Origin of the sequence: Pseudoflavitalea rhizosphaerae (genome assembly GCF_003991355.1) — a bacterium.
GTDB classification, from domain to species: Bacteria; Bacteroidota; Bacteroidia; order Chitinophagales; family Chitinophagaceae; genus Pseudobacter; species Pseudobacter rhizosphaerae.
In genome coordinates this window covers 1-461,373 of record NZ_RCSU01000003.1, presented here as the reverse complement: position 1 = coordinate 461,373, position 461,373 = coordinate 1, and the positions used below count along the sequence as shown (strand labels likewise).

Here is a 461,373-nt window from a genome sequence, read left to right as displayed (position 1 = left end):
AGCGTCTTTGCGTGGGGGATTATCTCATCGATGATCATACGAAGAACCTGGTGCATTTTACCGGCAAGCCTTATCTTTTCGATGCTGCACATAACAAAGATGTGGAGGATTATGAAAGGCTGCATAATTGGGAAGAAGTGGCCAACGCTCTCCTGTAAGAGATTATACACTTTATAAAAAAACAAATGGCCGGCAATTGCTCATCGCCGGCCACTGAGGATACTGGAAGAACCAGAAGAAATTTGTTTGCTTTTACCAGTAAGCAAGAGCAGGGAGTGATCAATAAAATCTTTTTTGACTTGGGTACTGAAAATATAGGGAACGGACCAGGTTTGACTCAACCGGATTATTGGATTTTACTAATTTCCCCGCTGCTTACTGGCTATTAGTTATGGAAAAGCAAAGAACTATCTTATAGTACTATCACCTGCCCGTTTTCGATCCGCTCATCATCACTGAACACTTCAAACAGGTAATTACCTTTTTCTAAGTTGCGAACAATAGTGGTCTGATTGTTTTTGATATTCGCCTGCTTAACGAGTTTTCCTTCCACGTTGAACAGGTAGAACTGGTATACTCTGCCTTCTACGCCTTCAGCATTGAAGAACAATGCTTCGTGCTTAGCGTTTGGAAAGAGTTTTACCTTATGTTTTTTACTGGTCACTTTCTTCTGAACAACAATGGAGTCGCGGGTGGCAGCCTGCGGTGAAGCCGGCTGTGCTGCGGCAGAGGAGGAGGTTGTTGCCAGCGTTATTGAAAGCGCCAGGACGGATACAATATGAAACGATCGATGTTTTCTGTAGGGTACAAATAATTGCATAGGCTTATATTAATTGAACAGTGCAATTATTAAAGGGTACGGATCAACTAAAAATTTTATTTGGACTAGAACCTGATCGGACAACGGGTTGAATTGTTATAACCATCACCACTGCCTAACCTGATGCCCAGCTTGATACCAAAAGTATAGTAAGCATCATTCTGAGAGGGGTTCCCTCTTTGTTTTCCCGGAGCGTGGTATGGACTACCATCCACATTCTTATTGGCCATTCTTGTAGCCAGTTGGGCTTTCGCAACGGGGAAGTATTTATAGAACAATGCAGGATCGATATAATCTGTGCTTACACCGTCGATTTGGTCAGTGAAAGTAGTTCTGTGAATTACTTCGGCGCTGAGGCTAACCTTTTCATTGAGGAAATATTTCACACCAACGCCCAGTGGTAAGTTCATCTGCGTCAGTTTTGCAATCTTTCTGTCTGGATACTCTGCAAAGCCCTGACCTTCCAGGCTCAGTGGATTGAGGTCAACATATCTGCCGGTAAGCGGATCTTTTCCCTGTGGATTGAATTTGAAAATACCAACACCTCCAACTGCGTATGGACGCAATTTGCGGAATACATCAGAGGGATCATACTCCAAAAACACTGTTGGATATATTTCTGCCAGCAGAAGGCCTTCAGTGAATCTGGAACGGAAATCCTGGTTACGTGATTTACGGGCTTCTTCATATCCGCCCTTGCCTTTGATGATGGCATCATCACCTTCAAGTTTTCCGAAATTCCCTGCCAGCCTGAATCCGAGCCATTCGGTGGGTTGATAGGTTACATACAGGCCATAAGTAAGGTTGGTCATCGGGAAGTTATTATCCTTGAGGAAGGTGGTTCCCTTTCCTGCGTTACCACCAAGGTCTCCCAAAAAGTTGGAAGGGCCCAGGGTTGCTCCAATTTCCCAGGAAGAAGACTTCTCTCCATACTGGCTGAATGCGGGCAGGCTACCACAGAGAACCGCAAGCGATAATACCCAGCGCTTCCCTACAGAAAAGCGTAGATGCTGTTTCATGAGATATTAGATTTTTAGTTTTCAGACGGTCAATGGATCATGTGTTATATCATCAATAACACCACTATGCGATAGTATAAACGCAGAATTGTGCTTTTTTGTGTGTTGCGCACAAAAAAAATTATTGTTGTGAAATAATTGTGGAAAAGCTTGCTCAGCGCGAGTTATAACGTATCATCTCTATGTGTTCAATATTGTCTTCCAAATAAATTGGACTGGTTTGTTCAAACCCAAGTGAGCTGTAGAATTGTTTCAGGTATAGTTGTGCTCCTATTTTGATATCGTATGATCCCCATCGTAATTTTACCTCATCGATACTTCTTTGCATCAATTCTCTTCCTATTCCGGTACCGCGAACTAACGGAGATGATACCACGCGACCAATAGATGGAAGCTCATAGGAAATCCCCGGTGGCACCAGCCTGGTGGATGCAGCCAATAATTCACCCTGCCATCCCATGAGGTGGGAACATTGCTGGTCTTTATTATCCATATCCAGGAAAACACATTGCTGCTCCACAACAAAAACTTCGCTGCGGAGGCGAAGGATGGCATAGAGTTCAGCAGGTGTGAGCGCTGCAAATGGTTTAACTGACCAGGTGGTAGAAGGCATGATGGCTGTTTAAGTTGGATTAATAACCGTATTTGTCTTTCCAGAGATTTTTCAGATAACGGCGAAGTTCATCTTCCCTGGCATTTTTCCCGGGAGTATAGAATGCGCGGCCCGCCAGTGTATCCGGCAGGTATTCCTGTTGGGCGAAATTATTATCGTAATTATGGGAATACTGGTAGCCCTTGCCATAGTTGAGGTTCTTCATCAGTTTGGTAGGGGCATTACGGATATGCAGGGGCACCGGCAGATCGCCGTGCTGATGCACAGCGGCAATGGCTTCGTTGATGGCCATATAGGATGCATTGCTCTTGGGAGATGAGGCAAGGTACACGGCACACTGGCTGAGAATGATCCTCGATTCAGGATAACCGATCTTATTCACGGCATCGAAAGTGGTATTGGCCATCACCAGCGCGGTGGGATTGGCATTGCCGATATCCTCACTGGCCAGTATCACCAGTCTCCTGGCGATGAATTTCACATCTTCCCCTCCTTCGATCATACGCGCAAGCCAGTATACGGCAGCGTTAGGATCACTGCCCCGGATGGATTTGATGAAGGCGGAAATGATATCGTAATGCTGTTCTCCGCCTTTGTCGTACATGGCAATGCGTTGTTGCGCAATTTCCATTACGTCATTATCAGTGACTACGATGGGATGATCTGCATCTCCAGCATTTCCGGTACTGAGCGTATCGATCACCAGTTCAAAGAGGTTGAGCAGTTTCCGGGCATCGCCACCTGAGATATTGATGAGTGCGGAAGTTTCTTTCAGCTCAATGTTCTTCTGACTGAGCAGCTCATCATCCTGCATGGCATGTTGCAACAGTTTCACCAGGTCTGATTCTTCAAGGGGCTTAAGCACATAAACCTGGCTCCTGCTGAGGAGGGCGCTGTTCACTTCAAAGCTGGGGTTCTCGGTAGTGGCGCCGATCAGGGTGATGGTGCCTTTTTCAACTGCTCCGAGCAGCGCATCCTGTTGTCCTTTGTTGAATCGATGGATCTCATCGATGAAGAGGATCGCTTTATCTGTCCGCTTTGCAATATCGATCACTTCACGAACATCTTTCACGCCTGCACTGATGGCGCTGAGGGTGAAGAAAGGAAGCTGCAGGGTATGTGCGATGATATTGGCAATAGTGGTTTTACCGGTGCCGGGTGGGCCCCAGAGGATCATGGAGGGTACTTTGCCCTGCTCGATGGAAGTGCGCAGGATACTGCCCTTGCCGGCGAGATGTTGTTGTCCCACCAGTTCATCGAGGCTCTCGGGCCTTAGTCGCTCCGCCAAAGGAATGGATGTAGCTGCCATAGGAAGGGCGAAGTTACTAAAAATATTAGCTAATGAAAAGCAAAGTGCAGAGTGTGGCGGGGCTGACTAAAAAGGTTATTACATTTCATTTCGCTGTGCCCACTCGCTCGCCTCCCGGCGAGTGAGTTTTAATTAGTCGCCTCTGGCGACGCGGTGTTCGCCGGAGGCGAACAAATAGAAGTCACTCGCCGGGAGGCGAGCGACTGCCGGCTCTCGGCTTTCTTAGTCAGCCCACCACAGGCTGATTATTCAGCATCATTACCTGGCTGTTCGAAAACCCCTTTGAACAACTTCAGATAATAGTAAGTGATAAAAATATGCGTGAGCAGCACGATGCCGTAGATCAGGAAGAAACGTTCTATGAATCGCAGCGTTTTGAGTATTTCTTCCTTTCCGAAATTGGCTTCGGGTGGCATATTGTCCAGGGCCTGGGTGGCTGCATCATCGGCCAGATGTGGATTCCCCAGCAATGTGATGGATTGCATGATGAAGAGTACTGCGATGCCAACAGTGAAGTAGCTGTTCACTTTCATCAGGTCGCGCAGTTGCGGTTTGCAGTACATCCTGCGGTCGATGCCGCGTTGCAGGAAACGGAAACTGGTATAGCTGTAAATGATCACGCAGGCGATCAGGAACACGAACAGTAGCAGCACAGGATTGGCCAGGGCAGCTGGTATCACGGCCAGGAGCATCAGGGCAAGAAAGCCGGCTACCAGGAGCAACGCATAGCTGAGGATCCGATACAGGAGCAATGATTTCATCAGTTCGTGTTTTTCACATCCAGTTTGATGGACAGTTCATCCAATTGCTTTTCGTCGATGGAGGCAGGTGCATCCAGCATCACATCGCGGCCGCTGTTGTTCTTGGGGAAAGCGATGAAGTCGCGGATACTTTCGCTGCCACCGAGGATGGCGCAGGTGCGGTCGAAGCCGAATGCGATGCCACCGTGCGGGGGGGCGCCGTATTCGAAGGCTCCGAGAAGGAACCCGAATTTGTGTAAGGCTTCTTCCTTGCTCATGCCCAGTGCCGCGAACATCTTCTCCTGCAACTCGCGCTGGAAGATGCGGATGGAACCACCGCCGATCTCGTTCCCATTCAATACCATATCATAGGCATTCGCTTTGATATGATTGTAAGGATGTTCCAGGTATCTGGCTGCATCATGGATTATGGGATCGTTATCGATCATGGTCTGGATATGCGAAGGCTTGGGCGCTGTGAACGGGTGGTGGCGGGCAACCCAGCGGTTATCGTCTTCAGCATATTCGAAAAGCGGGAAGTCCATTACCCAGAGTAATTTGAATTCATCTTTTTTCCGGAAGCCGAGGCGTTCACCCATTTCGAGGCGAAGCTCGCTGGCTGCTTTGCGGGTGCGTTCTTCACGGCCCGCCAGGATCAGCACCAGGTCACCGGCTTTAGCGCCTGCAGCTGTGGCAATAGCGCTCAGTTGTTGCTCATTGAAAAATTTATCTACGCTGCTCTTATAGCTGATGGTTCCATTTTCACCGGCTGTACATTTAATATATACAAGTCCCTGCATACCGATCTGTGGTCGCTTAACCCAATCCGTTAGTTCATCGGTTTGTTTGCGTGTATATTCAGCGCAGCCGGGAACAGCAATGGCGATCACAGTTTCTGCATCGTTGAACACTTTGAAGTCCGTGCCTTCCAGCAGTTGTCCTTTTGCAGGCAGTTCATTATTGAGGGTAAAAGCGGATTTGATATTCAGCAGTTGCATGCCGAAGCGGATATCCGGCTTATCGTTCCCATATTGCCACATGGCGTCTTCCCAGGTCATGCGGGCTACCGGTTCTGTATAGTCGATATTCTTTACTGTTTTGAAGATATGTTTCACCATGCCTTCGAACATGTTGAGGATATCTTCCTGCTCCACGAAACTCATTTCACAGTCGATCTGCGTGAACTCGGGCTGGCGGTCTGCGCGGAGGTCCTCATCGCGGAAGCATTTAGTGATCTGGTAATAACGATCGTATCCGCTCACCATCAGCAATTGCTTGAAGGTTTGCGGGCTTTGGGGAAGAGCATAGAATTGTCCTGCATTCATTCGTGAAGGCACCACAAAATCGCGTGCTCCTTCGGGAGTAGATTTAATGAGGAAGGGGGTTTCGATATCCATGAACTGGTTATTGTTCAGGTATTCGCGGGCGGCTTTGGCCACGGCGAAACGCAGCTCAAGGTTCTTCTTCACGATATTCCTGCGAAGGTCGAGGTAACGGTATTTCATGCGCAGGTCATCCCCACCGTCGGTTTCATCCTGGATGGTGAAGGGAGGTACTGCTGATTTATTGAGAATAGTAAAAGAAGTGATATTGATCTCGATATCGCCAGTTGGGATATTGGGATTCTTATTGGTCCTTTCTGTAACAATACCTTTGGCCTGTACCACAAACTCACGTCCGAGTGGTTGCTGGTCCAGTTGCTGGTTAAGTTCTTCTCCAAAAAGCAGTTGTGTAATGCCATATCTGTCCCGCAGGTCGGCGAATGTGATACTTCCGAATTTTCTAACGCTCTGTATCCATCCGGCCAGCGTAACCTCCTGGCCCTGTTGTGCGATGCGCAGTTCGCCACAGGTATGAGTTCTGTACATGCTTATGTTGATTTTTTATAATATCAATAGTAAACCAATGCTTTGGGAGCAGTGGGGGAGGCAAAGGTAATGCTTTCATAATTTTGTGTGGGGGTACTTCCATTTTCAAATTATTCTTTCTATTTTGTTCCCGATTCAGTTACTAAAAACTCTCCTTCCACCTCCCCTGAAACGCCACCGTAACGAATCCATTCTTTGTGAAAGCCACCGTTGACGCAACGTACCTCTCTATTCACGAAAAGAAAAATGAGCCTTATGGAAATTTTGGTCATTTCCCTGGTGGTGATTGCTATTATCCTGCTTCATGGACCGGTGACCGAGTGTTTTAACCGGTTTTATGTAAAGCGGCAACACAAATCGTTCCTTACCCAGGAGCCTTTCTACCATTCTATTGTTTCCCAACACCTGAAATTTTACACTCGTCTAACGCTGGAGGACCAGCGAAAATTCCTCTTCCGCACCTTCCTGTTCCGCAAAGCGAAGCGTTTTCATTATATAGAAGTACAGGAGAGCAGCGAAATGCCTATCCTGATCAGCGCCGTTTCTGTGCAGCTGACTTTCGGGCTGGATAAATTCCTGCTCAATTATTTCCGCGATATCTATGTATTGAAAGATGATTACCATTATGGGTTCTACTCGCGTCCTTTCCAGGGGCATGTGGACCATAGCGGTATTTATCTCAGCTGGGACAATTTCATGAAAGGTGTGAATGGTGAAATGCCCAACTGCAATGTGGGCCTGCATGAAATGGGACATGCCCTCACGTATGTGAACTTCATCACCCAAACGGAAGAAGACAAGCATTTCAAAAAGGAGTTCAAGAATTTCTCCAAAGTAGCGCGTCCGATTTTTGAAGGCATGCAACGGGGAGAAAAGAATATACTCGGAGATTATGCCGGCACCAATTATCACGAATTCTGGGCCGTGAGTGTGGAAGTGTTCTTCGAGAACCCGCTCCGGATGCGTGAAGAACTGCCAGCACTCTTTACTGCCATGAGCAAACTGCTGAAGCAGGACCCGCTGGTAATATTGAACATGCATAAAATTGCCGCCTAGCGATAATATCTACTTTTCTACATTTTATTGTAATAACAGTATCGCCGGGGAGCAGTCGCTCGCCTCCCGGCGAGTGACTTTTGTTTAGTTGCCTCCGGCGACGCGGTGTTCGCCGGAGGCGAACAAATACCCGTCACTCGCCGGAGGCAAGCGACTGCTCCCTGAATTGGCAAGTTTCTTCTGAACTTTACGTAACTTTTGCGTCTTATTTATCATGGAGTACCAGGCGCAATACATCACACCGGATATCAAGCTCAGTTGTTATGAAGACAAATTCTTCAAATCGGAGATTGCTTTCGAGCATCATATGCTGATCTGGTTCATTTCAGGAGAAACGAAAATTGTGCAAACTGATGGCACGCGCGTTTTCAGAACAGGTGATATTTTTCTCATCCCCAGGAATCAGCTGGCCACCATCATCAATTATCCAAAGGATGGGCAGCCGCATAAAACAGTGGTGATGCACCTTACCACTGAGAGATTGAAAAAATTCTATGATAATATTCATTTCAAACCAATAGCTGCGCCACAGCCCAGGATCATGAGCTTTGATGAACATCCTTTATTGAAAAGTTGCCTCGCTTCGTTGATCCCTTATTTTGAAATGAAAGAAGCTTTCCCGGAAGATATTGCTTCGTTGAAGATCACGGAAGCCATTACTATCCTGCGTTCTATCGATAAAAAGATCGATACAGTGCTGGGTAATTTTGAAGAGCCGGGGAAAATAGACCTGCTGGGATTCATGGAGAAGAACTACATGTTCAATATGCCGATGGAAAAATTTGGATATCTCACAGGCAGAAGCCTTACCACTTTTAAAAGGGATTTCAAGAAAATTTTTCAAACCACTCCACAAAAATGGCTGACACAAAAGCGGCTGGAGCTGGCGCATTTCCATCTCTCACAAAAAAAAGCGAAACCAATGGATGTATGCCATGAAGTAGGATTTGAAAACCTGTCACATTTCTCTTTCGCTTTCAAGAAGCAATTTGGTTATGCTCCTACGGCTTTATTGGAACAGCGGTAGCGGATCATAACTCCAGTTCTTTATCGGGGAATTCTTTCACACCTTCAGGGCCTGTGATCCGGGGCCAGGCTTCGCCACTGTTACATTATTGCCTTTTGAATTTGCTTACCTGGAAAGGGTCCTTTTGAATCTTTGAACATCCGCCTCCGGCGTAATGCCAGTACCATAACGCAGATACCTGGCCAATTGTTGAGCAAAGAAGGGACCCAGTGAGCACCCTTTGGTTCCCATTCCATTGAAAATCCCCACTTGTTGATGAATTGGATGAAAACCTACGAATGGCCTGCGTTCAAGCGTTGCGGGACGGACAGCGGCTTTATGGTCTAAAAATTTATAAGGAAGTTTTACTGTTTGTTTCAACCAGGTTTCTGCAAACTGGCGGAAGCCGGGTGTTGGATTGATATTGTCAAATTCCCAGAGATAAGTGGAGCCAAGCCAGAAAATATCCCTGCTCCAGGGTATCAGGCTGAAGCCGCGCTTGAACACATGCGTGCCAGGAAGGCCGGGGATCTCCAGCCAGAGCGCTTCGCCTTTGTTGGGAGCGAAGGGCAAAGCGCTGAAATAAGGTGATGTTGAAGAATTCATTCCATCAGCAAAAAGTATGTACGTTGCCGTTAGGTCCTTGTATTGGATATTGTGGTTGCTCACCTGCAGTTGTTCGTGATCGAACCATTCTTCGCGGAGCTGATTGTTTTTAATCAGGCGTTGCCGGTAAGCGGGCAGGATGCCCGGGAGATTCACGAGATAGGCAGGTTGTATTTCCCCGTAACCAAAATCATAATTGAACCATGGGCGGAAATTGTTCTCGTCCGCCGGCTTTGCGAGATATTGCTGGTCTTCTTCAAATCTTTTATCGAAACTCACTTTCATTTGAGGAGTTGGGAAAAAGTCGATCACATTTTTTTGTTCGATGGCGGTTACGCCGATTGATTCCCCGAGCTCCCGGTAAGCATTCAATGCGAAGGGCAGTACTTCATCGATCATCCAGGTTTTGACGATGCGCCGTCCGGTAACGGGATTGATCACGCCAGCCGCCACTTTGGAGGCTGTATTGGATTGTGGTTGGTCGATCACCAAAAAAGAGAAACCTTCCTGTTGGAGATACCAACTGAGGAAGGTTCCTGAAATGCCCTGGCCTATAATGAGGATGTCGATTTGCATGAGGGCAAAAATATGTAGCCCTGTCTATTTTTCCACCACAACTTTTACTCCTTCGGAGTGTGAAGTGAATTCAGGCGCATACATGCACTGGATGGTGGTAATGCCATTGCTGAAATTACCGGTATGGGTCACAAACATGGGATACTCGAACACCCAGGTTCCCTTGCGGAGATATCCGAAGAAGAAATTGGTGCTGGCATCTTTGGTGCTTTCGTAGTAACCGAGGCCGCCCTGGTACCTGTAGCCGCTCAGCACGTTCACGGGTTCCATGCAACTTGCGCGCATGTCTTTCATGTGAACATATTCCATATCACGGTCAACGCGCAGTTCTATGCGAACTTTTATTTTGTCGCCTACTTTTAAGATATCTCCTTCGTTCATGGGCTGGAGAACGGGACCGCGGTCTGAATGCTTTTCAACGAACAGTTTTTTCTGCAGGTTGAGCGGCGTGGATGCATGAGTGATCTTGTCCATATCCTCGAAATACTGCCAGTACACGGAGCCCCAGCTGGGAGCGGCGCTGTTGGCTGCATTGTTAACTGTTACTTTGATCTTGCCCATTTCGGGTTTCACCTTACTGCCTTCTATTACATCTTTGAAATATCCAGTGCCCGCTTCCTGGTTCTTTTCATTGCTGCGGAGGATTTCTTTGCCAAGCTTAACCTGCACTTCCGGCGTGGAAGCGAGCCAGTTATTGCCTTGCAGCAGCAAAGCGTATACGGCGTCTGCAGTGGCCTTGGTGGTGCGCCAGTTCTGTGTTTGCTTTTGTTTCAGCAACCATGTCTTTGCATCTTCCACCGCTTTGGTATCGTTGCTTACTTCCTTGAATGCTTCGATGAGCAGGGCCTGTTTTTCTATCGGGGCCTGGTGCCAGTAATATCCGTAACCTGTATTGGTTTCTTTCCAGTACATGCCCATCTCTTCGTTCCTGATCGCATTTTCTTTCAGGGAAGCCATGATGGCTTTGGGCATGGTCTTGTCGCCTGTTCGGTTCAGTGCAATAGCGATCATACCCTGCATATAACGGTTCTGCTTCAGCCAGAACTGCTGTGATTGCTTGCGATAATAATCGTAAGCTGTTTTGCTGGCGGCAGGGACCTTGATCTCGGGGAAGAAGCTGCGCATATAGAGGTACTGGATCTGCGTATAGCCGAGATTGTTATCTGTGAGCTTTATTTTATGCTTCACGAGATAATCATAATCCTCTTTAATTTTCTTATCGAGATAGGGAACGATGGTTTCGATGAGCCCGGTCATTCCTTCTGCATCTTTCGGTAAAGCTTTGAGCTGTCTTAAGCGGCCGATGCCTGTTGCGATGTACTGGCTGATGTAACGGTCGTCAGGGCCGCCTTTGAACCAAACGAATCCGCCATTGCTGCTTTGCAGGTCCAGCAGTTTGTTGAGTGATGATTGCAGCTCGGTGCTCATGCGTACCATATCGAAGAGCAGGCCGATCTGTTTTTTCTGTTTGGTTTCGTCCTGTGCCTGCAATACCCAGGGCGTTTCCTGCAGCAGCACTGATTTCAGTTCTTCATTTTTCATCAGGTTACTGAGCAAAGCACTGGTATCGGCATTCTTCCAACGCTCGAAGGTGGCTTTCAGTGTTGGGGTTGAATTGGCGATATTGGTAGCAAGTGCATTGGCATAGTAACGATTGAACAGTTGTTCTGCACATTCGTAGGGATATTCCATCAGGTAGGGCAGTGATTGTACTGCATACCAGGCGGGGTTGGTAGTGAATTCAACAGTGAGCGATTGATGGCCCAGGGTTTCGCTGCTTCCACTCTGCAGCAATTTGGTAAAGCTGAAATCCTTGCTGCCGTTGCCGCGCATGGGGAGGGGCAGGCTTTCGGTCACCAACATACGATTACTCACAACCGGCAGGATGGCTTGCTCTCCATCGGAAAGCGTTTGTTCTCCGCCTTTGGCCTCGGCCACTACGCGGTAGGTGAGTGGACGGTTATATTGATAGGGGATCAGCATGGAAAAGCTTACAGGTGTGCTTTGTCCGGCTGCCACAGTGAAATATTGATTGGGCATTACATTGTTGAACCAGCCATCCACAGATTGATTGGTGGATGGATCGATGAGCAGCAGCTGTACTTGTCCTGTGAGTTCTTTGCCGCTCAGGTTCACGATCTTGGTGCTGAAATCGATACGGTCGCCTTCGCGGAGGAAGCGCGGCGCATTGGGTTGCACCATTAGTTCCTTCTGTGTGATAATGTTCTTAGTGCTGTAACCGAAGGCCAGTTCTTTGGTATGCGCCATGATCATCCATTTCCAGGTTGTGAGCGCTTCGGGCATGGTGAAAGCGAATTCAACATTGCCATCGGCATCTGTCTGGAGCCCGGGAAGGAAGAAGGCAGTTTCATTGAGATTGGTGCGAACGGATGGTGATGCGGCCGGGGCAGTTGTCCTGCTTGTTGTTGCAGAATCAGTAACTACGGCAAAAGCCTCATCATTACTGTTGCCTGCTTCTGCTCTGGACTCTGCCACAACTGGAGCGCCTGCTACCATCATTTCACCCTGATCAACTTTCTTGCGCATGTACATTGTCTTCGGGGCCGCACCAGGAATGCCATAGTAATAACCCTGTTCCCCGATCTCCAGCTCATCATACTCCTTTCGGAAACTCTGATAATCCGTATTGATATTTTTCCTGTCGGCCTGCACAGATGCAAAGTTTGTTCTGCCATTCCAGTATTTGTTCATATAAACCTGTGGATAGAGCGAAGGCGTATTCCAGCTATGATCCACAAACTGATCAAGGGATGCATCATACATTGCAGTGAGCATTTCTGCCGCTACTTTCTCATTCTTCGATCCACTGATTTTCACTTTCCATTTTTCCTGGCTGCCGGGCAATGTTTTATCGCGGAAGGTCTCGTATGTTATTTTCAATTCCTTGTTGCTGTATGGAACCGCGAACATTTCACTGGCGGTATAGATCCTGTTGTTCTTCACAAATGCCATCGTTACGCCAGTATTTCCGAGGTCTTCTTCGGTAACGGGAATGGTGAAGGATTGTTGGCCCTGTGTAAGGTTGATAAAATCCTTTACATATTTTTCATCTTTCCTCACCAGGTCGCGGATGATAAAAGCCTTGCCCAGGTTTGTTTTGATGGTGTATTGAATTGTCTGGCCCGGTTCATAGGGTTGCTTCTTCGAATCGATGGCGAAGTAGGCTTCGGGATGAAGATCAGCGGCGGCGGAAAGCAGCAGGTATTTGAGCGCCTTCACTTCTTCTCCGAATTTATCTTTCGTGGTCACTTCTATCACATACCAGCCTGCGGGCAGTTTCAGTTTGCCTGTTGCGAATTTCCCATCGGCACTGGTGGTGTCAGTAATGTTCAGCACACTGGCGCCGCGCTGCCATTTGGATGGCTGGTTCTCATCTTTATAAATATCATTGGGGAAGAGGCGGTGGTATTCTTCTTCCGTCAATACAAATTCATCGGGTTGTTCCCAGTAACGGCTGCGGAACTGCCGTTGGGGCACTTGCAACGGATAAGCATTCAAGGTAACGGTTGCTTTCTCGAATGCGCCGTTGAGATTGCTGCTGCTGATCCGGATGGTAGAAAGACTGTCAACGGGTAATTCATTTCCTGCATCAACACTGAGTACCAGGGCCTGGAAACCCACGCTCACACTGGTATTGCCGCTGCGGGTCTCTCCATTGATATCTGTTACATCTGCACTCACTTGATAGATGAACCTGACCATCGATTTCTTATCGGCATTGCTCTCGGGTAATGCCGTGAAGCTTACTTTGAATTTGCCATTGGCATCTGTAGTGGTAGTACCATTGGTGATCTCCACTTCGTCCATCCTGCCGGGAGGCCAGATCTTAGGCATATAAAAATCGTAGAAAGGATAGATATTGCGGCGCACCACGCGATAGCTTACGCTGGCTCCGTCGATATTATTGCCGGCATAGGCTTTGGCAGTTCCCTCCACGGTGATGGTCTCATTGAGCCTGTAAGTGCCTGTTGGCTGATCAACTGTGACCTCAAATTTCGGTCGCTTGTATTCTTCCACATTGAAGTTCACATCTGATTTGGTGAATGTGTCCACAATCCTGAAGTTACCATTGAGCAAACCGGTGGGCAATGTGAAGCGGGCGGAATAGGAGCCGTAGGCATTGGTGGTTACAGGTATGCTGGTCACTTTCTGTCCGTTTGCATCCATCAGGTCCAGCGCAGTAGCGCGATTGGTGATGATGGATGATTGTTTACGCTCATTGTTCCTGTTCACCATTATCCCTTTCACATACACGATCTGACCGGGACGGTAGATAGCGCGGTCTGTGAAGAGGAAAGTGCTGTTGGTCTCTTTTTGAATATGATCATTCGGATTGTAGGAGCCATTGTATTGATAGTCATGTATGGCCAGGCGATCATCGCCTGCGCTGATCTCGATCCGGTACTGGTTGTCATCCCTTGTTTTTGAGCGGGACACGGTGAAACCTCCGTACTGATCGGTTACAAATTGCTCGCCTCTCCTGTCCTGGTACTTGCTGGCCTTATAATCATAATACCTGTTCCAGATCTGAACGGCAGCACGGGCGATGGGCTCACCGGTTGTTCTGTTCAGTACATGGTGATTGTGCTCACTTGAAATGTAAGCGATATTGGAAACATAGAAATGTTGTGCAGCCATCGGCCTGGTGAGGGAGAATTCATCCGGACTTACCAGGAGGATGTATTTGCCAACGGGAAGGCCGGCAACCGGGATTTCGGTTGTATGTTGCTGATAGTCTTTCGTGTCCGGAAGGCGTTGCACGAAGGTTTTGAATACAGGCTGTTTGATGAGTTTGCTCCAGTATTTATCGTCCCAGTGGTTATCATCGAGCTCATCAGCATTCACTTTGATGATGCGTGCCTGTAATTGGGTGATATTCCTGAAAGTGACCAGGGCCCTGAAGTTTTGAGCCGGCACATTCACTTTCTCTGCCTGTAGTCCGAGGAAGGGTTGTTTGATCTGTTGCAGGAGATTGTAACTATTGGCCCTTCCTTCGGAAGGGGTTTTGTCTTCCAGCACCTGGTTGAGGATGGACACTGCTTTCAGGTATTCATAGCGATGCGTTGTATCAGACTGTGCATTGTAACTGCCTGCAAGGCCGGAATAGTAACTGGCCAGCAGGTACCATGCCTGTGCGGCAAATGGCTGGCGGCCATATTTAGCCGTCAGCTTTTCCAATGCCTGTTTGTACAGTTCATCTTTATTGGGCATGGTGCCATAGGTGTTGGCGAATTCGATACGTTCGATATCTGCGTCCACCAATGCTTCAGGCTTTGCATCATTGAGGTGGAATTTCAGCAGGCGCTGGAAGAGCTGAAGCGCTTTGAACTGGTTTGACAGATCATCTTTGGTCTGGAATTTGGCCGACACAAAACTGTTCACCTCAGCCAGTGCTTCGGGCTGATTGATCTCGAAAAGATAAGCGGGACGTGTGATATTGCGGTCATCGGATTTGAAATAATCGAGCGCACGATGGGCCAGCAGGTCGAAAAGGGTGGGGCGCAGTTCGCGTACATTGCCTTTGCGGATGATGGCGTCATAACCGCTCAGTTTGGTCTGCTGCAGTTGCGCTTCATTGGAAAGAGATGCCTGGAAAAGCTCTGTGATCTTTTTATGGAAATCATCTGCCGACCAGGTATTCACATCTTCTTTTACGAAGTTGACGGTAGCCGTCCGGTTGCGCAGGCGCCAGCGTTGGTTATTGTAATACTGCCGGTAACTACCGGCGGCAATACTTTGCAGGATCGCTTTTGTGTTGCCGGTAGTGCCGGCAATCTCTTTATCGAAAGCGGCAAAAGCTGCTGTGGCGGCCTGTTCCGATTCCTGCTTTTCCCTGTCGAGTGCTATGCGCCAGGTAAGCGCTTTGATCTGCTGCGGTTCATTCTTCTCTTTTTTGGCCAGTGCATAGATATTGTTCACTTCTTTGAGTGCGGATTCAGTGAGCCCGCTCTTGTTGAGGAGGGAATCCACTTTTTTCCATAGTTTGTCGTAAGCATTCATTTTTTGTGCTGTAGTGGTTAGGACCAATAAAAAGGATAATGGAATAAGTAACAGGATTTTTTTCAGCAACATGCATTCAAATTTTAATCAAGGTAAATGATGCGGTATGAAAAAAGATTACATACCGTCAAAAAGTTAAAAAAAGCCTATGGCCCCATGTAAGATGCTGTTACAGTACAAACATGGGGCCATATGACTTGCCGACTGGTTAAGCTTCAGCGAATCATCGCTTCACGAAAACCTCTACTATGTTATCATTCTCATAGTCCAGGCTCAGAAAATACTGACCGGGACTGAGTTGTGCAGTGTTCAGCCTGTACTGGTTGAAGCCCTGTACAGTTGTTACCGTATTGGTTTGAAGGATCTTTCCTCCCAGGCTGCGGATAGACAACTGTGTTTTCACACTGCTGGTCCCCGTCCAGTCAACGATCAGCACATCGGTTACAGGATTGGGGTACAGGTTGTTCAGTGTTATGCCACTGTTTCCCGCGCGTACACTGATGGTCCTGGAATAGACGGAATTCCCCTGTCTGTCCACGATCCTTAACCGGTAATAAGTTCTCCGGAGTATAGGTCCCGGATCATTATAACTGTACCGGGTAAGCGATCCTGCTGCGCCTTGTGCCTTTACGGTGCCTGCATTGGCAAAATTGTAACCATCGATACTCCTGTTCACTTCAAAGTAAACAGCGTCCAGTTCCATGGCGGTGGTCCAGTTGAGCTGTACGCTGGGTTCAACGTAGTTGGCGGCGAACCCCGACAATGGATTTGAGGGCTGGTACAGTACCGGGGATGCACAACCGTTATTCACAAATCCATTGCTCACGCTTTTGCCATCTACCGGCTCGGGGAACCGGTAGAAGTCGCCATCCCTGGAGCTTTGCCTTTTCAACTGCTGCTTCCAGGTGAAATTGGCATAACAGGCCGCGAGATTGTTTACCGCGAGTGTGACAGTTTTAATGGTGTCAGCGTTGCTTTGGCTCAAAAAAGTTGGCAGGGACGGCTCAAGCAGGTTCCGGTACAGCAGGTATACGGAGCCGTATTGTTCGCAGAGCGAAGAGAAATCATACACTACATCCACCAGGTTAGACATGAAGATCACGAAAGGAATATTGGGTGGTATGATGGCCCCATCGTCTACCGTTGAGATACAACCGCCAGTGGGTACGGCACCTGTATTGGCGGCGAAGTCGTCGTCATTGGAAGCTGTAATGGCTCCGTTTTGAGGAAGGATGATATTGAGATCATTCACATTAAGCGGCTTGTTGCCGTTAATCAGAATGATAAATTCATTGCGGTTTTCCTGTATACCTGTGCCGCATCCGTTGGCCATAATACCTACTATCCGCGGACATTGCTGCGCTTGCAGGTTCAGGGGAGCATAACATGCTATAAATAGAAGCAGGTAAACATGTTTCATACACCATAAATTTAGTTGCGGGACCAGGGAGGAGGGGTACCTGTAATTTACGAAATTTCCTTTGCCGGAGGGGATAAGGCTTCGCGGTTGAGAAAATAAACCGGCGCAGGAGACCGCTCCGCCTTAACCCGCTCCTGCTGGCATTCTGTGTGGCAGAAAGTCTGTTGGTGCAGGCACATGAAAAAAGGATGAACAGTGCGTTCATCCTTTTTCAATATCGGGTTCAGCTTTCGCTTATTTTTTGATCACTTTTGCAATGGTAGCGCCGATATCTGCGGGGCTTTTCACTACGTTGATGCCGCATTCTGCAAGGATGGCCATCTTGGCTTCGGCAGTATCTTCTGCACCGCCAATGATAGCGCCTGCATGGCCCATCCTGCGGCCTGGAGGAGCGGTTTGACCAGCAATGAAACCAACAACAGGTTTCTTGTTGGGCTGATCTTTATACCAGCGTGCAGCTTCAGCTTCCATGCCGCCGCCGATCTCTCCGATCATTACGATCGCTTCAGTTTCTGCGTCATTCATGAAGAGTTCGAGCGCTTCTTTGGTAGTGGTCCCGATGATGGGATCACCGCCGATACCCACTGCAGTAGATACGCCCAGTCCGGCTTTCGCCACCTGGTCGGCAGCTTCATATGTGAGGGTACCTGATTTGGATACGATACCGATCTTGCCGGTTTTGAATACGAAGCCAGGCATGATACCTACTTTGCATTCGCCCGCTGTGATCACACCAGGACAGTTGGGCCCGATCAGCCTTGTTTTGGTTCCCTGCAGGTACAGTTTGGCTTTCACCATGTCCTGAACAGGAATGCCTTCCGTGATACAGATCACGAGGCCGATACCGGCTTCTGCTGCTTCCATGATAGCATCAGCTGCAAATGCAGGTGGAACGAAAATAATGGAAACATTCGCGCCGGTTTCTTTTACGGCATCAGCTACGGTGTTGAACACGGGCCTGTCCAGGTGGGTTGTACCACCTTTATTGGGGGTAACGCCGCCCACAACATTGGTTCCGTATTCGATCATCTGCACAGCGTGGAAAGTGCCTTCCGTACCGGTAAAGCCCTGCACCAGTATTTTGGATTGTTTATTCACTAAAATGCTCATAGCGGGTATTTAAAAGTTGGGCAAAAGTAAGGGAAATGGGTCAAGATGGAAAGGAAGGGGACGGGTTATTTGATCAGGTCGTCCATATTCCTGTTGTTATCGATCCTGCCTGTTTGTTCCAGCATCCGCATGTCCTTGGCGTCTTTCAGGAATTCGGAAGCAAAAATGAACTCATTCAGCAGTTCGTTTTTACTGAATATGATCTCTTTGTTACTTCCTTCCCATTCTTTCACGCCTTTGTGCATGTAGATGATATGGTTTCCGATCTCCATCACGGAGTTCATATCATGGGTGTTGATGATGGTGGTGATATTGTATTCTTGCGTGATCTCGTTGATGAGTTTATCGATCACCAGTGATGTCTGGGGATCGAGGCCGGAGTTGGGCTCATCGCAGAACAGGTATTTCGGGTTGAGAACTATGGCCCGTGCAATGCCCACCCTTTTTTTCATACCGCCGGAGAGTTCGGCGGGGAATTTCTTGTTCACGTCTTTCAGGTTCACCCTTTCCAGCACTTCGTTTACCCGTTTCAGTTTCTGTTGGAAACTTTCGTTGGTGAACATATTGAGGGGGAACATGATATTTTGTTCCACGGTCAGGCTGTCGAACAGAGCAGAGCCCTGGAAGAGCATACCAATTTGTTTGCGAACTTCTTTCCGGGCTTCATTATCCATATTGGTGAAGTTCTGACCATCATAAAGGATCTCACCACTGTCAGGAGTAAACAATCCCACCAGGCATTTCATAAAAACCGTTTTGCCGCTGCCACTGGCACCGATGATGAGGTTGCATTTACCTGCCTGCATCACTACGCTCACATCATTGATGACCGTTTTATCTCCGAAACCTTTCTTTAGATTTTTTACTTCAATCATGCAGGGGAAATTTATTGTAACAGCAATGCTGCCAGTACATAGTCTGCAAACAGGATAGTTACACAGCTTACCACAACAGACTTGGTGCTGCTCCGGCCGATCTCCAGCGCGCCACCTTGTACGTAGTAGCCGTAATAGGCGGGAATACTGGAAATGATGAACGAGAAGGTGTAAGCCTTGACCATCGCAAAGAACACATTGTAGGATTGATAATTGCTGAGTAGTCCTTTATCATATTGTGCAGGTGACAGGATGCCGCTGAGTACACCGGCCAGCCGGCCACCATAGATACCGAGTGCCATCGAGATCACTACCAGTAAAGGGATCATGATCAATGCGGCCAGGATCTTCGGCATCACCAGGTAGGCTTTGGTGTTGATGCCCATGATCTCCAATGCATCTATCTGTTCGCTCACGCGCATATTGCCGAGCTCACTGGCAATCTTACTGCCCACCACTCCGGCCAGTACAATACAAACCAGGGTGGGGGAGAATTCCAGGATCACGGTATCGCGCACGATCTGTGCAATGGTGCTCTTGGGAATTACCGGGCTCACCAGCTGGTAAGCGGTCTGCAGTGCGGATACCGCACCCATGAAGAAGGAGATGATCACCACAATGCCCAACGAACCAATGCCTATTTCAACACATTGGTGCATGAGTTCTTTCCAATACATCTTGCCATTTTCCGGTTTGGAAAACATGCCTTTGATCATCAGCAGGTAACGGCCAAATTCTGTAAATAACGTCATAGCTACAATTCTATACAGGTGTCAACAGCAATAACCGGCTAAAATTAGTGATTTATTGCCAAGCTTACTTTTTGTTCCGCTTCCACCAGGGAGATTTCCTGATGGCTTCCTGGCTGTGCTTTCCGCATTTCAACTGTGCGTCGATCACTGTTACCAGCGTCATATTATAAATACTTCTCACGCTGCTGCCCAGTTGCAGTACATGCACGGGCTTCTTCAGTCCAAGCAGGATCGGCCCGATAGCATCGGCGCCACCTACTTCCTTCAATAAATTATATGCCACGTTACCGGCTGCCAGGTTGGGGAAGATGAGGGTATTCACTTCCTGGCCTACCAGCTCGCTGAACGGATAGTTCTCACGGAGGATATCCTGATTGAATGCTACACTGGCTTGCATTTCACCGTCCACCATCAGGGTGGAGTCCTTTTGTTTGATGATCTCGCGGGCCTTGCTCATCAGCCTGGCTTCAGGACTGTCGCTGCTGCCGAAATTGGAATAGCTGAGCAATGCGATGCGCGGAGTGAGGTTGAAGTTGCGCACTTCCCTGGCGGCCATCAGCGTGATCTCTGCCAGCTCTTCCGCTGTAGGGTTGAAGTTCACGGTGGTATCCGCCATGAACAATGGCCCTTTCTTGGTCAGCAGCAGGTACATGCCAGCGATCTTTTTCACATTCTCTTCGGTGCCGATCACCTGCAGGGCAGGGCGGATAGTATCAGGATAATTACGGGTGAGCCCGGAGATCATACCATCGGCATCTCCGGTTTCCACCATCATGCAACCGTAGTAGTTTCGGTCTTTCATCATTTTGGCGGACTCATATTTATTGATACCGCGGCGCTGGCGCTTTTTGAAGAAGAGCTCGCCGTATTCTTTTCTTTTTTCTTCCTGGTCGTCGTTGCGCGGATCGATGATGGGCATTTCCTCTATATCGATCTTATTGCCGGCGGCGATGGTCCTGATCTTTTTCTCATCACCTAACAGGATGGGGTATGCGATACCTTCATCATAAGCGATCTGTGCGGCTTTCAGGATCTTCACATTGTCTGCTTCTGCAAATACGATACGTTTGGGGTCCTTGCGGGCTTTGCTGCCGAGTACGCGCATCACCTGGTTGTCTAGCCCCAGGCGTTTGTTCAGCTCTATCGCATAATCATCCCAGTTATCGATGGTTGCCTGCGCCACGCCGCTCTCGATCGCTGCTTTTGCCACGGCCGGAGAAACAGTTGCCAGCAGGCGTGGATCGAGTGGTTTGGGAATGATGTATTCAGGGCCGAAAACGATATTCTTTTCGTTGTAGGCGGTGTTCACGATATCGGGCACCGGCGTTCTGGCCAGTTCCGCCAAAGCACGTACTGCAGCCAGTTTCATGGCTTCATTGATCTGCGTGGCGCGAACGTCCAGCGCACCGCGGAAAATGAAGGGGAAACCGAGTACATTGTTCACCTGGTTGGGAAAATCACTGCGGCCGGTTGCCATAATAATGTCTTTACGTGCAGCAGTAGCCACATCATAAGCGATCTCCGGGTCCGGATTGGCCATCGCAAAAACGATGGGATTCTTCGCCATGCTCTTCACCATCTCTCCGGTTACCACGTTTCCAACGCTAAGCCCGATGAAAACATCGGCATCTTTCAGCGCGTCTGCAAGCGTGATCCCCACTTTATCAGTAGTGGCAAATTGTTTCTTGTCGCCTTCCAGGTCTGCGCGGTCTTTGTGCAGTACACCTTTACGGTCGAACATAAGGAAGTTTTCAGGACGGGCTCCCAGGCTTACATATAATTTAGCGCAGGCCATTGCTGCGGCGCCTGCGCCATTCACCACGAAGGATGCTTTTTCAATTTTCTTCTTTTGGATCTCGAGTGCATTGAGCAACGCTGCCGCGGAGATGATGGCGGTGCCGTGCTGGTCATCGTGCATCACGGGGATCTTCATCTCTTCGCGCAATTTCTGTTCAATGTAGAAACACTCGGGCGCTTTGATGTCCTCCAGATTGATACCCCCGAAAGTAGGCTCCAGCGCTTTCACGATCTGCACGAATTTCTCTGGGTCTTTCTCGTTGATCTCGATATCGAATACATCGATGTCTGCAAATATTTTGAACAGTACACCCTTTCCTTCCATCACGGGCTTGCCGGCTTCAGGACCGATATCGCCCAAACCAAGTACGGCGGTTCCGTTGCTGATCACAGCAACGAGATTGCCCTTGGCGGTATACTGATAAACTTTTTCGGGATTGGCGGCGATCTCTTTGCAGGGCTCTGCTACGCCTGGTGAATATGCCAGCGAAAGGTCGCGCTGGGTTTTTGCTTCTTTGGTTGGTATCACTTCTATTTTGCCCGGTCTTCCTTTGGAATGATATTCCAGAGCTTGCTCCCTGATGAGTTCTTTTTTCATAAAGTTCTTTTAATCAGGCAGTTAACGGAACGCTGGCGAGTTTAGTACATGACAAAGCGGTTTAATAAAAGATTTCCTCAACCAGTGGACCCTGCCAAAAACAGGTTTGCAATGTACATCATTCCGTTCATCCGGCTTTTTCTGCGTAAAAAATAAACCCGTGTTGGGCCGCCAATAAAATCTTCGAAAATAATTGCAGGAACCAAAAAACTATATTATGTTTGGGTGTACTATTGAAGTAGTACACTAAAACACAAACGATGATCAAGGTCCAAAATCTGCATTTCTCCTACCGGAAACGGAAAGTGTTTTCCGGTCTCGACCTGCAATTGCAGTCCGGTCATATTTACGGATTGCTGGGCAAGAACGGAACAGGCAAGAGCACTTTGCTTCGCAATATTGCCGGTCTGCTTTTCCCTGACCAGGGTTCCATCGATGTGCTGGGCTTTGCACCCGGCAAACGATTGCCCGCCTTCCTGCAGGAAGTATTCATGGTGCCGGAAGAGTTTTATATGAGCGATGTTCCGCTCAAACATTTGCTGAAATACCAGGCGCCATTTTATCCACGATTCAGTGTGGAGCAGTTCAATAAATATGTAGAGGAATTCGACATCCCAACAGACAGCAGTTTGCACAATATGAGCTATGGGCAAAAGAAGAAAGTGCTGATCAGTTTCGGACTGGCATCCAATGCATCTGTATTATTAATGGACGAGCCAACCAATGGTTTGGACATCATGAGCAAGAGCCAGTTCCGAAAGGTGATGGCAGGTGCGCTGGATGAGAACAAATGTATGGTGATCAGCACACACCAGGTGAAAGACCTGGAGAGCCTGATAGACCGTATCACTATCATCGATGAGGGCCGCATCCTGTTTGATCAGACTATCGAAGACATAAGCCGTAAGCTGCAGTTCTCCGTAAGCTTCGATCCCGAAGAAGTGAAACGGGCAATTTATGCCGAAGCCGCATTGCGCGGACATTCCGTGATCCTGAAGAATGATGGGGAACTCGAGAGCAAGCTGGATCTGGAACTATTGTATAAAGCAATTATTCTTAACCGTGAGCAGGTACAGCAGGCATTCGCAGCCTGATCAACATTGTTCAACCAAGAAAAAATTATTCATGAATCAGGTATTCGATTTTTCAAGATTCAGGTTGCTGGTGGGCAGGCACTGGGTGGAGAACAGGCAGCGGTATATACTTAGCCTGAGTGCTATTGGCGGCCTGGTGTTGTTATGGTTCATCTTTTTGTTCCTGATGCAGAAAAGGGAAACCGCCATTCCCGTTCAGATGCAGATCGGCACTTACTATTTTGTATTGTTTGCCAGTGGTTGTTTGTATGCCAGTACTATTTTCAGTTCCCTTGGCTCCAGGGGGAAGGGTATTAATTATCTCAGTGTGCCGGCATCGCACCTGGAGAAACTGCTGGTGGCCATTTTATATTCTGTGGTGCTTTTCTTCATCAGTTACACACTCGTGTTCTACCTGGTTGATATCATCACCCTGCAGGTATTCAACCCCATTGCCAAAAGTAATTTTGTGGCAACGGCATATGATAAGGAATATGACTGGGTGAAACTGGGTAATGTGTTCAGCTCGGACGAGTTCATGGGAGAGCCCGTACCATACACATTCCTATACTATGTAATGCTGGCCTATTTTGCTGTGCAATCTGTTTTCATGGCGGGTTCAATTTTCTTCAGCAAATTCAGTTTCATCAAAACATTCATCCTGTTGCTGGTTGTTGGTCTCCTGTACTGGCTCAGCATTTTCCTTACAGCTACCAACCTGGTGCCGAAGGGTGATTTCGCAGATGAGGGGCTGTTGGCTTACAAAGTTGTTGATGCTTCCGGTGAAGCGTTGATCACTTTACCAGCCTGGCTGATCTACACCGGCAAGTACCTGCTGCAATATGGTTTTCCGCCATTGTTATGGCTGGCATCTTTTCACAGGCTCAAAGAAAAAGAGATCTGAGGATTTAAAATATTCATCATGCAATTCCGAGAATCACAAGCTATATACCTCCAGATTGCGGACTACGTTTGCGAGCGTATCCTGCTGAAGGAATGGAAACCCGGGGAGCGGGTGCCATCCGTGCGTGAACTGGCCGTGCAACTGGAAGTGAATCCCAATACTGTCATGCGCAGTTACGATTTCCTGCAGCAGCAGGAGATCATCCAGAATCAGCGGGGCATCGGCTATTTTGTTGCGCCGGAAGCATTGCAACAGGCGCTGCATTACCGGAAAGACGCTTTCCTGGAAAAAGAACTGCCGCAGGTATTCCGCAATATGTACCTGTTGGGGATGGATGCGGAAGAACTGAAACCCCGTTTTGATCATTACAAGAAACAACACTTCGCATGAAAACGAGCAATAAAATAATCGCGCTGATCTTCGGCCTTCTCATTCTCATTCCTGCGCTGGTGGTGGCCACGATCATCTTCAAATACAAGTCAGGAAATTTCACCAGGCTGGATATGAAGGCGGGTATGATCACCAAAACATTTCCAGGCATTAAAAATATTACCATCAGGGACCTGCGATCTCTTTACATTATCCCATCGGATTCACTTTACGCAGAAGTGGCTACAGCAGAAAATGCAGAGCCTGTAAAATTCAGTATCGATGGAGATATGTTGCTGATCTATGCAGACAGTGTCCGGAACAATGGCAACGAACCCAGGAATAGAAAGGAACAGGTATACCTGCCCCGGCAAAATTCCGTATGGCTATACCTGCCTGCCGCTTACACCGCGATGATTGAGAATTGTGGCGCAACACTTAGTGCTGATAGTAAGCTGGCCAGGCCGGAAGGAATCAGTCTGCAACTCATCAATAGTTCCATCAATGACGACATCAGGGATAGTTCGGGTGTTCGTTTCCGTAAGATCACACTTACCGGCGACCGCTCCCACTTTGGATTCAGCCGTAACCTGAATGCCCTGGAAATGGAATTGGACCTGAAAAACAATTCGAGGCTGGATATCGGTAGCAGCAATATCGGCAACCTGGTTCTGAACGTGGATTCCAGCAGTTCCCTTCAACTCACAGGCCAGCAACTCAAAAGCGTTATCCAAAAGAAATAGCATGCAAAACATTCTTGTTGAAACCCAGCGACTGGACTATACGTTCCGGTCCGGGCAACCCATCCTTCGCCAGTTGAACCTGCAAGTACCTGCAGGCAGTATTTATGGCTTTCTCGGCCCTAACGGAGCGGGAAAGACCACTACGCTCAGGTTGATCCTGGGCTTACTGAAAAATCAAAAAGGCGATATAAAGATCTTCGGGGAAAGTATAGCCACACATCGCATCCCCATTATGAAGCGGATCGGAGCGTTGATAGAATCGCCCTCCATCTATCTTCATCTTACCGGGAAAGAGAACCTGGAAGTATTCCGGCTCAGTTCCGGATGCCCGCGGAACCGCATCGCTGAGGTCCTGCGCATAGTAGGCCTCACCGATGCCGCAGGCAAAAAGGCGGGCGCTTACTCACTCGGTATGAAACAGCGATTAGCCATTGCCGTTGCCCTGCTGAACGAACCCGAACTGCTGGTGCTGGACGAGCCCACAAACGGCCTCGATCCCAGCGGAATCATCGAAACCAGGGAACTGATCAAATCATTGAATAAAGAACAGGGAAAAACCATCCTGGTGAGTAGTCACCTTTTGACTGAAATGGAAAAGATGGCCACGCATATCGGCATCATTCACAAGGGAGCCTTGCTGTTCCAGGGATCCATGCAGGAACTGCAACGTCTCCAGGCCAACAAAGCACTGATCACAGTTGAAGTGAGCGATGCTAAGAAGGCTGCGGCGCTTCTGACTGAATTTCCCGTACAGCAGGTGAATGGTACGCAATTCTCCGTGAGTTTCGAGAGCAGGGAGCGCACTGCGCAACTCAATAAAGCGCTGGTGCAGCAAGGCATCGATGTGTACCAGGTTTCTGTAGCGCAGCACGATCTTGAAAACCTTTTCGTTCAAATCACCAACCAGTAATCATGGCCAATTTTCTGATCAATACAAAAGCAGAGTTCCTGAAAAGCAGGCGTACGCTCGCTTACAGGGTAGCATTCATTGCCGGCGTTGCCATGCCGGTGTTGTTCATGCTCGGTTATATCCTGAAACCGGGCGCTTTCAGCGAACTGAAAGCACAAGCCTGGGAAGCGCATATGAAAAATGTATGGCAGTTCGGCGCAGCTTTCTTCCCCATGTATGTGACCATTCTTGCCAGCCTTGTAGTGCAGACGGAATACCGGAACAATACCTGGAAGATGGTATACATGCAGCCGCGTAGCCATGCAGATATTTTCTTTTCAAAATTCATGGTGATACAGTTGTTATTGCTCGCTTCACTGCTGATCCATAACCTGGCTATTTTAACCACAGGTTACCTGGCCAATCTCTTTCATTCGGAATATGCTTTTTCCAGGAATGCGCCGCCATTGGAAATGATGTTGAGGATTACGGTGAGGATGTACATCGCATCGCTTTGTATCACGGCCATTCAATACTGGTTCAGTCTTCGTTTCAGGAATTTCATCACCAGTATGGGACTGGGTATCGGGCTAACCATAGTAGCTTTCATCATATTGCAATGGGACAAAGTGGTGTATTACCCTTATGCCTACCCGGCGCTGACCTATTTCAAAGCCGGACAAGTAAATGGCCTGGCCACGCATGAATGGAATTCACTGGCAGGTGCGGCAACGGCATTGTTGCTCGGTTTCTGGAATATTGCAAGAAGAAAGGAGCGCGGATAAATTAGAACGAACCGGTGGTCTGGCTTCCGAGCCAGGCCATCATTCCCATACCAGTTTCGATTGCACTCTCATCGATATTGAAAGTAGGCGTATGCACTCCGGAAGTGATGCCCTTTTCTACGTTCATCACACCCAGGCGATAAAAGCAGCCGGGGATATGCTGTGTATAGTAACCGAAATCTTCGGCTCCCATTCTCACTTCAGTGGTTTCCACTCTTTCTTTTCCAATATATTCTTCGGCCAGGTTGCGGGCCACAGCGTTGAGCGCTTCGTTGTTGTATACGGAAGGGTAGCCAACATCGATATGCAGGTCGATCTCACCGCCCATCGCATGTACGAGACCGGTAGCCTGTTGCCTGATCAGCTCATGCGCTTTGAATCGCCACTCTTCGTCCAGCGCGCGGAAAGTGCCCATCAGCTTCACTTCGCTGGGGATCACATTGGTAGTATGTCCACCCTGTATGGAGCAGATGCTGAGCACGGAAGGGTTCAGCGGATTCCTGTTGCGGCTGATGATCTGTTGCAGGCTAACGATGAGCTGTGATGCAATCAGGATGGTATCAGCAGTGAGGTGCGGGGCAGCAGCGTGGCCACCTTTACCTTTGATGGTAATATAGATCTCGTCGGCGCTGGCCATTACCTGTCCACCGCGGAAACTGAGTTGTCCGATAGCAAGTTGCGGATGCACATGCAGTCCATAAATGGCTTGAGGAACGGGCGCTTTGGTGAGCACGCCTTCTTTGATCAGCAGGCTGGCGCCGCCGGGGTTTCGTTCTTCACCGGGTTGGAAGATGAGTTTCACCGTTCCTTCCCACTCATTCTTCAGTTCGTTCAGGATCTTTGCCGCACCGAGCAGGCAGGTAGTATGTACATCGTGGCCGCAGGCGTGCATTACGCCGGAACGGGTAGACTTGTAGGGAATATCATTTTCTTCCTGGATGGGAAGGGCGTCGATATCTGCGCGGAGGGCAATCACTTTCTTTCCGGGATGCTGTCCTTCGATCACGCCAACCACACCGGTTTCCGCCATTACAGTGAATGGGATTCCGAAATCACGCAATTTTTGCTGGATGAATGCTGAAGTTTCAAACTCCTGGTAGCTGAGCTCAGGATTTGCATGGAGGTGATGCCGTATGGAAATAAAATCGGGTGCAAAAGCTTTTGCCAGGCTATGGATCTTTTCTTTCAGCGTTGTCATGGGTCAAAAATATAAAGAAACCGGTGATTATTCCAGTTCCAGGTTCTTCTCGGGGGTTACTTCAATTACGTCGCGCACAATATATACACCGGAAGGAAAGTATTGTTTGATGGAAGAGAGGTATTCTTCTGCATCTTCACGCTTGATGAAATTGCCCACTTTGAGTTTATAGAAAGGACTTTGATACAACAGGTATGCTTTCAGTTCCGGGAATTGCTGGTAAATGGTAGACTTGGCGGTGAAAGCCTTGTTACGGTCGTTGGTGCTCACTACCTGGATGCGGAATCCGGGGGCGGACCTGCGTGCATTACGTGTGGTGAATTCATTGATCTCGATCTGTTTCTTCACCAGTAATTCAATGCGCGGATCCTTATGCACTACCACGGTTCCGGTATCGGTCTGTGCAGTAGCGTTCAATGAAATGAACAGTATCAGTATGCCGCCAATCAGTTTCATATAGGAGATGATTTGTGCTGCTAAAGTACAACAATGTTTTAATAGCCTTCAGCGCCCTGCTGTTCTTTAACAATTGCCACGCTGGCGCTGCATCCCAGCCTGTCAGCCCCTGCGCCGATCAGCTGCCTGGCGAATTGCGCGTTGCGGATACCGCCTGATGCTTTGATTTTGATAGATGGCGGAAGGTTGACCCTCATCAGTTGCACGGCTTCCGGTGTGGCGCCTTTTTCCGCATAACCTGTGGAGGTCTTTAAGAAATCCACGCCCATGCCACCATATAATTTGCAGCATTCGATGATCTCTGCATCGGTGAGTACACCGGATTCGATGATCACTTTCAGGATGCGGTCATTCTTATGGGCAGCTTCTACAATATGTTTCACTTCCCCTTCCAGGTAGGTCCAGGCTTTGTTCTTCAGGGCAACGAGGTTGATCACCATGTCCAGTTCATCGGCCCCGTCTTCAATGGCCTGCTGTACTTCAAATATTTTTGCTTTCGCTGCGGAGTAACCGAAAGGAAACCCGATCACTGTTGCGGTCTTTACGGAGCTTCCGCCCAGGAAAGCCTTTGCGTTCCTCACCAGCGGCGGTGGCAGGCAAACGGCCGCAAAGCCATATTGAGTGGCTTCTGCGCACAAGTTGCGCGCATCCTCCAACGTCATAACAGGCTTCAGCATTGTGTGATCGATATACGGAGCTATATTCATGTATTATATTGACCGGTTAAGCAAATTTTTACCCGACTAAATTACTTCATTTGAGTAATTTGGTTCTTCATCTTTCATATCTAAAATTAACGTCATGAGAAAGTCCGGGTTTTACCCACCAGGGAAACCTTTATTCCTGGTGTGGCTGATATGTTTGGTCCATGTCAGTCTCACTGCACAAACCACTAATCCTGTAAACGGTGTGGCTGATCCGAGGACCAGCCATTATGCTTTCACCAATGCAACACTGGTGCGCGATGCACAAACTACCATTCCCAATGCCACACTGGTGATACGTGAGGGAAAGATCTTAGCGGCCGGGGCCAATGTGAGCATCCCTTCCGGCGCAACAGTGATCGATTGTAAAGGGAAATTCATTTATCCCTCTTTCATCGATATTTACAGTGATTATGGCATTGCCATTCCTCAACGTCCTGCAGGAGGCTTCAATTTTTTTGGTCCCCAGCAGCTCACCAGCAACCAGAAAGGAGCATTCGGCTGGAACCAGGCCATCCGCGCGGATGTGGAAGGCGATAAGCTCTTCAATACAGACGATGCAAAAGCCAGGCCACTCCGTGATCTGGGTTTTGGTACCGTGCTCACGCATTCGAAAGACGGCATTGCCCGCGGCACCGGTACAATAGTGACCCTTGCCAATGAGAAAGAGAACCTGGTAATGGTGAAGGAAAGAGCATCGGCGCACTATTCTTTCAGCAAGGGATCGAGCACACAAAGCTATCCCGGCAGCCTGATGGGCACTATCGCATTGCTGCGTCAAACCTACCTGGATGCACAATGGTACAAAACTGCTCCCGTGAAAGAAGGCGTGAATATCTCACTCAGATCATTCAACGAAATACAATCACTGCCACAGATTTTCGATGCTGGCGATAAATGGGCCGATCTCCGGGCAGACCGCATTGCAAAAGAGTTCGGCGTACAATACATCATCAAGGGCGGTAATAACGAATACCAGCGCGTCAGCGAGATCGCTGCTACCAAAGCGGCCTTCATCCTTCCACTGAACTGGCCTGCTCCCATGGACGCGGATGATCCAAATGATCTCCGCTTCACCGGCCTGGACGATCTCAAACACTGGGAACTGGCGCCTACCAATCCGGCGGCACTGGAAAAAGCAGGCGTTACTTTTGCTTTCACTGCTTCCGACCTTACCAATATTTCAGAATTCACTGCCAACCTTCGCAAGGCCATTGAATATGGTCTCAGCGAAACCAAAGCACTGGAAGCGCTCACCAAAACACCGGCCTCACTGTTGGGAGTATACGAAAAAGTTGGAAGCCTGGAAACTGGCAAGCTCGCCAACTTCATCATCACTTCCGGAAAATTGTTCGATGCCAAAACGGTGATCCTGCAGAACTGGGTGCAGGGCGCCAGGTACAATGTGAAAAATGAGCAATGGTTTGATGTGAAAGGAATGTACAATCTTCAGATTGCCGGAGCTGCTCCCAAATCATTCCAGCTTTTGCTGCAGGATAATGGCGTGGCTAAACTTTCTCCTGCCCGCGGTAATGATACACTCAGCGGAAAATATTCCTATGATGGCAAGCTGGTGAAGCTCAGCTATACGGAAGGACGCGGCGCCAATGCCAAAGAGGTGATCATGAGTGGTGTTGCCAGCCAGCAGGGCAACTGGAATGGAACAGGAACAGATGCGGCCGGTAACCGGTTCTCCTGGAATGCAGGGATAATAAGCTTTTCTGCCCCCAGGGCCGATACAGCCAAACCAAAGCCTGCACTGGATCTTGGAAAAGTAACCTATCCTTTCATCGGTTATGGATTTGAAACCATGCCCGCACAGGAAACCATCCTGATCAGGAATGCAACGGTATGGACCTCAGAAAAAGATGGAAAACTGGAAGGCACTGATGTACTGGTGAAGAATGGAAAGATCGCGGCCATCGGGAAAAACCTCTCCACTGCCGGCGCGCGCGTGATCGATGGGACCGGCAAACACCTGACAGCCGGTATCATCGATGAACACTCGCATATTGCCGCCATGAGCATCAATGAAGGCGGACAGAGTGTTACTTCAGAAGTGCGTATCGGAGATAATATCAATCCCGAGGATATCAATATCTATCGCCAGCTCAGCGGCGGCGTTACCACTTCGCATATCCTTCACGGTTCGGCCAATACCATTGGTGGACAAACACAGCTGATCAAACTGCGCTGGGGCGCCGATGCTGAAGGACTGAAGTTCCAGGGAGCCGATCCTTTCATCAAGTTTGCACTCGGAGAGAACGTAAAACGTTCTTCTTCCCAACAAAATGTACGATTCCCCGATTCACGCATGGGTGTAGAACAGGTGCTCACTGATGCATTCCAGCGTGCAGCCGATTACCAGGCTGCACTGAAAGCCGCTGCTCCTGCTGCAACCACCGCGAAAGGAAAGAAAGGGGCCGCTGCTCCCGCAGCCACTACCAATGCTGTCCGCCGCGACCTTGAGCTGGATGCACTGGTGGAGATCTTGAACAAAAAACGTTTCATCACCTGTCACTCTTACGTGCAAAGCGAGATCACCGCTACTATGCGGGTGGCTGAGAAATTCGGTTTCCCTGTAAACACGTTTACGCATATCCTTGAGGGTTATAAGGTGGCCGATAAGATGAAAGCACATGGCGCCAATGCCAGTACTTTCTCCGACTGGTGGCAATACAAAATGGAAGTGGTAGACGCCATTCCACAGAATGCAAGCATCATGAGCAAAGTGGGATTGAATGTGGCCATCAACTCAGACGATGCTGAAATGGCGCGCCGCCTCAACCAGGAAGCAGCCAAGAGTATCAAGTATGATGGAATGAGTGAGATCGATGCGCTGAACATGGTTACCATCAATCCTGCCAAAATGCTGCATGTGGATGATAAAGTGGGTTCCATCAAAGTGGGAAAAGATGCGGACCTCGTGCTCTGGAGCCATAACCCGCTCACCATTTATGCCGTGGCAGAAAAAACGATCGTAGACGGTACTGTTTATTTCGATCGTGAACGCGATGCGCAGTTGCGCAAACAGATCCAGGCTGAAAAAGCAAGACTGACAGCGAAGCTGCAGGCCGCGAAGAAAACTGCCGGACCTGCCGGCGCGGCTCAATTCCAGCGCGCAAGGCCAAGAATGGAACTGATCCATACCTGTATGGACCACTTTCACAGTCACGGTCTGCTGGCCATCGATGTAGACAATATCAACGAGTAACCAAACAGAAAACTGAAACAAATGAAACGCATCTTTTTATTCATAAGTGCTGTGTTAACGGTGGGAGTGCTCTCCGCACAGGAGACCGTATATCCTGCGCCGGCACAGACCATCACCTTTGCGCTTACCAATGCCACGGTGCATATCGGTAACGGGCAGGTGATCGAGAACGGAATGGTGGTAGTGAGCGGGGGAAAGATCGTGGATGTACGTCCGAATGCCGCCATCGCCGATGTAAAGATCTATGATTGCAAAGGCAGGCATATCTATCCCGGACTGATCCTGAGTTCATCCAATCTCGGGCTGGTGGAAGTGGGCAGCGTGCGCGCTACTGTAGATGCCAATGAACTGGGTGAGCTCAATCCAAATATCAGGAGTGTGGTGGCATATAACACCGATTCAAAAGTGATCAATACGCTTCGCACCAATGGAATTCTGCTGGCCAATATCGTTCCGCAGGGCGGACTGATCTCCGGCTCATCTTCCTTGGTGCAACTCGATGCATGGAACTGGGAAGACGCTGTTGTATCCGCAGACAATGGTATCCATTTCAGGATGCCTTCCCTGTTGAACAGAACAGGAGGTCGTGGATTTCGATTTGCATCACAGCAAACCGGTGATCCGGTAAAGCGCGGACTGGAGCAGATTGAATCAGTGAAAGCATTCTTCCGTGAAGCAAAGGCTTATTATGCAGAAAGCAAACATGAAGCAACCAACCTGAAGTTCGAAGCGGTAAAGGGATTGTTCGATAAATCCAAAAAGCTTTTCGTTCATTGTAATATTGTGAAGGAGATGCTGATCGCGATCGATTTTGCAAAGGAGTTTAGATTCAATGTTGTGCTGGTGGGCGCTGCCGATAGCTGGCAGATCGCTGACCTGCTGAAGCAGAACAATATTGCAGTTGTGCTGAACCAGTTGCATGATCTGCCGGTGATGGCCGATGATGATGTGGACCAGCCATTCAAAACACCTTCCATTTTGCAAAAGGCCGGTGTATTGTTTTCCATCAATGATGACGATGGCAATACGCGTCAGCGTAACCTGGCTTTCAATGCCGGAACTGCTGCTGCTTACGGGCTCACAAAGGAACAGGCTTTGTCTGCCATCACGCTGAATGCTGCTACCATCCTCGGTGTGGCTGATAAGACCGGATCGATAGAAAAAGGAAAAGAGGCAAATATTGTTGTTGCTGATGGTGATATCCTGGACATGAGTGGCAATGTGATCAGGCTGGCATTTATCCAGGGAAGGGAAATAAACCTTACAGACAAACACAAACAATTATCTGACCGTTACAAACACAAATACGGCATCAAATAATTCAACTTCAAAAAAGTGCAGAGGCATGCTTATACAGTATGCCTCTTTTTGTTTCGAAGTGGCCAGTCGCTCGCCTCTGGCGAGTGACTTCTATTTGTTCGCCTCCGGCGAACACCGCGTCGCCGGAGGCGACTAAACAAACGTCACTCGCCAGAGGCGAGCGACTGCTCCACGAGTAAACTCAATAGCCCCTTTTAGTCAGCCCCATGATCTCCTACTACCTCTTACTTCGCTTCCCCGCATATGCCGCATCCATCGCTTCTTTCAATACAGCTTTATCCACTTTCTTCAAATTCACATGCGTGCATCCTTTCAATCCCCATTTGCCGGGAACAGGTGCAAAAGCTTCCGGAGCGAATTTGCAATACACATATTGTTCTTCTGGCGTCAGTATGATCATGCCCAGATTTTTCTCTTCAGCAAGCGTGGCAAATATTTTCTTATTCACCCTGAAAGATGCTTTGTCGAAATGAGGCAGCTCCACTGTCTCCTTACACGCAAGCGCCAGTTGGCGGAATGTTCTTACACTAACCATTGAAATGTATTGCAGTCCAAGTTAAGGATTACCAACAGGCCTTAATTGTAAAATCGCGACAATTATTCCCGCTGCCATTAGTTTTTTCCCTAGTTTGCAAGACCTAAACTTAGCTTCCGTACTATTGTATCTGACCACATCATATCATGAAAAGGAGCTGCTGCTGCTGATCAGCCAGGGAGATGAACAGGCATTTGAGCAATTGTTCAATCAATTCGTCCCCCTGCTGCAACCTTACCTTTTGAACATGCTGAAATCAGAGCAGGCTGTTGAAGACGCCATTCAGAATACTTTCATCCGCATCTGGCTGCAGCGGGATAAACTGACCGATGTTGAATTTCCGCGCACATGGATCACCCGCATCGCCGTCAATGAATGTCTTAATATGCTCCGGCGCAAACAAACGGAAAAGAAAGTGCTGGACAAATGGCAGGAAATTTCCCCTACACAATCAGGCATCGAAACAGATACACAATTCCATCAGACGAAGCAACTGGTGCAACAGGCCATCGATAAATTATCCCCGCAAAGAAGAAAGATCTATGAAATGAGCCGCCTTCAGGGCAGGTCTGTTTCCGGGATCGCTGAAGAGTTGGGCTTGTCTGTTCAGACCGTCAAGAATACGCTGGGAGTCAGCCTGGAACTGATTCGCGAGCATCTGAAGAACAACGGCATCGTCATTCCTGCTGTAGTGTTCTGGACTTTTCTTGGATTTTTTTAAGTTACGATGGTACTATCCCTTTACCCGCGTTTCTATTATTACCCATATGGACGAAAACAGGATAAAACTATTATTGCAGGGCTACAAAGCCGGTACACTTTCAGAAGCAGAAATTGCTGAATGGGAGCAGGCAATGGAATTAGCGGAAACCAGGCAGATGCTGCAGCAATTGATGGAAGTGGAAATGCTGGCTGTGAAGGATGCAGGCGATTTCGATATGCAGCCCTGGAAGCCGGTGCTGGCGCGTATTCTGAGCCTTGATAAACCTGAAGCACATGCAACCGAAGAAATGCCCTCTGGCAGGACCTATCGCATGCGCAAATGGACCTGGGCCGCAGCTGCAATCCTGGTTTTGCTTACAGCAGGAACTATTTATCTTTTTACCAATAAAACAGCCACTGCACCGCCTGTTGTTGCAAAAAAACTCCAGGAGATCGGACCGGGTAAAGAGGGTGCTGTGCTTACTCTTTCCGATGGCAGACAGGTAGTGCTGGACAGTCTGGCCAATGGTATTGTGGCCATGGAAGATGGCGCACAGGTAACACTGAAAAATGGACAACTGCAATATGCACAGCTGGAATCTGCCAGTAAGGAAGTACAGTACAATACCATGACAACCCCGCGTGGAAGGCAATTCATGATCACGCTTCCTGATGGCACCGAAGTCTGGTTGAATGCTGCCAGTTCTATCCGTTTTCCCGTTGAGTTCAATTCAACGGAAAGAAGGGTAGAAGTAACAGGCGAGGCATTTTTCCATGTGAAGAGCCTCAAACTTCCCGCTTTCAATGGAAGCCGCGCCATCAAAGTTCCGTTTGTGGTGAACGTGAACAAACAAATGGAAGTGGAAGTACTGGGTACGCAGTTTAACGTGAATGCATACACGAATGAGAAAGCTATCAATACTACACTCACTGAAGGTGTAGTAAGGGTGAGTACGAATGAAACGAAAGATGAACCATCGCAAATGGCGATGCTGATACCTGGTCAGCAGGCGTCCCTGAAGAACGATGGCGGCAGAAAGATCACCGTACAGGAAGCAGACCTGGGTAAAGTGATGGCCTGGAAGAATGGCCTCTTTAATTTTGAAAATGTCAGTCTCGCTGATGCCATGATGCAACTCGAGCGTTGGTACGATATCGATGTGGCCTATGAAAACGGTATCCCCAACATCTGGTTCTCAGGCAAGATAAGCCGGGAAACCAATCTTACCGGATTATTGAAAATACTTGAAAAGACCGGAGTGCAGTTCCGACTGGAAGGAAGGAAGCTGATAGTGCTCCAGGGTAATTGACCATCCTTATCTGCGATCATTAACCTTACCTGTCATTATCAACCTTTCCTGGAGATCGGCTTAAAAAAGCCGGAAGTGGTTGCAACACCTCCGGCTGTGTTTTTGAGTTGATCGGAAGAATCGTGTTCATTTTTTCACAACTCCCGCCTGATTATGAGCAGGCGGTAAAACTGACGCAATTTATGTTAAAAACTGCATTCCGGCCGAAATCCGGTGTGGCGCTTCCTTATGGCGCTCACAAGGGTTACAGGCCCCTGACCAAACTGCTACTCGTGATGAAGCTGACAATCGTACTACTCACCACCATGCTGACTTGCGCCGCCGCCACCGGTCTTTCACAGTCAGTTACTTTTTCCGGAAAGGATGTTCCGTTGAAACAGGTATTCACAGCCATCGAAAAGCAAACTGGCTATGTGGTGTTCTCCAACAGGAACACACTCGATGATGCAAAACCCGTTAGCATCTCTGCCACCAAAATGCCATTGACTGAATTCCTCAGCGCGGTTTTGAAAGACCAGCCTTTTGAATTCCTGATCGAAGGCACTACCATTGTGCTTTCCCCAAAAAAAATTGTACCACCGCCCATTCAATTGTTTCCACCTGCCGGCAGGGACATAACAGGGTTCATATTCGATGAAAAGACCAGTGCCCCGCTGCGCGGCGTAACCATTGCCGTGAATGGCTCCAACAAAGCCACCCAGACCGATGAAAAGGGAGGATTCATCCTGAAAGGGATGGAGGGAGATTTCACCATTACACTTAGCAGCATCGGCTATGAAAAAAAAGTGGTGAAGATCTCCAAAAATGCCACCAGCATCGTGGAATCCATGAAAGTAGCCACCAACGAACTGGACCAGGCCGTGGTGCAGGCTTATGGCATTACCAGCAAACGACTGGCTACCGGAAATATCACCAGGGTAACCGGTGAAGAGATCCGCAGGCAACCCGTTATGAACCCAATGGCTGCACTGCAGGGAAAGGTACCCGGTATGGAACTTTCCTACATGACACCCAATGCCAGTTCTCCCATCAAGATCCAGATCAGGGGAAGGAACTCCATCAATCCAAATGCGATCACCGAACCATTATATGTAATAGATGGTATTCCGCAAACCGTACTGGAATCTGGCATCATTACAAGAAATGCTCATGGCGTTTCACAGGGGTTTGTACAAAATGGTATTTCTTATACGCAGGGACAAAGTCCTTTTTTCAATATCAATCCGAGGGATATTGAAAGTATCGAAGTGTTGAAAGATGCTGATGCAACTGCCATCTATGGTTCGCGTGCAGCCAATGGTGTGATCCTCATCACCACTAAAAAAGCGCAGCCAGGCAGAACGGCATTTGAAATGAATGTGCAGCAGGGGATCGTAATGTTGCCCCGCACACCGGAAATGCTGAGCCTCCGTGAATATCTGGATATGCGCTATGAAGCTTTGAAGAACGATGGCATTACTCCTACCGAACAAAATGCACCGGACCTGACGGTATGGGATACAACCCGCTCCACCAACTGGGTTAAGGAATTGCTGCGCACCGGGAAAAATACAGATGTTTCCGCTACGCTCAGTGGTGGTGATCAGCGCACCAGTTTCAGATTGGGTGCAGGTTATTCACAAATGGCGGAGCTCAATACCAGGTCCGGAGGTAACAAAAGAGGAACACTGCATCTGAACCTGCGGCATACGAGCCTGAATCAAAAGATGACCGTGAGCCTTACCACCTCTTATGCAGTGTCTAAAGTGGATGCTGTTAGTGACCCTACAGATGCCTATACGCTGCCCCCCAATGCCCCGGCTATTTACAATGAAGCGGGTAAGCTCAATTATGCAGCATATAATCCTGATCCAAGATCCGATAATTTCAAATTCGCCTACCTGCTTCAGCCGAATATTCAGAAAACCAATATCCTTAACAGCAACCTGACCATTAATTATACATTGCTCAAAGGACTGACGCTGACCGGTAGTTTCAGTTATCAGAACATGCATAATACCAACGATATCTTCAGGCCTACAGCAGCTTTGGACCCAAGATTATCTCCCTATTCTTCCGCCATCTTTGGGGACACAAGGAATAGTAACCTGGCATTCGAGCCGCAATTGAATTATACACGCCATATTGCAAAAGGCCGTTTGTCTGTATTGGTCGCCGGCACCATGCAGAAAACCAGGTCCACTTCCGAAATGGCTACAGGCCTGATGTTCCCCAGCGATGATCAGATGGAAAGCATTGGCCTCGCTCAGTTTAAAGATATAGCCAATACAGCCTTCGATTTCAAATACGCCGCCATATCCACCCGTATCAACTACAACTGGGACCAGAAATATATCCTGAACCTCCAGGCAAGAAGGGATGGCTCTTCCCGTTTTGCACCGGGAAGCCAGTACGGAAATTTTGGATCGATAGGCGCCTCCTGGATCGCTACAGAAGAAGAATGGTTGCAAAAGAACCTGCCTTCCTGGGTAAGCTTCATCAAACTCAGGGGAAGCTATGGCATTACGGGAAGCGACAATATCGGTAATTACGAATACCTGCCCAGGTACTCCACAAAACCGGCAGGCAGCTCCCAGAATATGTTTACCTACAATGATATTCAACCCTATGTAAGTATCATTCCCGTGAACCAGGAATACAGGTGGGAAGAGCAAACCACGCTGGAAGGCGGATTGAACCTCGGTTTCCTGGAAGACAGGATCAGTTTTGACCTGGCCATTTACCGCAAACGCTCCGGTAACCAGCTCACACAACTACCCACTCCCGCTTATTCAGGATTTACAACAGTAAGAGCCAACTGGGATGCCGTGGTGCGGAACCAGGGTATTGAAGCCGCCATAAGAATGGAACTCATCAGGAAAAAAGACCTGAGACTTTCGGTATACGCGAATATCACCAGGAACACCAATAAGCTGATCGATTATCCCGGACTGGAATTTTCTCCTTTCGTCAACCGCCTGAAGGTGGGTGAATCCCTCAACATGCGCTACATCAAAAAGATCACCGGCGTTAACCCGCTGACCGGCGAATACAGTTTCGAGGATTACAACAAAGACGGACGCATTACGGACAATAACAGTGTTTTCCCGGGAACCGCTGATGACGATAATTATCTCGCTTACGATCTCACCCCTAAATATTTCGGCGGGTTCGGAACAGAACTGAGCTGGAAGCAGTACAGCCTTTCATTACAGTTCGCTTATGCCAACCAGATAGGGCCACCTGCTCAGGTGGGCCTCAGCGCTGGCCGCATGGCAAATGTGATCTTGTTTGATGATTTGATGGCCAACCGCTGGCGTCAACCGGGCGATATTGCCAAATATCCAAAATTCACCACCCTTGGAGACAACAGGGGAGTGGAATATATCAACACCGGCTATATAAGATTGAATGCCGTTCAGTTCAGTTATGCCATGCCGGACAAACTCAGTAAGAAAGCAGGATTGCAGGCATGCAATTTCTCTCTCCGGGTGTCTAACCTTTTTACGATCACCAGGCATAAACTGGACCCTTCCATAGCGACGGGCTCCTTCAATCCCATTCCAAGGATCATTGTTGCTAACCTAAGCTTCACTTTATAAACCGAACGGATATGCGAAATACATCAAAATATATACTCCGGTTCCCGATATACCTGCTGCTGGCTGTATCAGTTATTTCCTGTAATAAACTGGTGGAAGTGGACGAGCCCATCGATTCCATCACCGCTGAAAAAATGTATAAGAACGAGCCGCAGGCTGAAGGCGCACTGGCAGGCGTTTACTATGAATTGATCAATGGGAATGCAAATCCGAACAATGCTTTCCTGGGGACCTTTGCAGGTGGGCTGTCTACTTATGCCGGCGGACTGTCGGCCGATGAATTCATGGTGGGCACCAGTGATCAGAATGCTTACGCACTGGCTACAAACAAGCTGACTTTGACAAACAGCAGCTATTCCGCCAGTATCTGGAATTCTGCCTACCATACTATTTACAACGCCAACTCCGTGATTGAAGGCATTGCCGGAGCAAAGAATTCGGCTATGCGTGATAGTGTGAAAATTCAGTATACGGCGGAAGCTAAATTCCTGCGTGCTTTTTGTTATTTCTACCTGGTGAATTCCTTTGGTGATCTGCCCCTGGCACTCACCGTCGATTTCAATCAGACAGTGCGCGTTTCAAGATCTCCTGTTCAGGTTGTGTATGAGCAAATACTGAAGGACCTCCGGGATGCAGAAAGGGATCTGCCTGAAAATTTCGATGCCGGAAAAAATGAAAGGGTACGCGCCAACAAATGGGCGGCCAAAGCATTGCTGGCCAAAGTACACCTGTACATGGGCGATTACCCGCAAGCGGCCGCTAAAGCATCGGAACTGATTGCCGCAACCCATCTTTTTAAACTGGAACCTCTCGGTAGCATCTTCCTGGCACAAAGTAAGGAAGCGATCTTTCAACTCAAGCAAACCAATAGGGCAAGTTTAGTCAGGAACGCAACTGCGCAAGGTTATTACTTCATCCCGACCGACCGTTATAAGGATCTTGCCGGGGTGTGGTTAACCACTCAAATGATCGATGCATTTGATGAAGGGGACCTTCGTTGGGATATGTGGACGGACAGTACCATGCAATCCAATACCGGGTTGAATGTGAAAGTCTGGTATCCTGTCAAATACAAAACAGGCAGGTACAATTCCGTGACTGGTGCTCCCTCACCTGAATATTCCATGGTGATGAGGCTCGCAGAAATGTACCTGATCAGGGCCGAGGCAAGGGCCAATGGCGCTGATGGCGGCCATACCAAAGCCATCGAAGACCTCAATGCTATCCGCCTCAGAACAGGATTGCCCAATCTTTCCATGAGCCTCGATGTGGATGCAGTGAAAGAAGCGGTTGCCCATGAACGTCAGATAGAGCTTTTTGCTGAATGGGGTAACCGTTGGTTCGATCTCAAACGTACTGGTAAAGCCAGTAACATCCTGAGTGCCATGCCTGCCAAGCAACCCTGGGAAGGTGATTACCAGTTGCTGTACCCGATACCCCCGGTGGAAATCCAGAACAACAGCAACATCATTCAAAATACCGGCTATATCAGGTAATAGCGCTGATCCATTCAATCACTCAATCGAATCACAATGAAACAAATCATAACTGTTACGATATGCTCCCTGCTCCTTATTGCCTGCTCCAAAGAGGAGCCCGTTCGACAGGGTTCAACATCGCTTCTGATCTTTCATGGAATTGCTGGCGGAAATATTATCAGAACAAATTTTTCAGCAACGCCTCCTGCTACTTTCTATAACCTCAATTTGGTGCAGTACGGCAATTTTTTTCCGAGTTCAAATCTGTACAGCCCTGTTGCTGGATCTGTGGACATCAACCTGTACCATGTTCCTGATACCTTGCCTAAAGACGAACCGCTGATCAGCCTGAAACCTGAGCTGCCCGAAGGATCGATGCATACCTTGTTCCTGGCAGGAACCACTGATGCGCCGGAATATACGCTGGTGAAGGATGAACCGCTGCCATTTAATGCCGGCGACAGCGCCATGGGGGTCCGTTTCGTGAATCTACTGCAGGACAATATACCCGTTAGTATCAATATCGCTACACATGAGGAAGGGTCTGAAGTAAATAGTCTGCCTTTCAAAGGTGTAACGGAATTCAAAAAATATGATGTGACAATGGACCTCGCAGATTATGTTTTTGAATTCCGCAATGCCAATACAGGAACTGTTATTGCCAGTTTCACCACAGAGCAGATCGCCAATGATGGCAAGCTGATGCCCAATGCATGGATCTATAAAAACTTTGCTTTTGCACTGGTGGGGAAAGAAGGAGAAACAGGAACAATGAAGCCCAAAATTGCAAAGATCAATTATGGACGTGTGTCTAATTGACCACAGAATCAAATATCATTTATGAGTATTTTAAAAATCGAAAATTTATCACACAGGTACAGCGCCACCTGGGCTATCAGGGATATCAACCTGGAAATAGACCAGACAGGTGTGATCGGATTGCTCGGCTCCAATGGAGCCGGCAAATCCACCACCATGAATATCGTTTGTGGTGTGCTGAACCAGTCGGAAGGTCATGTGTTCATCGATGGGCTAGACACAAGAGTGAAACCTGAAGAAGCCAAAACCAAAATAGGGTTCCTTCCTCAAAACCCTCCTGTGTACACAGATCTCACCGTTGATGAATACCTTACCTATTGTGCAGACCTTCGGTTGATGGAGAGTTCAAAAATCAAAGCTGCCGTTGAAGAAGCCAAGGAGAAATGCCAGATCGCGCATTTCAGCAGCAGGCTCATCAAGAATTTATCAGGCGGTTACCGGCAGCGTGTGGGCATTGCGCAGGCCATTATCCACAAACCCAAACTGGTGGTGATGGATGAGCCTACCAATGGCCTCGATCCCAATCAACTGATCGAAGTGAGGAAACTGATCAGGGAAATTGCGCAGGACAGCACTGTGTTGTTATCGTCCCATGTGATGAGCGAGATCCATTTGCTTTGCAGGGAAGTGGTGATGATCGAAGGCGGCCGCATCATCTTCTCCGATACCATGGATGCTTTCAACAATTACATGCAGGCAAACAGCGTGCTAATGAGTATGGAAAATCCGCCTTCACTCACAGATCTGCAAAGCATCAAAGGCGCTACCAAAGCGGAATTCCTGACAGAAAAGAAAGTACGGCTTTATTTCGACGGTGACCAGGAGATCACGGAAAGGATCATCGCCGTCAGCATGCAAAATGGATGGCGCCTGCGCGAGATCAACCTTGAAAAAGGTTTGCTTGAAGATGTGTTCAAGCAGCTATCTACACAATCCCACTAAAAGACTGATATATGAAACTGATCTATAAGATCGCCCGGACAGAGCTCCGTAATCTGTTCTATTCTCCTGTGGCCTGGTTTTTATTTGTGGCCTTCCTGGTGCAGTGTTCATTTTTTTACAGCCGGGTAATCCAGGAATTTGCCAAATGGCAATCGCTGATGCAGGAGAACAATCCAAAATTCGAGGGTTTCAACCGCTCGCTCACACAGATGGTGTTCCTGAATAACGATAGCATTTATGTGAATGCCATCAATAACCTTTATCTCTTCCTGCCCTTGCTTACCATGGGTATGATCAGCCGTGAGATGAACAATGGCACCATCAAATTATTGTATTCTTCGCCGGTGAAAACAAGGCATATCGTGTTGGGGAAATACCTGGCCCTGATGGTCTTCAACCTGCTGCTGATAGCAGTGATGGGTATTTTCATGATCGCGGGCTTACTCAATATCAAGGATGTGGATACGGGGATGGTGCTATCTGCCACGCTTGGATTCTATTTGCTGATCTGTGCATTCGGCGCCATCGGTTTGTTCATGAGCAGTCTCAGTACTTACCAGATCGTAAGCGCTATCGCCACTTTTCTCGTCATCTTCATCCTGAACAGGATCGGCGGGCTCTGGCAGCAATATGACCTGGTCCGTGATCTTACTTATTTTTTAGCGCTCGGCAGCAGGGCAGGCAAAATGATCAGCGGTCTCATTACAACCGCGGATGTGATCTATTTCCTGCTTATCATTTTCATGTTCCTTTCCTTTACCGCATTCAGGCTGAAAGGCAGCAGGGAGTTCCTGCCCTGGTACCGAAAAGCAATTCGTTATGTTGCAGTCACTGCTGTGGTATTATTGATCGGATATTTCAGTTCAAGGCCCGGTATGATCGGTTATTGGGATACCACGCGCGACAATCTCCTTACTATCCATCCCAATACGCAAAAAGTAATTGCCGGTTTCGAAAAGGGAGAACCGCTGGAGGTGACGTTGTACAGCAACCTGCTGGATGGCAGTTACAGTAAAACCGCACCCGCAGGACGAAATGAATATATGTGGGTCTTATGGGAACGATATCTTCGTTTCAAGCCCGATATCAAATTCAATTTCGTGTATTACTATGATTGGATGGACGGAGACAGTACTATCTATCGAAACTACCCGAAAAAAACGATGAAGGAAATTGCGGCCATCAATGCAGAAGGATATGAAACCGATCTTTCCAGGTTTGCGACGCCGGAAGAAGTCAGGAAGATGGTAGACCTGCACCCTGAAAAAATGAGGGCTGTAATGCAGTTGAAATACAAAGGCAAGACTACCTGGCTGAGGACCTTCCCTGATACAGATTTCTGGCCCCATGAGATTCAGGTATCTGCCGCTTTCAAAAGATTGCAGATGCCGGAAATGCCGAAAGTATTGTATACTACCGGTAACCTGGAAAGGGATATTTATAAGGTTGGTGAACGTGAATTCAATGCGCATGCTTTCAATAAAGGAAACAGGTCCTCGCTCATCAATCTTGGTTTTGATGCAGACACCATATCTCCTGATTTACGAGAAATACCCCAGGACATTTCCAGCCTGGTGGTAGCCGACCCAAAAACAGCGCTGAGCCCGCTGAAAGAAGAAAGGATAAAAAGATACCTTGACAATGGCGGCAATGCCTTCATTATGGGTGAGCCTGGTAAACAGGAAATTCTCAACCCTTTACTTTCGCATATTGGTACACGTTTGGAACCCGGACAACTGGTTCATGTAACCAGGCATGAAGTACCCAATATGCTGCAGACCTATTTTAAACCTGACCTGTATTTTATGTACGATGGCCAGGGTATGCAAAGACTGCGGAACAGGATGAACAATCCCAAATACAAGGATACAGTGCCGGATGTAGTGCCCGGGGCTGTGGAAGTGCAGGTCATAGGCGGAACTCCTTACCAGTTCAAACCTTTATTGGTCACAAAAGAAGGTGCATTCAACAAAGCCGGCAGGCTGGTGGTGGATTCAACAGCACCCGTTTTCACGCCCGCAGAGGGAGATGTGAAAAAAACGCCTTTTACTACCATAGCTATTGTTACCAGGAACCTGCCTGACAAGAAGCAACGGATCCTGGTGGCCGGAGATGCTGACTACATGAGCAATATCAGGAACGGAGGCAAACCAATAACTATCGGCTTCTTCAGTTGGTTAGACAATAACCGGTTCCCCGTGTACACCCCTATGCCTGAACCACTGGACCAATTATTTACCATTTCCAGCAAAGCCGCCAAAGCGCAATCCACTTTCTTTATCTGGATTTTGCCTGCACTGCTGCTGTTGCTGGGTATCGTGATATTGGTGCGTAGAAAAAGAAAATAAAAAAAGAGACACATGTTCTTACAAACAGACGATCAAACTATAGATGACCTGAGATTATTCAGCAAACGAGATACAGCAGGCATCTTTGATCTCTACAATAATACGCATACCCGTGGGGGTGAATTGCTGTTGCAGGAAATGTTCCGCATGCCGCTGGCAGATAAGCAGGCAATCAACCGTCGCAGCAGCATTATAGAGCATTTCTGTAAGCTGAATACATTGTTCCCGTTTGCAGGTTCCACCTTCGATATGGCGGAAAAATACCTGGCTAACAGGAATGAGCAGTCGAATAACGGCATGCAGCAGACATTGAGTGAAAAGGATATACAGAATGGTGTAACGGCCGTGATTGCTCTGATGCAGCAGGTAAAGCAGTTCATAGATGGGAACAACATAAGGAATATTGCTGCATATGAAGAAGAAAGAGGGTTGATGGAATCCCTGCTGGCTGATCCGGTATTTGCACCTGTACTCAGCGAGAAGAGCCAGGGAAAGATTTCGTATGCGGCAGTAACGGCATTTGATGTATTGCTGCGTGTACGCGAAAGACAAAAAGTGGAACGATTGTTATCTCATATTTATAAGCTGGATGTATATATCTCTGTTGCGAATGTAGCCCGTAAAAGGAACTTCATTTTCCCCCAAGCGCTCGAAAAGGGCAGTGGGGAGATGAGGATCGAAGGGCTTTACCATCCTGAATTGCAGCATCCCGTCCCTAATGATATAGCCATGAACAACAACAGGACAGTAGTGTTTCTTACCGGCGCCAACATGGCCGGTAAGAGCACCTTCCTGAGATCTGTGGGTACGGCGGTATACATTGCACATATGGGATTTCCTGTGGCAGCTACTTACATGGAGTTCTCTGTAATGGATGGTATGTATACCACTATCAACCTGCCGGATAATCTCGGTATCGGCGCCAGCCATTTTTATGCGGAGGTATTGCGCGTGAAGAAAGTTGCGGCGGAACTAAAAGCAGGCAAATCTATATTTGTGATTTTTGATGAGCTCTTCCGCGGTACTAATGTGAAAGATGCGCACGAAGCTACGGTGGCCATTACGCTGGCCTTTGCTGAGCGTAAGAACAGCCGGTTCATTATTTCTTCACACATCGTGGAGGCGGCGGACGAGCTGGGTCAAAATTCTTCCATCGGCTTCTGGTTCCTGCCAACAAAAATGAAAGGCAATGTTCCCGAATATACTTATACGTTAGAAGAGGGTGTAACCAATGACCGTCATGGTATGATCATTATCAGAAATGAGCGCATACTGGAGATACTTAAAAATGGCCGCAAGCGCGCCGTTTAGATATTACTCGGAGTGTGCCCAGTCGCTCGCCTCCCGGCGAGTGACTTCTATTCCGTCGCCTCCGGCGACACAGTGTTCGCCGGAGGCGAACCAATACAAGTCACTCGCCAGAGGCGAGCGACTGGGCAGCTGCGAAATAAAATATTACAACCATGAGTTTTAAAATAGACAGGCAAACGCTGGATGAACTGAATTTGCTGGGTAAGTTCCGCCAGGGATCCGTGTACCATTTGTTCAACCAGGTGAAAACGAGAGGAGGAGAGCAATTGCTGGATGAAATGTTCCGCAACCCGCTCACCAATGCAGAGCAGATCAACCAGCGCAGCAGTATTTTCCGTTTCTTCCAGCAGCAGGCATTGAGCTTTCCCTTCGATGTGCAGCAGATCAATCTCATGCGGGAATACATCGACACTTCCAGTGGGAATAGCGCTGGTATGGTGCTGCTTTCAGTATTCGTAAAGAAAACCTTATCCAGCCTTACAAGGGATGAGCGGTACAAAAAGAATATCCAGGGATTACAGGCTACCATCGTTACAATAAAAAGAACAGTTGGTATAGTAGAGCTGTTGCGTAATGCAGGCGGTCCTTTCACAGAAAAAGTAGATGAAGTAAAAAAGATACTGTCAAATCCACAACTGGAAAAACTTGCGAATACCGATATTTACCAGGCCCTGCCATTGAAGAAGCTGGCATTTTATGAACATCTCCTCAAGAACAAAATGCAAAAGGAGATGGAGGATATTTTGTCTTTCATCTATCTACTCGATCTCAATATAGCAGTGGGGAATGTTTCGGCTGCCAAAGGATTCAATTATGCAATTGCTTTACCTGCCGGGAAAAATATACTTGCAGTGCAGGAGCTCAGGCATCCCTGTATCGATAAAGCCATTGGCAACAACCTGGAATTGAAAGAAAACAGCAATGTGCTTTTCCTCACCGGCGCCAATATGGCTGGTAAATCAACTCTGATGAAATCGCTGGGCATTGGACTGTATCTCGCGCATATGGGTTTTCCCGTAGCGGCCGATCAGTTTGATTTTTCAGTACGGGAAGGATTGTATTCGAGTATCAATGTGGCGGATAATATCGGTTTGGGATATTCGCATTTCTATGCCGAAGTTGTCCGTGTGAAGCAGGCTGCGGAAGCCGCTGCCAGCGGGCAAAGGCTGATGCTGATGTTCGATGAATTGTTCAAGGGTACTAATGTGAAAGATGCTTATGATGGAACGCTTGCCGTTACCGAAGCATTTGCTGAATATGCCGATTGTTTATTTGTTGTGTCTACTCATATCATAGAAGTGGGAGAGGCTTTGAAAGCTACGCCCAATATACAGTTCAGGTTCCTGCCAACTATCATGGAAGGGGCGAGACCGAAGTATACTTACAGGCTGGAGCAGGGGATCACAGAAGATCGGCAGGGTATGATGATCATCCGGAATGAAGGCATTTTGGAGATGATCTGTAGCTAGCATTTATTGAGCGCCTTTTTGTAAATTACCCGCTCATCAATGCATGGCCACACATGAAAGGCGTTGTTCTGATTTTGATTTCTGTATTGTGTAATTCTGTACTGACGGCACAAAACAGTCCTACCTGGTTAAGATATCCTGCACTCTCACCAGATGGAAAAACGATCGTGTTTTCCTATCATGGCGACCTCTACACTGTTCCTGCATCCGGAGGATCAGCAAAGTTGTTGGTACAATTGGATGGGCAGGAGCTGATGCCGGTCTGGAGCCGCGATGCCAGGCAGATCGCCTTTGCCGGAAACCGTTCCGGTAATTTTGATCTGTATATTGTTCCTGCACAAGGTGGCGAAGCAAAACAACTCACATGGCATGCTGCCGATGAATTCCCCTCAGACTTTATGGCTAATGGAAATACCATTGTTTTTTCCGCAGCGAGAATGGATGCTCCTGCCTGCCGGCAATTCCCATCCGAATCATTACCTGAATTGTATACTGTACCTGCTGCGGGCGGCAGGGTAAAACAATTACTGACCACCCCTGCTGAAGACGCTAAACTCAGTGCAGATGGGAATCTTATCATTTATCACGATCGAAAGGCAAGAGAGAATCCCTGGCGTAAACACCAGGTTTCTTCCGCTGCAAGAAATATCTGGGTATATGATCAGCATGCTGATTCGCACCGTCAACTAAGTGAATTCATTGGAGAAGACAGAAGCCCTGTGTTCTCTGCCGATCAAGCAGCTATTTATTTTTTAAGCGAAAGATCAGGCAGCTTCAATGTTTTTCAATCTTCACTTTCGGGAAAAGATCAGCCCAGGCAACTGACTTTTTTTAAAGACCATCCTGTCCGGTTCCTCAGCATTGCAAAGAACAATACCATTTGTTTCGGGTACGATGGAGAGATCTGGATCAAAAAAAATAATGCTGCGCCGAAGAAAGTCCTGATCAGGATTCCGGTAACCCCACAGCAGGCGCTTAAACAGGTAGCCATCACAGAGGCAAGTGAGTTTGCCGTTTCACCTTCCGGAAAGGAAATGGCATTCATCGCAAGGGGTGAAGTTTTTGTCAGTAACATACATGGAAAAGAAATCAGACGCATTACAAACACACCCTCAGAGGAGGCTGGTTTGAGCTTTGCTCCCGATGGCCACTCACTGTTATATGCCAGCGAAAATACCGGGACCTGGAAGATCATGCAGGCCGAGGTTGCTCCCGGAAATAATTTTTTCGATGCTGCTCAAATAATAGAGAAGGAACTGATCGGCAATGACCAGGAAAATTACCAGCCTGCCTGGTCGCCCAACGGAAAGGAGATCGCTTATATTGCCAACAGGAATACACTCAGGGTGTACAATATCGCAACAGGAAACTCCCGCGAAATACTTACCGGTGAACAATTGGTGAGCAGGCGGGATCGGGACCAGTATTTTGAATGGAGCCCCGATAGCCGTTGGCTGCTGGTACAATTCACAGAACAGGGGGCCGGAAATGATGAAGTGGGCATCATCGAGGCTTCAGGTAATGACCGCCTCATCAACCTCACCAGGAGTGGCTTTAGTGAAACAAGACCAAAATGGATGATGAATGGGAAAGTGATCCTTTTTTCCAGTGATCGTTCTGGTTTGCATAGTTTCGATAATAGCGGTCCGGCTCAGACTGATATGTTCGCTTTTTTCACGGATGAGAATACCAGGTGGGATTTTGCAGAAAGACGGCAAAAAGATGTGCAAAGGCTCACTACCGTTTCCTCAATGATTGCAGATGCTGTATTGAGTAAAGATGGAAACACACTATACTATCTCGCAAAACTGGAAAATCAATATGACCTCTGGAAAACCGATCTCCAATCAAAAGAAACAAAAAGACTACTACAGCTGAAATTGCCAGCCGGGAGTTTGCAATGGGATAAAGAACAAAAATGGTTGTACCTGCTATCGGATGGGCAACTGATCCGCATTGATCCCGCAACTGCTGTCCAACAACCGGTAAACATCAAAACTGAAATAATCATCGATCCTGCAAAAGAAAGAGCAGCAATGTTCGATCATGTCTGGCGAAGAACAGGCCAGACATTTTATACAGCCGGGTATCACGATGCCAACTGGAAACAGCTCGGCAATGATTACCGCAAATACCTCAGCGGCATCGATAACAATTTCGACTTTGCCGAAATGCTCAACGAGTTATTGGGAGAGTTGAATGTAAGCCATACCGGTGCTGCATTCAACAGAAAGCGCAGGGATATTGAAATAACAGGATCACTGGGAGTTTTCTATGATCAGCAATATGAAGGAGCAGGTATGAAGATCGAAGAAATTATCTCTAATTCTCCGCTTGCCCGGGCATCCTTTGAGGTAAAGCCCGGAGATATCATCCTCAGCGTTGATGGATCAACGATAGCTGCTGATAAAGACATCGATTATTACCTGGCGGGAAAATCAGGGAAAAAGATAGAACTGGAATTGAAAAGCGCTGGGCAGGTCCGCAAAATTGAAATAACAGCACTTACTCCATCGGAAGAAGCCGATCTTCTTTATCAGCGTTGGGTAGAACGCAATCGTCTTGAAACCGAAAAAACCACCAATGGCGAATGGGGCTATGTTCATCTTTACAGGATGAATGATGCTGCCTACCGGAGTGTGTATGAAGAAATATTGGGAAGATACCATCACTGCAAAGGCATCATTGTTGATACCCGCTTCAACCGTGGCGGCGACCTGGCCCCTGAACTCATTAGTTTCCTGAGTGGCACCAGGACCAGGAGCAACACAAATGATCATTTTCTTGCCGGTATAGAACCGGGTTTCCGCTGGACCAAACCAAGCCTGGTGCTGGCCGGCGAATCAAATTACAGCGATGGTCACTGCTTTGTGTACGACTATCAATATCTTCATATGGGCAAACTGATCGGCATGCCGGTGCCCGGCAGTTGTACCTGGATGACAGGACAAACACTGCTGGATCCAACCCTCAGCTACAGCGTACCCACCGTGGGCGTGAAAACGAATGCCGGAAAGTATTTGGAAAACTATCAGACAGAACCGGATATTCGCGTTATGAACGAGTATGGCAAAGTGAGCCAGGGACAGGATCAGCAACTCGAAGAAGCCATCCGCCAAACGAAACAATCTGCGAATGACAGATGATGAACAGAACATAATTTACTGGGATGAGATCCGGAAAGGGAACAAGCAGGCTCTTTTCGATCTGTACAACAATACCTATTTCCACCTCGTGCGTTTCGGGCTGAAGATAACCGCCAATGATGAGCTGGTGAAGGACTGTGTTACCCAGTTGTTCTTTCAACTCTGGGACAAACATAACCGCCTCAATGAAGTGAAGCAGGTGCGGGCCTATCTTTTTACTTCTCTCCGAAGATCACTGATCGATAAGTTGGTCTATTTTTCCAAAACCGATGCTGCTATCCATAAGCTCACAGAGAAAGAAATGATCGAAGAACTGCCTTATGAAGAGATCATTATCCGCGTACAACATGATGAAGAGCTGAAGCAGAAACTGCACAAGGCAATTGAACAACTCACACCCAAACAAAGAGAACTGATCAGGCTCATGTTCTTTGAAGGATATACTTATGAACAGGTGGCTGCTATTACGGAACAAAGCATCAAAACAGCCTACAATACCATTTACAACGCCATTAAGATACTGCGTAAAGTATTGAAATAGCCTCCTTAATAAAGTTTCTAAAAAAATATTCCATTTTTTTCAGGGAAAAATCCGGGAATGCGCCCTCTGTATCTGAAAGGGCTCTTTCATGGATTATCAAAACTACACTGTTGAAGATCTCGTATGCGATGAATCCTTTCAGCGCTATTGCCTGGGCAATGACCCCACTGCTATTCAATTCTGGGAATCCTGGGTCCGGGAGAATCCACAGCAAAAAGAAATTGTTGAGGAGGCTGTCCGCCTCTTTGAAGTGATCAGCGCCAAACAAGGCAATCTCTCAATACAGCTGGAAAATCTAAAAGATGGTATCCGCCGTTTTGATATGCTCAAGATGGCTTTGGAAAAAGAAGAGGATACTTTACAGGGAACAGTTCCTCATCATTATCCAAACAGGTTCAGGTGGCGAATCGGTATTGCTGCGTCTGTGCTTGCTTTGGCAACAGCGGGTTATTTCTTCTTCAAGCTATCGTCCCCCAAATCTGATAGCTCTGCAACTTTCAAACACATAGCAACTGAAACAGGAATCGTATCTGGCAATGAGCCCCGGAAGACCGTGGTATTGCCAGACGGTTCTGTTGTAACACTGCGCAGCAACAGCAAACTGGTGCTGGCAAAAGATTTCAATACCTCTTCCCGTGAATTGCATCTTTCCGGCGAAGCATTTTTTGATGTGGCCCATCAGCAAAACAGGCCATTCGTTGTGCATACCGAAGAAGTGAATATCGAAGTATTGGGGACAGTGTTCAATGTGAGCGCTTACCCGGAAAATGACTCAACTGAAACTGCCTTGTTCAGGGGAAAAGTAGCTGTCACCAGGAACGGTCATCCTGAAGAAAAGGTGATCTTATCGCCCAGTCAAAAGATCGTGTACGCTCATAAAGAAAACAAAGTTGACAATGAAAGGAACAAACCTTTCCATGTTGTAACGATGCTTCCTGATCCTGTGAACCATAAGGCCAAAGAGATCGCCTGGGTGAGGAACAGGCTCAAGATTGAGGATGAACCCCTGGAAGTGATTGCAGCCAGACTGCAGCAATGGTATGGTATCCCGATCGGTTTTGCCAGTGAAGAAGTAAAATCGTACCGCTACTCAGGCACGTTCGAAAGTGAATCTGTGGTGAAAGCGCTTGAAGCATTGCAATTATCTTATCCTTTCAGTTTCGATATCCGGAAAGACAGCATCCTTATCAGCAAATAGCGGATGCCTGCATCGATATTTCGCCCCATTGATTTGATCATCATAAACCAAACTGTGTTATGAAGACTGCCCATACAACCGGCCCGGGTATCTCCTACAGGCCGTTATCACATTTTGTCAAGCTCACTGCATTCTTACTGGTGATGGTCTGTATGCAGGTACAGGCAAATGGATTCGCCCAGCAAAAGATCAATCTCAAACTGCACAAGGCCACGCTCAAACAGTTATTGAATGAGGTGGAGAAACAAACCCTGTACAGGTTCGTGTATCATACCGGTACACTGCCGGCAGATAAAAAACTCGATATCTCCGTTAAAGATGCAGACCTGGACCAGGTGCTGCAACAGGCTTTCAAAGGATTACCACTTAATTATTCTGTAAAAGAAGACAACCTGGTAGTAGTGTTTTCCACTGCTCAAAACCCTGCGCAGGATAAAACGGTTAAGGGAATTGTTACCGGTCCTGACGGCAAGCCATTGGCCGGTGTGTCTGTTCTGGTAACAGGCACTTCCGCAGGTACTACAACTGATGCCAACGGGAATTACAGTTTGCAGGTTCCTGACAAGGCAAAGACCCTGGAGTTTACTTTGGTGGGATATGTTGATGAGTTAGTATCGATCAACAAACCAGTGATCAATGTAACGATGCGACTGTCTGCCACCAATCTTAACGAAGTGGTAGTGACGGGTTATACCAGTTATTCAAGGAATAAATCAGTTTCCGCTGCCACCACTGTGGGAGGAGATAAAATAAATGATGTTCCTGCTGCTACTTTCGAGCAGGCATTGCAGGGACGTGTTCCCGGTTTGAATATTTCCGCTGTTTCCGGCCAGCCTGGAACCAGCGCCAGGGTACTGTTGCGCGGCGTGGGATCAATTGCCGGCAATAATGATGTTCTGTATGTGATGGATGGAGTGCCCATTGAATCAGGCGCTTTCATGGCATTGAACCCTGGTGATATCGAATCAGTAACTGTACTGAAAGATGCATCTGCCAAAGCGATCTATGGTTCACGCGGCTCCAATGGTGTGATCGTGATCACTACCAAAAGAGGAAAAGCAGGAAAGCTTGCTGTGGAATACAGATCACAATATGGTGTATCCGCTCTTACTTCCACGAAGTTCAGGATGATGAATTCCGCGGAAAGAAAACAGTTCGAAGAAGAGATCGGAGTGGAAACCGGATCAGAGGCCGGGCCATTCTGGACCTACTCCAAATTGAATCCTGATTATGCCGGTAAATCGCCTGCAGAAAAAGCGGAAGCAGATCATATGGTGGATAGTCTTCTCCACATGAATACCGATTGGCGCGATCTCTTCATGCGTAATGGTAAATTCATGGAACAACAGATCAGCGCCAGCGGCGGTAATCAGAATATCCGTTTCTATACTTCGCTCAATTATTTCGATCAGCAGGGTCTTGTAAAGGTTTCCGATCTGAAAAGATATACGCTGAAGAATAATCTCGATTTTACCTACGGAAAATTTTCCGCCAACCTCAACCTGAATATCGGTTACTCTAAATCAAATCTTATTCAGAACGAAAACGGCACCGGCGCCAACAACCCGTTGTCTGCCGTGTATTATGCACTACCTTACGAGTATCCTTATGCGCCAGACGGCAAACTGGTTACTACGGAAGATGGTGATGAGTATCCTGTTTTCGATCTCCGTGAAGGAAGTGATTCCTATGCACGTATGTTGAATACCACCAACAAGCAGGATCAACTGAAAACGGTGATGAGCCTTTCTCTGAGCTATTCCATCGCAAGGGGGCTTGTTGCTAAAACCAGACTGGGCGTTGATTACCGGGATATCACTTCAGAGCAATGGATCAATCCCGATTCCTATGCAGGCAGAAGGGTTTCCAATGGAAGGCTGGGTTCATTCGGGGAAGGTATCAACCGTCGTACCTCACTGGTATCCACTTCAGGTTTTACCTATAATAATGTGTTCAATGATGATCATGATATTGAAGTTTCCGCTCTGTATGAATTCCTGAGCAATAAGTACAGGAGATTCAGTTATACAGGATTTGGCCTGGATTCAAGACTGCCACATACGCCGGCAGGCATTGGCGATCCTTCTACTTACACCCCCACTCTGGGTGGCAGCAGAACGGAAAATGCCATGTCTTCCCTGATCGGCCTGGCCCGTTACACCTACAAGAATAAATATACATTGAACGCCAGTTACAGGTATGATGGATCTTCCACCTTGCCTGAACATAACCGTTGGCATGGCTTCTATTCCTTTGGTGTGAGCTGGGAAGCAAAGCGTGAAGATTTTTTATCTGAGGTGGATGCCATATCCAGTCTTCGTTTCAGGACCAGCTACGGTACCACAGCCAGCCCGTTTCCATTGGATTTTGCTTACCTGGCAACGTACGGACTTTCCACCTATGGTGGTGAAACTGGCATTATTCCCACATCCCCCGGTAATACGGGATATGATTGGGAATATGCAAAAGAGTTGAACGTTGGCTTTGATCTTGGCCTGATCAGGAACAGGATCAGGCTGACTGCTGAATACTATAACAGGATCACCAGTAATCTATTCATCGATCAACCCTTGCCCGCCACTTCAGGTTTTACCGAATTGTCTATCAGTTCCGGCAAAATGAGGAACCGCGGAGTTGAAATCGATCTGCAGGCAGATGTAGTTAAAACCAGGGACCTGCTGGTAACCGTAGGTGGAAATATGGGATACAACAAAAATGTGGTACTTGATCTCGGTGGCGAGGAAGAGTTTGAATTCCAGTATACCGGTATACTCAGACCAGGTCTCCCTTACGGTGCTCATTATGCGCCAAAATGGGCCGGTGTAAACCGGGATAACGGAGACCCTCAGTATTATACGAGAGACGGCCAGATCACAACAGATTATGACGCCAATACCCTTAGCGTTGCAGATTTTGGAACATATATTCCTGTGATCACCGGCGGCTTCAATGCGGCCGTTACCTGGAAGGATTTTTACTTCAATGCATTGTTCTCATTCAATGCAAAAGTGATGCGCTATAACAATGAAGACTATTTCAATGAGAATCCCAGCTTCACCACCAGTAATCAATCTGTAAGATTTCTGTATGACCGGTGGAAAAAGCCTGGTGACAATGCGGTCCTGCCCAGGATCGATGCGCCAAGGAACTATACTTCCAGGGATATTCAGGATGCATCCTATGTGCGTTTGAGAAATGTGAACATCGGGTATAACCTGCCCAAATCACTGATCAGTAAATGGAAATTCATTACCGGCGTTCAGATCAACCTGCAAGGACAGAACCTCCTCACCTGGACCAATTGGAGAGGCTTCGATCCTGAAAATGGTAATGAGTATGCCCGGTTCAGCTATCCTTCACCGAGAACTTATGTTGTAGGATTAAACGTTAACTTTTAATTGCCCTGATCATGAAAAATAAATATTTCTATAAAAACATCATACTGAGTTCAGTTGCTGCAATAATGGGGCTCAGTTCCTGTAATAAACAACTCGATCTGAAGCCTTCGGATGATATAGATCCTTCCAAGGCTTTCCGGAATGTAAAGGATGTGAACGCAGGAGTGCTGGGAGCTTACAGTGCATTGAACTATTACAGTAGCATCTTTTATACTACCCGTATCACCGATGAAGTGATGTTACCCTCCGAAAACAGTACCGGTAGTGGTGTTGCTACTTATCGCTGGCAGTACGATGGAACTTTTCAGCATGATGCATACTATGATAATTACAAAGCTATCGACAGATTGAACCGGGTACTGGCGGCAGTGGATGATATACCTGCGTTGGCTGGCGAAGAAACTGAATTGAAAGCCCAATACAAAGGAGAGTTGCTGGCGATGCGCGCTTACTGCCATTTTGAGCTGATCAGGAATTTCGCTTCCGGCTATGTGGCAGACTCGATGGGGGTTATTTACATGGAAAGATCTGAACTTTCCAGGCCCGCCCGTCTCAGTTTTGGAGCAACGATGGAAAAGATCAATGCTGATCTGATAGCAGCTAAAGATCTGATCCCGGCCAGCTTTGACGATAATACCAGGATCACAAAACTGGCCGTTTCGGCTATACAGGCCCGTGTTGCCCTATATGAAAAGAACTGGCCCAATGCCATCAAATACGCAACAGAAGTGATCAACGGAATGCCACTGGCTTCCAGGGCCAATTTCCCGAAGATATGGCATGAAGAAGCGCCCGCTGAAGTGATCTGGAAACTGAAAAGAGTGCCTTCCGATGATGAAACACCGCTGGGCAATGTATATACACAGGAAACATTCCTCACCAATCCGGCAGGCTCCAGGATCTATTACGCCGCCTCACATGAGCTCACGGATCTCTTTGATCAAACAAATGATATCCGCTTCTCTTCCTATATCGTGATCGATCCGCAAAGGCTGGCCGATGGAAAAATGCCCAATGCTGTTATCAAGTATACCAACAATGGCGCCACCAACCGCAACCTGGTTGATATTAAATTGTTCCGTACCGGCGAAATGTACCTGATCCGTTCTGAAGCCTATGCAGGCGACGGCCAGTTGGGGCTTGGTATTGATGACCTCAATGATCTGCGTGCCGCCAGAATCAGTGGTTATGTTGATCAGACTTTTGCTAACAAAGATGCCCTCCTGGCCGCGATCGAAAAGGAAAGGTTCAAGGAACTGGCATTTGAAGGCCATCGTCACCACGACTTGCGAAGATGGAACCTGCCTATCACCAGGCTGCCACAGGATGCAGTGAATGCACTGGGCGCGGTGAACCTACCGCCCACCAAAGCACAGTACAGGTGGCCAATCCCCAACTCCGAACTTCGGGTAAACCCTAATCTGAAACAAAATCCATTTTATTGATCATGATACGTACCAAATGGAATAAATACGTTTTACAGGCTGCAGCAGGTTTGCTGGCAGCCTGTAACGTTTATGCACAATCGAATCCTTCCCTGAAACTGACCGGAGATCCGGCTGATGTTACCACTCCCACAAAAGGCGGCGTGGTACTGATTGGTGGCGGAGGCAATGTGGATGGCGCTTTCAAATGGATGATCCACCGCAGCGGTGGCGGAGATGTAGTGGTGATCAGGGCTTCCGGCGATTATCTTTACAACGATGATATCGCCAAACTGGGAAAAGTGAACTCCGTGGAAACATTGCTGATCAATTCCCGGGAGGTGGCCAATGACGAAAAAGTAGCTAACACTATCCGCAATGCAGAAATGCTGTTCATCACCGGCGGCGATCAGAGCAATTACATGAACTTCTGGAGAAATACAAAAACTTCCGAAGCCATCAACTACCTGCTCAATCAAAAGAAAGTGCCGGTAGGAGGCACCAGCGCTGGTTGCGCCGTGCTCAGCGGATTTTATTACAGTGGTGAAACCGGCAGTGCTACTGCTGAGATCCTGAATGATCCATTCGATAAAAATGTAACGCTGTACAACAATGATTTCCTGCAACCTCCCTACCTGAAGAATGTACTCACGGATCAACACTATACACAGCGCAGGCGCCAGGGCAGACATGTTACCTTTCTGAGCCGTATCATCAACGACTGGAAAGTATTTCCCAAAGGCATCGCACCCGATGAAAGAACAGCGGTATGCATCGATGAGAACGGTAATGCAAAAGTGATCGGGGAAGGCAAAGCCTATTTCCTTATCACTGATGCGACCACTGCACCTGAACGGGTGAAAGCTGGAGACCCCCTGCAATGGAAAGCCGATAAGAAAGCGATCCGTGTATATGAGATCCAGGGCAGCGAAACAGGAGCCGGGTATTTTTCTGTGTCTGACTTCGATGCCGCCAAAGCCAAAGGCGGCACCTGGTACCGGTGGTGGGTGGATAAAGGCGAATGGCAACAGAGCCCTGAAGACAAATTTGTAATTGTTGTGCACGGCGGCGCAGGCACCATCCTCAAAAGTAAAATGACGCCTGAAAAAGAAGCGGCTTACAAAAAAGGGTTGCAGCAGGCGCTCGAAGCAGGCTATGCAAAATGGAAAACAGGAGCGCCCGCGCTGGATGCAGTGGAAGCCGCCATTCATGTGCTGGAGGATAACCCCTTGTTCAATGCAGGCAAAGGAGCGGTGTTCACGCATGATGGAAAGAATGAGCTGGACGCGAGTATCATGAATGGAAAAACTTTAGAAGCGGGATCTGTTGCGGGTGTAAGAACTTTGCGTCATCCTATCTCTGCTGCCCGCGCTGTGATGGAAAGATCGGAACATGTAATGATGGTGGGTGCAGCCGCAGAACAATTTGCCAAAGAAGCAGGAATGGAGATTGTGAAGCCGGAATACTTCCGCACTGAGGAACGCTGGAAGCAATTGCAACAGGCGATCAAGGAAGATGAACAGAAAGCAAAACTTGATCATAGCTATCACAAAGCAGGCGCCATCAACGTGGACAATAAATTCGGGACCGTTGGTTGCGTGGTGCTGGATAAGAGCGGCTTCATTGCTGCCGGCACTTCAACCGGTGGTATGACGAATAAAAAATATGGCCGTGTAGGCGATTCTCCCATCATCGGCGCCGGAACCTATGCCAATGGAACCGTAGGCGTGTCATGCACCGGTTGGGGTGAATTCTATATCCGCTCCGTTGTGGCTTATGATCTGGCCGCGCAAATGGAATACAAAGGTTTCACCGTGCAGGATGCCGGTAAATCAGTGATAAGTAAAGTGGGCAAGCTGGGTGGAGATGGCGGATTGATCGCACTGGATGCGAATGGAAACGTAGCAATGCCTTTCAATACGGAAGGGATGTACAGGGGAACAGTGACGGCTGACGGAAAGATAGATATCGAGATTTATAAAAACTAGTTCTGGTTGAGGTCGGTTAGAAGTTACATTTACTCGGAGTGCAGTCGCTCGCCTCCCGGCGAGTGACCTGTATTTCTTCGCCTCTGGCGAAGGATCGCCAGAGGCGATCAAATAAAAGTCGCTCGCCTCCGGCGAGTGACTGGCCACTGCGAAAACAAAAGGATGCACTTTACCGGGTGCATCCTTTTGTTATGTGATCTGGCAGACTTGCTTACGCATCCTTACCATGACAATTCTTGAACTTCTTACCGCTTCCACAAGGACAAGGATCATTCCTTCCGATCTTCGGTCCAACTTTCACAGGTTCCTGTTTTGAATCTGCTCCGGAGGGATCGAAATAATCGTTTTCATTCGCGGCATAATCTTCGCCCCTGGCATCGATCTCTTCCTTGTTGGCTTTCATGCGGCTCATGTCTGTCTTCTGCTCGCGGCCTTCGCGGATCTGCGCCTGTTGTTGCTGCGGATTGTCCTGCTCGATAGGAATAGTAGCGTGAGCGAGGAATCCAACGATGTCTTTATTCAGTTCGCTGCCCATTTGTTTGAACAGGTCGAAGGCGGTGAGTTTGTAGATCACCAGCGGATCTTTCTGTTCCAGGTAAGCGGTCTGTACGCTTTGTTTGAGATCATCCATGGCGCGGAGATGTTCTTTCCAGGCATCATCGATCACGGCCAGTGTGATCTGGCGCTCCAGGGCGCCTGTGAGCTCACGGCCTTCCGTTTGGATGGTTTTGTCGAGATTGGCGAGGACCTGCATTCCTTTCTTGCCATCGGTGAAAGGCACTACCACATTCTCGATATGGCTTCCCTGTGTTTGGCGGATATTGCGGAACACGGGCACAGCCTGTGTTTGCAGGTCTGTGATCTTGCGCTGGTAGCGTTCAGTAGCTTCGTTGTATAATTTATCAGACAGTTGCTGATCGTTTCCTTTTTCAAATTCTTCGGCAGTGATGGTGCTGTCGATACCGAAGCCCATGATGGACGCCATGCGGAATCCTTCATAGTCGTTCTGCTCTTTGAATCCACCTACGATGCTTTGTGAAACGCCGTAGAATGCTTCATCGAGGTCAACAGCGAGACGGTCGCCAAACAGGGCGTGGTTACGTTTTTCGTAGATCACGTTACGTTGTTTGTTCATCACATCGTCATATTCGAGGAGGCGTTTACGGATGCCGAAGTTGTTCTCTTCCACTTTCCTTTGTGCGCGCTCGATGCTGCGCGTTACCATGCTGTGCTGGATCACTTCACCTTCTTTGTATCCGAAGCGGTCCATGATCTTGGCGATACGCTCGCTACCGAAGAGGCGCATCAGCTCATCTTCGAGCGATACATAGAATTGTGTGGTCCCGGGATCGCCCTGACGACCTGCACGACCACGCAACTGGCGGTCTACACGGCGGCTCTCGTGACGCTCTGTACCGATGATGGCCAGACCGCCTGCTTCTTTCACACCAGGCCCGAGCTTGATATCCGTACCACGACCCGCCATATTGGTAGCGATGGTAACAGCTCCGGCCAGACCGGCTTCAGCCACCACCTGTGCTTCACGGGCGTGTTGTTTTGCGTTCAATACATTGTGCGGGATCTTCTTCACCTGCAGCATCTTGCCCAGCAGCTCACTCACTTCCACGTTGGTAGTACCCACCAGAACAGGACGGCCCTCAGCGCGCAGTCTCTCGATCTCATCGATCACCGCTTTATACTTTTCGCGTTTTGTTTTGTACACGAGGTCTTCCTGATCTTTACGCACCGCTTTCATATTCGTGGGAACGGTTACTACATCCAATTTGTAAATATCCCAGAACTCACCTGCTTCAGTAACCGCAGTACCGGTCATACCGGCAAGTTTGTGGTACATCCTGAAATAGTTCTGCAGGGTGATGGTGGCGTAAGTTTGGGTAGCCGCTTCGATCTTCACATTTTCCTTAGCCTCTATCGCCTGGTGCAGACCATCGGAATAACGGCGGCCATCCAGGATACGGCCTGTTTGTTCGTCAACGATCTTCACCTGACCATCCATTACCACGTACTCGATGTCTTTATCGAAGAGGGTATAGGCTTTCAGCAGTTGCTGAACGGTGTGGATACGGTCCGCTTTAACGGTGTATTCGTTGAGGATGGCTTCTTTTTGTGCGAGCTTCTCTTCTGCAGAGGCTTCGCTTCTGTCGATCTCTGCCAGGTTCACACTGATATCGGGCAGTACAAAGAACTCTGGATCTTCACCTGCTCTTGTGATGGCCTGGATACCTTTATCGGTGAGGTCGACCTGGTTGTTCTTCTCATCGATATGGAAGTACAGTTCCTGGTCAACAGTTGGCATTTGTTTTTGCTGGTCGGCGAGATAGTAGTTCTCTGATTTCTGGAGTTTCACTCTCACGCCTGGCTCGCTGAGGAATTTGATAAGGGCGCTGGCCTTGGGAAGACCGCGGAAAGCACGCATCAGCGCCAGGCCGCCGCTCTTGGGATCATCATCTCCGTCGGCAAATAATTTCTTGGCTTCGTTCAGGTATTTGTTGGTCACCTGTTTCTGTGCTTCCACCAGTTGCTGAACGCGGCTTTTGAGAATATGGTATTGCTGATCGTCTCCTTTGGGAACGGGACCAGAGATGATCAGCGGTGTACGGGCATCATCGATCAATACGGAGTCCACCTCATCCACCATCGCATAATGGTGTTTGCGTTGCACCATTTCTTCCGGTGTATGCACCATGTTATCGCGGAGATAATCGAAACCGAATTCGTTATTGGTACCGTAGGTAAGATCTGCCAGGTAAGCATTGCGGCGGGCAGTGCTGTTGGGCTGGTGTTTATCGATACAATCCACCGTGAGGCCGAGCCATTCGAAGATGGTGCCGTTCCATTCGGAGTCACGTTTGGCGAGATAATCGTTCACCGTTACGATGTGAACGCCTGCTCCTGCGAGCGCGTTGAGGTAGGCGGGGAGCGTACTCACCAGCGTTTTACCCTCACCGGTAGCCATCTCCGCGATCTTGCCCTGGTGCAGTGCGATACCACCCATGAGCTGTACATCGTAGTGCACCATGTTCCAGGTAACGGTGTTGCCACCGGCTGTCCAGGAATTATTGAAAATGGACTTATCGCCTTCGATGCGCACATAATCTTTCTTCACGCTGAGGTCGCGGTCCAATTCTGTTGCAGTGGATTCGATCTGTGTATTTTCTTTGAAGCGTCGCGCAGTTTCTTTCACTACGGCGAAAGCTTCGGGGAGGATCTCTTTGAGTACTTCCTCGATGGCTTTATTACGGTCTTTACGGAGCTTGTCCACTTCCTGGTAGAGGGCCTCTTTTCCATTGATATCGCTAAAGGGAAGGGCTTCTGCATCTGCATTCAGTTTGGTGATCTCTTCGTCGATGGAACGAAGATGGTCGCTGATCCGTGCTTTGAATTCCTGGGTTTTGTTCCTGAGCTGGTCATTGGAAAGTGACTGGTAAGAGCTAAAATGCTGATTGATCTTTTCTACCAGAGGAAGGAAGGATTTGATATCTTTTTCCGACTTACTGCCTCCGAAGATCTTGGAAATAAAACCTAACATGTTATAGCTAATTGTTTAATTTAAATGAAATCACCTTAACCTCACACGGGATCCATTTGCACAGAGGGAGGCAGAGGAGCCGGTGAAATCCGGATATGGTTGTCAAAAAAGATGCTAGGCTTTGATAACTAGCCAATTTGACAGGATGCCAAAGGTAAGAAAATAAAGTTTTGGGCGTATTGATAAAAAAGTTAGTATATTAGCGCTAAATTTATTAGTCTATGTCTCAAGCTGGTAAGAATCTCAAGTATCTCCGAAAGCTCCGGGGATGGACGCAGGAGGAATTTGCCACCAGGCTGGGAATCAAGAGATCCCTGCTGGGCGCGTATGAAGAGGAGAGGGCAGAGCCCCGCATCGAAGTGCTTGAACTGGTGGGTGATATTTTCAAGTTAACCCTGGATGATCTTTTGCTGAAAGACCTGGGAGATACCAGGGGGAATTACCTCAGTAAGCGTCGCGCACAGAAAATGGCAGCAGGTACTGCAGAGATCCAGTTCGTTCCGGTAAAAGCGGCAGCCGGTTACCTCGCGGGATATGCTGATCCTGAATTTATCGATGAGTTGAACACCTTTACACTTCCCATGCTTTCTCCCGGTTCTTACCGCGCCTTCGAGATCATCGGGGATTCGATGGCGCCCACAGCCAGCGGTTCGGTGATCGTTTGTGAAAAAGTAGATGAGATCGATGACCTGCGCAACAACAATACTTATATTGTGGTGACCCGCAATGAAGGCATCGTATATAAGAGGGTGATGAAAAGCAATCGTACAAAGAACAAGCTCACACTGATCAGTGATAACGCTTCCTATCAACCTTATACCATAAACTCCGAGGATGTGCTCGAGTTGTGGAAGGCCGCATACATCATGGGCAAAGCCAATCAGCAACAGCGTTGGGATGTGAATCAGCTTGCCAGTATGGTGAATACTTTGCAGGAGCAGGTAAGCACCATGAAGAAGAAAATGAACTAGGCAGCAGCAGTTTTTTGATCGCGTTTGTCTTGATAGCTTATTGGTCACCGTTACCAACGAAGAGAAAATCTGCTATTATCCGTATCCGGGGCATTTCGTATAAGTACGAATTGTGTCTTGGTTAATAAACGTTTCATGAATTGGGGATTTACGTGGATTTTTCCGATCGATCGGCTAACTTTGCACCCCCAAACGCCAACATGCGACGTGAACTAACTGCAATACTGGTCCTCTCCTGCATAGGTATGCAACTGCATGCGCAGAAGAAAATTGCGCAGGCAGTCAAGTCCACGGAATTCATTCATATCGACGGAACCCTCGATGAGCCTGAATGGGCGCAGGTTCCCGTTTCCACTGATTTTATCACCAATGGCCCTGTATTTGGGTTGCCTGCCAGTTCCAAAACGGAAGTGCGGGTGTTGTACGACAATACGGCCATCTATATAGGTGCTTACCTCTATGACGATCCGGCAGCAGTCCGTCGTCAGTTCACAGCGCGCGACAATGCGCAAACAGCCGATGTCGATTATTTCTCGGTCTTCTTCGATACCTATAATGATCAGCAGAATGCTTTCCAGTTCCAGGTCACTACACGCAATGTGCAAAGCGATGCAAGGGTCTCTCCCAATGCCAGCACTGGTTATGGTGTTTATGGTGATCTCACCTGGGACGCCGTATGGGATAGCAAAGTGAGTTTCGAAAAAGACCGTTGGGTGGTGGAGATGAAGATCCCTTTTTTCGCTATCCGCTTTCCCGGTAAGAATATTCAGGACTGGGGCGTACAGTTCCTTCGCTTCAGTCGCCGTAATAATGAAACCACTTTTTGGAATCCAGTGAATCCAAACATAAATGGATTTGTTTTGCAGTTTGGAAAACTGACCGGTCTGGAAGAGATCAAGCCGCCACTCCGGCTAAGCTTTTCACCTTATGTAAGCGGTGGTTATCGCTCTACGCCACAGCTGGGAGAAAAGGGGCAATACGAAACACTCAAGAGTGGAGGAATGGACGTAAAATACGGGATCAGTGAAAGCTTTACGCTGGACGCCACGCTGATACCGGATTTCGGACAGGTGATCTCGGATGATATCGTGAACAATATTTCCCCGTTTGAGATCGAATTCAGGGAGAACCGGCCTTTTTTCACAGAAGGCACAGAGCTATTCAATAAGGCCGGGATCTTTTATTCCCGTCGCATCGGCAAAGTGCCGGACAGGTATGAAGAGATCAAGTACAATGCACGTTATGGAGAGTATCCGGGATATATGCTGCAAAAGAATCCATCCGTTACGCGTTTATACAATGCCGTTAAATTTTCAGGAAGGACCGATGGTAACCTCGGGATCGGTATTTTCAATTCCATCACCGAGCCGGTGAAGGCGAAGCTGGGCAATCCACTCACCGGGAAAGATTCTACTATTCTGTCTGAGCCTTTTGCCAATTATAATATCATAGTTCTGGACCAGGCATTGAAGAACAGGTCCTATATCACTTTCACCAATACCAATGTGCTACGCGAAGGAAATGAACGTGATGCCAATGTGAGTGCGCTCGATATTGCGTTGTACGACAAGAAGAACCTTTACGGATTTGTTTTGAAACCAAGGTTCAGCGCCATCTTCGATTCCAGTGGCGGCTACAATGGAATCTCCAACTATGCGGAGTTCGGGAAAGTGAGTGGCAAGCTGCAATTCAGCGTCAGCAATGAATTGCAGACGGCTAAGTATGATCCCAATGATCTTGGTTTTCTTACTGCACCCAATCGTTTTGCCAACAAGGCTGAAGTGAGTTATAATATTTATGAGGCCAGTAAATGGTTCATCAATCAGAGTTATGGTTTGTCGTTTCAACAGCGTTACCTGTTCAAGCCATTCCTGTACGAGCGAACGCAAATGGAGGTATTTGGTTTCTGGCTCTTTAAAAATTTCTGGGACCTCCGGCTTTCGGTGGATATCGCGCCACATTGGTACAATGATTATTTTGAGATGCAGACGCCTTACGATCTGTTAGCCACCCCCCGTCAGCCTCTGAAGAAAGCACCCTATTATTCTTTCTTCACGGATGGCAGCACAGACAGCCGGAAGAGACTGTTCGTGGGATGGAGCCTGGGATTTGCAGAAGGACCACTGCCGAATGACCCTTATCATAAGATCGAATTGTCTGCCCGTTACCGTTTCAGCGACAGGTTCTCGCTTTCCGGCAGTTTCTCAAAACAGTACGATAATGGTCAATGGGGCTATGCGTTCTTTCGTGATGGAGCTGATAATAATCCTGTTCTGGCAAGAAGACAATACACGGATATCAGTACGCAGCTCAGCGGTATTTACAATTTCACACCGCGGATGAATATCACATTCCGTGCGCGACATTTCTGGAACAGGTTATTAAATACCAATCTCTATCATATCAGGCATGATGGTTACTGGGATGAGAGAACAGACCTGGTGCCGCAGGATTACAATATCAACTATAATGCATTCAACCTTGATGTATTCTATACCTGGGATTTCAGGTTGGGGAGCCGCATCATACTTGGCTGGAAGAATTGGCTGGGCAGGGATTATGAAGAATACATCAACGGCGCGCGTTATCATAGTTATACGGATAATGCAAAGCGTGTGTTTGCCACTCCGCATGGCAATGAATTCACTCTACGGTTCATCTACTTCCTCAATTATGAGCAATTGAGAAAAAGAAAATAGGAGAATTCCCTACTTTTGTTCCGCAAGGAACACTATTACAACTTCTTCTGCATTAACTCCACCATGCGTGCCCTGTTCAATTTATTCGATTTCAAGCAAAAGGTAAATTATAAGAACGAAGTACTGGCCGGCTTCACAGTGGCCATGACGATGATCCCTGAATCATTGTCCTTTGCGATCCTGGCAGGATTGAGCCCTCTGACAGGATTGTATGCCGCCTTCCTGATGGGATTGGTAACGGCAGTATTGGGTGGCAGACCAGGAATGGTTTCCGGCGGAGCGGGCGCAACGGTAGTAACATTGATAGCGCTGGTGCAGGGGCATGGAGTTGAATATGTATTTGCAGCAGTGGCGCTGGCGGGTTTATTGCAGATACTGGCAGGAGTATTCCGGCTGGGAAAATTTATCAGGCTGGTACCGCAGCCGGTGATGTATGGATTTGTAAATGGATTGGCCATCATCATTTTCATGGCGCAGATAGAACAATTTAAGACCGCTACACCTTCAGGCGCTGAATGGCTTACCGGGACTGCGTTGTGGACGATGATCGGACTTGTTTTGCTGACTGTTCTGATTGTTTTGCTCTTCCCTAAAATCACAAAAGCAGTGCCGGCGTCCCTGGTTGCCATTATGGTTGTGTTCCTGGTAGTATTGGGGTTTGGGATAGATACAAAGACTGTTGAAGATATCGCTTCTGTCAGTGGAGGATTTCCGCCTTTTCATATACCTGCTGTTCCATTCAGCTTTGAAACCCTACAAATCATTTTTCCTTATTCACTGGTGATGGGCGGTGTGGGTCTGGTTGAAAGCCTGCTCACACTGAATGTGGTGGATGAGATAACTGGCACCAGGGGCCGTGGTAATAAGGAATGTGTAGCGCAGGGGACGGCCAACGTGGTAAACGGCTTCTTCACTGGAATGGGTGGTTGTGCCATGATCGCTCAAACTTTTGTGAACCTTTCGGCAGGATCGAGGGCCAGGTTGTCTGGTATCATTGCTTCCCTGATGATCCTCATCATTATTCTGGTCGGCGCCCCTGTGATCGGGAAAGTACCGATGGCGGCATTGGTTGGCGTGATGATCATGGTTGCGATAGGAACTTTTGAATGGATCAGCCTGCGGATCATCAACAAAATGCCGCGACATGATATTTTTGTTGGCGTACTGGTAGCGGTTATTACTGTATGGTTGCACAACCTTGCTTTAGCTGTGTTGATTGGTGTGATCATATCAGCATTGGTGTTTGCCTGGGAAAGTGCTAAAAGGATTCGCGCAAGAAAATTCACTGATGAAAAGGGAGTGAAGCATTATGAGATATATGGACCCTTATTTTTCGGATCGGTGAATGCTTTCTCAGAAAAATTCGATGTACAGAATGATCCTTCCGAAGTGATCATCGATTTTAAGGAAAGCAGGATCACTGATATGAGTGCAATCGAAGCATTGAACAAACTCACAGACCGATATCATAAAGCAGGAAAGAAATTGCAGTTACGGCACCTGAGCCCTGATTGCCGCGCGTTATTGAAAAATGCAGCAGCCGTGATCGATGTAAATCTGATTGAAGACCCGGAATACAAGGTTGTAATGGATTAAGTGTTTCAGAGAAGGTTTAGTTCAATCCATAAATATCTTTCGCCAGCCTGAAAGTGTTGCAATGCGCTTCCATAATGGTCCTTACATCCGGCGAGTAACCGCCCCCCATCGCTACTGTGCAGGGGATGTTCCGTTGTTTCAATGCAGTGAAAACAATTTCATCTCTTTGTTTGCAACCCTGCATGGTCACTTTTAGTTTTCCGAATTTATCTGATTCGAGAATGTCAACTCCTGAGAGAAAGAAGACGAAATCAGGATTCACCTGGTGAAGTAGTGTATCGAGGTTTGATTGGAGCAACTCAAGGTAGAGCGCATCATTGGTGCCGTCTTTCAGGCCGATATCGAGATCGCTTTGTTCTTTGTGAAAGGGATAATTGTGTGCACCGTGCATGCTGAAAGTGAATACGCGTGGCTCGTTTTGAAAGATGCTGGCGGTGCCGTTTCCCTGGTGCACATCGAGGTCAATAATCAAGATCTGTTTGGCCAGTTGCTCATGAAGCAGGTAGTTGGCGGCTACGGCAAAATCATTCAACAGGCAGAAGCCCTCACCACGATCTGCAAACGCATGATGTGTGCCACCGGCTACATTCAAGGAAACGCCATATTGCAGCGCATAATGGCAACAATCGATGGTCCCCTGTGTGATCACGAGTTCGCGCAGGGTGAGTTCCGGAGATTGCAGGAACCCGATATGCCGTTGCTCTTTGGTGGAAAGGGTTTGCTGATGAAGTCGTTCCAAATAGCCGGCTTCATGCGTGCGTAAGACTATGGTATCCGTACAGGGCGCCGGCCTGAACAAATTCGAAGCAGTGATGGTGCCTTCATACAATAGTTGCTCCGGGATCAGTTCATATTTGAGCATCGGGAAGCGATGCCCTTCCGGAAGCGGATGTGCATAGATGGGATCGAAGGCGATATGGAGTGTTGGTGCAGCCATATGTATCAATGGAACTGCATTACTTTCTTATCAACGATAGCGAATACTCTTTCTCCTTTTACCGGGCTTACCATGGCCAGTCCTGTGAATTCGCTGAAGGCCGGCAGGATGCAATGGGTGGATGTAAAATAATAACAGGGAAAGGATAACGACTGTCTCCCTTGCCCGGATATCCGGATGCCCGGATGCAGGTGACCTGTAAAGAAGTAATGATCGCTGTAGGATTGCAGGTCTGTTTCCTCCGGGTCGTGTACAAATCCAAAAAGATTGTTGAGTGCAAGAATATTATCGGTGACAGTGATATTGCTTTGCTGGTACCATTTATCGTGGAGGATATCGTGGTTGCCGCGGATCAGTTTGATATGAATATCCGGAAGATCATGCCGCCATTTGCGAAACAGTTCCAGTTCCTTGTTTTCGCGGCTGTGGAAGAGATCACCAACAACAATGAGTTGCTGAGGCTGAAAGTATTGGATCTGCTGGACCAGCCTTTGGAGATCCTGTTTGTAAACAGCCTGGGGAACAGGTATCCCGGATTTTCTGAAATGACCGGTCTTTCCAAAATGCAGGTCTGCCAGGATCAGTGCTTTTTCTTCTTCCCAGAAAATGCACCGTTCGGATGAAAGCCAGAGGTTTTGCTGCTGGATGGAATATGGAACAGGGGGCTGCATGAGAGGGCAAAGTTAGGGAAAATGAAAGTGGCGTAAAAGAGAAGATGATCTTGATTTTCAGCAGCTGTTGGTAACGAAATTTTCTGAAATAACCATGGATTTTGAGCGGGAAAAAACCCGGAGCTTTTTAAAAACCTGAATTTGAAGTTGTTCGTATATGCATGCCTTATTTATAAAATAAACAACTTAGGTTATGCATGTGTGTGAGTTCATAGTCGACAAGATCACGAACAGTATTGAAGAAGTCAGCAGCGGAAAAATTTTTGAAACGGATGTAATGCCGGCGAGTTATAAAGAGTTGAGCAAGCTATATAAGAAAGATGGGTGGAAATTTGACTGGAAGAAAGAGTGTAAGCCGGAGGGAAGGCAGGTGTATAAATTAGTCCGGAGGGAGGGAGGTGGAGAGATCGAAGGGGTGATAAGTTTTGTATCTGTAACTGATGAGCTTTATTGCTTTATGAAGTTGATAGAAGTTGCGCCGCACAACTATGGCTCAAAAAAGAAATTCGCTGGCGTAGCGGGGAATTTGGTGGCCTTTGTATGCAAGATGAGTTTTGATAGTGGATTTGGAGGTCTGGTGAATTTTGACGCAAAAACAAGGCTAATTCAACATTATGTTGAAACCTTAAGAGCCCGTCATGAAGGAGGTGGACGCATGGTAATTTATCCGGAAGCATCCCTTTTTTTGGTAAATTCGTATTTCTAAATTTTCATGTATGAAAGTACCGGTAAATTCTTATGTGTTGGATAATCTGGATGAATTCATCGATCCGGACTTTTTCACTAAGGAAGAACAACTAGCAATAGTAAAGAGGGCCTGGAGTACTTTTCTTGCTGAAAAGAAAAGGCGGAAATTACCTCCGCCTTCACCGGAAGATGTTAGGGAAAGATTGAAAATGCTTGACGATATTGTCTTTATTCCTGTGAAAAAGGCCTTAAAACAGAAAGAATATGATCAAAAGTATTTGGGTGCATTGATCAGGCTGCATCATGCGTTTGCTAAAGCAGATGGAGAGATGACTAGCTTGGTATAACCTTCCCTCATCCCCCCAGCTCCTGCATCCGCTTAACCCTGTCCTCCAACTTTTCTGACGTTAAACTTTCTCTTAAACTATCCACTTTGATCGGGAAACAGAATGGCGTCAGCCGTTCCGGGAACCTGATAATGATATTGCTTTGCTGTATCCGTTCCAGCATATTGCGCAAACGGGCTTCTTCCATCTCCCTGTCGAACACTTCCTGGAAGGCCTGTCGGACCAGCAGATTATTCCGGTCATATTCAACGAACACATTGAACAATAAACTGGCAGAAGCCTGCAGGTGCCTTGCTTTCTTTTGCTCACCAGGGTAACCCTGGAAGATCAGTCCGCCGATCACGGCAATATCCCTGAATTTTCGCTTAGCCATCTCCGTTGAATTGGCGCTACGCTGGATATCGGTGAGCAGATTTTCAGGACTGAAAAGTTCATATACATTGGCATCATCCACAGGTATGGGCTGATCGCTGAGCAGCTCAAAACCATAATCGTTCATGGCGAATGAAAACGTGATCGGCATGATACGACTGATACGATATGCCAGCACAGCAGCCATCGCTTCATGCACAAGCCTGCCTTCGAAGGGGTATACAAAAAGATGGTAGCCATCCTTCGTTTCGATATGTTCTATCAGCAATTCATTGGCGCGTGGCACATGCGACAAATCTTCCTGCAATTTGAACAAGGGTTGCAATACACGCATCTCGATGTCTTTGGCGCGGGCCAATACCATCCTGCCATCGGGCAGCATCTTGAATACGCTGTTGAATTGTTCCCTAAGTTTTTTTCCGAGGTTGGCAGATAAAGGCATGCGGCCTCCCTGCCAGCTGGGAACGATGGATTTGGTGGAGTTGGATTTCTTCACCAGCACCGTCATGTCTTTAATCCCTACCAGTTCCAGGTTGCGGCCAGATAGTGTGAACACTTCGCCCGGTGTAAGCCTGGAGACGAACCATTCTTCGATCATACCGATCCAGCCACCATGTACGAATTTCACTTTGAGCATAGACTCACTCACGATGGTGCCGATATGCATCCGGTGACGCATCGCAATACGACGGCTCGTGATCCGGTAAACACCATCGATCACTTCTACTTTTTTGTATTCATCATATTGCTGAAGCGCTGAGCCACCGGTGGTCACAAATTCAAGAACAGAATGCCAGTCGTCTTCCGTCATATCGCGATAGCAGAAGGTGGAAACCACTTCTTTATACAACTCATCGGGCCTGAACCCATCGGAGATCGCCAGTGTGCAGAGGTATTGTATCAGCACATCATAGCATAATAACATGGGATCGCGGTTCTCGATATAATTCTCTGCAATGGCGGATTTCAGCGCCGCCACTTCCACCAGTTCCAATGAATGCGTGGGCAGAAAATAAATAGTGCTGACTTCCCCGGGACGGTGACCGCTTCTTCCCGCTCTTTGCAGAAAGCGGGCTACCCCCTTGGGAGAACCCACCTGGATCACGGTTTCAACCGGACGGAAGTCCACGCCGAGATCGAGGCTGGCGGTGCAGACCACTGCCTTGAGCCTTGCCGTATGCAGGGCTTCTTCCACCCAGATGCGCAACTCCTGTTCAATGCTGCCATGGTGCAATGCAATGGCGCCTGCCAGTTCCGGGGCAGCAGTGAGCAAGGTTTGGTACCATCGCTCTGCCATGCCGCGCGTATTGATAAAAATGAGGGTTGTTTTACTTTGATCCAGGATAGGCAATACTTTATCCACCAGCTTCAAACCAAGATGTCCTGCCCATGGATAATTTTCAATTTCATCAGGGAGAATGGATTCGATCCTAACTTCTTTTTTCAAATGTGCTTTCACCTGCACAGCCTGTTTGCCACTCAGCGTTTGCACAGGCGAGAGCAGTACATCCTGCGCTTCCTGCATATTGCCGATGGTAGCGCTGATGCCCCATACATTACAATATGTGCCGTAATGCTGATGCTGTACATGCACGATGCGCGAGATGGCAAGCTCCACCTGTACACCACGCTTGCTGCCGATCAGTTCATGCCATTCATCTACGGCAATGATGCGGAGATGCTTAAAAACTTCAGCATATCCTTTTTGCGCCAGTAACAAATGCAGGCTTTCAGGCGTGATCAGCAACACTTCAGGCATTTGTCTTTTTTGTCGCTGCCTTTCGTTAATGTCAGTATCTCCGTTGCGGATACCAACTTTCCAGTTCATACCCAGTTCTGCAATGGCTTCTTCCATTGCCCGGCCGATATCTTTTGCCAGTGCGCGCAATGGTGTTACCCACAACAACTGCAATCCGTTCTTCGATTTGGTAAGATAATTCTCCGGATGCCTGTTGATGAAATCGATCAGCGCACCAATAAAAACTGAATAAGTTTTTCCGAATCCTGTAGGGGCATTTACCAGGCCGCTGTTACCATTGGCAATATGTTGCCAGGCTTCCTCCTGGAAGGGGAAAGGCTCAAATCGTTTGGCGTCCAGCCAGCGGCGGACCACCTGGTATCCTATGGTGGAATGAAGCAACAGCCTATAATGTTTTCAGGTACTCGATCAAAGCCTTTCGTTCTTTGTCAGATAATTTATCGCCGAAATAATGCCCCTTGTTGCTATAACCGGGGAGATCGGTATTGTAGATATTTTTCTTTCCTGGTTTATCGTGGCGCTTGTAAGCCCATCCGGGATTATCCTGGTTATATTGTGGTTGGTCGAAATCGCGCGACCAGTACTGCGGCCTCAGTTTACTGTTCAACAATGATTCGAGGTCAGGAACCGAACCGTTATGAAGATAAGGCGCAGTGATCCAGATCCCATCGAGTGGCGGCGCGATATATCCCGCATAGGGCTCCAGTTTGGCAGGATGATCGCCCTTCGTGAACCAGCTGTTATTGAACCATTCCACAAATTGCGGATTGCTGTAATTGCTGGTGAACAACAATGAATCTGATTTGATGATATGCTGTGGCACCAGCAGGTTGGGATAAGAAACAGAATCGCCATAGGTGCCATGACATTTACTGCAATTACCATCGAACAAAACCTTTCCTTCAGCAGCCAGCCCTTCATCAATTACTCCGGGAAATTTCGGGGCCTGCAATGAATAGATATAAGCCAGAACATCGGGCATATGCGAATCCACTTCGCGCGATTCAGCAGTATCGTTCACCGTGAGTAAATTGGACGCCATCAGGAACTTGCCGAAATCACCTCTTCCAAATCCATTGTAGAACATCGCATTCTTCTTCTTCAGCAACCACCAGGCAGGCACATCCGTAGGGATCAGTTGCCCGGGGATTTCGAGAGCGGGCGTATCGATCCATTTAAAAGTGACAGGATCGCGATGAGCAGCCAGTAATGCAGCCAGCCGATCCGCAGCATTCACTCCCCGTACTTCCGTTGATAAATAGGGACCAATGGCTTTCGTGATCTCGATGAATGATTTCGACGCTTCGTATTTCTTAGGAGCAGTCAGTTTGAGCCAGGCTTCCACCTTCTTCAGGTTTTTGATATTGAGCTTCTCATTCTGCGTAAAATCGATCAGCGAATTACCAAGACCCATATACAACTGATCATCCATCACCTGCGCATGGCATTGCAAACAGTTAGGCGCCACCAGCACTTCCCCGTTACCTGCCGTGATAGCCGTATACTCGTGGGAGAGTTTTTCATTTTTACCATCCCGTTGGAGATAATTGTGATTGTCTTTTCCCATCCCCATCACAAAAACACTGAATGGGATACCGCCTTTTACGTAATCGCCGGTAGTGAGGTATTGGTAACCTTTGGCGGAATCGCCGCCAAGGCGTTGAGGACTGGGAGGAATATGTACCAGCTCGAACGGGATCAGGTCCAGCACTCTTGTAAAGGCTGCGCCACTGATCACAATGAATATGACTACTAACCACTTCTTCATGCGCAGAGATTCTATCCTTAAAGTTAATAGTTTCTCTGGGTTTAAAAATGCAGGCTGTGAAATGAACCGGCGCGGGAGAATATATATTGGGGCTAAGGTTGGCTGGATTGGGCTGTGGTGCTGAGCCAGGCTTTTTCGCTTACATTTCAAAGGCCTTCATTTTTTAACCCGTCGAAACATGGGGCCGCGGGTGCAACTTTACAGGTGAAGGTGCATCATTTTGAATTCAGGTGTGGCAGTGTGATAGTAGCTTATTGCTGGCTTCGGAATGCCGGTGTTGCTGATTGTTAAAGTTACTTAGAGTGTTGCCAGTCGCTCGCCTCCCGGCGAGTGACAACTATTTCTTCGCCTCCGGCGAAGGTTTTCATTCTTCTATTTATTTTCCATAGAGCTCCAGCATCTGCTTCAAATCCTCAAGGGTATTGATCTCTTCAGGTTTTTTGTCTTTACGCCATCGGCTGATTCGGGGGAAGCGCAGGGCTACTCCCGATTTGTGACGGTTGCTGGCGGCAATGCCCTCGAATGCGATCTCGAAGACCAGCTCAGGTTTGACGGTGCGCACAGGTCCGAATTTTTCGAGTGAATTGTTTTTAACGAAATGGTCAACCTGTGCAAACTCTTCATCGGTGAGTCCGGAATAAGCTTTGGTGAAAGTGACGAGCTGATCGCCGTCTTTGACCGCGAAGGTATAGTCGGTGTAGAGATTACTTCTTCTGCCATGGCCTTTCATGGCGTAGACCATCACGCAGTCGATAACAAGAGGATCGATCTTCCATTTCCACCAGTCGCCGCGTTTGCGGCCGGTTTGATAGAAAGAGGAAAGACGTTTCAGCATAAGGCCTTCAGAACCAAGATCGCGGGCATTGTTGCGGAGTGTGGCCAGTTCGTCCCAGTTGCTGAAAGTTATATTGGGCGAGAGTTGTAGAATGGGATGGTTGATTTGGTTGACGATGCTTTCAAGTTGTTGTCTGCGAAGGGAGAGGGGTTGTTCGCGGGAGTCTGCGCCATCCAGTTCCAGCAGATCATATACGAAGAAAGCGGCGGGCGCTTCCTGCAATTGTTTTTTGGTAACGTTCTTGCGGCCGATACGTGTTTGAAGGATGCTGAACGGTAAGGGGCGCTTGCCGTCGAAAGGAAGGATCTCACCATCGAGTGCGATGCCGTTGGGTAATAGTTGCTGAAGGATATTGTATTCCGGAAATTTCTCTGTGATCAATTCTTCGCCGCGGCTCCAGGTGAAGAGCTGGTTGTTGCGTTTGATGATCTGTCCACGTATGCCATCCCATTTCCATTCAGCCTGCCATTCATGAGGCTGGCCGAGACCGGCGGGAGGATCTTCCAGTGCATAGGCGAGATAGAATGGGTAGGGCTTGGAGATATCAGCAGCTGCTGCTTCCTCGCTGAGCAGCGAATCATAGGACGTGGTTGCCGGATCCCAGTTGCCACTGATGCGATGCGCGATCACGGAACCGGAAAGACCGGTACTACGGGCAAGGGCATTTACAATTGTTTTTTGAGATACGCCGATGCGGAAACCACCGGTGATGAATTTATTGAACACGAATCTTTCTTCCTGGCTCATGCTCATCCAGCTGTTTACGATGAAGGTTTTCTTTTCGTCTTCAGGGGCTTTCTCCAGGCTTACTAATTTTTCCAGGTATACATGAAGCGGGAGCGAGGCTGCCTCATCTGTGGCGGGAGGAAGCAGCAGGGCGATGGTTTCTGCGAGATCGCCAACCGTGTGATAGGATTCTTCGAATAACCATGCAGGTAAGTTGATGAGATCGATGCACCATTGGGATAATAAAGTGGAATTCACGGCGCGTTTGGGGCGACGGCCGCTGAAGAGTGCTATCGTCCAGACCTTGTCTTTATCGTTGGCGTCCGGGAAATATTCGCTCAGTGCATTGAGCTTGTCGTTGGTAGCAGTGGCGCTGCCCAGTTGTTGTATGAGTTGCGCAAAGGCTTTCAAGATGAAAGGTTATTTGATTCATTGTTGTCTGGTCCGGGACTGCTTGGCTGGCCGGACCCGGATTCGTTTTCAATTGTTGCCAGTCCTTCTTCTTCGTCCCCAAATTCTGTTTTCACTTCCGCAGCTTCGAGACCTTGTTCTGTTAAGTAGCGGCTGAGTGCTGCCTGGAAGCCGTGGGTCACAAATACTTTGGAAGCGCCTGTGGCGTGGATAGCCTGTAAAAGTCCCGGCCAGTCCGCATGGTCGCTCAATGGAAAAGCTGCATCCACATTGCGTCTGCGGACATTGCCGCGTATCTGCATCCATCCGCTGCAAACGCCAATTTCGTGTGCGCCAAACCGTTTGAGCCAGGGCGAACCGTCGGCGCTGCCTGGTGCCAGTACCACATTACCGGCGATCATGCTGCGGGGAGTGGCATCGCTCACCAGGTGCACATCGGGCAATGCCCATCCTGCCTGGGCCAGGGTATTTTGTGCATTGTAGATGGCGCCATGTACATAAATGTTCGGGCTCACTTCCGGAAGACATTGCAGCAATCGTTGTGCCTTGCCCAGGCTGTAAGCAAAGAGGATGGGGATTTTGTCAGACTCATGGCAATGACGCACCCAGTCCTGGATCTGCTGGAAGATCATATGCTGTGGTTGCCATTTGTAGATAGGTAAACCGAAAGTGGATTCGGTGATAAATGTATTACAGGGAACAGGCTCGAAACGGCCGCTGAGGCCATCGTCTTCCACCTTATAATCACCGCTCACTACCCAAACTTCGCCCTTGTATTCCAGCCTCACCTGTGAGGAACCGATCATATGGCCGGCAGGATGAAGGGAAACGGTAACACCATTGATGAAGATGGTCTGTTCCCATTCGAGCGTCTGGTAATCATTGTTGCCGAGGCGCAGTTGCAGCAAGGGCCTGCACTGAGTATGGCAGAGATAATGCTTCATTCCCCAGCGGGCGTGATCGCTGTGCGCATGGGTGATGATGGCATAGTCTACCGGTCTCCAGGGATCGATATAGAAATTGCCCTGTCGGCAAAACAAACCTTTATCTGAGAATTCAATGAGAGGCATTCCGGGTGTTTAGTACACCGCTTTCACTACGCCGTCTACCTTCTTGACGAAGTATAGTTTTTTGTTCTCAAAATAGTCGAGGGTCATGGTGGATTTGTCCAGCACCGGTTGAATATCGAAGTCTGTGAAGAGCTTGTAATTCTTATCGCCGAGGCTGGATCCGAGGTTGGTACCGTGCGTAAGCAGCAGGTGTGTGAAATGATATAATGTTTCGAACCCACGGAAAAGCATATCCGAAGGGCGTGAATAGAAAACTGTTTTGAAATTCTCGGTGGTATTGAGCACCAGTTTGTCTGTTGGGTTCAGGTAGAATGGTGTGCTGTAAATGATTTCGATGCCTTTGTAAATGGTCTTTTCAAAATCCAGTACATCCCAGGTGGGCATACCGATGAGGGTGGTGGTATAGCTGGTGCTGAGCCCTGAGAGCTGTTGCGCCAGGGTGAGGCCGAAAGCTGCATCCAGGCTGCCTGCCAATACCACGTTCGTTTTGTTGCTGTCGAGATACTGTTGCAGGTTAGCGGCAGTATAATTATCTGTGAGCGTAACGTATTTGAGTTTGAGCGGGATGGCGGCTGTTGATTTTTCTATTTCTTCAAAGTAGGTTTTGAGTCGGTCTTCGGTAGTGCCTTTTTTCCGGAAAACGATGATATTGGAAACAGAATAATTGCGTTGAAGGAATTTGTAAATGCCGGTACAATGGGTGAACAGCGTGGAGTTCAGCATTACATAATTGGGGTTGTTGCTCACGTTCGCTTCATTGGGCAGGTTGGCATTGATGAAGGGCACATTGAGTTGCCCGGCGAGATAAGCCAGTTGTGCTGCTTCATTCACATTCACGTGACCGATCAGGAGGTCGGCGTCGCGCACTTCATCGCTGGTTAGTAAATCGTTGAATTTTTTGGACGTGCTGCGGGTATCGTACACCATCACTTCAATTTTAACGCCTTCTTTGCGGAGGGAGTCGATGGCCAGTTGTGCGCCTTCCCAGAATTCAAGACCGGGATTGATGAATTTCGGGAAAGTTTTTGCGTACCTGTAATTGCCCATGGCATCGAAGGCTGAATCCAGATAGAGTGGTGTAAAGAAAGCGATACGTTTCCGTTCTTTTTCTTTGATCACAGTATCCTGTATTGGCTCGGGGTTGAATACGGTATCCACCTGGGCCAATGACACAATAGCCTGCAATAATGCACATACGGTAAGTAATGCAATGATGCCTGTTCTTTTCATCTGAGATCGGTTTGTATTTCCAGGATTCCAGGGCTCCTGTTACCATAGATGGGTTATTCCCATTCGATGGTTGCAGGTGGCTTGCTGCTGATATCATATACAACGCGATTGATGCCTCTCACATTGTTGATGATATCATTAGAAATGAATGCCATGAAATCGTAGGGAAGATGAGCCCAGTCTGCTGTCATACCGTCTACGGAGGTCACTGCGCGGAGGGCGACAGTGAATTCGTAGGTTCTTTCATCTCCCATCACTCCTACACTTTTCACGGGGAGGAGGATAGCTCCTGCCTGCCATACCTGATCGTACAGGTTGTGATCTTTCAATCCCTGTACATAACGGTAATCAGCATCCTGCAATAATTGTACCTTTTCGGGAGTGATCTCGCCCAGGATCCTGATGGCGAGGCCTGGCCCGGGGAAGGGGTGACGGTTGAGGAGGTCGGCGGGAATGCCGAGTTCTTTACCCACACGTCTTACCTCATCTTTGAAAAGAAAGCGGAGTGGTTCTACCAGCTCCAGGTGCATGATGTCCGGAAGACCGCCCACATTGTGGTGGCTCTTGATAGTAACAGAAGGTCCGTGAACAGATACGCTCTCGATCACATCAGGGTAGATAGTGCCCTGTCCGAGCAGTTCCACACCTTCGATCTTTTTCGCTTCATCCTGGAAAACATCGATGAAGAGTTTTCCGATGGTTTTGCGTTTTGCTTCAGGATCTGTTTTGCCGGCGAGCTGGCCATAGAAAAGTTCTTTGGCGTCTACACCTTTTACATTCAGACCGATCTGTTTATAGATATCGAGTACCTGTTGGAATTCATTTTTGCGCAGCACGCCGTTGTCTACGAAGATGCCGAAGAGCCTGTCGCCGATGGCGCGGTGGATCAGTGTAGCCGCCACAGTGGAATCAACGCCACCGCTGAGCGCCATGATCACTTTGCGATCACCGATCTGTGCTTTGAGGCTATTGATGGTATCTGTTACGAAATGTGCAGGCGTCCAGTCCTGGTGGCATCCGCAGATATTCACGAGGAAGTTCTTCAGGATTTTTTTGCCTTCGATGCTATGGTACACTTCCGGGTGGAACTGTACGCAGTAAAGCGGATTGTTGCCGCCATCTTTCTTGAAGGCAGCATAAGGAATGTCTTCCGTGGTGCCGAGAACAGAGAACCCTTCAGGCAGTTCAAGTACGGAATCGCTATGGCTCATCCATACCTGGGAAGCGTCCATAATATCTTTCAGGATAATATCGTCTGCATTTTTTTTGTGGAAAAGGGCACGACCGTATTCGCGTTTATCACTTTTTGCAACGCGGCCGCCGAATTTTTTGGCGGTGAGCTGTGCACCATAACATACTCCCAGTACGGGTACTTTTTCATTGAAGCCCTGGATGTCTACATCAGGCGCATTGGGATCGTTCACAGAAAAGGGGGATCCGGAGAGGATGATACCTTTTAATGAAGGGTCAAACTGGATCTTACTGTGAAAGGGAACAATTTCGCAATATACATTGGCCTCACGTACGGCCCTGGCTATCAACTGAGTGTACTGACTTCCGAAGTCTAAAATGAGTATCTTTTCCGTCATGGTGCTGCGAAGGTAAGAAAACGGCAGGAGCTTTCAAGCGCTGTAACTTTTTCAAAGGGCTTGCGTCAAATGGGTTGGAATGCCGGTAATTATTCACCAACTTTGAAAGGCTAAAACCAAACTGAACATGAAGAATCTACTTGTACTATTGTTACCTATTGTCCTTATTGCCAGTTCCTGCACTTATGTGGGAGGAAAGAAAGTTCGCGGGAAGGGTGATGTCCGCACTGAAAACCGCTCGGTTGGCCAATTCAGAGGCGTAAGCACCAGCGGATCATTTGATATTTATGTGTCTTCCGGCCCGCAGGAAGTAAAAGTGGAAGCGGAGGATAATCTCCTGGAATATATCGAGACCTATATCAATGACGGCGTATTGCGTATCCGTACAAAGGACGGCTTCAGTCTTCGTCCAACAAAAGATGTAAAAGTGTACGTCACCAATCCAACTTTCAACAAGATCCATTCTTCCGGATCGGGCAATATCATTGGTCAGAATAAGATCATTTCCAATGATAAGCTTGACCTGAGTGTTAGTGGCAGTGCTGATATCAACCTGGAAGTGGATGCGCCCGAAGTGGAATCTGAGATCAGCGGCAGCGGTAATACCGATCTGAAAGGCGCCACCAAAAAATTTGAAACAAAGATCAGCGGCAGCGGTAATGTACGTGCGCTGGACCTGATGAGCGAAGAAACTGAGGTGAGGATCGCCGGAAGCGGAGATGTGAGCGTGTTTGCCAGTGTGAAGCTAACGGTGAGGGTTACCGGAAGTGGTGATGTGAGATATAAAGGAAATGCAACTGTGGATAGCAAGATCACTGGTGGCGGTGGCGTAACGAAGCTGGAGTAATGAATTTTTTATGCTGGCTCTTATGATCGATCCTCTGCGAGAAAAGCATTTTCAAGAGCTTGCTGTTCTTTACGTTTGATCTTCTTTTGTACCCTGTAAGCACCAAATAATAAGAACAAGCCAATTATCAGGAGAAAGTGGGAGCCGATCAGGTAGCCCGTACCGCGGGCAATATCGGTTAACTGGCTTTTGATTTCATTGAGACGGCTCAGGGTGGTGATACAATTCAACGTGATCAAAAGTATCCCAAGGATGAGGTAAATATTTCTGCAAATTTTCACGGTAATTTGGTTTATTTGAAAGGTCACATAAGTTTCGAGCAGTTACAGAAAACTATGAAATCTGAAAGTTAAACTTTCAGATTTCAAGAAAATTGATCAAAAAACGTGAAAATTGAAAGTTTGACTTTCAAATTTCACAGTTTTTGCTTTCTCACAAATTCACATACTTCACCCTGATCCAGATATTCCGGTTCCTGCCTTTATCATCAGTACACGAGATCTTAACCGGCCCTTCATCAGGAACAAAGAATTGTTTGCTTTTGGCATCTGTTGATTTATAGAACTGATCATTGATATACCAGAAAACTTTTCCTACATCATTGCCCACATTGCAAGTAAGTTGTAATGGCTCGGGGTGTTTCTTACTGATAAGGTATTCCGCGTCATTCTTCGGGAAGGTGATCACCGGCGCGCCGCCGGCAAACAGCCTTTCGCAATCCGGGTTATGCGGAGGGATCTGTGCATACCTTATATGATGTTCTTCAAAATAATGTTGCATCTCCGCGCTCACGATCTTGTACCATTTCTTTTTATACCCGGCTTGCGGCTGGCAGGTTTTGCAATAGGAGATCTTTTCATCGGGCGACACTGCTAACTCTTCCTGGTTATTGCAAGCCTGCGTTCCGGAAATCAAGGGAATGAAATAATCGGTAACGGTACTGCTGCAATGATCGGCGGGGGGCAGGCCGGTTTCGGAACAGACCATTCTTATATCGCAATCTTCCGGTTGTTTGAACCATTCCTGGTCGCTGTCATAATCGATGGTATTGAAGATGCGGAACAGGAGTGGTGTTGCAACATTGGCGCCGCTGAGCTCGGGAATGCCGAGTGCGGAGAAGTTACCAACCCAAACACCTACTGTAAAGTTCTTATTATACCCGATACTCCAGGCATCGCGCCTGCCATAGCTGGTGCCGGTTTTCCAGGCGATCTTCGGCATGCGTTCAGTGCTTTGCCAGTTCAGGGGGAAGTCGGGACGATTCACCTTGCTCAATGTTTCATTGATCATGAAAGTGGAAGCAGGAGAGAGTATATTCCTGGTAAAAGCTGCTTGTGTGCTATCCCGTTTGGTATAATTGGGACGAATGTATTTGCCATTGTTCGCAAAGATGGTGTACAGCCCGGTAAGTTCTTCCAGGTTGGAGCCGCAACCACCAAGGATCAGCGATAATCCCAGTTTCTTCTGGTCTTTACGGATCTGCTGGAAATCGCAACGGGCAAGAGTTTGAACAAATTTGTCCTTTCCCAGCCATTCCAATCCTTTCACGGCGGGGATATTCAGCGAATGTTCCAGCGCGTATTCCATGGTTACGAATCCATTGAACTGCTTATTGTAGTTCTCGGGTGCATACCCCCCATAGTTCACGGCCACGTCTGTGATCACGGCCTTGGGGGTGAGCAGTCCTTCATCGATACACATCCCATACAATAAGGGTTTGAGGGTGCTTCCCGGCTGGCGGATAGCGCGTGCGCCATTCACCTGGCCGCCATCCGTGGTGTCATAAAAATTGGCACTACCCACATAGGTGATCACGTTATGCGTGTGATTGTCAATGATCACGACTGCCGCATTTCGGATATTCTTCAATGTTAGGGACCGGCTGTAATCCTCCACGATCTTCTCGATCTTCATCTGGGTATTGAGCTCGATATTGGTCCGGATGATATCATGTCCTGATTTCTGAAGCTGGTAAGACAGGTGGGGCGCCAGTTTGGGAGCTTCGCCGCGGGTAGCGGTGAGCGGCTCTTCCAGGGCATCCCGGATCTCTTTTTCCGTGAACACTTTATCGGCTGCAAATTTCCGCAGCCAGCGATTCCTTTCTTCCACGATCTTATCATTGTTCCTCCCCATAACCAGGGAGGAAGGACGATTGGGAATGATACTTAAAGCAGTGATCTCCGCCAGCGATAAATGATCGGGGCTCTTCTTGAAATACAGTGTGGAAGCGGATTTTACGCCTTGCAGGTTGCCGCCATAAGGTACCAGGTTCAGGTAGAGCTGAAGGATTTCGTCCTTACTGTATTTCCATTCCAGCTGGAAGGCACGGAACATTTCGATGAACTTGTTGAAGTAGGTCCTGCGTTTGGGCTCCAGCGCCCTCGCCACCTGCATGGTAATGGTAGATGCGCCGGACGTTCGTTTCAGCCTGAAAACATTCTTTGCCAATGCGCGCAGGATGGCTGCTCCGTTCACACCCGGATGATAATAGAAATACTTATCCTCTTTTTCAACAATGGTTTTCCGCAACAGCGGAGAGATCTCATCCAGCTCTGTTTTCATTCTCCATTGCTGGTCTTTTGTGAGGTAGGCATGGATCACTTCTCCTTTATTATCAGTGATGATGGTGGAGTAATCCACGTTGTCAGGAACAGGGAAGGTCCAGTTGAGCAGCAGGAATAGCAGGAACATGGCAATGCCAGTAATGACAAGCCTTTTAGACCATTTCACCAGCCAACTGCTCAACTTTTGTTTCATGAAAAAAGGTGGTTGTGATACAGATGCAAGTTATCATTGTTTCGCTGGTTTCTTTTCATGAATTAACAAATACTTATCTACGCAAATTTGCACCTGCCTGTAGCCGTTATGTAACTTAACATCACAAAATTTTTTATGGGCTACACCAGCCTCCACCCTTAGTTATTCACATTCGCTTTCCCATTACATTTAACCATCAACAAAAACATATTTTTGGCCCTTAATTCTTACCTATATGCGTAACCTCTTGTCAGTAGTTACAACCCTGCTGCTGGTAACCTTGCTGGCTGCCTGTAACAGAAGCGTCGTGAATCTTGATTATACCAATGCAAAAGATGAAGTGACGCCTCTCGGTAACCTCGTATTCCGTTTCGACAAATCACTGGTCCCTGATTCCCTGCTCAACCGCTGGGATTCCACTGAATACATTTCTTTCTCACCCAAAATACAGGGCCGCTTCCGTTGGGATGGCCCGGACCAACTGGTGTTCTCTCCGGCGCAACCATTGCCGCCGGCAACCAGTTTCACTGCATCCCTTCAAAACGATCTCCTGCAATATTCCAAACTCGGACGCATAGGTAAGGCCGATGTGAAGTTCTCCACGCCATCACTTAAACTGGATAATTCCAATGTTACCTGGGTAGTTGATGGTAATGCTTCCGCCACACCGCAGGTAGACCTCTATTTCAATTACCTGGTGAATCCCAATACCATAAAAGATAAACTGAAACTTACTCTTGGTGAAAACCCTGTGAGCTATTCCGTGATCACACTCAGCAACGACAGCCGCATTAGTCTGAAGTTGCAAAACCTGAAAATGGAAGACAAGGACCTGGAAATAAAACTGGCGCTTGACAAAGGCCTGGTTCCCGAAGGAGGTTCCAATGGCACGGCTGCCGTGATCGAGAACAATATCTTCGTTCCATCTCCCTACAACTTAACGGTGAACGATGTGTCGGCCGAGCATGATGGCTCCGGTGGTATCGTATATGTGCGCACCAGTCAGCAGATCCAGATGGCGAACCTCGCGGCTTCCATCAAATTCAATCCTGCCGTGAAATTCACGGTGGCGCAAACCGATGATGGTTTCTCCATCAGCAGCGATGAGTTCAATTCCGATAAATCTTACACCATCACCCTGCTCAAAGGCATGAAAGGCCGCATCGGAGGAACGCTCCGTGAGCAATTCGACGGCAACGTAGCTTTCGGTGAACTGGAACCCGGCGTCAGCTTCACCAATAAGAAAGGAATGTACCTTTCCTCCAAAGGCAATCAGAATATCGAAGTGCGCATCACCAACGTGCAGAAAGTAAAAGTGACCATCTCAAAAATTTATGAAAGCAATATCCTGGTAGCGCAACGTTATGGATATTATCCGCAGAACCGTGGCGGTTACAGTGAATATGATGATTATTATTATTCGGATTATTCCAATAATCTCACCATGGGTGATATCATCTATGAAAAGGAGATCGAAACAAGATCATTGCCGAAATATGGCAATAGCCGTCTTTTCAATTTCAATATCGAAGACAGGCTGCCGGAGCTCAAAGGCATCTACCATATCATGATCCGCTCCGGTACTGATTACTGGGTGAGCGATAGCAGGTTGATCTCGAAATCTGATCTCGGTCTGATTGCAAAAGAAGGCAATGGCAAGATCATCGTATTTGCCAATTCCATTCAAACCGCACAGGCTGTGAATGGCGTGAATGTGGTGGCTTACGGAAACAATAACCAGGTATTGGGTACTGCCGCTACCAATGCGGAGGGCGTGGCCGAGATCGCTTTGAGCAGGAAAGAGTTTGCTGGTTTCAGACCCGCGATGATCGTTGCGAAGACTGCAGAAGATTTCAACTTCCTTCCTTTCAATACCACAGCAGTGAATACCTCGCGCTTCGAAGTAGGCGGCAAACGCACCAACAGCACAGGACTGGATGCATTCATCTACCCTGAGCGCGATATCTACCGTCCGGGCGAAAAAGTGAATTTCTCCGTGATCATCCGCGACCGTCAGTGGAAATCTCCCGGTGAATTGCCGGTGAAGCTGAAATTCCTGATGCCCAATGGAAAAGAGATGAAGAGCTTCCGCAAGTCCCTGAACAACCAGGGATCGCTGGAAGGGGATATCGAAATGCCGGTTTCGGCCATCACAGGTAACTACGTGCTGGAAGTATATACCAGTAATGATGTGCTGCTTGGCAGCAAGGCTTTCAATATCGAAGAGTTTGTACCTGACAGGATCAGGGTGAATGCCACACTGGATAAATCACCGCTGGCGCCGGGTCAGACCGCAAACCTGGCCATCAATGCGCAGAACTTCTTCGGGCCTCCTGCAGCCAACAGGAAGTATGAAGCAGAAATACAGGTTAGATCGAAATATTTTAGTCCGAAGAAATACAGGAACTATGATTTCGGGATCCAGAATATCGGTGTGTCGCTGGATAAGGATGTGAAAGAAGGAAGTACCGATGGAGAAGGCAATGCTTCCGTTTCGTATTCCGTTCCTACCATGTTCCAGAATGCCGGTGTATTGCAGGCAACCTTCTACACCACTGTGTTTGATGAAACCGGCAGGCCTGTAAGCAAGATCACCAGCACGGATATCTTTACACAATCACAGTTCTTCGGGATCGGTGGGGATGGTTACTGGTACTATCCGCTGAACCAGGCCATCCGCTTTCCGCTGATTGCGCTGGATAAAAATGAGAACCTGCTAAGCGGCGCCAAAGCACAGGTGAAAGTGATCAAGAAAGAATACAGGACCGTGCTCACCAAAGACGGTAATTATTTCCGCTACACTTCACAGCGCGATGATAAAATTGTGGCCGATCAACAGATCTCTGTAACCGGCGATCAGGCTTTTTATAATTATACGCCCCGCTCACCGGGAAATTATGAACTGCGCATATCCATCCCCGGTGCATCGGCATATGTTAGCAAAAACTTTTACAGTTATGGTTTTTGGGGGGGCGATAATAATTCTTTTGAGGTGGACACAGAAGGTAATATCGATATTGCCGTAGACAAAACCAGCTATCAGACCGGCGAGAGCGCCAAAGTGCTTTTCAAAACACCGTTCAGCGGCCGTATGCTGGTGACCATGGAAACAGATCATGTGATCTCGCATCAATATGTAAATGTAGAAAACAGGACAGCTTCCGTTGATCTCAGGATCACCGCCGAGCACCTGCCCAACGTATATGTAACCGCCACCCTCATCAAGCCGCATGATATCAGCGAGATGCCGCTCACCGTGGCGCATGGCTTCCAGAGCCTGCGCGTGGAAGAAGCCAGCCGTAAGATCCCTGTGAAGATCGAAGCGCCGCAAGCCACCAGAAGCCGCACACACCAGGTGATCAAAGTGAAAGCTGCACCAGGCAGTATGGTTACACTCGCCGCCGTTGACAATGGTGTATTGCAGGTAAGCGATTTCAAAACGCCCGATCCTTACGGTCACTTCTATGCGAACCGCGCCCTGGAAGTGAATGCATATGATCTCTATCCATTACTCTTCCCTGAACTGCGTGCGCGCTTAAGCAGCACCGGTGGTGACGGAGAAATGGACATGAACAAACGCACCAACCCCATGCCGGCCAAACGCGTGAAGATCGTTTCTTACTGGAGCGGTATCAAACAGGCCGATGGAAGTGGTGAAGCCAGCTTTGAATTCGATATACCACAATTCAGTGGCGAAGTGAGACTGATGGCAGTAGCCTACAAGAATGAAAGTTTCGGTAGTGGTGAATCCAATATGAAAGTGGCTGATCCGATTGTACTCAGCACTGCATTGCCAAGATTCCTCACACCAAAAGATACAGTTATTGTACCTGTTGTTATTACTAATACCACTGCCAAATCCACAACTGCTTCTGCTACACTCACAGTGAGCGGGCCTTTACAGGTGGTGGGCGATAAGAGCCAGAGTGTTTCTCTCTCCGCCAACAGCGAGAACAGGGCTGTGTTCCAGGTAGTGGCTGCGCCCAGTGTGAATGTGGGTAAAGTGCGCGTAGATGTACAGGGACTGGGAGAGAAGTTCTCCGATGAAACGGAGATCAGTGTGCGTCCTGCTTCACCATTACAGGTACAGACGGGAAGCGGATCTATATTGAATAGTAATGTGCAGCGCCTAAATATTCCGCTGAATGATTTCATGCCGGGCAGTACGGATTATTCGCTTGTGATCAATCGTTCACCGGCGCTTGATCTAGGCAAACAATTCCGTTACCTGGTGCAGTACCCTTACGGATGTACGGAGCAAACTGTTTCTGCAGCCTTCCCGCAATTGTATTACAGTGATCTGGCCGAACAAATGCAGATGAAGAGCAGTGTTGCTAAATCCAACGCCAATTACAATGTGCTGGAAGCGATCCGTAAGATCAAGCTCCGTCAATTGTACTCCGGCGCCATTACACTCTGGGATGGAGAAGGGACCGAGAACTGGTGGACCAGCGTTTATGCTGCGCATTTCCTGGTGGAAGCGCAGAAAGCGGGATTCGATGTGAACAAGAATGTTCTGAGTGGCGCACTGGGCTATATCAACAACAAACTGAAGAACAGGGAAACCATCGAATACTATTATAACCAAAGTCAGAAGAAAAAGATCGCCCCTAAAGAAGTTGCTTACTCCTTATATGTACTGGCGCTGGCGGGCAAGCCCAATGTGCCGGTGATGAACTATTACAAATCCAATCCGCAACTGCTGAGCCTGGATTCCAAATACCTGCTTTCTGTAGCCTATGCCATTGCGGGGGATAAAGCCAAATTCAGGGAATTCCTGCCCGGATCATTCACTGGTGAGATCTCTGTAGCCCAGACTGGTGGCAGCTTCTACTCTGATATTCGCGACGAAGCCATTGCGCTCAGCGCATTGATAGATGCCGATCCCGGTAATGCGCAGGTAGGAGTGATGGCCGGTCATGTTGCCAACCTGATGAAAGCACGCAGCTGGTACAGCACGCAGGAATGTGCGTTCAGCTTTATTGCGTTGGGTAAGATGGCGAAGGCCGCCAACAAATCCACTGCAGTGGCGGAGGTGAAAGTGAACGGAAAAGTAGTGGGTAAAACGAATGAGAACGGCGCAATCAGGCTCAGTGCTGCGCAGCTCGGCGGAACCAATGTGGAGATCGTAACAAAGGGCGAAGGCAGATTGTATTACTTCTGGCAAAGTGAAGGTATCAGCGTAAGCGGTACTTATAAGGAAGAAGACAATTTCATCCGCGTGCGTCGCAGCTTCTATGATCGTTATGGCCGTGCAGTAAGCGGCAATACTTTCAAACAGAACGACCTGGTGATAGTGAAGATCACACTGGAGAAAGCATATTCCGGGTCCATCGAGAACATTGCAGTATCCGATCTCATCCCTGCAGGATTCGAGATCGAGAACCCACGCACGAAAGAGATCCCCGGAATGGACTGGATCAGGGATGCATCAACGCCAACGGCATTGGATGTACGGGACGACAGGATCAATCTTTTTGTTGATCTTTACAATCAAAGACAAACTTATTACTATGCGGTACGCGCCGTATCGCCGGGCGTATTCCATATGGGCCCTGTAAGTGCAGATGCCATGTACAACGGAGAATTTCACAGCTATCATGGCGCCGGCAGCATCAGGGTGACGCAATAAATTACAATTGACAGACGCGTTACGACCATTATTGACCACGTACGCCTACAATATCTTAGGCTCCCTGCACGATGCGAAAGACATCGTGCAGGATGCCTATCTTAAATTCATGCAAGCCAATACGGAGCAGATCGAAAACAAGAAAGCCTATCTTGTTCGCACCGTCATCAACCTGTCAATCAATCTAAAGAACCGCCAGCAGAAGCTGATCGACAGTTACCCGGGAGAATGGCTGCCGGAAATGGTAGCTACCGATACTGCAGATGCCAGCCTCAATACAAAAGAAGTGTTGAGTTATTCCCTGCTGGTGCTGCTGGAAAAACTCAATCCCAAAGAGCGGGCCGTCTTCATCCTCAAGGAAGCATTCGATTATGAGCATGAGGAGATCGCACAGGTGCTGGAACTAACAGTGGAGAATAGCCGGAAACTGCTCAGCCGCGCCAAATCCAAACTCCGAGAACCCGCCCCACAGGCGGATTCTACCATTCCTGCCGATTATATTTCCAAATACATGGAAGTGATCCGCAATGGCGATACCTCAAAGCTTGAACAACTGCTGCACAAAGACATTGTTGTGATCTCCGATGGCGGAGGGAAAGCTGTGGCCTTCAGAAATCCAGTGGCGGGCATTCCAAATGTGAGCAAACTCCTCATGGCCATCAAGCACAAATATTATATCGAGTTCCACGAAGTACAGAAAGAGATCAATCACCAGCCTGCCCTCTTTTACTATCAGGGTGATGAACTGGTTACGGTTATGGTCTTTGTGATCGAAAATGGCCAGTTGCTGAATGTTTACTTCATGCGTAATCCAGACAAACTCAAAATCTTACAGGAAAGTTTTTAGAAGCTGTCACGTTCCGCAATACTTGTTTGTTATTATATCAAACAAGTAAAAAATTATCATATGGAACGTATTGGTTATAGCGAATTGCCCAGGGGAGCATACGCTGCACTGGCAGGAATTCAGAGTTATGTTGATCATTCCGGCCTGGATCATTCCCTGGTACACCTGATCAAACTTCGTGTTTCTTATATCAACAGTTGCGCTTACTGCATCGATATGCATTATAAGGATGCTATTGCCGCGGGTGAAGATGCAAAGCGTTTGTATTCCTTACCAGCCTGGAGGGAAACGCCTTACTACACCCCGCAGGAGCAGGCTGTACTGGCATTTGCAGAAGAGCTCACTTATTTGCCTCCTAACAAAAATGCCGATCATATCCACGAAGAACTGAACAGATTTTACAGCAAGGAAGATATCGTGAATATCACGATGGCTGTTATTGCCATCAACCAATGGAACAGGTTTGTGCGTTCCACCGGACCAACACCTGGCGTTTATCAACCCGGGGATCATAAATAATGTGAGACGCTGCCCGGCCGCGCGTTGGGGGATGAGCGACCGGCAGCCTTGCATATCAGTTCACTACGCGGTATACAGGGTATTGCATATGCCCTGGCTCGTACCAGGGTGAATTTTTAAAGATGAAATCGAGCTGCGCGAAAGCGCTTTTCCCAAAGGCCGTATCCGCGGCCTTTTTTTCATTCAGTCTTGTTCTCAGTTCCGGATGCTCTTTGAGATAATCTGCTGCCTTGTCTTCAAAAGCATAACTGCTGAATCCTTCTTTCTGTGACAAGATACCATCGAAGAAATTCCAGGCGAAATAGGAATCCGGCGCCTGAGGCTCCAGTACTTCCACCAGGAAACGGTTGCCCGCCTGGTCTAACGGTATATAGTAATCGCCCTTGCGGAATGTTTTGGTGAGGTTGCGGCTGCTGATCTTTACTTCACTATTGTTATGGTGCAACTCGTAGGGGCGGGAGGAAGCGGTATAGCTTTCGATACGGTATGCTTCCACGTTGATGGTGCTGTCATTGGTGAGACGGCGCATTTTGATGCGGTTCAGTTTCAGCAACCCGATCACTTTCCACCAGCCCTGCGGAATGATATATGCTTTAGGTTTTTCCACCGTTGTTTTTACATTGTATTGATGGAAATAGGGAATTTCTTTTGTCCAGGGCTTGGTGCGATCGTAATACAAGCGGGGGAGGCCGGAGACCTCGCTGCTCTTCATGCCTGAGCCATATCCTTTGTAAGTAACGGGGATGGACACCTGCTTATCTGCCTGCCAGGCGATAGGGAAGGAAGACTGTATTGCGGTTGCCTTTTTCGTTTGATCTCTCAGTGTTTTTATCTGTTCACTGTATTGGGATGTGAAGTTGATAAAGCATTGCATGAGCACATAAGTGGCAGCTACCCGTTGCAGATAGTTTTTGAGCATATGCGTTTCCGGCACAAAGGCGAAGCTATGCCAGAGCGTTGCGTAGCCGCTGCTGTAGCGGGGCCCATCGAAATAGGCGTTTAGTCCTTCTTCCGGAGTTTTACCGGCGAAGTCCACATAAGGCACCATTTCAAAATCCTTTTCCTTCATCTCTTTATATAAAGCTGGCTCGAAAGTATTGTGCAGGAATTCTCCCATGGCGCCGCCGAGTTTGTTGTGCTGCGAGCTGAGTAACGTCATGATATGCTGGTAGTCGGCGCCATTGCTCACATGATTGTCTACAAATACATCCGGATCGCAGTTATGGAAGATCTCTGCGAAGGAGCGTGCTTCTTTGGAGTCGCATTTGATGAAATCACGGTTGAGGTCGAGGTTTTGTGAATTGCCGCGGGAGCCGAATGCATCGGGGCCGTTCTGGTCTACGCGATAGTATTCGCTACGGTTGAGACATCCGCCGATATTGTAAACTGGGATGATGGCGAGTACTACATTGGAAGGAAGGCTTGCTTTATTGGTAAGGATGTCGCGGGCCAGCAGCATGCTGGCGTCGATCCCATCGGGCTCGCCGGGATGGATGCCGTTATTGATGAGGATGATGCGTTTGTTCTTTTTGCGGAGGCTGGCCAGGTTGGTGTCTTTGTCTTTGGACAGGATCACGAGGTGCAGCGGAAAGCCTGCATCTGTTGGGCCCATAGTGAGCATTTGCACTTCAGCGAATTTTTGATCGAGTTGTTTCCACCAGGCGATGATCTGTGGGTATGTGGGCGTTTCTTTTCCGTTTGTTTGCTCAAAAGTTGTGGTGATGGGCTGGCTCATGACCAGATGTGAAATGAAACAGGTGATTAATAGCAGTGTAGATTTTCGCATAGTTGACCAGGTTGGAAGATAAAAATAGGAAAGCGATGGGAACAGGATGCAGAAAAAATGGTGAAGGGTAATAACGAAGGAAGATAAGAGGAGGAGCAGGCCGAAAACGAAAAAGTCCCGCCTTGTCAGCGGGACTGATATATTAAAATACGTTCGATAGCTTAGTTTGCCAGAGCGTTCACGTTCTTGGCGAGCTTACTTTTCAGGTTAGCTGCTTTGTTACGGTGAATAACGCCTCTTTTTGCGAGCTTGTCGATCATGGATGCCACTTCAGGCAGTTGCTCGCCGGCTTCCTTACCTGTTTTCAATGCCTTCAGGTCACGGATTGCATTGCGGGTGGTCTTTCCGTAATATTTATTTCTTTCGCGACGTTTTGCGGCCTGACGCACATCTTTTTTGGTAGCCTTATGATTTGCCATTTCGTTTCTAAAATTAAGGACGGCAAAGGTAAGAGTTGAAGGGATACTAACCAAACAAGTTTAATAAAAAATTGTCGGGCTTTTTTCCGGAACTTATCCGGGATTAAGATCCAAACTTCAGATCCTTAGCCATTTACCGGGTGATAAATGAGCGGCAAAGGTAATCAAAAAATGTTGTTACCAGCAGAAATTTCCTGTTCGGAGAGCCGCCAGTCGCTCGCCTCCGGCGAACACCGCGTCGCCAGAGGCGACTGAATAAAGCTCACTCGCCGGAGGCGAGCGAGTGGGCTCCCCGAAATTCTAAGATGGAGTCACTCGCCGGAGGCGAACCCCTGGCGAACCCCCTGACTTTGTTAATACAATGGCTACCAATGAATGCTTCAAATCTGCTGAAATGTCACGCCAGCGGCCATTTCAGCCCACGGCCTGATTATTGCCTTAACTTTAATGCAAAAAATAACCTGATCTCCTGTTAATCAGACCAATCGTGGTTATATTTGTAGCCCGAATTTTAAACATTTAGATTCAACCGCTTCTTCATGAAGGACTTTTCGTATATCACTAACTCTCATCCTGCCTTTATTGAGAGCCTATACCAGGATTTTTTGAAAAACCCAGAAGGTGTAGATCCCGAGTTCAGAAAATTTTTCGAAGGTTTTGATTTTGCTGTAGCTGAAGGTAAAGCCGGCTCTAACGGACACGCTGCCAATGGCGTAGCCACTGAGGCAGGAACAGCAGGTACTGGTATCGACTGGAAGAAAGAAGTCGGCGCCTACCGCCTCATCCTCGGTTACCGCAACAAAGGCCATCTCATTGCCAAAACCAATCCCATCCGCCAGCGCAAGGATCGCGGCGCCAACCTGGAATTGTCATTTTACGGTCTCTCCGAAGCAGACCTCGAAAAGTCCTTCCAGGCCGGTAACCTTATCGGACTGGGCACAACCAGCCTGAAGAACATTCTGGCACACCTGCAGCAAACCTATGCCAACCATGTGGGCCTCGAATTCAAATACATCAGTGACCAGAAAAAAGTAGACTGGCTCACCAATGAAATGGAAAGGAATTTTGCGAAGCCACTTGGCCTTCCGCAGAAAAAACGCATCCTGGAAAAACTGAACCAGGGCGTGATGTTCGAGAAATTCCTCCATACCAAATATGTTGGTCAGAAAAGATTTTCGCTGGAAGGTGGCGAAACCACCATTCCCGCTCTCGATGCCATTATCAATGCTGCTGCCGACGGCGGTGTGCAGGAAGTGGTGATCGGAATGGCGCACCGCGGACGTCTCAACGTACTGGCCAATATCATGGGCAAAACCTATGAGCAGATCTTCAGCGAATTTGAAGGCACTGCAAAAATGGACCAGACCATGGGCTCCGGCGACGTGAAATACCACCTCGGCTACGGCAGTGAAGTGAATACGCCCGAAGGCAAGACCATCCACCTCAAACTCATGCCCAACCCATCACACCTGGAAGCGGTTGATCCGGTAGTTGTAGGATTCGCACGCGCAAAAGCCGATGTGCTTTATGAAAGCGATTACGATAAGATCCTCCCCATCCTGATCCACGGCGATGCAAGTATCGCAGGACAGGGTGTAGTTTATGAAGTGGCCCAGATGAGCGACCTTAAAGGTTACTACACCGGCGGCACACTTCATTTCGTGATCAATAACCAGATCGGTTTCACCACCGATTTCGATGATGCAAGAAGCTCCGACTACTGTACCTCTCTCGCCGCCATGATCCAGGCGCCGGTGATGCACGTGAACGGAGACGATGCAGAAGCAGTAGTGAAATGCGCAGAGATCGCCATCCGTTACCGCCAGGAGTTCAATGAAGATTTCTTCATCGATATGGTATGTTACCGTAAACATGGTCACAACGAAGGCGATGATCCGAAGTTCACACAACCCGGTCTCTATGCATTGATCGATAAACACCCCAATCCCCGGGAAGTTTATACCAACTTCCTGCTGGAGAACGGTGAGGCCGATGCCAAAGACCTGGCGAAAGAAATGGAAAAGAAATTCTGGAGCGATCTCCAGGAAAGACTGGATGAAGTAAAACAACATCCGCTTCCATATCATTATCAGCAACCCGAGATCTGGTGGAAGAGCCTGCGAAAGGCCACTACCGAAGATTTCGACCAGAGCCCCGATACAGCTATCAGCCAGGAGAGCTTCAAAAAGATCTTCGACGCACTCATGACCTGGCCTGCCGATTTCAAACCACTGAGGAAAGTGGAGAAGATCATCCAGGACAAGGTGAAATTATTCACTGAAGAAGGAAAGATTGATTGGGCCACTGCAGAGTTGCTCGCTTACGGAAGCCTGCTGGCGGATGGAAACGATGTGCGCATGAGCGGACAGGATGTTTGCCGCGGCACTTTCTCTCACCGTCATGCTGTACTGAGGGACGAGAATACTGATCAGTCGTATAGCCGTCTCAGCAATATCCCCGGCGCTACCGGGAAATTCAGGATCTACAATTCACTGCTCAGCGAATACGCTGTGCTCGGTTTCGAATACGGCTACGCGTTAGCCAATCCCAACAGCCTCGTACTCTGGGAAGCGCAGTTCGGAGATTTCAGCAATGGCGCTCAGACCATGATCGATCAGTTCATCTCTGCCGGTGAGCAGAAATGGAACCGCATGGATGGAGTGGTAATGCTGCTGCCCCATGGTTATGAAGGGCAGGGCCCTGAGCACAGTTCCGCCCGTATGGAACGATTCCTGGCAATGGCTGCAGAGTTGAATATGGTTTTGACCAATATCACCACCGCTTCCAACTTCTTCCACGCGATGCGCAGGCAACTGGCATGGCCATTCCGCAAACCATGGATCAACTTCGCTCCCAAAGCGAACCTGCGCCACCCAGGCACTTATTCCAAAATGGATGAGTTCCTGAACGGAGGTTTCAAAGAAGTGATCGACGACAATTTTGTGAATGCAGAGGAAGTAACCAAAGTCCTGTTCTGTAGTGGTAAGATCTACTACGATCTCCTGGACCGTCAGCAGAAAGAAGGTAAGAAAGATACGGCCATCATCCGCCTGGAGCAATTGTACCCGCTGCCACTGAAACAACTGGAAGCCCTGTATGCGAAATACAGTAAGGCCACCTGGTTCTGGGTCCAGGAAGAACCGCTGAACATGGGCGCCGCCAGCTTCCTGAAAATGAACCTGACCAGCATCAACTATGGTGTGATCAGCCGTCAGCCAAGTGCGGCTACAGCTACCGGTTATGCTAAAGTGCATGCGCAGGAACAGGCAGAGATCATCGATACAGCCTTTTCAATTTGATTGATCAACACTACAGATACAGATAATACGAAACAAATTTTATGATCGATATTAAAGTTCCTACAGTAGGCGAATCCATCAGTGAAGTAACCCTTTTGAAATGGGTGAAGAAAGACGGGGATTATGTAGAGAGAGATGAAGTGATTGCAGAGCTGGAAAGCGAGAAAGCGACTTTTGAAGTAAATGCCGAGAAAGCAGGTGTGCTCAAAACCGGAGGTGCTGCCGAAGGTGATACCCTGAAGATCGGAGACGTGCTGGCCACCATCGATGAAACAGCTGCGAAGCCTGAGAAGGCCGAAGCGCCCGCTGCTGCTGCTTCCAACGGAAAAGCTGCCGAAGCCGCCGCTCCCAAAAAAGAAGCCGCTCCCGCGCAAAGCGCCGCTCCTGTTGCTTCCGTTCCCAATGATATCAAGGCTACACCTGTTGCTGCTGCCATCATTGCCGACAAAAAAGTGGACCCCAAATCTGTTACTCCTACCGGCTACCAGGGAAAGATCATAAAAGACGATGTGCTGGCAGCACTCAGCAATCCCGGAAAAGTTACCGGAGGCAAAGCGCTGTTCAACCGCGATAAGAGAAGTGAAAAGATGAGCCAACTGCGTAAGACCATCTCACGCAGGCTGGTGGAATCCAAGAATACAACCGCCATGCTCACCACTTTCAATGAAGTGGACATGACCAATATCATGGCGATCCGTACCAAATACAAGGACAAGTTCAAGGAAATGCATGGCGTGGGCCTCGGTTTCATGAGCTTCTTCTCCAAAGCATGCTCCATTGCATTGCAGGAGTGGCCTGCCGTAAATGCCTATATCGATGGCGATCAGCTGGTGTACCATGATTATGCCGATATTTCCATCGCTGTATCAACACCCCGCGGTCTCACGGTGCCGGTTATCCGTAATGTGGAAAGTCTCAGCATGGCCGATATCGAAAAGAAAGTGATTGAACTGGCCGGTAAAGCCAAAGACAATAAACTCACGATGGAAGAGCTCCAGGGCGGTACGTTCACCATCACCAATGGTGGGGTGTTCGGTAGCCTGATGAGTACACCTATCATCAATCTTCCTCAGTCTGCTATCCTGGGTATGCACAAGATCCAGGAGCGCCCAATGGCCATGAATGGCCAGGTGGTGATCAGGCCGATGATGTATGTAGCATTGAGCTATGATCACAGGATCATCGATGGCCGTGAGTCTGTAAGCTTCCTGGTTCGCGTGAAGGAGTTGCTGGAAAATCCTGAGCAACTGCTGATCGGAAAAGATCCGGTGAAGAGCTTGCTGGAACTGTAAGTTTATTAGTGATAGTAAAGATAATCGAAGGCGGAGCTGAAGCTTCGCCTTCTTTTTTGAAATAGCATAGTACTTTTGCATCCATGAGGTATTACTCCCATCTCCAATCCGCCCGGCAGATCATTGAAGGCTATAACGGAAAAGAACCTTTCCACCGGTATATCCGCGCCTTCTTTGCGCAGCATAAGAAATTCGGGAGCCGCGACAGAAAGCAGATCTCCGGATTGTGCTACGCTTACTGGCGGTTGGGAGGATCATTGAAAATACTTTCTATTGAAGACAGGATACTCGCAGGACATTTCCTTTGTATCAATCCTACTTCAGAAAATGTTTCCGATCCCATCCTCGAACAACTCAAACCGGAATGGAACACAGCACTTCACCTCAGCATCGCTGAAAAATTCACATTGATCACCGGCGATGCCAATGCCTGGGAAAAAGCAAACACAACCATTTTTCCCTGGCTGGACCAGCTCAGTGGGACTATCGATCCAAATCCATTCACGGCCTCTTTATTTATGCAACCTGATCTTTTCCTGCGCGCGAGGCCAGGTAAAGAGAAACAAGTAGCCGATAAGCTTACAAAGGCAGCAATCAGTTACCAACAAATTACACCCGCTGCCTTTGCAATACCCAACAGCTCAAAGATCGATGAAGTGATCAAACTCAATACAGAAGCTGTTGTGCAGGACCTCAGTTCACAACAGGTACAGGAGCTCATGCAACTGGTGCCTTCAACAAAGGCTGGTATCAGGCTCTGGGATTGCTGTGCGGGTAGTGGCGGGAAAACTATTCTGGCTTTCGATACCTTCAAAAAGCTGACTATAACAGTATCGGACAAACGAGAACAGATACTGGTGAACCTGGCAAAGAGATTCAACGAGGCGGGGATCGGGCAGTACCAGTCGTTACTGGCAGATATGGCTATTGGCAGCGGTCGTAATCCTTCCAAATACAATTATGATCTCATCATTGCCGATGTGCCCTGCAGCGGATCGGGTACCTGGGGGAGAACACCGGAGTGGTTGCATTTTTTCGAAACTCCTTCCATCGATACTTATTGCAGCCTCCAAAAGAAGATCGTTATCAATGCGGCCCCGCATGTGGCGGATAACGGCTATTTCCTGTATATCACCTGTTCTGTGTTCAGGAAAGAGAATGAAGAAGTGGTGGAACATATCCTCGCCAATACTGGTCTGGAACTGGTAAAAATGGAAGTGTTGAAGGGATACCACAGGAAAGCAGACACCATGTTTGTCGCACTCTTCAGGAAACCATAGGAACAGCCGGAACGGCTGGATTACTTTAATTAGTTATGTCCAGTAATGGAAAGTTTGATACCGAAACCTGTTTTGAATGCGGGCTTGTCGCCATTCTTTGGCTGGTATTCCCACATGATGGTTTCGCGGCTCACAAGGCCGATGCCTTTTGCGTAGGTTTCTGTAGAGTAGTTGCGATAGCCGATAAGATCGGGTTCGGTAACGGGAGCATTCTGTGAATCGCCTACCTGGAAAACAGTAACAGTATTGGCATAGTCCACATCTTCAATGGTAACGGGCTGGTCAACATTTTCATAGATGTACTCCCAGTCGCGCATATTCCCATCGTTGCTGAACTGGTATCTTGGCGCCAGGGGATGCAGGGGGAGCAGGGCGTTGCCGTACCAGGACAATCCTTCCTTCACAGGAAGTTTGAGTTTTGTATAAGTGAGATTGTCTTCCAGAACTTTCAGTCCGTCATTGAGAACAGTCACCTGATATGCGATCTGGGGAGTCCAGCTTTCTTCGCTGGTATTGCCCCAGGGCCGGTAGTAACGAACGATTCGCCAGGTATTGGGTTCGCCATCTTCAAGTTTGGCGTCCACCACATCTTTGGCTTCGTAGCTGACGATGATCTCATTCTGACCGAACTCGGTGAACCGGAGTGAGTCCATCTTATAAGTGATATACTTTCCCGGGGACAGGATCATATAATCAGAAACCAGGTCAGTCTTGTAATCTTCCTTTTTGTCGCAGTTGCTGAGCAGTACGGAGGCCGGAACAGCCAGCAGCGCCAGCAGTTTGATACATTTTTTCATACAAAACCAGTTAGTTACTGTTAACTATCCAACGTATTTACGTAGGAATTATTGCTTTGGATCAGAGCAGGTGGCTTCTTTGGATGATGCCGCCACCGATCACATCATCACCTTCGTAGAAAACAGCGCTTTGTCCGGGAGCCACACCTTTGGCATCTTCATAAAAACGAACGAGCACGCCATTTTCATGAGTGTAAAGGTTGGAGGTAGTGCCACGGTCTTTGTACCGGATACGCGTAGTGGCTTCCATTCCGTCGGTAACGCCATCGTATTTGAGCCAGTTGATCTTGCTCACGATCATTTCCTGGCGGCTCAGATCATCTTCTTCGCCCAGCATCACCGTATTGGTTTCGGGGATGATATTGGTTACGTACATGGGTTTACCGAAAGTAACATCGAGTCCTTTTCTTTGCCCGATGGTATAGAAAGGATAGCCTTTATGTTGTCCGAGAATATTTCCTTCTTTATCTACGAAATTACCGCCCGCTACTTTTTCTTCCAGTCCGTTTACCCTGCGTTTGAGGAAGCCGCGATAATCATTGTCAGGAACAAAACAGATCTCGTAGCTCTCCGCTTTTTTGGCCAGCTCCGGGTATCCGTAATCGTGAGCCATCTGGCGGATCTCCGTTTTGTGGTATTTGCCGAGCGGCAGGAGAGTGCGGCTCAGCAGGTCCTGCTGCAGTCCCCACAACACATAGCTTTGATCTTTTGTATCGTCAACGCCTTTGCTGATATAGTGGCGGCCATTGGTATGCTGGTTGATCACGCCGTAGTGACCGGTAGCAATGAAATCGCAATCCATGGCATCAGCCCTTTTCAGGAGTGCGCGCCATTTGATATGGGTATTGCACATTACACAGGGGTTGGGTGTGCGCCCGGACAGGTATTCATCCACAAAATTCTCGATCACAAAATCGCCGAATTCTTCGCGGATGTCCAGCACAAAATGCGGGAAGCCGTGTTGCACCGCAGCCATACGGGCATCATTGAAACTGTCGAGATTACAACAGCCGGTTTCTTTTTTACCATTACCACCGCTGCTGGCATAGTCCCATGTTTTCATGGTGATGCCTACTACTTCATAACCCTCGTGGTGCAACATGAGCGCAGCCACGGTACTGTCGATACCGCCGCTCATGGCCACCAGAACTTTTCCTTTCCTGCTCATAATTATTAAAATAGAACGTGCAAAGATACAAATGACGGGGGAGCTGGTTGGTAACTTTTATGTAATTTCCCCGGACAGTTCCCCAAAACCATTGTATATGAGAAAATTACTATCTTTTTGGATGATAGCAATGCTGGGCTTTTTGCCATTTGCCGGCCAGGCCCAGGACATTACCTTATCGTATTATCTTCCTGATTCTGTGCAGTATAACCCTGCCATTCCCAAACCGAAGGACATTATTTTCCATGAACCGGGCGAATGGCATGTAACCCATGATCGCCTCGTAAATTATATGAAGGCGCTGGCCGCGGCTGCACCGGACCGCATCAAGCTGGAAACCATGGGCTTCAGCTATGAACAACGTCCGCAGGTATTGCTCATCATCACTTCTCCAAAGAACCACCGCAACCTGGAAGCGATCCGCCGGCAGCACGTTCAGCTGACCGATCCTTCAAAGTCGGCCTCTCTTAACACGAATGATATGCCGATTGTTGTGTATGTGGGCCATTCCATTCATGGCAATGAGCCCAGCGGCTCGAACGCTTCGTTACTCAGCGCTTATTATCTCGCCGCCGGTCAGGGACCGAAAGTGGAGGAGTTGCTGGACAATGTGGTAGTGCTCTTCGATCCCAGTTTCAATCCCGATGGACTGCAACGTTTCTCCACCTGGGTGAACCAGCATAAAAGCAAAAACCTCGTTACCGACCCCAATAGCCGCGAGTTTCATGAAGTCTGGCCAGGCGGCAGGTTCAATCATTATTGGTTTGATCTGAACCGCGACTGGCTCCCGGCGGTACACGTGGAAAGTCAGAACCGACTCAGCTGGTTCCATGCCTGGAAGCCGAACATTCTCACTGATCATCATGAACAGGGCAGCAATGCTTCTTTCTTTTTTCAACCCGGCGTTCCAAGTCGTGTTAATCCGCTTACGCCTGCAAAGAACCAGGAACTGACTGCCAAACTCGGCAAGTACCATGCAGCGTATCTCGACAGGATCGGCAGTTTGTATTTCACCAAAGAGAGCTATGACGATTTCTATTACGGCAAAGGCTCTACCTATCCCGATGTACAGGGATGTATCGGCATCCTGTTTGAACAAGGTTCTTCAAGAGGACATGCGCAGCAGACCATCAATGGTGTGCTGCGGTTTCCTTTCACGATCCGCAACCAGTTTGTGACCACTTTGTCTACATTGGAAGGAGCGAAGGCATTGCGAAAAGAATTCCTGGACTATCAGCGTGATTTCTATAAGAGCGCAGTTGCAGAAGCGGCTACTGCCCCGGTGAAAGGATATGTTTTTGGCGATGGGGAAGATCCGGCTCGTTCCGCCATTTTTGCGGAGATGCTGCTGCGTCACCAGATCGAAGTGTATGCGCTGAATAATGATATGAGTGCAGACGGTTACAAATTTGAAAAAGGGAAAGCTTACCTGGTGCCTGCCAATCAGCCACAGACAAGACTGATCCATGGCATTTTCGATAAGACACTAACGTATAAGGATAGCCTATTTTACGATATCACGGCCTGGACCATGCCGCTTGCATTTGGCCTGCCATATGCCGAGCTGGATGCGGCAAAGGCCGGAACAGCACAGCGTGGCGCACGCATCACAACTGCTGAAGCCCCGAAAGGGACAGTGGTCGGAGGGAACAGTCAGTATGCTTATCTCTTCCCCTGGGACGGATTCTATGCGCCGCGCGCATTGTATGAACTGCAGGAAGCCGGCATCCTTACCAAAGTAAGCACCACCAATTTCGAGATAGAAACGGGCAATGGGACAAAGCAATTCCGTTATGGAACTATCATTGTTCCGGTGGGATTGCAACGCATCACATCTCAGCAACTGGCCACTATCATGAAGTCTGTGGCTGAACGGAATGGTATCGATATCACTGCCGTGAACACCGGCAATGTGATCAGCGGCAGCGATCTCGGAAGTGGAAAGATGGCGCCTGTAACGCAGCCGCGCATCGCGATGCTCACCGGCATCGGCGTGAGCGCCACTGACGCCGGCGAGATCTGGCACCTGCTGGACCAGCGATTCAATATTCCTGCCACTCACCTGGAGATCCCAATGTTCAATCGCATCGATCTTAATAAATACAATACCATCATCATGCCGCCAGGCAATTACAATGATCTCAACAAAGAGAAACTGAAAAGCTGGGTGCAGGGTGGCGGCACTTTGATCCTTACAGAAGAAGCAGTACAATGGGCGGCCAATAATGGACTGACCACTGTCAGTTTCAAGAAGGCCAAAGAAGATACCTTGAAAAGCGGCGCCTATGCAGAGCGTGAATTCCGTACCGGCGCACAACGCATGGCTGGCGGCATCTTCAGGGCCAATGTAGATCTCAGTCATCCGCTTGCTTACGGTTACCGCTACCCGACAGTAGATCTTTTTAAGAGTAACGGTGTTTTTCCCGAAAGAAATAAGAACCCTTATGCCACTCCTTACGTATATGGTAACAAACCATTGCAAAGTGGCTTTATTACACGGGAGAACTATGAGCTCTTGAAGAACTCCGGTGCGGTACTGGTCAATGCATCGGGAAGCGGAAGGATCATCTCCATAGCAGACAATCCTGTTTTCAGGGCTTACTGGCTGGGAGGTACCAAACTCTTTCTGAATGCGATCTTCTTCGGAAGGAATATCGATGCAGCCGCTGCGCGTAACGAATAGTTTTCCCCACATCGTTCACCTGTATTGCTGCACAGGAGAGATGGTGTAAATTGCCGCTTTAATAGAAACTATTTAAGTACGCAGCTAAACTCATCATTATGATTAAACTTCAGGTTATAGGCAATCTTGGAAAAGATTGTGTGACGAACACAGTGAACGGAAAAAATGTCATCAACTTCAACGTAGCGCATACAGAAAAATTCAAGGATGCCCAGGGTAACCAGAAAGACAAAACCATCTGGGTGGAATGTGCTTACTGGACAGAACGCACAGGCATCGCTCCTTATCTCCGCAAAGGCACGCAGGTGTATGTGGAAGGCACTCCCGAAGTACGCACGTACCCGAAGAATGATGGCACAACCGGCGCTTCACTCACGCTCCGTGTACTGAGCGTGCAACTGCTTGGTGGCCGTTCTGAAGGCGGTGAAAGTGGCGGATACAATGCAGGTAACAGCGGCTATAATAGTGGCGGCGGTTACAACGCAGCTCCTGCTCAGACTGCCAGCGCTCCGGCAGCAGGTGGCAATGAAAGCTATGATGACTTACCGTTCTAATTGATTGGAATTAATTTTTGATAGACCCCGGTTGTGAAAGCAGCCGGGGTTTTTGCTTACTCGCTCAGGGGTATTCCGCTCAGGGGTATTGAAAGCTGGCTGGAAAACAAACCGGCGCGGGAGAAACTATTTGAGCTGTGGAATGGTTGGGTTGAGCTGTGGTAATACTGATGGGCATTGTCGCTTTTGTTTTCAAGGCCAGCTGTTCAATACATCCTTCGCTTGATGGAGTGGAGGTGCGACAGAGTATGTGCAGGAGCCGGAGGAAATTTGGGCCCGGTTCTTTGTGGGAATGCGTTTCTTACTCAGCTTCATATCTTTTTACAATCATTTCGATGTCGGCGCGGGTGACGGGCTTTTGCTGGTTGTTCAGGTTGATGACGAAGAGCAGTCCCTTACTGCCGGGAGTAGCCGAAAAGGCGCTGACAAGATTGAATTGCTCGCTGATGAGGAGACGGCCGTTTCTGATATTCCAGAGCTCTTTGGCGCAGAGGCAACCCATGGTGGGAGTAAGCGGGTAATAAGGTTTGTTTTTGAAGTATTCGGGATTGATGGTGGTGCCGTGGGCGATAATTTCCGTACGTCCGATTTTTCCCGCGTTGAGGGCTTCCTGCATGGGCGCATAGCCGGCCCAGTTAGTGGGCATTAGTTGGTTGTACATGGCTTCTACATTGCGGGTGCTGTCCCAGGGAATGCTGTCGGGTGTTTGAAAGTATTGCTGCCAGCTGCCTTCATAGGGCATCGTGAGCTGAAGGTTGGGCGTGGGGCCGATCAGTTGATTCCTGGAAACGGCTGCTCCCTGCAGGCTGTATACACCCTGGGGCGTGCTGCCATTGGTGATGAAATAAGGCAGGTTGGAGGCAGAGCGGGCCAGTTGCTCGAAGATCATCAGGCGCCCATCGGGATGTTTGGCGAAACGGCCATCTGCATATTGAACAATGGCGAGGCCGGGGTAATTGCGGTTCCAGCGTTGGAGCGAATAGATCACTTTGCGTTTCGCATGGCGGTTGTATTGGAAGAGGGATGCCAGGTCAGGCGTTGCACTACTTACTTCCTGCTTATGGTTGTTGATGTATTTTTCCAGCTCCACAAGGAGAGGGATGGTGTCGTAGCCAGGGAACTGTTCTACCATCGAGATCTTGATGAGATTACCGTTGTTGATGCTGCTGTTGTGGCGGAAAAGATAAGCAGCGCTCATGGCAAATAGCTTGGGGAAAACAGCATTGGATAAACTTGCATTTACTTCGGTTAAGAATTCATCAGGGTAAACGGCATAGACAGCTTCCAACAAAGCGCGACGTGTATCGTATTCCAGTTTTTGATAGCGGTTGAATAATTTTTGCAATCCTGCCTTAATAGAATCGCCGGTAAGCTGGTATTGTGAAATGGCATTGCAGGCGGATTCGAAGCGGTATTCATTGAGGCTGTCGGGCTCCATAGCGAAAGTATTGGCCACTACACGCTGACGTAATTCATGATCGAACATCATGCGTTTATTGTAAGTGACGAAGCTGCTGAAAATGTCTTCACGCCTTTGCTGCGCCACAGTTTCAGCGGCACTGATCAATAGAATGATGACTGCCCATATTTTCATTATACAAATGTAACGGTTCAGATTCATCATGGAAATGTGTAAAAACAACGTATCTTAACAACTTCATACTAAACCGATTTAGCGATGCAAAGATTGTTTGTTACCCTTGCGGTATCCTCACTGATGATGCTGTTTGTTCATTGCGGCGATCAGGCTGCCAAAACAACGGACACTACTATGAATGCAACTGATTCCGTAACCTCACAATGGAAGCTGGGCGTTCAGTTCTGGACATTCCATTTGTTCCCTTTCACCACTGCTGTTGAAAAAGCAGACAGCGCTGGTATCAAATTCATTGAAGCCTACCTGGGGCAACCCATCGGAGGAGATTCCAAAGACACGCTGAATACCCGCCTCTCTGCAGAAGGCCGTCAGAAAGTGAAATCCATTCTGGCCGCCAAAGGCATTACCATGGTGGCTTTCGGAGTAGTGGTGCCACAATCCGAAGAGGATTGGAAACAAACATTCGAACTGGCGAAAGACCTGGGCGTACAATACATTACTTCAGAACCGAAGAAAGAACACCTGCATCTTGCCGATAGTCTTGCAGGTGCCTATAATATTCCTATTGCTATTCATGATCACCCTTACCCAAATGCCTATGCGCATCCGGATTCTGTGATCAATGCAATGAAAGGACATCCCAATTTATATGCCTGCGCCGATGTGGGCCACTGGGCGCGGAATGGACTGGATGTGGTGGAATGCCTGAAAAAACTGGAAGGCCGCGTGATTGGATCGCATCTGAAAGACATCGTTACTTTCAATGATACCAAAGCTGCGGATACGCTTCCCGGTAAGGGCGTGATCAAATTCCCCGAAGTGTTTGCCGAGTTCAAACGCCAGAATTTCAAAGGTATGTTCAGCATCGAACATGAGAGCAACTGGCTGAACAATACGCAAGACGTAAAAGAAATAGTAGACTTCTTCCATACGCAGGTGAAACAATTAAAGTAGGGAGTTGCCAATCGCTCGCCTCTGGCGAGTGATTTATATTTTGTCGCCTCCGGCGACCAGTCAGGTGCAGCACCCGGTTGGTTCGCCGGAGGCGAACAAATATTGGTCACTCGCCAGAGGCGAGCGACTGCTCCCCGGTAGTGCTGATTCCTCAAATATCAATAACTTGCCCTTCTTTTTACCAATATCTCTTCTATGGCAGAAAGGACCTATTCATACCAGCACTTGCTTCAGTTCACGGAGAATGTTTTCAAACAGATCGGATGCAGCGGAGAACATGCAGCAACGGCTGCAAAAGTTTTACTGAGCGCAGACCTGCGCGGCGTGGATTCGCACGGCGTAGCCAGGCTTACCGGTTATGTGCGTTTATGGGAAGCGAAGCGGGTGAATGCAAAGCCTGATATACGCATCGTTCATGAAACGCCCAGCACGGCGGTGGTGGATGGCGATAGCGGCCTGGGCCTGGTGGTGGCGCCCTACGCCATGCAGGTGGCCATCGACAAAGCAAAGAACGTTGGAACAGGATGGGTGAGTGTGGAGGGCAGCAATCATTTCGGCATTGCAGGCTATCATGGAATGATGGCGCTGGAACATGATATGATCGGTATCGCCATGACCAATGCCAGTCCATTGGTGGCGCCTACCTTCTCTTCTGAAAAATTACTCGGCACCAATCCGATATGCGTAGCTATTCCCGCAGGTAAGGAACAGCCTTTCGTAGCTGACCTGGCTACCACTACCGCTGCCAATGGCAAGCTGGAGATCCTGCAACGCAAGAACCTGGATACACCATTGGGATGGGTGCAGGATGCAAACGGGCAACCCACTACCAATGCACATGCGCTGAAATCAGGCGGGGCGCTGCTTCCGCTGGGTGGCGACAGGGAGCATGGCAGTCATAAAGGTTATGCACTGGGCGCGATAGTGGATATATTCTGCGGAGTGTTGAGTGGCGCCAATTACGGCCCCTGGGTGCCGCCATTCCCGGCTTACGTGCCGATGCCGCAATCGATGCCCGGTAAAGGTATCGGGCATTTCTTCGGAGCCATGCGTGTGGACGCTTTCAGGCCGGCATCAGCGTTCAAAGAGAATATGGACAACTGGCTGCAACGTTTCCGCAGCGCCAAACCCATCGATGGGGAGGAGAAAGTGCTGGTGCCCGGCGATCCCGAGCGTGTGATGGAGCAAAGCAGGATGGTACACGGTATCCCCCTGCTGGAGCCGGTTGCGGAAGACCTGCAGCAGCTCGCCGCAAAACTGGGTATCAGTTTCGAACCGAACCAATAAGCACGAATTTTAGTTAGCTACTTAAATAGTGGGGAACTGTTCCATAATAGCTTCCCAACCTTTATCTTTGCGCCTGCCTGAAATTCAGAGCAGGCGTAATTTTTACATCTATTCAAAACCAAAACCCGCGTAGAAGCGGAACAAGAGAGGGTAACATGAAAGTAATGAAGTTTGGTGGCACATCAGTAGGCAAACCAGAGCGCATGCACCAGGTTGCTCAACTGATCACTAAAGATGCAGAGCCCACCATCGTTGTACTGAGCGCACTCAGTGGCACTACCAATGCACTGGTTGGTATCGGAGAATCAATGGCCGCAGGAAACCGCGAAGAAGCCAAACAGAAGATCGATACACTGGAAGCACATTACAAACAATTCATCCCTCAGCTTGTCAAGACCACCGCTGCGCAAACCAAAGCGCAGCAAATCATCGGAGAACATTTCGAATTCCTCAATATCATCCTGAAAATCTCCTTCAGTGAAGCGCTGAGTAAAGACATCCTGGCTCAGGGCGAACTGTTAAGCACGAAACTTTTCAGCGTTTACCTCGAAGAGCAAGGCATTCCGCATTCACTGCTCCCTGCACTCGAGTTCATGAGTATCGACATCCACGAAGAGCCCCAGCTCTCCGCTATCCGTCCAAAACTGATGGCATTGCTGGACCAGCACAAAGACAAAAAGCTCTTCATCACTCAAGGTTATATCTGCCGTAACGCCAGGGGCGAAGTGGATAACCTCAAACGCGGAGGAAGCGATTATACAGCTTCCCTCGTTGCCGCTGCTGCCAATGCATCTGTCTGCGAGATCTGGACAGACATAGACGGTATGCACAACAATGATCCCCGCATAGTGAAGAAGACTGTGGCCATCGAGCAACTGAGCTTTGAAGAAGCAGCCGAGCTGGCGTATTTCGGAGCCAAGATCCTGCACCCTACCTGTATCTGGCCTGCGCAGCAGGAAAAGGTCCCGGTGAAACTGCTCAACACCATGCAGCCCGATGCCGCCGGCACCGTGATCACACAGGAAGCCGGTTCCGTAGGCGTAAAAGCTGTAGCGGCAAAAGATGGTATCATCGCCATCAATATCAAGAGCAGTCGCATGTTGCTGGCTTATGGCTTCCTGCGCAAGATCTTCGAGGTGTTTGAAAAGTACCGCACCCCAATAGATATGATCACTACTTCAGAAGTTGCCGTGTCTGTAACTATCGACAGCGGCGCCCATCTGAAAGCCATTGTGAAAGAACTGGAACCATTCGGCACCATCGAAGTGGAAACCGACCAGACCATCATCTCCGTGGTGGGTAATGAGATCGCTCAAACTCCTGATGTACTCAGCAAACTGTTTGAAGCGCTCAGGCCCGTTACCGTTAGTATGGTGAGCTATGGTGGCAGTAAGCACAATGTGAGCATCCTGGTGCCATCATCTTACAAAACTCAAACGTTACAATTGCTGAACAAAGGTCTGTTTGGTTTGGAATAGCGTCAGCGTTGTGCGTTGTGCAACCATATGAAGTTAACTGCAATTCTTGTATTATGCCTTAGCCTTGTTCTTGCTGCCTTTGCACAGGACAGGAACCGTATTGCCGGTACCGTTCTCAATAACAATACCGGTCAGCCGGTGCCGAATGCCAGCGTATTCATCAACGGCACATCCAAAGGCACCGTGTCTCGGGGTAATGGAGGATTTGAATTGACAGGCATCAATAAAGGCAGCTTTGAACTGGTGGTTTCTTCAGTGGGATTTCAAACACTCGTACTTCAATTGTCTTCCGATACACTGCCCATTACAATTGAGCTCAGGCTGCAGCCGCGTATGCAGGAGCTGGAGACAGTTACCGTGATGCCCTGGGAAAGGAGCAGCTGGAGAAAATATGGCAGAACATTCATCGAAGGATTTATAGGAACATCGGCGGCTGCGCAGGACTGTGAGATCAGGAACAGGAAAGTCCTGCGCTTCCGCTATGCTTCCAAAGCAAGGGTATTGGAAGTGATGGCCGATGAACCCCTCATCATCGAGAACAAAGCATTGGGATACCGCATCACCTATCAACTGGAAGGCTTTACGCGTAATTGGAAATCGCGTACTGTTGTGTTCACAGGTTATTCGTTCTTCGAGGAATTGCCGGGCAATCAGCAAAAGCAACAGGAATGGAAAGAGAAACGAAAGCAGTTATATAAAGGTTCACTGATGCATTTCATCCGCAGTCTTTACAATGACCGGCTGTGGCAGGACAGCTTTGAAGTTCGTCGTCTCCGCAAAGTGCCCAATGTGGAAAAGCTCAGGATCCAGAAACTGTACGAAATGGAAAAGCAGAACAAGATCGTGCAGGGCGGACGGATCAGTTTCCCTACGCAGGGCAAGGTACAGAAAGACAGTCTCAACTATTTCCAACAGATATTGAAGCAGGATGATTCGCTGGCGCTGATCAGCAGGTATATGTTGAGTGCCGACAGCCTGATCACTACCGGTATCGACTCCACGAAGACCATCTTCTTCCAGGATTATCTTCAGGTAGTATACAAAAAGGCCCATGAGGAAAAGGAATATCTCTACGACTATCGGATATTCAGACCAGCCACCTTTCAGAAATCATTGATCCGGTTGACGCCGGCATTGCCTATTGTGATCCAGCGCAATGGTCTCTTCTTTCCGCCACAGAATGTTTTTACCATCGATTACTGGGGATGGAGTGAGAAAGTTTCGCATATGCTTCCCTGGGATTATCAGCCAGATTCGTATTAAGGCTGATCAAATTTTACTATTTTACCCACAAATTTCGCTATATGCGTTCTGTTGCTTACTTCAGCCTCTTTTGCAGCCTGATCTTTTTGAATGGGTGTTTTTCCCGCGAAGGACTACTCACCAAAGTGTGGTTCTTTACTTATGAAAATAAGGCCAGGGCTGAAGAGAGTACTGACCCTGAACTCAGCCCGGTCAGCTTTCTCAATCTTCAATCCAAAGGGAGGTATACCGCCAATTTCGGCGGATTTGAATATGGAGAATGGTCGGTTGAGGATAAGATACTCTTGCTGAAACCTACGGGTGGTAAGGAGCGTAGGGTGTTGATGAAAAAACTTACGGACAAAGAACTGGTGGCCGATCTCGATCCTTCCAATGCATATGTTGCTGAATCGAGGTTCGAGGGATTCAAGAACCCGTTGAGAGATGAAGAGGAAAGTCCGTTCTCCATTACAAACAATAAGTGGAGAATAAAAGCCAAACATAAAGAAACTTCAAAGGAGATCACAGACCGGCTGGTAAATCATTTCAAATATTGGGAGCAGTATTTCCGGTGGGGAATCGAATCCGATAAGAACAGCCTGGATGTAAGGAGCCATCCCAGTCCCCTGAAGATGTATGGTAATGGCTTTGCCCTGATGCCGGTGGACCTCTGGCCGGAGGAGTGGAGCCGTAACTTCTACGACTCATCAGACCGGCAGGCGGCTTTCGATAAGATCCGCTGGACGCTTCGTAATAAATCTGTAAAATGGCCTGAGTCTGGTCACAAGTTCAGGCAGTTTGTTGCTGCTTTTCAGCAGATGCAGACGAATGTGAAGTATGCGAAGTAACCAATAGGGCGGATTGCTGGCAGTCGCTCGCGTCCCCGCGAGTGACTTATATTCCGTCGCCTCCGGCGACACGGTGTTCGCCGGAGGCGAACAAATACAAGTCACTCGCGGGGACGCGAGCGACTGCCACAGCGTAAGATTATTTCAGGAACTTGTTTTGGCGGAGCCATTTGTGCAACAGTTCCATCCATTTTACACCGGATGTGGGATTGATCATTCCGAATCCATGTCCTCCTTCTTCAAATTCATACAACTCAGCAGGCACTTTGTGTTGAAGGCAGGCGGCATAGAATTGTCGACTGTTCCGGATCAGAACTGTTTTATCGTTTTTCGCATGTACGAGAAAGGTAGGAGGTGTTTTGGCGGTTACGCGCTGGTCATTGCTGAAGGCTCTGATCTTTTCTGCTGAAGGATGTTCACCAATGAGATTGGTGCGTGAGCCTTTGTGCATGAGGCTATCGGTAAGGCTGATCACCGGATAGATGAGTACCATGAAATCCGGTCGCAGGTTTGTTTTGCGGGGTACATCGATATAATGTGTATCGAAATGAGTGCCTGCGGTAGAGGCGAGATGCCCACCTGCAGAGAAACCAAGAATGCCTATCCTGTCTGTCTTCACACCATATTCCTTTGCCCGCCCGCGCACGATCTGAATAGCGCGTTGTGCATCCTGCACAGGCCCGATGCTGCGATCGATCATGGTAGTATCATCCGGCAGTCTGTATTTCAGTACGAATGCAGCGATGCCCATTTCGTTCAGCGCCTTCGCCACATCATGTCCTTCATGTTTGATAGCAAGAATGGAATAACCACCACCCGGAACAACGATCACTCCTGTACCTGTTGCTTTTTCTTTTGGAGGAAGATAGATGGTCAGACCGGGTTCGCTTACTTTGGAGATACGTACTTTACCTACCTGGTCAGTAACAGATTTTTCCCGATTGACAGTTGGGATGGAATTGGGAATGACGTCGTACAAAGGAATTTCAGTTTGTGCCTCCGCTGCCAGGGATAAGCTGCAAAGCAGGGCAAGGGTAAGTGATCTCATAGTTTCGTTTGTTAAGATACGTTACTGTTTCCGAATATGCCGTCCGGCAGTGGCTTTCCAAATGTAAACTTTCAGCAGGATTGTTCCAAGCCGGCTTTCACAGTTCCTTAAGTTAAATGCTTTCTAAAGCGTGAAAGCAAAAGTAACAATGGCATTTGTTTGGGAGTCTAACTACCAAACGCTAGTTTATGAAATACTTATACTCCTTCACCTTGCTGGTTACGCTCACACTGCTATTCACCAGTTGTTCCAAAAAAAGTTGGCTGGCTCCTTACGACGACAGACTCGAAGGTACCTGGGAGTTGGTTGACGTTTACAAATCAGGCTTCGGCCATTCCGACCTGGCTTTCGATGGTGGCCTGTTCACCTTCTACGGCTCCGGCCAGCTGGATTACCAGGATGGCTATGGCGGTTACTATGAAGGCGACTGGGATATCCGCCGCATCAACACTGCCGATGGCACCATCAAAACATTGAAAGTATATTGTGTTGACAGAGCAACCGGCATTGTACTCGGAGAGTATTTCGACGAAATGATATTTACTGGCACCAACCGGTTTGAAGCATATATCTATGATGGATCGAGAACGTATACGTTCCAGTTCCGCAGGCGCTAGCGCTCCGGGATTTAATAAACCAGGCTGATGAAACGAACCAGCGCGGGAGGAATTCTTCCGCGCTTTTTTATGGGAAGATGGGACGGTAGAATATAATTGAGCTGTATCGCTTACGTTTCATAGGCCTGGGTTTCTTAATCCCTTCGCTGATGCGTCCGCCCCTGTGCAGCACCTGTGTCCGATGTTGCTGTAGCAAAAATGAATAGTAACAGTAGGTGAAATGTAATGTGATGTAATGTTTGAAGTATTAACAGCGTTTAAAAAAGTATCAATAGCGTTTGTTCATAAAGGATAGTAACAAATTCTCCGCAATGTTGAACTCTTTTAACTGCTATTCAAAAGCACTGATGCACTCTCGGTTCATGGAGTGAAGGGGTATGAAACTGGCGGCCTTCAAAACATAAGCGATGAAGACCAACAGAAATACAAAAGCCCTATCTCTCCTTACCTCCGCTCAATTAATATCCTCCCGCGGCGGTATGTTTTGCAGACGTCCATTTCATACCCCCGAGCGACCTAAGCACCTCAGGTAAATTGCTTCGATCTCCCTCGTCATATTGGATGCACTGTACGTGCTGCTGATGGTTTGTTGCGCGGCATTGCCGAGACGTTGGCGGAGTTCAGTGTTTTTTGCGAGGGTGAGTAATGCTTCAGAGAGGTTGTTTGCGAGTTCATCAGTGGAGATGAGGAGTCCGTTCTCGTTGTGACGGATCACTTCGGAAGTGCCGTCTACCAGGGTGCCGATAATGGCTTTACGCATGGACATTGCTTCGAGCAAACCGATGGGCAGTCCTTCCCAGAGTGAGGGCAGAACAAAGATGTCGGCGGCAGCGAGTACGTCGGGAACATCCTGGCGGAAGGGTTGGAAGATGACTTTGTTTTCTATTTGTAGATCCTTGACCAGTTGGAGGGCAGCGGGTTTCTGATCGCCATCGCCAACCATGAGGAGCTGGAGTTGGGGATTTTGCTGCTGCGCTTTGGCGAAGGCTTCGATGAGTTTGAGTGGTTGCTTCTGGTGAATGAAGCGGGCCACGAAGAGGACCAGGATGGTGTTGCCGGAGATGTTGAGCTCCTGTCGGATATTTTTGAAAGAGCGGCCGGGATCGAATTTATTTTGGTCGATGCCATTATTGATCACTACTGAATCGAATTTTGGGAAATAGCGTTTACCGGTGGCCTGGTTGGAGGCGGATACGGAGATGTTCACATCCGATTTGGTGGTGAGCAATTGTTCTCCCATTACGCGGATCTTGCGGATCAGCGCTTGCTGGTCATCGTGAAAAGACCAGCCGTGAATGGTGTACACGAGTGGCAGCTTTAGTTTGCGGGTGGCCCAGAAAACATTGGAATTAGCCCTGGTGCCGTGCGCATGTACGAGACTGATATGATTTTTGTGGATGAACTCTTTTACCTTTTTCCATTTACTGATATCGAATGGCTTTTCGGTATAGATCACTTCCGTTTGAACGCCCATTTGTTTGAGGCGGTCTACCATGGGGCCATCTGTGAAGGAGAGAACAACCGGCTCGAAACGGCTGCGGTCAAGGTTTTCTACGAGGCTGAGTAAGTGGCTTTCTCCGCCGCCGATCTGTCCCTGGCGGATGGTTTCCAATATCCTGATCTTTTTATTGCTCATCGGTGCGAATGTACTCAATATCCTGCAAGGCCGGTAGGGGTGGGGATTTGATCATAAATAAAAAACTCCGCATAAAAGCGGAGTTTGTATCTGAGATAGTAAATAGTTCAGTTTAGATCACCAGCATGGCGTCTCCGTAGCTGAAGAAGCGGTATTTGTCCTTGATCGCTTTCTTGTAAGCTTCCATAGCCAGTTCATAACCGGCAAAGGCGCAGGTCATGATGAGCAGGCTGGTTTTAGGGAGATGCAGGTTGGTAATGAGGGAGTCTGCGATATTGAACTGGTAAGGAGGATGGATAAAGATATTGGTCCAGCCTTCAGACGGTTTCAAATGTTTTTCTGCAGTGTAGGAAGACTCGAGTGCGCGCATGGTGGTGGTTCCTACGGAGCAGATGCGGTGGCCGGTTTCAATGGCTTTGTTCACCACTTTGCAGGCGCCTTCTTCTATGCGGTAGTATTCGGCATCCATCTTGTGCTTGCTGAGGTCTTCCACTTCGATGGGGCGGAAGGTTCCGAGGCCGGTATGCAGGGTCACTTCTGCGAAGCGGATACCTTTGATCTCGAGACGTTTGATCAGCTCGATGCTGAAGTGCAGGCCGGCAGTGGGGGCGGCAACCGCTCCTTCATGTTTGGCGTATACGGTTTGGTATCTTTCCTTGTCTTCTGCCTCAGGCTTGCGCTTGATATATTTTGGGAGGGGCGTTTCTCCCAGGAATTCCAGCATTTGACGGAACTCATCATCGGTGCCATCCCAGAGGAAGCGGATGGTGCGGCCGCGGGAAGTGGTATTGTCGATCACTTCTGCTACCAGTTCATCATTCTCTCCGAAATAGAGTTTGTTGCCTACACGGATCTTACGGGCCGGGTCAACAATCACGTCCCAGAGTCGGTTGGGCTTGTTCAGTTCGCGCAGCAGGAAAACCTCGATCTTGGCGCCGGTCTTCTCTTTGCGGCCATACATGCGCGCGGGAAACACTTTGGTATTGTTCACCACAAATACATCCTTGTCGTCAAAGTAATCCATTACATCACGGAAATACTTGTTCTCAATCTGTCCAGTCTTCCTGTGAACCACCATCAATCGGGCATCTTCACGTTTCTTTGTCGGGTGTTGTGCAATAAGGTTAAGCGGTAGATCAAATCTGAACTGTGAAAGTTTCATGCAGCTTATTAATAATTGTGTTTAAAGCGCGCCACATGGTACCAAAACATGGAGTAAGAGACGGGTACATCGGGGGGACCGGTACAAACGAGGTCTTACGGCACCAGGTTTGATAACATGTAAAGCTTCATTTTCAAGCGGGCAAAGGTACAACAAAAACTATACAAAGAAAAAAATAATATGGCAAGGATTGCCGCAGATTCCCGCATCCATTGGGTTAAAATCCGCTTGAATGCTGTATTGGCTGGCGTATATTTGGAATTACAAACCCCTTCAGAACTTTATTATGAAAAAAATCCTGTTCCTGCTTCTCGGTACCTTATGTGTTTACAGTCTGACGGCCCAATCCAATAAGGCAAAACCTCAACCGAAAAAGCCTTCCAATCCGTCTCCGGCTTCCGTTGCCGCCGGCAAGAAATACCCAAGCCTGCTCTGGGTGATCACCGGGAATGGCCTCAAAAAGCCATCCTATCTTTTTGGCACCATGCACGTAAGCAATAAACTGGCTTTCAACCTGGGCGACAGCTTCTACAACGCTATCCGTACCGTGGATGTGGTGGCCCTGGAAACCAATCCGGAAACATGGCAGGACGACTACAGCAGGAGTTTGCTGATGCGCAGCAATTACGGCGATGAACGGTCCTATCTCCGTCTCAGCCGCAGCAACTGGAATGTGCCCATGCAAACCATGAGCATCACTTCGTTTGCTATTGACAGTTATGAAGAACTGGCCAAAGCTTCCCTGGCCCTGGAACCCTCCATGATCAATGGAATGCTCTACCGGACCTATGGCGGTAACTCCAACGATTTTGAAGAGAATACCTTCCTCGATATGCATATCTTCCAGGTTGGCCGCAAACTCGGCAAAAGAGTGAGTGGGGTGGAAGATTTTGAAGCCAGCGAAAAACTGGTGGCCGAAGCCTACCGCGATGCCTCCCGCGATAAGAACAAAAAGAAAAAAAGCTACAGCTATGAAGGGATGATGAACAATCCCAAAAGAGTGGAAGATGCTTACCGTGATGGCGACCTGGACCTCCTGGATTCCCTCCAGGCGCTCACCGTGGAATCTGATGCCTTCCAGGAAAAATTCCTGTACAAAAGGAATGAGATCCAGGCCAATTCAATAGATAGCATCCTGCGTAAATCCAGCCTCTTCGTTGGCGTAGGCGCAGCACACCTCCCAGGTAAACGCGGTGTGATAGAAATGCTGCGTCATATGGGCTATACCGTTAGACCCGTAATGATGACCAGCCGGAACAGCATCCAAAAAGATCAGATCGATAAAATGCGCGTGGAGCACATATTTCAGCAACAGACCTCCGATGATGGCTTTTACAAAGTATCTATCCCCGGCAAAAAATTCTACCAGTTCACTAATATGGGCGGCGGAATCGATGTAGTGCAATACGCAGATCTCGTGAACGGTGCTTATTACCTGGTGACCCGTGTAAAGACCAACAGCTCACTCTGGGGCGACGGCCCTTCCAAAGTAGCGGACAAGATAGATGCTGCCCTCTACGAGAACATTCCTGGTAAAATCCTTAAAAAAACTGCCATCACTAAAAATGGCTTCCCCGGTTTTGATATTACCAACCGCACACGCAGAGGAGATATCCAGCGTTACCAGATATTCATTACCCCCTTCGAGATGATCTTCTTCAAAATGAGCGGCAATGCGGATTATGTAAGCACCGGAACCGAAGCGGATAAATTCTTCAACTCCATTTCGCTCAAAGAATATACACCCGCACCCGAATGGACAGGCTACCAGCCGCCCACCGGGGGATTCAGTGTGCTGATGCCGCATACGCCCAGTATGCTGCACGATAAAATGTGGAATAACAACCGCCTCGAATACGCCGCCACGGATAAGAAAGATGGAAACAGTTACCTGGTGATGAAAGGCAATATCCACAACTATTCTTACATCGAAGAAGATACCTTCGAACTGAACCTGATGGATGAAAGTTACCAGTACTCGGGGTATATCCTCAAACAGCTTTCTCACAGCTTCTCATCTTTCAAAGGGTATCCTTCACTCAACTGTACCTATAAACACAAGGACGGTAGTTTTAGCACCGTGAGATATATTATCCAGGGGCCTAATTATTACGCATTGCTGGCGCGTTACAAACAGGAAAATCCTGCGGTGAAGAAATTCATGGAGTCTTTCCAGCTCACACCCAATATCTATCCGGCCCCCGTTCTGCAAACGGATACCATTATGCGCTTCACGGTGAAGAGCCCGGTGCCACTCAGCAAGGTAGATCCCAAAGATGCTGAAATGATCAGGTTCATGGCCAATCTGAACAAAGACGAGGAGGATGCAGAGAACGATGATCAGGCCAGTTACAAAACCCTCCTGGTCGGCAATGATACTCTTGGTGAAAAGATCTGGATCACTTACTCCCAGCTCTCCAAAAAAGCCTGGAACAAAGACAGTCTCGGCTTCTGGAAAGGCATGTTCGGAGACAACTGGAACCAGGACAGTACCTTACTCTTCAAAAGCAATTCAACCAAAAGATTACCGGACGGATCACGGCAATTTGATTTCTCCGTATCCGATACAGGCAGCAGCCGTTTACTGGTAACAAGGTTGTATTATAAAGACGGACATGTATTCTCTTTCAGTTCACTAACAGATACAGTTACCCGAAGAAGCGATTTCCTGGAGGCATTCTATTCCAGTTTTGCACCCAATGAATCGCTAAAAAGCAGTTCGCTGCTCAACAAAAAGAACAGCGAGTACATCAGCGAACTATTCAGTAAAGACAGTGCTGTTGCCAAACGCGGAGCCAAACAGGTATTCAGGATGGACCTGGATTCCTCCGATGTGCCGCTGGTGAAGAACGCAATCGGTTCCCTGAACTGGGGCGTGCGGAATTATATGGCCGTGAAAGAATACCTGATCAAGGAATTGGGCCAGCTGAAGGACCCTTCAATTGTGTCTTATCTTACCGATCTCTACTGGAAGATCAAAGACACTTCCGATCTGCAACAGACCATCCTGAAAGCATTGTTGTCGCAGAAAACAAAAGCCGGTTTCCAGGCATTTAAAGAGCTGATGTTGCAGGAACCGCCTATCATTGAATCCGAAAATAACGATTATGGATACAATAATTACCGTCGTGAATCCAGGCGCTCAGTAGATATCATCCTGGCTGCACCGGAAACACGCAGCTCTTATTCTTATTACAATTACCGTGGCAACTGGTACCAGTTGTATGATTCACTTGCACTCACCAGGACCTTGTTCCCGGACATGCTGCAGTTCCTCAACATAGATGATTTCAAAAAGGAGACACTGGAACTCATGCATGTCCTGGCGGATAGTGGTTATCTGAAAGGAGCCGATTATGAGTCATATCTCAGCAAACTCTATCTTGAAGGCCGGCATTTGCTGAAAAAGCAGATCGCAATGGAGAACAAGAGGAATATGCAAAAAATGACCAGGAAAGATGTATCAAGTCTTTATAATAATACCGGGAACGATGAGGAGGATGAAGACGAAGACCTGGATGAAGGCAACAGCGATGTTGATCAGTATTCCGTGCTGCTCCTGCCTTTCAGGAAGAAACACCAGGGAATACAAAACTATTTCACTCAGTTGATGACCACCAGCGATCGCAGGTTGCTGTACAACAGTTTCATCCTGTTGCTTCGCAACAATGAGCCGGTGCCGGATTCTCTTTTTACCAAATTCGCTTCTCTGGACCGTTACAGAGTGGAATTATATACAGATCTGAAGGATATGAATAAGCTGCACCATTTTCCGAAAGCTGAAAAGAACCAGATGGCAATGGTGAAAAGCTTGTTGCTGGAGGAGATCGGTAATTACAAAGAGCCAGATACCCTGGTTTTCCTCGATACACTGCCAGTGAATTATAAAGGACAGGCAGGGCGGATCTTTTTCTACAAGTACAAGAAGATGCGTGATGATGATGCCTGGTCCCTGGCCGTTGCCGGCATGCAGCCGCTTGACAAAGACTCCATTGATGTACTGCCCAGTGAATTCATGCAGGCGGAAGGCCGAACCCTGGAGAATGATCAGCCGGTGGATATGCAATTAAAGAAAGTACTGAAAGAAATGCTGATCACGCTTCATCCCTGTGCGGAAGAATTTTATGAGGCAAGACGTTATGCAAAATTCAAAAGCATGCTCTCCGAAATGGTGAAGGGAAGAAGGTACCAGGATTGATATTATTTACACAGTACCAGGGAGCTGATTAAAAAAGCCGGGTGCTGCCAGTCGCTCGCCTCCGGGCGAGTGACTTGTATTTGTTCGCCTCCGGCGAACACCGCGTCGCCGGAGGCGACTAAACAAAAGTCACTCGCCCGGAGGCGAGCGATTGGCGGCGGCGTAATTAAATGGCTGCTTTCGGAATGGAGGCGATCAGTTGTTTGGTATAATCTTTTTGCGGATTGGAATAGATATCCTCTGCATTGCCCATCTCTTCTATCATTCCTTTATTCATTACCATGATGCGGTCGCTGATATAACGCACAACCGAGAGATCATGGGAAATGAAAATAGTGGTGAGATCGAATTCTTTTTTGAGATCATTGAGCAGGTTGAGGATCTGTGCCTGTACGCTCACATCGAGCGCAGACACGGATTCGTCGCAGACAACAAATGTGGGGCCCAGTGCAAGTGCGCGGGCTATCACGATCCGCTGCCTTTGTCCACCTGAGAACTCATGCGGATACCGGTTGAAATGTTCCGGTTTGAGGTCCACTTTGTGCAGCATTTCCATCGCCCATTCTTTTCTCTTTTTCCCATTTTTGTGCAGGCCATGAACACTCATCGGTTCAACGATGGCATCGCCGATGGTCATGCGTGGATTGAGGGAAGAGTAAGGGTCCTGGAAGATGATCTGAATATTCTGACGAAGGTGTTTCAGTGCATCTTTTTTTATGGCCGTGATGTTTTGTCCATTATACCAGATACTTCCACCGGTGGGATCGATAAGGCGCAGCAGGCTGCGGCCCAGTGTGGTTTTGCCACAACCGGATTCTCCTACAAGACCGAGCGTTTCTCCTTTTCTCACGGTGAAGCTCACATCATTTACCGCCTTCACATAGTCCAGCGGCTTGCCGAAAAATGATTTGCGACCGGGAAACCATACTTTAAGGTTTTCCACTTTCAGCAGCGGCGCTTCATCATCGGATAATGGAATAATGGAAGCGGTCGATTTTTCTTTTACAGTTGTTCTGCCTTCGAGAAAATCACTAACCACCGGCAGTCTTTCTCCTTTCTTGTGCAGGATGGGGCGACAGGCCAGCAGGCCTTTCGTATAAGGATGTTGAGGTGAGTGGAAGATGTCTTTGGTGGAGCCCTGTTCTACAATTGCTCCTTTGTACATCACGATGGCGCGGTCGGCCACTTCAGCCACTACACCGAGATCATGTGTAATGAAGATCACGCCCATTTTTTCCGTTTTCTGTAAGCCACGGATCAATTGGAGGATGGTTTTCTGCACAGTCACGTCCAGTGCAGTAGTTGGCTCGTCGCAGATCAGCAGACTGGGATTGCAGCTCATGGCCATTGCAATCATCACTCTTTGTTTCTGTCCGCCGCTGAGCTGATGCGGATAGCGGTCCATCAATAAAGCTGGATTGGGCAGTTTCACTTTTTCGAAAAGTTCCAGTGTTCGGGCTTTGGCTTCGGTTGTAGATACCTGTTGGTGCTGACGGATGGCTTCCATTACCTGCGAGCCGCAGGTGAAAACGGGATTGAGAGAGGTCATGGGCTCCTGGAAGATCATCGCTATCCTGTGTCCGCGGATGCTGCGCAATTGTTCTTCGGACTGTTCCAGCATATTCACCTGTTGTTGTCCATCTGCTGAAAACAGGATGGAGCCTGCTGCATAGCGGGCAGGCGGTGAAGGCAGTAATTGCAGTATGCTCAGGGAAGTAACGGATTTGCCGGAGCCTGATTCACCAACAATGGCAACGATCTCTCCGCGCTTCACTTGCAGTGAAATATTTTTTACGGCAGTGGTGGTTCCCAGTTCGCTGATAAAATCCACCTGCAGGTTATCAATCTGTAAAAGAGGGTAGGGCATTGACTGGATCAGAATTTCAGGTGTTTTACAGTGAGGCCGTCATTGATCAGTTGTTTGAGCGAGTCGATCCCGATATGTACATGACGCTCCACGAAATTGGTGGTAACATGTTTATCGCTGGCTTCGGTTTTTACTCCTTCCGGCGACATGGGTTGATCGCTCACCAGCAGCAATGCGCCGGTGGGGATCTTGTTGTAAAAGCCAACGGTGAAGATGGTGGCGGTTTCCATGTCGATAGCGTATGCGCGTATGCGCTGTAAGTATTCTTTGAAGCCGTCGTCGTGCTCCCATACGCGGCGGTTGGTGGTGTAAACGGGGCCTGTCCAGTAATCCACTCCATAATCCCGGATGGTGGTGGATACTGCTTTCTGCAGTGCGAAAGCCGGGAGTGCAGGCACTTCAGGAGGGAAGTAATCGTTGGAAGTACCTTCTCCGCGGATGGCGGCGATGGGCAGGATGAGGTCGCCGATATTATTTCTTTTTTTCAGTCCTCCGCATTTGCCCAGGAAGAGAACGGCGCTGGGCTCGATGGCCGTGAGCAGGTCCATCACTGTAGCAGCGCCGGGGCTTCCCATACCGAAATTGATGATGGTGATATTGTCTGCCGTGGCGCATTGCATCGGCCGGCCTTCGCCTACAACCGGTACATTATTCCATTTTGCAAATAATCCAACATAATTGCTGAAGTTGGTGAGCAGGATGTATTTACCGAAATTCTCCAACTGTTCTCCGGTGTAGCGGGGCAGCCAGTTCTGTACGATATCCTCTTTGGTCTTCATAACTTAAATTTCGTGTATTTAATTCATATAATGAATTAGTTTTGACGCTATGCTCCGCATTGATTATCCCGAACATCCATTCAGGTTCAAGAAAACAGACGAGAAAGAATTCATTTTCGATGAATTCCGCAAAAGCTGGGTGAGGCTCACCCCGGAAGAATGGGTGCGGCAGAATTTCCTGCAATACCTGTTGAAGGTGAAGCAATATCCCGCTTCACTGATTGCTGTGGAAAAAGAACTGCGCCTCGGGGAATTGAAAAAACGATTCGATATACTGGTTTACAACCAGCAACATAAACCCTGGCTGATGGTGGAATGCAAAGCCATTGGCGTGCCCCTGGAAGAATCCGTACTGATGCAGGTTTTGCGTTACAATATTGCAGTACCGGTTGATTACCTTGTAATCACCAATGGTGATTTTTGTGCAGGATTTGTTAAATCCGGTATTGAGCTTCAGCCGATTGATATGATACCCGACTTCGGTTGAGCATAGCATTGGTTATTTCCACTATTTTGTTGTTTCTTTAATTGAATTAACTGCGATCTATGAATAGCATCGAAGAAAAAATTGCGTTGCTCACCGTACGCATACAGGACCTTGCGTTGCAACAAAATGTTTTCAAGGCAAAGCTGGTTGAACTGATGCAGGAACTGGACCTGCTGAAAGCGCAGGCAGAAAAAGAAAAACTCAGTACCGGTCAGGTTCCCCGGGCCGCCACAATAAAAACGGAAACACCTGAGCCTGTTGTAAACAAAGCGGAACTTCCTCCTGTTTCAATGCCTGCTCAGCAGCAGCAGGAGATGGCAGATCCCGGAATAACTTTAGCAAATCCTGTAAAAGAGAAAAGCAGTAACCTGGAAGAGTTCCTGGGTAAGAACCTGGCCAGCAAAGTTGGGATACTTGTTACCGTTATAGGAATCTTCATCGGTGCGAAATATGCCATCGAGCATGATCTGATCAGCCAGCAGGTGCGCATCATACTTGGCTATTTATCCGGACTGGTGCTGGTGGGGCTCGGCTTCAAACTTAGAAAGAAATATCCTGCTTACAGTGCAGTATTGCTGGGAGGCGGATTGTGCGTTTGTTATTTCATAACCTATATCGCATTTACGTACTACCAGATGTTCCCGCGGATGGTGGCATTTGGTATCATGGTGGCGGTTACGGCTGCTATCGTATATGGATCATTGTTATATAACCGGGTGATCATCGCACACCTTGCGCAGGTTGGCGCTTATGCCATTCCATTCCTGCTGAGTGACAACTCAGGGAATTATACAGCCCTCTTCAGTTATATCGCCATTATCAATGCAGGCATGCTGGTGATTTCTGTGCAAAAATACTGGAAGAGCCTGCTCTATGCCGCTTTCGGTATCACCTGGTTCATATTCATTTTCTGGTTTGGTATAGTCTCTGATGAAGAAAGATTTTCACAGGTGGCCTGGTTCTTCCTCAGCCTCTACTTTGTTTTATTCTATGCCAGCTTCCTGGTCTACAAACTGGTGAGGAAGGAGAAATTCGATTTTGGCGATGTATTGTTGCTGATACCAAATGCCTTCCTCTTTTTCGGATTGGGACTCTATCTCCTGAACAGGGATGAGGTCTCCGGCTGGTGGCAGGGAAGTTTTACAGTATTGAATGCATTGGTGCATGGTGGGGTTGCTTTCTTTGTGAGCAGGATCATCGGAAAGCAAAATCATTTGTTCGGACTGCTGATAGGCCTGGTGATCACTTTCATGGCCATTGCAGTACCTGTTACGTTCGATGGGAAAGCTATCACATTATTGTGGGCTGCTGAAGCTGTGATACTTTATCTGCTCGGGAGAAAATGGAAAACCGGACTGTATCTCAATTTCAGTATGGCGTTGATCACACTGGGATTATGTGCGTTGTGCTTCAATTACGCTTATGAAATGTACAAGCTGGGGAGTTTCCATGGGAAGCTGATCATTCGTCCGGATGCTTTTCTGAACGGAAATTTTTATACTGCATTATTGGTATTGGGCGCCAGTTTTGGACTGATATTCCTGCACCGCAATAAATATCGTGAAACCGATCCTGCTAAAACCAACTTCCTGCATGCGTTCTATGATATCCTCCTGCCGGCAGTGACCATCACGCTCAGTTATATTGTTTTGTTCCTTGAAATATCCCGCTGGTTCAATAATATCAGGGAAACGATGAGAGGCGCTGACGGAAGTTTCGGACCCTGGGGCCAGGAGGTATGGATGGCGCAGATACTGGCATTGCTGCTGTACTCTTTTGTATTTGTTTTGGTGGTTACGGCTATCAATCATCGCTGGATTAAAACCGTTGCCATCAGGGGCGTTGCATTTGGCGTTTTCATGATCCTGCTGATCTTCTGGGCATTGATCTTCTTAAGGGTACTCAATATACAGGCGATCAATTATTTTCAAAAAGATCAGACAGGATTGTATTTCGGGTCCTGGAACCTGCTGGACAGGTACCTGGTATTGTTGCCTGTTGCAGGATTGTTGTATTATTTCCAGCCTAAGTTCTTCAGCGAAGCCAACCGGAACCTGATGAAAGTTCTATGGCCTCAACTGATAGTGCTGTCTTTGATCGTGTTCCTTAGTTTCGAGTATCTGCTCTGGACAAAAGTGAGTGGCGCCAACAACCAATACACTTATGGATTGAGCATTCTGTGGGGATTGTATGCGCTGGCGCTGATTGCTTATGGTATCTGGAAGAAGCATCGTGGTATCCGCTTCTCTGCCATGATCATGCTGGTGATCACCTTGCTGAAAGTGACGATCCTTGATTTGAGCCATGCCAATACACTCACGCGCACCATTTCCTATATTGCGCTGGGAGGTATCTTATTGTTGATCTCGTATTTGTATAACCGTTATAAAGAGGTTCTTTTCGGGAAAGATGGACCTGCTGCCTAAGGAGTGCTTCTGCCCAGTATGAGTACGCTTCTGAGGGCGCCGTCCAGCAGGCATACATCGGGGAGATTGCCCCATTCTTCAAATCCGAACTTTTCGAATAATCTGATACTGGGTTCATTGTGCGCAAATATTTTTCCCAGGAGTTTCTGAATGCCGAGAGATGGCGCCTTTTCGATCGCATATTGCAGGAGGAGTGAACCGAGGCCCCGGCCCCTGGCTGCGGGATCGATGTAGATGCTGATCTCTGCGGTGATATTGTAGGCTGCGCGTTCGGAAAAATCGGAAAAGCTCATCCAGGCGATCACTTTATGCGTATCGTTTTCCACTACCCATAATGGTCTGCGTGACGGATCATGATCATCGAACCATACCAGTTTATTCTCCGTGGTTACTGGCTCCAGGTCTGCAGTGACCATCCGGCCGGGAATGGTTGAATTGTAGATCGCCACAATGACGGGAAGGTCCTGCAGGACAGCGTGCCGGATGTTCATTATTATAGTTTTTTCTGAAAATGGAAACCGAGGATCTTATATCCCTGGTTGATCCAGAAACGGATACCTCTCTCATTGGTCACATAAGCGTTCAGCTCAGACACGATGCAGCCCTGTGAGCGGCCGTAATCATGCACCCACTTCATCATCATTTCACCGATCTGCTGGTTGCGGTATTCAGGGAGCACCATCACATTGTCTGGTTCAATATGTTTCCCGTTATAGAATTTGTTCAGTATCCATACGCCGGTAATGCCGATGAGTTTATCCGCATCATACACGCCTACGCACTGGTAGCGGTGGTTCTTCATTTCTTCCAGTCTTTCAGCAAGGATCTCTTCAGAGATAGTGTAATTGTTGAGGATCTGAAGGAGGGGAAGGATAGAGCTCCATTCTTCTGGTGGTATGAATCGTATATCGTACATAGGATAAATTTAATAAAAAAAATCCCACCTGCTTTCGCAGATGGGATGATCTCGTAAAACGAGCAATACTGCTTTATGGGAAGATACCCAGTTCTGCGTAGCTGGTGCCAACTTTGTTGATGGCAACTACATAAGCAGCGGTACGCATATCGGGGATCTCAGGATTCGATTTCCATGCATCCATGATCTCACGGGTAGCGGTGATCATGGTTTCTTCCAGGCCACTGCGAACCAGGTCTACTTCTTCAGGTCCGTGCATGATGAACTCTTTTTCATTCTCAGCTATCTTCTTACCTGTGAGCCCTTCGATCTGTCCGATGATATGACTGTTCAGGTTTTCAGTGAAGCGTTTTTCCATACGGCCGTACCTTACGTGGCTGAGGTTCTTCAACCATTCAAAGTAAGAAACGGTAACGCCACCTGCGTTCAGGTACATATCCGGAACAACGAGGCATCCTTTTTTGGCCAGGATCTCGTCAGCTTCAGGAGTGAGCGGGCCGTTGGCGGCTTCTCCGATCAGTTTTGCTTTCACGCGTGGAGCATTCTCTCCGTTGATCACGTTCTCGAGTGCAGCCGGGATCAGGATATCGCATTCGAATTCCAGTGCATCGGTATTTTTGGCAAAGTTGGTAGCACCGGGGAAGTTGAGGATGGAGCCGGTTTTCTTGCGGTGTTCAAATACGGCGTCGATATCCAGGCCATCATTATTGTAAATAGCGCCTTCGAATTCTGCGAGGGCTACTATTTTGGAACCTGCTTCCTGGAAGAATTTGGCGGAGTGGTAGCCTACATTACCGAGACCTTGCACTACTACTTTCTTACCTGTAACACCGGTAGTCATGCCGAGTTTCTCCATTACATCTTTCATGTTGCACACTTCGCGCAGGCCATAGAATACACCGAGGCCGGTAGCTTCACGACGGCCGCGAACACCACCCTGAGTAACGGGCTTTCCGGTTACGCAACCCAGTGCATCGATCTCGCCAGGGCGCATGCTCTGGTAAGTATCCACGATCCAGGCCATTTCGCGCTCGCCGGTTCCATAGTCAGGAGCAGGAACGTCGATGCCAGGTCCGATGAAATTTTTCTTGATCAGCTCCGAAGTGTAACGACGGGTGATCTTTTCCAGTTCGTATGGTGTGTATTTTTTAGGATCGATAGTGATACCGCCTTTAGCGCCTGCGAATGGTACGTTCACGATGGCACATTTGAAAGTCATCAGGGCGGCGAGCGCCATTACCTCATCGAGGTTAACGCTCATGGCAAAACGGATACCACCTTTACAAGGCAGTTTGTGATGGGAGTGCTGAACGCGATAGGCTTTCACTACCTCGATCTTGTCTCCGATCTTCACAGGGAAATGCATCCTGTAAACAGCGTTACATTGTTTGATCTGTTCAAGGATACCTGGGTCCCATTTAGTAAAACTAGCGGCTTTGTCAAAACTTTTTTCCACCGCTCCAAAAAAACTGTACTCTGACATGATTAAGCTATTTAAATGTGAAATGGTAAATGTGGCGATAGTAAAAGGCTAGGAGTTTTTTTCGAGCCTGCTGATCTTTCTGTCGAGCCGTATAACGTAGATGTACAGCCCAAGAAGGATGGTTACTATTACAGCCACAACCACATAAATCTTTCCATCGGCCCGCAATCCGGTTTGAGCAGCGGTCGACGCATCGTTAGCAATATGTTCCTGCGCGCCGGCAATGAATACCAGCATCATCGAAAGCAGGGTTGTGATAAATTTCTTCATGATAGATTAGCTGAAATGTTTTTTTTCTTCCAACGTACGGAGGCGCACATTCAGTGTGCTGATCCAGACGCCGAGGAGGGTCCAGCCTAAAACGGCTGGCCAGAATACCAGTCGCATGGTAGGATCGAGGGAATCGCCTCCGAATCCGGGGTTGCCTTCAACGCCCTGTCCTCCGGGGTGCAGTGATTCCACCATCCGCGGCAATACCATGATCATGGGGATATAAATGAAATAAGCGAATATATTGTAAACGGCGGCTACACGTCCGCGTTTGTCGATATCCGTCATGGAGTTGCGCAATACAAAATAGGCGAGATAGATCAGTAGTGCGATGGCGGCACCCAGTTGCTTGGGATCATTATTCCAGGGAGCGCCCCAGGTATAATTGGCCCAGATCATACCGGTAAGCAATCCCAATACGCCCATCACTGATCCTGTTCTGGCAAATTCAGTTGCCATGAAATCGTAATGAGGTTTTGGTTTACGGAGATACAGGATAGAGTAAACCAATGAAACGCTGATCAGCACCAACTGACCAAACCACATGGGAACATGGAAGAAGAGGTTGCGGATAGTTTCATACAAATTGCCGATTGTGGGCACTTTGATGAGAAAGCCTGCAATAAATGTGTAGAGCAGTAAAACGATACTTAGTATTTTCCACCAGTACTGGCGCATAGATTCCGGTCTTAGATTATCGGATCGCTGGCTATTATGCTTCTTGCACAGGGTATAGGGTAATTGCCAACTACCTGATTAGGTGGGGCAAAATTAGGGGAAGGGATAGTAAAAGCGAAATTATCAATGCTAAAAGAAGAAAAATGGACAAACCCGCTGATTTTCCTGTATTGATTGATCATTACAGCAGCAATTGCCGGTTTTGCTGAATTTTCAGCTTATTATCCGTATTTTTTTTAAATGAAAGCCGTATTCACTCATGGAGCAGTCGCTCGCCTCCCGGCGAGTGACCTGTATTTCTTCGCCTTTGGCGAAGGATCGCCGGAGGCGATCAAATAGAACTCACTCGCCGGGAGGCGAGCGAGTGGGCACACGCTGCCCTTTCCGTTACGCGCTAATCTTTCCAGAGAAAAGGAAACAGGATCACCGCCAGCAGTACCACCAGTATATCCAGCCCCGCCAGCAGTGCTATCAGCTGACCCAGTCCGGCCTGGATAACATCCGCAAAAGCCACGGAAGAGATCTTCATCAGCAGCATCAGCTGGGGAATAATGAGGGGGAAGCCCATAATGGCCATCAGCGCGGCATTCTGTTGCGCCCTGGCTGCAATGGCCGCCAGGAAAGTAAATACCAGGCTGAGGCTGCAACCGCCCAGGCAAACGATGCCGGTGAACGTCCAGGGATTATTGATCGGATTGCCCATCAGCACCATAAAGAGCAGCATGCTCACCAGGCTCATCACAATCATCAGCAGGGCATTGAACAGCAGCTTCGACAATACAAAATCCCTCGCGCCGGCGATCGTATAAAAATACAACATCCGGCCACGGCTCTCCGCCAGGAAACTCTTGGCCACTGCATTCACACAGATGAACAATTGTATCATCCAGAACAATCCGTTCCAGACCTTGTCTTCCGGATGTTCCATAGCCAGGTACAACACAAAGATGGTGCTGGCCACATACAGGAGAACACCATAAAAAGTGTACTGCTGCCTGATTTCCAGCAACAGGTCTTTTTTTACGAGCGCCAGTATGGATTGAAATGAATTGATCGTTTTAGCGTTTATTGTTGCGCGAAATTAACATTTAAGCGGTCAACTGCTGATTATTTCCGTACTTTATTCCTTAATTCCACTCTACCTGGTATGACTTTAAGATCCTCTGTTTCAAGCCTGTTGGCCATCGTATGTGTAAGTATTGTAATGGTTTCCTGCAAGGATGCCAGTGTTGATCTCCGTTTTGTTCCCGATGATAATGCCCTGTATGAACTTAGTTATGATGGTTCAGGCACAGGCCTGCGGAATGGCGCTACTGAAAAACATACCATTTCCTGTGTATGGGACCTGCAGACATCCAAAGACTCCAGTTTTACCGGTATAAAGGCCACGTATAAACGCTTTAAGTTGGATGCCTTATTTCCAAAAGACACACTGAGAGTGGATACCGATCATCCCATCCCGGATTCCATCGGCCGAAACAATCCTGCGCTGATGGCGCCCTGGGTTTGGCAATCCGTGAAAGGGTTATCGTTCGGCTTTCGCATGAACAGTCTCGGTAAGATCGAAAAGATGGCTTCCTTCACACAGCTACAGACAGAGCTGGCCAAAAAGATATTGAAGGATTCCGCCCTCGCGCAGACGGACAGGTTCAGTACTGTGCTGGATATTGCTGCTTCGCAGTTCAACTCTCAGGCTATGCAGGACCTGCTGCAACAGATATTCATTGAATTTCCCGGAAGAGTAATGAAAGTGGGCGATACCGTTGGACGTACTTATAAATACAGCAATGGCCTGCCATTGGTGATAGTACAGATGTTCAAGGTAACGGAGATCACCGGTACACAGGTTGCTTTCCTGATGGGCGGCTCTGGTTTCCTGGAAGAGAGCAGTGACCATTCCCTCAAAGTGGAACAGCAGGGGAAGCTGATCGTGAATAGAAAAACCGGAATGCTGGAATCTGCGTATCTGGAAGAAGTGATCTCCGGAAAACTGGATGGTCAGCCTTTCAAACAAGATGGAACAGTAAAAGCAGTTTGCCGCAGGCTCAACTGATCATTTCCCTTCGTAATAACATTTTCTGCAACGCGGCTCATAGATATCTTTTTCACCCAGCATCAACTGCGTGGGGTTTATTACTTTTCTGTAGGAGTAGTTGGCAATATTTCCACATTTCACGCAGATGGCATGAAGCTTGGTGATAAAATCGGCTTTGGCTAAGAGGTTGGGCATCTGCCCGAAAGGTTTGGCAGTATAATCCATATCCAGTCCGGCGATGATCACACGTACACCTCTCCATGCCAGCTGATCGCATACATCGGGAAGCTGATCATCAAAGAACTGGGCTTCATCGATACCCACTACATCCACATCACTTGCCAGTAAGAGTATGGTTTGTGCACTTTCGATGGGAGTGGAAAGAATGGCGTTTTCATCGTGTGAAACGATCTGTTGTTCGTGATAACGTGTATCTATTTTTGGTTTGAAGATCTCTACGCGAAGATTGGCGATGCGCGCACGTTTCAATCTTCTGATGAGTTCTTCTGTTTTACCTGAAAACATAGAGCCGCAGATCACTTCAATACTTCCACGCCGTTCGCCGGATATGTTAGGTTCTATGAACATGATAGCGGAAATAGGTATAATAATTGTTAACTTTATGGTACAAACACTTAACCCACAAAAGTACCCACTGATTATGGAGCGTTTAGCACAATTGATCAGCAAATTAAATGAACAATTTGAACAAAATGCTGATCCATCACAACTATTGGTAACGGCTCAATTAATTGAGTCGGAACTGGTGCAATTGTCTGCCGCGTCGCGGAAGGTGCCGGGTACCTCCAAAGTGGCTGTGGTTATGCCTTCCAGCCGATCTTCATTCCCTGTTGCGGTGCAGCCGTTACCTGTGGAGGTAGTAAAAGAAGAACCTCAACCGGAACCTGTTCAGGAAATAGTGGAAGAGGAAATTGTGCCGGAAGAAACCGCGCCGGAGGTGGTGGAACTGCCTGTGATGAATGGGCATTCCAATGGGTATCATTATGACCCTATCAGAGAGATCCCAACACTGGCTCACCAGGCTGCAGGCATAGAAATCAATGATTCGATAGCTTATGCCACTCAATCCTCTCTTAATGATAAGTTAAAAGAAAATGTGGTGGAAGTGGGTCATCGGCTCACTGACTCACCGGTTCGCGATCTCAAACGCGCAATCGGAGTGAATGACCGTTTCGTATTCATCAGTGAATTGTTCCGGGGAGATGAAGTGATGTATGAGCGATCCATTAAAACCATCAATGGTTTCCGCATCCTTCCTGAAGCGGAGTACTGGATTGAAAGAGAACTGAAAGTAAAGCTGGGATGGGACGAAACCAAACCTGTTACCCGCCATTTCTATCAACTCGTCAAAAGACGGTTTTCCTGAATATAACTGGTCACCGCATTGGTGGCCCCTGTTTTTGAAGCAACATACCGGGCCGCTGCAGTAGCGGCTTTTTCGTAAGCAGTTTTGTCCTGCAACAATTCATTGAACAGTTCTTCCAGTTCCAGGGCCGTTTCGATACTGATCCCTCCGCCTGCTTCAGCCAGTTCATTAGCTTCGATGAATTTATCGTATACAGGCCCGAATACAACAGGCTTCCCATACACTGCTGCTTCCAGCACATTATGTACACCATCCTTTCCAAAGCCACCGCCAATATAAGTGATAGTGGCATAGTGATAAAGTTTGCTCAGCATGCCGATATTATCGATGATCAATGTATTTACAGACGCATCAGCCTTCAGCGTTTTACTCCATTCGGAATAGCGGATGCTGTGTTTGAAAAGTTGTTCAATATCGTGAAGATGTGGCGCATCGATCTCATGGGGAGCAATAATAAAACGCAACTCCGGGTGTGTATTGGCGTAATGGTCCAGTTCTTCTTCATCAGCATCCCAGGTGCTACCGGCCACAATCACGGGATATTTGCCACAAAAGGCTTCGATGGCGGGAAGTGGTTGAAAGCCGCTGGCAATTTCCACCACCCTGTCGAAACGCGTATCTCCATTCACCGTTACTTTTTTGAAACCGATGCCATTCAGCAGTTCGCGGGAAGCTTCATTCTGTACAAACAGTTGAGTGAAACTTTCCAGCATATACTGATGAAGGCGGCCATACCATTTAAAGAAGGGTTGGTCCGGCCTGAATATTCCGGACACCAATAGTACCGGTACTTCTTTCTTTTTGAGTGTGGTAAGATAATAATACCAGTATTCATATTTTACCCAGCAGACAAGTTTTGGATTCACCAGGTTGATGAATTTCATGGCATTGGCTTTGCTATCCATCGGCAGGTAAGCAATCAGGTCGGCTCCTTTATAGTCTTTTCTCACTTCGTATCCGGAAGGGGAGAAGAAGGTGAGCAGGACCTTATATTGGGGATATTGTGCGCGGAGGGCTTCCAGTACGGGGCGGCCCTGTTCAAATTCGCCCAGGGAAGCACAATGCATCCAGATCCACTGGTGGGCCGGATTATCAAATTGTGTTTTTATCCTTTCGAACCAATTCCGCCGTCCTTTCACCCATAAACGGGCTTTGGGATTCCAGAGGGAGGCCAGCCGGATGCCGGAACGGTATAACCAGCAGAAAATATTGTAGAAAAACAGGTGCACAGGCTAAAAAATATGAACAAATGTAAGGTGAACTGCTCAGGATGTTTACAACCTGTTCTATTTTACCCGCTTAATGTGATTGTTGAATCCGTTTTTTTGTGGTAGGTTTGTGCCCGTTTAAAAAGAAATATTCCAAGTATGCGGACAATACAAATGGTTGATTTGAAGGCGCAGTATGTTAAGATCAAGGAGGAAGTAGACACAGCTATCCAGGATGTGATTGACAATACAGCCTTCATTAATGGTAAAGCCGTTTCTGATTTTGCCGCCAGCCTTACTGCATACATGGGAGTGAAGCATGTGATACCTTGCGCCAATGGGACGGATGCACTCCAGATTGCGATGATGGCGCTGGACCTGAAGCCCGGCGATGAAGTGATCACGCCTTCCTTCACTTATGTTGCTACCACGGAAGTGATTGCATTGCTGCGCCTGCAGCCGGTTTTTGTGGAAGTAGATCCTAAAAGTTTCTGTGTAGACCCCCTGGCCATCGAAAAGGCCATTACGCCTAAAACAAAGGCGATCGTGCCCGTTCATATGTTTGGCCAGGTAGCCGATATGGAGGCTATACTGGCCATCGCCAAACGTTACAATCTTGCTGTTATCGAAGATACCGCCCAGGCAATCGGGGCAGACTATACCTTCAGCAATGGTACCACCAAAAAGGCAGGGACCATTGGCACCATTGGCACCACTTCCTTCTTCCCGTCCAAAAATCTGGGCTGTTATGGAGATGGCGGTGCAATATTCACCAATGACGATGCGTTAGCTACCCGGTTAAAAATGATTGCCAATCACGGGCAGAGCAAACGGTACTACCACGATATTGTGGGCTGTAACAGCCGTTTGGACTCTATTCAGGCGGCGGTACTCAATTGTAAACTGCCTCACCTGGATGAATATGCGGCAGCCCGCCGAGAAGCGGCTGATTATTATGATAAGGCATTTGCCAACCATCCTAAGATCAAGACCCCTTACCGTTCCCCGTTTTGCAATCATGTTTTCCATCAATACACCCTGATCCTGGAAGGCGTTGACCGTAACGGACTGAATGCATTTTTAGCAGAGAACGGAATCCCTTCAATGATTTATTATCCAGTACCCGCCCATCGTCAGAAAATGTTTGACGCCTTTGGCGGCGCAGCTTTCGATCTTACAATTACCGACTGGTTGACAGAACGGGTGATCTCGCTGCCTATGCATACCGAATTGAACGAAGAACAACTCAATTTGATCACCAACAAAGTTTTGGAGTTTATTAATAAAGGGTAAGCTCCGGGTTGAGAGAAGAAGCAAAGGTTTTTAAAGATCGATGGGCCCGCAATGCAACGATTAGGTGTTGTAATTGTCAGGGTATCGTCCGCCTGTGTAAACTTCCCATTAAACCTGACACCCTAAAAAACCATTCAAAATGAAAATCGCTGTTGTAGGTACCGGATACGTAGGATTGGTTACCGGTACTTGTTTTGCCGAAACAGGCAATGATGTAACCTGTGTAGACATCGACAAAGGGAAAGTGGAAAAACTGTCCAACGGACAGATCACCATCTATGAACCCGGACTGGAAAAACTTTTCCTCCGGAATGTAAAAGAGGAACGTCTCCGTTTCACTACCAGCCTGGAAGAAGGTATCAAAGATGCCGAGATCATCTTCCTGGCGCTGCCCACACCTCCCGGTGAGGATGGTTCCGCCGACCTGAAATACATTCTTGGCGTGGCTGACCACCTGGGCAAGATCCTGAAAGACTATAAGGTAATTGTTGATAAAAGCACCGTACCTGTAGGCACAGCCGAAAAAGTACATGCTGCTGTTTCCAAAAACTACAAAGGAGAATTTGATGTGGTGTCCAACCCCGAATTCCTCCGCGAAGGCGTTGCAGTGGACGATTTCATGAAGCCGGACCGTGTTGTGATCGGAGCTTCATCAGAAAGGGCCCGCAAACTCATGGGCGATCTGTACGCACCGTTCGTTCGCTCAGGCAATCCCGTTATTTATATGGATGTCCGCTCTGCTGAGCTCACCAAATATGCCGCCAACTCCTTCCTCGCCACCAAGATCAGCTTCATGAATGAAGTAGCCCAGCTTTGTGAAAGGCTCGGGGCAGACGTGGATATGGTGCGCCGTGGCATCGGAAGCGATGACCGCATCGGCAAAAGATTCCTTTTCCCCGGCATCGGATACGGCGGAAGCTGCTTCCCCAAAGATGTTCAGGCACTGGTGAAATCATCCAATGAAGTGGATTACGATTTCCGCATATTGAACGCTGTTATGGATGTGAACGAACGCCAGAAACTGCACCTTCTCCCCAAGATCAAAAAGTATTTCAAGGATGATCTGAAAGGAAAGAAATTCGCCATCTGGGGTCTCGCTTTCAAACCCAATACTGATGATATCCGCGAAGCTCCCGCATTATATATGATCGATGAACTGTTGAAAGCAGGCGCTTCCGTTAGCGTGTTCGACCCCGAAGCCATGGCCAATGTGAAAGGAGTAGTAGGCGATAAGATCCATTATGCAGATAACCAGTACGAATGCCTCGAAGGAGCAGATGGACTGATCATTGCTACTGAATGGAATGAATTCCGCACTCCAAACTTCCTGAAGATCGTTACAGCCCTGAAGAATAAAGTGATCTTCGACGGCCGCAACCTCTTTGAAGGCGATGCAGTGAAAGAATTAGGATTTTACTACGAAAGTGTGGGCAGGGCAACCGCCGTCCCAACCAACGGCACTTACAAAAATTAAAGCATGGCAAAAAAGCGTGTACTCATCACCGGTGCAGCAGGGTTTCTCGGATCCCATCTCTGCGACCGGTTCATTAAGGAAGGATTTCATGTGATCGGAATGGATAACCTCATTACAGGAGACCTCCGTAACATTGAACACCTCTTCAAACTGGAACAGTTCGAGTTCTATCATCATGATGTTTCAAAGTTCATCCACGTTCCCGGTGAACTGCACTATATCCTGCACTTTGCATCTCCGGCCAGTCCGATCGATTACCTGAAGATCCCCATTCAAACCCTGAAAGTGGGCTCTCTCGGTACGCATAACTGCCTTGGTCTGGCGAAAGCCAAGAAAGCACGCATCCTCGTAGCCTCCACATCGGAGATCTATGGCGATCCGCTGGTGCATCCGCAGAACGAGGAATACTGGGGCAATGTAAACCCCGTTGGTCCCCGTGGCGTATATGACGAAGCCAAACGTTTCCAGGAAGCCATGACCATGGCCTACCACAATTTCCATGGCGTGGAAACCAGGATCGTGCGGATCTTCAACACCTACGGTCCGCGTATGAGGCTCAACGATGGCCGTGCATTACCTGCATTTATCGGACAGGCCCTTCGTGGTGAAGACCTCACCGTTTTCGGAGACGGATCACAAACACGCAGCTTCTGCTTTGTAGACGATCTGGTAGAAGGCATCTATCGCCTCCTCATGAGCGATTACGCACAACCTGTGAATGTGGGGAACCCGGATGAGATCTCTCTCAAAGATTTTGCTGAAGAGATCATCAAACTCACCGGCACCAGCCAGAAGATCGTATACAAACCACTTCCTGTTGACGATCCCAAACAAAGGCAACCTGATATCACACGCGCCAAAGAAATTCTCGGATGGAGCCCCAAAGTAAGCAGGGCGGAAGGACTGAAAGTCACCTACGATTATTTCAAAGCATTGCCTTCGGACGAGTGGTACAAACAACCAAAAGAATTCGTTAGCGCCAAATAAGGAACCATCCGGTTCCTTTTGTTGCTTATACTGAAACCCCAAATCCAGACAGTAGGTAAAGAAGCACCATATCCCTTCATTTATTTACTATTCAATTTTGTTGACAATGTACCAGGATTTATTAGATAAGAAAGCAAGGTTAGCGGTTGTAGGTTTAGGTTATGTTGGTTTACCGATAGCATTGGAGTTTGCAAAAAAGATCCCTGTAATAGGTTTTGACATCAATAGCAGGCGTATCGAAATGATGCGTAAAGGCATCGACCCCAGTAAAGAAGTGGAAGTGGACCAGTTCAATGGTTGCGACATCACTTTCACAGACGATGAAGAAGTGCTCAAAACAGCCAATGTATTCATCGTTGCCGTACCTACGCCGGTGGATAAATACAATGTACCCGATCTGAAACCTTTGATCAGCGCCTCCACCACTGTGGGCCGTGTACTCAAGAAAGGAGATTATGTAGTGTTTGAATCCACCACCTATCCCGGTTGTACGGAAGAAGATTGTCTTCCTGTACTGGAGCAAATGTCCGGATTGAAAATGGGGACCGATTTCAAAATCGGTTACTCACCCGAAAGGATCAATCCCGGTGATAAAAAGAACACGCTCAAAACCGTGGTGAAAGTGGTTTCAGGTTGCGATGCGGAATCACTGGAAGAAATAGCGAAGATCTATGAACTGGTGGTGGACGCAGGCGTACACCGCGCTTCCTCCATCAAAGTGGCGGAAGCATCCAAGATCGTTGAAAATACACAGCGCGACCTCAACATCGCACTGATGAATGAACTGAGCCTGATCTTTGACAGGATGGGCGTCAACACCTTTGAAGTGATTGAAGCAGCCGGCACCAAATGGAATTTCCTGAAATTCCATCCCGGACTGGTAGGCGGTCACTGTATCGGCGTAGATCCATACTATCTCACTTACAAAGCGGCCTCACTCGGCTATGAAAGCAAAGTGATCACCGCCAGCCGTTTCATCAACGATGACATGGCAAAGTATGTGGCCAGGAAGATCATCACCCATGTACTAAGGAATTCCAATGAGCCCAAAGTACTGGTGAAGGGCGTTACCTTCAAAGAAAATGTAAGCGATATACGCAACTCAAAGATCATCGACACCGTGAAGGAACTGCTGGCCTTCAATTTCCAGGTTGATGTGGAAGACCCATATGCCGAAACTGATGAAGTACACGAGGAATACGGGCTTCACCTGACCAGGAAAGTGGCGAAAGACTATGATGCCGTTATCGTTACCGTTCCCCATGCTCCGTATGTGAGCCTGACCGATGAAGATTTTGCTTCCATCACCAGGCCACATGCGATCATAGCAGACCTTAAAGGCATTTACAAAAACAAAATCACCAGCAGAAATTACTGGAGTTTATAATGGCCAACTATTCAAAAAAGATCATGATCACCGGCGGCGCCGGTTTTATAGGCTCACATGTGGTGCGCCTCTTCGTAAACAAGTATCCCGATTACCTCATCGTGAATGTGGATGCCCTCACTTATGCAGGCAACCTCGAAAATCTTCGCGATGTGGAATCCAAAAGCAATTATGTTTTTGAAAAAGCGGATATACTGGACGAAACCGCTATCGCATCCCTTTTTGAAAAGTATGATTTCGATGGCGTGATCCATCTCGCCGCAGAAAGCCATGTAGACAGGTCCATCAAAGACCCGCTGGCTTTCGTTCGTACCAATGTACTGGGCACTGTGAACCTGCTCAATGCCAGCAAAACACACTGGAAAAAAACAGGCATGGAAGGAAAGCGTTTCTACCATGTATCCACAGACGAAGTATACGGATCACTCGGAGAAACAGGCTTCTTCACAGAAACCACTCCCTATGATCCGCGCTCACCGTATTCAGCTTCCAAAGCAAGTTCCGATCATTTCGTGAACGCATATCACCATACCTACGGATTGCCCGTTGTAATGAGCAACTGCTCCAATAACTACGGCTCCCATCATTTCCCGGAAAAGTTGATCCCGCTCATGATCAATAATATCGTGAACAATAAGCCACTGCCGGTTTATGGAAAGGGCGACAATGTGCGCGACTGGCTCTTTGTAGAAGATCATGCCACCGCCATCGATACCATCTTCCATAACGGAAAAAATGGCGACAGCTACAATGTGGGCGGGTTCAATGAATGGAAGAATATCGATATCGTGCACCTGCTCTGCAGCATCATGGATAGAAAGCTGAACCGCCCCGCAGGCGAGTCCGCCAAACTGATCACCTTTGTTACAGATCGTCCCGGACATGATCACCGTTACGCGATCGATGCCACCAAGCTCAATTCAGAGCTCGGCTGGAAACCATCCCTCCAGTTTGAGGAAGGACTGGAGAAAACGGTAGACTGGTATCTGGCCAACGAAGCCTGGATAAAGCACGTTACCACCGGAGAATACCAGCACTATTACGAAGAGCAATATAAAAAGTAGGGTGCCGCCACTCGCTCGCCTCTGGCGAGTGAGTAATATTTGTTCGCCTCCGGCGAACACCGCGTCGCCGGAGGCGACAAAATAAAAGTCACTCGCCGGAGGCGAGCGACTGCCAAACCCCGATCAACTTAAACATCAAACCGTTAACTGATGCCTTTCATTGAAACAGATTTTCCAGGGCTGATCATTTTTGAACCAGCAGTGTTTGAAGACAATCGTGGCTATTTCTTCGAATCCTATAACGACAAGGTATTTGAACAAATGGAGATCGGTCCCTTTCTGCAAGACAATCAATCGCATTCCAAATACGGTGTGATCCGTGGCCTTCACTACCAGCTGTCTCCTCATGCACAGGCCAAACTGGTACGCGTGCTCAACGGTTCCATCCTGGACATAGCAGTGGATATCCGCAAAGGGTCACCCACATTCGGTAAAGTATTCTCTATAGAACTCACTGCCGAAAATAAAAAGCAACTATACATTCCCGGTGGATTCGCCCACGGTTTTTCCGTGCTCAGCGAAACGGCCGATGTACTGTACAAATGCGATTCTTTCTACAACAAGGAGTCCGAAGGAGGTATCGTATATAATGATGCCCAACTGAATATCGACTGGAAGATCCCGGCAGACAAAGTGATCGTTTCACCCAAAGACCTGCTGAATCCTGTGTTTGCCGAATGCCGTAACAATTTTGAATTTCATTCATAAAGCTTTATGGCAAAACCTATCATCCTGATCACCGGCGTTAACGGACAACTGGGCTCAGAGCTCAGGGCATTGCAGCATCAATATCCTGCATTCGGGTTCATCGGAACTGACCGCCATGAACTGTCAATACAGGATGAAGCGGCAGTGAATGACTGGTTCAACCAGCATCAACCTGCTTACTGCATCAATGCCGCCGCCTACACGGCCGTTGACAAAGCAGAAACCGACCAGGAACTGGCTTATGCTATCAATGCTAACGGTACAGGATACCTGTCCGCAGCCTGCGCTGCCCATGGGACCAAATTCATACACATTTCCACAGACTACGTGTTCAATGGCAGTTCTGAACAACCTTACAAAGAAACGGACCCAACGGACCCCATCAACGTATACGGCGCATCCAAACTGAAAGGAGAGGAGCTCAGTCAACAGAACAACCCTGACAGTATCATCATCCGCACCGCCTGGGTGTATTCAGCTTTCGGCAACAACTTCGTGAAAACAATGTTGCGCCTGATGAAGGACCGCCCGGCCCTCAATGTAGTGAACGATCAGGTCGGTGCACCCACTTACGCTGCAGACCTGGCCGCAGCCATCCTGCAGATCATCGCTGAGGGCAACTGGAAACCCGGCATCTATCATTACAGCAACAAGGGGCGCATCAGCTGGTACGATTTTGCTGTGGCCATCAGGAACCACAGTGGCAGCAATTGTGAAGTACATCCCATTCCTTCTTCACAATACCCTACTCCTGCAAAACGTCCTTCATTCTCCCTGCTGAACACAGAAAAGATACAGTCGGCCTTCCAGCTGCAGATACCTGCATGGGAAGAAAGCCTGCTTCGCTGCCTTCAGCAACTAAACGTTTCCGCATAACATGAACAGGCAACGCGATATCATTTGTTTCAGCCTCAGCAGATGGGATTCCGAGATCTCCTCACCGGCATTATCGCTTGCCAAAGAATTTGCACGCAATAACCGCGTATTCTATATCGATCACCCTTTCAGCTGGAAAGATTATTACCAGCTCAAACATACAGATCAGATCAAACGCAGGAAACCTGCATTGCTGCATGGCAAAGATCCCTACAGCAATCCTCCGGGCCTGCCTGCCAATCTAACGGTGGTGACTACCCGCCTTACATGGCCCATCAATTTCCTCCCGCCAGGCGCTGTATACAATAGTATGGCTGCCCTGAACAACAGGATCGTGCTACGCACCATCCGTCAGCTGATCAAAGACTATAACCTGAAAGATTTCGTCTACCTCAATTTCTTCGATCCCTACTTTGTACAAAAACTGCCGGATGATATCAAGGCGCTCACTGCAGTTTCCGTATACCAATCTATGGATGATATTTCGCAGGTAGCATACTCACACCGGCATGGCACCAGGCTGGAAGAAACTATCATCAGCAATTTCGATTACACCCTCTGCACCTCCAAAGAGCTGACGAGATTGAAATCGCCCTTCTCCAAAAATGTATTCTTCCATCCCAATGCAGCAGACATCGATATTTTCAAAACAGCCTTAACGCAATTACTTCCCAAACCGGAAGCATTACAATCCATCGATCCCAATAAAAAGATCATCGGCTATACCGGCAGCATCGAATACCGCTCGGATTTTGAACTGCTCAGGAAGATCGCTGAACACCATTCAGATAAGATCCTCTTCTTTGTTGGCCCCATCCAGGGTAATGAACATGAAGAATCCGGTCTCACCAAAATGCCGAACGTGATCTTTGCCGGACCGCGTAAGATCACGGAACTTCCTGCCTTCCTGCAATACTTCGATTGCGTGATCATTCCCTTCCGCAAGAACACCCTCACCAAAAGTATCTATCCCCTCAAGATCAATGAATACCTGGCGGCAGGCAAACCTGTGATCGCCACCCATTTCTCAGAAGACATTTACACTTTCCGCGATGTAGCATATATCGCAGACTCACACGAACAATTCCTGCAGCTCATCGATACCGCTATCGATGAGAACAACTCCACACTTCAGCAAAAACGAGTGGAGGTTGCCTCGGAAAATACATGGACTGCACGAGTTGCTCAATTCTGGCGCATTTTGCATTCTCGGGTTTAAAAATGCGGTAGTCGAAACAAACCACCGCAGGTGGAATTAAATTCTACTGAGGTGGGAGGGATGGGGCTATGGAATATGATTGAGCTGTGGAGCTTTTGTTTCGAAGACCGACATTTTTTAAACCCTCGACTGCATGGGGTCCTATATGCGGCAGATCAGGTGCAGCACAGAGAAGAAAAGATGAGTTATGGTAGGTGTAATATTTTTTGTAAGTATTTGTAATACTCTATCGTGGATGATCAGTTGGGATGGAATTTGAAGGGAGGGGAAAGGTGGTCGTTATCTTCATCATCATCTTCTTCATCCTCTTCTTTTTCTTCGTCGTTGAGGTGACGGAAGGGGGCGTGTTGGGTGAGATTGATTTCGTCTTCGCGGGTGATGGTATCATCGTCGTCGCCCATGAGGTCCCAGTTAAGGAACTGGCAGATTTTGAGGAGCAGGGGTTTTACAAAGAGGTGGGCGTTGTTGAAGCGGGAGCTAACGATTACGATAAGGTTGGTGGCGTGTGATTCCGGTGAATCATAGAACCAGTTATCGTGTTGTGCGGCGCAGAGCAGTGTGATGGAGAGGTAGTGCTTGAAATCCTTGCTGTTGGAGAAATGGTGTTCGTTGGTTTGGATGAGTTCCGGCATTTGATTCAGGAACCTGACCAGGTCGGCTGTGTTGTAGAATTCATCCAGTTGATTGTTTTTGCAGATGTTGTAAGAGCGGTAAAATGTTGAGTTCATAAAACAGTCATGAATTAAGAAAAAGGTTTGAAAAAAAGAACAGAAGGGAGAGGCGCACCTGGAACACGATCAGCGAAATCCCCCGGGGTGGAGCAGATGGGCTGCGAAGAACTCAGTTAGCGATACAAAGTTGGATCAAACCAACCAACGGCCCAAATTTATTCTCCCGCGTCGGTATATTTTGCCCGCCGTCGGGTCACACACCGCCTTGAGCCATCAAAAAACCAAATCAAAGCCTATCTGCCGGGGGAAGCCTATTTTTGTTGGGTCTAATCAACTTTTTCACACATTTAAACGGATTACTATGGCATCGATCCATCCTTACCTTAATTTCATGGGTAATACGGAGGAGGTTTTCACTTTCTACAAGTCAGTATTCGGTGGTGAGTTCGTAAACCTTACCCGGTTCAGGGATATGCCGGGGATGGCGGACAATATGCCAGAAGCTGAAAAAAGTATGATCATGCATATCGCCCTTCCGATCAATAATAACGTGATGCTGATGGGGACGGATGCATTGGAATCGCAGGGGCATAAGGCTGTTAATGGTACTACCATTTCTCTGGCTGTTACACCTGATTCAAAAGAAGACGGTGAGCGTATCTTCAATGCATTGTCTGCCGGCGGAACTGTGGAAGTGCCTTATGATAAAGCTCCCTGGGGCGCCTGGTTCGGGATGTTCAACGATAAATACGGTATCAAATGGATGGTGAATTTCGATGAGAAATAAACCAGTTCATATACAACGGATCATTCCTTTCATTCAATAGAATACAGGTAACGGTATTGGTTGACCGAACCTGGTAATTTTCCTAAGCAAATGCCCGGCAATTTTATTTGGCGGGCATTTTGCATTTCAATAACTTTATATATATCATCTCATCACAGCGTTTTAGCTCGCGCTTATTCCCCTCCCTTTACTGATTAGCCCCGCCTGGAGACCAGATTTTTTCAGTACATCTATTTACCATCCTAATCAGTAACTATGCGAATACTTCTATTTGTAGTAGCCTTTCTTTGCGGAGCTGTATCGCTGATCCACGCACAATGTCCTTTCCCTGCGGGTACTCCTGACGGGCCCTGTACCGGAACACCTCTTACCGATGGGGCCAATGTGAATACCGGTGATGTTTACGCTTATTCCGGCGCAGCCACCACCTTGAACAATGTGAATTTAAGCGGCGGCACCATACAGGTTTGCGGCACGCTCACCATTCAGAACCTGAACTTCAATGGGGGAACGATTGTGGTGATGACCGGTGGCAGTCTTACCCTTCCGGGTGTAAACCTCAATACCGGCAGTGGCATCACTAATCACGGCACCATCACCGTTAATGGTAGTCTTAATGTGGGTGGGACTGATGGTATGTTTGTGAATTACGGAACAGCCAATTTGAATGGACCATTAAGTCTGACTTCCACCACGGCCGATATGGTGAATGCTTCACCCGCTGCCGTGGTGAACGCAGCTGGATTCACAGTGAGTTTGTCTGGCGAGGCAGTGAATCTCGGAACTGTGAATGTGGGAACGCTTACCATCAATGGAAGCGCTGATGTTTGCCTGGGACCTAACTCGGTGGTGAATGCCGGTGACCTGGCCAATAATGAACTGGATGGAGTGATTGTGCGGCCGGTGGGAAGTAATGCCTGTGTTTACTATACCGGCAATGCTTTGCTCAACAGTGACCTTACAGACGAGCCCAACCTGTTGGTTTGCCAGGCAACCGGGGCAACCACCAGCGGCGCAGGAAACTTCGGCGCAGCCACAGTTACACCTGATTGTACAGGCTGCACGATTGTATTACCAGTGGTACTGGAATCTTTCCATGCATTGATCAGCGGGCAACAGGTACGCGTGCTCTGGAAGAGCAGTTCGGAGGATAATATGGAAGGGTACGGACTGGAACAAAGTGCTGATGGAAACAATTTTTCGCAGGTGGCCTTCGTACAGGCTAAAAACAGGCCGTCATCCTATCAATACACCCTGGGTCTGCAAGCAGCCGTTTATTTTCGGTTACGCATGCAGGATAGGGATGGAAGGTATCAGCATTCGAAAGTCATCTATGTGAAGTCCGATGATGCCGGTCAGGATAAGATCAGGATGCTTTGCAGCCCCTGCAGCGGTTATCAATTGCCCGTAAGGCTGATCACGCGGGAGGCGCAACAGGGTAAGCTGATCATCAGTAATTTTTCAGGACAGGTTTTGAGCCAGGTGACAGTGAAGCTGGAAGCTGGTCAACAGGACATCATGGTTCCGGTGAACGGAATGGCGGCAGGTTTGTATACGCTGCGCTTTGTGGGTAGCAGGTACAATATCGGGCCGGTGCGGTGGATGAAGGGAGGTGATTAATCCTCCTCATCCACCAGGATCATGGCATCTTCTTCATCCATCATCATAGCATCGCTGTTCTTGCAGCGTACCATGGTAACGCTGCGGTGCAGGGCGCTGCGATAGCGGTCTCCAATGGGGATCATACGGTCTTCCATATAGATCCGCTCCTTGTCGAAGCTCTGGATGCTTGAAATTCCCACGATATAAGAGCGGTGTACGCGGCAGAAGCCTTCTGCCGGTAATAATTTCTCAATCTGGCGCATCGATACCAGGCACATGAACACACGGGAGGAGGTAACGATCTGCACATAATTGCTTCTTGCTTCTATGTATAAGATGGAAGCAAAATCCACGCGTACGTAACGCCCCTGTTCCTTAACAAAAAAGAATGTCTGCATAGCAATTAGGGTTTCTGGAGGTCCACAATGATTTTTATCTCTACTACAAATTATATATAGACACACAAAGGAGAATTTAGGACTACTCTTAGTACATTTTTTTTATTTTATTTTACAATTAGAAGCGAATGACCTCAAACTGACAGCGAAAACCCTTTATTTATGGATAAAATTTATTGTGTGGCAGATACGTGGTGTGCGGAATCAGAAGGTTTTCGTAAGTTGTAGCCTTAAATTCTAAACGGCCGTTTGATTGACAGAACAGGATCTGATACAACAACTCCGAAGTGGGGATGAGCTTTCGTTTAAGAAGTTGGTGGAAGACTGCCAGGATATGGTTTACAACACGGCCCTCAGCATCGTGCACGATACTTCCGATGCGGAAGATGTGGCGCAGGAAGTGTTCATCCAGGTATACCGTTCCATCGACCAGTTCAAGGGCGACAGCCGTCTCAGCACCTGGATCTACCGGATCACGGTAACGAAGAGTCTTGACCTGATCCGGAGCCGGAAACGGAAGAAACGGTTTGCCTTCATCACCAGCCTGTTTGGACCTGACAATGAAGTGCTCCATGACCCCGTGAATTTCCACCATCCCGGCGTGGCGCTGGACCAGAAGGAGCAGGCCGCCATCCTGTTCAGGCTGATCGATCAGTTGCCTGAGAACCAGAAAACAGCCTTTATTTTATTGAAATCCGAGGAATTGAGCTACCAGGAGATAGCCCAGGTGATGAATCTGAGCGTTTCAGCGGTGGAATCCCTGCTGTTCAGGGCCCGGCAGAACCTGCGTAAACTGCTGGAGCAGCAGCCTGGTCAGAAAAGGAAATAGTCGCATGTTTTCTATAATAATAACGTCAAACAACATAGTTTTGATAAACACATCAGTATGTCACCTGAGATGAACAATAAAGAACAAGATGAGATCCTGGACAGCCTCCGGGGAATGAAGCGTGCCGCGGCGCCGGAGTTCTTTTATACCAGGCTCCGGGCCAGGATGGAACAGGAGCTGGAAACGGCATCCATCGGCAAATTCGGAAGACTATTGACCAGGCCGGCCCTTTCCCTGGGTCTGGCAGCCATTGTAGTGCTGCTGAATATCACTACCATCATGAAAATGGTGCAGAGCCCGGCTGGTCCACCCGTCACTGACCAGTCCGCTCCCATGGTTGTAGCCGATTACTCATCCATTAACACCTACGCGGTGTATGACGAAACACCGAACGAACCATGAAGAAATTCCCGCAACAGAAATGGCTTCTCTGGCTTGTAGTAATATTGCTTGGTACCAACATTCTGACCCTTAGCTTTTACTGGTTGAAAGAAAGGCCTGCCAAGACGGCCTCTTCCACTGCCGACAGGCAAAGGAAAATGGGACAGTTCATGGTAAATGAGCTGAAGCTGAGCCCAGAGCAGGAAAACGTTTACTGGAAACTGCGGGATACACTGATAGCACAACAAAAGCCCGTGCTGGACTCTATCCGGGCTTCAAAGAAAAGGTTCTTCGACCTGATGAAGATCATACATGATCCTCAATATGATTCCCTTCTCTCAGCGCGCGGCCAGGATGTTACTGCCCTGCAACGCCAGCTGGACCTGATCACTATCCATCATTTCGAGAAAGTGCGCGCACTTTGTACTGAAGAGCAACTGGTGAAATTCGATACCGTGATTGCGGAGATCGTGAACCGGATGACCTGGGGCAAGAAGCCGCCGCAGCCTAATTCAGACTCTCTCAAGGCAAAATAGTCAATCTTTTTTCTGCTGGCTGGAAGCCGAAATTTGTCTACTTCGTATGCAATAAAATCTTCCTACATTACCGGCATGGATATTAAAGCCTACCATGAAAGAATCGGGTATACCGGCGGTTCCGAGCCAACACTGGAAACTTTGATCGCCCTGCAGAAAGCGCACCTGCTGACTGTTCCATTCGAAAACCTCGATATTCACCGCAATATTCCCATCTACATAGATCCTCCTGCGCAGTGGGACAAAGTGGTGCGCAAACGGAGAGGCGGTTTCTGTTATGAACTGAACAGCCTGTTCTACCAGTTGCTGCATGCCATGAAATTTGAGACCGTCATGGTATCTGCGCGAACTTACAATTATGAGCGCGGGAATTTTGGGCCCGAGTATGATCATATGGGAATACTGGTATACGTTCGCAATATCCTGTACCTGGTGGATGTGGGTTATGGCGATTTTTCCATGCGGCCGCTGGAGCTGGATTTTCAAATGGACCAGGATGATGAGCGCAATATCTACCGGATGCGCACACACGATATGAATGATCTGCTGGTGAGCAGGGTAGAGAACCATACTGCGAAACCGCTCTATGTTTTTACGCATACTCCCTGCAAGCTGCGCGAATTCGAGGAGATGTGCAAGCATCACCAGGTGAGCCCCGGATCAAGGTTTGCGGGGAAGCGGCTGGTGACGATGGCAACGGAGAAAGGCAGAAAAACCTTAAGCGGCAATACATTCAAGGTAACTTATGAGAAGGAGGATTTTGAATTGGAGATTGAAACGGAGGAGGAAGTGAAGGCATTATTGAAAAAGGAATTCGGGATCGATCTTCAATATTCATGATATAACGGTAATGCATAGTTGAATTACCATAATGCACAGCTAAATGCAGTTTTTGTGCATAAACCCTGTGATTAATTATTTTTTTGTTGTATATGATAATTGCTTAAATTGTATAAGAGATCAGTAGAGAAGCAATTTTTTTCTGGTCCAATACCTACCGGAATCCTCACTATTCAATCGTACGAAGCCTTGCAGTCTAAAAGGATTTAGCACATGTCTGGCATAATTTTTTTATACCTATTTCAGTTAGCAACAGGATGATGAAGGCTGTTGAGGAAAAGTACGTTATTTCCTTTGTGTCAACTTTTAGTTACATCTGGTAATATATGCCAGAGCGTAAATTTCGTTTTGAAAATATGCGGCCATTTTTCTTCCGTCACATAATTGCACAATTGTGACATTGTTTTCTTATTTTGTTGCGCTTAATCAAATGCGCCAAAATTGAATGAAAAACACCTATAATCTTATCCTCTGTGAGCCGCATCAGACCATAATCTATATTTCCGATTTTCAAAAGGCTCTATAAGATGATCATTGGTGACTATTTCAAAGATGAAATTGAATTCATTCGTGCATTTCATTTGAAGGATGAAAAAGCTTACAAGCGTTTGTTTGATGAGTACTATAGTGAGATCGTATATTTCTCTTATAAACTCACGAACAATGAAGCGGTGGCAGAAGAGATAGTAGCTGATTCCTTCATGAAAGTTTTCAATCGTTCTACAGTATTTCCCAGTATTGCGAATATCAAATCCTTCCTTTATATAACGAGCAGGAATGCCTGCTTTGATTATCTCACACGCGAGAAGGCCAGGAGCAGGAACAACTTCGAGTTCCAATATCTGCTGGATAAGGAAGATGGCTCCCCGCTTGACTTTGAGCGGATGAATGCCGAGCTGATAAATACACTCCACAAGGAAATAAAAAAGCTTCCACCACTTTCACAGAAGGTGATCACGTTAAGGGTTTTTGAGCAGCTGGAACCGAATAAGGTTGCGGAAGTGCTCGGGATCACTTATCAAACTGTAAAGAATCAAACCTGGATTGCTACGAGCAGATTGAAAAATTCTTTGCCGCTGTTGAAGAAACATGTTGCGGAGTTGATGCTGGTATTGATCAGTTCTGTTTTAGTTTGATGCGTGATCAATCATTAATAATTATACATACCACTATCGTGGTATTTTTTTTTCGAAATATTCTTAAATGGCAAGGTACTTTTCCAGGTCTACTCTGTTATAATAATAGAGAACGATGAGAATTGATGCTGATAAAATTTGAATCGCATGCATGAAGTAGAAGAAAGATTAAAGGAATTGATTGTTTTGAAGATAACAAAAGGGTTGTCGGAGGAACAGAGTAAAGAATTGGATGAGTTGAAAAAAATTCCTGGAGTGGAATTGTTCATTGAAAAAATGACGAAGGAATATCTCGTTGAAGAGATTAAAGTCATCAAAAAATTAGATGAACGCAAGCCCCTCGTTTGGGATAATATGCGGCCGGGCATCGACCTCAGAAAGAAAGTGCTTACGCTCTGGCAAAAAATGGCGATAGCCGCTTCTTTTGCGATTGTAGTTTCTGGTGGTGTTTACCTCTATCTTAATATGACCAGGAATGAAAGTCCGGTGGTGGTTGAAAAAACGAAAGATCTTTTACAACAGGATATTTTACCGCCCGAAGGTACAGCCATATTAACATTGGCTGATGGCAGGAAGGTAGCGCTCGATGGTAAGCAAAATGCGGCCCTGGTCAACCAGGGTGGTAGTTCCATCAGCAATGAATCCGACGGACTTGTATACAATCAGGGTGAAGCTGCGAAGGAAGTGCTGAATACGGTGACCACTCCGCGTGGTGTGATGTTCTCAGTAACGATGGCAGATGGTACCAGGGCCTGGCTGAATACAGCGAGTTCAATCAGGTACCCTGCAGCATTCACCGGCACTGAGCGAAGAGTAACCATTACCGGTGAAGTATACTTCGATGTTGCCAAAGATGCCAAACGACCTTTCATTGTAATGGCTGATAATTCCGAGATCCGCGTTTTAGGCACTCAGTTCAATGTGAATGCCTATTCAAACGAACCTTCAGTAAGGACCACACTGGTCACAGGTAAGGTGGAAGTAGGAATGCCGGCGATCAAAGATAAAGCAGTATTGAAACCTGGTCAGCAGGCCAGGGCCCAAAGAGGCGATGCTGCACTAGCTCTTATCAAGAATGCAGATCTTGAAGAAGTGATGGGCTGGAGGAACGACAAGTTCGTTTTCCAGGGAGAGGGCGCCACCATCCAGGAAATCATGAAACAACTCCAGCGGTACTACGACATCGATGTAGAGTACCAGGGGAAGATTCCTGATGATCATTTTGTAGCGATCATGCCCCGTTCACTGCCGATCAGCCGGATACTGCAGGTATTGCAGAAGACGGAGCGGATCAAGTTCAGGATCGATGACAGAAAAGTTATCGTAATGCCATGAAGTTCTTTTACGAAGTAGATGATATCGCTTCGTATATACAAGATAGTTATTCCCAATTTTTACGGCAGGGTATGTCCATATTCTGCCATTCGATTCAGCTCTTTAAAAGATTTTTTGGATTTTCTCATGTGATCTTAGTGTTTTGAAAGAACAAGCTCTGACCTGACTGAAAGAACTGAAGAGTCCAATTTCCATTAATCACATTTTCTCTTGTCAAGATGTTGATGCTTCGTTTCCTGAGTACTGCCCTCTGCGAAGTTGAAAGGTCTTAGCGGTGAGAAGGAGGGGGGAGTTCACGAATACCCCTCCAGATCTCACCGGATATTAAACCCGGTAGTAAAGATTTAATATATACACGGTTTAAGGTATCTGATGATCGAATTTCTCATGTGTGGTTTTGAATAGTGTATCCCGGTTGAAATTGTTTTTAATCTGTTTTGTAGTACTGTAGTCCCTGAAGTTCTGGTGATGCTATTGAAGCGTCCTGTGCCGCTATGAAACGAGATTGAGACCGCTTTATCCTATGTTTTCGGAAAGCGGTTTTTTATTTGTTCGTCTTTTACCCTCAATAATATAATGTTCGCTACCTGCGCCATTAGGCCTTCCTATCATCGATTACTTTGCCATTGAAAAGCAATATGCTGTTAGCTGTTTGCAGCGAATAGTATCCAGTAATCTTAATACCTGATAACAACTGACATATAGACCTTAAGAATTGCATTTCTACATGCGATTCTTTAAATGACTTGCCAGGCGCTTCCAGCTTGCTGGGATCTTCAGAAGCCAGTAGATCCCGATAGGCTGGAAGCACTGGGTAGGTGATGATTTAAAACCTTAGAATTCGCATGATTACTGTGTTTGCCATTAACACAACCCTTATTTATTAACCCTGGATTTTTAAACCCGAGATTAAAAATCATCATTTAACTACTAACTGCTGGTCTAACCACGTGTGCATCATTTTTCGTGGAATTGCCCACTAATACACGTCAACATGAAACACAATGCTACACTGCTATTGCTGATCGCCACCATCTTTCTTCATACAAATGTACAGGCGTATTCGCAGGGAATTACGTTGAAGGTTTCGGATGTTACTCTGGATAAGGTTTTTAACCTAATACAGAAGCAGACGAAATTTGTGTTTATATATAGTGGGAAGCAGTTGGCGGGAACAAAGCGAGTGAGTGTTGATGTTACTAATGAGAAGTTTGAAAAAGTAATGCAGATGGTTATGGATGGGCAACCGTTACGGTATGAGTTGGATAAGGAATATGTAATAATAAAAGGGAAATTGCCAAAGGTGGAAGTGGAACCAGGAGAATTAACTGGTAAAGTTATGAATGAGAAGGGGGAGCCAGTAGCGGGTGCAACCATTTCTGTCGAAGGTAGTGATATAGTTACAGCAACTGAAGCGGATGGAAGCTTTGTCCTTAGAAATGTTGATGCGAAAGTTACATTGAAGGTGACAAGCGTAGGGTATGAACCTCAAAGAATTAAATTAACCAAAGATGTAACAAGTTTATTTATTAAACTGTTGGTTACTGCTCAGCAAATGAAGGAGGTTGTAATATCAACGGGGTATCAGAAAGTTAGTGCTGAAAAGTTTGTGGGAAGTTATTCACAACTGGATAGTGCTGCATATAGCCGTCGAGCTGGTATGGGTATTATAGACAGATTAGATGGCACAGTGAATGGTGTTTTGTTTAATAAAAAGGGAGCAGTCAAGACCATGCAAATTCGAGGAATAAGCTCTTTAGGTGGGGGAAATAATTATAGTTCATTGTTAGATCCACTTATTGTTGTTGACAATTTTCCTCTTGATAAGAGATTTGATCTAAATAGTATAAACCCAAATGATGTTGAAAGCATAACTGTACTTAAAGATGCTGCTGCTACCTCTATTTGGGGGGCAAGGGCTGGAAATGGAGTAATTGTGATTACAACCAAAAAAGGAAAGTATAATAGACCTGTTGGAATTAACATTGCATCTAATATTACAATCGAAAATAAACCTGACCTATATTATATCCCAAGGATTTCGGGCCATGATTTTATTGAAACCGAAAGGTTTTTGTATAATCAAGGCTTTTATGATAGTAAGCTGGAAGACGTTTATGGCTGGCCATCCGTATCTCCTGTTATTGAGCTATTAGAAAAAAGAGAAAAGAACCAAATTTCAGAGGATGAATTGAATGAGTTGATTGACGAGCTTTCTAATGTAGATGTTAGAGAACAATTGAATAAGTATATATATAAGCCTGCAATTAGACAACAACATTTTATAGGATTAAATGGAGGTACAAACACAATCAATTACAACGTTTCATTTGGCTTTAATACAGTTGATCCTAATCTAAGAGGAGGCAAAGGAAGTCATCAGTTTACAATAAATAGCTCAACAAGCTTTAGACCTTTTAAGAACTTAGAGATTCAAGCAGCAATTAGTCTGGGGCAGGAGAGATCTAAAATAGCTTCTATTACTCTCCCTGGATTATACCCATACACTAAATTGGCAAATGAATTGAACGAACCGTTACCTGTTCCTTACCAAATAAGAGATGCATATTTAGATACATTATCATATCCTGGACTATTGGATTGGAGGTATCGTCCGTTGGATGAAATAAGAAATGCCAATAATGTTTCATCTAACAAATTCATGAATCTAAATTTTAATCTCACTTATAAGCTTTTTAATTGGTTGAATATGGCTTTTAGTTACCAATATTTAAGTCAAGTATCAACTGGTGAATCTAAGTCTAACCTGCATTCTTATTTAGCGAGGGATTTGATTAATAGATTTTATAACCCAGATCCCAATGTCGATTCTAAATTAAAATATCCAATCCCGGTCGGTGATATCTTAAATTCAACATTAGCGGAATCTTTCGCACAGAATGGAAGGTTTACTTTGAATTATTTCAAAAATTTAGGAATACATCAAATTACTGCAATGTTTGGAACAGAAGTTTCTGAAACAAGTGGTTATTCCCAAGGTAACCAGTTTTACGGGTATAATGAGCAGAATGGCAGTTATAGAACAAACATGGATTTTTTCAATTTTTATCCGAATACTTTTGCTTCATACCCTGGTACATTGTCTTTAATACCCAATGGCCAATATTATAGAGATCAACCCTTGAACAGATTTGCTTCTCTACTTGCAAATTTTTCCTATACTTATAATAATTTATACACATTGTATGCAAGTGCCCGGAGAGATGGCGCCAATGTATTTGGCGTAAATGCGAATAACAGATGGAAACCTTTGTGGTCTGCAGGAGGAAAGTGGAATCTATCAAATGAAAAGTTTTTTAGCAGTAATTGGATACACTCCCTTGCATTGCGAGGATCATATGGATATTCAGGAAATGTAAATAACACAGCATCAGGTAAATTAACGATCGCATATTCGCCAACTTTAGGACCCTTCACAAATTTCGTCTATGGATATCCAACGGCTGTCAATAATCCTGACTTGAGATGGGAAAAAGTTGGACAAATTAACATCGGAGTTGATTTTTCATTCTTTAAAGAAAGAATAAATGGGTCAATTGATTTTTTTAGAAAAAAATCGGTAGACTTAATAGCAAACTATCCTTTTGACCCTACAACCGGGGTAAATCAGTATCCTGTGAACTCTGCGAGTCTCAAGGGGACTGGATTTGAGCTAAATATTTCATCCATTAATCTTGATAAAAAGATAAGATGGACCACAAATCTAGGTGTGAGCCATACGCGGACCATTGTCACTAAGATTTATAAAGGTGGGTTTAAAGCAAATGATTTTATTTTTTATGGATTGAACCCGGCCGAAGGAAAACTTGCGTATGCAATTTCAAGCTACAAATGGGCCGGGTTGGACTCTTTAACTGGTGACCCATTAGGATATCTAAATGGAAAAGTTAGTAAAGAGTACAATAAGATTGCAAATGATTCAATAGAAAACCAGAAATATCATGGTTCAGCTATACCTCTGTATTTGGCAACCTTTAGCAATTCCATAAAATACCGAAACATTTCTTTATCGTTTTTGATAACCGGCAGGTTTAGTTATTTTTTTAGAAAACCTGCTTTAGATATAATCCATAGAGGAGAGTTAACAGGAACTAGTTATATAAATGATTATAGTATTAGGTGGCAAAAAAAGGGGGATGAGAAAATTACTAATGTTCCTTCTGTAGTGTATCCTTTGCCTCCTGAACAATCAGGTAGAGATGAATTTTATAAAGGAGCAGAAATCAATGTACTAAGGGCTGATAATATAAAATTACAAGATATAAGAATCCAATATGATTGGGTAAGAAAAGGGAACTCAAATTTTCCAATACGAAGCGCTCAGCTTTTTTTCTACCCCAATAATCTTAATCTTATCATTTGGCGTGCTAATAAATCATCCTTAGATCCTGATTTTACAAGCGGTGTTTCAAGCGATCCAACAGCAGCTCCTCCTCCTAAAACTTGGACATTCGGTATAAATGTGAGCTTTTAATTTTCATCTAATACAATTTGTATGCAATTAATAGCAAAATATCTAATAGCAAGTACTGTTCTGGTTGGATTTTATTCGTGTGATAAATATCTTGAAAAAAAGGCCTTAAAAAGTGAATTTATACCAAATACTATCGAAGACCTTCAAGCATTGTTAGATAATCCTTCAGTCAACAAGGCTGATCCAGCATTATTAGAAATTTTTTCCGATGAATATTATGTAACGTCAAAATACTGGGAGTCTACAACTCCTGATTTATCTTCTAATTATGTTTGGTCTTCGAATGCTGTGCCACATAACAACAGTTGGAATATTGTTTACCAACAACCAGTTTATGTTGCAAATATTGTTTTAGATAATCTTTCAGGAAGTTCGCTTGATCAAGATATAAGGTACAATGAAATTAAAGGGGCAGCACTTTTTCTTAGATCTAATGCTTTTTTTAATTTAGCTCAAATTTTTGCTCTTCCTTATACAACTAGTAATCAATCTTCCTTCGGAGTTGTATTGCGAACAACGTCTGATATTAATCAGATATCTAAAAGAGCATCATTGTTAGAAACGTATGAGAGAATATTGACTGACCTTACCGAAGCGGCGACTTTATTACCTCATTCCAGTTCCCTTCCAACAAGACCCTCTAAAAATGCAGCTTATGCTGCATTGGCTCGAGTATACTTAACAATGTCGGATTACAAAAATGCTTTTAAATATGCAGACTTATGTTTAAAAAGCAACTTTTCACTTTTGGATTTTAATGAAATCATACCAGGTACCCCTATTCAGTCTTTCAATAAAGAAGTTATTTTTCATAGTGCTATTACAAGTGCCTCAATTCTTTCTGCTTCTAATGCAAAGATCGATACTATTTTGTTGAGTTCATATTTGCCTAATGATCTAAGGCGTACAGTCTTTTTCAGACCTAATTCCGGTCAAAACACAGGCACTTTTGCTTTTAGAGGTAGTTATAATGGTACCGAAAATTCAAGTTCTGTATTTACAGGCACTACTTATGCAGAAATGTTATTGATACGTGCCGAATGTTTCGCTAGAAACGGTGAAATTGAGTCTGCAATAGCTGATATTAATTCCTTATTAGAGAAGCGATTTCACAAAGATTATTGGATGCCTATTGATCCGGCAAGTGTGACAGATCCTGTGGAATTGGTGCTTTCGGAGCGGCAAAAGGAGCTTGTTTTCAGAGGAATTAGGTGGATGGATTTAAGGCGCCTAAATAGTGAAGGAGCAAACATTACGATCCGTAGAATAATTAACGATACAGAATACAAACTGCTTCCAAATGATAGGAGAATGTTAGCACTGATTCCATTTGATGTCATAAATAGATCAGAAATTGTACAAAATGTTAAGTAGAAACAGAGTATTGAATCATTTCTTATATCCTCAAAGAATCTATATGAAAATTACAATAACACTGGCCTTAATTTTTCTAGGATTGACACCTTGTTTTTCTCGGCAAAGTTGGACCCAGAAGATAAATGATTCAGTTTATCAAAAAATATTAGTTAAAGGTCTGAATATAGGAGATATGGCGCCTAATCTTCATTTTGGTAGCTTAGTAAATGGCGACCTTTTAGATGAGAAAAGTCTTGGCGAATTAAAAGGGAAGTTAGTAATTCTTGATTTTTGGGCAACATGGTGCATCACATGTATTAATAATTTTCCAAAAATGGAAAAACTGCAAAAGCAATACGGCGATAAAATTCAGATCATATTGGTGAATCCATTTGAGTCAGAAACTAATGTTCTTAAGAGAAAGCCAAATTTTAAGTTTCCGAACCTTCCCTCAATTATGAAAGATTCCCTTGGATATTCTGATAAGATATTGAAATCATTCCCCATTAGAAATCTTGGGCACCAGGTTTGGATTGACAAAAATGGCATCGTCAAATTAAGGGGCTTATCTTATAACAACACTTCCGAAAAGATAGCTGCCGCGTTAAATGATGAAGATATCTTTAACTTAAATGATAATGCAATGGCACCACAGTTTGATCCTGAAATACCCTATTTGAAATTGGTGGGTGATTTTAGTAATTTAAAAATAACCACTGGGTCTATTGTAACTCCCTTTAATAATGAATATGATCCGGAAACTGGGTTCGCTCAACATGTGGTAGATTCAGTAGAGGGAACTGTAAGGAATACGTTTATAAACGTTAGAATTCTGGACTTACTCTGTGTGGCATACCAGGAAGTATTGAAAAAAAGTAAAAGTAAAATACTGTTTGGCCCAACGAAAAACTCTGCTAGAGGGGTTGTTGGATATCATTGCGTAGTATTGCCAAAGGATACCTTACGCTATACCCATAGCTTTATAAATATTGCATCCTTCGATGACACAATTTATACTAAGCCAAAAATCTGCTACGAACAGATACTTCCAATGTCTTCCTCTTTGAAGAAACAGAATGATTATATGAAAGAAGACATAGGTAGATTCCTGGAAAATACTTATGAAGGAAAAGTAACTATTGAAAAGCGACTTGTTCCATGTTTTATTTTGAGTCGAACATCTGCAAAGAATAAACTTCGGTCTAATACAGTAAATAAAGGAAGTGAAATCAATGTAGTAGTGAAAAATGGGAGAGAGTATGTTGAATATCAGAATACCTCTATGCTGGTGTTTTCTGATTTAATCTCAAAAGCTGAAGGTCTCTATCGCTTATTCCAGAATAGTAATAAATTAGGACATGCCTATTTTTTCCTTGATGAAACTGGATTTAATAGGCGTGAAACAATAAATATTACACTTCCGAGGGCTAGTGATATCCGTTCAATTCAAGACTTAAGAAGCGCTCTAAAGAAATATGATCTTGATATAGTTTTGGGAAATAGATGGTTTGATTTTTTAGTTATTACAGACAATAGCGGAAAATAAACTAGTTCATATACATGTTAGTCAGACTAAAAGCTGTCTTTCAAAAAATGTATCGGTTGAAAAATTATATAAAAACGCCAACCCTTTGGGTTGGCGTAAGAAGAAAGAAATTATCATTTCGAGCGATTTCTCTTTTATAAGAACCCTCGTAGGATGCACTACTATTTATTCAAAATCTCTTTGATAAACAGTGAGGCTTTTGTTAGAAAAGTTAATGCTTTGTCCATCAGTCAAACTTTGGATGGAATTTCCTGCTTGAAGCCAAGCTTTGAGGACATCGATAGCTTGTTGTTTACGATCTGCTGGAGTGCCTGTAAACTGAGAGTCATCAAAGCAAATTACACAAAGGAATTCAGCATTTGGACAAGCTGTGGGTACACTAGCTGAAGTAATAGGAGCCCAGTTTGTGGTTGTTCCAACTTCAACTGGATCTAACAAGCCCAGTCCATCTGCATATTCGTAGCATACGACGGCGAAAGCATTGCTTTTGTAGTCGGCAACGAAAGATGACATAGTAATTACACTTGCAGACAGGAAGAGGGATGCCAGGACGATTTTCAAACTTTTCATAAAATTAATGTTAATGATTAAGAATAGCCGAATTGTATCAGGCTTCGGCGTTGGCCTGTTATTGCGCAATTTTTTTCATTACAGCATTATCAGTTTGCAATTGATGGGAATGTAAGACTAATCCAATGGCGGCCAGTAGAGTGAATGCAAGGTTAAAATAAAAGTGACCTTTCCAACTGAATGAAGAAATGATTCCTCCACAAGAGCAAGGAATCCGAGTAGAATAAAAATGAGGGACTACAAAAACATAAATTGTGAAGAGTAACATTAGGAAAAAGGAACCATAAAAACCTAATAATCGAGTTTTGGGGACCAATAAAGCAATGGCAAGTAGTATTTCTGTTCCAGGGACTAGCCAAGCTAATATATTTCGATAATTTTTAGTGATAGGAGATTCATTAAGCTGTTCAACAAATGTAGAATATATCGCAAGTTTATTATAAGCGGCATATATAAATAGGCTGACCAGTAGAAAGATCGAGGAGTAAATTATCGCTTTTTTCCAAGCTAAGTTATATGTAAGGTTGTGAGACATGCTAAATATTTTTTACTGCTGGTTAGAAAGTATTGTCATTCATGATATGGAATTTAAATCCTAAGCCTTTGGACCATAATAATTTTTGCTAAAGTCCGGGTTAAAAAAATTACCACCACTAAACAGAAGTATAGTGCACTTTTGAAAAAACGCTCTAATCAATATTTACAGTTTGGAGTTTTGGGCATTCAGAATTTTCTGATGTTCGTAATGGTTACAATGTAAAGTACTGACAAATTTTAGAGACTTTCTTTTGATTTAGGGAGCAATTTTCTTAGTATTTAGACAGTCTTTTGGACCGACAGTAGATTACGTTTTCTAATTATTGAAAAATTTTCGGACTGATAATATCTAACAAATACGCCAACCCCGGGGCTGGCGTAGTATCTAATTATCATTCTTAGAGAATCTTATTCTAATTGCAAGAACGATTGTTTATTCTATGTCTCTTTGAAAAACAGTGAGGTTTTTGTTTGAAAAGCTAATGCTTTGTCCATCAGTCAAACTTTCAATGGAATATCCTGCTTGAAGCCACGCTTTGAGGACATTTATAGCTTGTTGTTTACGATCTGTAGGTGTGCCAGTAAACTGAGAGTCTTCAAAGCAAATTGAACAAAGGAAACCGGCATCCGGACAACCGACCGGTACATTCGTTGCTATAATAGGAGTCCAGTTTGTGGCTGTTCCAACTTCAATTGGATCTAACAAGCCCAGTCCATCTGCATATTCGTAGCATACGACGGCGAAAGCATTGCTTTTGTAGTCGGCAACGAAAGATGACATAGTAATTACGCTTGCAGTCAGGAAGAGAGATGCCAGGACGATTTTCAAACTTTTCATAAAATAAATAAATGTTAATGATTAATAATAGCCGAATTATATCAGGCTTCGGTGTTGGCCTGTTATTGCGCAATCTTTTTCATAATAACTTTATTAGTTAGCAATTGATATGAGTATAGGAACAATCCCATGGTGGATAGGAGTGTGAATGCAAGGTTCAAATAAATGCGGCCATTTCAACAGAAGGAAGAAATGTTCCTCCATCGGAACAGGAAGTCAGGTAGAGAAAAATCGTATTAAAAAACATATAAAGCAGCGTTTCAGATGTACTGAGCGCAAAGTGAAGTACTGAAAATTCTAATAAACTTACTTATGTTTTAGGGAGTATTTTAATGTTAATTGAGCGGCCAATTTCCGAAATACCCATGCCCCAAATTTCCGATTGTAGAATGAAATGAGGAAAATAATCCTGCGGATCAATGGAGGATATACCGGCGAAACCGAACGCAACAGGTATTACCGCCTATGTAAACAGGTGCTCAAATGATCAACGCGATCAACGCTTCAGGTGTTGCCGGCCACCAACTGGTGGTCCGGCATCATAAATTAAATAGGAGGTCTAATGGTAATGGCTTCCAATATCTTTGATCTGTGAAGCGCCTGAAGAATAATTAGTCTTACTCATTCTTCAATATCATAATAGTATCTCCGGGAGAGATTGAGCTTTTCTGCGGATAGATCCTGAAAGCTTTTGTTCTTTCAAGGCCTCGAAGTATACGCATAACAGGGATTGTTCTTTCGGTTACACCAACAGTAAATCTTTCGTTCTCTATCTCTTTATCAATTTTCACATTGAAATTGTAATACTGCGCCAGCTTATGCATGATATCAGCTAATCTCGCCTGGTCGAATGCAAATGAATCTCTTTGCCAGGCGGTCGCTTCTTCAGGCCGGCTCATCTTGATCACGCTGAAACTACCATTGTTGAATACACTCTGCTCACCGGGTTCCAGTTTAGTGGGAACCGATTCATCGCGTTTCCCAACCAGCACAGATCCTTCCAGCAAGGATACTTTCAGTATCCCGGTACCTTTATAAGCATCCACATTGAACCGGGTTCCCAATACCCGCGTTTCGCTGCTGTCTGTGCGAACAATAAAAGGGCGTTGCTCATCTTTTACCACATCAAAATAAGCCTCGCCATTCAGATCAACCTTGCGGTAACAATTGGTGAATGCTTCAGGATAGCGCAGGGTGGTATTCGTGTTCAACCAAACCTTCGATCCGTCTGGAAGGGTGAAGGAAATTGTTTTGCCGGCAGGGCTATGGATGGTCTTATATTCCACCACCGCCAGGAGATTGGTTGCCTGCTGCCTTTTGTTGATGATCAGGTAGGCAGCTGTGCACAACATGATCCCAATGATAATGGCTGCCACCAACTTTACTATCAGGTTTCTTGGTGGCCGGCTGGAAAGAATGTGTTTCAACAGGGTATCGGGATTGTTTGGATGGACCGTCCTATCTTCCTCAACATAGATAAGATTATGCTCCTGTTGTTGCAGGAAACTTTCCCAGTCCGGTTTTGCCATATCGATCCTGAGCCTTTGCTCAATTTCTGCTTCACTCACAAATTGTTGTGCCTGGATATGCGGCTGGCTGATCCACTCCTCCCAAAGCAGCAACTCAGCCGGAGAGGCTGTACCAGCACTGATCTTTAAACGGATCTCAAAGAGTAATTCGGTTTGCATATTCCAGGTTTATATATCCCTGATAGTATACAACTCCGGTATGCCTGTTTTTATAGGCATTTGGCGAGATTATATTTTCAGGAAAAACTAATTGCTTAATTGTCAATAGTAGTCCGGCCTAGTGCCTGTATTTAGTAAGCTCATTCCTCAGGTCCTTAAGCAGGAGGGATTTCTTATTGTAAGCGCCTTTGACGGTATGCCCGGTTTTGGCGGCAACCTCAGCCATCGACAAAGATTTGTCTAAACAACAGTCCAGGAAGAACCGGTTTTCTGCTGATAAAGTGGACATTACTTTCTGCAGGTGTTGATCGGAGATGGATGTCTTATGAAGAGCGAGGAGCTCATCGTCAACCAGGTTTGATTCGAAGTATGAAAATTGAGCACTGCGCTTTTTGTCTTTTTTCGCTTTCGCCAGGTAATCAAAACAGGCATTCCTTACTGAAACGCACAGGTAAGCTTTGGCATCCAGGAAAGTAGGGAATGTTCGCTTTGTGTTCAACAGCTTTACAAATACCGTTGAAACGATATCCTCTGCATCCTCTTCATTCAATGTAAACCTGATCGCATAATCTACCAGGAAACCCCAGAGTGCTTCGTATAAGCGCTTCGGGGTACAGGAGGAGATGGGCTCATCTCCATTAGATTGGGATACTGTGATCATTGATTGATTAGTATTTAATGTCTTTTAGTACTGGAAAGGATGTTTAATGTTGCCCCTATTATAACGGGTCATATGCCATGCCGGTACTTTCGCAATCGGGAAAATTTGAAAAAAAATAATGATAACGATGAGGAACAAACGAAAAAATAATTTCGCAAATCATTGAGCATAAACATATACACAGCAATAAATAGGGAGACCCATAAAAAGGGTGAATTCATCTGACCAGACACTGAATTTTTCAGTACCAGTTTGTCTTTCACTGTCTAACCTTTATTTTCCCTACCTTTACCTCCACAAAAGTCCCCCAACTTTTATACTCATGAAAAAGGCAAAATCCCTCTCCCAGGAATTGCCCATGTCTTCTGTTCTCACACTTGAACAGGAGCGGCAGGTATTATTGGACCTCGGCAATGATATCACAAGAGTTCGCGACAAAAACGATCTCCTCATCCTCTTCTCCAAACGGATCAAAAGCCTGTTCTACTTCACGCATACCATCGTAACGCTTATCGAGGCAAAAGATGAAACCTATACGCCATTCCTCCTGGATCACACAGCGTCTCCCATCAGAACACATGCCCGTTACCAGGAAATGGTGGAGTATCATTTTGCCCTCAATGATCCCTGGATCCAATCCGTACTGGAAGCAGACGGCCCGGTATCCTATATGCTGGAAGATGTGATGGACCTTCCCCAAAGTCCGCCATTCCTCCGCGTGAACCACAGCGCAGGCGTCAAAGAGATCCTCATGACCAAACTCATGAACAAAGAAAAACCCATGGGCTTTATCCATATCTACTCAGACCGCGATAACAGTTTCACAGATGAATTCCGCAGCATCATCAAAGGCATCACGCCACAGCTCTCTTCCGCCATCGCCAATATCATCAAGAACGAAGAGATCCTGGATAAGGAAAAAGAAAAATCATTCCTCCTTGATTTTTGCAGCGAGATCGCCATGGTCAGAACAAGGGACCAGCTCGCCGCCGCAGTACACACTGCTCTCTACAAACTCAACGCACAACGCGGCTATGTGATAAGAAAGATCAATGAAGACGGTGAAACCCTCAGCGCCTATATCTACGATCATGAACTTGTACAATCAGGCAATGCTGATTTACTGCAAATGCTCTCCACCAGTTTTCCCATCAACGATGGACTGCAGAACCGCGTGCTGGATAGCTATATCCCTTTATTGTTCAGCGTAGAGCGCGAGATCCAACGCGGTATCAGTTCCGCTTATCTTCATCACTGGAAGAACCTCGGACATAAAACAATTGTTGGTATCCGCTTACACCACGGTGAAACCAATCTCGGCATCTTATGGCTCGGCATCGATGAGATCAATATTCAGTTACTGCAGGGCATCTGCTCACAGATCTCCATCGCCATGGCCAATATCATGGCCAATGAACAGATCGTGAACACACAAAAGGAGCAGGCATTCCTGCTGGATTTTAGTAAAGATGTTTCACTGGTGAAAACAAAACCGGAACTGGAAGCAGCCATCTTCCGCGTGTTCGATAAGATCATGCACACCAAGCTCGCCATGATAAGAGTGTTTGAGGAAGATGGTGTTCATCTTCGGCCATTCATGTTCGATAGGTCCCTGTTTGAGAACGCAGGTATCCTTTTCGATGAGCTCTCCAATCACCTGATCACCGCCGATGAACCCTATACAGCCAAAGTACTCGCCAGCACGGAAGGCGTGGTGTTCAACGTGGAAGAAGAGATCGATAGCGGTAATACCTATGCGAAACTCTGGCAAACTACCGGACTGAAGAATATGCACAGTCTCCCCCTGCGTGCGGGCGACAAGATCATCGGCACCATCTGGCTGCTGGCCGACTGGCTCAGTCAGCTCGTGCTCAAAGGCATCTGCGCGCAGATCTCCGTTGCTATTGCCAATATCCTCGCCAATGAAAAACTCCTCGCTTACAAAAAACAACTGGAGCAGGAAAACCTCTACCTCAAAGAGCAGATCAGAAATATTTACAACTTCTCCGAGATCATCGGCAATGCGGCTGCTATGCAGGATGTGTACCGGTTGATGTCGCTGGTGGCGGACTCGGGCACTACGGTATTGGTGCTGGGTGAAACAGGCACCGGCAAGGAACTGATAGCGCGCGCCCTGCACAACGCTTCGCCGCGAAAAGATAAACTGATGATCAAGGTCAACTGCGCAGCGCTTCCTGCCAATCTCATCGAGAGCGAGCTCTTCGGTCATGAGCGAGGCGCCTTTACCGGCGCAATAGACAGGCGCATCGGTAAATTCGAGCTCGCCAATCACAGCACTTTATTCCTCGATGAAATAGGAGAGCTGCCACTGGAAGCACAGGCCAAACTCTTACGCGTGATCCAGGAACGTGAACTGGAAAGACTGGGCGGGAAGCAAACGATCAAGATCGATGTGAGACTGATCGCCGCCACCAACCGCAGCCTGGAAGAAGAAGTGAAAGCAGGACGCTTCCGCGCGGATCTTTATTTCCGTCTCAATGTATTTCCCATCACACTACCACCATTGCGTGACCGGATGGAAGACATCGAACCACTCACTCATTTCTTTATAGAAAAATTCAGCAAGAACACCGGCAGAAGGATCAGGAAAGTTGCGCCGAAAGTATTGCAACAATTACGCGCTTATACCTGGCCAGGCAATGTGCGTGAACTGGAGCACCTGATTGAACGCAGCATACTGCTCACTACGGATGGAGAAATGCGCGATGTTTTCATTCCCAAACATAACGGCGCCGATAAACCGGAGTTGTCGCAGATCTCCAACCTGCCACTGGAAGAAATAGAACGTGGATATATAATCGAAGTACTGAAACGTTGTTCAGGTAAGATCTCCGGCGCAGGTGGCGCAGCAGAGATCCTCAAAGTTCCCGGTAATACGCTCCATTCAAAAATGAAAAAATTGAAGATCACCAAGGCGGATTATTTCGCCTGATCAAATCCCTGTATATGGTGAAAGAATCCGTGCTTTCACTGAATATCGTGAATTTTCGCAGGGCTGTTTTGCTATACTGATCTGGAAATTAGTTGATTAACGGTTTGGCATTTAATTGGTCTCTATTAGGATGAAAATGTAATCTTAAAAAAGTCGAATTATGAAAATCGTAGTCATCGGAGGCTCTGGCCTCATCGGATCAAAAGTAGTAGCGAAACTTCGTCAGCTGGGCCACCAGGTGATAGCTGCTTCTCCGGCAACCGGAATCAATACTATCACCGGCGAAGGACTGGCGGAAGCCCTGACCGATACCGATGTTGTTGTGGATCTTGCCAACTCCCCTTCCTTTGAAGACAAAGCTGTACTTGAATTCTTCCAGACTGCAGGCCGTAACCTGCTGGCTGCGGAAACCAATGCAGGTGTAAAACATCATGTCGCCCTCTCCATTGTAGGCGTTGACCTGATGCAGGACAGTGGTTACATGCGCGCCAAACTGGTGCAGGAAGACCTGATCAAAAAATCCGGCGTTCCCTACACCATCCTGCGTAGCACCCAATTCTTCGAGTTCATCGGAGGCATTGCACAGGTGGCCACGGAAGGAGAGCTGGTGCATATCTCCAACGTGAAATTCCAGCCCATTGCTGCCGAAAATGTTGCCGGCTTCGTAACTGAAGCGGCATTGCAACCACCTGTGAATGGCATTATTGAAATTGCAGGACCGGAACGCTTCAACATGCCCGAGCTGGTACATCGCTACCTCAAAGGACTGAACGATCCCCGCAAAGTAGTGCCCAACACGGACGCCCGCTATTACGGCGCACAGATCACAGAAACATCGCTGGTGCCTGAAGGCATTGCCAAACTCGGCAGCGTGAATTTCGAAACCTGGTTGTCTGCACAACCCGCCAGCGCTTAAGATCACCACCTGGTATGCTGGCTGTTGAAACGAAGACGACGGGTGACAGTTTGCCGAGGCGGTTGTAACGGGAGTGCACTTTCCACCTGTTCGTGCACCTGGATCTCCCCACGCCGGCGCATGATCCCTGCGAAAACCGGTCAACAACACGGCAAGTCAACAGGCAGCATACCATTTTCTTCTTCCCACGATTATTCACTATTCAATCTATAACCATGAATCTCTCTTTCATCCATCCATTCAAACTGAACCTGAGACTAAGTACGGTTACAACTGATCTCCCCGATATCCATAAACACCAGCCACCACACAGCAGTACGGAAGGAAGCGAGTTCCTTGACCAGGGACTCAGAATGGAAGATTATATTCCTGTGTATACGGAAATAAATGTTTCTCCCGGCAACCCGGAAAACCTGTTCTGATCCTATATACATCGTTTAACACTTAAAATCTTTTGTATGCAAAAATTTGAATCACTCACCGATGCCGTTTCCGAACTGAAGGAAAAAGGCTACCAGGCGGAATTCGATGCAGAACCCTTCTGCCTTTATTGCAGCGACCTTGACATGCGCCTCAACCCGGATGAATTCCATGTAGATGCTATCTACAATTTTGAAGAGGTTGGAAAACCGGATGATAACGCAGTAGTATATGCGATCTCGTCAGCACATGGTGTAAAAGGATTGGTTGTAGATCCCTCACAAGCCATCTCCCAGCATTGGGATTTTGACATGGCAAAGAAATTACGGTACCAACCCGTTACTCCCAAACCATAATTCCCCAATTCCTTAAACATTGTTATGAAATTCAAGATATCCGGTGCATTGATATGCGCTGTACTATTCCTTTATTCAAATAACCAGGTTATGTCGCAAAAATTAAAAGCAGAGAACGATACTCGTATATTCCTTCCCGTAAGAAACTTTCTGAAAGCGCTCAACTCGGGAACAGGTAAACCAATTGAACAGCTCAGCCCCGCAGCAGCCAGGCAGGTATTGACGGATGCACAAAACTCGGTACCAGTTGATTACTCCGGTATCGAAGAATCGGAAACTATCATCACCCAGGACGGTGTGCAGGTAAAAGTACATATCACAAAACCGACAGGAGCAAAGGCAGGTGCGCCAGTGTTTATTTATGTACACGGAGGCGGATGGGTGTTGGGAGATTATCCAACACACAGAAGAATAGTAAGGGATTTGGTTGTGGCAAGCGGGGCTGTAGCTGTTTTCCCGGATTATACGCCATCGCCGGAGGCAAAATACCCGGTAGCTATCAATCAGATCTATGCCGCTACAAAATGGGTGGCGGAACACGGACAGGAAATAGGCGTGAACGGAAAGAATCTCGCAGTAGTTGGCAATAGCGTTGGCGGTAACATGACAGCGGCCGTAGCCCTGATGGCAAAAGATAAAGGCGGTCCATCAATCAAATTGCAGGTGATGCTCTGGCCCGTAACAGATGCCAATTTCGAAACAGGTTCCTACAAAGAGCTGGGAGAAGGCAGGTTCCTTTCCAGGAATATGATGATCTGGTTCTGGGATAATTATCTCCCCGATCTGAATACACGAAAAGACATCTATGCATCTCCGTTACAGGCAGGCATCGATCAGCTGAAAGGATTGCCGCCCGCACTGATCCAGACCGCCGAGAATGATGTGCTGCGCGATGAAGGAGAAGCTTATGCCCGCAAACTGGATGAAGCAGGCGTTCCGGTTACACTCACCAGGCATATGGGACTGATCCACGATTATGGCCTGCTGAATCCGCTCGCAAATGTTCCTGCTGTTCAAACCGCGCTGTTGCAGGCGGCTGCCACAATCAGGAAAGCCCTCGCTGAATAATTCAATGTCTTTCTATTTTATAAGCACTTAAATCAACAGTTATGTTCAACACTAAGAAAACCCTGGCAGGGATCCTGCTGGCTGTAATAACTATGTTCTCATTTCCTCAACAAGCTAAATCTCAAAAAATGACAGAAGGTGTAAAAAATATTGTGCTGGTGCATGGCGCATTTGCCGATGGTTCCAGCTGGGCAAAAGTGATCCCGCTGCTGCAGGCAAAAGGATACAATGTAGTAGCAGTACAAAATCCGCTCACATCACTGGGTGATGATGTGGCCGCAGCCAAACGCGCCATCGCTTCTATGAATGGCCCTGTATTGCTGGTGGGCCATTCCTATGGCGGAATGGTGATCACGGAAGCAGGCAATGATCCCAAAGTAGTGGGGCTGGTATATGTATGCTCACTGGTTCCCAATGATAACCAGTCGGCCGTAGACGTAACATCAGCATTCCCTCCTGCGCCTGGTAGCGGCGAATTCCAGGTAGATGCCAGCAATTTTATCACACTATCCAGTAAAGGCATCCATCAATATTTTGCGCAGGACCTGAAAAAAGTAGAAAGGGATGTGGTGCATGCCACACAAGTGCCCTGGACAGTAAAAGGTACTAACGACAAGATCACAAAGGCTGCCTGGAAAACAAAACCATCCTGGTTTTTGATCGGGCTTGAAGACCATATGGTGCCCCTGGATCTGGCGCGCGCAGAAGCAAAAATGATCAATGCTACCGTGCTTGAACTGAAAGCAAGCCATGTGCCGATGGTATCGCAACCATCCAAAGTGGCCAGCTTTATTGCAGGTGCTGCCCAGAAATTGTAATCTTTCGCTTGAGCTATACAGTTATCAATTTTTTATTCATCAGTAAAAACAAATCAAAATGCAAGAATTCTTAATTGCTATTCACAGGGACCTCACCGGAAAGAATCCGGTTCCCTCACCAGATCAGATGCGCGATGCGCTGAAACCTTACCAGGAATGGATCGCAGGCATTGCTGCCGCTGAAAGGCTGGTAGCACCTGTGAAGAGATGGGATGTGGAAGGAAGAGTGATCACCGGCGCAGGTGATGTAGCTGAAGGTCCTTACGCTGAGAAACATAAATCGATCGGAGGCCTGTTCGTGATCAGGGCTAATGACTACGACGAAGCTGTTGAGATTGCCAGAAAATGCCCCATCATTCAATATGGAGCAATAGTTGAAGTCAGGATGGCGATCCCTGCCGCTTAGTGCTCAAGGTTGATTGGGGCTGACAAAAAAGGCTGTTACATTTCATTTCGCTGTGCCCACTCGCTCGCCTCCCGGCGAGTGAGTTTTGTTCCGTCGCCTCCGGCGACACAACGCTCGCCGGGAGGCGAGCAAATATAAGTCACTCGCCGGAGGCGAGCGACTGCCAGCTCCCCGCTCTTTTTAGTCAGCCCCATTTCCCCTGCCATTTTTTTGATTTTTCCATTTGTTGAGCCATGCCAGGTTCCGCAACCTGTCTCTGAAAGCTGCGGCGCCGATCGCTGAATTGGAACAGATCATGAAGGAGGCGTCAGGCCGGCCATTGGTGAAATGAATACAGGCAAGATTGTATCCTATGATGAGGAGGACCCTGAATAGGGTATGCCAGTCACGCCGTGTATAATACCTGAAGAGCTGCTTCTTATTGTAAGTAGTTAGTTCCCTGTAGTGCTTTGCATCTTCTTCCAGATTCCTGGCAAGTACGCTCTGCGTGGCAGTATCGATATTACCGCTTGCTGCTACTTGCCGCAGCAACTCAACAGAGGCGTAATTGGGCTCCCTGAAGAGCGGGGAATTTTCACTTTCCTGAAGTTCAAATCTTTTACTGTCCATATAACAGTGATCATTAAATGAATTAATACTTGAACAATGGGTCCATCCGGCAACTGTTTTGCCGTTACAATAAGTTTAATGTCAGTTGATCTTGCTTTGAAAGAAAGGAAATTGAAAGGAGTGCTGATGCATTGAATGCCCTAACCTTATGCTTTTTTTGTGCCTGTTTTGCCGGCTGCAACTGATGCAGCCCTGGTCTTCGTTGAACGTGGCGTTTTTCCAGTTTCGATCTGGTATCTTTCCCGGCCCACTGGTCGACGGTGTTTTCTTTCAGTTTTATTATGTTCCTCCTGGTTGTCCAGGATCTGGCTGAATTCCTCATATGTAATACCCAGGGCATTTTTGTAAACCTTAATTTCGCTATGCCTGAACATACCAGGATTTTCCACTCTTGACCAGATGGTGTCGGAATTACTGTCTATGAATTCGCCAACAATGGCAGGGCCGATCATCTTCACCATCAGGTACAGGAAGTCTTTCTTCTTCCTGGTTTCATTTGTAGTCACCTCCTTGAAGGTGTCAAATGCTGATTGTGGTTTGGACTTCGTTCCTTTGGCCATAACACAAAAATGCGAAGTTTGTCTATTCTTCTATCATACAACGTCATAAGCTTCTTTTTTAAAGATTATTGTACTGAATTCCATTTTTACACTTTTTAAATAGAAAAGCTATTTATAGACCCTTCCCCGGAAGGGCCTGAAAATCAGACCCTGTGGGATATTTATCATTCAGTTAACTTTTTGAAGTCCCATTCTGTTGTCATGAGTTTGTACCATGTTGTAACTTTACATTCCTTATCAATGCTAAGTTCCTGTCGGCCATTTCTTCTGCTGCTGTAGTTATATCAATTCATTCATCTAAAAATTTAAGTACATGAACAAGATCCTATCTTGCTTCCGGAAAAGTCTGTTGCCCGTAATAGCGGTGGTTGTAGCAGGAGTATTGTTCTCGGCCTGTCTGAAGGATAATGATGGCGACAATTCCCAGATACCTGCGGCAGGCCTGATGGCATTCAATCTTGCGCCAGACCAGCAATCGCTCGTGATAAGATTATCCGGTAATTCACTCACAAATTCACCATTGGCATACCAGAGTTTCACAGGTGTTTACCAAAACATTTATACTGGTAACCGTTCGGTAGGTGCATTCGATTATCTTTCTTCAACACCACTGGTTGCTTCCAATCATAGCTTCGAACAGGGAAAGTATTATTCTCTTTTCGTGGTGGGACTGGATAGCAATTACAGGAACGTGATCTCTACAGACAATTTCGACAGTCTGTCTGCTTCATCCGGCAAAGCATTTGTGCGTTATATCAATGCAGTTATAGATTCTGTGAATACAGCCAATGTGACCATCACATCAGGTGGCAGCTCTGTGGTGAACCACAATGCTGCGTATGCAACAGTTAGTGAATTCAAAGAAGTAGCGCCCGGTGAGATCACCATTGCAGTGAAAAGCAATAATGGTGTGGATGTGAACAGGACCATTTCCGTGGAAGCTAAAAAAGTGTACACAATTCTACTTTCCGGTGTACCGGGAGCAACCGATGAGAATACTAAAGTGCAGATCAAATTTGTAACGAATGGAACATTGACAGATGATCCGTCGAAGAGTTAATCAAATCATTCAACAAATAAGGGGCTGACTAAAAAGGTTGTTACATTTCATTTCGCCGTGCCCACTCGCTCGCCTCCCGGCGAGTGAGTTTTGTTTAGTCGCCTCTGGCGACGCGGAGTTCGCCGGAGGCGAACAAATAGAAGTCACTCGCCGGAGGCGAGCGACTGCCAACTCTCCGCCCTTTTTAGTCACCCCCTTTTATGGACTGTCTGGAGCTGCTGTGGGCGGGCCTTTCAGGCCAAGGTCCTTCAGCCGGTGGCGGATCTTTCTCATGAATCCTTTGCCGGGGTCGGTTTTGACTGTCCGGTAATTCTTGTCTTTTTCTTTCCAGATGGGATCGCCATCAAACAGCGTGTATTCATAATGCCCGATCACATATTCGATATCATATTTCTTTTTGAGATAGCGTATCAGCGCTTCGTTGGATTTCAGCTGTGCGCGTGTGAGTGGCTCCTTATTGCTGCCTACATTTTCAACACCGATGGCGCAATAGTTCAGCCCGATCACATGCCTGGCAAAAACAGTATCTGGCAATTGCCTGAAAATAGTGCCATCACGGTCTATCAGGTAATGCGAAGAAACATTGAGATTGCCTGAAGCGGCTATGTCTTTTCTCCCGCCTTTCAATGTGGGCGCATAGAATGCATCGTAGGATTGTTCCAGCGATGGTATGGCTGTCCAGTGCAACACCACCATCCTGGGCTGGATGGTGGGTTTACTGGTTTTGATACCATGACGTTCTTCCATATAAGCGAGTGAAAGCTGTTTCCTTTCTTCATCGAATACGATCGGCTTTTCAAGCACCCTGAAACTGGGACGTGAGCAGGATGCAAGGCCCGCCGAAGCTGCCAACAGAACGATCGATAGTAGTTTCATCATTGCCATCAGGGTTTATCCCACCATAGTGGCGTGAGCAGTCTGTATTTTTCTGAATTGTCGCCAACCGCTTCGGGATTCCTGTTCTGTTCATTGGTTTCATAAACCATACCGCGGATCCATTGGCTGTTATTGGCTGCATCGAAGATCACTGTGTTGATATTGGCTGGCCTGCGCAATGAGGGCCCGTAGATATCGTTGCTGTAATCCATTCTGCGCATATCCACCCATGTTTCGGGGTTCAGGCACTGTGTGATATACTTCTGACGCATGATATGGCTGAGGCCCTGTGTAAGGTTATCGAAATGATCTTCGAGGTGATCGGCATTCTGTGCACTCCAGTAGGCATTGATATCTCCTGTGCTCACACCGAGTTTACGCATGTTTGCGCTTACTCCTTCCCGGTAGGCATTGAGCGCTTCTGTTTTTTTGTTGGAACGAAGGTTTGCTTCCGCTTCAATCAGCTTCACTTCGGAGTAGGTAATGAAAGGGAAGGGAGAGGTCACATTGGTGTAAAAGCCACTCCTGCTGAAGGGTCCATAATCAGCTGCATTGGTGAAACTGCCTGTTCCGTCCATGCCGCCGGCCAAACCTGCGCCAGATCTGAGACCTCTGTATTCACCATCGGAAGGCGCCGGTTGCATGATTTTGTGGATCCTGGGATCCTCATAGGGCGTTTCCGTTACAGGGAATTTGGTGAGCATGTTCACGAAGAACTGCGTCCAGGTGAAATAGCGGGGATCGGTTGCGCTGGTAAATCCGCCCCAGCTGGAGAATGGGTTCTCATCCGTTTGTTGCGCGCCCGCGATATAGGGGAACTGTGCATCCATGCCATCTGCATTGAAGGCATTGCCGCAGGCTGTAATGATGGCTGCGGGATCATACAGGCTGCCTTTTTTGGAGAGGTGATTGAGGTATCTCGCTTTCAGGGCCCATGCAAAACGGGTCCATTTGTTCACATCTCCATTGAACATGATATCGCCACCGCTGTAGTTGAGCGGCGTGTTATTAGACATGCCGAAGAATTTAATAGCTTCTGTCAGCAAAGAATCGATGTATTTATACGCAGTCTGCTGATCATCCATTTTAGGCTGCAGTTTGATCTGCGAAACGCCGTCATAATAATCGCTTGCCACGATGGAACCGTATTGGTCAGCCAGCATGCCCAGGTTCATGGCCAGCAATACGGAGCCTGCACCTGCGAAATGATAATTCTGTTCTTTCTTGCCGAGCACGATCAGGTCTACACAGTTGGGCATTGTGAATACGTAGGCATTCTGCCAGAAGAAGTAGCTGGCAGTAAAGCGCCAGGTTTCTGCATTTCGGTTAGAGCCGGTGGTTAGTTTGGTGGCGCCGTATTGCATTACGCCAACCATTTCCCGGGCGCCTCTCCACATGGAGGAGCCATTGGAAGTGGTAATCGCTCCAATCAGCCTGGTATGCGCCGGTATCTGCGTGGGGTTGTTCGGGTCTTTATTTACATCGAGGAATTTTTTACAGGAGCTGAAAGGACCCGCCACTGCCAGAAATGATACAACTAATATGATATGATTGATTGTTTTTTTCATGATCCTGAATTTTAGAACGTTACTTTCAAACTGAAATCGAAACCACGTGTTGCAGGGATACCCAGGTTGTCGAAACCGAAGGAACCGCTTCCGCCTACACCTGCACCGCTGCCTGATACTTCAGGGTCCACGCCTGAATAGTCAGTGATGAGTATTAGGTTACGGCCGGTAATGGAAACCATTGCCCTGCTGAAAGGTGTTTTACCCAGCCACTTTGCTGGAAGACTGTAATTCAGCGTTGCATAACGTAAACGATACCACGAACCATCTTCCACAAAATCATATCCCTGGAATGGATAGAGGGTTTCATAAAAGTTCTGGTCCAGTACAACACTCTGGGTATTCTTGTTTCCTGAAGATTCGATGATGCCATCAAATACCTGTGTTGAGCCACGGTTTAGCGTTTTGGTACTGAGGCCAGACCTTACAAGATAGTTTTCTGTAGCATTATAAATATCTCCACCAACTCTCAGGTCCCACATGAAGGTCAGTGAAAAATTCTTGTAGTTGAGCGTATTGGTGATACCTCCCAGCCAGTCGGGGTTTCTGTCTCCGATCTGTTTCAGGGTGGATTGTACTTGCGGATAGCCGGCATCTGTAAGGAGCAGTTCTCCGGCGGTATTGCGTTTCCAGACGTTACCATTGATACCGAAGAGGCTTCCGTTCAGGAAAGCGGCGCCCTGTGCTACATTGCCTGCGGCCCAGGCATCAGACAGTTCAACGCGGTCCAGGCTTCCGGGTAATGATTTCACAGTGGCTTTATTCCTGGCAAAATTCAGGTCCACTGTCCAGGAGAAATCCTTACTCTTAACAGGAGTTGCGTTGAGGATCACTTCAATGCCTTTGTTCTCGATGGATCCTCCGTTCAGATAAGAAAGGAATGAGCCTGAAGTGGGTGGAGTCCTGGTGCCCAGGATCTGATCGTCAGACAAAGTGCGATAGTAGGTGAAATCCAGTCCCAGCCTGTTATCGATAAACCTTGCTTCTGCGCCGATCTCGATGGAATTGGTGAACTCCGGGCGAAGTGAAGGGTTGCCATAGAAATTATTGGCATTGAGAATGAATCCGCGGGGATTGATGGTAAATGTATTGGTCACATTGGAAAGGGTGGTGGCCAGCACATGTGGAGGCGCATCTTTACCTACCCTTGCCCAGGATGCGCGGACCTTTGCATAGGAAAGCACTTTACCTTCGCGCTTCATGCCAAATTCATCCAGCAGGTCAGTTACTATCACGGTGCCGCTCACTGCAGGGTAGAAGAAAGATTGTGCATCTACCGGCAGGGTGGAAGACCAGTCGTTCCTGCCTCTTACATTCAAATAGGCGATCCCTTTCCAGTCGATACTCAGATCACCGAAGAGGCCCACGATCCTTCTTCTTTGGATGGAGCCGGAGGTGAGGCGGTCGCTTGGTAAGGTATTGTTGATGCTGGGAAAGCTGGGGTCGATGAAGTTACGTCCGTAAGCGAACTCGGTATTTGATTGGAAGCTTTCTACGTTGTTACCAACGGTAAGGCTCAGGTTGAAATCTTTGATCGAGTGTTTTCCCGTGACCAGCAAGGTGGAAGTAGTGATCTGATTCTTGCGGGTGGAGTTGGCGATGGCTCCTTTTTCTTCACCGATGATGGTTGTACCTGCGCCTCTTACACTGGAGAAGGAACTGGTGAAATAATCCGTTCCGAGGCGGTAGGTAACGTTGAGGAATTTGAAGGGGTCATATTCCACATTACCGATGAAGAGCATCCTGTCTACTTTTTCAGAAAGCGGGTTGTGCTCCACACCCCAGTATGGATTGTCTGTTCCCACGATAGTGCGTTGTGTTCCGTCTGCATTGAGATAATTGCGCATATCATCATTCCTGGGCCAGAAGATCACGCCCATCATGGTGCCGCCTCCGCTGGTGGTGGTGGAGGAAGTTTCTGATACACCTTTTCCCTGCAGTACATAACCTCTGTCTGTATGCGAATAACTGGCGTTGCCGCCAATCTTGAATTTGCTGCTGAGGCGTGAGTCGGCAGCAAGGCGGAAGGATTTCCTGGAGAAGCTGGTGGAAGGAACGATACCGTCCTGGTCCAGGAGAGAGGCAGAGCCAAAGAAGGTGGAATTATCTGTTCCCCCGCTGACGGAGATATCGTGTCTTTGTGCAAAACCGGATTTGAAGAAGTTACCGAGATTGTCGTAGATCGGTTCTCCCTGACCAAAAGTGGGACCCCAGGAGCCGATGGCAGCGGGGTCGTAAACGCCCTGCTCACCCTGCTTGTATATGTTTTGCATATCGGGTAAGCGGCTTACTTTATCTGTTGAGAGCGTACCTGAATAGTTCAATGTGGCTTTTCCTGAAGCGCCTTTCCTGGTGGTGATGATCACTACGCCTGAAGCGGCGCGCAGACCATATAGTGCTGCTGCGGCAGGGCCTTTCAATACAGTAATACTTGCAATGTCTTCAGGATTAATATCTATAGCCCTGTTGGAAGGTGGTGCGCTGCTGGCTACCATATTGTTGCCCTGGGTAATGGCGGTGCTGTTGTCCATGGGTATACCATCGATCACATACAATGGCTGGTTATTGCCACTCAGTGAAGTACCGCCGCGGATCAGCATGATGGATGAAGCTCCGGGTGAGCCGCCGGAATTGGTGATCTGTACTCCTGCTACCTTTCCCTGCAGGGCATTCACGATATTGGGTTGATGTGATTCTGTGATAGCCTGGCTCTTTACTTCCTGAACGGAATAGCCCAAAGCCCTTTTCTTTTGCGTTACACCGAATGCCGTAACCACTACGGCAGTTTCAGTTTTGTCATCGCCGGTAAGTTTGATGGAAAGATTGACTGTACGGGAAGACACTGTTACTTTTTGGGATTCGGTAATATAACCAACAAAAGAAACTTCGATGGTGTAATTACCCGGTTCTACGGCATTGAAAACGAATTTACCATCAGCACCGGTACTGGTGCCGCGGTTGCCGGGATTCAGTACTACCGATGCGCCTGCTACAGGATCGCCTTTATCATCGGTGACGATCCCATTGATCTGTTGTGGTGGTGCAGGCGTACGATGATCATCAATGGTGATACTGATCACTTTGTCGCTGATCATCTTGTAACGAAGCCCGATACCGGGCAGGAGCTTGTTGAGCACGCTGCTTACCGGTTCGTCCACTGCATTCACATCCACTTTCTCATTTACTGGAATAATGGATGCGCTGTAAAAGAAATGATAGGCTGTTTGCTTTTCGATCAGCCGGAAAAATTTCTCCAGGCTGACCTGTTTTGCTTTCAGCGTCACTTTGGCGTCCTGTCCATTTACATTTGCAACTACTTGTAGACTGCATGCTAAAAGAAAAATGGCGGTGAGTCTCATAGTCAGAAGCAGTTTTTTCATTGCATTGCGGGCGGGTGCCTGTCCTGGGACTTTGCAATTTTGCATACCTGATTTGGTTTATAGTTAACAATAGAAGCAGGATGAGGGTTATCCGGTCTGCTTCGTACAAATTCCGAAAGGGTGTGAAAGTGCATTCCTTTTGTTTATTTGTACAGTATCAAAACTGTATTGTCTTCTACTTTTCTGAACTTCAGCATTGGAATGGAAAACTGCATACTCTCCAGCACTTTATCCAGTGGTTCCGTTTCAAAGCTTCCTGTACACGTGATTGGTTCCAGTTCAGGTGATTCTATGATGGTTTTTATGCCATACCATTTTTCAATCCTGGCAGCAACGGAGCTAAGGGGTTCATTATCGAAAACAAGTCTGTTCTCCATCCAGGCTATTTCGGAGATGCTTCCCAGTTGGTTTTTCTTCAGGCTGTCAATTTGGATGTCATGGGGGACTATAGCGACGCTTTTCTTGCCTTGTACTTCTTTTTTATTGGTGCCGGCCTGTTTTTCAACTATCAGCTTTTGATAAGGCACCAGAATAAAGCGGTGTGCTGCACCTTTATTTTTTTCCGGGACAGTTATTTCCACTTTTCCCCTTAGCAGCGAGGTTACTTCCGCTTTTTCTTCAGGATACGCCCTTACATTGAAGGCCGTGCCCAGTACGCTAAGCTTCATAGCGCGGGTGTGGATGGTGAATGGAAGGGATGCTTTGGGGGCGATATCGAAATAAGCTTCTCCTGTGAGATGGATTTCCCGGTTGGTTTTGTTGAAGCCTTCTGTGATGGAAAGATGGCTGCCGCTGTTCAGGATCACCTGAGAGCCATCGGGCAATCTGAAGTTCAGCTTTTCCCCTAACTGTGTTTTGAAGGATCTATTCTTATTGAAAAAAGAATGGTCGCCTGAAAACAGCCATACTGCAGACAAGAGGAGTATTACTGCTGCTGCGGCGAGTGGCCATATCTTTTTCAAAAAGGGTTTTCGGGGAGTGACCTGTACGCTGATTGCGTTTTCTTGCAGGTCCATTAACTTTTTCCAGCTGCGATTTGCGTTTACCGATTCAAACCTGCACAATTGGGCTTCGAGAAAATCTGGATCATTCAGGTTGTGGAAGAGAGTGGCATTCTCTTCTGAAGCCTGTATCCATTCAGTAAGCCGCACAGATTCGGTTTCTGTGAGGTCACCCGACAGGTGTTTTGTCAATAGTTCTACAACCTGCTTTGTTTGCATCGGTAAAGCATGGAGTGAAATAATCAGATCTTCTCATGAAAGAAGACACGCAAAAAGAGCATTCATCCAAAACAGCTGGTAAATTTTTTTATTGGAGAATGAAAATGATCAGTATAAGATCGATGAGCTGCTGTGCTCTCTTCCAAACCTTTATCCTGAGTAATTGGATGGCCCTGGCTTTTTGGGTCCGGGCCGTTTGGGGGCTGATGCCTAATGATCCTGCAATTTCATCGGAGCTCATGTGCTGCAGGAAATAGAGTTTGAAGATGGTGCGGCATTTATTGGGTAGGTTTTCCATCTCCCGGTAAATATGAGAAAGCAATTCGAGCATGATGATCTCTTGCTGGCTGTTATCTTTTTGTGAGGAAGCTACTGCTTCAAGATAGAGGAACTTTTCTTTGGCGAGGGTCCGCTGTTTATTATTACGGTTTGCGTTGAGGGCTGCGTTTCTTGTTGAAGTGTAGAGAAAGGCTGCAATGCCTGAACTGGATTGGAACTCAATCCGCCTGTTCATCATCTTTTGAAAAACTATCACTACCAGGTCTTCGGCCTCCGGCATATTGCCGGTAATATTTTCTGCATACACACAAAGAGCCCTGAAATGCCGGTCGAAGAGTAATCTGTCGGCCCTCTGATCGCTTCTGTGAAAAGCATCGATCAGTTCTGTCTCGGTTGGCAGATAGTAGTTCATTCTCAGTTTTGGTGGGCAACTTGTTGCCTTCTACAATTTATGGAACTTATCTGGAATTCTCCGCTGTTCCACTAATTGGCGTAATAGCCGGAAATAATGGAGGAGGTGTGGTGGGGGCATCACTGGAGTTTTGGGGGATGGTCGTTGCCAGGCGATTTTTTTCTCTCCGGGAAGGTAAAAGTCATTATCGGTGAAACTGAACTGTACATGAGAATAGATTCCAATTCCACGGATCTCACTGCTTTGGCGCGTGTCGAAATTGGTTTTTCCATAGAATTCAGGCTCCCGTAAATAACATTCCTGTATAAACGCAGGATTGTTATTGGCCCAATACCCGGTCGATGTCCATCCTTGTCCTTTTTAGTTGCCGGAATTGGAGATTTTTCGAACTATTTTCTCAATGATTTGAAATTGTTAGCCAATGGAGTAACCTGGTTAAAGTTTGCCCCTGCACGGCACAAGCAGGCGATAATGGCCGATCATTCAATTGCCAAATGAACAACAGCAGGCGCAACTATAACCATCATTGAAGTAATAATATTCAAAATCGAAGTAATAGCAGTAGCCATAAAAATAGACTGAATACACATACCAGTAGTAAGCACCTGCCAGTAATGCCGTCAGCAATATAATCTTTATCAATAAATAGGTACCCGTATGATGCTGCTGTTTCATGTGGTGGGCAATGCCAAAAATATCTTTTGTATTCATCCTTTATGTTTCATCTTTCCCTTGAAGAGGTCAATAAATCCATGAAATACCAGTACAAATGGATTGTTACTGACAAACCCTGTAGTTATCCCGTATTGCACTTTCTCGGTTTCGGGTTGATACGTTCCAAATAACCTGTCCCATATCATTAGCACACCGCCGAAATTTTTGTCGATATACAACGCATTGCAACCATGATGCACACGATGGGCGGATGGCGTATCTAATATGCCTTCGAGCGGCTTTATTTTACCCACTGCCTCGGTGTGCATGAAAAACTGGTACAGAAGGTTCAGTCCTACCGATAATGCAATCATTACCGGTGGAAATCCAAGCAGTGCCATGGGGGCATAAAAAAATGGAGTGACGATGGCAGAGAACCAGTTGAGCCTGTAAGAGGTAGTGAGGTTCATGTACAAACTTGAATGATGCACTATGTGAAAGGCCCAAAGCGGTTTCCAAACATGTGATGCCCGGTGAAACCAGTAGTATACGAAATCGGTAAAAATAAAAGTGAGAAGGAACAGCAAAAGTCCGGGATCAAATTCAAATAAGCGGTGCCGGTAGAACCACGACAGGATACCTATCTGCAAACCTGCAAACAGCAGTTTCGACAATTGAAATCCTGCCATGATGCCCAGGTTGCTGAAAGTGTCTTTCACCTGGTACATTTTTCTATCGTTTCGCCAGCTCCAGATCATTTCTGCTATGATCAGGATGAGTAGCAGCGTTGTGATCCACAATCTGTAGTTTGATGTTTGCATAGTATAGTATTGTTAGTGGCAGATAACAGTTTTATTTACGATTACTGTCCGTTGAGGTGGTTTTACATACACTACAACTGGTGCAGGTCTTACCAATACGGGCCTGGTGGTTACAAAAACATGCGTGGGTCTCACCACCACTTTTACAGGCGGAGGCACTACCACTACACGACGTACAGGCCGCCTTACGATCACTGTCTGTGCTTTTACTTCCATGGCCAGCATACTCAATGCTATCATCAATGAAATACCTGTCTTTTTCATACAGTAAAATTTGTTCAAAAATAGGAGGGGGATCAGGGCCTGAAAACAGGAAACCATATGAGAAGGCCATATTGGCCGATGAAAAAAATCCATTCCTGTGCATTCGTATTTCATTTTGTCCTTTTCATGGCTGGCCTCATCCTTTCCGCCCGGCAATTTGGTATGTTTGTAGTATGAAGAAGTTTTACCCGGTCACAGGACTGGTAATATCATTTTTTATTGCATCGATGGGATATGTGATGCGGCTGAACCGGGAGGATATCGGTGCATCGGTCCTGACATTTTCTTCTTCATTTGTGAATTCCTTTTTAAGCTGGTTGTTCATACAATATGTGTTGACGTGGAGGAAACCGGCAGGTTATGGCTGGAAAGCTGTGCTGGCCATTGCCGGATGTATGATCATTTCGCTATTCCCTTTTACTATTACACGCCATTTCGCGGAAGTACAGGACCGGGTGGATGCCTTACCGAGGGGCATACAGGCGGTGAATTTCCTCTTGCTGATGCGAGGCTTGGTTATTGGAGGTTTTTTATATTTTATTGCGTACCTGTTGCGGATGTCTGCCAGGAGGCGGCAATCTGAACTGGAGAACGAACAGTTGAAAAAGGAAAACCTGCAGGCCAGGCTCAGCCTTTTACAGGAACAGGTGAGTCCGCATTTCCTGTTCAATTCACTGGGAACATTACGAAGTATGCTGCATGAAAGAGCACCGAGGGAATTCATACAGCGGCTTTCCGAAGTATACCGGTACCTTTTGAACAACCGGATGGCCGACCTGGTGGCGTTGCAGGAGGAACTCGACTTTACACTGGCTTACCTGCATATATTGAATGAGCGGTTTGAAGATGCATTGGTGACTCATGTAGAAATTGCTGATGGCGACCTTCGAAAGCGGCTTCCACCCGCCAGCCTGCAATTACTGGTAGAAAATGCCGTGAAGCACAATGTAGCAACGGCCGGTTCTCCACTCAGCCTTAGTATCCGAACGGAGGAGGGAGACTGGCTGAAAGTGACCAATTCTGTTCAGAAGAAAAACAAGGCAGGGGAAAGCCTGGGCAGTGGGTTGAACAATATCAGGGAACGTTACCGGCTGCTGGCTGGTCTGGATATTGTTGTGGAGGAGACAGCTGCATCTTTCAGCGTTCGGATTCCTTTGTTAAGCTCATAATTATGAATATACTGATCATAGAGGACGAGGCAAAAACAGCCAGGGAGCTGAAAGCTATGGTGCAGCGGCTTGACGACAATCTTGTTGTGACAGGTATGGTCCCTTCTGTAAGAGCAGGTATTGACTGGTTAAGGAACAATCCTTCTCCCCGGTTGATACTTTCGGATATCCAGCTGGCCGATGGCCTGAGTTTCGAGATCTTTCAATCTGTAGAGATAACATGCCCTGTTATCTTTTGTACAGCTTTCGATAGTTATGCCATAGAAGCGTTCAATTCCTACGGTATCGACTATCTTTTAAAGCCCGTTGATGAGGATAAGCTGGCCGCCAGCCTTCAGAAATATGAAAGGATGAAGGAGTGGATAGCACCAAAGCGGGACATCGATTACGGGCAGCTGGAAACAGCTCTTTCAAAATTGCATACAGGATATAAAAGCGGTCTGCTGGTTTACAGTAACGAGAAGATCATTCCCATAAGGACCACCGACATCTTGTTTATCCATTCTGCCGGTGGTAATGTAAGAGTGTATACGAGGAATAAACAAAGCTTCCCGATCAGTGAAGTATTGGATGAGCTGGAACCGCAATTGGACCCCAACCAGTTCTTCCGGGCTAACCGTCAATATCTGGTAAACCGGGAAGCGGTGGTGATGGCCGAGCATTTTTTCAACCGCCGGCTGGTATTGAAGTTAAATGTGGAAACTCCGGAGCAGATCATCATCAGTAAGATGAAGGCTCCGGAGTTGATGGCATGGATGCAGCGCTGAAGAGATCTTATTCCAGATTGAATTGCTGGAAGAATGTCCAGATCAGATCATTTGCATTGATCACCTGTGAAGGTACATCCGCTTTGGCCCTTACCTGTTTGCCACCAGGCCAGGCATGCCCACCGTCCTGCGTAACATAATGTTCAATAATAGCCTGTCCGTTACCGTTAGTCCATTTCAATTGTTTATATCTTTCATCGTCCACTACCACCGTTGCATCGGGCATGCAGTTATTGCGTAGTGCCCAAACATTCAATACGGAGTCTGTAGGTGGAAAATAATAACCGAGTTCATTGGTGCCACCATGATAAGGAACTATCCTGTCGTGTACGGAATGCAGTTCAAGGATTGGCACGGGGCGCTGCTGATTGGCAGGCGGAGTATACACCATGGAGGCGCTTACGGGAGCGATGGCGGCTATTTTATCCGGCAGGTCTGCGGCAAGCCTGTAGGTCATCATACCTCCGTTGGACATACCGGTTACATAAACCCGTTTGGGGTCGATATTAAAATTTCCGGTCATTTTATCGATCAACTGGCTGATAAATGATACGTCGTCGATGCCATTCTTCATGGCAAAATCACAGCAGGTACCGGCATTCCAGGTGCGCAGGCGCAATACGCCATTGCTGGCCACGCCATTGGGATAAACCGCTACAAAGCCAGCCTGGTCTGCTTTTTGGGAGAACCCGTAATCTTTTTCGAACTGGGCGGCATTGCCTCCTGTACCGTGCATTGCGATCACCATAGGGAATCTGGAGCTGGTATCAGAATAATAGGTGGGTGGCAGGTTTACCAGGTAGCTGCGGCCCATCCCGTTCACAGATAGCATGGCTTCAAAATGCCGCGGCGGAGGTGCTGTATCCTTGTCGCAACCCGTGGTCATGGAAGACACACAGAACAGGGAAGCAGCTGTTATCAGGTCAGTTAAGAATTTCATTTGTAAAACTGTTTTATTGTTTTCTTTTCTTTTTGAATTCTTCACGCATTTCTTTCTGCATTTTCTTGTAGGTTTCATACTGGCCTTCATCCAATACTGTTTTCATTTGTTTGTCTTTTTCATCTGTGATCTTACGGAGGGTTTTCAGCCTGGAGAGTTTAGAGCCGCCTGATTCTTTCAGCGATGCAAGTCCTTCGAAGTAAGTAGTGTTGATAGCTTTTACTTTTTCCTGTTGGGTGTCGGAGAGATTGAGCTTTGCTTTATACTCTTCGAACTTCGCACTCAATTCTTTTTTCTGTTCTTCCGTGAGCCTGGATTGTGCATTTACATGCATTGAGAAAATTACTGCGATGATTAAAAAAGCGAACCTGTAAAATGTTTTCATATCAAATTTTTTTGTGTAAATATGATATAGAATGGAGTGAGTTGTTGGAAGAAATTCGATGAAAAGGACAAATCGGGGGATGTAAAATGCGGGGGATTTCCCGGTAAGGAAGCTGGTGTTGTATTGGAGAATTTTCGAACCATTTTCTCAGTGATTTGAAATTGTTAGCCAATGGAGTGACCTGGTTAAAGCTTGCCCTTGCAGCCTCTTGGTATGAAAGTCGTAGCAAATGAGTTTAGGACGTAAACCCCTGACCGGGGCTATTAGATAATGTTATCTTTCAGGGATTCATTAAGCAACAAGATTTTTTGAGTGGGTACTTGAATCAAGTCAAAATTGTTGATGTGAATAAGTATAGACCTTATAAGAATATACCAGGACAATCAGGCAGTCTCTAAAATTACTGATGCGCATATTTCGATATCGTCAGTAGGTACCACTCGTGCCTTCGATGTTGAAATAAAAGGGGAATTGAGAAAAGACCAGGTATTGCCAATTATTGAAAGATTTGGTCGAGACAAGGAGAACTATTTATTGGTCGCCAGGTACATTCCCCAACCTATCAAAGAATATTTTGTAAAGGTAGGGATCAATTACCTTGAGTCTGCTGGTAATTGTTCCATTAAAGCTCCGGGACTCCTTCTATATATTTCCGATCAGAAGGTGACACCTGTCCGGGAAGCGATTCCAGGAAAGCTCTGGAAACGAACCGGACTTAAATTCTTATTAGCTATCATCGAACAGCCAAAGTTGTTGAATGCGCCTTACCGGGAAGTTGTTGAAGCCGCTGACATTGCTGTGTGGAATATCGGTCAGTTAAAAGAAGAGCTTCACAAAGAAGAGTACGTCAAAATCATCGACGGTGAAATGATACTCATCAATCATGATGTATTGATCAGCCGCTGGTCAGGCATTTACGGCGCTACTATGCGCCCCAGGCTCAAAGGCGGCTTTTATCGCTTCCTGAGATCTGCAGACCAGGAGGCCTGGGAGACCTTCACCATTTATGTAGACTATGAAAACAATGACATAATCAAAAAACATCGTATCGTGCCAGATATGGAAGGGGAGATTATTGTATTAGAAAAGTTTTGGGGCATCCTGCCGCCGAGTATTGCATTCAATGATATTCCGGCACCAGCCAATGTTGCTCCTGCTTTGGTCGTATACACGGACCTGGCTAATAGTTTTGATAGTCGAAATCATGAGATAGCCAACTCACCGAAACTGCGCGAACGTATCCTTGGTATATTAGATGAGAAAACTACCGATGCTTACTGGCCTGCATTGTCTGCCGGTATTCATGACGTGCCAGCTACATGAAATTGATTGTTTAAACTGTCGATTCAGCAATACGGTAATCGAAAAAGATCCGCGGGAAGCGGATTTGGGCGAAAACAAAAATGGAGAAACCGATGTCAAAATCGATCTCTCCACCTGGGTTGCCGGAATTGGAGAATTTTCGAACCATTTTTTGAATGATTTGAGGCTATTGTCCATTGCAATAGAGTAGGGTTAGTGATCATCCGGTAAAGACTGGTATGTTACTCAATACCTTTTCTGTTTTGCAACAATTCTACGGATCTTTGATGTTCGGAACTCTGCAGATCCGGAGGTCCTTACATTGCAGGTTCAATCTGCCTTTGTAATTTCGTTTCCCAAAAATATTCTAATTTACGCCAGCAATCATTAATGCTACATATTGGGTAACAGCAACTTACAGATCGAGGACGATGAGAGAGACTTGCTAGAGCAAGTTGCTCGTGGCGATGAGCGGGCATTTTCCATTATCATGAACCGCTATGCCAACCGTATATACTCATACCTTATTTACTGGTTGAAACAGCCTGAGCTGGCTGAGGAAATCCTTCAGGACATATTTACAAGCCTTTGGAAATACAGGGATACCATCACAGGGATTGATAATTTCCCCGGATATATATTCGTGATCACAAGGAACAGGGCCAAAGCCGCTTTAAAACAGCAAATGCTGGGTAGCCAGCCAATAAATCCTGACCATCTCTATAAACTTACCTATGGCCAAACCGGGCAGCAGGAACTCGAATCCAAAGAGTTAATGGAGATCCTTCAACGGGGTATCGACCAATTGCCGGCACGCCGAAAGGAGGTGTTCTTTCTCAGCAGGAAAGAAGACCTTACCTACGAAGAGATCGCCCAACGCCTGGGCATCAGCCGTAGTGCGGTACGACAACATATTGTGGAAGCGCTGGTGTTTCTAAGGCACTATCTGAAAAAAAATGCCGGTATCATTATTTCTATCCTGGCCGGTTTTGTACTGTAAAAAATTATTTTTCTTTTTTTTCAGTCCGACCTGTCCTCTTTCCCAAAATCATACACTCTTATACCAATAAATGCAAAAGCAGACATTTGAATATTATATCGACAGGTATCTCCAGGGAAGTATAACTCCTGAAGAGTTGACCGTGTTCCGCAGTTTTTTGCAGGATCCGCAAAACGATGAAGTGCTTCAGCAGGCAATGAAAAACAGTTGGGAAGAATGGGGGGGACATGACCTCAGCTTCCCCGATGTATTGGAAAACCTGGAGCAGAAGTTGAAGGCGGAGCGCATGTCCCGGGAATCACCCCCCGTAAAACCTGTTCCTCTTTATCGCCGGTCATGGGTCCGTTATGCAGCCGCAGCCATTTTGATCGCCGGTATTTCAACCGTTGTAATGCTGTCTGCTGACATGCGGACAAAGTCAGCCCCGGGGGCTGGTCCGGGCATTGTTTCGTCAGGCATCCTGCCCGGTACCAACAAAGCGGTACTGACTGTTGACGATAAGCAAATTGACCTTTCCTCTGATAAAACGGGTATCGCCGTAGGAGCAACCATTGCCTATTCGGACGGCGAGCAATTGGCCGATGCAGGAAAAATGATAAAGCTGGCCACACCCAACGGAGGGCAATACCAACTGACTTTACCCGATGGTACAAAAGCCTGGCTGAACGCAGCTTCCAGTATCAGTTTCCCTTCTGTTTTCAATAATGGGAAAAGGCAAATCAGAGTAACAGGTGAGGTTTACCTGGAAGTGGCGCAGGACAGGTCCAAAATATTTACCGTGGATATAGATGGTCAGTCAACAGTACAGGTGCTCGGCACCAGTTTCAACATTAATGCTTATGGTGATGAAGGAAATATTCAAACTACGCTGATCAGTGGAAGTGTAAAAATGTTACCTGCCGTCATCAATGAGAAGACCGCGCAGGTTGACCAAAAAGCAACGGCAGTTATCCTGAAGCCTGGTCAGCAGGCCATTCAATTTACTCAGGCGGCGGCTGAGCCAATAAAGATCCTCAATATCCCTAACCCTGACCAGATCCTCGCCTGGAAAAATGGAATATTCGAGTTCAATGGCGCTAATCTAAGACAGGTAATGAAGCAATTGGAAAGATGGTACAATATCCGGGTGGTGTATAGTAACAATGTGCCGGATATCATTTTCAAAGGAGAGTTTTACAGGAATGTCAATCTCTCCGATATACTGGAAGTGTTGACGGAAATGGGAGTGAAATTCCGGATGGAAGGAAAAACACTCATGGTGCTCTGACCACGCTGCATGCTGCATGCCATTAGCATGGAACGAACAATTCACAGCTTAACAAAGCTCATCATAGAACCAACAATCTAAAAAGTAAGATGCATTAAACGATCACTGCTCTCCAAATAAAAAACCGGAAGAGGTCTGAAGCTCTTCCGGAATAAGTTTGGATTACCAAAAACTGATAGGTCTCTTCCAAGACTGCTTTCTTCACCCAAACATTGCAATGTATGCAAAAAACTGCTCATTGTACATGGTCGGCCCATGGAGGGCGCCGGTACATAACCAAAACTCTGTTAGTAATGCGGCTAACATTCATTTTATTAACTGCCTGCTGCCTGAACGTTTGTGCAAAAGGAGTGGCTCAAAATGTCAACTATTCCGGTGAGAACGTTTCACTGGAATCAGTTCTGGCGACTGTCAAAAAGCAAACAGGATTTCTCTCTTTCTATTCCGAGTCTGTTATCCGGTTATCGAAACCTGTTACGGTGAAGGCTTCAAATCTTTCTGTTGAACAGTTTCTCGAAGAGGTTTTCAGGTTCCAGCCTGCGCTTAAGTTCAGCATCAAAGGGAAGAGTATCTTCATTTCTCCGAGGGCTGACCGGCAACCGGATAAAGATGCCATCAGTTATAGAGAAACCATCCATCTCTTTAACCCTCTCCGTGGTATCGTTCAGGATGTTCTGGGCCATCCGCTTTCCGGCGCCACCATCATGCACCGCGCCGGCAAAGTATCCACCACTTCAGATATCACGGGCTTATTTACCATAGATGCAAAGGAAGGCGACCGCCTTACCGTTTCATATATCGGGTATGAAACAGTTACCATCATTGTAACCGCTTCCATGCTCAACAACCCCAAAAGCCTGGTCATTAATTTAAAGCCTTCCGCAACAAAACTGGAAGACGTGAGTATCGTGGCCAATACCGGTTACCAGAAGATTGACAGAAGGAAACTGACGAGCGCAGTTACCACTATCAAGATGGAAGACATCCTGACTCCCGGCATCAATACGGTTGACAAATTGCTCGAAGGCCGCGTATCCGGAATGATCTTCATGCAGAACTCCGGTCAGGTTGGGGCTGCCCCTAAACTGAGGATCCGCGGAACCTCCACCATTCTCGGCAACAGGGAGCCGCTATGGGTACTCGATGGAATTGTGCTCACTGATCCGGTGAATGTAGATCCACAACAGATCAATGATCTTGATTTTGTAAACCTGCTGGGCAACGCCATTGCCGGCTTAAATCCTGAGGACATTGATCAGATTGATGTCTTGAAAGACGCTTCCGCCACCGCACTCTATGGCGCAAAGGCTGGTAATGGTGTGATTGTGATCACCACCAAAAAAGGCAGGACCGGCAAACCCACCATCACCTATTCCATGACTGCCGGTTATACACAACGTCCCAGGTATTCAGACCGGAGCATGTATATGATGAATTCCAGGGAAAGAATGGATGTTTCCAAAGAAATGGTGGAACGGGGGATGCGATACAACAATATCACCCAGTGGTCAGGTTATGAAAGCGCCCTGCAGGATTATTACAAGGGCAATATCAATTATGATGAGTTCAAACGCCTGAGTGATTATTATGCCAACGTCAATACCGATTGGCTGGGCCTTATCACCCAGGATGCATTTTCGCATAACCACACGTTAAGCCTTTCCGGCGGTTCCAGCGAGATCAAATATTATGCGTCCATGGGATACCAGAATGAAGGCGGTGTGATCAAGGGCGAAAGCAATAAACGCTATTCCTCCATGCTGAACCTCACGGCAGACTACAAGAAATTCCTGGCGCAGATCTCATTTTCCGGAAATTATTCCACCCGCAATTATACTCCTTCCGATCTGGGTATCATGAACTATGCGTACAATACCAGCCGTACCATGCCTGCATATAACCCCGACGGAAGTTTGTTTTATTATCCGCAAACCAATGGCATACTTTCTTATAATTACAATATCCTGAATGAGCGGGATAACAGTAACGATCTTACCAACCTGCTCGCTACCAATATCAGGGCGTTGTTAAGAGTAAGACTCGCCAGGGGGCTGGATGTGGAAGGCACGTTCGCGTATGGTATCAGCAGCAACGACAGGGAAGTGTATTACACCAGGAACTCCTACTATATTTTCAAACTCCGTGCTGACCAGACTGCCAGATGGGATCTTGCCCCTGTAGGCGGTGAACTGCAGAAGTATGAAACACGCAACAACAATTATACCGCCCGCCTGCAGACCAACTATATCACGTCACTGGGTGAAGGCGGCAGGCACTCGCTGACGGCAACTGGTGGTATAGAGATCAAATCATCCGAGTACAAAGGTTTTAACATTACCAGGAGAGGATATTTCCGCGAGATGGGTGGCTATTTCGATATCGTGCCTACCACATTTACCGGATATTATAACCAGTGGATGTCTACAAAACCTGCACTGGGATATTACGACAGGCAGCTGACGAATGAATTCGCCTGGTTCGGTACCGCCGGCTATTCCTGGAATAACAGGTATCTCCTGAACCTGCATATCAGGGGAGAACAGTCCAATCTTTTTGGAACAAGGTCCAACAACCGCTTCCTGCCTATCTGGGCAGTATCAGGCCGCTGGAACATGAAAGATGATATTGCCAAAGACCAGAACTGGATCAATGAACTGGCCTTAAAGGCTTCCTGGGGCTGGCAGGGGAATATGCTGCCTGGCCAATCTGCCTACATGGTGATCCGTCAGAATCTCAACACCAATGTTTATTACAATGAACCCTATTCCAATATCGTCAATTATCCCAATCCTGACCTCAAGTGGGAGCGTACTGCATCTTCCAATGTGGCTGTTGAATTTTCCTTGTTCAAAGGAAAGCTGGGAGGCTCGGTAGGTTACTTCTACAAAAAAACAAAGGATGCCTACCTTGATAAAACAGTGGCGGAGATCAACGGCGTGGAAAAATATGTGATCAATAGTGGAACCCTGGAAAACAAAGGAGTGGAAGTGGCCTTACGGATCACTGCCGTAGACAATGCAGGATTCAACAGGGAACGCCGCGGATTTGTATGGCGGATCGATCCGCAGCTGGGACAGGTGTTGAACAAGGTGTTGAACAGGACTATCAACAACCGGAACAATGTGCTGGTGGACAATGTGACCTACAGGAATTTCCTGGATGGATCAGTTCAGCTTGCAGGAAAACCCCTGAATACTTTTTATTCCTATAAGTTCAAAGGCCTGAGCCCTGTTGATGGATCTCCTGTTTTTTACGGATCGGAAAGCGACAAAGCCGCGGAATACCAGAAGATGTATTCACAAATGGAAAGGGAAGATGTATACCTGGCGGTGATGAGCGAATCCGGCCGCAGGGAACCTTTTATCCAGGGTGGGATTGCCAACTATTTCGGCTGGCGCAACTTCGGTTTGTCTTTCAACATCACCTATTCTCTGGGTAACAAGGTGCGCATGCTGAAGATCGCTTCAGGGTATGCATCAGCGATAGCCTATCCACAACAGAACCTGCGTAAAGAGTTTGTTCAACGCTGGCGCAGGCCCGGTGATGAAGCCTACACCAATATTCCGGGATTACTGGCTGACAATAATCTGAATACGCCCTGGTGGAATATGTTCCCTGCAACTGCCTATTCATTTGGTGGAAGCGTGTATGATATGTATGATAATTCCGATGTCAGGTTAGTGAGTGCCGATCATGTGAAACTGCAATCCGCTTCTTTCAGGTACAACTTCACGGATAAACTGATCCGGAAGCTGGGACTCAGTTCGGCCTACGCCAGTATCACCGGCACCAACCTGTTTATCCTGAGCAATAAAATGCTGAGGGGCCAGGACCCGGCACAGTCGGGATCCTCGCCTAATATCAACCTGTCATTACGACCTACCTTTTCCGGTAGCATCAATATTTCATTTTAAAACATAAGCACCATGAGATATATCATTGTACTGCTGATGTGCTTAACGCTGTCATCATGCAGCAAATTCCTGGAAGAATATACTCGGGATCTGAAATACGCAGAAAATGCCGATGACCTCAACAAACTGATGATCGGGGAAGGTTTTCTCAATACCCTGTCTCTTTCAATCTATAGCCAGTCCACCATGGGCGAACTGACCTCCGAAACAGGTTTCATCGCTCCCTGGTTACATGTGATGGATGATGACTGCGAACAGTTCGTGGCAGACTTTGTGGAAACCAGTCAGGCTACCCCCTTGTATATGTTATCCGGATTTCATAACTGGGCACAGGCGCCTGCTGTGAATATCCTGAACATGACCTGGGAAGAGAGCAGTTGGAGAAAGTTCTATAAACGTACCGGCGCGCTGAATGCCATCATCTTCCAGGCATCCAAACTGGCGGAAGGTGGTGATCAGAGCGATCTGCTGAAGCACCTGCGGGGTGAAGCTCATTTTCTCAGGGCATACTATTATTTCATGCTGCAGAATATTTATGGTTCTCCTTACCGGAAAAGCACCGCTGCCACTGACCCGGGAGTTCCACTGAAAGTGTCGGAAAAAATAGAGGACAATTTCTTTTCCCGCGATCCCAACCAGAAGGTCTATGACCAGATCATCGCCGATCTTCAAACGGCAGCGGGTTTGCTGGATGGATATAATCCAAATACAAAGATTCGCATAGGCATTGCCGCTGTAAAGGCGCTGCAAAGCCGGGTTTACCTCTACACGGAGCAATATGATAAAGTGATCGATGCAGCCAAAGATTTTGAAACGATGGGATACAGCCTGGTCAACCTGAACCAGTTTGTGAGCGGCAGCAATTTTACTTCCCGCGCATCCACCGAAACTATTTTTACGATGGGCACCAATGTGATGCCGGCTGTTTTTATGAATGATTCGCTTTCCAGGTGGAATGGCGATGACAACCGGGCATCGTCCTTCAAAGCCTCTGTTAACCTGATGGACAGTTATGACCCTTCCGATCTCAGGTTGGATGCCTTCTTCGACAGGGCTACTAAAAGCAGGTCCTGGATACCGGCCAAATACCGTACCTGGAGGACATATAACGACCCTGATCAGGTTTCCTGTATTTTTTCTTTCCGGTTTGCAGAAGTGGTGCTGAACCGTGCGGAGGCACTTGCCATGATTGGAGCAGATGGAGAAGCGCGCACGGAACTGCAAAAGCTCCGCGAGATGCGTTTCAGTAATGCAACTATTTCACAATTGCCACAGGGTAACCAGGCGTTGGTTGAATTCATCCGGGAAGAGCGCCGCCGCGAATTGTGTTTCGAAGGGCATCGCTGGTTCGACCTGAGAAGATATGCCGTGAATTCAAAATATCCACTGCCTTCTTCCTTTACTATCAGGCATCCTGCATACCGGTACGATGCACAATCCAATACCCATACACAGATCGGGAACTATGTGCTCAAATCCATTGCTGAAGATGGCGCCGCATGGCAGGTACCCATCCCGGATTATGCCATCGAGTTCAACAGGGGATCATTGACCAATCCTGTCCGTAACGTTCGCCAGCCTCAACCTTAAATCTTCAAGCAATGAATAATAACAGATTAATCATAGCATGCGTTCTTATTGTCATGGCTGTATCCTGCAGAAAGGAACAGGTGACCACTTTCCCGGATTATGACAGGAACTGGCTGGTGGTGGAAGACAATCCTGCTGATGCAACGATCCATGCCAATTATCTTTTTTACAAGGAAACCGACATCCCGGTGTTTATCAATGATACCATCGGTACCCAGCAGCGGGTGGATGTTTTCGGAAATACATTCACACATTATGAGAAACTTTCTTTCAACTATTCACTGGGGGTTGACATAACAGGAGCACCTCCCTTTGTTCAGTCTTTCAGTTATTGCGCTAAAGCGGATGTGCCGCAGGCGCTGGCGTTCCTGAGGGCCGAGATCATTCCGGTGCTTCCAAAAACCGTGTATGTTCCCAGTATCTTCCTGGTAAACGACCTGAGCACTTTTGCCTTTGGCAATTATGCATACAAGGGCTTCAATACGGTGATGATCGGCCAGGTTTCCAATATTGCAGGAATGGACGCCACTACAAAGGCCAGCTACAAGGGAGCTATCCTGCGTTCGCTTCTCACCAATGCAGTGATCAGCGATAAGTATAAAACAGTGCTTGAAAAGTTTTATGCTGCTTCAAGAAAATTCATAACAACCCGGGACGCATACAGCGTGTATACATTTCAGTTAGCAAGCCTTGTGACAGGCCTGCCGGCGGGTACTACTGCCACGCCCCAGGCCATCGGCTTCCTCGGAACCGATCCCAGGAATATGTACTATACGCCCATGTCTACCTGGATGGACGTATGCATGTACCTGGAAGCAACACTCGGAAATTCAGAAGAAAAGTTTACCCAGTTATACGGCAGCCAGCCAAATATCATGATCAAATACGGCTATATACGGCAGATCCTGGCAGATCTGGGCGTGCCCGTTCAGTAAAACAAATTGACATGGCCTGAAGGTTTATTGTCTGACTTAACAAATACAAAAATTCCATGAAGAGAGTAGTTTTTTTCATGTTGCTGCTGGCTATGTCCGCAGCAACCCAGGCGCAACATGCCATTATCAAAGGAAAATTCATCAGGCAAATTGCACCAAAGCAGTATGCGGACCGTATTTATTTATTTAAGGCCGGGCAGGGCAATGTGGTTTCGTTGTCGGAGATCATGTTGAAAAAAGATGATCACTCTTTTAAAATAGACCTGTTGAAAAATGACCTGAACGAGATCCGTTATATCGGTTTCGAAGATGAACTGTACCCGGTATACCTGCGCAAAGGCGAAGACATCACAATCGAGGCAAACAGCGGCCTGGTCAGCTACCAGGGAAAGCTCAGCAAAGAGAACAAGGTCTTCAGCGGCTGGTTTGATATGATGGCTCCATTGAGAAGGATCGGCTATTCCGCGGATGCCCGCAATCTTGCACCACTCCATTATGACCGTACACTGGACTCACTGCTGGCGCCCACTGAAAAGTATACCGGCAATATCAAAACCGGCAATAAAGCATTCGACCGCTATGTAAAATACATGTTACCATACAGCTTCAGAATGGATGCGCTGGCGCCGTTCATGAGGGCCTTTGAATACAGTAAGAAGGATCAGTATCCAGCCTACATAGTGAATTTGTTCAACACCGAGAAGTTTGCGGATCAGCAGCTGTGGACATTGCCATTCGGGTATAATTACATCCAGAACCTCGGCTTTGTAAATCACATCATTTACAAATCAGAAATGGGGAGTACACAGGATCTCATCATCCCGGAGATCTCCAATGATCATTTGAGAGCTGAATTCATACTCAAGGCACTGGACCGTGGTGAATACCAGGGGATGTCCGGATTTGTTGGCAGGAATTTGAAATACATGATCACCAAAGACCAGCAAGACAGGATGAAAGTCTTTGAAAAAAGAGCATCCCTGAAAGAGCCCGGTGGCAATTGGATCGATTTTGCCTACCCAGATGCCAACGGTAAAATGCATCGCCTCTCCGATCAGTTAGGAAAGGTAGTGCTGATCGATGTATGGGCTACCTGGTGCAGGCCCTGCATCCAGGAGCAACCCGCACTGGAAGAACTGGAAAAAGCATTTGAAGGAAAAGATGTTGCCTTCATCAGTGTATCTATCGATACGGAAAAAGACAAATGGAAAAAGATGGTGGAAGACAAAAAATTGTCTGGCCTGCATTTATTCTCCAATAATGAAGGTGTTATCATCAAGGATTACGAAGTGATCTCGGTGCCCAGGTTCATCCTGTTCGACAAAGAAGGCAAGACCGTGATGTTCGATGCCATCAGGCCTTCTGATCCAAAATTGAAAGAATTGATCCAATCCAAACTATAAACATATCATCAGGTCATGAAATCTTTTATATTATTTACGCTGTTAGCAGCAGGTGTTTTTGGGAATGCTCCGGTGATTGCGCAGGGTATCAAATTTGAAAACCTCACCATGAGTCAGGCCATGGCCAAAGCCTCGGATCCAGGCGCTCCCCGGCTGATCTTTATGGATTGTTATACCAGCTGGTGCATGCCTTGCCTGGAGATGGCCAAAGAGGTTTTTCCGCAGAAGGAATGTGGCGATTTTTTCAACCCCCGTTTTGTTTCGGTGAAATTCGATATGGAAAAAGGGGAGGGCGCAGCGCTCAGGAAAAAGTATGACGTCAATGTATATCCGACATTCCTGATCCTGGACAGCAAAGGGGAAGAGATCAACAGGATCGTTGGGAAAGCCGGAACTGCAGAGTTCATAGAAAAAGTGAAAGCGGCTATGGACCCCAATACTTCCATGGCGGGCATGAAAGCCATCTATGAAAAGAAAAAATCGATGATGAACGGGTATCCTTATGCGAAAGCCCTGTTCGAAAATGGCAGAGACCCTTCCGCCATTCTGGAGGAGTTATATGACAGCTCGATGGACTTTGAACGGTTCAGTTTTACTTACCTGGACCTGGCGCTGCGCGCCGTGAAATTCGGCAGTCCCTTCTTCAGAAAAATGATGCTGGAAAAAGGTCGTATCGACCAGGCGGTGGGGGCAGAAATGGTCAACCAGATCATCTTCGACAAGATCCGGAAGGATATGTACATTGTTGCCTCTGAAACAGGGGCCAAATACAATATTCATTATACGCCGGAAGAAGTGGAGAATGTAGCTTATACAATGGCATTGCTGAAACAGGATCCCCAAAAACCTGAAAGCCATATGTGCAGGATCGCGCTGTATGTTGCCAGGAAAGACCTCGATGGAATGATCGATTATTACAAACGGTACATGTGGAACTTGTCGCCCACAGAATCTTTCAAGGCCATAACAGACGGCATTCTCAGCAGTAAGGCAGCGGGCGCTACCGATGTGCAAAAGGAAGCCATCAGGGAATATTTCAGAATGGCCAGCCGGAGTTTTGAGCGGGAGGCCAAACAGTACCAGAACAAGGTGGAAACAATCAAATAAAAGCCTCAGGCTACAATCAATAACAATGATTCATTATAAGAGCGGAAATCAAAACTGGTATACCCTGTGGATACTGGTGCTTTTGATGATGGCAGGCAGGGTGGAAGCGCAGGTTTTCACCAACGATGCAAAGATGGCAACTGACTACCTGGCTGCCATCGATTCCATACTGGCCAAAGGGGCAACTATCCAGGCTGCCGAAGCACAGAAGGCACTGGAAGCAGGCGTGCAGGGTGTAATGGCAGAACTGGCCAGGCCTGCTGAGAAGGTGATGGAGCCTGCTAACTTGTATGAGTATGCGAAAAAGGCTACCGTGATCACCGGATGCGCCTACCTGTGCCCGCGCTGCACCAACGTGCACCTGAGTGAATCTTCGGGTTATATCATCGATCCCAAAGGGATAATGGTCACCAATTATCATGTGGCTGCCACCTATGCATTCATGAAAGACGGTAACCAGCCCAAAGGTTTTTTTGCGCGGCTGGCTGATGGACGCACTTATGCAGTGAAGGCCATACTGGCGTCTTCCAGGAAAGATGATCTGGCCATCCTTCAGCTGGAAACGAATGGAGAACTTTTGCCGGCGCTTGCCCTGGGTGAGCCGGCAAAAGTGGGTGATAAGATCTGTGTACTCGGCCATCCGCAGGGCATGCATTATTTCCTTTCGCAGGGCCATGTCACCAATAAATACCTGGAAGAAGCCGGGGCGCCCGAACAGAAATTTTTCCGGGAAATGATGTGCATATCGGCGGATTATGCAACCGGATCCAGTGGTGGTCCTGTTATGGACATATATGGAAATGTAGTGGGCACAGTTTCCAATACGCGGATGTTATTGCACAGCAACAGGGATGCGGGTGTACAAATGGTGGTGAAAAATACGGTTCCCGTAGAGTCTTTATGGAAGCTGATCCGGAAATAAAGAAATGACTGGTCCCTGCCGAACTGATCCCGTTTCCGTTTCGCCAGCTTACCATTGTTCTGGTGCAGTAAGAGTATGAAATTAGATTTTGAGCTCTATAGCCAGGAGAAGGTTGGATTAGATAAAAGAAGAGAAATATTTATTGATATCCTAGCTAAATCGAACGCATTAATTCGAACAATTCCAGCTCGTATAAAAAGGGTAATGAAGTTAATAGATCATCCGTTTTTTTGCACAAAAGTCTTTCAAATGAGTTTAAACCGGAATTCGTACAATTTCAGTTACCCTTTCAATTTCTCGAACCATATTCATAGTATACCTGGAGCTTTTCGGATGAGATTTAGAATTGCAGAAAGCTTGGCGAATGAGGAAGAAATTTGTTTTGGAGCTACGATTATTAACCGCAAGATTTCAAAATTGCTCCGAGAAACCTTGATTGCTGGTAAAATCAGTACTGGCCTGCATTCAGGCAGAAAATAAAAAAGGACAAGATTTTTCAACCTTGTCCTTTATTGGTTGCCCGACCTGGATTCGAACCAAGACAAACAGAACCAAAATCTGTCGTACTACCATTATACTATCGGGCAATTTCAGCTTAAAACTCAATGTTCATCGCTGAAAGGAGTGCAAAAGTAATGCTTCATTTAATTCCCCCCAAAAGTTACGCAAACTTTTTTAAAAAATTGATGCTTAACCAACTACCACGAGATAGTAGCTTTTCTTGCCTTTCTGCGCCAGGATATATTTTCCATGCAGCAGGAGGGAGGCATCCACTTTCATCGCGATATCTTCCACTTTTTTCCTGTTCACGCTCACGCCGCCACCCTGAACGGTTTTGCGGGCTTCGCCCTTGCTGGGGAAGATGCCGGTCTCTGCCAGGAAGCTCACAACATCGATCCCTTCATTGAGTTTGGACAATGCATAATCAAAGCGGGTAACGCCCTGCATGCTTTCAATATCTTCAATGCTCAGGCTTTCTGCCGGTGCAGAAGCGTTGGCGAATAATTTCTCTGTAGTCTCAATGGCTTTATTGTATTCCTCTTCGCCGTGAACGAAACTGGTCACTTCTTTGGCGAGTGTTTTCTGTAACTCGCGGGCGCCAGGATTTTCTGCATGACGGGTCAGCAAGGCTTCAATGAAAGGCCGCTCCAGGAATGTAAAGATCTTGATCCAGCGCTCCGCATCTGCATCAGAAGCGTTTAACCAGAACTGGTAGAACTGATAAGGTGAGGTACGAACGGGGTCCAGCCAAACATTGCCGGATTCTGTTTTGCCGAACTTGCCGCCATCAGCTTTCGTGATCAGCGGACAGGTGAATGCGAAGGCCTCGCCACCGGCCTTGCGGCGGATGAGCTCTGTACCGGTAGTGATATTACCCCATTGGTCGGAGCCGCCCATCTGGAGCTTCACACCTTTCTTAACATAAAGATGATAGAAGTCGAATCCCTGCATCAGCTGGTAAGCGAATTCAGTGTAGGAAATACCAGTGTCTCCCTCGATGCGTTTGCGGACACTGTCTTTCGCCATCATATAATTCACGGTAATATGCTTGCCCACGTCGCGAAGGAAATCGATGAAGCTGAAATTTTTGAACCAATCATAGTTATTGGCCATTTCAGCAGCATTGGGAAGGGAGGGGTCGAAGTTCAGATACTTTGCCAGTTGCTTGTGCACGCCGGCGATATTTCGCTGGAGTGATGCTTCGTCCAGGAGATTTCTTTCTTCGCTTTTGCCGGTGGGGTCGCCAACCATTCCTGTGGCGCCACCAACGAGGGCGATAGGCTTATGTCCATTTTTCTGAAGGTGAACCAGTAAAAGGATGGGCACCAGGCTACCGATATGCAGACTGTCGGCCGTGGGATCGAAGCCGATATATCCTGTGGTCATTTCTTTTTGCAGTTGTTCAACGGTTCCGGGCATAATATCCTGAATCATGCCTCTCCAGCGAAGATCTTCTATCCAGTTCATGTGTAATTGGTTGTCTTTTAGTACATGAGCAGCAGTTTTTGCGGGCCCGGGCAAAGATTAGCAAACCTGATATGCCGGTTTTTCGTATCTAATAATACCCTCATCCGTTCAATATGCTGCAAAATCAATGAATTGCAAATGTAAGAATTGTAGCAAGTTTCCCCATAGATGCAATATTTTCGCCATAGAATTCGTTTTTCTACGCTAGACCCAACCTGAAGTCCCATGCCAAGAGGGTTGTTTTCCGGTAGACCGCCGGTGCAACTTATATCCCTATGTAGTGGTCATTTATATGAAATTGCTTATTTCGAAAATTGGATCAATGAAGAAGACCCTTTTTGTCGTTACCCTTTTAGGTTGCGTCCTGTCGCACCAACATGTGCTTGCCCAGTTCCGAAAATATTCCAACGAGTTCCTCAATATAGGAGCCGGCGCCAGGGGCCTCTCGATGGGGGGCGCCCAGATAGCATCTGTTGCGGATGGAACTGCTGCATACTGGAACCCTGCCGGCCTGGTGCAGGTAAAAGACAATCCACAGCTCAATCTCATGCACGCAGAATACTTCGCGGGTATCGGCAAATACGATTATGGCACCCTTGTACTTCCATTGAAAGACAATAAAAGGGTGATCGGGATCTCACTTCTTCGGTTTGCCGTAGACGATATACCCAATACCATCTTCCTGGTGGAATCCGACGGCACCATCAATTTCAGCAATATCCAAACATTCTCTTCTGCGGATTATGCTTTCATGTTCTCGATGGCCCAAACTATCAAAATGAAAGGCGATCGTGAGATCAATATTGGAGGTAACGCCAAAGTGATCCACCGGAAAGCGGGTGATTTTGCCACTGCCTGGGGATTCGGCTTCGATGCAGGCGTTCAGATCATCGATAAAAAATGGCGCCTCGGCATAATGGCGCGTGATGTTACCACAACTTTCAATGCCTGGAGCTTCAGCCTCAATGAAAAGATGCGTGAAGTATTCTATGTTACCAATAACGAGATCCCTGTTAAGTCCACCGAACTCACTGCCCCCAAACTGATCCTGGGCGGCGCCTATTTTTTCAACCTCAGCAAGAGCCTCAAACTCATGACGGAAGCCAATTTCGATCTTACTTTCGATGGTCGCAGGAACACTGTGATCTCCAGCAATGCCGTAAGTGTTGATCCGCGTGTGGGACTGGAGCTGGGCTATCGTAATGTATTCTTCGTGCGTGCCGGTATCAACAACTTCCAGCGCGCCCTTGACGATGACGACGAAACCAATCAGAAAAAGATATGGATCTACCAGCCCGGTGCAGGTGCAGGCTTCAGGGTAAGCAATGTGCAGATCGATTATGCTTTCACCAACCTGGCCAATCAGTCCAATCCTTTGTATACTCACGTGTTTTCACTGAAAGTGGACCTCAAGAAAAAACAGAAATAATATAAAGTTCCGACCCTATTCGAGAACCCGGAAAAATAACTTTATGAGGAAATTTTTTACGCTGTTGTTGGTACTGGTGGGTTTTAACCTGGCCGCACAACCTTACAACAATGAATGGATAAAATACGGGCAGCCATATTATAAATTCAGGATCGGCAAAACCGGAATGTTCCGTATTCCGCAGACTGTTCTCGCAGCTGCAGGCCTGGAAAATGTACCGGTTGAAAACCTGGAACTCTGGCGTAATGGCGTGCAGGTCCCATTCATGCCCTCTGCCGCTGGCGGCGTTTTACCAACTGGTGGTTATATAGACTTCTTCGGAGAGAAGATGGACGGGAAACAGGATAAAGCATTTTATCGAAACCCCGTTTTTCAGCATACAGATAAGGTCAGCCTTCTTGGCGATAGCGCTACCTATTTCATTACAGCAGGCGCAGGGCCCAATCCGAACATGGTAGTGCAGGGAACCAATAATGCAGCTTCCAGTTCACTTGGTCCGGAACCTTACCTGATGTACAAGTTCGGATACTATTACACACAGAAATGGAATCCCGGTTATGCATCAGTGTTACCTGAATATGTTTACCTCAGTTCCTATGATCAGGGTGAATTCCGCTCTTCTGTAGATGTTTCTCCAACTACTCCACGCGCCGTCAATATCGGTTCATTACAGCCATACACAGGGGGAGGACCACAGGCTACTTTTTCCTACGGCGCTGTTGGCAATGCTCAGAATGCCCGTTCTGTAAGGGCCCTGGTGAACGGTTCTGTAGTGGATGAAGCCGTCATGGATTATTTTAACGATACCAAAAGAACTGTCAATATCAATACCTCGCTGCTGACTCCCGCTACTTTTGCGGTAAGATGGGAAAACGGGTCGCAGGTATCCAGCGACAGATATGTGGTATCTTATTTCGAGATCGATTATCCCAGGCTTTTCAATTTCAACAACCAGCCATTCTTCGAATTCATCTGGCCGGCCAAAGGCAGCCCATCGCTGCTGGAGATCAGCAATTTCAAGTCTGGTGGACAAACCCCTGTACTCATCGACCTTACCAATAAAATCCGGTACACCGCTCAGATTGTGAGTGGAAAGTTCAGGTTTGAAGTACCAGCCTCGGCTACTGATATCCGTTATGTGATGGCTACGGTGAATCAGGCGGATTATACATTGGTCAATTCACTGGAGAGAAGGGATTTCATTAACTATTTAACAGCCGTTCCCGATGCGGATTATCTCATCGTCTCCAACTCGATCCTTTTCAACGGTACAAATGGCAACAACCCTGTGGAAGATTACCGGCAGTACAGGCAATCTGCAGCCGGTGGCAGTTTCAAAGTAATGGTGGCGGATATAGATCAGTTGGTTGACCAGTTTGGATTTGGAGCGAGAAAGAACCCGCAGGCTGTAAAGCATTTCATAGAATATGCGAGAACGCATCTCAGTGCAGCTCCGAAATATGTATTCCTCATTGGCAGGGGAATGGTATACTCCAGTTATGTTCCACTCGCAAACAATGCGAATGCAGACAGGTTGAACCTGGTACCCACCTGGGGATCTCCGGGTTCAGATAACCTCCTGGCGGCGGGCTTCGCAGACAACCCTGTGGCCAATATCCCCATCGGGCGCCTTTCTGTTGTACATCCTGTGGAAATTGAGGATTACCTCAATAAAGTGAAGGAACACGAATCCATTCAGAAAAATGCCCCGCAAACACTCGAAGCAAGGGAGTGGATGAAGAATGTAGTGCATGTAACCGGCTCCAGTGAACCCTATCTCGGATCTGTCCTTTGTAATTATATGGGCGCTTACAGATCGATTATCGCAGATACATTGTTCGGTGGAAAAGTATCTACCTTTTGTAAAGTGAGCACCAATTCCGTGGAGCAACTCACTTCCGATCACCTGACTAAACTTTTCAATGAAGGTATCAGCTTGCTAACCTATTTCGGTCACTCATCTTCCACTACGCTGGAATTCAATATTGATGATCCTTACAATTATAACAACCAGGGAAAATATCCCATCTTTTGTGTGAATGGTTGTAATGCCGGGAACTTCTTTGTGAATTCCCCCGGCCGTTTGGTGACACATGAATCCCTGTCGGAGAAATTTGTGCTGGCCAGGAACCGTGGCGCAATTGGATTTATTGCCAGTACCCATCTTGGTGTGGTAAGTTACCTGAATCTTTTTCTTACCAACTTCTATGCTGAGATCTGCCATAAAGATTATGGCAAATCCATCGGGGAGATCAACCGGGATGCATTGAGGGATCTCTTCAACAATTCCGGCGACTACTATTCCCGTATGCATGCAGAACAGATCACCTTGCATGGAGACCCGGCGGTTCACATGAATGGAAGCGAAAGACCTGATTATGTAATGGAAGAATCAGGGATCCGTGTTACACCCACTTTCATTTCTGTGGCTGAAAGTACTTTCAAACTGAAAGTACGAATGGTAAATATTGGCAAAGCCATCAAAGATTCTATCATGGTGGAAGTTAAGAGGCAATTGCCCGATAACACCTATCAAATTATGTATCGTGAAAAAAGAAGAGGTATCATGTGGTCCGATTCGCTCTCTTTTGATGTGCCTATTGTAGCCACACGCGATAAAGGCCGTAACAGGATCTATGTGACCATCGATTCAGAAAATACCACTATTGAAACAGATGAAAGTAACAATTCCGCCTTCAAGGAATTCTTTATCTATGATGAGGAAGCCAGGCCTGCCTATCCTTTCAATCTGGGTATCGTACATGACCCTTCCACCAAATTCTATGCATCCACTGCCAATCCATTCAGCCAGTTGAGACAGTATGTAATGGAAGTGGACACAACACAACTCTTCAACTCCAGTATTAAAGTAAGCAGGACCATTTCCGCATCAGGTGGTGTGCTGGAATTTGAACCAGGTATCAGTTATCTGGATAGCACCGTGTACTACTGGCGCGTGTCTACCGTTCCTCCTCCGGGCGATAACACTTATCAATGGAACGATGCATCCTTTACGTATATGGCCGGAACAAATACGGGTTTTGGTCAGGACCATTATTTCCAGCACCAGGAGTCAACACCGGTGAGTATGGCGCTGGACCCAGACAGAACATGGAGGTTTACTGAAACACAAAACCTGATTGATCTTTATGGCGGTGTATATCCGTGGGCGGGTGGACAGGACAGGGATTATGCAGTGTTCATCAATGATCATCCTACCATTACCAGCGCCTGTTTAGGTAATTCCATTGTTTTCAATGTGATCGATCCAAAAACATTGAAGCCCTGGAAAAATGTAGACGACAACGATAACAATCTCTTCTTCATGGGAAGTGCCAGGGCGAACTCCACATGCGGACCAGGCAGGTTGTACAACTTTGAATTTTCTTATACAAATAAGACCAGCCGCAACAACATGGTGAAGTTCCTGGATTATATTCCTGACGGAATGTGGGTGGTTGCGCGAAGTATGGATGCCGCCCTGCCCGGCCTGTTGCCCAAGAACTGGAAAACAGATTCAACAGCCGGAAATACTTTGTACGACAAACTGCTCCAGTTTGGTTTCACGCAGGCAGATACCATGAATGTGGCCAGTTCCTATGCCGGGATCTGGAAGAAAAATGATCCGTTAATAGCACCACAATGGGTAGTGAGCAAAGCAGGTATCTATGATAAGGTCACCATTAAGACCAAAATAATGACCGTGGATACTGTTGGATATATTTCTTCACCGGTTCTCGGACCAGCCAAAGAATGGCATAAAGTGATGTGGAGAGGCCGATCCCTGGAATCACCTTCCCAGGATCATGTGGGCGTGGAAGTGATCGGCATCAATAATAATGGAACGGAAGTGCTGCTTTATACGCTGAATGAATCACAGCAAAATTTTGATATCTCAGGCATGGATCCGGAAACCTTCCCGTACATGCGTTTGCGTATGAGGAATGCAGATTCGGTGAATGCAAATTCACCCTGGCAATTGCGCTACTGGAATGTGATCTATACGGCTGTGCCGGAAGGTTCACTTTCGCCCAACCTCGGCTATTCAACCAGGGATACTGTTGAGATCGGTGAAATAGTGAATATTGCCATGCCATTCAAAAACCTTACCTCCACCAAGTTTAAAGACAGCCTGCTGGTGAAGGTAAGTGTGATAGACAGGAACAATGTTCCCAAAATAATACCGGTGCCGAAGGCAAAAGACCTTTCAGGCGGAGATACTGCCATGGTGCGCCTGCAACTGGATACAAAAGAATTTCCCGGTAACAATACATTGGTACTGGATATAAATCCCGATAATGCTCAACCCGAGCAATACCATTTCAATAATGTACTGTTCCGCGATTTCTATGTAAAACCGGATTATACCAATCCTTTGCTGGATGTAACTTTCGATGGCGTACGGATCATCAACCGTGATATCGTTTCGTCCAAACCGCATATCCAGATAAAATTGAAGGATGAAGCCAGGTACATGCTGCTGAACGATACCACTATCGGTTCCGTACAGCTGAAGTTCCCGGACGGCACAACCAAAGATTATTATTTCGATAATGATACATTACGATTCACGCCAGCCACTTCAGGCGCTAACAATACAGCTACCATCGATTTCTTCCCTCAGCTGATTTCACAGAATATGAGTGAAGGAGATGAGTATGAACTGGCCATCAAAGCCAAAGATAAGAGTGGCAACAGGGCGGGTACATTGGAATATCGGGTAGCCTTCCGCGTTATCTCCAAACCGATGATCTCTAACCTGCTCAACTATCCGAACCCGTTCAGTACCTCCACTGCTTTCGTGTTCACCCTCACCGGCAGCGAGATACCCACCAATATCAAGATCCAGATCCTGACAGTAACGGGTAAGATCGTACGCGAGATCACCAAAGATGAACTGGGACCTCTCCATATAGGAAGGAATATCACTGAATTCAAATGGAACGGCACTGATCAATACGGCCAGAAACTGGCCAATGGCGTATATCTCTACAGGGTGGTCACTACTATGAATGGTAAGAAAATGGAGAAATACAAGTCTGAGGCAGATAATACAGACAAGTATTTCAACAATGGATATGGTAAAATGTACCTTATGAGGTAAAGTAAATATGAAGTTTGAGGCCGGGCGACGAAACTATTGCATGAACGAGAAAAATGTAATACTTTCGTCGCCTGAATCCCTACTGAAGTCATTTTATTTCCGATTTCCTTACCTCTTACTTCCAATCTTTTTACGGAAAACCGGCGAGCCACGCCACCAATGGATGATCCATATCCCCTAAATCGAAAACAATATGACAATCCTAGGTATTTCCGCATTTTACCACGACTCTGCCGCGGCCATTATTCAGAATGGGGAAGTGATCGCAGCAGCACAAGAAGAAAGATTCACCAGGAAAAAGCATGACCCCGCTTTTCCGGTCAACGCCGCACGCTTTTGTCTCGAATATGCAGGCCGCTCCATCAATGATGTGGATGCAGTAGTGTTCTACGACAAGCCCCTGCTCAAATTTGAACGTCTTCTTGAAACTTATTACGCATACGCGCCCAAGGGCGTACGCTCCTTCATGATGTCCATGCCCGTTTGGATCAAGGAAAAACTCTTCCTGAAAAAAATGATCTGGGAAGCGTTGGACAGCATCGAAAAAGTGGACAGGAAAAAAGTGAAACTGCTTTTCCCTGAGCACCACCTGAGCCATGCTGCCAGCGCATTCTATCCCTCCTCCTACGAGCGTGCCGCCGTGCTCACCATCGATGGAGTAGGAGAGTGGGCAACGGCCAGTATCTGTCTCGGTGAAGGCAAAAACCTCACCATCCTCAAAGAGCTCGACTTCCCGCATTCACTCGGTCTGCTGTATTCCGCCTTCACTTATTTCTGCGGATTCAAAGTGAACTCAGGCGAATACAAACTGATGGGACTGGCCCCTTACGGCAATCACGGTTCGCCCGAAGTGAAGAAGTATGTAGACATCATCAAATCAACATTGGTAGACCTCAAGGAAGATGGCTCCATCTTCCTCGATCAGCAATATTTCAATTACGCCACCGGTCTCCGGATGGTGTATGACGATAAATGGGAAAAATTGTTCGGTTTCCCGCGTCGCGCTTCAGAGTCCAACCTGGAACAACACCATTGCGATCTCGCACTGGCCATCCAGGAAGTAACGGAAGAAGCTGTACTGAACCTCGCCCGCGAAGCGAAAAGACTTACCGGCGCGGATTATCTCTGCATGGCCGGCGGTGTTGCCCTCAACTGCGTGGCCAATGGTAAACTGGATGATGCAAAGATCTTCAAACAGGTCTTCGTTCAGCCGGCAGCGGGAGACGCAGGTGGTGCGCTCGGCGCCGCTTACGCTGCCAACTTCATTTATTTCGGTAACGAAAGAAAAGTGGACCCCACCAAAATGGATGCCCTCAAAGGTTCCTATCTCGGTACAGAAACATCTGATCAGGATGTACTCACTACTGCCCGTAAATACGGTGCTGCTTTCGAGCGCTTCGGTTCCGAAGAAGCACTGGTAGAGAAAGTGGCAGCACTGATTGCAGCAGGTAACGTGATCGGGTGGCACCAGGGAAGAATGGAATTCGGACCACGCGCCCTGGGTGCACGCAGCATCATCGCTGATGCGCGCAACCCGGAAATGCAGAAGAAGCTTAACCTGAAGATCAAATACAGGGAAGGTTTTCGTCCATTCGCTCCCGTTGTTCCTGCTGAAGATGTGAATGATTATTTCGAGCATGCGGATATCTCTCCCTACATGCTGATGGTAAAGCCCGTGAAGGAAAAACGCCGCATTCCTTATCCCGCTTCTTTTGAGGGAAAGAACCTGCTGGACAAGCTCTATTTCCTCCGTAGCGATATTCCCGCCATCACCCATATCGATTACTCCGCACGTATCCAGACAGTTCATAAGGAAACCAATCCGCGTTTCTACAAACTGCTGCAGGCCTTCAAACAACAGACCGGTTACTCCGTAATGGTGAACACCAGTTTCAACGTGCGCGGAGAACCTATCGTAAATACACCCGAAGATTCATACCGCTGCTTCATGCGTACCGATATGGATTACCTGGTAGTAGGCAATTTCCTTTTCGATAAAAAGACACAGCCGGAATGGCTGGAGAAGGACGACTGGAAAAATGAATTCACACTCGACTAAACAATCACTTTAAAAATACTGACCATGGACTTTTTAAAAGATCTCTGGAAATTCATGAAAGCGAGAAAGAAATGGTGGCTCGCCCCATTGATTGTGATCCTGCTGCTGCTGGGTATCCTGCTGGTGCTGGGTGGCGGATCTGCTATCGCTCCATTCATTTACACATTATTCTAACATCATGAGCAATACAATAGATACCAGCAGGGCCAAAGTGCTGGAGACCATCTTAGTGCTGGTACTCGCCTGCGGCGTTTTCTACTGGTTTACAAAAAATAATTACCTGCTGCTTGCTGCAGCTGTGATCGGCTTTATCGGACTCTTTGTTTCACCCGCTGCGAAAGGCATTCATTGGGCCTGGATGAAGCTGGCGCAGGGCCTCGGATACGTGATGAGCAAAGTGATACTTAGTATCGTGTTCTTCATTTTCCTGTTACCGATAGCCGCTATCAGCCGTCTGTTCACGAAGAACAAAACAGTTCAGATGAAAGCCGGCGCAACCTCTTATTTCAAGGAGAGAAATTTCACTTACAATAAAGAGAGCCTGGAGAACGTGTGGTAATCCCTTCATCCATCAAATTGTAAAATGATCAAGAAATCTGTTCAACGGCTCTTTGTGGTGATCATCATCATTCTGGTGGTGAAGATCCTCGGCGTTGTATTGACCAAATCCTCGCCGAACGGCATCCTCTTTTATCAGAGCCTTACCAGCGTGCTCACCACGCTTACCCTCGCCTGGTGGGTACTGGCGCTGTTGCTGGACCTGGTGTTCATCAAAAGCAAGAAGAGCCGTCCAACTGCCTGGATCAGTCTCGGGGTGCTGGCTGTGATCGTTACAATAGGGGAGTTGTTCGCTGCATCATGGATCAAACATCCGGAAAAGATCCCCGGCAGTTTCAGAACAGGTTTCAAATGGTTATATGCGCATAATTACGGACAGGTGATTCAGATAGTTCCGGAATGCAGTGAATACGACAGTGCATTCTACTATAATCTCATCCCTGACAATACCTGCACCTTCTCCAACGTGGAGTTCGCCAACAAGTTCAGTGCTAACAGTCGCGGTTTCCGCGATGATGATTCTTCGCTCGTAAAGCCTGAGATCATTTGCCTGGGTGATTCCTATATGATGGGCTGGGGCGTTGACCAGGACCAGTCTGTTCCCGCCCGCCTGGAGCAACTAACAGGTAAGCGTACCCTGAATGCAGCGATGAGCTCCTTCGGTACGCCCCGTGAACTGATGCGTTACCGCACCCTGGATACATCTGCGGTGAAATACCTGGTGATCCAGTATTGTTCCAATGATAATGAAGAGAACCAGGCTTATCTTGGTAATAACCATGTATTGAAAATATCTTCACGGGCTTCTTATGATTCCCTCCGTTTCAAGAACGAATGGAACAAGAAATACTTCCCCGGCAAATTCTTTGTGCTCGCTTCCAAATACCAGGCGAAGGAAACGCTGAAATCCCTGATGGGTAAGCCGCCTTCCAATATCGGTATGCCGATCGAGTATCCTAAGGACGCTAAGATGTTCCTGGATATCCTGAAAGATTTCCCTGTCGATTTCCAGAAAACAAAAGTACTGGTGTTCGAAGGCATCGATGTAGACCATCGTAACAACGATTTCAAAAATGCAGTGGAGGCGCTGTTGAAGGAGCCCGGATACAAATCCCATTTCGGTGATGCAGTCCGGGTGATAGATGTGGCCAGTCTTTTGCAGCCGGAAGACTTTTACATTCTCGATGGTCACTTCAGAGCGGTGGCGCACGAGAAAGTGGCGAAGGAGCTGGCTAAAGTAATGGAGTAAACGGATAATCATTATCTTCAGGAAATATTCCTGCTGCTGATGCAATCGATAAGATCCGAAGATATTCCGGTGGAAAACAAATGGAGTGTAAACAATTTCGTTACACTCCGGTGGTACTGGCAATGGCTGGCTTTCTCTGTGCTGGCGTTGGTCATTTTCTTTCCTATCCTTACCAATACTTTTATTAACGATGATCACCTGGTACTGCTCAAAGTGGGAGTGCAGAAGGAGCTGAATGTGGATGGCTTCTTTCGTCCATTATCAGATATTACGCTCTGGATCACTTACCGTCTCTTTGGATTGAATCCCATTCCATTCCATGCATTTCAGATCATCATCCATGCACTCAATGCTGTACTGTTGATGCGGTACTGTTACAAATTGTCTGGTAAGCAGGCTGGTACCAATCTTGCAGGATTGATGGCACTGCTGGCTGGGATCCTCTTTCTCACTTACCCTTTCCACAATGAAGCGATTGCCTGGATATTAGCCCGCTGTTCGCTGATGGCGGGAAGTCTTGCCATTGGAGCTATGCTGGCATTGGTAAGCGATTGGAAGCTGTCGAAAAAAATAGCGGTTATTGCTGTCTGTTATTTTGTGGGGATGGCATCTTATGAAACCATCATGGTATTGCCCCTGATGGTGGCCGCCCAAATGCTGATCTTACGCATGCCGTTCAAACAGGTAATAACGGTGATGCTGGCGCTGGCGATTACTTTTGCTGCGCATACCTGGCTGCGGATCGCGGTTTCCGGCGTATTCATTAATAGTTATGGCAAAGGTTTTTTTCAGGCCATTGGCTTCAATACCCTGCTTACGATGCTGAAATCCGCCGGCAGGATTCTATTGCCGCCCTCGGATAATAGTCGCGCCATTTTGATCGGTTTTGTAGTAGCGCTGATAATGCTGGGCACTGTTCTGTTCATTGCATGGAAAAGAACGAAGAATGAATTGTTGTCACGTCAATTCTTTTATATCCAGTTATGCTGCTTTATCATTGCGATGTCTGTGCCGATGGTGCTGGGCGTGAGCACCAGGACTTCCGAAAGCGACCGCTTTTTATACCTGCCATCATTGTTCTTCTGTAGTGTGCTGGCTTTTGGCCTTGTTTATTGTTTCAAGCGGGCTAAAGTGCGCATCATCGTAGTGGCGTTGCTGTTGTTTGTGCAGGTAGCTTTACTGCAGGAGAACAATTCAAACTGGAAGAAGGCTTCCATAGCAGTGGAACAATTGCTCGGCGAAGTGAAAAAAGCAACAGAACGTCCTGGCCGCTTGCTAATTGTTAACATGCCGGCAGAAATCGATGGTGCTTTCGTTTTCAGGATCGGGTTCCCGGAAGCGCTTCAGTTATACCAGTACGATAGTTCAAAAGTGAAAGTGGTGAATATTCTTACCAGGGATGAAGAGTTGTTGCTCCCGCAGCAAGAGGTCAGGTTCATCGCGGAAAAACCGGATATGCTGCTGGTACAGCCTTCAACAATCCTCTTCAAATCAGATGGCAACCAGGATAATGGGCTGCTGGAATCCGGTGCTGAGGCTGGTGAGCTTCAGCAGTTGGTTGAAAATATGATCACGCAGGAGAACCAATGGAACTTTGCCAGCGCAGCAAGGGCGAATCAGATCCGGATGATCGTTTACAAACATAAACTTACCTGGAGCAATATGCGCATTGGTATATTGGGCCCGGAAGACAGGTATCTTATCTGGGACCTTCGTAGCTGGGAACGTCCGGCGTTCTGATGAATGCTCAGGATTGCTGCAGGCTCAGGTATCTCGTTATATATTTTCCCACCATATCAAATTCGATATTCACTTCTGTGCCCGGGAACACATACTGGATATTTGTATGCTCCAATGTATAAGGAATGATGGCTACGGAGAATTCATCCCGCGTAACATTGAAAATGGTAAGACTGATACCGTTGATACTGGCCGAACCTTTTTCGATCACCAGTGAGGCGAAGGAAGCGGGAAAGCGGAAACGGAATTCGCGGCTGCCTTCGAGGTCATTCACATTGATGCAGGTGGCTTTGGCGTCTACATGGCCCTGCACGATATGGCCATCGAGGCGGCCATTCATGGGCATGCATCTTTCCAGGTTCACCTGGTGGCCGGGCTGCCACTGATGGAGATTGCTTTTGTGCAGCGTTTCCTGGATGGCGGTGACCTTGTGACGTTGTTCTTCAACCTGCTCCACAGTAAGGCAAACGCCGTCGTGCGAAATACTCTGATCTATTTTCAATTCATGAGAAATAGGGGATTTGATCCAGTAGCTCTTATTGGTGCCGGCTACCAGTACTTCTTCCACCTGGCCTAATGATTCTATGATTCCGGTAAACATGTTGCAAAATTCGGAAATTCAGAACTAATTTGAATGAAGATGGATTTTTTGGAAAAAACTATTATCTTTGCTGCCCTTAAAGCATTTAAAGGAGGTATCAAACTATGCTGATCATCGACTCAAAAGATTGCGAAAACATCGACAAGGCCCTCAAAAAGTACAAAAAGAAATTTGAGAAGGCGAAGACTCTGTTACAATTGAGAGAACGTCAATCGTATACAAAGCCGTCGGTTAGACAACGCACAAAAGTGTTGAAAGCTATCTACAAACAACAGATAGCAAGCGGATCCATCGAAGGGAAATAGTTCATTTTGAACTGAATATATTAAGATAGCTGCAAAGTTAATTGTAACTTTGTAGCTATCTTTTTTATATTGACCTATGGCCAATTCCCCGGAAAATACCAATGATCTCCCCGCACATCCTGCTGTAACTGAATTCATTGCCTACCTGAAAGGGGAAAAGCGAAGTTCTGCGCATACCGTGGAGGCCTACGAGAACGATCTTTCCGATTTCTTCCGGTTCCTCCAGTTTGAAAAATATGAAAAACGCGATAAGCGCGGTAAGATCATGGTCCGTGAAGACGGTTATGGACTTGGCATGGTGGAATTGAAGGCTATCCGGCCGGATTATGTGCGCAGCTGGGTGGCCACCCTGAAAAATGACGAAGGTTATTCTCCACGGACCATTAACCGCAAGATCTCCAGTCTTAAATCTTTCTTCAAATATTTTCTTCGCATGGGCCAGATCAGCAAGATCCCCATGGACAGGGTAGTGAGCCAGAAACTGTCCAGCCGGCTGCCCGTTTATCTCGGGGAAGAAGTGGTAGAAACCCTGTTCAATAATCTTCCTGCGATCAGCGAGCGCCTGCATTTCGGGAATCTGGCTGAAAAAGACCTTGAGTTGCTGAAGGCGGAGCCTGCCAGAGAGTTGGCCTGGCTGATCATGACAGAACAATTGCTGTTGCGATTGTTGTACCATGCCGGTATAAGGCGTGCAGAACTGATGGGATTGAAGCGGCAGGCGATCGATAAGGCCCGTGGATCGCTCAAAGTGCTGGGGAAGGGAAATAAGGAAAGGCTGATCCCGGTGAATGAAGAGCTTATGAACCACATGTTGCAGTACGATAAGCTCAAAAAGGATTATTTGCCAGAGGCTACAAGGGCGGCAGCAGGGTATCAGGGCAATGAATTACTGCTGGTAAGGGAAGATGGAAAAGCGCTTTCTCCCTCCTTTGTATATAGTACCGTAAAGAAGTACCTGGGCGAAGTGACCAGCCAGGAAAAAAGGAGCCCGCATGTGCTTCGTCATACCTTTGCAACGCATCTTACATATCATGGCGCCAGCCTCGATGCTGTGAAGGAATTATTGGGCCATTCCAGTCTTGCCGCTACACAGGTTTATACACATAATTCCATTGAATCCCTAAAAGAAATCCATAAACAGGCGCATCCGAAAGCATAGCCTGAAACCCGCGTTAAATCTCGCATTTCCTGTGAATTAAAATTTGGAAAAATATTACTGATGTATTAACTTCATAGGGAACAAAAGGCTGTGCGATTGTACAGATTTTGGCCCTCGAAAATCTTGAAAGTTCTTTATATATTGTTCACAGTTAAAATGCGATTGTTATGAACGTTAACATTCAGACCGTGCGGTTCAATCCCGATGGAAAACTTGTAGAGTACGTAAATAAGAAACTGCAGAAAATTGGTACTTTTCACGACCGCATAATCAAAGTAGATGTGTTTTTAAAACTGGATAACGTAGTACATGCCATTAAAGACAAAATCGCAGAGATCCGGGTTCAGGTTCCCCGTCATCAGTTCTTCGTAAAGGCTACAAGCAAGTCCTTTGAAGAATCTTTTGACAGTGCGCTGGACTCTCTCGTAAATCAAATAAAAAGACAAAAAGAAAAGCAAGCTGCCTGATTAGCAAAAAAAATTGAAGGCCGTCTCCCCGGAGACGGCCTTTTTTCGTTTAAGGAGGTCTGATATGGTTAGTTCTTTTTCGCGTGTTTTTATCAGGTAGTGCAATTTCCCTCTGAGCGAAGCAGTTGGCGCCAGGCGGAAAGAAACCGTTTTACAGGTAACCTGCAGGGGTATACGTAAGCGACGGTAGTGTGGGGGCGGGAAATGAGGGAAGAAGGGAAGGGGATAGTTGTTTCGGCTAAAAAAAGGCATACGCTATTTTGCTTGATCAGTGAGGGTTTCAGCGGAATATTGATTGGATGCTTAACTTTTTTTGCATCAATTTTTTGTAGTGAATTTACTTTTCCCTTCCTTTGCAGCCGCTCCGGCGGGTAGCAGTGAATGCAACACCTTGAAAACAAGCAAAAAAAATCTTCTTCAAAGTTTTGGGATTTCACAAATTCAGTTACCTTTGCCTTCCCAAAAAATAAGAGAAACTTGTGAGATTGGATGGGAAGTTCTTTATAACGTTGAATTTCAGAATACTTTACAGGGTTTGACCTGGCCGTTGCCGGGAAGGAATTCATCAAAAGAAAGGGAAAGCATCAGATCATTATAAGATTGGATATGCCACTTTAGCTCAGCTGGTAGAGCAACTGATTTGTAATCAGTAGGTCGTTGGTTCGATTCCGACAAGTGGCTCAAAGGATGGTAGAATATACTAATCCGGGCAGGTTCCAGAGCGGCCAAATGGGGCGGACTGTAAATCCGCTGTCTTTCGACTTCAGAGGTTCGAATCCTCTCCTGCCCACCAACCGGTTTCAGAAATGTTTTGAAGTCGGTTTCAGTATTTAGAAAGATCTTTGTTCATAAGCGGGAGTAGCTCATTTGGTAGAGCGATAGCCTTCCAAGCTATAGGTGGCGAGTTCGAGCCTCGTCTCCCGCTCTTTTTCAGTTCGCAGGTTGCAGTCCTGCGCTGGTTGATGCGATCATCCGGCCTCTGCAAGGATAAGAATGCCAACTGAGTCATCAGCCGTTGTAGCTCAGTGGTAGAGCACTTCCTTGGTAGGGAAGAGGTCGTGAGTTCGATTCTCACTAACGGCTCAACAATTTTTGGATCGGTTGAGATCAGCGATTGTGAGATGACTGAAAAACAGGTGTTGAAAGTTAGTCGCTGACTACATGATAATCCTCTGATTCCCTGAAAAGCTGTTCCGTGATGCGGATAGCTGGAAACAAAGGAAAAAATTGTAATAAATATTTGTAAAACCACAACTAAAAACAGATAACGATGTCAAAAGAGACTTTTAAGAGGGACAAACCTCACGTTAACGTTGGTACAATCGGTCACGTGGACCACGGTAAAACAACTTTAACTGCAGCCATCACTACCATTCTGTCACAGAAAGGTCTGGCTCAGGCAAAAAAGTATGATGAAATCGATGGCGCGCCCGAAGAAAAAGAGCGTGGTATCACCATCAATACTGCTCACGTGGAGTATCAGACGGATAACCGTCACTATGCTCACGTAGACTGTCCTGGTCACGCTGACTATGTGAAGAATATGATTACAGGTGCTGCGCAGATGGATGGCGCTATTTTGGTTGTGGCTTCTACAGACGGACCTATGCCTCAAACAAAAGAACACATTCTTCTGGCTCGCCAGGTAGGTGTTCCCCGTATTGTGGTATTCATGAATAAAGTTGACCTGGTTGATGACCCTGAGCTGCTGGATCTGGTGGAAATGGAAATCCGTGAGTTGCTGAGCTCTTATGGCTTCGATGGTGACAACACTCCTATCATCAAAGGTTCTGCAACAGGCGCCCTGGCTGGTGAAGCCAAATGGGTTGCTGCAGTTGAAGAGCTGATGGCTGCGGTTGACAGCTATATTCCTCTGCCTCCCCGTCCGGTTGATATGCCATTCCTGATGTCTGTAGAGGACGTATTCTCTATCACTGGTCGTGGTACTGTTGCTACCGGTCGTATCGAGAGAGGTCGTATCAAAGTTGGTGAGCCTATCGAGATCGTAGGTCTGATGGAAGCTCCTCTTGCTTCTACTGTAACAGGTGTGGAAATGTTCCGCAAACTGTTGGATTCCGGTGAAGCCGGAGACAACGCCGGTCTGCTGCTCCGTGGTATCGACAAAGCTCAGGTTCGTCGTGGTATGGTACTGTGCAAACCAGGATCTATCACTCCTCACACTGAGTTCAAAGGCGAAGTATACGTACTGAGCAAAGAAGAAGGTGGTCGTCACACTCCATTCTTCAATAAATACCGTCCTCAGTTCTATTTCCGTACAACTGACGTAACTGGTGAGTGTGAACTGCCAGCAGGTACTGAAATGGTGATGCCTGGTGATAACACTAACCTGACAGTGAAGCTGATCCAACCCATCGCGATGGAGAAAGGTCTGAAATTCGCTATCCGTGAAGGTGGTCGTACCGTAGGTGCGGGTCAGGTTACAGAGATCATTAAATAAGTTGAATCTCAATAAAAAGCCATTAGCGTTTGCTGATAGCTATTAGCGCGGATTTCTTATATTTGCTAAGCTGTCAGCCATCACTAATGGCTTTTATACGGGCATAGTTCAATGGTAGAATAGAGGTCTCCAAAACCTTTGATCTGGGTTCGAATCCTAGTGCCCGTGCAAACACAATGTGTTATGAATAAAGTTACCACCTATTTCAGGGAGTCTTACAAAGAGCTGCTTGAAAAAGTAAGTTGGCCTACATGGACGCAATTGCAGCAATCTACTGTGATCGTCCTCGTAGCTACAGTTGTTATCACTGCCATGGTATGGGTGATGGACATCGTAGCTCAATCCGGGCTTAATTTCATCTATTCATTATTTTACTAATGGAAAATCAGACTACTCAACAACAGGAAACCAAATGGTATGTGCTGCGTGTGGTGAGCGGCAAGGAGCGTAAGGTAAAGGAGTACCTCGATAAAGAAATTTCCCGCGGGGGATGGGGCGAGGTGGTGAAACAGGTTTTTCTGCCAGTGGAGAAGGTTTATAAAGTTCAGAACGGTAAAAAGGTGATGCGTGAAAGGAACTACTATCCCGGCTACGTAATGATCGAAGTACTGGATGGTAAACTTTCCGATGATCTCCGTGATGCTGTTATCAATACTACCAACGTTATTCACTTCCTGGGTAAAGACAATCCCATCGCTCTCAGGAAAGCCGAAGTGAACAAGATGCTCGGCAAAATGGATGAAATGGCCGAAGTGGGCGGCGTGAGCATGATAGAGCCTTTCATCGTGGGAGAAACCATCAAGATCATCGAAGGACCTTTCAACGATTTCAACGGTATCATCGAAGAGGTGAACGACGAAAAGAAAAAGCTGAAAGTGACTGTAAAGATCTTCGGTCGCTCCACACCGGTAGAGCTCAACTACATGCAGGTAGAGAAACTCGCTTAACAATACCAGTTATAAAGAAATTAAAACCACAGCGGATGCTGTGGTTTTTTTATGCGCTTATGCCATCCTGCAGGGCAACAAAAAAGCCTTACCGTTATTGCTTCACGGGAAGGCTTCTGTATGTTTTGCAGGACAATAACTTTCTTAGTTGTTATCGTCGTCGCCGCCAGAGTTGGATTCTTCAGAAGAGTATCCGAAATCAAGCGATGCTTGTTCGTCAGCAACTGGTAACACCACTGGTGTTTCTTCAGGAGCGGGAGCTGGGGCTGCTTTGGGCTTCCTTGGTCTGGGAGCAGGTTTCTTAGCGGCCTTCTTTGCCGGAGCTGCTTTTTTAGGAGCTGCTTTCCTGGCTGCTTTCTTTGCTGCCTTTTTAGGAGCGGCTTTTTTTGCTGCTTTTTTGGGGGCTGCTTTCTTAGCGGCTTTCTTCGCTGCTTTTTTAGGAGCGGCTTTTTTTGCTGCTTTCTTTGCTGCTTTTTTGGGAGCTGCTTTCTTAGCGGCTTTCTTTGCTGCTTTTTTAGGAGCGGCTTTTTTTGCTGCTTTCTTTGCTGCTTTTTTGGGAGCTGCTTTCTTAGCGGCTTTCTTTGCTGCTTTTTTAGGAGCGGCTTTTTTTGCTGCTTTCTTTGCTGCTTTTTTGGGAGCTGCTTTCTTAGCGGCTTTCTTTGCTGCTTTTTTAGGAGCGGCTTTTTTTGCTGCTTTCTTCGCTGCTTTCTTAGGAGCTGCTTTCTTTGCTGCCTTTTTGGGAGCGGCTTTTTTTACTGCTTTTTTGGGAGCAGCTTTTTTTGCTGACTTTTTCTTTGCTTTGGCCATAGTGTGATGTGTTTTTATAGTTGATGGTAAAGATACAATGGAACATAACTATTCAGATGCAAAAGCTACGCAGAAATATTCATATAATAAAAAACTCATTGAAAGTTTGACTCCTTCATCCCAAAACTTCATTGATCTCTTAAGCTGTTCATTACCGGTATGATCTGTTCGCATGCTGATTTTGGAGATCTCGTATGCAATACCCGGGCCGCGATGGGGAAGCGTCAATGTAAACACTTACTAAAAGCAGCGATCACTCACATATGCTATTGAATGTATTTTTGCATCTCCGAATGGATGCCGGTTTGATCTGATATTTACCGGGGACCAGGATCTGATTTCCCGGCCAGTTTTTCTGGTGTGTTTCTCCGTTTTCTCCCCGGCAGGCTTAACTTTGCGGCTTTCCGGGGCTGATAAAGTTTTTTGAGATTCCTTTCAGCAAATCAAAACAAATCGCTACCTTTGCGTCCCCAATTGAAGTTCTTTACAACCCCCGTTATTCCACGGTGAGGCAGTAATATCAAGCTAAAAGCCGGTTGGTCCGGCTTTCAGACAGGTATCAAATGCCGCAGACTGTTGAACGGGTTAAGAGGAATTTGGGAGTCCGCTCAATTGACGGACGTTAGAACCAATAAATCATTAAGTAATGGCAAAAGAAATTACCGGCTTCGTAAAGCTGCAGGTAAAAGGTGGCCAGGCGAATCCTGCCCCTCCTGTAGGTCCTGCATTAGGTTCCAAGGGTATCAATATCATGGAATTCTGCAAGCAGTTCAATGCTCGCACACAGGATAAAATGGGAAAAGTTCTCCCCGTTCTCATCACTGTTTACTCCGACAAGTCTTTCGATTTCGTTATTAAAACTCCACCGGCGGCCGTTCAGTTGCTTGAAGCAGCTAAACTGCAGAGTGGTTCCAAAGAGCCTAACCGTAATAAGGTTGGTAAAGTGAACTGGAGCCAGGTTGAGGCAATTGCAAAAGACAAGATGCCTGACCTGAACTGCTTCACCCTGGAAAGCGCCATGAAAATGGTTGCTGGTACAGCCCGCAGCATGGGAATTACTGTGGATGGTAATGCCCCCTGGGAAAACTAAATGTTCACATCCCTGCACATAGCGGGGTACTAAAACTGAATTACAATGGCAATCGCTAAAAAAAGAAAAGTAGCTGACACCAAGCTCGACAAAAATAAAATATACTCACTGAAGGAAGCTTCTTCACTGGTAAAGGATGTAAACACAACCAAGTTCGACGCTTCTGTTGACCTGCATATCCGTCTGGGTGTTGATCCCAAGAAAGCTGACCAGGCTATCCGCGGAACAGTAACCCTGCCACACGGTACCGGTAAAACCAAAAGAGTACTGGTTCTTTGTACTCCTGACAAAGAAGCTGATGCAAAAGCAGCTGGCGCTGATTATGTAGGTCTGGATGAATTTGTACAAAAGATCGAAGGCGGATGGGTTGATATCGACGTGATCGTTGCAACTCCTGCCGTTATGCCTAAGATCGGTAAACTGGGTAAGATCCTCGGTCCACGTAACCTGATGCCTAACCCCAAGACCGGAACTGTTACCAATGATGTGGCCGCAGCTGTAACGGAAGTAAAAGGCGGTAAGATCGCGTTCAAGGTTGACAAAGCCGGTATCGTTCACGCTTCCATCGGCCGCGTGAGCTTCACCCCGGAAAAGATCGCTGAGAACGGTACTGAACTGATCAACGCGCTTCTGAAGGCAAAACCCTCTTCTGCAAAAGGTACTTACCTGAAGAGTGTGTTCATGGCCAGCTCCATGAGCCCCGGTATTGCTGTAGACACAAAATCATTGATCAACTAAAAAGATAACGCATAGGCAGTTCCGCTGTCTGCGAAATCATTAAAAAATTTGCGTTATGAACAAGCAAGAAAAAAATGAAGTGATTGAAGTACTGAAGGGAAAATTTTCCCAGTACAACAATTTCTATATCACCAATACAGAGAGCCTCACTGTAGAGCAGGTTGGTAAACTCCGTCGCATTTGCTTCGACAAGAATGTTGAAATGAAAGTGGCCAAGAACACCCTGATCCGCAAAGCCCTCGAAAGCCTGGACTCCAGCCGTTTCTCCGGTATGTTCGACTCCCTCAACGGAGTTACTGCCATCATGTTCTCTGAGAACGCTAAAGAACCAGCGCTGATCATTTCCGACTTCCGCGCTAAAGGTCCGAAAGACTTCAACAAGCCTGTACTGAAAGCAGCCTTCATCGACGGCGACGTATTTGCCGGCGACGAGCAACTGAAAGTACTGACTACCCTGAAGAGCAAGAACGACCTCATCGGCGAGATCATCGGTCTCCTCCAGTCTCCTGCCAAGAATGTTATCAGCGGCCTGAATGCCGGCAACAAACTGGCAAGCCTGGTGAAAGCACTGGAAGAAAGAGCTCAGTAATCAAGAAGTATCTATTCAACTTATTAACTCACGCCTGAAGAGTTATATTCACAAATTTTTTTAAACCTCCCGCCGGAGCGCAGGCAATGAAGGCGGGAAAAATTTGACAAATTATGGCAGATTTAAAAGCATTCGCTGAGCAGTTGGTTAGCCTGACTGTGAAAGAAGTAAACGAACTCGCAAAGATCCTGAAAGAAGAGTACGGAATTGAGCCGGCTGCTGCTGCAGTAGCTGTTGCTGCTGGTCCTGCTGCTGCTGGTCCTGCTGCTGAAGAAAAAACCGCTTTCGACGTTATCCTGAAAAGTGGTGGCGCTAACAAACTGAACGTAGTTAAGATCGTTAAAGATCTGACTGGTCTCGGTCTGAAAGAAGCGAAAGACCTGGTTGACGGCGCTCCAAAACCCGTTAAAGAAGGTATCAGCAAAGCTGACGCTGAAGCTCTCGCTGCTAAGCTGAAAGAAGCTGGCGCTGAAGTAGAGATCAAGTAATCTTTGCAAAAGCATATTACTTATAAAGCCCCGGTAACCCCGGGGCTTTCTTGTGCCTACACCGTTTTTTAGCGGTGCCGCCGGTATGATGTCCAAATTCAGCCGGGTTTATTGTATATTGGTCCTCCCTAAGTATTATGAAAAAGGTCTCTCTGAAAGATATAGCAGAAATCACAGGTGTATCTACTTCCACCGTAAGCTTTATTCTCAATGGTAAAGCCAGTGAAATGCGTATCAGTGAAGCGCTCAGGAAAAAAGTTCTCGCTACCGCCAACAAGCTCGGCTATCAGCCCAACCAGATCGCAGTAAGCCTTCGAACCGGTCAGACCAAGATCCTCGGGCTCCTGGTGGAAGATATCTCCAACAATTTCTTCGCACTCCTGGCAAAGACCATCGAAGACGAAGCAGAGAAATTCGGCTACCGCGTAGTGTATTGCTCCACCGAGAATGATAACAAGAAAGGACAGGCCCTCCTTCGCATGCTGGCACAACGCCAGGTGGATGGATTCCTCATTACGCCTACACTGGGCATGGAAACGGATATCATCAAACTGCAGTCGCAGCACAAACCTGTTGTGCTGATGGACCGCTACTTCCCTGAACTGGATGTGCCGCATGTGCTGGTGAACAATTATGGCGGCGTTACTTCCGCCATGCAGCACCTTATTCAGCAGGGCTATGAAAGGATCGCTTTCATCACAGTAGATCTTGCCCTCAACCAGATGCAGGAAAGGGAAGAGGCATACAATGATGCTATCAGCAAATCACCCGCACAGAAAACGAAAAGTAAAAAGAATATTCTCTCCATCGATCCAACAACGTCCCGCGATGAAAAGAAAAAACTCATCGCCCGTTTCCTGAAGAATAATAAACCAGATGCCGTTTTCTTCGCTACCAATTATCTCGGTATACTCGGACTGGAATGCCTCCGCGAACAAAGGATCCGCATCCCCGAAGAACTGGCAGTGGTCTGTTTCGATGACCACGATATCTTCCGCCTTTATATTCCCGATATCTCTGTAGTACAGCAGCCTGTAGAAGAAATGGGCAGAAAGGCCGTTCACCTGCTGATGGACCAGTTGGGAAAAAACAGGGGAGCAGCCACCGAGAATCAACTCAGGCTCGATGCCACCTTCGTGCCGAGAGAATCCACGCAAAAGAACTGATCCCATCCGGTTGCGGACACCCGCTTCCCGATTTCTTTTTGCCATCCCGCAATACTTCTGTAATATTGAAGGCTGATGCTAAAACGATTTAGCACCTGGTAAATATTTCTTTTCGATATGTATTGAAAGAGAACTGCAATTGCGCCGAAAACAATTGGTACAGTAAGTAATGAAATATAGTATTATTGCAGTTCAGTGATGCAGGGTAGAGCCTATCGATACAAAAAATCATTTCAATAAACCGTCTTGTTTTTTGAAGTATGCCGGACCAGGGTGTGAAACAGAACCGATCCGGCTTTTCAGTTGATCACAATTTTCCCTTGTGCATTAAATGATTGATATGAAGAAATTAGCTCTGTTATTCCTGCCACTGCTTGCCCGCACTGGTATGCAGGCCCAGCCTCAGGCCTCCGCTAAAGTATATGATCCCGTTGAATGGGTGAACCCATTGATGGGTACCGATTCCAAACCAAGTCTCTCTAACGGAAATACCTATCCCAGTATCGTACTTCCCTGGGGAATGAATGCCTGGATGCCCCAGACAGGGAAGATGGGAGATGGATGGGCTTACACCTATGCATCAGACAAGATCCGCGGCTTCAAGCAAACACACCAGCCTTCTCCCTGGATGAACGACTATGGCCAGTTTGCCATCATGCCCGTGACCGGCTCGCTCAAATTCGACCAGGAAAAACGCGCCAGCTGGTTCTCGCACAAAACTGAAATTGCCAAACCTTACTATTACAGCGTATACCTAGCCGATGCAGATGTAACGGCTGAACTGACGCCCACAGAACGTGCAGCACAATTCCGTTTCACCTTCCCGGAAAACGACAGCTCCTTTGTGGTAGTGGATGCATTCGACAGAGGCTCTTCCATTCAAATCCATCCGGCAGAGAAAAAGATCACGGGTTACACTACCCGCAACAGCGGCGGCGTACCGGCCAATTTCAAAACCTATTTCGTTATACATTTCGATAAACCCTTCACCATCGCTTATACCACCAATGGAACAAAGCTGGTGCAGGACTCCCTGCAGGTGACCAATGCACATGCAGGGGCGATCGTGGGCTTCAAAACCAAACGCGGTGAAAAAGTAAACCTGCGCGTGGCCAGCAGCTTCATCAGCCCTGAACAGGCTGAGCTGAACCTGCAGCGTGAGATCGGCAATGAAAGTTTCGAGACCACCAGGCAGAAAGGCAAACAGGCCTGGAATAAAGTGCTGGGCCGCATCAAAGTGGAAGGCGGTACTGAAGAGCAAACAAAAACATTCTATTCCTGCCTTTACCGAACTGTTCAGTTCCCGCAAAAACATTATGAATTCGATGCTTCCAACAAGATGGTGCATTACAGTCCATACAACGGGCAGGTATTGCCCGGCTACATGTTTGCAGGCACCGGCTTCTGGGATACATTCCGCGCGCTCTATCCATTGCTGAACCTGCTCTTTCCCGGGATCAACAAGGAAATGCAGCAGGGCCTCGTGAATGATTACAAAGAAGGTGGCTGGCTTCCGGAGTGGAGCAGTCCGGGTTTACGCAATGTGATGGTGGGCAACAACTCCGCATCGGTGGTGGCTGACGCTTACATCAAAGGACTGCGCGGCTATGATATCGAAACGTTGTATGAAGCATTGCTGCACGGCGCCAACAATGAAGGTCCGCTCACAGCTGTGGGTAGGGCAGGAGTGAAATATTACAATGAGCTCGGTTATGTTCCCTACGATGTCAACATCAATGAGAATGCAGCCCGCACACTGGAATATGCATACGATGATTTCACTATCTGGCAACTGGCCAAACTACTGAAACGCCCGCAGGCCGAGATCGATCTCTTTGCGAAACGTTCTCAGAACTTTCGCAACCTTTTCGATCCCGAAACAAAACTGATGCGTGGTAAAAACAAGGATGGCAATTTCCAGAAACCTTTCAACCCGTTCAAATGGGGCGATGCTTTCACTGAAGGCAATAGCTGGCACTACTCCTGGAGTGTGTTCCATGATATCAAGGGCCTGAAGAATCTAATGGGTGGAGACGAAATGTTTATAAAGATGCTGGACTCCGTTTTCAATCTTCCTCCCATTTTCGATGAAAGCTACTATGGCAGCGTGATCCACGAGATCCGCGAAATGCAGATCATGAATATGGGACAATATGCACACGGCAATCAACCCATCCAGCACATGATCTATCTCTACAATTATGCAGGACAACCCTGGAAAACCCAGGCGCATGTCCGCAATGTGATGGCGCAACTCTATAAACCTACACCCGATGGGTATTGTGGCGATGAAGACAATGGCCAGACCTCAGCCTGGTACATCTTCTCTGCAATGGGATTTTATCCTGTTTGTCCGGGTACCACAGAATACGTTCTCGGCACGCCGCTCTTCAAAAAAATGACCATTACCCTGGAAAACGGGAAAACAGTACAGGTGAATGCGCCCAACAACAGCGCCGCCAACAAATATGTGCAACAACTCAGACTGAACGGTAAAGTACATACGAAGAATTACCTTAACCATTTTGAGTTGATGAAAGGAGGAACGCTTGATTTCAATATGAGCCCTGTCCCCAATAAGCAGCGGGGCGCCAATAAAATCGATTTTCCTTATTCTTTTTCCAAATAGCCAATCAATTTCCAGTCTGCGTATGAAAAAATTCCTGCCTTGCCTGTTACTGGTGATTCCCGGCATGTGCGCCGTGGCGCAAACCGGTACTGAAAACCTGGTACAATATGTAAAGCCCATCATCGGAACACAGAGAATGGGACATACTTATCCCGGCGCTACCGTTCCTTTCGGTATGGTGCAACTCAGTCCGGATACCGATACCATACCATATGAAATGAATGGTAAGTACAACAGGGACGTGTACAAATATTGCGCAGGCTACCAGTACGACGATAAAACGATCGTTGGCTTCAGTCATACCCACTTCAGCGGTACCGGTCATTCCGATCTGGGCGATTTCCTGGTAATGCCTACCGTGGGCGAACTGAAGCTCAATCCCGGTCAGGCCCATCAGCCGCGTAGTGGGTTCCGTTCTGCGTTCTCCCACAACAATGAGCTGGCAGAAGCCGGTTACTACAAAGTGAAGCTCGATGATTACGATATCACTGCTGAACTAACGGCTACCAACAGGGTAGGATTCCATCAGTACAGTTTTCCAAAATCCGATCAGAGCCATATCATTCTTGATCTGATGCATGGAATCTATAATTATGACGATAAGAATACCTGGACATTCGTTCGCATCGAAAATGACACACTGGTAACCGGTTATCGTCAAACCAATGGATGGGGCAGGACCCGCACTGTTTATTTTGCGATGGCCTTCAGCAAACCTTTCTATCAGTACGGGAATAAGAAGTTCGATAAGAACCAGGTGTATCGCGGCTTCTGGGGTAAGTTCGATCAAACGAAGAATTTCCCCGAGTTCGCCGGTAAGCAGATCCGTGCTTATTTCGATTTCAAAACAGAAGAAGGTGAAAAGATTAAGATCAAATTTGCACTTTCTTCAGTGAGTACCGATGGCGCGCTCCGGAACCTGCGTGCGGAAGCCCCGGGCTGGGATTTCAACCAGGTGAAGAAGCAGGCGCAGGACCAGTGGAATAAAGAACTGGGCAGGGTAGTGGTACAATCCAATCATCGTAATGAAAAGGAGAATTTTTATACTTCCGTATACCATTCCTTTCTCAGTCCCATCACTTATACCGATGTAGATGGTCAGTATCGCGGCCTCGATCAGAACATCCACCAGGCCGATGGTTTCACCAACTACACGATTTTCAGTCTCTGGGATACCTATCGCGCCTTACATCCTCTTTTCAATGTATTGCAACCCAAACGCAATACGGATATGGTGCAGAGCATGCTGGCCCATTATGATCAGAGTGTGCATCATATGCTGCCTGTATGGAGCCATTACGCTAATGAGAACTGGTGCATGATCGGTTATCATAGTGTGAGTGTAATTGCCGATGCTGTGATCAAGGGCAATGCCGGCTTCAATGCCAATAAAGCCCTCGACGCCTGTGTTACCTCCGCCCGTAATAGCTGGTTCGAAGGACTGGACCATTACATGAAGCTCGGTTACGTTCCGGAAGACAAGAGTGGTTCTTCCGTTTCCAAAACACTTGAATATGCGTATGACGACTGGTGCATCGCCCAAATGGCCAAGAAGCTCGGGAGAAAGGATATCTATGAAGAATTTATCCATCGTTCCACCTATTGGAAGAATGTGTACGATGTTTCTATCGGTTATATGAGACCGAAAATGAGCGATGGAACTTTCCGTAAGGAGTTCGATGTGCTCAGCACCCATAACCAGGGATTCATTGAAGGTAATGCCTGGAATTATAGTCTCTATGTTCCGCAGGCGCCTGCTGAAATGATAGGGATGATGGGAGGGAAGAAAACATTCACTGCCCACCTGGATTCTCTTTTTACGATGCACCTGCCCGATAAATATTTCGCAGAGACGGAAGATATCACCCGCGATGGCATTATCGGTAATTATGTGCATGGCAACGAGCCCAGCCATCATGTGCCTTATCTCTACAACTGGACCGATCAGCCCTGGAAGACCCAGGAGCGGGTACGTATGATCCTGAAGAAGCAGTTCAGACCAACGCCCGATGGGTTAGGAGGGAATGATGATTGCGGACAGATGAGTGCCTGGTATATTTTCACGGCTCTCGGATTTTATCCGGTAGCGCCTGGATCCGATGAATATGCGATTGGAAGTCCTTCTGTTGATGGGGCGAGTATTCAACTGGAAAACGGAAAAACATTCACCATAGAAGTAAAGAACAATAGCGATAAGAATGTATATGTTCAGCAACTGACCCTGAACGGAAAGCCACTGAACCGTTTATTTTTGAAACATGAGGAGATCCTCGATGGTGGTGTGCTCGGATTTGTGATGGGGCCGAAGCCGGCGAAGAAATAGTTGCCACTCGCCGGAGGCGAGCGGCTGGCGGCCCCCTGTTTCACATCCTAAATGCCTTATTTCACTAACTTTTCAACCGTATTCGTCAATACTTTTTAGTGAACCGGGGGTGCAATACCTTATTTTTGTGTCACACCCGTCAGACAGCCGGAGGACCGGTACGGGCACCCTCAATTTTTCCTCTTTTTGCAGGTGATGGCAGCGCTGGAAATCTGCTCATTTTCCCTTAAATTCGGTCTGAATTTTGCTAGAAACAATTTTCTTGTTTTTTGAACGTATATTTCATACCTTTGCCGTCCATTTTCATAAACTAATTAGTAGAGGTACGTTGAATTACATGGCCATTTTCACATAACTGCCTCATTTTCAGTGCACTGAGAACCTGTAAGTTCTCCTGTAATTTTTTTGTCTATAGACGATTTTTGCGTTCGAACAACTAAAAACCGGTTTTAATCAATATGTCTTCAACAAAATTGCAAAGCAGGATCAACTTCGGTAAGATCAAAAACTTAGCTGAAGCTCCTGACCTCCTCGAAGTACAGATTCAATCTTTCAAAGAATTTTTCCAGTTAGAGACCACTCCGGACAAGCGTAATATCGAAGGTCTGTTCAAGGTGTTCAAGGAAAACTTTCCTATCACAGACACCCGCAACATCTTCGTGCTGGAGTTCCTGGATTATTTCATTGACCCGCCCCGTTACACCATCGAAGAGTGTATGGAGCGCGGATTGACCTACGCCGTTCCCCTCAAGGCGAAGCTGCGTTTGAGCTGTAATGATGAAGAGCACGTGGATTTCCAAACCATCGTGCAAGACGTATTCCTTGGCAACATTCCCTACATGACGCCCCGCGGTACATTCGTGATCAACGGAGCTGAGCGTGTGGTGGTTTCCCAGTTGCACCGTTCACCTGGTGTATTCTTCGGGCAGTCCATCCACCCCAACGGCACCAAGATCTACTCTGCCCGCGTGATCCCTTTCAAAGGAGCATGGATGGAGTTTGCCACCGATATCAACAACGTGATGTATGCGTACATCGACCGTAAAAAGAAATTCCCCGTAACTACCCTGTTGCGTTCTATCGGTTTTGAAACCGATAAGGACATCCTCGAGCTCTTCGGCATGGCTGATGAAGTGAAGGGCGACAGAAAGTCCCTGGGCAAGTATGTTGGAAGGCGCCTCGCTGCCCGCGTACTGAGAACATGGGTGGAAGACTTCGTGGACGAAGATACCGGTGAAGTAGTGTCCATCGAGCGTAATGAAGTGGTACTCGAGCGCGATACCGTTCTCGACGATGAAGCCATCGACATGATCGCCGATATGGATGTGAAATCCGTATTCGTTCAGAAAGAAGATGTGGGCGGCGACTACGCTATCATCTACAATACCCTGAACAAAGACACTTCCAACTCAGAATTGGAAGCTGTTCAACATATCTACCGCCAACTGCGCGGCGCTGATGCACCGGACGACGAAACTGCCCGTGGTATCATCGACAAACTCTTCTTCTCTGACAAACGTTATGACCTCGGTGAAGTAGGCCGCTATAAGATCAACCGTAAGTTGAACCTGAGCCAGCCGCTTGACCAAAAGACGCTGACCAAGGAAGATATCATCGAGATCATCAAGTACCTCGTTCGCCTCACCAATGGTAAGGCCGAGATCGATGATATCGATCACTTGTCTAACCGCCGTGTTCGTACAGTAGGGGAGCAACTCTACGCCCAGTTCGGTGTTGGTCTGGCACGTATGGCCCGTACCATCCGCGAACGTATGAACGTGCGCGACAATGAGGTGTTCACTCCGGTTGACCTGATCAATGCAAGGACCCTGAGCTCTGTGATCAACTCCTTCTTCGGAACATCACAGCTCTCCCAGTTCCTGGACCAGACCAACCCGCTTTCCGAGATCACCCACAAACGTCGTATCTCCGCACTCGGACCAGGTGGTCTGAGCCGTGAGCGCGCCGGCTTTGAGGTTCGTGACGTACACTACAGCCACTACGGCCGTCTCTGTACCATCGAAACTCCGGAAGGTCCGAATATCGGTCTGATCTCTACCCTTTGCGTACATGCGAAGATCAATGAGATGGGCTTCATCGAAACACCTTACCATAAAGTGGATAACGGTAAAGTAGACCTGAAGAAACTCACTTTCCTTTCTGCTGAAGAAGAAGATATCGCCAAAATTGCCCAGGCTTCTGCGCCATTGGACGATAAAGGCATCTTCGCTGAAGATAAAGTAGCTTCCCGTCAAACTGGCGACTTCCCGATCCTCGATAAAGAGGAAGTAGAGTTCATGGACGTGGCCCCCAACCAGATTGTGGGTCTCTCAGCTTCTCTCATTCCGTTCCTTGAGCACGATGACGCCAACCGTGCCCTGATGGGATCAAACATGCAACGTCAGGCTGTTCCCCTGATCCGCCCTGAAAACCCCATCGTGGGTACAGGCCTGGAAGGAAAAGCTGCCCGCGATGCGCGTGTTCAGATCCTTGCAGAAGGTGATGGTGTGGTGGAATATGTAGACGGAAGCGAAATACACATCCGTTACGATCGTACAGAAGCTGACCGCCTGGTAAGCTTCGAAGATGATCTCAGGATATACAAACTCACCAAGTTCATCAAAACCAACCAGGAAACCTGCATCAACCACAAACCTTCCGTTAAGAAAGGACAGCGCATGAAAAAAGGCGACTTCCTCACAGAAGGTTACGCGGTTCAGGCCGGTGAACTGGCGCTCGGACGTAACCTGCAGGTGGCCTTCATGCCATGGAAAGGTTACAACTTCGAGGATGCCATCGTAATCAATGAGCGCGTGGCCCGTGAAGACCTCTTCACTTCTATCCACATCTCTGAATACGAACTGGAAGTCCGCGATACAAAACTCGGTGAAGAAGAACTGACACCAGATATCCCCAACGTTTCTGAAGAGGCTACCAAAGACCTCGACGAAAACGGTATCATCCGCCTGGGTGCTGCCATCAAAGAAGGAGATATCCTCATCGGTAAGATCACTCCGAAAGGAGAGAGCGATCCTACTCCTGAAGAGAAACTGCTCCGCGCCATCTTCGGTGACAAAGCCGGTGATGCAAAAGACGCTTCTCTGAAAGCACCCAATGGTGTGGAAGGTGTGGTGATCGGTAAGAAACTGTTCCAGCGCGCCAAGAAAGACAAGAACGCGAAGATCCGCGAGAAAGCTTCCCTGGAAAAACTGGAAAAGATCCACGAAAAGAATGTGGAAGAACTGAAGGAACTGTTGATGAACAAACTGCAATCCCTGTTGAAAGACAAGGCCAGCATGGGTGTGAACAACAACTTCGGTGAGGTGCTGATCGGAAAGGGCGCCAAATTCAATCCCAAGAACCTCGGTGGTATCGACTACCAGAACGTGAATCCGCTGGGTTGGACTGGTGATAATTCCATCGATGATCAGATCAACATCCTGCTTCACAACTATAATATCAAGTTCAACGAAGAGCTCGGACGTTACAAGAGAGAGAAATTCAACATCTCTATCGGTGACGAGTTACCTGCAGGCGTATTGAAACTCGCGAAAGTATACCTCGCTGTTAAGCGTAAGCTGAAAGTGGGTGATAAGATGGCGGGCCGTCACGGTAACAAAGGTATCGTAGCCAAGATCGTGCGTGCAGAAGACATGCCGTTCCTCGCTGATGGTACACCGGTAGACATCGTTCTCAACCCGTTGGGTGTACCTTCCCGTATGAACCTTGGACAGATCTATGAGACTGTACTCGGTTGGGCAGGTCTGAAACTGGGTGTGAAATTCGCCACTCCGATCTTCGACGGTGCTACTGTAGATGAGATCGCACAGAACATCGATAAGGCTGGTCTGCCAACTTTCGGCCATACCTACCTGCACGATGGTGAAACCGGCGAGCGCTTCCACCAGAAAGCAACCGTGGGTGTGATCTACATGATCAAACTGCACCACATGGTGGACGATAAGATGCACGCACGTAGCATCGGACCATACTCTCTCATCACGCAACAACCGCTCGGTGGTAAAGCCCAGTTCGGTGGTCAGCGTTTCGGTGAGATGGAAGTTTGGGCACTCGAAGCATACGGTGCATCCAATATCCTCCAGGAACTGTTAACCATCAAGTCTGACGATATCATCGGCCGTGCGAAAACTTATGAAGCGATCGTGAAAGGTGATAATATCCCGAGGGCTGGTATCCCTGAATCCTTCAACGTGTTGGTACACGAGTTGAGAGGTCTGGGTCTCGACCTGAAGTTCGATTAACAGTGATGGTTGCCCGATAACACCCGTGTGCGTTGAATTTGTAATTTTTAAAAAGAAACTGAAAACTATAATATGGCTATCAAAAAAGATAATCGTCCCAAAGCCACGTTTTCTAAGATCACCATCGGTCTCGCTTCCCCTGACTCCATCCTGGAGCGCAGCTATGGCGAAGTACTGAAGCCTGAGACCATCAACTACCGTACTTACAAACCTGAACGTGATGGTTTGTTCTGCGAACGCATCTTCGGACCTGTAAAGGATTATGAGTGCGCCTGCGGTAAGTATAAGCGTATCCGTTATAAAGGCATTGTGTGCGACCGTTGCGGTGTGGAAGTAACTGAGAAGAAGGTTCGCCGCGAGCGCATGGGCCATATCAAGCTCGTAGTACCTGTTGTTCATATCTGGTATTTCAAGAGCCTTCCCAACAAGATCGGTTATCTGCTGGGCGTAAGCTCCAAGAAACTGGAGACCATCGTTTATTATGAAAGGTTTGTAGTGATTCAGGGTGGTGTCCGCGACGGACTCAAAACTGGTGACCTGCTCACTGAAGAAGAATACCTGGAGATCCTGGAAACACTCCCCAAAGAGAACCAGTATCTGCCTGATGATGATCCGCAGAAGTTCATTGCCAAGATGGGTGCGGAAGCCGTTCACGATCTGCTCGGTCGTATCGAACTGGATTCTCTCTCATTCGATCTCCGCAATGCTGCTGCTACTGAAACTTCCCAGCAACGTAAAGCAGATGCCCTCAAGCGTCTGAGCGTAGTGGAAGCTTTCCGTGAAGCCAATGGCCGCATCACCAACCGCCCTGAGTGGATGGTAATGCAGTACATCCCTGTGATCCCGCCGGAACTTCGTCCGCTGGTTCCCCTGGATGGCGGCCGTTTCGCATCTTCTGACCTGAACGATCTCTACCGTCGTGTGATCATCCGTAACAACCGTCTGAAAAGACTGTTGGAGATCAAGGCGCCTGAGGTGATCCTGCGTAACGAAAAACGTATGCTGCAGGAAGCCGTTGACTCACTGTTCGACAATAGCCGTAAATCAAATGCGGTGAAAGCTGAAGGTGGTCGCGCATTGAAATCTCTCTCCGATGTACTGAAAGGTAAACAAGGTCGTTTCCGTCAGAACCTGCTTGGTAAACGTGTTGACTATTCCGGTCGTTCCGTTATCGTGGTAGGCCCTGAGCTGAAACTCCACGAATGCGGTCTGCCGAAAGATATGGCTGCTGAATTGTTCAAACCATTCATCATCCGCAAGCTGATTGAAAGAGGTATCGTAAAAACAGTGAAGTCTGCCCGTAAACTGGTAGACCGCAAGGAAGCTGTTGTTTGGGATATCCTCGAGAACATCCTGAAAGGTCACCCAGTGATGCTCAACCGTGCCCCAACGCTGCACAGGTTGTCTATCCAGGCCTTCCAGCCCAAACTGATCGAAGGTAAAGCGATCCAGCTGCACCCGCTCGTGTGTTCTGCGTTCAACGCCGACTTCGATGGTGACCAGATGGCGGTTCACGTTCCTTTGAGCAATGCCGCTGTACTGGAAGCCCAACTCCTGATGCTGTCTTCACACAACATCCTCAACCCGCAGAACGGTGCTCCGATGACCCTGCCTTCACAGGACATGGTACTCGGTCTGTACTATATCACAAAAGGTAAGCGCTCAACCGATACCGAAAAGATCCGCGGCGAAGGAAAAGCATTCTACAGCGCTGAAGAAGTGATCATCGCTCACAACGAAGGCTCTGTTGAACTGCACGCGTACATCAAGGTGAAAGCCGATGTGCGTACTGAAGATGGTTCTCTGAAAAAGAAACTGATCGAAACCACTGTAGGCCGCGTACTGTTCAACCAGTTCGTGCCTAAAGAGGTTGGTTATATCAATGCCCTGCTCACCAAGAAATCTCTCCGTGAGATCATCGGTGACATCATCACCATCACCAACGTTCCAAAAACAGCGAAGTTCCTGGATGATATCAAGCAGCTCGGTTTCCGTACTGCCTTCCAGGGTGGTCTGTCATTCTCTATCAATGACCTGATCATTCCGAGTATCAAAGAAGAAGTGCTGGATAACGCGAAAGGTGAGGTGGACGAAGTATGGGACAACTATAACCTCGGTCTGATCACCAATAACGAACGTTACAACCAGATCGTAGACATCTGGTCTCGCGTGGATACCCGCATCACTGAAACGCTCATCCGTGAACTGGCAACCGACAAACAAGGTTTCAACTCAGTTTACATGATGCTCGATTCCGGTGCGCGTGGTTCCAAACAACAGATCAAACAGCTTTGCGGTATCAGGGGTCTGATGGCGAAGCCAAGAAAATCAGGTTCATCCGGAAGTGAGATCATCGAAAACCCGATCCTTTCCAACTTCAAGGGCGGTCTGAACGTATTGGACTACTTCATCTCTACCCACGGTGCGCGTAAAGGTCTGGCGGATACCGCCCTTAAAACGGCCGATGCCGGTTACCTCACACGTCGTCTCGTAGACGTTGCGCAGGATGTGGTGATCACCGAAGAGGATTGCGGAACACTGCGTGGTATTGCTACCAGTGCACTGAAAGACAATGAAGAAGTAGTAGAGCCACTGTACGATCGTATCATCGGACGTACTTCGCTCCACGATGTATACAACCCTGCCACTGAGAAACTGATCGTAGCCGGCGGCTCACAGATCACCGAGCTCATTGGTAAAGAGATCGAAGAAGCTGGTATCGAAACCGTAGAGATCCGCTCTGTACTCACCTGCGAAAGCAGAAGGGGTGTGTGCGTGAAATGTTACGGTAAGAACCTTGCAACCGGAAACATTGCACAGAAAGGTGACGCGGTTGGTATCATCGCTGCGCAGTCGATCGGTGAGCCTGGTACACAGCTTACTCTCCGTACCTTCCACGTGGGTGGTGTTGCGGGGTCCGCTTCAATCGAGTCTTCACTCCCCGCCAAATTCGACGGTACTGTACAGTTCGATGGCTTACGTACAGTAACAACCGAAAACATGGAAGGCGAAAAGATCCAGATCGTAATCGGCCGTACCGGTGAGATCCGTATCATGGACGTGAAGAACGACCGCCTCCTCATCACCAACAACGTACCTTACGGTGCAACTCTGCTGGTGAAAGACGGACAACAGATCAAGAAAGGAGATCCGATCTGCACATGGGATCCGTTCAACAACGTAGTAGTTGCTGAGATCCCTGGTCGTATCAAATTCGATAACGTTATCGATGGTATCACTTACCGCGAAGAGGCCGATGAACAAACCGGTCACCGTGAGAAAGTGGTTATCGAAACAAAAGATAAGAACAAGATCCCGACCCTCGTAGTAGAAGGCAAGGACGTGAAGTTGTACAACTTACCGGTAGGTTCACATATCATTGTGGACGAAGCGGAAGAAGTACGCGCCGGCCAGGTACTGGTGAAGATCCCGAGAACACTGCGTATGCAGCGTGACATCACCGGTGGTCTGCCACGTGTAACCGAGCTCTTCGAAGCACGTAACCCGGGTAACCCTGCGGTTGTCTGCGAGATCGACGGTGTGGTTTCATTCGGCGTGATCAAACGTGGTAACCGTGAGATCGTGATCGAAGCGAAAGATGGTGTTGTTAAAAAATACCTCGTTCCGCTCACACGTCAGATCCTGGTTCAGGACGGAGACTTCATAAAAGCCGGTGCTGCCCTGTCAGACGGTCAGATCGCGCCTGGTGATATCCTCTCTATCAAAGGACCTTTCGCTGTACAGGAGTACGTTGTGAATGAGATCCAGGAGGTTTACCGTTTACAAGGTGTGAAGATCAACGACAAACATATTGAAGTGATCGTTCGTCAGATGATGAAGAAGGTTGAGATCGTTGATCCGGGTGATACCCGCTTCCTCGAAGAAGACCTGGAAGACCGCTTCGACTTCATCGAAGAGAACGACTGGATCTTCGACAAGAAAGTGATTTCAGATGCAGGTGAAAGCACCAAGCTGAAAGCCGGTCAGATCGCAAGCCTGCGTGAGATCCGCGAGGAAAACTCCATCCTCCGCAGGAACGATAAGAAAGCGGTGGAATACAGGGATGCAAACCCTGCCACTTCCCACCCTGTTCTGCTCGGTATCACCAAAGCATCACTCGGAACACAAAGCTGGATCTCAGCTGCATCGTTCCAGGAAACCACCAAAGTACTGTCTTCAGCCGCTATTCAGGGTAAATCTGATGACATGCTCGGCCTGAAAGAAAACGTGATCACTGGTCACCCGATCCCTGCAGGTACTGGTCTCCGTGACTTCGACAACATGGTTGTAGGCAGCAAGGAAGAATATGAACTGCTCCAGACCACCCGCGAAGCCATGAGCTTTGATGACGAAGAATAATTACCTGACCGCATGATGAATGCCTGATGGTACATATAACCAAAGAGTAGGAAGCTCAATGCTTTCTACTCTTTTTGTTTTATTATATTACGATCGTTTAGTGTTAAAACTTTTAACAATTTTCTTTTATCTCAAGAGCATATCTTGCAAAAAAGCTTTGAATGAGGAATATCTCTACAATCTTAAGTGTTCTGGCCCTCGTATTGACCGGCGTTTTGTTCTATCTCCATTTCAACGGTAATAAGGAACTGAAGAAGGTATCTGTGGAAGCTGAAAAAACTGCAAATAACAGTTTCCGCATCGGATATTTCGATATCGATTCACTGCAAAATCATTACGAATATTTCAAAGACGTACTGGAGCAGATGAAGAAGAAAGAAGCTTCCATGAATAATGAGCTGAACCAGCTCAATAACCAGTACCAGCGCCGTGTGCAACAACTGCAAAACCAGATGCAGTCGCTCGGACAGGCCATCACTGAGGCAGATCAGCTGAAAGCCCAGAACGAGCTCGCTACCATGCAGCGCAATTTTGGTGAGCGCAAAGCCTCCCTGGAGCAGGATATGCAGAAGACACAGGTGGAAAACATGGGTACGCTCCGCAAAACAGTGGAAGATTATCTGAAAGATTATAACAAGGATAAAGGATATGCGTTTATACTTTCGTATGAGCCTGGTCTGCTGATGTACTACAAAGACACGATGTATGATGTAACCGGCGATCTCATCAAAGGACTGAACGCTCAATATGCAGCAAAGAAAGGCAAGCCATAACAGCCGCTCTTTCCTGTAAAAACCACCAAAACTAAAACCCTTATCTCAACTGCTGTTTATGGCTGAACAAACCACCTCATTCAAGCCAACCCTTGGCTTGCTGGATGCTACCATGATTGTGGCAGGTTCCATGATCGGTTCCGGTATCTTTATTGTTGGCGCTGATATCACCCGCAATGTGGGCAGCGCTGGATGGCTGATCGCTGTCTGGCTCATTACCGGATTCATGACCCTCACAGCAGCCCTCAGCTATGGCGAATTGAGCGGTATGTTCCCCAAAGCCGGTGGTCAATACGTTTATCTGAAAGAAGCCTACAATCCCTTGTTAGGCTTTTTATATGGATGGAGCTTTTTTGCCGTGATCCAAACGGCCACTATCGCCGCCGTTTGCGTGGCCTTTGCAAAATTCACAGCCTATCTCATCCCATCACTCAGTGAAGATCTGGTAGCTATCCAGATAGGGAATTTCAAAATATCACCTGCACAGCTATTAGCTATCGGTATTGCGGTATTACTAACGTATATCAACACGCGTGGTGTAAAAGAAGGGAAGATCATTCAAACCACCCTTACGCTCGTGAAACTGCTCAGCCTGTTCGGACTGATCCTTTTCGGTTTCATCATGGCTGATGGCGAGATCTGGAAAGCCAACTGGGCAGATGCCTGGAACCTGCACCAACTGGGCAATCCGGAAGCTTATACTACTGCGCTCGCATTCGGCGCTATCGCTGCCGCCATGGTAGGGTCCATCTTCAGTTCAGATGCCTGGAACAACGTTACCTTCATTGCCGGAGAGATCAAGAACCCTAAAAGGAATATCGGCCTCAGTCTTTTCCTCGGCACTTTCGTGGTAACCCTCATTTATGTCAGCACCAACGTGATGTATACTGCTGTATTGCCTTTGGATGAGATCGCATCTGCCAGTAAAGACAGGGTAGCAGTAGCTGCAGCGCAGAATATTTTCGGTTCCATCGGTTCTTATATCATTGCCATTATGATCATGGTGAGCACCTTCGGATGCAGTAACGGAATGATCCTGTCCGGAGCCCGCGTATATTATACCATGGCAAAAGATGGTCTCTTCTTCAAACAAGCTTCAACCCTCAATAAGAACGCGGTGCCCGCAAAAGGGCTCTGGATCCAGTGCCTGGTGATCTGCGCCTGGTGTATCAGCGGTTCTTACGGGCAATTACTGGATATGATCTCTTTTGTTGTGGTGCTCTTTTACATGCTCACCATTATCGGGATCTTCATCCTCCGCAAGAAACGCCCGGATATGGAGCGTCCTTATAAAGCCTTCGGTTATCCTGTAATGCCCATTCTCTACATTCTCATGGGAGTGGCATTTTGTACATTGCTTATCATTTTTAAGCCAAATTATACCTGGCCGGGGCTGATCATTACGCTGATTGGCATCCCAATTTATTATATTGCACTGGCTAAGAAAAAACCGGCAATAACCAAGTAATTATGGCAGTAACAGATTTTGAGCAGTTATTCGCAAAGTTTCAGAATATAAAGGTGGGAGTGATAGGAGATGTGATGCTGGACACCTATTGGTGGGGGCATGTGGAACGCATCTCACCGGAAGCGCCTGTGCCTATTGTAGCGCTCGACAGGAAGGAACAAAGGATCGGAGGTGCAGGTAATGTGGCGCTCAATCTCGCTTCCCTGCACGCACAGGTAAGTATACTCAGTGTAATGGGTAAAGATGATGACGGAACCGCTCTCAAACATCTATTCGAACAACAAAAGATAGATACAAGTTACCTGCTGCAAAGCAACCATCGCATCACCACCAATAAGAGCAGGATCATCAGCCGGAACCAGCAAATGATGCGTCTCGATGCAGAGATCACCAAAGACCTCAATGAGGCCGATGAAAAAAACTTGCTGGATACAGTTGAGAAATTCCTGCAGGAGCAGCAACCTGATGTGATGATCTTTGAAGATTATAACAAGGGCGTACTCACCAGTTCCGTGATTGAAAAAGTGATCGCGCTCTGCAAACGATACAAAGTACTCACCACGGTTGACCCCAAGCGTAAGAATTTTTTCGCTTACAATGGCGTTGATATTTTCAAGCCCAACCTCAAGGAAGTGAAAGAAGGCCTCAACGTGATCTTCGAGGAAGTGAACCAGGATACCCTCAATGTAGTGCACCAAAAGCTCCGGGAACATTTACAACATCATATTTCCTTCATCACACTTTCTGAGAAAGGAGTGTTTTACCAGGACGATAACAGCAGCCGCATCATTCCTTCCCACCTGAGAAACATTGCGGATGTATCAGGCGCCGGAGACACGGTGATTGCCGTGGCTTCACTTATTTATGCCGCCACCGGCAGCGTGGAGCTGATGGCCGAAGTGGCCAATATTGCCGGTGGCCTGGTCTGCGAAGAAGTAGGCACAGCAGCCATCAACCGAGATCGCCTCTTGCAGGAATGCAGGATTTTACTAAATTAGTCGCGGTTACAGGCCTGTTTCCGGGCCTTACCCATTATAAACAGGGTATTTTGTTGGTATTGTGCAGCAAAGCAACCGCTGTGAAAGTCTTTAAGTGATATATGACCATTTGAAATAATGTACTGAATGCTGGCTGTTACGATCCTTGGAAATAATTCTGCATTACCCGCCTACGACCGTCATCCGACGGCCCAGCTGGTTACATTGGATGACCAGCTATTCCTGGTAGATTGTGGCGAAGGCACGCAGGTGCAACTGAGCCGCTACAGGATCCGCTGGGGCCGCATCAATTACATCTTCATTTCACATCTTCATGGCGATCACTATTTCGGATTGCCGGGTTTCCTCAATAGCATGGGATTACTGCATCGCGAAAATGATCTGCACCTCTTTGCACCACCAGAGCTGGAACCTATACTGGACCTGCAATTCAAGGCAGCGAGCACTATTCTTCCATACAAATTGCATTTTCATCCGCTCACTGAAGAAGGTGTGCTGGTGAAGACAGATAAATTTAAAGTCACCTGCTTTCCTACCAAGCACCGCATTCCCTGCTGGGGCTTCCGTTTCGAACAGGTGAAAGCGCCGCGCAGGGTGAATCCGGAGAAAGCCATTCGTCATGGCGTACCCGCTGCATTCTACGACAGGCTTAAATGGGGCGAGAACTATACCACCCAAAGCGGTAACCTGGTAATGAATGAAATGGTGACGGATCCCGCCGCCAAACCAAAATCTTACGCTTACTGCGCCGATACCATCTATGATGAAGAGCTGGTCCCTTATATCGAGGGTGTGGATATGCTCTATCATGAAACCACTTATCTCCGTGAGCTCAACGACCGCGCTGCAGCCCGCTTCCATTCCACCACCGAACAGGCTGCCAACATCGCAAAGAGCGCCAATGTAGGCAGATTGCTCATCGGACATTTCAGCTCCAAATACGAAAACCTCGATCAGTTCCAGGCAGAAGCCCGCGAAGTTTTTCCTGCCACGGACCTCGCTATTGAAGGTGTTACTTTCAGGGGATGAAACAAGCCCTGCAAAGGAAAGTTGCAGGGCATGTTTTTTTATTTCTTCAGGTAACTCTTAACGTTATTATGTAAGGTGGCGCTCAGTGGCGTCATTGGGAGACGCAGATGATTTTCGATCAGTCCGAGTTCGGTCATGAATGCTTTCACGCCGGCGGGATTGTTTTCTGCGAACATAAGCTCATAAGCCAGGATGAGCGGATCGTTGAGGGATTTGGCTGCTTTGAAATTTCCTTTGAGACTTTCACGCACCATATTGGTGAATGCTTTGGGGAAGGCGTTGGCTGCAACGCTGATCACACCGTCCATGCCGCAGGCGATCTGTGGCAGCACCAGCGCATCGTCTCCGCTCACAACCAGGAAATTCTCAGGTCTGTCGCGCAGGATCTGCATACACTGCGCCATATCTCCGCTGGCTTCTTTGATGCCTGCGATATTGTCAACTTCTTTTGCGAGACGGATAGTGGTATCAGCGCTCATATTCCTTCCTGTACGGCCTGGAACATTATACAGGAGAATGGGTTTGGGAGAAGCGGCTGCCAGCATTTTATAGTGCTGGAAGATGCCTTCCTGCGAAGGTTTATTGTAATATGGTGCTGCACTTAAAATGGCAGTAGCTTTTTCAAGCGGCAGGTGCTCCAGTTCCTTTACGAGATTGATGGTATCATTTCCACCCACACCTACAACTACAGGAACGCGGTTGTTTACTTTCTCATATGTGTATTGAATGATAGCGATCTTTTCTTCCTTGCTCAGGGTTGGCGTTTCGCCGGTGGTGCCAAGTGTTACCACATATTCTACGCCGCCATCGATCACAAAGTCGATGATGCGGCCGAGCGCGTCCAGATTCACTTCCATATTGGAGCGGAAAGGAGTGACCAGCGCAACGCCTGTACCTGAAAGAGTTTGCCTGAGAGACATCTGAAAATTGTTTTTGGTTTTGAGTGTTGTGAACAGTGTTTGTTTTTATCGCATTGCATCAAATACAAAAGGCCTTCCTGTTATGGGAAGGCCTTCTATTATTTTGCTGACACACAAAACGGTGATCAACCCTTCCCTTGTATGGAGATGGTCTTGACTTGCTTTGTATGTTTCTGAATGTTTTGCATTTAACGGTGTCAAAAGTAGTGGACAAATGATTACCACGCAAATAAATTATCCTTCAACAGGTAATTCTTCCCAGAAGCCCATCTTGTTGAATTTCTCGATACGTTTCTTGATGCGTTCCTGCGGATCGAGTTGTTTGAGTTCATTGATGGCATCCAGCAGGAAGGGTTTGAGCAGGTCCGCTGCCTGTTGGTAATCCCAGTGAGCGCCGCCCATTGGTTCGGGAACGATGGCATCGATGATACCGAACTGGTGCATATAATCAGGTGTGAGCTTCAGTTGTTCCGCTGCCTTCTCTTTGTACTCCCAGCTACGCCAGAGAATAGAGGAGCAGGACTCCGGGGAGATCACTGTGTACCAGGTATTCTCCAGCATCAGGATGCGATCGCCCACACCGATGCCGAGTGCGCCACCAGAAGCGCCTTCGCCGATGATCACACAGATCACAGGAACAGTAAGGCGGCACATTTCATAAATATTGCGTGCAATGGCTTCACCCTGGCCACGCTCTTCGGCTTCCAGCCCGGGATAGGCGCCCGGAGTATCGATGAGGGTAATGATAGGCTTGTTGAATTTTTCAGCCAGTTTCATCAGGCGAAGCGCTTTGCGGTACCCTTCAGGATTGGCCATACCGAAATTGCGCAGTTGACGGGCCTTCGTATTGATCCCTTTCTGCTGACCAACGATCATTACTGTTTGTCCGTCTATTGAAGCAAATCCGCCCACCATGGCTTTATCGTCCTTTACATTGCGGTCTCCAAAGAGCTCCACAAATTCGGTGGCTATTTTATCGATGTACTTCATTGTATACGGACGGTCCGGGTGGCGGCTGAGTTGAACTTTTTGCCAGGGAGTCAGGTTCTGTGTGATTGCTTTGCGGGCTTCGATCACACGCTCCTCGAGTTTCCGGATAGGATCGGTAAGGTCGATCTTACTTTTTTCGGCTTTCTGCTTGAGCGACTCTATATCATCAAAAAGCTCTTTGATTGGTTTTTCAAATTCCAGGAACTGACGGTTTTTGTCTTGCGGCATAAGTCGGGTAATTGTAATAAGAGGCGGTAAAGTTAAGGGTTGAAAATTTTTTTAAAAATTTTTGTTGGGAAGTGGGAAAAAGACCTATATTTGCAGTCCCAAAAACGACGTAAAGGTCTGAGAATAAAGTGAGAACAAAGGTTTTGGGAATAGTTCTTGAAAGTGATGACACACTATATATTCTGAGGTTGCTAAGTTCGTCTTAGTAAGAGGATTGGTAGTTCAGTTGGTTAGAATGCCGCCCTGTCACGGCGGAGGTCGCGGGTTCGAGTCCCGTCCAGTCCGCAAAAAGGTTCACAGTAATGTGAGCCTTTTTTGTTTTATACCACTCCCGATAAACTGACCGTCCAGCGATTTATAAGAATCAAATATGTATGGGTTCGAAATAAAGATCTCGTCGAGCCTTTACATAGTGGCAATGCATGCAGTCAGTGGTCTTGCTGTTAGTATTCATAAATATTACCCGAAACAGATCTGTGAATTGACCTCGTCCGGGCATTTATCGCATCTTATTTATCATACCTTTAATACAGCATTTTCAAATCAACGTTTATTCCCATTGTAACATTAGCTCTGTAATCCTTTCTGGTTATATCTGATTCAACCCTTGTATCAACCCTTTCCACAGCAATTCTGTCTTCCTGTCTAAGGCTTCATTCTGCAATCATTCAAACAGTTCCTTCATGACTTTTTGAATTCGGTTGTTGATTGATGTTATGATCCATTGTCCACAATCAAACCTACCAAATATGAGAATGCGAACCTTTACAAAAAACGGCCTGTTTCTGGTTGCATTTCTGATTTCCAATCTGTCATACGCACAATTGCAGGGCTTGCAGCAAGCTGTTGCACCTGCTGTTCCCGGCACAGTGGGCCAGGCGCCTGCTTTGCCGAAGGGTGTGTCTCAGGATTGGTATTCGGAAGCAGTGAATTATCTGAAGCAGCAAGAGCTTAGTTTTACACAGACCTCACAGAAAATGGTGAGAGTGATCAATTCCCCCAACCGAATTGGCTTCAACATCCGGCAGGATGCTATTACCATCCGCAATGTGACTTACAAGATTTCGGATAAGCAATGGGCTTCCACCTTCAAAGTGCTCGGTATCGGAAGAGCCGGCCAGGGTGTTATGGCCGCTGCACCACAGGGGAAAAAGATCGATGGCAAAGAATTACGCTATCGATTCTCTTCTTACGATCTGCAATACCTGAATGATGAAAAAGGACTTCGACAGAACTTCATCGTTAAAAAGCGTCCGAAGGGTAATGGACAATTGAGAGTGTCCATGCAGATCAGTGGTGACCTGGAACCTGCACTGCTGTCAGGCAGCAAACTGGCGCTCCACTCCCGAAGTGATAAGAGCGATATCAAATTGTATTATGATGATCTCAAAGTATGGGATGCCAGGCAACAACCCCTGGCTGCCCATATGGAACTGAATGAACAATCGAATACACTCTCTATCGTGGTGGACGATGCCAATGCCGAATACCCGGTAACCATCGATCCGCTGAACCATACACCGGATTGGACCACCTCCGCGGATGGCGTACTGCCAGGACTTTTAACCAGTCTTCAATTGCAGGTGGATGCTGCTTACGGATTCGGCGTAATTGGTTTGGGCGATGTAAATGGTGATGGCTTTGATGATATTGCCGTGAACGCACCAACCTGTATCGATGTAATAGGCGTCACCAACTTTGCCAGCGCTGGTGCAGTGTTTGTTTACCTCGGCGCAGCCGGTGGCTTACCAACCGTTCCATCAAAAGTATTACGCTCCAGCACTCCCATTGTAGGCGCACTGTTCGGATTCAGTGTGGCAGCTGGTGATGTGAATGGCGATAATAACAATGATATCGTTGTAGGAGCACCACTGGATATGGTGTCTGTCGATTTCGGCGGAGGCACCGGTACTTTGCAGGGTACTGTTGGCGCTGTGCACGTGTTTGATGGTCTCACACTTACCACCGCTCCCAATGCATTGATCAAATTATCTTTCAATCCGCTGCAAACAAATAATATCGGCATCACCAAAAACCAGTTGTTCGGTTTTTCTGTTGGCGTGGCAGATGATATGAACGGCGATGGAAAAGCGGAGATCCTTGCAGGCATTCCATTGTATGAAGGTGCGAATGCCACGGTAAACGGTATAAAATTTGGTGGCGCCTTCCTTTATCTTAGCGACGCCACCAATACTTTTTCTACGGTTCAATCATTGAAACCACCCACCGGCGGGCAACTGGGATTGAGTACAGAAATTGGCGCCATCGTTACTGCTGTTCCTATTTTAGGTCCCACGCTGTGGGCTGTAGCGGGGCCGCTTGTCTCCGGCCTTTTGGATAACCAGCAGGTGGATGGCCTGCTCTACGGCTGGAGCGTTGATGGTACGGGCGACTTTACCGGAGACAATATCCCTGATGTTGTAGTGGGAACACCAGGCGGCGGAACTGTCAATGCATTACTTTCCGGTCTTAGTCTTGCTAGTGCCGTTACCAATGCGCTGAATGGTCAGGTACTGGGCGGAAGCGCCTATGTGTATGCAGGGACCGGCGTTGCCACAGGTGTTGTTACCGATTATGCAGCCCGATTACAGGCAAGCTCTTCAGGTCTGCTCAGCAATGCAGTGAACCTGTTCGGCTATTCAATAAAAGGTGCACGCGGTGCGGATGGTGAAAGGAACGGTAATTTACTTGTTGGCGCTCCACTTGGCGGAACGCTCTCCAACGTACTGAGCCTTGGACTGAAAGCCGGTAATATACATGTATTCAAAAGAAGGACCGGAGCTATCCCCGATCCCGTCAGTTCCGATCAAAGACTGGAAACACCCAGGAATACAACCATCCTCACCTTATTATCTTCCCTTTCGCTCAAACCCAGCATTCTCTATGGTTTGGCAATGGATAATATGCGAGATGTGAATAATGATGGTTTTGGAGATATCATTGTTGGTGAACCATTATCAACCGGCGTGGATGTATTGGCGTTAGGAGTGGATGCAGCCGGTGGTATGGCGCACGTTTACCTCGGCATGGCCGACGGAACTTACGCTACAATTCCTTCCTGGACAGTTTTTGCCAGGAATGATGCGTTGCTTTCCATCAATGCGGCGTCCATGCTGGGCTTTAGTGTGGCAGGAGCAGGATATACAAGGGGAACTACCGGTGGCGCCAAACCGAAAGCACTGGTAGGTGCACCGGGGCGTGCACTGGATTTTGCTTCACTGCTCAATATCCCCGGATCACTGGGTACTGTTCTGGGATTTGCCGCCGGTGATAACGGACTTGGTAAAGCCTATACTTTCGATGTAAGCCTCGTTAGTCCTACAGACCATGATGGCGACGGTATTCCCGATGACATCGATGTGGATGATGACAATGACGGTATCCCTGACCGTTATGAATTCGGCACTGCCGGAAACAGCTTCTTTACACCAACCAATGATCCATCAGGTGATGATGACACTGATGGTATTCCCAATTACATGGACCCTGACAACCCGCAAACCGGCGGCCTCAACCCGCTGGGTGTGGGCATCAATTATGATACCGATGGCGATGGCATCCCCAATCATTTCGATCTCGACAGCGATAATGATGGCATTGCAGATGTGATAGAAGCAGGAGCCGTTGACGCTAACGGTGATGGACGCCTGGATTGCGCGGGTGGTTGCGATGCAGACGGTGATGGCCTGCTCACCCCCATCGATGTGGTCCCCGGTACAGCAGCTACCTATGCTACAGCCGTTTCTAAAATGTCAAACGGTTCCATCCCCGGCGCAGTTGCAGGAAGGATATTCGATGCCGATGGGGATGGTGTTCCTGATTTCATCGATATAGACAGCGATAATGATGGCATTTTCGATCTCATCGAAGCAGGCGGAGCCGATGCTGATGGCAATGGAAGAGTTGACTTCACGGGAGCCTTTGCATTAAGCGATCCTGAAGGCGACGGATGGATCAATCTTTACGATGCAGATATCGATAACGACGAAGACGTATCTGATCCGGGAGATGGTACCTCCAAATCGCTCATCATCTCCACTGATGCCAATGCCGATGGAATTGCCGATGCATGGAGCGATGGACCATCACCCAATGATTTCCTCGTGGATTTCGACAGCGATCTTCGACCTAATTACCGCGACCTGGATAGCGATAACGATGGCATCAACGATGTACTCGAAGCAGGTGGCGCTGACCCCGATGGCAATGGTCTCGTAGGTACGGGAACGCCAACTGTCAACGCCAGCGGCTATTCCACCAGTCTTGCCACCCCGTTGGTCCTCACCAGTGCGGATACAGATTCTGATGGCAGACCGGACGATGATCCCGATATAAATATTTCCTCTTACAGGAATGGCAGCGGCCTGCCAGGCGCTTTCCGCCCTGATCAGGATGGAGACACCAGGCCAAACTTCCTGGACCTGGATAGTGATAATGATGGTATCAATGATGTGATCGAAGGAGGCATCGACCGCGATGGAGACAATATACCTGACGCCGCACCGGCAGATGCGAACGGCGATGGAATGATCGATAATATCACGGATGGCGATATTGATGGCATTCCCGATATCGTCGATTTTACAGATGCACTGTTTGGCGATGGTCGCTCGGGAACCGGCAATTCCGATCCTGTGAACACAGACGGACCTGATCCCAATGCGGCGATCGCAGATTCAGATACCGTTCCCGATTATATGGACCTGGATAGTGATAACGATGGTGTGTTCGATACCAAAGAAGGCGGCAACGCTGCATTTGATGTAACCATCGATGGTATCATCGATTGCCCTGGCGGTAACGCCTCTTGTGATAGTGATCTGGATGGTATCTCCGGTCTCGTGGATGATGCACCAACAGTTGTGGGAGATGGCCCGTCAACAGCATTACCAGACACTGATGCCGATGGCACTCCCGATTACCTCGATCTCGACAGCGATAATGATGGCACTTTCGATACAAACGAAAATTTCAACCTTGACCTTGACCAGGATAATGATGGAAGAGTAGACGGCGCTGATGCAGACAACGATGGCCTGATCAATGTACTGGATGTAGACAACAACCTGTTCTTCGGTGGTAGTCCCCAGGTTTCAGGACCACTGCCCGTTGTGCTCACCCAGTTCAGGGGTACCGCCAACCACAAAGCTGTTGAACTCTACTGGTCAGCAAGCACTGAACTGAACTTCGAGCATTATGAATTGCAGAGAAGCTCAAATGGCGCCAGCTTCACAGCCATTGCTAATGTTACAGCGAAAGGCCACCCAACGTTGAGCGAATACAGTTATACCGACTGGACAGCTTCCAATGGCAATAATTACTATCGCCTGAAGATGATCGATAAAGATGGTTCTTTTGAATATTCAGCCATCATTCTGATCAAATTCAATGGTAACCTGAATGCTAATATCGATGTGGCGCCAAACCCGGTTCACAATTCATTTGTTGTGAAATTCGGAGGATTCGAAAAAGGCATCTATCGGATGCGTCTCATCAATCAGCATGGACAGGAATTGTTTGCACAGGAAATCTATCTGAAACAGGATGTACAAACGCAAACCATTACCCGGCCTGCATCGGCTACTCCGGGCGTTTACTGGCTGATGATAACAGATAAGAACAATACCAGAATTAAAACAATGAAGGTTCTCATGAAGTAGGAGAGTTGCATAGAAAGAAGGAAAGCCAACATCCTTCAAATTAAGCGCAGGGCGTCAACCACAAGTTGGCGCCCTGTATTATTATTACTTACTGGCAAAAATCCCTCCTGTGAAATCAGCATTCCGGGAGCGATTGCGGAAAAACCGTTTTCCTCCTGCCATAAAATCCTTAAATATGCATCATGCCTGCAAGAATAATATTAACGATCTGCTTCATGCTGCTGCAAATCTGCTTTGCACAACAAACCAGCACCGATACCAGCTGGAAATTGAAATACCGCCAGCAGGGAATTCCTGATTACAGGAAGCGTTTGAAGGAAGCATTGTAGAAGATCATTATTGTTTCTGATCGCTGCCATCAGGTGCCTTGTTGATCAGCTCCATGAACTGGTCCAGTTTTGGCGTGATGATGATCTGTGTTCTCCTGTTTGTGGTCCTGCCTGCATCTGTATCATTGGAGGCAACAGGATTGTATTCTCCGCGGCCTGCGGCAGTCAGCCTTTTAGGATCAACCCCATACTGCGTTTGCAAAGCCTGCACAACAGATGATCCGCGCAATGCACTGAGGTCCCAGTTATTCCGGATATTGGTCTGAGAGATGGGAACATTGTCTGTATTACCTTCAATCAGCACTTCATAATCCTTGTAATCCATAATGATCTTGGCAATTTTGCTGAGTGTTGTGCCGGCTGTAGCTGAAATTTCATAGCTGCCGGATTTGTACAGCATCTTATCTGAAAGGGAAATGTATACAACGCCTTTCAGCACCTGCACATCCACATCCCGCATCTCTTCCCTGCTCAGTGAACGGGTGAGATTATTGGTGAGCACCATATTGAGTGAATCACTTTTGTTCTTCGTTTCCACAAGGTGTTTGATATAACTGTTGGCTGCATTGATCTCGTCAACCAGTTTTGAGATGTTCACATTACCCTGGTTGGTGGAGGTCAGGCATTTGTTCAATGCGGCCTGCAATGAAGCCGTATTGGCGCGCAATGCACTGATCTGCTCTTCCAGGCCCTGCACCCTTGCAGTGGAACCGGAAAGGTTTTGCTGACAGTTCTGTAGTTGCCTGCTCAGCTCGCTATTATTCGACTGAAGCGTGTTGTAACTCGTCTGGAGTGCATCGAATTTTTTGTTGCTAACACAGCCTGAAGCGGTTACGATCGACGTCAGCAGAATAAATGATAAAACTGGATTTTTCATAAATTCTTTGTTTTAAAATGTTGTTTATTTCCTGATCTGTCTGTAATGGCTGGGGGTGGAGGGGAATATAAAGAATGGAGCTATATACAATATACGAAAAAAGATGCTTCATTACGTAAGTTGTTTATTCTCTTGCATTTACTGTGCCAGTGCATGTTTACGCAGAATGTATGATTTCAACCATGCTTTCCCGTGCAAATTTTTCCACTTTTATTTTTTCCAAAAATAGAACTGGATCCTGCGGATTACGGCATCCTATAACCGTAATAGATACCTGAAATCGGTCAATCTTTTTTGTTGCGGATTTTATTCATTCATGAATCGCTAATTTGTTTCCACTTATCACCATTTAAACCAAAACAAATCCAATGAAAATCCAAAAACGCAATCGCGTATTACTGAGCCTCGTTCTAATTACAGTGATCATTTCTGTATGTAATAACAAACCGAAAACTGCCAATCCATCTTCAGGCATGATCGTTCCCGTTGAGCTGCCGGTGATCGTTCCCGGGTTTAATTTCCCCGAAGATTCGAATACCATTTACAGCTGGTTGAACAATCCTTCCATGCCGAATAAATATGATTCAGTCAGCGTGTACAAACATGGCTGGGGGATCTGGGCCGGCCTGACTGCAAAAACAGACCAGGTATATGGCGGCGATACACTCCTTGCTTATCAGACCTGGTTGGGAGTTACGGAGGTGCAAACACAGATCGTCAATGGCAGCAAGGCCTGTGATGCCTCTGCAAAAACCATGCGCGCCGTGCTTTCAAGGCCGCACCAGTTCGGACATCATTTATCACCCATCGAGCGGGCACAGTTACTGCAGGTGCAGGCAGATTCCATTACAAAACATGCGCAATTCATGGTAACGGTTTCCTATGACCCCAATGCTGCCTGCTATGCCATCAAGAACCAGATCCTCAAACAATCTGTATTGAACACTTATGCAAAGGCAGGCGGTATTGGGGTTATTCCAGCTTTCCCACAAAAGGCGATTACCATCAAACCCTCCTATTATATTGCAGAAGCATCAGATGGTCTGGTCCGCATTCCTGTATGGCCCGGGCAACCGGAGAAACTGGAAGCCTTCGGTCCGGATAAATGGAATAATTATGTGTATGTTGATATGAGCAACAAGCAACAACCCAACAAGCCACTCGTGCCGGTTAAGATAAACACATCATCGCCCGACAGTATCGCAAATGCTACAGTGAACCTGGATGATTTTATCCACTTTTCCATCGATGAACAAATGGCCAATCATATCAACAAATCAGACAGTACAGAAGGTGTACAGGGAAAACATCGCGCCAAAGCCGGTGAAGTAGCGATCCTCGTATGTATGCACGTTGCCACCAAAGAGATCAGCAACTGGACCTGGCAGACTTATTACTGGGCGCCCAATCCTGCCACGCCTTTTGCTCCCAGCAGTAATGTGGTGGCCGCCCTGCGCCCTTCGCAATTACAGGGCGCTGCTTCACATTATGCCATGCAAACAGCCTATGCGATGGTGCTGCCCAATCAGCCAATCACAGGGGGAACTAACGCAGGCGTAGTGCCGCTGTTGACCTATAATCCATATCTCGAAGCCGGCTTTCATGGAACTGCTCCGGAACCCCGTGCAGATTTCCAGTTGCCGAGCGTATTATTGCCCGGGCCGCAATTTGGTATCCAGACCAATTGCATGAGCTGTCATGCAATGGCCACCCAATCCAATGCGCCCGGCTATACCACAGATATGTATATCAGCATGAACGATACAGCTTTATTCAATAACCAGGTGCAGCTTGATTTTGCATGGTCCATTCAGGGGAATATGATCCTTGATGCAGGTGCAACGGCTGCAAAAAAATAGCAGGTGAAGAGAGGATTTGAAATAACGCTTCTCCTTAAATGGGGAAGCGTTTTTTATTTACTTCGATGTGGCAGGTTGATGCAGGTGCCTCAGTATTTTCCAGTCGATATAAAAAGTGCCGAATGGAATGAAGCTGGCCAGCAGAACGATCCAGGTTGTTCTCCAGAATTTCCATTTCTCCTCCACGCCAACAGTGATGGCGCCGAAAACGAACAAGAGGAATAATGCACCGTGGATAGGCCCGATCACCTGTACCCAGGTGGGATCCTGCATCAGGTATTTCACAGGCATGGCAATGAACACGAGGACCAGCAATGATACGCCTTCCAGGAATGCGTAGAGGCGAAGCCGCCCGGCGGAGCTGACGAAATACTTTTTCATAATCTACAATCTGATTAGCGGCCTTTTTGCCAACGGGGAAAAGGGCCAGGGTATGGCAATGAATATAATAAGCAGCGCGAAGATAAACCACACAAGCATTGTACGGAACTTTTTACGATCACTGTCCTGTCTTTTGGCCATCGCTGAACCTACCGTCAACACTGTAACAGCAGCAAACATCAATGCAATATGGATAAGTGAAAAGAATGTGAAATCCTGTGGCACGGCTCCCCCTGACTTATTATTCCAATAATGTTTCACCAGCGGGCTTTTGAAATACAGGATCATGCCGATCATCAGTTGAATATGACCAAGGGTGGTCGCCCAATGTCTGAATGTGTTATCGGTCTTCGAGAACAAACTATTCCGGAGGTAACCAACAACGCTTCTGTAGATAGAAAAAAGCAGGAAAAGCAGCAGAGCCCATCTCACCGCCGAATGTGCAGTAAGCAAAAAAGCATACATGTGAATTCTATTATTGGCAGCAAAGCTAATCTAAAAACATACTAATCGGTATGTTTTTGTTCAAAAAAATTATTGAAGGCTTTCGAGGTAGAGTTTCAGTTCTTTCAACCAGGGTTTGTAAGCATTCCTGCTATTGGCCAGTTTACCGAAATTGCGGACACCCCAATAGCCAGACATGATGAAGAGTACAGCTTGTTTGACATTCACATCTTTACGGATGAATCCTTTCTTTTTTCCATTCTCCATAGTTGTGATCAGCAGTTTCTGCCATTTATCCGTCAGCTCTTCCAGCGCCTGGCTGAAGAGATGGTTCCAGGGCGCCATCTCCTGTGTGAAATTGGAAGCAGGGCAACCGTACTCTACTTTCAGGAATTCATCTTCCATCAGCAGTTGATGTAGCAAATGATAAATTGCTGTTACCGGGTTTTCATCTTTTTGCAGCGGTTCGATAAAACTCTGTGTGAGGGAGGGTTTGAGTATTTCATTGATGATGGCCAGCCCCATCTCATCCTTGCTATTGAAATGATAATAGAAAGCGCCCTTGGTGACTTTTGTGGTAGCGATGATCTCATCGATACTGGTTGCCTGGTAACCCTTTTCATAGATCAGGCCAAACGCCTTTTTGAGAATGGTAAGTCTTGTTGCTTCGGCCTTCTTCATAATAAGATACCAACTGGTATTTATTGCAAAGGAATGGAATCCCGCCGGTTCAGCAAAAGAAAAAGGGCAACCATTGAAATGGCAGCCTTGTCTTGCTATGATAATGAAGTGTTCCCTTTATTAGAAAAAGCAGACTGTGTTAGAAGGGGTAGATGGGAGAAATAGGGGGGATGGGAGAAATAGGGTGTGGATGGGAGAAATAGGGGGGATGGGAGAAATAGGGGGGATGGGAGAAATAGGGTGTGGATGGGAGAAATAGGGGGTGGATGGGAGAACAGGGTGTGGCCAGTCGCTCGCCTCTGGCGAGTGACTTCTAATTGTTCGCCTCCGGCGAACACCGCGTCGCCGGAGGCGACTAAATAAAAGTCACTCGCCAGAGGCGAGCGACTGGCCACACCCCTGCTTTTTACTGCCCCCCCTGCTATTCCAGGATCTTTTGTGCAGTCTTCTTCCTGTATTGTGCAGGAGAGATACTCATGAACCTGGAAAAGATCCGGGAAAAATAATATTGATCATAGAATGCCAGTTCATAAGCGATCTGTTTGATCGGCTTTTTAGTGAAAGCCAGTTGCTGACAGGCTTCCTGGATCTTGAGCTGGTTGAAATATTCAATGGGAGAGAATCCTGTCCGCTGTCTGAAGATGGTGGAAAAATGAGAAACAGACAGATGTGAATGACTCGCGAATTCATTCAGCGTAAGGTTGGAGCCGAGCTGGTGCTTCATCAGTTCGATAGTGGATGCGATAGGATCATCCGGCGCTTCCTGGGCCACCCTGTTGTATTTCTCTTCGTAGAGTAAAGAAGAAAGAAAATAATGGAACATCATATTCGCGTAACGGAGATTGTCGATACTATATCCGTTCTCCAGTGTGTAACAGATCTCTTCGAAAAGTTTGATACGGCTTTCGTTGTAGGAGAGATAGGGAAGATAATTCTGAGAATTGTCTGTGATCAGGTTCATCACAAAACCGGCGGTGTCGCCTTTGAAATGGACCCAGTAAATAGTCCATGGGTCTTCATCGTTCACACCATACTTATGTGGTGTATTGGCGGGGATCACAATGAAATTTGACGGGGAGATGTCCATCCTCTGTTTATCCACCATTACCCATCCCTGACCCTCCACGCAGTAGATAATGATGTGCTGGTCGATACCATGGGGCCTGTCTACATAATGCTGATGGGCTCTCGGATAATAGCCGATATCCGTAATGTAGATCTGCTTTGTGATGGGGTCTTTGCTCAATATTTCTTTATCCAGTTTGTGGGGGAGAACGATGAGCTTCTGACCTTCGAATCCCTGCTTCTTTCTGATCTTTTTCACTGACATGATAATAATTAGGTAAGTTGAATCGACCGTATAAAAATCTATCTTTTTCAGAAAATAACCTATTCCCCGGAAAAAAAAGGAATGCGAATTTTGAAGTCGACCCCAGTACCTCCATGCAGGGTTGATCATTTAAAGCCAAAAACGATTGCAATGCTGAGACTAACTCTTCTTCTCCTCCTGTTCACCTTCACCTTTTCGGGTCTGCAAGCCCAGACCCGCATCCTCCGGGGTAAAGTGACCGACGCGGAAACCCGTTTGCCAATGGCGAATGTTTCTGTAAGTGCAACAGGAGATGCAAACCCAAAGATCACCGCCGCCGACGGCAGTTTTTCCATGAACGTAAAAGGAAAACTGATCCTGATCGTTAGCCATGTTGGCTATAAGACGCAAACTATTAATGTACCTGAGGCTGACACCTCCATTCAGATACAGTTGCAACCTGAAGCTGCCGATCTCACCGATGTGGTGGTGATCGGGTATGGTAAGCAACAGAAAAAAGATATCACCAGCGCCATCTCCAGCATTTCCGGAAAGGAAATGAAAGAACTGCCGGTTACTAATCTCAACGCGGCCCTGCAAAGCCGCATCCCCGGTATGCAGGTAGTGAGCACCGGCAATCAACCCGGTGCCGGCACCAATGTGCGCATTCGTGGCATCAATGCCATCACGCAGGGAACCGGCCCCATTTATGTAGTGGATGGCGTGATCGTTTCGTACGATATACGAGAGATAAATCCCAACGACGTTGAATCGATCGATGTATTGAAAGATGCGTCCGCTGCAGCCATCTATGGTTCACGCGCTTCCGAAGGGGTTGTGATCATCACCACCAAAAAAGCGAATAGTGGAAAAACATCTGTCAACTACGATGCTTATTTCGGTTTGCAGAAGATGGCCAAAGCCTACGATTTCGTAGACAATATAAATGACTACGTGAACCTGCGCCGCGCCGGTCTGAGCGATGAAGACCCCGTTGCATGGCCAAATAATTCAAACCTGGATACCATCCTTTTCAGTGGCGATGAAAGAGCCAATATGGCTGCGGGAAGATGGACAGATTGGGTGGGCGCCGTTACACAAAATGCACCACAGATGAGCCATACGCTTAGCATTTCCAACGGGTTCGGAAAAAATAAATTCTATCTCAGTGGCAACTACCTCAACCAGGATGGTATCATCAAGGGGTCTAATTTCATTCGTTATTCACTCAAGGCAAATATGGAATCCGAGGTCAGCAGCAAACTGAAGATCGGTATCAATTCCAATTTCTCACATATCAAGAACGATGTTGTCAGTAACGAAGTTTTTTACAATGCCATTACCATCAGCCCCCTGATGAGTATCTATGATTCTTCAGGCAAGCCATCTGCCAACTTCGATCCAACAGTTCCCAACAATGGCCGCCTGCTTTTCAATAACCCCGTTACGCTCACACAGAATCCACAGGAGAACACTGATGATCGTTACCTGGGCAATCTGTTTGGTGAGTACAAGATCATTCCCAATCTCATATTCAGAAGCAGCTTCGGACTGGATGTTTACAAAAACCAGCGCTTCGAATATTATCCCAGGACCACCAGTGCAGGCTTCGAGAAGAAAGGTGTGGCCAAGATCCAGAATTTCGGCTGGCGTGATTTTCTCTGGGAGAATACGCTTGCTTATTCCTGGTCTCCTTCCAAAGAGCATCAGTTCGACTTCCTTGGGGGCGCTACCTATCAGCGCAGAAGGCAGGAATGGAATTATGAAGAAGCGTCAAACTTTCCAACCGATGACCTTCGTTATAAAAAAATGGACCTGGCTGGTAGCCGTGACCTGATCCAAAGTGATTTTTTCAGTTGGTCTGTGAGCTCTTTGTTCGGTCGTGTTATCTATAAATTCAAGAACAGATATATCATCAATGGCGCATTGCGCCGTGATGGTTCATCCCGCTTTGGCTCCGATAACCGTTATGGTTATTTCCCCTCTGTGAGTGCTGCCTGGCGGATCATCGATGAACCATTCATCGGATTGAAAACTCAATCGTTCCTCAATGATGCCAAGTTCCGTGTAGGCTTTGGTATCGTGGGCAACCAGGAAATCCCGATCGATGCAGTATATACGGCCATGATTCCCGGCGCTTACCCCTACAATGGCAGCACCGTTTCTCCCGGTTTTCAATTGAAGACAGACAATATGGGCAACCAGGCATTGAAATGGGAAGAGCAAAGACAGTTCAATGCCGGTTTTGATCTGGCTGTATTCAACAATTTCGCACGCCTCACATTCGACTATTATACCAAGAATATCCACGACCTCCTGTTGAGAAACCCACTGGCGCCATCGCAGGGCTTCGATAATAAATGGATCAATGTATCGGAGATGAATACACGAGGAATCGATATCGGACTGAAGTTGAACCTGATCAGGACAAATAATTTCGACTGGCAGATGGATATCAACTGGTCCAAATTCAGAACGAAGATCGTGAAACTATTGCCTGGTGTGGATTCCCTCAGCCCCTGGTTGAAAGTGGGAGAAGCACCCAACAGTCTGATCGTGGATTATGTTTATGATGGACTCTACCAGAAAGGAGATGATTTCTCGCTGAATCCGGATGCAAGACCAGGAGATATTCGAGTGAAGGATATCGATGGCAGTGGCAAGATCAATCAGTACGACCGCACCATCGTGGGCAGAACAGTGCCCAAAGGATGGGGAGGTATCTGGAGCTACTGGCGTTACAAGCAATGGTCAATGACCGTTTTCGCCAATTACACGTATGGACATGATATCAGCAATAAAGCTTACCAGGATTATTTATACTATTCCAGCAAAACAAATGCGAGAACACTGAAAGAAGGTTTGAATTACTGGAGGGAAGACAATACCCAAACTGATGTGCCCCGTCCGAATCAATTTGGCAGATCGTTGCGCGCACTTGAAGCAGGTACTTCCAGCTTCATCGTGCAGAAAGGTGATTTTATCCGCATCAGGAATATCACCCTCGCGTACAATGTGCCAGGTTCATTGTTGAACAAGATCAAGGCCAATTCACTGCGAGTTTACGTGCAGGCCGTGGAACCCTTCCTGTTCACCAGTTACAAGGGAATCGATCCGGAGATCAGTGTGGGTCAATATGATACTTATCCACGCTATCGCACATTCCTGTTTGGCCTCCAACTTAGTTTCTAATTTCAAAACCTGAATTGCCATGTTTACCATAAAAAACTGTATTCGATTACAACTCTCTGCCATCGCTATTGTTACGTTGCTGGCAGTAGCGGGTTGCGGAAAAAAACTGGAAATCATTCCTGAAACCTTTGTTGCACCTGAAGAGCTCTACGCTTCCGAACAGGGGGCCGTGTCTGGCATCACCGGCATCTACAGAAGGATGATGGACTATTGCGCGGGCGATTACTATTTTGTTGGCATCGTTGGTACCGATGAGGGTAAGACCAGTTCTTTTGTTCCAACCTGGGGCGGTTACTGGCAGCATTATGATGGCCTGAACAGCTACAACAACCTGCTGGGCGCTCAGAACAATCTTATACAGGGAGCCTGGAATTCATTGTACAAGGGCATCAACAATACCAATCAGGCCATCAGGTATTTGCCTGGAACGGCCACTTCGCAGGCCATGCGGGATAAGATGATGGGAGAAGCAAAATTCTTCCGTGCTGTTTTCTATTTTAAACTGGTGCAATTCTTTGGCGGTGTTCCAATGCCTACAGAAGTGGAAGACCCGCTTGCAGATGCCAACGGAGGTAAACCGAGAAGCAGTGAGGACGAAGTGTATGCGCTCATCATCGACGACCTGAAATTCGCCATGGATAAACTCCAGCCGAAAGGAACAGCAGAAGTGGGGCATATCAACAAGGAAGCCGCACAGGCGATGCTGGGAAAAGTTTACCTGACCAGGAAAGACTATCCCAATGCAAAACTGATGCTGGCCCCGATGATGACCCTTACCAATGTAGGCCTGATGCCTGATTATGCCGATCTCTTCAAGGAGACAAACGAGAACAATATCGAGTCTCTCTACGAAGTGCAATACTCCAGTGAGATAGGGTTTACTAACGGTCAGGCAAATACGTTGGGAAGCTGGCATAACCAGAATAAATTCCCCGGAGGCGGCGGACATGTAGTGATCCCTACTGATTATTATTCCAATAGTTTTCAACTCACCGATAAGAGAAGGGATGCCAGCATCCGCTATATTTTCTATGATCAGAACGGCAATGTGGTGGACTATTCCTGGTGGGCCGACGTGGGTAAACCCCATGTAAAGAAATATGATATCACCAAAGACGAAAACCTCACAGGCAGTGTTTCTTCCCGCAATCTGTATTTCCTCCGCTATGCTGATGCCATCCTGATGTATGCAGAAGCACTGAATGAATCCAATGAGTCCGGCGATGCCCTTACTTACCTGAACAAGATCCGCAACAGGGCAGGGCTGGATAAGTGGGAAGATGTGCTTGGCCATATGCCCACGCAACAGGAACTGCGTGACGAGATCCTGATGGAACGCATGCGCGAACTTGGCTTCGAAGGCTGGCGCTGGTTCGATCTGAAAAGAACCGGCAAACTGATCAGCCAGACAAAGACCTATAATCCCGATGCCACCAATTATATCACGGAGAAGAACCAGTTATTACCTATTTCCTCAAAAGAGTTTGAACTGAACCGGGCACTGAAGCCAACTGATCAGAATCCCGGGTATTGAGTATTATCGAAAGAGAAATGGAAAAATATAAAGCTGAAATAATGAAAAGAGGATGGGCGGCTGTTTGGTGGTTGTTGATTGCCTGCCTGCCATTGAATGTATCAGCACAACAACAGCAACTGGCGGGAGACAGTATAGTGCTGAGCAATCCCCTGCTTAAGGTAGTGGTGAACCTGACTACAGGTACTGTGAGTTACAGATTCAGCAGTGGCACTACCCTGGAAAATACCATCGCTTATGTGGATGAGCTGCAACAGGGAATGCTGTTGAGCTCAGCTTTCAGCAAACACAGTGTAACCACAGACAAAATAAAAGACCCATTAGGAAAAGGGATTTGCCTGAACCTGGTACATGAATCGGACCAGCAAACTGCATCGCTTGTACAATACATCACCATTTATGAGAATAGTCCATTTATATTGGTCACGGCAGAAGTACGTTCAACCAATGGTTCAATAATTGAAACCAGGAATATTTCGCCGGTTACCATCCTGCCACAGCAAAAGGGAAAACTGATCATTCCCGGCAACCAGGCCATTTTCACCGATTATCCATTCGATAATGATAACTGGGTGGATGTGATTGCCAGGAAATGGCCGGAGAATGAAAGATCGGTCAGTGGTACCAGTTATGAACTGGCGTCTGCCTATGATGAATCATCAAAAAGTGGATTTGTAATTGGCAGCATATTACACGATTTCTGGAAAACAGGAATAATATACGGTACGGGCAAAATAGCAAACTCCATCGATTCTCTGATCGTGTACGGAGGCGCTGCCACCAGGGATATTCCTGGTCTGCCTGATTCTTATGGTGGAAAAGATGGCACACATGATGTAATGCCGCATGGAACGCAACAGGGAACATCTGTATACGCGCCGCTGGTTTACCTTTCCGCTTCTGCCGATATACGCAATGATCTGCTGACCTTTGGCAATACGTTGAAAAGAGTCAACGGCTATTCAGACTGGAAGAAACCGGCTCCCTTCTATTGGAACAGTTTCGGGGTGGAAGGCGTACTGGGTTATGAAAAAGTGTTGATGCCGGGAGATATGGCAAAAATAATTGACTATATCCATTCGCTTCCCAATTTCAACAGCAGTACCCAACCGGTATTGAGCATCGATTCATATGATCAGAATATCTATTCCACCGAAGTACTGAAATCCATCGGACGTTATGGAAAAAAGAAAGGCCAGCAAATGGGTTTTTACTTTATTCCATTTTCCCTCTGGACCTGGAAAACGCATATCAATGAGTCGAAACTGACAGGTACAGAACATATGCTTCGGGATGTGGTACTGCTGGATGATAAAGGCAATTACGTACCTTACAAGGATGGCGACTGGGGCGCATTTCCCATCGATCCAACACATCCTTATACGCGGGATTTCATCATCGGGCAATTACAGAAAGCAAAAGCCATCGATGCGAAATTCATCAAAATAGATTTCCTCTCCGCCGGAGCACTGGAATCTGCAAGACGCTACAATCCTCAGGTGAGATCGGGCATACAGGCTTATAATTACGGAATGAAAATGCTGCGTCAACTGGTGGATTCCATCCTGGGACCTGATATTTTCATCACGCAGGCCATCTCGCCACTGTTCCCTAACCAGTACGCGCATACGAGATTCCTCTCAACAGACGTGCATTCCCATCTGCGCAATGATCTGCCCGGGTTCCCGCACTATGGCAGCACCTCGGCCAGCATGATCAGCGCTACTAATTTCTGGTGGACGCAGGGCCATCTCTGGCCTTATACCAATATGGATGTGGTGGTGATGAAACGTTTTCAGAAACACAAAGAACTGAGTGAGCAGGATGTAAAAGTTCGCTTGCTGAGCATGATCGTAATGGGAAGTATCATGGGTGATGGCTCTGATTTCAGGGACAAGCTGGCTGCCGATCGCGGCCGGCTCTTCCTCAATAATAAAGCTGTTTGTGGTCTCTTCAACAAGCCCCGGGCCTTTACCCCGCTTCGTTTTCCCATCGGTAACAGGCAGGATCAGCAACTGAGTTATTACCTGCCCGGTGATACCCTGATGCTGGCGGCTTTCAATTTCGATCTCAACAAAACATATACTGAAACTTTCCGTCAGCAGGAGATTGGCTGGGGAAACAGATCATACAAACTGGTGGATATACTTACCGGCAATGAAACAGGCTCCATCCGGAATGGACAGGCAGCAATCAGTATCAGCGTTCCGCCAGGGGATGCAATACTGATCAGGTTGCTGCCATCCGAATAAGAACTTTTAAAATATCAGATATGAGTGTAAAAGCATGGGTTGAAAAAGTGGTGATACCCACTTATGGAACTGGTGGGCCGGAGAAGAATCCGATGTTCCTCGAAAAGCGTGTGTACCAGGGCAGCAGCGGGGTAGTGTATCCTCATCCTGTGATCGAGAAGATCGAAGATGAAAAAATGGACAAAGAATATACTGCCTTGTACCTGGAAAATGAATATCTATTGATAATGGTGTTGCCTGAATTGGGGGGAAGGATCCAGCGTGCATATGATAAACTGCGTAAACGTGATTTCGTGTATTACAACCAGGTGATCAAACCCGCGCTGGTAGGGCTTGCAGGGCCATGGATCTCCGGTGGTATCGAATTCAACTGGCCGCAGCATCACAGGCCCAGTACATTCAGTCCTGTTGACCATACCATCGAAGAACATGCCGATGGCAGCAAAACGATTTGGGTGAACGAAACCGAGTTGATGTTCCGAACCAAGGGCATGGCTGGCTTCACATTGTATCCGGGAAAAGCATATCTCGAAATAAAAGGAAGATTGTTCAACCGTTCCGCTTTTGCACAAACCTTTCTCTGGTGGGCCAATCCTGCCGTGAAAGTGAATGAACATTATCAGTCCATTTTTCCACCTGATGTGTATGCTGTTTTCGATCATGGAAAAAGAGACGTGTCTGATTTTCCCATCGCTACCGGCACATACTATAAAGTAAACTACGCTCCGGGAACCGATATCTCACGTTACGATACCATCCCCGTACCTACTTCTTACATGGCCATTCGCTCAGGTTATGATTTCATGGGATGCTATGAACACGATACGCAGGCAGGCATGCTGCATGTGGCCGATCATCACCTGAGCCCCGGCAAAAAACAATGGACCTGGGGGAATGGAGATTTCGGTTATGCGTGGGACAGGAATCTTACCGATGAAGACGGTCCCTATATTGAACTGATGACCGGTGTGTTCACAGACAACCAGCCGGACTTCAGTTGGATTCAACCCAATGAAGTGAAGAGTTTCGAGCAGTATTTCATGCCCTATGCTTTGATCGGCGCCGTGAAGAATGCCACCAAAGAAGCTATGGTGAACATGGAAGTGGAAAACGATACAGTTCATTTGAAAGTGTATGCTACTGCTTCGTACAAAAATGCAAGCATAGTTTTGTATCAAAAAGGGGCAGAGATAAAGCGGATCTATGCTGATCTATCCCCCGAGGAAATTTTCATCGGTAACTACCAGGATGCACAACCGTTATCCATAACCGATTTGCAGATCGTGGTAGCAGATGCAAACGGCAATGAGCTGGTGAGCTGGAAGCCGGAACCGGTACAGGAGAAAGCTGTTCCGCCTGCTGCAACTGCCGCAAAGCTGCCCGCGGAAATTGAACAGGTGGAAGAACTTTTTCTCAATGGCCTGCACCTTGAACAATACCGACATGCCACTTTCAACCCGTTGGATTATTACCAGGAAGCGCTGCGCCGTAGTCCGGGTGATATTCGTTGCAACAATGCAATGGGACTCTTGCTGATGCGCCGCGGACAGTTTGAGGAAGCGGAGAAATATTTACGTAAGGCCATCGATACGCTCACTACCCGCAACCCCAACCCTTATGATGGAGAACCATATTACAATCTCGGCTGGGCATTACTGTTGCAGAACAGGCTATCCGATGCCTATGAATCTTTTTACAAAGCCATCTGGAATGATGCCTGGCAACATAGCGGCTTCCTTTCATTGGCCAGGATCGCTGCAAAACAACAGCGGCCGGATCTGGCTTTGCAGCATGTGGAAAAATCACTGATCAGAAATTATCATAGTCTTTCTGCCCGTCACCTTAATATTGCCCTGTTGCGCAAATTGAACAAGCCAACTGCTGCGCTGGCGCTGGCGGAGCAGTCCATCGCTATCGATCCTTTCAATACCGGTGCGTATTTCGAATTGTATTTGTTGCATAAGGAAACAGGAAAAGTGGAAGAAGCATCGGCGGCGAGGCAGCAATTTGATAAACTCATGCGTAAAGACAGGAACAATTACCTGGAATTATCCCTTGAATACGCGCATGCGGGCTGGTATGCGGAAGCGATGAAAGTTTTATCCGTTTACATTTCTTCCAGCCCGGTGGCGGAGCCCATGCCGCTCTATTACCTGGGATGGTATGCGCACAATGCCGGGCAGCCCGATGATGCCGGTTCTTATTTCCTCAAAGCCAGTCAACAAAAGGCGGATGGTTGTTTTCCGAACAAAGTGGAGGAAGTATTGATCCTTCAGGCTGCGCTTCGGTATAATCCCAATGATGCTGTGGCATCATACGCAATAGGTAATTTCTGGTACGATAAAAGACAATACAATGAAGCGATCCGTTGCTGGGAGCAATCGCAGCAGGCGAATGGAAAATTTCCCACTGTATACAGGAACTTGTCGCTTGCTTATTACAATAAAGTAAAAAACAAGACAAAGGCGCTGGAGTTCATGGAACTTGCCTTTGAACTGGATACTACTGATGCAAGGGTGTTCATGGAACTGGACCAGTTGTATAAGATCCTCGGAAAGCCTTTTGTAGAGCGGCTTGCCTTGTTGAATAAACATGCTGGCCTGGTGCAGCAGCGTGATGATCTTTTCCTGGAACTGATCACTTTGTACAACAATACCGGTGAGTTTGAAAAGGCAAGACAATTATTGGCTTCCAGGAAATTTCATCCCTGGGAAGGTGGTGAAGGTAAGGTGGTGGGCCAGTTTTTATTGTGTCATCTCGAACTGGCAAAAGAAGCTTTGCTGAACAATGATCCCGATACCACTATCGCCTTACTGGAATCATTAAGCGAATATCCTGAGAACCTGGGCGAAGGAAAACTCTATGGCGCACAGGAGAACGATATATATTATCTGTTGGGATGCGCTTACGAGCATTCGCAACAACAGGAAAAAGCGACAACCTGTTTCAGGAAAGCCACGGAAGGCATCAGCGAACCCGTACAAGCCATCTATTACAACGATCCTCAACCCGATAAGATCGTTTACCAGGCATTGGCCTGGAGGAAACTCGGAGAGCCGGCAAAAGCAGATGCGATCTTCCGGCGATTTATCCACTTTGGAGAATTGCACCGGGAAGACGAGATCCATATCGATTACTTCGCCGTGTCTTTACCCGATATGCTGGTGTTTGATATCGACCTTGACCTGCGGAACAGGATACATTGCCTTTATCTTATAGCGCTTGGCCATCTTGGCCTCGGCAATGAAAGCAAGGCAAAGAAACTGTTGAATGAAGTGTTGTCGCTCGATCTTAACCACCAGGGAGCAAGAACGCATTTGAAGATGATCCCTTTTTTCATGACCGGCGTTACCATCTGAGTACCTATGAACAATATCCAAATGAAATATACAGCAGCACAGGAAGCCGGAGAAAAAGTATCGGTAACCGTTCAGCCTTATCCTGGTGATGAAAGGATACTCCGGTTAAGATTGCGGAACGGGAATATCATTGTGGAATTGACTAATATTGGGGCTGCGATCACGTCCATTTTTACACCCGGGAAAAATGGAGAACTGAAAAACATTGTAGCGGGATATGCAGACCTGGCAAGTTATCTGCTCAACCCGGATTATTATGGTGTGGTGGTAGGGCGGTATGCGAACAGGATCGCTGCTGGTCATTTTTCTATGAATGGAAAAGAATACCAGTTATCGGTGAACAATGGCGGTAATCATTTGCACGGCGGGGTTCAGGGATTCAGTCATAAGTTCTGGACGCTCGCAGCGGTGAAGGAAGATGAGCAACAATGCAGCGTTATGTTTTCCTACAACAGCGCCGATGGAGAAGAAGGTTATCCGGGGAATCTGTCTGTATCGGTGGAATACCTGTTGGATGATACAGGGAAATTGCATGTTCATTATTCCGCCATCACCGATAAGAGTACTCCGGTGAATCTCACCAATCACAGTTATTTCAATTTAACAGGGTTTGAGGTTCCATCGATACTGGATCATTCGCTGGCGGTGAATGCCGCGGCATACACAGAAAAAAGCGAAAACGATACACCTTCCGGAAAGATCTTACCTGTGGCCAATACAGCGCTTGACTTCCGGAAACCACGGAAGCTCCGCGAAGGCATCGATCAATTTCCGGCAGACATGGGATTCGATCATAATTTCGTTCTCGACAAATCTGCGGAAAACAACCTGGAGAAAGCGGCTGTGCTGAGTGAAGCATCCAGCGGGAGAACCGTAACAGTGTACACATCCAAACCAGGCATGCAGTTGTACACGGCCAATTACTGGAATGGAAGTATAGTGGGAGCGCAGGGAGTGGCTTATCAGCAGCATGGTGGTGTGGCTTTGGAAACCCAGTCGTTTCCAGACAGTGTGCATCATCCTCATTTTCCCAGCGCCATTTTGCATCCGGGAGAGCAATACAGGTCAACCACGATTTTCGAATTTGGAATCAATGCAGATTAAATAGTTTCTGACAATGCAACAACAATCATTCAACAGCAGGTATATACTGGGCATATCCTTCATCTCCGCATTGGGCGGGTATTTGTTTGGTTTCGATTTTGCGGTTATTTCCGGGGCATTGCCCTTTCTTCAAAAACAGTTCGAGCTGAATCAGTATTGGGAAGGATTTGCCACTGGTAGTCTTGCGATAGGAGCGATAGCTGGCTGTTTGATTGCTGCAGCAGTATCCGATAAATATGGAAGAAAGAAGGGATTGATGATAGCAGCGTCCATTTTTATGGTTTCTTCCATAGCAATGGCATTGGCGGGCGACAGGAATTTTTTCATTTTTTCCAGGGCGATTGCAGGTGTGAGTGTTGGCATGGCCTCGATGTTATCGCCCATGTATATTTCTGAAATTTCTCCGGCGCATTTGCGCGGAAGAATGGTGGCGATCAATCAACTGACCATCGTGATCGGTATCCTGATCACGAACCTGGTGAATTACAGTTTACGCAACCAGGGCGTGGATGCCTGGCGTTGGATGTTTGGACTGGGCGCTATTCCATCCGCATTGTTCTTACTCGGCGCATTGCAATTGCCCGAGAGCCCTCGCTGGCTGATCAGCGCCGGGCAGACACAGAAAGCAGGTTCCATTTTGGCAAAGATCGGGGGCGCTGATTTTGCTGCGAACACTGTAGCGCAGATCACCAAATCGCTTACCGGGAATCATAAACTGAATTATAGTGCGCTCCTGCATCGCGCTATTCTGCCGGCGGTACTGGTAGGGATCGGGCTGGCTGTATTCCAGCAATTATGTGGTATCAATGTGGTGTTCAATTATGCGCCGCGGATCTTTGATAGTATCGGCGCATCGCAGGATGATCAATTGTTACAGACTGTGTTTATAGGCGCCATCAACCTGGTGTTCACATTGCTGGCGATGCTGCTGGTTGACAAACTCGGCAGAAAACCATTGATGCTGATCGGTGCAGGAGGTTTGGCCGTGCTGTATGGAATTGTGGTGAGCCTGCTTGCAGCCGGATCGGCAAATGTTTCCTGGTTCCTCCTGATGGCAATTGGCACTTATGCAATGACGTTAGCGCCCGTTACCTGGGTATTGATTGCCGAGATATTCCCCAACAAAGTGAGAGGGGCCGCCACTTCCATCGCAGTGATCAGTTTGTGGCTTGCCTATTTTATACTGGTATTCACTTTCCCCATTTTGTTCAATAGTTTGAAGGATAGTACATTTTATATTTATTCCGGCATCTGCGTGCTTGGTTTCTTCTTTGTGTGGTTTAAGATCAGGGAAACGAAAGGCAAAACCCTGGAAGAGCTGGAAGGGGTGATCAGCGCTCATTAGCAAAGAACGCTTCTCCAAAGCTTTGCCAGTTATGGACTTCTTTTTCCGGAAGGCCGGTCAGTTTTGCGAGTAAGCGGTAAATATCTTCTTTCTTTTTTCCATTTTTTCTGAGGTATTGGATCGATGTGGATCCTGCCGATTTGGAAAGTTTTTCCCCTTTTTCATCATTGAGGAGCTGGTGGTGGAAGAAGACGGCTTCCTGGAATGAGTTCGGGGCAAGCTGATTTGAAAGATAACGCTGTGCAATACTCGAAGGACGGAGATCGAGCCCTCTCACGATCAGGTCTATCCCAAAATAAATATCATCTGCTACTGATGCCAGTTGGTAAGACGGCATGCCGTCTTTTTTCCTCACAACGAAATGATTCATGTTTTGCGGGAGGGAAACGGTGATGCTATTGGTCTCCATGCAATGGAGGGGAAAGCTGGTTTGGGAATCGGTAAACAATCGCCAGTTCAAATCAGGACTGTTCAGCGGATAAGCTGCGGGGATGCAGGTTCCGGGGTAGTTGCCATCTGGCGCGGACTGCTGCAATTGAGAGCGTGTGCAGTTGCAGGCGAAGATCATTCCCTGCGTTACCAGTTGCTGCAGCATTTCCTGGTAGATGGGCAGCCGGTGTATTTGTGAGAATTTTTCTTTGAACTCTCTGAGGCTGCGCGGGCCTTCGTCCCAGGGCAGTTCAAGGAATTCCAGCAGATCGAAAATGTCCTGGATGTATTCGTCCTGCGCGCGTGCCTGGTCCATATCATCGATTCGAAGTAGAATGGAAGCGCCATTCTTTCTTGCCAGTGCAGTGGTCAATATGAATGAGAATGCGTTCCCCAGGTGGAGGTAACCACTGGGAGTAGGAGCGATCCTGGTTTTGTTGAATGATCTTGCCTGGCTCATCAGAGTGCAATGATAGTTTTTTCTCTAAAAAGAATGGAAATTGAAATCGATCCCCTTATCTTTGCGCTCCGCAAATGGATTGGTAGTTCAGTTGGTTAGAATGCCGCCCTGTCACGGCGGAGGTCGCGGGTTCGAGTCCCGTCCAGTCCGCAGAAAAATTAGAACGCCTTCAAGTCATAGGATTTGAAGGCGTTTTCGTTCGAAGTTTTATAGCTATTTCCACTTGGCATTTATCGAAAAACTGATTGGCAGATTATTATGAGGTCCGAAGCGAATAGGTTCTTCTAATTTTTAAATTGTGGTGATTAAGTGATAAAAAATCTCTCACCAAAACTATATTAGCAGCAAATGCCATATTGGTAGCAGGTTAATTCAATTGAATCATTAATCCCTATATATGAACAGTGGGTCAATAAATAACCGGGTAAACCATACTGCTCCTTAAGCCATTGATATCCTGCTGGTTTTGTAGGCATACCGTAATTTACGGTAAAATTGTTAATTCGTACGGTAAAACGATTATATTATGAGTATAGTGCAGTAAAATAATTACACGTGCCTTGAATAGACTGTAAATTCATATAATGAGCTGTAAGATGGCTATCTAAGGCGAATTTTACTGTAAATCAGTGTCTCATTATCAACTGTGCATTTGTTCGAACTCAATCCCTATCACCGGCTGATATATCTTTTCACTTTGCCAATTGAGCATTCAGCAAATACCTATTTAAGAAATCCACAATCTTATTCATATCAGCCGCAAACCGATTCGAAAGTTGTAGCCTACAGTCCGCAAAAAAGAAAATCAGCATTGCCAATTTTCGCTTTTTCATTTTTACATCATTTGCACATCAATACTTGCTAATCATGCAGGAGAAAAATACCTGAACAAATAATAAAGCGCCCATCCTGTAAACAGGATGATCAATATCCATACCCACGCAGGAATGCTCTGCGGCGTTTCACTGCCTTTGATAAGAAATGATTTCTGATCGCCCTTGCCATAGGCATTGATCATGATCGGCAGCACACCATCCACCACATCATGCTCCCTGATGCCTTCTACGGCAACTGCCGGTCCATTGCGAACTACAAAGGGGATCTTGCGTATACCTTCTTTTCCTGTTGGATCTTTACTGACGATCTTCAGTACATGCTCTCCGTCTACCAGCTTCCTTGTATCGAGTTCGAAACTCACGGGCGACAATAATTCTGCTATAGGGCTGGTTTCTTCATCGATGAAAATATAGATGGTGCTTTTATCGCTCATGGTATTAGTAGTTTAAGATCTTTCGTTTGATATGCTGTACGGATCTTTCACCCGGACGGACCAGCCATTTGATGGAAAAATAGAGTGTGAATGCCACAATCGCCATCACCAGTGATACGATCAGGTAGTCCCAGCGGCTTTCTGCACCTGCTCCGTGTGTGATACCTTTCAGGAGGGCTGGTTGTTGTCTTTCACAAACATCGCAGGCCAGCGACCAGCCAGATAAAAAGAGAAGACCTGCCATGAAGAATGATTTTTTCATCAGTTGCCAGATTTGAGTTTGATAAAATCGAGTAGCTTTTTGATCTCTTCAGGGGTGACCTGTTTGGCATTGTTGCCCCAGTTGCTTCGTTCGTAATTGATGATGGCCGCCACTTCCTTTTCGGTAAAACCCATATTGGCGCCAACAGCAGCCATCACACCGTATTCGGGCCTGGCGTCATAGCCATTCATGATGATATCTACATACAGTTCGAGATTGTCGCCGGTCACTATTTTGCTTCCTTTCAGCGGCGGGAAGGCGCCCGGCAAACCTTCTCCATTTTCCTGGTGGCAGGTTTGGCAATTGGCTACATACAACGCTTTGCCATCGGGGAGGGATGATTTTTCCCCTTCGTTGCCGGAAGTTTTTTTCGCTTCGCGCTTATAGAGGAATTCAGGCGGGGCAGTGGCTTCCGGCAGCTTTTGTTGTTTGAGCGATTGCAAATAAGCTACCAGGTAGAGCGCATCTTTGGTGGCTACGATCTTACCATCCTGATTGTTCCTGAAAGCTGCCGGTACGTTAACGATCACATCTCCCGTATCAGGTTCCTGTTTGGTGGTGAATAGCCAGGGATAGGCAGGCATCACCGATTCTTTTACCACGGTACGCGGATTATAAAGGTGGACAAGGTTCCAGTCGCGACTGGGTTGTCGGTTGCCGATATCCGTGAGGTCGGGCCCGGTCCTTTCCGTTCCCATCAGGGTAGCGGTATTGCGCCAGAGATCGGTGCGGGCGATGCCTGCATAGTCTGCAGCCAGGCTGGGCCTGCTTCCCCAGTGCTTATCCATTTCCACATTACGCACCTGTTGCGTATGACAGGCCACACAGCCATTGGCAATATACAGGGCTTTGCCTTTGGCCGCATCGTTACTCAGTACTGTTGCGCCAGGCAGGGGTTTGTTGTTTTGCTGGTTCCGGATTGCTGGTAAGATAGCTACAAGTGTCGTCAAGCCAATGAACAACAGCGCTGCGGCCGTGAACAGTTTTTTATGATTGTCGAAGAATTCCATTATTGCAATTGACAGGATTAAGCAATGATTGTTGATGCGGAAGCATTTTTTTCTTCCATTTTCTGAATGGCGATCTCTCTTACATCCACGGACTGTCTGCCTGCGATCATCTTGTACATGTTATAAGCGAAGAACAGGTGTGAAAGCCACATGAGGCTGCCACCGATCGCGCGCCATAACCAATAGGGGGCCATCAGGCTGACAGTTTCTATGAATGGTTTTCCATTCAGCCACATCAGGCCTTTCATGGTGCCGCCATACATCAAGGGTATCGTATAGAACATCAGCCCGATAAGGGCCAGCCAGAAATGTGCACCCACCATGATCTGTGGCGCTTCCTTGCCGGTCAGCCTTGGCACCACTGCATATGTGCAGGCCCAGAGGAAGAAGCTGACAATACCATACATGGTCAGGTGCGAGTGGGCTACCGTGAAATCTGTGAAATGCCATATAAGGTTAGTGAAACGAAAAGCTTCGGCCGTTCCCTGCATGGAGCCTGTAAAATAGAAAATGATCCCAACCAGAAAGAAAGGAAGTGTATAACTATCCCTCACTTTGTGCCAGGCGCCTTTGAAGGTCATCAGGAAATTGGTAGTGCCTGCTATAACGGGAATGGCCATACCGGCGCTCCCTACAATAGCCACTGTTTGCAACCACCATGGAATGGCGCTAAACACGAAATGGTGCGTGCCGATCAAAGTATAAAAAAGTATCTGTGTCCAGAATGCCAGGATGCCCAGGCTATAGGAATAGATCGGCTTGTTCAGTTGTTGTGGCAGGAAATAATACACAATGCCCAGCGTGAAAAGCATAAACCACATGCCTACTCCCTGGTGCATGTAATAACCCTGGATGATGGTTTCTCCCAGTCCGTTTTGCCAGGATGGAATATAGGCGGCCAGGGAAATGACAATGGTAAAGATCACGGCCGAAACCATGTACCAGTTGGAAATATAAATTTCTGTAGTAGTGCGCGAAGCAATGGTTCTGATATAATTCATGAGGCTCATCACCAGTCCGATCGCAAACAACAACATCACCGGCCATACATATTCACGATACTCGCCACCTCCGTTGTTGATGCCTGCCATCAGGCAGATTGTTCCTGCAACTACCGAAATATTGATCAGCGCCAGCGCATACCAGCCCATCCTGATACTGGCCAGTTTGGTATTACTGACACGCGGCACTATGTAATAACCGAGGCCCAGCATGGCGAGTGAAGCCCAACCCCAGAACACGGCATTGGTATGAACTGGTCTTAATCTTCCGAAACTGAGCCAACTGATATGATCTGCATCCGGCGCTACGAATTTGATGCCTACGTATTCACCTACTGTGGTGCCGAACACCAACCAGAAGCAGGCTGTGCCCAGGTACCAAAGCACCAGTTTGGAAAGAGCAGGATCGATATTGGGACGGGGCAGGGCTTTTTTCTTCGTGGCTACAATGGGCAGGCCCGGCTCACCGTTCAGCATCAATAATCCTTTCCGGTCTTCAGCTGGAATGATGCCTGACAATTCATGATGGGTAAGTGAATAATCCAGTGCTGCTCTTCTTTTTTCCAAAGCCGGTATCGCGTCGGCGCCAGGCATGGCTTCAAGATCGTCTGCCAGCGCTGCGGCTTCCTCTTCTCCCTGCCTTTTTCGCTGGTCTCCCAGCAGGTTGTTGATCTTTACTATGAGGAGTACGATTGCCAGGAGCAGGGGGATCATTACCAGGATAATGGTAAGAATGATGCCTCCCTGGTTCATCAGCGAGCTGCCGGCTTCTTTCAGTGGCTGCTGTGCATAGGTTGCTGATCCGGATAGCAGAAGAACAATCAGGAAGAGGGAAAAAGCTGAATGTTGTTTACCATCATGGCCTGGTCCTTCTTTTCTTTTCAGTTTCATCAGCCTTTCCAACTGACGGCTGTTGAGTTTGTCAAGATGCTCCTGCAGGTGTGACCGGGATCCCCGTTGTTTCCTGTAGCCATTTTTCAGGTTGATCACTTTGGATCTCAGCATGATCACAGCCCAGAGCAGTAGCAGTAATCCTGCAACGATGAACAGGCACAGACCGGCAGGCGAACTGAAGGAGAAGCCGGATGGTTTCATTCCCTGCGCCCACAGGAGATTGGATCCCGTAGAGAAAACAACGATGAATGAGATCCTGCGCATGACAATGATAGCTTTCATAATTAAGATATTAATACCTTTTTATCTTTTATTATTTCAAAAAAATTATCTTTTCAGGAAGGCCAGTTTATTTTCCAGGTCTTCCGTGAATGTGCCTACTTTGGCTTTTTCGAGCATGACGAACAATTGCTTGCGAATTCTCTTGAATTCGTGGTGAATGGGGCAGGGGTAGGCTTCGGAGCATTGTTTCAGTCCGAGGCCGCAGCCCTGGAAGATATTTTCTCCGTCCACTGCCCGGACGATATCGGCCAGGGACTGTTTCATGGAGGCTTTGTTGAGATAAAAACCACCATTGGGTCCTTTGGCAGATTGCAGCAATCCTTTCCTGCTGAGCTCCTGCAATATTTTTGCTATGAAATGCTCGGGGGAATCTATTCCCGCGGCAATATCCCTGATCCCGATCCTGTCTCCTTCCTTCGATTGCTTCGCTATGAAGATCATGGCCCTGATGGCGTATTCGCAAGTTTTTGAAAACATCTTTGATTCTTATCATGCAAAAATAATGTTTATTAACTGATAAGAGATAAATCCCTCTTTTATTCATACTCCCAGTTGCGCTCTGCCTTCTTCCGATATCATTTCGAAAGACCAGGGCGGATCGAATGTAAGATCGATCTTCACCAGTTTCCCGGGAAAGGCTTTGGTAAGGGCATTCTGCACGCCAATGGTGATGGCTTCGCCCATTGGACAATGAGGTGTTGAAAGCGTCATCGTAACAATGATATCCACATCATCTTCGAAATTGATATCGTAGATCAGTCCCAGGTCGATCACATTTACAAAGAGTTCGGGGTCCATCACCTGGTAAAGGGCCTCCTGCGCCTGCAGTTTTTCACTAGCATGTATATCCGAAAGTTCAATATTCATGGTACAGTTTTGTTTTTATGTAACAATACTTTCATAACATTCACCAGGTAGATAGCGGAAAGCGATACCCAAACAATGGATGCGAAGCGCAGCAGGAAAATATTTTGCGTCAGTACCCCTGCGGCCAGCGAAATGATACCGGTAATGTACAGTACGAACTGATATTTGACCAGGGATTCCCGGTAGAGTTGTTTGGGAAGCGGGATCTTCGCTTTCCCGGAAAGCGATTTGTACTGACTGTTCCAAACGATGAATGGCAATGTTTTGAAGGTCTTGCCCAGGATGATGCCTGTGATCCATCCCATGAATAATAAAGCGCCATACAGGATGGTGAAATGATAACCTTTTGCAAAGAGGACCAGTGGTAGAGTGAGCAGGGCCATTACCAAACAAAGGAAGGATACGAATGTATGTTTCATCAGGGTATCGATCTTCCTGCGCACGCGATGTTGAAAAGCATCGAAGAGGAAAATCATCCAGCAGGCTATGCCGGCGGCTACCAGTGTGGCATATACGATAACCCGTGCCGCTACGATCCCGGAAAAATAGCCATCGCAGAGAAAGAGGATAAGTCCGGCATTTTGTAAAAAGAAAGCAGCCCTCAACCATTTTCCCTTTGTTGATTTTCCCAGCAGGAACATGGGCACCAGCTTGCTGCTCACGCCAGCGATCAGTTGAAGGAACCATCCGCCCAGACCTGCATGTGCATGTAGTTTCAGGATCTCCAGGTGGTTCTTGCTGAAGAAGGGATGGTGAAGGTTGATGGCGAGCAATAATCCCACTGTTACTGTCAGCACCAGCCATGCAGAAGAGCTCAATATGAACAGGCGAGTTGTGGAATACCGGATGCAGCGCCTGCTGGTAAATGCTGCATTGAGAAAAAACGCGATGGAAGCAATTACGATCAGTAAGCCGCCCCCGATCATTCTCCAGCCTGTGCGGAAGTTCCAGAAGGAAGATGCAAGCAGGAGGGTGCCCGCAGTAAGCGTGTACCAACAGAAGGAAGCCAGCCTGGGACTGTACAGGTCCTGCTCACAGATTACCGGTAAGAGTTGATGGGCAGATCCGAATATGATCATGGTGCCCCAGCCCAGGGCCGCCGTATGAACGATGGTCAGCAGGTGCGGATTGAAATAGTGCGTGGTGAGACTTTCGATACCCAGGAGCATCAGCACACAAAGGGTGCTGAAAGCTACGGCGGCTGTGGCGTAGAAGGGCAGTACTGTAGAGCCGGGCGGGGCTTTGGCTATGTTCATGTCTGCCATAATAGAATGTTCTGCGGTTTATGTTCAGGTTCGCTCAAAGAATATCATTTTCACATTTCCTTCCGCTTCCCTGTATACATGGATCTCATAGTTCTTACCGGCAAGCTCTTCCAGCAGGTATACCGGCATGCGTTTGTGGTGTACAAACAGCATATGGCCTTTGGGAACTGTAGCCAGTTTTTCCAGGATGGTTTGCATCGGCAAAGGCATTTCGAGATGCCGCACATCTGTAGTGATGATCTTTTCTTCGGGGAAGCGGTTGTACACAGTATAAAAAGAATCATGGTCATGAAGCGTCACCTGGTCCGTGGGACTTTCCGGAAGGCTGTTCTCTTTTTTCTTTTTCAGGAACCAGGTATGGAATTCATTGCTGCTGATGGTTTCCACGTAACTACCCTCCGTTTTTCCCTGCTCCAGCAGGTGGATTAGCGGAGTAGGCACAAAACTGTTGATGATGCAAAGAATGCCGCCTGGCGGTACGGTTTTGAACCTGGCCATGATCTCTTTCAAAGGATCAGTACCCGATTCGATGATGGGGCGAACATCGAACCGGGTAATGGAAATGGCGTCCGCATCCTGTAACCATTTTGGTTTAGGGAGGATAGTGTTGCCGGTGGTGAATACGCCTTCGTATTGAAAGCCCAGTGGTTCCAGCGCAAGGGCGATCGCCTCGATACTACAACCGCCTATCTGTGCGGCTTCTGCGATAGTGACCCTGGGGGCCATCACTTTTCTGAGGATCGGATTTCTCAGGCGCTGGAAGGGTTTGGCCACAGCCGCCAGTGCATCGATCGCAGTTTTGTCTGCTTTGATCAGCTCAGCAATTTTGGTGCTGCTGCGTATGATGATCTTCCTGTCCATATCATTTGATTGTGTACATGAATTGGAAGCTGGCTCAGAGGCTGTTGTCTCCGCAACCGCAACTGAGGTCATTGCCTTTTTCTTTGAAGAAAGCTGCTTTATGCAATTCTTTTTCCGGCAGATCTGCAGGGCTTTCGGCTGTAGCGTGTTTGCCGATCTTCACTTGCCAGCGCATGGGACCCTGTTGCAGGTACTCCCAGGTGAAAATATTACCACGTTCACCCATTAACTGATAGTAAAGCGGTTTGGGATCGTGATCGTTATCGATGATAAAGCTTTCGCCGGATTCCAGTTCGTCGAAATGTTTGAAGATGGTAGGATGTTTGAAGCGGGGTTCAATTTGAGTAACATCCAGGATTTCTTTGGTTACCATGGAGTATGTATTTAAATGTAAGAGCTATGAATGCGAAGCAAAATTACGTATTAATGGTAATAAAAGACAAAATTGTCTTTTATTTATTTCGATCATGGCAGGCGCTTTTAATCCATAACAATCAAAACACCTTCAGATCATCAGAAATGAAGGTGTTTTTTCGTTCGAACTATTTTGATGCAAATCTTTAAAACTTTGAATGATTATTCCTGCCTTCGCAGTTGTAGAAGAAGCGGGTGACGCCCCTGGTGGTATCAACTCTTGAAATAAAAGGATTGCTGGTTAACAGCAGCAAATCATATTTGACCGGGTATACATCATCATATTGATAAGTGTACAGATATTCCCTGAATTGAAGCTGCGCTCCACGGAAACTGGAGGTTACATTCTGGCGTGTCCAGTTGTTTTCTGGAATAGGTTCAAACTGACGGCCTGTTCCTGCAACGATATCGAAGTAAAAGGGCAGCAGTGATGTATTGGGCCAGGTGAGCATAGGGTTTGCCTTATCGTCATAACTATATTCATAGGCCATGAACAATTCCAATGGTCCTCCCGGACGCGTGATCTGCAAATCCAACCTGCGTTTGAAATTTTTTGATGTGCCTTCATATTCAAGTCGCAGCGCACTGGTTGCTGCCTGCCGTTCTGTGATACGACCCTGCGTATCATACACGAAGGTATAGAGTGGTTGGTACTGTCCATTATTATCCAATTGATCTACTCTTGACACATGTCCATTCTGGTAGATGAGTTTGTAGGTACCAGCCGGGCCTGTCAACCCAACCGGTTTTCCCTGATTGTTATACGTAACTCTAACGTTGAGCGGTGGCTGCGTTCCTGTGCTTGTTTGCACTGTAAGTGAATCGAGCAGTCTTTGTTTGTTGTAGGCATATCGCGTGATGCGATCGGTGGTGGTGATTGGGCTTGGGTGATAAATGTCTTCAATGCTGCTGATCTGACAACGCTTTTTGTGAGGCAGATCGATTTTGTGACATGCTGAAATAAAGCTGGCTGTTGCCAGCAGGCATACGATCGTAATCTTTTTCATACTGAAGGTTAATGGTGAAAAAAATGAATGTCCTGTCAGGTACAGAAAAGATCATAAGAAGATTGGTTAGCTAAGTATAGCCAAAGTGAAGTGTGCCGGATTATTGAAGGGAATAATTGACAGGGGAGGGAACGGAACGGAACGATTGGATACAAACCGCAGGTTCAATTATTACAGTCTTTTAAAGATAAGTAATATTCCTATGGCTTTTTGGACAGGAAGAAAAACTTTATGGTTGGAGATAAAGAATTCAGTTACACTTTGAATAGAACGGAAGAGTAACAATTCTTTTTCATAAATCCAGTCCTTTCATTATTTTACAATAATAATTGCAAACCCAAAACGATTGCTACCAAACCTGCAATGATGTAACCCATCATTTCTTGATAATTTCTTAAAGTAAATATCAGGTGATGGAAGATTTTATCTCTATAGGTTTGCGGATTATTAAAGGTCCACATTATGCTAATTGCTCTGAAACATGGAAATCATAAAGCGTTTGCAGATGTATTTGATGCCTGGAAGCATAAAGTATATCACTATTTCCTGAAAAAAACGGAGCAGCCGGAATTGGCAAAAGACCTCACTCAGTATGTATTCCTCAAATTGTGGAAATATCGCCACCAGATTTCCGACAGCGTCAGCCTGGATCAGCAAATCTTCCAAAAAGCACGGCAGGTGTATATCGACTGGCTCAAGAAGGAAGCCACTTTCCGCCAGCATTTCGATGTAGACCCGGCTGATATTCCCACCAACCTGGCAGACCACCAAAAGACTGAATTGAGATCAACCATCGCAGCCGCTATTGAAACCCTCCCCGAGAAAAGGAAAAAGATCTTTGAACTGAAACACGTTTATGGCTATTCCTATAAAGAGATCTCGGAATTTATGGGCATTTCCGTAAAAACGGTTGACAGTCAGTTATTGAAAGCACTTACCCAACTCCGGAAAACACTTACCGGCACTCAATTCATCATTTTTTATATTTTATTTTTCATGCAGTAGGGAATTGGCCATTCTCCTGCGTACTACTCAGTAATACAAGATTTCTGTGGATAGAATTGAACTTGTCAAAAAATTCCTGAACAATCAATGCAATGCCGAAGAGGCAGCTCAGGCAACGCAAATGCTGGCGGATGATCCGGGCCTGTTGGACCAATTGATGCCGGCATCAGAATGGGAGAGCAGTGGTTCAATATCCATACCGGATGATCTCGAGCAGGAACTGAGGACCAGGATCATAGCCGCAGTCAGAAAAGCGAGAATCCTTACTATGGTCCGTACTGCAGCAGTTGCAGCATCCGTTTTCCTGGTAATTTCAGCAGCTTACTTTTTTATACAAGATCGAAGCAAGGTATCAACAACCACGGTTGCCAATATTGAAAAGATGGACGGCCCCCGCTTCGATACAGTGTACAACAGTTCTGCAAATAGCAGGGAGTTGCAAATGACAGATGGTTCCACTATCGAACTATACGGAAGATCCATGCTGGTATATTCAAAGGATTTCAATCATAACAGGCAGATTGTATTGGAAGGAACTGCCCGGTTCAAAGTAGCGAAAAATCCGGATGCGCCATTCATTGTCCGTAGCGGCGCCATCACTACCACTGCGTTAGGAACTGAATTCAAAATCGATGGTCTTGCTTCGGCTGCTGCTATCAACGTAAAACTCTATGAGGGCAAAGTAGTGATCAGGGCTACCGATAAACGATTGGTGATGCAGGATACCTACCTGCAGCCAGGTGAACAATGCCTGGTTGATCTGTCGAAGTCGATCGTGCAGGTATCGAGGATGGATCAGATGCCGGACAGATCATTGCTGGCAATCAAACCAGGAAAAATTCCGGTAGTGAAAGAAAAGGAGCAGAACTTATCCCTTTCATTCGAGAAAACCGGCCTGGTTGAAACATTCGAAAGATTGCAAAATATTTTCGATACCCGGATTCAATACGACGGCGCTGTATTCAACAAAATGCTTTTCACCGGTCATTTTGAGCAGGGAGATCAGTTGGCCGATATCCTTACCATTATCGGGAATATGAACGGCCTGCAGGTGGAGGAAAAGAATGGTGTGTTCCATATTTCAAAAAATAAACTCAACCAGGTTTCCCTGAATGCGTCCCTAACTAAAGTTCCCGATTCTACGGTGAAGTTACCAGTACAGTTAGTAAATGAAGCACCGCTAACTAAACCTGCTGTGGTTGCTGCAACAGAGAAAAATGTACAAGAGAAGCCAGTACTTCCTGCAGATGCCATCAAACAAACAGCAGAAGGTATTGCCTATCAGAAAGTGCCACTGGAGCAGGTTTTCAACAGATTGGAGAAAACAGGACAGATCCGGATCAGTTATACGCCGGAAGATATCAAAGAATTATTCTTTACCGGAACCATACCTGGTGATATGACTGCCGAAGATCTATTGCAGATCATCTGCAATATGAATGGATTGAAGCTTATCAAAAACAAACGAAGGAATTTTACGATAGTCCCTGCCTTACCATAAGGCTTACATTTTTCATCATACTTTATTAAAGCAAATCAACTATGAAAGTTGGACTCGCTCGTCTCCGGCAGATGGGGGCATGCTTACTATGCGTTTTACTGCTATCACCAGCGCTTCAGGCTCAGACCAACTCCCGCATGACCGGAACCGTACTGGATGAAACCGGTAAACTGATGCCCAACGTGACTGTTACGGCTATAACGGTGCTGGATAGTACCATCCGTTATTCTACCAGCACCAATCAAAGTGGGATTTTCAACTTCAACCAGTTGAAAGCCGGATCAGCTTACCATTTCAGGTTTTCATTCGTTGGTTATGATCAGCACGAGGTAAATAATTTCCTTATCAAAGCTGGTGAGAACAACTCCATAATGGTAAGGATGGCGCTGGCATCTGTCAGTAATATGGACGAAGTAGTAATGGTGGGTTACGGCACCCAAAAGAAAATGAACCTGAGCGGCGCTGTACAACAAGTAGCAGGCGATGATTTCCGGGACAGACCGGCAACAAATATCACTTCATTGCTGCAGGGCGTTATACCTAACCTGAATATCCGCGTGGGAAGCGGAACACCCGGACAAATGGGGTCATTCAGCATCCGTGGTATTGCCAGTATCAATGGAGCCAACGCCGTTACCCAGGAACCACTGGTGATCATCGATGGGATCCCCGGAACGCTGGATAGACTCAATCCGGAAGAGATCGAAAGTGTTACTGTACTAAAAGACGCTTCAGTGGCGGCTATCTATGGCGCCCGCGGAGCTTTCGGCGTGATACTGGTTAAAACCAAAAGCGGAAAAGCAGGGAAAACATTGATCCGCTATAATAACAACTTCGCATTCTCCACACCCACCGTCAGCACCCGCTTCATGACCAGTGGTTATGAATGGATGAAGCTCAATGATGCCGCACTGGCGCATGTAGGTGGCTATTCCGGGTATACCGAAAGGGATTACCAGGAATTGTATGCCCGCCGCAATGATGCAACTGAAGATCCTTCCCGCCCCTGGGTTACCATCCAAAACCGCAATGGAAAAGATCAATACGTTTATTACGGTAACTACAACTGGTGGGATATCATGTTCACCAAATGGCAACCCTCGCAGAACCACAACGTGAACATCAGTGGCGGTAATGACCAGATCAATTACATGATCAATGGTAATTTCAAAACCAAGGACGGTATCATGCGAATGAATACCGATAAATACAAAGCATATACGCTTCGCTCCAAGATCAATGCCAGACTGAATCCCTGGCTCCGTGTTTCCAACAATACCAACTTCTACTCCAATTCTTACGCCTATACCGGAAGAGAAGGTGGTGGCTCTGCCAACTTCACGCATGTGAACGTGCATGCTTCTCCTGCCTATGCGCCCATCAACCCGGATGGGACTGCCTCTTACCGCACAGGTCTCAATAACTATGATATTGGTGATGGTATTTTCGCCATGCTGATCAGTGGCAACCAGAAAGGTGTTGACCGGAAATACGAGATCACTACCATCAACGAAGCTGTGATCACACCACTGAAGAACTGGAATATCACAGCCAACTATAGTTACAACCAATACAATGAACCTAACTGGTACAGACAAACGCCCGCTACCTATTCTCTTTACCCGGGGGTAGTGGAAGTGGCGCCAAAATACAGCATCAATTCCCTCAAGGAAACGCAGCAGTTCAACCAGCGGCATGTGATCAATGTGTTCTCGGATTACACCACCTCATTCCGGAAAGACCACCACGTAAAACTGCTGGTGGGCTATAACCAGGAATTGCATCTGGACAAAGACCTGCGCGGAGAGCGCGACAATCTTTCTACCGAAGACCTCAACGATCTCAGGCTGGGTACCGGTGAAATGCGCGTTGGCGGCGGCTCTTCGGAACTGGCGCTGATGGGTTTCTTTTACCGGTTCAATTATGACTATAAAGGCAAATACATCATTGAAACCAATGGACGTTACGATGGATCTTCCCGTTTTCCAAAGAACGACCGCTGGGGCTTCTTCCCCTCCATGTCTCTGGCCTGGCGCATCAGCCAGGAAAATTTCTTTGAACCACTCAGGGATATCGTAAGTGAAATGAAATTACGCGGATCTGTAGGTTCTCTCGGCAATCAGCAAACGAATAGCCGCTATCCTTATGTCTCCAGTATGGCTTCGGGTACTGCCGCCTATATCCTGGATGGCATCCGGGCCAATTACTACAACCCCGCTAATCCTGTATCCGGTTCGCTCACCTGGGAAACAGCCACTACTTATAATGGAGGCGTAGATGTTTCACTCTTCAGGAATAAATTGAACATAAGTTTCGATACCTATGTCCGGATTACAGACGATATCCTGGCGGGAGGTGTTAAGATCCCTAACGTATATGGAGCTACGCAGCCGCTTGAAAATGTGGCCACTATCGAAACGAAAGGATTTGAGCTTGCAGTAAATTATCGTAACAATTTCAGGTTGCAGGGCAAGCCATTCAGCTATGGATTTACGGTAGCGCTCAGTGATAACCAATCCTGGGTAAAAGAGATCAATAACCCGACCGCACTCACTTATAGCCTTTACAAAGGAAAGAATATCGGTGAGATCTGGGGATACGTCACAGACGGTTTCTTCCTCACCGATGCAGAAGCCAAAACATATCCGGTAGACCAAAAGTTCCTGAACAGGGTGCGCACTGATAACAATATCCCGCTTCGCGCAGGTGATCTCCGCTGGCTGGACCTGGATAAAGACAATGTGATCAGTGCCGGCGCCAACACCATTTACGATCCGGGTGATCAGCGGGTAGTTGGCAACAGCACGCCAAGATACTCTTATTCATTCGGTGGCAACGCCAGCTGGAATAATATCGATATTAGTTTTCTATTCCAGGGTTTAGGAAAAATGAACTGGTATCCCGGCAACAATGCGGATCGTTTCTGGGGACCTTATTCCCGCCCGTATTTCTCTTTCATTCCACATGATTTCAATGATGATGTGTACAGCAAAGAGAATCCCAATGCCTATTTCCCCAACCTCCTGGCTTATGTGGCATTGAATGCGAACAATGAATTGCGCGCCACCAATAACCGGTATATCCAGAATCTTGCCTATCTGCGCCTCAAAAACCTCATGGTAGGTTATACGCTTCCAAGGGGGCTTAGCAGGAGAGCAGGAATACAGGGGCTCCGCATATTCGTAAGCGGTGAAAACCTTTTCACCATTACAAAGCTCCGTTCCAAATACATCGATCCGGAACAGGCCATGGCGCAGATAGACGGCAGAGTGTATCCATTCAGCAAAACATTATCGTTCGGCATCGATCTTACGCTTTAACCCTGGTATGCTTACTTAAAAATCAATTACAATGAACCTTCGTCATACACTTATCATTTGTACCGGCATCACCGCTTTGGCTGGTTGTTCAAAAGGTTTCCTGGACAGGCTTCCAACAGACCAGGTAGCGCCACAAAATTTCTTTGGCACCGAAAATGAATTCATTGCCTATACCAATGGTTTCTATCCACAGTTACCGGACGCTACAGCTATCTACGGAGAGTCTGTGGACAATATCGTGAAATCGAGTGTGAATGCAGAGGTTAGTGGAACCAGGATCGTTCCTACTACAGACAGCAAGTGGAGCTGGACTGATCTCCGCGCCATCAATTTCCTTCTCAACAACAGCAGCGCCATCAACTATAAAGATCCGGCTGTTCGTGACCGTTATTTCGGCCTGGCAAAATTTTTCCGCGCCAATTTTTACTTTGAAAAAGTGAAATGGTATGGCGATGTTCCCTGGTATGGTGTGGTAATTGAGAATATCGATTTGGATAACCTCATGAAACCCCGCGATCCAAGAACACTGATCATGGACTCCATCATGGCAGATCTCGATTTCGCCATACAGCACCTGCCTGCTACAAAGAGTGTTGAACGTGTAACCAAATGGACAGCGCTTGCCCTGAAGTCCAGGATCGCCCTCTATGAAGGAACCTGGCGTAAATACCATACAGAATTCAATCTCCCCGATGCGGAGCGTTTCCTCAACCTCGCTGCCGATGCTGCACTCACTTTCATCAATGAAAGCGGCTACACTGTTTACAACAAAACAACAGGCCCTTCCGGAAAACCATACCAGGACCTGTTTGCTACCATCAAAGCCGATGGCGTGGCAGAAGAAGTGATCCTGGCCCGAAGATATTCCAATGAACTTGCGCTCCGTCATAATCTCCAATTCTACATGACGGCCAGAACGCAGGGCAAACCAGGGTTGGAAAAAAGCCTCGTGAACAGTTACCTGATGGCGGACGGCTCTCGCTTCACAGACAAACCAGGATATGAGAGCCTGCAGTTCTATGATGAAGTGCAGAACAGAGACCCCCGGTTGGCGCAAACCATTCGCACACCAGGCTATACTCGCATTGGACAAACTACACAGCTTGCTCCCGATTTCGAAGCTACCATGACGGGTTATCAACCGATCAAATGGATGAATATCGTTGCCATGGATGGTAATAGTCAATCTTACCAGGATATGGTACTGTTCCGCACAGGCGAAGTGTTGCTGAATTATGCAGAAGCAAAAGCAGAACTCGGCACGATCGATCAGGGCGATATCAATATCAGTATCAAAAAATTGAGAGACAGGGTTGGAATGCCCAACCTGGATGTAGCAACGGCCAATGCCAACCCGGATCCCTATCTCGAAAACATGTACAAAGAGGTAAGCGGCGCTCAGAAAGGACTGATCCTGGAGATCAGGAGGGAAAGACGCATCGAACTGGTGATGGAAAACAATTTCAGGTGGGATGATATCATGCGCTGGAAAGAAGGACACCTGCTGACAAAGCCATTCCTCGGAATGTATTTCCCCGGCGCAGGATTGTACGACCTGAACAGGGATGGAAAAATGGATGTAGAGATCTATGATGGCGCCAAACCACCTGCTACCGGCCCTTACCAGATTGCCAGCAGTGAACTCACCAATGCAGGCAGCGGTTATATCTTCACCAACAGGAATATCAATAAAACTTTCCGGGGAGACAGGGATTATCTCTGGCCCCTGCCAGCAGAAGACCTGGAACTGAACAAAAAACTGACACAGAACCCTAACTGGTAACAACTAACTATGATCAATATGCGATTCATCAAAATAAAACTATTTATTCCGATCCTGGTGGTGATAGTGCAGGGAAGTTGCAATAAATCACCCTACCTTCCCAATAAACCCGCCACCTTTGTAGAGCTGATCACCAATTCAAATGAGTACGGAAAGGATAACGACAATCAGCCCCTGATGTCCACCATCAAAATAATGACCTATAATATCCATGCAGGCGTGGCTCCTGCCAATCCCGGTGTGGTGAACCTCGAAGCCATTGCCCGTGTGATCAATGCCGAACAACCTGATATCGTTTTCCTTCAGGAAGTTGACAAGAATACGGGCAGGAATGATTATTCAAAAGATATGTCCGTGGAGCTCGGCGCCCTCACACAGATGAATGCCAGCTTCTTTTCCGCCACCAATGTGGGATCAGGATTTTACGGAACGGCCATTCTCAGCAAATACCCTTTGAGTAATATCAAAAAGCAATTATTGCCCAAAGGCAATGCCAGCGAAGAACAGCGCGTAGTGGGCATGGCGCAGGTAGACCTTCCGGGAAAGGATTCCGTAGTGGCTATGGTTACACACCTGCAACACAATAGTGATGCAAGCAGGCTCTTACAGGTGAGAGAAATAGCCAATGTTGCCAATGCCATCAACCTGCCGCTGGTGATGGGTGGCGATCTTAATGAGAAACCCACTGCTACAGATTTCTTCGGGGTTTTTGATGGCGTATTTACCAGAACCTGCACCGGCGGCTGTCCAAATACATTCCCGGCCAGCAATGCCACCAGCATTATCGATTACCTGGCCTATAAACCTGCCGCAAAGTTCAGCGTGAACAATCACAAGGCAGTGATCGAAACCCATGCTTCTGACCATTTGCCGGTAGTAAGCGAATTAAAAATTAACAGATAAAAGATATGCTCATGAAATATATTTCTAATTATTCTGTTTGCTTCCTGCTATTGGTGTTGATGGCAGCGGGTTGTAAAAAAATGGATGAAAAAGGGAAAACGGCGCCCGTGATCACCATCGATGAGCAATTCAAACACATCGAAGCATTGAATGAAGGAGAGGAGGTGAACATCGAAGTGAAAGTGAACTCAACAGTTGGGATCAAGCGGCTGGCTTATTATTTCATCACCCAAACCTCCAATGGCACCAATTCCGGTACACCTGTATACTTCGATAAAACGGATGCTCCACGGGATATCAACGAAACCATCTCATTTTTTGTGACCGATAAATTCCTGGAACTGGTGATCATCGCATTCGATACCAATCACGGCAACAGCGAAGTGCATGTCAAAATAGAAGATATCCGCAGTATTCAGAAGATCCGTTTCAAAGATGAGGTAAGCCACAGGGAATCTGTATTTGAAGGAAAGAAGCTGAAAATAGAAGGCACTGTTGTTTCCGAATACGATCTGACGGCCATCACTTACCAGACCATCCTGGATGGTGTTGCAGGCAACCCTCAAAATCTTTCATTCACCAATAAACGCGAAGCTCCATTCGAATTTGATGTGAATGTAAGCAAGCAACTGGATGGGATCATCATCCATACCACCAATATCAATGATGCCATCGTAAAAGATACTTTCACTATTGGAAGCGTACAGGATGATGCCGTTCTGATTGCGCTGGAGAACAACCAGAGCAATATTCCGAAACTGTATACCACGGTGAACAATGAAATAAAAGGAACTATCTTTTCCGGTACGGATATTACCAGCTTCTCTTACGCCATTAAAGAAGGCGGGGTATATGGAGCTGAAATCAGTTTACCCATAGGCGTTACACCAGATGAATTTCCCTTCTCTTTTGAGTTTATGGGACAGAAAGATATACAGGCTATCAGGCTCAAAGGAGCCAATGCCGGCGGAAAAACTGTAGAAACCGAGTTTGTAGTTGAAAAAATATACAGTCCGCTGAAGGTGTTCCGTGATGTGGTATTGACCACGGAGATCGGACCTGGTAAGAACAATTTCTTTGCTGCCTGGAGAGCGCCGCATGTGTTCAGCATTTCCGATGCAGCGCCTAATGATGAGATGATCGATATCGGGTTCTTCAAATATACGCCCACCAGCAACAATATCATGCCACCAGGGGTATTCACCGCGGGAACTGCTTATGCTACTGCATTGGCGCCTTACCTCGTTGGCTTCGATAAAGCTGCCTATACGCTGGTGACTTCCAACAGACCCAGCGCCAATAGCACTTCATTTGATACTTTATTGTGGGATACTCAATTGCAGGAGCATGTAGCCAACAAGGTGGCGGCGCCCAAAGCAAATGGAGGTGAAGGCTACGATATCTATGCCACCAACAGGAGAACCAACAATGTGTTCAATGTTGGACAGGGCTTTTACATTGGCTGGGGACAATGGGACCCCACCAATAACCAGGTTTTTGGAATTGTGGTGGTAAGAGAGTATACCATCAATGGCGAGTATGCTACTGTGAGGCTTGATATCAAAGTGCCGGAAGAAGACCAGCGCGCCAGGTTCAATCCTGTTTCATTATTCAATTATCCATAACCGATGATAAGAATTGTTTTTCCCCTTTTTCTATTTTCCATCTTTGCGATGGGTTGCAGCCAGTCCCGGAAACTGGCTGCTTCTTCCGATACAATAACAGTACTGAGTTATAATATCCATACCGGCAATCCACCTACGAAACCAAAAGGGTATGTGGACCTGGATACCATTGCAGCCACTATCAGGAGTTCCGGCGCGGACCTGGTAGCCATTCAGGAACTGGACAGTATCACGAAGCGCACCAATGGTGTTTACCAGTTGAAAGTGCTGGCGGAAAAGCTCAAAATGCATTATCATTTTGAAAGCACCATTCCATATGAAGGCGGTGCATATGGCATCGGCATCTTATCGAAATATCCATTGCAGGAGATCAGCGCATATACGTTGCCGCAAGTGGAAGGATTGAAGTCCGAGCCCAGGAAAGTATTGATCGCAAAAGTGAATATTGACGGAAAGCCGCTGTTATTCGGGTGTACGCATGTAGACTTTACCAGATCCGTGAACCCTGTTCAAATGAAGGAACTGGTGACTATACTGGACAGCCAGCCGGCATTACCAATAATAATTGGTGGTGATTTCAACGCCACACTGGATAGGGAAGGCATGCAGCTTATGGTAAACCAGTTCAGGAATGCCAGTGTTGCCAATGATTTCACCATTCCAGTGATCAACCCCAAAAAGAAAATAGATTTCATTTTCTATAAAGGCTTAACATTTGTGCAGGATAGTGTAATGAGCAGTCATAACTATGGATCGGACCATTTGCCGGTTAGGGCTGAACTGAAATTCCAATAGTATTAGTCCCGAATTCTTTACTTTTGGCCCTTTCCTAACAGCAAATCCATAACGATATGCAGTCCATTTTGAAATCTGTTTTGATTGGTTCCCTGCTGCCCATTGCAGCTTGTAACAACAATGGTGAACAAGAAAAGAATGCAGCGAAAGATCCACTCCAGCAATATGCGGCGCAACGCCTCGCTGGTTATGCACCCGTTAAGCTGACCGCTGACCTCAGCACACTCTCTGAAAAGGAAAAGCAAATGATCCCCTTGCTGATCCAGGCTGCCGATATCATGGACAACCTGTACTGGCAACAATCTTACGGCAATAAAGACAGTCTCCTGAATTCAATTGCAGATTCTGCCAGTCGCGAATTTGCCCGCATCAATTATGGTCCCTGGGATAAGCTCAACAGTGATACTCCCTTCATCGCCGGTTATGGCGCCAAGCCTCATGGTGCTGGTTTCTATCCGGCAGATATGACCAAAGACGAACTGGAAAAATCAGATGTGAAAGATAAACATGGAGAGTATTCCGTGATCCGCCGCGACAGTGCCGGAAAACTCGTCGCCATTCCCTATCATCAATTTTACCAGGAGCCGCTCAAACGTTCTTCTGACCTGCTGAAACAGGCTGCTGCACTGGCGGAAGAGCCCGGTCTCAAAAAATACCTGGAGCTGCGCGCAGAAGCATTGATCACCGATAACTACAAGGCCAGTGATATTGCCTGGATGGATATGAAAGATAATAACCTGGATGTGATCATCGGGCCCATTGAAAATTATGAGGACCAGTTGTACAATTCCCGCAATGCCTATGAAGCGTATATCCTCGTAAAGGATAAAGTGTGGAGCAAAAAACTGGAAAAGTATGTAGCGATGTTGCCCGCTTTACAGAAAGGACTTCCGGTGGATGAAAAATATAAAAAAGAAGTTCCGGGCACATCCTCACAGTTAAACGCATACGATGTTATTTACTATGCCGGGCATTGCAATTCCGGCGGTAAGACCATCGCAGTGAACCTTCCTAATAGCGAAGAGTTGCAAAAAACAAAAGGCACACGCCGTTCGCAACTCAAAAATGCGATGAAGGCCAAATTCGACCAGATCCTGTTGCCCATCGCAAAAGACCTGATCGATCCTTCACAGCTCGGGCAGGTGCAGTTTGATGCCTTCTTCTCCAATGTAATGTTCCATGAAGTAGCACATGGGCTCGGTATCAAGAATACTGTTGACGGAAAAGGAACGGTCCGTTCTGCATTGCAGGAACAAGGATCCTGGCTGGAAGAAGCCAAGGCTGATATTCTCGGACTGTACATGGTTACCAAACTGGTTGAGATGGGCGAACTGCCAGGACCTATCGAAAACTATTACACTACATTCATGGCCGGTATCCTTCGTTCTGTTCGTTTCGGAGCAGGGGAGGCGCATGGAAAAGCCAATATGCTTGCCTTCAATTATTTTGAAGAAAAAGGCGCTTTTGTAAAAACACAGGACGGACATTATAAAGTGGACATGGTCAAATTCCGCGATGCGATGAATGGCCTCAGCAACCTGATCCTGACTTTACAGGGTAATGGCGACAAACCCGCAGTGGAAACACTGATGAAAGAAAAAGCCGTGGTGCGTCCCGATCTGCAAGCTGATCTGAACAAGCTGCAACAAAAAGGTATCCCTGTAGACATCACTTTTGAACAAGGCGTGAAAGTGCTTGGATTGAAATAAAGGAAATAGCAATTACAGAAATCATTTTTATTGGGATCCGGCTGTTTTTATACTAAAGCAGCCGGATTCTAATTTGTGTTAATGATTCATTACATTTTCCCTGTATTCCATTGCCAGTCCAATAAAAAGTATACTTTTATCATTGATTGGTAGCAATACCATCATTCTCCCAAACTATCTGCCATTTGATCAACGCTTAATCCAATGTGTGATGACAGATATGTTAGTTTTCGGATTCCACTATAAACAAAGGTTCTACAAGGCTATTGCCAACATCTGGAAGAAAAGTACCAATGGACTTTATCGTATCACCGTCATGAATGGCGACCTGGAACGTCTCCTTTTCGGGAACAATATCCTTTCGCTGAAAGACGGCAGGTTCCTGATGGAAGATTCGATCGGCGACCTGGAAGTAAGACAATTGCAACAGGCCCTGATGTTGGGGTTGAATAATCACCAGCGGACCCTTGGAATGTGATCTGGCTGATTTTCGTTAATAGCGGTATTTTTGCTGCGCCGGTTCAATATTAGCTCCAGCGCAAAAAATACAGTATGAAGATCATTCCGATAAAAGAAGGGAATTATGCCGTAAACAAGAAAAAGGAATTTACCTTACTGAAAGAAGGCGATAAAATAGAATATTCCAAAATGGCCATTCAGCCATTCCTGGTTGTCACGGAAAATGATCATATACTCCTCGATACCGGCCTTCATTTTTCCCATCTTCAGGAGCCATTAATCTTTCAATCCCTGCAAAAGGAAAATATTCAACCGGAACAGATCACAAAAGTTTTACTATCCCATCTTCATAAAGATCACGCCGATGGATTGGGGCAGGTAAATGAACATTCATTTCACTGCAACTTTCCAGCGGCACAGATCTATATCCAACAACGCGAACTGGATTTCGCATTGCAACAACATCAAAATCCTTCTTACAATATTCCACTTTTAGAAAAACTGCACCTCCTTCCGAATATCGTTTGGATGAATGATGATAAAGGCCAGATCACCGATGAGATCTCTTTCGAAGTAACCGGCGGGCATTCGCCTTTTCATCAATCCTTCCGGATACGCGCCAATGGTGAAACAGCTTTCTATGGAGCAGATAACCTGCCGCTGAAATCATACCTGAAAATGCCTATCGCATACAAAACCGATTACGATGGAAAAAAGGCTAAAGAGCTGCGACTGCAATGGGAGAAGAGCGCCATCGCAGAACATTGGTTCGTGTTGTTCTATCATGATATGAAAACGCCGGTGGTGCAATTCTGATCGGTGAAGGAAAATTGCCATCTCTTCCGGTGCTTGCACCAGCTATCTATTTGCCTTATCTTTACCACGTATGCCCTTAACCGCAATCCCCTTTATTAACAGCCTGCTCGCGCCATTCCGGAAGAAACGTGATGCTGCTATCCAATTCTATTCACAAATACTCGATAATCATTTTCCCTGGTACAAAAGGTTGGATGCCGTAGCCGGGCAAAAATTCGCAGCAAGGGTGTACTATTTCCGCAAATCGAAGAATTTCCATTTTCTCGAAATGGAAAGCAGTGAAGAGGTCGAGGTTTTAGTGAGCGCTGCCGCCGTTCAACTCACATTCGGATTGCCGGAATACAATTATGGATTCTTTGAAGACATCTACATCATCAAAGGCGCTTATACTTACGGTCTCAGCACCACGCCCTGGGCGGGCCATGTAAACCGACAGGGTATCTATGTTGCCTGGGACCATGTATTGAAAGGCTACGTCAGCGAGAACGACGGATACAATGTTGGCCTGCACGAAATGGCGCATGCGTTTGAATATGAGCTGGCATATGGACATTACGCACATGATCATATGCTCAAACACAATTTCGGAATGGTGTATGGGGCCATGAAGCAGGAAGTGATCGAGCAACCTTATCATCCGGCGGCATTGTATTCTCCGCAGGGTACTACCAATATCCACGAATGCTGGGCGGAGAGCGTGGAGTTCTTCTTCGAGAAACCGTCCAGGTTACGCGAATTCTACCCGGCATTGTTCCAGGCCATTGCGCAACTGCTGAACCAGGATCCCGTGAATTGGAAACAGGCGCAACTGGCAGCGGAAGCTGTGCAATGATCAGGGTTTCCGTGAACGATTGCGTAAAAAATGTTGACCATTCCCTTTTTCTTCTCTTCTTTTCTCCTTACACTTGTTGTAACGATTGAACCTTATACCACTTGCCATCATGGATTTGTTCACCATACAGCAGCAGATCTGTCAGGGAGACGAAAGGGCTCTCAGTAACCTGTATGGCCTGTACGCCAGGCGGCTGCTGCATTTTGCGCGGCATATCACCCGCTCGAATGAACTCTCCGAAGAAGTGGTGGAAGACGTTTTCGTGAAACTCTGGGCCCATAGACAAAAGATCATGGACATTGAGAACCTGGCTGTGTATCTCTATGTTGCCGTGAAGAATACATCCCTCAATGCCATCTCCCATAAAGCACGTCAGCTCATTCATTCCTCTTTCGATGATCTTGGAATAGAGATCGATCTGCTGTCCCATGCTGATCCGCATAATCTCCTCGTCACTTCCGAACTGCTCCAGCGGATGCAACTGGTGGTGAATGCACTGCCGCCCCGCTGCCGCATGATCTTCAAACTGGTCCGGGAAGATGGCCTGCGGCACCGCGAAGTGGCGGAAGTGCTCAATATCTCCATACACACGGTAGATACACAAATGGCCATCGCCATCAAAAAGATCTGCGAGGCATTGCAGGTGGGCAACATGCGACGGCGCCTGTGAAAGCGGAGTGTTGCAGTCGCTCGCCTCCCCGGCGAGTGACCAGTATTAGTTCGCCTCTGACGAACACCGCGTCGCCGGAGGCGACGAAATAAAAGTCACTCGCCGGGAGGCGAGCGACTGGCCACAACCCGAAAAAAAAATCAAATTCCTTTAGTGGTGTTTTCTTTTTTTCCTGTCCTCCTTTCTGAATAGCAATCCAACAGAATGGAAACACCGGAATCAATTTACTTTTTGATCTCACGATACCTCAGCGGAGACGCCAATGATGAAGAACGCGCCAGCCTGCTGAAGGCCCTGCAACAGGATCCAGACCTGATGCAACAGTTCAACCTCCTGCAACAATTGTGGGTAGCGGGTGAAACGGCAAAAGAAATGGATGTGGAAAATGAAAAGATCAAAAAGATCCTGCAACTGGCTGCGGTGGAAGAAGTGCTGGAACAACCCGTAATGGAAATGGAAACAGAGCAGTTTTCACAAAGGAAATTCCGTTTCAGGAAATGGATGGTGGCAGCCATCACCGGCGGGATTGTTATTACAGCATATGCAATATTCCAGCTCAATAATAACAGCAACCCTATATCCACCAACGAGATCGTGGCTCACAAGGGCAGCAGGACAAGGACCTTGCTGCCCGACGGCTCGATCGTATGGCTCAATGCAGGCTCCACGCTCAGCTATGATCCTGCATTTAATGGACCACAGCGGGAAATCGTGCTCAATGGCGAAGCCTTCTTCGATATCGCGCCGCAGGCCGGCAAACCCTTCATCGTACATGCAGGCAATATCGATATCAAAGTACTGGGTACTGCATTCAACGTGAAGTCTTACGCCGATGATCACACGGTGGAAACAACATTGCTGCGCGGACTGGTGCAACTTTCCAGGAAAGACAGGCCGGATGCAAAACCGATCCTGCTGAAGCCGCATCAGAAACTGGTATTGGAAAAAGAGATAAAGGAAAATGATGTAAATCAGAAAAAGGAAAATACCATCAGGATACCCGTGCAGTCTGTATTACAACTGGATACCACGCTGCGGGATGATGAGCTGCCGGAAACAGCCTGGATCTATAACCGCCTGCAATTCCGCGGCGATGGATTCCCCGAGCTGGCTAAAAAACTGGAACGTTGGTACAATATCAAAATCCATTTTGAGGACGAAGCCGTGCAATTGCTCACCTTCAACGGTTCGCTGGAAAATGAAACCGTTGAACAGGCATTCCGCGCATTGCAGGTGGCTGTCCCTTTTTCATTTACGATAAAAGGCAATGAACTATTTATTAGCTCACGTACACCAGCTTCGCCCTAAGTAAGCGGTGCAATAAAAAACGGAGAAAGCTGGACCCTTTCCCCGTTGAATACAGGTTAAACATTTCTGTTGTCGTCCCCGCTAAAGGGCGGGGGAGCGATTATTATTTAACCCATAAGAATACTAATGTATGAAAAGTTTTCTAACGGTTGCTGAAAAGCCCTTGCCGTTCAAAGCGCTGCTTATAATGAAATTAACCTTACTTCTGCTGATTGCCGGTTTGCACGTATCTGCCGGAGGGCTCGGACAGGAAAAATTGAGCCTTCATTTCCGGAAAGCGGAGATTGCAAGTGTGTTACAGGCCATTGAAAAACAGAGCAATTTCCGTTTCCTGTACAATGATCAGCTCAACAGTATCCGTAAAAAGGTCTCGCTGGAACTCAAAGAAGCCAGCATCCGCCAGGCCCTCGATCAAATTTTTGCGAACACCCTGCTTACTTATCAGTTTATGGACAATAAACTGATCGTAGTGAAAGAGGACAGGGTCAAACCACCGGCCCGCGATATCACGGGAAAAGTGACGGACGAAAATGGCGCCCCACTCAATGGCGTGTCCGTGAATATCAAAGGCAGTAACCGCGGTACCGCCACCAATGAAAAAGGAGAATATTCCATCAATGCCGAAGATGCTCATATACTCAGCTTCACTTACGTGGGATATGAATCCCAGGAAGTGACTGTTGGCTCCAGAACAACCATCAATATCACCCTGATCTCGGTAGCCAAAAGCCTTGAAAATATTGTAGTGATCGGATATGGACAGGTCCGTAAAAGAGACCTCACCGGATCCGTACTCTCCGTGAAAAGTGAAGACATCCGCAAGACACCCGCTGTGAACGCCCTGGAAGCCTTGCAGGGCAAACTGCCTGGCGCAGATATTGTCCGTAACAGCGGTTCCGCTTCATCCGGCGTATCCATAACTATCAGGGGTAACCGATCCCTTCGTGCAGATAACGGACCACTGATCATCGTGGATGGCGTTCAATACAATTCCATCCAGGATATCAGTTCCAACGATATACAATCCCTCGAAGTATTGAAAGATGCCAGTTCCACCGCCATTTATGGTTCACGCGGCGCCAACGGAGTAGTGATCATCACTACCAAACGCGGCGCCTCCGGCAAACCGAAGATCAGCGCCAGTTCCTACTACGGCATCTCCGAAGTGGCAGGTTATCCTCGTTTCATGAATACCGATGAATACGTGGCCTGGCGCAGGGAAGCCAACAGGAAGATCACCCTGGCTGGCATCAACCCAAATGGCAACTGGACCAGTGACGCCAATGATAACCTGCTGTTCAATAATATCGAGCTCGCCAATATCAACAACAAGGTCAATACAGATTATCCCGACCTCTTCCTTAAACAGGGCAACCAACAGGAACACCATGTAGGCGTATCTGCCGGTAATGAACAAACGAAGGGGTATTTATCTCTCGGTTATTACAATGAGAACGGTATCTTCAAAGGAGATGAATTGAAGAGATATACGGCCCGTCTTGGTCTCGACCAACAGGTGGGCAGGTTCGCCAAAGCAGGGATGCAATTGCAGTTCACCTATTATGATGTGGACCAGCGCACCAGCCCGATGGATGAAGCCAGCAAGATCTCGCCATTCTCACTGCCCCGCGACAGCGCCGGTAATGTGGTGCTCAGTCCCAACAACGAAGCCGCCCGATGGAACCCGCTGATAGATGAACAGCCTGGCATCGCCTATAACAATTCCGTTACCCAACGCACATTCGGCGTTGCCTATGTGGAGATCACTCCGCTCAAAGGGCTCTCCCTGCGCAGCAATCTCGGTATGGTGTTCACCAGTCTTACCAATGGCGCTTTCTTCGATAAGAACTCACTTCTCCAACGCGGCACCAACTCGCTGGGCAGCTACATGGCCGGCAAGGCCCGCAATACCAACTGGGAGAATATCATCACGTACAATAAACAACTGAAGGAACATAATTTCACGCTCACGGGAGTGACCACTTTCCTCCAAAACAATTACGAAGACGCTACAGCACAGGGCAATAAACAGATCTTCCCTTCGCAATTGTACTATGGCCTCGCCAATGCCACGGAAGGCATCAGTATCCGTTCTTCTTACAGCAAAGAGAACCTCGTATCCTTTGCCGGACGGTTGAACTATTCCTTCGCAGGTAAATATCTCGCCTCTTTCAGCATCCGCACAGACGGCAGTTCCAAACTCGGCGAAGGCAACAAATGGAGCGTATTCCCCGCTGCCGCCCTGGCCTGGCGCATCAGCGATGAAGACTTCCTCAAGACCTCCAATACCGTCAGCGACCTCAAACTTCGTGTGAGCTATGGCGTTACGGGAAGTGATGCCATCAGCCCTTACCGCACACAATCCTCCCTCACACGCATTCCCAATGCTTTTGGTGAAACGCCTTTTCCCGGTTATACTTTCAGCGATACCATCGGTAATGCCGCACTCAGGTGGGAAAAGACCAGGGCCTTCAATGTTGGCGTTGATCTCGGCCTCTGGAACAACCGTGTAACGGCTACCATCGATTTCTATCGTACAAGAACAACCGATCTGCTGATCGACAGGCTGTTGCCGCCTACTTCCGGTGTAAGCCGCACTTTCCAGAACATCGGCGCTACCGTCAATACCGGACTGGACATTGGTGTGAATGTAGCCGTGATCAGGAAAACGGATATGAATTTCAATGCAGGCCTCACTTTCTATACCAACCGTGAAAGGATCACTGACCTGCTCAATGGCGTGGATGATGTAGCCAATGAGTGGTTCATCGGTTATCCCGTGAGGGTTTCATACGATTACAGGAAGATAGGTATCTGGCAGTTGGCCGATTCCACCGAAGCGATCGCCAACAAACAACTGCCCGGTGATATCCGTGTATACGATAAAGATGGAAAAGGCATTTCCAGCAGCGACCGTGAAGTGCTGGGACAGCTTGTTCCGAAATGGAATGCCAGCCTCAATCTTGATTTCCGCTACAAGCAATGGGATATGAATGTATTCCTCTTTGCCCGTTATGGACAGACCATCGAATATGCCTATAACGGTCGCGTGCACCTGCCGGGCCGTGAGAATGGCGCCGTAGTGAATTACTGGACGCTCGAGAATCCCAGCAATGATTTTCCCAGGCCACGCACCACCAGCTCCTTTGCCGCCTTGCTCTATTCTTCCACTTTGCAATATGTGGATGGCTCCTTCCTCAAGATCAGGGCCATCACCCTGGGTTATACTTTGCCAAAGACCTTTACTTCCAGGTTCGGCGTTTCAGGGCTCAGGCTCTATGCTACCGGCAGGAACCTGTTCACTTTCTCCAGGGTGGACGACTATGATGTGGAGCGCGGAGGAAGTCTTATCAACCCAATGACCAAACTGGTAGTATGGGGTGTAAGCATCAATCTTTAATCAACAAATGGCTGCACAATGAAAACATCTTTTTATATATGTCTGCTGATGATGGCGCTGGCCGGCGTTTCATCCTGCAAGAAACAACTGACTGAATACAATCCCGGTGGCGTAACTGCGGATGCCGTATTCAATACACCGGCAGGTTTTGAAGCCGGCGTTAGCGCTGCGTATACTTATAACCGTTGGTTATGGGGAAAAGAGGCTGGCTACCATTTGCTGGAAGCCGGCAGTGATCTCTGGCTCAGTGGCGTGGATGATCCCAATACCGAACTTACACAATACACTTCCGGCATGAACCCCGCCAATCCCATCCTGGCGGGCATCTGGAGCAGGATGTATTCCGCCGTGAACCTCTGCAATGCCTTGTTGGGAAGATTGGATAAATCAGGATTGCCACCTGCCACCAAAACCATCCGGGAAGGAGAATTGCGCATGCTTCGCGCCTGGTATTATTTCTTCATCGTGGAAACCTGGGGCGGCGTGCATTTCACGCTGGATGAAACCCAGGGCATCATCACCACTGCCAACAGAACGCCGGAAGCGAAATTCTATGAGCAGATCCTGACCGATCTTCGCACCGCCATCGTGGCTTTGCCGCCCACTACATCTGATAATGGAAGAGCCACCAGGCCTGCGGCCGAAGCATTCCTCTCGAAAGTATTCCTCATCCAGGGGCAGTATGATAGCTGCTACAAATATGCCGACAAAGTGATCAGCGATTATGGATTTACGTTACAATCCAACTATGCCGATATCTTCAATATGAATAACCAGACCGGCAAAGAAGTGATCTGGGCAGTGAACTATACCACCAATCTTACCATGAACGATTTCACCGGACCAGCCGGCGCTATCGTGTATCCCAATGGTCATGCGCGCGGCGCCAATAACGGTCACCTGATGTTCCTGCAGAAATATGATGTGCGTCCGGGAATGGAAAGGACCATCGCTTACGGAAGGCCGTTCAGCCGCTGGATGCCCTCGCTCTTCCTGGTAGACCTTTTTGATGAAACGATCGATTCCCGCTATGCCGCCAGCTTCCAGGGGCTCTGGATCAGTAATAAAGCCGCTGCTACCAGCTACAAAAGAACGCTCACTACCGGTGTTGAACAAACGTTCACGATCAATCCCGGCGATACTGCGCATTTCATCACTAAAGACGTTGTTACCAATGAATGGCGCGATGGCCGCAAGTACGAAGTGTTCGACCGCAACAATATGTACAACGCCAACGGCACGCCCAGGAATAATTCCAATTTCCTGTCGCTTAAAAAATTCCTGGACCCTACGCGTCCATCCGTTGCGGAGCAGCAAAGCGCGCGCGATGCCTTCATCTTCCGGCTTGCTGACATTTACCTGACGGCTGCGGAAGCCAAACATATGCTGGGTGAGAATGGCGTGGCCGCCGACCTGATCAATGAGGTGAGAAGACGTGCAGCCCTTCCCGGCAAACAGGCTGATATGGAGATCACGGAATCAGATATTACACTTGATTTCATTCTGGATGAACGCGCCCGCGAACTGGCTGGTGAACAATGGCGGTGGATCGATCTAAAGAGAACGGGTAAACTGGAAGAAAGAGTGAAAGCCCATAACCCGCAAGCCGCCGGCAATATTCAAAACTATCATGCGCTACGTCCGATCCCGCAAAGCCAGTTGGATGCCGTGACCAACAAAGATGAATTCAAACAGAACGAGGGTTATCAACAATAAACTGTACATGGATCTATCCGGCTTTAAATTGAGCATTCTCAACACTGCCCCTGCTTCTGCAGGGGCTTTTTTACAGGTCCTTGCTCTTGAATTTCCGAACGGACCACCAGAGCGGCGCCAGGATCCAAAGCAGGAGGATCAGTAAAGAAAGCGTCATGCCCCAACCAGTACCGAAGAAATCTTTGAACACGGCGCTGGTAGCGCCCATCAGCGCGGAAATATCCATCTTCAGCAGAATTAATATTCGTGCGAGGTCTATCGGGTTCAGGCTGCTGAAAATGATCATGGGTGTTTCCATGGGATAATCCATAAACTGGAAAAGTAGAAAGAGTATGAGCCCATCGAAAATCAATGTGAAGTAGAACCAGAGCAGCAATGCCAGCCCGATGCCTTTGGCTTTATCGCGGGTAAGTACGGAAGCGAAAAGTGCAATGGCGATGAAGATATTCGTGATCAGTACGCCCATCAGGATCAGTATCCATCCTGATTCGCCCGGTGCATACAATAGTACCGGTAACCCACAGCCGACAAGGAAGGCCAGGCTGCAGGATACGGACAATCCTGTAAAAATGCTCATCCAGATATTCACCCGCTTCAATGGCTGTGATACCAGCAGCTCGATGAACTCGGTGGCATTGTACACGTAAATAGTGGAAAACACGATGCTCACCAGGGGAACCAGGATCAATACAAGATTGAGAAGGCTAAGCAATCCTTTCGCGCTATTGTCTTCCAGGTTGAAAACGCTGAGCGAGATAGCCAGCAGGAAGACCATGTAAGCGATCATGATCTTGTTCTTCAGGATGTCCAGTATTACATATTTGATGATCTTCTTCATATGCATCAGTTTGTTTTCATCACCTGCGCGATGGCGCGCGAGAGTTGAGTTTGGCCAGTGTCCTGCTTCAGTTGTTCCAGGGATTTGTGAAAACGGAGTTGTCCATCCTGCATGTAGATCACTTCCGTTACCAGGTCGTCCAGGTCACTGAGGATATGGGAAGTGATGAGGATGAGTTTTCCTTTTTGTTTTTCTTTCCTGATCTTGTCTTTGAGTAATTCTGTTGACAATGGATCGAGGCCGGCTGTAGGTTCATCCAGGATCAGTACATCTGGGTTGAAGAGGAAAGCGAGGGCTGCACTTACTTTCTGGCGGGTGCCGCCGGAGAGGGTGCGCATCTTTTTATTGTCGATTTCCTGTAGCCCGAAGATTTGGATCAGTTCTTCGTCTAAGGATAGCTGATTGTTCTTCCGGATATCCTTCATCATGTCCAGCACCTGTGCGATGGTCATGTTCTCGGGATACTTGCCCGTTTGCGGCATGTACCCGATCTGTGAGCGGTATTGCCAGTGATGGAGGATATTCTGCTGGTTGAAAGTGATGAAGCCGCTATCGGGAACCACCATTCCAAGCAAACACTTGATCAGCGTGGTTTTCCCGGAACCATTGGGACCGGTGAGTGAAATGCATTGTCCCTTGTTGCAATTGACGCTCACATTATCCAGTGCCGTCAGCTTGCCGAATCTTTTGGTAACATTTGTTGCGATGATCATATCGGCCAGTTAAAACTTCAGTGATTTCATGAGAGGTTGTTCATCTTTAAGTCCTTCAGGCGTGAGACCGGGTAATACTTTTTCCGTTTTATCGAAAAGGTTCACCAGGAAACTCCTGAACAGCATCATGGCTGTTGGATTTCTTTCCACTACCATGGAGTACATGCTTACCGGGCGGAAGGGAACATCTCCGACGCCATCGCGGTTGAGATCATAGCCCTCGTATTTGTCCCAGTAATTCTTATTGAATGAATTCAGCACCAGGCTGCCATTGGTGGCCACATCGAAAGTGTTGCCGGTGAAATTATTTTGCTGGACTGTATTCTCGCTGCAACTGGCCTGTATTCTGAGAGCATAGCCATTGCCGCTGAATATATTTTTGGCGATCATGATCCTGGTAGTGCCTTCGAGGTAGATGCCGGTGGTATTGCGGGTGAATTGATTGTGCTCGATGCGGCTGTCGGAGATCTCTTTCAGGAGGATGCCGTAGGAGCTGGCGCCCCAGTTGGATAGAAAGCGGTTGTGCAGCATCGTTACTGCTTTGGAGAACATCACGGCTACGCCGGCGCCATTCCTTTCGAAAGTGTTTCTATCGTAAATATCATTGTTGGAGAACATGAAATGTAGTCCGTACCGGATGTTATCATGACTGTAATTGTTGCGAATGGAAGAGGCGGTCACGAATTCAAAATAGATACCATCGCGGTGACCGCTGATCTCGTTATCGGTGATCTGCATGCTATCGCTTTTCCAGCAGTGGATGCCATTGGCGGAACCCAGTTCTGTTTTGGCATAAGAGTGGATGGTGTTACCGGCGATGAGGCAGGAGCTGGCATGCTGGCTGTAGATGCCGAAAAAAGTATCGTCCAGTTTATTGTTGCGGATGGTAACGTTGCGGGCGTTGGCGATGCGGATAGCGGCAATATCATTATAACTGGAAGTGCCGGAATGCTGAACGGCGAATCCTTCCAGTATTACATTATTTGATTTGATGGTGATGATCTCGTATTTCTTTTCTCCGTCGATGATGGGAAAATCGATGCCTCTCAGGTGGACTGCTTTGTTCACTTCGATGGTCCCTTCTTTGTATATTCCTTTTCCCACGAGGATGGTATCGAAAGGTTTTGCCTGATCGATGGCCAGTTGGATTTTTTTTACCGGACCTGCCGGGCTCACACGTATGATACCGGCCAGGGCTGGCAGCGAGGCCAGCACCGGCAACAGTACCATTGTCAAAACCAACTGTTTATTTTTCAATTTCATTCCAGCTTGTTAAGGTGGCGTTGAATTGTTTCTGGAATTGTTCAGCAGCTTCTTTTGAAGCGAAAGCTGCAAGATCTCCGCCCATCGGGCTTTTCAGCTCCTGGCTTTTGAGCAGCACGGAGCTGGAGGCGTCCAGTAATTGTCCCTGGTTCGCATAATCGAGCAGGTAAATATTTTTCACATCATCTTTCTTCACAGTTCCGGCATGGAGGAAGCCCGAGAGGCATTTTGCATCATCGAACCTGTATATTTTTCCTTTTTTGGTGAGCAGCTCTCCGCCGAATTTGGGATCGGTGATGGTCATTTTGCAGTGGTCGCAAACATCCACATTGAATTTGATGGGATGCGGTCCGCCGGAGCAGGAACTGAGGGTGAACATCAATGCGCAACTGATGATCAATGCTGTTTTTTGTGAGGCCTTTCTCATGTTGATGATTTCGTGGTAAACGCCGAAGGCGATGAGCAGCCCGGCTGCGATGAAGATCCATCCGCCGGTGTCTGGGATGGAATAGGCGCCGAAATTGAGCAGTTGTTTGAAGCCGATCAATGGCGGCTGGTAGCTCATGCCCGGCACCTGGATGGGAGCGGCAGGATCGAGATTATGTCCGTAATTGTATTCCCATCGATAAAAATCGATCATGGCCACCACGGCGAAAAGAAAGAAAAAGCCTGCCCACAGGAGGAAGAACCATCTGCGGTTAATCACTATTGAAAGCAGGCCGAAAAAAGAAAGGATGCCGAATATCCAGGGGAGCACAACAAATTCCACAAAGTCCCTTGTGTGTAAAGTGCGCATGCCGATATAGTGATTGAGGCCGTTGACAACTTCAATATCACCACCCAGCTTATGCGGGTAAATACGTAGTTCCAATCCTTCAGGGTATTGCGGCGCTGACAATTCTATTTTCCACATGGGAAAGAAGAGTACTGCTATCAGTGATAGGGCGGCCAGCGCTGTTATGAATTTGGTGGTTACTGACATCCTGTTCTTCATTTCAAAAGTTTTTCTTTCTGTCTGTGTGCACCGGTTTATTTGGTTGCAGGGGTTTCCGGTGTATTGGTTTTTCCGAGGCTGAACGTAAGCGGTACATTGCTACCGGCAGGGGATACCCGAATGTATCCCGACATTTCCTGGTGCAGCGCGCTGCAGAAATCGGTACAATAGAACGGAACGACGCCTGTTTTTTCGGGTACCCATTTCAGTGTTTGCGTTTCACCGGGCATGATTAGCAATTCCGCGTTGTCGGCGCCTTTCACGGCAAAGCCATGCGGAATGTCCCAGTCCTGCTCCAGGTTGGTGATATGGAAATACACTTCGTCTCCCAGCTTCACCCCTTCGATATTGTCCGGCGCAAAGTGAGAACGTATACAGGTAGCGTATACATGCACTTTGTTGCCTTCGCGGACTACCTTGGCGTTGGATTCTCCTTTTGTTACATAAGGATTGGTATTGTCATCCAGCTTGAAGAATTTGACGGAGTTCTTTGCAATGAGATCTGCTGACACTGCCTGTGCATAGTGCGGTTCACCGATGGTGGGGAAGTCGAGGATCAGTTGCATTTTGTCGCCGCTGATATCGAAGAGTTGTGCGCTCTGCGCTAGTTCAGGTCCGGTGGGCAGGTAACGGTCCTTGGTGATCTTGTTGTATGCGATCACATATTTTGCATTGGGTTTTTTGGTGTCGCCGCCTGGAATGCAGAGGTGACCGATGGAGTAGTAAGTAGGGGCGCGGTCCAGCACTTTGAGGTCTTTAATATTCCATTTTACAATTTCAGAGCTCACGAAGAAAGATGTATACGCATTTCCTTTTCCATCGAACTCGGTATGCAATGGTCCGAGGCCTGGTTTTTCCACTTCTCCGTAAAGAGCGGCTTCGTATTTCACTACAGGGATGCCATCGTATTCACCTTCAAAAGTTTTGTTGGTGATGGCTTGTTGCAGTTTGGTGAAGGAGAACACGGGGATCAGTGCAGCCAGTTTACCGCTGCCGACAATGTATTCACCGGAAGGATCAACATCGCAACCGTGTGGAGATTTGGGGCAGGGGATCAGGTAGCAGATATCTTTCAGCACTTTTGGATCCAGTGAGATCACTTCGTTGAGGATCTCTGATTTTGAAGTGTGTGATTTCTCGTCGTAGGTATTGTGTGCATAACGGACTGCCTTCTTCGTTCCCTTTCCTGCTTTCAGGTATTCTTCTGCTTTTTTCCAGTTCACGGCAAGGATAAAATCTTTGTCGCGCTGTGAAGCGTTCACCTCCAGCAAGGTGTTGGCTTGTTCAGAATTATAACAGCTGAAGAAGAACCAGCCGTGGCTGGGGCCTTTACCGGCGTGACTGAGGTCGAAATTCACACCCGGTGTTTCCAGTTGGAAAGCGAGGGAGAGGCCGCCGGTGTTCTTGTCTACGCTGATGAAGCTGATAGTGCCTTTGAAATTTTCCTTGTAGCTGCTGATGGGCACATCTGTATTGTCGCCCATAGGAACACTGAAGCGGGTGCCTGCTACTACATACTCCGTGTTCTCGGTGATGAAGGGAGAGGAGTGGTTACCTGCGCTGTTGGGCAGTTCGATGATCTCGGCAGTGCGGAAGGTCTTGAGGTCAACCCTGGCAACGCGTGGGGTATTGTTGCCATTCACGAAGATCCAGCGGCCATCGATCTCTCCATTGGTTTGTGAGAGCTCTGTGTGGTGGAGATCGTCCCAGGGAACGAATCCGTGGGATGTGTTGAGCATGGGTTTGGATTCTTCGCTGTAACCATAACCTTTTTCCGGGTCAACGGAGAATACGGGGATCACACGGAGCAGGCGGCCTGACGGTAATCCATACACGGAAAGTTGTCCGCTGAATCCGCCGGAAACGAAATTGTAGAATTCGTCGTACTTGCCCGGGGCTACATAAGTTTTTTCGGCGGCGTTGCCGCTTACGGCATTGCCGGCGTTATTGGGTTTGCAGGCATACAACAGGACGGCGGCCATGGACACCTGCAACAACCTGCTGGTAAAATGATCTGATCTCATATGATTTGATTATGTGTTATTTTATTCCGTCGTTCTTTCTCATGAATTCATATATATTTCTCGCTTCTTCGTCTGTGAGATTCTGGTTGGGCATTTTCACGAGACAGATCTCCAGCATGGCCTGCGCCTTTGGATCTTTTTGCAGCATCTCATCCGGGTTGGTGCTGAAGTTCATGATCCATTCAGGTGTGTGACGGGCGGTAACGCCTTTCCATCCCGGGCCAACGAGTTTTTCATCATTGAGTTTGTGGCAGGCGGCACATTTCAGGTCGTACACTTTTTTCCCGGCCTCGGCCATTTTTACATCCAGGTTGGCGGGTATGTCCACTTTGGTGAACCTGCCTGCGCCTTTGGCCGTATCATAAGCAGGAGCAGCAGTACTTTCTTTTGCCGGGCTATCTGACGGCGCACTGTTCTTGCTGGTACTCTCAGCACAGGCGTAGATCAGTAAAGCAAGACCGGCAACAATGGTTAGCTTTTTCATTTCCATGTTATTTAAGTGATAAATACACAGCAAGAGTACAGGGAATAAAAACGGAGCTTTATGATCAGGATCATAAATTTTCGAGGTGCTGTTCCGGGTCATCCGGAGGTGGAAAAAGACTGACTGTGATCAATAGGGCAAGATGGGGGAAAATGCCCTGAAACTTAATGCAGGATGGATATTTTGTAGAATTGAGTTGCTGGTCCCGAAATTGCAATATGACAAAAGTCATGTATATTACGGTACAAAATCATCCGCCCCGATATGCCCGCTCGCTAGCTTTGAATCCACAATCGCATAATATGATGATAGACACCAACCTGCTGCTCAATATGGGCGCCAGCTTCAAGGAAGTTCAGCGCAATGAAATCATCTTCATGGAAGGCATGCAGGCCAGCTTTTATTACCAGGTGGTGCGCGGGAAGATCCGGTGGGTGAATGTGAATGACGAAGGGCGGGAATTCATCCAGATGATGGCGGAAGAAGGAGAATCATTCGGCGAGTTGCCACTGATGGATGATGAGCCCTATGCAGCAACCGCTATTGCAGATGAGGATACCACCCTGATACGCCTGCATAAAAGTCATTTCCTGCAATTGTTGAAGGAGAACCCCGAAGTACATTTCGCGTTTTCAAGATTGTTATCGCGCCGATTGCGCCTGAAATTCTTATTGATCAAAGAAATGGCCATCCGTTCTCCGGAGCAAACGATCATAGCATTGCTTCATTATTTCAGGGAGAACAATAAACATACCTGTCCTGAATGCAATCGCGTTAAGCTCACCCGTCAGCAGATTGCAGACATGACGGGCCTTCGCGTGGAAACCGTGATCCGCGCGATGCGTCATTTGCATTCAACCGGACAATTGCTGATCGAAAAAGGGAAAGTATATTGTTCAAAATGATCTCGATCATAAAATGCCGTTTCATACTGGCGTTCCTTTGCTGTACAGTATTCCTTCTGTATGCAAACATTTTACAACACCTGGTCCCGGAGAGCATTGCTGAACCTGCTGATCGTAGCATTGGCCGGTACATTGCTGCGGTGTAAGATTCTATGGCCGATCCCTGTGCTGGATTACAAGAACCTCATGCACGCGCACTCACATTTCGCATTCAGCGGATGGGTGTCACTGGCGCTCTCTGTTGCCATTGCAGGCATCATGAATTTACCGGAACAAAGGTTAAGAGCTTATCAGCACGCTTTCTGGTTCCTGGTATTGTCTTCCTTCGGCATGCTGCTGAGTTTTCCATTCGGAGGATACAATATCGTTTCCATCTTCTTCTCCACTTCTTCCATTTTTGCCGGTTGGCATTTTGCCTGGTTATGCTGGAGAGACCTTTCCAGATCTGATCTGCCGGCAACCGTGATCAAATGGTTCAGGGCTGGACTATTATTTTATGTGCTGTCGGCAGTTGGTCCTTTTTTCCTGGCCTGGCTGATGGCAACTGAGAATGTGCACCAGCAGTGGTATATCGGTTCTGTATATTTCTTCCTGCATTTTCAATACAATGGCTGGTTTGCCTTTGCGGTGATCGGATTGTTCCTGGCGCTGTTGCATATACGTGGTATTGCATTTCCTGCCAAAGCTGCCAGGATTGCTTTCTGGTTGCAGGGTATTGCCTGTGTGCCTGCCTTCTTCCTGTCTGCATTATGGATGCAATTGCCTGCTGTACTGTATTGGCTGGCGGTAATGGCTGCCATTGCCCAACTGGCAGCACTTGTGATCATACTGGGAGGAATGATAAAATGTAAAACGAAAATCATTTTCTCTTTTGATTCCGTGCCGCTCCTGCTCTGGGGAATCGCCCTGCTGGCTTTTTGTATGAAGACAGTGATGCAGTTCCTGTCTGTGTTTCCCGATCTCAGTTACCTGGCATTCGGATACCGGCCCGTAGTGATCGGTTATCTGCACCTGATATTGCTGGGCTTTATTTCCCTTTTCCTGTTGGGCTATTTGTTGCAGCAAAAATATATCAGTAATGTTTCACTCAGACCTGTGATTGGTATTTTCTGTTTTGTGACAGGCGTGATCCTGAATGAATTCTTTTTGTTTGTGCAGGCGCTGGCATCTATCGGCGGAACCAGTTTTTCAATGGCTGCTTATTTCCTTTTGTTCGCTGCGCTGTTGATGCTGTCCGGTATTTCAATTTTATACTATTCTCAACTGAACAATAATCTTTTCAAATATGGAATATCCTCAAACAAACAGCGGGGACCAGCCGCTTCAACAAGGTGAGCAATGTTCTGTCAGTAGTTGTACACCCGGTGAAACCGTGGGAGAGATGGTGACGAAAGACATCAGTAAAGCTGCGGTGTTCACGAAGTATGGCATCGATTTCTGCTGCGGCGGCAAGAAAACGCTCAGGCAGGCCTGCTATGAAAAGCAACTCGACTATAACCAGGTAATGCAGGACCTCAGCCAGTCCGGTCAACTCCTGCATACAGCCAATCTGCCCTATCATCAATGGCCACTTGATTTCCTGGCGGAATACATCGTGAATGTACACCATAACTATACAAGGGAAAAATTACCCGAGCTCAGCGCTTATGCTTCCCGGGTAGAATCCAAACATGCCGGCAAGAACCCTGAGCTGGCAGAGATCAGATCCCTGGTTACGGAAATTGCCCTGGAACTGGGTACGCATCTGCAAAAAGAGGAAAATGTTCTTTTCCCGATGATCACCCAATTGAGCAAAGCTGCGATAAGCCATGGTCCTGCACCCAGGATGGGCATGGGTATCGAGCATCCTGTGAGCAGGATGATCCTGGAACATGAACAGGCCGGAGCCATCTTGCAAAAGATCCGCGAGCTCACCAATAATTTTACGCCACCGGAATATGCCTGTATTACCTGGAAAGTGTTTTACCAGACACTGGTCGCTTTTGAAGCAGACCTGCATGTGCATATCCATCTTGAAAATAATATCCTCTTCCCCGGCGCATTGAAGCTGGTGAATGCTCAGTGAGGATTTGTCCATTCTTTTTTGTTGTGTTACGTTCCAGCCTCCGGGTTAGCCGGAGGCTTTTGTTTTTCGCGTAATGGAAAGGCCTTTCATGAATTACATCCGATAGCGGCATCCCAATTTCCCGATCTCGTAACTACTGCTTTTCAGTTGCTTCTACATTTGCGCAAATTTTCCGAACATATGTATAGCCAAACTCTCCGGCTGCTTTTGTTAACGATCAGCATCCTCAGCTTTATTCCCGGTTTTGCCCAGGACAAACCAGGCGGCATTCAGGGAACCGTAATGTCTTCAGACAATTATCCTGCTTCCAACGTAAGCGTGGTGATCAAAAATACCAAACTGGGTACAGCCACCGACAATGACGGCAACTTCATTTTTGCCAGGCTGAAAGCCGGTGAATACACCCTGGTGGTATCGCTGGTGGGTTATGAAACCCTGGAACAAACAGTAAAAGTGGAAAACGATCAGATCTCCAAACCCGTATTCACCCTGCAATACAGCAATAGCCAGTTGCAAACGGTGATCGTTACGGCAGGCACCAATAAATTCCTGGTAAAGAAAAGTTCCACTGTTGCCAAGATGCCTTTGGCCAACCTGGAGAACCCGCAGGTGTACAGCAGCGTTTCAAAAGAACTGATCAAGGAACAGATCACTACCGATTTCAGTAATCTTGTAAAGAATGCAACCGGTGTGTACAAAGTGAGCGCCAACCGTGGTATCAATACAGACGGCGCTACCTACTATAGCCTCCGTGGTTTCAGAACGGAAGTGAGCATGGTGGATGGAATGCCTACTCAAACCAATGGCGAGATCGATCCTGTGAACGTTGAGAAAGTGGAAGTGTTGCGCGGCCCTTCCGGCACTTTGTATGGCGGCGCTGTAACTTCCTTTGGTGGCGTGATCAACCTAATCACCCGCAAGCCACAAAAGAATTTCGGCGGGGAAGTGGCTTACACTACCGGCAGCTTCAACCTCAACAGGCTTACAGCCGATGTGTACGGACCTATCAATAAAGATAAAACCCTGCTCGGTCGCGTGAACATGGCCTATCAAAACCAGGGATCCTGGCAGGACGCAGGTTTCAGGAAATCTTTCTTCGTGGCGCCGGCGCTGGAATACCATGCCAGCGAAAAGCTGACCATCAACCTGAATGCAGAGATCTATTCCTCTGAATTCACAACGCCTTCTGCGATCTTCCTGAACAGGAGCCGTCCTTTCCAGGCGCACAAACCCGAAGAACTCGGTTTCAACTTCAAGCGTTCCTATACTAATAACGATATCACGATGAAGAATCCCACCGCTAACCTGAGGGCGCAGTTCCAATACAAGTTGTCGGAGGAATGGACTTCACAGACCATCATTTCAAACAATACCCGTGAGTCGAAAGGGTATTACCAATACCAGTTTGTCCGCAAAGCCACCGATGATACCCTGGAAAGGAATATCTCTTACCAGAACACCATGAATGCTACATTCAACGTGCAGCAAAATTTCGTGGGCGATTTCAGGATCGGTAAGCTCCGCAACAGGTTGCTGGTAGGACTGGATTATGTAAATCAGAAGCTCAAGAACGATAATTCGCCTTATATCGTTTTCGATTACGTGAATGCCCTCAATCCTAACGATCCCAACTACGCGAAGATCAACAGGATTGCGGTGGATGCGAAGATCGCGGCCAGCACAGCCAAAGGCGTTCGCAATACCAACAGCGCTAATATTTACAGCGCCTATGCTTCAAACGTGCTGAACATCACGGACAATCTCTCCGCTATACTGAGCCTTCGTGTGGATCGCTTTGAAGGAAGGGGAACCTACGATTATGCAACGGATACTCTTGTAGCCAATTCCCGCTATGGTCAAACGGCTTTCTCTCCTAAACTAGGACTGGTGTACCAGCTGATCAAAGACCGGGTCTCTGTTTTCGGTAACTACATGAATGGTTTCGCTTATACAGCGCCGTTTGCATCGCCCGTTCCTGAGATTTCCGGCGTGCTGAAACCCCAGCAGGCCAATCAATGGGAAGCTGGTGTGAAAGTGGATCTCTTCAACGGTAGATTGAACCTGACTGCCAGCTACTATGATATAAAAGTGGACAAACTGGTGCGTGATGACCAGGTTGCTTTGAATGGTACTACCTACAATATCAAGGTGCAGGATGGAACACAGTACAGCAAAGGATATGAAGTGGAACTGATCGCTAACCCATTCAGTGGTCTCAACCTCGAAGCGGGTTATTCTCATAACGACAGTAAATTTGTGAAGGTGCAGGACAAGAACGTGCTCGGCAGGAGACCTGCCGGCGCTGGTCCTGCCGATCTCGCCAACCTCTGGATCAGCTACGGTATCCCCACCGGAAAACTCAGGGGATTGGGCGCGGGATTCGGCGGTAACTATATCGGGGATTTCATGACATCGAACTCCGCAGTTACAGGCGTGTTCACGCTTCCTTCCTACACACTCCTGAATGCAACTGTTTTCTATGAAACAAAATCTTTCAGGCTTGGTGTAAAACTGGACAATATCACAGACGAATTATACTTCGCTGGTCAGGGTGTACTGGCTGCGCAAATGCCCAGGTCAGTGATTGCAAACATTACTGTGAAATTTTAAAAGAGCTTTTACGTTCAGCACTTCAACCGGCCTGGAATTCTTTCCGGACCGGTTTTTTCTTGAACTGATCAAAATCATATGCCTCGCTTCCCCTGATCATAATGCACACACAATCTGCCGGCTAATTTTGTGCTGTTATGATCAGTCCAGTCATCTCCTCCCTATTACATAAATACGACGTGCCGGCGCCAAGGTACACAAGCTATCCCACCGTTCCTTACTGGGATTTTTCTACACTTGATGAACCGGCCTGGAAACAGCAGATTGCAGAAACTTTCACAAAGGAACAAAGCGAGATCAGTCTTTACATGCATCTTCCTTTCTGTGAAAGCCTTTGTACTTTCTGCGCCTGTAACAAACGCATCACAAAGAATCACGGAGTAGAAGAACCGTATATTCAAACTTTATTGAAAGAATGGGAATTCTACCTGAAAATATTTCCCGGTAAACCCGTGATCCGCGAGATCCATCTCGGCGGCGGAACGCCAACTTTTTTCAGTCCAGCCAATCTTTGGAAACTGATCCACCAGGTCACCAGCTCTGCCATTATAGCCAATGACCATGCTTTCAGTTTTGAAGCACATCCCAACAATACCACGGAACAGCATCTGCAGGCCTTATCCGGCGCAGGTTTCAACCGCATCAGCGTTGGTGTGCAGGATTTCGATCCCGCAGTGCAACAGGCAATCAACCGGATCCAGAGTTTTGAAAGAACGAGGGATGTGATCGATAAAGCCAGGAAGCTGGGATACGCCAGCGTGAATGTTGATCTCGTTTATGGGTTACCGTTTCAAACAGAAGAAAGCGTTGGTAACACCATCGGCAAAATATTACAACTGATGCCAGACAGGATCGCTTATTACTCCTACGCGCATGTTCCCTGGAAAAGCAAGGTGCAGCGAAGGTATACCGATGCTGACCTGCCAACTGCCGCGGAGAAGCTGACCATGTACCAGCGGGGCAAGGAAATGTTGATGGCTGCGGGGTATATTGCTATCGGTATGGATCATTTTGCCTTACCCGGCGATCCACTGCTGCTTGCTGCCGAAAATGGAAAACTAAACAGGAATTTTATGGGCTACACCACCACCAGTTCCAAACTCATTGTAGGACTGGGCGCATCCGCCATCAGTGATGGATGGGGCGCATTCGCACAGAACGAAAAAACCGTTGAAGCATATGAACAAAAAGTGAATGAAGGCAGGCTTCCTATCGTTAATGGCCACCTGCTGACGGAAGATGATCTCCTGATCCGGGGCTATATTCTCGACCTGATGTGCCGCCATGAAGTATTGCTGAGTTATCCTGCTTCCGATCCCACCTGGATGCCTGCTGTGAAAGAACGCCTGCAATCACTGATAGAAGACGGACTGGTGGAAATGAAGGATGAACAAATCATAGTCACGGATACCGGCAGGACCTTTGTAAGAAATATCTGTGCAGCTTTCGACGCCAGGCTGCATGCGGCCAAAAGCGAGAGCAATGTATTTAGCAAAGCGATCTGATTTGAACCTGATCGAGTTTCAGTAAATTTATAGTAAATGGATTATTATGATGTATCAGCATAAATACAGGACTGCAGCCGAGGCTGTTCAAGTGATCAAATCAGGGCATCGGGTATTCGTGCACGGTAGTGCGGCAACTCCCCTGCACCTGGTAAGGGCCCTGCTCAACCGGCACGCATCACTTGAGGATGTGGAACTGGTAAGCATTACCACGCTCGGAGACCTGGACCTGATGCGCGAAGAATACCGCAACAGCTTTTTCATGAACTCGCTCTTCGTGTCGGCCAATATGCGCGAAGTGGTGAACAAGGGCAGGGGCGATTATGTTCCGGTATTCCTGGGACAGATCCCGCAATTGTTCAAAAAGAAGATCCTGCCGATCGACGTGGCGCTGATACAGGTGTCGCCACCCGATAAGCATGGGTTCTGCACTCTGGGCACTTCTGTGGATATTGCCAGGTCGGCGGTGGATACTGCTGCCTATGTGATCGCACAGGTGAATCCGTTGATGCCGCGTACGCATGGTAACGGTATCGTACATGTGAATAAGATCGATGTGCTGGTAGATCAGACCCAGGAACTGCCGGAAGTGAATTATTCCACCAATACAGATGATGCAGGCTCACGGATCGGCGAGCATGTGGCATCGCTGATCCCTGATGGAGCAACATTACAATTGGGTATCGGCAATATTCCGGACCAGGTGCTGAAAAATCTTCGCGGGCATAAAAATCTTGGCCTGCATACCGAAATGTTCTCCGATGGCGTTGTACCGCTGATAGAAAAAGGAATAATAGACAACAGTAAAAAGAAACTGAACCCCGGTCGTTCCGTGACTTCCTTTCTCATCGGCACCAGGAGTCTGTATGATTTTGTGGACGATAATCCTTCCATCGTGGTGATGGATATCGGTTATGTGAACGATCCCGGTGTGATCCGCCAGAATCCGGCCGTGACTGCAGTAAACAGCGCCATCGAGATCGATCTTACCGGGCAGATCTGCGCAGACAGTATCGGCACTTATCAGTATTCAGGTATCGGTGGACAAATGGATTTCATGCAGGGCGCCAGCATGTCGGAGAATGGGATGCCCATCATTGCCATGCCTTCCACTACACGTAAGGGTATTTCCCGCATCACTCCTTTTTTGAAAGAAGGCGCTGGCGTGGTTACTACCCGCGGGCATGTGCATTGGGTGGTAACGGAGTATGGCATTGCCGATCTCTTCGGAAAGAATATGCAGCAAAGGGCTCAGTTGCTGATCGGCCTGGCGCATCCGGATCACAGAGAGATGCTGGATAAAGCCTTCTATGAAAGATTCGGGAAACGGTCCATGCGCAGCGCGAGAAATTCCTGAAGAATTGAATCGGAGGCTGCCCAGTCGCTCGCCTCCCGGCGAGTGACCTGTATTTGTTCGCCTCTGGCGAACGCTGTGTCGCCGGAGGCGACGGAATAAAAGTCACTCGCCGGGAGGCGAGCGACTGGGCAGCCTCCGATTGAAGATAAGAAGCTCTTATCTAACCAATACTTTCAATACTTCTTTCTTATCATTTGATTTCACATGCAACAGGTATACGCCTGGTATCAACTGTTGCTGTTTGAGATTGTTCCATTCAAGGAACTGAACGCCTGCCGGCAGTTGTTTTGTCTGCGTCATTACCAGCCTGCCGCTGAGATCAAATAAACTTGCCTGCACTGTACCAGCTTTTGATTGCACGATGCGGATACCCAGCCTGTCGGTAACAGGATTCGGGAAGCTGCTTACTTCCAGCGTTTCTTCCTTCGGAGGGGCCGCCAACAGTGCCGTTCCGCAACCTGAAGAATTGTAGGCAACGCCACCCAGTGTGGATGTTTTATCGATATTCATCTTCTTCGCATACATATGGAAGGTATTGTAGAATACATCGGGAACGCCATCGTTGGTGGTATCCCTCACGAAGTACACATTACAGGGATCATTGGAAGCTGTGAAGTATTCATTGTACCGGAATACCAGGTTGGTTTGTCCGAATACAAAGGCCGACATGATATCAGACAAAGAAGTGATCTCATTTTCCTCGAAAGTGATATTCTCTGCCCGGTTCACCACTATCTCCGCCCAGCGGTTGGCAGGATCGAGAATGCCATACCTTCCCTGTGTACGGAGGTAGAGCGCAGAATCGATATGGTAGTTGTTCTGGATGGTATTCCATTTGATCACACTGTTGGTGACCCTGGAAGAGAAATTATTACTGCCGATATAGATCCCGGAACCGAGATTATGATACAAAGTATTCTCTTTCACGAGATGGCCGGTACCAATACTGCTGTCCTGTTCATTACCAACGGAGATGCCTACCCCATTTAGGTAGCTGTCGTTCCCTTCCACCGTGATATTCTTCGAGCCATCGAGATAGATGCCTGCTGAAATCGCGATAGGAGATAGACACCTGTACACTTCATTGTCTTTGATCAATCCATTTCTCGACTGGTTGTTTTCCGGTAACAAGCCGAGGTTATTGGTGAGTACCCATTTGTAGTTGCCTGCGGATACGATGCCGATATTGGCGATATCATACACTTCATTGCCGATCACGCTGAAAGTATCCACGTTGCCGTTGATGGCGATGGCTTCTGCATAACCCGGCACGATATCATGCACAGTATTGTTTTCGATATTGAGGTGCGTGATGGGCGTGTTGGTGGTGCCCAGTACACTGATGGCGCTAAGCACATCGGTGGGACCGGGATTCTTGATCTTGTTGGTATCGCGGCTCCATTGCATGTTGTAGATATCGTTATTGCGGATATCGATATGACCAGCAGCGCCGGTTACGATAATGCCATAGCGCACATCTTTCAAGCCTCCTGAAGTGAGCGTGGAGTCATTTTCGAGGTTCTCGATATTCAGTCCATCGATGCGGATGTATTTGGCGCCGGAGATGGCGAAGATGAAAGCGTATTTCGCGGTGAGCTGGCTGCCATCGATCACCACCTCTTCCGTTCCATAATTTTTGATGGTAAGCCATTTGCCATTGACGCCGCGGTTATCGCCGATCCAGTAACCATTCGTAACAGGATAGTAGCGGCCCTCACGGAGATAGATTGTCAGGTTGGAATCCAGCAGGGTGGCGGGAATGGTAGAGAAATCATAACCCGCAACATTAAGCGCAAAGCTCAAGGTTTGCCAGGGATTGGCTTTGGAACCATTGCCCGTGGCATCGCTGCCCGTGGTGCTTACATAGAATTCTGTACGCGCCTGCTGAAGGATGATGTTCACCAGTGAGCTATTGGTCTGGGTGATATTGCTGGTATTGCCCGTAACCAGTACCAGGTCGCCAACACCTGGTGCGATGGTATTGAAACCGGTGTTGTTGATCACAATATCGGAAAGCGCAGTGGAGCTGTCGCCATTGATGCGGATGGGCACCATATAATCAGCGCCGGTAGGGTATTTGGCTTCAGAGAGATCGGTGTTCCAGCTCATATTCGTGAAATGGCAATCCTGCAATTCAACATACTGGCATTTGCCGCTCATGAACACGCCGAAGCCGGTGATGCCATTGAGATTGGCGAAGGTGAGCCCCTGGAGCTTGATGTATTTCGCATTCACGATGCTTACCAGGTTGGAGAAAGGCGCTGTTTGCAATGAACCGTCGATGATCACCTGCTCATTGTTGTAAGCTTTGAGAATGAAATAATGTCCGCTATTGCCGCTGCGGTCTGCACCAATATAGATAGGAGTGCCCGCAGCGAGAGTGTAAGTGCCTGCGCGAAGATGCACAATTACATCCGTGCTGTCTACATTGCCCCACCAATAAATGGCGGCGGTAAGATTGTTCCAGGGGCTGCCGATGGAACCATCGCCCATGGTGGGCGCATTGATATCAACATAGTACTCTCTCGGCGCTGCCTGCGTGACGCTGCCTGCCAGCAGGAAACAAAGGATCACAGAAATCGTAAATTTCATAACATACATTTTTTTGTTTGATGAATGAATGTGAAGTGACCTGATGGGTAGGAGAACTGCTGCTGATACCAAAATAGCCAATAACATCAATCCACAAAAAACACAACCGGTTGTGTGATTTTATTTCACACAACCGGTTGTGTAGCACCGTTGGAATATCAACGGTTTGTATGTTAATTATTTACTGATACGAACCACCAGTTGAGAAGGAAGGAGGATATTGTGATAGGTAGGTTTCTGCTCATCGGCTTCAGCGGCGGGACTTTCAAGCAGGTTCAGCAAGATCTCGGTAGCTTTTTCCCCCTGCTGATAAGGGAACTGTTCGATGCTGGCCATCGGCGGATGATCCATATAATTACAGATGGCTTCATTGGCAAAGCTGATGAAGCAGATGTCTTTATTGATTTTCACTTTTGCTTTTTTCGCCTGCTGGATGGCGTCCATCGCCACATAATCATTGAAGGCGATGATGGCGTCCGGCCTGCGTTTCAACGATAGCAATGCTTGTGTGGCCACAATATTCCCTTCCTGCGTGAGATCGGAATACACTACATAGTCGGGGTTGGCTTTGATGCGGTTCTTCTTCAATGCATTTTCGAAACCCTGCAATCGTTCTTTGCTGGCAGGCAGATTGCCGGGACCATTGATAAGGGCGATATGTTTATGTCCTTTCCTCACCAGGAAGTTCACGGCTTCTCTCATGCCTGATTCAAGCTGACTGGCAATGTAATGGATATTGTTCATGTTGGGGATCCTGTCGAAGAACACAACAGGGATCTTGTTCTTCCGCAACATTTCAAAGTGATCGTAATTGGTGGTGTTCTTGGAAATGGAGATCAGCATGCCATCCACGCGATGGTCCTTCATCGTTTCCACGATCCTTTTCTCGCGGCCTTCATCATCGCGCGATTGTCCCAATAACAAAGTGTAATTCTTGTTGTAGGCAACATCTTCGATACCGCTTACAATGGAAGAGAAGAATTCATGAGAGATGGAAGGCAGCACCACGCCCAGCAGGAATTTTTTTCGTTGCTTGAAATTGATGGCAGTGAGGTCGGGTTCATAGTTGAGCTCTGCCGCCAGTTGCTGCACCCGCATCTTCGTTCTCAGCCCGATACTGGCATGATTACTGAGCGCACGGGACACGGTGGACTTGGAGATATTCAGTTGTTTGGCAATGTCTAGTATTGTTGTTTTCCTGGATTCCATATTTGCAGCTTCTCACAATAAATATACTGAAAATAAGCCTGCTGAGATCTGGCAGGAGCCGGTCCGGTTTGCCATTCATCAAAACAACCGGTTGTGTAAAATAATTTCAAACAACCGGTTGCAAAAAAAATGAATCGCGGAGACCTGTATTTTGCATCAACACAATTTTCAACTATGGACCTGAAATTTGAAAACCAGGTGGCAGTGATCACCGGAGCCGCATCTGGATTGGGTTTGGCGATAGCGCAGCAGTTGGCGCAATATAAGGTGAAACTGGTATTGATCGATAAGAACAGGGAGCTTTTGTTGCAGGCCACTCATCGATTCGACGCAGACAAACACGCCATCGATATCACTGATGAACGGGCAGTTCAACAACTGATGGAAGATACGGGAAACCGGTACGGCCGCATCGATATGCTGGTGAACAGCGCTGGCATTACGGGCATCACCAATACCAAAAGTCATCTCGTGGAATCTGACAACCTGCGCGCAGTATTCGACGTGAATTTCATGGGTAGCTATCATACTTCCAAATATGTATTGCCCTGGATGCTGCGCAACAACTACGGCCGTGTGCTACATGTTGCCAGCATTGCAGGGAAGGAAGGGAATGCAGGTATGCTGGCTTATTCCGCATCGAAGGCTGCAGTGATCGGCATGACCAAGGTGCAGGGAAAAGAATATGCAGAAACGGGTATCACGGTGAATGCGCTGGCGCCTGCCGTGGTCCGCACTGCCCTGGTGGATGCGATGCCGGAAGAACAGGTGAAGTACATGACAGACAAGATCCCGATGAAACGGTGTGGCACACTCGAAGAAGCGGCAGGTATCGCCACTTATATCCTGTCGCCCCAGAACAGTTTCACCACCGGTTTCACTTTCGATCTGTCCGGGGGCCGCGCCACTTACTAATTCAATCTGTTGACATGAAAATATTGTACTTCAAAAAACAAAACAGGTTGCATCCGGGCATACTCACGGAGCAAGGAGTTTTTGACGCAGACGCTTACCTGCAACGGAACCAACAACCAACATTCAATGGTAGCCCGCTCAGGAATGAAGACCAGGCCACGCTCCGCAGGCTGATGGTTGAGGCGCAGGGACTGCCTGAATTCTTTTTACCCCTTTCCTCCCTGCAGGTAGCGAGCTGCATTCCCAACCCGGGTAAGATCATTTGCATCGGCCTCAATTACAGGAAGCATGCTATAGAAAGCAATATGCCGATCCCGGAATCGCCGGTGGTGTTTTCCAAATTCAGCAATACGCTTACCGATTTCGGTGAAGCAGTTCCACTGGGCAATACAGGTGTGCAATTCGATTATGAAGTGGAGCTGGGCGTGGTGATCGGCGCAGCATGTAAAAATGTAAAAAGAGAAAACGCCCTGCAATATGTTTTCGGGTATTGCGTGGCCAATGATCTCAGTTGCCGCGACCTGCAATTCAAAACATCGCAATGGCTGATCGGCAAAACGCCCGATAAGTTCCTGCCGCTGGGGCAATACCTGGTCACTGCCGATGAGATCCCGGACCCGCAGCAACTGGAGCTGACATGTTCTCGCAACGGTGTGATCCGGCAACGATCCAATACGCGCGATATGATCTTTACCGTAGCGGAGATCATCGAAGAGCTGAGCCGCTACATGACGCTGAGCCCCGGCGATCTCATCCTCACCGGAACGCCCGAAGGCGTGATCATGGGACTACCGGAAAAGAACTGGCTGAAGCCGGGCGACAGGGTGAGAACGGAGATCGAACAACTCGGCTATACGGAGAATTTCATGATCTGAGCACCGGACGGTCTGCATTCGATACAAAAAATAGAAAACAGAAAATCACTACTATGAAACAGGAGATCATTCACCCGGAAAATGCCGGGAAAGGTTTTAGCACCGGCGCTTATTCCGCCGCCGTGGAGATCGATGGCTGGGTATATGTGAGCGGGCAGGGCCCCATCGATTTCACCACCAGTGAATTCAAACCGGGCAGCATCGAAGAAGAAACAAAGCTCACCATGCACAATATCGAAAGCATTCTTCGTGCAGCCGGATGCAGCATGAATGATATCGTGAAATGCAATGTGCATTTGTCGGACATCAATTTCTTTCCCGGCTTCAACCAGGAATATTCGAAATGGTTCACCGGCGTGAAACCCGCGCGCACCACGGTACAGTCGGGACTGGGCTACAATATAAAAGTGGAGATCGATGCCATTGCGCGGAAGCCAAAGGCCCAATAACACTAACCCATTAAACAGTCATCATTATGGAATCAATGATTGATCCGCAAAAAATGCCGGTTGGCGTTGTTGGATTGGGGTTGATGGGTTGCAGCATCACCACCTGTCTCCTGATGGCCGGTCATCCTGTTGTTGCGGTGGCGCCGTTGAAAGACGATCTCAAACATGCGTCCAACAGGATTCATGAACATTTACAAACATCGAGGGAAGAGAAGCTTACACCCTGGCCGCCGGGTTATTTCCTGGGCCGGCTCAATATCACGGAAGATTATGGTTTGTTGTCCGGTTGCGACCTGGTGATCGAATGCACGATAGAGAACCTGTCCATCAAAGAATCCGTGTATAAAAAAATTGAAGCAGTGATTTCCCCGGATGCCCTGTTGTGCAGCAATACTTCTGCAATCCCCATCAGCATCTTACAACAACATACGCAATATCCTGAGCGTTTCTTCGGACTGCATTGGGCTGAGCCATCGCATACCACCCGTTTCCTGGAAGTGATCTGTGGGGAACAAAGTGATGTGAGCAAAGGGGAACAGCTCTATGAAATATCGCAGCAATGGGGAAAAGAGCCAACGCTGGTAAGAAAAGATATCCGCGGTTTCATTACTAACCGTCTCATGTATGCGATGTACCGGGAAGGCTTCCACCTGGTGGAGAACGGCTATGCCACCATCGAAGATGTGGACCGCGCCTGCCGCAACAATGCCGGTTACTGGATGACGTTGGTAGGCATCTTCCGCTGGATGGACCTTACCGGCATACCTGCTTATCATACGGTGATGAAAGATCTCTTCCCAACACTCAGCAACAACCAGGAAGTACCGGAACTGATAGACAAAGTAGTGAAGGAAGGAGGCAGGGGCGTAGCCAATGCCAAAGGCTTTTACGAGTACACGCCTGAAGAAGCGAAACTCTGGGAAGAAACGTTCATCCGTTTCAGTTATGAGATCCGCGAGCTGGCCCTGCGCTATCCTGCCGACATCGTGAAAAAACAACTGGCCGCAAAACAACAAGCTTCCATCTGATATGCAATCCCCATTGATCATAGACGCGCATCTGGACCTGGCCATGAATGCCCTGGAATGGAACCGCAACCTGCGAGAGCCTGTTGAGGAATTGCGCAAGCGTGAAGAAGGGCTCACAGACAAACTGGATCGCAGCAAAGGAATGGTCTCCCTTCCCGAATTGCGAAAGGGAAGGATCGGGCTGGTGGTGGCCACGCAGATCGCCAGGTATGTGGATCGAAACAGCACGCTCCCCGGCTGGCATTCACCCGAGCAGGCATGGGCGCAAACCCAGGGACAGCTTGCCTGGTACAAAGCGATGGAAGCCGCAGATGAAATGATACAGATCCGCAACCTGAATGCGCTGGAAGCACATTTATCATACTGGGAAGATGAACAGGTCCCCGATGAAACTAAAAAGATCGGGTATATCCTCAGTCTCGAAGGAGCGGATTCCCTCATCGATCTGAGCTATCTCGAAAGAGCCTATGCTTATGGCCTCCGTGCATTAGGACCTGCGCATTATGGTCCAGGCCGTTATGCACCGGGAACGGGCATGGAAGGGCCCCTCACCGGTATGGGAAGAGAGCTGGTGAAGGAAATGGATAATTTACGGATGATCCTCGACGTTACCCATCTTACCGATGAAGGCTTCCACCAGGCGCTTCAAATTTTCAAAGGACCTGTATGGGCCAGTCACCATAATACCCGCACACTGGTGCAGCACCAGCGGCAATTATCAGATGATCAGATCAAACAATTGCTGGAGCGCGATGCCGTGATCGGCGGCGTACTGGATGCATGGATGCTCACCAATAACTGGCAGCGCGGCATCTCCGACCCGGAAAAAGAAAATGTAAACCTGCACAAACTGATCGATCATTACGATCATATCTGCCAGCTCGCGGGAAATAGCTTACACATCGCTATCGGCAGCGACCTCGATGGCATGTTCGGAAAGGAGCAGGCGCCCTCTGACATGGACACCATCGCCGATCTCCAGGAACTGGCGCCGCTGCTGCGCATGCGCGGATACAGGCAGGAAGACATCGAAAATATCTTTTACAGGAACTGGCTTCGCTTTTTGCGCAAAGCCTGGGCCTGATCAATATTGAATCACCACCAAACTGAACTGTATGCAAAGACGAAAATTCATTTCCCGTATGGCTGCTCTTGGCGCAGGTGTTACCCTGCTTCCTCAAACGGGTAAATCATTTTTCCATACCGATAAGAAAGCGGCACTCGCCTTCATTGGCGTGGGCATGCGTGGCGCCGGCCTGTTGCTGGAAACGGTGAAGCAGGGCAACAGTAATATCGTGGCCGTTTCTGATATCGATCCCAAAGCCATCGAAAATGTAAGGAAGATCATGAAAGAACACGGATTGAAAGATCCGCAATACTATACCGGCGAAAAGGATTTCGAGAAAATTGTACAAAGGGAAGATGTGGAAGGCGTGATCATCTCCACTCCCTGGGAATGGCATCTGCCAATGTCGGTAGCCAGTATGAAAGCAGGGAAGTATACCGGTTGCGAGGTATTGTCCGGGCTCACGGTTGCCGAGATCTGGGAACTGGTGAATGTACAGGAAAAGACCGGCGCCCCTTATATGATGCTGGAAAATGTTTGTTACCGTCGTGATGTGATGGCCATGCTCAATATGTCCAGGCAGGGATTGTTCGGGCAGATCACCTACGCTGAATGCGGCTACCAGCACGATCTTCGTGAAGTGCTTTTCAATGACGGCGTGAACATGATCGGCGGCGGTGTGGAGTTTGGTGAGAAAAGTACCAATGAAGCAAGATGGCGCACGCAACATTATATCGATCGGAATGGCGATCTCTATCCCACACATGGGATCGGGCCTGTTGCCAATATGCTGAACATCACAAGAGGAAATCAGTTTACACAAATGGTGGCGATGGCGTCGCCTTCGGCAAGCCTGCATAAATATATTGTGCAGAAGGGCGGCGCCAGCCATCCGAATGCAAAAGTGAAATTCAAATGCGGGGATGTGGTTACTTCACTGATACAATGCGCCAATGGTGAAATGATCAAAATGACCTTCGACACATCCAGCCCCAGACCTTATTCGCTTGGATTCAGGATACAGGGCACGGAAGGTATCTGGACGGACGATGCGCAGGGTGTGTACCTGCAACAACGCAGCCCGAAGCCACATGAATACGAACCCGTTGAAAAGTATATCAGGGAATTTGATCATCCTTACTGGAGTAAGTATGATGAAGTGGCCAATTCCTCCGGCCATGGCGGTATGGATTATTTCATCATCCGCGAGTTTGTGGATTGCGTGTTACATAAAAAACCTTTGATGATGGATATCTATGATGCCGCCATGTGGAGCGTGCTGAGCCCGCTTTCGGAAAGATCGGTCGCACAAAGATCAAAGCCTGTACTGATCCCCGATTTCACCCGGGGAAAATGGAAGCAGCGTACGCCGGTATTTGGGACGGGCATGGATTTCGGCATTTGAGCAGGGTATGGTCAGGATAAGCAGGGGGATGCCGGGCGGCTTTGAAAATTAACACAACCGTTTGTGTGATTTTTCTATCGAAATAAACACCAAATTACAGTTAGCCAATGGTTTTCTGATTTCATCACGATCTCAAATTAGACTGCTTATGTCCACTTGCAAAACACTACTGGTTATGTTGCTTGTGTTATGCAGTTCTGCGTTGATAGCGCAGGAACGCACAATTACAGGCAGGGTAATCGATGCAGCCGGCAAACAACCCCTCGCCGGTGTTACCGTTTCCATTAAGAACTCCAACACAACAGGCACCCAGACCGACGATAACGGCAACTTCACGCTCCGGGCGCCCATCGAAAGATTCACCTTGCTCGCTTCTTCTATCGGTTATGCTTCCATTGAAGTGGAGGTAAGCCCCAACAACAAAGAAGTAATTATCAGGCTCAGCAAAAATGATGCAGAGCTGGGTGAGGTGATCATTGTAGGTTACAGCAACAAAAAAAGAAGCGAGCTTACCAGCGCCGTTACTGTGGTGAGCTCCGAAAAATTGAAAGATGTAACCACCAACAATATCGGCAATATGCTGCAGGGAAAAGTAGCGGGCCTCCAGGTAGTGGCTGCTTCCGGTGTGCCCGGCGCAGCGCCTGAGATCAGGCTTCGTGGTATCTCTTCCGTGAATGCTTCGCAGAGCCCGCTCTTTGTTGTGGACGGTGTGATCGGCGGTAACTACGACCCCAATGATGTGGAAAGCGTTACCGTACTCAAAGATGCAGGCGCCACTGCCATGTATGGATCACAGGCCAATGCCGGCGTGATCATCGTTACCACCAAGAAAGCCAAACCCGGTAAGAACCGCTTCGAAGCCAAAGTGACTACCGGCTTCCGTAAAGCGGATTTCGGCAGTATGGAAATGATGAACAGCAACGAACTGTACGACTATCAGAAAGAATTCTATCGTGATTATATCCCCGGCGAATCAGATAATTCCTACAAGATCGATCTGCTGAAATTCTATGCGGAAAGACCACTCAGTCTCCGCGAGCAGGACTACAACTGGCGGAACACCATCTTCAGCAATGCCTTTATGCAAAACTATTATGTGAGCTTTGCAGGCCGCACTGAGAAATCGAATTACTATACCGGTGTTTCCTATTACAATGAAAAGGGAACATTCAAAAACACCGGTTTCCAGCGCATCAACCTACGCGCCAATGTTACCCACAACTTTGCCAAATGGATCAATGTTACCAACAATATCAATATCAGCGCATCCTCCGGCAACAGTTATGATTACATGGATATCTATTATGCCTACCTGAACCTGCCCTGGGATAATCCATACGACAGCATTGGCAGGCCACGCTACGTGGATGGTAATTCAACTTTCAAATGGTGGAGCCGTGATAAGATCAACCCTGTGCATACCATCAACAATTCAGATCATCCCTATAAAGGCTTCGATGTTAATTATGATTTTGCACTGAATGCTGATATCACACCATGGCTCTCTTTTTCCAGCTCCAACAGGCTGGCGGCCGGTTATAACAAAAGCTCCAATTTCTTTTCACCATCCGTTGCAGGTACTTACCATGGCGCGGGTTTCCTGGATGAGTTGAGCACATTGAATTACGGAGTGGTCAGCAACAACCTGCTCAAGTTCAATCTCAAATATGGCGATCACAGCATCAGTGGTCTGGCAGGTGTGGCTTATGAAGGCAGCAAGTTTGAAGTGCTGGGTGGTTCCGGTAAAGGACTGCCGCTCGGTTTGAAAGTGTTGAATGTGGTGAGCAACAGTCAACTGGTGCAGGGATATACCAATGAAGCTTATATCCAGTCGTTTCTCTCGCAGGTGAACTACAACTATCTCGGTAAATATTTCCTGACGGGTTCTTTCAGGGTGGATGGATCATCCAATTTCCCTCCCGGTAACCAATACGCGAATTTCCCTTCCGTGTCTGCAGCGTGGATCGCCAGCAACGAGGATTTCTTCAATATAAAGAATGTGGTGAATTACCTGAAAATTCGTGCAAGCTATGGCGTTACAGGCACACAGGATATCGGCGCTTCCCGCTATCTCGGCCTTTATTCACTGAGCGCGCAGTACAATGCGGCCGTAGGCGCTGTTCCTCTGCAACTGCCCAGCCCTGATCTTACCTGGGAAAGCAAGCATCAGATCAACCTGGGTGTGGACCTGAGCCTGTTCAACCGCGTGAACCTTACGGTAGACGCTTATCACAATGTTACCAAAGACCTGTTATTGCAGGTATCGCAGCCACTCTCCGTCGGATTTGAACAAAGATGGCAGAACGTGGGCGAGATCGTGAACAAGGGTATCGAGATCGGCATCAACAGTACCAATATCAAGACCAGGAACTTCGAGTGGAACACTGATTTCAATATCAACTTCAACAGTAATAAACTGCAGTCATTACCTTCTGAGATCATCAAAACCGGCTCCTGGGCCATCTCACAGATCTATCGCAATGGCGGTAATCTCTACGAGTTCTATATGCCAAAATGGATGGGCGTGAATGAACAGACCGGCGCGCCACAATGGGAGCGCGTGATCAAGGACGGTGATGGAAATGTTACCGGAACAGAACTGACTTCAGATTATGCACAGGCCACTTTCCAGGAAGTAGGTTCCGCCCTGCCAAAATTCCAGGGAGGTATCACCAATACTTTCCGTTATAAGAACCTGGCGCTTAGTTTCAATGCCTATTTTCTCTACGGCAATAAAGTGTTCAGCAATAACCTTCGTTTTGTGATGAACGATGGATCCGAGCCTTACATGAATCAGATCGTGCTGCCTTCGGGTTATAGTATCTGGACGAAGCCTGGCGACAAAGCCACCAATCCCAGTCCGCAGAACTCGGCCAATTCTACCGAGACGAGCAGCCGCTATCTCATGGATGGAAGTTTTCTCCAGCTTCGTAATGTAACATTGTCTTACAGCCTACCGGACAGCTATGTACGAAAATTGAAGATGGAAGGCATCACTGTTTCGCTGAGCGCGGATAACCTGCATACGTTCACGGATTTTGTGGGACAGGATCCGCAAACCACCATCACGCCCGGATCCTTTGCAACACCCGGTGTGTCGGATTTCAAGTATCCCAATAACAGGCAATTCCTGTTCAACATCAATTTCAGGTTCTAAACTATCATCACATGAAAGCATTAATCATCTTTATACTATCAGTTTCCCTGATCGCTTTCACGGGCTGCCTGAAAGAAGTAACGCCCGGGGATGCCATCACTACCGGAAACCTCACCGATAATCCCGACGGCGTGCTGAACGCAGTGAACGGGGCTTATTCATTGTTCAAAGACAATGTGGACTTCAATGGCGTGCAGGACCTCAATCTGATGTATCTCCGCCAGTTCTATCATCTCTCCGATTTTGCGAGTGATGATATCGCTTGTGGACAGGTAACAACGGACCCGCTGCTGCTCAGCTTTACCGGCGATCATACACCAACGCAGACCAATACACGCTATTTCTGGTATATCAATTATAAGATCATCAACAATTCCAATACGGTGATCGAAGCTGCATCTAAAATGGAAAACCCCGATGCAGCCACGCAGCAATTGATCGGCGAGTGTTATTTCCTCCGCGCTTTTTGTCATTTCAACCTGGTGCGCCTGTTTGCGAAGCCCTATACCCATGATCCTTCCGCACAGGGTGTGATCCTCCGCACTTCCGTGGCCGACCCTGCACAGAAAGCTCGTGCTACCGTTGGCGAAGTGTACGCGAGTATCATCGATGATGCAAAGAAAGCCGCTGACCTGATGGGACAGTGGCGCGGCGTACAGTATGCGTCCCGGGAAGCCGCATGGGCGCTGCTTTCCAGGGCCTATCTTTATATGGACGATGAAGACAAGACCATTGAATATGCCGATATGGTGATCAATTCTCCGCGCTTCACACTCACCAATGCCACTACTTTCCCAACCCTGTTTGCCAATGCAATGGGCGGTACTGAAACCATTTTCTGCATCGCGCATACGCAGGTGGATGATAAAGGGAAATTTGGATCCATCGCCAGTATGATCTATTCCGATGGTAACTCAGGTTGGGGAGAAGAATTCGCTTCTCAATCTCTGCGTGATACCATGGCTGATCATCCCGAAGATGTGCGTTGGAAATATATAGTTAAACTGGATGATGGCAGTGGCGGCGTTGCATTGAAGAATGGCATCGAAACCTGGTATATCAGCAAGTATAGCGGTCAGGGTGGAAGCCCAACCCTCAGTTCGCCCATCGTATTCAGGCTGGCTGAAGTGTACCTGAACCGCGCTGAAGCGAGGGCCAAAAAGAATCTCGACAATGATGCGCTGGATGATGTGGATGAGATCCGCAAGAACCGCGGCTTACAGGCATCTTTATACAATCATACGCTTCCTGCCGGCAGCACAGCGCTGGATGTGGTGTTGAAAGAGCGCAGGATCGAACTGGCTTTTGAAGGACATCGTGTATATGATGTGTACCGCAACAAACGTAACCTCAACCGGACGTATTGGGGCTATCACCTGCGCGGTTTGAAAGAGACCGATATCAACCTGGCTGTTCCTCCGGCAGGCTACAATAACCTGGTCACCAACTGGAACAGCAACAGGATCATTTATTATATTCCGGTAGATGAAGTACAGAGCAATAAACTCTGTGAGCAGAACCCGTAAGGTTGACGGATATGCGATTCATTCAATCATCCAAAATCATCAGTCATGAACAATTGTAAATTCGATATAAAAAATTTCCTGCTGGCAGCAGCGCTCATATTAGGGGTGAGCGCTTGCAGCAAAGACAGTGATCCCGCGCCGGATGTGGTGTTCGAGATCGATGTGGATGCCTATACTGTGGCGTTCACCAACAAAACCGCCGATGTGAAATCTTTCAAATGGGAATTCGGCGACGGCGCCACTTCCACGGAAGAAAACCCCACACATACTTATGCCGGCAAAGGCAAGTATGTGCCCACGCTGTATGTGACCATGCAAAATGGCGCTACTTATGAAGCGTCCACCGTATTGCGCATTTCCAAAAGCTCTGCAGTAAAAATGGACGATAATACTTTAAGCGACTGGGATACCGTTGCCGTGAATGTGGTGAACTCCGGTGCAGCAGGCGGCATATTCCGCAAGGCCAAATACGATTATGATGGCAACTATATTTATTTCTACTTCGAAATAGCCACTACAAAAGCAGCGGGTGATATCTGGGATTTTTACATGGATACAGATAACAACAACGGAACCGGCCTGATCACCTGGCTCTTTGGAGGTGCAGGCAATGATGTGCTGCTGGAAGGAGTTCCGTTGGTCGATTGGTTCGACGTATTCTATCATAAAGGAGCACAGAATTCTTTTACCTTCGATCCGCAGAGTATTTCAGAGTTTTACCGGCTGGGGTTTGTGCAGGAAGTTGGCGGATTGCTGAAAGTGGAAGGAAGGTTGGCCCGTTCCAAGATCAAGGGACTTACCGGTAAGGGTATGAAGATTGGTGTGGTGCTCACGAAGAGCGACTGGAGTGCAACCGTAGGTACATCACCCGATACCGGCGCACCTTCGTTTTTCCTGGATATGTCTGAATAATCAAAAGCACTGAATACCTTGAACGGAAGATTGCTAAGCCTCGATGTGATGCGCGGCATCATCATGATCTTGCTGGCCGCGGAAAGCGCAGCGGTATACACCAGTTTACATTCGATCACCAATGGCACAGCAGCGGACGCCATCACCCAACAGTTTTTCCATCATCCCTGGCATGGCCTCCGTTTCTGGGACCTGGTGCAACCTGCCTTCATGTTCATGGCCGGAGCGGCGATGTACATTGCTTTTTCCAGGAAAAGGGAAAAAGGACAAAACTGGAAACAACAATGGCCGCATATCCTCAAACGCTGCTTCTGGCTGCTGTTCTGGGCCCTGGCCATTTACTCCGTGCTTTCAGGAAAACCGGTATGGGAACTCTGGAATGTGCTGGCGCAATTATCGGTGACCACATTGATCGCTTACCTGATCATTCAGCGATCAGTTACGTTTCAGGTGTCCGTTTCCGTTATATTGCTGATACTGACGGAACTTGCATACCGATTCAGCGGTATTCCCGGATACGATCAGCCTTTCACGGAACATCATAATTTCGGCACCTGGATGGACCTGGTATTGATGGGGAAGACCAATTCCGATGGATGGGTGGCCATCAATTTCATTCCGACAGCGGCGCACACCATCTGGGGTTGCTGCACCGGCAGGCTGCTGATCAGCAAAAAAACGGAAAATGAAAAAATGAAATGGCTGGTACTCGCGGGACTGATTGCCACTGCGGCTGGTTTCGCATTGGACTGGAGCGGCATTTCTCCCATCATTAAAAGGATCTGTACCAGCTCCTTTGTGCTGGCATCCGGTGGGCTGGTGATTTTGATGACGGCGATCTGTTATTGGATCGCAGATGTAAAACAATGGAACAGGTATGCCTGGATCGCTGTGGTGGTGGGTATGAATTCACTATTCATTTACGTGCTCTTCGAGATCATGGGATATACATGGATCAATCCATCCTTAGCTGTTTTCACCATGCCGTTCTTTGGTTTGGTATTGCCGGAACAATATGCGCAACTGCTCACAGCACTTTGCACGTTACTTGGATACTGGTTACTCTGCTGGTGGTTGTATAAGAAGAAGATATTTTTCAAGATATGATTTGCGGCAATGTTTGCACAAAAGAGGCTTTCCCGGTGAAAGCCTCTTTTGTTTTGTAGGCCATAGGGCGATGGTATGGTTTTTATGCCTTAGCCTGAAAATGATGAGCATGTTCAGGAGAATCAATTTTTGGAACAGCTTCAGGTCTGCTTTCATAGCGGCTGTTTTGTTTGCGGTGCCGGTGTATTTTTACCTGAAGGATACTACCTATAAATCCAACTGGCTGATCTATCTGGGCAGTTTCTTCTTCTTCCTGGTGATCGTAATGCACACTATTTTTTTCAATAAAGTGAGAGGAGAGAATGCCAACACCATCACGATGGTATTTGCGTCGCATATGGTAACGCTGATGGGAGTGGTGTTGAGTTGTTTGTTCGTATTCATATTGCTGGTAACGATGGTGCCTGGTTACCTGGAGGCCGGTCCCGCAGGAAAAGCAACGCCGGACACGCCCCCGAATGAAGTGTTCGATAAAACGAATGGGCTGAGCTTTCGCATATTCATGGGCGCGAGCCTGATCAATTTTATCTTTGGGTCCTTCGTGGGAATTGTATTTCCATTCAGTGTAAAGCGAAACCAGACAAAGGATACAGGCGAACCATTTCCACTTAAAGACAATGAGCCTGAATGATCATTTTTTGGTGGCCCTGCTGATCAACCAGATGATCAATGCCACTACCAGCACCACGGCAACGATGCCTGTCCATACACCGGCTTTGAAAATACCACCGATCACTTCGCAGGAGGAGAATGACAGGACCAGTAAGAACAGTATTGGCAGGTATGTATTTTTTTTCATAGTTGTTTTTGCCTGAATGATTGCAATTTCGTTGCCAACCGTATTTCCATTTTTCTTGCTTATATTCGTGTCATGAGAATGACCCCCATGTTATAATCTTCGTTTACTCCACTGCTTGAGCGTCTGATGCTTCAGGCGCCTGTATTCTCATTTATTCATTCAATTCTATTTTATGGAGCTGCAATTATCTCCTGAGCAGATAAATGATTTTATCAAAGAAGGTTTCATTCGCATCGATAATGCATTCCCGGCCTCTATGGCAGCGGAAGTAAGGACAATTTTATGGAGGGAAACCGGGTTCGATCCCGATGATCCTTCCAGTTGGAAACAACCTGTTGTGAGGTTGGGTTATTACACGCAGGAGCCCTTTGTGGCAGCGGCGAATACGCCTTTGCTGTTGAAGGCATTTGATCAACTACTGGGCGTTGGCAATTGGATCCCCTGCATGAATATGGGATCGATGGTATTACGGTTTCCATCAGCCGAAATACCGAATGACACAGGGTGGCATGTGGAAGCCAGTTTTCCCGGAGAGGATCCCAATGATTTCCTGAACTGGCGGGTAAATGTATTTTCCAAAGGACGTGGCTTGTTGATGCTGTTCCTTTTTTCCGATGTGGGAGATCAGGATGCGCCAACCCGCATCCGCGTGGGCTCACACAAAGACGTTGCTGGCGTGTTGAAGCCTTATGGAGAAGCCGGATTGTCATTTATGGAGCTGGCTGGTTTGATACCACAAATGCCGGAGAGGAAAGAAGTACTGGCAACGGGGAAGGCAGGCACAGTCTATTTATGTCATCCATTTCTGGTGCATGCAGCTCAAGCGCATACCGGTACAATACCGAGGTTTATGGCGCAGCCGCCGCTGTTGCTGCGAAAAGGATTGGTATTGGAAGATGAGGATAACGGCCATGAATATTCGCCTGTTGAGATAGCGATACGGAAGGCGAGCGACTGGGTACACCCTAAGTAAATATTACACCACCTGTCCCATGAAAGGATCGGTTTTGGTTGGCTTCTCCGATTCGGCATGACCAGCAAGCCGGAGTGAAAAATCCGGTGCACCTTTCACTGAAACCGTGAGGTCATACCAATGGAAATGCTTTTGTGTATCGATGGTGACTGTTTTCTTACCGTGTTTGAGCAGGATGGTCTGGGGCGCTGTTTTATAAGCATTGTCTGTGATCAGCAGCTCCAGCTCCCCTGTGCTGAAGTTCTCGAACTTCAAGTTGATATTTCCTGTGGGCAGCGATTTACGTCCCAGGCTTTCATAACTCATATCGATCTGCAGGGAAGGGTCTTTCGCATTGCCCCTGTGCTCACGGTAGAAGCCATTGGGGCCGTATACGCGCAAATGATATTGTCCATCTTCAAATTCATCGAGGTTCCAATCGTCTTTAATGGCATCGCCTGCTTTCACGGCATAGGAACGGCATTTCACTTCCCTGTTCTTCAGGTTCCAGGCATACACCGTGAAAGGAACGCCGCCATAGGGGCGGGATCCCAATTGGGCAGTATGCAACATCAGAAGAAGACTATTGCTCTCCTCATTTACAATGGAAGTGGTGGTCATGAAATAAGGCAGGTTGCAGGCGGAACGTACACCTGCTTCCTGTTTGGCCATGTAAGCGGCTTTGGAAGGATCATTGTTGATCGCTTTGATCTCTTCTTCCGTCAGCGCTTTGAAATTATCCGGCAGCTTTTTGAATTGCGCCTTGTGAATGCCTTCAATGAAAGGATCGCGTTCGATGAATTTCGGCAGTTCTGGTTTTTCTCCTTTCCAGGGTCTGAAAGCAGAACTAAGATTGCCGCAAACCACTCTTCTCCATTCAGTGATATTGGTTTCCCTTATTTCCTTTTTTGTTTTATGACTGAGGAAATGTTCCAGGAACTGTAACGATGATGTATGATCGAAAACTTCCGAGTTCACCCAGCCGCCGCGGCTCCAGGGTGAGGCGATCACCATCGGGACCCTGTAACCCAATCCTATCGGGCTTTCCCGCACATCCTCCGGATCGGAGCTTTGCTGCGAACTATTGGCTACGAATTCCAGCGCCGTATCGATACCCTCAGATGTTTTGCCGGTATCTTTTTTAGTTGGATGTGGCGCCACAAATGGAGGCAGGTGATCGTAATAACCATCATTCTCATCATAGGTGAGTACGAAAATGGTCTTCTTCCACACGTCCGGATTTTTGGTGAGGATATCCAGCACTTCACTGATATACCAAACGCCGAACCATGCTGAACTGGGATGGTCGGAAAAATTCTCCGGCGCCACGATCCAGGAAACCGTTGGCAGTTTCCCTTCCTCCACATCTTTTCTGAATTGATACAGCACATCGCCCTTGGGCGCATTCATAGTGCGGGTGATATCGCCATCCTTGTATGTAAGTTCGGTAAGTGAATGATAATCGGGATCGCCTGTATTGGTGCTGAATGCTTTCCTGTGAATATTCTTTTCGAATTCACCTAGCTTTTGAAATCCGGTGCTGGTGTATTTTTCACGATCGGCTTCAAATTCTTTGAGCTTTCTCTGTTGCCAGGCCAATGATTTTTTTGCTTTGGCCAGTTCCTCACTGTCACCAGGCATGTTCATTAACTTCTGCTCCAGTTGCTGTATGCTGGCCGTAATCGTTTTGATGGCATTGGGCAGATTATCGATATAGGCTTTGTGGTATTTGACCTGGTATTGCGAGAAAAATTCGATCGGGTTATCCGTGAAATTCGCGAGCCAGGATTCTTCTTCGCCCTGGAAACCAACATAGAGGCTGAGTTCATTCTGGTAGATCTTCCAACTGATATTGTTTTCTTCCAGCCGTTCCGGAAATGTTTTCCAGCTTACTTCATTACCATAATCCGCATCTCCATTCCATACTCTTGCAATCACATTGGGATCTGCTTTTTCGCGGATGGTGCCGCTCCAGAAATAAAGACGGTTGGGAGTAGTGCCGGTGAGGGAGGAACAGAAATTATGATCGCAAACGGTGAAAGCATCTGCCATGGCATAATAGAAGGGCAGGTCTTCCCGCGTATGATAACCGAGCGTCAGCGGCATATTTTTGTATTCCTTTCTGCCACTGGGTTTGGCATGCAGCCATCTATCGTACATTCCATCATTGCGCGCATCCACCTGGTTTGACCAGGAATGCGGCAGTGCGCTCATCCAGGTGGCTTTTGTATCTTTTATATCGAGGTGAAAAGGACAGTATGTTTTTCCATTTTTATCTGTCTGTAACCAAACCAGGTTTTGATTGGGCAATTGTATAGCGCGTGGATCATTGAATCCGCGCACACCCTGCAAACTGCCGTAGGCATGATCGAAGGAACGGTTCTCCTGCATGAGGAATACGACATGTTCTGCATCGAGATAAGTGCTGCCGGGGGCTGGGTCGATGGCCAGCGCGCGGGCAATGGAAGCCGGCATGAATTGCAACAATCCGGTTCCGCCTGCAATCAGTCCGGCATTCTTCAGAAATTCCCTCCTGGTATCCATAATGTTTCGATTGAAAATTGAAACTAAAGATAACAGCCTGTTTCAATTAAATGAACCGGCGCAGGAAATTAACGGAGGGATAATATTATTTCTTCAGTTCGCTGGGCAGGTAACCGAAATATTTGCGGAAGGCCCTGGTGAAACTGTAGGGTTCGCCATAACCCACGCTGTATGCGGCTTCCAGGATGCTGCACTGGCTGTTGAGGATCAGTTGCCGGGCATAGGTCATTTTCAATTCGTTCAGGTAACCGAAAGTGGTGGTGCCGAATAATTCCCTGAATCCTTTCTTCAGTTTGAATTCATTCAGGCCGCTTACCCTGGAGATCTGTTGCATGCTCAATGGTTCGAACATATGTTGCCGGATAAATGCTTTGGCGGCATGTAGTTTATCGATATCCTGTTTCGAAAATCCTTCCGCTTTCCTGCCCCTGAGGCTTTCCGCCTGTGATGCCTGGAAGAGAAAGAGCTCGATGATCTTCGATTCCAGGTATACCTGCCGCATCTGACCGGTGAATGGACAATTCGCTATTTCATGGATCAACGATAATTGCCTTGGCGTCAGCGGCATGCCGGATGGCATGATCTCTGCATCCTGCCCGGCATGTACCTTATCCCAGAATCTTTTCAATACATCCAGATCGTCTATGTACAAACGATCGAAAAAAGATTCTTCCATCATCACGCCGAAATTCTTTACCACCGGACTGTTCAGCAAATAGTAACCGTCAAAATGAGGTTTGTAGCCGATCAGGTGTTGCTGTCCTTTCAACATCAGAAGTTCATTGGCGGATTCTGCGCCGGTATCGCCTTCCAGTGAGAAATAAATGCTGAGCTGTGGTTTCTCCTGCAATTCTTTCATCCTGATGGGGGCCTTCTGTTCAGCCTGTGCAAAGAAGATCGTGGTTCCGGGAAGGTTTTCTTCATATAACATTACACGGCTGGAATGGCCGTTTTCATCCACAAAGAAACATTCCTGGCTGTTCTGCGGGAACAACCATGTGTTCAGATTGCTATTGCTCATAACTGTTATCGGGAAATGGGGGAACAAGTTACCACAAAATACGCGGAAGGACTTAAAGCATTCGTTAAAAATCCTTTTCTGCTGGTCTAAAATCCGATGTTGAAGCTTTGATTTTTTCTGATGGGCTCAAATTTGTAAAAATCCTGAACATGGTGGAAGTATTCAAAACAAACGTGATGCATCATGCAGATGCAATAAAGATGGAACTGTTGCTGCGCGCGGCTTTCCCCGACTGCGTTTTCAATTTCGACCTGGAGGATTGCGACAGGATCTTTCGTATCGTATCAACTGCGGATGTATCTGAAAAAGTGATCGCCATTTTCCGTGAGCAGCAATTCGCCTGCTCCGTTCTTTCATAAAATAACCGACATATGCAATACCCGTTCATCGAGATCCGGGGTGCGAGGGAAAACAATCTCAAAAATGTTTCCCTGCGCATCCCGCGAAATTGTATTACCGTTTTTACAGGCGTGTCCGGCTCCGGCAAATCGAGTATCGCCTTCGAGACCATCGGCGCGGAAGCGCAAAGACAATTGAATGAGACCTTCACCACTTTTGTGCAGAATTTTCTTCCCCGTGCAAAGAAGCCGGAAGCCGATGCCATCGAGAATATCTCAACGGCCATCATCATCAATCAGCAAAGGCTGGGAGGGAATTCGCGATCCACTGTGGGCACCATCACCGATATCTATTCATTGATCCGCTTATTGTATTCAAGAGTTGGCAGGCCGCATGCTGGTTATTCCAATGCTTTTTCCTTCAACGATCCTGCAGGCATGTGCCCGGTCTGTAATGGATTGGGAAGAAAAGTGGAAGCCAACCAGGTGCTGTTGTTCAACCGGTCATTGTCATTGAATGAAGGCGGCATCACTTTCCCTGCCTTTGCAGTGGACAGTTGGTACTGGAAAGCCTGGGCGCAATCCGGCTTGTTCGATCTGGATAAAAAACTGGAAAACTATACAGCCGGAGAATGGGAGCGGTTACTATATGGTAAGGAGCCAGAAGGAGTGATAGAAAAATTCAATCGCCTGTATATTAAGAGAGATACCAGTTCACTGGCTGAGTCCACTATTTCAAGTCTCGAGCGTTACATGAACTATGCGCATTGTGATGCCTGTAATGGAACGCGATTGAACCAGGCCGCATTGAACTGCCTCATCAACGGATTGAACATTGCAGAACTTTCAGCGATGGAGATCAGCGAGCTGATTGAACATATCCGCGCCATCGATGATCCGCTGGCCGCAACGCTGGCGCCTGCCATTGCAGACAGGTTGCAACATATGATCGATATCGGACTGGAATACCTCAGTCTCAACCGCGAAACTTCCACACTGAGCGGAGGCGAATCACAGCGTATCAAAATGGTCCGTCATCTTGGAAGCAGTCTTACAGAAACCATTTACATTTTCGACGAGCCCAGTATCGGCCTGCATCCCCGCGATGTGCACCGTCTCAATGAAATGCTGCGCAAACTCTGTGATAAAGGCAATACGCTGATTGTGGTGGAGCATGATCCGGAAGTGATCAAAACTGCCGATCATATTATCGATGTTGGTCCGCATGCAGGAACACGCGGCGGTGAAATAGTGTACGAAGGAAGTTTTGAAGGATTGCTGCAATCCGGTACGCTCACGGGAAATTACATGAACCGGAACCTGCCGCTGAAAACGCAGTACCGTGAAGCGAACGGACATATCACTCTGCACAATGCAAGTCGTCATAATTTGAAAAATGTAACAGTACAAATCCCAACAGGCATCTTCACCGTTATCACAGGAGTGGCGGGGTCTGGTAAGAGCTCGCTCATCAATGGCGAACTGCTGGAACAGTTGCCGGAAGCCATCAGCATCGATCAGTCTGCCGTGAGCACCAATATCAGGTCGAATCCCGCAACTTACACAGGCATCATGGATGATATCAGGAGATTATTTGCCAGGGCGAATAATGTAAGCCCCTCATTGTTCAGTTACAATTCAAAAGGCGCCTGTCCCGATTGCAGCGGACTGGGCTTCATCTACACCGATCTCGCTTTTATGGAAGCGATTCGCTCTCCCTGCGAAACCTGTAGCGGCAAGCGTTTCAGCACCGAAGTGCTGAATTACAAACTCAATGGGAGATCCATTACCGATGTGCTGGAAATGACCGTTTACCAGGCGCTGCACTTTTTTGAAAAAAAGGAATTGAAGAAAAGGCTACAGGCCATTCATGATGTGGGACTGGATTATCTTACGCTGGGGCAGCCGTTGAGTACATTGTCCGGCGGCGAATGCCAGCGCATCAAGCTGGCTGGTGAATTGCACAAGCAGGGTAGTGTATATGTGCTGGATGAACCTACCACTGGCCTGCATATGTCTGATGTGGGACATTTGCTCAGGATCATCGATAGCCTGGTGGATGGCGGCAATACCGTGATCGTGATCGAGCATAATGTGGATGTGATTCGTAGTGCAGACTGGATCATCGATATGGGACCGGAAGGAGGAAGAAGGGGAGGAGAAGTGGTGTTTGAAGGAAGACCGAAAGATATTGTGGAGGCAACGCATTCGCTTACAGGGAAATTCATCGCCCCTTTGCACTAAAAAAATTACATTCGCTGTAGCAATCCGGATTCTTCACCCCATCCAGCCCTGCTATGCTGAATGTATTGCACGCCATAACATCATCATTCAAAACTCAGGCATTGTTCTTGACAGGATTGCTATGTTTCGTGCAAACCATTTCAGCGCAGACGCACGGACAATTTTTCCTGCAATATCTCGACAACCGCAGCGGTCTCTCCAACAGCGCCATCAATGATGTGTTCAAAGACAGCGACAACCTGCTCTGGATTGCCACCTGGGATGGTTTGAACATGTACGATGGCAGTGCTTTCCATGTGTTCAATTACAGTAAGGAGAATGATCCCCGCAGTATCGGCAACAATGTGATCAAACATATTGCGGAAGACAAAGAGAAGAATATCTGGATCAGCACCATCGAAGGCGTATCGCGGTACGACAAAAGTTCCGGCAGGTTCACCAATTATTTTTATGGGCAGAACCACCGCAGCCGGATCAGTGAACAGGAATTTGAACTGGCCGTGGATACGGCAGGGCAGGTGTATTGTCTAACCCAGAAATCAGGACTGACGCGTTACGATGCGGCGGCGGACAGTTTTCTTGTTTGCCCTGTTCCCCGCCACCCATCCCGTGTGCAGAAGATCGCTTTCGATCCTCATAACCGTCTTTGTATCCTCAACAATACAGGATTGCTGGAAGTGTATATAAAAAAGAATGGGGCTTTCGTGCATCAACAAACGATCCAGGACATTGCGGCCATCAATAATTTTTTCATCAGCGGGGAACGTTTCTTTTTCACCAATACGCTGAACCTGCTGCGTGAGTTGGATATAGAAAGCGGCAAAGCCAGCCCGGTTGCCGATCTGCCGGCAGGCATCGCAGCCATCACTTTTTACCGGCAACATTATCTTATTGCCTGGATCTCCAGGGGCGTGAGTGTATATGATGAAGCATTTCGCCCATCTGATTTCCTAACGGACCAGGTCAGCCGCTTACAGCAATCGCGTGTAACAGCCTGGAAGCCCGGCACAGAAGAGATCCTATGGGCAGGCACCGATGGCAATGGTATCATGAAGATCTTTCCGCAAACAAAACCTTTCGGCAATATTGCCACTTCCAATGAACGTATGGCCAGCAACAGGCCCGTGCGCGCTTTTTGCGAAGTGAATGGCGATCTCTGGGTGGGCACGAAAGGCAGTGGTATCATCTCCTTCGATAATTTCTGGTTATCCGGAACGAAGGAACAGCGGACTAATTTCATCGCTCCCGGACAGCTCGATAACAATGCTGTATTTGCGATCAGGCGCGGCTCTGATCAACTGGTGTATATCGGAACAGATGGCAAAGGGATCGGCGTGTATGATCCGGCCAGGAAAAAGTTCCATCACTGGCAGGAGATCGAAGGGCACGACCGTTATCCTGAATTTGGATCGGTGTATGCGATCCTGCCTGATAAAGACAGCTCGCTCTGGCTGGGCACCAGCAGTTATGGTATCGTTCATTGTAAAATTCAGCGAAATGCCGAAGGCAGGCTGCGATTGAGTTTCCTGGAGAAATTCATTTTCACCAACAGTAATGCGGGCCCGGCCAACGATATCATCTATTCGTTAGCGACTGGGGATGACCGGTATATCTGGATCGCCTGTCGCTATGGCGGCCTGAGCGTATTGGATAAACATTCCGGTAAATTCAAAACCTTCAAGGCCTTTACGTATGATGGCAGTTTATCCAATAACGATGTGATTGCCGTGTATCACGATAGCAAGAACCGCATCTGGGTGGGCACCAGTTATGGTCTCAACTGGATGAATGCTGCAGATGTGAAAAACGAGAATCCTGTTTTCCATAAATTCACCACTGCGAACGGATTGCCCAACAATACCATCCATGCCATCGGCGAAGATGCAGGCGGACAGATCTGGGTGAGCACTAACAAGGGGCTTGCGCGGGTGGATGCAGGTTCATACTCGGTTTCCTATTATCAGCAAATGGATGGATTGCAGAGCAATGAATTCAGTGATGGCGCTATCTGGAAAGATCCCGCCGGATATATTTTCATGGGCGGCATTTATGGATTCAATTATTTTTTGCCTTCCCGCATCCGCAATACAGATTGGTTACCGGAACTGCTGCTTTCCGGCAGGATCATGGGCGGTGATAATTATGCATCAGGCGCTTTTCACGTGCTTAAACCCGGCGAGTCTAACCCAACAGCCTATACGCTGGAAAGGAAGGATGGGTTCTTCGAACTCAATGTGAAAGCGCTGAGTTTCCTCAATGCCGAAAAATGCGAATACGCCTGGTTCCTGGAAGGATATGATAAAGCCTGGCATACTTCCGGCACCAACGGTAAGATCGTGTACAGCAATATCCTGCCCGGCGATTATACATTGAAAATAAAATGGTCGAACGGAGAAGGCGCCTGGACTACAGAAACGCTGTTGTTCCAACTCACGGTGCAGCAATATTTCTGGCTGCGATGGCCTGCCTTACTGGCTTACGCCATCTTGCTTTCGTTCATCGGATACATGATCTACCGCTATCGCAGGAACCGGCAGGAGATCCGCAACCAGCTGGCAGTGGAGCACCTGATGCGTGTAAAAGAAGAAGAACTGCACCAGCAGCAGCTCGGCTTTTTCACCAATATTGCCCATGAACTGCAGACACCGCTCACGCTGATCATGGGATCGGCAGAAAGGATACAACATGAAAATAATTCGCATTATACACCGCTGATCCACCAGCAGGCTTCGCGGCTCACCTACCTCGTGCAACAGTTGCTGGATTTCCGCAAGGCGGAAGCCGGTTTCAGCAATAACCAGTTCAGTTTCCTGGACCTCCGGGAACTGCTCATGTATCTTACAGATCCTTTCCTGCCACTCAGCGAACAGGAAGGCAAACAATTTGTGCGCGAAATAGAAGATGGGATCACTGCATGGGTAGATAAGGACAAACTTGAAAAGATCATCTTCAATCTTCTTTCCAATGCTTTCAAACATTCAACCCGCGGCACCACCATCCTGGTACGTACATCACGCGAACCGAATACGGACCTGCTGAATATTGAAGTGTCCAATACCGGTTGTGTGATCGAAGCCGGTCAGCTCGATAAGCTCTTCAACCAGTTCTACGTAGCGCCCGGCACACCGCGGGTGGAGAAATTCGGTACCGGCATCGGGCTGGCTTTCACCAGGCAACTGGTAAACATGGTAAATGGCAGGATCGATGCCCGCCTGGATGGCGACCGTATCATTTTCCATGTGCAACTGCCATTGCTGATGACGGAACCTGCCGGCGACCAGGAGCGCAGCACTTCCGAAAAACCATCTTACCTCTATCGTTCGGTTACGAAATGGAATGAAGATATCAGCCAGGTGAATACCGAAGAGATCAACAAGCGCGCCATCATCGAAGAGATCAAAGATGAAAAACGATACTCCATATTAATAGTGGAGGACGAGCCCGGCATCCGCTATCTATTGAATGATATTTTGAAAGATCAGTATGTGATCTATGAAGCCGGCAATGGCCGTGAAGCGCTGGACCTGATGCAGCAGGTGACCCCGGATTGTATCATCAGTGATGTGATGATGCCTGATATGGACGGCCTGGAGCTCTGCAACCGGGTAAAGAATGCGCCCGCCACCTGCCAGATACCTTTCGTGATGTTATCTGCCCGCGGCAGCATCGATCATAGTATCGAAGGGTATGAATCCGGGGCTGATGAATATATTGCAAAACCTTTTCATGTAAAATATTTACAGGTGCGCATCCGGAAACTGCTGGAGTACCGGGAGAAGCTCAATGAGATTTTCAACAGCAACAGCCAGATCGATCTCAGTAAATCCGATCTGCCGGATACCGACAAGGAATTCATCAGTTCACTGGTGGGCATCATCGAGAACCACCTGGACGATGTGGAGCTCAACGCCTCCACGCTGGAAAAAGAACTTTCCATGAGTAAGATGCAGCTTTACCGGAAATTGAAGACCATGACCAATATGACGCCGGCCGAGTTCATCAAACATATCCGGCTGAAACATGCTGCCCATATGCTGGTTTCCACCCAACTTACCGTGTCCGAGATCTTTTACCGGACCGGATTCAACAATCAATCCTATTTCTACAGGGAATTCAGGAAGCGCTACCAATGTGCGCCCAATGAATACAGGCTTCAGCAGTCTGCACAACCATAATGCAGGCCGGTACTGCATTATAGCCTGAAAATTGTTACTATAGTACAGGGATTTGAGACTATAGTACACAGGTTTGCGGGATGGCTGAACTACTTTTAGCACCACAAATGCTAACGATTTGTTTTTGCAAACAGTAACCCACTGCTATATGAAAAAAAATCTAATGCGAACAGGCAGTTCCCGGTTTCACCTTATTAATAATGGAATGAAATCGCTTCTTCTATTTTTATTTATCATGGCCTGTGTATTTACAGGCATGTCTCAGACTCCTGCAAGAATTTCCGGAAAAGTGCAATCCTCCGCCGGCCTTCCCCTGGGTGGCGCCACAGTGAGTGTAAAAGGTGGAACGGCTTCCACCAGCACAGATTCCCTTGGCAGTTTTTCCATTACTGCTCCTTCCAATGGAACATTGGAGATCACTTATGTTGGGTACAAGAAACAGGAAGTGGCCATTAACGGGCAAACCGTATTGCTCATTTCCATGGAAACAGGCGCTGAAGGAATGGACGAAGTGATTGTGGTGGGTTATAATACCCAGCGGAGGAAAACAGTAACGGGTGCTGTGGCCACTGTAAATATGGCCGATGCAGAAGCCAGGCGTGTACCCGATGTGGCGCAGGTGCTGCAGGGACAGGTAGCTGGTGTGCAGGTTACCCAAAGCACGGGTGCTCCCGGCGATGAGATCAGTATCCGCATCCGCGGTGAGGGTACTATCGGTAACAACAATCCGCTTTTTGTGGTGGATGGCGTTCCTTCCAGGGATATCACTTTCCTCAATCCGGCCGATATTCAGAGTATGACCGTTCTAAAAGATGCGTCTGCTGCGGCCATGTATGGTTCGCGTGGATCTGCAGGCGTGGTGCTCATCACCACCAAAAGCGGAAGAAAAGGTAAAACAGTGATAGATGTAAATTATTTCACCGGCATACAGCAGGCAACCAATCTTCCTAAAATGCTGAATACACAGCAATACATGGATAAGCTGGAAGAAACATGGAATAATAATCCTGATAACGCGGGAGGAAACAACCCCTATACCGCTGATAAGAACAGGACGGACCTTGCTAATACTGATTGGCTCAAAGAAACATTTGAAACCGGCAAATCACAGAACCTGCAAATGACATTGAGTGGTGGCACAGATAAAGTGCAATATCTTCTCAGTGGCGCCTATTACAAGCAGGACGGCATTGTGGTATACGATCGTGATCAGTATAAAAGGATCAGTGTCCGCTCCAATCTCAATATCAATGTTACAGACAGGCTGGCGGTAGGTACCAATCTGCAACTGATGCATTCCACCCAGGATAAGCTCTCCTCAAAAGGAGATGCTCCCGGCATTATCCGTCATGCGATGCTGCGTCCGCCGGTGATCCCGGTGTACAAAGATCCTTCCGATCCAACCTGGTCTAAGGAAGATCCATTCACCGATCTTCCATTCTACAAAAGCCCAACGGATTTTCAGGCGAATAAATATGAGTGGACCAGCAACCCTGTTGCCCTCGCTTATTTTACCAATGATGTAAGGACCCGGTTCAAGACCTTCGGTAATATTTATGGAGAATACGCTTTCCTTCAAGAAAAAGAATTGAAGTTCCGCACCAATCTCGGCGTTGATATCAACTATACCCATAACAAAGCCTTCTATCCGAATTTCGGAGATGATGAGAACAACGTGAACTTCCCGGGCATGGGCAGGAAGAACCGTCCCAATGCATTGACAGACGACAGGGGTGAGGAAATGAATTTCACCTGGACCAATACCCTCAATTATTCAAAACGATTCAATAAACACCAGGTCAGTGCGCTGGCGGGAACTGAATTCATCACATGGAAAACGTCCAATACCGGTGGTTCCAGGAACAGGTTCGATTATGAAACGCCCAATTTCCAGTACCTGGATTATGGAAATGCACAAACTGACGTTTGGAACGGTGGTTCCGGAAGTGATCTGGGGCTCTTTTCTCTCTTCGGAACGGCCACCTACACATATGATTCGAAGTATATGTTCACAGCCAATTTCAGGGCTGATGCCTCTTCTAATTTTGGTGAAAATAAAAGATGGGGCTATTTCCCTTCCATGTCTGTTGGTTGGCGTATCAGCGAAGAAAACTTTATGCAGGACATCAACTGGCTGGATGATCTTCGCTTACGCGCCAGCGTTGGCTCATTGGGCAACCAGGAACTGCCTTACTATGTATATAAGACCCTGTTTACATTACAGGAAGGACGATACAGACTTATCAGGATTGGTAACCCCGATCTCAAATGGGAAACCACCACGCAAACCAATTTTGGTGCAGACATCGCGCTCCTGAGAAACAAGCTGACACTGAGCGTAGATTATTTCGTAAAGAAAACTTCCGATATCCTGCTACCGCTTTCCCTGCCTGAGATCTATGGAGACCTTCAGGCTACCAGTGTGAATGCAGGGGATGTGAGCAATAAGGGTATCGAACTGGCGCTCGGCTACAGAAACAATTCAGGCGAATTCAAATATGCGATCAATGCAAATTTTGCCGCCATTACAAACAAAGTAGACCACCTGCATCCCAACCTGCCGGTTATCCAGGGCGATGTTTACCGGACTGTTGCCGGACAGCCTCTTGGATCTTTCTACGGATACAATATGATCGGTATCTATCAGAACCAGGCGGAAATTGATAAACATCTTCCCAATACAGCCACTAACAGCAAACCACTTCCGGGATATATCAAATTCGAAGACAGGAACAATGATGGTGTGATCAATAGTCTTGACCGAACTTTTATCGGCAACCCAAATCCAAAATATACTTATGGCCTGACCCTTACCGGTAGCTATAAAGGCTTCGATCTGAATGTTCTCTTCCAGGGAGTACAGGATGTAGATAAATACAATGACCTTAAAAAGATCACTGATTACGATACACGTCCATTCAACCATAGCACGCGCACACTGGGCTCATGGCATGGAGAAGGCACCAGCAATTCCATTCCCATTGTTACAACAAAGGACAATGGCAGCAGCAGGATCAGCAGTATCTACGTGGAAGACGCATCTTATCTGCGCCTGAAGAATATCGAGCTGGGCTATTCATTCAAGAATGTACTGAAAAGGATGGCGCCCGGAATCCAGAACCTGAGAGTTTATGTTTCTGCGCAGAATGTATTTACCATCACCAATTACACCGGCCTGGACCCTGAATCTACAGATATGGTGGACATGGGAACCTATCCGCTTTCCAGGGCGATCCTCTTTGGTGTAAATATCAATTTCTAATCAGTGCTAAAAATCGAACATCATGAAACCTATTCATATTATCGCTGCATCCCTGTTGCTAACAGGTAGTATTGGCTGTAAGAAATATTTATATAAAGATCCTGTTGGAAGGATCACGCCGGAGCAGGTTGACTTCGATCCTAAGATCGGTACACTCAGTTCTGCTGTCAATTTCAGTTACCAGTTACTCAGCACCCGGTTGAACGTGATCGGTGAATGGGCATGGAACCGGGGACTGGTAGTGCGGAATGATTTCATATTGCAGGATATCGCTGCCGGTGATATGCAGCGGAAATACAACCTGGACGGAGACCAGGCCTGGATGGATGAAGTGGCCAATTTCAGTTTCACTCCGGAAGGACCGGCCTTTATCGGTCAATGGTTGTACAACTATGAAGGAATTGCACGCGTTAATCAAGCCATTGCTTATCTCAAAGATCCCGAGATTCCCGGAAAAGTAGGACTGGACGAAGTTACACGCAAACGCTGGCTGGCCGAAGTGCTGTTCCTGCGCGCATTCTATTACTTCGACCTGGTGAACAATTATGGGGGAGTGCCTCTTCTCACCAGGCCCCTCGAGAATTTTGAACAGGCATATGAACTGGCTAAGAGAGCGCCGGTAGAAGAAGTTTGGAAACAAATCAGTACAGACCTTACTGAAGCTAGGGACTACCTTCCGGCAACCAAATTTTCCGACAATAACGAAAAATGGCGCGTATCCAAAGGCGCTGTGATTGCCCTGCAGGCCAAAGTGGCCCTGTACAATCAAAAGTGGAGCGATGTAATTACTTTGGTCAATGATCTGGAAACACTTGGTTTCTACGATCTGAACGATAATTATTTCGACAGCTTCGATCAAACCAAAGAGTATGCAGATGACGAAGTGATCTTTGCTTACGATCACAAAACAGGACAATTGCCCAGGAATGGTAATGGTTTTACAGCGCTTATCGGATGGGGATTCATTGCTCCAACTACCAATTTCCTGAATGAATTTGAAGCGAACGATCCCCGGAAATTGTACACAGTGAATGTAGCTCAACAAGCTCCCTACAAATTATTAGGCACACTGGACAATACCAATAAGGGCAATGAAGATGCGCCCAATAATAAGCTGTATATCCGTTTTGCCGATGTATTGCTCTGGAAAGCGGAAGCCTATAACGAGAGCAGTAATCCGCTGGAAGCGATCAAGATCATCAACAGGATTCGCGAACGCGCAAGAACCACAGCTACCGCCGATGGTTCTGTTATTCCCGCAGGAACATTGCCTGCACGTAGCGAAGCTGTTACAGATAAAGCACAGATCAATACCTGGCTGCGTCATGAAAGGCGTGTGGAGTTTGGGTTTGAGAGTCAACGCTTCAATGATCTGAAAAGATGGAAAATTGCCAAAGAAGTACTTAACGATATGGGAAGGAATTTTCAGGACAAACATTATTTGTATCCCATTCCGCAGAGTGAGATAGACAGGGCAGGCGGCACTATCACGCAGAATGATTATTAATACTTAGTGAGCTGCCAGTCGCTCGCCTCTGGCGAGTGACTTCTAATTGTTCGCCTCCGGCGAACACCGCGTCGCCGGAGGCGACTAAATAAAAGTCACTCGCCAGAGGCGAGCGACTGCCGACACTCCGAACTAAATAAAGTGTATGAAAGATCTGGCAAAACGTTTCCCTCAGAATCCATTACTGGTACCCGGCGATATCCCGCCCAGCCATCCCGGCCTGGAAGTGGCCTGCCTGCTGAATCCGGGCGTGTTCAAATACAATAACAAAACCTGGATGATAGTGCGTGTGGCAGAAAGGCCGCAACAACAGGAAGGCATCATCTCTTTTCCTGTTCTAGCGGAAACGGGTATCCGCATTATGGAAATTCCCAAGAACGATCCTGAGCTGGATGCTTCAGACGCCCGTGTGATCAATTACAAAGGCGCCGATTATCTTACTACACTAAGTCATCTAAGACTGGTATGCAGTGATGATGGCATCAATTTTTACGAACCGGAGAATTATCCCAAACTGATCGGAGAAGGCATCCTTCAGGCGTTCGGGATCGAAGATTGTCGTGTAACCATGCTCGATGGAAGATACTATCTGACTTTCACTGCTGTGAGCGAGAAAGGTGTAGGCGTGGGACTCCGCACCACTACCGATTGGAAAAATTTCAAATCGCATGGCATGGTCCTGCCGCCACATAATAAAGATGTTGCCATTTTCGAAGAACGGATCAACGGTAAGTTTTACATGCTGCATCGGCCAAGCAGTGTGGACATTGGCGGCAATTATATCTGGATCGCATCTTCTCCCGATGGCTTCCACTGGGGTGATCACCGCTGCATCGTGAAAACGAGGCCGGGTATGTGGGACAGCGCAAGGGTGGGCGCCGGCGCAGCTCCCATCAAAACAGAAAAAGGCTGGCTGGAGATCTATCACGGCGCCAATGAAAAGCACCAGTATTGTTTGGGTGCATTCTTACTGGATCTTGAAGATCCAACGCGCGTGATAGCAAGAACGGAAGAACCCATCATGGTCCCCACTGCTTCCTATGAATTGAGTGGCTTCTTCGGTCATGTTGTATTCACCAACGGCCATCTGGTGAAGGATGATGGCGATACCATTACGGTCTACTACGGCGCAGCAGATGAATTCGTTTGTGCTGCCGACTTTTCAATACATGAGATTCTATCACTATTAAAGTAAGTGCATGCTCAATAAACTGAAAAATGAAATAGCGCATTTCAACAGTCAGCCGCACAATTTCAGGATCCTGATCCTCACCAACCTGGTGTATGCGATCGTGCTGCCGGTGATCGATATCTTTGTAGCGGCTTATGTGATGCGCAATTCCAATGATCCCACCAAAGTGGTGATCTACCAGCTAACGATCTATACAGGTATTCCGCTCACTTTCTTACTCAACGGCTACCTGCTCAAATATTTCAATATCCGTAAACTCTATTCCATCGGTATGATGCTGAGTGCCGTGAGTATGGTGGTGATGATGAGTCTCAAAGAGCTCGATCTCACCGGTATCGGTATGGCGGGTATCATTATGGGCATGAGCTTCGGATTCTACTGGGCGAACCGTGATTACCTGGCACTGGCCATCACTAATGATAGTAACCGGAATTACTACTACGGTGTAGAGACTTTTTTCTATACCATCATTGCCGTGATCGTTCCCGTAGCCATCGGCTGGTTCATCGAATCACAGGGTGCTGCGGAAAAAGTACAACGTGCTTACCTGATCATCACCGGACTGGTGTTTGTGATCACCGTGATCGCATCTATCGTTTGTTTCAGGGGGAACTTCACCAATCCCGTGCAGAAAAAATTCATCTATTTCAAATTCCATCCACTCTGGTACAGGCTGCTCTTTTTGGCGTTGCTGAAAGGATTGGCGCAGGGTTTCCTCGTTACAGCTCCTGCCATGCTGATCATGCGATTGCTGGGCAAGGAAGGCGCACTGGGCACTGCACAATCCATCGGGGCTGTAATTGCCGCCGTGATGATGTACGTGATCGGCAGGATGACCGGGCCGCAACATCGCGTGAAGATATTTGCAGCAGGTTTGATCTTCTTTACACTGGCTGCTTTGGCCAATGGCATTCTTTTCAATGCCACCGGTGTGATCATCTTCATGTTATTCCTCTTGCTGGCCAAGCCGCTGATGGACCTGGCTTATTTTCCCATCCAGTTCAATGTGATAGATGTATTGTCGAAGATCGAGAAGCGAAGCGAGTTTGCGTATATTCTCAATCATGAAGCAGGACTGTATGTTGGCCGCTTCCTGGGAGCAGGCACATTCCTGTTACTGGCTTACGGCTATTCAACGGAAGTGGCGCTTCGATATGCTATCATCATTATTGCTGTGTTGCAACTGAGTTCCATTTGGGTTTCCAAACGGATCATCAAAGAATGCAAAGCTTTGAACGATGGACATGAAGAAGATAAAATCACCGCACCTGTACTGGATCCGGTGCATACTCTATAAATTTAATCCGTACAATTTCTGGTAAGTATGAAACATTCACTTTGGTTTTTACTGGCAGGTTTATACATAAGCGGTTGCTCGGAAAATGGCGGCAAACCCGTGGAACAGAAAAATATTGCAAGAGTGGATTCCATGTCCGCCATTCCGCAGCCGCTGAACATCATCGATTATGAACAGCTCGCTTTGAAATTCGACAGCACCGTGTATGATTTCAATGCGCAGGGCGAGTTCTGGCCATTGGTATGGATCGATAGCAGCAGGAAGAATTTTGCACAGGATGTGGTGGGATTGTATACGGCTATGGGCGATGCCCGCCAGGGGAGGAACAATAACAAGGGTATGTTCCATGAAGCGCTCGCTACCATGGGAGGCGTGCTGGGCGGTACTTTGGTTGGCATCAACAAAGCCAACCAGGACAACCTGGATTATGTGGGTATGCTCAGGAATTATTTCAACCGGGAAACCGGCTGGAATATCATGATGAACAATACCTGTCCGGAAGTGGCATTGCTCGGTGGTGGATATGGTCGCGACTGGTGGTACGATGTATACCCGAATGTTTTGTTCTACGCCATTTACGATAAATATCCGCATGCTCCGGGATTCGATACGCTCGCGCGCAGCATTGCCGATAAATTTTACCAGGCAGATTCCGTACTCAATGGAAATTACAATTATTCATTTTTCGATTATGCGAAACTGAAACCAGTTACATCGCATATCTGTCCGCAACCCGATGCGGCGGCAGGTCATGCATACGTTCTGTATGCCGCCTGGAAAAAATTCAGGGAGGAGAAATATTTGAAAGCAGCCAGGAGTGCACTCAAGGCGTTGCAATCACAACCATCCAATCCCACTTACGAAGTGCTGATGCCTTTCGGCGCCTTAATGGCGGCGCGTTTGAATGCCGAGCTGGGAGTGCAGTTCGATCTTGAAAAAATGATCAGCTGGAGTTTCGATGGAACGCCCAAATGCCGTGAGGGCTGGGGCATACTGGTGGGTACCTGGAATGGTATGGATATCTCCGGTATCATGGGAAGTACGGTTGACCATGGGGGTTATGGCTTCCTGATGAATACATATGATGCGGCCTGGCCTCTGGTTCCGCTGGTGCGTTATGATCAGAGTCGTGCCAATGCCATCGGCAAATGGATGCTGCATGCCGCCAATGCCGCAAAACTTTTTTATCCTGATCATATGCCAGCGGAGCATCAGACCTTATACAACAGGAGGGAGATCACCAAAGGTGTGATCGGATATGAAGGGATTGTGCAGCGCAGCACTTTTGATCAGTATGCAAATATCAAAGCGCCGGTGGCGCAGGGAGACGGCCCCAATTGGGTGCCGGGAAAGAATCCCGATGTGTCGCAGTTCAGCGTATATGGCAGCGCTCATGTGGGGATCTTCGGCAGCATCATCCGCAAGACCGATGTGGATGGGATATTGCAATTGAATTTGCTGGCCACTGATTTCTTCAGGGCCGATGCTTACCCTTCTTATCTCTTTTACAATCCGTATGTAGAAAGTAAAACGGTGACGATGAATCTGGAAAAAGGGAAGACTTTCGATCTGTACAATGCAGTTACTGCCAGTATTATTCAGAAAAATGTTTCGGGTTCTGCAACTATAAAAATTCCTGCAACAGAATCAGCAGTGATCATCTGTGTTCCTCCGGGAGGGAAGCAAACGGTTGACGGCAATAAATTAAGCATCGATGGTATTGTGGTGGATTATCATTACCAGCGATAGCAATGAAAAGCAAATTGAAAAGCCGCCCCATTTGAGGCGGCTTTTGTTTTATTATTTCACTTCAGTGAAATAGAACACATTTCCTTCCGGTGTTACCTGTAATACGATATCGCTTGTACCGCGCTGCAATTCGATGAAGTAATTGTCTTCATCCTGGAACTGAAGGCCGTAGAGCATCATGTCTGTTTCGTTGTATTCATTATCATCATAAAGTATTACCCTTCCTTTCTGATAACCGGCATATTTCTTATCGATATATTTCTGTGCTGATTGCGGAAGATCATTAAAGGTTTTTGGAATTACAGTACCTACAAGCTCCGACTTATAATCGTAGTAGGCTGTCTGATGAATGCCATCCAGGTTGAAGCTGGCAATATCATAATACTTATCCCTGTTCCAGCTCACATCCGTTGCATTTGAGAAATCTCCCAGGAATGCTTCCTTCGCTTGAAAAGCCGGTTCATTGCCTTCCAGCTTTCTTAGTTCCTTTCTTTCACTTTTCTTTTCCAGGTGTTTCTCATGTTTCATTTCTTTTTTTGAATCCTGTGCGATGTTTTGTGCATTGGCGGCCAGTGTAACCACAGAGGCGGCAAACAGGATGATTAACTTTTTCATGGCATGATAATTTTTGTTTAACCAATATTTGAACCGGTGCCGGTGCAATGGTTTAAAGCGGCATGCTCCCGTAACAATCGAATAACAATTCAAGGCTCCGGAGGCATTTTTAGAGGGTTCAGGGTCATTCCTTTCCAGTTCCGCTATTGCAGGCTTTCAAAATGGATAAACTGGTTGTCAATTAGAGGCTAATTGACAAACTGATCAGATGAAAATGAAACCGACGCTTAATCTTCTCATCCTGCTGCTTGGCTGCCTGTTGGCGGAGGCACAGCCATTCTGGAAAACATATCCTGTTCCCAACCGACCGCAACAACTGAAAGATATTGTGGAGGCTGGCAATAATGGCTATGCCTTTATCCGTGATCACAGTTTTGTGCTCGTCAATAAAAATGGGGCCCTGCAAAAAGAATGGGTACCGGCAGCTTTTGCCGACCTGCCCTTCGAGAAGCTGATCAGGACCAGTACCGGCAAATTCGTGATCTCTGCTAACAGCATTGGATTGCCCGGTTTCTGGCTGTTCATTTTGTCGGAAAACGCGGAACAGGAAAAAGTATACCAGTACCAGTTTGATGAAAAAGTAAGAGCTGTGAAGATTTTGCCTGCGGCCAATGGGAATTTTTTTCTCACTTATGTAAAGGAGATCGAAGAAAAGCCCGAACGCCTGCAGGTGCTTTACCTGGATGGAACAGGACAAAAGATCTGGCAAACAGAAATACCGGAAGGTGTATTCTTCAACTATGCTTTACAACCGTCAGTGAACGGTGGATTGGACATTGCTTATACAACACCCGGCGAAAGAAAGCTGAAAGTAGCTAATATAACAGCAACCAACCAGCGAAGTGAAAAACAATTTTCGACCTTGTTCATGGATGGCGAGATGTACCTTCCTTCCTTCTTTTGCAAAAGCCCCGATGGGGGGTACCTTTTTGCCGCTACAGAAGCGGTTTTCGGGATGCTTGACAATTCTGATCTTCTGTTTATGAAAGCTGATGCCGATGGAAAGACCATGTGGACCAAACTGGCAGATATCAGCATGAATGATGAAATGGCGGGGTTTCAGCATGATGCCAATGGTTATATCGTATTGTCCGCTTCCGGATGGAATGCCAATTGGTACGACCTGGAAGGCAGTTCTGACCTGGTGTTGAGCCGTTTCAACTGGCAGGGTGAACTGCAATGGAAAAAGGCATTTGGAACAGCCGGGAATAATGAATATGCGAACGCTTTGCTGCTCACTTCCGATGCGATCCTTGCCGGTGGATGGGCCAGGTACTTCGGGCAACCTGATGCTGCGCCACTACTGATAAAAACCAATCTGAAGGGCGAATTGAATGATGCTGTATTTCCCTATTCCATTCAACCCGCTGCATCTCTGAAAAATATTCAGGTACCCCTGGCTACCAGAACGCAGGAAATAATACATACGCTGGCGCTGCCGGGTGGCGGCTATATCGCCACAGCCAAACTGATAGGAGTAACTGAAGAGGATTATATGGCCTGCCTCATTAAAATTAATGCAGCCGGAGAATTTGAATGGGTGAAGATGTTAAGCGACATCACTTCCAGTCCTGGCAGGATCTGTGCTGCTTCCGATGGCAATTTCCTGGTTTTGCTGACGGAGTATGATACCGGCGTCAGCATCGAACAGGTACTGAAATTGCGGCCGGATGGGGCCGTGATCTGGCGTAGCGACATCTGGGCACGCCATGTTGATGATATTGCGGCCTCGAATGATGGTGGCTGCTATATATCAGGTGCAGAGACAGATGGCATGGTACAATTCAATGTATTTATCATGAAATTGAATGCCAATGGATCGGAGGCCTGGAGGAAACCTCGCGTTTTTTTCCGGTACAATACAAGAGCCAGCAAGATCTGTGTTACGCCGGATCAGAAACTGGTGGTAACAGGAGAAGCAACACGGACTGATGGTACAGGGCTTCCAGGAATCTACCTGTCGCAAAGTACACTTGATGGAGATGGCCTCTGGGCACGTGTATATGTGCGTACCGATACAGTAATGGCGGCACAGAGCCTGTTGGCCACAACAGACCTGCATTACTTGGTGGCCGGTTATGCTGAGTCAACGTTGTCGGGTAACCGCGATGCATTGCTGATGAAAGTGGACCGAACTGGCGCAACCACCTGGGCAAAGACCTTTGATATTCACCTTACCGATAACAGCAACAGCCTGCTGGAAAGAGGCGATACTGCTTACTGTCTGGCAGGTACTACCGGAGAGCCTGTATTCGGTACCAGGAAAAAATATGGTTTCCTCGCCAATATCCGTAAGGACGGCACAAAAAATGTGATAAGATATTTTGGAAATGGCGATCCGGAGTTCTCCGTCAATAAACTGTTTGATGCAAGCGGAGGGCGATTGCATTTTATCGGCAACAGGGAAGAACAATACGGGAATTCATCAATTTATTTTGGAACGCTTGACCCCCTGGTGCTTTCAGGAAATGAGGTGGATTTGAATAATGGTATAAAACTATTCCCTAATCCCGCGAAAGGGACAAGCTGGCTGGAATTAAACAACAGTTTTGCCGGTGAAATTCGAATATTGGTTACCGGTATAAGTGGCTTACCTATAAAAACTGTGATAATGAAAAAACATACTGGCAGCCTGGTAATACCATTGAACCTGAAACAGGTGCCGGCAGGTGTTTACCAGGTTGTGGTATGGATGGGAACAAAAAAGGTAGTAAAACAGTTACTGGTGATCCCTTAAAAATTTAATACTACTATTATTTACATATGACAATGGAATGTTGTGATAGGTGCAGATTTGCACTCACAACATTCCATTATGACTATACTATTCCCACAGCATTCGATAAAATTCAGAACTATCCACCGTACAGGAAAGCAGACCCTGACAGCACCCTTTGGTGTCTCCCGCATGCCTTCCGCAGCACCTTTCCCCCAGTATTTCCACCATTCAGCACCAACTAAGCATACACTCATGGCGCATTTAACCAGTTTATTTTTCTCATTTTCAATAAGATATTTTCTGCGGGATGCTAATCTCCGATCATTTCCAGAATTCCTTCATTGCGTATGATCATCATACCCTGGCGGTCTTCGGTTATGCCTTCCTGTAATTTGTAAGTATATCTCGGTCTAGCCCCTTCCATTACCGTAGGCATGTATACGAACCGGATATTATTTGTATCCTTCAACGCTTCACCAACTTCAATGATATGAGTGCTAACAATGAAGATGCAATCCTGGTATTCTGAAAATGCTTCTGTTACGGCGAGTGTACCATCATAAGCATCTTTCACGTTGGTGCCTTTGAAGAGTTCATCGAACATCAGCAGAAGCCTTTTGCCGCTGGCGGCCGCTTCAGCTGCCTGCTTCACACGCACCACTTCCGCGTAGAAATGGCTGTAGCCAAGACTGATATTGTCCGCCACGTTGATACTGGAATAGAGCCCTTCACGAACTGAGAATTCCATTTGCGAAACTGCTAATGGGAATCCCATATGCGCCAGGTACATGGCAATGCCCACGGATTTCATGAGTGTGGATTTACCCGCCATGTTGGCGCCGGTCAGAAAGATCACATTGCTCTGTTCCTGCATATTCAGGTTATTGCCTACGGCTTTGTCGATGCAGGGATGACGCAGGTCCTGCACAGCAAATACGTTCATCTCTTTCGGTAATGCCTTTGCATAGGCGAAACCTTTGGAAGCCGCTACGGAACTGATGGCGATATTCACATCCAGCTCATAGATGAATTCCAGTATTTCATTTATTTCTTTTTCCAGTTTTCCTTTCAGCAGGTGATCGTAATGCGCGAGGGCGCTTACCGGAAGGTCTTTGTAAATATCCGTGTTGCGGAGTTTGGTAAGCTCCGGGTGGGAGAGGATCTGCTTTGCAGCCTGCACGCGTGCTGTAAAGGGCCCTCCCTTCGGGAGCAACAGCTCCGCAAAGGCATTGCATTTGTTGAGCGTTACAATAGTGGCCTGCAGCCCTTGTACGATCTTCCGGTAACGTTCATCACGCGTGAGGGAAGAAAGCATCTTTTTCATGAACGTACCTGCCAAAGCGGCCATCGCGCTTTTCCCGGCGCCACTGTCCATATACTCACGCATAATGTTGAGTTGCGGAACATCGAAAGGGAATTGGAGTGCAGCATCCTGGAAGAAACGGAAAACGCTGCTGCGCTGGTTGATGCTTATTGCATCCTGCAGCGGGCTGCGGAACATTTCATCCAGCAATCGTTCTCCGCCTCTTGTTTTTACGTGGTTGAACAAATGGTACACCGATCCCTGCCTGAATTTTCCCAGCAGGTTCAGTTCATCCATCGTTTGCCTGTCTATACTAAAGCTCATGGTTGTTGGTTTTGTTTGGCTGTTGGCAGCATTATAGAAATATTGGCGCTATACTTTTGGGGTTGCCAGTCGCTTGCCTCCCGGCGAGTGACTTCTAATTGTTCGCCTCCGGCGAACACCGCATCGCCGGAGGCGACTAAACAAAAGTCACTCGCCGGGAGGCGAGCGACTGGCAACACCCTGATGCAAATCATACAGCGCGTTTACGCCCGTTTTTGAGAATTTCGAGGATACCTTCGTTCCGTATAATGATCATACCGTGCCTGTCCTCTGTAATACCTGATTCCAGCGTATACGTATACTCGGGAGTATGTCCATTCATCCTGGTAGGCAGGAAGCGGAACGCGATGGAAGGGGCTGCCTGCAGCTGTTCACCGGCCTCTACAATATGGGAGGAGATAATGAAAAGGCTGTTCTTCTTTCCGGCAAATGACCTGGAAATGGCCACTGTGGCTTCATGTGCATCCTTAACGTTCGTACCGCGGAACAATTCATCGAAAATGATAAAAAGAGATTTGCCACTGCTCAATGCAGCCGCTACTTTCTTTACCCGCAATACTTCTGCATAGAAATGGCTTGCGCCGATACCCAGGTTGTCTGGCAGATTAATAGTAGTATAAATGCCATCCATAACCGAAAACTCCATTGCCTTTGCAGCTACGGGGAATCCCATATGAGCGATGTACACAGCTGTACTGAGTGCCCGCAGGAAAGTGGACTTTCCTGCCATGTTCGCCCCGGTGAGGAAGATCAGGTTATTGCCTGCATCCATTTTCACATCATTGGGAATGGGTTGTTTCAGTTCCGGGTGGTAAACGCCTTCCAGTTGCAGCTGGTTACTGCCTTTATCGAGCGCTTTGGGAAAGATGAATTTCCTTTCAGTGGCCACCCTGGCCACTGAAAGGTATACGTCGAGATGATAGATATGTCCCAGCAGTTTTTCGATCTTGCTTCGTTCACGCGTTCTGAAGAGGAGATCGTAGGCAGATATGGCGGCGTAGGCCAGCTTGTTCTTGAGCTGTTCCCTGAATACCGGTTCGAAGGCGGGATCAGAGAGAAGACCTTCGATGCTCTTACGTTCCTGCTCCCATTCACTCACGGCAATGATGGCTGGCATACTGATGAACTGCTTCGTTTCCTGCATCAGCTCTATCACGGCGGCAACACCATTCTGAACGTCTTTATCACTCAGTGTTTGCTGGTTGCCGGATTTCGATTGTGCATCGGCGATAGACAGGTACTTTTCGGCCATATCGAAGATGGATGCATTGAACGGGAAAGCCAGTTGCAGTTTAGCCATATTACCGATAATGCCGGCGCGTTGGTTAATGGCTGACCGGTCTGAGAGCGGGTTGCGAAACATGGCTTCCAGCACCTTTTCTCCACCGCGCGTATGTGTGTGGTTATAGAGATCGTAGATACCGGCATTGTCGCGTTTTCCAAATATCCTCAGATCTTCGATCGTTTGCTCGTCGGTATGTAAGTTCATTATTCTACTTTTTTATTGTCGTTTACGGCGGATCAGGAGAACGGTGGCGATGATCAGGATGAGGGCCGGCAGGATCCAGATATAGATGTACTCCATGGTTTTGGCCGGCACTTTTCCGATCTTGAGCAAATCGTCGATGGGAGCGGGTTTTGGGGCATAGATGGGAAAATTATTATAATCCATCCAGCTGAAAGCGCCGCGTGCGAGAAAACTACCACCACCTCTGAGATTGCTCATGAAATCAGCATCACCGAATGCGATCAGCCTTTGTTCCTTATTATTGATCTTCCTGATAAGCTGCACACCGATGGGGAAGGAATTCATACGGATATCACCTTCCTGCGGACTGAATACAGGGGCTGCAGAATCAGTTACCAGCGGCCCCATTTTCAGCCAGGCTTTACCGGCAGAGGTGAGTAGTACCGGTTTAATATTCCAGTTACCGGTATCGGAATAGGTTAAAGGCGCTACGCCGGGTGTAAGTACTTTGAATGTATCCTTTCCTTTCGATTCTTTCAGGTCCAGCAGGAACTTTTCTTCCGCCATCTCTGCTGCAGTAAGGGTTACATAGGGTGTAACCATATGAGGCATCTCATGCTGGCTCAGTTGCACCAGTGTGCCGTTCATCATTTTAAGGCCCATCGGTTGCAGTAAAGGATTGAGCATTTGTTGCTTGCCGGGCTCTCCGAGGATCATAGCATTGCCGCCTGCATCGATATACTGACGGATCTTTTCTTGTTTCGTTTCACTCAGTGTTGTCTTCGGATCGGCCAGTACAAGGATATCCGTTCCGGCAGGAACATCCTGTGTATCGAGATTGACAGTATCCGTATCGAAACCAAGATTTATGAGCGACATACGGTTGCCGATCTCTCTCGAATGTGAACTGTATTCACGTTCGCCGAGTTTATAGATATTGCGTTCCAGATTACCCATGGTGTACACCACCAATGGCATCGTATCCTGCAACAGGCGTTTGAATGCGGCAGACACCTGCATTTCACCGGGCCAGAATTCAGAGTCGTTGAATGTTCTCAAAAAAGTGCTCTTGCCTTTGTAATCCACTTTCATTACCAGACGATAACCTTCCTTTGAAAGATCGATCTGTTTGCGGATCTCTTCAGGAGGCATGTACCTGCTGAAACGTTCATTGGCGCCTTCGGCATTCAGTGCTGCAATGTCTTTGAGCGTTTTACCGGGGAATGTTCTCAGTGCGGCACTGTCGCCATCACGGATATCATAATAGTAAACATATTTGAAATCGATATTGGATTTGAACCGAAGGTATTTTTCCCAGAGCGTCCACATGTATTTGTTGCGCGCAGCAGGGAATCCGTTGGTGCTGCCATCTCCCATAAGATTGGTATAAAGTGTAACAGTCATGGGCTCTTTACCCAGTTCCTTTACTACTTTCTGTGTATTCGGGTGAATGGTGTTTATCTGGTCGCGGGTGGTATCCCAGTAACCAATAAGCGCAGGTCTGGAGAAAATATATCCGAGGCCCAGGGCCAGCACGGTTACTGCAAGATAACGGCTGGTCTTGATATACCAGGGTTTGATCTCGCGTGCTCCTTTCAGTTTGAAATACGTGAAGCAAAGGAACATGGTAACGATCAGTATAAAATAGATCACATCATTGGTAGTGATAAGGCCCACCAGCATTTTGTTGGTCCTTCCGGAGATGGACAGGAAATAAGTGATGTCCCTCACAAAATCATATTGCTGCCAGAGCCCGCCAATGCGGTCCAGCACAAACACTACAATGAAAGTGCCGATAGCAGAAACGATCTGATAGGTGGTGAGGCTACTCATGAAGAGACCGATGGCCGTGTAAGTGCACATCAGCAGGAAGAAGCCGAGCACGGCAGCGCCGAGCAGACCGGCATCCACATTCTTCACATGGAAAAGACTGGACACCAGGAAGATCCCCAGAATGGCTACCAGGATCAGATTGTAGAGCATCACTGCCACATATTTTCCGAGTACGATATCCCTGGTCCTGATCGGAGAGGAGTACAGTAATTTGATGGTGCCGTTATTGATCTCACGGCTGATCAGTCCCATGGTGAGCAACGGAACAAAGAGGAACAGATTGCGCAATACGCTAACGAAGATCCCATCTGAGCTGAGGAAGACGCTCATCGTGAGGCTTATGCCCCAGCCTTTGAAATTGGGATTGTTCTGTTGCATGATGTCCTGCCATTTGGCAGCTTCCGTAATAGGAGTAGCATAGAACACTGCGCATTGCACCATGAAGGCGATGGTGAGGAACCAGGCTACCGGTGAGAAGAAGAGATTACGCAGTTCGGTTTTGGCAACTTTGAATATCATTTTCATGACAGGTATTATGAGTGGGATTGGGTAGATAATTGTTTGAAAATATCATCGAGCAGGCTCTTGTCGAGATTGATCTCGCGGAGTCTCCATTCATGTTTGATGCTGGCGGCAACCAGTCTTTCCGTGATCTCTTCACCGCCATCGAAATAGATGCGGATCTGTTTGTCTGAGAGGAATTCCACTCTTGTTACGCCTTCTATCTGTTGCAGGTCGGCGGCGGTGGGTGGATTCTCCAGGCGTGTGAGCACGCTTTGCGGTTGTACATAATTGTTGAAAGCATCCATTGAATCGGAGAAGATGATCCTGCCTCCTTCGATCATCACTACTTCACGGCAGAGCAGGTGGATCTCGGAGAGGATATGCGAGCTGAGCAGCACAGTATGTTCTGTGGCGATCTCGCGGATCAGTTTCCTTACTTCGATCAGCTGGTTGGGGTCGAGGCCGTTGGTGGGTTCGTCCATCACCACCAATTTGGGTTTGTGGATGATGGCCTGTGCAATGCCTACGCGCTGGCGGTAACCACCTGAAAGATTCTTGATCAGCCTGCTGCTGAAATGCGCAATGCCACAACGTTCTTTCGCTTCATTCACTGCAGCTTTCACCTGGTGTTTCGGGATCAGTCTGAGTTCTGCCGCGTAGCTGAGGAATTCATCAACGGTGAGATCTGTGTACAGTGGCGGGTTCTGCGGGAGAAAACCGATGGACTTCCTGGCTTCCCGGGGATTTTGTCTTGTATCTTTTCCATCTACGTACACGGCGCCTTCCGTCTGGTTCAGCACACCACAAAGGATATTCATTGTAGTGGATTTACCCGCGCCATTGGAGCCAAGTAATCCCACCACACCTGTCTGGTTTATTTCCAGGTTGATATCCCGGATGGCCCAGGAACTGCTGTACTTGTGTGAGAGATGCTCGATCTTTAGAATAGTACTCATAATAAGTATGTGATGAATGAATGTTTTGGTTCAAGGCAATAGAATGCCGTATGCGACTGCATTTCAGACTGCCGGTTGCCGGTTGTCTGCTATCCTGTCTATGCTTGCTGAAAATTTTCCGGTTGCCCGGTTTGTGCGGATCTGCAGATCCGCCTGTATCATTATGACGCCCCTCAAAAAGAAATGGGTGGCTGTCTGCTGCAAAAAAATTACAATTTTGGGCTACATTTATCCCGCAAATCCCTGACCATTCCACTAAATCTTTCCTTCTTGTATACAAATCCTGCTCTCAAAAGGGTTAGGAAAGTATTGTAAAGATGTATTCCGGTTTTACCGATATTGAACTGATGCGATTGCTGAAAAGCAATGATGAAAAGGCTTTTAATGAGATCTACAGCAGGTTTCAGGGCCTGTTGTTTGTTTATGCCGCACGCATTACACGCAATGATCATGAAGCTGCGGATATGGTGCAGGAGGTTTTCATGCAGCTCTGGGACAAGCGCGCTGCACTGGAAATCAGCACTTCCCTCAAAGGATGGCTTTACACAGCCATCCGTTATAAATTCTTCGACAGACTTGATAAAAAGAAAGTAAGAACAGACTACCTGCAATCTCTCCAACAATTCATGCAGGAAGGCCAGTACAATACAGATGAATATCTCCGCCACAGGGAACTGGAAACCCTGATAGAACAGGGGATCACGGCCCTGCCATCCAAAATGCAGGAAATATTTTCGCTCAGCAGGAAGGATGAGCTCAGTCACCGGGAAATCGCAATCCGCCTGCAGGTGTCTGAGAAAACAGTGAAAAACCAGGTGCACAACGCGTTGCGCATTCTTCGTTCCAAACTCGGTCTGTTCGGTTTTCTCCTCTTTTTCCTTCGTTGATAATTTTTTTCTGCTGTCTGGGCCCCCCGGCTTTTTCATCCTACATATACGCAGGAACCTTGTTATTATCCTTTATGAAGCAATTACCAGAAGATATTATACGGAAATATTTGGATGGGCGCTGCACTGAGGAAGAGAAAGCGCTGGTGGAGAGCTGGCACCTGAAAGATCTGTCGGGTAGCCATCACTTGCCTTCCGAAGATGCTGTGCAGCAGGCTCATGATGCAGGACGGATGGCACTGGCGGAACATATTGCCGCTACGCGAGCCCGCAAACCTGTACGCCGCCTCTGGCCGGCTGTTGCAGCCACCGCAGCCGCTGTGCTGCTCATTTATGCCGGCGTTCGCTTTTATGCTTTCTTCAGGCAGGATGAACAGGTGAAACCCGCAACAGCAAAGGAACAGCAGCTCATTCCTGCAGGCCGTGACGGTGCGGTGCTCACGCTGGCTGATGGCAGCGAACTATTGCTTGACAGTGTGGGCAATGGTTTTATCACCACACAAAATGGCAGCAGTCTCAGCCTGCAGGAAGGACAATTGAAATATGAAAAGGGAACAGCGGACAATGAAAAGATCAGTTTCAATACCATTTCCACACCGCGCGGAAGGCAGTTTAAAATTGTATTGCCCGATGGCAGCAAAGCATGGCTGAATGCCGCGTCTGCGCTTCGTTATCCCACTTCATTCAATGGTCCATCGAGGGAGGTGACGGTGTTTGGTGAAGTGTACCTGGAAGTCGCGAAGGATCCATCCAGGCCTTTTGTAGTGACCACTACCAATAATGCCATGAAGGTGGAAGTGTTGGGCACCAGTTTCAATGTGAATGCTTACGAAGATGAGCCGGCGCTCAGTACAACGCTGCTGGAAGGAAGTGTAAAAGTGAGCAGCGGAACAGTCAGCTCCTCCGTTGTATTGCAGCCCGGGCAACAGTCGCAGCTGAAGGCCGGGATGCCTGTGCGTACTGTACCGGTGGATGTGAACCAGGTGGTGGCCTGGAAGAATGGCGTGTTCAATTTCCAGGATGCAAGTCTGGCCAGGATCATGAGGCAGCTTTCACGCTGGTACGATATAGAAGTGGTGTATGAAAAAGGAATTCCTGACCTGGTGTTTGAAGGAGAAGTGAACAGGGATAACAGTTTACAGGAAGTAATGAAAAGCCTGGAAGGTCTGGGGGTGAAATACAGGCTGGAAAACAATAGGCTGGTGATATTACAATAAGGTCTAAGTCAGTATTAACCATACAAACAATTGCTCAACCAAAACACTAACGCTTATGTGCACCTGAAAGAATAGTTTGCCTGAAAAAAGAACGGAGCCGTTCGCGGCGGCCGGAGCACCAATATGCAGTTTCTTTTCTTTCCTTCCATTATTGAAAAGCAAGTGCCGCGTTATACATATCAATTGCAGGAAGGGATCTCCGCTGACCGCCATGGCATGATGATCATTGCCAATGAGGGGATAGTGGAAATCATAAAAGCTAAAAAAGTGTCGCCCGCAGGGATTTTCGGTTAGTCATACTGTTACCTTTCAAATCAGCTACTGGTTCGATGGAATAATTTCCGTAAATTGGTTTTCCATTTTTACTGGATTGTCTTTATTGAACCAATATGCACCAGGTCCTTCGTGAATATATCAATAAACATCTCAATTGTCCGCTTACAGACGAAGAATTTGAGCCCATCGAGGCTGTATTTGCTTTCAGGAAATACAGGAAAAAGCAATACCTGCTGCAGGAAGGCGATGTGTGCAAATATCTTTCCTTCATTCTCAAAGGCGCGATGCGCCAATATACGGTAGACCCAAAGGGCAATGAACATATTCTCCGCTTCGGGATCGAAGGCTGGTGGATGATGGACAGGGAGAGCTTTGAGCTGGAAACTCCCTCCATGTACAATATCGAAGCCTGGGAAGATGTAGAACTGCTGCAGCTCCGGCGCGATCATGCCGTAACGCTGTACGAGAACTCGGCAGCTTTCCGGAAAATGACGCAGGAGCTGGACAAACGTGGCCAGATCGCCAACCAGAAAAGGATACATGGAGCTATCAGTCTCACCGCCGAAGAGCGTTACCTGGAACTGCTCAAATCACATCCCGTATTCTTCCGGCGATTTCCTCAAAATATGATAGCCTCTTACCTGGGCATTTCTCCCGAAACGCTTAGCCGGATCCGTAAAAATGCCTTGTCGAAGTAATCCTCCCTTTTGACGGACGGGTTAATCCCGGCCTGCCACTTATACTCATAATTGCTTGTAGATCCAATGTGGATGCGTGTTTGCGCATTGTCTGATGATTGCCTGCCGGCATGCAGCCGACCCTTGTTCCCCAAAATGTCAAGCGGGAGGATTGACCTTTGTCAAGCTGCTTTCTTGTGGTTTGTCATTGGAAAAGGGGCCTGCGTAATAGCATCTTTGTGTAGTCAATCAGTGATAACGATAAAACTAAAAAAGATGAAACAGACACCTGGCAATACGGATAACACAGCTCTCCTGGTAACTACAGTGTTGCACAACTGGAACCTGCAAAACCAACGCCTGGACGCGCTGCTGGAGCAACTGAGCGATGAAGACCTGGCGCTTGAAACTGCCCCCGGAAGGAATACCGGAAACTGGTTGCTGGGCCATCTCACTGCGGTAAGCGATGGTATGCTGCCCCTGCTCGGTCTGAGAGACAAACTTTATCCCTGGCTGCAACACATCTTTATCGATAATTCCGATAAGGCAGGACTGGATTTTCCACCCACAGCAGACCTGAGGGAATTCAGGAAAAAAGTAAACGAAACGCTGACGGATTATTTCAATGTGATGCAGCCACAGGATTGGCTGAATCGCCATCAGGCCGTTAGTGAAGAAGATTTCCTGCATGAGCCGCACCGCAATAAAATCGGGATGCTGATCAATCGTACGGCTCACCTGGCCTATCATCTCGGTCAACTGATCTACCTGAAAAAATAGACAATCATCAACCTCAATACAAACACATAAAATCAACCAGATCATGGAAACGTTAACCAACACCAAATCAAAACACATCCTGTTCGTAACCGGAGCCTTTGTTACCCATCTCGGATGGAAACCCTGGCAGGAATATTTTGAAAGCAGAGGCTTTAAAACCGTAGCTCCTGCATGGCCTTTCAAAGATGGTACTCCTGATGAACTTCGCAAAAGACAACCTAACGATACAGACCTTGGTCTCCTCACTCTGGATGAAGTGATCGATCACTACGCCAATGTTGCCAAAAGCCTTCCTGAAAAACCTATCGCTATCGGTCACTCGCTTGGTGGACTGATCACACAGATCCTCGTGAACCGTGGTATCGTTGCCGCAGCAGCAGTACTGCATCCCGTACCTCCATTGGGCGTTTTCCCATACGAGTTCTCATTCCTGAAAGCAGGATGGAAATCATTAGGTCTCTTCACTTCTACCAAAAAGACCTACCTGATGAGTCTTAAAGACTGGCAGTATGCATTCGTGAACGGCATGACACTTGAAGAACAGAAAAAAGCCTGGGAAGAAAATACCATTCCCGAATCTAAAACTGTTGCCCGTGGCGGTTTATCAAAAGCTGCAAAAGTAGACTTTAAAAAACCTCACCCGCCATTACTGATCATTGCCGGTAGCAAGGACCATATCATTCCTGCTCACCTGAACCGCAGGAACTACAAAGCCTACAAAAAAGAGAATGGTTCTGTTGTCGACTACAAAGAATTTGAAGGCGTCAATCACTTCGTGGTAGGGCTGCCCAGCTGGAGAATGCAGGCAGATTATATCTATGACTGGTTCCAGCAACACGCATAACAAACCCAAATTAACGGCAGCAAATAATAAGCAGATTTGTTCACAGTCATCGTATTCTATTTACTTAAACAATTTCAAAATACTTTTTTTATGTCAAACAAAACTTTTCAGTCTATAGATGCAGCTACTGATCCTGCAATCGAAAAAAATGTAAGGAATTTTCTGAAAGCCCTCAACAGTGGCAACGGTAAACCGATGGAGGAAATGCGGTGGTTGGGTGCTGGGTGATTTCCCAACTCACAAACGTTTTGTGAGAGACCTGGTAGTGTATTCCGGCGTAGCCGCTGTATTTGTTGAGTACAGCCGTTCTCCCGAAGCAAAATATCCTACCGCTATCAACGAGGTCTATGCAGCGCTCAAATGGACTGCTGCCAATGGCAATGAGATCGATATCGATGGAAGCAGGCTGGCGGTAGTTGGAAACAGCGTTGGCGGAAACATGACAGCAGCCATTGCCCTGATGGCCAAAAACAAAAAAGGACCTGAACTGAAATTGCAGGTATTGTTCTGGCCCGTGACTGACGCCAATTTCGATACCGATTCTTATCGTCAATATGCGGAAGGCAGGTTCCTGACCCGCAATATGATGAAATGGTTCTGGGATGCCTATACCCCGGAAGAGAACAGGAATGAGATTTACGCATCACCGTTACAGGCCAGCCTGGAGCAATTGAAAGGATTACCCCCCGCCATTGTACAGACAGCTGAAAACGATGTGCTCCGCGATGAGGGCGAAGCATACGCCAGAAAACTGGATGAAGCAGGTGTGCCCACCACTTTGCTGAGGGTATAGGGTCAGATCCACGATTACGGCCTGCTCAATCTCCTGGCGCAAGTGCCTTCAATGCAGGTAGCGCTTCGTCAGGCTGCCGGCAGCTATTTGCCGGCAGTTTTTTTGTCCGTTTTTTACAATCCTGCGGATGGGAGAATGCTGAATTTTACAATATCAAAAAATAGAAATATGAAAAAGATAATCAGCATCCTCAGCATCTTATTTGTTTCTGCGAATTTGATAGCGCAAACAGCTCCCGTTAAACCCGAAATGAAAATGAATGCCGGTATCGTAACTAAAAAACTGGCGGAAAGCAAAAATTTCTACATCAAAACACTGGGCTTTGAACTGGTTTTTGAGAATGAGTTCTATCTGCTGCTCAATTCACCGGGCGGGCAGGCCAGTCTCAGTTTCCTGCTGCCCAATCACCCTTCCCAACAACCGCTTTTTCATAAACCTTTCCAGGGACAGGGCATGTATCTCACTATCGAAGTGCCCGATGTAGACAAGCTATACGAAGAAATCAAAAAGAAAGGAGTGAAGATCAGGATTGAGCTGCGTGATGAGCCCTGGGGCGACCGCCATTTTGCTATCGAAGATCCAAATGGTATCGGTATTGACCTGGTGACGTATAAAGAGCCTGAAAAGAAATAGAAAACTGTACATCAGTGTTCCGGAGCTATTGCATTGTATCATTTGCCTGACTATTTTTGCCTGCCCTAAATAAATGATACAACTACAATTTGAATTTATGAATCTCGAGGCATTGGAAAAGTCAGGACAAATGATGGATGAACAGGTTTACTGGCAGCTCATCCAGGATTCACTCAGGGAAACTGATGGTCAGGAAGAACAGGAAGAATACCTGGTCAACCGTTTAAAAGTGATGAATCCGCAGGATATCATCGGATTCCATCTTCGAACCGGGTCTTTGATGGTGAGGTCTTATTTGTCTGAGCTCTGGTGCGCTGCATACATCAATAATGGCGGCTGCTCCGACGATGGTTTTGAATACTTCAGGTGTTGGTTGATCTCAAGGGGCAAAGAAGCCTTCTTTACCGTGCTGGAAAAACCAGACAGATTGCTGGAGTTCGCCAATGAAGACCCGGATGAGTACGAATGTGAGTTCGAAGGCTTCGGTTATGTAGGCGTGTATGCTTTTGAAAGGAAGACAGGGAAGTCTATCTATTCTCATATCGAAGACAGGCTTCGCGATGCTTCTGAAGGATATGCGCCCATCAACTTCAATTGGGAAGAAGATAATCCGGAAAGTATGAAAGCGATCTGTCCTGCATTGTTTGCAGCGAGGATGGGAGCTGTTTAGAAATATCAGGTCATGAACTCTGAAGGCGTTTTGTTTGTCCAGCGTTTGAAAGCCCTGATAAATGCGCTGAGTTCGTTGTATCCAAGAATATGCGCTACTTCCTTTACCTGGTATTGTTTGCTGCTGAGGTAATTGATGGCCAGTGTTTTTCTCACTTCTTCCACTATTTCCAGGTAAGTGGTCCCTTCCTCTTTTAGTTTACGTTGCAGGCTTCTGGTGCTGATATTAAAATTGGCTGCCACGGATTCCTGTGACACCAGTTGCAGGTAGCTGTTAGTGAGCAGGTAATTATAGATGCGGGTATGCAGGCTGCTGTCTTTTTCCGTTCCCTTCAGGGCTACGCTGATCTGTTGCAGCAGGTGTTGCTGAATGGCGTAATTGGCCGTGAGAACAGGTTCTGTCAGATAGCGGTTATGCAGTTCAATAGAAAGCAGGTCAGTGCTTTTCCGTACAGGGCAACGCAGGATCCTTTCATATTCATGCTGATTGCTGAGCGGGTAGGGAAGCTGTACAGTAACAGGCGTGATCTTTTGCAGCAGTAATCCATCCATCTCATGTACCACTATCACCGAGAGATAATCTGCCATATGCCTGAATGCAAAGGGCCATGTTTCAGCTTTTGATTTATCGTACAAAAATAGAATAGTGAAATGTGTTTTACCGCGATCGAGTTTCATATCGAAGATCTCTGTGATCAGTGGAGTCATGGCGCCTGCATTCATGAGTGCGTCCTCCACTGTATTGCTGGTCTGTACGATCTGGCCGATGATGCCGAGAGCGGCCAGTTGCATGGATTCACCAAAATGCAGTCCAAACAACGGATCATTGCTGAGATGAGCTGCATTTTTCCAGAGACTGTTGATGGTGGCGCCATCGTAACGGATGGCTGCATCCAGCTGTAATTCTTTCAGATCGATGCCAGACAGTTCGCAGAGCCTTAGCGAATCCACTCCTTTATGCACCGCGTAGCCCAGCAGCGCCAGTATGAACCTTCTCTGGAAATTTTCCATTTGTTTATTTTTCTCAAAGATAGCGGGCCTTTCTTCCGTTGCGAACAACCTGGCGGAAAATGGCAGAATACTGGCGGGTAATGACTCCCTGATGGCGCATGCGGCGGAGTAGCTTTGTTGAAAATTAAAACATATGTCACCATTAAAAACAACCCTGTTGGTAAATGCGATCAGTTCCGGAGCTACCGGATTACTCCTGGCCCTCTTCCCCGGAATGGCTGCCGGTATCTTTGGTATCAGCGATACTGTCTATTTTGTTGAAGTTGGTATTTTCCTGGTTTTGTTTGCTGCCTTTGTGGTGTTTGTTGCCACCCGGAAACCTGTCAGCCTGAGAGCTGTAATGCTGGTCACCACTCTTGATCTGCTCTGGGTACTGGTCAGTATTGTAGCGGTCTTCCTGCTGGCGGGAACTATATCAACCATCGGGAGCATATTGATCATTGCTGTTGCTGCCTGGGTAGCATTGATGGCTTTTCTTCAATTCAAAGGAACTTATGCTGTCAAATCAGGAATATAGAATTGAGTGAACGGATCAGGACGTCCCCTGTTCTGATCCGTTCCTTACTGCCATACTGTTCCCATTTCCATTCGCGTTCATATGTCCATTACCGTTATTGTGCTGATCTGCTGCAATTGCCTCCAGTAAAAAACTGTTGAGTGATGTTTCTCCGGGGATATTGAGCTTCCTTCGCAGGCGGTAACGGCTGGTTTCCACACCTCTCACGGAAATGCCCATCAGTTGCGCGATCTCCTTCGAAGTAAGATTGATATGCAGATAGGCGCATAATTTCAGGTCGGTGGTTGTGAGCGATGGAAAATGTTTCTTCACGGAGTTCAGGTAATTGCTGTGCACTTCATCAAAGTGCCGGGCAAAATGTTCCCAGTCCTCATCCTTGTTCTCGGCTTCTTCAAGCAGGCGCATTACTTTTCTGAAATTACCGATATTGAGGGGCGGGTCGTGTTTGGTAATGGCCTGTACCAGTTTCTCCCTGATCTCCGATAATACTTTTCCTCTTTCCACCAGGTGCATCGTAACAGTAGCCAGCTCCCTGTTCTTGAACATCACATCTGATTCCAGTTTTTCATTTTGCACCTGCATCAATTCCTTTTCATTCCTTTCCAGTTCCAGTTGATGAAGCGAGATCAGATGTTCCTGTTCTTTCTTGTGCTTGATCTGCTGGTTGGCGAATTTGCTTTTTTGCCTTTTGTAAAGCCAATACAGGAAAAACAAAAACAGAACAGCATATACTGTTTTCGCGATCCAGGTCTGGTACCATGCCGGCCAGATAATGAAGGAATATTCAACCGGAGCAGATTCATTGCCCAGGTTGTCTCTTGACTTCACAATAAAAGTGTAAGTACCATGCGGGAGGTTGGTGTATTCCTTTTCCGGTTTTGGGTCCCAGTTACTCCATTCCTTGTCGAATCCATTCAGCCGGTAACTGTATTCGATATTGCTGCCCTGGTCGTATGAGGGGGATGCGAATTCAAAACGAAAATTGTTGTATTTGTTGGGCAGTCCAATGACCTGGTCCTTGCTCTGTTGATTGGCCGGACCGTCCTTACCGGTGAAATAGCCGCCGAAGATGAGACTGTCGTTCTTTCCGATGGTCTTCACCCTGCCGATTGTAACGCTGGGCACAGAAGACAGGCGCAGGTATTTTTTGTAATTGATATGATAGAGGGCTTTCTCTGCCGCGAAGAATACATTCTCTTCATCGTATGGGTAAATGAATTCAAAGCCATTGACGATACTGTGTTTCAGTTCCGGGAAATACACCACGGAGTAAGGCTGTGAATTGGTGGGCTTGTGAAAATCCACAATGGCGGGTACTTTCTGGGACACGAACCAGATATTGCCATATGCGTCTTCCCGCAGGAACTGAATGGGGATGTCTCCAAAGATATCGAAGAGCAGGGCTGATTGCTGGAAGCGGTTGGTGCTTGCATTGAACTCGTACAATCCGTGCTGGGTGGCCACTACCACGCGGTTGCGAATGAAGAACACGTAGTTCTCACAATCGGCGGGCAGGCCATCTTTGGCTGAGAGCAATGCGTATTCCAAAGAATCGCCAGTAAGCCGGATGCGATAGATGCCGCGGTAGGGATGCGAGCACCAGATGGTATTATCGCGGTCGATGGTGATGAACCGCATGGACTCCTGCAGCCCGTTGATATGTTTGGGTTGCGTAAATTCACTGCCGGTCTGCATCATTTTGTAAAGCCCGCTATAGCCGCCGATCAGGAGATCCTTGGTATTACCGGAGGATGCGTATTGCCGGTAGAGCCAGATGCCCTGGTCGCGGATCAGTGGTTGAGTAATGTTCTCCCTGATCAGGAACACACCTTCGTGGTGGCCGAGCAGAAGTTGATCATCGCTTACAGTGAAGCTCCAGACCTGTCCCTTCGTATTTGGGACCAGGCTGAAGCTGCTGCGCGATGCGCTGAAATCCGTGGAGCCGTCCAACGTGGTGGCATATACGCCATCGCTGGTGCCGATATAGAGTTTATTATGGAATACCTGTGCAGCATAACTGGTGAGTTGGTCTTTGTTATGCGGATAGATCTGTTTCACGAAAGTGTTGTAGCGGATCAGGTCGATGCCATTGTCAAGCGCCACCCAGATATTCTTTCGCTTGTCTGCGAAAAGCTGCAGTACGTTATTGTTCTGCATGCCCTGTTCCATACTGAAGCGTTGGATGATGCGGCCATTCTGCCGGCTGATGATAAAACAGCCGTTGGATGTGGTGCCCACGGCCAGTTCCTGGTCTGAGAGCACGATTGAACAGAAGATCCTGCCAGAATGGAAGATGCTATCGGCTTCGGTTTGCCAGGGTATCAGGTGACCTTTATCGATGAGGAAGAGACCATCTTTCAGCGTGGCGATCATCAGTCTCCCGTCCGGATGAATATGCAGCGAGGTCACCAGCATTTTTTTCAGAGCACTGTCCCCGCAAATCGTTTTCCATTTTCCATTATCAAATTGTATCAGTCCGGCATTATAGTCCTGCACATATAATCCTTTTTCAGTTTTGTACATCTTACGCCATTCCGCCGGGGCTGCATGGGTTTTGAAACTATTGTTCCTGAGCTCAAACAACATATTGTTAGTTCTGAACCAGATGGCATTATCATATTCTTCGATATCCCATACATCAGCCATTTGTTTCATGCTGGGAGGCAGCATCGGTTTGAAGGAATGGTATTGAAGTATGCCATTGGCGCCGGGATAGAAATAGCCGAACTCGTCCTGCGCACCCACATAGATGCGGCCGTCTGCAGTGGCCAGCACAGATCTGAGCCTGGTATTATTGGGGATGGGATATACTTTCCAGTAATGGCCGTCGAAAGCCAGTAATCCTTCTGTATTGGCGAAGTACATGATCCCCCGTTGGTCCGTGGTGGCGTCCCAGTTCTGCCCGCCTCCCTGGTATTCCTGTTTGGTATAATTAAGAATATCCGGGAAACCGATGGTGTTCTGGGCAAAGGACCGGCAGGAGATAAGGAAGGCAAGCGCCATAAGCAGTCTACACATGGAGCAATCGTTTGTACTAAATTATACAAAAAATAAATTGAAGTAGTGCCGATGTAAAAGTGAATTATTGATAATCAATGCATAATAAAAAGCTGTAGTAATAATGGCGTAGGCTGAAATTCTTATAAGCGTACCCAGACCAGTAACTTGGAGAACAATTGGAGAACCTTATTCCCTGCCATTTGAGCCACACGAAACACACAGCATATGAAGAACTCCTGGTTATTTCTCCGGTTAGTATTTTTATTCAGCATTCTTTTCGGATTTGCCTTCTCCTCAACAGCACAGGGATTTCTGAAAACATCCGGTACTCGGATCATTGATGACCGCGGGAAGAATGTACTGCTGCGCGGTATCGGTCTCGGTGGCTGGATGCTGCAGGAAGGTTATATGATTCGTATCAATGAAAATGGACAACAACACAAGATCCGTGAGCGTATCCAAAAACTGGTAGGTGAAGAAAAGACCAATACCTTTTATGAAACCTGGCTCAGTAATCATACTACAAGGAAAGACATTGAAGCGATGAAAGCCTGGGGGTTCAACAGTGTTCGACTTCCCATGCATTATGATCTTTACACCCTGCCCGTGGATAAGGAACCTGTTGCCGGAAAGAATACCTGGCTGACCAAAGGGTTTGAAATGACGGACAGCCTGCTGCAATGGTGTAAAGACAATCAGCTCTGGCTCATCCTCGACCTGCATGCAGCCCCCGGCGGGCAGGGCAACGATCTCAATATCTCAGACCGCGATGATACCAAACCTTCACTCTGGGACCTGAAAGCGAACCGGGACAAGACCATCGCCCTCTGGAAAGAACTGGCAAAGCGTTATGTGAACGAACCAACCATCGCCGCATACGATGTTATCAACGAACCAAACTGGGGATTCGATGATCCTAAAAATGATAAAAATGGATTACAGGAAAAAGGGAATGGTCCGCTAAAAGAATTACTGGTGGATATCACAAAAGCGATCCGCGAAGTAGACACCAATCATATCATCATTATCGAAGGCAATGGCTGGGGAAATAATTACAATGGTATTTTGCCTCCCTGGGACAAAAACATGGTGCTGAGCTTTCACAAATACTGGAACTACAACAATGATGAGGCCATCGGGCATATCCTGCAGACAAGAGATCAATACCAGGTGCCTGTATGGTTAGGTGAAACGGGGGAGAATTCCAATGTTTGGTTCACCGAAGCCATTCGCCTGCTGGAACAACACAATATTGGCTGGGCCTGGTGGCCATTGAAGAAGATCGGTATCAACAATCCGCTGGAGATCCCTTCCAGTGAGGGATACCAGCAAATACTGGATTTCTGGAATGGAAAAAGTAAACAACAACCCAAAGCTGAAACTGCCTGGAGGGCTTTACAGGAACTTGCGGCAGCTACTCATTTCAGTAATAATATCATTCATAAAGATGTAGTGGATGCGATGATCAGGCAGCCACATTCCAATGCCACCATTCCTTTCGGAGCTAATATCATCAATGGCCATGCGAAAATCCTGGCGGCCGATTATGATCTTGGCGCCAATGGTTATGCCTATTTCGATATGGATACTGCTAACTACAGGGTGTCTACCGGACAGAACAGTGCTGGTAACCGGGGATATACTTACCGGAATGATGGCGTAGATATCGGGCAAGGGAATAACAATGTATTTATCAGTAATACGGAAAAAGGAGAATGGCTGCAGTATACACTGCAGGTGGAGAAGGCCGGTAATTATGCAATCCACTTGCTGGCAGGGGCAGATAAGAAAGGCGCCAAAGCTTCGCTGTTGCTGAATGGCAAGATCGTGGCAAAGTCTTTTCAGGTTCCAATAACGGGTAAAGCAGGGGAGTGGGTGGAAGTGCATGGCGGCAATATTTACCTGTCTGAGGGAAAGCAGCAATTGCGTCTTTACGTTGAGGAGGGCGGTTTCCGCCTCAGCAATATCAATTTCAGCAGGAACTAGCGGCAGTTTTTAATAGCGTATAGTTCATTTTTGGTGAAGGGCGCACACTTTCCAGGTGCGCCCTTGTTCATGTGTAATTAGGGGCGTAATTTCACTAACATCATTAAACTAATGATCATGAAGAATACGCTACTATTATGCGCTGCTGTGCTGGCATGCAGTTGCCTTTCTGTATCTGCCCAGCAGATCAGGGTGATCTATACCGGTAATGCTGCTGAAAAATTCAGTGGAAATGTTTTTCTCTATCTCTCAAAAGAAAATAAAGAGCCGAAGTCCGGGTATGTTGGCCTGACTGCTTTTCCATTGTACCGGATCAGCGTAAAAGATGTAAAGCCCGGACAAGCGGTGGTGTTCAATGATGCAGCGGTAAGTTATCCTGTAAAATTATCAGACCTGGAACGTGGTGAATATTATGCGCAGGCAGTGTGGGATAGGAATACAGGCGATCACCTTGTGGCAGAAACCATCGGTAACAATTACAGTAAGCCATCCAAATTCAACTTCACTAAAAAGACAGATGCTTTTTTCTCACTTGTCTGCACTGAAGTGGTGAAAGAAAAAGATTTTGTTGAAACAGATTATTCCAAAGAGCTGAAAGTGGAATCAAAACTATTGTCAGATTTTCACAAGAAGCCGGTAAGCCTCAAAGTAGCTGTGATGCTGCCAGCAGCTTACCTCAAAGAGCCCGGGAGAAAATTTCCGGTGCTGTATTACGTTTCAGGGTTTGGAGGAGACTACAGGCGAATGTCCGGATACAAAAATCCTGAGAGTTTTATGGATACTGTTCCATTTATCAGGGTGGTGCTGGATGGCAATTGCCCAACCGGTCATTCAGTATATGCCAACAGCGCCAACAATGGTCCCTGGGGCGATGCGATGGTGAAAGAGCTGATCCCCGCGGTGGAAACAAATTTTCGTTGTGATGGTGGCAGGGTCTTGATGGGGCACAGTAGTGGCGGCTGGACGGTACTCTGGCTGCAAACTCAGTATCCATCTGTGTTTGCGGGCACATGGTCAAGTGCTCCCGATCCCGTGGATTTCAGGAATTTTACTGGTGTGGATATTTACAATGATAAGAATTTATATTATGAAAAAGATTCTTCACTGCGTTGGGTAGCTACAGTAGCTGGTCGTTTTCCCTGGATCAGTATGAAGCAGATGGTCCGGATGGAGCATGTGATGAACCGGGGCGAACAGATGCAATCTTTCAATGCTGTGTTCAGTCAGCGGAATGCAGATGGAAGTCCCCGACCGCTTGTGAACGCTTCAACAGGTGAGATTGATCCGGTGACGGTGGACCACTGGAAGCAATATGATATTTGCCGGTTCCTGAAAAGTAACTGGAGTAAAGTGAAGGCTGATCTGCAGGGAAAGGTGAGGATCTCCACAGGCGAGCAGGACAATTTCATGTTGAACCAGGCCGTGCATTTAATGGAAAAAGAAACCGGGGATCTTGATACTGGTTTTGAATACGGGTATTATCCCGGTGATCATTTCACTGTTTTCACTAAAGAATATCAATCGGCTGGTGTAAAGTTTTTGTTGGACCATTATGCGGCTTTCAGGAATAAATGATCTGCTCAGCGGCGAGCACAATGAAATCGCGGCCTGTGATCACTTTCTTTTCATATCCAAGCGGCGGGTTAATTATCAAAAATTATTGAAGGTCAGTTGGCGTTTATTACTTCCGTCTGTATTCATGATCCAGAAAACTCCATTTTGTTTATTCGATTCGGAAACCTGGTACTGGAACTGGCTGTACAGGATCTCTCCCCCGGGTGAAACGGCAAAATCCATTACATAGTTATCAACGATCGGAACAGTGTTGCCTGAGCGCATGAGTTTGCTGCCGCTGATAAAATAGATATGTCCATCGTGATATTGCGGGTTACGGCGTTGTTCGTTATTGTTAGTTTCCACGGCCACTTCTTTCTTCATGTCCTGTCCATTCTGGTCACTCGACCATATTTCCCTGTTGGCGGTGAGATAATAGAATCTTTTATCGGAGCCAAATGAGATATCATAAAATTCGCCGGTCCTGATCGGGGCTTTGCCGTTACCATCCAGCGACACTTTATACAGGGTGCTTTGAGTACTGGCGCCCACCGGCGATGTCCGGAAATAGACTGAGTCGCTGCTGGCATTGAAAAATGAAAAAGGCGACATGGCGTTGTCCTGCACTACCATGCTTCTTGCTGCTGTATCGAAGCTAACACCATCGAAAGGGATCATGTAGATCCTGGACCCTTCCTGGTAAAGGATTTTTTTCCCATCAGGGCTCCAGCTCGCATTCCGGAAAACCCGATCCATTATTTTCGTTAATCCTGTATGGTCCTGATTCATACTGTAGAATCCTGCTGAATCATTTTTAAACCTGTACATGGGGCCGTGGCAGGGAGATATTTCTATACCGGAGATAGGAACATAATTGAATACGAAGATCTGACCATCGGGATGCCAGGCTGGAAATGAGTATGCTTGTGGAGCGATGTAAGGCGTTTCAGCGCAGCCATTGCCTTCACCATCTTTGTTATTCTTGCTACAGGATAAGAATAATGTAAAGGCCATCAGTAGCATGGGTGCTCGCATACAGTACAGTTTTTTCGGGTGTGCTATTTTCTGTTCTGCTTCTCTGACAATTCAATTGCACAAACCGTTGCTGCTGAACTATGATAATTTTCTCAGGAAATAAAGCCGGTAACTGAGCTCTTCCTCCGCATATACTTCAAATCCTGCGCGTTGGTACCAGGGTACATTTTCAGGTGTGCTGGTTTCTAGGTATACAGGTCTTTGCATCGATTTACTTTTCTGCAGCAGTTCCTGCAACAGTTGTTTTCCGATACCCTTGCGCTGGAAATCGCTGTCTACACCGATGAACCAGAGATAGAACATATTACCGGAAGGATGATGCTTTTTGATAAGCCGTTCTCTGGATAAAACTTTGGCTGTGCGGCTCAGACCAAATACACTGACAGCCAGTTTGAGGTCCCACCAGATACTTTGCCAGGTCATCCGCTTACGGTCCGGATAGAGTACCAGTGCGCAGGCCCTTCGGCAATCGGAGAGGTATACATCGCCAAATGCAAAACTTACATCGAAGGAATAGGCCATCAGTTTCCGGATGCGTTCCATCTTCTTTTCATTCTGTGGTATCACATAGTTCACACTTCGGTTATTGCTGAACGATGCTGCCAGGATCTCCGTCACTACCTGCCTGTCGCTTTTCGCTGCCTTGATCATTACCCGGTTATTGAGGTGAGCAATTGTTCTACAGGTTATGAAGATATTGATTAGTTACCTGAAGAATACATTGCATCAGCTCTTATGCCGATTAGCTAACAAAAGTCAAGTTTTATGGAAATATGTACAGGTGATCACTGGCTGAGAATAAAAACTGTACCGGCCGGGTCCATGATCCAGTGTGTGTTTGAAGGGATCTCTTCCAACTCATCGCAGGTATGTGTGCCATTTGCGGCCAGGTGTGCGGTGGCGGCTTCCACATCATTTGTTTTCAGCTCCATCCAGGTTTCGGAATGCGTGTAATTGTCCACACAATCCAGCCACACGATATTCGGTCCGAACTTCACTTCATGTGTTCGGGATACGGTGGGATTGGTGATCGGTTTTTCTGTTACCTCAAGTCCGAGTGTATCCCTGTAAAATGCAACAGTAGCTTCATATTTCTGTTTAGGGATTTTTATGGCAATGTTCATGCCTCCGTTGAAAACTGGTTTCATATAAGAATCTTTTATTGATGTTGTTGTTCTGAACCTGATCCGCTGCTGAGCCAAACCCCAAGCAATACAAGGGCTCCGCCTGCGTACTGCAAGGTACTGAACGATTCATTGAGGAAGATCAGCGCAATAACCGAGCCGATCACAGGATCGAGATTCAGGAAATTCCCTGCCTGCGCGGCTGTGAGGGTTTGAAGGGATTGATTGTACAGCATATAACTGATAGCAGAACTCATGATACCCAGGTAAAGAACTGCCATCCAGCCATTGGTAGAGATAACAGGTAAGGGTTTGCCCCATCCTTCAAAAAGCGTGAAAGGAACCAGCATAAGGGTGCCTGTTAGTGTTATAAAGAACGTAAGCGGTACAGGGTGGAATTGGGTGAGGCTTCGCGATAATAACGTATAGGCAGCCCAGCAACAAACGGAACCGGCCATGAGGAAATTTCCAAGCAGGCTGTTGTTCTGATCATGCTGACCGATGAAGCCAACCATCAATACCCCTGCAACAGAGATCAGGATGCCTGCAATAACCTTGCCTGTGATCTTTTCCTTCAGATAAACAGCGGCTGGCATAACTATCACCAATGGCATGATTCCCTGGATCAGCGACCCCATGGCTGCGCCGGTATAGGTAAGTGAAATATTGAAGAAAGAATAGAAAAGTGTAACGCCTGTAAGTCCCAGCAAAATGATCTTTTCTTTTGGTAATGGCCCGGGATCCTGCCTGGCAGCCTTTTTCCTTACTGCCAGATAAAAAGGCAATAATGCCAGAGTTGCTACTGCATTCCTCATTAAAGCCATGAAGAGGGGAGGTAATTCAGATACTCCAACTTTTGAAACAGTGAAGGCGCTGCCCCAGATCAATACTACCACCAGGATACTGATCAGCGCGATGGTTTTTTTATTATTGCGCATGAAACAGTAAAATACTGAAAAAAATTACGAACTCCTGTTGCTTTTTTGATAGTGAACCAGCAGTTGAATATGCAGCGATTACATTTTATGTGACGCGATCATCCCATTGCGGAGGTCCATCAGTTGCTGACTGATACTGGTTTTATAAATATGCGGGTATTCGAATCTTTTATATTCAGCTGGCAGCAACGCCAGCCTTTCTTTTGAGTATTGTGCAATGGCGTTCAGCCCGGGAGATGGAGCGATTCGTTTTCCATTTTCCATTACCACTTTCAATAATGGTTCCTGCCTGAATCCGGCTACCTGCAAGGATTTTCCGGGTTCGAACGGATGATGGATCACAGGAACATGTTCTTCGCCCTGCAAAACGATGGCGTCTGCTCCGAAGAAATAACCCTGTTCGTCCATCATGCGGAGCACCTGTTTGTTACCTGGCAGCGTTGCTTTCTGCAGTGTTTCGGAGATCTTCATGCGTGGCTTGCCGTCTGATTCCGCCAGTTTGTATACGCCATCCAGTGCGCCATCGGGAGCACCTGTTACGAGGCTGGTGCCTACACCGAAAATATCGATGGGCGCCTGTTGTTCCAGCAGGCTTTTGATCACATGCTCATCCAGTTGGTTGCTGGCCACGATCTTCACATATTGCAATCCTGCTTCATCCAGCATGGTCCTTGCCTTGCGTGAAAGATAAGCGAGGTCTCCACTGTCCAGCCGCACAGCAACCAGCTTCTGTCCCTGCTTTTCCATTTCCCTGGCCACGATGATGGCATTGGGAATGCCGCTCTGCAATGTGTTGTAGGTGTCCACCAAAAAAACGCAGCCTTCGGGTCTGGCCCTGGCGAATGCACGGAAGGCTTCCAGTTCGGATTCATAGCCGGTAACGAATGCATGGGCCATGGTGCCGGAAGCAGGAATGTTATATAACTGTGCCGCATATACGTTGCTGGTACTTCCGAAGCCTCCTATCACGGCAGCTTTGCTGGCCAGTATACCTCCGGGGCCCTGTGCGCGGCGCAGTCCGAAATCACTGAGGATACGATCACCGGCCACATACCGCATGCGCGAAGCCTTGGTAGCGATCAGCGATTCGAAATTCAATATATTCAGCAACAAAGTTTCAACCAGCTGCGCCTCCAGCCAGGTCCCTTCCACTCTTACGATGGGACAATGCGGAAACACGATCTCTCCTTCGGGTACAGACCAGACCCTTCCCCTGAACCTGAAATCCACCAGGTGATCGATAAAACCGGAATTGAATTTCAGCAACCTGAGCTGTGCAATGTCTTCTTTTGTGAAATGCAATGTTTCCAGGATATCCAGCAGGTCAGTAAGCCCTGCAAAAACAACATACCCGCCTTTAGCGGGGATCTTCCTGAAAAAATAATCGAAGGAAACCGGCGACTGGTGCCGGTTCTCGAGAAAATTCACTTCCCCGATGCTAAGTTCATAGAGGTCCGTATAGCTGCCACTGATGGAGAATGAAAGCATGCTGTATGATTTGGTGGAACGAATGGAACGCTCAAATCTACGGACGGCCTGACTGATCATTTTCAAACCGGCCGGATTTTTCCAGCACGGCAATCCTGAATACCACGCCTTTGATCTCTTTATAATCGTCCGGCGGGAAAGGCCAGTAGGGGGAAAGATGGGTGGTAACGCTGCTGATGATGGGAAGTACCCGGTTGTTGAGGGTATCCAGTGCGTGCTTGCGCAATTGCGGATCATCCAGCTCTTCGAATTTTCCCTGGAGGATCACGCTTTTCCAATTGGCCATGTTCTGCATTTCGTCCACTTCGAAGCAAACGGAAGGATTCTTACGCATGATGGACAGTTTCATGCCTTCGTGCGTATGTCCGTATACGTAATGGCCATCATAGGCGTAACTGATAGGCACTACATAAGTGAGCCCATCTGCGTGGCAGCCGATCCGGCCAACGATCTGTTTGCTTAGGATCTCTTCGATATCCGCTGCACTTAATTTTCCCATCATAATATTTTCGATTTAGTATGTGAAAGCGGTAACGGGGACGGAGTTATGATTCTCTTCTTAAAGATAGTGGAAATTGTGATTTGTTTCAGGTAGAGGAGGCGCACCCGTTTTGCAGGGTGACCGCCTTCAGTGCCTGAACCATATCCTGCTATTTTCCGAGCAGGGTGTTTTCTATCGCGATAGCGCGTGGGAACAAAATTTCATTTTCCAATCGCATGTGCTGCACCAGGTCCTGGTCCAGTTCCTGTAATTTCAGAAAAGCCACACGATGGCTCACACAGGCATCATCGGGCGTACTGTAATTACCGGTGAGCCTTCGGAAATTGCCGAGCAGTTCTTCCGTTTGCTGGTGCTCTTCTTCCATGCGTGCAGCAATGGGCTTACGCAGTGTGCGTACCAGCAGTTCGGCATATGGTTCTTTTCCACTGAATGCCCTGTTGATCCTTTTGATATAAGGGAACAACACTTCCTCTTCCTGCTGCAGGTGCGATGGCATCTTCCTGTACAGTTGCATGAAATGCGTCTGCAGCTCATCCAGGTAAGGGAATTTCTTCCTGTGCCCGGCCACAAATTTGGTGAGATGATCATGGATCGAAGGCAATGCTTCTTTCATATAAGCATGATGCACATGCACCAGGTAATCTGTGAGGAAATCTATCGGCCAGTTGTTGAAATTCAGGGTGGGCGAAATAAGGATGCGGCGGGTAGCGGTTTCCAGGTCCTGTATCACCAGGTCTGTACTCACTCCCCTGGCTTCGCAGGCCACCTGCAGGGGCCATCTGCCACCACAGCAAAAATCGATATTGTATTTGAGCAATACGTCTGCCGTACGGTAATCCCCGTTTACGATCTCTGTAACCGGGGTTTGTTCATCTATCTTCAGGAACTGTTCTGTCATACAGCGGCAAATTAATCCGGCAGGAGAAGAAAAAAACTGATTAAAATCAGGTGTTGATCTATCATTTTTCAGGAAGGCGCTAAGGGATACTTGTAAATTTTGATATAATTTGTGTTGATGTTCAAAGAAAAGGCGCTTAATGTTCTGTTGTTTTGCTCCATACTAACGGTATGTACAGCTGTATTTCAGTTCATGTACCCCGAAATTGGTTTTCTCTACGGAGGCTTTGTGGCAGCCACTATGCTCACCGTGTTCCTGCAAAACGATAACCTCACCAAACTGTTCGGGATCATCAGCCTGGCGTTGATCCTGCTTTCCGCGTTCTATCCGCGGGAATCGGGCGGCACACAGTTGCTCTGGTTTCAGTTGTTGTTCCAGTGCATCATAGTGCTGCTTACGATGATCTCCGTGATCTATATCAAAAAGATCTATGGCTCCCTGGAGAACGACCAGCAACAGGTGAAAGCACTTTTCGATAATGCTACGGAAGGCATCATCCTCACCAATCAGAAAGGAGAGATCGTACTGGTGAATCCTGCGGCGTTGCAATTGTTCGGCTACGATAAAGATGAACTATTGGGCAAAGCCATTGAAGTGCTGATCCCCGGCCGGTTCCATCATGCGCATACTGGTTACCGTGAAGGGTTTTACAAAAAGCCGGGCAACCGCAGTATGGGCCATGGCCGCGATCTCTTCGCCAGAACCAGAACGGGTGATGAATTCCCGGTGGAAGTGAGCCTCAGCTTCTACAGACAGAAAAATGAATTCTTCGTGATCGCTTTCATTGTGGATATTACACAACGAAAAGAAGCGGAACAGCGCCTGCTGGAAAAAAGGGAACAACTGGAACAGGTAACCGAAGAGATCCGCACCCTCAATGCTGACCTGGAAAGTAAAGTGGAAGAAAGGACCATGATCCTGAAAGATGCCCTGCAGGAACTGGAAAATTCGCAAAAAAACCTCAGTGAAGCGCTGGATAAGGAAAAAGAGCTCAACGAGATCAAGTCGCGCTTTGTGAGCATGGCCAGTCATGAATTCCGAACGCCACTCAGTACTGTATTGTCTTCTGCGGCATTGATCGGCAAATACACGCAGACGGACGAGCAGGATAAGCGCGACCGCCACCTCAAGCGCATACGCGACTCCGTTAAACATCTCAATGATCTCCTGGAAGACTTCCTCTCGCTCGGCAGGTTGGAAGAAGGCAAAGTTTTCACTACCATCGGGCCGGTAGATCTGAAAGAATTCCTGGAAGATATCATGGAGGAAATGAAGACCCTGCTCAAACCCGGTCAGGAGATCAATATCAATTGCTCCGGCGATGATCTGATTGTTACAGATAAGAAATTACTCAGGAATATACTTATCAACCTGATCAGTAATGCCGCCAAATTCTCTCCGGAAGGCGCTCCGATACAGGTAATTGCTTCCAATGAAAATGACCTGTTGCACTTGTCCGTACAGGATAAAGGCATCGGTATTGCTGAAGAGGACCAGCATCATATGTTCACCAGCTTCTTTCGCGGCCGCAATGCCGTGAACATCCAGGGAACAGGGCTGGGGCTGCATATCGTGAAGCGGTATGTGGATCTGGTCCGGGGAAAGATCAGCCTGCAAAGTAAACTGGGAGCAGGCACTACGGTTACGGTTGAATTGCCGGATTTATCTGATCAACAATAATCTCGCAGCCGCCAGTCGCTCGCCTCTGGCGAGTGACTTTTATTTAGTCGCCTCCGGCGACGCGGTGTTCGCCGGAGGCGAACAAATACCGGTCACTCGCCAGAGGCGAGCGACTGGCGGCTTCGTAAGTAATTTAATGGCAGCCAGCAGCGGGAGAAAGTTCCGGACCCAGTACCGGACTGATGAATGGAATGCCGAGATTCATGCCGCGAAGTATGAGTATGATCCCCATGGCAGCAATGATAAGCGGGACTGCCCGTTTCAACTTCAATCTAAAGTCAATGCTGATATGTACCCCGAACCAGCTCATCAGGAACATGGCCGGGAAAGTGCCTAGACCGAAGAAAAGCATAAAGCCGGCACTTTGTATGGGTTCGGAAAGACCGATTGCGCCGATGATAGCGATATACACCATCCCGCAGGGAAGCAATCCATTCGCCATGCCGAGAAGCAGGAATGAAATGGTATTCGTTTTTTTCAATAATCTACCCATCAAAACCTGTAACGGTACATACCAGTTTTGCACCCATTTCGGGTATCCGTTCGATCTTCCTAAAAAATAATAGAGAGCCAGCCCTAACATGATGATGCCGGTAGCGATAGAAAACCATTGCTGGAAACCGGCGAGGTATAATCCTCTGCCTGCGAGGCCAAATAACAAGCCCAATACAGAATAGGTGATGATGCGACCCAGATGATAGAGCAGCATGGAAACCAATTGTCCTGTTTTCGATAAATGATGTACCGGAAGAGACATAGCCAGCGGGCCGCACATGCCAATGCAATGAGCGCTGCTCATCAGTCCTAACAAACCTGCTGCTGTGATCACCGGCCACATGATCATTGAATGTCTAAGGAAGTTTCAGAATAGTACTGCTGCTCAGCGGCGGTCCAGTTGAGTTTTACTGTATAGCTTCCGGGCAGAAGGAGCCCGCTGCTGATCTGCTGTTTGCCGGCTGCATTGACTGCCAGGGGAATTTTGATGTCTTTTTTTGCATCGGCGGCACAATAAAACCAGGCGGAACCTGTAATAACCTGACCTTTCATTTCATCGGGAAGCTGTATATCGATGGTTTCCCCGGATTTGACGACACTCGCTTTGGAAGCAAGACTGTTGGCCCGTTTGGTGCCATCGATCACCTCCTGGTATTTGAGTTCATCTTTATAATATTCTTTGGTTACGAGGTCGAAATTTGTCTGCGTGCTTTTGTACACCAGCAGGATGATCATGCCGGCAAAAGCGCTGATGAAGATGGTTAGTTTATGTCCCCAGTTGAGTGTCATGTTTTTTTATTTGATGATGATATGATCATTGTACCGGTCCAAGGAAATTGGTGGAGATCACATCGATCTTTTTGTTGTTACTGTAGATACCGATCTTCAGCAATGTTTTTCTTTCATGGACAATGCTGCGTGGAAGGACGATGAAGAAAGAACCTGTTCCTTCTCCCTGTTCTTTCACCTGTACGGAATGGCCGCCGATGATCTCGATCTGCCCGCTTAGGTTTTCCAGTTTGAGTTGCAGCGGAATGGCATTGGTGGTTTTGTTGGCTACTTTGATATTGTACAGGTTGCTGACGCTGTCGGTTCCACGCTCCTGGTAGAGCATGCCGGGAGTTCTCATAATGGTAGTGTCCACTTCTTTCCGTGTTACCAGGAGGAAGGCGAGCACGGTCACCAACACACCGAGTAACACGGTATAGAGCTTCATCCGGCCGGTATACTGAAGCTTCTCCTTCTTTTGAATACCCTGTTCAGAAGCATAGCGGATAAGGCCCAATGGCTTGTTTATTTTGTCCATGATGGCATTGCAGGCGTCGATGCAGGCAGTGCAGCCAACGCATTCCATTTGCGTACCATTACGGATATCGATCCCTGTGGGACAAACCTTCACGCACTGGAAACAATCGATGCAATCCCCCCGGGACTGTTCCACTTTTTTATTGAATTTTCCCCTGGGCTCCCCGCGTTGATAGTCATAAGCCACAATCATGGAATTCTTATCCAGCAATACGCCCTGTAATCTGCCATAAGGGCAAACCACTGTGCAGGCCTGTTCACGGAAGAAAGCATACACTGCATAGAATACGCCGGAGAAAACGGCAATGGCGATCAGCCCGCCGATATGTTCCGTAACAGGTTCAGTAATGATCTTCCAGAGTTCTTTTACACCGATGATATAGGAAAGAAAGAAATTGGCAATGATGAAAGAACAGATATAGAAAATGATATGTTTACTCACTTTTTTGAAGATCTTCGATCCGGTCCAGGGAGCTTTTGCCAGCATCTTCTGCTGTGCGGCATCGCCTTCGATGAAGTACTCGATCTTCCTGAAGAACATTTCCATGAAAATGGTCTGTGGGCAAACCCATCCGCAGAACAGGCGGCCGAATGCCGCTGTGAACAGCACGATGAAAACAATGAATGTGAGCATCCCCAAACCAAAAATGAAAAAGTCCTGTGGCCAGAACACCTTTCCGAAAAGGATGAATTTCGCTTTTACCACATTGAAGAGGAAAAGCGGTTGTCCATTCACTTCAATGAAAGGAAGTGAAAAGAAAAGTAGAAAAAAGAACCAGCTTACCCAGGTCCGGATATTGTAGAGTTTTCCTTTTGGTTTCTGGGCAAAGACCCATTTTCTTTTTCCAGATTCGTCTACAGTAGCTATCCTGTCGCGGAACGATTCTTTGTTCCCTTTTTCTGTTTTCGATATGTCTTCTTTGTCCACCACTGCCTGTACTTTTGATGTTAGGTATTACTTCGCTGAAACTACCAGGCTGTCTGCTTTTGCTGCAGTACTGTCGGATGCGGCGGCGCCTGATTCCTGGTAAAGCTCTCCCTGTTTCTCTTTCCCATTGGGAGGATTGGTGCCATGCAATGATCTGATGAAGCTGCTCACCTGCGCGATCTGCACAGGGCTCAGGTCTTCTTTCCAGCTTCTCATTCCTTTTTCCGGCCAGCCATATTTGACGGATTTGAAAATATCTGCAATACTGCCGCCATGCAACCAGTAATCGTCGGTGAGGTTGGGGCCTACAGTGCCTTCACCGTCTTTGCCATGGCAGGCTGCGCAGTTCTGGATGAACACTGTTTTGCCTGCATCGAGTGCGCTGGCATCTGTGATTACTTTTACAGTATTCTCGTCCACATTATTAGCTGATCTTTTCAGGTAGGCGGCTTTCTGTTCATCTGCTTTTTGCATCGCGATAGCAAATTCCTGCTGGCTCAGCGGCGCTGTTTCGGATACATGGTAACGCCAGAGGTAAACACCTGCAAAGATGATGGTGCCATAGAAGCCGTAAAGCCACCAGGGTGGGAGCCGGTTGTCCAGCTCGCGGATACCATCGTATTCGTGGTCCATCTCCAGGGCTTTTTCCTGTTCGATGGGTTTGAGTCTGTTGAGCCTTGCCCAGAGCGTTTTCCAGGCTGCCGGCTTTGTAGCATTTTCCTGTTCCGGCGAATGCTGCTTTTTTACGCGGCTGAGGAAACTGCGCAGTTGCCAGAGCAATGCAACGATCACAATTAATTCAATGGCAATCACACCTGTCACCATATAAAATGCTGTTGCTGATAAAGCGCCGAAGCTTTTGGCCTGCACTACCACTGCTGCTGCATCTGCCGGTGCCTCCTGTGCAAGGAGAGGCATACTGAAAAGCAGTGCAACTACAGTGAGTACGGTAGAAGAAACATTGATCTTTTTCTTTTCCGCTTCTATCTCTTTCTCACGTTTGTAATAGTAAGCTGCGGCGCCGGTGAGTACATGCGCCAGCAATATGATGATGAGAAGAAGGATCGCCATGATGATCACGAGCATGGTGACCATTGGATCGCCAATGGAGCTGGGAAGTGGCGGATGATCGTAGCCTTCTCTTGCAAATGAGAAAGTAGTGGCTGCCAGGGCGGGCAACAGCAGGGCCAGTCTTTTGGTCATTGTCATTCTTTTATTTATTGCACTTGATCGGAACATATGGTTGGGTTTAGTCCAGCGGAATTCTGCTGATGTCCTGCAATCTTTTTTTATCGGTCTTCATTACCCAGATCAACACTCCCAGGAAGAACAAGCCGAAAATGATGAAGGAGCTGAGCGGGTAAATGCTTACGCCGGTGATCTTTTCGAGATAGTGTATGAACTTCATGGCCTTTTATTTTTGAATGGTGGTGTTTTGTTGCGCCTTGATGTCTTTCCCCAGTCTTTGCAGGTAAGCGATGAGGGCGATGATCTCCCTGTTGGAAGCGGATTCGATCTTATCGGCCTTGAGGCTGAGCTTGATGAAATTGGCCTGCGTCATCAGGTCCTTGTTGGCTTCTTTATCGAATCCTTCGGGATAAGGCACGCCCATTTTTTGCATGGCCCTGATCTTGGCGGGGGTGGAAGCGGTATCGATGGGCGCATCCAACAGCCATGGATAGGCGGGCATAATAGAGCCGGGGCTCATGATGCGTGGGTCCAGCATATGGTTGTAATGCCAGCTGTCGGGATATTTGCCACCTTCACGCGCGAGGTCCGGACCTGTTCTCTTGGAGCCCCACTGGAAGGGGTGATCATACACGAACTCTCCTGCCTTTGAATATTCTCCATAGCGGGCCACTTCATCGCGGAAAGGACGGATCATTTGTGAGTGACAGGTGTAGCAACCTTCGCGGACGTAGATATCGCGGCCCTGCAATTCAAGCGGGGTATAGGGTTTCACACTGCTGATGGTAGGCACATTCGATTTCACCAGGAAAGTGGGGATGATTTCCAGTGCCCCGCCGATAGCTACTACAATAAGGCTCATAACGAGCATGGTCATGGGCTTTCTCTCTATCCACCTGTGCCAGTATTCGCGAACGGGTGAATGTTCCTTTACCATAGGAGCTGCTTCAGCAGCCTCATTGGCGATGAATTTTCCCTGTTTAACGGTCTTGTATAAGTTGTACACCATCAGGAAGGCGCCGATCAGGTAGAGGCCGCCACCGATGCTGCGGGTAACATACATGGGGATGATATGGGTAACGGTTTCGAGGAACTGGAACTTCAGTTGCCCTTCTTCAGTGAAGGTCTTCCACATCTGTGCCTGTGCGAAACCTGCCCAGTATAACGGAATGGCATATACGATAATTCCGATAGTGCCTAGCCAGAAATGGTTATTGGCCAGTTTCCTGGAGTGGATCTGTGTACCGTACATTTTAGGGATGATGTAGTAGAGGATACCGAAGGCCATGAAACCATTCCAGCCGAGACCACCGATGTGAACGTGTGCGATGGTCCAGTCTGAAAAGTGGGAGATGGCGTTCACGCTCTTCAAACTCATCATCGGGCCTTCGAATGTGGCCATACCATAGCAGGTTACTGCCACCACAAAGAATTTCAGCACGGGATCTTCCCTCACTTTGTCCCATGCGCCGCGGAGGGTGAACAATCCGTTCAGCATTCCGCCCCATGATGGCGCGATGAGCATGATGGAGAATACCACACCGAGGCTCTGCGCCCAGTCGGGCAGCGCAGTATAGAGCAGGTGGTGCGGACCAGCCCAGATATAAATGAAGATCAGCGCCCAGAAGTGAATAATGGAAAGACGGTAAGAATATACCGGCCTGTTGGCGGCCTTTGGCAGGAAATAGTACATCAGACCAAGAATGGGCGTGGTAAGGAAGAAGGCCACGGCATTGTGACCATACCACCACTGCACCAGTGCATCTTGCACGCCTGCATACCAGCTATAGCTCTTCATGAAGCTCACCGGTAATTCGATGGAGTTGACTATGTGCAGCATCGCCACGGTAACCCAGGTAGCGATGTAGAACCAGATGGCAACATAGAGGTGTTTTTCCCTTCTTTTGATGATGGTGCCGAACATGTTGATGCCGAAGATCACCCACACCAATGTGATGGCGATATCGATCGGCCATTCCAGTTCCGCATATTCCTTGCCGGTAGTGTAACCGAGTAATAATGTGAGCGCTGCAGCCACGATGATGCCCTGCCATCCCCAGAAATGGATATAGCTGAGCTTATCGCTGTACATGCGGGATTTACAGAGTCGTTGCAGGGAATAGTAAACGCCGGTGAAGATACAGTTGCCCACGAATGCGAAGATCACGGCATTGGTATGCACCGGGCGTAGTCTTCCGAATGTAGTGGGCGCTAAGTTCAGCGAGGCCGAAGGAGCATAGATCTGGATGGCTGCCCAAAGTCCCGCGATCATACCTACAACGCCCCAGAGCAGGGTAGCATAACCGAACCATTTCACAATCTTGTTGTCGTAATAAAATTTTTCTGGCTGCATAACAATTTAGTTTCAGGATCTGAGAGGCTGTTTTTTTTATAGTTTTTCGGAATCTGTTGGAGGTTTATCGTCGAAGAGTATACGTAGTGGGGGGGAGAACTCATCATCGTATTGTTTGTCTTTTACACTCCAGCAAAAGGCTGCCAGAAATACTGCTGCGATACTAACGCTGGCGATGATTAGGATTATGATCACACTCATATTGTCGGATTGATGGTCAAAAGTACCAGTGCGGGGATGAGCGGGAAATGATTACACTTATATGACAAAATGATTCTAATCAGGTGTGATGAAACTATCAGTGTGTGGCCAGTCACTCGCCTCTGGCGAGTGACTTTTATTTAGTCGCCTCCGGCGACGCGGTGTTCGCCGGAGGCGAACAAACAGAAGGCACTCGCCAGAGGCGAGCGACTGGCCACACGCTGAGTAATTACAGCTTCCAGCGTTGGGCTAACAGGTTACTACAACCGAAAGTGAGCGTAACGATGCTCAGACTGCTGGCGGGCATGAGGATAGCCGCGATCAATGGAGAAAGTACACCCTGAACGGCAAAGAAGATACCGATGATATTGTACAGAATGCTCAGTACAAAGCTGGCGATCACAATATTTTTATTGGCCCGGCAAAGCCTGATGAAGAGCGGGAGTTTGGGCAACTGCGCTGCTTCGAGGATGGCATCGCTGGCGGGTGTGAAATTATTGCTGTCTTCCGTGATGGCGATGCCCACATTGCTCTGGCGAAGTGCGCCGGCATCGTTGAGGCCGTCGCCGATCATCATTACGGTATTTCCTTTGAGTTGTTGCTGGTGAATGAAGTTCAGTTTGTCTTCCGGTTGTTGCCGGAAAAGCAACAGCGCCTCTTCGCCCATCAGCTGTTGCAGATAAGGGCGTTCAGCGCTGTTGTCGCCGGAGAGTACTGAGAGTTTATGGTGCTTGCCCAGTTCCTGTACCAGTTGGGGAACACATTCGCGATAACGGTTCCTCACACGGAAGAATCCGTAGAACTCACCGTCCACCGCAAGAAAAACGGAAGAGCCGGTATTCTCTTTTTCAGGCATACCGGTCACATGTTTTGATGAACCCAGTGTGATCATTTGTGCATTCACGTAAGCTTCCACACCTTTTCCAGGCACTTCCCTGAATCCTTCCACACGCATATTGCTTTTGACATTGAAGTATTGTGCAATGGCCTTGCTCAGCGGGTGAATGCTTTGTGCGGCAAGGGCCGTCACAGCCTGTTGCAAAGCCAGTGATAATGGCCTTCCTTCGTATTCCACATCCTGTTCGCGGGTGGTGGTAAGCGTTCCTGTTTTATCGAAAACGATACTGTTGGCGTTGGCGATCTCTTCGATGGCCTGTGCGCCGCGCAGGTAAAAGCGATTGCGTCCGAGGATCCTCAATACATTCCCGTTGGTGAAACTGTTGCTGAGTAATAAAGCACATGGACAGGCCACTATCAGCACAGCAGTGATCACATTCCACAGTTTGCTGCTATCGGTAACACCCCAATAGATGGCCGCCAGCGCTGCAATGCTGAAAACGATCACCGTGAACCACCTGCTCAGCAGGTGTACAAAGGAAACGCCTTTTTCACGGGACGACTGTTTGAATTCATCCCGGAGCCAGAGTTTGGTGAGATAACCCTGCGCCACTTCCTTGATCACCAGCAGTTCGATGGCATTGCCGGTTTGCTTGCCGCCTGCATAGAGGAGCTCGCCCATCTCTTTCTGAACAGGAATGGATTCTCCTGTCACAAAGCTGTAATCCACGGCTGCCTTGCCTTTGGTGAGGATGCCATCGGCAGGGATCAACTCCTGTGAATGGATCAGCAGGGTATCGCCGGGTTTGATATCGGGGAGGGACGTGGGGACCTCTTTACCGTCCTTGATAACGGTGACGGCTATGGGAAAATAAGAGGTGTAATCGCGTTCGAAGCTCAGTTGCTGATAAGTTTTGTCTTGCAAGATCCTGCCCAGCAGCATAAAGAAAACGATGCCGCTCATGGAGTCGAAATAGCCTGCCCCGGTGCCGCTGATCACTTCGTATATACTTCTAACGAATGTAACCAGCACAGCCAGTGCAATTGGCGCATCGATATTGAGGAAACGGTGTTTGATGCCGCTCCACGCAGCAGCAAAAAAAGGTTGTGCGCTGAAAAAGAAGACCGGCAGGGCCAGGACCAGGTTGAGTGTGCGGAACACCTGCTGGAGGCTTCTTTCAGCGTCTTCCAGTCCCAGGTATTCCGGGAAACTGAGCAGCATGATATTGGCGAAAGAGAAACCGGCCACACCCAGTTGATAGATCATTCTTTTTTTTATCCGGGGTGGCTGGTGTTGCAGATCATGTAAGCTGATATACGGTTCGTATCCTATATTATTGAGCAGTTCCGCTGTTTCGCGGAGATTTACAAGGCGCTGGTCGTAAACGATACTCACTTCCTTCCTGGTGAAATTTACGCGGGCGGAGATGATGCCATCATTGAGTTTGTGCAGGTTCTCCAGGAGATAGAGGCAGCTGCTGCAGTGGATCTGGGGAAGATAGAATGTAACATGTGTTTGTTTTTCATCTTCAAAACTGATCAGTTGCTGTTTTATCTTTTCATCTTCCAGGAAGGCGAATTTATCTTGCCGCGACTGGATGCGCTGATTGGCGCCGGGTTGCTGATTGAGATCGTAATATTCACAAAGACCATTTTGGTTGAGCAACCGGAACACCATCCTGCAGCCTTCACAGCAGAAAGGTTTATTGTCTGCCATGATCTTTTCATTGGCGCAGGTTTCGCCGCAGTGATAACAAACGATCTGTGAACCGGTTACTGTTGTTGCCATGCCTGGGATTTAGCGCTGCTAAAGTAGGAGCGCATCAGTAGCTGATCTTTGATCCCACTCACCTAAAATCCTGATTTTTGTCATATATAGTATATGATAGCGGTTATGTAGTAATTTTAGCCTCATGAAAACGATATTGGTAATTGATGATAATACGGAGATTCGCGAGAACACGGCCGAGATCCTGACACTGGCTGGCTACCAGACCTACACTGCGGAAAATGGCAAGCGTGGCGTTGAGATCGCAGGCCGCGAAAAGCCTGATCTCATTGTATGCGATATCATGATGCCCGAACTGGACGGCTACGGTGTACTCCACCTGCTGAAGAACAGACCGGAAACTGAAAATATCCCGTTCATCTTCCTCACTGCCAAAACGGAGCGCGGTGATTTCCGCAAAGGAATGGAACTGGGCGCCGATGATTATATCACCAAGCCCTTCGATGATATCGAATTGCTGAAGGCCATCGAGATCCGGCTGAAAAAACTCAATATCATCCAGGCCCAATATGCGCAAGGCGAACAGGGCGCCAACGAACTCCTGAAAGAACTGAAAGGCTCAGGCCTCTTCACCCTCGATCCCAACGAATACGACAGCGATCGGATCCCCAAAAAAAGTATCGTTTACCACGAAGGCAAGCGTCCAAAATTCCTCTATCATCTGAAAAGTGGAAAAATCAAAACTTTCCGCATACATGAAGATGGAAAAGAATATATCACCAATCTCTACAGCGCCGGCGATTATCTTGGCCATGTGGCCCTGCTGGAAAACTCCAGCTATGATGACACGGCCGAAGTACTGGAAGAAGCGGAAGTGGTAATGATCCCCAGGGAAGATTTCGTTACTGCCGTATTCAATGATATGAATATCGCCACCCGCTTCATCAAACTGATCTCCCGTGATGTGAAAGAAAAAGAAGAACGCCTGCTCCGACTGGCCTACGACTCCCTGCGCAAGCGGGTTGCCAAAGCGCTGGTGGACATCCAGCAGAAATTCAATCTCAATGCTGATCAGCAGGCCATCGATATCCCCCGTGAAGACATAGCTCAATATGTAGGCACGGCCACCGAAAGCCTGATCCGCACGCTGAGCGACTTCAAATCGGAAAAGCTGATCGAGATCCGCGAAGGAAAGATCAGGATCCTGCAGGCCGAAAAACTCCGCAACCTCTTGTTCTAAAAATTATATTTTTGCCGCATGGTTTTACTCCAGGTATCCGGCATTCACAAGAAGAACGAAAGAGGCTTTGAATTGAAGGACGTCAGTTTCAGTCAGCAATGGTATCAGCAGATCGCCATCGCCGGCGAAACGGGCTCCGGGAAGTCCACGCTGCTGCGCATCATTGCCGGGCTGGCGCAACAGGATGCCGGAGAAGTGATCTACGATGGCAAAAAAGTTCCCGGTCCCAACGACCAGCTGATCCCCGGTCATCCCAAGATCGCTTATCTCTCCCAGCAATTTGAACTGCCTCATTATCTCCGCGTGGAGCAGGTGCTGGAATATGCCAACAAACTCACGCAACGTTCCGCCGAACAATTGTTCCAGATCTGCCGGATCACGCACCTGCTGAAACGCAGAACGGACCAGCTTTCCGGTGGCGAGCAGCAACGTATTGCCATTGCCCGCCTGCTGATCGGCTCCCCGGGCCTGCTTCTGCTGGATGAGCCCTATTCCAATACAGACATGATCCACAAGCAACTGCTGAAAGCCATCATCGAAGATATCAGTGAGCAGTTGAAGATCAGTATCATCATGGTAACGCATGATCCCGTTGATGCGCTCAGCTGGGCCGATGAGATCCTGCTTATGCGTGATGGCCGCATCATCCAGCATGGCATGCCCAAAGAAGTATACCGTCATCCTGTAGACAATTATGCAGCCGGCCTCCTCGGCAAATACAATGTATGGGAAGACAAGAACGGCGTTCAGCGCATCGTTCGTCCTGAAGACCTGGTGCTTTCCCGCAAGCATATCAGTGATGTAAAAGGCACAGTGCAGCATATCATCTTCTGCGGCAGCTACTATGACGTTGAAGTATACACGGATACGCGCATGTTCACTTCGCGCATGATGAACCTCACCATTGAAGAAGGCGATATCGTTACTGTGAGCCCCGTTGAAGGCCTCAAATAATTATGCTCTTCCTTGTGAACTTCTTTGTAGCGCAAAAGCTGTGAGCGCAAAAGCTGGTATGATCACCGGCTGGAAAACAAACCAGCGCTTGTGGGGATCTATTGGGCTTTTGATTGGTGAGATGGAACGGTGGTAATTCTATTGAGATTCATCGCTTATGTTTTCAAGGCCGGCTTATCATACCAGCGTTTTGCGCAGCAAGATGCACAGGGCTGGGCCGTAAAGCAGCAATGGAGGCCATCTTACAATGAAGTGCCCACAGAATTTTCACAATTTTCTTCATCGCGCCTTCAACTGGTTCCTTATGCAAATCATCAAGCCTGCTGCGCCGACTATCTGATGCGCATTAATTTTATCCTGTAGCAAATCATCTCAGATTGCAAAGTTGGGTTTCCTTACGGCTTAGCCCTGTGCATCGTGATGTGCAAAACGCTGGTATGATAAGCCGGCCTTGAAAACATAAGCGAAGAAGCCCGGCTCTGCCCCAAAGCTCACTCCCATGCACAACCGCTCATCTAACATTCTCCCGCGCCGGTTTGTTTTCCAGCCGGTGATCATACCAGCTTTTGCACCTCCAGCTTTTGCACGGCCAGACATAAAGGAAACCCGCCACCAGCAAGCGCCAATGACGGGTATGGGTCGATGATAAATAACTAAGTGTTATGCACTGCAGGTAACGCAGCCTTCTTCCATGGTGCAGGTGGGGCCCTGTGCTTCCACGTCGTTGGCGCCTTCGATCACCTTGAGCGAGTGCTTGTCTGTGAGCGGCTCCACCATCTTTCCACCTTGTTTTTCAACAGTGAACTGAACGGCCTGAGTGGCGGCTTTTGTACGGAGATAGTACATGCCCGTTTTGAGACCGCGCTTCCAGGCATAGAAGTGCATGGAAGTGAGTTTGCCGTTGGTGGGCGTATCCACGAACAGGTTGAGGGATTGGCTCTGGCAGATATAAGCGCCGCGGTCGGCTGCCATATCGATCAGGTTGCGTTGTTTGATCTCCCAAACTGTTTTATAGATCTCTTTGATATTATCGGGAATGCCATCGATCTTCTGAATGGACCCATTGTGCGCGATGATCCTGTTCTTCATGTCATCGTTCCAAAGGTTCAGTTCGATGAGGTCTTTCAGCAGGTGCTTGTTCACTACCACGAATTCTCCGCTCAGTACACGACGCACATAGATATTGCTGGTGTAGGGCTCGAAGCATTCGTTGTTGCCGAGGATCTGCGAAGTGGATGCAGTAGGCATGGGAGCAACGAGCAGGGAGTTGCGAACGCCATGTTTCATCACTTCCGCTTTGAGGCTATACCAGTCCCAGCGAAGGGATGGTTCAACACCCCACATATCGAACTGGAACTGTCCTTTGGAAGCGGGTGAGCCGGCAAAGGTCTCGTAGGCGCCTTCTACTTTGGCCAGGTCCTTGGAGGCGGTCATGGCAGCGAAATAGATGGTTTCGAAAATGTCTTTGTTGAGTTGTTTGGCTTCATCGCTTTCGAATGGCATGCGGAGCAGGATGAATACATCGGCCAGGCCCTGAACACCAAGACCGATGGGTCTGTGGCGGAGGTTGGAAGTCTCAGCTTCCTTTACAGGGTAATAGTTATAGTCGATGATCTTGTTGAGGTTCTTTGTTGCCTCGTAAGTGATCTCGTAAAGTTTGTTATGATCGAACTGGCCATCGATCACAAAGCGGGGCAGTGCGAGGGAGGCGAGATTACAAACCGCTACTTCATCGGGAGAGGTGTATTCCAGGATCTCGGTGCAGAGGTTGGAGCTCTTAATGGTGCCGAGGTTTTGCTGGTTGGATTTTCGGTTGGCGGAATCCTTGTACAGCAGGTAAGGCGTACCGGTTTCGATCTGTGCGTCCAGGATGGCGAACCAGAGGTCCTGCGCTTTAACGGTCCTGCGCATACGCTTTTCCTGCTCGTATTGATTGTACAGTTTTTCGAATTCGTCGCCCCAGCATTCGTGGAGGCCGGGCGCTTCGTGGGGACAGAAAAGGCTCCAGTCGCCGTTCTCTTCCACACGTTTCATGAAGAGGTCAGGGATCCAGAGGGCATAGAAGAGGTCGCGTGCGCGGAGTTCTTCTTTACCGTGGTTCTTACGGAGGTCGAGGAATTCGAAAACGTCTGCATGCCAGGGTTCGAGGTAGATGGCGAATGCGCCTTTGCGTTTACCGCCGCCCTGGTCTACGTAGCGGGCAGTGTCGTTGTATACACGCAGCATGGGGATGATGCCGTTGCTGGTGCCGTTGGTGCCGCCGATATAGGAGCCTGTGGCGCGGATGCCATGGATAGAAAGACCAATACCACCAGCGCTCTGGGAGATCTTGGCTGTTTGTTTGAGGGTGTCGTAGATGCCGTCGATGCTATCGTCCTTCATGGTGAGGAGGAAGCAGGAGCTCATCTGTGGTTTGGGTGTACCTGCATTGAAGAGGGTGGGCGTGGCGTGTGTGAACCAGCGTTCGCTCATCATATGGTAGGTTTTGATAGCGGCGTCGATATCCTGTTTGTGGATACCGAGAGCCACGCGCATGTACATATGCTGCGGGCGTTCTGCTACTTTACCATCTACTTTGAGGAGATATGATTTCTCGAGGGTTTTGAAACCAAAGTAATCGAAAGCATAATCGCGGTCGTAGATAATGGTGGAGTCCAGCAGTTCATGGTGTTGCTGTATCACAGCCCATACATCGTCTGCGAGGAGTGGCGCGGCTTTGCCGGCTTTGGCGTCCCTGCATTCATAGAGGAGCTTCATGGTATCGGAGAAGCTCTTGATGGTATTCTTGTGCAGGTTGCTGATGGCGATGCGGCTGGCGAGCAGTGCATAGTCCGGGTGCTTCACGGTGAGTGAGGCGGCAGTCTCTGCAGCGAGATTGTCCAGTTCTGTGGTGGTAACGCCATCGTATAATCCTTCGATCACTTTCTTGGCCACATCGATGGAGTTCACAAACCGTCTGTCCAGACCATAGCAGAGTTTTTCAACGCGTGCCGTGATCTTATCGAATTTGACGGATTCTTTTTTTCCGTTCCTTTTAACTACAAACATGTGCTGAGGTATTAATGGTGGTAGTAAGTATGGTTAGTTTATGAGAGGTAATGCTTAGAAATCTTCATCCAGGGAAAAGGAGTTGTTTTCTTTGTTGCCTCCCATTACACCGGCTTTCTGGTAATCACCCACACGTTTTTCGAAGAAGTTGGTTTTGCCTTCGAGTGAGATCATTTCCATAAAGTCGAATGGGTTGTTGGCGTTGAACATCTTTTCACATCCCAGTTCCATGAGCCAGCGGTCTGCCACAAATTCGATGTATTGCTGCATGAGGCGGGCGTTCATGCCGATGAGGTCAACGGGCAGCGCGTCTGTGATGAACTCTTTTTCGATGCGTACAGCGTCTCCGATGATCTTGTACACCTGTTCTTTGGGAAGCTGGTTGCTGAGCATACTGTAAAGAAGGCAGGCGAACTCGCAGTGAAGACCTTCATCGCGACTGATCAGTTCATTGGAGAAAGTGAGGCCCGGCATGAGGCCGCGTTTCTTCATCCAGAAAATGGAGCAGAAGGAGCCGGAGAAGAAGATGCCTTCTACGGCGGCGAATGCTACCAGTCTTTCCGCAAAGGAGCCGTTCTCGATCCAGCGGAGCGCCCATTCGGCTTTCTTTTTCACGGCGGGTACTGTATCGATGGCATGGAAGAGATGGTGTTTTTCCTGTGGATCTTTCACATATGTATCGATCAGAAGGGCATAGGTTTCAGAGTGGATATTTTCCATCATGATCTGGAAGCCATAGAAGCAGCGTGCTTCGGGCAGTTGCACTTCAGACATGAAGTTGACGGCCAGGTTTTCGTTCACGATGCCATCACTGGCTGCGAAGAATGCCAATACATGGGAGATGAAATGACGCTCTCCGTCGTTCAGGCCAGCCCAGTCTTTCAGGTCTCCACTCAGATCGATCTCCTCAGCCGTCCAGAAACTGGCTTCATGCTTCTTGTACATTTCCCAGACTTTGGGATAGTTGATGGGAAGGATCACAAATCTGTCTTTGTTCTCCTGTAAAAGAATTTCGTTTTCGTGTTGCATACTATCGCTTTTTAATTCACATTTAATTTCGCAGGAGGGTAAGTGACAGCGATAATATGCCCACTACTTCATTCCTGGAATAAAGTACAGGCATCTATCATAGTTATGCATTTACCTTTTATGCGAAGGATTCAGCACAGGTTATACCGGCAGGTATTCTGACTTGTTTGTAGTCCGCTTTTTGAGGGCGGTGAACTTACAGTTGCGCAACAGTCCATGAGTTACACATGGTTCCCCTGAAATCTCCCGGAGGCTGCGAGCAGGTCCGGGAACCGGTACAAATTGCGTACAAGAGCTGACTGCAAACGTAGTATCCGGTGGAGCGTTTTCCAATTTAACTTAATCACAGGGTGTGTATAATTAATGGGGATGATTTGAAAGTGCAGGAATGATACGGCTTACGTCCGGCAAGGGTTTGCTAGTTGCAGAAGTATAACGGGTTTGGGGAGGATGATAGCCGGGAATGCCCGTTGGGATTGAAATGACGGACATAAAATGATAAATGGAAACCCTTAATGAGCTGCAGGAAATTTGATTGTTTGATAAAATTGGAAAATTTGTTGAACAGAAGTTGATATAACGGTTATCAATATACGATATCTGCGTACGTGTTTATAGCGATTACAAACCTTTTCATTGCTCATCCCGGCTGGTTTGCGGAAATTCCAGCTCTACCTTGTTTTTGGCATTTCGCAACCGGTTGTTACGTGTCTTGCGGACGCATTCAAAAAAATATTGATAAGTTCCGCCGTAAGACTAACGATCGTTACCTACTTTTGAATTGCCAAACAGATCCTGTCATCAGACAACCATTTTTTTCAGATGAAAACAACCAGCAGTATTCTCTTACTTCATGAAGTAGGTATTCATGACATCGACCTGGTCGGTGGCAAGAATGCTTCCCTGGGCGAGATGCTACAAAACCTAACCAATCTTGGTGTAAACATTCCCGGAGGTTTTGTCATCACAGTGAACGCCTACAATGAGTTTATCAAATTCAATAATCTCGACTCCACCATCCGGGCGCTGGTGAAGGAGATCGATTACAACAACGTGGAATCGCTTCGCCGCGCAGGATTGCAGGTCCGCAACCTGGTGCGAAACTCCAAATTCCCTCCGGAACTGGGGCAGCAGATTATCGAAGCTTATTACACACTCTCTGCAAAGTATGATCAGCAGGGTACAGATGTGGCTGTGCGTTCCTCTGCTACTGCGGAAGACCTGCCAGATGCTTCTTTCGCTGGTCAGCAGGAAACTTATCTCAACGTACGCGGACCAGCCGCGCTCATCGATGCAGTTCGTAACTGCTTTGCATCACTCTTTACAGACCGCGCTATCAGCTATCGCGAAACTTTCAAGTACGATCACTTCTCCGTGGGCCTTTCCGTTTGCGTGCAGAAAATGGTCCGTTCAGACCTTGGAAGCTCCGGCGTTGCTTTTTCGCTCGATACCGAAAGCGGTTTCAAAGATGTGATCGTGATCAACGGTTCCTACGGACTTGGTGAGATGGTAGTTCAGGGAAGTGTATCCCCCGATGAATTCATCGTGTTCAAACCCACGCTGGAAAAAGGATACAAATCCATCATCGAGAAAAAGCTCGGCGTAAAGGACCAGAAGATGGTATACGGCGATGATCCTGATGAGCGTGTACGTATCATCCCTACGGAACGTTCTGCCCAGTACCGTTTTTGTCTTTCCGATGAAAATATCCTGAAGCTCGCCGGATGGGTGGCCATCATCGAGCAGTACTACAGCAAGATCAAGAACCACTGGTGCCCTATGGACGTGGAATGGGCGCTGGACGGACTTTCACAGGAACTCTTCATTGTGCAGGCCCGCCCGGAAACCATTCACTCGCGCAAACAACACAATACCATCACAGAATATGTGATGAAGAACAAACCTGAAAATGCCAAACCCATCGTAAAAGGAATTGCCGTTGGCGATAAGATCGGCTCCGGCAAGGTCAGCATCATGTTCTCACTCGACAAGCGTGTGGAAGAAGGTCATGAATTTAAGGAAGGCGATGTTCTGGTAACTGATATGACGGACCCCGACTGGGAACCGATCATGAAGAAAGCATCGGCCATTGTTACCAATAAAGGTGGAAGAACCTGTCATGCGGCTATTGTTGCACGTGAGATGGGCGTTCCGGCCATCGTTGGTTGCGGCAATGCCACCGATATCCTCCAGGAAGGGCAGGCCATCACTGTCTCCTGCGCCGAAGGCGATGAAGGGTTGGTGTACGACGGAAAACTCGATTACGAGATCAACGAAACTTCTCTCGACGATCTTCCGCAAACGGATACTGCCCTCATGCTGAACGTGGCTTCACCAGCACTTGCATTCCGTTTTTCGCATATTCCGAACCGTGGCGTAGGACTGGCGCGCGAAGAGTTCATCATCAACAATTATATCGGCGTTCACCCGCTGGCATTGTTGCAGCACAAAGAGCTGAATGATCCCGAGCTCACACGCACCATCGAAAAACTCACCAAAGGATACGCCAACGAAGAGGAGTTCTTCATCAGGAAACTTTCCTATGGTATCGCCAAGATCGCTTCGGCCTTCTATCCCAATAAAGTGATCGTTCGGTTCTCCGATTTCAAGAGCAATGAGTACTTCAACCTGCTCGGCGGTAAACATTTCGAACCACATGAGGAGAACCCGATGATCGGATGGCGCGGCGCTTCCCGCTACTACTCCGAGAGCTACAAACCCGCATTCGGACTGGAATGTAAAGCCATTCAGCGCGTTCGCGAGGAAATGGGCCTCTCGAATGTGGTAGTGATGATCCCATTCTGCAGAACGGTTTCGGAACTGCTGAAAGTGAAGGAAACGATGAAAGAATTCGGACTGGTGCAGGGTAAGGATGGACTGGAAATCTACCTCATGGCAGAGCTTCCTTCCAATATCCTTATGGCGAGGGAATTTGCGCAGCATATCGATGGTTTCTCCATCGGCTCCAATGACCTCACCCAACTCACGCTGGGCCTTGACCGCGATTCCGCCCTCGTGGCGCATCTCTACGATGAACGCAATGATGCTGTAAAAAGAATGATCAGCATGCTCATAGACACCGCCAAAGAATGTAAAGTGAAAGTGGGCATCTGCGGACAGGGACCTTCAGACTTCCCTGATTTTGCACAGTTCCTGGTGGAAAGGGGGATCGATAGTATCTCCGTTACGCCGGACTCCGTGATCAAAACCATCAAAGCTATCAGCGCCATCGAAGCGAAAGCAGTGGTTGCGCAATAAGCGAATCATACAATAATGTACAAAACCCCGTAGCAATGGCTATGGGGTTTTTACTTTTTCATCAGCGTGTTGCCAGTCTGACTTGTATTTAGTCGCCTCCGGCGACGCGGTGTTCGCCGGAGGCGAGCGACTGGCAACACCCTGCTCTAATCATACTTTCTTCCTTTACTGTACAGGAATTCCCGGAAAGAAAAACGGAAGCTCAGTTGCACAAACGTTTCTTTGATCAGGTTATTGGCAACGGTGCCCCTGCGGCCCGCTTCCAGCGCCAGTCCATAACTCATCTTGCCACTCAGGTATCCGCCATATCCTATGGTGGCGCCCACTTCATCGATTGGCGTATTGTTCACGCGCAGATAGCTCCTGTTGAAATATCCGCCAACCTGCATATAACTTTTCTCGAATTTCATATTCCATTGTTCCACTATGTTGGACATCTGCACGCCTGCAGCGATCCTGTAGGAATTGATGGTGCTCCAGTTGGAACCACGTACACGGTTAGCCGCCCAGTCCTGGTAGGTATAATCCACGGTATAAGTGGTCCGGCCTTTACTGGTAAGCGCCAGTCCCAGATCGAAAGTCATGGGCAATGTGAAATGATCTTTGGCAATCACTTCCTCGTTGCGAATGACAGTATTACCTTGTTCTATTTTTACACTTTTTTCCCTGTCAAGATCTGTTTTGGCCGAGAATTTTCCACCCAGTGCATACTGCCAGCTCTTACCCAGTTTGCCGGAGTAAATAGCGCCGTATTCGAATCTGAATTTGTTGTAATAATCCTTTCTTTTGGTTTCGATGGGGTCCTCTGCATAGGCAGTTTGTAAAGATTCTGTCTGGTTCACAGATCCGGTGAGCAGTGATGTACGAACTCCCAGCGCCAGATGCTTGCCTGCATTGATAGCATTGTTCCAGCTGACGCTGTAAACGCCGCCGTCTCCTTCATACAATGCATCATAGGTTTCTGTTGAGCCTTCGATATTGAGTTTGGAACGATAGGAATAATTCACGTAGCTGTAGGGCATAAGACTGACGCCTGAGGTCCAGAATTTATTCAGTTTGATAGCCACCGAAAAATTCTTGATGAAGATATCGCGGCCTGTATTATTATCGCTGGTGATGGAATTACCAGCATAGCTAACAGTTTTACCAACAAAAGTGGCATTGCCCAGTAATACGCTTCTTTCCAGTCCGGCAATGGAAGCCGGGTTCTTGTTAAGCAGGTGGAATGGGTTGCTCATGAGGGCTGTACCTGCATTGGCAATGCCCGCTGTTTTATCGTAATACCTGTGCTCGATATCCCCGATGCCATAAGTGGAGTAGGGGGAGTTGATGCTTTGCGCCTGTGAAGCAACAACAATTAAAGAAAATATAGTTAGTACAATAATTCTGTATTGCATAATCAGTTTATTCAGTAGTGGTCAAAAGCGTGAGTTTGAGTTGGGAGGTATACTGTTGGTTCTGCCTGTTACCGATCACTGCCCGGTTGAGGCGGGTGGCGGAACCTGGACTTTCTTCCAGCGCAAACATGCCCATTTCCGCACTGTTGTTCAATGAGAGCAGGTAGGAGATATAATGTGTGATATCAAAACTGTAATTGGTATTCATTCTGTATGCCTCATCGATGTAAGGAGTAGCAGATAGTGTGTTCTGCCCCGTTACATCAGTCATCTGGTCTCCGATGATATTGGTGGCATTTGTCTGCGCCATGTTAAGGCTGGAGCAAAGTGGAAAAGTGTACTGTTCGAAACTTCCTTCTATAGGTTTCAGCACCAGGATTGCCTGCAGTAATTTAATGGTCTTGCCGAGGGTCTTGATGTCCTGCAGGCTGGGGAATTTCACTTTGAGCATTACGCCTGTGCCTGTTTGTGAAAATGCAAAAGGATGTGTTTCATCAGGAAAATATTCTTCCTGTCCGTCGTTCTTTTTTTCCAGCGGGGTGCCGGTCCTGTTGATGAGGATCTGGTTGAACTGGTATTCATTGCGGGTGAGGTAGAAGTCGATAGTATGTTTTTCGAAATACGGCCAGGTGGTATGATAGTGCATGCGCATCACCGTAGCGCTGTCTGTTTTGAACGAATACACGGCGCCGTTATCACCTGCATTGCTTTTGATGGTGATGCCCTTGAAATAGTTGAGCCAGGAATCCACGTCCTGAAAAGCAGCATCTTTATCCCGTATTTTCTGGAACATTTCCGATCCTTTATCATCCCTGATCTTCAATTCCAGCGAATCCCTGGCCGGGCTGATCGTCCGGTTCACTGTGGAAAGGGCAGGAGGCAACCAGCCAAAGCTGCTGGTATTCCAGATCCTGTTTGAATAGGTATAGTCCGCCTGTTCCGACATTTCAAACGCAGTGAAAGAAATTGGTTTTGAAGTATCGCCATACCATGAATTATTTGGTTTCAGTACCAGCACCAGCGAATCATACACTGCATCGTCCGGAATTTCCGCATTTTGTGCAGCGGCTGGTAATCCAAGCTGGAAGAAGGTTTGGGCGATGGTTGGCCCCATGATCGGATCTTCCGTTCTGCCTACGAAAAGCACAGTGGTCCCCGAAGTGGGGAATGAGTCCAGCACAACCGTAGAAAGAAAAGGTGTAAAAGTATCCACTGTAATGAGCCTCGTAAAACTATCCTGCATTCCGGTCCCGAACTGTATTTCTTTTTTCTGGCAAGCCACAATACCCAACCCGCAAAAAACAATGAGCCAACAAATATTGCGAGGGGTGTAAATATGCGTGATCATTCCTGGGTTGTTCATTTGTGCGCAATATATCCGCCACCATTTGGTGCATTTTGTTATTATATATCAGCCCCGCAATTAAATCGGCAGAATTCCATTTTCTATCTCCGAATTCACACCCGGCCACTATCTCCTGCCTCATTCCCAACCCTCACTAATTAACCACCTGCTCAAAAAAAAATGATCATTTACTCTTACTGTCGCACCCGTTCCCTCTTCCCCCTCTCAAGAATGAAATCGACTAAAAGGGTGATTTTTCTTTCGCCTTTTCAGAGTGCCATGCAAAGAAGTGGGTGGGTTTGTGCGGGCCTTCGAAACAAAAGCTCCACAGCATATCTCAGCACCACCGCCCATCCCACCAACCACCGCCCAATAAATAAAAAAAAGCGTTGGTTTGTTTCACAGCCCGCACAAACCCACCCCTTCTTTGCCCGCCCATAAAAGACAAAATCACCCTTTTAGTCGATTTCATTCCACCCTCCATCTATTTTATCATATTGTTTGCGCCCCACCCAGATACTTTGTGCAAAATTTATTCAAATGAAACATCCGGTTTTCCTGATCATTCTTTCTTCTCTGTTCATGCTATCTGCCTGCTCCAAAAACAGCTCCGACGATGATTCCGACCTGGTCGGTAACTGGGTGCGCAGCGAAGATTTCAGGGGTGATCCCAGGAGTGAAGCGGTTTCATTTGTGATAGGCAACAAAGCGTATGTGGGAACAGGGCTTTTTGCAACGAATGCCCAGTACAGCAATAAGTTTTACAGACTGGACCTCGACTTCGGCTACTGGGAACCAGTGGCCGACTTTCCCGGCGAGATGCGCCGTGGTGCTGTGGCTTTTGCTGTTGGGGGTAAAGCCTATATAGCCTGCGGATTCAATGGCCCCGCCAATAAAATGCTGAATGATTTCTGGGAATATGATCCGGCGCTCGACAAATGGACAGAGCTCGATCCCTTCCCCGGGGATCCCCGTCGCAATGCAGTGGCATTTACGGTTAATGATAAAGGTTATATCGCTACCGGATACAATACCAGCGCCATGTCTGATTGCTGGGAGTTCAATCCTTCTGATAAAAGCTGGACGGAAAAAGCCAGTATTCGCGGACGAAAACGTTCACAGGCCGTGGCTTTTGTCATAAATGGCAAAGCCTATGTATGCAGTGGTAACAATAATGGCGAAGCATTGAATGATTTGCAATCGTTTGATCCAACCGGCAACAGCGGACAGGGCGCCTGGACTGATCTCCGCAAGCTCACTAATGTAAGTGACGAAAGTTATGACGATGATTATGCCAATATTGCCCGTTACGGAGCAGTAGCTTTCACCATGGGAACAAAAGTGTACCTGGCTACAGGCCGCGCCGGATCACTGATCTCTGATACCTGGGAGTATGATGCCACCAATGATCTCTGGACAAAGAAAACATCCTTCGAAGGAACTGCCCGCGAAGGTGCTGTAGGCTTCACACTGAAAGACAGGGGTTTTCTGCTCACCGGCCGCAGCGGCTCCGAGATCTTCGACAATATGTTCGAGTTAAAACCATTTGATGAACAGGACGACAACGACAACTATTAAACCGTAATTGTTATAGTTAAGATAAAATAGCCGGTTTGCGAGGCGCTGCAATGTTTTGCATGCAGCGCCTCGCTAATTTGGCGGCTCAATTAAACAATGAGAAAAGACAGTGCGCTGGATGTTTTTGCCTACGTGTTAGGATTCAAACCCGCTAAAACGGTGGTGCATCGTCTGCTTATCATTTCTTTGCATATCCTGGGATGGGGGCTTTTCCTCACGCTGCCTTTGCTGATCTACCGCATCGAGATCCTCGATACTTTTTTCCTGTACAGGGAAGTGATCAACAAAGTGTTCCTTATTCTTCTTTTCTATTTTCATTATTATTTTCTCATTCCAAGATTCTTTCAGAAAAAACAATATGGAAAATATTTCCTTACCATACTCGGTTGCTTGCTCGTGATCTGCCTGCAGCAACTGGTGGTGGAATCTTTCATTCAATACAAGTTCCGGAAACAGGCTGGAATGGTGATCAGAACAGGGCCCAATCGTTTCTTTCATCGTCTTTCCCCCGTTGGTAAAATGCAACTGGCGCCAATGGTAGGCTCTGTTACAGTGAACAGGGATACCACTGTGATCAGAAGAGTAGGGCCTGATGGAAGCTTCGTGGAAAATATAGAATACAGGAAATCCACCGACCAGGAGAAAGATACTGTGGTAGTGCTGACCACGCGCACTGTTCCTGCAGGTGATCAAAGCCGTGAACGCTTTGTTGAACGCAGTTTTTCTCTGGGAATCCCCGCCATGCCAATGGGGCGAACACTGGCCATTGCCGGCGATATGCCTGTGATGAAACTGTTTGGATCGGAAATTCCACTGATGGCTTTGCCCATGTTGCTGATGGACACACTTACTTCAGCCGTCATCATTCTGCTGATCAGCGGATTCATCAAGCTGGCCAATTCACTGCTCATCAGTGAAAAACAGAAGAAAGTACTGGAAACGGAAAGACTGAATGCCGAGCTCAGTTTTCTTAAACTGCAGATCAATCCGCATTTCCTTTTCAATACCCTCAACAGCATCTATTCACAGGCGCATCTAAAATCGGAACAAACAGAATACTCCATCCTGAAGTTCAGCCAGATCATGCGTTATGTGCTGTATGATACCAGTACCGAAAAGATCACACTCAGGAAAGATCTTGAATATATCAGCAACTATATCGATCTCCAAAAACTTCGATTATCCAAAAACGTTACAGTCAGGTATAATGTTACCGGCCATACTGATAACCTGTTGATTGCACCATTGCTCCTTATCACTTATATCGAAAATGCATTTAAACATGGCGTGAGTTATACCATTCCTTCCGAGATCAGGATCAACATAGATGTGATCGGCAATAGCCTGCTGCTCACAGTTTCCAATGCCATCACCTCTTCGCGCCAGACGGGGTATGAAGGGGTGGGACTGATCAATGCAAAAAGAAGGCTGGATGTTTTATATCCCGGCAGATACCTGCTGGATGTGGTAGACAATAAATCCCTCTACATTGTTAACCTCAAAATCGAATTGGACCATGAAAATTAATTGCCTCATCATCGATGATGAACCCTGGGCGCTGGACCTGATGGAAGACTTTATTCAGAAGATCCCCTATCTCAGGCTGGTGGCCAGGTGTGAGGGGCCCATGGCAGCAAGGCCGTATTTCGACAAGGAAGAGATCGATCTCATTTTCCTGGACATCAGGATGCCTGATCTTTCCGGGATCCAGTTCCTCAAAACACTTCCAAGGAAACCGTCAGTGATCTTCGTTACGGCCTACAATGAATTTGCAGTGGAAGGATTTGAACTGGATGCTATCGATTACCTGCTGAAACCTGTACCGTTCGACAGGTTGGTAGGCGCAGTGAGCAAGGCATATGAATATATCAGCTTCCGCAAGAACAACCGGCAGTTGAACTCCAATGAAGATTTCATTTTTATCAAAACCTCCCACAAGATCCAGAAGATCTTTTACGAGGACATTATCTATCTCGAAGGCCTGAAAGATTACACGCGTATCCATCTTTCCGGTAGCAGAAAGCCCATCGTAACTTTACAAAGCCTGAAGTACTTCGAAAGCCGTTTGCCTTCCACCGGCTTTATCCGCATCCACCGCTCCTATATTGTTTCCCTCCGTAAACTGGATACGGTCAGCCGGAAAACTGTATTTCTCGGAGAAACAGAACTCCCCTGCAGTGAGCATTACCGCAATATTTTATATACTTTGATCGGGGAAAATTTATAAGAACTGGCGGGTTTCCATTTTTCTACGAATTGGTTTTTGTATTGATATGTTAAAAACCTGATCCGGCCTGCATTTAAAATGCCACAGGGATGCATTTTTTTTCAGGATACCGTACATTTGCCAGGGTCCAAATAGTAAAAATCCAGCATTGCTCTGTATAATCCCAGGGCAATTTTATTTCAGGTATCCCGTTGATAGAAAAATATGCGGAAGTAGCACGCATGATTTTTTACCCTAAAAAATGGAATGAGTCCATGCAAAAACCAAGGAAGAAGTTAAGGCTGGCCACATTGGTTAGGGCCACAGTGTTGGGCGTTCTGATTGTATTACACTGGTCATTCGTACCTTTCACAACAGATGGAACTGCATCAACCCCTTTATCTAAAAAGATTTTCTTTGCTCCGAGCCCCATTGGAAGTATCGAGTACCATGCCATTGCCTGGTCCCTTTCCAAAATGGCGGTGTATGATAGCCTGCATCTCGAAGAGCAGGGACTGAGCCGAACAGTTTTCCAGATGGCGCTTAATGGAATGGAAAAACTGAAGAAGACCGGCCTCATCCGCGATAATATCCTCTCTATAGCAGATTTCTCCAAGCCAAGCAGCGAAAAACGCCTGTTTGTGATCGACCTCAATAATTATCAGGTACTTTTCCATAGCCTGGTGGCCCATGGGAACCGCTCCGGAAGAGAGTCCGCAAATGTATTCTCCAACAAGCCCAGAAGTAATGCCAGCAGTTTGGGTTTCTATGTAACCGGTCAAACCTATCGCGGCAGTAATGGCTATTCCCTGAAATTACAGGGGATGGAAAAAGGTATCAATGATGCTGCTTTCCGCAGGGCCATTGTGGTGCATGGCGCCGATTATGTATCGGACTCATGGATCAACAGCCGGGGTTATATTGGAAGAAGCCAGGGTTGTCCGGCAGTGCCGACAGATATCAGCCGTCCGTTGATAGACGAGATCAAAGATGGAACAGTGCTGTTTATCTACCATCCCACATCCGCTTATATTTCCCGTTCAAAGTTGGTGCGTTGATCAGGCATAATGTGCTGAGTTATTCACATCCGCATACTGCGTGGTAATAAAAAACCGTTATCTAAACGGCCACAGCGTTTATCTTTGACAATTAATTTTTTATTATGCTAAAGGTAGGCGTTTTCGGCGTAGGCCATCTGGGTAAGTTCCATCTGAACAACTGGAAGGAGATGAAGGATGTAGAACTGGTAGGCTTTTTTGACCCTTCAGATGATGCAGCACAGCAAGTAACTGAAAAATATCAAATCCCCAGGTTCCTGGACCCTGAATTACTGATGGATGCAGTGGATGCCGTAGACATTGTAGCACCCACCACTTACCATTTCGATCTCTGCAGAAAAGCTATCCGGAAAGGCAAGCATGTATTTGTGGAAAAGCCCCTGGCCAATACCATGGATGAAGCGCGTGAACTGGTGAAACTGGTGAAAGAGTCCAATATCAAGTTCCAGGTGGGGCATGTTGAAAGGTTCAACCCTGCTTTCCTCTCCCTCTCCGGTCTCGATCTGCAGCCCATGTTCATTGAAGTGCATCGCCTGGCGGAATTCAATCCCCGTGGCACGGAAGTGAGCGTGATCCTTGACCTGATGATCCACGACATCGATATTATCCTCAATCTCGTGAAGAGTGAAGTAAAGATGATCTCCGCCAGCGGCGTAGCCGTTATGACGGATACACCTGATATCGCCAACGTGAGGATCGAGTTCAATAACGGATGTGTTGCCAACCTCACTTCCAGCAGGATCTCTATGAAGAAGATGCGTAAAATGCGTTTGTTCCAAAAAGATGCGTATATTGGTGTTGACTTCCTTAACAAGAAATCCGAACTGATCAAACTCAAGAGCCCGCTGGATGTGGATGCCTTCTCGTTTGAGCTGGATACACCACACGGGAAACGGACCATCGCGGTGATTAACCCACAAGTACCTGAAGTTAATGCGATAAAAAAAGAGCTCGAATCTTTCCGCGATGCCATCGCGGGCAATACACCTACACGTGTGTCTGAAGTAGATGGTTACAGAGCAATGGACGTAGCGCATCAAATACTTCAGAAAATTAAAAACAACAGTATTGTTGCCTAAACCTTTTAATGGATCAGAAAAACCAATCCACAGTGCCTGGTACCTGCTAAGTGATTATACTGCTGCCGTACTCGGGTGGATCGTTTTTTACTTTGCCAGAAGGTATTTTCTCAATGAGCATATCATCGTCAACAACAAGATCTATCTGAACGACAGATTCTGGTTGGGATTGATGATCATCCCCATTGGGTGGGTTGTATTCCAGGGTTTGCTGGGGGCGTACCAGTCTCTCTACAGGAAATCAAGGCTGAGCGAGTTCGCATTGACCGTGCTCAGTTCCCTCATTGGCTGTACGCTGATCTTTTTTGCCCTGGTGATCAATGATCCCCAGCATCACTATACTTATTTCTACAATGCGCTGGCCACTTATATCGGTGTGCAGGTACTATTCACCTGGGTGGGCCGTCTGGTGATCCTTTCGCGGGTAAGACAACAACTCCTGCGCGGGAATGTGCATTTCAATACCCTGCTCGTAGGCGGCAATTCCGTTGCCACCAGGATCTTTAAGGAAACCCGCGAAGGCCTTGCCAATGCCGGCTTCCACTACAAAGGGTTCCTGGCGGCAGGGCAGGAGCCCAACGGTATCCGGGAATACCTGCCGCAGTTTGGTTCGTATAAGGATATGAGTGAGGTGATAGATCAGCGCGGTATCAAGCTGGTTGTGATTGCGGTAGACAAGAACGAAAAACAACAGATCAATCATATTGTGGAAGTGCTGAGCGAAAAAGATGTGGAAGTGAAGATCGTTCCCGATACGCTCGACATCCTTTCCGGCAGTGTTCGAACCAGCAATATCACCGGCGCCCTGCTCTCCGATATCCGCACAGACCTGATGCCGGAATGGCAACAGAATATCAAACGCGTGGTGGATGTTGTGGTGGCGATTTCCGGGCTTATTCTATTGAGCCCCTTCCTGGCCTATGTTGCCATCAGGGTAAAACTTTCATCGCCCGGTCCGGTTATCTACTCACAGGAACGGGTAGGGTACAGAGGGAGAAGATTCCATATTTTCAAATTCAGGAGCATGTTCAATCATGCTGAAGCCAATGGACCGCAACTGTCCGATACCGATGATCCAAGGATCACTTCCTGGGGCAGGATCATGCGCAAGTGGCGTGTAGATGAACTGCCACAACTATGGAATATCCTCAAAGGCGATATGAGCCTGGTAGGACCAAGACCTGAAAGAGAGTATTATATCCGCAAGATCCAGCAAGAAACGCCCTATTATAATTACCTGCTGAAAGTGAAGCCGGGCCTCACTTCCTGGGGAATGGTGCAATTCGGATATGCCAGCTCAGTGGAAGAGATGGTAACGAGAATGAAATATGATTTGATTTATATCGAAAATGTTTCGCTGGCCATCGATCTGAAGATCATGCTCCATACCCTGCGCATCCTCTTTCTCGGCAAGGGCAAGTGATTTGCTTTGTATCTCCTTTGTAATCCCTTATTTTTGATAAAAGGTACGTTCGTGCACAGACTTCTACTACTCATTGGCTGGTGCTTACTGCTTCAATCCTCACTCTACGCGCAATCAAACTACTGGCAACAGGAAGTTCACTATACCATCGACGTTAGTTTGAACGACAAGGAACATACCCTCGATGGTATGCTTAAGCTGCAGTACATCAATCATTCTCCCGATACACTTCATTTCATCTGGTTCCATTTATGGCCCAATGCCTACAAGAACGATCGTACGGCATTCTCCGATCAACTGCTGGAGAACGGCCGTACTGATTTCTATTTTTCGGATATGGAAAAACGCGGGTATATCAACAGGCTTGATTTCCGCGTGAACAATGCCAGTATCAGAACCGAAGATCATCCGCAATTTATTGATGTGGTGAAAGTTTGGCTCCCTCAACCATTGGCGCCCGGCGCACAAACCCAGATCACTACACCATTCCATGTGAAGTTGCCCGGCGTTTTCAGCAGAAGCGGCTGGAAGGACCATGCATACCAGGTAGCGCAATGGTATCCAAAACCGGCGGTGTACGACAAACAGGGCTGGCATCCCATGCCTTATCTGGACCAGGGAGAATTCTACAGTGAATATGGTAGTTACGATGTGCGCATCACCGTTCCCGAATACTATGCTGTTGCCGCCACCGGCAATCTGGTGATGGGATCTTACCTCCCCCCGGCCGGTTCAGCACCCGCTCCGAAAAAAGTAGAAAAGAAGAAACATCCTTTCCTCATGGAGAAGAAGCCGGTGAAGAAACCTGCAACTTCATCCTTCAATAAGAACAAGAATAAAAAAGCGGCGCTCGCCATCACTAACGATCCTCCGCCGGATGCGCCTGTTAAGGTAGAAAGAGCCATACCTACACGCACCCTGCAGTTCAAACAGGACCGTATACACGATTTTGCCTGGTTCGCCAATCCTGAATTCATTCTCGATTCCGATACAATCCAGCTGGCTTCCGGCCGCCTGGTCACCGCCAATGTATTCCGCTTGCCATCCAAAAGCGAATTATGGAAAAAAGGACTCCCTATGCTGAAAGAAGCCATCCGCTGGCGTTCTGAAGTGATCGGCGAATATCCTTATGATGTGGTAAGTGTTGCAGAAACACCCATGGGGTTCAGCGGCGGAATGGAATATCCCACCATCACCAGCATTTCTCCGGTGAGCACTGCTTCAGACCTGGAAAGACTGATAGGTCACGAAGTAGGCCATAACTGGTTCTACGGCGTTATCGGCTCCAATGAAAGAGACAATCCCTGGATGGACGAAGGCATCAATACCTATTACGATATCCGCTTTAGTGAGCTTAATAAAGACTCCGGTGGAAACTGGATGACCCGCCGCATTCCTGAAGACGATCCGCGTTTGTTCGTGTCCGTTGTTGCCAAAGACAAACTGGACCAACCCATCACCACTAAAAGCGCGGATTTCACTCCGCTCAACTATGCCGTAGTGGCCTACATGAAAACAGGCCTCTGGATGCAGGAGCTTCAGAAAACGCTGGGCACCCGCCTGTTCGACAGCTGCATGCAGGAGTATTTTAAACAATGGCAGTTCAGGCATCCTTCGCCTGATGACTTTCGTAAAGTAATGGAAGAGACTTCCGGCCGCAACCTGGATAATTTCTTCAAAGAACTGGACCGTAAAGGAGATATATCCCCGTATTTCGGCAGAAAGAAACTCAAACCCACTTTCATGTTCAACTTCAGGGATAACGACAAAGTGAATTACATCAACTTCTTCCCTGCGCTGGGCTATAACAGTTATGATAAACTCATGGCCGGCCTGCTTATTCATAATTACAATCCGCCTTTCCATAAATTCCGTTACGTTCTTGCACCGCTCTATGCATTCGGCAGCAAACAGGTGAATGGCGTGGGAAGGATCGGTTATACCTTTCTGCCCGACAGGAAAATAAGAAAGATCGATATCGGCCTTGGCGCCGCACGCTTTTCCACGATGGAAGGTGTTGACAGCAACAGCAATAAACTGTTTGGCGGTTATTACAGGTTCACGCCGCAACTGCGGGTCACCTTCGGTAACAAGACCGCCCGTAACCCCATCGAGCACTGGATAGAATGGAAGACCTTCATCATTGGTGAGCGTGGTTTCAATTACGCTTTGAGCAGCAAGGACTCTCTTTATCATCCTTACAAAGGAGAAACGAAAACCAGCTATATCAATCAACTGACCTGGAACGTTACCAATTACAGGACCCTGTATCCCTATGATGCGCAATTCCAGATCCAGCAGGGGGATGGCTTCTACCGGGCATCCGCAACCGGTAATTATTTTCTCAATTACGGTACAGGTGGCGGTTTACAGGTGCGCGCCTTTGCAGCCAGGTTCGGCTATATCGGCGGCCATACACCTGAAAAAGAATTCCGCACCATCAGGTACCAGCCCAAACTCACGGCCGTACGTGGTTATGAAGATTACACCTACAGCAATTATTTTATCGGTCGTAACGAACAGGAGGGGATCGGTAATCAACAGATCATGGTCCGCGATGGCGGCCTCAAACTGCGCACTGATCTTTTTCAGGACCTCCAGGGAAGGTCCGATAACTGGATCGCTTCCATGAACTTCAACACCACGCTTCCGGCAAAAATGTTCCCCATCGAACTACCTGTTCGTTTGTTCCTGGACGTTGGCACCTATGCTGAAGCCTGGAAGAAAGATGCCTATACCAGCCGTTTTCTCTATGTGGGCGGCGTACAACTGGTGCTGTACCGCGAACTGATCAATATCTATATACCGGTGGTGTACAGCAAAGAATTCCGCGATAATCTCAAAACAGTTCCCGAAGAAAACAAATTCCTGAAGAAGATCTCTTTCAGCATCGATATTCACAGGTTGAACCTGCGCAGGATGACTAAAAACTATTATTCATTCTAAGGCATAGCCCGGCATGCAGCCCCTTCCCGCCATACGATACCTGACACGGTCAGAACTGGATGTCCAGCGCTGGGATGCCGCTATCCAAAAGGCTGATAACGGGCTTCCCTATGCGTACAGTATTTACCTGGACCATATGTGTAAGCAATGGAGCGCGCTGGTCCTGGGTGATTACGAAGCCGTGATGCCACTCACCTGGAACAGCAAATACGGAATAGCTTATTTGTACCAGCCTCCATTTACCGCGCAGCTGGGGATATTCGGGAATCATCTCACGCCTTCACTGATCGAGGCTTTCCTGTCTGCCATTCCCAAAAAATTCCGCCTGATCGAGATCGAGCTCAACCAGGCCAATGCTTTTAAAAATACCAGTGCCAATAAAGATGCCAATACCAGCTCCCGAAAGAACGCCAGCATTTCCCTTCGCAACAACTATGTACTGGACCTCAGGTCTCCCTACGAAACTCTTCAATCTGGATACCGTGAGAATATCCGGCGCAATATCAAAAAGGCGCAGCAGCTCAATAGCCGTTATGAAACAAATATTCCCATTTCAGAGGTACTAAGTCTTTCCAAATCCCAGATGCAGGGGATCACCAACCTTACCGACCGCGATTATCAGAACTTTGAATCGCTCTTCAACCACCTGCATGAGCAAAGCAAAGCCATTGCCTGCGGTGTCTATGATGTCAACAACAACCTGCTTGCCAGCTGTGCTTACGTATTTTCGAACAATCGTGCCTGTTATATCCTGGTAGGCAATCATCCCAATGGCCGCACCAGTGGCGCCTCTCATTTCCTCATCGACCGTTTCATTCACCAGCATGCGGGCCAGGACCTCATTCTTGACTTCGAGGGTTCCGATATCCGCAACCTGGCTTTCTTTTACAGCAGTTTCGGCGCGAGCCTGGAAACATATCCGTCACTCCGTATTAACCGCCTACCGTGGCCAATTCGCCTTCTCGGGATCTGAAAAAGCAGTCTGGAAAACAAACCGTCGCGGGAGGATATTTATTGAGCGATGGATAGGATAGATGGGGCGGGAGGAATGCTATTGTGCTTTTTTCGCTTTTGTTTTCAAGGCCTGTTTTTCAGAACCCTCGCCGGCATGATGTTGCGGGTGCATCAGTTCTGTTTTATATTTGGTTAGTCTGATGAAATCCGATAGGTCTGCCGTTACGCATTTCGGTTAAATATTGCTGTTAGGATTAATGAGAATGAATGGTGGAAGGATGGTATTCTGGAAATGAATGAAAGTGGAATAACACTATAAAGGAATTCAGGAATAATTGAATATTGAATTAGTAGTATTAAGGACTGATTGACAAAACGCAATTCAATCCATCATTACTCAAAAATTCCAAAGCCCGGACACCGCAGCATCATTTCATCAGCACTGCTGCACTCTCACCCATCCCCCTCTCACAGCGTGATTGAGCGAACGGGATATGTCATAAGCGGCCTCAGAATCGTAAGCGAAGAAGATCAATAGAATTACTACCGCCTGATCCAACCAACCCACAGCCCATCAATCAACCCAAAGCGCTGGTTCGTTTCTCAGCCGCGTAGACAGATCCCTTCGCGAACCCAGCCCAATAAACCATTGCGAATATCACGCCCCTAACTCAAATCCCCATTTCGCGTTCCTCAAGGATTTTTTCTGCTATGAGGATATCCAGCGGTCTGGTGATCTTGATATTTGTGGGTTCACCTTCCAGCAGATGTATTTTCACGCCTAGTTTTTCCACTACGCTGGCTTCGTCGGTAAAGCTTTCATCATATTCCTGTTCGAATGCTGCTTTGATGAGGTCCGAGTAGAATGTTTGCGGTGTTTGTATGATTTTTATTTTGTTGCGGTCTATTGCAGCATTCCCATTGAAGGTTTCGATGCGGATACTATCAACTGCGGTTACGGCGGGGATGGCGTTGCCGCGTTCCTGGGCCATATTGAAGCAGCGGCGGATGAGGTCCGGGGTGAGGAGGCATCTTACGCCATCATGAACGAAAACGATGGAGTGTTGGTGGATATGATCCAGTCCGTTTTTGACGGAATGGAAACGTGTTTCCCCTCCCGTGGTCATCCAGATGCGATCGGGATCGAAGGTGGAGCGAAGGATCTCATGACCTGTCTGGAGATGTGATTCAGGCAGAACGAGGATGATGGTGAGGTCATCGAATGCTTCCAGGAAGGCGGTGAGTGTGTACCAGAGCACGGGTTTATCGCGCAGGGGCAGGAATTGTTTGGGGACCTGGGTACCCATACGGAGGCCGGATCCACCGGCTACTATCACGGCAAATTTCTTCATTCGTTTTGGTTGTGATGGGTGGCGGCGGGCAATCGTCAGAACTCATTATCGCCACCAAGCAACTCTCTTTCGATTTCCTCCATCTGAACTATGTCCCAGGCCTCACTTTCGGAGGGGGTTACGTTCAGCAGGTCCAGCAGTTCCATTTGGTCCAGCTGGTCTTTTACAGACGATTGAAGCTCACAGATTACAAAGCTGGCCTGTTGCTCGTAAAAGGTTTGTTGAAGCTTTAACAATGTTTCAGCGGCAGCTTCGTCCATGTTTTCAATGTCTTTCAAATTAACGATCACGTTCTTAACGTCAATTTGGAGGAAAGGAAGCAGACTTTCACTCAATTCCGCTGTCATATTGCCAGAAAGAACTGGTTCTTTGATGTAAATGACATGGAATTTTTGCTTGGTATCAATTTTGACCTTCATAACACACTTGGTACTTGTTAACAACCGTTAATAAGACGGCTCGAACAGATGTCAAAAATATTCGTTATTATTGTATAACACAACAAATTATAAAAATGGACAACAATTTTTCAGCCCAGGTGAAAGAGATCATTTCGTTTAGCAGGGAGGAGGCTTTAAGGCTGGGGAACGATTTTATCGGTACCGAACATTTGTTGCTGGGGTTAATCCGGGAAGGAGAGAACACTGCTGTCCGCATTCTCAAGAGCTTCAATGTAGACCTTTATGAGCTCAGAAAGGAAGTGGAGATGGCGGTGAAGGACAAAACCGGAAAGAATATTGCCAACATAAATAGTTTACCCCTAACCAAACAGGCGGAAAAGGTAATTCGTGTAACCGTGCTCGAGGCAAAAGCGCTCAAGAGCCCTACGGTGGAAACCGAACACTTGATGCTCTCGATTCTCAAGAACAAAGAAAACATAGCTACTCAAATTTTAAATCAATTCGACGTGGATTACGATCTTTTCAGAAATGAATTAGGCGTGGTGAAGAGCAACGACGTACGAAGCGAGTACGCTGATGAAGGTGAAGATGATTTTGATGAAGAGAAAAAATATTCGCAACAGAAATCACGCGCATCAGGCAATGCAAAAAGCAAAACGCCCGTGCTCGATAATTTCGGCCGCGACATCACCAGACTTGCAGAGAACGGATCACTCGATCCCATCGTAGGACGTGAAGCCGAGATCGAACGTGTATCTCAGATCCTCTCACGCCGCAAAAAGAACAACCCGATCCTCATCGGTGAACCAGGTGTTGGTAAAACCGCTATCGTGGAAGGATTGGCGTTACGTATCGTGCAAAGAAAAGTATCACGCGTGTTGTTCGACAAACGTGTGATCTCACTGGACCTCGCCGCTCTCGTGGCAGGCACCAAATACCGTGGTCAGTTTGAAGAAAGAATGAAAGCGATCATGAACGAGCTCGAAAAGAACCGCGACGTGATCCTGTTCATCGATGAGATCCACACCATCGTGGGCGCCGGCGGCGCTTCCGGTTCACTGGATGCTTCCAATATCTTCAAACCAGCCCTCGCCAGAGGTGAGCTCCAATGCATCGGCGCTTCCACGCTCGACGAGTACAGGATGTATATCGAAAAAGATGGCGCCCTCGACCGCCGCTTCCAGAAAGTAATGGTTGAACCGCCTTCCGTAGACGAGACCATCCAGATCCTCAACAATATCAAGTCCAAATACGAAGACTACCACAACGTTACTTACAGCGACGATGCCATCGAGGCTTGTGTGAAACTCAGCGACCGCTACATCACAGACCGTCTCCTGCCAGACAAGGCAATCGACGTGATGGATGAAGTAGGCGCACGCGTTCACCTCAAGAACATCAATGTGCCCAAAGAGATCCTCGATCTCGAGAAGAAGATCGAAGATGTAAAAGTGGAAAAGAATAAAGTGGTGAAGAGTCAGAAGTTTGAAGAAGCCGCTTCCCTCCGCGATACTGAAAAACGCCTCCAGGAAGAACTGGAAAAAGCGAAAGCAGGATGGGAAGAGGAAAGCAAACACAAACGGTATCCCATAGACGACGAAGCCATTGCCGAAGTGGTGAGCATGATGACCGGTATCCCCGTTAAACGGATGGTACAGGCTGAAAGCGAAAAACTCCGTCGCATGTCTGAAGACATGAAGGGAATGGTTGTTGGTCAGGACGAAGCCATCGAGAAAGTGGTGAAAGCCATCCAGCGTAACCGCGTGGGCCTGAAAGATCCGAAGAAACCCATCGGTACCTTCATCTTCCTCGGACCTACCGGTGTAGGTAAAACCGAGCTGGCGCGTTCACTCGCCCGTTATATGTTCGACTCTGAAGATGCGCTGGTGCGTATCGATATGAGTGAATACATGGAAAAATTCACCGTGAGCCGCCTGATCGGCGCTCCTCCCGGATATGTTGGATACGAAGAAGGTGGTCAGCTCACCGAAAGAGTGCGCCGCAAACCTTACTCCGTGATCCTGCTGGATGAGATCGAAAAAGCACACCCCGATATTTACAATATCCTGTTGCAGGTGCTGGACGATGGTCAACTCACCGATGGTCTCGGTAGAAAAGTGGACTTCAAGAATACTACTATCATCATGACTTCGAATATCGGTGTACGCCAGTTGAAAGATTTCGGGGAAGGTGTAGGTTTTGCAACAGCAGCCCGCACTCAATCTTCCGATGAGAACAACAAGGCTGTGATCGAGAAAGCGCTGAAACGTACTTTCTCTCCCGAGTTCCTCAACCGTATCGATGATGTGATCATCTTCAATTCCCTCACCAAGGAGAATATCTTCAAGATCATCGATATCCTGATGAAGGGTGTTACCAAGCGTTTGCAATCACTCGGATTCACACTGGAGCTCACCGAAGAAGCGAAGAACTTCATTGCAGAGAAAGGTTACGATGTTCAGTTCGGCGCCCGTCCGCTGCACAGGGCCATCCAGAAATACCTGGAAGATCCGCTGGCGGAAGAGATCCTGAACCTGCACATCAAACAGGGTGATACCATGATTGCGGACCTGGACAAAGAGAACAACAAGATTACGTTCACTATCCAGGAACCCAGTAAGTCAACAAAATCAGAAGCATAAGCTCAATATAGTTTTTCACTACAAGGAAACACTTAGGCTCCGTCGAAAGGCGGGGCCTTCTTTTTGCAAAGTAATAGACTCGCATGCGCCGGGGGTGACTAAAGAGGGCGGCGTGCGGGCAGTCGCTCGCCTCCCGGCGAGTGACTTGTATTTGCTCGCCTCCGGCGAGCACTGTGTCGCCGGAGGCGACGGAATAATACTCACTCGCCAGAGGCGAGCGAGTGGGGTCTCCGAATAGCAAAGAGATGCCCTCTTTTCATCGCCTCTGTTTGCAGATTAAAATCCGTTAAGTGTATACTTTTTTCCCAATAGCCATCGTTTAAAAAATATAAGTCCTTGTGTTTTGCTTCCTTGATGAGGCGCCGGCCATTTTTCGCGATGCCACCACCCTGATCAGGGGCATGGACACTACTAAAAAATCCAGTGCTTACCGAAAACCAGGTGACTTACAGTAGTGAGTCCACTTTGTCGTCGCCCACTACATTATTAAGGAGGCGGGCCAGTTTGCTGGACCGCTTTCTTGTTTTACAGAATCAAATGCTTTAACATTGCGGCATGAGTTCTGCCAACAATTGGAAGCACCGCATGCGCGTATTGAACCGTATCGTTCCAAAGAAATTCTACCGCTTGTTCGGCAACCGCAATATGCGTTGGCAACCTCATTCTTTCTACTCCATCAAACCCGGCTATCACCACGCCATCAGCGCAGAAGATTTTGATGATACGATCAATAAAGATGAATGGCAGCGCAGCGTGTATGAGCTGGCGCTGGCAAAAGCGTCCGCCATGGATCAGCCATCGATCCTCGATATCGGATGCGGAAGCGCATTCAAACTCGTGAATATGTTCGGCAGGTACAAGATCACAGGCGTAGAGGTGGAGCCTACCTTCAGTTGGTTGAAACAACAATACCCGCAACATGAATGGGCGCTTTTTGATGAAACAGATCCTGCTTCACTGGAAGGCGACCTGGTGATCTGTTCCGATGTGATTGAGCATATTCCTAATCCGGATGACCTGATGGAATTCCTGGAAGATATTCCTTTCAGACTTCTCGTGATCAGCACACCCGAGCGAGATCTGGAGGCTGGGAAAAAAGATTTTGGCCCTCCCGCCAATACAGCCCATTACAGGGAATGGAATGGCGCCGAATTCAGGAACTATCTCAGGCGATGGTTCAATGTGGATGAGCATCATGTACTGCATGATAAAAGCATTACACAGGTTGCTGTTTGTTCTCCCAAAATAAGCCCGGCGGGATGATTGCCCCGGACACCACTTATTGCGGATTCCCGCTTTTTCCGCATTTTTGCATTGCAACATGAACAAGAAGATCATCATCACTATCGACGGCTGGAGCAGCTGTGGCAAAAGCACCCTTGCAAAACAACTGGCGAGAGAACTGGGATATGTGTATATCGACAGTGGCGCCATGTATCGCTCCATCACTCTTTACTTTCTCCGCAATCATGTTGACTGGACCCATCCCGAAGCAGTACATGAAGCATTGGGGCATATCAAGCTCGAATTCCACGCCAATCATAAGAATGGACAAAGCGAAATGTTCCTCAACGATGAGAACGTGGAATATGTGATCCGCGACCTGGTGGTAGCTGAAAAAGTAAGCGAAGTAGCCGCTATCCGTGAAGTCCGCGAATTTGCCGTTAAGCAGCAACAGGCGATGGGTAGAAAGAAAGGGATCGTGATGGATGGTCGCGATATTGGTACTGTAGTATTCCCTGATGCAGAGCTTAAAATTTTCATGACTGCTGATAATGCGATCCGCGTTCAGCGTCGTTTCAAAGAGCTCTATGAAAAGAATCCCAATGTGACCATTGAAGAAGTGAGGGCCAATCTTGAGATGCGCGATTATATAGATTCCCACAGGGAAGTAAGCCCGTTAAGACAGGCAGAAGACGCCCTGGTGCTGGACAATTCCCATCTTACCATCAGGCAACAGTTGGATATCGCCCTGGAATGGGTGAAGGAAAGATTGTAGCAATCACAAGTAGAACTGCTCTGTGATCACTTTTCCATTTTTCAAAGTATACACGCAGAGTTCCGGCATCTTCATCCTGCCTTTGCCTTTCATGGTAACGTCCATGGTCATCACAAAAGCGAAGGAGTTTTCCGCAAGGATAGGTTCCCCTACCTCGATACTGTGCATTTCTTCCACCATGCTTTGGAATTTTTCGCCTTTTGCAAGAATGTTTTTCAATCCCTTCGTCTCTTTTTCGAAATCCGCAGTGGCATAAGGTTCGATGCTGGAAACATCATCTGCATAGAATGCTTTCTGGGCTGGTTCCCATTGTCCTTCGCGGCAGTAATTGGCCATTTTGGTGGCGATCTCTTTAGTGGTCATAGAGTTATTGGTTTTAGGATGATGAGTGCAAAAAGCGGGCCTGGGCCCGCTGGATTCCTATTAAGGGAATGAAGATATTACTTAGATATCACTTATATATTCCTTAGATAACCCTTATATATTGTTTCTCATTTAAGATAAGTGATATCTTTATTATTAAAGAATTAAATAACATGGTTAAGTGGTAATTTAGGCAAAACCAAATTCTATGGCAAAGATACCGGCATCTTCCAAAGCAGCTATGGATGCGTTGATGAATGGGCTTTCTTTTTATACCATGCGCGGAGTGGACAAAGTGATTATCCGGAGAAAGGGCGGTCCTAAGAAATCCGCAATCCGCAAGAGTCCCCAATTTTCAAATATGAGACATAGCCAAAGTGAGTTCAAGATCCGTGCCAGGATAGTCAGGTATGTGAGAACGGCAATGATCTACCAGAACATGCTTGCGGATTACAATTTTGCAGGACCGTTGAATGCGTTGATGCGAAAGGTGCAGGTGTTGGATAAAGTGAATGATCTCGGTCAGCGGGGAGTTTTTCTATCCCGGCAAAAAGAAGTACTGACAGGGTTTTCATTGAATAAGAATAATATTTTCGATGCTGTGGTCAGGTACCCTGTAAAAGCAGAGATCAACCGTGAGGGGTTATCTGCATTGGTTCATATTCCTGCGATTATTCCTGGTGTTAATTTCTTTAGTCAAAGCAAATATGCTTATTACCGGTTTAGGGTAACCTTAGGCGTTATACCTGATGTTAGCTGGTCAAAGCATGGTCCGGTGGTGAAGGATAATTCCAACAAAGCTCATCCTCATGGAATGCGTGATACGGGTTGGTTTCCGGTTAAGAAAGGATCTCCGGAAATGGAAATCGAGATCAGGCTGGATGGGAAAGAGTTGGCCGATGATTGCACGATGATGCTGACGATTGGTATTTGTTATGGTGTGGTGCAGGATAAGGATGATATTTTGCAGGCGCAACGGGCGGGCTGTGCGAAGGTGTTGGAAGTGGGGTGAAGAGGGAAGGATTTCCTTTGCATTAATCTTTCTCTACTTGATGCCAGCAAAAAATTTATCTGGAGAAATTTTTAACGCATCTAACGCAGTAAATAATGAAGTTAAATACATGTCCTCCCCACTTTCAAGCCTGGAAATTTGTGTAGGATTCAACCCGTGTTCATAAGAAAAAAAATTACGGTTGGTATGCTCTGCAGCAATGCGTAATTCTTTATAGTGGTTTCCAATCTTCTTCAACCACGCTTTATGTGAAGCTTTTAATTCCCTCTTTTTCTTCATACACAAATAAACTGAAATTGTTGAATTAGGTATTCTCACATTAGGGGTACTCAAAATAGAGAAACACAAATTTGATATTTTGAATTATTCGATTTACCTTAGTGGTGGTTATGGCTTTGGTAGATTAGTTTCCTGTCTTTAATGGAAAGACAATCCATTCTTGTGATCCTTCCTTAGAAGGACTTCGCTCATTATTCTCGTCAGAAACTCCGCTAAGTGTTTCTCCATGCCGGGATGATATGAGATAAGTGCCGCCGCTACCTGATCGTGTAGTGCCCGGCCCCTCTATCAGCTTGCTGGCATGGATACTTAGCGGTAACTGAGGGCAAGACGAGGGGCCTGGCATTACCAGTTCCTGCCAATCTATTCCCTCGCATTTCCAGCTTATTCTGCGGCTTTGAGTTTTCAGGGCTTGCACCCTTTCATTCATCATTAAAAACATTTTTTATGGGTACAAAAAAGAGAAGCCCGTATTACAATCAACCTGTGCATCTGAATGTAGAGCAATTACGAAAACCGGAAAAGGTGGTTCGCGAATTCTGGACTTCCTATCACCTGGATGATTTCCGGACATTCATCGAGGAATTCAAAGAAGTGGCTTTAACGAATGATTGCGAAGAATATGCTGAGCCAAGAGACAGGAGTAATTTCCTGTTTTTTACGAGGCAGCTGGTGTTAATGGCAGAGGCCAGTTACTTATTGATAAAAGATGAGCTTCCGGCTTCTTACAGAACAACCTCATAAAATCTGAACTATGTTTCCTTATCAACCTTCGGACGCTCTTGCTGAATTAGTTAGCAGGATGCAATCAGCTGTAGCATTGGATAAGGTGTTTTTACTTGGTGTAGAAGTGAATGGATTTGTAAGCTCAATTTTTTGTCCTGCTCAGGAAATCAAAGGCCCTGCTTCATCTTATTTTTTATTGCTACTAACAAGGGAAGGGGAGAGGCGCAGTGATGATGTGATAGTGGACATGCTCGAACAACGAAATAAGAAAAAAACTCCAATTCATTTGATTGTTTATCCTGCAAAGTTCTTATGCCAATGGATGCGGAATGGGCAATATTTTGCCACAAAAGTGATTGAAGAAGCTCCACTTTTGTATGATTCCGGAATAACTTCTATTCCGCAGCCGGATTGGAGTTTGCGTGATCAGGTGTTCACAACTCATTTAGATGAATCTCGAAATGCCTTCCAGAGAAGCACATCTTTTCTGGCTGCAGCCGAATTATTCCAGTTGCGGAAAGATCTTGCGATCTGCGCTTTCAATCTTCACCAGGCTGCCGAGCACGCTTGTATTTCGTTTCTGCTTAGAAATATGGGTCTGAGGTCGAATACTCATAATATTGATAAGCTCTTGCGTTATTCAACTTTGATATCCCCAGAACTGAATCAGGTTTTTCCTCGAGTTGAGGAGTCAGATAAGGAGTTGTTTAAGCTGCTTCAACAAGCGTATATTCATAGCCGGTATAAGGAATATTATATTTCCATGGAGCAAGTTGAAATCTTGATGGAGAGGGTAAAGAAGATTGATAGTATAGTGAGCATGCTAACCCCTTTGGCTCGACGGGCTTGAATGATTTTTGGATAAAATCCGGTACTAGGCATTTGAAATTTAGTTTATCTTAGGTCAGACACAACGATTTCATACGAACAGCTTTTGTTGTGTGAGTTGTATCAAGCTTTCAAAATTTAGTTTATCTTAGGTCAGACACAACTCAAGCCTCTTATCGAGATGATAGAATTCAGTTGTATCAAGCTTTCAAAATTTAGTTTATCTTAGGTCAGACACAACAATTACACGGTTCACGCCAGTAAGGGCGCCGTTGTATCAAGCTTTCAAAATTTAGTTTATCTTAGGTCAGACACAACTATTGCTTTCTCTGTTCATTTCCGGGTGCGGTTGTATCAAGCTTTCAAAATTTAGTTTATCTTAGGTCAGACACAACATTGTTGATACCAATGATTACATCACAGCGTTGTATCAAGCTTTCAAAATTTAGTTTATCTTAGGTCAGACACAACGTTGGAATTCTGTTCCGCATGCTGTCGAGGGTTGTATCAAGCTTTCAAAATTTAGTTTATCTTAGGTCAGACACAACCACACAGAAGTAACGCGCAATGTAACGCAGGTTGTATCAAGCTTTCAAAATTTAGTTTATCTTAGGTCAGACACAACGACCGCATATTACCGGTAATACGACCCGGTGTTGTATCAAGCTTTCAAAATTTAGTTTATCTTAGGTCAGACACAACAGTCAGGATCTGCGCCAACCAGTGCATTGAGTTGTATCAAGCTTTCAAAATTTAGTTTATCTTAGGTCAGACACAACATTAGCACGCAAAACATATTTCCGATACCGGTTGTATCAAGCTTTCAAAATTTAGTTTATCTTAGGTCAGACACAACCTCTTCTTCAAAGACATGGGATACCAACATGTTGTATCAAGCTTTCAAAATTTAGTTTATCTTAGGTCAGACACAACGTTTCGGTGCTCCTGGCATTACTAAAAGCTGTTGTATCAAGCTTTCAAAATTTAGTTTATCTTAGGTCAGACACAACTTGTGCCCGCAAATATTGATGCTGTTGCAGTTGTATCAAGCTTTCAAAATTTAGTTTATCTTAGGTCAGACACAACGCGCGCAGGTTTTCAAGGTTGTAATCTTTGGTTGTATCAAGCTTTCAAAATTTAGTTTATCTTAGGTCAGACACAACAGGAATGGTTGAAACCCTTTCCTGTTGTGTGTTCTGGCCTGTTTGATCGATAATAATTTCGAGCAATTTCTGGTATTTTTCACCTCAATCAATTCATTTTTCCCATCCTGTCAGAATAATTCAAGCTGCTGAGCTGTATCCGGTGTTTTAGCAGGTTCCTTTCCCTGAAATATCTCCATCATCCCAAACTGTTTATCAGTTACACACATAATTCCTACATGGCCTTTCGGTGGTAATATTTTTTTCACCCTTTGAATATGCACTTCTGCGTTTTCCCGGCTGCTACAATGCCTCAGGTAAATACTGAATTGAAACATCTGAAAACCATCTGCCAGGATCTCCTTTCGGAACCTGGCATAGATTTTCCTGTCTTTTTTCGTTTCGGTTGGTAGATCGAAAAAAACCAGTACCCACATGATCCTGTAAGCATTTAGTCGTTCAAATGATGTATTGGTAGAGGCCATGTATAAAATGTCAACTCAATACAGGATAAACTATTTTTCGGGTTTCCCCTGAATAACATTTACAGAGACTGGCAGTGGTTCTCTGAACAGCAATCATTAAAGGGCTTTTTTGCCCATCGATCATCACATCCATTGCAGGAACCGACAACAAAGCTTTTTTCATGGACGGTGTCATCTCAAGATATTGACCATTAGAACGTATAATTTGACACACTTCCCTGTCCACAAACGGGCGGTAAGGTTCCATAATATCATCAGCAAGGCAATAAGCATTATATTGATTACGATGATGGATACCCAGTGTAGGCAGCAATCCCGATCCTACCAGGTTACGTGCAACCAACCCCCTCAGGATCGCATAACCATAATTGAGTAAGTTGTTTGGTGGAGCGCCAAATCGCTCCCTCTTGAAACAAAGAAAATCCGGGAATAATTTTTTCCAATAATAGGCTGCTGCTTTAGCTTCATGATTTCCGCTATCGCCGCTTTTTACTTCGTTGGCGTAATTGATCAATAATTTGTTCTCCTGCTTCTGAATGCCTAGCAAAACTGCCTGGTTGTAAATTTTAGCTGATACTGTTTGTTGCCATAACTGCTTTTTCAAAGGAACGGTGGCTTCGATCTGCTCCCTGAAGTGCTGGCTTTGCAAATTATTGCCATCGAGGTTCAATAATAATCCTGTAGGATGATGTGTTTGATCACAAGTGATCAGGGCAACATTGTTCGCCAGCAATTTAGCGATGAGTGCCTGAGTGATGGTGATTTGCTGATGGTCCAGGATCACCAGCCCAATATCTTCAATTGGCGCTGATTTTGTTTCGCTTTCTGAAGGCAGCTCGATGACCATCTGCTCATTGGAAAGTTTCAAATATGCAGGGTTGCCAAAATACAATGTCCGCTTGATCATAGCTTACTGTATTAGTTTCTTTACCTGTCCCAGCCTGTCAACAATCAGTTTTACACATTTCTCACGGATAGATAGACCGTTCAATGCAAGTTGCAGTTTATTGCCTGATGTAAATTCCTGGCCATCCGAAATGAGTTTGGCAACATGACAGGGAATGGCCAAAAGAGTAACTCCTGTGAAATTGACAATTTTGTAAATTTTTCTTACATCCAACAGGCTTAATGGTTCCGGTACGTTCACTTTACCATTTTCGATTTCATCTTCGTCAGGCATATATATGAGATCATTGGGTGATAAGCTGAATAATAGCGGGTGCCCATCTGCATTACGTTCCGGAACGGGTAACTCTCCCTGCTTTCTGCGTTCAATGGCCTCATCCAAACGGATGGTTTCATACACGCGATTTCCTTTCTCATTTAAGTAAATCCCAAAAAATAAGTTTGTACCTTTTTCTGCTTCCACATATTTATGCCGGCTATTGTAAGATTGGCCAACCTGAAACTTATAACCGGTTATCTCAGCCAGCCTGACTTTATAAATTGGCTTGTGGAACTTGCCGTCATTCAATTCAATGATATTTCGGTTCAACTCTTCCAGCCCCTCTGGTGAAAATGCCTTCTCCGGGTTTTCTTTTATGGCGCCATCAGTCACTTCATCAAACTTTGCCAGGTGTTTAAGCAAAATATTTTGGATGGCAGGAGAAGTAACTTTTGCAATTCTCTTTTTATCGAATTTATCATCCAATTCCTTCCGTGAAGCTACAAAGTCAGCATCCCTGAAATGAACCTCTACCTTTGATATATCTTGCCCATTCCACAAGTTTTTTGTTTTCTTGAAATATTGCACCAGTTGCTTTTCATCATTTCCCTCCAACACCAGTTTTTTAATAAAAGATCGAAGCCTTTTATCCACAATGTTTTTCCATTGCGGTATGGCTTCCATCAATCTGACCTGTTTGACCGATGCCAGTTCAACCCTGCCAGATACTGTGGCCTGATGCAGTGGCTTCCTGATGGCCCAATGATGAGCGCTTTGTTGCGTAACCAGTATTTTTTTCAAATTGCCTTGTTCGTCCTTTCTCCAGGCCAGGTGTTTATTTCGGGCGCGCGTAAGTATCACTACCTGTTGCCTGAAACTGGGAATGATATTTTGTAATGATGATTTTACTTCCTCTGTAAATGTTGCCCAGGGTTTTTTGAAAAACCAGGAATAATCTCCGGAACCGGGTTGATTATTTTTTTTCTCACAAAGCAATTGGCGAAGCTCATATCTGATATTTCCTTTGTCTGCCGCATGCTCATTGTTCATGAAATTGACATGATTGCGGGTAGTGCAGGCTACAATGATTGCATCCAGGGCATGATGACGGTGATCGATCCTTTTCTTCGAGAAGTTCTTCTGTTTCGTAAGAGGCACTTCTGCTTGAAAATATTTTTTCCCTTCCTTGTTAACCCATTGGCCGTAATCATTACTCTTGGTTATTGCATTCATCCTTTCAAATCTTGGAGCAACCAATTGACTCCAGATGTCATTCAGGCCCCAATGCTGGCGGAGGGTTGAAGTGATGCTGCCGTTACTTACTAACAGATTTTTTGAAGTGGCGTCCTCCTCATTTTGCTCCCTTACTACATTGGAAAGCAGTTGTTTTACCATTTTACTGATATACCGGCTATCATTCAACTGCCGCTGAATGAAACTTTCAGGAATTTCGGCCATCATCAATCTTTTCAACTTACTCTTATTGCCGGAATAATTCAATTTGATGAAATGCTCATATTCTGCCAGGGTAAAAATGGTAATGGGTTTACCTCCGTTGGAGAGTTCTGGAACTGGAGTTCCGCCCTTCTGGCTGATAAATTCATAGGCCAGCCGGTTGTCTTTATAATCACTGTTGATAACCCTTTCACAGATCACTTTATTGTTGAACGAATCATCAAAGAAGCGGGAGCGAGGAATGATATGTTCAATGTCATAATCCCTGGTGAATAGTTTAGTCAGGGGGATAATAGCTCCTGTGTACGGCGATCTGTATCTCTGCTGTAGCCACAACTTATATTTAAGGAGTTGCTGACTGGAAGGTTGCGGCAATTTTGCAATGGTTGCGATATCTTCCGGTACCTCATTGCTGCTTAGAGCTCCTTCTTCATAGAGTTTGAGTATCTCCAGTTGCATGGGAGAATGAGGCCGAACATTCTCGAAGGTTCCATCATTCATGAGCTCCAACAACAATGCTTTGAGCCTGAGATGGGTGTTTTCATTTACCCTGTTCTGATCGGTGATTTGTTTCCTTTTTTCATTCGGATTTTTCATTTCACGACCCAGTTCTACGTGGATTTCCTGGAAGAATCCTGGCTGCGATTGTCCGTATTCGACCCAGATATCCTTTACAACGCGCAGGGTTTCATTCACTATCTTTTCAACAATCGGATTGCGTAGCGAATGTTGTGGAACAAGTTGTATGTCATCTGGCCTATCCCATTTATTTGCCTGGTCACTCTCTGCATGACGGTTATAAACAATACTTGTTGCCAGCCACTCAGGAAGTCCCTGGAAATCTTCAATGCTTGTCATGTGACCGGTCTGCTTTCTCACGGTTTCACTGATGGTTTCGTCAGCCTCTGCATTGACTAAATGATCGATCCGCTGACGGGTAACGGAGTCGATGTCATTTTCATTCCAGTATTTTCCTGACCGTATCAACGGCAATAATTTGTTGAGACTTTTTTGAGAATAAGCTCCGTGGTCATTTTCGAAAGGGGGGAATTTTCGAAATTGCTCTACAAATGAAAGGTCGAGATTGTGCTTCGTTGCAAAAGTTTTGAGTGCTTTCTCAAGGTCCGCCTTATTCTCCACAGAATAAAGGATATGCCAAAGGGCAACTTCCCTTTCCTGGGTTAGAAAGCCCTCTGCATCTGTCGTTACCAGTTTGAGCCTGCTTTTGATAGCCGTCCTGGTTTCGTTGGCGGGATATTTTTTGTCAGGAAGATGGTTCCACCTGAAATTACCAGCATTCTTTCCCAATTGAAAACCGGGATATTTCAAAAATGCTTTTTCATCGATTTCCTTTCTTTCATTGAGCCATTGAAATAAATCAGCCTTTTGTTCAGGAGTAGCCAGGTACTCATTGGTTACGTCATCGTCTATTACAAGTTTCCCGTTTTCCTGTTTTTCTTTTTCGATTATCCGGATCCGTTGGATGAAGTTCCATAAACGAAATTCCTGGAAAAGAGAGTGGGAAGCAGGCAGGCATTTGAGGTATTCTTTGATCAACTCCCCGTCTTTTTTTATAAACGGAATTCAAACCTGCAATTGCTGATCAGTGATTTTTTGCTTTTCAGGGGACGCTGATAGAATAGGATATCTTCTATTAAAAGATAAGCGATACCTTTCGGTTGCAGATGGTTCCTGTGATTGATATTGTGAGGATATAATTCCTCCAGGCATTGTTTAAAAAGAGCTTCATTAGCAAACTCCGGGTGAAAAGTTGCCTGTCTTTGCAGGATGAGTTGAATTTCCTCCTTGTAGTACTTGCGCTCAATCACATTGATCAATCGTCCTTTGATCTTTTGCGATGGATTTTGAAGGAGGGCATCATAGATATATTCCCCGGGCGTTTTCTTCGATTTTTCCAGGTCTGCTTCAGTCTTCTTTTTGAGCAGGGTCCAGTCGTCTGCTAAGGGAGCGCGAATACTGCGCGATTCTTTTCCATATTTATCATTTTTTACTGATCCATCTTCGTTGAGGTCGGTAGTAACTATGAAATCCCGGTATGAACCTTCCCAGTTGATGGGAGATTTACTCTTCCTTTTGTATATGAATCCATTTTCCAAATGGATGGCGTACCAGGTTTCATCTTTTTTCTTTTCCTCTTCAACAACTTTGGTTACAAGAAGTGATTTGTACTCTACCTGCTTTTTTGGGGTAGCATCTTCTTCCTCTTCCCGGAGTTGATTATAACCTCTTTTTTGATTGAAATGGAGCAATATCCAGGCAAGTTCCTCCTTGCTGATTTTCTGGGTGAGCGCTTTTTTTCGAAGGAAATAGATCGTCCAGTTGGCAGGAATACTTTTCCCGCCGGCAACTATTTGCGGCTGATGTGTAGCAAAGTCCCGGACCATTTCATGGAAACTGTCCATGAAATAGAATGCTGCTTCGCCAGTGGCCCCCGGAATGGAACTGAGTTTCGGTTCTGTGCCAGGAAAAAATTTACCAGGATGGTTGATGAAGTCGATTTGCGCTGCATAATGGTTAGGAAGAAATCCGCAAAGGTTCAGGATGCGATGCAATCTTTCTCTTCGCAGTAGTTTTCTCTCCCTGAGGCGCCGTGCGGTTCTCAGACGGGTCCTTTCTGCGGTGGGGGACTGTGATTGGCCTTTGTCGAAGTTGGACAATTCATCCTGCGACATTGGAATGATTCGGCAACCTGAAGCAAGGATCTTGTTCCCGTTGGAAGATTGAAGGGTAAGTGCCCACCCGATAGAGTTAGTGCCCAGGTCCAGGCCGAGAATTATTTTTTTCATAGTGGCGAAACCGTTTTTTTTGATTTATTCTTATCTTTAAAATCTAAATTTTGAAAGATTGATACAATAAGGATTATTCCGTTGTATTACACATTTAAAGCGGCGCAAGTCGCTTTCTTTTTTTATAGACTAACTGGTTGGGAAACAAAGGAGAAACACACAAGAAAAAGTAATGCTGAGTGAAAAAATTGATCCTGAACGAAAGGAAGCATTATCAGCAAGACTTACCAACCAAGATAATCAATTCCCGAAGAAATAAAAAGCTTACCGGACAGAGGCAGCAATTACTGATGGCTATGTTTATGGGATTTGTCTTGATATCAACATCTATTAAAGTTCCCTCAGTCTCTGGCTATTATTGAATAATCTTTATGTAAATCAGTTAATGAGTATTATGTAAATTGCTTAATTAGAACTATGTTATTTGTAATAAATTCCATAGTTTTATGATATGGGTACCTTCGTTTCCAGGCAATTAACTCCAATTATAGAGGCACAAATATCAAAATTTCCTGTTCTGGCTGTTACTGGGCCCAGGCAATCTGGTAAAACCACCTTGCTGAAAAACCTGTTCAGCCATTACAGATATGTTTCGCTGGAAAACCCTAATACCCGTGAGTTCGCAACTGTAGATCCCGTTGGATTCCTCAATCAATATGATAAGTTTGTTATTCTCGATGAAGTACAAAGAGCGCCTTCGCTATTCTCTTATATTCAGGCAAGAGTTGATGAGTCGGGGTTAATGGGACAGTATATTCTTTCCGGTTCTCAAAACTTTCATTTGTTGAATAACATAACACAATCATTGGCAGGAAGAGTTGCGTTGTTCAAATTACTGCCTTTGGATTTTTATGAATTGGGTTCAGAGCAATTACTGGAAACTACTTACCTGCAAGCGGCTATAAAAGGATTTTATCCTGCAATTTTTGACAGACAAATCGATCCTGTAGTTTTTTATTCCAACTATCTGCAAACTTATATTGAAAAGGATGTAACCGAGCTCTTAAATATTAAGGAGTTAAAAATATTCAGGACGTTCGTGAGTTTATGCGCAGGAAGAGCCGGACAACTTTTAAACATAAGTGCACTGGCCAATGAATGTGATATTAGTGTGAACACAGCCAGAGCCTGGCTCTCCTTACTGGAAAGCAGCTATATCATTTTTCTCCTTCAGCCATATCATCAAAACTTCAATAAGCGCCAGATAAAAACTCCTAAGCTATATTTTTATGACACCGGCCTGTTGAGTTATCTGCTTGGAATCAGAACACCTGAAGAGTTGAGCGAAAACAGATCAAAAGGACAGGTTTTTGAAAATATGGTGATTGCAGAATATCAAAAGAAAAATCATCACCAATATCTCCACTATGATTATTTTTTTTGGCAGGATAGTAATGGCAATGAAGTAGATCTGCTGAGAAAAATAAGTAATGGATTTGAGATTGCGGAAATAAAAGCAACAGAAACGGTAAGCAATTCATTGTTCAAAGAAATGGACCGCTTTGAACAAATAGCAGCACCTGCAATAGTTGAGAAAACGCTTATTTACGGTGGAAATGAAAACGAAAACTGGAGTAAATACAAAGTAATGAGCTGGAAAAATATCCAGGGACCTTCTAATTCATAGTCTGATCACTTCCTGTGTTTCTTCCTTGCCAGCTTCTTTACTTATCACGCTTAATGGAAATCCGGGATAAGCTTCCATAAATTTATAGTACTTCGAAGCTTTATACAATGCATCATTGTATTTTACTTCGTAAGCCAATCCTTTATGCAACGATTGTTCTATCACAAAATCAACTTCACTACCATCTGAAGTACGCCAATAGCGGAGTGACTCTGGAGTATACAGATCTCTCAATCTTGTATAGACATAATTTTCAAGAAGAGGACCTTTATCCAGGCGTTGGTTCAGGTTGTTGAAGTTGTTCAGCAATGCATTGCGAAGCCCTGTATCATTGTAATATACCTTTGGCATTTTGGTGATCTCTTTGCGCAGGTTGCCAAACATGGGGCGTAGCAACTGAATGATAAAGCTCTTTTGCAAGAGATAAACATAATTATCTACAGTATGGCCAGACATTTGAAGGGTGTTACCAATTTCATGATGATTGACCTGATTTCCGGATTGTTCTGCTAAGATCCTTGCCAACTGAAAGAATTTGTACTCTTCCTTTACACCTGCTTCCAGTGCATCTTTTTTCATATAGCTATTGACCAGTTCCTTGAGTATTTCCTGTTTCTCATCAATATTGGAGGCAAGTACAACTGCCGGATAACCACCATATACGATGTATTCGTCGAAGAGGATATCAATCTTTATTTTTTGCAACCCTGTATAGGTTTTTCTTTTACGAATTTGCTGTAACTCTGTAATCAGATCATCCTCTTGTTTGAAATGCAGATATTCGTCAAAAGAAAGCGGATATATTTCAAATACTTTTTTTCTTCCTGCCAAACTATCCTTAAAGCTTTTATCAATGTAAAATCCACTACTTCCGGTAGCAATTATTTTAATGCTGTCGTGGTATTTGTCATACAGTAGCTTTAAGAAGTTGCTGGGGTTGTTTGCATATTGTACTTCATCAATTATTATGTAAAGCTTTTTCCCTTCCGGGATTTCTGATGGGAGGAGTGTGTAATTAAATATATTTTCAGGATGTTCATCAATTGTGCGTAGAATTGTGAGGTCTTCAAAGCTGATGAAATAATTTATCTCTTTCTGCTTTGTTAGTATTTCGGAAAGTTGTTTTACCAGGGTAGTTTTTCCAACCTGTCTCGGCCCTACCAGAATTGTATGCTGTGGCTTGGATAAATGGTCTTTTAGTATTTGTAAGGCATCCCCTCTTTGCATAAGTATATTTTTCTACTGCAAAAGTATCGGTTTTTTTTGCAGTGATACTTCAAAAATATCAGATTTTTTGGTATTTATACTGCAATAATATCGGTCTTTTTTGTAATGAAAACTGGACCCTTCTTGATTAAAATTCTTAAAATCAATTATTTAGGTGGTTGAAATTAAAAAGGGCTACCCCCTCCCGGGAGCAGCCCATTGCTTGTCATGTCAGTGTACCAGCTTTCAGTTACCTGATAATTGGATACGCTTTATCTCAGGAATAACATTTCACGATACTTAGGCAGTTGCCAGTACTGATCAGCAACCAGCAGTTCCAGCTTATCTACATGGTAGCGGATCGCATCGAAGAAAGCATCCTTCACCTGGCTTTGATAAGCGATAGCCTTGGTGCGGGTATTGGTCATAGCGTTTGCTATTTTCCTTGCTTCGATCATCTTCTCAACCAGGTCGCTCACCTTGTTGATATGCTCGGAGATCTTCACCAGGATCTGTTTCTGGTTAGCGAAAGATTCTTCTGCCAGGCCTACTTCTTTCAGACCCTTGATATTGTTGATCAGGATATTCTGGTACTTGATAGCAGCAGGCAGGATATGGCTGGTGCAGAGCTCACCCATGATGCGGGCTTCGATCTGTACGCGCTTGATATATTTTTCCAGTTCGATCTCGTGGCGTGCTTCCAGCTCAACATGTGTGAGTACGTTATTGCTTTCGAAGAGGTGCTTGGCTTTGTCTGTAACCATTGCATCCAGCGCCAGCGGAGTGGTGGGGATATTGGGCAGACCGCGGCGTGCAGCTTCGTGGTGCCATTCATCGCTGTAACCATCGCCTTCGAAGAGAACTTTCTCGCTGCTTACGATGTACTCGCGGATCACGTGCATGATAGCGATCTCTTTCTTCTCACCTTTCTCGATCAGTCCATCTACTTCAGCCTTGAAGTTCTTCAGGGTCTCAGCCATGATGGTGTTCAGGGTGGTCATTGGGTTTGCGCAGTTGGCGGTTGAGCCTACAGCGCGGAACTCGAATTTGTTACCGGTGAACGCGAAAGGAGAAGTACGGTTCCGGTCGGTATTGTCCAGCAGCAGTTCAGGAATGCTTCTGTGGAGGTCCAGTTTCAGGATGGCTTCGTCCTGCTCATCGAATTTGTCGCCTACTCTTTCCTTCACATCTTCCAGCACTTTGGCCAGGAACTGACCGATGAATACGGAGATGATGGCAGGAGGGGCTTCGTTTGCGCCTAAGCGGTGGTCGTTACCGGCAGAAGCGATAGAAGCGCGGAGTGTATCGGCATAATCATGAACCGCTTTGATGGTGTTCACGAAGAAGGTGAGGAACATCAGGTTGGTCTTCGGAGTTTTGCCGGGAGCCAGGAGGTTCACACCTGTATCGGTAGCCATGCTCCAGTTATTGTGCTTACCGCTGCCGTTGATACCTGCGAAAGGTTTCTCGTGCATGAGTACACGAAGTTTATGACGGCGTGCAACACGGTCCATGATATCCATCAGGAGGGTGTTGTGGTCAACAGCTACGCTCACTTCTTCGAAGATAGGAGCGCACTCGAACTGTGCAGGAGCCACTTCATTGTGACGTGTACGGAGGGGGATACCCAGTTTATAGCTTTCTTCTTCGAAGTCTCTCATGAAAGCATAAATTCTTTCAGGGATTGATCCGAAGTAGTGGTCTTCTAATTGTTGTCCTTTTGCAGGCGCGTGTCCGAATACAGTTCTGCCGCTCATTACCAGGTCAGGACGGCCGTTGAACATGGCTTCGTCGATCACAAAATACTCCTGTTCCCAGCCGAGGGTGACATTTACTTTGGTAACATTCTTATCGAAGTAGTTACAAACGTCTACTGCAGCTTTGTTCAGGGCTTCTACTGATTTCAGCAGGGGAGCTTTGTAATCCAGCGTAGCGCCGGTGTAAGAAACGAAGATGGTAGGGATGCAAAGTGTTTTGCCTTCGCCGATCTCCATGATGAAGGCGGGGGAAGTGGGGTCCCAGGCAGTATAGCCGCGTGCCTCGAAAGTTGCACGGATGCCGCCGTTGGGGAAAGATGATGCATCAGGTTCCTGTTGGATCAGGCCGTCCCCGTCGAATGTTTCGATTGCGCTGCCATCACTCTTCAGTGTAAAGAAGGAATCATGTTTTTCTGCCGTTGTACCAGTGAGAGGCTGGAACCAGTGTGAGTAGTGCGTTACACCTTTGCCTTCAGCCCACTGACGCATACCGGCAGCAATCTGGTTGGCAACTGCACGGTCCAGCTTCTTCCCGCCTTTAACGGAAGCAACAAGGCTCTTGTAGGCTTCATCACTTAAATATTCACGGGCAGTCTTAAGTGTAAATACGTTTTCCCCGAAAATTCCGGTAATCTTCGTTCTACTCGCAGCGGCATGGCCATTAGACTGAGTAGACAGGTCGTTGATGGCTTTAAAACGTAAAGATTCCATTAATTTGTGTGTTTTGCTTTGTGCAAATAAACGATCTATTGCCCGTTTAGAGAAATATTTTGCCCGTTATGTGAATATTTTTGATGAAACTGTGAAAATAAGTCAATTTTTTGCGACAAACATCGAAAAACTAACGTCCGGAAGTCTTGAAAGCTAAATATGTAGTTTTTTATTATTTGAGGCGGTGAGCCAGGCCAAAAGGAAGAGCTCGGGGATGATCTTATACCTCACAATAGCTCCCGGGAATGGGACGGTATAGCCGATGAAAATGGAATAGCTCACACTGAAGATCAATAAGAAAAGCAGGAAAGGATGGGTGAACTGCAATTTCAGATTACCCCCGTTCCTATATAAAATATACAGGAACAATCCCCAGAAGAATAAAATATCTGCCGATGCTACCAGTTGGAGGGGGCCCCTGGTCTCCCAGGGAGCAGGCCGGAAGAAGACATTCAAAACCGCCTGTGGTAATACGGTTGCAAAACTTCGAACATCCGCAGTAAGGGTGTCCAGTTGAAAAACGGTATTCCCTTTCAAAGCAAAGAAATCCGCCTGTTTGTTAACCACCATTTGAGGCAGGTTCTTTTCCGGTGAGATCCAGGCGCTGGCAAAAAAGAGCAGTATACCGGCTCCATATACAACCGCCCATACTTTCCATGAACGTAGTCTATACTTTACCGTAATAAACATGCATAACAGGGAAGGAGCAATCAACATGGCTACGGGATCACGCATGATGAATGCACCCAAAAGTCCCAGGACTGCCCATGCCATGGACCAGCCTGACCTGGTTTTCATCCAATGATAACCGCGGTTCAGCGTCAACGTGATAAAGAAGAAAAGGAGGGCATCGCCCCTGAATCCGCTGAGCCAGAAAATGACCGGGGGATAAAAGAAAACCAATAACAGCCACCATTTCCTTTGAGCCGGAAAAATTTTTACCAGCAATTCGAAGAACCAGTAATGTCCCCAGAATGTTATGAAACTAAAAAAAACTATATTTATATAGTAATTGCCACCACTAAAGATGTTGAAGATCGCCTGTGGCTTTATGGTAAGATTATATTCCCAGTCGCTCAGCATGTTTCTGAAACCCGCAGAAAATGTATCGTGACGCTCAAAGGGGAGGAGTGGATTAAAATCAGCAAAGAATTGAGCAGTATGATTAAACAAGAGATTTTTTTCCTGTATGCCCTGCTGATGAAATAACCAGGTGTCATCCCCTCCAAAATAGTGTAAGAAAATATAGCCATAACCTACCGCGGCTAAGACTTTCACACCAAAAACCATGATCAGTTCGTTATAGGAAAGGATAACGGACCTGTTCTTTAACATGCGTTGCAGCAACCAGGCGAAGCCGGCTGTTAGCACTATTATGTACAATATTGTGAGCATCCGGTGGCTAAATATATTCTATAAATTATAATTTTGACGCAATTTCAAACAATGACCCGGCATCCAGCAAAAAATAAACTGATTGCATTCGTATCCAACAGTGCATGGTCTGTGTATAATTTCCGGATGGACGTTATCTGTTGCCTGCTTGACCAGGGGTACAAGGTATTGATCATTGCGCCTGACGACGACTACTCGATCCACTTGAAGGAAGCTGGTTGTCATTTCCTGCCCATCGACTTCAATAATAAAACAGCCAACCCGGTTTCCGACTGGTTCTTTTATCGCCAGCTGAAAAGCCTTTATCAACAATACCGTCCTGATTTCATTTTCCATTATGTGGCCAAGCCGAATATTTATGGATCACTTGCCGCCAATGCAGTGAAGATCCCATCCGTGGCGGTGATCACAGGACTCGGTTATCCATTCGCGAAACGAAACTGGCTTTATTACACACTCAAGTTCCTCTATAAAAAAGCATTGCGCCATACCAAAGAAGTTTGGTTCCTCAATAACGAAGATGCCAAGATCTTCATTACCGAGAAGATCGTGAATATCGAGAAAGCGAAAGTTTTGCCGGGCGAAGGAGTGAACACGGATTTCTTTTCTCCGTCCTTTCAATCCGGAAAGAAAAAAGATGATGTGTTTACTTTCCTGATGAGTACCCGGCTGCTTCGTAGCAAGGGCATCGGCATCTATGCTGATGCAGCCCGCATCCTCAGGAAGAAAAATTATGATGTCCGCTTCGAACTGATCGGTTTCTTTGAATCGCATCACCCTGATTCCATCACAACGGAAGATCTGCAGCGCTGGGGGCAGGAGGGATTGATCGAGTACAGGGGCTTTGCAGAAGATGTGCGCCCCTTCCTGGAACATGCCGACTGTTTCGTGTTCCCCAGTTTTTATAACGAAGGCGTACCGCGCTGCCTGATGGAAGCAGCCAGCATGGAGCTGCCTATCATAACTTCGTTCAACCGTGGCTGTAAGGAAGTGGTGCTGAACAATTCCACCGGTTATATCTGTAAGAACCAGGATCCCTTCGATCTGGCAGATAAAATGGAAAAGATCATCAACCTGCCTGCCGAAGACCGCGCCAGGATGGGCAAGAACGGACGTTCACTGATCATCAAAAAATTCGGGATAGAAAAAGTCATAGACGAATATATCGGCACATTGAATGCAGACCTGGCCGACTAGAAACTAAGATCATCATCAAAAGTACCTCCCCAGTGATCTTCTATCAGGTCCAGCACACCCGAACCCCGGATCTGTTGTTCCCAGGTCCAGTTGCTGAGATCAGGAATCGCGTAAACCATTCCGCAGACACGCTCCCAGCTGAGATCCGAGAGGTCCTGCTTCACATAGCAATAACTTCCTCCATATTGTTGTTCAAACCGCATGACCCAGTCATAATGCGTGGTCACCACCGGCAGACCAACTGCCAGGTATTCCAGCAGTTTGGTGCTGGTTTGCTGGTTCAGTGGTTCTTTGTCCATCATGAAATTGATACCGAACTTTGCGCGCTTCAGCTGGGCTGGAACTTCTTCATAAGGCAGCGGGCCAACGAACCTGATATTGGACGATGAATGGTATTTATCTTTCAATGCCTGGTATTCTTTTCCGATCACCAGCAGGCTGCGTTCTTTCAGATTGCCGGCAGCAAAGCAGTCGAGCAGTTTCTCCGGTTCCCGAAGCGGGCTGAGATCGCCGAGATATACAAAATCGAATTCATTGGAAGATGGGGAAGCAGCATAGCTGAACCAGTGTTCCTGGATACCCATATCGCGGAAACCGAATGGAACATCGTCGTCGAATCTCAGGCTTTTCTTTACATATTCATTGAGGAAAAGCCTGTAATCCGGTTCCACATTGAGCCATTTCTTGCCCAGGTCCTTGAGTTTACGCCAGGGCGGAACAGAGGTGGAACTGTATTCGTGCACCTTCAGTACGCCGCGGCGGCGTGGAGAGAGGTCGGTTCCCATGTAGCGCCATTCCACATCGCAGGGGGTATTTTTTATTTCTTCCTTGTTTACGTGTATCGTATCAATGCCATATCTGCCAAAGAACCTGTGATAGGCTTCGGTTTCAGACATAAATGCCTGGTTGTTGTGGACAAATGCAATTCTCATAGAAGGCGCTAACAAAGGATAAATTTATAAATAAGATTGCATAGTGGTTCGTACTTTTGCACCTCCCTGGTCCATACCGTGTTCCACATGATGGAGCCTTCCGGGCCGGCCAAAAAATCACTTCATGGAAATAACAGTAAAAACGGCGCAGCAGTTGCGCCTGACAGCAGAGGAATTTGAACTGATCAAAGAAAAATTAGGACGTACCCCCAATTTCAATGAACTATGCGCTTTCAGCGGCATGTGGAGCGAGCACTGCAGCTACAAAAACTCCATCAAGTGGCTGAAAACCCTGCCCCGTGAAGGCAAAAAGATGCTCGTAAAGGCCGGCGAGGAAAATGCCGGATTGATGGACATCGGTGACGACTACGGCGTTGTTTTCAAGATCGAATCACATAACCACCCTTCCGCCATCGAGCCCTTCCAGGGCGCCGCTACCGGCGTTGGTGGTATCCACCGCGATATTTTCACCATGGGCGCAAGACCCATCGCATCCCTCAACTCGCTCCGTTTCGGCAACCTGGCCGAAGCAAAGACCCAGCACCTGCTGGCCGGCGTAGTTCACGGGATCGGCCACTATGGTAACTGCTTCGGCGTTCCCACAGTTGGCGGCGAGATCTACTTCGAACAATGTTATCATACCAATCCCCTCGTGAATGCCTTCAGTGCAGGCATCGTGAAGAAAGGAGAAACTGTTTCCGCTACTGCTGAAGGTATCGGCAATCCCGTGATGTTCGTGGGGTCCGCTACCGGTAAAGACGGTATCGGCGGCGCCAGCTTCGCTTCTGCCGATATCACTGCTGAATCCGCACAGGACCTGCCCGCCGTTCAGGTGGGAGACCCCTTCCAGGAAAAGAAACTCCTCGAAGCCTGCCTGGAAGTGATCCAAACCGGCGCCGTTGTAGGTATGCAGGATATGGGCGCAGCAGGTATCATCTGCTCCACTGCGGAAATGAGCGCCAAAGGCGGGGTGGGTATGCGTATCGACCTGGATAAAGTGCCTACCCGTCAGAAAAACATGAAATCCTGGGAACTGCTGCTCAGCGAAAGCCAGGAACGTATGTTGATGGTTGTGGAAAAAGGAAAGGAACACCTGGTAGAACAGGTTTTCGAGAAATGGGACCTGCCCTGCTCGGTGATCGGTGAAGTAACCGGAGACGGCCTCCTCAATTTCTACATGAATGGAGAACTGGATGCGAGCCTCCCTGCTGAAGCACTCGTGCTCGGTGGCGGCGCTCCTCAATATACGCGCGAATACAAAGAGCCTGCTTACCTGCAGAAGATCGCGGCTTTCAATGCAGACAGCGTGAAAGTTCCCACTGATCTCCGTGGCGTAGCAGAGCAGATCATTACTATCCCCAACATCGCCAGCAAACGCTGGGTATATGTTCAGTACGATAGCATGGTAGGTACCGGTAATGCCTCCACGAATGCGCCTTCCGATGCGTCAGTGGTTGTAGCCAAACCGACTAACAAAGGACTGGCGCTGACCGTGGATTGTAACAGCCGTTACGTATTTGCCGATCCTTATAAAGGAGCACAGATCGCAGTGGCGGAAGCAGCGCGCAATATCGTATGCAGTGGTGGTGAACCTCTCGGTGTTACCAACTGTCTGAACTTCGGTAACCCTTACGATCCTGAAGTATATTACCAGTTCGTGAATGCTATCAAAGGTATGGGCGACGCCTGCCGCAAATTCGATACGCCAGTGACCGGCGGTAACGTTTCTTTCTACAACCAAAATCCTGAAGGTCCTGTTTATCCTACTCCAACCATCGGTATGGTAGGATTACTCGATAACGTGAACAAGAAGATGACGCTCGACTTCAAAGCTGAAGGGGATCATATCTTCCTCATCGGTAAAAGCCGCGCAGACCTCGGATCTTCTGAATACATCAATAAGGTACATGGTGTGGAATTCAGTTCCGCTCCTCATTTCGACCTGGAAGAAGAATTCACGCTCCAGCAGAAAGTAGCTGAACTGATCAAAGCCGGCGTGATCGAGTCCGCACATGATGTAAGCGAAGGCGGCCTCTTCATCACCCTGATGGAAAGCTGTTTCAACCGTAACCTCGGTTTTGCTGTTAAAGCTGCTGATGACGGCATCCGCAAAGATGCTTACTGGTTCGGTGAAGCACAAAGCAGGGTAGTGGTGAGCGTTAGTCCGGCTAAACTCGATGCTTTCAAAAAAACATTGGGTAATCATCCTGCTGAAGAGCTGGGTGCTGTTACCAAAGGCGGTATCGATGTAGACGGCAATTTCTGGGGGCCCATCAGCGGATGGAAACAGAAATATGATGATGCCATCCATAACCTGCTCGCAGCTCATGAGGCAGAGCATGCCATGAGCGCTCTCTAATAACAATCTTCCATCTGCTCAATTTATAAGCATGGACAAGAATATGAGTATCGTAGTTACAGGCGCTGCCGGTTTCATCGGCAGCTGCCTTGTAGGCTACTTAAACCACCATGGTTTCAACAACCTGATCCTGGTAGATGATTTTTCAAGGGAAGACAAAACCCCGAATCTCGACGGCAAGCGCTGGACTACAGAAGTGGATCGTGAAGAGTTTTTCGACTGGCTGAAAGAAAACAAGCCCTCCATCGATTTCATTTTCCATATCGGCGCCAGAACCGATACCACTGAATTCGATTATTCCATTCACGAACATCTCAACGTAGAATATTCAAAGAAGGTCTGGGAATATTGCACGGCCAACAATGTTCCGGTTGTGTATGCTTCTTCTGCAGCCACTTATGGCAATGGTGAGTTTGGATATGACGATGATCATGAGCTGCCTTACAAGCTGCAGCCGCTGAATGCTTACGGCATCTCCAAAAATGAATTCGATAAATGGGCATTGAAAGAAACGAAGCAACCGCCATTCTGGGCCGGACTGAAATTCTTCAATGTGTATGGTCCCAATGAATATCACAAAGGCCGCATGGCCAGCGTGATCTTCCATAGTTACAAACAGATCGGCAGCAATGGTGTGGTGAAGTTGTTCAAAAGCCATCGTCCTGATTTCAGGGACGGACAGCAACTGCGCGATTTCGTGTACGTGAAAGATGTGATCAACGTTTGCTACTGGCTAATGGAGCAGTTCTTTGCACAACACAGGGTAGAGAACGGACTGTACAATCTCGGCACCGGCAAAGCCAGATCTTTTGAAGACCTGGTGAATGCAACGTTTGCGGGGATTGACAGGCATTCAAAGATTGAGTATATTGATATGCCGGAAGATATCCGCGACAAATACCAGTATTTCACGGAGGCCAATATGAGCAAACTCCAAAAGGCCGGCTATTCAGCGCCCTTCTATTCCCTGGAAGATGGGGTTGATGATTACGTGAGAAATTACCTGAGTGCAGGGGAATACTATTAAACAGCATGCAATGAGCAGAAAAATTGCCATCATCGGTGGCGGAAACCTCGGGACCGCGATCGCCGAAGGGCTGATCAACAGCGGCTTTTCCCTTCCCGAACATATCCTCATCACCAAGCGCAATACCAAAACCCTGGGGCCGCTGGCAGAAAAGGGAGTACTGGTGAGCGATAATAATGAGGAAGCCGTTCGATTTGCTGACCTGGTAGTCCTGGCGGTGAAGCCTTTCCAGGTGAACGATGTGCTGGGCAAACTGCAACCTGTATTCGATCCTCAAAAACATGTGCTGGTATCCGTTGTTACCGGCATTTCCATCGATCAGATCCTCAAAGCTGTTGGAAAAAAACTAGCTATCATTCGCGCGATGCCGAACACCGCCATCGCTATCCAGGAAAGCATGACCTGCCTTTCTGCTCATGAAGTAACAAATGAGCATGTCAGCTATATCGAAGACCTGTTCAATCAGCTCGGTCGTGTTGTCTGGATCGATGAGAAACTGATGGATGCGGCCACTGTACTGGGCGCCTGCGGAACTGCTTATGCGATGCGATATATCCGTGCAAATATCCAGGGAGGGATCGAGATCGGTTTCGATGCGGCCACTGCCAGCCTGATTGCTGCGCAAACCGTGAAAGGGGCTGCTGAACTGTTATTGAAGAAAGGCGCTCACCCCGAGCAGGAGATCGATAAGGTTACTACCCCAAAGGGTTGTACCATTGCGGGTTTGAACGAAATGGAACACCAGGGTTTCAGCTCTTCGCTGATCAAGGGGATTGTTGCGAGTTACGATAAGATACAGAAGGATTAAGAGACTTAAAATTCATTATGAATTTACAAGAGCCTGAATTTTTCAGGCTTTTTGTATTTTATGCAAAATCAAGCAGCAGGTTGCCATCAATCCCCAATAATTTATGAACAGCTTTTAGAAATGCCACATCAGGTTTTCTTTTCCTGCTCATGATCTGTGACAGTTTGGGTTCTCCCATGCCCAACAGACGGGCTAACTCTTTTTGTTTGAGTTTTCGTTCATACATTTTTAACTCAATCAGACCTTCCAGTGTTGTAGGAGCTGGGATGGCATATATGCTTTTTTCGTATGCCTGCGCAGCTAAAGCCAGTGTTCTTAATGTTGAGGCTTCCTGATTTGTCAAATTCTTTTCTCCCTTCTTCATCAATGCATCAATTTTTTGCATTGTTGCATTGTATTCCTTTTCGTTTCCGATCTTAATTGTACGATTTACCATAACAGTGATTTGATAAGACTACACTTTAGTGGTCGCTTGGCCTGAATTATTTTAGAGGTCATCCAGGTTAACCTTATCGTATTCCTTGTGCGTGCCTACAAATTTTATAAATAGTTCTCACCCGAAAAATAATCCGGACAATTAGCCTATAGTCATTGCCCTTAATGTTGAATACATACAGGTCATTCCCCACTGCATCAACAGAAGGAATTCATTATGATTCAAAAGTAAGAAGCTAATTTCAAAAAATGAAATAAAATTTCTTTTTTTGAAATATTTCAATTCGTTATTGGATGCCTTTTGACACATATAATAAACTGCCTCCTCTAACGTTAATAGTTAATATAAAGTAATTCCTGAACCAACAATATCTATGAAGACCGATAGGATAAGTTTATTTATTCTGGCCGTTGAAATTGTGTTGATTACAGCCCTCCATTCAGCTAAGAACGATAAAGCTGAACAAACCCCGCAACTGGTTAGATCCAAAACCAATCATTATTCGCCTACCTATTCTTCTTTCAGCCTGATTGGATTAAAACGCTAAGATCAAACCGGATTTCTCCCCATCTTTTCCCCCTGCATTGAACTGGAATTTTTTCCGGAAGGAGATTAATTGTAACTTTGCATGACCTCCCGGAATTATTCTTCATTTGATTCCCGCTGGTCAATGGGAATGGGGTAGTCAATCAAGACAAAAGTATGATGCAATGAGTTGGACGTCGGATACGATGTAGCTGACAATTTTTGTTTATACCTGTCCTGGTCAGCCAGTTTTCACAACCTTAGACGAATTTGTAAAATAACCATAGAATATGGCCAAGTATATTTTTGTTACCGGAGGGGTAACTTCTTCATTAGGTAAAGGGATTATTGCAGCTTCGCTGGCCAAATTGCTTCAGGCAAGAGGTCTGCGCGTGACGATCCAGAAATTAGATCCCTATATCAACGTGGATCCGGGAACATTGAATCCCTATGAGCATGGTGAGTGTTATGTTACGGAAGACGGAGCCGAAACCGATCTCGACCTCGGCCACTACGAGCGTTTCCTCAATATCTTCACTTCCCAGGCCAATAACGTAACTACCGGCCGTATCTATCAAACCGTTATCAACAAAGAGAGGGAAGGGGCTTATCTCGGTAAAACCGTTCAGGTGATCCCGCATATAACGGACGAGATCAAACGCAGAATGCTCCAGTTGGGCCAAAGCAAGGAATACGATATCATCATCACCGAGATCGGTGGTACCGTAGGTGATATCGAGAGCTTACCTTTCATTGAGGCGCTCCGCCAGTTGCAGTGGGAACTTCCTGAAGAAGACACTGTGGTGCTCCACCTCACGCTGATCCCTTATCTCAAAGCCGCCAAAGAACTGAAAACAAAACCAACCCAGCATAGCGTGAAAATGCTGAGCCAGGAAGGTGTTCACCCTGATATCATCGTGTGCAGAACGGAAAAACCGCTCAGTACTGAACTGCGCCGTAAGATTGCGCAATTCTGTAATGTGAAAACAGAAGCGGTGATCGAAGCAGCCGACGCGCCCACCATCTACGAAGTTCCCTTACTGATGATGCGCGAGAAGCTGGATGTGATCTGTATGAAGAAACTGAATATCACACAGACCAAAGAGCCTGAACTCACCCGCTGGAAAGAATTCATAGACAAACTGAAATATCCGAAGAGCCAGGTTACCATCGGTCTCATCGGAAAATATATTGAATTGCAGGATGCTTACAAATCCATCCTGGAAGCCTTTGTACATGCAGGCGCCATTAATGAATGCAAGGTGCAGGTAGTGAATGTGCACAGTGAATTCATCACGGATGATAATGTTGCCGAGAAACTCGCTAACCTGGACGGGCTGCTGGTAGCTCCAGGCTTCGGACATCGTGGTGTGGAAGGAAAGATCATTGCCGTGAAATATGCGCGTACACAGAACCTGCCATTCTTCGGTATTTGCCTGGGTATGCAGATGAGCGTGATCGAAATGGCGCGTGATATTCTCGGACTGAAGGAAGCGCATTCAACGGAAATGAACCCGAATACGCCTGATCCTGTGATCGATCTGATGGAAGAGCAGAAGAATGTAACGGCCAAAGGCGGCACCATGCGTTTGGGCGCTTACGATTGTGTGATAAAGGAAGGAACGCTGGCGCATAAGATCTACGGTAAAACAACTATCAGCGAGCGTCACCGCCATCGCTGGGAGTTCAATAATAAATATCTTTCCCAGTTCGAAGCTGCCGGAATGGTGGCCAGTGGCAAGAACCCTGAAAGCGGACTGGTAGAAATTGTGGAACTGCCCAACCATCCATTCTTCATCGGCGTTCAGTACCACCCCGAACTGAAGAGCACCGTGGAGAATCCACATCCTCTCTTCGTGAACTTCATTGCGGCAGCCAGGGAATACACCGAAAATAAGAATGCGGTGAAGAACCCTTCCATGCAAGGTGAAATGATCTAAAGAAATACTCAGGTTTTCCGGCAGCTGGGCCTTCAGCAGGTTTCTGGCTGCCGGGAGGCCAAAACCCCTATCTTTGCTCCCTCTAAATTGATAGTATAATGAATATGGACCGCAATACGGTGATTGGCTTCGTGTTATTAGCCGTATTATTATTCGTTTACCTGTTTACTGCTACAAAGAACTCGAATGAGGCGCAGGCTGTTAAACAGCGTTACGATGATTCTGTTGCACTGGTAAAGTGGAAAGCTGATTCCCTCGTTGCCCTGAAAGACAGCATCACTAAGAGAGCTGCATTCGACTCTACTGTACAGGCGCCTCAAACGGAAGCCCTCACCGTAGTGGAGAACGAAGTGTTCAAGATCACTTTCACCAATAAAGGGGCAAGACCCTCCAGGGTAGAGCTTAAGAACTACAAGTCCTTCAACGACAGTTCACTGGTTGTATTGAACGGCACTGATTTCGATAAGATCTCTTATGCAGTGAATGTGGCGCCCAACCAGGCTTCACAAACTGCTGAATTGTTCTTTACGCCCGGAGCCGTTACCAAAAATGCGGACGGTTCCCAAAGCGTGGTATTCCAGCTGCCTTCCGTGAATGGCACCATCCAGCATACTTTCGTGGTGAAGCCAAATGCTTACATGATCGACTGGAACGTTCAACTGAACGGGGCCGACAAACTGCTTACACAAAGCACCATCAACCTCACCTGGCAGTCCAAAACGATGCAGCATGAGAGCGATGTGGCCTACGAGCGCCAGGTGTCTACCATCTGTTTTTATGAAGACAATGATTTCGATTATATCCAGAATAAAACAGATCACAAATTTGAAAAACCTGTAGAGTGGGTGAGCGTTGCCCAGCAATTCTTCAACACCACCCTGGTGAGCAAGAATAAATTCACAGGCGGCGAAGTAAGATGGTTCCGTCATACGGATAAAACATCCCCGGTACTGGCAGAAGCAACAGCTACCCTGCAAACCAAATTACCACTCGGTTCTGTAGCCACCCTGCCGATGCAATTGTATTTCGGTCCAACCGACTACAAGATCCTGAAAGCGCAGGACGCTCCGGAAATGGATAAGCTGGTGAACCTGGGCCGTGATATGTATACATTCGTGCGTCCGATCAACAAATACATCGTGATGCCTGTGTTCAACTTCTTCGGAAGCTTCATCGGCAGCTTTGGCCTGGTGATTGCGCTGCTCACACTTTGTATCCGTTTGATCACTTCCCCGCTTGTATATACCAGTTACCTGAGCGGCGCCAAAATGAAAGCGCTTCGTCCAGAGATCGAGAAGATGAAGGCAAGACTTGGCAACGATCAGCAGGCTGTAGGTATGGAGCAGATGAAACTCTTCCGGGAAGCAGGAGTTAACCCATTGGGTGGTTGTATCCCGGCATTGCTGCAGATCCCCATCTTCTTTGCCTTGTATAGCTTCTTCAACTCCAATATCGCATTGCGTGGCGAAGAATTCCTCTGGGCCCATAACCTGGCTTCCTATGACGTGTTGTTCAGCTGGAAAACGAGCATCATCGGTATCGGCAATCACATCAGTCTGTTCACGATCACAGCTGTTCTTACCAGCTTCCTGATCTCTATCTATAACATGAACATGACGCCGGACCAGAACAATCCGATGCTCAAGTACATGCCGTACATCTTCCCCTTCATTCTCTTCTTCGTATTCAACGGTCTGCCTTCGGCCCTGACCTGGTACTATACTGTTTCCAATATCATTACACTCGCATTGCAGTGGGTGATACAGAACTTCATCATTGACCACGACAAGATCCTGGCCAAGATCGAAGAGAACAGGAAGAAACCGAAGACGCAGAGCAAATGGCAGGAGAGGCTGGCACAGATGCAGGAACAACAAAAAAAGATAGCTGAAGAAAAAGCCAAACAGAGAAAGTAATCTGATCGTTATATTATCATAGAAGGCGCACTAAATACGGTGCGCCTTTTCTTATGAACACTGGCTATGTTGATGAAGTGAGCGCTATCTATGCGGCAGGTGCCAGTGTGAATTTTACAGTGAATAATTCTACCTTCAACATTCTTGTTGGCAGTGGGTGCTGCTGCGCAAGTTAACCTGGTTGCAGAAACGGTATTAGCGGATGGAACGATCATATCTCAGAAATTCATCAAAAAATAAAGGAAAGGTTGAGAATTCCTTAAAAGGTTAAGGCAGTTTAAGGCAAAGGCAAATTAAAGGGCAGACCATTTGGTCAGCCCTTTTGCTTATTTTTAGGCCCTGCCATCAATAACAAAAAATTGCATTTCACAGACCCACAGCTCAACCGGCAACTGCTCTACCGCATCGCTGAAGGACACGAACCTTCATTCAGGTTGCTCTATGATGAATATTTCAATACCATCTACTCAACAGCGCTTGCATTCACCCAAAGCCAGCAACTGGCTATGGAAGTTGTACAGGAAACTTTCCTCAGAGTTTGGAAGAATCGTACGCGATTACCTGAAATTGAAAACCTGCCCGGTTTCCTTTATGTGATCGGCCGTAACCAGGTGAAGACTGCCCTTCGTTCCATCAAAGAGAACAATGAAGCGGAAGGGCTGCTCAATATAGCAGAACCCGTTAATGTGCATTCCCCCGAAAGAGCTGCTATCATCAAGCAATTCCGCGAGGAAGTTTATAAAGCTGCCGGTCAGTTGCCGGAACAACAGGCCATTGTTTTCAAATTGAGCCGGTTTGAACATTTGAGTTACGATGAAATTGCCGCACAGTTGGGCATTTCAACTGCTACAGTGAAAAACCATTTGGTGAAGGCGCTCGGGTTCATGCGCAATTATTTTGCATCGAGGCACAAACATCTGCTCCCCTTAATTTTATTGATTATAGAAAAGAATATATAATAAAATATCCTTTTCAACTGGACCATTTATGCACGCGCGTGGGTTTATAGTAATACCCATGAAGTTGCTATAACAACAAGTAAGATGGAAAAAGACTTTCATAAACGGATGGAAAGCTTTCTTACCGGCACCATGAGCGCCGAAGAAAGAAAGTTGTTCATTGATCAGCTGAGAAGTGGAGAAATGGACCAGGAACTGGATGCAGCCATCGGGTCTGTAATGCAACAGAACCTGTATGCCATTGAAGATAACAATGATGTGAAAGAGGCGCTGTACACTCAAATTGCTGAAGGCATCAGGGAAGATGCAGCTGCTGTTCAGATAAAGAAAAGGACCAATATACTCACCCGCTACTGGTGGGCCGCAGCCCTGGTGATCATTGCTGCCGGCATATGGCTGTATCCTATGCTGACACGCAACAGATCAACCAGTCTAACAGAACAGAATGGCAATGCTGCCGTGATCATGCCTGGTACAAACGGGGCTGTGCTTACACTGGCCGATGGCAGTATCGTTGAGCTTGACAGTTTACCGGATGGTATTGTTACCACTCAGGATGGCGCAAGGATAAGACTACTCAATCACCAACTCTTATACGAACAGGAGGAGGAAGGAACTGATGCAGGGATGCTGTACAATACCATGAGTACCCCAGGGGGAAAACAATTTATGCTGGTGCTTCCTGATGGTACGCGCGTTTGGATGAATGCGGCCAGTTCCATCCGTTACCCCACCAGATTTGGCGATCATGAACGCGATGTGGAGATAAGCGGTGAACTTTTTTTTGAAGTGGCGAAGGATAGATCGCGGCCATTCCGTGTAAAGCTCAATGATGGCTCCAAACTTGAAGTATTGGGCACCAGCTTCAACATCAATGCTTATGATGATGAAGCAGTCATCAACACCACGCTTATCGATGGAAGCATTCGTGTTGAAAGCAAAAATGGCGATGCTTTGGTGTTGAAACCCCTTCAACAGGCACAGTTGCTGAGGGCTGCTAATACCGAAGAGAAAAAACAGATCAGGCTGCTCAATGATCCGGATATAGAGAAGGTGCTTGCCTGGAAAAATGGCGCTTTCGATTTCAGCAATACCAGTCTCGGAGAAATGATGCGACAATTGTGCCGCTGGTACAATATCACTGTTGAATATCCCCGGGGGATACCTGCTTTGGAATTTGAAGGAAAGATGAGCCGGAATATTACCCTCAACGGCTTACTAAAAATACTTGACCAGTCTGGCGTCCATTTCAGGCTGGAAGGAAAGAAACTGATTGTACTGCCCTGATAAACCTGCATCCTATTATAACCTTGTCTCCTGTGATAAAAACAAAGCCGGAAGTGTTGGAAGCGCTTCCGGCGAACGTTTAGTTTTCGAAACACATCGGAAGTATTTCATTATTTAACCAAACAATGCAATGTATGCAAAAAACTGCTAATGAGGTTAGAGGATGGCCCCTATGCCGTCTCCCGGCCAAAATGCTGCGAATTATGAGAATCACAAGTTTTTTCCTGCTGGTTGGCTGTTTACAACTTTCAGCTGCCGGCTCTTCGCAAACAGTTTCCATCTCCGGAAAGGAGCTCAGCTTCAAAAAAGTGTTCAGCACTATTGAGAAGCAAACAGGTTATTTCGTCTTCTTTCCCAAAGGTACTTTCAAAGATGTCAGGCCGCTGGACCTTGAAGCCAGGAACATGCCCCTCCGGAACTTTTTGGAATTGCTGGTAAAAGACCAGCCGCTAAGATTTATCATTGAAGACAGAACGGTCCTTTTCACAAGGACCAGCACCAGACCTGCATCTCAACGAATCTCGTTGCCTGGGATAATGGAAAATAAGCCGGACTATATAACTGTTACCGGGAGAGTTACAGATAGCCTGGGCACACCCTTGCCGGGAGCCACAGTTACAGTGAAAGGTAAAACGAAGAATACTGCCACCGGACGTAACGGAGAATTTTCAATAGATGTAGAACCAGGTGAAGTGCTGGAGTTCTCTTTTGTTGGATACGAAACACAAAGACTGAAAGTATCTGAAGCAAGGCAGCTGATCATTGTACTCAGGGCTCTGAATGATGAGATGACAAATGTAGTGGTGGTTTCTACCGGTTACCAGAAACTACCGCTGGAGCGCGCTACGGGCGCTTTCACACATATTTCAGCTGCACAGTTGGACAGGTCGAACAGCTTCAACCTGAAAGACAGGCTGGAAGGAATGGTGCCGGGTATGTTCTTCGAAACACAGTATGATGAAGACCAGAACCCGAACAGCGAGCGCAGTAAGAGTATCGTGATCCGTGGTGTTGGCACATTTGGCAATAACAACCCGTTGATTGTAGTGGATGGCGCGCCATTTTATTCCAGTGTGGTTGATCCATGGTCCCTGATCAATCCGGCAGATGTGGAAAGTATCACGGTGTTGAAAGATGCAGCAGCGGCATCCATCTGGGGATCGCAGGCCGCCAATGGTGTGATTGTGATCACCACAAAATCCGGCGGCTTCAAAAAAGGCCAGCCACTGATGCAATTGTCTGTTGACTACCTGGCACAACCCGTCCCCAGGTTATCGAAGATCCCCTGGGCTTCCGGCAAGGATGCCGTGGAGATCTACCGGTGGATGATCAGGGAAAAAGTTTGGTTTGATCAGTTCCTCGATGATAACACCCGCTCACGGTATGAGATACCCGAAGTAATGGGCGTATTGATCGATATGAAGAAGGGAACTATTTCTGAAGCTGATGGCAACAGCAGGCTTGAAGCATTATCGCGTATTGATGTACGTAATGAGTTCAGTGACCTTTTCTTCCGGAAGATAGAATCCAACAGGAAGATCAACCTGTCATTCCAGGGAGGAAGCGATGTAAATAAAGTGCGGACCTCTATTTCCGGTCTCTTCAATGATCAGTATGCAAAAGGCAATTCTGAATTCCAGGTGATCGGGAATTTTACTGATGAGTACACGCCCAAAAAATGGCTGAAGTTCTCTTTCGGAAGTAATATATTCTTATCACAGCTCAAAAAGAATGGCGTTGTGGTGAATGACCTGGCCGATATTCCACAGATGTCGCGCATCCTGGACGATGAAGGCAATTATACCCGGATGGTCAACTACTATAATATTCCGCACTGGCGCAGACAGGATACCGCAACGAAATACAAGTTGCCTTACGACTGGGACTGGAATCTCAAACGTGATATCGATAATATGGACAATACCACCAAAACCACCAATGTTCGCCTCTTCTCGAGTATCCAGGCAACATTGTTCCCAGGACTGGTGGCGGATTTTTATTATCAGTACCAGCAAGACCATGTAATTCGAAAAGAATATTTCAATGAGAATACATGGTATGTGAGAAATATGGTGAACAATTTTGCGCGGCAGGACGGATCTTATCCCATTCCTCCCGGTGGTATGCTGAATGAGAACCAGTCGAACGGGTTTTCGCATAATGGAAGATTGCTGCTCACCTATACCGGAAATTTTGGAGAACATTCTGTGCGTGTGCTCGGAGGTATGGAGGTACGCCGCAATTATTATGATCGCGTGTATTATGGTTACTATGGTTACGATCCGCAATCGCTCACCAGTATCGTGAACCTCAATTTCAATACTGTTTTCCCGCCTATCCTCACCGGAGATCAGGGCGCCACCAATACTATTCCCTTCGCGCCCAATACGCCTTATCTGCAGTTGGGCGGCGCCGACGAAAGATTTGTGAGTACCTATGCCAATGCAGGTTATACTTTCCGTAACAGGTATGATGTAACGGCAAGTGTGCGGCTCGACAAAACCAATCTTTATGGACAAAGCTCCAGTTATACTGATCTTCCTCAATGGTCTGCTGGTTTGGGATGGCAGATCAGCGATGAGCCTTTCTTCAATTTTCATTTTATAGACAGGCTCAAATTACGCTTGTCTTATGGCTTCAATGGTAATATCGACAAAAGCGCCAGTCCTTACATTACAGGATATCCCTGGAATGATCCAATCACCAGGCTGCCCTATGCGGCAGTACAAACCGCTCCCAATCCCGGTCTTACATGGGAACGTACAGGCACTTACAATATTGGTATGGACTTTTCATTCTTTAAATCACGGCTTACCGGTGGATTGGAGATCTATGCAAAGAGGGCAGAGGATGTGCTGGCACAGATTGCGGTGAACGGTACATATGGATTCCAGAACAACAGGGCCACACTCAACACCGGCAATATCAACAATACCGGAGTAGAGCTCACTTTGCAGGGCAATATCCTTCGCAATATTGCTGTGAAATGGAGCAGCCGCCTTAACTACGGCACTAACCGGAACAGGGCTTTCAATATCACGCAGGTGAATAAAACGCTGATCGCCTATACCACACTGTCATTCTATTATCACCTGCCGGATCAACCGGTGGATTTTGTTGCAGCGGCAGAATGGACAGGTTATAATGATAAGGGGATCGATAAATTCATGTACCAGGGAAAGGAATATGCTGTAACAGATATTCCCAACTACAATACACTCAACCTGGGCGATATTTTCAAAGTAGTTGGACAGCGAAACCCAAAGCATTTCGGGCAATGGTCGAATACAATCACCTACAAAGGGCTTGATCTCAATATCAGCCTGCTGTATAAATTCGGTCACGTGTTTGTTGCTGATTACCCCGCAGCAAGTATGGCCAATAACTATCTCAACTACACGAGATCTTTCACCTGGCTGCCTGCATTGATGGTGAACAGGTGGCAATCACCCGAAGATGGTAATAATGCCAGCATGTACTCGCTGAATGAAAAGATCACCAATACCAGTCACCAGACGCTGCTTGATTTTGTATCGAGATACAATACAAGGAATGTAATGAATGCGGGCAGTATCAGGTTGCAAAGCATTGCGCTGGCTTATCGTTTCCCACAGAAAATGACTGGCCCTTTCCGCGATGTACGCGTTCAGGCAGAGGCCCGAAACTTAGGACCTGTATGGGTTGCAAACGATGCAGGAATCGATCCTGATTTTCCGGCCTACAGTTCTTCCATTTATGGTGCGCTGCAATTTGTAGTGCGTAACAGGGCACAATATTCTTTAGGCGTTCGTTTCGGTCTGTAAGGCCGCAAGAACAAAAAATGCATTGTATGAAGTTGAAAAATATTTTGATCCCTTTTTGGCTCCTGCTGTTCTTCGCAACATTTACGGGCTGTAAGAAATTCCTCGAAGAATTGCCGAGAGGCGTGATCATCGCCAAAACCACCAGTGATTTCAGAAAACTGATGGATGATGTAGACAACCAGCGATACCAGTTTTCCTTGTCGCAGGTCAGTTCACATGTAGATATTCTTTCCGATGATGTGTATGCAGATTCTGCCCGCTGGCTTGGCTGGACCACCACAAGGCAGCATGTGAATGCTCTGTATGCCTTCGATCAACAGGTATGGCTATACGAAGCACTGACTGACGATGTGAACTGGAAGAACCAGTATTATATCGTTTCGCTGATCGGCACCATCCTGATCGAAATGGAGAAGGTGAAAGACAATGAAACGGTCAAGCGCCAACTGATGGCCGAGGCCCGTGTGCACAGGGCATATGCTTATCTCAACCTGGTTAACATATATGCGAAGCATTACAATAGCCAGACGGCAGCAACAGACCCTGGTGTTCCCATCATTGAAGATGCATCAGCCCTGCCTGCACTGCCCAGGGCATCTGTTCAGAAGATCTATGATCTCGTGATTGCTGAATTGAAACTGGCATTGCCCGATCTGCCGGATAACTATACGCAGTATTCACATCGTCCCTGCAAGGCCGCTGTACATGCTATCCTGGCCCGCACCTGGCTCTATATGGGCAGGTATGAAGAGGCTTTGCAGGAAGCGGATAAAGCCCTCGCCATTCGCAGCTTCCTTCACGATTTCAATACGCTTTATAACGGAGCGCCTGTGGTAGCCAACCTGATCGGAATGTCGCGCACAGAAGACCAGGAAGTGATCCTCCATAAGACCACTTCCAAAAATTTCCGGCTTAATACTTATATGGTGCTCGATACTGCAGCTTTCAATGATCTCTATCCTGATTTTGTGAACACTGGATCCGGGATAGACAACCAGGATCTCCGGAGATCACTTCGTTTTACAGGCTTCAATGCATTGGGGGAACAAACTGGAAAGGAAGTTGTGTACAATGTAACGTTCAATAACTGGTACAAAAAAGACGGGGCCAATTCCAGCGGCGCTGATAATATTCATATCGGCACTCCGGAAATGTATATGATCAGGGCTGAATGTTACGCCAGAACAGGCCAGCTTCAGAAAGCACTCGATGATGTGAACCTTATCTGCACCAAAAGATACAAAACAGGAACTTACCAGTTGAAACTGGCGGCAGATTTCAATAATGATCAACAGGCAGTAGTGAACGAAGTGCTGTTACAACGAAGAAGGGAATTATATGGAAAGGAATTGAGGCTCTTCGATATTAAGAGACTGGGGCTGCCTGTAACGCACTATATCAGTTCAAGGATGGTGAGTGTTCCGGCTGGCGACCCCAAACTGGTTTGGCCAATTTTCAACAAGTATATCGAAATGAATCCGGAGATCGAACAAAACCCACGTTGATCCGCTAAAAGAAATGAACAATGAAAAAAATATTCATCTTAATGGCGCTGCTCTTTTCTGTAGCAGCTATACAGGCACAAGGTTATACTATCAAAGGGAATATCGATGGACTGCCGGATGGTAATCTATGGATAATAAAATGGTTCAATGGAGATACCCTGCAGCAGGGAATTTCCAAAGAAGGTAAGTTCACAATCAGTCATTCAGGTAAATTCATTGGTGATAAGGTTTACCTGATTACCGGCAGCTCCAAAAAAAGGGTTGAGTTTTATATCGAACCCGGTACCATCAACCTGCAGGGAAGCTGGGCAGGGACTATAACGGCAACCGGTACACCCAGCAATGATGCTTATGCGAAATACCTGAAGGAGCTTGCACCGGTGAATGATGAGATCAATTCGATCAGGGCGCAAATGAAAAACAATAAGGATAAGTCTGCTATAGCGGCCTTGCAGAAAAAATTGTCAGCCCAATACGATCAGTTCTTTTATCCATTGCGAAAACGATATGCAAAAACTTACAACAATACTATCATGGCCGCGGAATTCCTATCAGCAGGTACTGGTCATCTTACATATGCAGACATGAAGCAGCTGCTGGCAGAACTGGACCCTGCAACGCCGGAGAACTGGTACACCAACCGGTTGAAAGAGCGCTGCGATATCCTGGGCAGAACGGATTTTGGCCAGGTGCCACCAGATTTCACACTTCCCGATACATCCGGCCATCCCGTTTCGCTTTATTCATTGAAAGGAAAGATAGTACTGGTGGATTTCTGGGCATCCTGGTGCGGCCCCTGCCGGGCCGAAAATCAGAATGTAAAAAAATTATATGATCGATACAGTGCCGCGGGATTTACTGTGATCAGCGTATCGATTGATGATAAAAGAAACAAATGGGTAAAAGCTATCAAAGATGATCAATTACCCTGGTATCATGTTTCAAGTCTTACGGGTTGGGAATGCCCTGTGGCCAAAAGTTTGGGAGTGGCTTATGGAATGTCGGGAGTGCCTTATACCTTGTTGCTGGACAGGGAAGGGAAGGTGATTGGTCATAATGTGCGGGGAGAACAGTTGGAAAAAAAATTGGATGCGTTGTTGGGCAAACAATAAAAATAGCAGGGGCTGACTAAAAAGCTACCCTCATAGGATTTCGGGGAGCCCACTCGCTCGCCTCTGGCGACGCGGTGTTCGCCGGAGGCGAACAAATACAAGTCACTCGCCGGGAGGCGAGCGACTGCCAGCTCTCTGACCTTTTTAGTCAGCCCCGTTTTGTTGGCATATCTTGTTAGAAATCTGTTTTTTATTATTACTTTAGACAACGGTTAAGGCCAATCGCACCGTCTATGATAATAACCAATGTGCCAGCATCATGAAAAAATTTACCCTCTTCCTGGTCCTTTATTCCCTGTTAGTAGTTGCTGCCAATGCGCAGAAAAGGATTTCCGAGCTTACCATGGTTTATGATGCAACTGTTTCCACCGGTAGCGCTGATCCCAAACTGGCAGATGCTTTCGATGGCGCCACCACTACTGTGTATATCAAAGGCAATATGAGCCGTTCCGAAATGGCAAGCGCTCTTTTCTCTTCCACCACCATTCATGATTCCAAGACGGGTTCCGCAGTGGTGCTTCGCGAAGTAAGTGGTCAGAAACTGCTGATCCGGATGACACCACAAAACTGGGTGGAAAAGAATAAACGATACAACGGCATTACTTTTACCAATTCTACAGAAACCAAGACCATTGCGGGTTACAAGTGTACCAAAGCCACAGCCACTCTCAAAGATGGTACTGTATTTACGGTGTATTACACCTCGGATATCATTCCGGAGAACAAGGACTACGATTACCAGTTCAGAAGCCTCAACGGTCTTCCCCTGGAATATGAGCTGGTGCAGGGAAAGCTCACCATCAAATACACGGTGTCTTCCATCAATCTGAATCCGGTCCCCGCTTCCAAATTCGACCTGCCCAAGACCGGGTACAGGGAAATGACCTACGAGGAAAGTAAGAAGACAAGTCTCTAAAATATTGGGTTAGCTAAGTTTAGCTGGGGCTGACTAAAAAGGTTGTTACATTTCATTTCG

346 protein-coding genes, 8 tRNA genes, 1 CRISPR repeat array and 1 riboswitch (1 of these 356 only partly in view) are annotated in these 461,373 nt (G+C 47.3%); of the genes, 217 read left to right on the top strand and 137 right to left on the bottom strand.

What is annotated here, in order from left to right; all coding sequences use genetic code 11:
* Positions 1-158, top strand: the final stretch of a protein-coding gene (locus D9Y29_RS07630; RefSeq protein WP_127126641.1) for a 5' nucleotidase, NT5C type. It extends 364 nt beyond the left edge of the window; the window shows 158 of its 522 coding nt (coding positions 365-522); its start codon lies off the left edge, out of view; its stop codon occupies positions 156-158.
* Between the two features lie 254 nt (positions 159-412).
* On the opposite strand, the gene D9Y29_RS07625 is transcribed toward D9Y29_RS07630, so the two are convergent.
* From D9Y29_RS07625 to aspS, 6 genes are all read right to left on the bottom strand, one after another.
* Entirely contained in the window at positions 413-820 is a 408-nt protein-coding gene (locus tag D9Y29_RS07625; protein ID WP_127126639.1) for a T9SS type A sorting domain-containing protein, read from the bottom strand.
* Positions 821-885: 65 nt separating this feature from the next.
* Positions 886-1,839 (bottom strand): DUF6089 family protein, encoded by a 954-nt coding sequence (locus tag D9Y29_RS07620; protein WP_127126637.1) that lies wholly within the window; start codon positions 1,837-1,839, stop codon positions 886-888.
* 154 nt (positions 1,840-1,993) lie between these two features.
* Complete coding sequence (locus D9Y29_RS07615) at positions 1,994-2,452, bottom strand: GNAT family N-acetyltransferase (protein WP_127126635.1); 459 nt, start codon at positions 2,450-2,452, stop codon at positions 1,994-1,996.
* 19 nt (positions 2,453-2,471) lie between these two features.
* Positions 2,472-3,761, bottom strand: a complete 1,290-nt coding sequence (locus tag D9Y29_RS07610; RefSeq protein WP_127126633.1) for a replication-associated recombination protein A — start codon at positions 3,759-3,761, stop codon at positions 2,472-2,474.
* 245 nt (positions 3,762-4,006) lie between these two features.
* Entirely contained in the window at positions 4,007-4,522 is a 516-nt protein-coding gene (locus D9Y29_RS07605) for a hypothetical protein (protein ID WP_127126631.1), read from the bottom strand.
* Positions 4,522-6,369, bottom strand: coding sequence for an aspartate--tRNA ligase (gene aspS / locus D9Y29_RS07600; protein ID WP_127126629.1), 1,848 nt, complete (start codon positions 6,367-6,369; stop codon positions 4,522-4,524). Before aspS ends, D9Y29_RS07605 begins: the two co-directional genes overlap by 1 nt.
* A 255-nt stretch (positions 6,370-6,624) precedes the next feature.
* Between aspS and D9Y29_RS07595 the strand changes: the two genes are divergently transcribed.
* Positions 6,625-7,425, top strand: a complete 801-nt coding sequence (locus tag D9Y29_RS07595) for a zinc-dependent peptidase (RefSeq protein WP_164735307.1) — start codon at positions 6,625-6,627, stop codon at positions 7,423-7,425.
* Positions 7,426-7,639: 214 nt separating this feature from the next.
* A complete protein-coding gene (locus tag D9Y29_RS07590) occupies positions 7,640-8,452 on the top strand; it encodes a helix-turn-helix domain-containing protein (protein WP_127126625.1) in 813 nt (270 codons plus the stop codon).
* Between the two features lie 105 nt (positions 8,453-8,557).
* Here the strand turns inward: D9Y29_RS07590 and D9Y29_RS07585 are convergent, their stop codons facing one another.
* The 7 genes from D9Y29_RS07585 to D9Y29_RS07555 form a co-directional block, all read right to left on the bottom strand.
* Complete coding sequence (locus D9Y29_RS07585; RefSeq protein ID WP_127126623.1) at positions 8,558-9,613, bottom strand: NAD(P)/FAD-dependent oxidoreductase; 1,056 nt, start codon at positions 9,611-9,613, stop codon at positions 8,558-8,560.
* Positions 9,614-9,637: 24 nt separating this feature from the next.
* The gene (locus tag D9Y29_RS07580) at positions 9,638-15,706 is read right to left on the bottom strand and encodes an alpha-2-macroglobulin family protein (protein ID WP_127126621.1); all 6,069 of its coding nucleotides are present in this window, start codon (positions 15,704-15,706) and stop codon (positions 9,638-9,640) included.
* Positions 15,707-15,857: 151 nt separating this feature from the next.
* The gene (locus tag D9Y29_RS07575; RefSeq protein ID WP_127126619.1) at positions 15,858-17,054 is read right to left on the bottom strand and encodes a T9SS type A sorting domain-containing protein; all 1,197 of its coding nucleotides are present in this window, start codon (positions 17,052-17,054) and stop codon (positions 15,858-15,860) included.
* Between the two features lie 234 nt (positions 17,055-17,288).
* Positions 17,289-18,164 (bottom strand): succinate--CoA ligase subunit alpha, encoded by an 876-nt coding sequence (sucD, locus tag D9Y29_RS07570; RefSeq protein WP_127126617.1) that lies wholly within the window; start codon positions 18,162-18,164, stop codon positions 17,289-17,291.
* 65 nt (positions 18,165-18,229) lie between these two features.
* The gene (locus D9Y29_RS07565; protein WP_127126615.1) at positions 18,230-19,039 is read right to left on the bottom strand and encodes an ABC transporter ATP-binding protein; all 810 of its coding nucleotides are present in this window, start codon (positions 19,037-19,039) and stop codon (positions 18,230-18,232) included.
* Positions 19,040-19,050: 11 nt separating this feature from the next.
* The gene (locus D9Y29_RS07560) at positions 19,051-19,791 is read right to left on the bottom strand and encodes an MlaE family ABC transporter permease (protein ID WP_127126613.1); all 741 of its coding nucleotides are present in this window, start codon (positions 19,789-19,791) and stop codon (positions 19,051-19,053) included.
* Positions 19,792-19,855: 64 nt separating this feature from the next.
* Entirely contained in the window at positions 19,856-22,186 is a 2,331-nt protein-coding gene (locus tag D9Y29_RS07555; protein ID WP_127126611.1) for an NADP-dependent malic enzyme, read from the bottom strand.
* A 260-nt stretch (positions 22,187-22,446) separates the two neighbouring features.
* Between D9Y29_RS07555 and D9Y29_RS07550 the strand changes: the two genes are divergently transcribed.
* From D9Y29_RS07550 to D9Y29_RS07525, 6 genes are read left to right on the top strand one after another with little or no spacing between them, the layout of a single operon-like run.
* Positions 22,447-23,280 (top strand): ABC transporter ATP-binding protein, encoded by an 834-nt coding sequence (locus D9Y29_RS07550; RefSeq protein WP_127126609.1) that lies wholly within the window; start codon positions 22,447-22,449, stop codon positions 23,278-23,280.
* Positions 23,281-23,311: 31 nt separating this feature from the next.
* Entirely contained in the window at positions 23,312-24,163 is an 852-nt protein-coding gene (locus D9Y29_RS07545) for a hypothetical protein (protein ID WP_127126607.1), read from the top strand.
* 18 nt (positions 24,164-24,181) lie between these two features.
* A complete protein-coding gene (locus D9Y29_RS07540; protein WP_127126605.1) occupies positions 24,182-24,553 on the top strand; it encodes a GntR family transcriptional regulator in 372 nt (123 codons plus the stop codon).
* Positions 24,550-25,275, top strand: coding sequence for a hypothetical protein (locus D9Y29_RS07535; RefSeq protein ID WP_127126603.1), 726 nt, complete (start codon positions 24,550-24,552; stop codon positions 25,273-25,275). Before D9Y29_RS07540 ends, D9Y29_RS07535 begins: the two co-directional genes overlap by 4 nt.
* A 1-nt stretch (position 25,276) precedes the next feature.
* Positions 25,277-26,185, top strand: coding sequence for an ABC transporter ATP-binding protein (locus D9Y29_RS07530; protein WP_127126601.1), 909 nt, complete (start codon positions 25,277-25,279; stop codon positions 26,183-26,185).
* A gap of 2 nt (positions 26,186-26,187) precedes the next feature.
* The gene (locus D9Y29_RS07525) at positions 26,188-26,949 is read left to right on the top strand and encodes an ABC transporter permease (protein ID WP_127126599.1); all 762 of its coding nucleotides are present in this window, start codon (positions 26,188-26,190) and stop codon (positions 26,947-26,949) included.
* A 1-nt stretch (position 26,950) separates the two neighbouring features.
* Here D9Y29_RS07525 and D9Y29_RS07520 read toward each other — a convergent pair whose 3' ends face one another.
* Genes D9Y29_RS07520 through deoC form a run of 3 tightly spaced genes read right to left on the bottom strand, consistent with a single transcriptional unit; the run spans position 26,951 to position 29,310 of the window.
* Positions 26,951-28,147 carry a M20 metallopeptidase family protein gene (locus D9Y29_RS07520; protein WP_127126597.1) on the bottom strand — a complete coding sequence of 399 codons (1,197 nt, stop codon included), beginning with the start codon at positions 28,145-28,147 and terminating at the stop codon, positions 26,951-26,953.
* 27 nt (positions 28,148-28,174) lie between these two features.
* A complete protein-coding gene (locus tag D9Y29_RS07515; RefSeq protein ID WP_127126595.1) occupies positions 28,175-28,603 on the bottom strand; it encodes an SPOR domain-containing protein in 429 nt (142 codons plus the stop codon).
* A 38-nt stretch (positions 28,604-28,641) separates the two neighbouring features.
* Entirely contained in the window at positions 28,642-29,310 is a 669-nt protein-coding gene (gene deoC, locus D9Y29_RS07510) for a deoxyribose-phosphate aldolase (RefSeq protein ID WP_127126593.1), read from the bottom strand.
* A 94-nt stretch (positions 29,311-29,404) separates the two neighbouring features.
* On the opposite strand from deoC, the gene D9Y29_RS07505 reads away from it, so the two are divergent.
* Both D9Y29_RS07505 and D9Y29_RS07500 read left to right on the top strand, forming a co-directional pair.
* Entirely contained in the window at positions 29,405-32,521 is a 3,117-nt protein-coding gene (locus tag D9Y29_RS07505) for an amidohydrolase family protein (protein ID WP_127126591.1), read from the top strand.
* Between the two features lie 21 nt (positions 32,522-32,542).
* Positions 32,543-33,841: an amidohydrolase family protein gene (locus tag D9Y29_RS07500; RefSeq protein ID WP_127126589.1), complete on the top strand. Its 1,299-nt coding sequence runs from the start codon at positions 32,543-32,545 to the stop codon at positions 33,839-33,841.
* 217 nt (positions 33,842-34,058) lie between these two features.
* Here D9Y29_RS07500 and D9Y29_RS07495 read toward each other — a convergent pair whose 3' ends face one another.
* Complete coding sequence (locus D9Y29_RS07495; protein WP_127126587.1) at positions 34,059-34,376, bottom strand: MmcQ/YjbR family DNA-binding protein; 318 nt, start codon at positions 34,374-34,376, stop codon at positions 34,059-34,061.
* A gap of 124 nt (positions 34,377-34,500) precedes the next feature.
* On the opposite strand from D9Y29_RS07495, the gene D9Y29_RS07490 reads away from it, so the two are divergent.
* From D9Y29_RS07490 to D9Y29_RS07420, 15 genes are all read left to right on the top strand, one after another.
* On the top strand, positions 34,501-35,097 hold the full coding sequence (locus D9Y29_RS07490; RefSeq protein WP_164735306.1) for an RNA polymerase sigma factor: 597 nt from the start codon (positions 34,501-34,503) through the stop codon (positions 35,095-35,097).
* A 46-nt stretch (positions 35,098-35,143) separates the two neighbouring features.
* Positions 35,144-36,388, top strand: coding sequence for a FecR family protein (locus tag D9Y29_RS07485; protein ID WP_127126583.1), 1,245 nt, complete (start codon positions 35,144-35,146; stop codon positions 36,386-36,388).
* Positions 36,389-36,570: 182 nt separating this feature from the next.
* Positions 36,571-39,969: a SusC/RagA family TonB-linked outer membrane protein gene (locus D9Y29_RS07480; protein WP_127126581.1), complete on the top strand. Its 3,399-nt coding sequence runs from the start codon at positions 36,571-36,573 to the stop codon at positions 39,967-39,969.
* Between the two features lie 11 nt (positions 39,970-39,980).
* Positions 39,981-41,465 (top strand): RagB/SusD family nutrient uptake outer membrane protein, encoded by a 1,485-nt coding sequence (locus D9Y29_RS07475; RefSeq protein ID WP_127126579.1) that lies wholly within the window; start codon positions 39,981-39,983, stop codon positions 41,463-41,465.
* A 36-nt stretch (positions 41,466-41,501) separates the two neighbouring features.
* Positions 41,502-42,266: a DUF4397 domain-containing protein gene (locus tag D9Y29_RS07470; protein ID WP_127126577.1), complete on the top strand. Its 765-nt coding sequence runs from the start codon at positions 41,502-41,504 to the stop codon at positions 42,264-42,266.
* A 21-nt stretch (positions 42,267-42,287) separates the two neighbouring features.
* Positions 42,288-43,208 carry an ABC transporter ATP-binding protein gene (locus D9Y29_RS07465; RefSeq protein ID WP_127126575.1) on the top strand — a complete coding sequence of 307 codons (921 nt, stop codon included), beginning with the start codon at positions 42,288-42,290 and terminating at the stop codon, positions 43,206-43,208.
* A gap of 11 nt (positions 43,209-43,219) precedes the next feature.
* Positions 43,220-45,556 (top strand): ABC transporter permease subunit, encoded by a 2,337-nt coding sequence (locus tag D9Y29_RS07460; RefSeq protein ID WP_127126573.1) that lies wholly within the window; start codon positions 43,220-43,222, stop codon positions 45,554-45,556.
* Between the two features lie 12 nt (positions 45,557-45,568).
* Entirely contained in the window at positions 45,569-46,867 is a 1,299-nt protein-coding gene (locus tag D9Y29_RS07455) for a MutS-related protein (protein ID WP_127126571.1), read from the top strand.
* A gap of 152 nt (positions 46,868-47,019) precedes the next feature.
* Complete coding sequence (locus tag D9Y29_RS07450; RefSeq protein WP_127126569.1) at positions 47,020-48,336, top strand: MutS-related protein; 1,317 nt, start codon at positions 47,020-47,022, stop codon at positions 48,334-48,336.
* 53 nt (positions 48,337-48,389) lie between these two features.
* The gene (locus D9Y29_RS07445; RefSeq protein WP_127126567.1) at positions 48,390-51,482 is read left to right on the top strand and encodes a S41 family peptidase; all 3,093 of its coding nucleotides are present in this window, start codon (positions 48,390-48,392) and stop codon (positions 51,480-51,482) included.
* Positions 51,472-52,023, top strand: coding sequence for an RNA polymerase sigma factor (locus D9Y29_RS07440; protein ID WP_127126565.1), 552 nt, complete (start codon positions 51,472-51,474; stop codon positions 52,021-52,023). Before D9Y29_RS07445 ends, D9Y29_RS07440 begins: the two co-directional genes overlap by 11 nt.
* Before the next feature lie 88 nt (positions 52,024-52,111).
* Entirely contained in the window at positions 52,112-53,221 is a 1,110-nt protein-coding gene (locus tag D9Y29_RS07435) for a FecR family protein (RefSeq protein WP_127126563.1), read from the top strand.
* 59 nt (positions 53,222-53,280) lie between these two features.
* Positions 53,281-56,619 carry a TonB-dependent receptor gene (locus tag D9Y29_RS07430; RefSeq protein ID WP_127126561.1) on the top strand — a complete coding sequence of 1,113 codons (3,339 nt, stop codon included), beginning with the start codon at positions 53,281-53,283 and terminating at the stop codon, positions 56,617-56,619.
* An 11-nt stretch (positions 56,620-56,630) separates the two neighbouring features.
* Positions 56,631-58,064 (top strand): RagB/SusD family nutrient uptake outer membrane protein, encoded by a 1,434-nt coding sequence (locus D9Y29_RS07425; protein WP_127126559.1) that lies wholly within the window; start codon positions 56,631-56,633, stop codon positions 58,062-58,064.
* Positions 58,065-58,066: 2 nt separating this feature from the next.
* Positions 58,067-60,031: an isoaspartyl peptidase/L-asparaginase gene (locus D9Y29_RS07420; RefSeq protein ID WP_241237871.1), complete on the top strand. Its 1,965-nt coding sequence runs from the start codon at positions 58,067-58,069 to the stop codon at positions 60,029-60,031.
* A gap of 211 nt (positions 60,032-60,242) precedes the next feature.
* On the opposite strand, the gene secA is transcribed toward D9Y29_RS07420, so the two are convergent.
* Positions 60,243-63,581, bottom strand: coding sequence for a preprotein translocase subunit SecA (secA, locus tag D9Y29_RS07415; RefSeq protein ID WP_127126557.1), 3,339 nt, complete (start codon positions 63,579-63,581; stop codon positions 60,243-60,245).
* Positions 63,582-63,802: 221 nt separating this feature from the next.
* Here secA and D9Y29_RS07410 point away from each other — a divergent pair, with 221 nt between their 5' ends.
* The 3 genes from D9Y29_RS07410 (at position 63,803) to D9Y29_RS07400 (ending at position 68,847) form a co-directional block, all read left to right on the top strand.
* Positions 63,803-64,552, top strand: a complete 750-nt coding sequence (locus tag D9Y29_RS07410; protein ID WP_127126555.1) for a LexA family transcriptional regulator — start codon at positions 63,803-63,805, stop codon at positions 64,550-64,552.
* 200 nt (positions 64,553-64,752) lie between these two features.
* Positions 64,753-67,251: a DUF5916 domain-containing protein gene (locus D9Y29_RS07405; protein ID WP_127126553.1), complete on the top strand. Its 2,499-nt coding sequence runs from the start codon at positions 64,753-64,755 to the stop codon at positions 67,249-67,251.
* Positions 67,252-67,266: 15 nt separating this feature from the next.
* Positions 67,267-68,847, top strand: a complete 1,581-nt coding sequence (locus tag D9Y29_RS07400; protein WP_241237870.1) for a SulP family inorganic anion transporter — start codon at positions 67,267-67,269, stop codon at positions 68,845-68,847.
* A gap of 16 nt (positions 68,848-68,863) precedes the next feature.
* Here the strand turns inward: D9Y29_RS07400 and D9Y29_RS07395 are convergent, their stop codons facing one another.
* Both D9Y29_RS07395 and pdeM read right to left on the bottom strand, forming a co-directional pair.
* On the bottom strand, positions 68,864-69,784 hold the full coding sequence (locus D9Y29_RS07395) for a histone deacetylase family protein (RefSeq protein WP_241237869.1): 921 nt from the start codon (positions 69,782-69,784) through the stop codon (positions 68,864-68,866).
* Positions 69,785-69,789: 5 nt separating this feature from the next.
* Positions 69,790-70,455: a ligase-associated DNA damage response endonuclease PdeM gene (gene pdeM / locus D9Y29_RS07390; RefSeq protein ID WP_127126551.1), complete on the bottom strand. Its 666-nt coding sequence runs from the start codon at positions 70,453-70,455 to the stop codon at positions 69,790-69,792.
* 193 nt (positions 70,456-70,648) lie between these two features.
* On the opposite strand from pdeM, the gene D9Y29_RS07385 reads away from it, so the two are divergent.
* Together D9Y29_RS07385 and D9Y29_RS07380 are read left to right on the top strand one after the other, a co-directional pair.
* A complete protein-coding gene (locus D9Y29_RS07385) occupies positions 70,649-71,161 on the top strand; it encodes a hypothetical protein (RefSeq protein WP_127126549.1) in 513 nt (170 codons plus the stop codon).
* Between the two features lie 10 nt (positions 71,162-71,171).
* Positions 71,172-71,489, top strand: a complete 318-nt coding sequence (locus D9Y29_RS07380) for a hypothetical protein (protein WP_127126547.1) — start codon at positions 71,172-71,174, stop codon at positions 71,487-71,489.
* A gap of 7 nt (positions 71,490-71,496) precedes the next feature.
* Here D9Y29_RS07380 and D9Y29_RS07375 read toward each other — a convergent pair whose 3' ends face one another.
* The 6 genes from D9Y29_RS07375 to guaA all read right to left on the bottom strand — a co-directional run bounded on the left by D9Y29_RS07375 (position 71,497) and on the right by guaA (position 81,249).
* The gene (locus D9Y29_RS07375; RefSeq protein ID WP_241237868.1) at positions 71,497-74,001 is read right to left on the bottom strand and encodes a ligase-associated DNA damage response DEXH box helicase; all 2,505 of its coding nucleotides are present in this window, start codon (positions 73,999-74,001) and stop codon (positions 71,497-71,499) included.
* A gap of 4 nt (positions 74,002-74,005) precedes the next feature.
* Positions 74,006-75,388: a c-type cytochrome gene (locus D9Y29_RS07370; protein WP_127126543.1), complete on the bottom strand. Its 1,383-nt coding sequence runs from the start codon at positions 75,386-75,388 to the stop codon at positions 74,006-74,008.
* 376 nt (positions 75,389-75,764) lie between these two features.
* The gene (locus D9Y29_RS07365) at positions 75,765-77,360 is read right to left on the bottom strand and encodes an ATP-dependent DNA ligase (protein ID WP_127126541.1); all 1,596 of its coding nucleotides are present in this window, start codon (positions 77,358-77,360) and stop codon (positions 75,765-75,767) included.
* Positions 77,357-78,430, bottom strand: coding sequence for a ligase-associated DNA damage response exonuclease (locus D9Y29_RS07360; protein WP_127126539.1), 1,074 nt, complete (start codon positions 78,428-78,430; stop codon positions 77,357-77,359). The genes D9Y29_RS07365 and D9Y29_RS07360 overlap by 4 nt, the downstream gene beginning before the upstream one ends.
* A gap of 9 nt (positions 78,431-78,439) precedes the next feature.
* Positions 78,440-79,660 (bottom strand): ABC transporter substrate-binding protein, encoded by a 1,221-nt coding sequence (locus D9Y29_RS07355; protein ID WP_127126537.1) that lies wholly within the window; start codon positions 79,658-79,660, stop codon positions 78,440-78,442.
* Between the two features lie 53 nt (positions 79,661-79,713).
* Complete coding sequence (gene guaA, locus D9Y29_RS07350; protein ID WP_127126536.1) at positions 79,714-81,249, bottom strand: glutamine-hydrolyzing GMP synthase; 1,536 nt, start codon at positions 81,247-81,249, stop codon at positions 79,714-79,716.
* 127 nt (positions 81,250-81,376) lie between these two features.
* On the opposite strand from guaA, the gene D9Y29_RS07345 reads away from it, so the two are divergent.
* A complete protein-coding gene (locus D9Y29_RS07345) occupies positions 81,377-82,096 on the top strand; it encodes a head GIN domain-containing protein (protein WP_127126534.1) in 720 nt (239 codons plus the stop codon).
* 20 nt (positions 82,097-82,116) lie between these two features.
* Here D9Y29_RS07345 and D9Y29_RS07340 read toward each other — a convergent pair whose 3' ends face one another.
* On the bottom strand, positions 82,117-82,377 hold the full coding sequence (locus D9Y29_RS07340) for a hypothetical protein (protein WP_127126532.1): 261 nt from the start codon (positions 82,375-82,377) through the stop codon (positions 82,117-82,119).
* 151 nt (positions 82,378-82,528) lie between these two features.
* Positions 82,529-84,853 (bottom strand): penicillin-binding protein 1C, encoded by a 2,325-nt coding sequence (gene pbpC / locus D9Y29_RS07335; RefSeq protein ID WP_127126530.1) that lies wholly within the window; start codon positions 84,851-84,853, stop codon positions 82,529-82,531.
* 235 nt (positions 84,854-85,088) lie between these two features.
* On the opposite strand from pbpC, the gene D9Y29_RS07330 reads away from it, so the two are divergent.
* From D9Y29_RS07330 to D9Y29_RS07320, 3 genes are read left to right on the top strand one after another with little or no spacing between them, the layout of a single operon-like run.
* Positions 85,089-90,485 (top strand): alpha-2-macroglobulin family protein, encoded by a 5,397-nt coding sequence (locus D9Y29_RS07330; protein ID WP_127126528.1) that lies wholly within the window; start codon positions 85,089-85,091, stop codon positions 90,483-90,485.
* Positions 90,486-90,492: 7 nt separating this feature from the next.
* A complete protein-coding gene (locus D9Y29_RS07325; RefSeq protein ID WP_127126526.1) occupies positions 90,493-91,332 on the top strand; it encodes a sigma-70 family RNA polymerase sigma factor in 840 nt (279 codons plus the stop codon).
* Positions 91,333-91,392: 60 nt separating this feature from the next.
* Positions 91,393-91,851, top strand: a complete 459-nt coding sequence (locus D9Y29_RS07320; RefSeq protein ID WP_127126524.1) for a carboxymuconolactone decarboxylase family protein — start codon at positions 91,393-91,395, stop codon at positions 91,849-91,851.
* Positions 91,852-91,906: 55 nt separating this feature from the next.
* Here the strand turns inward: D9Y29_RS07320 and D9Y29_RS07315 are convergent, their stop codons facing one another.
* On the bottom strand, positions 91,907-93,637 hold the full coding sequence (locus D9Y29_RS07315) for a M14 family metallopeptidase (protein WP_127126522.1): 1,731 nt from the start codon (positions 93,635-93,637) through the stop codon (positions 91,907-91,909).
* Positions 93,638-93,798: 161 nt separating this feature from the next.
* A complete protein-coding gene (rpsT, locus tag D9Y29_RS07310) occupies positions 93,799-94,056 on the bottom strand; it encodes a 30S ribosomal protein S20 (RefSeq protein ID WP_127126520.1) in 258 nt (85 codons plus the stop codon).
* Between the two features lie 539 nt (positions 94,057-94,595).
* Here rpsT and D9Y29_RS07305 point away from each other — a divergent pair.
* From D9Y29_RS07305 to D9Y29_RS07295, 3 genes are all read left to right on the top strand, one after another.
* Positions 94,596-97,355, top strand: a complete 2,760-nt coding sequence (locus tag D9Y29_RS07305; protein WP_127126518.1) for a 2-oxoglutarate dehydrogenase E1 component — start codon at positions 94,596-94,598, stop codon at positions 97,353-97,355.
* Positions 97,356-97,396: 41 nt separating this feature from the next.
* Positions 97,397-98,647 carry a 2-oxoglutarate dehydrogenase complex dihydrolipoyllysine-residue succinyltransferase gene (odhB, locus tag D9Y29_RS07300; RefSeq protein ID WP_127126516.1) on the top strand — a complete coding sequence of 417 codons (1,251 nt, stop codon included), beginning with the start codon at positions 97,397-97,399 and terminating at the stop codon, positions 98,645-98,647.
* An 83-nt stretch (positions 98,648-98,730) separates the two neighbouring features.
* Positions 98,731-99,927, top strand: coding sequence for an RsmB/NOP family class I SAM-dependent RNA methyltransferase (locus D9Y29_RS07295; RefSeq protein ID WP_127126514.1), 1,197 nt, complete (start codon positions 98,731-98,733; stop codon positions 99,925-99,927).
* A 29-nt stretch (positions 99,928-99,956) separates the two neighbouring features.
* On the opposite strand, the gene D9Y29_RS07290 is transcribed toward D9Y29_RS07295, so the two are convergent.
* Positions 99,957-100,724, bottom strand: a complete 768-nt coding sequence (locus D9Y29_RS07290) for a hypothetical protein (RefSeq protein WP_127126512.1) — start codon at positions 100,722-100,724, stop codon at positions 99,957-99,959.
* A 61-nt stretch (positions 100,725-100,785) separates the two neighbouring features.
* Positions 100,786-101,892: a tRNA 2-thiouridine(34) synthase MnmA gene (gene mnmA / locus D9Y29_RS07285; RefSeq protein ID WP_127126510.1), complete on the bottom strand. Its 1,107-nt coding sequence runs from the start codon at positions 101,890-101,892 to the stop codon at positions 100,786-100,788.
* A 97-nt stretch (positions 101,893-101,989) separates the two neighbouring features.
* Between mnmA and D9Y29_RS07280 the strand changes: the two genes are divergently transcribed.
* Both D9Y29_RS07280 and D9Y29_RS07275 read left to right on the top strand, forming a co-directional pair.
* Positions 101,990-104,575, top strand: a complete 2,586-nt coding sequence (locus D9Y29_RS07280; protein WP_127126508.1) for a M14 metallopeptidase family protein — start codon at positions 101,990-101,992, stop codon at positions 104,573-104,575.
* Between the two features lie 98 nt (positions 104,576-104,673).
* The gene (locus tag D9Y29_RS07275; protein ID WP_127126506.1) at positions 104,674-105,129 is read left to right on the top strand and encodes a single-stranded DNA-binding protein; all 456 of its coding nucleotides are present in this window, start codon (positions 104,674-104,676) and stop codon (positions 105,127-105,129) included.
* Between the two features lie 301 nt (positions 105,130-105,430).
* Here D9Y29_RS07275 and D9Y29_RS07270 read toward each other — a convergent pair whose 3' ends face one another.
* Positions 105,431-106,723, bottom strand: coding sequence for a hypothetical protein (locus tag D9Y29_RS07270; RefSeq protein ID WP_127126504.1), 1,293 nt, complete (start codon positions 106,721-106,723; stop codon positions 105,431-105,433).
* An 84-nt stretch (positions 106,724-106,807) separates the two neighbouring features.
* Here D9Y29_RS07270 and D9Y29_RS07265 point away from each other — a divergent pair, with 84 nt between their 5' ends.
* The 5 genes from D9Y29_RS07265 (at position 106,808) to D9Y29_RS07245 (ending at position 112,535) form a co-directional block, all read left to right on the top strand.
* Positions 106,808-107,680, top strand: coding sequence for a sugar phosphate isomerase/epimerase family protein (locus D9Y29_RS07265; protein ID WP_127126502.1), 873 nt, complete (start codon positions 106,808-106,810; stop codon positions 107,678-107,680).
* 195 nt (positions 107,681-107,875) lie between these two features.
* The gene (locus tag D9Y29_RS07260; RefSeq protein ID WP_127126500.1) at positions 107,876-108,967 is read left to right on the top strand and encodes an Ldh family oxidoreductase; all 1,092 of its coding nucleotides are present in this window, start codon (positions 107,876-107,878) and stop codon (positions 108,965-108,967) included.
* A gap of 155 nt (positions 108,968-109,122) precedes the next feature.
* Entirely contained in the window at positions 109,123-110,445 is a 1,323-nt protein-coding gene (locus D9Y29_RS07255) for an aspartate kinase (RefSeq protein WP_127126498.1), read from the top strand.
* 27 nt (positions 110,446-110,472) lie between these two features.
* A complete protein-coding gene (locus tag D9Y29_RS07250) occupies positions 110,473-111,708 on the top strand; it encodes a carboxypeptidase-like regulatory domain-containing protein (RefSeq protein ID WP_127126496.1) in 1,236 nt (411 codons plus the stop codon).
* A gap of 41 nt (positions 111,709-111,749) precedes the next feature.
* Complete coding sequence (locus D9Y29_RS07245; RefSeq protein WP_127126494.1) at positions 111,750-112,535, top strand: hypothetical protein; 786 nt, start codon at positions 111,750-111,752, stop codon at positions 112,533-112,535.
* Positions 112,536-112,674: 139 nt separating this feature from the next.
* Here the strand turns inward: D9Y29_RS07245 and D9Y29_RS07240 are convergent, their stop codons facing one another.
* A complete protein-coding gene (locus D9Y29_RS07240; RefSeq protein ID WP_127126492.1) occupies positions 112,675-113,583 on the bottom strand; it encodes an alpha/beta hydrolase in 909 nt (302 codons plus the stop codon).
* Positions 113,584-113,771: 188 nt separating this feature from the next.
* Here D9Y29_RS07240 and D9Y29_RS07235 point away from each other — a divergent pair, with 188 nt between their 5' ends.
* Positions 113,772-114,200, top strand: a complete 429-nt coding sequence (locus D9Y29_RS07235) for a hypothetical protein (protein ID WP_127126490.1) — start codon at positions 113,772-113,774, stop codon at positions 114,198-114,200.
* A gap of 499 nt (positions 114,201-114,699) precedes the next feature.
* On the opposite strand, the gene D9Y29_RS07230 is transcribed toward D9Y29_RS07235, so the two are convergent.
* Both D9Y29_RS07230 and queA read right to left on the bottom strand, forming a co-directional pair.
* Positions 114,700-115,836 carry a glycosyltransferase family 4 protein gene (locus tag D9Y29_RS07230; RefSeq protein ID WP_127126487.1) on the bottom strand — a complete coding sequence of 379 codons (1,137 nt, stop codon included), beginning with the start codon at positions 115,834-115,836 and terminating at the stop codon, positions 114,700-114,702.
* A 112-nt stretch (positions 115,837-115,948) separates the two neighbouring features.
* Positions 115,949-116,998: a tRNA preQ1(34) S-adenosylmethionine ribosyltransferase-isomerase QueA gene (gene queA / locus D9Y29_RS07225; protein WP_127126485.1), complete on the bottom strand. Its 1,050-nt coding sequence runs from the start codon at positions 116,996-116,998 to the stop codon at positions 115,949-115,951.
* 286 nt (positions 116,999-117,284) lie between these two features.
* On the opposite strand from queA, the gene D9Y29_RS07220 reads away from it, so the two are divergent.
* A complete protein-coding gene (locus D9Y29_RS07220) occupies positions 117,285-121,196 on the top strand; it encodes a TraB/GumN family protein (protein ID WP_164735305.1) in 3,912 nt (1,303 codons plus the stop codon).
* A gap of 166 nt (positions 121,197-121,362) precedes the next feature.
* On the opposite strand, the gene D9Y29_RS07215 is transcribed toward D9Y29_RS07220, so the two are convergent.
* Positions 121,363-123,063, bottom strand: coding sequence for an ABC transporter ATP-binding protein (locus D9Y29_RS07215; RefSeq protein WP_127126481.1), 1,701 nt, complete (start codon positions 123,061-123,063; stop codon positions 121,363-121,365).
* 8 nt (positions 123,064-123,071) lie between these two features.
* Positions 123,072-123,842: an AMP nucleosidase gene (locus D9Y29_RS07210; RefSeq protein ID WP_127126479.1), complete on the bottom strand. Its 771-nt coding sequence runs from the start codon at positions 123,840-123,842 to the stop codon at positions 123,072-123,074.
* A gap of 49 nt (positions 123,843-123,891) precedes the next feature.
* On the opposite strand from D9Y29_RS07210, the gene D9Y29_RS07205 reads away from it, so the two are divergent.
* Together D9Y29_RS07205 and D9Y29_RS07200 are read left to right on the top strand one after the other, a co-directional pair.
* Entirely contained in the window at positions 123,892-124,329 is a 438-nt protein-coding gene (locus D9Y29_RS07205; RefSeq protein ID WP_127126477.1) for a type I restriction enzyme HsdR N-terminal domain-containing protein, read from the top strand.
* Between the two features lie 59 nt (positions 124,330-124,388).
* Positions 124,389-126,755 (top strand): DUF2339 domain-containing protein, encoded by a 2,367-nt coding sequence (locus D9Y29_RS07200; protein WP_127126475.1) that lies wholly within the window; start codon positions 124,389-124,391, stop codon positions 126,753-126,755.
* Here D9Y29_RS07200 and D9Y29_RS07195 read toward each other — a convergent pair.
* The 6 genes from D9Y29_RS07195 to D9Y29_RS07170 all read right to left on the bottom strand — a co-directional run bounded on the left by D9Y29_RS07195 (position 126,752) and on the right by D9Y29_RS07170 (position 131,135).
* Positions 126,752-127,246 (bottom strand): GNAT family N-acetyltransferase, encoded by a 495-nt coding sequence (locus D9Y29_RS07195; protein WP_127126473.1) that lies wholly within the window; start codon positions 127,244-127,246, stop codon positions 126,752-126,754. The genes D9Y29_RS07200 and D9Y29_RS07195 overlap by 4 nt on opposite strands.
* A gap of 2 nt (positions 127,247-127,248) precedes the next feature.
* On the bottom strand, positions 127,249-127,671 hold the full coding sequence (locus D9Y29_RS07190) for a GNAT family N-acetyltransferase (protein WP_127126471.1): 423 nt from the start codon (positions 127,669-127,671) through the stop codon (positions 127,249-127,251).
* A gap of 73 nt (positions 127,672-127,744) precedes the next feature.
* A complete protein-coding gene (locus tag D9Y29_RS07185; RefSeq protein ID WP_127126469.1) occupies positions 127,745-129,154 on the bottom strand; it encodes a Glu/Leu/Phe/Val family dehydrogenase in 1,410 nt (469 codons plus the stop codon).
* A gap of 48 nt (positions 129,155-129,202) precedes the next feature.
* Complete coding sequence (locus D9Y29_RS07180; RefSeq protein ID WP_127126467.1) at positions 129,203-129,424, bottom strand: CcmD family protein; 222 nt, start codon at positions 129,422-129,424, stop codon at positions 129,203-129,205.
* Positions 129,425-129,430: 6 nt separating this feature from the next.
* A complete protein-coding gene (ccsA, locus tag D9Y29_RS07175; protein ID WP_127126465.1) occupies positions 129,431-130,102 on the bottom strand; it encodes a cytochrome c biogenesis protein CcsA in 672 nt (223 codons plus the stop codon).
* Between the two features lie 394 nt (positions 130,103-130,496).
* Positions 130,497-131,135 (bottom strand): heme exporter protein CcmB, encoded by a 639-nt coding sequence (locus tag D9Y29_RS07170; protein WP_277601114.1) that lies wholly within the window; start codon positions 131,133-131,135, stop codon positions 130,497-130,499.
* A gap of 114 nt (positions 131,136-131,249) precedes the next feature.
* Here D9Y29_RS07170 and D9Y29_RS07165 point away from each other — a divergent pair, with 114 nt between their 5' ends.
* Complete coding sequence (locus tag D9Y29_RS07165; protein WP_127126461.1) at positions 131,250-132,155, top strand: DUF6263 family protein; 906 nt, start codon at positions 131,250-131,252, stop codon at positions 132,153-132,155.
* On the opposite strand, the gene D9Y29_RS07160 is transcribed toward D9Y29_RS07165, so the two are convergent.
* Complete coding sequence (locus tag D9Y29_RS07160) at positions 132,156-132,725, bottom strand: thymidine kinase (RefSeq protein ID WP_127126459.1); 570 nt, start codon at positions 132,723-132,725, stop codon at positions 132,156-132,158.
* Between the two features lie 73 nt (positions 132,726-132,798).
* Here D9Y29_RS07160 and D9Y29_RS07155 point away from each other — a divergent pair, with 73 nt between their 5' ends.
* Positions 132,799-133,524 (top strand): hypothetical protein, encoded by a 726-nt coding sequence (locus D9Y29_RS07155; protein WP_127126457.1) that lies wholly within the window; start codon positions 132,799-132,801, stop codon positions 133,522-133,524.
* On the opposite strand, the gene D9Y29_RS07150 is transcribed toward D9Y29_RS07155, so the two are convergent.
* Positions 133,497-134,753 (bottom strand): 3-deoxy-D-manno-octulosonic acid transferase, encoded by a 1,257-nt coding sequence (locus D9Y29_RS07150; RefSeq protein WP_127126455.1) that lies wholly within the window; start codon positions 134,751-134,753, stop codon positions 133,497-133,499. The two genes, D9Y29_RS07155 and D9Y29_RS07150, sit on opposite strands and share 28 nt — an antisense overlap.
* Positions 134,754-134,891: 138 nt before the next feature.
* Between D9Y29_RS07150 and D9Y29_RS07145 the strand changes: the two genes are divergently transcribed.
* The 8 genes from D9Y29_RS07145 (at position 134,892) to D9Y29_RS07110 (ending at position 143,740) form a co-directional block, all read left to right on the top strand.
* Positions 134,892-136,025, top strand: a complete 1,134-nt coding sequence (locus D9Y29_RS07145) for a DegT/DnrJ/EryC1/StrS family aminotransferase (RefSeq protein ID WP_127126453.1) — start codon at positions 134,892-134,894, stop codon at positions 136,023-136,025.
* A gap of 139 nt (positions 136,026-136,164) precedes the next feature.
* Positions 136,165-137,499: a UDP-glucose dehydrogenase family protein gene (locus D9Y29_RS07140; RefSeq protein WP_127126451.1), complete on the top strand. Its 1,335-nt coding sequence runs from the start codon at positions 136,165-136,167 to the stop codon at positions 137,497-137,499.
* Positions 137,500-137,502: 3 nt separating this feature from the next.
* On the top strand, positions 137,503-138,486 hold the full coding sequence (locus D9Y29_RS07135; RefSeq protein ID WP_127126449.1) for a UDP-glucuronic acid decarboxylase family protein: 984 nt from the start codon (positions 137,503-137,505) through the stop codon (positions 138,484-138,486).
* Positions 138,487-138,592: 106 nt separating this feature from the next.
* Positions 138,593-139,873, top strand: coding sequence for a nucleotide sugar dehydrogenase (locus tag D9Y29_RS07130; RefSeq protein WP_127126447.1), 1,281 nt, complete (start codon positions 138,593-138,595; stop codon positions 139,871-139,873).
* Positions 139,873-140,937: a dTDP-glucose 4,6-dehydratase gene (rfbB, locus tag D9Y29_RS07125; RefSeq protein ID WP_127126445.1), complete on the top strand. Its 1,065-nt coding sequence runs from the start codon at positions 139,873-139,875 to the stop codon at positions 140,935-140,937. Before D9Y29_RS07130 ends, rfbB begins: the two co-directional genes overlap by 1 nt.
* A 150-nt stretch (positions 140,938-141,087) precedes the next feature.
* Positions 141,088-141,645 (top strand): dTDP-4-dehydrorhamnose 3,5-epimerase, encoded by a 558-nt coding sequence (gene rfbC, locus D9Y29_RS07120; RefSeq protein WP_127126443.1) that lies wholly within the window; start codon positions 141,088-141,090, stop codon positions 141,643-141,645.
* A 6-nt stretch (positions 141,646-141,651) separates the two neighbouring features.
* Positions 141,652-142,521 carry a dTDP-4-dehydrorhamnose reductase gene (gene rfbD, locus D9Y29_RS07115; RefSeq protein WP_127126441.1) on the top strand — a complete coding sequence of 290 codons (870 nt, stop codon included), beginning with the start codon at positions 141,652-141,654 and terminating at the stop codon, positions 142,519-142,521.
* A gap of 1 nt (position 142,522) precedes the next feature.
* Positions 142,523-143,740: a glycosyltransferase gene (locus D9Y29_RS07110; protein WP_127126439.1), complete on the top strand. Its 1,218-nt coding sequence runs from the start codon at positions 142,523-142,525 to the stop codon at positions 143,738-143,740.
* Between the two features lie 239 nt (positions 143,741-143,979).
* On the opposite strand, the gene D9Y29_RS07105 is transcribed toward D9Y29_RS07110, so the two are convergent.
* Positions 143,980-144,468, bottom strand: a complete 489-nt coding sequence (locus D9Y29_RS07105; protein ID WP_127126437.1) for a hypothetical protein — start codon at positions 144,466-144,468, stop codon at positions 143,980-143,982.
* A gap of 304 nt (positions 144,469-144,772) precedes the next feature.
* Between D9Y29_RS07105 and D9Y29_RS07100 the strand changes: the two genes are divergently transcribed.
* The gene (locus tag D9Y29_RS07100; protein WP_127126435.1) at positions 144,773-145,198 is read left to right on the top strand and encodes a VOC family protein; all 426 of its coding nucleotides are present in this window, start codon (positions 144,773-144,775) and stop codon (positions 145,196-145,198) included.
* A gap of 255 nt (positions 145,199-145,453) precedes the next feature.
* The gene (locus D9Y29_RS07095) at positions 145,454-146,818 is read left to right on the top strand and encodes a hypothetical protein (protein ID WP_127126433.1); all 1,365 of its coding nucleotides are present in this window, start codon (positions 145,454-145,456) and stop codon (positions 146,816-146,818) included.
* Here the strand turns inward: D9Y29_RS07095 and D9Y29_RS07090 are convergent.
* Positions 146,815-147,198, bottom strand: coding sequence for a LytR/AlgR family response regulator transcription factor (locus D9Y29_RS07090; protein WP_127126431.1), 384 nt, complete (start codon positions 147,196-147,198; stop codon positions 146,815-146,817). The two genes, D9Y29_RS07095 and D9Y29_RS07090, sit on opposite strands and share 4 nt — an antisense overlap.
* A 253-nt stretch (positions 147,199-147,451) precedes the next feature.
* On the opposite strand from D9Y29_RS07090, the gene D9Y29_RS07085 reads away from it, so the two are divergent.
* The 9 genes from D9Y29_RS07085 (at position 147,452) to D9Y29_RS07045 (ending at position 159,652) form a co-directional block, all read left to right on the top strand.
* A complete protein-coding gene (locus tag D9Y29_RS07085) occupies positions 147,452-148,027 on the top strand; it encodes an RNA polymerase sigma factor (RefSeq protein WP_127126429.1) in 576 nt (191 codons plus the stop codon).
* A 57-nt stretch (positions 148,028-148,084) separates the two neighbouring features.
* Entirely contained in the window at positions 148,085-148,429 is a 345-nt protein-coding gene (locus tag D9Y29_RS07080) for a hypothetical protein (RefSeq protein WP_127126427.1), read from the top strand.
* A complete protein-coding gene (locus D9Y29_RS07075) occupies positions 148,426-148,944 on the top strand; it encodes a Spy/CpxP family protein refolding chaperone (protein ID WP_127126425.1) in 519 nt (172 codons plus the stop codon). The genes D9Y29_RS07080 and D9Y29_RS07075 overlap by 4 nt, the downstream gene beginning before the upstream one ends.
* Before the next feature lie 75 nt (positions 148,945-149,019).
* On the top strand, positions 149,020-149,784 hold the full coding sequence (locus tag D9Y29_RS07070) for an arylamine N-acetyltransferase family protein (protein WP_127126423.1): 765 nt from the start codon (positions 149,020-149,022) through the stop codon (positions 149,782-149,784).
* A 527-nt stretch (positions 149,785-150,311) separates the two neighbouring features.
* A complete protein-coding gene (locus D9Y29_RS07065; protein ID WP_127126421.1) occupies positions 150,312-150,920 on the top strand; it encodes an RNA polymerase sigma factor in 609 nt (202 codons plus the stop codon).
* A 147-nt stretch (positions 150,921-151,067) separates the two neighbouring features.
* Complete coding sequence (locus D9Y29_RS07060) at positions 151,068-152,255, top strand: FecR family protein (protein WP_127126419.1); 1,188 nt, start codon at positions 151,068-151,070, stop codon at positions 152,253-152,255.
* A 994-nt stretch (positions 152,256-153,249) separates the two neighbouring features.
* Positions 153,250-156,750 (top strand): SusC/RagA family TonB-linked outer membrane protein, encoded by a 3,501-nt coding sequence (locus tag D9Y29_RS07055; protein ID WP_127126417.1) that lies wholly within the window; start codon positions 153,250-153,252, stop codon positions 156,748-156,750.
* Positions 156,751-156,771: 21 nt separating this feature from the next.
* Positions 156,772-158,124 carry a RagB/SusD family nutrient uptake outer membrane protein gene (locus D9Y29_RS07050; protein WP_127126415.1) on the top strand — a complete coding sequence of 451 codons (1,353 nt, stop codon included), beginning with the start codon at positions 156,772-156,774 and terminating at the stop codon, positions 158,122-158,124.
* A gap of 43 nt (positions 158,125-158,167) precedes the next feature.
* Positions 158,168-159,652, top strand: a complete 1,485-nt coding sequence (locus tag D9Y29_RS07045; protein ID WP_164735304.1) for a TlpA family protein disulfide reductase — start codon at positions 158,168-158,170, stop codon at positions 159,650-159,652.
* Between the two features lie 165 nt (positions 159,653-159,817).
* On the opposite strand, the gene D9Y29_RS07040 is transcribed toward D9Y29_RS07045, so the two are convergent.
* The 5 genes from D9Y29_RS07040 to D9Y29_RS07020 all read right to left on the bottom strand — a co-directional run bounded on the left by D9Y29_RS07040 (position 159,818) and on the right by D9Y29_RS07020 (position 163,946).
* Positions 159,818-160,222 (bottom strand): hypothetical protein, encoded by a 405-nt coding sequence (locus tag D9Y29_RS07040; RefSeq protein WP_127126411.1) that lies wholly within the window; start codon positions 160,220-160,222, stop codon positions 159,818-159,820.
* A 58-nt stretch (positions 160,223-160,280) separates the two neighbouring features.
* Positions 160,281-160,757, bottom strand: a complete 477-nt coding sequence (locus D9Y29_RS07035) for a MauE/DoxX family redox-associated membrane protein (RefSeq protein ID WP_241237866.1) — start codon at positions 160,755-160,757, stop codon at positions 160,281-160,283.
* Between the two features lie 435 nt (positions 160,758-161,192).
* On the bottom strand, positions 161,193-161,597 hold the full coding sequence (locus D9Y29_RS07030) for a hypothetical protein (protein ID WP_127126409.1): 405 nt from the start codon (positions 161,595-161,597) through the stop codon (positions 161,193-161,195).
* A gap of 617 nt (positions 161,598-162,214) precedes the next feature.
* On the bottom strand, positions 162,215-163,285 hold the full coding sequence (locus D9Y29_RS07025) for a FecR family protein (protein ID WP_127126407.1): 1,071 nt from the start codon (positions 163,283-163,285) through the stop codon (positions 162,215-162,217).
* A gap of 118 nt (positions 163,286-163,403) precedes the next feature.
* Complete coding sequence (locus D9Y29_RS07020) at positions 163,404-163,946, bottom strand: RNA polymerase sigma factor (protein WP_127126405.1); 543 nt, start codon at positions 163,944-163,946, stop codon at positions 163,404-163,406.
* Positions 163,947-164,268: 322 nt separating this feature from the next.
* Between D9Y29_RS07020 and D9Y29_RS07015 the strand changes: the two genes are divergently transcribed.
* The 7 genes from D9Y29_RS07015 to D9Y29_RS06985 all read left to right on the top strand — a co-directional run bounded on the left by D9Y29_RS07015 (position 164,269) and on the right by D9Y29_RS06985 (position 170,883).
* Positions 164,269-166,899 carry a sigma 54-interacting transcriptional regulator gene (locus D9Y29_RS07015; protein ID WP_127126403.1) on the top strand — a complete coding sequence of 877 codons (2,631 nt, stop codon included), beginning with the start codon at positions 164,269-164,271 and terminating at the stop codon, positions 166,897-166,899.
* A gap of 160 nt (positions 166,900-167,059) precedes the next feature.
* Entirely contained in the window at positions 167,060-167,815 is a 756-nt protein-coding gene (locus tag D9Y29_RS07010; protein WP_127126401.1) for an SDR family oxidoreductase, read from the top strand.
* Positions 167,816-168,030: 215 nt separating this feature from the next.
* A complete protein-coding gene (locus D9Y29_RS07005) occupies positions 168,031-168,237 on the top strand; it encodes a hypothetical protein (protein ID WP_127126399.1) in 207 nt (68 codons plus the stop codon).
* A gap of 36 nt (positions 168,238-168,273) precedes the next feature.
* Positions 168,274-168,591 (top strand): phosphoribosylpyrophosphate synthetase, encoded by a 318-nt coding sequence (locus D9Y29_RS07000; protein WP_127126397.1) that lies wholly within the window; start codon positions 168,274-168,276, stop codon positions 168,589-168,591.
* Positions 168,592-168,681: 90 nt separating this feature from the next.
* Positions 168,682-169,659 carry an alpha/beta hydrolase gene (locus D9Y29_RS06995; RefSeq protein ID WP_127126395.1) on the top strand — a complete coding sequence of 326 codons (978 nt, stop codon included), beginning with the start codon at positions 168,682-168,684 and terminating at the stop codon, positions 169,657-169,659.
* 41 nt (positions 169,660-169,700) lie between these two features.
* Positions 169,701-170,477 carry an alpha/beta fold hydrolase gene (locus D9Y29_RS06990; RefSeq protein WP_127126393.1) on the top strand — a complete coding sequence of 259 codons (777 nt, stop codon included), beginning with the start codon at positions 169,701-169,703 and terminating at the stop codon, positions 170,475-170,477.
* 58 nt (positions 170,478-170,535) lie between these two features.
* The gene (locus D9Y29_RS06985) at positions 170,536-170,883 is read left to right on the top strand and encodes a YciI family protein (protein ID WP_127126391.1); all 348 of its coding nucleotides are present in this window, start codon (positions 170,536-170,538) and stop codon (positions 170,881-170,883) included.
* A 180-nt stretch (positions 170,884-171,063) separates the two neighbouring features.
* Here the strand turns inward: D9Y29_RS06985 and D9Y29_RS06980 are convergent, their stop codons facing one another.
* Both D9Y29_RS06980 and D9Y29_RS06975 read right to left on the bottom strand, forming a co-directional pair.
* Entirely contained in the window at positions 171,064-171,492 is a 429-nt protein-coding gene (locus D9Y29_RS06980; RefSeq protein ID WP_127126389.1) for a hypothetical protein, read from the bottom strand.
* Between the two features lie 146 nt (positions 171,493-171,638).
* The gene (locus D9Y29_RS06975; protein ID WP_127126387.1) at positions 171,639-172,052 is read right to left on the bottom strand and encodes a hypothetical protein; all 414 of its coding nucleotides are present in this window, start codon (positions 172,050-172,052) and stop codon (positions 171,639-171,641) included.
* A 313-nt stretch (positions 172,053-172,365) separates the two neighbouring features.
* Here D9Y29_RS06975 and D9Y29_RS06970 point away from each other — a divergent pair, with 313 nt between their 5' ends.
* Complete coding sequence (locus tag D9Y29_RS06970; protein WP_127126385.1) at positions 172,366-173,112, top strand: DUF4397 domain-containing protein; 747 nt, start codon at positions 172,366-172,368, stop codon at positions 173,110-173,112.
* Positions 173,113-173,310: 198 nt separating this feature from the next.
* Here D9Y29_RS06970 and D9Y29_RS06965 read toward each other — a convergent pair whose 3' ends face one another.
* The 8 genes from D9Y29_RS06965 to D9Y29_RS06930 all read right to left on the bottom strand — a co-directional run bounded on the left by D9Y29_RS06965 (position 173,311) and on the right by D9Y29_RS06930 (position 182,586).
* Entirely contained in the window at positions 173,311-173,991 is a 681-nt protein-coding gene (locus D9Y29_RS06965) for an N-acetylmuramoyl-L-alanine amidase (RefSeq protein ID WP_127126383.1), read from the bottom strand.
* 5 nt (positions 173,992-173,996) lie between these two features.
* Positions 173,997-175,556, bottom strand: coding sequence for a SusD/RagB family nutrient-binding outer membrane lipoprotein (locus D9Y29_RS06960; protein ID WP_127126381.1), 1,560 nt, complete (start codon positions 175,554-175,556; stop codon positions 173,997-173,999).
* An 11-nt stretch (positions 175,557-175,567) separates the two neighbouring features.
* Positions 175,568-178,915: a SusC/RagA family TonB-linked outer membrane protein gene (locus D9Y29_RS06955; protein ID WP_164735303.1), complete on the bottom strand. Its 3,348-nt coding sequence runs from the start codon at positions 178,913-178,915 to the stop codon at positions 175,568-175,570.
* A gap of 164 nt (positions 178,916-179,079) precedes the next feature.
* On the bottom strand, positions 179,080-180,156 hold the full coding sequence (locus D9Y29_RS06950; protein WP_127126377.1) for a FecR family protein: 1,077 nt from the start codon (positions 180,154-180,156) through the stop codon (positions 179,080-179,082).
* An 88-nt stretch (positions 180,157-180,244) separates the two neighbouring features.
* A complete protein-coding gene (locus D9Y29_RS06945; RefSeq protein WP_127126375.1) occupies positions 180,245-180,847 on the bottom strand; it encodes an RNA polymerase sigma factor in 603 nt (200 codons plus the stop codon).
* 483 nt (positions 180,848-181,330) lie between these two features.
* Entirely contained in the window at positions 181,331-181,558 is a 228-nt protein-coding gene (locus D9Y29_RS06940; RefSeq protein WP_127126373.1) for a hypothetical protein, read from the bottom strand.
* The gene (locus D9Y29_RS06935; protein ID WP_127126371.1) at positions 181,555-182,322 is read right to left on the bottom strand and encodes a sterol desaturase family protein; all 768 of its coding nucleotides are present in this window, start codon (positions 182,320-182,322) and stop codon (positions 181,555-181,557) included. Before D9Y29_RS06935 ends, D9Y29_RS06940 begins: the two co-directional genes overlap by 4 nt.
* Positions 182,323-182,334: 12 nt before the next feature.
* A complete protein-coding gene (locus tag D9Y29_RS06930) occupies positions 182,335-182,586 on the bottom strand; it encodes a hypothetical protein (protein ID WP_127126369.1) in 252 nt (83 codons plus the stop codon).
* 173 nt (positions 182,587-182,759) lie between these two features.
* Between D9Y29_RS06930 and D9Y29_RS06925 the strand changes: the two genes are divergently transcribed.
* Both D9Y29_RS06925 and D9Y29_RS06920 read left to right on the top strand, forming a co-directional pair.
* A complete protein-coding gene (locus tag D9Y29_RS06925; protein WP_164735302.1) occupies positions 182,760-183,755 on the top strand; it encodes a sensor histidine kinase in 996 nt (331 codons plus the stop codon).
* Between the two features lie 2 nt (positions 183,756-183,757).
* Entirely contained in the window at positions 183,758-184,522 is a 765-nt protein-coding gene (locus D9Y29_RS06920) for a LytR/AlgR family response regulator transcription factor (protein ID WP_127126365.1), read from the top strand.
* Positions 184,523-184,529: 7 nt separating this feature from the next.
* Here D9Y29_RS06920 and D9Y29_RS06915 read toward each other — a convergent pair whose 3' ends face one another.
* On the bottom strand, positions 184,530-185,462 hold the full coding sequence (locus tag D9Y29_RS06915; protein WP_164735301.1) for an extracellular catalytic domain type 1 short-chain-length polyhydroxyalkanoate depolymerase: 933 nt from the start codon (positions 185,460-185,462) through the stop codon (positions 184,530-184,532).
* Between the two features lie 13 nt (positions 185,463-185,475).
* Positions 185,476-185,847, bottom strand: a complete 372-nt coding sequence (locus D9Y29_RS06910) for a hypothetical protein (protein WP_127126361.1) — start codon at positions 185,845-185,847, stop codon at positions 185,476-185,478.
* Between the two features lie 471 nt (positions 185,848-186,318).
* Between D9Y29_RS06910 and D9Y29_RS06905 the strand changes: the two genes are divergently transcribed.
* The 9 genes from D9Y29_RS06905 (at position 186,319) to D9Y29_RS06865 (ending at position 199,287) form a co-directional block, all read left to right on the top strand.
* Entirely contained in the window at positions 186,319-187,170 is an 852-nt protein-coding gene (locus D9Y29_RS06905; protein ID WP_127126359.1) for a type IV toxin-antitoxin system AbiEi family antitoxin, read from the top strand.
* Positions 187,171-187,549: 379 nt separating this feature from the next.
* Entirely contained in the window at positions 187,550-188,149 is a 600-nt protein-coding gene (locus tag D9Y29_RS06900) for an RNA polymerase sigma factor (protein ID WP_338143005.1), read from the top strand.
* Between the two features lie 70 nt (positions 188,150-188,219).
* Positions 188,220-189,416, top strand: coding sequence for a FecR family protein (locus tag D9Y29_RS06895; protein WP_127126355.1), 1,197 nt, complete (start codon positions 188,220-188,222; stop codon positions 189,414-189,416).
* 293 nt (positions 189,417-189,709) lie between these two features.
* Positions 189,710-193,330 carry a SusC/RagA family TonB-linked outer membrane protein gene (locus D9Y29_RS06890; protein WP_164735300.1) on the top strand — a complete coding sequence of 1,207 codons (3,621 nt, stop codon included), beginning with the start codon at positions 189,710-189,712 and terminating at the stop codon, positions 193,328-193,330.
* Between the two features lie 12 nt (positions 193,331-193,342).
* Positions 193,343-194,920 (top strand): RagB/SusD family nutrient uptake outer membrane protein, encoded by a 1,578-nt coding sequence (locus D9Y29_RS06885; RefSeq protein ID WP_127126351.1) that lies wholly within the window; start codon positions 193,343-193,345, stop codon positions 194,918-194,920.
* Positions 194,921-194,973: 53 nt separating this feature from the next.
* Positions 194,974-195,855: a hypothetical protein gene (locus D9Y29_RS06880; protein ID WP_127126349.1), complete on the top strand. Its 882-nt coding sequence runs from the start codon at positions 194,974-194,976 to the stop codon at positions 195,853-195,855.
* Positions 195,856-195,911: 56 nt separating this feature from the next.
* Positions 195,912-197,258, top strand: a complete 1,347-nt coding sequence (locus D9Y29_RS06875; RefSeq protein WP_127126347.1) for a TlpA family protein disulfide reductase — start codon at positions 195,912-195,914, stop codon at positions 197,256-197,258.
* A 15-nt stretch (positions 197,259-197,273) separates the two neighbouring features.
* Positions 197,274-198,365, top strand: a complete 1,092-nt coding sequence (locus D9Y29_RS06870; RefSeq protein WP_127126345.1) for a thioredoxin family protein — start codon at positions 197,274-197,276, stop codon at positions 198,363-198,365.
* 25 nt (positions 198,366-198,390) lie between these two features.
* A complete protein-coding gene (locus D9Y29_RS06865; RefSeq protein ID WP_164735299.1) occupies positions 198,391-199,287 on the top strand; it encodes a S1 family peptidase in 897 nt (298 codons plus the stop codon).
* A gap of 513 nt (positions 199,288-199,800) precedes the next feature.
* Here the strand turns inward: D9Y29_RS06865 and D9Y29_RS06860 are convergent.
* Together D9Y29_RS06860 and tyrS are read right to left on the bottom strand one after the other, a co-directional pair.
* Positions 199,801-199,874 (bottom strand) — tRNA-Gln (locus D9Y29_RS06860).
* 103 nt (positions 199,875-199,977) lie between these two features.
* The gene (gene tyrS, locus D9Y29_RS06855; protein ID WP_127126342.1) at positions 199,978-201,255 is read right to left on the bottom strand and encodes a tyrosine--tRNA ligase; all 1,278 of its coding nucleotides are present in this window, start codon (positions 201,253-201,255) and stop codon (positions 199,978-199,980) included.
* A 322-nt stretch (positions 201,256-201,577) separates the two neighbouring features.
* Between tyrS and D9Y29_RS06850 the strand changes: the two genes are divergently transcribed.
* The 7 genes from D9Y29_RS06850 (at position 201,578) to D9Y29_RS06825 (ending at position 213,394) form a co-directional block, all read left to right on the top strand.
* On the top strand, positions 201,578-202,684 hold the full coding sequence (locus D9Y29_RS06850; protein ID WP_127126340.1) for a putative type IX sorting system protein PorV2: 1,107 nt from the start codon (positions 201,578-201,580) through the stop codon (positions 202,682-202,684).
* A gap of 43 nt (positions 202,685-202,727) precedes the next feature.
* On the top strand, positions 202,728-207,788 hold the full coding sequence (gene porU2 / locus D9Y29_RS06845) for a putative type IX secretion system sortase PorU2 (RefSeq protein ID WP_127126338.1): 5,061 nt from the start codon (positions 202,728-202,730) through the stop codon (positions 207,786-207,788).
* Positions 207,789-207,981: 193 nt separating this feature from the next.
* Positions 207,982-209,847: a carbamoyltransferase family protein gene (locus tag D9Y29_RS06840; RefSeq protein ID WP_127126336.1), complete on the top strand. Its 1,866-nt coding sequence runs from the start codon at positions 207,982-207,984 to the stop codon at positions 209,845-209,847.
* 24 nt (positions 209,848-209,871) lie between these two features.
* On the top strand, positions 209,872-210,021 hold the full coding sequence (locus tag D9Y29_RS26505; RefSeq protein WP_164735298.1) for a DUF5989 family protein: 150 nt from the start codon (positions 209,872-209,874) through the stop codon (positions 210,019-210,021).
* 4 nt (positions 210,022-210,025) lie between these two features.
* Positions 210,026-210,406, top strand: a complete 381-nt coding sequence (locus D9Y29_RS06835) for an SxtJ family membrane protein (protein WP_127126334.1) — start codon at positions 210,026-210,028, stop codon at positions 210,404-210,406.
* Between the two features lie 24 nt (positions 210,407-210,430).
* Complete coding sequence (locus D9Y29_RS06830) at positions 210,431-211,654, top strand: SGNH/GDSL hydrolase family protein (RefSeq protein ID WP_127126332.1); 1,224 nt, start codon at positions 210,431-210,433, stop codon at positions 211,652-211,654.
* A 39-nt stretch (positions 211,655-211,693) separates the two neighbouring features.
* Positions 211,694-213,394, top strand: a complete 1,701-nt coding sequence (locus tag D9Y29_RS06825) for a hypothetical protein (RefSeq protein ID WP_127126330.1) — start codon at positions 211,694-211,696, stop codon at positions 213,392-213,394.
* Between the two features lie 7 nt (positions 213,395-213,401).
* On the opposite strand, the gene D9Y29_RS06820 is transcribed toward D9Y29_RS06825, so the two are convergent.
* Complete coding sequence (locus D9Y29_RS06820; protein ID WP_127126328.1) at positions 213,402-213,995, bottom strand: riboflavin synthase; 594 nt, start codon at positions 213,993-213,995, stop codon at positions 213,402-213,404.
* 104 nt (positions 213,996-214,099) lie between these two features.
* Between D9Y29_RS06820 and rpsU the strand changes: the two genes are divergently transcribed.
* The 26 genes from rpsU (at position 214,100) to D9Y29_RS06690 (ending at position 242,050) form a co-directional block, all read left to right on the top strand.
* Positions 214,100-214,300, top strand: coding sequence for a 30S ribosomal protein S21 (rpsU, locus tag D9Y29_RS06815; protein WP_127126326.1), 201 nt, complete (start codon positions 214,100-214,102; stop codon positions 214,298-214,300).
* 76 nt (positions 214,301-214,376) lie between these two features.
* Entirely contained in the window at positions 214,377-215,459 is a 1,083-nt protein-coding gene (locus D9Y29_RS06810; RefSeq protein ID WP_127126324.1) for a tyrosine-type recombinase/integrase, read from the top strand.
* 167 nt (positions 215,460-215,626) lie between these two features.
* Positions 215,627-215,926: an HPF/RaiA family ribosome-associated protein gene (locus tag D9Y29_RS06805; protein ID WP_127126322.1), complete on the top strand. Its 300-nt coding sequence runs from the start codon at positions 215,627-215,629 to the stop codon at positions 215,924-215,926.
* A 331-nt stretch (positions 215,927-216,257) separates the two neighbouring features.
* Positions 216,258-216,524 carry a hypothetical protein gene (locus D9Y29_RS06800; protein WP_127126320.1) on the top strand — a complete coding sequence of 89 codons (267 nt, stop codon included), beginning with the start codon at positions 216,258-216,260 and terminating at the stop codon, positions 216,522-216,524.
* Positions 216,525-216,534: 10 nt separating this feature from the next.
* Positions 216,535-216,607, top strand: a tRNA-Thr gene (locus D9Y29_RS06795).
* Positions 216,608-216,633: 26 nt separating this feature from the next.
* A tRNA-Tyr gene (locus D9Y29_RS06790) sits at positions 216,634-216,719 on the top strand.
* A gap of 59 nt (positions 216,720-216,778) precedes the next feature.
* Positions 216,779-216,851: transfer RNA gene (locus D9Y29_RS06785), tRNA-Gly, on the top strand.
* Positions 216,852-216,937: 86 nt separating this feature from the next.
* Positions 216,938-217,009 (top strand) — tRNA-Thr (locus D9Y29_RS06780).
* A 187-nt stretch (positions 217,010-217,196) separates the two neighbouring features.
* Positions 217,197-218,384, top strand: a complete 1,188-nt coding sequence (tuf, locus tag D9Y29_RS06775) for an elongation factor Tu (RefSeq protein ID WP_127126318.1) — start codon at positions 217,197-217,199, stop codon at positions 218,382-218,384.
* 97 nt (positions 218,385-218,481) lie between these two features.
* Positions 218,482-218,552, top strand: a tRNA-Trp gene (locus D9Y29_RS06770).
* A gap of 15 nt (positions 218,553-218,567) precedes the next feature.
* Positions 218,568-218,762 carry a preprotein translocase subunit SecE gene (gene secE, locus D9Y29_RS06765; protein ID WP_127126316.1) on the top strand — a complete coding sequence of 65 codons (195 nt, stop codon included), beginning with the start codon at positions 218,568-218,570 and terminating at the stop codon, positions 218,760-218,762.
* The gene (gene nusG / locus D9Y29_RS06760) at positions 218,762-219,331 is read left to right on the top strand and encodes a transcription termination/antitermination protein NusG (protein WP_127126314.1); all 570 of its coding nucleotides are present in this window, start codon (positions 218,762-218,764) and stop codon (positions 219,329-219,331) included. Before secE ends, nusG begins: the two co-directional genes overlap by 1 nt.
* A gap of 172 nt (positions 219,332-219,503) precedes the next feature.
* The gene (locus tag D9Y29_RS26500) at positions 219,504-220,145 is read left to right on the top strand and encodes a hypothetical protein (RefSeq protein WP_164735297.1); all 642 of its coding nucleotides are present in this window, start codon (positions 219,504-219,506) and stop codon (positions 220,143-220,145) included.
* A 639-nt stretch (positions 220,146-220,784) separates the two neighbouring features.
* Entirely contained in the window at positions 220,785-221,228 is a 444-nt protein-coding gene (rplK, locus tag D9Y29_RS06750) for a 50S ribosomal protein L11 (protein WP_127126312.1), read from the top strand.
* 45 nt (positions 221,229-221,273) lie between these two features.
* Positions 221,274-221,966, top strand: coding sequence for a 50S ribosomal protein L1 (gene rplA / locus D9Y29_RS06745; protein ID WP_127126310.1), 693 nt, complete (start codon positions 221,274-221,276; stop codon positions 221,964-221,966).
* 55 nt (positions 221,967-222,021) lie between these two features.
* Complete coding sequence (gene rplJ, locus D9Y29_RS06740) at positions 222,022-222,555, top strand: 50S ribosomal protein L10 (RefSeq protein ID WP_127126308.1); 534 nt, start codon at positions 222,022-222,024, stop codon at positions 222,553-222,555.
* 113 nt (positions 222,556-222,668) lie between these two features.
* Positions 222,669-223,043 (top strand): 50S ribosomal protein L7/L12, encoded by a 375-nt coding sequence (rplL, locus tag D9Y29_RS06735; RefSeq protein ID WP_127126306.1) that lies wholly within the window; start codon positions 222,669-222,671, stop codon positions 223,041-223,043.
* 137 nt (positions 223,044-223,180) lie between these two features.
* Positions 223,181-224,209, top strand: a complete 1,029-nt coding sequence (locus D9Y29_RS06730) for a LacI family DNA-binding transcriptional regulator (protein ID WP_127126304.1) — start codon at positions 223,181-223,183, stop codon at positions 224,207-224,209.
* Positions 224,210-224,549: 340 nt separating this feature from the next.
* Positions 224,550-226,838 (top strand): GH92 family glycosyl hydrolase, encoded by a 2,289-nt coding sequence (locus tag D9Y29_RS06725; RefSeq protein ID WP_127126302.1) that lies wholly within the window; start codon positions 224,550-224,552, stop codon positions 226,836-226,838.
* 22 nt (positions 226,839-226,860) lie between these two features.
* Positions 226,861-229,161 carry a GH92 family glycosyl hydrolase gene (locus tag D9Y29_RS06720; RefSeq protein WP_127126300.1) on the top strand — a complete coding sequence of 767 codons (2,301 nt, stop codon included), beginning with the start codon at positions 226,861-226,863 and terminating at the stop codon, positions 229,159-229,161.
* Between the two features lie 458 nt (positions 229,162-229,619).
* On the top strand, positions 229,620-233,423 hold the full coding sequence (gene rpoB / locus D9Y29_RS06715; RefSeq protein ID WP_127126298.1) for a DNA-directed RNA polymerase subunit beta: 3,804 nt from the start codon (positions 229,620-229,622) through the stop codon (positions 233,421-233,423).
* A 72-nt stretch (positions 233,424-233,495) separates the two neighbouring features.
* Positions 233,496-237,782, top strand: a complete 4,287-nt coding sequence (rpoC, locus tag D9Y29_RS06710; protein WP_127126296.1) for a DNA-directed RNA polymerase subunit beta' — start codon at positions 233,496-233,498, stop codon at positions 237,780-237,782.
* A 161-nt stretch (positions 237,783-237,943) separates the two neighbouring features.
* On the top strand, positions 237,944-238,555 hold the full coding sequence (locus tag D9Y29_RS06705; RefSeq protein ID WP_127126294.1) for an OmpH/Skp family outer membrane protein: 612 nt from the start codon (positions 237,944-237,946) through the stop codon (positions 238,553-238,555).
* A gap of 58 nt (positions 238,556-238,613) precedes the next feature.
* Positions 238,614-240,023 carry an APC family permease gene (locus D9Y29_RS06700; RefSeq protein ID WP_127126292.1) on the top strand — a complete coding sequence of 470 codons (1,410 nt, stop codon included), beginning with the start codon at positions 238,614-238,616 and terminating at the stop codon, positions 240,021-240,023.
* Positions 240,024-240,025: 2 nt separating this feature from the next.
* Positions 240,026-241,021 (top strand): bifunctional heptose 7-phosphate kinase/heptose 1-phosphate adenyltransferase, encoded by a 996-nt coding sequence (locus tag D9Y29_RS06695; protein WP_127126290.1) that lies wholly within the window; start codon positions 240,026-240,028, stop codon positions 241,019-241,021.
* Positions 241,022-241,147: 126 nt separating this feature from the next.
* Positions 241,148-242,050: a ribonuclease Z gene (locus D9Y29_RS06690; RefSeq protein WP_127126288.1), complete on the top strand. Its 903-nt coding sequence runs from the start codon at positions 241,148-241,150 to the stop codon at positions 242,048-242,050.
* A gap of 38 nt (positions 242,051-242,088) precedes the next feature.
* On the opposite strand, the gene dapA is transcribed toward D9Y29_RS06690, so the two are convergent.
* Positions 242,089-242,970: a 4-hydroxy-tetrahydrodipicolinate synthase gene (dapA, locus tag D9Y29_RS06685; RefSeq protein ID WP_127126286.1), complete on the bottom strand. Its 882-nt coding sequence runs from the start codon at positions 242,968-242,970 to the stop codon at positions 242,089-242,091.
* A 234-nt stretch (positions 242,971-243,204) separates the two neighbouring features.
* Positions 243,205-244,188: an acetyl-CoA carboxylase carboxyltransferase subunit alpha gene (locus D9Y29_RS06680; RefSeq protein ID WP_127126284.1), complete on the bottom strand. Its 984-nt coding sequence runs from the start codon at positions 244,186-244,188 to the stop codon at positions 243,205-243,207.
* A gap of 211 nt (positions 244,189-244,399) precedes the next feature.
* Here D9Y29_RS06680 and D9Y29_RS06675 point away from each other — a divergent pair.
* From D9Y29_RS06675 to D9Y29_RS26495, 3 genes are all read left to right on the top strand, one after another.
* Positions 244,400-244,473 (top strand) — tRNA-Asp (locus D9Y29_RS06675).
* Positions 244,474-244,937: 464 nt separating this feature from the next.
* On the top strand, positions 244,938-249,848 hold the full coding sequence (locus tag D9Y29_RS06670) for an FG-GAP repeat protein (protein ID WP_164735296.1): 4,911 nt from the start codon (positions 244,938-244,940) through the stop codon (positions 249,846-249,848).
* 182 nt (positions 249,849-250,030) lie between these two features.
* The gene (locus D9Y29_RS26495; protein ID WP_164735295.1) at positions 250,031-250,177 is read left to right on the top strand and encodes a hypothetical protein; all 147 of its coding nucleotides are present in this window, start codon (positions 250,031-250,033) and stop codon (positions 250,175-250,177) included.
* A gap of 7 nt (positions 250,178-250,184) precedes the next feature.
* Here the strand turns inward: D9Y29_RS26495 and D9Y29_RS06665 are convergent, their stop codons facing one another.
* The gene (locus tag D9Y29_RS06665) at positions 250,185-251,054 is read right to left on the bottom strand and encodes an OmpA family protein (RefSeq protein WP_127126280.1); all 870 of its coding nucleotides are present in this window, start codon (positions 251,052-251,054) and stop codon (positions 250,185-250,187) included.
* A gap of 368 nt (positions 251,055-251,422) precedes the next feature.
* On the opposite strand from D9Y29_RS06665, the gene D9Y29_RS06660 reads away from it, so the two are divergent.
* Positions 251,423-252,913, top strand: a complete 1,491-nt coding sequence (locus D9Y29_RS06660; RefSeq protein ID WP_127126278.1) for a hypothetical protein — start codon at positions 251,423-251,425, stop codon at positions 252,911-252,913.
* 57 nt (positions 252,914-252,970) lie between these two features.
* Here the strand turns inward: D9Y29_RS06660 and D9Y29_RS06655 are convergent, their stop codons facing one another.
* From D9Y29_RS06655 to D9Y29_RS06640, 4 genes are all read right to left on the bottom strand, one after another.
* Positions 252,971-253,294, bottom strand: a complete 324-nt coding sequence (locus D9Y29_RS06655; RefSeq protein WP_127126276.1) for a DUF3817 domain-containing protein — start codon at positions 253,292-253,294, stop codon at positions 252,971-252,973.
* A gap of 3 nt (positions 253,295-253,297) precedes the next feature.
* Complete coding sequence (locus D9Y29_RS06650; protein WP_127126274.1) at positions 253,298-253,759, bottom strand: hypothetical protein; 462 nt, start codon at positions 253,757-253,759, stop codon at positions 253,298-253,300.
* A 69-nt stretch (positions 253,760-253,828) separates the two neighbouring features.
* Entirely contained in the window at positions 253,829-254,419 is a 591-nt protein-coding gene (locus tag D9Y29_RS06645; RefSeq protein ID WP_127126272.1) for a TetR/AcrR family transcriptional regulator, read from the bottom strand.
* Positions 254,420-254,840: 421 nt separating this feature from the next.
* On the bottom strand, positions 254,841-255,749 hold the full coding sequence (locus D9Y29_RS06640; protein ID WP_127126270.1) for an AraC family transcriptional regulator: 909 nt from the start codon (positions 255,747-255,749) through the stop codon (positions 254,841-254,843).
* Between the two features lie 150 nt (positions 255,750-255,899).
* Between D9Y29_RS06640 and D9Y29_RS06635 the strand changes: the two genes are divergently transcribed.
* Genes D9Y29_RS06635 through D9Y29_RS06610 form a run of 6 tightly spaced genes read left to right on the top strand, consistent with a single transcriptional unit; the run spans position 255,900 to position 268,514 of the window.
* Positions 255,900-258,920, top strand: a complete 3,021-nt coding sequence (locus D9Y29_RS06635; protein WP_164735294.1) for a SusC/RagA family TonB-linked outer membrane protein — start codon at positions 255,900-255,902, stop codon at positions 258,918-258,920.
* A gap of 19 nt (positions 258,921-258,939) precedes the next feature.
* Complete coding sequence (locus D9Y29_RS06630; RefSeq protein WP_127126266.1) at positions 258,940-260,454, top strand: RagB/SusD family nutrient uptake outer membrane protein; 1,515 nt, start codon at positions 258,940-258,942, stop codon at positions 260,452-260,454.
* A 41-nt stretch (positions 260,455-260,495) separates the two neighbouring features.
* Positions 260,496-262,706, top strand: a complete 2,211-nt coding sequence (locus D9Y29_RS06625; RefSeq protein ID WP_241237865.1) for an alpha-amylase family protein — start codon at positions 260,496-260,498, stop codon at positions 262,704-262,706.
* 20 nt (positions 262,707-262,726) lie between these two features.
* Positions 262,727-266,065, top strand: a complete 3,339-nt coding sequence (locus D9Y29_RS06620) for a DUF5107 domain-containing protein (protein ID WP_127126264.1) — start codon at positions 262,727-262,729, stop codon at positions 266,063-266,065.
* Between the two features lie 6 nt (positions 266,066-266,071).
* The gene (locus tag D9Y29_RS06615) at positions 266,072-267,169 is read left to right on the top strand and encodes an aldose epimerase family protein (RefSeq protein ID WP_127126262.1); all 1,098 of its coding nucleotides are present in this window, start codon (positions 266,072-266,074) and stop codon (positions 267,167-267,169) included.
* A 13-nt stretch (positions 267,170-267,182) separates the two neighbouring features.
* Entirely contained in the window at positions 267,183-268,514 is a 1,332-nt protein-coding gene (locus D9Y29_RS06610) for a sugar porter family MFS transporter (protein ID WP_127126260.1), read from the top strand.
* Here the strand turns inward: D9Y29_RS06610 and D9Y29_RS06605 are convergent.
* Positions 268,501-269,403 (bottom strand): glutamate--tRNA ligase family protein, encoded by a 903-nt coding sequence (locus D9Y29_RS06605; RefSeq protein ID WP_127126258.1) that lies wholly within the window; start codon positions 269,401-269,403, stop codon positions 268,501-268,503. The two genes, D9Y29_RS06610 and D9Y29_RS06605, sit on opposite strands and share 14 nt — an antisense overlap.
* A gap of 76 nt (positions 269,404-269,479) precedes the next feature.
* Here D9Y29_RS06605 and D9Y29_RS06600 point away from each other — a divergent pair.
* Positions 269,480-269,553, top strand: a tRNA-Asp gene (locus D9Y29_RS06600).
* 715 nt (positions 269,554-270,268) lie between these two features.
* Here D9Y29_RS06600 and D9Y29_RS06595 read toward each other — a convergent pair.
* The 10 genes from D9Y29_RS06595 to D9Y29_RS06550 all read right to left on the bottom strand — a co-directional run bounded on the left by D9Y29_RS06595 (position 270,269) and on the right by D9Y29_RS06550 (position 278,536).
* Positions 270,269-270,673 carry a cytochrome C gene (locus tag D9Y29_RS06595; RefSeq protein ID WP_127126256.1) on the bottom strand — a complete coding sequence of 135 codons (405 nt, stop codon included), beginning with the start codon at positions 270,671-270,673 and terminating at the stop codon, positions 270,269-270,271.
* 4 nt (positions 270,674-270,677) lie between these two features.
* Positions 270,678-270,935 (bottom strand): hypothetical protein, encoded by a 258-nt coding sequence (locus D9Y29_RS06590; protein ID WP_127126255.1) that lies wholly within the window; start codon positions 270,933-270,935, stop codon positions 270,678-270,680.
* Entirely contained in the window at positions 270,935-271,945 is a 1,011-nt protein-coding gene (locus D9Y29_RS06585; RefSeq protein WP_127126253.1) for a cytochrome c, read from the bottom strand. The genes D9Y29_RS06590 and D9Y29_RS06585 overlap by 1 nt, the downstream gene beginning before the upstream one ends.
* A gap of 17 nt (positions 271,946-271,962) precedes the next feature.
* Positions 271,963-274,122 (bottom strand): cbb3-type cytochrome c oxidase subunit I, encoded by a 2,160-nt coding sequence (locus D9Y29_RS06580; RefSeq protein ID WP_206513733.1) that lies wholly within the window; start codon positions 274,120-274,122, stop codon positions 271,963-271,965.
* A 45-nt stretch (positions 274,123-274,167) separates the two neighbouring features.
* Positions 274,168-274,599, bottom strand: a complete 432-nt coding sequence (locus tag D9Y29_RS06575; protein ID WP_127126251.1) for an RrF2 family transcriptional regulator — start codon at positions 274,597-274,599, stop codon at positions 274,168-274,170.
* 63 nt (positions 274,600-274,662) lie between these two features.
* Positions 274,663-274,989 (bottom strand): metal-sulfur cluster assembly factor, encoded by a 327-nt coding sequence (locus tag D9Y29_RS06570; protein ID WP_127126249.1) that lies wholly within the window; start codon positions 274,987-274,989, stop codon positions 274,663-274,665.
* Complete coding sequence (locus D9Y29_RS06565; RefSeq protein ID WP_127126247.1) at positions 274,986-276,254, bottom strand: hypothetical protein; 1,269 nt, start codon at positions 276,252-276,254, stop codon at positions 274,986-274,988. The genes D9Y29_RS06570 and D9Y29_RS06565 overlap by 4 nt, the downstream gene beginning before the upstream one ends.
* A 24-nt stretch (positions 276,255-276,278) precedes the next feature.
* Positions 276,279-277,115 carry a DUF2249 domain-containing protein gene (locus D9Y29_RS06560; RefSeq protein WP_164735293.1) on the bottom strand — a complete coding sequence of 279 codons (837 nt, stop codon included), beginning with the start codon at positions 277,113-277,115 and terminating at the stop codon, positions 276,279-276,281.
* Between the two features lie 34 nt (positions 277,116-277,149).
* Entirely contained in the window at positions 277,150-277,488 is a 339-nt protein-coding gene (locus D9Y29_RS06555) for a DUF2249 domain-containing protein (RefSeq protein ID WP_127126243.1), read from the bottom strand.
* A 187-nt stretch (positions 277,489-277,675) separates the two neighbouring features.
* A complete protein-coding gene (locus D9Y29_RS06550) occupies positions 277,676-278,536 on the bottom strand; it encodes a hypothetical protein (protein WP_127126241.1) in 861 nt (286 codons plus the stop codon).
* Positions 278,537-278,998: 462 nt separating this feature from the next.
* Between D9Y29_RS06550 and D9Y29_RS06545 the strand changes: the two genes are divergently transcribed.
* From D9Y29_RS06545 to D9Y29_RS06475, 15 genes are all read left to right on the top strand, one after another.
* Positions 278,999-279,541: an RNA polymerase sigma factor gene (locus D9Y29_RS06545; RefSeq protein ID WP_127126239.1), complete on the top strand. Its 543-nt coding sequence runs from the start codon at positions 278,999-279,001 to the stop codon at positions 279,539-279,541.
* Between the two features lie 46 nt (positions 279,542-279,587).
* The gene (locus tag D9Y29_RS06540; protein WP_127126237.1) at positions 279,588-281,042 is read left to right on the top strand and encodes a FecR family protein; all 1,455 of its coding nucleotides are present in this window, start codon (positions 279,588-279,590) and stop codon (positions 281,040-281,042) included.
* Between the two features lie 137 nt (positions 281,043-281,179).
* On the top strand, positions 281,180-284,362 hold the full coding sequence (locus D9Y29_RS06535) for a SusC/RagA family TonB-linked outer membrane protein (protein WP_164735292.1): 3,183 nt from the start codon (positions 281,180-281,182) through the stop codon (positions 284,360-284,362).
* Between the two features lie 31 nt (positions 284,363-284,393).
* A complete protein-coding gene (locus D9Y29_RS06530; RefSeq protein WP_127126233.1) occupies positions 284,394-286,145 on the top strand; it encodes a RagB/SusD family nutrient uptake outer membrane protein in 1,752 nt (583 codons plus the stop codon).
* A gap of 18 nt (positions 286,146-286,163) precedes the next feature.
* The gene (locus D9Y29_RS06525) at positions 286,164-287,048 is read left to right on the top strand and encodes an endonuclease/exonuclease/phosphatase family protein (RefSeq protein WP_164735291.1); all 885 of its coding nucleotides are present in this window, start codon (positions 286,164-286,166) and stop codon (positions 287,046-287,048) included.
* 11 nt (positions 287,049-287,059) lie between these two features.
* Positions 287,060-288,673, top strand: a complete 1,614-nt coding sequence (locus D9Y29_RS06520) for a hypothetical protein (protein WP_127126229.1) — start codon at positions 287,060-287,062, stop codon at positions 288,671-288,673.
* A 3-nt stretch (positions 288,674-288,676) separates the two neighbouring features.
* Positions 288,677-289,468, top strand: coding sequence for an endonuclease/exonuclease/phosphatase family protein (locus D9Y29_RS06515; RefSeq protein WP_127126227.1), 792 nt, complete (start codon positions 288,677-288,679; stop codon positions 289,466-289,468).
* A gap of 56 nt (positions 289,469-289,524) precedes the next feature.
* Positions 289,525-291,177, top strand: a complete 1,653-nt coding sequence (locus tag D9Y29_RS06510; protein WP_127126225.1) for a dipeptidyl-peptidase 3 family protein — start codon at positions 289,525-289,527, stop codon at positions 291,175-291,177.
* A gap of 211 nt (positions 291,178-291,388) precedes the next feature.
* Positions 291,389-291,655 (top strand): hypothetical protein, encoded by a 267-nt coding sequence (locus D9Y29_RS06505; RefSeq protein ID WP_127126223.1) that lies wholly within the window; start codon positions 291,389-291,391, stop codon positions 291,653-291,655.
* Between the two features lie 74 nt (positions 291,656-291,729).
* On the top strand, positions 291,730-292,452 hold the full coding sequence (locus tag D9Y29_RS06500; protein WP_127126221.1) for an MBL fold metallo-hydrolase: 723 nt from the start codon (positions 291,730-291,732) through the stop codon (positions 292,450-292,452).
* 70 nt (positions 292,453-292,522) lie between these two features.
* Positions 292,523-293,284: a zinc-dependent peptidase gene (locus tag D9Y29_RS06495; protein ID WP_127126219.1), complete on the top strand. Its 762-nt coding sequence runs from the start codon at positions 292,523-292,525 to the stop codon at positions 293,282-293,284.
* A 109-nt stretch (positions 293,285-293,393) separates the two neighbouring features.
* Positions 293,394-293,954 carry an RNA polymerase sigma-70 factor gene (locus tag D9Y29_RS06490; RefSeq protein ID WP_127126217.1) on the top strand — a complete coding sequence of 187 codons (561 nt, stop codon included), beginning with the start codon at positions 293,394-293,396 and terminating at the stop codon, positions 293,952-293,954.
* A 204-nt stretch (positions 293,955-294,158) separates the two neighbouring features.
* Positions 294,159-295,262, top strand: coding sequence for a FecR family protein (locus D9Y29_RS06485; RefSeq protein WP_127126215.1), 1,104 nt, complete (start codon positions 294,159-294,161; stop codon positions 295,260-295,262).
* 187 nt (positions 295,263-295,449) lie between these two features.
* Positions 295,450-298,662 carry a TonB-dependent receptor gene (locus D9Y29_RS06480; protein ID WP_164735290.1) on the top strand — a complete coding sequence of 1,071 codons (3,213 nt, stop codon included), beginning with the start codon at positions 295,450-295,452 and terminating at the stop codon, positions 298,660-298,662.
* Between the two features lie 18 nt (positions 298,663-298,680).
* Positions 298,681-300,378 carry a RagB/SusD family nutrient uptake outer membrane protein gene (locus D9Y29_RS06475; protein WP_127126211.1) on the top strand — a complete coding sequence of 566 codons (1,698 nt, stop codon included), beginning with the start codon at positions 298,681-298,683 and terminating at the stop codon, positions 300,376-300,378.
* Positions 300,379-300,448: 70 nt separating this feature from the next.
* Here D9Y29_RS06475 and D9Y29_RS06470 read toward each other — a convergent pair whose 3' ends face one another.
* From D9Y29_RS06470 to D9Y29_RS06445, 6 genes are read right to left on the bottom strand one after another with little or no spacing between them, the layout of a single operon-like run.
* Positions 300,449-301,216, bottom strand: a complete 768-nt coding sequence (locus D9Y29_RS06470) for an ABC-2 transporter permease (RefSeq protein WP_127126209.1) — start codon at positions 301,214-301,216, stop codon at positions 300,449-300,451.
* A gap of 5 nt (positions 301,217-301,221) precedes the next feature.
* The gene (locus D9Y29_RS06465) at positions 301,222-301,929 is read right to left on the bottom strand and encodes an ABC transporter ATP-binding protein (protein ID WP_127126207.1); all 708 of its coding nucleotides are present in this window, start codon (positions 301,927-301,929) and stop codon (positions 301,222-301,224) included.
* A 9-nt stretch (positions 301,930-301,938) separates the two neighbouring features.
* Positions 301,939-303,192: a nitrous oxide reductase family maturation protein NosD gene (locus D9Y29_RS06460; protein WP_164735289.1), complete on the bottom strand. Its 1,254-nt coding sequence runs from the start codon at positions 303,190-303,192 to the stop codon at positions 301,939-301,941.
* Entirely contained in the window at positions 303,176-304,186 is a 1,011-nt protein-coding gene (locus D9Y29_RS06455) for a nitrous oxide reductase accessory protein NosL (protein ID WP_127126205.1), read from the bottom strand. The genes D9Y29_RS06460 and D9Y29_RS06455 overlap by 17 nt, the downstream gene beginning before the upstream one ends.
* Before the next feature lie 35 nt (positions 304,187-304,221).
* Complete coding sequence (nosZ, locus tag D9Y29_RS06450) at positions 304,222-306,210, bottom strand: Sec-dependent nitrous-oxide reductase (protein WP_127126203.1); 1,989 nt, start codon at positions 306,208-306,210, stop codon at positions 304,222-304,224.
* A gap of 16 nt (positions 306,211-306,226) precedes the next feature.
* Positions 306,227-306,694, bottom strand: coding sequence for a c-type cytochrome (locus tag D9Y29_RS06445; protein WP_127126201.1), 468 nt, complete (start codon positions 306,692-306,694; stop codon positions 306,227-306,229).
* Between the two features lie 302 nt (positions 306,695-306,996).
* Here D9Y29_RS06445 and D9Y29_RS06440 point away from each other — a divergent pair, with 302 nt between their 5' ends.
* The 6 genes from D9Y29_RS06440 (at position 306,997) to D9Y29_RS06415 (ending at position 315,136) form a co-directional block, all read left to right on the top strand.
* Entirely contained in the window at positions 306,997-307,599 is a 603-nt protein-coding gene (locus D9Y29_RS06440) for a Crp/Fnr family transcriptional regulator (RefSeq protein WP_241237864.1), read from the top strand.
* 60 nt (positions 307,600-307,659) lie between these two features.
* A complete protein-coding gene (locus D9Y29_RS06435; RefSeq protein ID WP_127126199.1) occupies positions 307,660-308,934 on the top strand; it encodes a hypothetical protein in 1,275 nt (424 codons plus the stop codon).
* The gene (ric, locus tag D9Y29_RS06430; RefSeq protein ID WP_127126197.1) at positions 308,885-309,664 is read left to right on the top strand and encodes an iron-sulfur cluster repair di-iron protein; all 780 of its coding nucleotides are present in this window, start codon (positions 308,885-308,887) and stop codon (positions 309,662-309,664) included. The genes D9Y29_RS06435 and ric overlap by 50 nt, the downstream gene beginning before the upstream one ends.
* A gap of 180 nt (positions 309,665-309,844) precedes the next feature.
* Complete coding sequence (locus D9Y29_RS06425; protein WP_127126195.1) at positions 309,845-312,274, top strand: TonB-dependent receptor; 2,430 nt, start codon at positions 309,845-309,847, stop codon at positions 312,272-312,274.
* 137 nt (positions 312,275-312,411) lie between these two features.
* The gene (gene hemN / locus D9Y29_RS06420; protein ID WP_206513732.1) at positions 312,412-313,779 is read left to right on the top strand and encodes an oxygen-independent coproporphyrinogen III oxidase; all 1,368 of its coding nucleotides are present in this window, start codon (positions 312,412-312,414) and stop codon (positions 313,777-313,779) included.
* 46 nt (positions 313,780-313,825) lie between these two features.
* On the top strand, positions 313,826-315,136 hold the full coding sequence (locus D9Y29_RS06415; protein ID WP_241237863.1) for an acetyl-CoA hydrolase/transferase family protein: 1,311 nt from the start codon (positions 313,826-313,828) through the stop codon (positions 315,134-315,136).
* 156 nt (positions 315,137-315,292) lie between these two features.
* Here the strand turns inward: D9Y29_RS06415 and D9Y29_RS06410 are convergent, their stop codons facing one another.
* Positions 315,293-317,728 (bottom strand): T9SS type A sorting domain-containing protein, encoded by a 2,436-nt coding sequence (locus D9Y29_RS06410; protein WP_164735288.1) that lies wholly within the window; start codon positions 317,726-317,728, stop codon positions 315,293-315,295.
* 177 nt (positions 317,729-317,905) lie between these two features.
* Positions 317,906-318,937, bottom strand: coding sequence for a LacI family DNA-binding transcriptional regulator (locus D9Y29_RS06405; RefSeq protein ID WP_127126191.1), 1,032 nt, complete (start codon positions 318,935-318,937; stop codon positions 317,906-317,908).
* A 174-nt stretch (positions 318,938-319,111) separates the two neighbouring features.
* On the opposite strand from D9Y29_RS06405, the gene D9Y29_RS06400 reads away from it, so the two are divergent.
* From D9Y29_RS06400 to D9Y29_RS06350, 11 genes are all read left to right on the top strand, one after another.
* Positions 319,112-319,852: an SDR family NAD(P)-dependent oxidoreductase gene (locus tag D9Y29_RS06400; RefSeq protein WP_127126189.1), complete on the top strand. Its 741-nt coding sequence runs from the start codon at positions 319,112-319,114 to the stop codon at positions 319,850-319,852.
* Positions 319,853-319,866: 14 nt separating this feature from the next.
* The gene (locus D9Y29_RS06395) at positions 319,867-320,727 is read left to right on the top strand and encodes a fumarylacetoacetate hydrolase family protein (protein WP_127126187.1); all 861 of its coding nucleotides are present in this window, start codon (positions 319,867-319,869) and stop codon (positions 320,725-320,727) included.
* Positions 320,728-320,780: 53 nt separating this feature from the next.
* Positions 320,781-321,176 (top strand): RidA family protein, encoded by a 396-nt coding sequence (locus D9Y29_RS06390; protein WP_127126185.1) that lies wholly within the window; start codon positions 320,781-320,783, stop codon positions 321,174-321,176.
* 26 nt (positions 321,177-321,202) lie between these two features.
* On the top strand, positions 321,203-322,204 hold the full coding sequence (locus D9Y29_RS06385; RefSeq protein ID WP_127126183.1) for a 3-hydroxyacyl-CoA dehydrogenase family protein: 1,002 nt from the start codon (positions 321,203-321,205) through the stop codon (positions 322,202-322,204).
* A gap of 1 nt (position 322,205) precedes the next feature.
* Positions 322,206-323,288: a dipeptidase gene (locus D9Y29_RS06380; protein ID WP_127126181.1), complete on the top strand. Its 1,083-nt coding sequence runs from the start codon at positions 322,206-322,208 to the stop codon at positions 323,286-323,288.
* A gap of 31 nt (positions 323,289-323,319) precedes the next feature.
* Positions 323,320-324,675 carry a Gfo/Idh/MocA family protein gene (locus D9Y29_RS06375; RefSeq protein ID WP_127126178.1) on the top strand — a complete coding sequence of 452 codons (1,356 nt, stop codon included), beginning with the start codon at positions 323,320-323,322 and terminating at the stop codon, positions 324,673-324,675.
* 175 nt (positions 324,676-324,850) lie between these two features.
* On the top strand, positions 324,851-327,832 hold the full coding sequence (locus D9Y29_RS06370) for a SusC/RagA family TonB-linked outer membrane protein (RefSeq protein ID WP_241237862.1): 2,982 nt from the start codon (positions 324,851-324,853) through the stop codon (positions 327,830-327,832).
* A gap of 11 nt (positions 327,833-327,843) precedes the next feature.
* The gene (locus tag D9Y29_RS06365; RefSeq protein WP_127126174.1) at positions 327,844-329,358 is read left to right on the top strand and encodes a RagB/SusD family nutrient uptake outer membrane protein; all 1,515 of its coding nucleotides are present in this window, start codon (positions 327,844-327,846) and stop codon (positions 329,356-329,358) included.
* 45 nt (positions 329,359-329,403) lie between these two features.
* Positions 329,404-330,270, top strand: a complete 867-nt coding sequence (locus D9Y29_RS06360; RefSeq protein WP_127126172.1) for a PKD domain-containing protein — start codon at positions 329,404-329,406, stop codon at positions 330,268-330,270.
* An 18-nt stretch (positions 330,271-330,288) separates the two neighbouring features.
* Positions 330,289-331,377, top strand: coding sequence for an acyltransferase family protein (locus tag D9Y29_RS06355; protein ID WP_241237861.1), 1,089 nt, complete (start codon positions 330,289-330,291; stop codon positions 331,375-331,377).
* A 109-nt stretch (positions 331,378-331,486) separates the two neighbouring features.
* Positions 331,487-332,008 (top strand): hypothetical protein, encoded by a 522-nt coding sequence (locus D9Y29_RS06350; RefSeq protein ID WP_127126168.1) that lies wholly within the window; start codon positions 331,487-331,489, stop codon positions 332,006-332,008.
* Here D9Y29_RS06350 and D9Y29_RS06345 read toward each other — a convergent pair whose 3' ends face one another.
* Positions 332,009-332,176 carry a phosphatidate cytidylyltransferase gene (locus tag D9Y29_RS06345; protein WP_127126166.1) on the bottom strand — a complete coding sequence of 56 codons (168 nt, stop codon included), beginning with the start codon at positions 332,174-332,176 and terminating at the stop codon, positions 332,009-332,011.
* 172 nt (positions 332,177-332,348) lie between these two features.
* Between D9Y29_RS06345 and D9Y29_RS06340 the strand changes: the two genes are divergently transcribed.
* Complete coding sequence (locus D9Y29_RS06340) at positions 332,349-333,149, top strand: phytanoyl-CoA dioxygenase family protein (protein ID WP_206513731.1); 801 nt, start codon at positions 332,349-332,351, stop codon at positions 333,147-333,149.
* Between the two features lie 3 nt (positions 333,150-333,152).
* On the opposite strand, the gene D9Y29_RS06335 is transcribed toward D9Y29_RS06340, so the two are convergent.
* Positions 333,153-335,672, bottom strand: a complete 2,520-nt coding sequence (locus D9Y29_RS06335) for a phosphocholine-specific phospholipase C (RefSeq protein ID WP_127126164.1) — start codon at positions 335,670-335,672, stop codon at positions 333,153-333,155.
* Positions 335,673-335,757: 85 nt separating this feature from the next.
* Positions 335,758-336,693: a helix-turn-helix transcriptional regulator gene (locus D9Y29_RS06330; protein WP_127126162.1), complete on the bottom strand. Its 936-nt coding sequence runs from the start codon at positions 336,691-336,693 to the stop codon at positions 335,758-335,760.
* Positions 336,694-336,842: 149 nt separating this feature from the next.
* Between D9Y29_RS06330 and D9Y29_RS06325 the strand changes: the two genes are divergently transcribed.
* The 8 genes from D9Y29_RS06325 (at position 336,843) to D9Y29_RS06290 (ending at position 352,457) form a co-directional block, all read left to right on the top strand.
* Positions 336,843-337,052, top strand: a complete 210-nt coding sequence (locus tag D9Y29_RS06325) for a hypothetical protein (RefSeq protein WP_206513730.1) — start codon at positions 336,843-336,845, stop codon at positions 337,050-337,052.
* A 12-nt stretch (positions 337,053-337,064) separates the two neighbouring features.
* Complete coding sequence (locus D9Y29_RS06320) at positions 337,065-339,275, top strand: ATP-binding cassette domain-containing protein (protein ID WP_127126160.1); 2,211 nt, start codon at positions 337,065-337,067, stop codon at positions 339,273-339,275.
* A gap of 101 nt (positions 339,276-339,376) precedes the next feature.
* A complete protein-coding gene (locus tag D9Y29_RS06315; protein WP_206513729.1) occupies positions 339,377-343,450 on the top strand; it encodes a hybrid sensor histidine kinase/response regulator transcription factor in 4,074 nt (1,357 codons plus the stop codon).
* Positions 343,451-343,706: 256 nt separating this feature from the next.
* Entirely contained in the window at positions 343,707-346,712 is a 3,006-nt protein-coding gene (locus D9Y29_RS06310) for a SusC/RagA family TonB-linked outer membrane protein (RefSeq protein WP_206513728.1), read from the top strand.
* Positions 346,713-346,734: 22 nt separating this feature from the next.
* Positions 346,735-348,219 carry a RagB/SusD family nutrient uptake outer membrane protein gene (locus D9Y29_RS06305; protein ID WP_127126156.1) on the top strand — a complete coding sequence of 495 codons (1,485 nt, stop codon included), beginning with the start codon at positions 346,735-346,737 and terminating at the stop codon, positions 348,217-348,219.
* A gap of 145 nt (positions 348,220-348,364) precedes the next feature.
* Positions 348,365-349,414, top strand: coding sequence for a glycoside hydrolase family 130 protein (locus D9Y29_RS06300; RefSeq protein ID WP_127126154.1), 1,050 nt, complete (start codon positions 348,365-348,367; stop codon positions 349,412-349,414).
* A gap of 4 nt (positions 349,415-349,418) precedes the next feature.
* Positions 349,419-350,708 carry an MFS transporter gene (locus tag D9Y29_RS06295; RefSeq protein ID WP_127126152.1) on the top strand — a complete coding sequence of 430 codons (1,290 nt, stop codon included), beginning with the start codon at positions 349,419-349,421 and terminating at the stop codon, positions 350,706-350,708.
* Between the two features lie 27 nt (positions 350,709-350,735).
* Positions 350,736-352,457 (top strand): hypothetical protein, encoded by a 1,722-nt coding sequence (locus tag D9Y29_RS06290; protein ID WP_127126150.1) that lies wholly within the window; start codon positions 350,736-350,738, stop codon positions 352,455-352,457.
* A gap of 51 nt (positions 352,458-352,508) precedes the next feature.
* On the opposite strand, the gene D9Y29_RS06285 is transcribed toward D9Y29_RS06290, so the two are convergent.
* Positions 352,509-353,072, bottom strand: coding sequence for a hypothetical protein (locus D9Y29_RS06285; RefSeq protein ID WP_127126148.1), 564 nt, complete (start codon positions 353,070-353,072; stop codon positions 352,509-352,511).
* 208 nt (positions 353,073-353,280) lie between these two features.
* Between D9Y29_RS06285 and D9Y29_RS06280 the strand changes: the two genes are divergently transcribed.
* Positions 353,281-355,809 (top strand): T9SS type A sorting domain-containing protein, encoded by a 2,529-nt coding sequence (locus D9Y29_RS06280; protein WP_127126146.1) that lies wholly within the window; start codon positions 353,281-353,283, stop codon positions 355,807-355,809.
* Positions 355,810-356,101: 292 nt separating this feature from the next.
* Here D9Y29_RS06280 and D9Y29_RS06275 read toward each other — a convergent pair whose 3' ends face one another.
* From D9Y29_RS06275 to D9Y29_RS06260, 4 genes are all read right to left on the bottom strand, one after another.
* On the bottom strand, positions 356,102-357,418 hold the full coding sequence (locus tag D9Y29_RS06275; RefSeq protein ID WP_127126144.1) for a MutS-related protein: 1,317 nt from the start codon (positions 357,416-357,418) through the stop codon (positions 356,102-356,104).
* A gap of 190 nt (positions 357,419-357,608) precedes the next feature.
* Positions 357,609-358,907: a MutS-related protein gene (locus D9Y29_RS06270; protein WP_127126142.1), complete on the bottom strand. Its 1,299-nt coding sequence runs from the start codon at positions 358,905-358,907 to the stop codon at positions 357,609-357,611.
* Positions 358,908-358,919: 12 nt separating this feature from the next.
* Positions 358,920-361,244, bottom strand: a complete 2,325-nt coding sequence (locus D9Y29_RS06265; protein ID WP_127126140.1) for a Gldg family protein — start codon at positions 361,242-361,244, stop codon at positions 358,920-358,922.
* Between the two features lie 8 nt (positions 361,245-361,252).
* Complete coding sequence (locus D9Y29_RS06260; RefSeq protein WP_206513727.1) at positions 361,253-362,179, bottom strand: ABC transporter ATP-binding protein; 927 nt, start codon at positions 362,177-362,179, stop codon at positions 361,253-361,255.
* A 317-nt stretch (positions 362,180-362,496) separates the two neighbouring features.
* On the opposite strand from D9Y29_RS06260, the gene D9Y29_RS06255 reads away from it, so the two are divergent.
* The 8 genes from D9Y29_RS06255 (at position 362,497) to D9Y29_RS06220 (ending at position 368,956) form a co-directional block, all read left to right on the top strand.
* Positions 362,497-363,066: an RNA polymerase sigma factor gene (locus D9Y29_RS06255; protein ID WP_127126136.1), complete on the top strand. Its 570-nt coding sequence runs from the start codon at positions 362,497-362,499 to the stop codon at positions 363,064-363,066.
* A gap of 74 nt (positions 363,067-363,140) precedes the next feature.
* Positions 363,141-364,283, top strand: coding sequence for a FecR family protein (locus D9Y29_RS06250; protein ID WP_127126134.1), 1,143 nt, complete (start codon positions 363,141-363,143; stop codon positions 364,281-364,283).
* Between the two features lie 389 nt (positions 364,284-364,672).
* Positions 364,673-365,257, top strand: a complete 585-nt coding sequence (locus D9Y29_RS06245) for a Crp/Fnr family transcriptional regulator (RefSeq protein WP_127126132.1) — start codon at positions 364,673-364,675, stop codon at positions 365,255-365,257.
* 255 nt (positions 365,258-365,512) lie between these two features.
* The gene (locus tag D9Y29_RS06240; protein ID WP_127126130.1) at positions 365,513-366,016 is read left to right on the top strand and encodes a DinB family protein; all 504 of its coding nucleotides are present in this window, start codon (positions 365,513-365,515) and stop codon (positions 366,014-366,016) included.
* A 43-nt stretch (positions 366,017-366,059) separates the two neighbouring features.
* Complete coding sequence (locus D9Y29_RS06235; RefSeq protein ID WP_127126128.1) at positions 366,060-366,860, top strand: alpha/beta hydrolase; 801 nt, start codon at positions 366,060-366,062, stop codon at positions 366,858-366,860.
* A gap of 178 nt (positions 366,861-367,038) precedes the next feature.
* On the top strand, positions 367,039-367,653 hold the full coding sequence (locus tag D9Y29_RS06230) for an alpha/beta hydrolase (protein WP_127126126.1): 615 nt from the start codon (positions 367,039-367,041) through the stop codon (positions 367,651-367,653).
* 168 nt (positions 367,654-367,821) lie between these two features.
* Positions 367,822-368,286: a VOC family protein gene (locus D9Y29_RS06225; protein ID WP_206513726.1), complete on the top strand. Its 465-nt coding sequence runs from the start codon at positions 367,822-367,824 to the stop codon at positions 368,284-368,286.
* Between the two features lie 97 nt (positions 368,287-368,383).
* Positions 368,384-368,956, top strand: a complete 573-nt coding sequence (locus tag D9Y29_RS06220; RefSeq protein WP_164735287.1) for a DUF4240 domain-containing protein — start codon at positions 368,384-368,386, stop codon at positions 368,954-368,956.
* Between the two features lie 5 nt (positions 368,957-368,961).
* On the opposite strand, the gene D9Y29_RS06215 is transcribed toward D9Y29_RS06220, so the two are convergent.
* The gene (locus D9Y29_RS06215; RefSeq protein WP_127126122.1) at positions 368,962-369,966 is read right to left on the bottom strand and encodes an AraC family transcriptional regulator; all 1,005 of its coding nucleotides are present in this window, start codon (positions 369,964-369,966) and stop codon (positions 368,962-368,964) included.
* 133 nt (positions 369,967-370,099) lie between these two features.
* Here D9Y29_RS06215 and D9Y29_RS06210 point away from each other — a divergent pair, with 133 nt between their 5' ends.
* On the top strand, positions 370,100-370,483 hold the full coding sequence (locus D9Y29_RS06210; RefSeq protein ID WP_127126120.1) for a hypothetical protein: 384 nt from the start codon (positions 370,100-370,102) through the stop codon (positions 370,481-370,483).
* A gap of 15 nt (positions 370,484-370,498) precedes the next feature.
* Here the strand turns inward: D9Y29_RS06210 and D9Y29_RS06205 are convergent, their stop codons facing one another.
* Positions 370,499-373,501 (bottom strand): ligand-binding sensor domain-containing protein, encoded by a 3,003-nt coding sequence (locus D9Y29_RS06205; RefSeq protein ID WP_127126118.1) that lies wholly within the window; start codon positions 373,499-373,501, stop codon positions 370,499-370,501.
* Positions 373,502-373,708: 207 nt separating this feature from the next.
* Here D9Y29_RS06205 and D9Y29_RS06200 point away from each other — a divergent pair, with 207 nt between their 5' ends.
* Both D9Y29_RS06200 and D9Y29_RS06195 read left to right on the top strand, forming a co-directional pair.
* Positions 373,709-375,469, top strand: a complete 1,761-nt coding sequence (locus tag D9Y29_RS06200) for a cellulase family glycosylhydrolase (RefSeq protein ID WP_127126116.1) — start codon at positions 373,709-373,711, stop codon at positions 375,467-375,469.
* A 117-nt stretch (positions 375,470-375,586) separates the two neighbouring features.
* The gene (locus D9Y29_RS06195; RefSeq protein ID WP_241237860.1) at positions 375,587-377,044 is read left to right on the top strand and encodes an alpha/beta hydrolase-fold protein; all 1,458 of its coding nucleotides are present in this window, start codon (positions 375,587-375,589) and stop codon (positions 377,042-377,044) included.
* A gap of 75 nt (positions 377,045-377,119) precedes the next feature.
* Here the strand turns inward: D9Y29_RS06195 and D9Y29_RS06190 are convergent, their stop codons facing one another.
* The 7 genes from D9Y29_RS06190 to D9Y29_RS06160 form a co-directional block, all read right to left on the bottom strand.
* Entirely contained in the window at positions 377,120-378,058 is a 939-nt protein-coding gene (locus tag D9Y29_RS06190; protein WP_127126112.1) for a DUF5050 domain-containing protein, read from the bottom strand.
* A gap of 78 nt (positions 378,059-378,136) precedes the next feature.
* On the bottom strand, positions 378,137-378,709 hold the full coding sequence (locus D9Y29_RS06185; protein ID WP_127126110.1) for a GNAT family N-acetyltransferase: 573 nt from the start codon (positions 378,707-378,709) through the stop codon (positions 378,137-378,139).
* Between the two features lie 134 nt (positions 378,710-378,843).
* On the bottom strand, positions 378,844-379,206 hold the full coding sequence (locus D9Y29_RS06180; RefSeq protein WP_127126108.1) for a VOC family protein: 363 nt from the start codon (positions 379,204-379,206) through the stop codon (positions 378,844-378,846).
* Between the two features lie 11 nt (positions 379,207-379,217).
* Positions 379,218-380,120, bottom strand: a complete 903-nt coding sequence (locus D9Y29_RS06175; protein ID WP_127126106.1) for a DMT family transporter — start codon at positions 380,118-380,120, stop codon at positions 379,218-379,220.
* Between the two features lie 78 nt (positions 380,121-380,198).
* Complete coding sequence (locus tag D9Y29_RS06170) at positions 380,199-381,668, bottom strand: nicotinate phosphoribosyltransferase (RefSeq protein WP_241237876.1); 1,470 nt, start codon at positions 381,666-381,668, stop codon at positions 380,199-380,201.
* Positions 381,646-382,110: a pyridoxamine 5'-phosphate oxidase family protein gene (locus D9Y29_RS06165; protein WP_127126104.1), complete on the bottom strand. Its 465-nt coding sequence runs from the start codon at positions 382,108-382,110 to the stop codon at positions 381,646-381,648. Before D9Y29_RS06165 ends, D9Y29_RS06170 begins: the two co-directional genes overlap by 23 nt.
* Before the next feature lie 148 nt (positions 382,111-382,258).
* Positions 382,259-383,008 carry a DUF542 domain-containing protein gene (locus tag D9Y29_RS06160; protein ID WP_127126102.1) on the bottom strand — a complete coding sequence of 250 codons (750 nt, stop codon included), beginning with the start codon at positions 383,006-383,008 and terminating at the stop codon, positions 382,259-382,261.
* A gap of 117 nt (positions 383,009-383,125) precedes the next feature.
* On the opposite strand from D9Y29_RS06160, the gene D9Y29_RS06155 reads away from it, so the two are divergent.
* A complete protein-coding gene (locus tag D9Y29_RS06155; protein ID WP_241237859.1) occupies positions 383,126-384,688 on the top strand; it encodes a sensor histidine kinase in 1,563 nt (520 codons plus the stop codon).
* A gap of 133 nt (positions 384,689-384,821) precedes the next feature.
* Here D9Y29_RS06155 and D9Y29_RS06150 read toward each other — a convergent pair whose 3' ends face one another.
* The 8 genes from D9Y29_RS06150 to D9Y29_RS06115 form a co-directional block, all read right to left on the bottom strand.
* Complete coding sequence (locus tag D9Y29_RS06150) at positions 384,822-385,532, bottom strand: sulfite exporter TauE/SafE family protein (protein WP_127126100.1); 711 nt, start codon at positions 385,530-385,532, stop codon at positions 384,822-384,824.
* Positions 385,529-385,972, bottom strand: a complete 444-nt coding sequence (locus D9Y29_RS06145) for a FixH family protein (protein WP_127126098.1) — start codon at positions 385,970-385,972, stop codon at positions 385,529-385,531. Before D9Y29_RS06145 ends, D9Y29_RS06150 begins: the two co-directional genes overlap by 4 nt.
* A gap of 25 nt (positions 385,973-385,997) precedes the next feature.
* The gene (gene ccoG, locus D9Y29_RS06140; protein WP_241237858.1) at positions 385,998-387,419 is read right to left on the bottom strand and encodes a cytochrome c oxidase accessory protein CcoG; all 1,422 of its coding nucleotides are present in this window, start codon (positions 387,417-387,419) and stop codon (positions 385,998-386,000) included.
* Between the two features lie 24 nt (positions 387,420-387,443).
* Positions 387,444-388,619, bottom strand: a complete 1,176-nt coding sequence (locus tag D9Y29_RS06135; RefSeq protein ID WP_164735286.1) for a cbb3-type cytochrome c oxidase N-terminal domain-containing protein — start codon at positions 388,617-388,619, stop codon at positions 387,444-387,446.
* Between the two features lie 46 nt (positions 388,620-388,665).
* The gene (locus tag D9Y29_RS06130; RefSeq protein WP_127126094.1) at positions 388,666-388,824 is read right to left on the bottom strand and encodes a CcoQ/FixQ family Cbb3-type cytochrome c oxidase assembly chaperone; all 159 of its coding nucleotides are present in this window, start codon (positions 388,822-388,824) and stop codon (positions 388,666-388,668) included.
* Between the two features lie 6 nt (positions 388,825-388,830).
* A complete protein-coding gene (ccoN, locus tag D9Y29_RS06125; RefSeq protein ID WP_127126092.1) occupies positions 388,831-390,957 on the bottom strand; it encodes a cytochrome-c oxidase, cbb3-type subunit I in 2,127 nt (708 codons plus the stop codon).
* Between the two features lie 36 nt (positions 390,958-390,993).
* Positions 390,994-391,158 (bottom strand): cbb3-type cytochrome oxidase assembly protein CcoS, encoded by a 165-nt coding sequence (ccoS, locus tag D9Y29_RS06120; protein WP_127126090.1) that lies wholly within the window; start codon positions 391,156-391,158, stop codon positions 390,994-390,996.
* A 229-nt stretch (positions 391,159-391,387) separates the two neighbouring features.
* Positions 391,388-393,784: a heavy metal translocating P-type ATPase gene (locus D9Y29_RS06115; protein WP_127126088.1), complete on the bottom strand. Its 2,397-nt coding sequence runs from the start codon at positions 393,782-393,784 to the stop codon at positions 391,388-391,390.
* Positions 393,785-393,908: 124 nt separating this feature from the next.
* Between D9Y29_RS06115 and D9Y29_RS06110 the strand changes: the two genes are divergently transcribed.
* Positions 393,909-394,964 (top strand): response regulator, encoded by a 1,056-nt coding sequence (locus D9Y29_RS06110; protein WP_127126086.1) that lies wholly within the window; start codon positions 393,909-393,911, stop codon positions 394,962-394,964.
* An 18-nt stretch (positions 394,965-394,982) separates the two neighbouring features.
* Positions 394,983-395,918, top strand: coding sequence for an ABC transporter ATP-binding protein (locus D9Y29_RS06105; RefSeq protein WP_127126084.1), 936 nt, complete (start codon positions 394,983-394,985; stop codon positions 395,916-395,918).
* A gap of 660 nt (positions 395,919-396,578) precedes the next feature.
* On the opposite strand, the gene D9Y29_RS06100 is transcribed toward D9Y29_RS06105, so the two are convergent.
* Positions 396,579-398,966, bottom strand: a complete 2,388-nt coding sequence (locus D9Y29_RS06100) for a ribonucleoside-diphosphate reductase subunit alpha (RefSeq protein WP_127126082.1) — start codon at positions 398,964-398,966, stop codon at positions 396,579-396,581.
* Between the two features lie 54 nt (positions 398,967-399,020).
* Positions 399,021-399,995, bottom strand: a complete 975-nt coding sequence (locus tag D9Y29_RS06095; protein ID WP_127126080.1) for a ribonucleoside-diphosphate reductase small subunit — start codon at positions 399,993-399,995, stop codon at positions 399,021-399,023.
* Between the two features lie 131 nt (positions 399,996-400,126).
* Positions 400,127-400,287, bottom strand: a riboswitch (cobalamin riboswitch).
* A 530-nt stretch (positions 400,288-400,817) separates the two neighbouring features.
* Here D9Y29_RS06095 and ppsA point away from each other — a divergent pair.
* On the top strand, positions 400,818-403,253 hold the full coding sequence (gene ppsA / locus D9Y29_RS06090; protein ID WP_127126078.1) for a phosphoenolpyruvate synthase: 2,436 nt from the start codon (positions 400,818-400,820) through the stop codon (positions 403,251-403,253).
* 146 nt (positions 403,254-403,399) lie between these two features.
* Here ppsA and bamG read toward each other — a convergent pair whose 3' ends face one another.
* Positions 403,400-404,650 carry a BamG family beta-barrel-assembly machinery protein gene (gene bamG, locus D9Y29_RS06085; protein ID WP_127126076.1) on the bottom strand — a complete coding sequence of 417 codons (1,251 nt, stop codon included), beginning with the start codon at positions 404,648-404,650 and terminating at the stop codon, positions 403,400-403,402.
* A 7-nt stretch (positions 404,651-404,657) separates the two neighbouring features.
* A complete protein-coding gene (locus tag D9Y29_RS06080) occupies positions 404,658-405,893 on the bottom strand; it encodes a DUF4270 family protein (protein ID WP_164735285.1) in 1,236 nt (411 codons plus the stop codon).
* A 642-nt stretch (positions 405,894-406,535) separates the two neighbouring features.
* Here D9Y29_RS06080 and D9Y29_RS06075 point away from each other — a divergent pair.
* The 8 genes from D9Y29_RS06075 (at position 406,536) to D9Y29_RS06040 (ending at position 417,258) form a co-directional block, all read left to right on the top strand.
* Positions 406,536-407,573 carry a Kelch repeat-containing protein gene (locus D9Y29_RS06075; RefSeq protein WP_127126072.1) on the top strand — a complete coding sequence of 346 codons (1,038 nt, stop codon included), beginning with the start codon at positions 406,536-406,538 and terminating at the stop codon, positions 407,571-407,573.
* A 96-nt stretch (positions 407,574-407,669) separates the two neighbouring features.
* Positions 407,670-409,100 (top strand): sensor histidine kinase, encoded by a 1,431-nt coding sequence (locus tag D9Y29_RS06070; RefSeq protein WP_127126070.1) that lies wholly within the window; start codon positions 407,670-407,672, stop codon positions 409,098-409,100.
* Complete coding sequence (locus D9Y29_RS06065; protein ID WP_127126068.1) at positions 409,090-409,800, top strand: LytR/AlgR family response regulator transcription factor; 711 nt, start codon at positions 409,090-409,092, stop codon at positions 409,798-409,800. The genes D9Y29_RS06070 and D9Y29_RS06065 overlap by 11 nt, the downstream gene beginning before the upstream one ends.
* A gap of 254 nt (positions 409,801-410,054) precedes the next feature.
* A complete protein-coding gene (locus tag D9Y29_RS06060; RefSeq protein WP_127126066.1) occupies positions 410,055-410,837 on the top strand; it encodes a murein L,D-transpeptidase catalytic domain family protein in 783 nt (260 codons plus the stop codon).
* Between the two features lie 104 nt (positions 410,838-410,941).
* The gene (locus D9Y29_RS06055) at positions 410,942-411,916 is read left to right on the top strand and encodes a Gfo/Idh/MocA family protein (RefSeq protein WP_127126064.1); all 975 of its coding nucleotides are present in this window, start codon (positions 410,942-410,944) and stop codon (positions 411,914-411,916) included.
* Positions 411,909-413,339, top strand: a complete 1,431-nt coding sequence (locus D9Y29_RS06050; protein WP_164735284.1) for a sugar transferase — start codon at positions 411,909-411,911, stop codon at positions 413,337-413,339. The genes D9Y29_RS06055 and D9Y29_RS06050 overlap by 8 nt, the downstream gene beginning before the upstream one ends.
* Positions 413,340-413,390: 51 nt before the next feature.
* Positions 413,391-416,285, top strand: a complete 2,895-nt coding sequence (locus D9Y29_RS06045) for a M1 family metallopeptidase (protein WP_127126060.1) — start codon at positions 413,391-413,393, stop codon at positions 416,283-416,285.
* Positions 416,286-416,298: 13 nt separating this feature from the next.
* On the top strand, positions 416,299-417,258 hold the full coding sequence (locus tag D9Y29_RS06040) for a hypothetical protein (RefSeq protein ID WP_127126058.1): 960 nt from the start codon (positions 416,299-416,301) through the stop codon (positions 417,256-417,258).
* Positions 417,259-417,910: 652 nt separating this feature from the next.
* On the opposite strand, the gene D9Y29_RS06035 is transcribed toward D9Y29_RS06040, so the two are convergent.
* Entirely contained in the window at positions 417,911-418,591 is a 681-nt protein-coding gene (locus tag D9Y29_RS06035; protein WP_127126056.1) for a 2-C-methyl-D-erythritol 4-phosphate cytidylyltransferase, read from the bottom strand.
* A gap of 35 nt (positions 418,592-418,626) precedes the next feature.
* A complete protein-coding gene (locus D9Y29_RS06030) occupies positions 418,627-419,010 on the bottom strand; it encodes an STAS domain-containing protein (RefSeq protein ID WP_127126054.1) in 384 nt (127 codons plus the stop codon).
* Positions 419,011-419,105: 95 nt separating this feature from the next.
* Here D9Y29_RS06030 and D9Y29_RS06025 point away from each other — a divergent pair, with 95 nt between their 5' ends.
* The 3 genes from D9Y29_RS06025 (at position 419,106) to cmk (ending at position 423,633) form a co-directional block, all read left to right on the top strand.
* Positions 419,106-421,634 (top strand): ATP-dependent Clp protease ATP-binding subunit, encoded by a 2,529-nt coding sequence (locus D9Y29_RS06025; protein WP_127126052.1) that lies wholly within the window; start codon positions 419,106-419,108, stop codon positions 421,632-421,634.
* Between the two features lie 555 nt (positions 421,635-422,189).
* Complete coding sequence (locus tag D9Y29_RS06020; RefSeq protein WP_127126050.1) at positions 422,190-422,897, top strand: class I SAM-dependent methyltransferase; 708 nt, start codon at positions 422,190-422,192, stop codon at positions 422,895-422,897.
* A gap of 58 nt (positions 422,898-422,955) precedes the next feature.
* Positions 422,956-423,633 carry a (d)CMP kinase gene (gene cmk / locus D9Y29_RS06015; protein WP_127126048.1) on the top strand — a complete coding sequence of 226 codons (678 nt, stop codon included), beginning with the start codon at positions 422,956-422,958 and terminating at the stop codon, positions 423,631-423,633.
* 3 nt (positions 423,634-423,636) lie between these two features.
* Here cmk and D9Y29_RS06010 read toward each other — a convergent pair whose 3' ends face one another.
* A complete protein-coding gene (locus D9Y29_RS06010) occupies positions 423,637-423,996 on the bottom strand; it encodes a SnoaL-like domain-containing protein (RefSeq protein WP_127126046.1) in 360 nt (119 codons plus the stop codon).
* A 208-nt stretch (positions 423,997-424,204) separates the two neighbouring features.
* On the opposite strand from D9Y29_RS06010, the gene D9Y29_RS06005 reads away from it, so the two are divergent.
* Positions 424,205-425,008 carry a hypothetical protein gene (locus D9Y29_RS06005; protein WP_127126044.1) on the top strand — a complete coding sequence of 268 codons (804 nt, stop codon included), beginning with the start codon at positions 424,205-424,207 and terminating at the stop codon, positions 425,006-425,008.
* A gap of 33 nt (positions 425,009-425,041) precedes the next feature.
* Here D9Y29_RS06005 and D9Y29_RS06000 read toward each other — a convergent pair whose 3' ends face one another.
* The gene (locus D9Y29_RS06000) at positions 425,042-425,287 is read right to left on the bottom strand and encodes an XRE family transcriptional regulator (protein ID WP_127126042.1); all 246 of its coding nucleotides are present in this window, start codon (positions 425,285-425,287) and stop codon (positions 425,042-425,044) included.
* Between the two features lie 447 nt (positions 425,288-425,734).
* Here D9Y29_RS06000 and D9Y29_RS05995 point away from each other — a divergent pair, with 447 nt between their 5' ends.
* Both D9Y29_RS05995 and D9Y29_RS05990 read left to right on the top strand, forming a co-directional pair.
* Positions 425,735-426,031: a hypothetical protein gene (locus D9Y29_RS05995; RefSeq protein ID WP_127126040.1), complete on the top strand. Its 297-nt coding sequence runs from the start codon at positions 425,735-425,737 to the stop codon at positions 426,029-426,031.
* Between the two features lie 10 nt (positions 426,032-426,041).
* Positions 426,042-426,863 carry a HEPN domain-containing protein gene (locus D9Y29_RS05990; protein ID WP_127126038.1) on the top strand — a complete coding sequence of 274 codons (822 nt, stop codon included), beginning with the start codon at positions 426,042-426,044 and terminating at the stop codon, positions 426,861-426,863.
* An 18-nt stretch (positions 426,864-426,881) separates the two neighbouring features.
* Positions 426,882-428,004: direct repeats of the CRISPR family, unit length 47 nt; unit sequence GTTGTATCAAGCTTTCAAAATTTAGTTTATCTTAGGTCAGACACAAC.
* Positions 428,005-428,114: 110 nt separating this feature from the next.
* Here D9Y29_RS05990 and cas2 read toward each other — a convergent pair.
* The 4 genes from cas2 to cas9 (D9Y29_RS26650) are packed head-to-tail and all read right to left on the bottom strand — an operon-like array spanning position 428,115 to position 433,895.
* Entirely contained in the window at positions 428,115-428,420 is a 306-nt protein-coding gene (gene cas2 / locus D9Y29_RS05985; RefSeq protein WP_206513735.1) for a CRISPR-associated endonuclease Cas2, read from the bottom strand.
* 58 nt (positions 428,421-428,478) lie between these two features.
* Positions 428,479-429,375 carry a type II CRISPR-associated endonuclease Cas1 gene (gene cas1 / locus D9Y29_RS05980; protein ID WP_127126034.1) on the bottom strand — a complete coding sequence of 299 codons (897 nt, stop codon included), beginning with the start codon at positions 429,373-429,375 and terminating at the stop codon, positions 428,479-428,481.
* 3 nt (positions 429,376-429,378) lie between these two features.
* Positions 429,379-432,645: a type II CRISPR RNA-guided endonuclease Cas9 gene (gene cas9, locus D9Y29_RS05975; RefSeq protein WP_206513724.1), complete on the bottom strand. Its 3,267-nt coding sequence runs from the start codon at positions 432,643-432,645 to the stop codon at positions 429,379-429,381.
* 14 nt (positions 432,646-432,659) lie between these two features.
* Positions 432,660-433,895: a type II CRISPR RNA-guided endonuclease Cas9 gene (gene cas9, locus D9Y29_RS26650; protein ID WP_206513723.1), complete on the bottom strand. Its 1,236-nt coding sequence runs from the start codon at positions 433,893-433,895 to the stop codon at positions 432,660-432,662.
* Positions 433,896-434,346: 451 nt separating this feature from the next.
* On the opposite strand from cas9 (D9Y29_RS26650), the gene D9Y29_RS05970 reads away from it, so the two are divergent.
* Entirely contained in the window at positions 434,347-435,522 is a 1,176-nt protein-coding gene (locus D9Y29_RS05970) for an ATP-binding protein (protein ID WP_127126032.1), read from the top strand.
* Here D9Y29_RS05970 and D9Y29_RS05965 read toward each other — a convergent pair.
* The 3 genes from D9Y29_RS05965 to D9Y29_RS05955 all read right to left on the bottom strand — a co-directional run bounded on the left by D9Y29_RS05965 (position 435,517) and on the right by D9Y29_RS05955 (position 440,591).
* Positions 435,517-436,749 carry an ATP-binding protein gene (locus D9Y29_RS05965; RefSeq protein WP_127126030.1) on the bottom strand — a complete coding sequence of 411 codons (1,233 nt, stop codon included), beginning with the start codon at positions 436,747-436,749 and terminating at the stop codon, positions 435,517-435,519. The genes D9Y29_RS05970 and D9Y29_RS05965 overlap by 6 nt on opposite strands.
* A 251-nt stretch (positions 436,750-437,000) precedes the next feature.
* Positions 437,001-439,196 carry a glutamine synthetase III family protein gene (locus tag D9Y29_RS05960; RefSeq protein ID WP_127126028.1) on the bottom strand — a complete coding sequence of 732 codons (2,196 nt, stop codon included), beginning with the start codon at positions 439,194-439,196 and terminating at the stop codon, positions 437,001-437,003.
* A gap of 153 nt (positions 439,197-439,349) precedes the next feature.
* Positions 439,350-440,591: a hypothetical protein gene (locus tag D9Y29_RS05955; RefSeq protein ID WP_127126026.1), complete on the bottom strand. Its 1,242-nt coding sequence runs from the start codon at positions 440,589-440,591 to the stop codon at positions 439,350-439,352.
* Between the two features lie 51 nt (positions 440,592-440,642).
* Here D9Y29_RS05955 and D9Y29_RS05950 point away from each other — a divergent pair, with 51 nt between their 5' ends.
* Positions 440,643-441,788 carry a glycosyltransferase family 4 protein gene (locus D9Y29_RS05950; protein WP_127126024.1) on the top strand — a complete coding sequence of 382 codons (1,146 nt, stop codon included), beginning with the start codon at positions 440,643-440,645 and terminating at the stop codon, positions 441,786-441,788.
* On the opposite strand, the gene D9Y29_RS05945 is transcribed toward D9Y29_RS05950, so the two are convergent.
* On the bottom strand, positions 441,785-442,684 hold the full coding sequence (locus D9Y29_RS05945) for a glycosyltransferase (protein WP_164735283.1): 900 nt from the start codon (positions 442,682-442,684) through the stop codon (positions 441,785-441,787). The genes D9Y29_RS05950 and D9Y29_RS05945 overlap by 4 nt on opposite strands.
* Before the next feature lie 160 nt (positions 442,685-442,844).
* On the opposite strand from D9Y29_RS05945, the gene purL reads away from it, so the two are divergent.
* From purL to proC, 3 genes are read left to right on the top strand one after another with little or no spacing between them, the layout of a single operon-like run.
* Complete coding sequence (purL, locus tag D9Y29_RS05940; RefSeq protein WP_127126020.1) at positions 442,845-445,079, top strand: phosphoribosylformylglycinamidine synthase subunit PurL; 2,235 nt, start codon at positions 442,845-442,847, stop codon at positions 445,077-445,079.
* 31 nt (positions 445,080-445,110) lie between these two features.
* The gene (rfaD, locus tag D9Y29_RS05935) at positions 445,111-446,106 is read left to right on the top strand and encodes an ADP-glyceromanno-heptose 6-epimerase (RefSeq protein WP_127126018.1); all 996 of its coding nucleotides are present in this window, start codon (positions 445,111-445,113) and stop codon (positions 446,104-446,106) included.
* A 10-nt stretch (positions 446,107-446,116) separates the two neighbouring features.
* The gene (gene proC, locus D9Y29_RS05930; protein ID WP_127126016.1) at positions 446,117-446,914 is read left to right on the top strand and encodes a pyrroline-5-carboxylate reductase; all 798 of its coding nucleotides are present in this window, start codon (positions 446,117-446,119) and stop codon (positions 446,912-446,914) included.
* 58 nt (positions 446,915-446,972) lie between these two features.
* Here the strand turns inward: proC and D9Y29_RS05925 are convergent, their stop codons facing one another.
* Entirely contained in the window at positions 446,973-447,350 is a 378-nt protein-coding gene (locus D9Y29_RS05925) for a helix-turn-helix domain-containing protein (RefSeq protein WP_127126014.1), read from the bottom strand.
* A gap of 73 nt (positions 447,351-447,423) precedes the next feature.
* Entirely contained in the window at positions 447,424-447,543 is a 120-nt protein-coding gene (locus D9Y29_RS27020) for a type II toxin-antitoxin system HigB family toxin (RefSeq protein WP_420902509.1), read from the bottom strand.
* A 622-nt stretch (positions 447,544-448,165) separates the two neighbouring features.
* Between D9Y29_RS27020 and D9Y29_RS05915 the strand changes: the two genes are divergently transcribed.
* From D9Y29_RS05915 to D9Y29_RS05880, 8 genes are all read left to right on the top strand, one after another.
* Positions 448,166-449,815 (top strand): CTP synthase, encoded by a 1,650-nt coding sequence (locus tag D9Y29_RS05915; protein ID WP_127126012.1) that lies wholly within the window; start codon positions 448,166-448,168, stop codon positions 449,813-449,815.
* Positions 449,816-449,919: 104 nt separating this feature from the next.
* Positions 449,920-451,731 carry a membrane protein insertase YidC gene (gene yidC / locus D9Y29_RS05910; protein WP_241237857.1) on the top strand — a complete coding sequence of 604 codons (1,812 nt, stop codon included), beginning with the start codon at positions 449,920-449,922 and terminating at the stop codon, positions 451,729-451,731.
* A 359-nt stretch (positions 451,732-452,090) separates the two neighbouring features.
* Positions 452,091-452,690, top strand: a complete 600-nt coding sequence (locus D9Y29_RS05905) for an RNA polymerase sigma factor (RefSeq protein WP_164735282.1) — start codon at positions 452,091-452,093, stop codon at positions 452,688-452,690.
* Positions 452,691-452,774: 84 nt separating this feature from the next.
* Positions 452,775-453,977, top strand: coding sequence for a FecR family protein (locus tag D9Y29_RS05900; RefSeq protein ID WP_127126006.1), 1,203 nt, complete (start codon positions 452,775-452,777; stop codon positions 453,975-453,977).
* Between the two features lie 203 nt (positions 453,978-454,180).
* Positions 454,181-457,780 (top strand): SusC/RagA family TonB-linked outer membrane protein, encoded by a 3,600-nt coding sequence (locus D9Y29_RS05895; RefSeq protein ID WP_164735281.1) that lies wholly within the window; start codon positions 454,181-454,183, stop codon positions 457,778-457,780.
* Between the two features lie 26 nt (positions 457,781-457,806).
* Positions 457,807-459,285, top strand: coding sequence for a RagB/SusD family nutrient uptake outer membrane protein (locus tag D9Y29_RS05890; protein ID WP_164735280.1), 1,479 nt, complete (start codon positions 457,807-457,809; stop codon positions 459,283-459,285).
* Between the two features lie 20 nt (positions 459,286-459,305).
* Positions 459,306-460,397, top strand: a complete 1,092-nt coding sequence (locus D9Y29_RS05885; RefSeq protein WP_127126000.1) for a TlpA disulfide reductase family protein — start codon at positions 459,306-459,308, stop codon at positions 460,395-460,397.
* 259 nt (positions 460,398-460,656) lie between these two features.
* On the top strand, positions 460,657-461,313 hold the full coding sequence (locus tag D9Y29_RS05880; protein WP_127125998.1) for a hypothetical protein: 657 nt from the start codon (positions 460,657-460,659) through the stop codon (positions 461,311-461,313).
* Positions 461,314-461,373 lie beyond the last annotated feature (60 nt).

What these genes read in the sequence shown, in the direction of transcription:
- D9Y29_RS07625 (WP_127126639.1), bottom strand. Translation starts at nt 820, where the DNA reads ATGCAATTATTTGTACCCTACAGAAAACATCGATCGTTTCATATTGTA.
- D9Y29_RS07620 (WP_127126637.1), bottom strand. Translation starts at nt 1,839, where the DNA reads ATGAAACAGCATCTACGCTTTTCTGTAGGGAAGCGCTGGGTATTATCG.
- D9Y29_RS07615 (WP_127126635.1), bottom strand. Translation starts at nt 2,452, where the DNA reads ATGCCTTCTACCACCTGGTCAGTTAAACCATTTGCAGCGCTCACACCT.
- D9Y29_RS07610 (WP_127126633.1), bottom strand. Translation starts at nt 3,761, where the DNA reads ATGGCAGCTACATCCATTCCTTTGGCGGAGCGACTAAGGCCCGAGAGC.
- D9Y29_RS07605 (WP_127126631.1), bottom strand. Translation starts at nt 4,522, where the DNA reads ATGAAATCATTGCTCCTGTATCGGATCCTCAGCTATGCGTTGCTCCTG.
- aspS (WP_127126629.1), bottom strand. Translation starts at nt 6,369, where the DNA reads ATGTACAGAACTCATACCTGTGGCGAACTGCGCATCGCACAACAGGGC.
- D9Y29_RS07595 (WP_164735307.1), top strand. Translation starts at nt 6,625, where the DNA reads ATGGAAATTTTGGTCATTTCCCTGGTGGTGATTGCTATTATCCTGCTT.
- D9Y29_RS07590 (WP_127126625.1), top strand. Translation starts at nt 7,640, where the DNA reads ATGGAGTACCAGGCGCAATACATCACACCGGATATCAAGCTCAGTTGT.
- D9Y29_RS07585 (WP_127126623.1), bottom strand. Translation starts at nt 9,613, where the DNA reads ATGCAAATCGACATCCTCATTATAGGCCAGGGCATTTCAGGAACCTTC.
- D9Y29_RS07580 (WP_127126621.1), bottom strand. Translation starts at nt 15,706, where the DNA reads ATGTTGCTGAAAAAAATCCTGTTACTTATTCCATTATCCTTTTTATTG.
- D9Y29_RS07575 (WP_127126619.1), bottom strand. Translation starts at nt 17,054, where the DNA reads ATGAAACATGTTTACCTGCTTCTATTTATAGCATGTTATGCTCCCCTG.
- sucD (WP_127126617.1), bottom strand. Translation starts at nt 18,164, where the DNA reads ATGAGCATTTTAGTGAATAAACAATCCAAAATACTGGTGCAGGGCTTT.
- D9Y29_RS07565 (WP_127126615.1), bottom strand. Translation starts at nt 19,039, where the DNA reads ATGATTGAAGTAAAAAATCTAAAGAAAGGTTTCGGAGATAAAACGGTC.
- D9Y29_RS07560 (WP_127126613.1), bottom strand. Translation starts at nt 19,791, where the DNA reads ATGACGTTATTTACAGAATTTGGCCGTTACCTGCTGATGATCAAAGGC.
- D9Y29_RS07555 (WP_127126611.1), bottom strand. Translation starts at nt 22,186, where the DNA reads ATGAAAAAAGAACTCATCAGGGAGCAAGCTCTGGAATATCATTCCAAA.
- D9Y29_RS07550 (WP_127126609.1), top strand. Translation starts at nt 22,447, where the DNA reads ATGATCAAGGTCCAAAATCTGCATTTCTCCTACCGGAAACGGAAAGTG.
- D9Y29_RS07545 (WP_127126607.1), top strand. Translation starts at nt 23,312, where the DNA reads ATGAATCAGGTATTCGATTTTTCAAGATTCAGGTTGCTGGTGGGCAGG.
- D9Y29_RS07540 (WP_127126605.1), top strand. Translation starts at nt 24,182, where the DNA reads ATGCAATTCCGAGAATCACAAGCTATATACCTCCAGATTGCGGACTAC.
- D9Y29_RS07535 (WP_127126603.1), top strand. Translation starts at nt 24,550, where the DNA reads ATGAAAACGAGCAATAAAATAATCGCGCTGATCTTCGGCCTTCTCATT.
- D9Y29_RS07530 (WP_127126601.1), top strand. Translation starts at nt 25,277, where the DNA reads ATGCAAAACATTCTTGTTGAAACCCAGCGACTGGACTATACGTTCCGG.
- D9Y29_RS07525 (WP_127126599.1), top strand. Translation starts at nt 26,188, where the DNA reads ATGGCCAATTTTCTGATCAATACAAAAGCAGAGTTCCTGAAAAGCAGG.
- D9Y29_RS07520 (WP_127126597.1), bottom strand. Translation starts at nt 28,147, where the DNA reads ATGACAACGCTGAAAGAAAAGATCCATAGCCTGGCAAAAGCTTTTGCA.
- D9Y29_RS07515 (WP_127126595.1), bottom strand. Translation starts at nt 28,603, where the DNA reads ATGAAACTGATTGGCGGCATACTGATACTGTTCATTTCATTGAACGCT.
- deoC (WP_127126593.1), bottom strand. Translation starts at nt 29,310, where the DNA reads ATGAATATAGCTCCGTATATCGATCACACAATGCTGAAGCCTGTTATG.
- D9Y29_RS07505 (WP_127126591.1), top strand. Translation starts at nt 29,405, where the DNA reads ATGAGAAAGTCCGGGTTTTACCCACCAGGGAAACCTTTATTCCTGGTG.
- D9Y29_RS07500 (WP_127126589.1), top strand. Translation starts at nt 32,543, where the DNA reads ATGAAACGCATCTTTTTATTCATAAGTGCTGTGTTAACGGTGGGAGTG.
- D9Y29_RS07495 (WP_127126587.1), bottom strand. Translation starts at nt 34,376, where the DNA reads ATGGTTAGTGTAAGAACATTCCGCCAACTGGCGCTTGCGTGTAAGGAG.
- D9Y29_RS07485 (WP_127126583.1), top strand. Translation starts at nt 35,144, where the DNA reads ATGGACGAAAACAGGATAAAACTATTATTGCAGGGCTACAAAGCCGGT.
- D9Y29_RS07480 (WP_127126581.1), top strand. Translation starts at nt 36,571, where the DNA reads ATGTTAAAAACTGCATTCCGGCCGAAATCCGGTGTGGCGCTTCCTTAT.
- D9Y29_RS07475 (WP_127126579.1), top strand. Translation starts at nt 39,981, where the DNA reads ATGCGAAATACATCAAAATATATACTCCGGTTCCCGATATACCTGCTG.
- D9Y29_RS07470 (WP_127126577.1), top strand. Translation starts at nt 41,502, where the DNA reads ATGAAACAAATCATAACTGTTACGATATGCTCCCTGCTCCTTATTGCC.
- D9Y29_RS07465 (WP_127126575.1), top strand. Translation starts at nt 42,288, where the DNA reads ATGAGTATTTTAAAAATCGAAAATTTATCACACAGGTACAGCGCCACC.
- D9Y29_RS07460 (WP_127126573.1), top strand. Translation starts at nt 43,220, where the DNA reads ATGAAACTGATCTATAAGATCGCCCGGACAGAGCTCCGTAATCTGTTC.
- D9Y29_RS07455 (WP_127126571.1), top strand. Translation starts at nt 45,569, where the DNA reads ATGTTCTTACAAACAGACGATCAAACTATAGATGACCTGAGATTATTC.
- D9Y29_RS07450 (WP_127126569.1), top strand. Translation starts at nt 47,020, where the DNA reads ATGAGTTTTAAAATAGACAGGCAAACGCTGGATGAACTGAATTTGCTG.
- D9Y29_RS07445 (WP_127126567.1), top strand. Translation starts at nt 48,390, where the DNA reads ATGAAAGGCGTTGTTCTGATTTTGATTTCTGTATTGTGTAATTCTGTA.
- D9Y29_RS07440 (WP_127126565.1), top strand. Translation starts at nt 51,472, where the DNA reads ATGACAGATGATGAACAGAACATAATTTACTGGGATGAGATCCGGAAA.
- D9Y29_RS07435 (WP_127126563.1), top strand. Translation starts at nt 52,112, where the DNA reads ATGGATTATCAAAACTACACTGTTGAAGATCTCGTATGCGATGAATCC.
- D9Y29_RS07430 (WP_127126561.1), top strand. Translation starts at nt 53,281, where the DNA reads ATGAAGACTGCCCATACAACCGGCCCGGGTATCTCCTACAGGCCGTTA.
- D9Y29_RS07425 (WP_127126559.1), top strand. Translation starts at nt 56,631, where the DNA reads ATGAAAAATAAATATTTCTATAAAAACATCATACTGAGTTCAGTTGCT.
- D9Y29_RS07420 (WP_241237871.1), top strand. Translation starts at nt 58,067, where the DNA reads ATGATACGTACCAAATGGAATAAATACGTTTTACAGGCTGCAGCAGGT.
- secA (WP_127126557.1), bottom strand. Translation starts at nt 63,581, where the DNA reads ATGTTAGGTTTTATTTCCAAGATCTTCGGAGGCAGTAAGTCGGAAAAA.
- D9Y29_RS07410 (WP_127126555.1), top strand. Translation starts at nt 63,803, where the DNA reads ATGTCTCAAGCTGGTAAGAATCTCAAGTATCTCCGAAAGCTCCGGGGA.
- D9Y29_RS07405 (WP_127126553.1), top strand. Translation starts at nt 64,753, where the DNA reads ATGCGACGTGAACTAACTGCAATACTGGTCCTCTCCTGCATAGGTATG.
- D9Y29_RS07395 (WP_241237869.1), bottom strand. Translation starts at nt 69,784, where the DNA reads ATGGCTGCACCAACACTCCATATCGCCTTCGATCCCATCTATGCACAT.
- pdeM (WP_127126551.1), bottom strand. Translation starts at nt 70,455, where the DNA reads ATGCAGCCCCCTGTTCCATATTCCATCCAGCAGCAAAACCTCTGGCTT.
- D9Y29_RS07385 (WP_127126549.1), top strand. Translation starts at nt 70,649, where the DNA reads ATGCATGTGTGTGAGTTCATAGTCGACAAGATCACGAACAGTATTGAA.
- D9Y29_RS07380 (WP_127126547.1), top strand. Translation starts at nt 71,172, where the DNA reads ATGAAAGTACCGGTAAATTCTTATGTGTTGGATAATCTGGATGAATTC.
- D9Y29_RS07370 (WP_127126543.1), bottom strand. Translation starts at nt 75,388, where the DNA reads ATGAAGAAGTGGTTAGTAGTCATATTCATTGTGATCAGTGGCGCAGCC.
- D9Y29_RS07360 (WP_127126539.1), bottom strand. Translation starts at nt 78,430, where the DNA reads ATGCCTCTCATTGAATTCTCAGATAAAGGTTTGTTTTGCCGACAGGGC.
- D9Y29_RS07355 (WP_127126537.1), bottom strand. Translation starts at nt 79,660, where the DNA reads ATGAAAAGAACAGGCATCATTGCATTACTTACCGTATGTGCATTATTG.
- guaA (WP_127126536.1), bottom strand. Translation starts at nt 81,249, where the DNA reads ATGACGGAAAAGATACTCATTTTAGACTTCGGAAGTCAGTACACTCAG.
- D9Y29_RS07345 (WP_127126534.1), top strand. Translation starts at nt 81,377, where the DNA reads ATGAAGAATCTACTTGTACTATTGTTACCTATTGTCCTTATTGCCAGT.
- pbpC (WP_127126530.1), bottom strand. Translation starts at nt 84,853, where the DNA reads ATGAAACAAAAGTTGAGCAGTTGGCTGGTGAAATGGTCTAAAAGGCTT.
- D9Y29_RS07330 (WP_127126528.1), top strand. Translation starts at nt 85,089, where the DNA reads ATGCGTAACCTCTTGTCAGTAGTTACAACCCTGCTGCTGGTAACCTTG.
- D9Y29_RS07320 (WP_127126524.1), top strand. Translation starts at nt 91,393, where the DNA reads ATGGAACGTATTGGTTATAGCGAATTGCCCAGGGGAGCATACGCTGCA.
- D9Y29_RS07315 (WP_127126522.1), bottom strand. Translation starts at nt 93,637, where the DNA reads ATGCGAAAATCTACACTGCTATTAATCACCTGTTTCATTTCACATCTG.
- rpsT (WP_127126520.1), bottom strand. Translation starts at nt 94,056, where the DNA reads ATGGCAAATCATAAGGCTACCAAAAAAGATGTGCGTCAGGCCGCAAAA.
- D9Y29_RS07305 (WP_127126518.1), top strand. Translation starts at nt 94,596, where the DNA reads ATGAAGGACTTTTCGTATATCACTAACTCTCATCCTGCCTTTATTGAG.
- odhB (WP_127126516.1), top strand. Translation starts at nt 97,397, where the DNA reads ATGATCGATATTAAAGTTCCTACAGTAGGCGAATCCATCAGTGAAGTA.
- D9Y29_RS07295 (WP_127126514.1), top strand. Translation starts at nt 98,731, where the DNA reads ATGAGGTATTACTCCCATCTCCAATCCGCCCGGCAGATCATTGAAGGC.
- D9Y29_RS07290 (WP_127126512.1), bottom strand. Translation starts at nt 100,724, where the DNA reads ATGAAAAAATGTATCAAACTGCTGGCGCTGCTGGCTGTTCCGGCCTCC.
- mnmA (WP_127126510.1), bottom strand. Translation starts at nt 101,892, where the DNA reads ATGAGCAGGAAAGGAAAAGTTCTGGTGGCCATGAGCGGCGGTATCGAC.
- D9Y29_RS07280 (WP_127126508.1), top strand. Translation starts at nt 101,990, where the DNA reads ATGAGAAAATTACTATCTTTTTGGATGATAGCAATGCTGGGCTTTTTG.
- D9Y29_RS07275 (WP_127126506.1), top strand. Translation starts at nt 104,674, where the DNA reads ATGATTAAACTTCAGGTTATAGGCAATCTTGGAAAAGATTGTGTGACG.
- D9Y29_RS07270 (WP_127126504.1), bottom strand. Translation starts at nt 106,723, where the DNA reads ATGAAAATATGGGCAGTCATCATTCTATTGATCAGTGCCGCTGAAACT.
- D9Y29_RS07265 (WP_127126502.1), top strand. Translation starts at nt 106,808, where the DNA reads ATGCAAAGATTGTTTGTTACCCTTGCGGTATCCTCACTGATGATGCTG.
- D9Y29_RS07260 (WP_127126500.1), top strand. Translation starts at nt 107,876, where the DNA reads ATGGCAGAAAGGACCTATTCATACCAGCACTTGCTTCAGTTCACGGAG.
- D9Y29_RS07255 (WP_127126498.1), top strand. Translation starts at nt 109,123, where the DNA reads ATGAAAGTAATGAAGTTTGGTGGCACATCAGTAGGCAAACCAGAGCGC.
- D9Y29_RS07250 (WP_127126496.1), top strand. Translation starts at nt 110,473, where the DNA reads ATGAAGTTAACTGCAATTCTTGTATTATGCCTTAGCCTTGTTCTTGCT.
- D9Y29_RS07245 (WP_127126494.1), top strand. Translation starts at nt 111,750, where the DNA reads ATGCGTTCTGTTGCTTACTTCAGCCTCTTTTGCAGCCTGATCTTTTTG.
- D9Y29_RS07240 (WP_127126492.1), bottom strand. Translation starts at nt 113,583, where the DNA reads ATGAGATCACTTACCCTTGCCCTGCTTTGCAGCTTATCCCTGGCAGCG.
- D9Y29_RS07235 (WP_127126490.1), top strand. Translation starts at nt 113,772, where the DNA reads ATGAAATACTTATACTCCTTCACCTTGCTGGTTACGCTCACACTGCTA.
- D9Y29_RS07230 (WP_127126487.1), bottom strand. Translation starts at nt 115,836, where the DNA reads ATGAGCAATAAAAAGATCAGGATATTGGAAACCATCCGCCAGGGACAG.
- queA (WP_127126485.1), bottom strand. Translation starts at nt 116,998, where the DNA reads ATGAAACTTTCACAGTTCAGATTTGATCTACCGCTTAACCTTATTGCA.
- D9Y29_RS07220 (WP_164735305.1), top strand. Translation starts at nt 117,285, where the DNA reads ATGAAAAAAATCCTGTTCCTGCTTCTCGGTACCTTATGTGTTTACAGT.
- D9Y29_RS07215 (WP_127126481.1), bottom strand. Translation starts at nt 123,063, where the DNA reads ATGCCCTACCCTCTTTTACAGATTGATAACCTGCAGGTGGATTTTATC.
- D9Y29_RS07210 (WP_127126479.1), bottom strand. Translation starts at nt 123,842, where the DNA reads ATGAAGACCAAAGAGGATATCGTACAGAACTGGCTGCCCCGCTACACC.
- D9Y29_RS07205 (WP_127126477.1), top strand. Translation starts at nt 123,892, where the DNA reads ATGCTCCGCATTGATTATCCCGAACATCCATTCAGGTTCAAGAAAACA.
- D9Y29_RS07200 (WP_127126475.1), top strand. Translation starts at nt 124,389, where the DNA reads ATGAATAGCATCGAAGAAAAAATTGCGTTGCTCACCGTACGCATACAG.
- D9Y29_RS07195 (WP_127126473.1), bottom strand. Translation starts at nt 127,246, where the DNA reads ATGAACATCCGGCACGCTGTCCTGCAGGACCTTCCCGTCATTGTGGCG.
- D9Y29_RS07190 (WP_127126471.1), bottom strand. Translation starts at nt 127,671, where the DNA reads ATGTACGATATACGATTCATACCACCAGAAGAATGGAGCTCTATCCTT.
- D9Y29_RS07185 (WP_127126469.1), bottom strand. Translation starts at nt 129,154, where the DNA reads ATGTCAGAGTACAGTTTTTTTGGAGCGGTGGAAAAAAGTTTTGACAAA.
- D9Y29_RS07180 (WP_127126467.1), bottom strand. Translation starts at nt 129,424, where the DNA reads ATGAAGAAATTTATCACAACCCTGCTTTCGATGATGCTGGTATTCATT.
- ccsA (WP_127126465.1), bottom strand. Translation starts at nt 130,102, where the DNA reads ATGCGCCAGTACTGGTGGAAAATACTAAGTATCGTTTTACTGCTCTAC.
- D9Y29_RS07165 (WP_127126461.1), top strand. Translation starts at nt 131,250, where the DNA reads ATGACTTTAAGATCCTCTGTTTCAAGCCTGTTGGCCATCGTATGTGTA.
- D9Y29_RS07160 (WP_127126459.1), bottom strand. Translation starts at nt 132,725, where the DNA reads ATGTTCATAGAACCTAACATATCCGGCGAACGGCGTGGAAGTATTGAA.
- D9Y29_RS07155 (WP_127126457.1), top strand. Translation starts at nt 132,799, where the DNA reads ATGGAGCGTTTAGCACAATTGATCAGCAAATTAAATGAACAATTTGAA.
- D9Y29_RS07145 (WP_127126453.1), top strand. Translation starts at nt 134,892, where the DNA reads ATGCGGACAATACAAATGGTTGATTTGAAGGCGCAGTATGTTAAGATC.
- D9Y29_RS07140 (WP_127126451.1), top strand. Translation starts at nt 136,165, where the DNA reads ATGAAAATCGCTGTTGTAGGTACCGGATACGTAGGATTGGTTACCGGT.
- D9Y29_RS07135 (WP_127126449.1), top strand. Translation starts at nt 137,503, where the DNA reads ATGGCAAAAAAGCGTGTACTCATCACCGGTGCAGCAGGGTTTCTCGGA.
- D9Y29_RS07130 (WP_127126447.1), top strand. Translation starts at nt 138,593, where the DNA reads ATGTACCAGGATTTATTAGATAAGAAAGCAAGGTTAGCGGTTGTAGGT.
- rfbB (WP_127126445.1), top strand. Translation starts at nt 139,873, where the DNA reads ATGGCCAACTATTCAAAAAAGATCATGATCACCGGCGGCGCCGGTTTT.
- rfbC (WP_127126443.1), top strand. Translation starts at nt 141,088, where the DNA reads ATGCCTTTCATTGAAACAGATTTTCCAGGGCTGATCATTTTTGAACCA.
- rfbD (WP_127126441.1), top strand. Translation starts at nt 141,652, where the DNA reads ATGGCAAAACCTATCATCCTGATCACCGGCGTTAACGGACAACTGGGC.
- D9Y29_RS07110 (WP_127126439.1), top strand. Translation starts at nt 142,523, where the DNA reads ATGAACAGGCAACGCGATATCATTTGTTTCAGCCTCAGCAGATGGGAT.
- D9Y29_RS07105 (WP_127126437.1), bottom strand. Translation starts at nt 144,468, where the DNA reads ATGAACTCAACATTTTACCGCTCTTACAACATCTGCAAAAACAATCAA.
- D9Y29_RS07100 (WP_127126435.1), top strand. Translation starts at nt 144,773, where the DNA reads ATGGCATCGATCCATCCTTACCTTAATTTCATGGGTAATACGGAGGAG.
- D9Y29_RS07095 (WP_127126433.1), top strand. Translation starts at nt 145,454, where the DNA reads ATGCGAATACTTCTATTTGTAGTAGCCTTTCTTTGCGGAGCTGTATCG.
- D9Y29_RS07090 (WP_127126431.1), bottom strand. Translation starts at nt 147,198, where the DNA reads ATGCAGACATTCTTTTTTGTTAAGGAACAGGGGCGTTACGTACGCGTG.
- D9Y29_RS07080 (WP_127126427.1), top strand. Translation starts at nt 148,085, where the DNA reads ATGTCACCTGAGATGAACAATAAAGAACAAGATGAGATCCTGGACAGC.
- D9Y29_RS07075 (WP_127126425.1), top strand. Translation starts at nt 148,426, where the DNA reads ATGAAGAAATTCCCGCAACAGAAATGGCTTCTCTGGCTTGTAGTAATA.
- D9Y29_RS07070 (WP_127126423.1), top strand. Translation starts at nt 149,020, where the DNA reads ATGGATATTAAAGCCTACCATGAAAGAATCGGGTATACCGGCGGTTCC.
- D9Y29_RS07065 (WP_127126421.1), top strand. Translation starts at nt 150,312, where the DNA reads ATGATCATTGGTGACTATTTCAAAGATGAAATTGAATTCATTCGTGCA.
- D9Y29_RS07060 (WP_127126419.1), top strand. Translation starts at nt 151,068, where the DNA reads ATGCATGAAGTAGAAGAAAGATTAAAGGAATTGATTGTTTTGAAGATA.
- D9Y29_RS07055 (WP_127126417.1), top strand. Translation starts at nt 153,250, where the DNA reads ATGAAACACAATGCTACACTGCTATTGCTGATCGCCACCATCTTTCTT.
- D9Y29_RS07050 (WP_127126415.1), top strand. Translation starts at nt 156,772, where the DNA reads ATGCAATTAATAGCAAAATATCTAATAGCAAGTACTGTTCTGGTTGGA.
- D9Y29_RS07045 (WP_164735304.1), top strand. Translation starts at nt 158,168, where the DNA reads ATGAAAATTACAATAACACTGGCCTTAATTTTTCTAGGATTGACACCT.
- D9Y29_RS07040 (WP_127126411.1), bottom strand. Translation starts at nt 160,222, where the DNA reads ATGAAAAGTTTGAAAATCGTCCTGGCATCCCTCTTCCTGTCTGCAAGT.
- D9Y29_RS07035 (WP_241237866.1), bottom strand. Translation starts at nt 160,757, where the DNA reads ATGTCTCACAACCTTACATATAACTTAGCTTGGAAAAAAGCGATAATT.
- D9Y29_RS07030 (WP_127126409.1), bottom strand. Translation starts at nt 161,597, where the DNA reads ATGAAAAGTTTGAAAATCGTCCTGGCATCTCTCTTCCTGACTGCAAGC.
- D9Y29_RS07025 (WP_127126407.1), bottom strand. Translation starts at nt 163,285, where the DNA reads ATGCAAACCGAATTACTCTTTGAGATCCGTTTAAAGATCAGTGCTGGT.
- D9Y29_RS07020 (WP_127126405.1), bottom strand. Translation starts at nt 163,946, where the DNA reads ATGATCACAGTATCCCAATCTAATGGAGATGAGCCCATCTCCTCCTGT.
- D9Y29_RS07015 (WP_127126403.1), top strand. Translation starts at nt 164,269, where the DNA reads ATGAAAAAGGCAAAATCCCTCTCCCAGGAATTGCCCATGTCTTCTGTT.
- D9Y29_RS07010 (WP_127126401.1), top strand. Translation starts at nt 167,060, where the DNA reads ATGAAAATCGTAGTCATCGGAGGCTCTGGCCTCATCGGATCAAAAGTA.
- D9Y29_RS07005 (WP_127126399.1), top strand. Translation starts at nt 168,031, where the DNA reads ATGAATCTCTCTTTCATCCATCCATTCAAACTGAACCTGAGACTAAGT.
- D9Y29_RS07000 (WP_127126397.1), top strand. Translation starts at nt 168,274, where the DNA reads ATGCAAAAATTTGAATCACTCACCGATGCCGTTTCCGAACTGAAGGAA.
- D9Y29_RS06995 (WP_127126395.1), top strand. Translation starts at nt 168,682, where the DNA reads ATGTCGCAAAAATTAAAAGCAGAGAACGATACTCGTATATTCCTTCCC.
- D9Y29_RS06990 (WP_127126393.1), top strand. Translation starts at nt 169,701, where the DNA reads ATGTTCAACACTAAGAAAACCCTGGCAGGGATCCTGCTGGCTGTAATA.
- D9Y29_RS06985 (WP_127126391.1), top strand. Translation starts at nt 170,536, where the DNA reads ATGCAAGAATTCTTAATTGCTATTCACAGGGACCTCACCGGAAAGAAT.
- D9Y29_RS06980 (WP_127126389.1), bottom strand. Translation starts at nt 171,492, where the DNA reads ATGGACAGTAAAAGATTTGAACTTCAGGAAAGTGAAAATTCCCCGCTC.
- D9Y29_RS06975 (WP_127126387.1), bottom strand. Translation starts at nt 172,052, where the DNA reads ATGGCCAAAGGAACGAAGTCCAAACCACAATCAGCATTTGACACCTTC.
- D9Y29_RS06970 (WP_127126385.1), top strand. Translation starts at nt 172,366, where the DNA reads ATGAACAAGATCCTATCTTGCTTCCGGAAAAGTCTGTTGCCCGTAATA.
- D9Y29_RS06965 (WP_127126383.1), bottom strand. Translation starts at nt 173,991, where the DNA reads ATGATGAAACTACTATCGATCGTTCTGTTGGCAGCTTCGGCGGGCCTT.
- D9Y29_RS06960 (WP_127126381.1), bottom strand. Translation starts at nt 175,556, where the DNA reads ATGAAAAAAACAATCAATCATATCATATTAGTTGTATCATTTCTGGCA.
- D9Y29_RS06955 (WP_164735303.1), bottom strand. Translation starts at nt 178,915, where the DNA reads ATGAGACTCACCGCCATTTTTCTTTTAGCATGCAGTCTACAAGTAGTT.
- D9Y29_RS06950 (WP_127126377.1), bottom strand. Translation starts at nt 180,156, where the DNA reads ATGCAAACAAAGCAGGTTGTAGAACTATTGACAAAACACCTGTCGGGT.
- D9Y29_RS06945 (WP_127126375.1), bottom strand. Translation starts at nt 180,847, where the DNA reads ATGAACTACTATCTGCCAACCGAGACAGAACTGATCGATGCTTTTCAC.
- D9Y29_RS06940 (WP_127126373.1), bottom strand. Translation starts at nt 181,558, where the DNA reads ATGAATACAAAAGATATTTTTGGCATTGCCCACCACATGAAACAGCAG.
- D9Y29_RS06935 (WP_127126371.1), bottom strand. Translation starts at nt 182,322, where the DNA reads ATGCAAACATCAAACTACAGATTGTGGATCACAACGCTGCTACTCATC.
- D9Y29_RS06930 (WP_127126369.1), bottom strand. Translation starts at nt 182,586, where the DNA reads ATGAAAAAGACAGGTATTTCATTGATGATAGCATTGAGTATGCTGGCC.
- D9Y29_RS06925 (WP_164735302.1), top strand. Translation starts at nt 182,760, where the DNA reads ATGAAGAAGTTTTACCCGGTCACAGGACTGGTAATATCATTTTTTATT.
- D9Y29_RS06920 (WP_127126365.1), top strand. Translation starts at nt 183,758, where the DNA reads ATGAATATACTGATCATAGAGGACGAGGCAAAAACAGCCAGGGAGCTG.
- D9Y29_RS06915 (WP_164735301.1), bottom strand. Translation starts at nt 185,462, where the DNA reads ATGAAATTCTTAACTGACCTGATAACAGCTGCTTCCCTGTTCTGTGTG.
- D9Y29_RS06910 (WP_127126361.1), bottom strand. Translation starts at nt 185,847, where the DNA reads ATGAAAACATTTTACAGGTTCGCTTTTTTAATCATCGCAGTAATTTTC.
- D9Y29_RS06895 (WP_127126355.1), top strand. Translation starts at nt 188,220, where the DNA reads ATGCAAAAGCAGACATTTGAATATTATATCGACAGGTATCTCCAGGGA.
- D9Y29_RS06890 (WP_164735300.1), top strand. Translation starts at nt 189,710, where the DNA reads ATGCGGCTAACATTCATTTTATTAACTGCCTGCTGCCTGAACGTTTGT.
- D9Y29_RS06885 (WP_127126351.1), top strand. Translation starts at nt 193,343, where the DNA reads ATGAGATATATCATTGTACTGCTGATGTGCTTAACGCTGTCATCATGC.
- D9Y29_RS06880 (WP_127126349.1), top strand. Translation starts at nt 194,974, where the DNA reads ATGGCTGTATCCTGCAGAAAGGAACAGGTGACCACTTTCCCGGATTAT.
- D9Y29_RS06875 (WP_127126347.1), top strand. Translation starts at nt 195,912, where the DNA reads ATGAAGAGAGTAGTTTTTTTCATGTTGCTGCTGGCTATGTCCGCAGCA.
- D9Y29_RS06870 (WP_127126345.1), top strand. Translation starts at nt 197,274, where the DNA reads ATGAAATCTTTTATATTATTTACGCTGTTAGCAGCAGGTGTTTTTGGG.
- D9Y29_RS06865 (WP_164735299.1), top strand. Translation starts at nt 198,391, where the DNA reads ATGATTCATTATAAGAGCGGAAATCAAAACTGGTATACCCTGTGGATA.
- tyrS (WP_127126342.1), bottom strand. Translation starts at nt 201,255, where the DNA reads ATGAACTGGATAGAAGATCTTCGCTGGAGAGGCATGATTCAGGATATT.
- D9Y29_RS06850 (WP_127126340.1), top strand. Translation starts at nt 201,578, where the DNA reads ATGAAGAAGACCCTTTTTGTCGTTACCCTTTTAGGTTGCGTCCTGTCG.
- porU2 (WP_127126338.1), top strand. Translation starts at nt 202,728, where the DNA reads ATGAGGAAATTTTTTACGCTGTTGTTGGTACTGGTGGGTTTTAACCTG.
- D9Y29_RS06840 (WP_127126336.1), top strand. Translation starts at nt 207,982, where the DNA reads ATGACAATCCTAGGTATTTCCGCATTTTACCACGACTCTGCCGCGGCC.
- D9Y29_RS26505 (WP_164735298.1), top strand. Translation starts at nt 209,872, where the DNA reads ATGGACTTTTTAAAAGATCTCTGGAAATTCATGAAAGCGAGAAAGAAA.
- D9Y29_RS06835 (WP_127126334.1), top strand. Translation starts at nt 210,026, where the DNA reads ATGAGCAATACAATAGATACCAGCAGGGCCAAAGTGCTGGAGACCATC.
- D9Y29_RS06830 (WP_127126332.1), top strand. Translation starts at nt 210,431, where the DNA reads ATGATCAAGAAATCTGTTCAACGGCTCTTTGTGGTGATCATCATCATT.
- D9Y29_RS06825 (WP_127126330.1), top strand. Translation starts at nt 211,694, where the DNA reads ATGCAATCGATAAGATCCGAAGATATTCCGGTGGAAAACAAATGGAGT.
- D9Y29_RS06820 (WP_127126328.1), bottom strand. Translation starts at nt 213,995, where the DNA reads ATGTTTACCGGAATCATAGAATCATTAGGCCAGGTGGAAGAAGTACTG.
- rpsU (WP_127126326.1), top strand. Translation starts at nt 214,100, where the DNA reads ATGCTGATCATCGACTCAAAAGATTGCGAAAACATCGACAAGGCCCTC.
- D9Y29_RS06810 (WP_127126324.1), top strand. Translation starts at nt 214,377, where the DNA reads ATGGCCAATTCCCCGGAAAATACCAATGATCTCCCCGCACATCCTGCT.
- D9Y29_RS06805 (WP_127126322.1), top strand. Translation starts at nt 215,627, where the DNA reads ATGAACGTTAACATTCAGACCGTGCGGTTCAATCCCGATGGAAAACTT.
- tuf (WP_127126318.1), top strand. Translation starts at nt 217,197, where the DNA reads ATGTCAAAAGAGACTTTTAAGAGGGACAAACCTCACGTTAACGTTGGT.
- secE (WP_127126316.1), top strand. Translation starts at nt 218,568, where the DNA reads ATGAATAAAGTTACCACCTATTTCAGGGAGTCTTACAAAGAGCTGCTT.
- nusG (WP_127126314.1), top strand. Translation starts at nt 218,762, where the DNA reads ATGGAAAATCAGACTACTCAACAACAGGAAACCAAATGGTATGTGCTG.
- rplK (WP_127126312.1), top strand. Translation starts at nt 220,785, where the DNA reads ATGGCAAAAGAAATTACCGGCTTCGTAAAGCTGCAGGTAAAAGGTGGC.
- rplA (WP_127126310.1), top strand. Translation starts at nt 221,274, where the DNA reads ATGGCAATCGCTAAAAAAAGAAAAGTAGCTGACACCAAGCTCGACAAA.
- rplJ (WP_127126308.1), top strand. Translation starts at nt 222,022, where the DNA reads ATGAACAAGCAAGAAAAAAATGAAGTGATTGAAGTACTGAAGGGAAAA.
- rplL (WP_127126306.1), top strand. Translation starts at nt 222,669, where the DNA reads ATGGCAGATTTAAAAGCATTCGCTGAGCAGTTGGTTAGCCTGACTGTG.
- D9Y29_RS06730 (WP_127126304.1), top strand. Translation starts at nt 223,181, where the DNA reads ATGAAAAAGGTCTCTCTGAAAGATATAGCAGAAATCACAGGTGTATCT.
- D9Y29_RS06725 (WP_127126302.1), top strand. Translation starts at nt 224,550, where the DNA reads ATGAAGAAATTAGCTCTGTTATTCCTGCCACTGCTTGCCCGCACTGGT.
- D9Y29_RS06720 (WP_127126300.1), top strand. Translation starts at nt 226,861, where the DNA reads ATGAAAAAATTCCTGCCTTGCCTGTTACTGGTGATTCCCGGCATGTGC.
- rpoB (WP_127126298.1), top strand. Translation starts at nt 229,620, where the DNA reads ATGTCTTCAACAAAATTGCAAAGCAGGATCAACTTCGGTAAGATCAAA.
- rpoC (WP_127126296.1), top strand. Translation starts at nt 233,496, where the DNA reads ATGGCTATCAAAAAAGATAATCGTCCCAAAGCCACGTTTTCTAAGATC.
- D9Y29_RS06705 (WP_127126294.1), top strand. Translation starts at nt 237,944, where the DNA reads ATGAGGAATATCTCTACAATCTTAAGTGTTCTGGCCCTCGTATTGACC.
- D9Y29_RS06700 (WP_127126292.1), top strand. Translation starts at nt 238,614, where the DNA reads ATGGCTGAACAAACCACCTCATTCAAGCCAACCCTTGGCTTGCTGGAT.
- D9Y29_RS06695 (WP_127126290.1), top strand. Translation starts at nt 240,026, where the DNA reads ATGGCAGTAACAGATTTTGAGCAGTTATTCGCAAAGTTTCAGAATATA.
- D9Y29_RS06690 (WP_127126288.1), top strand. Translation starts at nt 241,148, where the DNA reads ATGCTGGCTGTTACGATCCTTGGAAATAATTCTGCATTACCCGCCTAC.
- dapA (WP_127126286.1), bottom strand. Translation starts at nt 242,970, where the DNA reads ATGTCTCTCAGGCAAACTCTTTCAGGTACAGGCGTTGCGCTGGTCACT.
- D9Y29_RS06680 (WP_127126284.1), bottom strand. Translation starts at nt 244,188, where the DNA reads ATGCCGCAAGACAAAAACCGTCAGTTCCTGGAATTTGAAAAACCAATC.
- D9Y29_RS06670 (WP_164735296.1), top strand. Translation starts at nt 244,938, where the DNA reads ATGAGAATGCGAACCTTTACAAAAAACGGCCTGTTTCTGGTTGCATTT.
- D9Y29_RS26495 (WP_164735295.1), top strand. Translation starts at nt 250,031, where the DNA reads ATGCCTGCAAGAATAATATTAACGATCTGCTTCATGCTGCTGCAAATC.
- D9Y29_RS06665 (WP_127126280.1), bottom strand. Translation starts at nt 251,054, where the DNA reads ATGAAAAATCCAGTTTTATCATTTATTCTGCTGACGTCGATCGTAACC.
- D9Y29_RS06660 (WP_127126278.1), top strand. Translation starts at nt 251,423, where the DNA reads ATGAAAATCCAAAAACGCAATCGCGTATTACTGAGCCTCGTTCTAATT.
- D9Y29_RS06655 (WP_127126276.1), bottom strand. Translation starts at nt 253,294, where the DNA reads ATGAAAAAGTATTTCGTCAGCTCCGCCGGGCGGCTTCGCCTCTACGCA.
- D9Y29_RS06650 (WP_127126274.1), bottom strand. Translation starts at nt 253,759, where the DNA reads ATGTATGCTTTTTTGCTTACTGCACATTCGGCGGTGAGATGGGCTCTG.
- D9Y29_RS06645 (WP_127126272.1), bottom strand. Translation starts at nt 254,419, where the DNA reads ATGAAGAAGGCCGAAGCAACAAGACTTACCATTCTCAAAAAGGCGTTT.
- D9Y29_RS06640 (WP_127126270.1), bottom strand. Translation starts at nt 255,749, where the DNA reads ATGTCAGTGAAAAAGATCAGAAAGAAGCAGGGATTCGAAGGTCAGAAG.
- D9Y29_RS06635 (WP_164735294.1), top strand. Translation starts at nt 255,900, where the DNA reads ATGCTGAGACTAACTCTTCTTCTCCTCCTGTTCACCTTCACCTTTTCG.
- D9Y29_RS06630 (WP_127126266.1), top strand. Translation starts at nt 258,940, where the DNA reads ATGTTTACCATAAAAAACTGTATTCGATTACAACTCTCTGCCATCGCT.
- D9Y29_RS06625 (WP_241237865.1), top strand. Translation starts at nt 260,496, where the DNA reads ATGAAAAGAGGATGGGCGGCTGTTTGGTGGTTGTTGATTGCCTGCCTG.
- D9Y29_RS06620 (WP_127126264.1), top strand. Translation starts at nt 262,727, where the DNA reads ATGAGTGTAAAAGCATGGGTTGAAAAAGTGGTGATACCCACTTATGGA.
- D9Y29_RS06615 (WP_127126262.1), top strand. Translation starts at nt 266,072, where the DNA reads ATGAACAATATCCAAATGAAATATACAGCAGCACAGGAAGCCGGAGAA.
- D9Y29_RS06610 (WP_127126260.1), top strand. Translation starts at nt 267,183, where the DNA reads ATGCAACAACAATCATTCAACAGCAGGTATATACTGGGCATATCCTTC.
- D9Y29_RS06605 (WP_127126258.1), bottom strand. Translation starts at nt 269,403, where the DNA reads ATGAGCCAGGCAAGATCATTCAACAAAACCAGGATCGCTCCTACTCCC.
- D9Y29_RS06595 (WP_127126256.1), bottom strand. Translation starts at nt 270,673, where the DNA reads ATGAGCGATAAAAGCACCATCTATATTTTCATCGATGAAGAAACCAGC.
- D9Y29_RS06590 (WP_127126255.1), bottom strand. Translation starts at nt 270,935, where the DNA reads ATGAAAAAATCATTCTTCATGGCAGGTCTTCTCTTTTTATCTGGCTGG.
- D9Y29_RS06585 (WP_127126253.1), bottom strand. Translation starts at nt 271,945, where the DNA reads ATGGAATTCTTCGACAATCATAAAAAACTGTTCACGGCCGCAGCGCTG.
- D9Y29_RS06580 (WP_206513733.1), bottom strand. Translation starts at nt 274,122, where the DNA reads ATGAAAGCTATCATTGTCATGCGCAGGATCTCATTCATCGTTGTTTTC.
- D9Y29_RS06575 (WP_127126251.1), bottom strand. Translation starts at nt 274,599, where the DNA reads ATGTTTTCAAAAACTTGCGAATACGCCATCAGGGCCATGATCTTCATA.
- D9Y29_RS06570 (WP_127126249.1), bottom strand. Translation starts at nt 274,989, where the DNA reads ATGAATATTGAACTTTCGGATATACATGCTAGTGAAAAACTGCAGGCG.
- D9Y29_RS06565 (WP_127126247.1), bottom strand. Translation starts at nt 276,254, where the DNA reads ATGGCAGACATGAACATAGCCAAAGCCCCGCCCGGCTCTACAGTACTG.
- D9Y29_RS06560 (WP_164735293.1), bottom strand. Translation starts at nt 277,115, where the DNA reads ATGGACAGGAAGATCATCATACGCAGCAGCACCAAAATTGCTGAGCTG.
- D9Y29_RS06555 (WP_127126243.1), bottom strand. Translation starts at nt 277,488, where the DNA reads ATGGTAACCAAAGAAATCCTGGATGTTACTCAAATTGAACCCCGCTTC.
- D9Y29_RS06550 (WP_127126241.1), bottom strand. Translation starts at nt 278,536, where the DNA reads ATGAAAAAGATTACGATCGTATGCCTGCTGGCAACAGCCAGCTTTATT.
- D9Y29_RS06545 (WP_127126239.1), top strand. Translation starts at nt 278,999, where the DNA reads ATGCTAATTGCTCTGAAACATGGAAATCATAAAGCGTTTGCAGATGTA.
- D9Y29_RS06535 (WP_164735292.1), top strand. Translation starts at nt 281,180, where the DNA reads ATGACCGGAACCGTACTGGATGAAACCGGTAAACTGATGCCCAACGTG.
- D9Y29_RS06530 (WP_127126233.1), top strand. Translation starts at nt 284,394, where the DNA reads ATGAACCTTCGTCATACACTTATCATTTGTACCGGCATCACCGCTTTG.
- D9Y29_RS06525 (WP_164735291.1), top strand. Translation starts at nt 286,164, where the DNA reads ATGCGATTCATCAAAATAAAACTATTTATTCCGATCCTGGTGGTGATA.
- D9Y29_RS06520 (WP_127126229.1), top strand. Translation starts at nt 287,060, where the DNA reads ATGAAATATATTTCTAATTATTCTGTTTGCTTCCTGCTATTGGTGTTG.
- D9Y29_RS06515 (WP_127126227.1), top strand. Translation starts at nt 288,677, where the DNA reads ATGATAAGAATTGTTTTTCCCCTTTTTCTATTTTCCATCTTTGCGATG.
- D9Y29_RS06510 (WP_127126225.1), top strand. Translation starts at nt 289,525, where the DNA reads ATGCAGTCCATTTTGAAATCTGTTTTGATTGGTTCCCTGCTGCCCATT.
- D9Y29_RS06505 (WP_127126223.1), top strand. Translation starts at nt 291,389, where the DNA reads ATGACAGATATGTTAGTTTTCGGATTCCACTATAAACAAAGGTTCTAC.
- D9Y29_RS06500 (WP_127126221.1), top strand. Translation starts at nt 291,730, where the DNA reads ATGAAGATCATTCCGATAAAAGAAGGGAATTATGCCGTAAACAAGAAA.
- D9Y29_RS06495 (WP_127126219.1), top strand. Translation starts at nt 292,523, where the DNA reads ATGCCCTTAACCGCAATCCCCTTTATTAACAGCCTGCTCGCGCCATTC.
- D9Y29_RS06490 (WP_127126217.1), top strand. Translation starts at nt 293,394, where the DNA reads ATGGATTTGTTCACCATACAGCAGCAGATCTGTCAGGGAGACGAAAGG.
- D9Y29_RS06485 (WP_127126215.1), top strand. Translation starts at nt 294,159, where the DNA reads ATGGAAACACCGGAATCAATTTACTTTTTGATCTCACGATACCTCAGC.
- D9Y29_RS06480 (WP_164735290.1), top strand. Translation starts at nt 295,450, where the DNA reads ATGAAATTAACCTTACTTCTGCTGATTGCCGGTTTGCACGTATCTGCC.
- D9Y29_RS06475 (WP_127126211.1), top strand. Translation starts at nt 298,681, where the DNA reads ATGAAAACATCTTTTTATATATGTCTGCTGATGATGGCGCTGGCCGGC.
- D9Y29_RS06470 (WP_127126209.1), bottom strand. Translation starts at nt 301,216, where the DNA reads ATGAAGAAGATCATCAAATATGTAATACTGGACATCCTGAAGAACAAG.
- D9Y29_RS06465 (WP_127126207.1), bottom strand. Translation starts at nt 301,929, where the DNA reads ATGATCATCGCAACAAATGTTACCAAAAGATTCGGCAAGCTGACGGCA.
- D9Y29_RS06460 (WP_164735289.1), bottom strand. Translation starts at nt 303,192, where the DNA reads ATGAAATTGAAAAATAAACAGTTGGTTTTGACAATGGTACTGTTGCCG.
- D9Y29_RS06455 (WP_127126205.1), bottom strand. Translation starts at nt 304,186, where the DNA reads ATGAAGAACAGGATGTCAGTAACCACCAAATTCATAACAGCGCTGGCC.
- nosZ (WP_127126203.1), bottom strand. Translation starts at nt 306,210, where the DNA reads ATGAGATCAGATCATTTTACCAGCAGGTTGTTGCAGGTGTCCATGGCC.
- D9Y29_RS06445 (WP_127126201.1), bottom strand. Translation starts at nt 306,694, where the DNA reads ATGAAAAAGCTAACCATTGTTGCCGGTCTTGCTTTACTGATCTACGCC.
- D9Y29_RS06440 (WP_241237864.1), top strand. Translation starts at nt 306,997, where the DNA reads ATGATGATAGACACCAACCTGCTGCTCAATATGGGCGCCAGCTTCAAG.
- D9Y29_RS06435 (WP_127126199.1), top strand. Translation starts at nt 307,660, where the DNA reads ATGCAAACATTTTACAACACCTGGTCCCGGAGAGCATTGCTGAACCTG.
- ric (WP_127126197.1), top strand. Translation starts at nt 308,885, where the DNA reads ATGGAATATCCTCAAACAAACAGCGGGGACCAGCCGCTTCAACAAGGT.
- D9Y29_RS06425 (WP_127126195.1), top strand. Translation starts at nt 309,845, where the DNA reads ATGTATAGCCAAACTCTCCGGCTGCTTTTGTTAACGATCAGCATCCTC.
- hemN (WP_206513732.1), top strand. Translation starts at nt 312,412, where the DNA reads ATGATCAGTCCAGTCATCTCCTCCCTATTACATAAATACGACGTGCCG.
- D9Y29_RS06415 (WP_241237863.1), top strand. Translation starts at nt 313,826, where the DNA reads ATGATGTATCAGCATAAATACAGGACTGCAGCCGAGGCTGTTCAAGTG.
- D9Y29_RS06410 (WP_164735288.1), bottom strand. Translation starts at nt 317,728, where the DNA reads ATGAAATTTACGATTTCTGTGATCCTTTGTTTCCTGCTGGCAGGCAGC.
- D9Y29_RS06405 (WP_127126191.1), bottom strand. Translation starts at nt 318,937, where the DNA reads ATGGAATCCAGGAAAACAACAATACTAGACATTGCCAAACAACTGAAT.
- D9Y29_RS06400 (WP_127126189.1), top strand. Translation starts at nt 319,112, where the DNA reads ATGGACCTGAAATTTGAAAACCAGGTGGCAGTGATCACCGGAGCCGCA.
- D9Y29_RS06395 (WP_127126187.1), top strand. Translation starts at nt 319,867, where the DNA reads ATGAAAATATTGTACTTCAAAAAACAAAACAGGTTGCATCCGGGCATA.
- D9Y29_RS06390 (WP_127126185.1), top strand. Translation starts at nt 320,781, where the DNA reads ATGAAACAGGAGATCATTCACCCGGAAAATGCCGGGAAAGGTTTTAGC.
- D9Y29_RS06385 (WP_127126183.1), top strand. Translation starts at nt 321,203, where the DNA reads ATGGAATCAATGATTGATCCGCAAAAAATGCCGGTTGGCGTTGTTGGA.
- D9Y29_RS06380 (WP_127126181.1), top strand. Translation starts at nt 322,206, where the DNA reads ATGCAATCCCCATTGATCATAGACGCGCATCTGGACCTGGCCATGAAT.
- D9Y29_RS06375 (WP_127126178.1), top strand. Translation starts at nt 323,320, where the DNA reads ATGCAAAGACGAAAATTCATTTCCCGTATGGCTGCTCTTGGCGCAGGT.
- D9Y29_RS06370 (WP_241237862.1), top strand. Translation starts at nt 324,851, where the DNA reads ATGTTGCTTGTGTTATGCAGTTCTGCGTTGATAGCGCAGGAACGCACA.
- D9Y29_RS06365 (WP_127126174.1), top strand. Translation starts at nt 327,844, where the DNA reads ATGAAAGCATTAATCATCTTTATACTATCAGTTTCCCTGATCGCTTTC.
- D9Y29_RS06360 (WP_127126172.1), top strand. Translation starts at nt 329,404, where the DNA reads ATGAACAATTGTAAATTCGATATAAAAAATTTCCTGCTGGCAGCAGCG.
- D9Y29_RS06350 (WP_127126168.1), top strand. Translation starts at nt 331,487, where the DNA reads ATGTTCAGGAGAATCAATTTTTGGAACAGCTTCAGGTCTGCTTTCATA.
- D9Y29_RS06345 (WP_127126166.1), bottom strand. Translation starts at nt 332,176, where the DNA reads ATGAAAAAAAATACATACCTGCCAATACTGTTCTTACTGGTCCTGTCA.
- D9Y29_RS06340 (WP_206513731.1), top strand. Translation starts at nt 332,349, where the DNA reads ATGGAGCTGCAATTATCTCCTGAGCAGATAAATGATTTTATCAAAGAA.
- D9Y29_RS06335 (WP_127126164.1), bottom strand. Translation starts at nt 335,672, where the DNA reads ATGGATACCAGGAGGGAATTTCTGAAGAATGCCGGACTGATTGCAGGC.
- D9Y29_RS06330 (WP_127126162.1), bottom strand. Translation starts at nt 336,693, where the DNA reads ATGAGCAATAGCAATCTGAACACATGGTTGTTCCCGCAGAACAGCCAG.
- D9Y29_RS06325 (WP_206513730.1), top strand. Translation starts at nt 336,843, where the DNA reads ATGGTGGAAGTATTCAAAACAAACGTGATGCATCATGCAGATGCAATA.
- D9Y29_RS06320 (WP_127126160.1), top strand. Translation starts at nt 337,065, where the DNA reads ATGCAATACCCGTTCATCGAGATCCGGGGTGCGAGGGAAAACAATCTC.
- D9Y29_RS06310 (WP_206513728.1), top strand. Translation starts at nt 343,707, where the DNA reads ATGTCTCAGACTCCTGCAAGAATTTCCGGAAAAGTGCAATCCTCCGCC.
- D9Y29_RS06305 (WP_127126156.1), top strand. Translation starts at nt 346,735, where the DNA reads ATGAAACCTATTCATATTATCGCTGCATCCCTGTTGCTAACAGGTAGT.
- D9Y29_RS06300 (WP_127126154.1), top strand. Translation starts at nt 348,365, where the DNA reads ATGAAAGATCTGGCAAAACGTTTCCCTCAGAATCCATTACTGGTACCC.
- D9Y29_RS06295 (WP_127126152.1), top strand. Translation starts at nt 349,419, where the DNA reads ATGCTCAATAAACTGAAAAATGAAATAGCGCATTTCAACAGTCAGCCG.
- D9Y29_RS06290 (WP_127126150.1), top strand. Translation starts at nt 350,736, where the DNA reads ATGAAACATTCACTTTGGTTTTTACTGGCAGGTTTATACATAAGCGGT.
- D9Y29_RS06285 (WP_127126148.1), bottom strand. Translation starts at nt 353,072, where the DNA reads ATGAAAAAGTTAATCATCCTGTTTGCCGCCTCTGTGGTTACACTGGCC.
- D9Y29_RS06280 (WP_127126146.1), top strand. Translation starts at nt 353,281, where the DNA reads ATGAAAATGAAACCGACGCTTAATCTTCTCATCCTGCTGCTTGGCTGC.
- D9Y29_RS06275 (WP_127126144.1), bottom strand. Translation starts at nt 357,418, where the DNA reads ATGAGCTTTAGTATAGACAGGCAAACGATGGATGAACTGAACCTGCTG.
- D9Y29_RS06270 (WP_127126142.1), bottom strand. Translation starts at nt 358,907, where the DNA reads ATGAACTTACATACCGACGAGCAAACGATCGAAGATCTGAGGATATTT.
- D9Y29_RS06265 (WP_127126140.1), bottom strand. Translation starts at nt 361,244, where the DNA reads ATGAAAATGATATTCAAAGTTGCCAAAACCGAACTGCGTAATCTCTTC.
- D9Y29_RS06260 (WP_206513727.1), bottom strand. Translation starts at nt 362,179, where the DNA reads ATGAGTACTATTCTAAAGATCGAGCATCTCTCACACAAGTACAGCAGT.
- D9Y29_RS06255 (WP_127126136.1), top strand. Translation starts at nt 362,497, where the DNA reads ATGTATTCCGGTTTTACCGATATTGAACTGATGCGATTGCTGAAAAGC.
- D9Y29_RS06250 (WP_127126134.1), top strand. Translation starts at nt 363,141, where the DNA reads ATGAAGCAATTACCAGAAGATATTATACGGAAATATTTGGATGGGCGC.
- D9Y29_RS06245 (WP_127126132.1), top strand. Translation starts at nt 364,673, where the DNA reads ATGCACCAGGTCCTTCGTGAATATATCAATAAACATCTCAATTGTCCG.
- D9Y29_RS06240 (WP_127126130.1), top strand. Translation starts at nt 365,513, where the DNA reads ATGAAACAGACACCTGGCAATACGGATAACACAGCTCTCCTGGTAACT.
- D9Y29_RS06235 (WP_127126128.1), top strand. Translation starts at nt 366,060, where the DNA reads ATGGAAACGTTAACCAACACCAAATCAAAACACATCCTGTTCGTAACC.
- D9Y29_RS06225 (WP_206513726.1), top strand. Translation starts at nt 367,822, where the DNA reads ATGAAAAAGATAATCAGCATCCTCAGCATCTTATTTGTTTCTGCGAAT.
- D9Y29_RS06220 (WP_164735287.1), top strand. Translation starts at nt 368,384, where the DNA reads ATGAATCTCGAGGCATTGGAAAAGTCAGGACAAATGATGGATGAACAG.
- D9Y29_RS06215 (WP_127126122.1), bottom strand. Translation starts at nt 369,966, where the DNA reads ATGGAAAATTTCCAGAGAAGGTTCATACTGGCGCTGCTGGGCTACGCG.
- D9Y29_RS06210 (WP_127126120.1), top strand. Translation starts at nt 370,100, where the DNA reads ATGTCACCATTAAAAACAACCCTGTTGGTAAATGCGATCAGTTCCGGA.
- D9Y29_RS06205 (WP_127126118.1), bottom strand. Translation starts at nt 373,501, where the DNA reads ATGTGTAGACTGCTTATGGCGCTTGCCTTCCTTATCTCCTGCCGGTCC.
- D9Y29_RS06200 (WP_127126116.1), top strand. Translation starts at nt 373,709, where the DNA reads ATGAAGAACTCCTGGTTATTTCTCCGGTTAGTATTTTTATTCAGCATT.
- D9Y29_RS06195 (WP_241237860.1), top strand. Translation starts at nt 375,587, where the DNA reads ATGAAGAATACGCTACTATTATGCGCTGCTGTGCTGGCATGCAGTTGC.
- D9Y29_RS06190 (WP_127126112.1), bottom strand. Translation starts at nt 378,058, where the DNA reads ATGCGAGCACCCATGCTACTGATGGCCTTTACATTATTCTTATCCTGT.
- D9Y29_RS06185 (WP_127126110.1), bottom strand. Translation starts at nt 378,709, where the DNA reads ATGATCAAGGCAGCGAAAAGCGACAGGCAGGTAGTGACGGAGATCCTG.
- D9Y29_RS06180 (WP_127126108.1), bottom strand. Translation starts at nt 379,206, where the DNA reads ATGAAACCAGTTTTCAACGGAGGCATGAACATTGCCATAAAAATCCCT.
- D9Y29_RS06175 (WP_127126106.1), bottom strand. Translation starts at nt 380,120, where the DNA reads ATGCGCAATAATAAAAAAACCATCGCGCTGATCAGTATCCTGGTGGTA.
- D9Y29_RS06170 (WP_241237876.1), bottom strand. Translation starts at nt 381,668, where the DNA reads ATGATCAGTCAGGCCGTCCGTAGATTTGAGCGTTCCATTCGTTCCACC.
- D9Y29_RS06165 (WP_127126104.1), bottom strand. Translation starts at nt 382,110, where the DNA reads ATGATGGGAAAATTAAGTGCAGCGGATATCGAAGAGATCCTAAGCAAA.
- D9Y29_RS06160 (WP_127126102.1), bottom strand. Translation starts at nt 383,008, where the DNA reads ATGACAGAACAGTTCCTGAAGATAGATGAACAAACCCCGGTTACAGAG.
- D9Y29_RS06155 (WP_241237859.1), top strand. Translation starts at nt 383,126, where the DNA reads ATGTTCAAAGAAAAGGCGCTTAATGTTCTGTTGTTTTGCTCCATACTA.
- D9Y29_RS06150 (WP_127126100.1), bottom strand. Translation starts at nt 385,532, where the DNA reads ATGATCATGTGGCCGGTGATCACAGCAGCAGGTTTGTTAGGACTGATG.
- D9Y29_RS06145 (WP_127126098.1), bottom strand. Translation starts at nt 385,972, where the DNA reads ATGACACTCAACTGGGGACATAAACTAACCATCTTCATCAGCGCTTTT.
- D9Y29_RS06135 (WP_164735286.1), bottom strand. Translation starts at nt 388,619, where the DNA reads ATGACCAAAAGACTGGCCCTGCTGTTGCCCGCCCTGGCAGCCACTACT.
- D9Y29_RS06130 (WP_127126094.1), bottom strand. Translation starts at nt 388,824, where the DNA reads ATGAAGTTCATACACTATCTCGAAAAGATCACCGGCGTAAGCATTTAC.
- ccoN (WP_127126092.1), bottom strand. Translation starts at nt 390,957, where the DNA reads ATGCAGCCAGAAAAATTTTATTACGACAACAAGATTGTGAAATGGTTC.
- ccoS (WP_127126090.1), bottom strand. Translation starts at nt 391,158, where the DNA reads ATGAGTGTGATCATAATCCTAATCATCGCCAGCGTTAGTATCGCAGCA.
- D9Y29_RS06115 (WP_127126088.1), bottom strand. Translation starts at nt 393,784, where the DNA reads ATGGCAACAACAGTAACCGGTTCACAGATCGTTTGTTATCACTGCGGC.
- D9Y29_RS06110 (WP_127126086.1), top strand. Translation starts at nt 393,909, where the DNA reads ATGAAAACGATATTGGTAATTGATGATAATACGGAGATTCGCGAGAAC.
- D9Y29_RS06105 (WP_127126084.1), top strand. Translation starts at nt 394,983, where the DNA reads ATGGTTTTACTCCAGGTATCCGGCATTCACAAGAAGAACGAAAGAGGC.
- D9Y29_RS06100 (WP_127126082.1), bottom strand. Translation starts at nt 398,966, where the DNA reads ATGTTTGTAGTTAAAAGGAACGGAAAAAAAGAATCCGTCAAATTCGAT.
- D9Y29_RS06095 (WP_127126080.1), bottom strand. Translation starts at nt 399,995, where the DNA reads ATGCAACACGAAAACGAAATTCTTTTACAGGAGAACAAAGACAGATTT.
- ppsA (WP_127126078.1), top strand. Translation starts at nt 400,818, where the DNA reads ATGAAAACAACCAGCAGTATTCTCTTACTTCATGAAGTAGGTATTCAT.
- bamG (WP_127126076.1), bottom strand. Translation starts at nt 404,650, where the DNA reads ATGCAATACAGAATTATTGTACTAACTATATTTTCTTTAATTGTTGTT.
- D9Y29_RS06080 (WP_164735285.1), bottom strand. Translation starts at nt 405,893, where the DNA reads ATGCAGGATAGTTTTACGAGGCTCATTACAGTGGATACTTTTACACCT.
- D9Y29_RS06075 (WP_127126072.1), top strand. Translation starts at nt 406,536, where the DNA reads ATGAAACATCCGGTTTTCCTGATCATTCTTTCTTCTCTGTTCATGCTA.
- D9Y29_RS06070 (WP_127126070.1), top strand. Translation starts at nt 407,670, where the DNA reads ATGAGAAAAGACAGTGCGCTGGATGTTTTTGCCTACGTGTTAGGATTC.
- D9Y29_RS06065 (WP_127126068.1), top strand. Translation starts at nt 409,090, where the DNA reads ATGAAAATTAATTGCCTCATCATCGATGATGAACCCTGGGCGCTGGAC.
- D9Y29_RS06060 (WP_127126066.1), top strand. Translation starts at nt 410,055, where the DNA reads ATGCAAAAACCAAGGAAGAAGTTAAGGCTGGCCACATTGGTTAGGGCC.
- D9Y29_RS06055 (WP_127126064.1), top strand. Translation starts at nt 410,942, where the DNA reads ATGCTAAAGGTAGGCGTTTTCGGCGTAGGCCATCTGGGTAAGTTCCAT.
- D9Y29_RS06040 (WP_127126058.1), top strand. Translation starts at nt 416,299, where the DNA reads ATGCAGCCCCTTCCCGCCATACGATACCTGACACGGTCAGAACTGGAT.
- D9Y29_RS06035 (WP_127126056.1), bottom strand. Translation starts at nt 418,591, where the DNA reads ATGAAGAAATTTGCCGTGATAGTAGCCGGTGGATCCGGCCTCCGTATG.
- D9Y29_RS06030 (WP_127126054.1), bottom strand. Translation starts at nt 419,010, where the DNA reads ATGAAGGTCAAAATTGATACCAAGCAAAAATTCCATGTCATTTACATC.
- D9Y29_RS06025 (WP_127126052.1), top strand. Translation starts at nt 419,106, where the DNA reads ATGGACAACAATTTTTCAGCCCAGGTGAAAGAGATCATTTCGTTTAGC.
- D9Y29_RS06020 (WP_127126050.1), top strand. Translation starts at nt 422,190, where the DNA reads ATGAGTTCTGCCAACAATTGGAAGCACCGCATGCGCGTATTGAACCGT.
- cmk (WP_127126048.1), top strand. Translation starts at nt 422,956, where the DNA reads ATGAACAAGAAGATCATCATCACTATCGACGGCTGGAGCAGCTGTGGC.
- D9Y29_RS06010 (WP_127126046.1), bottom strand. Translation starts at nt 423,996, where the DNA reads ATGACCACTAAAGAGATCGCCACCAAAATGGCCAATTACTGCCGCGAA.
- D9Y29_RS06005 (WP_127126044.1), top strand. Translation starts at nt 424,205, where the DNA reads ATGGCAAAGATACCGGCATCTTCCAAAGCAGCTATGGATGCGTTGATG.
- D9Y29_RS06000 (WP_127126042.1), bottom strand. Translation starts at nt 425,287, where the DNA reads ATGAAGAAAAAGAGGGAATTAAAAGCTTCACATAAAGCGTGGTTGAAG.
- D9Y29_RS05995 (WP_127126040.1), top strand. Translation starts at nt 425,735, where the DNA reads ATGGGTACAAAAAAGAGAAGCCCGTATTACAATCAACCTGTGCATCTG.
- D9Y29_RS05990 (WP_127126038.1), top strand. Translation starts at nt 426,042, where the DNA reads ATGTTTCCTTATCAACCTTCGGACGCTCTTGCTGAATTAGTTAGCAGG.
- cas2 (WP_206513735.1), bottom strand. Translation starts at nt 428,420, where the DNA reads ATGTGGGTACTGGTTTTTTTCGATCTACCAACCGAAACGAAAAAAGAC.
- cas1 (WP_127126034.1), bottom strand. Translation starts at nt 429,375, where the DNA reads ATGATCAAGCGGACATTGTATTTTGGCAACCCTGCATATTTGAAACTT.
- cas9 (WP_206513723.1), bottom strand. Translation starts at nt 433,895, where the DNA reads ATGAAAAAAATAATTCTCGGCCTGGACCTGGGCACTAACTCTATCGGG.
- D9Y29_RS05970 (WP_127126032.1), top strand. Translation starts at nt 434,347, where the DNA reads ATGGGTACCTTCGTTTCCAGGCAATTAACTCCAATTATAGAGGCACAA.
- D9Y29_RS05965 (WP_127126030.1), bottom strand. Translation starts at nt 436,749, where the DNA reads ATGCAAAGAGGGGATGCCTTACAAATACTAAAAGACCATTTATCCAAG.
- D9Y29_RS05960 (WP_127126028.1), bottom strand. Translation starts at nt 439,196, where the DNA reads ATGGAATCTTTACGTTTTAAAGCCATCAACGACCTGTCTACTCAGTCT.
- D9Y29_RS05955 (WP_127126026.1), bottom strand. Translation starts at nt 440,591, where the DNA reads ATGCTCACAATATTGTACATAATAGTGCTAACAGCCGGCTTCGCCTGG.
- D9Y29_RS05950 (WP_127126024.1), top strand. Translation starts at nt 440,643, where the DNA reads ATGACCCGGCATCCAGCAAAAAATAAACTGATTGCATTCGTATCCAAC.
- D9Y29_RS05945 (WP_164735283.1), bottom strand. Translation starts at nt 442,684, where the DNA reads ATGTCTGAAACCGAAGCCTATCACAGGTTCTTTGGCAGATATGGCATT.
- purL (WP_127126020.1), top strand. Translation starts at nt 442,845, where the DNA reads ATGGAAATAACAGTAAAAACGGCGCAGCAGTTGCGCCTGACAGCAGAG.
- rfaD (WP_127126018.1), top strand. Translation starts at nt 445,111, where the DNA reads ATGGACAAGAATATGAGTATCGTAGTTACAGGCGCTGCCGGTTTCATC.
- proC (WP_127126016.1), top strand. Translation starts at nt 446,117, where the DNA reads ATGAGCAGAAAAATTGCCATCATCGGTGGCGGAAACCTCGGGACCGCG.
- D9Y29_RS05925 (WP_127126014.1), bottom strand. Translation starts at nt 447,350, where the DNA reads ATGGTAAATCGTACAATTAAGATCGGAAACGAAAAGGAATACAATGCA.
- D9Y29_RS05915 (WP_127126012.1), top strand. Translation starts at nt 448,166, where the DNA reads ATGGCCAAGTATATTTTTGTTACCGGAGGGGTAACTTCTTCATTAGGT.
- yidC (WP_241237857.1), top strand. Translation starts at nt 449,920, where the DNA reads ATGGACCGCAATACGGTGATTGGCTTCGTGTTATTAGCCGTATTATTA.
- D9Y29_RS05900 (WP_127126006.1), top strand. Translation starts at nt 452,775, where the DNA reads ATGGAAAAAGACTTTCATAAACGGATGGAAAGCTTTCTTACCGGCACC.
- D9Y29_RS05895 (WP_164735281.1), top strand. Translation starts at nt 454,181, where the DNA reads ATGAGAATCACAAGTTTTTTCCTGCTGGTTGGCTGTTTACAACTTTCA.
- D9Y29_RS05890 (WP_164735280.1), top strand. Translation starts at nt 457,807, where the DNA reads ATGAAGTTGAAAAATATTTTGATCCCTTTTTGGCTCCTGCTGTTCTTC.
- D9Y29_RS05885 (WP_127126000.1), top strand. Translation starts at nt 459,306, where the DNA reads ATGAAAAAAATATTCATCTTAATGGCGCTGCTCTTTTCTGTAGCAGCT.
- D9Y29_RS05880 (WP_127125998.1), top strand. Translation starts at nt 460,657, where the DNA reads ATGAAAAAATTTACCCTCTTCCTGGTCCTTTATTCCCTGTTAGTAGTT.